This is a genomic window from Hymenobacter mucosus (assembly GCF_900188255.1).
GTDB classification, from domain to species: Bacteria; Bacteroidota; Bacteroidia; order Cytophagales; family Hymenobacteraceae; genus Hymenobacter; species Hymenobacter mucosus.
Genome location: NZ_FZNS01000004.1, coordinates 1 through 461,373 on the forward strand (window position 1 = coordinate 1; position 461,373 = coordinate 461,373).

The 461,373-nt window shown below is 56.4% G+C and carries 358 protein-coding genes, 7 tRNA genes and 4 pseudogenes (1 of these 369 only partly in view); 195 read left to right on the plus strand and 174 right to left on the minus strand.

Going from position 1 to position 461,373, the window contains the following annotated elements:
- Both CHB83_RS23805 and CHB83_RS10070 read left to right on the plus strand, forming a co-directional pair.
- Positions 1-243 (plus strand): annotated as a pseudogene (locus tag CHB83_RS23805) (phosphoenolpyruvate carboxykinase (ATP)); the annotation flags it as partial.
- A 236-nt stretch (positions 244-479) separates the two neighbouring features.
- Positions 480-1,265 carry a S1/P1 nuclease gene (locus CHB83_RS10070; protein ID WP_045689332.1) on the plus strand — a complete coding sequence of 262 codons (786 nt, stop codon included), beginning with the start codon at positions 480-482 and terminating at the stop codon, positions 1,263-1,265.
- 89 nt (positions 1,266-1,354) lie between these two features.
- Here CHB83_RS10070 and CHB83_RS10075 read toward each other — a convergent pair whose 3' ends face one another.
- Positions 1,355-2,392, minus strand: coding sequence for an SDR family oxidoreductase (locus tag CHB83_RS10075; RefSeq protein WP_089332555.1), 1,038 nt, complete (start codon positions 2,390-2,392; stop codon positions 1,355-1,357).
- 192 nt (positions 2,393-2,584) lie between these two features.
- On the opposite strand from CHB83_RS10075, the gene CHB83_RS10080 reads away from it, so the two are divergent.
- Together CHB83_RS10080 and CHB83_RS10085 are read left to right on the plus strand one after the other, a co-directional pair.
- Positions 2,585-3,304, plus strand: a complete 720-nt coding sequence (locus tag CHB83_RS10080; protein WP_089332556.1) for a 16S rRNA (uracil(1498)-N(3))-methyltransferase — start codon at positions 2,585-2,587, stop codon at positions 3,302-3,304.
- Positions 3,305-3,423: 119 nt separating this feature from the next.
- Positions 3,424-4,086 carry a DUF4159 domain-containing protein gene (locus tag CHB83_RS10085; RefSeq protein ID WP_089332557.1) on the plus strand — a complete coding sequence of 221 codons (663 nt, stop codon included), beginning with the start codon at positions 3,424-3,426 and terminating at the stop codon, positions 4,084-4,086.
- Between the two features lie 132 nt (positions 4,087-4,218).
- On the opposite strand, the gene CHB83_RS10090 is transcribed toward CHB83_RS10085, so the two are convergent.
- The 5 genes from CHB83_RS10090 to CHB83_RS10110 form a co-directional block, all read right to left on the minus strand.
- Entirely contained in the window at positions 4,219-4,752 is a 534-nt protein-coding gene (locus tag CHB83_RS10090; protein ID WP_089332558.1) for a hypothetical protein, read from the minus strand.
- 73 nt (positions 4,753-4,825) lie between these two features.
- On the minus strand, positions 4,826-5,395 hold the full coding sequence (locus CHB83_RS10095; protein WP_045689336.1) for a 1-acyl-sn-glycerol-3-phosphate acyltransferase: 570 nt from the start codon (positions 5,393-5,395) through the stop codon (positions 4,826-4,828).
- Between the two features lie 84 nt (positions 5,396-5,479).
- A complete protein-coding gene (locus tag CHB83_RS10100) occupies positions 5,480-6,253 on the minus strand; it encodes a patatin-like phospholipase family protein (RefSeq protein ID WP_089332559.1) in 774 nt (257 codons plus the stop codon).
- A 103-nt stretch (positions 6,254-6,356) separates the two neighbouring features.
- Positions 6,357-7,205: an MBL fold metallo-hydrolase gene (locus CHB83_RS10105; RefSeq protein WP_045689337.1), complete on the minus strand. Its 849-nt coding sequence runs from the start codon at positions 7,203-7,205 to the stop codon at positions 6,357-6,359.
- A 177-nt stretch (positions 7,206-7,382) separates the two neighbouring features.
- On the minus strand, positions 7,383-8,330 hold the full coding sequence (locus CHB83_RS10110; protein ID WP_089332560.1) for an acetyl-CoA carboxylase carboxyltransferase subunit alpha: 948 nt from the start codon (positions 8,328-8,330) through the stop codon (positions 7,383-7,385).
- A gap of 258 nt (positions 8,331-8,588) precedes the next feature.
- Between CHB83_RS10110 and CHB83_RS10115 the strand changes: the two genes are divergently transcribed.
- Positions 8,589-8,662: transfer RNA gene (locus CHB83_RS10115), tRNA-Asp, on the plus strand.
- 320 nt (positions 8,663-8,982) lie between these two features.
- Positions 8,983-9,056 (plus strand) — tRNA-Asp (locus CHB83_RS10120).
- A gap of 53 nt (positions 9,057-9,109) precedes the next feature.
- Here CHB83_RS10120 and CHB83_RS10125 read toward each other — a convergent pair.
- The 3 genes from CHB83_RS10125 to CHB83_RS10135 form a co-directional block, all read right to left on the minus strand.
- A complete protein-coding gene (locus CHB83_RS10125; RefSeq protein ID WP_089332561.1) occupies positions 9,110-10,060 on the minus strand; it encodes an ADP-ribosylglycohydrolase family protein in 951 nt (316 codons plus the stop codon).
- Positions 10,057-10,749: an HAD family hydrolase gene (locus CHB83_RS10130; protein ID WP_045689340.1), complete on the minus strand. Its 693-nt coding sequence runs from the start codon at positions 10,747-10,749 to the stop codon at positions 10,057-10,059. The genes CHB83_RS10125 and CHB83_RS10130 overlap by 4 nt, the downstream gene beginning before the upstream one ends.
- Before the next feature lie 262 nt (positions 10,750-11,011).
- Positions 11,012-17,230 (minus strand): carboxypeptidase-like regulatory domain-containing protein, encoded by a 6,219-nt coding sequence (locus CHB83_RS10135; RefSeq protein WP_089332562.1) that lies wholly within the window; start codon positions 17,228-17,230, stop codon positions 11,012-11,014.
- Between the two features lie 158 nt (positions 17,231-17,388).
- On the opposite strand from CHB83_RS10135, the gene CHB83_RS10140 reads away from it, so the two are divergent.
- A complete protein-coding gene (locus CHB83_RS10140; RefSeq protein ID WP_143437103.1) occupies positions 17,389-17,673 on the plus strand; it encodes a hypothetical protein in 285 nt (94 codons plus the stop codon).
- 173 nt (positions 17,674-17,846) lie between these two features.
- Positions 17,847-18,083, plus strand: coding sequence for a hypothetical protein (locus CHB83_RS10145; RefSeq protein ID WP_143437105.1), 237 nt, complete (start codon positions 17,847-17,849; stop codon positions 18,081-18,083).
- 84 nt (positions 18,084-18,167) lie between these two features.
- On the opposite strand, the gene CHB83_RS10150 is transcribed toward CHB83_RS10145, so the two are convergent.
- From CHB83_RS10150 to CHB83_RS10155, 3 genes are read right to left on the minus strand one after another with little or no spacing between them, the layout of a single operon-like run.
- Positions 18,168-18,932: a hypothetical protein gene (locus tag CHB83_RS10150; protein ID WP_245855321.1), complete on the minus strand. Its 765-nt coding sequence runs from the start codon at positions 18,930-18,932 to the stop codon at positions 18,168-18,170.
- Positions 18,838-19,227 carry a DNA polymerase beta superfamily protein gene (locus tag CHB83_RS24105; RefSeq protein ID WP_245855322.1) on the minus strand — a complete coding sequence of 130 codons (390 nt, stop codon included), beginning with the start codon at positions 19,225-19,227 and terminating at the stop codon, positions 18,838-18,840. The genes CHB83_RS10150 and CHB83_RS24105 overlap by 95 nt, the downstream gene beginning before the upstream one ends.
- 53 nt (positions 19,228-19,280) lie before the next feature.
- Positions 19,281-20,054, minus strand: a complete 774-nt coding sequence (locus tag CHB83_RS10155) for a nucleotidyltransferase domain-containing protein (RefSeq protein WP_179225511.1) — start codon at positions 20,052-20,054, stop codon at positions 19,281-19,283.
- Between the two features lie 365 nt (positions 20,055-20,419).
- Between CHB83_RS10155 and CHB83_RS10160 the strand changes: the two genes are divergently transcribed.
- Both CHB83_RS10160 and CHB83_RS10165 read left to right on the plus strand, forming a co-directional pair.
- Positions 20,420-22,144: a M28 family metallopeptidase gene (locus CHB83_RS10160; RefSeq protein WP_089332565.1), complete on the plus strand. Its 1,725-nt coding sequence runs from the start codon at positions 20,420-20,422 to the stop codon at positions 22,142-22,144.
- A gap of 269 nt (positions 22,145-22,413) precedes the next feature.
- Positions 22,414-23,466, plus strand: a complete 1,053-nt coding sequence (locus CHB83_RS10165) for a S41 family peptidase (RefSeq protein ID WP_089332566.1) — start codon at positions 22,414-22,416, stop codon at positions 23,464-23,466.
- 8 nt (positions 23,467-23,474) lie between these two features.
- On the opposite strand, the gene CHB83_RS10170 is transcribed toward CHB83_RS10165, so the two are convergent.
- The 7 genes from CHB83_RS10170 to CHB83_RS10200 form a co-directional block, all read right to left on the minus strand.
- Entirely contained in the window at positions 23,475-24,722 is a 1,248-nt protein-coding gene (locus tag CHB83_RS10170; protein ID WP_143437107.1) for a hypothetical protein, read from the minus strand.
- Between the two features lie 77 nt (positions 24,723-24,799).
- Complete coding sequence (locus CHB83_RS10175; RefSeq protein WP_089332568.1) at positions 24,800-25,588, minus strand: NIPSNAP family protein; 789 nt, start codon at positions 25,586-25,588, stop codon at positions 24,800-24,802.
- Positions 25,589-25,654: 66 nt separating this feature from the next.
- Positions 25,655-28,258, minus strand: coding sequence for a polynucleotide kinase-phosphatase (locus tag CHB83_RS10180; RefSeq protein WP_089332569.1), 2,604 nt, complete (start codon positions 28,256-28,258; stop codon positions 25,655-25,657).
- A gap of 178 nt (positions 28,259-28,436) precedes the next feature.
- Positions 28,437-30,422, minus strand: coding sequence for an OmpA family protein (locus CHB83_RS10185; RefSeq protein ID WP_089332570.1), 1,986 nt, complete (start codon positions 30,420-30,422; stop codon positions 28,437-28,439).
- Between the two features lie 107 nt (positions 30,423-30,529).
- Positions 30,530-31,969, minus strand: a complete 1,440-nt coding sequence (locus tag CHB83_RS10190) for a 3' terminal RNA ribose 2'-O-methyltransferase Hen1 (RefSeq protein ID WP_089332571.1) — start codon at positions 31,967-31,969, stop codon at positions 30,530-30,532.
- A 282-nt stretch (positions 31,970-32,251) separates the two neighbouring features.
- Positions 32,252-33,055 carry a class I SAM-dependent methyltransferase gene (locus CHB83_RS10195; protein ID WP_179225512.1) on the minus strand — a complete coding sequence of 268 codons (804 nt, stop codon included), beginning with the start codon at positions 33,053-33,055 and terminating at the stop codon, positions 32,252-32,254.
- Positions 33,048-34,103, minus strand: coding sequence for a hypothetical protein (locus tag CHB83_RS10200; RefSeq protein WP_089332573.1), 1,056 nt, complete (start codon positions 34,101-34,103; stop codon positions 33,048-33,050). Before CHB83_RS10200 ends, CHB83_RS10195 begins: the two co-directional genes overlap by 8 nt.
- Positions 34,104-34,806: 703 nt before the next feature.
- On the opposite strand from CHB83_RS10200, the gene CHB83_RS10205 reads away from it, so the two are divergent.
- Positions 34,807-35,367, plus strand: coding sequence for a hypothetical protein (locus CHB83_RS10205; RefSeq protein ID WP_143437109.1), 561 nt, complete (start codon positions 34,807-34,809; stop codon positions 35,365-35,367).
- 141 nt (positions 35,368-35,508) lie between these two features.
- On the opposite strand, the gene CHB83_RS10210 is transcribed toward CHB83_RS10205, so the two are convergent.
- Positions 35,509-36,024: an NUDIX domain-containing protein gene (locus CHB83_RS10210; RefSeq protein WP_045690066.1), complete on the minus strand. Its 516-nt coding sequence runs from the start codon at positions 36,022-36,024 to the stop codon at positions 35,509-35,511.
- 215 nt (positions 36,025-36,239) lie between these two features.
- On the opposite strand from CHB83_RS10210, the gene CHB83_RS10215 reads away from it, so the two are divergent.
- On the plus strand, positions 36,240-37,655 hold the full coding sequence (locus CHB83_RS10215) for a DEAD/DEAH box helicase (protein WP_089332575.1): 1,416 nt from the start codon (positions 36,240-36,242) through the stop codon (positions 37,653-37,655).
- Positions 37,656-37,828: 173 nt separating this feature from the next.
- Positions 37,829-38,323, plus strand: coding sequence for a hypothetical protein (locus CHB83_RS10220; RefSeq protein WP_089332576.1), 495 nt, complete (start codon positions 37,829-37,831; stop codon positions 38,321-38,323).
- A 138-nt stretch (positions 38,324-38,461) separates the two neighbouring features.
- On the opposite strand, the gene CHB83_RS23810 is transcribed toward CHB83_RS10220, so the two are convergent.
- From CHB83_RS23810 to CHB83_RS10230, 3 genes are all read right to left on the minus strand, one after another.
- The gene (locus CHB83_RS23810) at positions 38,462-38,632 is read right to left on the minus strand and encodes a hypothetical protein (protein ID WP_161806992.1); all 171 of its coding nucleotides are present in this window, start codon (positions 38,630-38,632) and stop codon (positions 38,462-38,464) included.
- Positions 38,633-39,384: 752 nt separating this feature from the next.
- Entirely contained in the window at positions 39,385-39,978 is a 594-nt protein-coding gene (locus tag CHB83_RS24375; RefSeq protein ID WP_089332577.1) for a helix-turn-helix domain-containing protein, read from the minus strand.
- A gap of 568 nt (positions 39,979-40,546) precedes the next feature.
- Positions 40,547-42,322 carry a L,D-transpeptidase family protein gene (locus CHB83_RS10230; protein WP_089332578.1) on the minus strand — a complete coding sequence of 592 codons (1,776 nt, stop codon included), beginning with the start codon at positions 42,320-42,322 and terminating at the stop codon, positions 40,547-40,549.
- 307 nt (positions 42,323-42,629) lie between these two features.
- Here CHB83_RS10230 and CHB83_RS10235 point away from each other — a divergent pair, with 307 nt between their 5' ends.
- On the plus strand, positions 42,630-44,441 hold the full coding sequence (locus CHB83_RS10235; RefSeq protein WP_089332579.1) for a M1 family metallopeptidase: 1,812 nt from the start codon (positions 42,630-42,632) through the stop codon (positions 44,439-44,441).
- A gap of 190 nt (positions 44,442-44,631) precedes the next feature.
- The gene (locus tag CHB83_RS10240) at positions 44,632-45,570 is read left to right on the plus strand and encodes a cyanophycinase (RefSeq protein WP_045690238.1); all 939 of its coding nucleotides are present in this window, start codon (positions 44,632-44,634) and stop codon (positions 45,568-45,570) included.
- 270 nt (positions 45,571-45,840) lie between these two features.
- On the opposite strand, the gene CHB83_RS10245 is transcribed toward CHB83_RS10240, so the two are convergent.
- Complete coding sequence (locus CHB83_RS10245) at positions 45,841-46,860, minus strand: isoaspartyl peptidase/L-asparaginase family protein (RefSeq protein WP_089332887.1); 1,020 nt, start codon at positions 46,858-46,860, stop codon at positions 45,841-45,843.
- A gap of 150 nt (positions 46,861-47,010) precedes the next feature.
- On the opposite strand from CHB83_RS10245, the gene CHB83_RS10250 reads away from it, so the two are divergent.
- The 3 genes from CHB83_RS10250 (at position 47,011) to CHB83_RS10260 (ending at position 49,252) form a co-directional block, all read left to right on the plus strand.
- Positions 47,011-47,433: a DUF3127 domain-containing protein gene (locus CHB83_RS10250; RefSeq protein ID WP_045688655.1), complete on the plus strand. Its 423-nt coding sequence runs from the start codon at positions 47,011-47,013 to the stop codon at positions 47,431-47,433.
- Positions 47,434-47,619: 186 nt separating this feature from the next.
- A complete protein-coding gene (locus tag CHB83_RS10255; RefSeq protein ID WP_089332580.1) occupies positions 47,620-48,489 on the plus strand; it encodes an SDR family oxidoreductase in 870 nt (289 codons plus the stop codon).
- Between the two features lie 136 nt (positions 48,490-48,625).
- Positions 48,626-49,252 (plus strand): AlbA family DNA-binding domain-containing protein, encoded by a 627-nt coding sequence (locus tag CHB83_RS10260; protein WP_089332581.1) that lies wholly within the window; start codon positions 48,626-48,628, stop codon positions 49,250-49,252.
- A gap of 241 nt (positions 49,253-49,493) precedes the next feature.
- On the opposite strand, the gene CHB83_RS24110 is transcribed toward CHB83_RS10260, so the two are convergent.
- A complete protein-coding gene (locus tag CHB83_RS24110; RefSeq protein WP_072144874.1) occupies positions 49,494-50,999 on the minus strand; it encodes an alpha/beta hydrolase-fold protein in 1,506 nt (501 codons plus the stop codon).
- A 142-nt stretch (positions 51,000-51,141) separates the two neighbouring features.
- Here CHB83_RS24110 and CHB83_RS10275 point away from each other — a divergent pair, with 142 nt between their 5' ends.
- The 9 genes and pseudogenes from CHB83_RS10275 (at position 51,142) to CHB83_RS10315 (ending at position 61,733) form a co-directional block, all read left to right on the plus strand.
- Positions 51,142-51,846 carry an esterase family protein gene (locus CHB83_RS10275; RefSeq protein WP_089332582.1) on the plus strand — a complete coding sequence of 235 codons (705 nt, stop codon included), beginning with the start codon at positions 51,142-51,144 and terminating at the stop codon, positions 51,844-51,846.
- A 182-nt stretch (positions 51,847-52,028) separates the two neighbouring features.
- The gene (locus tag CHB83_RS10280) at positions 52,029-53,057 is read left to right on the plus strand and encodes an ATP-grasp domain-containing protein (protein ID WP_089332583.1); all 1,029 of its coding nucleotides are present in this window, start codon (positions 52,029-52,031) and stop codon (positions 53,055-53,057) included.
- Positions 53,058-53,163: 106 nt separating this feature from the next.
- Complete coding sequence (locus CHB83_RS10285; protein ID WP_045688660.1) at positions 53,164-54,264, plus strand: carboxylate-amine ligase; 1,101 nt, start codon at positions 53,164-53,166, stop codon at positions 54,262-54,264.
- A gap of 134 nt (positions 54,265-54,398) precedes the next feature.
- On the plus strand, positions 54,399-55,235 hold the full coding sequence (locus CHB83_RS10290) for a type 1 glutamine amidotransferase (protein WP_089332584.1): 837 nt from the start codon (positions 54,399-54,401) through the stop codon (positions 55,233-55,235).
- A gap of 99 nt (positions 55,236-55,334) precedes the next feature.
- Complete coding sequence (locus CHB83_RS10295; RefSeq protein WP_045688662.1) at positions 55,335-56,522, plus strand: hypothetical protein; 1,188 nt, start codon at positions 55,335-55,337, stop codon at positions 56,520-56,522.
- Between the two features lie 461 nt (positions 56,523-56,983).
- Positions 56,984-57,082 (plus strand): annotated as a pseudogene (locus CHB83_RS24380) (YkvA family protein); the annotation flags it as partial.
- A 343-nt stretch (positions 57,083-57,425) separates the two neighbouring features.
- Positions 57,426-59,678 carry a S46 family peptidase gene (locus CHB83_RS10305; protein ID WP_089332585.1) on the plus strand — a complete coding sequence of 751 codons (2,253 nt, stop codon included), beginning with the start codon at positions 57,426-57,428 and terminating at the stop codon, positions 59,676-59,678.
- Positions 59,679-59,755: 77 nt separating this feature from the next.
- Positions 59,756-60,448, plus strand: coding sequence for a hypothetical protein (locus tag CHB83_RS10310; protein WP_089332586.1), 693 nt, complete (start codon positions 59,756-59,758; stop codon positions 60,446-60,448).
- The gene (locus CHB83_RS10315; protein ID WP_089332587.1) at positions 60,426-61,733 is read left to right on the plus strand and encodes a metal-dependent hydrolase family protein; all 1,308 of its coding nucleotides are present in this window, start codon (positions 60,426-60,428) and stop codon (positions 61,731-61,733) included. The genes CHB83_RS10310 and CHB83_RS10315 overlap by 23 nt, the downstream gene beginning before the upstream one ends.
- A gap of 124 nt (positions 61,734-61,857) precedes the next feature.
- Here the strand turns inward: CHB83_RS10315 and CHB83_RS10320 are convergent, their stop codons facing one another.
- The gene (locus CHB83_RS10320; protein ID WP_045690305.1) at positions 61,858-62,616 is read right to left on the minus strand and encodes a glycosyltransferase family 2 protein; all 759 of its coding nucleotides are present in this window, start codon (positions 62,614-62,616) and stop codon (positions 61,858-61,860) included.
- A 103-nt stretch (positions 62,617-62,719) separates the two neighbouring features.
- Here CHB83_RS10320 and CHB83_RS10325 point away from each other — a divergent pair, with 103 nt between their 5' ends.
- Entirely contained in the window at positions 62,720-63,019 is a 300-nt protein-coding gene (locus CHB83_RS10325; protein ID WP_045690304.1) for a hypothetical protein, read from the plus strand.
- A 107-nt stretch (positions 63,020-63,126) separates the two neighbouring features.
- The gene (locus tag CHB83_RS10330) at positions 63,127-63,978 is read left to right on the plus strand and encodes a LysM peptidoglycan-binding domain-containing protein (RefSeq protein WP_055562669.1); all 852 of its coding nucleotides are present in this window, start codon (positions 63,127-63,129) and stop codon (positions 63,976-63,978) included.
- Positions 63,979-64,100: 122 nt separating this feature from the next.
- Here CHB83_RS10330 and CHB83_RS10335 read toward each other — a convergent pair whose 3' ends face one another.
- A complete protein-coding gene (locus CHB83_RS10335; protein ID WP_045690301.1) occupies positions 64,101-64,979 on the minus strand; it encodes an SDR family oxidoreductase in 879 nt (292 codons plus the stop codon).
- Between the two features lie 502 nt (positions 64,980-65,481).
- Here CHB83_RS10335 and CHB83_RS10340 point away from each other — a divergent pair.
- From CHB83_RS10340 to CHB83_RS10350, 3 genes are all read left to right on the plus strand, one after another.
- A complete protein-coding gene (locus tag CHB83_RS10340; RefSeq protein WP_089332588.1) occupies positions 65,482-66,324 on the plus strand; it encodes an SDR family oxidoreductase in 843 nt (280 codons plus the stop codon).
- A 63-nt stretch (positions 66,325-66,387) separates the two neighbouring features.
- Positions 66,388-67,617, plus strand: coding sequence for a BaiN/RdsA family NAD(P)/FAD-dependent oxidoreductase (locus CHB83_RS10345; protein WP_089332589.1), 1,230 nt, complete (start codon positions 66,388-66,390; stop codon positions 67,615-67,617).
- 251 nt (positions 67,618-67,868) lie between these two features.
- A complete protein-coding gene (locus CHB83_RS10350) occupies positions 67,869-68,315 on the plus strand; it encodes a PA2169 family four-helix-bundle protein (RefSeq protein WP_045690299.1) in 447 nt (148 codons plus the stop codon).
- 166 nt (positions 68,316-68,481) lie between these two features.
- Here CHB83_RS10350 and CHB83_RS10355 read toward each other — a convergent pair whose 3' ends face one another.
- A complete protein-coding gene (locus CHB83_RS10355; RefSeq protein ID WP_089332590.1) occupies positions 68,482-70,443 on the minus strand; it encodes a DEAD/DEAH box helicase in 1,962 nt (653 codons plus the stop codon).
- A gap of 435 nt (positions 70,444-70,878) precedes the next feature.
- A complete protein-coding gene (locus CHB83_RS10360; RefSeq protein WP_045690297.1) occupies positions 70,879-71,070 on the minus strand; it encodes a cold-shock protein in 192 nt (63 codons plus the stop codon).
- A 249-nt stretch (positions 71,071-71,319) separates the two neighbouring features.
- Between CHB83_RS10360 and CHB83_RS10365 the strand changes: the two genes are divergently transcribed.
- From CHB83_RS10365 to CHB83_RS10375, 3 genes are all read left to right on the plus strand, one after another.
- Positions 71,320-71,742, plus strand: a complete 423-nt coding sequence (locus CHB83_RS10365; protein WP_045690306.1) for an acyl-CoA thioesterase — start codon at positions 71,320-71,322, stop codon at positions 71,740-71,742.
- A gap of 151 nt (positions 71,743-71,893) precedes the next feature.
- Positions 71,894-75,319: a UvrD-helicase domain-containing protein gene (locus CHB83_RS10370; protein ID WP_089332591.1), complete on the plus strand. Its 3,426-nt coding sequence runs from the start codon at positions 71,894-71,896 to the stop codon at positions 75,317-75,319.
- A gap of 156 nt (positions 75,320-75,475) precedes the next feature.
- Positions 75,476-76,738, plus strand: coding sequence for a TCR/Tet family MFS transporter (locus CHB83_RS10375; protein ID WP_089332592.1), 1,263 nt, complete (start codon positions 75,476-75,478; stop codon positions 76,736-76,738).
- 113 nt (positions 76,739-76,851) lie between these two features.
- Here CHB83_RS10375 and CHB83_RS10380 read toward each other — a convergent pair whose 3' ends face one another.
- Together CHB83_RS10380 and CHB83_RS10385 are read right to left on the minus strand one after the other, a co-directional pair.
- Positions 76,852-77,355, minus strand: a complete 504-nt coding sequence (locus tag CHB83_RS10380) for a vitamin K epoxide reductase family protein (RefSeq protein WP_045690168.1) — start codon at positions 77,353-77,355, stop codon at positions 76,852-76,854.
- An 86-nt stretch (positions 77,356-77,441) separates the two neighbouring features.
- Positions 77,442-78,686 carry a hypothetical protein gene (locus CHB83_RS10385; RefSeq protein ID WP_089332593.1) on the minus strand — a complete coding sequence of 415 codons (1,245 nt, stop codon included), beginning with the start codon at positions 78,684-78,686 and terminating at the stop codon, positions 77,442-77,444.
- A 236-nt stretch (positions 78,687-78,922) separates the two neighbouring features.
- On the opposite strand from CHB83_RS10385, the gene CHB83_RS10390 reads away from it, so the two are divergent.
- The 6 genes from CHB83_RS10390 (at position 78,923) to CHB83_RS10415 (ending at position 86,071) form a co-directional block, all read left to right on the plus strand.
- Positions 78,923-81,931, plus strand: coding sequence for a PD-(D/E)XK nuclease family protein (locus CHB83_RS10390; RefSeq protein ID WP_245855324.1), 3,009 nt, complete (start codon positions 78,923-78,925; stop codon positions 81,929-81,931).
- 87 nt (positions 81,932-82,018) lie between these two features.
- On the plus strand, positions 82,019-82,450 hold the full coding sequence (locus CHB83_RS10395; RefSeq protein ID WP_045690170.1) for a nucleoside deaminase: 432 nt from the start codon (positions 82,019-82,021) through the stop codon (positions 82,448-82,450).
- Positions 82,451-82,544: 94 nt separating this feature from the next.
- A complete protein-coding gene (locus CHB83_RS10400) occupies positions 82,545-82,859 on the plus strand; it encodes a hypothetical protein (RefSeq protein ID WP_045690171.1) in 315 nt (104 codons plus the stop codon).
- Positions 82,832-83,254: a hypothetical protein gene (locus CHB83_RS10405; RefSeq protein WP_179225513.1), complete on the plus strand. Its 423-nt coding sequence runs from the start codon at positions 82,832-82,834 to the stop codon at positions 83,252-83,254. The genes CHB83_RS10400 and CHB83_RS10405 overlap by 28 nt, the downstream gene beginning before the upstream one ends.
- 95 nt (positions 83,255-83,349) lie before the next feature.
- Positions 83,350-84,174, plus strand: coding sequence for a mechanosensitive ion channel family protein (locus CHB83_RS10410; RefSeq protein WP_045690177.1), 825 nt, complete (start codon positions 83,350-83,352; stop codon positions 84,172-84,174).
- A gap of 112 nt (positions 84,175-84,286) precedes the next feature.
- Entirely contained in the window at positions 84,287-86,071 is a 1,785-nt protein-coding gene (locus tag CHB83_RS10415) for a chloride channel protein (protein WP_045690172.1), read from the plus strand.
- An 8-nt stretch (positions 86,072-86,079) separates the two neighbouring features.
- On the opposite strand, the gene CHB83_RS10420 is transcribed toward CHB83_RS10415, so the two are convergent.
- Positions 86,080-87,270, minus strand: coding sequence for a cation:proton antiporter domain-containing protein (locus CHB83_RS10420; RefSeq protein ID WP_045690173.1), 1,191 nt, complete (start codon positions 87,268-87,270; stop codon positions 86,080-86,082).
- 123 nt (positions 87,271-87,393) lie between these two features.
- Between CHB83_RS10420 and CHB83_RS10425 the strand changes: the two genes are divergently transcribed.
- On the plus strand, positions 87,394-88,644 hold the full coding sequence (locus tag CHB83_RS10425; protein ID WP_045690174.1) for a TIGR03862 family flavoprotein: 1,251 nt from the start codon (positions 87,394-87,396) through the stop codon (positions 88,642-88,644).
- Positions 88,645-88,693: 49 nt separating this feature from the next.
- On the opposite strand, the gene CHB83_RS10430 is transcribed toward CHB83_RS10425, so the two are convergent.
- On the minus strand, positions 88,694-88,993 hold the full coding sequence (locus CHB83_RS10430; RefSeq protein ID WP_143437111.1) for a hypothetical protein: 300 nt from the start codon (positions 88,991-88,993) through the stop codon (positions 88,694-88,696).
- Positions 88,994-89,183: 190 nt separating this feature from the next.
- On the opposite strand from CHB83_RS10430, the gene CHB83_RS10435 reads away from it, so the two are divergent.
- Positions 89,184-90,632 (plus strand): diadenylate cyclase, encoded by a 1,449-nt coding sequence (locus CHB83_RS10435; RefSeq protein WP_052695581.1) that lies wholly within the window; start codon positions 89,184-89,186, stop codon positions 90,630-90,632.
- A gap of 92 nt (positions 90,633-90,724) precedes the next feature.
- Here the strand turns inward: CHB83_RS10435 and CHB83_RS10440 are convergent, their stop codons facing one another.
- Entirely contained in the window at positions 90,725-91,714 is a 990-nt protein-coding gene (locus tag CHB83_RS10440) for an aldo/keto reductase (RefSeq protein WP_055562762.1), read from the minus strand.
- Positions 91,715-91,866: 152 nt separating this feature from the next.
- Between CHB83_RS10440 and CHB83_RS10445 the strand changes: the two genes are divergently transcribed.
- Positions 91,867-92,352, plus strand: a complete 486-nt coding sequence (locus CHB83_RS10445; RefSeq protein ID WP_045690079.1) for a DUF4112 domain-containing protein — start codon at positions 91,867-91,869, stop codon at positions 92,350-92,352.
- 35 nt (positions 92,353-92,387) lie between these two features.
- Here the strand turns inward: CHB83_RS10445 and CHB83_RS10450 are convergent, their stop codons facing one another.
- Positions 92,388-94,706 carry an amylo-alpha-1,6-glucosidase gene (locus CHB83_RS10450; RefSeq protein WP_089332594.1) on the minus strand — a complete coding sequence of 773 codons (2,319 nt, stop codon included), beginning with the start codon at positions 94,704-94,706 and terminating at the stop codon, positions 92,388-92,390.
- A gap of 527 nt (positions 94,707-95,233) precedes the next feature.
- Here CHB83_RS10450 and CHB83_RS10455 point away from each other — a divergent pair.
- Complete coding sequence (locus CHB83_RS10455) at positions 95,234-95,494, plus strand: SemiSWEET family sugar transporter (protein ID WP_045690077.1); 261 nt, start codon at positions 95,234-95,236, stop codon at positions 95,492-95,494.
- A gap of 14 nt (positions 95,495-95,508) precedes the next feature.
- Here CHB83_RS10455 and CHB83_RS10460 read toward each other — a convergent pair whose 3' ends face one another.
- From CHB83_RS10460 to CHB83_RS10505, 10 genes are all read right to left on the minus strand, one after another.
- Positions 95,509-96,357 carry an AraC family transcriptional regulator gene (locus CHB83_RS10460; protein ID WP_089332595.1) on the minus strand — a complete coding sequence of 283 codons (849 nt, stop codon included), beginning with the start codon at positions 96,355-96,357 and terminating at the stop codon, positions 95,509-95,511.
- 207 nt (positions 96,358-96,564) lie between these two features.
- The gene (locus tag CHB83_RS10465) at positions 96,565-97,287 is read right to left on the minus strand and encodes a 3-keto-disaccharide hydrolase (RefSeq protein ID WP_245855325.1); all 723 of its coding nucleotides are present in this window, start codon (positions 97,285-97,287) and stop codon (positions 96,565-96,567) included.
- Positions 97,288-97,420: 133 nt separating this feature from the next.
- Positions 97,421-98,308 carry a hydroxypyruvate isomerase family protein gene (locus CHB83_RS10470; protein ID WP_089332597.1) on the minus strand — a complete coding sequence of 296 codons (888 nt, stop codon included), beginning with the start codon at positions 98,306-98,308 and terminating at the stop codon, positions 97,421-97,423.
- Positions 98,309-98,316: 8 nt separating this feature from the next.
- Positions 98,317-99,573: a nucleoside permease gene (locus CHB83_RS10475; protein ID WP_045690074.1), complete on the minus strand. Its 1,257-nt coding sequence runs from the start codon at positions 99,571-99,573 to the stop codon at positions 98,317-98,319.
- Positions 99,574-99,707: 134 nt separating this feature from the next.
- Positions 99,708-100,178: a c-type cytochrome gene (locus CHB83_RS10480; protein WP_072144866.1), complete on the minus strand. Its 471-nt coding sequence runs from the start codon at positions 100,176-100,178 to the stop codon at positions 99,708-99,710.
- Between the two features lie 16 nt (positions 100,179-100,194).
- Positions 100,195-101,247, minus strand: coding sequence for a sugar phosphate isomerase/epimerase family protein (locus CHB83_RS10485; protein WP_045690073.1), 1,053 nt, complete (start codon positions 101,245-101,247; stop codon positions 100,195-100,197).
- Between the two features lie 6 nt (positions 101,248-101,253).
- Positions 101,254-102,405 (minus strand): Gfo/Idh/MocA family protein, encoded by a 1,152-nt coding sequence (locus CHB83_RS10490; RefSeq protein ID WP_218823170.1) that lies wholly within the window; start codon positions 102,403-102,405, stop codon positions 101,254-101,256.
- A 197-nt stretch (positions 102,406-102,602) separates the two neighbouring features.
- Positions 102,603-103,220, minus strand: coding sequence for a gluconate 2-dehydrogenase subunit 3 family protein (locus CHB83_RS10495; protein ID WP_089332600.1), 618 nt, complete (start codon positions 103,218-103,220; stop codon positions 102,603-102,605).
- An 11-nt stretch (positions 103,221-103,231) separates the two neighbouring features.
- A complete protein-coding gene (locus CHB83_RS10500; RefSeq protein ID WP_089332601.1) occupies positions 103,232-104,908 on the minus strand; it encodes a GMC oxidoreductase in 1,677 nt (558 codons plus the stop codon).
- 104 nt (positions 104,909-105,012) lie between these two features.
- Positions 105,013-105,897, minus strand: a complete 885-nt coding sequence (locus CHB83_RS10505) for a sugar phosphate isomerase/epimerase family protein (RefSeq protein ID WP_089332602.1) — start codon at positions 105,895-105,897, stop codon at positions 105,013-105,015.
- A gap of 587 nt (positions 105,898-106,484) precedes the next feature.
- Here CHB83_RS10505 and CHB83_RS10510 point away from each other — a divergent pair.
- The 4 genes from CHB83_RS10510 to CHB83_RS10525 are packed head-to-tail and all read left to right on the plus strand — an operon-like array spanning position 106,485 to position 111,113.
- Positions 106,485-107,051 carry a biliverdin-producing heme oxygenase gene (locus tag CHB83_RS10510; RefSeq protein ID WP_089332603.1) on the plus strand — a complete coding sequence of 189 codons (567 nt, stop codon included), beginning with the start codon at positions 106,485-106,487 and terminating at the stop codon, positions 107,049-107,051.
- Entirely contained in the window at positions 107,048-109,348 is a 2,301-nt protein-coding gene (locus CHB83_RS10515; protein ID WP_089332604.1) for an ATP-binding protein, read from the plus strand. Before CHB83_RS10510 ends, CHB83_RS10515 begins: the two co-directional genes overlap by 4 nt.
- A gap of 11 nt (positions 109,349-109,359) precedes the next feature.
- Positions 109,360-109,815 (plus strand): response regulator, encoded by a 456-nt coding sequence (locus CHB83_RS10520; RefSeq protein WP_045690069.1) that lies wholly within the window; start codon positions 109,360-109,362, stop codon positions 109,813-109,815.
- Entirely contained in the window at positions 109,815-111,113 is a 1,299-nt protein-coding gene (locus tag CHB83_RS10525) for an ATP-binding response regulator (RefSeq protein WP_052695510.1), read from the plus strand. Before CHB83_RS10520 ends, CHB83_RS10525 begins: the two co-directional genes overlap by 1 nt.
- Here CHB83_RS10525 and CHB83_RS10530 read toward each other — a convergent pair.
- On the minus strand, positions 111,103-112,131 hold the full coding sequence (locus tag CHB83_RS10530; protein ID WP_045690068.1) for a LacI family DNA-binding transcriptional regulator: 1,029 nt from the start codon (positions 112,129-112,131) through the stop codon (positions 111,103-111,105). The genes CHB83_RS10525 and CHB83_RS10530 overlap by 11 nt on opposite strands.
- 368 nt (positions 112,132-112,499) lie before the next feature.
- On the opposite strand from CHB83_RS10530, the gene CHB83_RS10535 reads away from it, so the two are divergent.
- Positions 112,500-113,321 (plus strand): SDR family oxidoreductase, encoded by an 822-nt coding sequence (locus tag CHB83_RS10535; protein WP_089332605.1) that lies wholly within the window; start codon positions 112,500-112,502, stop codon positions 113,319-113,321.
- A gap of 79 nt (positions 113,322-113,400) precedes the next feature.
- Complete coding sequence (gene uxuA, locus CHB83_RS10540) at positions 113,401-114,576, plus strand: mannonate dehydratase (protein ID WP_045688700.1); 1,176 nt, start codon at positions 113,401-113,403, stop codon at positions 114,574-114,576.
- Positions 114,577-114,641: 65 nt separating this feature from the next.
- Here the strand turns inward: uxuA and CHB83_RS10545 are convergent, their stop codons facing one another.
- The 7 genes from CHB83_RS10545 to CHB83_RS10575 all read right to left on the minus strand — a co-directional run bounded on the left by CHB83_RS10545 (position 114,642) and on the right by CHB83_RS10575 (position 125,869).
- The gene (locus CHB83_RS10545; RefSeq protein WP_089332606.1) at positions 114,642-115,556 is read right to left on the minus strand and encodes a helix-turn-helix domain-containing protein; all 915 of its coding nucleotides are present in this window, start codon (positions 115,554-115,556) and stop codon (positions 114,642-114,644) included.
- A 157-nt stretch (positions 115,557-115,713) separates the two neighbouring features.
- Complete coding sequence (locus CHB83_RS10550) at positions 115,714-116,709, minus strand: aldo/keto reductase (RefSeq protein ID WP_089332607.1); 996 nt, start codon at positions 116,707-116,709, stop codon at positions 115,714-115,716.
- 361 nt (positions 116,710-117,070) lie between these two features.
- Positions 117,071-118,270: an aldose epimerase family protein gene (locus tag CHB83_RS10555; RefSeq protein WP_179225514.1), complete on the minus strand. Its 1,200-nt coding sequence runs from the start codon at positions 118,268-118,270 to the stop codon at positions 117,071-117,073.
- 32 nt (positions 118,271-118,302) lie between these two features.
- Complete coding sequence (locus CHB83_RS10560) at positions 118,303-119,916, minus strand: family 43 glycosylhydrolase (RefSeq protein WP_245855326.1); 1,614 nt, start codon at positions 119,914-119,916, stop codon at positions 118,303-118,305.
- Positions 119,917-119,984: 68 nt separating this feature from the next.
- Entirely contained in the window at positions 119,985-121,061 is a 1,077-nt protein-coding gene (locus CHB83_RS10565; RefSeq protein WP_045688703.1) for a glycoside hydrolase family 43 protein, read from the minus strand.
- A gap of 123 nt (positions 121,062-121,184) precedes the next feature.
- On the minus strand, positions 121,185-122,735 hold the full coding sequence (locus tag CHB83_RS10570; RefSeq protein WP_089332608.1) for a RagB/SusD family nutrient uptake outer membrane protein: 1,551 nt from the start codon (positions 122,733-122,735) through the stop codon (positions 121,185-121,187).
- Positions 122,736-122,779: 44 nt separating this feature from the next.
- Complete coding sequence (locus CHB83_RS10575) at positions 122,780-125,869, minus strand: SusC/RagA family TonB-linked outer membrane protein (protein WP_179225515.1); 3,090 nt, start codon at positions 125,867-125,869, stop codon at positions 122,780-122,782.
- A 436-nt stretch (positions 125,870-126,305) separates the two neighbouring features.
- Here CHB83_RS10575 and CHB83_RS10580 point away from each other — a divergent pair, with 436 nt between their 5' ends.
- The gene (locus CHB83_RS10580) at positions 126,306-127,469 is read left to right on the plus strand and encodes a galactokinase (RefSeq protein WP_045688704.1); all 1,164 of its coding nucleotides are present in this window, start codon (positions 126,306-126,308) and stop codon (positions 127,467-127,469) included.
- 104 nt (positions 127,470-127,573) lie between these two features.
- Positions 127,574-128,638, plus strand: coding sequence for a UDP-glucose--hexose-1-phosphate uridylyltransferase (locus tag CHB83_RS10585; protein WP_089332610.1), 1,065 nt, complete (start codon positions 127,574-127,576; stop codon positions 128,636-128,638).
- A 99-nt stretch (positions 128,639-128,737) separates the two neighbouring features.
- Here the strand turns inward: CHB83_RS10585 and CHB83_RS10590 are convergent, their stop codons facing one another.
- From CHB83_RS10590 to CHB83_RS10605, 4 genes are all read right to left on the minus strand, one after another.
- Positions 128,738-129,796, minus strand: coding sequence for a glycoside hydrolase family 43 protein (locus CHB83_RS10590; protein WP_045688705.1), 1,059 nt, complete (start codon positions 129,794-129,796; stop codon positions 128,738-128,740).
- Positions 129,797-129,894: 98 nt separating this feature from the next.
- Positions 129,895-130,995 (minus strand): cellulase family glycosylhydrolase, encoded by a 1,101-nt coding sequence (locus CHB83_RS10595; RefSeq protein WP_143437113.1) that lies wholly within the window; start codon positions 130,993-130,995, stop codon positions 129,895-129,897.
- A gap of 95 nt (positions 130,996-131,090) precedes the next feature.
- Positions 131,091-132,125: a glycoside hydrolase family 43 protein gene (locus tag CHB83_RS10600; RefSeq protein WP_089332611.1), complete on the minus strand. Its 1,035-nt coding sequence runs from the start codon at positions 132,123-132,125 to the stop codon at positions 131,091-131,093.
- Between the two features lie 64 nt (positions 132,126-132,189).
- Positions 132,190-134,319, minus strand: a complete 2,130-nt coding sequence (locus tag CHB83_RS10605) for an RICIN domain-containing protein (protein ID WP_089332612.1) — start codon at positions 134,317-134,319, stop codon at positions 132,190-132,192.
- 448 nt (positions 134,320-134,767) lie between these two features.
- On the opposite strand from CHB83_RS10605, the gene CHB83_RS10610 reads away from it, so the two are divergent.
- The 9 genes from CHB83_RS10610 (at position 134,768) to CHB83_RS10650 (ending at position 145,071) form a co-directional block, all read left to right on the plus strand.
- Positions 134,768-135,934 (plus strand): glycoside hydrolase family 172 protein, encoded by a 1,167-nt coding sequence (locus tag CHB83_RS10610; protein WP_045688707.1) that lies wholly within the window; start codon positions 134,768-134,770, stop codon positions 135,932-135,934.
- Between the two features lie 48 nt (positions 135,935-135,982).
- Complete coding sequence (locus CHB83_RS10615) at positions 135,983-138,493, plus strand: glutaminase family protein (RefSeq protein ID WP_089332613.1); 2,511 nt, start codon at positions 135,983-135,985, stop codon at positions 138,491-138,493.
- Between the two features lie 191 nt (positions 138,494-138,684).
- Positions 138,685-139,755: a glycoside hydrolase family 43 protein gene (locus CHB83_RS10620; RefSeq protein WP_089332614.1), complete on the plus strand. Its 1,071-nt coding sequence runs from the start codon at positions 138,685-138,687 to the stop codon at positions 139,753-139,755.
- 149 nt (positions 139,756-139,904) lie between these two features.
- A complete protein-coding gene (locus tag CHB83_RS10625; RefSeq protein ID WP_179225516.1) occupies positions 139,905-140,939 on the plus strand; it encodes a LacI family DNA-binding transcriptional regulator in 1,035 nt (344 codons plus the stop codon).
- Positions 140,940-141,081: 142 nt separating this feature from the next.
- On the plus strand, positions 141,082-142,308 hold the full coding sequence (locus CHB83_RS10630) for a multidrug effflux MFS transporter (RefSeq protein ID WP_089332616.1): 1,227 nt from the start codon (positions 141,082-141,084) through the stop codon (positions 142,306-142,308).
- Between the two features lie 54 nt (positions 142,309-142,362).
- Entirely contained in the window at positions 142,363-142,797 is a 435-nt protein-coding gene (locus tag CHB83_RS10635; RefSeq protein ID WP_089332617.1) for a hypothetical protein, read from the plus strand.
- A complete protein-coding gene (locus CHB83_RS10640; RefSeq protein WP_052695230.1) occupies positions 142,797-143,492 on the plus strand; it encodes an SCO family protein in 696 nt (231 codons plus the stop codon). The genes CHB83_RS10635 and CHB83_RS10640 overlap by 1 nt, the downstream gene beginning before the upstream one ends.
- Complete coding sequence (locus CHB83_RS10645) at positions 143,489-143,926, plus strand: c-type cytochrome (RefSeq protein WP_089332618.1); 438 nt, start codon at positions 143,489-143,491, stop codon at positions 143,924-143,926. Before CHB83_RS10640 ends, CHB83_RS10645 begins: the two co-directional genes overlap by 4 nt.
- Before the next feature lie 152 nt (positions 143,927-144,078).
- Entirely contained in the window at positions 144,079-145,071 is a 993-nt protein-coding gene (locus tag CHB83_RS10650; protein ID WP_045688710.1) for an enhanced serine sensitivity protein SseB C-terminal domain-containing protein, read from the plus strand.
- 93 nt (positions 145,072-145,164) lie between these two features.
- Here the strand turns inward: CHB83_RS10650 and CHB83_RS10655 are convergent, their stop codons facing one another.
- Positions 145,165-145,689: a DUF2062 domain-containing protein gene (locus tag CHB83_RS10655; protein WP_161806860.1), complete on the minus strand. Its 525-nt coding sequence runs from the start codon at positions 145,687-145,689 to the stop codon at positions 145,165-145,167.
- 98 nt (positions 145,690-145,787) lie between these two features.
- On the opposite strand from CHB83_RS10655, the gene CHB83_RS10660 reads away from it, so the two are divergent.
- The 14 genes from CHB83_RS10660 (at position 145,788) to CHB83_RS10725 (ending at position 167,863) form a co-directional block, all read left to right on the plus strand.
- Complete coding sequence (locus tag CHB83_RS10660; RefSeq protein WP_052695232.1) at positions 145,788-146,729, plus strand: YihY/virulence factor BrkB family protein; 942 nt, start codon at positions 145,788-145,790, stop codon at positions 146,727-146,729.
- Positions 146,730-146,882: 153 nt separating this feature from the next.
- The gene (locus tag CHB83_RS10665) at positions 146,883-148,277 is read left to right on the plus strand and encodes a DEAD/DEAH box helicase (protein WP_045688711.1); all 1,395 of its coding nucleotides are present in this window, start codon (positions 146,883-146,885) and stop codon (positions 148,275-148,277) included.
- A 101-nt stretch (positions 148,278-148,378) separates the two neighbouring features.
- Positions 148,379-148,717, plus strand: a complete 339-nt coding sequence (locus tag CHB83_RS10670) for a low molecular weight protein tyrosine phosphatase family protein (protein ID WP_045688712.1) — start codon at positions 148,379-148,381, stop codon at positions 148,715-148,717.
- Positions 148,718-148,831: 114 nt separating this feature from the next.
- Positions 148,832-149,428: an RNA polymerase sigma-70 factor gene (locus CHB83_RS10675; protein ID WP_045688713.1), complete on the plus strand. Its 597-nt coding sequence runs from the start codon at positions 148,832-148,834 to the stop codon at positions 149,426-149,428.
- Positions 149,429-149,686: 258 nt separating this feature from the next.
- Entirely contained in the window at positions 149,687-150,712 is a 1,026-nt protein-coding gene (locus CHB83_RS10680; protein ID WP_089332620.1) for a FecR family protein, read from the plus strand.
- Positions 150,713-150,768: 56 nt separating this feature from the next.
- Complete coding sequence (locus CHB83_RS10685; RefSeq protein WP_089332621.1) at positions 150,769-154,185, plus strand: SusC/RagA family TonB-linked outer membrane protein; 3,417 nt, start codon at positions 150,769-150,771, stop codon at positions 154,183-154,185.
- A gap of 19 nt (positions 154,186-154,204) precedes the next feature.
- Positions 154,205-155,686, plus strand: coding sequence for a RagB/SusD family nutrient uptake outer membrane protein (locus CHB83_RS10690; RefSeq protein ID WP_045687455.1), 1,482 nt, complete (start codon positions 154,205-154,207; stop codon positions 155,684-155,686).
- A gap of 542 nt (positions 155,687-156,228) precedes the next feature.
- Positions 156,229-157,494: a sugar MFS transporter gene (locus CHB83_RS10695; protein ID WP_045687454.1), complete on the plus strand. Its 1,266-nt coding sequence runs from the start codon at positions 156,229-156,231 to the stop codon at positions 157,492-157,494.
- Between the two features lie 108 nt (positions 157,495-157,602).
- The gene (locus CHB83_RS10700; protein WP_089332622.1) at positions 157,603-159,039 is read left to right on the plus strand and encodes a glycoside hydrolase family 30 protein; all 1,437 of its coding nucleotides are present in this window, start codon (positions 157,603-157,605) and stop codon (positions 159,037-159,039) included.
- Between the two features lie 196 nt (positions 159,040-159,235).
- Positions 159,236-161,362 (plus strand): RICIN domain-containing protein, encoded by a 2,127-nt coding sequence (locus CHB83_RS10705; RefSeq protein WP_089332623.1) that lies wholly within the window; start codon positions 159,236-159,238, stop codon positions 161,360-161,362.
- 174 nt (positions 161,363-161,536) lie between these two features.
- On the plus strand, positions 161,537-163,498 hold the full coding sequence (locus tag CHB83_RS10710; protein WP_089332624.1) for a sialate O-acetylesterase: 1,962 nt from the start codon (positions 161,537-161,539) through the stop codon (positions 163,496-163,498).
- A gap of 50 nt (positions 163,499-163,548) precedes the next feature.
- Positions 163,549-165,018: a glycoside hydrolase family 30 protein gene (locus tag CHB83_RS10715; protein ID WP_089332625.1), complete on the plus strand. Its 1,470-nt coding sequence runs from the start codon at positions 163,549-163,551 to the stop codon at positions 165,016-165,018.
- A 173-nt stretch (positions 165,019-165,191) separates the two neighbouring features.
- Positions 165,192-166,655, plus strand: a complete 1,464-nt coding sequence (locus CHB83_RS10720) for a glycoside hydrolase family 30 protein (RefSeq protein ID WP_089332626.1) — start codon at positions 165,192-165,194, stop codon at positions 166,653-166,655.
- Positions 166,656-166,813: 158 nt separating this feature from the next.
- Entirely contained in the window at positions 166,814-167,863 is a 1,050-nt protein-coding gene (locus tag CHB83_RS10725; RefSeq protein ID WP_089332627.1) for an alpha/beta hydrolase, read from the plus strand.
- A gap of 127 nt (positions 167,864-167,990) precedes the next feature.
- Here the strand turns inward: CHB83_RS10725 and CHB83_RS10730 are convergent, their stop codons facing one another.
- The 14 genes from CHB83_RS10730 to CHB83_RS10795 all read right to left on the minus strand — a co-directional run bounded on the left by CHB83_RS10730 (position 167,991) and on the right by CHB83_RS10795 (position 195,667).
- Positions 167,991-170,159, minus strand: coding sequence for a S9 family peptidase (locus tag CHB83_RS10730; protein WP_089332628.1), 2,169 nt, complete (start codon positions 170,157-170,159; stop codon positions 167,991-167,993).
- 328 nt (positions 170,160-170,487) lie between these two features.
- Positions 170,488-171,372 (minus strand): glycoside hydrolase family 16 protein, encoded by an 885-nt coding sequence (locus tag CHB83_RS10735; protein WP_089332629.1) that lies wholly within the window; start codon positions 171,370-171,372, stop codon positions 170,488-170,490.
- Positions 171,373-171,411: 39 nt separating this feature from the next.
- Positions 171,412-172,674, minus strand: a complete 1,263-nt coding sequence (locus CHB83_RS10740) for a PKD domain-containing protein (protein ID WP_045687451.1) — start codon at positions 172,672-172,674, stop codon at positions 171,412-171,414.
- Positions 172,675-172,748: 74 nt separating this feature from the next.
- Entirely contained in the window at positions 172,749-174,245 is a 1,497-nt protein-coding gene (locus CHB83_RS10745) for a RagB/SusD family nutrient uptake outer membrane protein (RefSeq protein ID WP_045687450.1), read from the minus strand.
- A gap of 20 nt (positions 174,246-174,265) precedes the next feature.
- Positions 174,266-177,406: a SusC/RagA family TonB-linked outer membrane protein gene (locus CHB83_RS10750; RefSeq protein ID WP_089332630.1), complete on the minus strand. Its 3,141-nt coding sequence runs from the start codon at positions 177,404-177,406 to the stop codon at positions 174,266-174,268.
- Between the two features lie 629 nt (positions 177,407-178,035).
- Entirely contained in the window at positions 178,036-180,051 is a 2,016-nt protein-coding gene (locus CHB83_RS10755) for a 7TM diverse intracellular signaling domain-containing protein (RefSeq protein ID WP_089332631.1), read from the minus strand.
- A 38-nt stretch (positions 180,052-180,089) separates the two neighbouring features.
- Complete coding sequence (locus tag CHB83_RS10760; RefSeq protein ID WP_089332632.1) at positions 180,090-181,970, minus strand: cellulase family glycosylhydrolase; 1,881 nt, start codon at positions 181,968-181,970, stop codon at positions 180,090-180,092.
- A gap of 1,105 nt (positions 181,971-183,075) precedes the next feature.
- A complete protein-coding gene (bglX, locus tag CHB83_RS10765; protein WP_089332633.1) occupies positions 183,076-185,397 on the minus strand; it encodes a beta-glucosidase BglX in 2,322 nt (773 codons plus the stop codon).
- A gap of 161 nt (positions 185,398-185,558) precedes the next feature.
- Positions 185,559-187,319 carry a family 43 glycosylhydrolase gene (locus CHB83_RS10770; RefSeq protein WP_089332634.1) on the minus strand — a complete coding sequence of 587 codons (1,761 nt, stop codon included), beginning with the start codon at positions 187,317-187,319 and terminating at the stop codon, positions 185,559-185,561.
- Positions 187,320-187,425: 106 nt separating this feature from the next.
- Positions 187,426-188,793: a glucoamylase family protein gene (locus tag CHB83_RS10775; RefSeq protein WP_089332635.1), complete on the minus strand. Its 1,368-nt coding sequence runs from the start codon at positions 188,791-188,793 to the stop codon at positions 187,426-187,428.
- 75 nt (positions 188,794-188,868) lie between these two features.
- Positions 188,869-190,353, minus strand: a complete 1,485-nt coding sequence (locus CHB83_RS10780) for a RagB/SusD family nutrient uptake outer membrane protein (protein WP_055562236.1) — start codon at positions 190,351-190,353, stop codon at positions 188,869-188,871.
- Positions 190,354-190,372: 19 nt separating this feature from the next.
- Positions 190,373-193,675, minus strand: a complete 3,303-nt coding sequence (locus CHB83_RS10785; RefSeq protein ID WP_089332636.1) for a SusC/RagA family TonB-linked outer membrane protein — start codon at positions 193,673-193,675, stop codon at positions 190,373-190,375.
- Positions 193,676-193,859: 184 nt separating this feature from the next.
- Positions 193,860-194,900: a FecR family protein gene (locus tag CHB83_RS10790; RefSeq protein ID WP_089332637.1), complete on the minus strand. Its 1,041-nt coding sequence runs from the start codon at positions 194,898-194,900 to the stop codon at positions 193,860-193,862.
- Positions 194,901-195,052: 152 nt separating this feature from the next.
- Positions 195,053-195,667 (minus strand): RNA polymerase sigma factor, encoded by a 615-nt coding sequence (locus tag CHB83_RS10795; RefSeq protein WP_089332638.1) that lies wholly within the window; start codon positions 195,665-195,667, stop codon positions 195,053-195,055.
- Between the two features lie 171 nt (positions 195,668-195,838).
- Here CHB83_RS10795 and CHB83_RS10800 point away from each other — a divergent pair, with 171 nt between their 5' ends.
- Positions 195,839-196,783: a M90 family metallopeptidase gene (locus CHB83_RS10800; protein WP_089332639.1), complete on the plus strand. Its 945-nt coding sequence runs from the start codon at positions 195,839-195,841 to the stop codon at positions 196,781-196,783.
- 114 nt (positions 196,784-196,897) lie between these two features.
- Here CHB83_RS10800 and CHB83_RS10805 read toward each other — a convergent pair whose 3' ends face one another.
- Positions 196,898-197,698: a sterol desaturase family protein gene (locus CHB83_RS10805; protein ID WP_089332640.1), complete on the minus strand. Its 801-nt coding sequence runs from the start codon at positions 197,696-197,698 to the stop codon at positions 196,898-196,900.
- Positions 197,699-197,802: 104 nt separating this feature from the next.
- Here CHB83_RS10805 and CHB83_RS10810 point away from each other — a divergent pair, with 104 nt between their 5' ends.
- The gene (locus tag CHB83_RS10810; RefSeq protein ID WP_089332641.1) at positions 197,803-199,656 is read left to right on the plus strand and encodes a M2 family metallopeptidase; all 1,854 of its coding nucleotides are present in this window, start codon (positions 197,803-197,805) and stop codon (positions 199,654-199,656) included.
- A gap of 97 nt (positions 199,657-199,753) precedes the next feature.
- On the opposite strand, the gene CHB83_RS10815 is transcribed toward CHB83_RS10810, so the two are convergent.
- The 4 genes from CHB83_RS10815 to recQ form a co-directional block, all read right to left on the minus strand.
- The gene (locus CHB83_RS10815; RefSeq protein ID WP_089332642.1) at positions 199,754-200,476 is read right to left on the minus strand and encodes a GAF domain-containing protein; all 723 of its coding nucleotides are present in this window, start codon (positions 200,474-200,476) and stop codon (positions 199,754-199,756) included.
- 99 nt (positions 200,477-200,575) lie between these two features.
- Positions 200,576-201,295 carry a pirin family protein gene (locus CHB83_RS10820; RefSeq protein ID WP_089332643.1) on the minus strand — a complete coding sequence of 240 codons (720 nt, stop codon included), beginning with the start codon at positions 201,293-201,295 and terminating at the stop codon, positions 200,576-200,578.
- A 192-nt stretch (positions 201,296-201,487) separates the two neighbouring features.
- Positions 201,488-202,300 carry a helix-turn-helix domain-containing protein gene (locus tag CHB83_RS10825; RefSeq protein ID WP_055562244.1) on the minus strand — a complete coding sequence of 271 codons (813 nt, stop codon included), beginning with the start codon at positions 202,298-202,300 and terminating at the stop codon, positions 201,488-201,490.
- Positions 202,301-202,585: 285 nt separating this feature from the next.
- Entirely contained in the window at positions 202,586-204,868 is a 2,283-nt protein-coding gene (gene recQ / locus CHB83_RS10830; RefSeq protein ID WP_089332644.1) for a DNA helicase RecQ, read from the minus strand.
- A 158-nt stretch (positions 204,869-205,026) separates the two neighbouring features.
- On the opposite strand from recQ, the gene CHB83_RS10835 reads away from it, so the two are divergent.
- Positions 205,027-205,371, plus strand: a complete 345-nt coding sequence (locus CHB83_RS10835; RefSeq protein WP_072144742.1) for a four-helix bundle copper-binding protein — start codon at positions 205,027-205,029, stop codon at positions 205,369-205,371.
- Positions 205,372-205,494: 123 nt separating this feature from the next.
- Here CHB83_RS10835 and CHB83_RS10840 read toward each other — a convergent pair whose 3' ends face one another.
- Positions 205,495-206,706, minus strand: a complete 1,212-nt coding sequence (locus CHB83_RS10840) for a THUMP domain-containing class I SAM-dependent RNA methyltransferase (RefSeq protein ID WP_245855327.1) — start codon at positions 206,704-206,706, stop codon at positions 205,495-205,497.
- 137 nt (positions 206,707-206,843) lie between these two features.
- Here CHB83_RS10840 and CHB83_RS10845 point away from each other — a divergent pair, with 137 nt between their 5' ends.
- The 5 genes from CHB83_RS10845 to CHB83_RS10865 all read left to right on the plus strand — a co-directional run bounded on the left by CHB83_RS10845 (position 206,844) and on the right by CHB83_RS10865 (position 213,813).
- Complete coding sequence (locus CHB83_RS10845) at positions 206,844-207,863, plus strand: hypothetical protein (protein ID WP_143437115.1); 1,020 nt, start codon at positions 206,844-206,846, stop codon at positions 207,861-207,863.
- A 94-nt stretch (positions 207,864-207,957) separates the two neighbouring features.
- Complete coding sequence (locus CHB83_RS10850) at positions 207,958-208,620, plus strand: aquaporin (RefSeq protein WP_045687093.1); 663 nt, start codon at positions 207,958-207,960, stop codon at positions 208,618-208,620.
- A gap of 90 nt (positions 208,621-208,710) precedes the next feature.
- The gene (locus CHB83_RS10855; protein WP_089332646.1) at positions 208,711-210,105 is read left to right on the plus strand and encodes a sugar MFS transporter; all 1,395 of its coding nucleotides are present in this window, start codon (positions 208,711-208,713) and stop codon (positions 210,103-210,105) included.
- A gap of 169 nt (positions 210,106-210,274) precedes the next feature.
- Positions 210,275-211,303 (plus strand): UDP-N-acetylmuramate dehydrogenase, encoded by a 1,029-nt coding sequence (murB, locus tag CHB83_RS10860; protein ID WP_089332647.1) that lies wholly within the window; start codon positions 210,275-210,277, stop codon positions 211,301-211,303.
- Between the two features lie 221 nt (positions 211,304-211,524).
- Positions 211,525-213,813 carry a phospholipase D-like domain-containing protein gene (locus CHB83_RS10865; protein ID WP_089332648.1) on the plus strand — a complete coding sequence of 763 codons (2,289 nt, stop codon included), beginning with the start codon at positions 211,525-211,527 and terminating at the stop codon, positions 213,811-213,813.
- A gap of 162 nt (positions 213,814-213,975) precedes the next feature.
- Here CHB83_RS10865 and rlmF read toward each other — a convergent pair whose 3' ends face one another.
- From rlmF to CHB83_RS10885, 4 genes are all read right to left on the minus strand, one after another.
- Entirely contained in the window at positions 213,976-214,899 is a 924-nt protein-coding gene (gene rlmF, locus CHB83_RS10870; RefSeq protein WP_045687089.1) for a 23S rRNA (adenine(1618)-N(6))-methyltransferase RlmF, read from the minus strand.
- A gap of 73 nt (positions 214,900-214,972) precedes the next feature.
- On the minus strand, positions 214,973-217,390 hold the full coding sequence (locus CHB83_RS10875; protein ID WP_089332649.1) for an endonuclease MutS2: 2,418 nt from the start codon (positions 217,388-217,390) through the stop codon (positions 214,973-214,975).
- Between the two features lie 193 nt (positions 217,391-217,583).
- On the minus strand, positions 217,584-218,342 hold the full coding sequence (locus CHB83_RS10880) for a TIGR02757 family protein (RefSeq protein ID WP_089332893.1): 759 nt from the start codon (positions 218,340-218,342) through the stop codon (positions 217,584-217,586).
- Positions 218,343-218,433: 91 nt separating this feature from the next.
- Complete coding sequence (locus CHB83_RS10885) at positions 218,434-219,426, minus strand: LysM peptidoglycan-binding domain-containing protein (RefSeq protein WP_089332650.1); 993 nt, start codon at positions 219,424-219,426, stop codon at positions 218,434-218,436.
- A gap of 298 nt (positions 219,427-219,724) precedes the next feature.
- Here CHB83_RS10885 and kdsB point away from each other — a divergent pair, with 298 nt between their 5' ends.
- A complete protein-coding gene (kdsB, locus tag CHB83_RS10890; RefSeq protein ID WP_089332651.1) occupies positions 219,725-220,474 on the plus strand; it encodes a 3-deoxy-manno-octulosonate cytidylyltransferase in 750 nt (249 codons plus the stop codon).
- Here kdsB and CHB83_RS10895 read toward each other — a convergent pair.
- From CHB83_RS10895 to gap, 5 genes are all read right to left on the minus strand, one after another.
- Positions 220,471-220,890 carry a DUF1622 domain-containing protein gene (locus tag CHB83_RS10895; protein ID WP_045687088.1) on the minus strand — a complete coding sequence of 140 codons (420 nt, stop codon included), beginning with the start codon at positions 220,888-220,890 and terminating at the stop codon, positions 220,471-220,473. The two genes, kdsB and CHB83_RS10895, sit on opposite strands and share 4 nt — an antisense overlap.
- Before the next feature lie 7 nt (positions 220,891-220,897).
- Positions 220,898-221,446: an HPP family protein gene (locus CHB83_RS10900; RefSeq protein ID WP_045687087.1), complete on the minus strand. Its 549-nt coding sequence runs from the start codon at positions 221,444-221,446 to the stop codon at positions 220,898-220,900.
- 56 nt (positions 221,447-221,502) lie between these two features.
- Positions 221,503-221,847 (minus strand): translation initiation factor, encoded by a 345-nt coding sequence (locus tag CHB83_RS10905; RefSeq protein ID WP_045687086.1) that lies wholly within the window; start codon positions 221,845-221,847, stop codon positions 221,503-221,505.
- A gap of 109 nt (positions 221,848-221,956) precedes the next feature.
- Entirely contained in the window at positions 221,957-222,826 is an 870-nt protein-coding gene (locus CHB83_RS10910) for a diacylglycerol/lipid kinase family protein (protein ID WP_045687085.1), read from the minus strand.
- Positions 222,827-222,956: 130 nt separating this feature from the next.
- Positions 222,957-223,964, minus strand: a complete 1,008-nt coding sequence (gap, locus tag CHB83_RS10915) for a type I glyceraldehyde-3-phosphate dehydrogenase (RefSeq protein ID WP_045687084.1) — start codon at positions 223,962-223,964, stop codon at positions 222,957-222,959.
- A gap of 247 nt (positions 223,965-224,211) precedes the next feature.
- Between gap and CHB83_RS10920 the strand changes: the two genes are divergently transcribed.
- A tRNA-Glu gene (locus CHB83_RS10920) sits at positions 224,212-224,283 on the plus strand.
- 197 nt (positions 224,284-224,480) lie between these two features.
- Here the strand turns inward: CHB83_RS10920 and galB are convergent.
- On the minus strand, positions 224,481-226,976 hold the full coding sequence (gene galB, locus CHB83_RS10925) for a beta-galactosidase GalB (RefSeq protein ID WP_089332652.1): 2,496 nt from the start codon (positions 226,974-226,976) through the stop codon (positions 224,481-224,483).
- 297 nt (positions 226,977-227,273) lie between these two features.
- On the opposite strand from galB, the gene CHB83_RS10930 reads away from it, so the two are divergent.
- Both CHB83_RS10930 and CHB83_RS10935 read left to right on the plus strand, forming a co-directional pair.
- Complete coding sequence (locus CHB83_RS10930) at positions 227,274-229,451, plus strand: bifunctional alpha,alpha-trehalose-phosphate synthase (UDP-forming)/trehalose-phosphatase (RefSeq protein WP_045687081.1); 2,178 nt, start codon at positions 227,274-227,276, stop codon at positions 229,449-229,451.
- Between the two features lie 146 nt (positions 229,452-229,597).
- Entirely contained in the window at positions 229,598-230,320 is a 723-nt protein-coding gene (locus CHB83_RS10935; protein WP_089332653.1) for a M48 family metallopeptidase, read from the plus strand.
- Between the two features lie 73 nt (positions 230,321-230,393).
- On the opposite strand, the gene CHB83_RS10940 is transcribed toward CHB83_RS10935, so the two are convergent.
- On the minus strand, positions 230,394-232,181 hold the full coding sequence (locus CHB83_RS10940; RefSeq protein ID WP_055562774.1) for a glycoside hydrolase family 15 protein: 1,788 nt from the start codon (positions 232,179-232,181) through the stop codon (positions 230,394-230,396).
- A gap of 156 nt (positions 232,182-232,337) precedes the next feature.
- Between CHB83_RS10940 and CHB83_RS10945 the strand changes: the two genes are divergently transcribed.
- The 8 genes from CHB83_RS10945 (at position 232,338) to mutM (ending at position 242,429) form a co-directional block, all read left to right on the plus strand.
- Positions 232,338-233,057 carry a TVP38/TMEM64 family protein gene (locus CHB83_RS10945; protein WP_245855328.1) on the plus strand — a complete coding sequence of 240 codons (720 nt, stop codon included), beginning with the start codon at positions 232,338-232,340 and terminating at the stop codon, positions 233,055-233,057.
- A gap of 109 nt (positions 233,058-233,166) precedes the next feature.
- A tRNA-Glu gene (locus CHB83_RS10950) sits at positions 233,167-233,238 on the plus strand.
- 177 nt (positions 233,239-233,415) lie between these two features.
- Entirely contained in the window at positions 233,416-235,602 is a 2,187-nt protein-coding gene (locus CHB83_RS10955; RefSeq protein WP_143437116.1) for a hypothetical protein, read from the plus strand.
- Positions 235,603-235,729: 127 nt separating this feature from the next.
- Positions 235,730-237,424 (plus strand): MFS transporter, encoded by a 1,695-nt coding sequence (locus tag CHB83_RS10960; protein ID WP_089332655.1) that lies wholly within the window; start codon positions 235,730-235,732, stop codon positions 237,422-237,424.
- Positions 237,425-237,532: 108 nt separating this feature from the next.
- Positions 237,533-239,323, plus strand: coding sequence for an ABC transporter ATP-binding protein (locus CHB83_RS10965; RefSeq protein ID WP_089332656.1), 1,791 nt, complete (start codon positions 237,533-237,535; stop codon positions 239,321-239,323).
- A gap of 234 nt (positions 239,324-239,557) precedes the next feature.
- Complete coding sequence (locus tag CHB83_RS10970) at positions 239,558-240,454, plus strand: M48 family metalloprotease (RefSeq protein ID WP_089332657.1); 897 nt, start codon at positions 239,558-239,560, stop codon at positions 240,452-240,454.
- Between the two features lie 116 nt (positions 240,455-240,570).
- Complete coding sequence (locus tag CHB83_RS10975) at positions 240,571-241,473, plus strand: PhzF family phenazine biosynthesis protein (protein ID WP_045687077.1); 903 nt, start codon at positions 240,571-240,573, stop codon at positions 241,471-241,473.
- 131 nt (positions 241,474-241,604) lie between these two features.
- Positions 241,605-242,429, plus strand: a complete 825-nt coding sequence (gene mutM, locus CHB83_RS10980; protein ID WP_089332658.1) for a DNA-formamidopyrimidine glycosylase — start codon at positions 241,605-241,607, stop codon at positions 242,427-242,429.
- Between the two features lie 272 nt (positions 242,430-242,701).
- On the opposite strand, the gene CHB83_RS10985 is transcribed toward mutM, so the two are convergent.
- A complete protein-coding gene (locus tag CHB83_RS10985; protein WP_089332659.1) occupies positions 242,702-243,727 on the minus strand; it encodes an SDR family NAD(P)-dependent oxidoreductase in 1,026 nt (341 codons plus the stop codon).
- Positions 243,728-243,943: 216 nt separating this feature from the next.
- Here CHB83_RS10985 and CHB83_RS10990 point away from each other — a divergent pair, with 216 nt between their 5' ends.
- A complete protein-coding gene (locus CHB83_RS10990; protein ID WP_089332660.1) occupies positions 243,944-244,417 on the plus strand; it encodes a hypothetical protein in 474 nt (157 codons plus the stop codon).
- Between the two features lie 92 nt (positions 244,418-244,509).
- Here CHB83_RS10990 and CHB83_RS10995 read toward each other — a convergent pair whose 3' ends face one another.
- Positions 244,510-245,277, minus strand: coding sequence for a sulfite exporter TauE/SafE family protein (locus CHB83_RS10995; RefSeq protein ID WP_089332895.1), 768 nt, complete (start codon positions 245,275-245,277; stop codon positions 244,510-244,512).
- Between the two features lie 156 nt (positions 245,278-245,433).
- Between CHB83_RS10995 and CHB83_RS11000 the strand changes: the two genes are divergently transcribed.
- Together CHB83_RS11000 and CHB83_RS11005 are read left to right on the plus strand one after the other, a co-directional pair.
- Complete coding sequence (locus CHB83_RS11000) at positions 245,434-246,495, plus strand: LLM class flavin-dependent oxidoreductase (RefSeq protein WP_089332661.1); 1,062 nt, start codon at positions 245,434-245,436, stop codon at positions 246,493-246,495.
- Between the two features lie 198 nt (positions 246,496-246,693).
- On the plus strand, positions 246,694-247,020 hold the full coding sequence (locus CHB83_RS11005; protein ID WP_089332662.1) for a DMT family transporter: 327 nt from the start codon (positions 246,694-246,696) through the stop codon (positions 247,018-247,020).
- Here CHB83_RS11005 and CHB83_RS11010 read toward each other — a convergent pair.
- Positions 247,017-247,595 carry a Crp/Fnr family transcriptional regulator gene (locus CHB83_RS11010; protein ID WP_089332663.1) on the minus strand — a complete coding sequence of 193 codons (579 nt, stop codon included), beginning with the start codon at positions 247,593-247,595 and terminating at the stop codon, positions 247,017-247,019. The two genes, CHB83_RS11005 and CHB83_RS11010, sit on opposite strands and share 4 nt — an antisense overlap.
- A 103-nt stretch (positions 247,596-247,698) precedes the next feature.
- Here CHB83_RS11010 and CHB83_RS11015 point away from each other — a divergent pair, with 103 nt between their 5' ends.
- The 5 genes from CHB83_RS11015 to CHB83_RS11035 all read left to right on the plus strand — a co-directional run bounded on the left by CHB83_RS11015 (position 247,699) and on the right by CHB83_RS11035 (position 254,058).
- Entirely contained in the window at positions 247,699-248,226 is a 528-nt protein-coding gene (locus tag CHB83_RS11015; RefSeq protein ID WP_089332664.1) for a GNAT family N-acetyltransferase, read from the plus strand.
- 274 nt (positions 248,227-248,500) lie between these two features.
- Entirely contained in the window at positions 248,501-251,074 is a 2,574-nt protein-coding gene (locus tag CHB83_RS11020) for a TonB-dependent receptor (protein ID WP_089332665.1), read from the plus strand.
- A 158-nt stretch (positions 251,075-251,232) separates the two neighbouring features.
- Positions 251,233-252,588 carry a PepSY-associated TM helix domain-containing protein gene (locus CHB83_RS11025; RefSeq protein WP_089332666.1) on the plus strand — a complete coding sequence of 452 codons (1,356 nt, stop codon included), beginning with the start codon at positions 251,233-251,235 and terminating at the stop codon, positions 252,586-252,588.
- A 31-nt stretch (positions 252,589-252,619) separates the two neighbouring features.
- On the plus strand, positions 252,620-252,928 hold the full coding sequence (locus CHB83_RS11030; protein WP_089332667.1) for a DUF3861 domain-containing protein: 309 nt from the start codon (positions 252,620-252,622) through the stop codon (positions 252,926-252,928).
- 74 nt (positions 252,929-253,002) lie between these two features.
- Positions 253,003-254,058 carry a bile acid:sodium symporter family protein gene (locus CHB83_RS11035; protein ID WP_317044786.1) on the plus strand — a complete coding sequence of 352 codons (1,056 nt, stop codon included), beginning with the start codon at positions 253,003-253,005 and terminating at the stop codon, positions 254,056-254,058.
- An 85-nt stretch (positions 254,059-254,143) separates the two neighbouring features.
- Here CHB83_RS11035 and CHB83_RS11040 read toward each other — a convergent pair whose 3' ends face one another.
- Together CHB83_RS11040 and CHB83_RS11045 are read right to left on the minus strand one after the other, a co-directional pair.
- On the minus strand, positions 254,144-255,286 hold the full coding sequence (locus CHB83_RS11040) for a PepSY-associated TM helix domain-containing protein (protein ID WP_089332668.1): 1,143 nt from the start codon (positions 255,284-255,286) through the stop codon (positions 254,144-254,146).
- 165 nt (positions 255,287-255,451) lie between these two features.
- Entirely contained in the window at positions 255,452-257,908 is a 2,457-nt protein-coding gene (locus CHB83_RS11045) for a TonB-dependent receptor (RefSeq protein WP_089332669.1), read from the minus strand.
- Between the two features lie 281 nt (positions 257,909-258,189).
- On the opposite strand from CHB83_RS11045, the gene CHB83_RS11050 reads away from it, so the two are divergent.
- Positions 258,190-258,639, plus strand: coding sequence for an ankyrin repeat domain-containing protein (locus tag CHB83_RS11050; protein ID WP_089332670.1), 450 nt, complete (start codon positions 258,190-258,192; stop codon positions 258,637-258,639).
- Positions 258,640-258,952: 313 nt separating this feature from the next.
- Here CHB83_RS11050 and CHB83_RS11055 read toward each other — a convergent pair whose 3' ends face one another.
- From CHB83_RS11055 to ygiD, 4 genes are all read right to left on the minus strand, one after another.
- Complete coding sequence (locus CHB83_RS11055; protein ID WP_089332671.1) at positions 258,953-259,660, minus strand: dienelactone hydrolase family protein; 708 nt, start codon at positions 259,658-259,660, stop codon at positions 258,953-258,955.
- A 123-nt stretch (positions 259,661-259,783) separates the two neighbouring features.
- On the minus strand, positions 259,784-262,417 hold the full coding sequence (locus tag CHB83_RS11060) for an MGH1-like glycoside hydrolase domain-containing protein (RefSeq protein WP_089332672.1): 2,634 nt from the start codon (positions 262,415-262,417) through the stop codon (positions 259,784-259,786).
- A gap of 358 nt (positions 262,418-262,775) precedes the next feature.
- A complete protein-coding gene (locus tag CHB83_RS11065; RefSeq protein ID WP_089332673.1) occupies positions 262,776-263,864 on the minus strand; it encodes an acetamidase/formamidase family protein in 1,089 nt (362 codons plus the stop codon).
- A 214-nt stretch (positions 263,865-264,078) separates the two neighbouring features.
- The gene (gene ygiD / locus CHB83_RS11070; protein WP_245855329.1) at positions 264,079-264,966 is read right to left on the minus strand and encodes a 4,5-DOPA-extradiol-dioxygenase; all 888 of its coding nucleotides are present in this window, start codon (positions 264,964-264,966) and stop codon (positions 264,079-264,081) included.
- A gap of 342 nt (positions 264,967-265,308) precedes the next feature.
- Between ygiD and CHB83_RS11075 the strand changes: the two genes are divergently transcribed.
- A complete protein-coding gene (locus CHB83_RS11075; RefSeq protein ID WP_089332674.1) occupies positions 265,309-265,881 on the plus strand; it encodes a GNAT family N-acetyltransferase in 573 nt (190 codons plus the stop codon).
- A 277-nt stretch (positions 265,882-266,158) separates the two neighbouring features.
- Complete coding sequence (locus tag CHB83_RS11080) at positions 266,159-267,313, plus strand: alpha/beta fold hydrolase (RefSeq protein ID WP_089332675.1); 1,155 nt, start codon at positions 266,159-266,161, stop codon at positions 267,311-267,313.
- An 86-nt stretch (positions 267,314-267,399) separates the two neighbouring features.
- Here CHB83_RS11080 and CHB83_RS11085 read toward each other — a convergent pair whose 3' ends face one another.
- The 6 genes from CHB83_RS11085 to CHB83_RS11110 all read right to left on the minus strand — a co-directional run bounded on the left by CHB83_RS11085 (position 267,400) and on the right by CHB83_RS11110 (position 275,284).
- Positions 267,400-269,634, minus strand: coding sequence for a xanthine dehydrogenase family protein molybdopterin-binding subunit (locus CHB83_RS11085; RefSeq protein ID WP_089332676.1), 2,235 nt, complete (start codon positions 269,632-269,634; stop codon positions 267,400-267,402).
- The gene (locus tag CHB83_RS11090; RefSeq protein WP_045689911.1) at positions 269,631-270,653 is read right to left on the minus strand and encodes an FAD binding domain-containing protein; all 1,023 of its coding nucleotides are present in this window, start codon (positions 270,651-270,653) and stop codon (positions 269,631-269,633) included. The genes CHB83_RS11085 and CHB83_RS11090 overlap by 4 nt, the downstream gene beginning before the upstream one ends.
- A gap of 3 nt (positions 270,654-270,656) precedes the next feature.
- Positions 270,657-271,178, minus strand: coding sequence for a (2Fe-2S)-binding protein (locus CHB83_RS11095; protein ID WP_045689910.1), 522 nt, complete (start codon positions 271,176-271,178; stop codon positions 270,657-270,659).
- Between the two features lie 334 nt (positions 271,179-271,512).
- Entirely contained in the window at positions 271,513-272,091 is a 579-nt protein-coding gene (locus tag CHB83_RS11100) for a Crp/Fnr family transcriptional regulator (protein WP_045689909.1), read from the minus strand.
- A gap of 77 nt (positions 272,092-272,168) precedes the next feature.
- The gene (locus tag CHB83_RS11105; protein WP_089332677.1) at positions 272,169-274,796 is read right to left on the minus strand and encodes a TonB-dependent receptor; all 2,628 of its coding nucleotides are present in this window, start codon (positions 274,794-274,796) and stop codon (positions 272,169-272,171) included.
- 131 nt (positions 274,797-274,927) lie between these two features.
- Complete coding sequence (locus CHB83_RS11110; protein WP_045689908.1) at positions 274,928-275,284, minus strand: winged helix-turn-helix domain-containing protein; 357 nt, start codon at positions 275,282-275,284, stop codon at positions 274,928-274,930.
- Positions 275,285-275,473: 189 nt separating this feature from the next.
- Here CHB83_RS11110 and CHB83_RS11115 point away from each other — a divergent pair, with 189 nt between their 5' ends.
- Positions 275,474-276,106 (plus strand): hypothetical protein, encoded by a 633-nt coding sequence (locus tag CHB83_RS11115; protein ID WP_089332678.1) that lies wholly within the window; start codon positions 275,474-275,476, stop codon positions 276,104-276,106.
- 84 nt (positions 276,107-276,190) lie between these two features.
- Here the strand turns inward: CHB83_RS11115 and dnaB are convergent, their stop codons facing one another.
- On the minus strand, positions 276,191-277,723 hold the full coding sequence (dnaB, locus tag CHB83_RS11120; RefSeq protein WP_245855347.1) for a replicative DNA helicase: 1,533 nt from the start codon (positions 277,721-277,723) through the stop codon (positions 276,191-276,193).
- 383 nt (positions 277,724-278,106) lie between these two features.
- Between dnaB and CHB83_RS11125 the strand changes: the two genes are divergently transcribed.
- A complete protein-coding gene (locus CHB83_RS11125; RefSeq protein WP_045687291.1) occupies positions 278,107-279,492 on the plus strand; it encodes a UDP-N-acetylmuramate--L-alanine ligase in 1,386 nt (461 codons plus the stop codon).
- Between the two features lie 59 nt (positions 279,493-279,551).
- Positions 279,552-280,262 carry an alpha/beta fold hydrolase gene (locus CHB83_RS11130; protein ID WP_045687298.1) on the plus strand — a complete coding sequence of 237 codons (711 nt, stop codon included), beginning with the start codon at positions 279,552-279,554 and terminating at the stop codon, positions 280,260-280,262.
- Positions 280,263-280,452: 190 nt separating this feature from the next.
- On the opposite strand, the gene CHB83_RS11135 is transcribed toward CHB83_RS11130, so the two are convergent.
- The gene (locus CHB83_RS11135; protein ID WP_045687290.1) at positions 280,453-281,025 is read right to left on the minus strand and encodes a hypothetical protein; all 573 of its coding nucleotides are present in this window, start codon (positions 281,023-281,025) and stop codon (positions 280,453-280,455) included.
- A gap of 24 nt (positions 281,026-281,049) precedes the next feature.
- Positions 281,050-281,844: a M48 family metallopeptidase gene (locus tag CHB83_RS11140; RefSeq protein WP_045687289.1), complete on the minus strand. Its 795-nt coding sequence runs from the start codon at positions 281,842-281,844 to the stop codon at positions 281,050-281,052.
- 266 nt (positions 281,845-282,110) lie between these two features.
- On the opposite strand from CHB83_RS11140, the gene CHB83_RS11145 reads away from it, so the two are divergent.
- Complete coding sequence (locus tag CHB83_RS11145; protein WP_045687288.1) at positions 282,111-282,725, plus strand: fumarylacetoacetate hydrolase family protein; 615 nt, start codon at positions 282,111-282,113, stop codon at positions 282,723-282,725.
- 148 nt (positions 282,726-282,873) lie between these two features.
- Positions 282,874-284,889: a M23 family metallopeptidase gene (locus CHB83_RS11150; protein ID WP_089332680.1), complete on the plus strand. Its 2,016-nt coding sequence runs from the start codon at positions 282,874-282,876 to the stop codon at positions 284,887-284,889.
- 84 nt (positions 284,890-284,973) lie between these two features.
- Here CHB83_RS11150 and CHB83_RS11155 read toward each other — a convergent pair whose 3' ends face one another.
- Positions 284,974-286,311, minus strand: coding sequence for an NAD(P)/FAD-dependent oxidoreductase (locus CHB83_RS11155; RefSeq protein ID WP_055562691.1), 1,338 nt, complete (start codon positions 286,309-286,311; stop codon positions 284,974-284,976).
- A 161-nt stretch (positions 286,312-286,472) separates the two neighbouring features.
- On the minus strand, positions 286,473-287,219 hold the full coding sequence (locus CHB83_RS11160) for an SDR family NAD(P)-dependent oxidoreductase (protein ID WP_045687285.1): 747 nt from the start codon (positions 287,217-287,219) through the stop codon (positions 286,473-286,475).
- Between the two features lie 186 nt (positions 287,220-287,405).
- On the opposite strand from CHB83_RS11160, the gene CHB83_RS11165 reads away from it, so the two are divergent.
- The 6 genes from CHB83_RS11165 to CHB83_RS11190 all read left to right on the plus strand — a co-directional run bounded on the left by CHB83_RS11165 (position 287,406) and on the right by CHB83_RS11190 (position 292,853).
- On the plus strand, positions 287,406-287,990 hold the full coding sequence (locus tag CHB83_RS11165) for a lipocalin family protein (protein WP_045687284.1): 585 nt from the start codon (positions 287,406-287,408) through the stop codon (positions 287,988-287,990).
- A 94-nt stretch (positions 287,991-288,084) separates the two neighbouring features.
- Positions 288,085-288,534 (plus strand): thioredoxin-dependent thiol peroxidase, encoded by a 450-nt coding sequence (gene bcp, locus CHB83_RS11170; RefSeq protein WP_045687296.1) that lies wholly within the window; start codon positions 288,085-288,087, stop codon positions 288,532-288,534.
- Between the two features lie 165 nt (positions 288,535-288,699).
- Complete coding sequence (locus CHB83_RS11175) at positions 288,700-289,602, plus strand: transketolase (protein ID WP_045687283.1); 903 nt, start codon at positions 288,700-288,702, stop codon at positions 289,600-289,602.
- A gap of 17 nt (positions 289,603-289,619) precedes the next feature.
- On the plus strand, positions 289,620-291,023 hold the full coding sequence (locus CHB83_RS11180) for a vWA domain-containing protein (protein WP_089332681.1): 1,404 nt from the start codon (positions 289,620-289,622) through the stop codon (positions 291,021-291,023).
- A 47-nt stretch (positions 291,024-291,070) separates the two neighbouring features.
- Positions 291,071-291,832: a phytanoyl-CoA dioxygenase family protein gene (locus CHB83_RS11185; RefSeq protein ID WP_045687295.1), complete on the plus strand. Its 762-nt coding sequence runs from the start codon at positions 291,071-291,073 to the stop codon at positions 291,830-291,832.
- A gap of 64 nt (positions 291,833-291,896) precedes the next feature.
- Positions 291,897-292,853: a transketolase family protein gene (locus tag CHB83_RS11190; protein ID WP_045687282.1), complete on the plus strand. Its 957-nt coding sequence runs from the start codon at positions 291,897-291,899 to the stop codon at positions 292,851-292,853.
- A gap of 100 nt (positions 292,854-292,953) precedes the next feature.
- On the opposite strand, the gene CHB83_RS11195 is transcribed toward CHB83_RS11190, so the two are convergent.
- Both CHB83_RS11195 and CHB83_RS11200 read right to left on the minus strand, forming a co-directional pair.
- A complete protein-coding gene (locus CHB83_RS11195) occupies positions 292,954-293,502 on the minus strand; it encodes a hypothetical protein (RefSeq protein ID WP_089332682.1) in 549 nt (182 codons plus the stop codon).
- A gap of 19 nt (positions 293,503-293,521) precedes the next feature.
- The gene (locus CHB83_RS11200; protein ID WP_089332683.1) at positions 293,522-294,175 is read right to left on the minus strand and encodes a zinc ribbon domain-containing protein; all 654 of its coding nucleotides are present in this window, start codon (positions 294,173-294,175) and stop codon (positions 293,522-293,524) included.
- A gap of 132 nt (positions 294,176-294,307) precedes the next feature.
- Between CHB83_RS11200 and CHB83_RS11205 the strand changes: the two genes are divergently transcribed.
- Positions 294,308-295,051 (plus strand): DUF481 domain-containing protein, encoded by a 744-nt coding sequence (locus CHB83_RS11205; protein WP_045687279.1) that lies wholly within the window; start codon positions 294,308-294,310, stop codon positions 295,049-295,051.
- A 13-nt stretch (positions 295,052-295,064) separates the two neighbouring features.
- Here the strand turns inward: CHB83_RS11205 and CHB83_RS11210 are convergent, their stop codons facing one another.
- Entirely contained in the window at positions 295,065-296,039 is a 975-nt protein-coding gene (locus CHB83_RS11210; protein ID WP_089332684.1) for a hypothetical protein, read from the minus strand.
- 144 nt (positions 296,040-296,183) lie between these two features.
- On the opposite strand from CHB83_RS11210, the gene CHB83_RS11215 reads away from it, so the two are divergent.
- The 4 genes from CHB83_RS11215 to CHB83_RS11230 all read left to right on the plus strand — a co-directional run bounded on the left by CHB83_RS11215 (position 296,184) and on the right by CHB83_RS11230 (position 299,095).
- Positions 296,184-296,735, plus strand: a complete 552-nt coding sequence (locus tag CHB83_RS11215) for an RNA polymerase sigma factor (protein ID WP_045687277.1) — start codon at positions 296,184-296,186, stop codon at positions 296,733-296,735.
- A gap of 30 nt (positions 296,736-296,765) precedes the next feature.
- Positions 296,766-297,206, plus strand: coding sequence for a hypothetical protein (locus CHB83_RS11220; protein WP_089332685.1), 441 nt, complete (start codon positions 296,766-296,768; stop codon positions 297,204-297,206).
- A 35-nt stretch (positions 297,207-297,241) separates the two neighbouring features.
- Positions 297,242-297,721 (plus strand): hypothetical protein, encoded by a 480-nt coding sequence (locus tag CHB83_RS11225; protein WP_143437117.1) that lies wholly within the window; start codon positions 297,242-297,244, stop codon positions 297,719-297,721.
- A gap of 177 nt (positions 297,722-297,898) precedes the next feature.
- Positions 297,899-299,095: an aspartate aminotransferase family protein gene (locus tag CHB83_RS11230; protein ID WP_089332686.1), complete on the plus strand. Its 1,197-nt coding sequence runs from the start codon at positions 297,899-297,901 to the stop codon at positions 299,093-299,095.
- A gap of 63 nt (positions 299,096-299,158) precedes the next feature.
- Here the strand turns inward: CHB83_RS11230 and CHB83_RS11235 are convergent, their stop codons facing one another.
- Entirely contained in the window at positions 299,159-299,608 is a 450-nt protein-coding gene (locus CHB83_RS11235) for a tellurite resistance TerB family protein (protein ID WP_045687273.1), read from the minus strand.
- Between the two features lie 262 nt (positions 299,609-299,870).
- Between CHB83_RS11235 and pfkA the strand changes: the two genes are divergently transcribed.
- Positions 299,871-300,842, plus strand: coding sequence for a 6-phosphofructokinase (gene pfkA, locus CHB83_RS11240; protein ID WP_089332898.1), 972 nt, complete (start codon positions 299,871-299,873; stop codon positions 300,840-300,842).
- Positions 300,843-300,965: 123 nt separating this feature from the next.
- Complete coding sequence (locus CHB83_RS11245) at positions 300,966-301,607, plus strand: hypothetical protein (protein ID WP_089332687.1); 642 nt, start codon at positions 300,966-300,968, stop codon at positions 301,605-301,607.
- A 118-nt stretch (positions 301,608-301,725) separates the two neighbouring features.
- Here CHB83_RS11245 and miaA read toward each other — a convergent pair whose 3' ends face one another.
- Both miaA and CHB83_RS11255 read right to left on the minus strand, forming a co-directional pair.
- Positions 301,726-302,631, minus strand: coding sequence for a tRNA (adenosine(37)-N6)-dimethylallyltransferase MiaA (gene miaA / locus CHB83_RS11250; RefSeq protein ID WP_089332688.1), 906 nt, complete (start codon positions 302,629-302,631; stop codon positions 301,726-301,728).
- Positions 302,628-303,770, minus strand: a complete 1,143-nt coding sequence (locus tag CHB83_RS11255) for a glycosyltransferase (RefSeq protein WP_052694959.1) — start codon at positions 303,768-303,770, stop codon at positions 302,628-302,630. The genes miaA and CHB83_RS11255 overlap by 4 nt, the downstream gene beginning before the upstream one ends.
- Before the next feature lie 116 nt (positions 303,771-303,886).
- On the opposite strand from CHB83_RS11255, the pseudogene CHB83_RS24385 reads away from it, so the two are divergent.
- The 4 genes and pseudogenes from CHB83_RS24385 to CHB83_RS11270 form a co-directional block, all read left to right on the plus strand.
- Positions 303,887-305,089 (plus strand): annotated as a pseudogene (locus tag CHB83_RS24385) (PAS domain S-box protein); the annotation flags it as partial.
- A gap of 117 nt (positions 305,090-305,206) precedes the next feature.
- Positions 305,207-307,954: pseudogene (locus CHB83_RS11260) on the plus strand (PAS domain S-box protein); the annotation flags it as partial.
- 69 nt (positions 307,955-308,023) lie between these two features.
- A complete protein-coding gene (locus CHB83_RS11265; protein ID WP_089332689.1) occupies positions 308,024-308,401 on the plus strand; it encodes a response regulator in 378 nt (125 codons plus the stop codon).
- Between the two features lie 98 nt (positions 308,402-308,499).
- Entirely contained in the window at positions 308,500-309,267 is a 768-nt protein-coding gene (locus CHB83_RS11270; RefSeq protein WP_045687292.1) for an MBL fold metallo-hydrolase, read from the plus strand.
- Positions 309,268-309,293: 26 nt separating this feature from the next.
- Here CHB83_RS11270 and CHB83_RS11275 read toward each other — a convergent pair whose 3' ends face one another.
- A complete protein-coding gene (locus tag CHB83_RS11275; protein ID WP_089332690.1) occupies positions 309,294-309,761 on the minus strand; it encodes a hypothetical protein in 468 nt (155 codons plus the stop codon).
- Between the two features lie 186 nt (positions 309,762-309,947).
- Between CHB83_RS11275 and CHB83_RS11280 the strand changes: the two genes are divergently transcribed.
- Entirely contained in the window at positions 309,948-311,534 is a 1,587-nt protein-coding gene (locus CHB83_RS11280; protein ID WP_089332691.1) for an NFACT RNA binding domain-containing protein, read from the plus strand.
- 67 nt (positions 311,535-311,601) lie between these two features.
- On the opposite strand, the gene CHB83_RS11285 is transcribed toward CHB83_RS11280, so the two are convergent.
- Positions 311,602-311,683 (minus strand) — tRNA-Leu (locus tag CHB83_RS11285).
- 416 nt (positions 311,684-312,099) lie between these two features.
- The gene (locus CHB83_RS11290; RefSeq protein ID WP_082455634.1) at positions 312,100-312,744 is read right to left on the minus strand and encodes a Dps family protein; all 645 of its coding nucleotides are present in this window, start codon (positions 312,742-312,744) and stop codon (positions 312,100-312,102) included.
- 228 nt (positions 312,745-312,972) lie between these two features.
- Here CHB83_RS11290 and CHB83_RS11295 point away from each other — a divergent pair, with 228 nt between their 5' ends.
- Entirely contained in the window at positions 312,973-313,497 is a 525-nt protein-coding gene (locus tag CHB83_RS11295; RefSeq protein ID WP_089332692.1) for an MOSC domain-containing protein, read from the plus strand.
- On the opposite strand, the gene CHB83_RS11300 is transcribed toward CHB83_RS11295, so the two are convergent.
- Positions 313,494-313,931: an OsmC family peroxiredoxin gene (locus tag CHB83_RS11300; RefSeq protein WP_089332693.1), complete on the minus strand. Its 438-nt coding sequence runs from the start codon at positions 313,929-313,931 to the stop codon at positions 313,494-313,496. The two genes, CHB83_RS11295 and CHB83_RS11300, sit on opposite strands and share 4 nt — an antisense overlap.
- A gap of 434 nt (positions 313,932-314,365) precedes the next feature.
- On the opposite strand from CHB83_RS11300, the gene CHB83_RS23530 reads away from it, so the two are divergent.
- Complete coding sequence (locus tag CHB83_RS23530) at positions 314,366-314,563, plus strand: hypothetical protein (RefSeq protein ID WP_143437118.1); 198 nt, start codon at positions 314,366-314,368, stop codon at positions 314,561-314,563.
- An 83-nt stretch (positions 314,564-314,646) separates the two neighbouring features.
- Here the strand turns inward: CHB83_RS23530 and CHB83_RS11305 are convergent, their stop codons facing one another.
- The 4 genes from CHB83_RS11305 to CHB83_RS11320 all read right to left on the minus strand — a co-directional run bounded on the left by CHB83_RS11305 (position 314,647) and on the right by CHB83_RS11320 (position 319,859).
- Positions 314,647-316,047: an RtcB family protein gene (locus CHB83_RS11305; RefSeq protein ID WP_089332694.1), complete on the minus strand. Its 1,401-nt coding sequence runs from the start codon at positions 316,045-316,047 to the stop codon at positions 314,647-314,649.
- Positions 316,048-317,227: 1,180 nt separating this feature from the next.
- The gene (locus tag CHB83_RS11310; RefSeq protein ID WP_089332695.1) at positions 317,228-318,079 is read right to left on the minus strand and encodes a TIGR02452 family protein; all 852 of its coding nucleotides are present in this window, start codon (positions 318,077-318,079) and stop codon (positions 317,228-317,230) included.
- A 158-nt stretch (positions 318,080-318,237) separates the two neighbouring features.
- Complete coding sequence (locus tag CHB83_RS11315; protein ID WP_089332696.1) at positions 318,238-318,534, minus strand: hypothetical protein; 297 nt, start codon at positions 318,532-318,534, stop codon at positions 318,238-318,240.
- Positions 318,535-318,572: 38 nt separating this feature from the next.
- Positions 318,573-319,859 (minus strand): PcfJ domain-containing protein, encoded by a 1,287-nt coding sequence (locus CHB83_RS11320; RefSeq protein ID WP_089332697.1) that lies wholly within the window; start codon positions 319,857-319,859, stop codon positions 318,573-318,575.
- A 1,446-nt stretch (positions 319,860-321,305) separates the two neighbouring features.
- Here CHB83_RS11320 and CHB83_RS11325 point away from each other — a divergent pair.
- Entirely contained in the window at positions 321,306-322,367 is a 1,062-nt protein-coding gene (locus CHB83_RS11325; RefSeq protein WP_089332698.1) for a sensor histidine kinase, read from the plus strand.
- Entirely contained in the window at positions 322,345-323,094 is a 750-nt protein-coding gene (locus CHB83_RS11330; protein WP_089332699.1) for a LytR/AlgR family response regulator transcription factor, read from the plus strand. Before CHB83_RS11325 ends, CHB83_RS11330 begins: the two co-directional genes overlap by 23 nt.
- Positions 323,095-323,225: 131 nt before the next feature.
- On the opposite strand, the gene CHB83_RS11335 is transcribed toward CHB83_RS11330, so the two are convergent.
- Together CHB83_RS11335 and CHB83_RS11340 are read right to left on the minus strand one after the other, a co-directional pair.
- A complete protein-coding gene (locus tag CHB83_RS11335) occupies positions 323,226-324,554 on the minus strand; it encodes a DUF4270 family protein (RefSeq protein ID WP_089332700.1) in 1,329 nt (442 codons plus the stop codon).
- Positions 324,547-325,551: a Kelch repeat-containing protein gene (locus tag CHB83_RS11340; RefSeq protein WP_089332701.1), complete on the minus strand. Its 1,005-nt coding sequence runs from the start codon at positions 325,549-325,551 to the stop codon at positions 324,547-324,549. Before CHB83_RS11340 ends, CHB83_RS11335 begins: the two co-directional genes overlap by 8 nt.
- A 321-nt stretch (positions 325,552-325,872) precedes the next feature.
- On the opposite strand from CHB83_RS11340, the gene CHB83_RS11345 reads away from it, so the two are divergent.
- From CHB83_RS11345 to CHB83_RS11355, 3 genes are all read left to right on the plus strand, one after another.
- Positions 325,873-326,775 carry a histone deacetylase family protein gene (locus CHB83_RS11345; protein ID WP_089332702.1) on the plus strand — a complete coding sequence of 301 codons (903 nt, stop codon included), beginning with the start codon at positions 325,873-325,875 and terminating at the stop codon, positions 326,773-326,775.
- A gap of 72 nt (positions 326,776-326,847) precedes the next feature.
- A complete protein-coding gene (locus CHB83_RS11350; RefSeq protein WP_089332703.1) occupies positions 326,848-327,879 on the plus strand; it encodes a J domain-containing protein in 1,032 nt (343 codons plus the stop codon).
- A gap of 169 nt (positions 327,880-328,048) precedes the next feature.
- The gene (locus CHB83_RS11355) at positions 328,049-328,513 is read left to right on the plus strand and encodes a hypothetical protein (RefSeq protein ID WP_089332704.1); all 465 of its coding nucleotides are present in this window, start codon (positions 328,049-328,051) and stop codon (positions 328,511-328,513) included.
- An 89-nt stretch (positions 328,514-328,602) separates the two neighbouring features.
- On the opposite strand, the gene CHB83_RS11360 is transcribed toward CHB83_RS11355, so the two are convergent.
- Both CHB83_RS11360 and CHB83_RS11365 read right to left on the minus strand, forming a co-directional pair.
- On the minus strand, positions 328,603-329,475 hold the full coding sequence (locus CHB83_RS11360; protein ID WP_179225517.1) for an alpha/beta fold hydrolase: 873 nt from the start codon (positions 329,473-329,475) through the stop codon (positions 328,603-328,605).
- 91 nt (positions 329,476-329,566) lie between these two features.
- Positions 329,567-330,328, minus strand: a complete 762-nt coding sequence (locus CHB83_RS11365; protein WP_089332706.1) for an XRE family transcriptional regulator — start codon at positions 330,326-330,328, stop codon at positions 329,567-329,569.
- Positions 330,329-330,524: 196 nt separating this feature from the next.
- On the opposite strand from CHB83_RS11365, the gene CHB83_RS11370 reads away from it, so the two are divergent.
- From CHB83_RS11370 to CHB83_RS11420, 11 genes are all read left to right on the plus strand, one after another.
- Positions 330,525-330,923: a YbjN domain-containing protein gene (locus CHB83_RS11370; protein WP_045688741.1), complete on the plus strand. Its 399-nt coding sequence runs from the start codon at positions 330,525-330,527 to the stop codon at positions 330,921-330,923.
- Positions 330,924-330,965: 42 nt separating this feature from the next.
- The gene (locus CHB83_RS11375) at positions 330,966-331,667 is read left to right on the plus strand and encodes a PspA/IM30 family protein (protein ID WP_089332707.1); all 702 of its coding nucleotides are present in this window, start codon (positions 330,966-330,968) and stop codon (positions 331,665-331,667) included.
- Between the two features lie 50 nt (positions 331,668-331,717).
- Complete coding sequence (locus tag CHB83_RS11380; protein ID WP_045688739.1) at positions 331,718-331,927, plus strand: hypothetical protein; 210 nt, start codon at positions 331,718-331,720, stop codon at positions 331,925-331,927.
- 135 nt (positions 331,928-332,062) lie between these two features.
- Positions 332,063-332,722 (plus strand): hypothetical protein, encoded by a 660-nt coding sequence (locus tag CHB83_RS11385; protein WP_089332708.1) that lies wholly within the window; start codon positions 332,063-332,065, stop codon positions 332,720-332,722.
- A gap of 445 nt (positions 332,723-333,167) precedes the next feature.
- Entirely contained in the window at positions 333,168-335,336 is a 2,169-nt protein-coding gene (locus CHB83_RS11390; protein WP_245855330.1) for a flotillin family protein, read from the plus strand.
- 123 nt (positions 335,337-335,459) lie between these two features.
- The gene (locus CHB83_RS11395; RefSeq protein ID WP_089332709.1) at positions 335,460-335,858 is read left to right on the plus strand and encodes a hypothetical protein; all 399 of its coding nucleotides are present in this window, start codon (positions 335,460-335,462) and stop codon (positions 335,856-335,858) included.
- A gap of 148 nt (positions 335,859-336,006) precedes the next feature.
- A complete protein-coding gene (locus CHB83_RS11400) occupies positions 336,007-336,429 on the plus strand; it encodes an endonuclease domain-containing protein (protein WP_089332710.1) in 423 nt (140 codons plus the stop codon).
- Between the two features lie 39 nt (positions 336,430-336,468).
- Entirely contained in the window at positions 336,469-336,837 is a 369-nt protein-coding gene (locus CHB83_RS11405) for a hypothetical protein (protein WP_089332711.1), read from the plus strand.
- Positions 336,838-336,893: 56 nt separating this feature from the next.
- On the plus strand, positions 336,894-341,834 hold the full coding sequence (locus CHB83_RS11410; RefSeq protein ID WP_089332712.1) for a DNA repair ATPase: 4,941 nt from the start codon (positions 336,894-336,896) through the stop codon (positions 341,832-341,834).
- An 80-nt stretch (positions 341,835-341,914) separates the two neighbouring features.
- Positions 341,915-344,479 carry an HD domain-containing protein gene (locus CHB83_RS11415; RefSeq protein ID WP_089332713.1) on the plus strand — a complete coding sequence of 855 codons (2,565 nt, stop codon included), beginning with the start codon at positions 341,915-341,917 and terminating at the stop codon, positions 344,477-344,479.
- A 210-nt stretch (positions 344,480-344,689) separates the two neighbouring features.
- A complete protein-coding gene (locus CHB83_RS11420; RefSeq protein WP_089332714.1) occupies positions 344,690-345,232 on the plus strand; it encodes a pyridoxamine 5'-phosphate oxidase family protein in 543 nt (180 codons plus the stop codon).
- Between the two features lie 118 nt (positions 345,233-345,350).
- Here CHB83_RS11420 and CHB83_RS11425 read toward each other — a convergent pair whose 3' ends face one another.
- Together CHB83_RS11425 and CHB83_RS11430 are read right to left on the minus strand one after the other, a co-directional pair.
- Complete coding sequence (locus tag CHB83_RS11425; protein WP_089332715.1) at positions 345,351-346,358, minus strand: SDR family oxidoreductase; 1,008 nt, start codon at positions 346,356-346,358, stop codon at positions 345,351-345,353.
- A gap of 322 nt (positions 346,359-346,680) precedes the next feature.
- Positions 346,681-346,989, minus strand: a complete 309-nt coding sequence (locus CHB83_RS11430) for a hypothetical protein (protein ID WP_045689897.1) — start codon at positions 346,987-346,989, stop codon at positions 346,681-346,683.
- Positions 346,990-347,217: 228 nt separating this feature from the next.
- Between CHB83_RS11430 and CHB83_RS11435 the strand changes: the two genes are divergently transcribed.
- The 3 genes from CHB83_RS11435 (at position 347,218) to CHB83_RS11445 (ending at position 349,947) form a co-directional block, all read left to right on the plus strand.
- A complete protein-coding gene (locus CHB83_RS11435) occupies positions 347,218-347,700 on the plus strand; it encodes a DinB family protein (RefSeq protein WP_089332716.1) in 483 nt (160 codons plus the stop codon).
- A gap of 120 nt (positions 347,701-347,820) precedes the next feature.
- A complete protein-coding gene (locus CHB83_RS11440) occupies positions 347,821-348,699 on the plus strand; it encodes an SDR family oxidoreductase (RefSeq protein ID WP_089332717.1) in 879 nt (292 codons plus the stop codon).
- Positions 348,700-348,957: 258 nt separating this feature from the next.
- A complete protein-coding gene (locus tag CHB83_RS11445; RefSeq protein ID WP_089332718.1) occupies positions 348,958-349,947 on the plus strand; it encodes an SDR family oxidoreductase in 990 nt (329 codons plus the stop codon).
- A 10-nt stretch (positions 349,948-349,957) separates the two neighbouring features.
- On the opposite strand, the gene msrB is transcribed toward CHB83_RS11445, so the two are convergent.
- Entirely contained in the window at positions 349,958-350,437 is a 480-nt protein-coding gene (gene msrB, locus CHB83_RS11450; RefSeq protein ID WP_045689901.1) for a peptide-methionine (R)-S-oxide reductase MsrB, read from the minus strand.
- A 207-nt stretch (positions 350,438-350,644) separates the two neighbouring features.
- Here msrB and purU point away from each other — a divergent pair, with 207 nt between their 5' ends.
- On the plus strand, positions 350,645-351,496 hold the full coding sequence (gene purU / locus CHB83_RS11455) for a formyltetrahydrofolate deformylase (RefSeq protein WP_089332900.1): 852 nt from the start codon (positions 350,645-350,647) through the stop codon (positions 351,494-351,496).
- A 147-nt stretch (positions 351,497-351,643) separates the two neighbouring features.
- On the opposite strand, the gene CHB83_RS11460 is transcribed toward purU, so the two are convergent.
- From CHB83_RS11460 to CHB83_RS11480, 5 genes are all read right to left on the minus strand, one after another.
- A complete protein-coding gene (locus CHB83_RS11460) occupies positions 351,644-351,985 on the minus strand; it encodes a hypothetical protein (protein ID WP_089332719.1) in 342 nt (113 codons plus the stop codon).
- Between the two features lie 21 nt (positions 351,986-352,006).
- Positions 352,007-352,273: a hypothetical protein gene (locus CHB83_RS11465; protein ID WP_089332720.1), complete on the minus strand. Its 267-nt coding sequence runs from the start codon at positions 352,271-352,273 to the stop codon at positions 352,007-352,009.
- Positions 352,274-352,828: 555 nt separating this feature from the next.
- Positions 352,829-353,215 carry a DUF3037 domain-containing protein gene (locus tag CHB83_RS11470; RefSeq protein WP_089332721.1) on the minus strand — a complete coding sequence of 129 codons (387 nt, stop codon included), beginning with the start codon at positions 353,213-353,215 and terminating at the stop codon, positions 352,829-352,831.
- Positions 353,193-353,984 (minus strand): HipA family kinase, encoded by a 792-nt coding sequence (locus CHB83_RS11475; protein ID WP_089332722.1) that lies wholly within the window; start codon positions 353,982-353,984, stop codon positions 353,193-353,195. The genes CHB83_RS11470 and CHB83_RS11475 overlap by 23 nt, the downstream gene beginning before the upstream one ends.
- 94 nt (positions 353,985-354,078) lie before the next feature.
- Complete coding sequence (locus CHB83_RS11480) at positions 354,079-355,677, minus strand: protein adenylyltransferase SelO (RefSeq protein ID WP_089332723.1); 1,599 nt, start codon at positions 355,675-355,677, stop codon at positions 354,079-354,081.
- A 370-nt stretch (positions 355,678-356,047) separates the two neighbouring features.
- Between CHB83_RS11480 and CHB83_RS11485 the strand changes: the two genes are divergently transcribed.
- The 4 genes from CHB83_RS11485 to CHB83_RS11500 all read left to right on the plus strand — a co-directional run bounded on the left by CHB83_RS11485 (position 356,048) and on the right by CHB83_RS11500 (position 361,385).
- Positions 356,048-357,478: an RtcB family protein gene (locus tag CHB83_RS11485; RefSeq protein WP_089332724.1), complete on the plus strand. Its 1,431-nt coding sequence runs from the start codon at positions 356,048-356,050 to the stop codon at positions 357,476-357,478.
- A 93-nt stretch (positions 357,479-357,571) separates the two neighbouring features.
- A complete protein-coding gene (locus tag CHB83_RS11490) occupies positions 357,572-358,906 on the plus strand; it encodes a protein kinase (protein WP_089332725.1) in 1,335 nt (444 codons plus the stop codon).
- A 312-nt stretch (positions 358,907-359,218) separates the two neighbouring features.
- Positions 359,219-359,530, plus strand: coding sequence for a hypothetical protein (locus CHB83_RS11495; RefSeq protein WP_089332726.1), 312 nt, complete (start codon positions 359,219-359,221; stop codon positions 359,528-359,530).
- A gap of 316 nt (positions 359,531-359,846) precedes the next feature.
- Positions 359,847-361,385, plus strand: a complete 1,539-nt coding sequence (locus CHB83_RS11500; RefSeq protein WP_089332727.1) for a SulP family inorganic anion transporter — start codon at positions 359,847-359,849, stop codon at positions 361,383-361,385.
- 157 nt (positions 361,386-361,542) lie between these two features.
- On the opposite strand, the gene CHB83_RS11505 is transcribed toward CHB83_RS11500, so the two are convergent.
- Complete coding sequence (locus CHB83_RS11505; protein WP_245855331.1) at positions 361,543-363,345, minus strand: M61 family metallopeptidase; 1,803 nt, start codon at positions 363,343-363,345, stop codon at positions 361,543-361,545.
- A 208-nt stretch (positions 363,346-363,553) separates the two neighbouring features.
- Between CHB83_RS11505 and CHB83_RS11510 the strand changes: the two genes are divergently transcribed.
- Both CHB83_RS11510 and CHB83_RS11515 read left to right on the plus strand, forming a co-directional pair.
- A complete protein-coding gene (locus CHB83_RS11510; RefSeq protein WP_143437119.1) occupies positions 363,554-365,836 on the plus strand; it encodes a PAS domain-containing sensor histidine kinase in 2,283 nt (760 codons plus the stop codon).
- Between the two features lie 238 nt (positions 365,837-366,074).
- Positions 366,075-366,380, plus strand: coding sequence for a hypothetical protein (locus tag CHB83_RS11515; RefSeq protein WP_143437120.1), 306 nt, complete (start codon positions 366,075-366,077; stop codon positions 366,378-366,380).
- A gap of 2 nt (positions 366,381-366,382) precedes the next feature.
- On the opposite strand, the gene CHB83_RS11520 is transcribed toward CHB83_RS11515, so the two are convergent.
- Positions 366,383-368,557 (minus strand): right-handed parallel beta-helix repeat-containing protein, encoded by a 2,175-nt coding sequence (locus CHB83_RS11520; protein WP_179225518.1) that lies wholly within the window; start codon positions 368,555-368,557, stop codon positions 366,383-366,385.
- Between the two features lie 391 nt (positions 368,558-368,948).
- On the minus strand, positions 368,949-370,328 hold the full coding sequence (locus CHB83_RS11525; RefSeq protein ID WP_143437121.1) for a glycoside hydrolase family 2 TIM barrel-domain containing protein: 1,380 nt from the start codon (positions 370,326-370,328) through the stop codon (positions 368,949-368,951).
- Between the two features lie 157 nt (positions 370,329-370,485).
- Between CHB83_RS11525 and CHB83_RS11530 the strand changes: the two genes are divergently transcribed.
- Positions 370,486-372,987 carry a glycosyltransferase gene (locus CHB83_RS11530; RefSeq protein ID WP_245855332.1) on the plus strand — a complete coding sequence of 834 codons (2,502 nt, stop codon included), beginning with the start codon at positions 370,486-370,488 and terminating at the stop codon, positions 372,985-372,987.
- Positions 372,988-373,092: 105 nt separating this feature from the next.
- Complete coding sequence (locus CHB83_RS11535) at positions 373,093-374,409, plus strand: flavin monoamine oxidase family protein (RefSeq protein ID WP_089332731.1); 1,317 nt, start codon at positions 373,093-373,095, stop codon at positions 374,407-374,409.
- A gap of 5 nt (positions 374,410-374,414) precedes the next feature.
- Here CHB83_RS11535 and CHB83_RS11540 read toward each other — a convergent pair whose 3' ends face one another.
- The gene (locus CHB83_RS11540) at positions 374,415-375,461 is read right to left on the minus strand and encodes an SMP-30/gluconolactonase/LRE family protein (RefSeq protein ID WP_245855333.1); all 1,047 of its coding nucleotides are present in this window, start codon (positions 375,459-375,461) and stop codon (positions 374,415-374,417) included.
- 186 nt (positions 375,462-375,647) lie between these two features.
- Here CHB83_RS11540 and CHB83_RS11545 point away from each other — a divergent pair, with 186 nt between their 5' ends.
- A complete protein-coding gene (locus CHB83_RS11545) occupies positions 375,648-376,688 on the plus strand; it encodes an SMP-30/gluconolactonase/LRE family protein (protein WP_245855334.1) in 1,041 nt (346 codons plus the stop codon).
- Positions 376,689-376,760: 72 nt separating this feature from the next.
- On the opposite strand, the gene CHB83_RS11550 is transcribed toward CHB83_RS11545, so the two are convergent.
- From CHB83_RS11550 to CHB83_RS11590, 8 genes are all read right to left on the minus strand, one after another.
- On the minus strand, positions 376,761-377,099 hold the full coding sequence (locus CHB83_RS11550; protein WP_089332733.1) for a hypothetical protein: 339 nt from the start codon (positions 377,097-377,099) through the stop codon (positions 376,761-376,763).
- A 317-nt stretch (positions 377,100-377,416) separates the two neighbouring features.
- Positions 377,417-378,424 (minus strand): aspartate--ammonia ligase, encoded by a 1,008-nt coding sequence (asnA, locus tag CHB83_RS11555; RefSeq protein WP_089332734.1) that lies wholly within the window; start codon positions 378,422-378,424, stop codon positions 377,417-377,419.
- A 419-nt stretch (positions 378,425-378,843) separates the two neighbouring features.
- Entirely contained in the window at positions 378,844-379,557 is a 714-nt protein-coding gene (locus tag CHB83_RS11565; protein ID WP_052695125.1) for a PD-(D/E)XK nuclease-like domain-containing protein, read from the minus strand.
- Positions 379,558-379,794: 237 nt separating this feature from the next.
- Positions 379,795-380,421: a cyclase family protein gene (locus CHB83_RS11570; RefSeq protein WP_089332736.1), complete on the minus strand. Its 627-nt coding sequence runs from the start codon at positions 380,419-380,421 to the stop codon at positions 379,795-379,797.
- A 98-nt stretch (positions 380,422-380,519) separates the two neighbouring features.
- Positions 380,520-383,159, minus strand: coding sequence for an MGH1-like glycoside hydrolase domain-containing protein (locus CHB83_RS11575; protein WP_089332737.1), 2,640 nt, complete (start codon positions 383,157-383,159; stop codon positions 380,520-380,522).
- Positions 383,160-383,282: 123 nt separating this feature from the next.
- Complete coding sequence (locus CHB83_RS11580) at positions 383,283-384,101, minus strand: SDR family oxidoreductase (RefSeq protein ID WP_055562611.1); 819 nt, start codon at positions 384,099-384,101, stop codon at positions 383,283-383,285.
- Positions 384,102-384,262: 161 nt separating this feature from the next.
- Positions 384,263-384,335: transfer RNA gene (locus CHB83_RS11585), tRNA-Lys, on the minus strand.
- An 890-nt stretch (positions 384,336-385,225) separates the two neighbouring features.
- Positions 385,226-385,298, minus strand: a tRNA-Lys gene (locus CHB83_RS11590).
- A gap of 77 nt (positions 385,299-385,375) precedes the next feature.
- Between CHB83_RS11590 and CHB83_RS11595 the strand changes: the two genes are divergently transcribed.
- Positions 385,376-386,104, plus strand: a complete 729-nt coding sequence (locus CHB83_RS11595) for an SH3 domain-containing protein (protein WP_089332738.1) — start codon at positions 385,376-385,378, stop codon at positions 386,102-386,104.
- A gap of 97 nt (positions 386,105-386,201) precedes the next feature.
- On the opposite strand, the gene CHB83_RS11600 is transcribed toward CHB83_RS11595, so the two are convergent.
- Positions 386,202-387,008 (minus strand): SDR family oxidoreductase, encoded by an 807-nt coding sequence (locus CHB83_RS11600; RefSeq protein ID WP_089332739.1) that lies wholly within the window; start codon positions 387,006-387,008, stop codon positions 386,202-386,204.
- Between the two features lie 215 nt (positions 387,009-387,223).
- On the opposite strand from CHB83_RS11600, the gene CHB83_RS11605 reads away from it, so the two are divergent.
- From CHB83_RS11605 to CHB83_RS11625, 5 genes are all read left to right on the plus strand, one after another.
- Complete coding sequence (locus tag CHB83_RS11605) at positions 387,224-389,455, plus strand: GEVED domain-containing protein (protein WP_089332740.1); 2,232 nt, start codon at positions 387,224-387,226, stop codon at positions 389,453-389,455.
- Positions 389,456-389,538: 83 nt separating this feature from the next.
- Positions 389,539-394,167, plus strand: a complete 4,629-nt coding sequence (locus CHB83_RS11610) for a gliding motility-associated C-terminal domain-containing protein (protein ID WP_179225519.1) — start codon at positions 389,539-389,541, stop codon at positions 394,165-394,167.
- Positions 394,168-394,250: 83 nt separating this feature from the next.
- Positions 394,251-396,608 carry an erythromycin esterase family protein gene (locus tag CHB83_RS11615; RefSeq protein WP_089332742.1) on the plus strand — a complete coding sequence of 786 codons (2,358 nt, stop codon included), beginning with the start codon at positions 394,251-394,253 and terminating at the stop codon, positions 396,606-396,608.
- 161 nt (positions 396,609-396,769) lie between these two features.
- Complete coding sequence (gene rlmD / locus CHB83_RS11620; RefSeq protein WP_089332904.1) at positions 396,770-398,122, plus strand: 23S rRNA (uracil(1939)-C(5))-methyltransferase RlmD; 1,353 nt, start codon at positions 396,770-396,772, stop codon at positions 398,120-398,122.
- 76 nt (positions 398,123-398,198) lie between these two features.
- The gene (locus CHB83_RS11625) at positions 398,199-398,573 is read left to right on the plus strand and encodes a hypothetical protein (protein WP_045688060.1); all 375 of its coding nucleotides are present in this window, start codon (positions 398,199-398,201) and stop codon (positions 398,571-398,573) included.
- Positions 398,574-398,648: 75 nt separating this feature from the next.
- On the opposite strand, the gene thiL is transcribed toward CHB83_RS11625, so the two are convergent.
- Positions 398,649-399,680: a thiamine-phosphate kinase gene (gene thiL, locus CHB83_RS11630; RefSeq protein WP_089332743.1), complete on the minus strand. Its 1,032-nt coding sequence runs from the start codon at positions 399,678-399,680 to the stop codon at positions 398,649-398,651.
- Between the two features lie 303 nt (positions 399,681-399,983).
- Between thiL and CHB83_RS11635 the strand changes: the two genes are divergently transcribed.
- Positions 399,984-400,571, plus strand: a complete 588-nt coding sequence (locus CHB83_RS11635; RefSeq protein ID WP_089332744.1) for a hypothetical protein — start codon at positions 399,984-399,986, stop codon at positions 400,569-400,571.
- 244 nt (positions 400,572-400,815) lie between these two features.
- Here CHB83_RS11635 and CHB83_RS11640 read toward each other — a convergent pair whose 3' ends face one another.
- Positions 400,816-402,561: a M3 family oligoendopeptidase gene (locus tag CHB83_RS11640; protein ID WP_045688058.1), complete on the minus strand. Its 1,746-nt coding sequence runs from the start codon at positions 402,559-402,561 to the stop codon at positions 400,816-400,818.
- Positions 402,562-402,719: 158 nt separating this feature from the next.
- On the minus strand, positions 402,720-403,817 hold the full coding sequence (locus tag CHB83_RS11645; RefSeq protein WP_055562617.1) for a ferredoxin--NADP reductase: 1,098 nt from the start codon (positions 403,815-403,817) through the stop codon (positions 402,720-402,722).
- 222 nt (positions 403,818-404,039) lie between these two features.
- On the opposite strand from CHB83_RS11645, the gene CHB83_RS11650 reads away from it, so the two are divergent.
- The gene (locus CHB83_RS11650; protein WP_045688057.1) at positions 404,040-404,726 is read left to right on the plus strand and encodes a peptidoglycan DD-metalloendopeptidase family protein; all 687 of its coding nucleotides are present in this window, start codon (positions 404,040-404,042) and stop codon (positions 404,724-404,726) included.
- Between the two features lie 57 nt (positions 404,727-404,783).
- Here the strand turns inward: CHB83_RS11650 and CHB83_RS11655 are convergent, their stop codons facing one another.
- Complete coding sequence (locus tag CHB83_RS11655) at positions 404,784-406,001, minus strand: ABC transporter permease (protein ID WP_089332745.1); 1,218 nt, start codon at positions 405,999-406,001, stop codon at positions 404,784-404,786.
- A gap of 51 nt (positions 406,002-406,052) precedes the next feature.
- Between CHB83_RS11655 and CHB83_RS11660 the strand changes: the two genes are divergently transcribed.
- From CHB83_RS11660 to CHB83_RS11670, 3 genes are all read left to right on the plus strand, one after another.
- The gene (locus CHB83_RS11660; protein ID WP_089332746.1) at positions 406,053-407,303 is read left to right on the plus strand and encodes an exo-beta-N-acetylmuramidase NamZ family protein; all 1,251 of its coding nucleotides are present in this window, start codon (positions 406,053-406,055) and stop codon (positions 407,301-407,303) included.
- A 151-nt stretch (positions 407,304-407,454) separates the two neighbouring features.
- On the plus strand, positions 407,455-408,429 hold the full coding sequence (gene fmt, locus CHB83_RS11665; protein WP_055562618.1) for a methionyl-tRNA formyltransferase: 975 nt from the start codon (positions 407,455-407,457) through the stop codon (positions 408,427-408,429).
- 53 nt (positions 408,430-408,482) lie between these two features.
- A complete protein-coding gene (locus CHB83_RS11670) occupies positions 408,483-408,968 on the plus strand; it encodes a dihydrofolate reductase (protein WP_089332747.1) in 486 nt (161 codons plus the stop codon).
- A 104-nt stretch (positions 408,969-409,072) separates the two neighbouring features.
- Here CHB83_RS11670 and porU2 read toward each other — a convergent pair whose 3' ends face one another.
- Entirely contained in the window at positions 409,073-413,623 is a 4,551-nt protein-coding gene (gene porU2, locus CHB83_RS11675; RefSeq protein ID WP_089332748.1) for a putative type IX secretion system sortase PorU2, read from the minus strand.
- Between the two features lie 77 nt (positions 413,624-413,700).
- Positions 413,701-414,798 (minus strand): putative type IX sorting system protein PorV2, encoded by a 1,098-nt coding sequence (locus tag CHB83_RS11680; protein ID WP_052695122.1) that lies wholly within the window; start codon positions 414,796-414,798, stop codon positions 413,701-413,703.
- Positions 414,799-415,107: 309 nt separating this feature from the next.
- On the opposite strand from CHB83_RS11680, the gene CHB83_RS11685 reads away from it, so the two are divergent.
- Both CHB83_RS11685 and CHB83_RS11690 read left to right on the plus strand, forming a co-directional pair.
- Positions 415,108-415,473, plus strand: a complete 366-nt coding sequence (locus CHB83_RS11685; protein ID WP_045688052.1) for a PadR family transcriptional regulator — start codon at positions 415,108-415,110, stop codon at positions 415,471-415,473.
- Between the two features lie 48 nt (positions 415,474-415,521).
- Positions 415,522-418,224 (plus strand): PspC domain-containing protein, encoded by a 2,703-nt coding sequence (locus CHB83_RS11690; protein WP_089332749.1) that lies wholly within the window; start codon positions 415,522-415,524, stop codon positions 418,222-418,224.
- A 318-nt stretch (positions 418,225-418,542) separates the two neighbouring features.
- On the opposite strand, the gene CHB83_RS11695 is transcribed toward CHB83_RS11690, so the two are convergent.
- The 3 genes from CHB83_RS11695 to mce form a co-directional block, all read right to left on the minus strand.
- On the minus strand, positions 418,543-419,961 hold the full coding sequence (locus CHB83_RS11695; protein WP_089332750.1) for a CCA tRNA nucleotidyltransferase: 1,419 nt from the start codon (positions 419,959-419,961) through the stop codon (positions 418,543-418,545).
- 39 nt (positions 419,962-420,000) lie between these two features.
- On the minus strand, positions 420,001-420,582 hold the full coding sequence (locus tag CHB83_RS11700; RefSeq protein ID WP_089332751.1) for an L-threonylcarbamoyladenylate synthase: 582 nt from the start codon (positions 420,580-420,582) through the stop codon (positions 420,001-420,003).
- Positions 420,583-420,663: 81 nt separating this feature from the next.
- Positions 420,664-421,071, minus strand: coding sequence for a methylmalonyl-CoA epimerase (mce, locus tag CHB83_RS11705; RefSeq protein WP_045688048.1), 408 nt, complete (start codon positions 421,069-421,071; stop codon positions 420,664-420,666).
- A 153-nt stretch (positions 421,072-421,224) separates the two neighbouring features.
- On the opposite strand from mce, the gene CHB83_RS11710 reads away from it, so the two are divergent.
- The 4 genes from CHB83_RS11710 to CHB83_RS11725 all read left to right on the plus strand — a co-directional run bounded on the left by CHB83_RS11710 (position 421,225) and on the right by CHB83_RS11725 (position 423,883).
- Complete coding sequence (locus CHB83_RS11710) at positions 421,225-422,439, plus strand: IscS subfamily cysteine desulfurase (protein ID WP_089332752.1); 1,215 nt, start codon at positions 421,225-421,227, stop codon at positions 422,437-422,439.
- 97 nt (positions 422,440-422,536) lie between these two features.
- Positions 422,537-422,953 (plus strand): Fe-S cluster assembly scaffold IscU, encoded by a 417-nt coding sequence (gene iscU, locus CHB83_RS11715; protein ID WP_045688046.1) that lies wholly within the window; start codon positions 422,537-422,539, stop codon positions 422,951-422,953.
- Positions 422,954-423,045: 92 nt separating this feature from the next.
- Positions 423,046-423,456, plus strand: coding sequence for a hypothetical protein (locus CHB83_RS11720; RefSeq protein ID WP_089332753.1), 411 nt, complete (start codon positions 423,046-423,048; stop codon positions 423,454-423,456).
- A gap of 100 nt (positions 423,457-423,556) precedes the next feature.
- Positions 423,557-423,883: a HesB/IscA family protein gene (locus CHB83_RS11725; protein ID WP_045688045.1), complete on the plus strand. Its 327-nt coding sequence runs from the start codon at positions 423,557-423,559 to the stop codon at positions 423,881-423,883.
- A gap of 92 nt (positions 423,884-423,975) precedes the next feature.
- Here the strand turns inward: CHB83_RS11725 and CHB83_RS11730 are convergent, their stop codons facing one another.
- The 5 genes from CHB83_RS11730 to murI all read right to left on the minus strand — a co-directional run bounded on the left by CHB83_RS11730 (position 423,976) and on the right by murI (position 431,186).
- Positions 423,976-424,245, minus strand: coding sequence for a hypothetical protein (locus CHB83_RS11730; RefSeq protein ID WP_089332754.1), 270 nt, complete (start codon positions 424,243-424,245; stop codon positions 423,976-423,978).
- A 263-nt stretch (positions 424,246-424,508) separates the two neighbouring features.
- Entirely contained in the window at positions 424,509-427,655 is a 3,147-nt protein-coding gene (locus tag CHB83_RS11735; protein ID WP_089332755.1) for a beta strand repeat-containing protein, read from the minus strand.
- Positions 427,656-428,364: 709 nt separating this feature from the next.
- On the minus strand, positions 428,365-429,546 hold the full coding sequence (locus CHB83_RS11740; protein WP_089332756.1) for a glutathionylspermidine synthase family protein: 1,182 nt from the start codon (positions 429,544-429,546) through the stop codon (positions 428,365-428,367).
- A gap of 14 nt (positions 429,547-429,560) precedes the next feature.
- On the minus strand, positions 429,561-430,247 hold the full coding sequence (locus CHB83_RS11745; protein WP_052695284.1) for a hypothetical protein: 687 nt from the start codon (positions 430,245-430,247) through the stop codon (positions 429,561-429,563).
- Positions 430,248-430,355: 108 nt separating this feature from the next.
- Entirely contained in the window at positions 430,356-431,186 is an 831-nt protein-coding gene (gene murI / locus CHB83_RS11750; protein WP_089332757.1) for a glutamate racemase, read from the minus strand.
- A gap of 145 nt (positions 431,187-431,331) precedes the next feature.
- Here murI and CHB83_RS11755 point away from each other — a divergent pair, with 145 nt between their 5' ends.
- The 3 genes from CHB83_RS11755 (at position 431,332) to CHB83_RS11765 (ending at position 435,156) form a co-directional block, all read left to right on the plus strand.
- Complete coding sequence (locus CHB83_RS11755) at positions 431,332-431,565, plus strand: hypothetical protein (protein ID WP_045688969.1); 234 nt, start codon at positions 431,332-431,334, stop codon at positions 431,563-431,565.
- A gap of 105 nt (positions 431,566-431,670) precedes the next feature.
- Entirely contained in the window at positions 431,671-433,200 is a 1,530-nt protein-coding gene (locus tag CHB83_RS11760; RefSeq protein WP_089332758.1) for a hypothetical protein, read from the plus strand.
- Positions 433,201-433,248: 48 nt separating this feature from the next.
- A complete protein-coding gene (locus tag CHB83_RS11765; protein ID WP_089332759.1) occupies positions 433,249-435,156 on the plus strand; it encodes an ABC-F family ATP-binding cassette domain-containing protein in 1,908 nt (635 codons plus the stop codon).
- Positions 435,157-435,249: 93 nt separating this feature from the next.
- Here the strand turns inward: CHB83_RS11765 and CHB83_RS11770 are convergent, their stop codons facing one another.
- The gene (locus tag CHB83_RS11770; protein WP_089332760.1) at positions 435,250-435,594 is read right to left on the minus strand and encodes a DUF952 domain-containing protein; all 345 of its coding nucleotides are present in this window, start codon (positions 435,592-435,594) and stop codon (positions 435,250-435,252) included.
- Positions 435,595-435,685: 91 nt separating this feature from the next.
- Positions 435,686-436,072: a hypothetical protein gene (locus tag CHB83_RS11775; RefSeq protein WP_045688973.1), complete on the minus strand. Its 387-nt coding sequence runs from the start codon at positions 436,070-436,072 to the stop codon at positions 435,686-435,688.
- Positions 436,073-436,300: 228 nt separating this feature from the next.
- Here CHB83_RS11775 and hppD point away from each other — a divergent pair, with 228 nt between their 5' ends.
- The 3 genes from hppD to CHB83_RS11790 all read left to right on the plus strand — a co-directional run bounded on the left by hppD (position 436,301) and on the right by CHB83_RS11790 (position 440,689).
- Positions 436,301-437,434, plus strand: a complete 1,134-nt coding sequence (hppD, locus tag CHB83_RS11780) for a 4-hydroxyphenylpyruvate dioxygenase (protein ID WP_045688974.1) — start codon at positions 436,301-436,303, stop codon at positions 437,432-437,434.
- A gap of 224 nt (positions 437,435-437,658) precedes the next feature.
- Positions 437,659-439,395, plus strand: a complete 1,737-nt coding sequence (locus CHB83_RS11785) for a phospho-sugar mutase (protein ID WP_089332761.1) — start codon at positions 437,659-437,661, stop codon at positions 439,393-439,395.
- Between the two features lie 142 nt (positions 439,396-439,537).
- Complete coding sequence (locus tag CHB83_RS11790) at positions 439,538-440,689, plus strand: porin family protein (RefSeq protein ID WP_089332762.1); 1,152 nt, start codon at positions 439,538-439,540, stop codon at positions 440,687-440,689.
- 23 nt (positions 440,690-440,712) lie between these two features.
- Here CHB83_RS11790 and CHB83_RS11795 read toward each other — a convergent pair whose 3' ends face one another.
- The 7 genes from CHB83_RS11795 to CHB83_RS11825 all read right to left on the minus strand — a co-directional run bounded on the left by CHB83_RS11795 (position 440,713) and on the right by CHB83_RS11825 (position 448,465).
- Positions 440,713-442,404: an ABC1 kinase family protein gene (locus CHB83_RS11795; protein ID WP_045688977.1), complete on the minus strand. Its 1,692-nt coding sequence runs from the start codon at positions 442,402-442,404 to the stop codon at positions 440,713-440,715.
- A gap of 168 nt (positions 442,405-442,572) precedes the next feature.
- Entirely contained in the window at positions 442,573-443,082 is a 510-nt protein-coding gene (locus CHB83_RS11800) for a phasin family protein (RefSeq protein ID WP_045688978.1), read from the minus strand.
- Positions 443,083-443,278: 196 nt separating this feature from the next.
- Complete coding sequence (locus CHB83_RS11805) at positions 443,279-444,208, minus strand: alpha/beta hydrolase (RefSeq protein WP_089332763.1); 930 nt, start codon at positions 444,206-444,208, stop codon at positions 443,279-443,281.
- Between the two features lie 100 nt (positions 444,209-444,308).
- Entirely contained in the window at positions 444,309-445,463 is a 1,155-nt protein-coding gene (locus CHB83_RS11810; RefSeq protein ID WP_045688980.1) for a lysophospholipid acyltransferase family protein, read from the minus strand.
- A gap of 111 nt (positions 445,464-445,574) precedes the next feature.
- Positions 445,575-446,861 carry an aspartyl protease family protein gene (locus CHB83_RS11815; RefSeq protein WP_045688981.1) on the minus strand — a complete coding sequence of 429 codons (1,287 nt, stop codon included), beginning with the start codon at positions 446,859-446,861 and terminating at the stop codon, positions 445,575-445,577.
- A gap of 66 nt (positions 446,862-446,927) precedes the next feature.
- Positions 446,928-447,998: an o-succinylbenzoate synthase gene (locus tag CHB83_RS11820; RefSeq protein WP_089332764.1), complete on the minus strand. Its 1,071-nt coding sequence runs from the start codon at positions 447,996-447,998 to the stop codon at positions 446,928-446,930.
- A gap of 218 nt (positions 447,999-448,216) precedes the next feature.
- The gene (locus CHB83_RS11825) at positions 448,217-448,465 is read right to left on the minus strand and encodes a KGG domain-containing protein (protein WP_055562264.1); all 249 of its coding nucleotides are present in this window, start codon (positions 448,463-448,465) and stop codon (positions 448,217-448,219) included.
- A gap of 252 nt (positions 448,466-448,717) precedes the next feature.
- On the opposite strand from CHB83_RS11825, the gene egtB reads away from it, so the two are divergent.
- The 6 genes from egtB to CHB83_RS11855 all read left to right on the plus strand — a co-directional run bounded on the left by egtB (position 448,718) and on the right by CHB83_RS11855 (position 454,901).
- Positions 448,718-450,013 (plus strand): ergothioneine biosynthesis protein EgtB, encoded by a 1,296-nt coding sequence (gene egtB / locus CHB83_RS11830; RefSeq protein WP_089332765.1) that lies wholly within the window; start codon positions 448,718-448,720, stop codon positions 450,011-450,013.
- 51 nt (positions 450,014-450,064) lie between these two features.
- Entirely contained in the window at positions 450,065-451,075 is a 1,011-nt protein-coding gene (gene egtD / locus CHB83_RS11835) for an L-histidine N(alpha)-methyltransferase (protein WP_089332766.1), read from the plus strand.
- A gap of 58 nt (positions 451,076-451,133) precedes the next feature.
- A complete protein-coding gene (locus tag CHB83_RS11840) occupies positions 451,134-452,228 on the plus strand; it encodes a pyridoxal phosphate-dependent aminotransferase (RefSeq protein WP_089332767.1) in 1,095 nt (364 codons plus the stop codon).
- A 134-nt stretch (positions 452,229-452,362) separates the two neighbouring features.
- The gene (locus tag CHB83_RS11845; protein ID WP_089332768.1) at positions 452,363-453,739 is read left to right on the plus strand and encodes an MATE family efflux transporter; all 1,377 of its coding nucleotides are present in this window, start codon (positions 452,363-452,365) and stop codon (positions 453,737-453,739) included.
- Positions 453,740-453,838: 99 nt separating this feature from the next.
- A complete protein-coding gene (locus tag CHB83_RS11850) occupies positions 453,839-454,402 on the plus strand; it encodes a DUF922 domain-containing protein (protein WP_089332769.1) in 564 nt (187 codons plus the stop codon).
- 151 nt (positions 454,403-454,553) lie between these two features.
- On the plus strand, positions 454,554-454,901 hold the full coding sequence (locus CHB83_RS11855; protein WP_089332770.1) for a tRNA-binding protein: 348 nt from the start codon (positions 454,554-454,556) through the stop codon (positions 454,899-454,901).
- Between the two features lie 15 nt (positions 454,902-454,916).
- Here CHB83_RS11855 and CHB83_RS11860 read toward each other — a convergent pair whose 3' ends face one another.
- Positions 454,917-455,294, minus strand: a complete 378-nt coding sequence (locus CHB83_RS11860; RefSeq protein ID WP_143437122.1) for a DUF4296 domain-containing protein — start codon at positions 455,292-455,294, stop codon at positions 454,917-454,919.
- Between the two features lie 38 nt (positions 455,295-455,332).
- On the opposite strand from CHB83_RS11860, the gene CHB83_RS11865 reads away from it, so the two are divergent.
- From CHB83_RS11865 to CHB83_RS11885, 5 genes are all read left to right on the plus strand, one after another.
- Positions 455,333-456,235: a DUF58 domain-containing protein gene (locus CHB83_RS11865; protein ID WP_045688990.1), complete on the plus strand. Its 903-nt coding sequence runs from the start codon at positions 455,333-455,335 to the stop codon at positions 456,233-456,235.
- Positions 456,228-457,169, plus strand: a complete 942-nt coding sequence (locus CHB83_RS11870) for a hypothetical protein (RefSeq protein WP_143437123.1) — start codon at positions 456,228-456,230, stop codon at positions 457,167-457,169. The genes CHB83_RS11865 and CHB83_RS11870 overlap by 8 nt, the downstream gene beginning before the upstream one ends.
- A 144-nt stretch (positions 457,170-457,313) precedes the next feature.
- A complete protein-coding gene (locus CHB83_RS11875) occupies positions 457,314-458,363 on the plus strand; it encodes a vWA domain-containing protein (RefSeq protein WP_245855335.1) in 1,050 nt (349 codons plus the stop codon).
- A 45-nt stretch (positions 458,364-458,408) separates the two neighbouring features.
- Complete coding sequence (locus tag CHB83_RS11880) at positions 458,409-459,074, plus strand: YggS family pyridoxal phosphate-dependent enzyme (protein ID WP_089332772.1); 666 nt, start codon at positions 458,409-458,411, stop codon at positions 459,072-459,074.
- Between the two features lie 87 nt (positions 459,075-459,161).
- Positions 459,162-459,542 (plus strand): DUF423 domain-containing protein, encoded by a 381-nt coding sequence (locus tag CHB83_RS11885; protein ID WP_089332773.1) that lies wholly within the window; start codon positions 459,162-459,164, stop codon positions 459,540-459,542.
- A gap of 87 nt (positions 459,543-459,629) precedes the next feature.
- Here the strand turns inward: CHB83_RS11885 and CHB83_RS11890 are convergent, their stop codons facing one another.
- Positions 459,630-460,181 carry a DUF1573 domain-containing protein gene (locus CHB83_RS11890; RefSeq protein ID WP_072144748.1) on the minus strand — a complete coding sequence of 184 codons (552 nt, stop codon included), beginning with the start codon at positions 460,179-460,181 and terminating at the stop codon, positions 459,630-459,632.
- Between the two features lie 172 nt (positions 460,182-460,353).
- Positions 460,354-461,373, minus strand: the 3' portion of a protein-coding gene (locus tag CHB83_RS11895) for an ATP-dependent DNA helicase (protein ID WP_089332774.1). Its footprint extends 405 nt past the window's final position; 1,020 of the gene's 1,425 nt are visible here — the last part of the coding sequence; the start codon falls outside the window, past its right edge; its stop codon occupies positions 460,354-460,356.

Here is a 461,373-nt window from a genome sequence, read left to right on the forward strand (position 1 = left end):
GACGGCCAGCTCCACGCCGTTGCCTATCACCGCCACCCCGTCTTTGGCGTGGACGTACCGGCCACGGTGCCCGGCGTGCCCAGCGCCCTGCTCGACCCGCGCCAGACCTGGGCCGACGTGGACGCCTACGACAAAACGGCCGCCGAACTGGCCGAGCGGTTTGTGGCTAACTTCCACAAATTTACCGACTTCGCCACTGCCGACATCCTGGCCGGCGCCCCCACCGTGGCGGTTGCCGTGTAGTCTACTATTCCCTATTCTTCGCTTACTAAAAAAAGCCCGTGGGTTGCTCCACGGGCTTTTTTATGTCAACTTTTGACTAGAGCAAAGTATAGCGTGCGTGTTACTTAGAACCTAGGCAGAACCCGGGTCATAAACTAGCTTGTATATCTCGTACGCGGGTAGCTTTTTCTTAATGCGCATCGGCGGCAGTTAAATCAGTAATTTGCCGCCCTAATTTCACTTTCCGTAATTTTCGTATGCGTAAGCGCCTTCTGCCGCTGCTTTTTCTGTTTCTCTCGCCGCTGAGCTTATGGGCTTGGGGAGTTGATGGCCACCGCGCCATCGGTAAGATTGCCGAACGCCATTTGAACCACCGGGCCCAAGAGCAGGTGAAGCGTCTGCTAGGTACTGAAACCCTGACGCTTGTGAGCACCTGGCCAGATGAAATCCGCTTCTACCCTGAGTTTAAGGATACGGCGCCCTGGCACTACGTCAACACGGCTTCGGGCTTGGCCCAAAGCCAATACTTGCAGGATCTAAAGGCTCAGACTACGCCAAACGCTTACAACGTGCTGCTAGCCAAGCTGCGCGAGCTGACAGATGCCAGCAAGACTCCGGCAGAGCGGGCAATGGCGCTCAAGTTTGTGGTGCATATAGTGGGTGATGTGCATCAGCCCTTGCACGCCGGCCACGCCGAAGACAAGGGTGGCAACGATATCAAAATTAAGTACCGGGGCAAGGACACCAACCTACACAGCCTCTGGGATAGTGGCCTGATTGATTATCAAGGACTTTCCTATACGGAAATGGCTTTGCAGTACGACAAAACGCTGCGCCGTCGCGACGTCAAGGTTATGCAGTCGACAGCTCCCGACCAGTGGTTGTGGGAGTCCTACTCGGCTTGCGAGAAGATCTACCAGGAAGTGCCCAATGGCACCGATGTAGATTACCGCTACTACCCTGCCCACGCCGACCTAATGCGCCAGCGCATTGTAGAAGCTGGCATCCGCTTGGCCGGACTGCTTAACGACGTATTAGGATAGTAAGCGCTGGTGCATTTTCAGGCATTAAAAAGCCCCCACCAACTTTAGCTGGTGGGGGCTTTTTATGTTGGGTTCGTCGCAGGCGGGTGCTAGTTGCTGGTGCCGTTTGCGCGCTTGTTTTTGCCTAGCCAGGCCGCCAGCACTACGCCTGCCCCGGCACCAAGTACTAAGGCAGTGCGGAGCTTGGGGCTACTGGCCGTTGCAGCTTCGGTGTAGTAACTGGTTTCGCGGGTATGGCCGGGATAGTTGCCCCGCTCCTCTAGGCTCCCTACGGGCCGGTCGAGGCCATTTTGCTGAAGCGGACGGGGCGGATAGTCGGCTTTTTCCTGCTTAGAGAAGGACTTTTCCATAAACTGATCGAGGAGCGCAGGTGTCCAGCGGTTCATACCAATCATGGCTTTACCGCCGCCGCCAACCACTACGTCGCGCTCCGATGTAGCAGCACAATGCAGAATGGCGCGCGCTACCGTTTCAGGTGCGTAGGCGGGCGGAGCGTGCTTGGCTTCCCGCTCCATGAAGTTCTTGGCGTGAATTGGGTAAGGCGTATCAATGGCGGCCGGCTGAATCAGCGTGACAGAAATGGGGGCTTCGTCCATTTCCAGCTCCATCCGCAAGCCATCCGTGAAGCCTTTCACGGCGTGCTTGCTGGCGCTGTATATCGTTTGCAGAATAGCCGTAATGTCCGATAAGATGCTACCGACGTTGATGATAGCTCCGCCCTTGCCCTTCAAATGCTTCACCGCTTCCAACGAGCCATTTACTAGTCCCCAAAAGTTTACCTCGAACAGCTGGCGCATATCTTCCAGCGGCACTTCCTCTATTTTACCGTAGATAGACACCCCCGCGTTGTTGATCCACGTATCGAAGCCGCCGAAGGCAGAGGTAGCCTCAGCAGCTAGTCGCTTCACTTCTTCGGGCTTACTAACGTCGGCGACTACATACGTAGCTTGGCCCCCCGCCTGCTTAATTTCGTTGGTGAGTTGCCGCAGCGCATCTTCGCTACGGGCTGCTAGCACAAGCTTAGCGCCAGCCTTGGCCGCCATCCGGGCCGTAACGAGTCCAATGCCCGATGAGGCGCCCGTAATAACTATGGTTTGGTCTTTGAGTTTTTTGAGTTTAACAGCCATCGTACGAGTAGTTGCAGGTGAAAGAATAGGCTCTTCATACGTAGCTCCCGAGCTTACGTCTGGTTGAGCCAGGGGCAAGATTTGGGCTATTTGTCTCCTACCCTGAGCTTAACCGGCTCGTACTCAACCAACCCATGCAGCCAGCTTAGTTTCTACCTGGTCTGCTTTTCCGATTCGCCGTAGCTTTGCTTTATGCCGCATACATTTTACGCCCCCGACCTCACTCAACCCACTACCTACACGTTGCCCGAGGATGAAAGCAAGCACGCCGTGCGCGTACTTCGCCTCAGCCCTGGCGATGCAGTAGTCTTGGTTAATGGTGTGGGCGGGGTATATGCCGCCGAGGTAGCCGACGCAAATCCTAAGCGCTGCCAGCTGCGCATTTTGCAGGAGCAGCAGGTGCCCCGCCCTACTTACCAAGTGCACGTAGCTGTGGCTCCCACCAAAAACCTCGACCGCATGGAATGGCTGGTGGAGAAAGCCACCGAAATAGGCGTTCAGGCGATTAGTTTTTTGCGTTGCGCCCGCTCTGAGCGACGGGAACTAAAGCTAGACCGCCTAGAGAAAATTGCGGTTAGCGCCCTGAAACAGTCGGGGCAAGCGTGGCTACCCGTGTTAGCTGACCTAACCGATTTCAGCCGCTTCCTCCCCACAATACCTCCAGAAACCACCTTCATTGCTCACCTTGAAGATGGGGAACGGACGCCGCTCGCCTACGTAGCCGCAGATGGGGCAAGCTGCTGCATCCTTATTGGTCCCGAAGGCGACTTTACTCCCGAGGAAATACAAGCGGCTTTTAGCCGAGGAATTCGGCCCGTAACGCTGGGCACCTCCCGCCTTCGCACCGAAACGGCCGCACTGGCAGCAGTGCACACCGTGCACGTGGCACGAGAGCTAGCTAGCAAGCCGTAACCCGAACTATGTTCGCACCGCGCGTGTAATTCGGTAGAATAAGATGAGGAAACTCCAAACCAAGGGCTTTTCCTCCCTTCCCCAAGTACTCTTTTCCGTCCCGACTGCTGCCTCTACGTATGCTCAAATACTTGTATCTGGCATTTTTTTGCCTCCTGCTCACGGCCGCGGCACCGGTTGCACCCAGCTTCCGCATTGCTAAGCTACACTATGGCGGCGGCGGCGACTGGTACGCCAACAAGACTAGTCTACCCAACCTGATTCGCTTCTGCAACCAGACCCTCAAGGCTAATATTAACCCGGAGGAAGCCACCGTAGAGCTAGATTCGCCGGAGCTTCTGACCTACCCTTTCATTCACATGACGGGCCACGGTAACGTGTCCTTCACGGATGCGGAGGCCCGCAACCTTCGTCGCTACCTAATGGGTGGCGGCTTCCTGCACATCGATGATAATTACGGGCTGGATAAATTTATCCGCCCCGAGATGAAGAAGGTTTTTCCGGAGCTGGAGTTTGTAGAGTTGCCCTTCACGCACCCTATCTACCACCAAAAATTCCAGTTCCCGCGGGGTCTGCCTAAGGTGCACGAACACGAAGGCAAGCGCCCCCAAGGGTTCGGGTTGCTCTACAAGGGCCGGTTGGTATGCTTCTACAGCTTTGAGTGCGACCTAGGCAACGGCTGGGAAGACTTGGGCACCTACCCTGAAGATACTCCGGCAACGCACGAAGCCGCCTTAAAAATGGGAGCCAACCTTGTCACCTACGCCCTCACCCAAGATTAAGCATTTAACATTCTGACAGATATATACTAAATAAGAGAGCCCCAGCAAACGATAATCGGTCTTGCTGGGGCTCTCTTATTTGGTGATAATATTGGCGCTGTAAATCTAGGTTTGGACTATCTGGGGAGGTACTTAGAATTTCCGCTGTAAAATTTCGCCTAGAACGAAGGCAGCGCGCAAATCAGCGGGGTTGCGCAGACGGTCGGCAATGGAGCGGACCGCGGCTTCCGTTGCACGGGTTTGCTCCTGGCGCCGATAACTGGGTAAGGGAGCTTTACCAGCTAGGGCCAACGGGGTTGCGCGGCGAGCTTCGGGCGTGGGGCCCTCTAACGAGCGGGTCAGCACGGGTTTTTCTAAGGAAGGAGCCCCAATGTCTGTACGCTCCTGGCTGCGTGGGCTCGGTACGGGGCGCCCGCCCATAGTCGTTTCGGTGGCTACGGGTGCGGGCTGCTCGCTCTGGTTCTGCGTTTGCATTTGCCGGAGCATCTCCTCGAACGAGGTAACGGGCAATGGGGCTACGGGTCGGGGACGGCCACTAGCATCCGGCCGAGAAAACTTTCGTTCGCGCCGCTCACGCTCCGTTGTGGCCTTGGCCTTTTGCACCATGCGCCAGATAAATACGACCAGCCCTATCAGAATCCAGCCCAGCGTCTGTAGCTTTTCCATCGGTGTACGGCAACACAATATACAGGTAAGATACGGTAGCGCTTGGCGAATTTCCGACGCCTGCCTCGCTCTCCTAGCGTACGCCCTGGTCGGGGAAACGACCAGCTTTGGTACGATAAAACGCCTGAATTTTCTCTAAGTCAGCCTCATAGTTGCCCGTAGGATAGATGGGGCCACCCACGCCGGCTTCTTTGTTTTTATAGTCGAGGAAACCCAACAGAATAGGCACTCCTGCACCAAGGGCAGCGTGGTAAAACCCCTTGCGCCACTTCGGCTGGTATTTGCGGGTACCCTCGGGCGTAATCAGGATAACTAGCTCCTCCCGCTCGCGAAACAGCTGTACCATACCATCCACGAGGCTGTTGTTTCTGCTCCGGTCAACGGCCAAGCCACCCAAGCTACGGACCAACGGCCCCAGAATGGGAGCATCCGTCCACTCTTTCTTAATGGTCAGCTTTACGTCTACGTCCATTAAGAAGAAAGCCGCCCGGGCCATAATAAAGTCCCAGTTGCTGGTGTGCGGGGCCGCAATCATCATGCTTTTGGGAATGCCAGGTGGCACTTGGCTAGCCAGTTTCCAACCAGCAACCTTGAAAATAGCTTTAGAAACGTAGTACCAGAAGGTAGAGGTTTTGCGCGCCATGCGAGGAAAAAAGTAATTGAAGCGGCCAGGCGGCGGCCGGTCTTCAAAGCTAGGAAAATTGTAGTGTCTGCGTGGTGTGGCTGCTCAGTTGAATTGCAAAAGTGCTGTTAGCTCGTCCGCCCTGCTCATGGTATAGTGGTAGCCGATGTCGAACAGCTCGGGGGCGCGGCGGTAGCTCATCGTCCGAAAGCGGCGTAGCTCGGGCGGCTCCAACAGCAGGTGGCACTGTTGCTTGCTCAGCACAGTATTGCCTCCAATGGCAAGGTTCAGGGTCCGCTCAATAACTCCCCGCAGATTGTTGAACTGCGCGTGCGGATTGGGCGGATTGCAATGCACCCCAATCACGCGCAAATCAGGCTGGTGCGCGTCGAGTAGGGATTCTACCGGTAAGTTGTTGAGCAAGCCGCCATCCACTAGCTGTCGGCCCTGGTATTCTACCGGCCGAAATAAAATGGGAACGGCCGCTGTGGCTAGGAGGGGCGGCAGCAGTGGCCCGCTGGAAAAGCGCACGGAGGTTCCCTCTACCAAGTCGGTAGCAACTAGGGTGACGGGCAAGCGAAGCTGCTCAAACGTGCAGTTGGCACCTAAATGACGTTCGAATAAGGTACCCACGGCGTCAATGCGAAATAGCCCGTAGCGGCTCAGGGCTACGCGGGTAAGCCGGGTAATGTTCACGGCCTGAAATAAGCGCAGAATTTCGCGTGGCGGCACCCCAGCCGCGTAGAAGGCAGCCGCAATAGCCCCCGACGATACGCCAGCCAACCGGCTAATGGGTAAGGCAAGTTCATCAAAGGCAGCCAGCACGCCCAAATGCGCAATACCGCGCGCTCCGCCTCCGGAAAGGGCCACTCCTAGCATAATATGAGGTTTGAGTAGGCATACAAGCACCGTTGATGCTCTAACGGCTACCACGGATAGAACGTTAGCACCAAGCGGGCACTTGCTTTACTGGCAGCCAGCGCTACAGGTCAGCCAGCTTCAAGGTTTCCGCCACGCGTACGCCTTTTTCGGTGTGCTGTACGGTAATGCATTCCGTATGGGCATCGTGCTCTAGCACTAGCACCCAGTTTTCGTCGGCGGCCCGCCGCAAAACCCGCTCCTTTTCATCCAGTGTCACCAGAGGGCGCATGTCGTAGCTCATCACATAGGGCAACGGCACGTGGGCCGCACTAGGCAGCAGATCCGCCATGAAAGCCAGCGTCCGGCCCTTATAGTCAATCAGCGGCACCATCATCTTCTCTGTATGACCATCAGCGAAGATAATTTCCCGCAGGCTCGTCAGTTCGCCGGGAAGCTGGGTTGCGGGGTCGAGGAAGCGCAACTGCCCGCTTTCCTGAATGGGCAGAATATTTTCCTTAAGGAAGCTAGCCTTTTCGCGGGGGTTGGGCGTCACGGCCCAGTCCCAATGGTTTTGGTTGCTCCAGTACGTTGCGTTGGAAAAAGCAAGTTGCAGTTTGTCATCGGGCGTACGCACCACGGCGCCCCCACAATGGTCGAAGTGCAAGTGCGTCAGGAAAACATCGGTAATATCGGAGGAGGTGAACCCTAACTGCCGCAGTGAGTTCTCTAGGGTATCGTCGCCGTGCAAGTAGAAGTGCCCCCGAAACTTCTGGTCCTGCTTATCGCCAATGCCCGTGTCTACCAAAATTAACCGGTTCCCATCCTCAATTAGCAGGCAGCGCATGGCCCAGGTGCACATATTGTTATCGTCGGCGGGGTTGAGTTTGTGCCACATGCTCTTGGGTACTACGCCAAACATGGCGCCGCCATCAAGCTTGAACAGGCCGGTATTAAGGGTATGAACAGTCATTGGGTGGGAGGTAGTATGGGAGAAAGGACGTGTAAACCGGGAGCTAAGAAATAAAATAAGAACGTCATGCGGCGCGCTACCACTTCGCCCTACCCTTCTGCTAACTATCTTGAGAGTAGCAGCGAAACTAGTGCGTTGGGTGCACGTCGCATGACGTTCTTATGCAGGGGGTACTACTTATTCTACTACCACTCCCATGTTCGAAAACTTGTCGATGCGCTGGCTGATTCGCTCTTCGTGGGGTAGCGCCTCCAGCTCGTCCAGTGTTTTGAGGATGGTCTTTTTTAAGGTTTTGATCATGGCCGCAGCATCCGTGTGGGCACCACCAAGGGGTTCCTTCACGATGCCATCTACCAAACCAGCCGTGAGCATGTCGGTAGCGGTGAGCTTGAGCGCTTCGGCTGCTTGCTCCTTGTAATCCCAGCTGCGCCACAAAATACTGCTGCACGACTCCGGCGAAATCACTGAATACCAGGTGTTCTCCAGCATCATCACCCGGTCGCCGATGGCAATGCCCAAGGCTCCGCCCGAAGCGCCTTCGCCAATGATAATACAGATAACGGGCACCTTGAGCAGAAACATTTCTTTCAGGTTGCGCGCAATGGCTTCCCCTTGGCCCCGTTCCTCAGCTTCCAGGCCTGGGAATGCGCCGGGCGTATCAATCAGCGTTACAATAGGTTTACCGAATTTTTCGGCCAGCTTCATCAGGCGCAAGGCCTTCCGGTATCCCTCGGGATTAGGCATGCCAAAGTTGCGGAACTGCCGCTGCTTTGTGTTGCGGCCCTTCTGCTGTCCAATAAACATAACCGAGCGGCCGTCCAATTCGGCAAAGCCTCCCACCATAGCCTTGTCATCGGCCACGGTTCGGTCGCCGTGTAGCTCAATAAACTTTTCGGTCATGCCCTCAATATAATCGAGAGTATACGGCCGGTCGGGGTGACGGGAAAGCTGCACGCGCTGCCAGCGGGTCAGGTTCTGGTACGTTTCCTTTTTAAGGGCTCTAATTTTTGCTTCGAGGGCCGTTACCGCTTCCGAAACATCTACTTGGCTATCGAGGGCCAGTTGTTGCATTTCGCGGAGCTTGCCTTCGAGAGCGGCAATTGGTTGTTCAAAATCGAGTAGCATTGCCACGGGCGAGTGCGTCTTGAAGGTGCGAAGGGTAGGATTGAGAAGGAAGCAAAGGTAAGCGAAGCCGTGCACACAGTGCACGAACGTCCCCACTGGAATTTTTCAAATTTTTTTCTGCCTGAAACCCAGCTAAAAACAATTTCATCCCGTTCTTTTTTCTGTCTTTTTTGTCGGGAGTGTTGCACAGTCCAACCTAGCCCTCTACTTTTGCATCACAATAACGGAAAGCACACGGCTTCTCAGTTAAAGTAAACTGGTTCGGTAGTTCAGTTGGTTAGAATGCCGCCCTGTCACGGCGGAGGTCGCGGGTTCGAGTCCCGTCCGGACCGCAAAGGCCCTTCAGAGAAATCTGAAGGGCCTTTTGCTTTTACCCTCTTTCCTACGGCCCCACCTAATGCTTGCCTAGCTCAGCTAAAACTTAGGAGCCAGCATAGCTCTGAAGGGGGCGCTAGGCAGCTTCAAAAGAGAGGGCCAGAAAAAAATTTCAAGTTTTTTTCTGGTGCTATCCCGTTTAGTGACAGAACAATACCATTCTCAAAACCCCTCCTATTATCCATAAAGCCTGATTTCTGTTTGTACGATCAAAAACAGCCTTCTATATTTGCATCATCAAAACGGAAGGGTATTCGGCCCGAGTAGTTCGATAAACGGTTCGGTAGTTCAGTTGGTTAGAATGCCGCCCTGTCACGGCGGAGGTCGCGGGTTCGAGTCCCGTCCGGACCGCAAAAAGCCCCAGCTTCTTTTGAAGTTGGGGCTTTTTCATGTCCTACTCTTGCCTAAAGCGCTGCTGCTAAGCGATGCGCTAAGTCTTCTATATTGGTGCGGCGCGCCAGGGGCTTCAGCCAATCGGTTGGAATGGCGGCTTCACCGTAGTATAGGCCGGCCAGACCACCGGTTACGGCGCCCGTGGTATCCGTGTCATCTCCTAGGTTAACGGCTGCTAACACAGTTTCTGGAAAGGATTCGAAACGCAGTAGGCACCAGAGAGCAGCTTCCAGGGTGTGGAGTACGTAGCCGCCGCTATTGATGAGTTGCGCGGGAAGATCGGCTAGAGCACCACTGAGTACGGACTTAAAATGGGCGACTTCGTGAGCCGGAACATGTAGTTGCGATAAGTGTGCGGGCACCTCTTGGCACAGCTGCGCATAGGCCGCCGCGGGCGTTAACCCCGCACGGAGGTAAGTCGCCATTTCCAAGTACAGAAAGCACGCCACCGCCGAGCGGATATGCCCGTGCGTGATGGCCGACACATCGGCAATTTGCTGAAACCGGATTTCTAGCGGGGCTTCTGGTTGATAAAATGCGAGGGGTAGAATCCGCATCAGGGAGCCGTTGCCGTTACTGTACTCATCGGTACCCCCGGCCAGGATGAGATTATCATCTGATTTCAAGCACTGAATAGCCTCCCGCGTGGTGATGCCAATGTCGAATACGGTGCCGTGAGGAGTCCAGAAGTTTTGGTAGTACCACCGACAGCAGTTCTCGGCCACTTTTCTCACGGAGAAACCAGCGGCAATAGCTTCCGCTAAGCAAAAGGTCAGGGAGGCATCATCAGACCAAGTGCCGGCAGGCTGCTGGTGAGTGCCATAAGCGCGCATGTGCACTACGGGGTCGAGGCGGCGGGCGGCCCGGCTCTGAAACTCTACTGGGACGCCCAAGGCATCACCTACTGCCAAACCCAGCAGGGCGGCCCGCACCTGGGCTTCTACACTAGATACCGTCGTCATGCGTTGTGGGCCGCAGAATCGGCAATTAGTGGGAGTAATTCGGAGAGAGAATTGATGCGGTAGGTAGGATGCAGCGCAGCACAGTCGGCCGCTACACCAAAGCCGAAACTAGCCCAGCAGGAAGCAATGCCGCAGTTCTGCGCAAAGCGCAGGTCGGTAGTCGTGTCCCCAATCATCAGTACTTCGGAAAGATCAACTGATGGGAAGCGCGGCTGAACGCGCTGGGTGAATAGGGCCGGGTCGGGCTTGAGGGGCAGCACTGGCTGGGCCGTGGGGTCGTCGCCGAGCACGAGGCTGGCATAGCTGTCTAAGCCCAGGCGGCGCAGTGAATTCTCGAGGATAGCCAGGCTTTTGTTGCTGAGGATAACCACCGTGTGCCCCTGGTCCACGGCGGCCGCCAGGGTTTCGGTAGCACCAGGGAAAGGCGTTACTAGCGCTTCTGCCTCTGCAGTGTAGAGGGCGCGGTAGGTAGTGAGCCACTCCGGAGGTAGCGGCGCGGTGCTGGGCAAGTGCAACTCTCGTAGCGTGTCGGCCAGGGGGAGGCCCCGTTGCACGAGGCCTTCGAGTATTGGAGCCAGTGGCTCGGGGTGGTTTAGCTCTTGGAAGGTGCGGCGCAGGGCGTGCGTGATGGCGCTACGGGTGTCGCACAAGGTACCATCGTAATCAAACAGTAATAAGGAGAACGGCATACAAACGAAATACGGATGAGAAGCAAAACTACGCAGCGCACTGGCAGCGCAAGGGTACTTGGCTGACTTCCCCCTGAAAATCAGCAGCAGAATCCCCGTATTTATAGAAAGAGAGCAGCCTAACTCAGTCCCTATCCTATGAATAGCTATTCCTCTACCTATTCTGCTAAGCAACGACGAAGCAAAATAGGTAGAGGAATAGCTGTCTCTGGGAATAAGTGACTCTGGCAGACGTAGGAGTAACTTTTATTAAGGTGTTGCTTTACTTCACTACAGCCTGCTTACTAACGGAGCGGCCAAACTTAGTGGGGAAGTACATCATCTCCGCCTTGGCGGGGTTGATGGTGTAGCGTCCCCGGTAGCGGGGCTGCAGGGCCACCCGGAAGGTGTGGCGGCCGGCAGGTAGTACATCCATAAAGATGCCCACCTGGTGGCGCAGGTATTCGCGGTGCACCTCGAAGTAGTTCCCGCGCTCCTTCTCGCCGTAGGAGCAGCCAGCCGGGATGGGCACTTCCAGCAGCACGTAGCGAGCCTCGGCCGGAACATCCACCGTCACAACCACTTCAGTGGGTTGCCCGGCTTTAAGTTGCACGCGGCTTCCCTCCTGCCCAGCTACGGTGGTGCGCACCCGGAAAGGTGTGGCTTTGGCCTCGGGAGTAGGGTTCCAGTACGACTGGTAGGCAGTGGCATATATCGGCAGCCCCCCTTCTTTGCGCAAGGTAAGGGCACCAGCCGCGGCAGGCACCGTGGCAGTGAAGGGAAACGTGGTGACTTCCTGCGCTAGGCTGCCCCGGAACTGGGCATGGGCCATGAGTCCTCCGCTGCCTGGCACCAACAGCTCCGGCAGGATGGTTTCCAGAATCTGCGCGGCTTCATAGGTGCTGCTCCAGTGCCCCGCCGTGGTACGCTGGTTGAGCAACCAGGTGCGAATGCGCGTTAGCTCGGCCTGCTGTTTTCCTTGGGTGCGCAGCAGCTTGTAGGCCAGCAACGTAGCTCCTAGGCGGTCTGGCAGCAGGTAGCGGTAGTAAGTGCCCGGGCGCAAGGTATCGGCGTAAAACACACCTCCCAGCTCAGTGCGCACGCGGTAGCGGCGCAGCGTATCCAGCTGATACGGCATGCCTACTTGCTGGCGGAGGCTGGCCAAAGCCAAATAGCGGTCAAGCGGTTGGCGCCCTGTTTGCTCCCGCTCCAAACGTCGTACGTAGGTCGGGAAATCGGGGGTGGCACCCAGGCGGTGTAATACCTGCAGCAGACGAATGCGGTCATCATCGGAGCGAAAATACAAGGCGTCGAGGCCCTGGCCCGCGGGCGTGAGTGATAAGGAAGTTCGGGTATGCGCATCGGCGAAGGCATAATCTAACTGCTGCAAGAGAGGCTTAATGAGCTGCGGCTGATTTAAAGCTACTTTGTAGCCTTGCTGCTGGGCTTGCAACAGGGCTTCGAGTACGTGCAGCGTGGCCCAGGGGCTTCCCGGTGAGGTAGGCCACGTACCCCAGATTCCTTCGGGCTGGTGTCGGCCTTCCAGCAAGCGCCGCACCAGGCGGTTAACGTCACGGGTGCCAGTGAAAGGCTGGTGCTGCAAGTCGCGCACGCGCTGCTCCAACAGCAGGGTCTTGAGTTTGGAGGCAGCCTGCTCATTGCACAGGTAAGCGTAGCGCTGCACGTGGCGAATTTCCTCTAGCAGAGCGGGCAACGGGTCGCTTTCCAGGCGTATGGTTACGGGTCCCAGCTCCGGGCGGGCGGGCCAGGTCACGGTGGTATCCGTAGCCGTGAGTACGGCAAAGGTTCCTACCTGCTCCAGACTGCCAGCCGGCAACACCGGAATGGTCCGCAGCTCCCCATCCTGGTAGCCGTTGGGCTGGCGCAACCGGAAGCTCACCTGCACCGAGTCGGTGTCAGTGCTACCCGGAGCCGTCAGCGTGAGCGTATCAAGCACGGCGGTAGCTACGCGGTGAGCTTGGGTGCGCTCGGGCCCCTCACCTACCCGAAAGGAGGTAGTAACCTGCGCGGTATCGGGCAAGTAGTTAAGCGTTTTGCCAACCACCTGCGCCTGGTCGCCCCGAACAAGGAAGCGTGGGGTAGCCAACTCTCCTAGCAAAGCCTTGAACGAACGAAGCAGGGCACTGGTGCTGCCCAAACGGCCATGGTCGTCGGAAGCTAGCACGAAGGTATCCCAGCCGGTAATATCATCGGGCACGGTAACGGTGGTACGGGCCTGCCCCTGCTCGTCGGTGACCAAGGTTGGACGCCACCAGCCCGTATCGGAGAAGCGGCGGCGCAGAGATAGGCGCGGGTCGCGCTCAGCCACGGGCAAGCCGTCGGGTCCCAGAACGTCGGCGGCGGGGTGCAGGCCACCGGGCGTCCGCCCCGCAATGCCTTTTTTGGTGGTGATGATAACAACCCCGTTGACGGCCCGAGACCCAAACGTAGCAGCGGCTTGCTCCCCTTTCAGCACCTTTATATCCGCAATATTCTCGGGGCTGATGTCGGCTATCTGGCCCGCGTAGGGTAGGCCATCCACGAGAAGCAACGGTTGAAGGCTACCTACGACGGTGCTGCTTCCGCGAATTAGCACGGAGCCCCCTGCTGCGCCCGTAGCTCCGTTGATTTGCACCCCAGCAACTTTACCCTGCAAAGCGGTAGCTGCTAAGGTGGCAACGGAGCCCGTAACAGCGGCCCGCTGGCGTTGGATGCCGTAGCCGGTTACTACTACCTCACTTAGTTGCTTTGTATCGGCCGCGAGGCTCACCTCCAAGTCACGCCCATCGGCGGGCTGCTCTACCATCTGATACCCAACGGAAGAAAACAGCAGCTTGCCCCCGGTAGGTGGCACCGATAAGGTAAAGCTGCCATCAACACTTGTGGCAACCCCAATGGTAGTACCCTTCAACAGAACCGTTACGCCAGGTAGCCCCTCCCCGCTGGCCCGGTCTAGTACCCGACCGCGCACGGTCAGCCAGCCGGGTTGAGGACTAGCGGGGACCACTACCTGAATCTCGCGGCGTTCCTCCCGCATTTGCTTGGAGGCAGCCGGGAGCTTGGGTAAACGCTCCTGCACCAAGCGCACAAAGCGCCGCCGTAGCGTCTTAGCCCCGGCCACTGCTGGCAGCACATCCGTGCGCTGCAGTTGCACATAGGTAGCACCGTTTGGCTGAATCATTACTTCCGTAGCGGGAGCTAGCACAGAGCTATCGGCCAGCAGCAGCGCCAGGCGGTAACGGCCCGTAGGCAGGGCGTGAATGGTCTGGGGCAGATAGCGCTCCAGGCGCACAAACTTAGGGTCGGTGGGCCGGGTAAGCAGGGTGTAATACGCGGTGGGCAGGTTCTCCCGCGGGTTCGGGGTAGGCTTCGGCAGACGCACTATCAAGCGGCCCAGGCCCGCGGGCGTATGCCTAGGGGTAGTAAGAAGGGGCTCCGGGCTGGGCGCGCGATAGTAGTTAGTAGCGGGGCGCGGCTGCATATCCGCCTCGGTATAAGCAAAGTCGGCCAGGGAGAACTGCGTGAAGTCGAGGGCTTGACCAAGCCCACCGAATTCGTTGCCCTGCAGGCAGCGCAATTTCAGCAGTCCTGGTTCTAGCGTGTAGCGGTAGCGGGGCTCCAGCAGGAAGCGGCGGCGCAGACCGTCCGTTCGTCGTAGCAACACGGAATCGGGCCGGAAAGGGCCACCTATGTGGTAGGGGCGCCGCTCAGTGTAGCTGTGGTAGTAGAAGTTGGACGACGAGCCAATACCAGCCCCCTGCCGGCTTACAGTGGGTCGCCCAGCGCCCAGGGGTTGCAAGCGGTTACCCTGGCGGAGCAGCACCCGCTCATCCTCCTCTTCTTTATCCACGAGTAGCAGGAAGCGCTCCAAATTATGCTGCTCCTCAACGCTAAGATTGCCGCGCTTTTCTACAGTCAACTCATGGCAGGGACGGTTGGGGTCGATGCTGAGGGTAAGCTTCTGCAAGTGCCGCAGGTACACATTGTGCAGGGTTACCAAGCGGTTGGGGGTGCGAATGGCCACTTGGTGAAAGCCACTATCAGCTACCAACGCGAAGGGTTCTTCCCGGTTCACGGCCGCCACAAATACGGGCACCCCATCCACGTACACCGCCACCGTGGGCTGCACCCGCCCCGAATCGACTACGAAGGGCGAGAACTGAGTGATACCCCCCGGGGCAGGCTGGTACTCATAGAAGGCACCATAATCGGGGTACAAGAACTGGTAGAAACGCAGGGAGTCGAGCCCGAGCCGCCGTCGCCAGCCACCCCAGTCCAATTTTTGTCGGGCGGCTGCCGCGGGGTCGTTGCCGAAGGCGGCACCCAGCTGAAACCGGCGCCGCGACAGACGGCCCGTCACCGGCGGCTCGAAGTTGGGGAGCTCCGGGGTGGATGGCTTCTCAAACTTACTGGTGTAGGCATAGGCCGTGAGGTCGGTGCGGGGCACGGGCTGGCCACGGCCGTCGCGCACGGTATAGCGCAGCTCTACTTGCTGGCCGGGGTACACTACCTCGGGCTGCTCGGCTTCCACTACCAGGCGGTGCTGAGGAAGCGGCACATTGTACTCCGCCGCCTGCAGCTCGCCCGCCCAGAAGTAATGCACCGACACGTACCAGGGCTCGGCTCCCGGCGCGGCGCGGCGCTGCTGCAGGGTACTCCCAAACCCCCGATCCACTAATTCGTTGCCCCGGTACAGGTAGTACCAGAACGCGAGGCGGCGCGGGTTTTCCATGGCCAGCACCACAGAGTCGGGGGTGCGGTCGGAGCGCAGAAGCAGCCCGGCATCGTCTTCATCCAAGTCTAGCGTAGCTTCCCGGCCCTGCGCATCGCGGAGGCGGTAGCCAGTGGCACGGGCATCCACAGGAAAGGCAATGGGCAGCTGCACAGCCCCCCGCACCGGAGGCGCTGCCTCGGTAGCCTGCAAGCCTAGTACGTCCAGCGTGGCCGCGTGGGGTTCAGCTTGGTCGCCTACGAGGTAGCGGGCCACCACGGAGTCTTGCCGCAGCTCCAGGGTAAGGCGGCCGGCGTCTAGGGTGTAGGGTACCGCTAGGGTTTGCTCGCGCCGCTCGTTGTCGCCGTTGAGAAAGGCAGCCCGCACCTGGTAGGTAAGGTCGGCGGCGGGAAGCACGGTAGCGGGAAGATTGAGGCGGGTTTCCCCAGTAGCATCAAGCGGCAAAGCTTTGGTCCAGAGTGTATCGGGCACAAATACCTGCCGCCCCGCGAAATACCCCACCGTGCCCTGGGGCGTTACGCTTAGGCGCACCCGGGCATCCAGCAAGTTGAGGTCATTGGCGTCTTGCCCCCGCAGAAAAAGAGCTTGCGGCGTGCCACGGCGGTGGGGCGTGGCGGCGGCACGCAGGGTGTAGCGCGTGTTCTTGAGTTCGTAATCTTCGTAGCGGAAGCTGGTGCTGAGGATTCCCTCCTCGTTGGCGTCTTCATGCTGGGGGGCAACCAAGCGAAGTACCACTGTTTGATCGAGGCGCAGGCCTAGCGTATCGCCCAGGGGCAACTGATACTCATAGGTGCCCGGGCGCACCGGCAGCAGATGAGCCAAGGGCTTCGTCCGGCCGGTGCCATCCAGCCACAGGCTCAAGGGCTTGCGGTAGGGTTGCCCATCGGGGCGGTGCAGCACACGAGCCTTTAGGCGCAGGGTGTCGCCGGGGCGGTAGCGGGGTTGGCTAAGCACGAGGTAGCCCGTCCACTGGTGGACGGCCGCGGCCCGCTTCTCTTCGCGCCTGGCTTGGCGAGCCCCGCGAACATCGGCACTAAAAGGGGAGCGAAGCAGCCCTACTAGGCCCGTGTTGGTGTAGGACGCGTGGCGAAGCTGACCAACCAGACTACGCACGGCGCGCGTGAAATACCCCAACGGAAATCCATACAGCACCCGGCTGAGCACACGCTGCACCGTCCAGGGGTAACTGTACCGGTGGGCCTGCGGGAACTGCTGCTCCAGAGCGTAGTACGTGGTGCTTCCCCCCTGCTCCACGGCCAGAAGACCGGCCCGCCCAGCCTTGCCCGCCAGCCGGTAGGTATGCGTGGCAGCGTCGTAGGGCACTACTTGAGGGCGCTGACCACGACCCAGCCACACCCGCGCGTCGGGTAGCAGACGGCCCAGGGAATCGCGCACTACCAGCGTGAGGTCCACTTGGTTGTCGAGCACGGTAAGTTGGCGGTTTGAGACGGTACGCAGCCAGTATACCAGCTCGGGGCCTTCTGTATGCGCAACCAGGTAGTAGCCGCGCGACAAGGGCCGGCGCAGCGCCAGTTGCATGCTATCGGTAGGAAAAGAGTCGACGGGCTGCGCAAAAAACGCGGGCTGCACGGCACGCAGGTTGTTCTCGTACAGATGGCGCGTTTGGTCGGCCGTGAGGCGAAATACCTTGGTAAGGTAGCTACGCGAGCGGGCACCGGCCAGGCGTTGCTGGGCGGAAGCCACCCCGGGCAACAGCAGCAGCAGGCACAGCCGAACTAGCAGGAATTGAAGACGGTAGGTGTGGAACATAGGCCAGATGAAATAGGATTTCTATTTCGTCAGATGCCCCGTAGCGGCTGATTCCACACACCAGGCCAGTTTTTTTTCTATTCGCTACCATTCTGGCCGAACATTTGCCTGCTTTTGTCATATTTTCGCCCCCCGCTGCGGTTTTACTCACTTCTTATATGGCAAGATTTTTTCTTATTTTCTGGCTCGTGCTCATGGCCTTAGTCGACGTGAGTCCGGCCCTGGGGCAGGCGGGCCCGGCGGCTCGCGCCAAGATGCGCGGTAAGGTGTATGTGCACCGGCCCAACTACAAGACGTACAGGGGCGGGGGCCGCAAAGCCCGGCGCAAGCGCACGGTACGCTACCGGCAGCGTTGGTACCAGATCTGGCGTAAGCGGAAGAAAGCCACCACGCCGGCACCCAAACGCTCACGTAACCAAACGCTTGGCTCCGGGGGGCAATAGTCGGGTTTCGTTAAGAATTTCTTGAATACCAAAAAGCGCTTTCCTAGCTAGGAAAGCGCTTTTTGGTTGGGGCAAAGCTAGCCGAAGCTGAACCGTGAAACGAGTAAACCGCTACGCACTACAATTTTTTGGGTTGCAGGCAAGTTATAAGCGCACACTAGCCTTGTTGTTGTATGCATAGAATCCTGCTCCTGTTTTTCGCGCTGCTGATGGTCAGTGGTGTTGAGTCGGCTACGGCAGCCCGCCCTACGGCCTATGCCCGCGCCAAAATGAAGGCCCGCGTGTTTACGCACCGCCCTTTTTACAAAAAGTACAAAGGCAGCAAAAAGAGCAAGAAGCGTAGTTTGTTCCGTAAAAAGGCAGGGTCTAGCAAGTCTACCTACCGGGTTGGGCGGCACTCAACGCGCTAGAAACCAAGCTACTTTCAGCGCTTCCACCATGCCCTGACCTCCCCTCTTGCCAACAAGCGCAACGGGTGAGGCCAGGGCATTTCTCTACTTGGCATACCAGGTCTGCCGCACCTGAAGCAGCAGTTGCTCGGCTCGTTGCTTGTTGAGTGCTTCGGGCAAGGAGGAAGCGGCAAACGCGGCCTCCACCCTTTCTACCAGGGTTTCGGCTTCGGCTATTAACTGTTCGTAGGTAAACTCGCCCCGGCGAATTTGGAGCAGGAACTCCCGATCAGGGCGGCGCACGTGGAGCTGGCCGGTAATAGCAATTTCCTCGGCCATGCGCAGAAGCCGAAACACGTGCAGCATGTTCTTGGCGTCGTAATTCCTGCCGTGCTGCACGGTGTTCTGGTATCGTTCGGCGTTACGTTTGGCTACCCAGTCGTGGTACTCGCGGTAAACCCGGCAGTACGTGCTATACCCATTGCGGTTGAAATTGAGGTAGGTCACGGGCGTTTCCCCCTTCGGAATGGCCGACAGCTGTACATCCTGAGAAGTTTCTACTTCGCGTACCAAGCCACGGTAGCCGTGGTGCTGGTCGTCCGTTGCATCCACGAACAGGGCGTATAAGTCGTTGAGGTTGGGCACGTTGTAGAGGCCGCACTGCGCGGCTGTGTAGTGCTGGCGGGCCAGCCACGTAGCCACGGGCTGCGCCCCGGCGCCTACCGTCACGTAGCAAAAGTCCAGCACCGATTTGCGCGCGGGCGGCTCAGGGTGGTTAATTTTCTTGTTCAGCCCCCGCGCTTTGCGAATCTGAGCTATAGCATATTCGGCATAGCTTAGAAAGAAAATCTTCGGCTCGAAACTCTTCAAACAGCGGGTGACGAAACACTACGCAGTCGGCAGGGGTGCCCAGCAGCTCCAGCACCGTTGGGTTGCTTTTTAGCAGCAACTCCACAAAGCGACGCAACTCATAAAACACTTCGTTGTTGGTTTCATTCGCTACCTGCGGCACATAATCGAGGCCATAAAACTCGGTTTCGGGCAGGATGAAGACACCTTTCAGATCGGTATCTGAATGCGGCAAATTGGTACCATAGGCGCGGCTACCGCTGATGGCTTCGAAGAGGATAAGGCCGCGCTGACGCAGATCGGCAATGGTAAACATAGCAGAGACTAATGAACTTTGGAGCCTATGAGGCTCAGGTGTATTTGTTGGTTCTATAACACGACCTGGGGCCACAGCCACGCTTGGAATAGCTTGTTCAGTACCGGGGTGGGGTCGGGCAGCCGCTGCATAGGCAAGGTGCTACGGGTCAGTACAGCGGTGGCATACTCTTCCTGCAGAAACGCCACCAGCACCGCGGGCAGCGGCACGGTCATCTTTTCATCGGCAGTAGCTTTTACGGCAAGCAGCTCGTCTACTACCTCATTAAACGCCGCAGGCAGTACCTCTCGCAGTTGCTGAAAGGCCATGGGCGGCGCTACTCCGGGTTGCTGTTGAATCCAGCGGGCCGCCAGCGTGGAACGGAGGGTGTAAAACAGCCGCTTCAGGCGCCCATCCACTCCCACCAAGTCCTCTTCCACCCCGCGTCGTACCAGGCCCAAATAGTGATGCAGCCCGGCTCGGGGGTTCCAACAGCTTTCCAACAGCGGCGCCACGGCCGCCCGGAAGCCCGGCACCTCCTGGTATACCACTGGCGACTGGAGCCACTCGTACAGGGCCGCATTGGAGCCGCGCAGTAGCTTCAGGGCCTTGCGCAATTCCCAGCCGGCCAGATCCAGCTTTTCGTCAATAGGAAAGCTGAGGGTGTCCGGGCCCTCGTCTAGCGTGAGGTACCACTCGGGTGGGTGCACATACACAAAACGCACATCGTAGTCGGAACCTGGGGAGGGAAAGCCCCAGGCGCGGCTGCCCGCCTCGCACACATACAAGATACGGACGCCATGGGTAGTTTCGAGCTGTATGAGGGCCGTTTGGATGCGCGTATACACGGGTAGAGGCAAAGAAGATAAGACGTTCCGTTTGCTGCAAGGTAGAGCCCAACGCCTCATTTATTCGCAGAACAGTTAAACGGTGGGCACCGCAATAGCTGCCACCGCCCACCTCAAGTACCCCCAACAAGCTACGGCTGACAGGGCGTCAAACCGAAGCCGATACGCCCAGCAACCGAAGAAGAGTGGTTCGCTAAGAAGAAACTCAGGAGGCAAATATTCCCTAATTGAATTGCTGGTAGAGCGCGCGGCCGTAGGGTTAGCCAGGAATATCTAGTAGTATTGAAAACCCGAACTTAGGTATTGCTTTACCTTTTTCGGGCCCCGCATTCCCGCTCAGCACCCTCCACAACCCCAACGTACCCATGTCGTTTTCCTTTCAGCAGTTGCTCTCGTGGCGTCAGGTAGCGCCCGCATGTTTGCTTGGCGCAGCGCTAACTAGCTGCCAAACCCAGTCGACCACCACCACGGCGGCGGCTCCGGCCGCTACTGCCGAAGCTACCCAGCCAGCCGCCGCTAGCCCGGCCATCAGTGCCGCCACCATTGGCAAATACCTACAGGAGGTGTCTGCGGATGAGATGATGGGCCGCAAGCCATTTACCGTGGGCGAGGAGCGCAGCACGAAATACCTGGCAGATCAGTTTCAGCGCTTGGGCCTGCAACCAAGTCCCGATGGCTCCTACTTCCAGCCCGTACCGCTGGTAGAAATTACGGGCACGCCAAGCCCTACTATGCAAATCAAGGGCAAGAGCCAGAACCTAAGCTTCCAGTATAAGACAGACTTTGTGGCCTTCACCCAGCGCGAGCAGCCCCAGGTGGCCGTTACCAACTCGCCGCTGGTATTTGCCGGCTACGGCGTGGTAGCCCCCGAGTACGGCTGGGACGACTATGCTGGCCTCGACGTGAAAGGCAAAACAGTAGTAGTTCTCGTGAACGACCCCGGCAACGCGGGCAACGACACTACCTTATTCAACGGCAAGGCCATGACCTACTATGGCCGCTGGACCTATAAATACGAGGAAGCCGCCCGCCATGGCGCCGCCGGCCTGCTCATCGTGCACGATACCAAGCCGGCCGCCTACCCCTGGTCGGTAGTGCTGAGCGGGGCCATTAGCCCTAAGCTGCGCGCCCAAACTGCCAACAAAGGCGCCGATAAGTGCGCCCTGGAAGGCTGGCTGACCCTGGACGCGGCCAAGAAGCTGTTTCAGGCCGCCGGTCAGAACTATGACCAACTCTACGCCGCGGCCAACACTAAGGGCTTTAAGCCCCGGCCCCTGGGCGGCCTCACGCTCTCGACGAGCATTCAGAATAAGCTGCGCCGCCAGACCTCGCGCAACGTGCTAGCCGTGCTGCCCGGCACGACCCGCGCCAACGAGTATATCATCTACTCGGCCCATTGGGACCATTTTGGGGTAGGCAAAGCTATTGCTGGCGACTCCATCTACAATGGGGCCGTAGATGACGGCACCGGCCTAGCCGCCCTGCTTAGCATTGCTGAGGCCTTTCAGCAGGCCAAGGAAAAGCCTCAGCGCAGCATCGTGTTTCTGGCCGTAACAGGTGAGGAACAGGGCCTGCTGGGCTCGGCTTACTACGCCCAGCACCCGCCCTACCCCCTCAACAAAACCGTGGCCGACCTGAATATGGACATGCTCTGGCCCTACGGTGAGATGAAAGACCTGACGGTTATCGGCTACGGGCAGTCGGAGCTGGAAGACTATGCCCGCGCCGCCGCCAAGGAGCAGGACCGCTACATCCTACCCGACCAACAGCCCGAAACCGGCATGTTCTACCGCTCCGACCACTTCAACTTTGCCCACGTGGGCGTGCCCTCGCTCTACGCTAGCGGCGGCTTCGAGAGCCGCACTAGTGGCAAGGCTACCATTGCTCAGCAGCGCCAAAACTATACTACCAATATGTACCACAAGCCCGCCGACCAGTTTGACCCCAGCTGGGACCTCTCGGGCATCGCCCAAGACGCCCAGCTTTACTTCCGAGTGGGCCAGCGCCTAGCCGCCGAAACCACCTTCCCGCAGTGGCGCGCCGGCTCCGAGTTTAAGGGCGCCCGGGATAAGAGCATGGGCGGGCAGTAAGTCAAGGCATCCGTCAAGTGCGCATTCCAAGCAGCCGGAATAAATTGCACAAGACATTACATACTGTGAGAGAGCATAGCCGAAGCATCTTTTTTCTGTTGCTGATCAACTAACCTAGTAAAGCAACGAAACAAATAGAGATACTTCGGCTATGCTCAATAGGATGACCTACTGGCTTCCTAGGTAGCTTTATAAATATATAGTGAAGGGCTACATAACATAAGTCCCACCCCAACCAACCCTTTGTTCGCAATCCGCATCTTCGCCTCATGAAGAAACTCGGATTACTGGTGTTGCTATTCATTACTGCCCACGTGGCTCGTTGCCAAACCGCCGCGGCCCTACTCCCCGATTCCGTGCAAGCCTTCCTTGACAAGAGCCTGACGCTGCTGGAAACGTACTCGCTGGAGCGAAGCACGGTAAATTGGCCCCAGTTGCGCCAGACAGTGCAGCAGAAAGCCCAGGGCGCGCAGTCGGTGCGGGGTTTGCTGCCGATTTATCCGTTTGTGTTCGAGCAACTCAAGGACGACCACGGCTGGCTGACCTACAAGGGCAAAACCTACAAGTGGCGCAACACGGCCCGCCCTGCCTACTCCAATACTGCCGTGAAGGCGGCGCTGGCGAAGAAGCCCGGCGTGCTGGTGAAGATGCTGCCCGGCAACGTGGGCTACGTGCAGTTGCCGGGCATCAACGCCGGGGGCAGTTTGCAGGCCATGCGCGACGCGGCCAAGGTGGTGCAGGACTCCCTCTGCCGCTTCAACCCTAATAAAGCCACGGCCTGGATTATCGACCTGCGCCTGAACGACGGTGGGGCCATGGCCCCCATGCTAGCAGGCATTGCCCCCATCATCGGCGACGGGTACCTGGGTGGCTTCGTGGACAAGGACGGCAACCCCGACCAGCAATGGTACCTCAAGCAGGGCAACTTCTACATGGATACCCTACAGGTGACCACCTTACAAAACCGCTGCCCAGCAAAACGGACCGACAAGCCAGTGGCCGTTCTGCTCAGCGGCCTAACAGCCAGCTCTGGCGAAATTGTCGCTATCAGCCTAAAGGGCCGACCCAACACACGGTTTTTCGGCGAGCCGACTTACGGTGCCACCACCGCCAACGAAAGCTACAAGATCAGCGGCACGGCCTACCTCACCGTGGCCGGCACGCAGGAAACCGACCGCAACAAGGTAGTCTACCGCACCAACGTCGCGCCCGACGTGCTCATCTCCGGCGGCGACAACTTCGCGGACTTCAGTCAGGATGTCAAGGTAGCGGCGGCGCTGAAGTGGCTTAGGACAACCAGAAAAGCATCAAGAACTCATTAAAAATGCCTTTACTGCACTAGTTGCACCTCCACTGAATCAGCCACTTGATAGCTACTATCGGCCACAGGTAGGTGAGTTGGGTCGTTGTAAGGCCTAGACACAGTTTGGTGGCTCCAGTTAATTTTAACGGCCTCCTTACTTGTGATGTATAGGCAGCAGGCTTCTACTTCTTCGATAGAGTTAAAACTGATGAGAGCAACATCAGACCCGCACACCGTAGTTACGGGCTGATTGCCGGACACCTCCGCATGAAATAGCGGATCTACCACCCGGAAGGTGTTGTTCTGCCAGGTCGCCAGAAAACTCATGCTGCGCCAGTGCACCAGATATATCAGTCGGTGGCCTAGTGGGAAGACAGACTCCACCAGTATTTGTTGATAGTCAAATAGGCTCTTACCTTGACTTAGCTTGGCGTCATAGCTGACGGAAAAGTCCCGCTCCTGGGGTTTATTTTTCCCAACCCAGCGCGTTAATTCCGTGGTGGGGCTATCAATCTGCTGCAATTCCGCAGACCCTAGCATGTGGCCTAGCGAGGATAGAAGGAGATATTTACCGTCGTGCTTTACCACAGCATCCGGGCAGTTAGCGCGGGCTAAATAATAAACGTGCTCCTGTTTATCATAGAAATAGGCCTCACCACCCCACTCACCGTTGCACTTCGTACACACTATGTACCGAGCATCCTCGAACAGCTTGGGCTGCTTGCTCAGTGGCACGGGCTTCAGATAAGGATGCCAGACCTCTTGGCTGAAGGAAACGTAATGGCCGCTGGTAGTTAGCGCAACTAGTTGACTATCCAGCACCCAGTGATAGGCAAACTTGCGGGTATTCAATTTCTGCTCCAAATCCTGGTTCCGCTCTAAGCCTGGCAGTTGGTAACAGGCAAAGTACCCAGGGTGGAAAAGCGTAATCAGGTTACCCTGATAAATAACGGAAAACGACAGCGGGTAAGGAGCCGTGGAAAACGGATTTCGCATGACTACTTCTCGCTTACGCAGTCCTAGCGGATGCGGGGCAAACTCAAGCTTGAAGTCGGCCGCTGTTTCTCCCTCATACACCACTGGCAGCAACGGACTCTCTTCCTCATGTTGACGTTGAAGCCACTGAAAATGCGTCAGTATCTGTTGAAATTCTGGCGGTAGTGTGTAGTAGCGGTTGCGTAAGGCAATACCTGCCTGGAAGCAGAACATGCAAGCGCCAATTGTCACAACCAACAGCACGCCAAGCCCAACCCAAGGTGCTAAAATTCTTTTCATGAACAGTACAGGCGCAATGGAGGCCCACTACCGGAAGCTGACAGTAAACTCCTTCATTGGCGATGCTACGGGAGGCACTAAAGCCCCGAATACTCCGTTGGGCGCAGAAACATGATGTCGATGTGCGACACATTGTTCTGGTACTCGGGCAGGCTGGACAGTTTCTTCCACTCGGGGTCGTTGCCGAAGGATTTCCAGTGAGCTTCCCGCGCTTGCATGTTCGCAAAAGAGGTCATGTATAGCAGGTTTGGCATTTTCGAGCCGAAGAGTACCTCCCCATAGAAGATGGCATTGAAGCCCAGGCGGGAGAACAGCTTGATTTCCCCACCGGCGTTGAACATCTGCACTTTGTTGCGGAAGATCTTCTCGCTGGCGCCCTCATAGCTCCGCAATTCATACACCCGTTCGTTTTTGGGTGCCTCGAGCTGCGGGGCCACTAGGTCTGTCATTTGCTCAAAGGGTTTGATGAAAACGGTTTCTAGGCGGCTATAAGCTGGATTAGTATGGGCCGCATTCACGTAGCCCCCCCCAGTAGCCAGCAGTTTCGCAGTGGTTTCCTGGCCCACTTTTTCCCATTGCTTCAAGGACGAATATGGGGTCAACACATAGATTCTTCGATCAGCGGCCGTGTCGTTGCCGATGGGCTTGAACACACCAATTTTAGTAATGCCGGCGGTGCGCAGTGCGGGCATATATTGGTGCTGTAAGAAACTATCAATTACGGCCTCCTGCCGGCTGGTTTTAAGGTGGTACACCTTGAGCTCCAGGTAGGCAGGACGCGCCGCGAGGGCAGTACTGGCCGCGTTTCCCCTGCCCATTCCCAGGAGCAAAAGAACTGTAAAAATCAGAAAGTGAAGCGGTTTCATAGCTAGCAAGTAAAAAGGCTGAATGAGCCGAAAGAAAATTAGATTAGGTAAGCGCAGCCCTACTACTTATAACCGCGGGTCCACGGCCTCGCTCTCCAGCGCCAGCACGCCAAATACGCACTGGTGCACCTCCCGCAGCGAGGCTCCTGCCACGAAGCGCTCCAGGCCTTCTACGCCGAGGGCAAATTCGCGCAGGGCCAGGTTACGCTTAGACTTGACGGCCCGTTCGCGCAGGCGCTCCAGGTTGCCAGGCAGCAGGTAGTCGGGGCCGTAGATAATGCGCAGGTACTCGCGGCCGCGGCATTTGAGGGCCGGCTGCACCAAATGCTGGCGGCCACTGGGGATGAAGTCGTAGGGCTTTACTACCATGCCTTCGCCGCCGGCCGCCGTGAGGTCAGTCCACCACTGGGTAGCAGCTTCTACGTCGGCAATGTCTTGGAGGTGAACCACGCGGTAGGGCGTGGCGCGCAGTAGTTCTTCGTCGGCCAAGCAGATAGCACGCAGGGTTTCCATATGCCAGGCGTGGTCCTTGTCGAAGTAGGTATGCCCCTCGGTAGCCAAGAGGTGGAAAGGAGCCAAGCGCAGGTCAGAGAGGCTTTCCACAGGCCAGCAGTAGCGACGGTAGGCTTCAGCGTAGTGCTCAGCGGCCGTTTGGCGGGCAGTGGTGCGTGCGAGCAACGCCTCTACTCCATCGAGGCCGCGGGTGGTGGCTTGGCTGAGTACAGCCACGGCTTCGGGTAAGGCGGCCGTAGCAGCGGCTGCAACGGCCGCGTACTGGTTCTTGATCAGTTCCTGGGCCTTAGCCGACCAGGGCAACAGTTCGGCATCAAGGCAAAGCCAATCAGTATGGAATTTCTCCCAGAACCCAGCCGTGGTGAGGGCATTTTGCAGGCGCGTGAGAAAAGCCAACTCCAGCGTGGCATCGGTGAAGAAGTTGCGGCCGGTACGGGTGTAGCACCGGCCCGGCCCCTCGCCCACTACTCCAAAACGACGACGTGCGGCTTCTTCATCCCGGGCCAGCACTATTACCACGCGGCTACCCATGTGCTTTTCCTCGCACACCACTCGCTCTTGGCCCTGGCGGCGGAAGTAGTCGAAGGCTTCGGCGGGATGCTCCAGCAAATCGGGCAGCGCCGAAGTTTCTGAAGGGCTCATGGTTGGTGGCAAGTAGAGCAGCCACTTCGGGTTCAGGGCAAAGCGCGACATCACTTCCAACGCCGCCGCCGCATTCTCTTCCCGAATGGTAACGGAGGGTAACAGCCGCGTTTTGATGATTTGCTTGCCCGTCACGTCGCGGATGTCCAGCAGGTCGTCGTGCTGCTGCTGGGCCGAAAGTTGGGCTACATCGGCGGCTACTTCGGCCGGACGAAGCGGACGTACCGGCTCGCAGTACACCTGGGCGGCGGGCACGGCCACCAGTTCCCGCTCGGGGTAGCGCAGGGCCGTGAGGTGGCCTCCAAACACGCAGCCCGTATCAATATCAATGGTGTTGTTGAGCCATTCGGGGTCTGGTACGGGTGTGTGGCCGTACACCACCATCGCGCGCCCTCGGTATTCTGAAGCCCAGTTGTAGCGCACGGGCAGGCCAAATTCGTCGATTTCGCCCGTCGTCTCCCCAAACAGGGCAAAGGCGCGCACGGCACCCGAGCCGCGGCCCTGCATCTCTTCGCGCATGCCAGCGTGGGCCACCACCAGCTTACCGCCATCTAGCACGTAGTGGCTCACTAGCCCATCTAGAAACTGACGCACCTGGCTCTTGAACGCCTCCGACTCAGTAGCCAGCTGAGCTACCGTTTCTGCAAAGCCGTGCTTTTCGGCTACCTGCTTGCCGTTGAGGTAGCGCAATAGCTTAATGTCGTGGTTGCCGGGTACGCATAGCGCTTGGCCGCCCTGCACCATGCTCATCACCAGGCGCAGTACTTGCGGCGAGGCGGGCCCCCGGTCTACCAGGTCGCCCAGAAACAGGGCACGCCGGCCGGCTGGCGCCGTTACGTGCACGCCCAGGTCGCGGACATCCTCCGTAGGATTGGTGTGCACCATGTAGCCCAACTGGGTGAGCAGCGCCAGCAGTTCGTCGTAACAGCCGTGCACGTCGCCAATGATGTCAAAGGGGCCAGTGTCTTGCTTGCGGTTGCTGTAGAGCGGGTCGCGCACGATGGTTTGCACGGCGTCAATCTCTTCCGGCCCGTGCAGGTGGTAGATATGGCGGAAGCCTTCCTGCTTCAGGAATTTGAGGCTGCGGCGCAGTTGCTGGCGCTGCTGAGGTACTACGTGGCGGCCCAGGTGCTGGCGCTCGGCGCGGGCCCGGTTGCGGTCCTCAGCTACGCGGTCGGGCACGTCGAGGATAATGGCCGTGGGCAGCACGTGGTAGTCGCGGGCCAGTTGCACAAGCGTTTTACGAGCCTCAGGCTGCACATTGGTGGCATCTACCACCGTCAAGAGGCCCCGCTTAAGACGCAGCCCCACCATATAGTGTAGTAGGGCAAAGGCATCCGGCGTAGCCGACTGGTCGTTCTCATCGTCAGCCACTAGGGCCCGGCACTGGTCCGACGACACAATTTCGGTAGCCTGAAATAAGCGACGGGCAAACGTACTCTTCCCCGCCCCCGAGGTACCAATGAGCAGCACCAGGGAGAGTTCGGGGAGTTTAAGGGAGGTATAATGGGGCATTACGTGGTTGAGAATATCTAGTAGCAGGCGTAAGATTAGGCACAATTACCCACTACTGCATATTGGGTAACGGTAGGTAAGCCATTTAACACGCTTACGTACGGAGAATATAGACTCTTGCCAACCTAGCACCACAAGTTTACGATCTGTAATTCGCTGAGGGTCATTTTAGGTTCTGCTACCTTCCCGTCACTCGGTACTCGACTCGTCGGTTGAGCTGGCGGGTGGCTTCCCGGTCGTTGCTGGCGCGGGGCTCGGCACCACCTAGGCCCAGGCCCGTGATGCGGGCTTCGGCTACGCCGTGGTGCACGAGGTAGGATTTCACGGTGGCTACGCGCCGCTCGCTAAGCTGCACATTTTTCTCCGCGGGGCCCACGTTGTCGGTGTGGCCGCGCAGCTCAATAGTGAGGCTGGGAGTTTCTAGCAGCAGCTTTAGTAGTCTTCGCAGGGCGGGATACGACGTTGACAGCAGCCGGGAGCTTCCCTGCTCAAACTGCACTTTGTCGAGCCCCAGGGTCGTACCCACAGCAAGGGGTTGCAGTAGAATATCCTGCACGTAGGGGCCACGGCGCGGGCGGTAAGTGCTATCCAGAGGCAAATAGCCGGCCAGTTGCAGATGGGCGGCCACGGCGCGGCCGGGGTCTACCAGAAACGAAAATACTCCCTGGGCCGTGGTGAGTACCGTGGTTTCGGCACCGGCCGGCCCTAGGCGCAGCTTCGCTTGGGGTAAGGGCTGAAGCGTAACGGCGTCCAGGATTCTACCCCGCCAGGTACCAGTAGTAGGTGGGGGTGGCGGCGCAGATACGGCGGCTACTTCCGCTCCCGAAGAAGCCGGCCGCAGCAATGCGCAGCCGGCCAAATCAGTGTAAATACCGCGCCGAACCAACTCGGCCTCGCCCCGGCGCATGTCTACTCGGTAGAGGGCTTTGGGGCCCGCCATGTACAGCCAGCGGCGCCCCGCTCCATCGGTCTGAAATAGTAAGTCGCTGTAGCCGCCCCGTTCCGGGAGGCCCGTGAAGCTAGTTAGGGCGGGAACCGGCTGGCGGGTATCCAGGTTCACGCGCATCACCGAGCCGTCGGTACTGTACACCTGATAGAGGGTGCGGTTTTCGTCGAGGCAGAAGTTGCCGTGGGTGCCGGCGCCGGTAAAGCCAATGGTGGAATAAAAGGGTGCTTGCCGTAGGGGGTCCGTGGTCCAGAGCGTGGTTACGGCTCCGTCAACGGGATTCACCTTCACCAGCTTGCTCGCGTCGGAGGTCATGAAGTACAAGCTCCCTTGCACATCGGTGGCCGCCGAAATCCACACATTTTCAAGACCTTGGGCCGGTAGGCGCCACGGGGTGTATTCGCCCTTTCTGGTAGCGGGATTGTAGCGGTACACCCGCTCAGGAGTATTAGTTGGCGATTTGGTGACGGAATACAGGCAGTTGTCGAAGCCCTTGGCTAAGGCGTAGGACTGAAACGGCAGCACGCGCCAGTGCACCTTGGGTCGGGCCGATAGGTTCGCCGCCGAAAACTCGTGGATGGTTTGGCAGTCGTCTTCCCAAATAGCGTTATCGGAGCGCAGGGCAGCAATGGCGTACATCTTCTCATCGCATGATGACGACGAGGCAGCCGGCTGCTGAACGCGGGGTGCCGTGCTCACGAACCGGAACGACTCCAGCAGTTTCTCCCCTTCCGCCAGGTAGCGGGCATCCTGGACGGTAGCGGCCCGGTACTCCAGCGCAACTGCAACGCCCTGGCGCCAGATCCGGCGCCCAACCACGCGGGTGCGGGGCGCCGGGGCGGGCGAAGCAGCGTAGGTGTACTGGTACTGCACTTCCTGCTGGCTGCCCGCGTCGTGCTGCATTAGATAAACTACCTGCGAGTGCGGAAGGCGCTGAATCTGATGCCACACGGAATCTTGCTGGTTGCGCAAAAGCACGCCACCAAGCTTGGGAGGCGGAGCAGGCAGCGCAAGGCGCCGAATAGTGACGGTGACGGGGGAAGGCGTTGCGGCGGTGGAGAAAACCACTTCTCCTAACTCATTGGTTGGGAGGCGCCGCCAAGAGCTGAGGTACATGAGCTGGTAATGCGCCGCCGTATCGGCGTATACGCGCGCCGGCTCCTGCGCGGACAGCTTCAGCCAGCAAAGCAGTAACGCCAGCGTCAGCAAAACCTTCATAAGCAAACTAGTGAGCAAAGGAAACTGCCTTAAATATAAAAGGCAGCAGCTCCTTCTCACTACTACTCCCCTGCCTACCCGAGGAAAGTAGTAGATATACCCAGCGTTTACTGCTCAAATACGGCCAACTGGGAAGGCGCCCCCACTTCCGCCACCTCCGGCCCCAACGGCTCTATCCGCACGCGGTAGCCATGCCGGCCAGCCACACCAGCTGCCCACTCCGCAAACTGAGCTCGCGTCCACTCGAAGCGGTGGTCCTCGTGGCGATACTCGCCGGCGGAAAGAGTTTCGTAGCGCTGGTTATAGTCGGCATTGGGGGTAGTAACGAGGACGGCACCGGGGCGAGCGCGGGCAAACACTACCTGCTCAAAAGCCGTCAGGCGACTTTCATCCAGGTGCTCGATAACTTCTACCACGGCAGCGGCATCGTAGCCAGCTAGGCGCGGGTCGTGGTAGAGCACGGAGCCCTGGGTGAGTGTCAATCGCTCGCGCTGGCGCGGGGGCATTTCAGCTACGTGTAGGCGCTGCTGGGCCCGCTCCAGCTCCCGCCACGATACATCCAGAGCCAAGATGTGCTCGATGTGCGCAGCCTTCAGTAGGCGCCGGACCAGCTTGCCTTCCCCGCACCCCAGGTCTAGCACTCGCTTGGCGCCAAGACGACTGATTTCCTCCGCTACCCGGTCGAGGCGCAAATCATGCAGGCTCAGCCTTTCGGCAGGCCCAGCAGCAGCTTCTGGCAACGACAGCGGGCCAGCCGTGGTGTCAGCCTCCGCTTCAGCAGGAATTGGAAGATCATCTGTTGCCGCCTCATCACCGGCTAGTAGGCGCTCCAAGGTTGGGTTTACATACTCCGCAAACCGTAGGTAGCGGCGAGTAATAAATTCCCGAGCGGGATGCTGAGGCAACCACTCCCCACCTCGGCGCAGAAGCTTCTCGGCTTCCTCCCGGTTAACCCAATAGTGCTTGTCGCCCCGGTCTAGCACAGGAATCAGCACGTACAGGTGGCTGAGCATATCGCGCAAGCGCAGGCCAGTATGGCGCAGGCGCAGCGTATAGTAGCGGCTGTTGCCCCACTCCGGTACGGTGGGGTCGAGGGGGTGCGCCTCCGTTTCTACGGTGTATCCCAGAGGGGAAAATAAGGACCCGAGCTGTTCGGCACTGGTGGCAGGAATTACGGCTACGGTAGCTTCCAGCGGAAGCAACTGCTCGGGTAATTCAGGCCGGTCCTTACAAGTACCATTCATGGCCGTGTTAAACGCCTTCGACAGGGCAGCACTAAAGAAAGACGAGGCCACGTAGGGCCGGTCGTTGACGTACTGCTCCAAGGCAAATCCTTCGCCAGCTGGCCCACGGTGGTTACGCACAAGCCCAATCGGGTCTACGTCGAGCAGCAACGCCACAGTGCAGCGCTCAGCGGTGGCCTCAGGGTAAAAAATATGCGCCTGTCCGGCGGCTACTTCCAACGTCTGAAGGCGAGCTGGATTTTTATGCAGCAAGTAGCCGAGGTCGGTGGCTGGCTGGTGAGTAGTAGTGATGGTAAGCAGCATCTGAAGTATAGCAACGCAAATAGCACACGGCACCGCAGCTATTCAGCCGTAGGCCGCGGCAAGATACAAGTTTGCAATTTTTCTGACCCTAGATACGGTGAATGATCCAATGACAATTCATATCAAAGTAGATAACCAAAAGAGTAATATTACACCTTTTGGGTTAATGAGTAAGTTCTTAATTATCAGCATAAACAACCTGATTTTATACATATGTTTTATAGATATTATTATCATTTGTATAACTATAAACCTGTTGTATTTTATGCATTTGGGCAAAGACTATTTATACTGTTCATCGCGTTCAGCTAGTAGTATAGATGCCAGTCCGAAGGTCAGTTGTTCGATACGAACATGGCGCAGACCCGCCGCGCGGCACGCACTTGCTACCTTGTCGAGCGCAGAAAATTCACTGGCGAAATGTAGCAAGTGCGTGTGCGCCAAAATTGGCCCTCCGAGCAGGCGCAATATATAGTTGCAGCTCCGCAGATACCCAAGGCAGAACGCCCGGCGCCAGCCCCTAGCGGGCACCGTTAATTCAAGCAGGGCCACCGTACCACCCGGTGCCAGCAACCGCATAATCTCCGCGGCTAAGGCGGGGTAGTCGGTTGTGGGCAGGGTTTTCAAACCAAATGCACTTACAACCACATCGGCTGTTGCGGAGGCTAGGCCGCTGCTACAGGCATTAGCGGCGTGCAGGCTTATGCGCTCAGGGTTTGGTAGGGTGTCTCGGTGGCGAGCGGCCCCTGCCAGCATACGGGCTGAGAAATCCACGGCGCGGACTCGTCCATTTTCACCCACCTGGGGCAGTAGTAGGGTCCACAACTCCCCGGTACCAGTCATCAAGTCTACTACTTTCTGCCCAGCTTGGAGGGGTAGGCGCGCCACCATTTGCCGGCGCCACCGTTCGGTAAGCCCCCCAGAAAGTATCGATTGCAAATGATAAGTGCTGGCGAGGCAATCAAACAGATTGGGCATGGAGCCACCATCCTCTTCCGGATAGGCGCCTAGGGTCTGGGGAATTCCGGCCGTAGCAGAGACCTGCGTTTCCTCTCCTACGGCTACTAGCAATGGATTCTCACTCATGTTCGGCTTGCTGCTGAATGGTGACCAATACCCGATCATGCATGTCGTTCAGTAGGTAGTCGCTCCAGAGCTGCCAGTAGCGACGGGGGCCAATGCTGTGTTGGTAGACGGTGCGGGCTTCCAATAGGGTGCATCCGCCGGGCAAGGGCTGCAAACGAAACGTGCCCGTCTCTACCCGGAAGTAGCCATGCAAGTGCGGGGCGTGAATCTGCGGATAAGGACTTAATTCCTTCATGGGCGCTGGCGTGTTGGGCACAGCAAACTGCAGTTCTCGCTCCGGCACCCACTGCGTAATTGGTAGGTTGGTCACCGCGTTGCCGGAATAGGCCACGGTAAGTTCCCGTTGGCCCGTTGGCGTAGTGCGCAGGGCCGTCTTGGTGGGGTAAGCCACTCCCGCCCGGAACAGTATTCCTACCCGGGCGGGGTAGTGCACTGGCTGCAAGAGCGCCGCCCACACCCGGGCAGGGCTAGCCTTTACCACGCGGCGCGTCACAACTTCATGGGGTAGCGGCGGAGCTGCCGTTCGGCATTCATAGGACTGTAACGCCGGGTACACCAATACCACGGCCGCCAACACCGGCACCTGTCGCCGAGAGTCAGTCCCAACTAGAACCAAGATGGCTTCTCCCATTCCGGCCCCAATCAGCGCCATTACCAGCCCAACCGGGAATGCCATTACTACACAAATAAACCCTTCTATACCTCCCATGATCAGCAAGCCCATCGTGCAAATCAAAGCCAAGGTAGTAACGACTGCCAGCGCCGGAGGAAAGATGCGCGCCTGCTCGCGGGACCGATCCATATTGTATAGAATAGAGGCTACCAGCCCGCAGATAATAGGCGAGACTATAAATAGGCTCCAGCCGTAAGCTTGGTAGCGCTGCGTGGAAAGGGCCATCAACAACGCTCCCACTGCGCCGGCCCCAACTACTGCTATAATAGCGCTTTTAGTGGCCGACACAACCCGCGGCTGGCGGGGAGGGTGTTCAGCGGGGGGCAGATCATTAGAGGATGGATCGGCAAATGGTTTGAGAGGGTCGGCAGACATAAGATTGTAGAAATAAGGGTAAATGCGTGGGGCACTGGCACTATTAAAGTTCGGGCTTGCGACGAGTGGGATTGACGGAAAAGCCAGGCCCAAATGTATTCTTAATTTCAATAAATATTGAAAGTTTGAACATTATTATTTACCCCCTTCGATGCTAGGTCATCACATGACGCCTAGCACAGGCGAACCCTTACTACTTCCATCAAAGGCTACTAGACTGATTTGCGGGTGCTTATAGCTGATTGTACACGCATTCTTAACTGTGGTGGAGTCATTGCAAGTAGCGGGCTCTCGGCCACACAACAGAAGGTTAGTGGCCTATAAACATTTGGATTATAGGTACTACCCAGCCCATTACACAATTCGAATAACTTAAAACCATTTGGACATACAGTGTATCGCATCAAAATAATGCCCCGCCCTATTTTCATTTAACTAATATCGAGTCCTAGAGCCATAGTGCTCTGCCTAATAAGGTCATTATGATATTATTTTGCACAATATCAATATACCTAGCATTCCTATTGTAATCAAAACGCGTCGTTTGATATAGCCTTCTACTACTCAATCCTACTCTGCTGAACGACACTATCCTCTCACTAGTCAAGTTTGGCACGTTGTTGGCCGAAATGCACTAGCTCCCGCTTATTCGTTTCCTATCTTTGCACCCATCGAAATCCCCCCTGAGTTGCTTACTGCTTTTATGAAAAAACTTATCCTCCTTTCAGTTCTGATGCTCGGCGCACTGGCTTCTTCGGCGCAGTACATGCCCGGCAAGCCACGCAAGAAATATACTTTCCCCAAGAAAGACGAAGAGAGCTCCTATGTACTCAACGTAACCAAGAACACCGACGAGGATGCGGAGGTAGATGCTTGCGTGACCCGCGTAGCGTACCGCCCCTACGCCGAGCTACTCACGGAAATCAATGAGCTGAAGCGAATGAATAACTGGGCAGACACTACCTACCAGCGCCGTTTCCAGCAATTGCCGGCCGGGGGACAGCTCACGGTCACAATGTATCGCCGGGGAGCGGCCAACGCTGACCCCGCCTACTTGAGCCTCGTGGCCAAGAACAAGGACGGCAAGGAAGTGCTGAACATGGCAGAACTGCCCGGCGGCCAAGGTCGCTTCTGGAACCGCGACCTATACATGAGCAAGCGCACCGTGCCTTTCACCAAAGTAGAAGGCCCCCAGGATGTCACGCTGACGATCAACGATGCGAAGACCAAGCAAAACTTTGAATACATTATCAAAGCGCAGTAAAAGCGGTAGCTTCTAGTGTTTCAACAAAGCAATGCCGCCGCACCTTACGGATGCGGCGGCATTGCTTTGTTGGAAGTGCCTGAGTTTTCACCGGTGCTGTGTACGTAAGCAAGTAACCAAGGCAGGGCGGAGCCGCCAGACCTACCGTTTATGCAGCTGCACCCATTGCGCTGCGACTAGCGTTTTGGCGTCTGCAAGGCGGGCCTGCTTCAACTCTTCTGGAGAGAACGTGAGGATTTCAATCTTCTCGTTTTCCTCTGCTAGTCCCCCTCCTTCTCCCGGCTGGCGGCTAACCTCGGCATAGAAAATGGTAATCACCTCAGCGCTGGTACCGGGCGAAGGATAAATGCGGGCAATCTGCTCCAGGCGGTCTACATCGTAGCCCAACTCCTCGTAAACCTCGCGGCGAATGGCGGCTTCCGGGCCTTCTTCTCCATCGACCATGCCGGCTGCTATTTCTAGCAACTCGTCTTCGGGCCCCACCCGGTATTGACGGGTCAGGATATACTGCTGCGTAGTCGTGTTCCAAACCAGCGCTGCTACCGCCGTACCGGGTTCAAACCGTTCCCGCTGCAGAACCTTGTCGCCATCTTGCACCGCCAACTGGCTAAGCTTGTAGTGACCATCGTAGGCAATTTTGCGGTCAGTGATATGCATAATAGAGGAGTTTTGTAAGATTTGTGTTGAATAAGTAAACGGAAAATGGGCGGGGTAGTGTTGGAAAGAGCGGAGCATTTTTGGCCGAACTGCCGCCAGCGAAGTATCCTTTTTGCTAGTCGCGCCCGCACTCCGTATAAAAACCCGACCTTTGCGGGCTCATCTATCTCCCGTGCCATTCTCGCCGTTGCGGGGCGGCCGCTTTTTTTCTCTTGATGTCGTTCGACGAACTAAACCTGATTGACCCTATCCTGCGTGCCTTGCACGAGGAAGGGTACACCACCCCCACTCCCATTCAAGAGCAGGCCATTCCGCAAGTGCTGGAAGGCCACGACCTCCTGGGAGTAGCCCAAACGGGCACCGGCAAGACTGCCGCCTTCACCGTTCCAATTCTACAGATCCTGCACCAAACGGCCCAGGTTGAGCGCCATGCTCCCGGCCGTATTCGCTGCCTCGTGCTCACGCCAACCCGCGAGTTAGCCACACAAATCGGGGAGAGCTTTGCCAACTACGGCCGCCACCTGCCCAAGCTTCGGCGCACCGTTATTTTTGGGGGCGTGGGGCAAGCTCCTCAAGTGCATACCCTCAAACGGGGCGTAGAAATAATCATTGCTACGCCGGGTCGCCTACTTGATTTGATGAATCAGGGCTTCGTTGACCTACGGCACCTAGAAGTATTCGTGCTGGATGAGGCTGACCGAATGCTCGACATGGGCTTCATTCACGACATCAAGCGGCTACTACCCAAGCTACCGGTTTCGCGCCAAACGCTGTTTTTCTCCGCCACCATGCCCGGTCAAATTCAGGACTTGGCCGATACCATTCTTAAGCCAAACCCGGTTAAGGTGGCCGTTACGCCGGTGTCGAGCACCGCGGAAACGGTAACCCAGGCAGTGTACATGGTGGAGAAGTCTGACAAGCCGGCGTTGTTGGAGCACGTGCTGGCCGACAAGAACATCCGCCGGGTACTAGTGTTCACGCGCACCAAGCACGGCGCTGACAAAGTAGTGAAGACACTTGCAAAGGCTGAAATTCCGGCCGAAGCTATTCACGGCAACAAATCTCAGAACCACCGCCAGCGGGCGCTAACGAATTTCAAGGCTGGTACCACGCGCGTACTGGTTGCCACCGACATTGCGGCGCGGGGCATTGACGTGGATGAGCTAACTCACGTTATTAACTACGAAATCCCCAACGAGCCCGAAACCTACGTGCACCGTATTGGGCGCACAGGCCGGGCCGGGGCTAACGGTACGGCTTTGTCTTTCTGTGACGAGGAAGAGCGCGCCTACCTACAGGATATTCAAAAGTTGATTCGTCGGCAAATACCAGTGGTTGCCGAACATCCCTTTTTCTCTGCCAACGTGGCTCCCGTACCGCTATCAGGTGGCGCGCCCATTCAGCGCCCGAAAGGTCCTGCTGGGCGCCCACCGCGCCCGGGCCGGGGGCCCCAGGGCCAAGGCAGGTCGGGCTCCGATGGCGGCGGCCGCTCACAAGGCCAGCAGTCTGCCCGTAGCGGCGAACGAGCGGGCGGTGGGCAGCGCGCCGGCGCGCCAGGCGGAGGCCGCACCAGTGGTGGTGGCAACGGTGGTGGACGCCGCCGCTCCCGCAGTAGCAACACTGGGCGCTAAAGCTCGAGGAAATCCTTAGTAACCAAAAAGGCTGGTTAGAAGCTCGCATGTTGCGTTTCTAACCAGCCTTTTCTGATGCGGAAGTTGATAGGCATGCTGGAAACAAAACGGCGGCCAAATACCTTTAGAAGGTGCAGTGGTTCTGCTTCCGTTTTATCTCATCTTCTTTCCTTATGGCTCAGCGCACTCTTGCCGTTATCCAAGCCCTACGTGATACGGCGCACCGACTTGCCACCCAGGCTCCCTACCAGTGGGGGCATATGGGCAGTTGCAATTGTGGTCACTTGGCCCAAACGGTTACTAAGCTCACCAAAGCGGAGATTCATGCACGCGCTATGCAACGCTACGGCGACTGGGAGCGGCAGCTAATCGACTACTGTCCTACCAGCGGACTACCCATAGACGTTACGATTGATGAAATGCTGGCATTGGGCTTTACCCGTCAAGACCTCACTCACCTAGAGCGTCTTTCTGATCCTACCATCCGGCGAGCTATTCCCTTCGAGCAACGCAATGCCTTACGCCACAACCAGCGGGATGATGTGGTACTCTATCTGCGCACTTGGGCGGATTTATTGGAAGCTGACTTGCTGGACAGCATTAGCTTGCCTAGCCTAACATCCTCAGCAGCGCCTGCACCTATAGCTGCGCTTCTTCCCGCGGGCTAGTAGGTCCATTAGCGCACCTCATTCACCAAGCGGAAAAGCCCCGCCGGCTCAGAGCCGGTGGGGCTTTTCTGTGTTTATACTGTATTAGCAGTTGCTACCACCCTACCAGTGAAATGATGTTCACTGGCAACAATCTATTTAGTAGTTCACGTTGCTGCGCTGAGCTTCCCGGTACCCTTCTGGGCGGTGGCTGCGCTTGTAGGCAGCATCAGCATTAGGATCTTTTTCCGCATCGGGAGCTTGCGAGCAGGACGACAGGAAAAGCGAGGCGCCAGCGGCGAACAGGAAGAGCAGACGGAAATTTTTCATGGCCCAAAGGTAAGCACCTACTCGAAAAACGCCAAGCTAGTCCGTGGGTTACTAACGGCAGTTTTTCTGCTCTATATCACCTGCCACAGCCAACAACCTTAAGTTTACAATACGAATGTAAATAACTTACACAGGTTAGGCCAAGCACATTTGTATATACAGTCACTGTACTCTGCCTGCCCACACTAGCCCCTAAAATTGCTAGACCAACTGTACAAATACGTGTATACAATTTTGCTCTTCTGCAATCCTAGCTTGTTCGTTTTGCGTTTTTGTATTAAGCGCTTGCACAGAGCTTAAAACGCCAAAATAAGTAGCTCATCATTGCTAAAACAGCATTGTATTTTACCAGAACATTAGACGGATAAAATATTTAGCATTCTATACCCTATATACCACCTCTTTTCTAAAAAAATCATCAAGCTCGTCCATATAACTAATCCTATTATATACACCAATAACACAAGAAACGCTTAACCTAATCTAACACTACACCTTTTAACATATAACTATCTGATATATAAATCAATATCTCACATACAATCCCCTATCTAGCAAGAATATTAGCACCTAATACGTTTTCACTATACCTGAATTATGAAGCTAGTTTATAGATAAGCAGCACGGAGTATATAAGCTGTTTGCTAGCACTACTGCAGCACTCGTTAGCCACCATGACAACTTGTATCCAATCTTGATTTCGGCTGCGCAGCAGGTATTGCTTAGCTTGCCTTACTGGCCTGTAACCTGACTTACACAGCCTCAGGCTGGTAATCGGAAAATGTGCCGTCTTGATAGAAGATCACGATGCGACGGATGCGCTTGCCTGGCTCTGCTATACCAACAAGCAGGTCTGAATTCGGCGTTGGAGCAGGAGTTTGAGGCAGGGAAACACGTGCCGTAGGTGCTACTCTTGAAGTGCTGCTCTCACGAGCTGACATGCTTGGGGTACTAACAACTTCTGCATCGCTTTGAACTACTACGGCAGGCTGAGGCTCGGACTGTAGGGGCTGCGTCGCGCTAGCTACCATTTCCGGCTCTTTTAGGGGCGGTTGCGGAGGTATTGTAGATGCTACTGTCGTTGCTGGCCGGGGTGCACGAGTTCTGCTCTGAGCTAATACGTGCTCCGCTGGGGCTGCTTCTTTCATTGCCCCACTACCAGTTAGCAACCAGGACAGGGCTATATCTGGAAATGCTGCCACTATTTTCTGCACAACTTCTAAGCTAGGCTTGTTGCGCCCGCTAAGAATATGGCTAATAACTGGCCGGGAAACCTGAATGGCGTCCGCAAACTGAGTGGGTGTAAGCTCGTGGGAGTGCAGTATCTCCCGAATTCTGTCGACCATACAACTGGATGTATTACAAATGTACTACGCTTTTCCTAGTAGTCACTGTATCCAACAGTAATATGAGACCCCAGCCCGTTAATTACAATTGTATTAACAAGCTGTATGATATCTTATATTAGTTTACATATGTAAAACAATTGTAAACTAATATAAGATATCATCCCTGTTGCTAGTTAGGCTACAGATCAAGTTAAGCAGCGACCTACTATCTGAGCGGTTAAGGCCTAATGGATGGCATAATGCTTCGCAGCAAAATATTGCTGGTTATAGTATGGAGCTATATTCTGTTGCTTATAGCGTGATTGGCTCGCATGCTCTACTAAGGGCGCTGCACTTATGGCGGCTATCATCATCTACCCTTTCGCTCCCGTCTGGTTGTCTATACTGGGTGCCGTGCAATAAAGAGATGCATTTGCTCTTCTTATCACTCGATGCTTGTTAGCCTAGTATTGCAAGGTTAGCGAGGCTAACCTTGCCGAAAAAACTAGTGCTCCTTCCCATTGCTATAGTAGCAACAGAAAGGAGCACGTTGAGTTGAGGCAAGTAGCTTACGTAAGTAGCCCCTTTAGTTGTTAAAATACTCTTTGGCCAATGCCTTATCGTGGCCGTAGATATCGTCGCGGAAGTGAAGTTTGCCACTCTCGTCAACCCATGTAGTGAAGTAAACCAAGTACACGGGCAGTTTCTCCGGCAGGGTAATATACTTCTCACGACGGCCAGAAATAGTATCTAAGATGGCTGTGCGGTCCCAGCCCGGTTTGTCGCGAAGCAGATACTCAGCTAGCTTGATAGGTTCAGCTACTCGTACGCAGCCATGACTAAAGCCGCGCTTGTTCTGGCTGAACAGTTCATCGTGAGGAGTGTCGTGCAGGTAGATGTCGTTAGAGTTCGGGAAGATAAACTTCACGTCACCCAAGTCGTTTTTCGGGCCAGGACGACGGCGTAATGTGTACTTCCACGTTTTGTTTGTGAGGTTCGCCCAGTCGACGGTGGAGGGGTCAATGGGGGTAGCTTTGGCACCCCACCCCTTTACTACTTCCATGTCCAAACGGTCGAGCGTGCCTTGTGGATCAGCCGCTAGTTTAGGGCGTAGCTCTTTATCGATGATGCTGAAGGGGACGTTCCAATAAGGAGCCAATACGACGAACTCCATCTTGTCGCTAAACACGGGTGTAGCGTTTAACGCCTTGCCCACAATCACACGCATATTGAACGCTTCCTTGTTATCCTCCATCACGTGGAGGGTATAATCAGGGATGTTTACTAGCAGGTAATTGGGCTCAAATTTCTTCGGGATCCAGCGCCACCGCTCCATGTTCAAGATGATCTGGTCGATGCGTTGTGATACCGAAACATTGAGTAAACGTAGGGTCTCACCGGCTACAATGCCATCTGCCTTTAGTCCGTTTTCCTGCTGAAAAGCTTTCACTGCGGCCACCAGCTCGGCGTCGTATTTTGGTGTGACAGCAGTAGCCGTGCTAGGCTGGCCCGGCTTATTTGCTACTGGCTGCACTGGTGTTTCAGTAGCCGCAGGAGTGGCCGGAGCCGACGCGCTAGCACCCAATAGGCGGGTGCGCAAGATGGCTACTACTGGTGAACTAGCCCCGGGCACCAAACGAGTACCAGCAGGTAAAACCGGCCAACCACCATTGCGTTGCAGGATGCGGTAGTCAGCCAATGCCTGTTTCAGGCGGTCGTATTCGGGGTGTAAGGGCTCAAAATCATAGTACCCATAGGTGCTTTCCCGTTCCTTAAGAATAGTCATTAGCGCCTTATGCAACTTGATTTTGTTACGCTTGACATTCCAATCGATACTCTTAACGGAGCGCGGGTCTACCGTGCCTCGATAAAAGTCAGAGGCATAGTTAAAGTACGTACCCGACAATGCCACATCAATCTCCTTTTCGAGCGCATTGCGCTTGGTAGAGTCTGATTGTGCATCCTTCAAACTAGCAAATAGCTTATTGAAGTCCTTGGTTTTGTATTCTTTAGGATCGAGGCCTTCGTCGGCTGCCTTGTTGATTACGCCGAGCATAGTCTCGGCTTGAGGCACTAGTTCATGATTACGGAACCATCCTAATCGGAAGTCGCGTGCTCGATAAAACTTCTTTGCCCATTCAATTTGATCTTTGAATTTAGGCTCAGTGCTCATGTACTTCACAATGTATACGCTGTCGAGCTTGGGCTGCGCCCCGCCGGCTTTGGTAACGCCGCCGGGAAGAGCATCCTTGATCTGCTCCTTCTGGTCCTGGCTGCACGACACGGTAGACGTGAGGAACAGCAGGCCCAGCAGCCAGCAGCATACAGTGGTGAAAAAAGAAAAACGGAAGTTGACGTTCATGCGGATGAGAAAGGAGATGTAAACGACAGTAGCTCCGGCTGCGAGGTAGGCAAAAAACCGACCAAGTACCTAAGCCAACTTGTGGCGTTTTACTGCTTTCGGCGCTGTTGAGTTGCCAGCACAGAGTTTCTCCTCTCTGCTGCAAGTTAGCAGATTTCATTTGACCTTCTACTATCCGTCGTTCCTCATACAGAAAGCGGGAAGTCAACTGCTGCCCGGCTAGCAGGTAGTGGTTTGCCGTACGCGGACGGAGGCCCCAACTATCTTTGGCCTAGCTTGGCCCGACATCTTTTCATTCAACTCAACTATGCCCGACTCTGCCCTGCCCTTCACCCCCGACCCGCACAGCTACGCTCGGCCCGCCGATGTAAGTGTCCGCCACTTATCCCTGCACTTATCTGTCGACTTTGCTTCCCGTACCCTGGCGGGGCATGCTACGTGGCAACTGCATAACCAGGTGGGCGCAACCGAACTGATACTAGACACCCGAGCCCTCGCAATTGAGGAGGTACTGCTAGGAAGCTCGACGGGAGAAGCCACCCCCTTCACTCTGGGAGCTAATGATGCCGTGCTGGGTCAACCGCTGCATATCACCATCCGGCCCGATACAACCACCGTGACAATTCGCTACCACACTACCCCGGGTGCGGCTGCGTTACAGTGGCTAGCCCCGGAGCAAACCGCTGGTCAGGAGCAGCCCTTTCTGTTTACGCAGTCGCAGGCTATCCTGGCGCGCACCTGGATTCCGTGCCAGGACTCCCCAGGTGTCCGATTCACGTACGAGGCGCAGATGCAGGTCCCTCCTCACCTACTGGCCTTGATGAGCGCCGAGAACCCAACGGAACGCTCCCCCAGCGGCAACTATAGTTTCCGTATGGAGCAACCTATTCCGGCTTACCTCATGGCCCTCGCCGTGGGTGACCTAGAATTTCAAGCTTTGAGTTCTCGCACCGGAGTGTACGCCGAACCAGTGACTCTCCCGACCGCCGCCAACGAATTTGCGGAACTCGAGGAGATGGTGGGTACTGCCGAGGAATTATATGGCCCCTACCGCTGGCAACAGTACGACCTGCTGGTATTACCTCCCTCCTTTCCGTTTGGAGGCATGGAGAATCCTCGTTTAACATTTGTGACGCCTACGATTCTAGCCGGAGACCGTAGCCTAACCAGCTTGGTAGCCCACGAGCTGGCTCACTCTTGGAGTGGAAACCTAGTAACCAACGCTACCTGGAACGACTTCTGGCTAAACGAAGGCTTTACGGTGTACTTCGAGCGTCGTATCATGGAGAAGCTATATGGGCGCCCCTACTCCGACATGCTGCAGGTGCTGGGTCATACGGGGTTGCTGCACACAGTGCAAGAACTAGGCGCCACTAGCCCAGATACTCACCTGCACTTGGACCTGGCGGGCCGGGACCCCGACGAGGGACTAAATGAAATTGCCTACGAAAAGGGTGACTACCTCCTACTCACCCTCGAACACTTAGTAGGGCGGGCCGCGTTGGATTCCTTTATCAGGGAGTACTTCGCACGGCACAGTTTCCAGAGTATGGACACGGTCCGCTTCACGGAGTACATACAGAAGGAGCTCCTTGACTGCCACCCCGGGGTAGCAGAACATGCGCAGCTAAACTTGTGGATCAATGGGCCGGGCATTCCGGCTGGGGCGCCCCCAGTCTCGTCGGAGCGGTTTGCGCAGGTGGATGCCACCCTGCACCAGTGGCAGAATGGTACCGCCGCTCGCGAGTTGAGCACAGCGCAGTGGAGCAGCCATGAGTGGGTACACTTCCTGCATGGGCTACCGGCCCGCCCTAGTACCGAGCAGCTTACTGAGCTAGATGCCGCCTTCGGCTTCACGCAGTCGGGCAACGCCGAGATACTGGCCGCTTGGTTTCCGCATACCATTGCGGCCAGCTACTCGCCAGCAGACGAAGCTCTGCAACAGTTTCTGATCCGTGTAGGACGGCGCAAATTTCTAGTGCCGCTCTATAAAGGGCTCTTGGCGGTACCTGGAGGCCCCGAGCGCGCCCGTCGTATCTATGCTCAGGCGCGGCCCAACTACCACGCTGTAGCCACGGTTAAGTTTGATGCGCTGCTGGGTTATCCCGCCGAGGCATAGCAGATTTTTAAAGCTGGTACCGACTTTATCGTCGTACATTTTGTTTCTTACCATGAAGCGGCTCACCCAACCTATTTTCGGGCGCACTCGTGCGCTACTACTGGTTGGGTGAGCTGCCTTCATGGCCCGAACCTTGCTTGCGTGAGACCGGGCTTTTTCCCATGTGTATTGCTTAAGCTGCTTGTTTGCATTGAAAAACTCAAAACCGCTCGGTAAGCTCATTGCCATTGGGGGCAATGAAGACAAGGGCACCTACCCGAATCCGCGCACCAAAAAGAAATACTACCTCAACTTCTTCGAATTAGGTATCCTCAAGCGCGTCGTGTTGGAGTCGGGCAAGGAAGACCCCCAGATTGAGGTTATCACCACGGCCTCCATGATTCCGGAGGAGGTAGCCCGTGTGTACGTGTCCTCCTTCACCATGCTCAACTGCAACAATGTCCGCATCATGGACATTCGCACCCGTGAAGATGCCCTACTCCCCGAGTACACCGAGCGACTACGCCACGCCGATATCGTTATGTTCTCGGGCGGCAACCAGTCGCGCCTCACGGAAATGTTTGGCGATACGGAGTTTCTCCGCACTCTTACGGCACGCTACTATGAACAGCCAAACTTTGTCATAGCAGGAACCAGTGCCGGAGCCGTAGCTATGTCGCGCACTATGATTAAGGGTGGCAGCGTACCGGATGCGCTCATGAAAGGTGCTGTGAAGATGGGAACTGGCCTTGGCTTTGTTGAAAACGTGGTCATTGACTCCCACTTCGTAAAGCGCGGCCGCTTCGGTCGCTTGATTGAAGCAGTAGCCCTGCACCCCAAGCTTATTGGCATTGGGCTGGGCGAAGACACGGGTGTACTCATCACCGAAGGCAATCAACTCGAAACCATTGGTTCTAACCTGGTCATCATCATGGATGGTCACAAGCTGGAGCATAACAATGCTGCGGCCGCCAAAAAGGGTGAGGCCATCTCCATTGAAAGCATGCAGCTACACGTGCTGGTGAAAGGCAACGTGTATGACATCAACCAACGCGAGTTCTATCCCAACCTAAAAATTCGTCAACAAGCCGCTGAATCCATCCGCATGACGGCGGGTCAGGATGCCAACGCTCCTGTTTCGGAGGGCTGAGGTTACTTCAGACAGTAAAAAAGACCTTCTCGCTAGCGAGAAGGCCTTTTTTACTGTCTGAAGACTGACAATTTTACTACTTCGTCTACTCCTTATATATATAGGCGCAGAAAGTAGCAAACCGTAGCTCTTACTTATCGACCTACTGGCAAGTCAATGAAACAGATTTCTTCAAGAGAAAATGGCGGCTGGTAGGAAACGGTACGCGGAATGAAGCTCATAATGCTATACACCGCCACCTGGAAAAGAGCAGCCCCACACGGGTAAGCACTAGTCTTTATAAATACCGATGTAGGGCTGAGCGTCGGTGGCCGTGATACTGGCGCGGTACATTCCCTCCGAGTTAAAAGGTAACGCTACGTTGCCAGCGGCATCCACCGCCACTAGTCCACCCTCGCCCCCAATAGGGGCCAGCTTGTCGTGCACCACAATGCGGCAGGCCTCGGCCAAGCTTAACCCGCGGTACTCCATCAGGCAGCTGATGTCATGCGCAACCACGGCACGTAAGAAATACTCGCCGTGCCCCGTACAACTAATTGCGCAGGTGCGGTTATCGGCGAAGGTACCGCTACCAATAATGGGTGAGTCCCCAATCCGGGAGTAGCGCTTGTTGGTCATTCCCCCGGTGCTGGTGGCGGCGGCCACGTGGCCGTGCTGGTCGAGCGCCACGGCCCCCACAGTACCCATTTTCTTTTTTGGGTCTTCATCGATAAAAGCGGCCGGCTCGGCCAGCGGTGCATCGGTGGTTACTGGCGCGGGGGCAGCGAGTTCTTCTGGTTGGGCCTGGCTATGGTCGAGGCGCATGCGTCCTTCCCGAAGCGCCTCCTGCAGTTGATCGTAGCGCTGCTGGGTAAAGAAGTATTCCGTCGGCTGGGTAGGTAGCCCATGCTGGCGCGCTAGCTCGTCGGCGCCCGGGTAGGCGAGCAAGACATGGTCGGTGTGCTCCATCACGAGGCGGGCCGCCCGAATGGGATTTTGCACGATGCGCACGCCGGCTACTGCCCCGGCGGCACGATTTCGCCCATCCATAATAGCGGCGTCCATTTCATGGTGGCCTTCGTGCGTGAACACGGCGCCCCGGCCTGCATTAAATAGTGGGCAATCCTCAAGACTACGCACCGTAAACTCCACCGCGTCCAAGGCTGAGCCGCCCTGGCGCAACACGGCATAGCCAACTTGTAAGGCCTCGCCCAAGGCTTGTTGGTACTGAAGCTCCTGCTCCGTAGTCATCAAGGACCGAGAAATAGTACCGGCCCCGCCATGGAGCGCAAGGGCAAAGGATGGAGTCATGCAGTAAAAATGTAAGGGGGTGAAAACGCGAAAAGGCAAGGCAAAGGTACGCAGCCTACTGCCGCCGAAACCGGCGACCTTCGTGGCCGAACCGCGTTTTTTTTCGTACGTTTGGTTTACTGTTTTCACATTCCCAAACATATTGTTTTTATGGCTTACGAAGCTACCGGCCGCCTGCACGAGATTTTCGACGAACAGCAGGTGAGCGAAAAATTCCGCAAGCGCGAGTTCGTGCTGGAAGTCGTAGACGGCCAGTATCCTGAGCATATCAAGTTCCAGTTGGTGCAGGACAAGACCGCCCTCATCGACTCGTACAAAGTAGGCGACGAGGTAAAGATTTCCTTTAACCTGCGTGGCCGCGGGTTCAATAAGAACGGTCAGATGCTGTACTTCACCAACCTCGAAGCGTGGCGCATTGAGGCAGGTAGCGGTGCTCCGGCTGCTCCCCAGGGAGGCGGCAACTACCAGCAGTCGGCTCCTCGGGCAGCTGCTCCGGCCCAAAACCAGAACCCCAATCTGCGCGCTTCGGCCGCTCCCATTGCTTCTGACGACGACAACGACCTGCCCTTCTAAGCAGCGTTTCCCTGTCGGATTATGATTTTCAGGAAAGCCGCTCCCATGTACTGGGGGCGGCTTTTTGCTGACCTGCCTGCCCTATCTCACTACCTGACCGGAAAGCATAGCCCAGAAAAAAACCGGCGTTGTAAAACATGGAGGCTACCTTTTCCCGTTTATTCCCCCATAGCTCCCTTTCCTGATATGGCTGTTCCTCTCCCCTTAGCCGGTAAAACGGCACTCGTCACTGGTGCGACCAGTGGTATCGGGCTCGTGACGGCCCGGGAGCTGGCGTGTCTGGGTGCCCGCGTGCTGCTGGTGGGGCGCGATGCGGCACGGGCCGAGCAAGCACAGGCGGACATACAGCTGGCGGCTGGCCCGGAAGCCCATGTGCATATAAAGCGCTTCGACCTATCCTTGATTCGCAATGTGCAGTCCTTAGCTGATGAGTTGCTGCGTGAGCTTAACCAATTGGATATTCTGGTCAACAATGCCGGAATTATGCCCGGCGCGTTTACCCTCACCGAAGAAGGCCACGAGCTAAGCTGGGCAACCAACCACTTAGCGCCATATGCTCTTACCAACTTATTGCTTCCTCTGCTGGATGCGGCCGGGCGGGCACGCGTGGTCACGGTATCATCGATGGCACATTGGGTAGGCGAAATTGAAGCCAACCGGGAAGTACGTAACTCTCCCGATAAATACAGCTGGCTCACCGCCTACGCCGACTCCAAGTTGGCAAACATCCTCTTCACCCAAGAGCTAGCCCACCGCCTTGATCTGACTGGCATCACGGCAAATTGCTTGCACCCCGGCATGGTTAACACCGGCCTGATTCGTGCGGACACTTCCACCGTTATGAAGGCGCTCTGGTCGATGGGGCGGCCGTTTATGATAACGCCCGAGCAGGGTGCTCGCACGAGTGTCTACTTGGCCTCGGCGCCGGAAGTAGGCGGTATAAGCGGACGCTACTTTGCAAACTGCCGCCCGGCCCGCAGCTCCAACCGGGCTCAGAATCGTACGGAGGCCGCCCGGCTCTGGCGCATCTCTGCCGAGGAAACGGGAATTGAATAAGGCGGCCAACTGTTGTAGAAAGTCTGGTTACCCTATCCTCGCCTCTTCTGAGGAGCCTTACTGCCGAAGTACTGGCACCTCGTGTGCGTGCCACCAGCACAACTACTTTTCACCCTAGCTCCCTACCTCACCTACCATGACCGACTTACAAGAACTGATTCGTCAAGGGGAAGGAGAGCGACTAGAGTTCAAGAAAAAGACAACGCATCCTACCCGCATTGCCCGCACGCTAGCCTCCTTGGCTAACACGCACGGCGGCCGAGTGCTGGTAGGCGTAGACGATGACGGCCGTATTGTAGGGGTGCGCGACGCAGAAGAGGAAATCTACCAACTGCGGCAAGCGGCGGCCCACTACATTGACCCGCCCCTGTCCCTACGGTTCCGGGAGGTTGAGGAAGAAAACCGCGTAGTGCTGATAGTGACGGTAGCTGAAAGCACCGAGAAGCCTCACCGCGCCCAAGTAGCCGACGGCGACTGGCGCTCCTACGTGCGAGTACGGGACGAAAGCGTGCAAACCAGCCAACTCACGGAACGCGTACTAGAGCGCACCGATGCCGCGCCTCGCTTCGAGAAAATTCCGCTGAACCGTGAGGAGCTAGCGGTGCTGGACTATCTGCGCAAGAATCCGCGTATCACGCTGGGGCAGTACATGAAGCTGCTCAATATTGGGCAGCGCCGGGCGTACCGTACGCTGATCAAGCTAACCCTGCACGGCTACATCAAGCACCACGATAAAGAAAAGGAAGTATACTATACCTTATAAAGGACCAGAGGCCCGGGACGTTATGCGTCCGGGCCTCTGGTTGGTTCTACTTATTCTTGCTTGCGGGCACGAGCTTGTTTTTTCTCCTCCTTAGCAGCTTTCTTTTCCTTATCCGTTTTAGTGGACTCTTTCTTTTTCTCTTTGCGGGCGTCTTGTGCTTTTGCCATGGTGTAGGAAGATTAGAGAATTATGGGTGTAGTTAACGATTTTGAGGCTACCATGTTATACCGCGGGCAAGAAACTAGCGCACCGCGGGTAGGTAGCGCTCTTGCACTATGTTGAGGTGATGCGCCTCGTGGCCGGCCAGCAGGTAGGCCATGGCACGTACGCTCACTGGCTGACCACTGGCCGTACCGAAGCGCCCTATGGCCTCCGCCGAGAACGATGCCAGTAGGCTAAGCGTGGCAGCGCGCACGGTATTCTGCTCATGCAGAATATCTTCCAACGTGCGCGCATCGGCTCCGGAAGCGGGCACGTAGTCGTCCTGCTCAAAACCAGGTAGGGGTTGTTGGTCGCCGCGGGCAATGCGCAGAGCCCGGTAGGCAAAGATGCGCTCCGTATCGGTTACGTGCACCAGCATCTCCTTGAGGCTCCACTTTCCGGGAGCATAGCGCAGCAGGGCTTGCTCGTCGGTGACGCCGGCCAGCAGGTGGCGGAGCGTAATCGGCTGTTCGCGCAGTTGTTGGAGCGGGTCGTGGCCTTGCGGGATCAGAGAAACGTAGTGGGCGTAGTACGGGGCATACTCCGTGGTTGCGGGGCGGTCAGCAAAATAGCTCATGCGCGAGGGTGAAAAAGCAGATGGTAGAGCGCGTGAAGATACAATTCGGTGGCGCCGGGCCCGCAACCGTAGTTGGCTAGCCCAGGGTGCCATACACTCCAATGGGTAGCGAGTTGGGGGTGGGCCGAGCGGAACGGCGCTACCTTGCCCAAAAGACCAGCGCAAAAAATCCGGCATCAGGCGCGACCAAGTGTACTGATTATGCCGCCCTCCTACTAGTTCTACGTACCGCACCGCTGCCTCGGGCAGGCCCTGGCGCGTGAGGGTAGCCATCAAATCTAGGGTATCCTCAATGGCGTCAATAATGCCGTTGTTGTTCCGGTCGTTGGTCTCGTCGAGGGTACCGGTTTGCAGCCAGAATTGATGTTCCGGGTGAGGCTTGCTGGCCCGCACCAAGCTGTGCATAATCCGGTCGGCGTCGGTGTACCCATCATTCAGGGCGCGGCGGCGCCACCAAAACGACGGCGAAAACGCGCCGGCCCGCGTGGCTACGTCGGAGTTGTGCCACACAAAATCAAAGGCTGCAAGTCCGCCCAACGAGCACCCCGCCCACACTACCTCGGCGGGGTTAGTGCTGCCGTGATACTGACGCTGGATGTAGGGCAGCAGTTCGTGCTGCACAAAACGGGCATAGTGCCCGGCCCGGCTCCCACGGCCCAGGTAGTCAGCCTCGCTGGCTACGCCGTATTCCTGAATGCGCTCGTGAGCATGCACCGCTACCAGCACGAAGGGCCGCAACTGCCCTCGCCGGTACAACCAACTGAGCGTGGCCGGGAGGCGCAGGCGCCACAAATCCTGCCCGTCGTTCAGGTAGAGCACGGGGTAGGGTGCCTCCCTCGATGAATCATAACCGGGCGGTAGTACAACATCCAGCTGCACCGGACGCCCCAGGTGAACGGAAACTAAAGAATCGTCGGGCCGGACCGAAACGGCCGTGAGGCGCGCCGATGAGGAAAGTAAACTAGACATCTGCCGGAAGCAACGATACAGAATTTCAGCACAAGGTACCGCTTTTCGATTGCCTCCCTGTGGCCCAGCTTTCGTACGTTATTTTATAAGTTTCAACTTATTCTCATCTTATTGCCATCATTCATCCCAAACCCCGCCGATTTTGCAGGAAGCTTATCGCCCTTTTTACTCTCCCACCCTCGGCCACGACGTGGAAATGCTGGTTTTTGGCGACGTGGGCTATCCAATTGTTGTTTTCCCATCCTCGCGGGGGCGCTACTATGAGGCCAAGGACTTCAAGCTAGTGGAGGCCGTCCAGTGGTTTATCGACAACCAGAAAGTCAAGTTGTATTGCATTGACAGTGTGGATGCCCATACGTGGTATGCGAAGCACCTACACCCAGCCGAGCGGGTACAAAATCACATTCGCTACGACCACATGCTGAGCAACGAGCTAGTGCCTATGTTGCAGCAGGAGTGCCACGTAGATAAGATTGGGGTAGCGGGCTGCAGCTTTGGAGGCTACCACGCGCTCAACTTCGCCTTCCGCCATCCTGAGCAGGTAGCCTACCTGTTTTCCATGGGTGCTGCCTTTGATATGCGCCAGTTTATGGACGGGTACTACGATGAGAACCTGTACTTTAATAATCCGCCCGATTTTATGCCCAACGCTGAAAACGAGCATTTTCATCAGATGAACATTGTGCTGGGTACCGCCGAGTACGACTTCTGTAAAGGTGCCAACTATCAAATGTCTGAGATTCTGAACAACAAGGGCATCCGGCACTGGCTTGATGTGCGGCCCTACGGCACGCACGACTGGCCGGTGTGGCGCGAAATGTTTCCGCACTACCTCTCTGTCATGTAAACCAAGTCACCGGGCTGCGCTTGCAGAAGATTTTTGCTGAGTTACTCGGCACAGCCAGGAAGCCAGGCACTGCCCAGCTTTTTGTGGTTGGCAGCAGCCTGGAGCAGCTAATTAACCGCTACCTCCGTACTCTCCTTTCACCCTTAACCTTCTCCGGCTAGTAGCACCGGGGCCAGTAGCTTATGAAAAAAATTGGGATCCTCTTCGGGCAAGAAAACACCTTTCCCCAGGCGTTTGTGGACCGCGTAAATGAGAAAACTGGCGGCACGAAAATGATGGCCGAGTTTGTGCGCATTGACCAGGTAGAGCAAGCTGTACCAACGGATTACGCCGTCATCATCGACCGAATTTCGCAGGACGTACCCTTTTACCGCGCCTATCTAAAGAACGCGGCGCTGGGCGGCACCGCCGTCATCAATAACCCCTTCTGGTGGTCGGCTGATGAAAAGTTTTTCAACAATGCTTTGGCCGTTCAGCTTGGTGTGCCGGTGCCGCGCACCTTACTGCTACCCTCCAAAGAGCGTCCCCACGACACCAGCCACAACTCCTTCCGCAACCTGGAGTGGACGAATTGGGAGGCCGCGTTCCAGAAGATTGGCTTCCCAGCCTTTATGAAGCCCCACTCCGGCGGCGGCTGGAAGAACGTGTACAAGCTGGATAATGCCGATGAGTTTTTCCGGGCTTACGATGAAACGGGCCAGCTCGTGATGCTGCTGCAAGAGGCCGTAGACTTCACGGATTATTTCCGCTGCTACTGCATCGGCGGCAAGGAAGTGCTCATCATGCCCTACGAGCCGCGCAACGAGCCTCACCTACGCTACGCAACGGAAATGAAGACCACGGGGGCGGCTGGCAAAAAGCTGCTAGCTACCATGAAGGACTACGTACTCAAGCTCAACCAGGGCCTGGGCTACGACTTCAACACCGTAGAGTTTGCCGTGCGCGATGGTATTCCGCTGGCTATTGACTTTGGCAACCCCGCCCCCGATGCCGACGTGCATTCCGTAGGTCAGCAGAACTTTGAGTGGGTAGTAGAAGCGGCGGCCAACTTGGCTATTAGCCGCGCAAAAGCCCAAAAGCCCGGCGCCGACAACCTAACCTGGGGCACCTTTGTGCGCCAGTCGGCGGGTGGCGTGGCGCCAGCGCCCAAGAAAGTAGAGGCCAAGAAAGAAGACGAGGCCAAACTTAAAGCCAAGAAAAAGAAAGAATAACTAGTTACTATGTCGTCGTTCCGGCGGGGAAGGAGCTAACAACGGGTGTACTTACCCGGCTTCTTCTCCGCTGGGATGATACTCCCCTCCCATTATCCCTACTGCCATGCCTGAGTTTACCATTGGAATAGAAGAGGAGTTTCAGACCATCGACCCCGTAACCCGGGACCTTCGCTCCCACATGTCGGAAATTGTGGAGGGCGGTAAAGTGGTACTGCAGGAGCAGGTGAAGGCCGAAATGCACCAGTCGGTGGTAGAGGTCGGCACCGTTATTTGTCGCAACATTCAGGAAGCCCGCGAGCAGGTAACCTACCTGCGCAAAATGGTTATTGACTTGGCGGCGAAAGCAGGGCTACGCATTGCAGCGGCCGGCACGCATCCGTTTTCGCGGTGGCAAGACCAACCTATCACGCCCGATGCACGCTACGACAAGATTGTAGAGGAACTGCAGGAAGCGGCGCGCTCCAACCTAGTGTTTGGTATGCACGTGCACATCGGCCTTGAAAACCGGGAGCTAGGCGTGTACGTGATGAATACGCTGCGCTATTTCCTACCCCACATCTTCGCGCTTAGCACCAACTCTCCGTTCTGGGAGGGCCGCGAAACTGGCTACAAATCATTCAGAACCAAGGTTTTCGAGCGTTTTCCGCGCACGGGCATTCCCGATTACTTTGGCAGCGCCAGCGAGTATGATGAGTACATAGCGCTACTCGTAAAGACGGGCTGCATTGACAATGGCAAGAAAATCTGGTGGGACCTACGGCTGCACCCGTTCTTCGATACCATTGAGTACCGCATCTGCGACATGCCCCTGCGGGTGGATGAAACCGTAGCGCTGGCCGCCGTGATGCAGGCCGTAGTAGCCAAAATCTACAAGCTTAAGACGCAAAACCTCAACTTCCGCCTCTACCGTAAGGCCCTCATTAATGAGAACAAGTGGCGCGCTGCCCGCTATGGTCTTGATGGCAAGCTCATTGACTTTGGCAAGGAAACGGAGGTACCCACCCGGGAACTGATTATGGAGCTGCTGGAATTTGTGGATGATGTGCTGGATGAGCTGGGAAGCCGCAAGGAAGTAGAGTACATCCTGCAAATGATGGAAATGGGCACCGGGGCCGACCGCCAACTGAAGGTGTTTCGGGAGACTAATGACCTAAAGAAGGTGGTTGATTTCATTATGGCAGAAACCAGTTACGGACTGATTTAGTATTTTTGTCGGTGAACTCCGGCGGCCGCGCCGGAGTTTTCTATTTTTTCGGCTGCTCTCTGCTTTGGAATTTGCACCCCAAGCAGAAGCAGCTTTCACGTTGAGTACAGGACTCACGAGATTGAACCGACACTATGAAGCCTCTAAAAATTGCAATTCTAGACATGTACAACGACGCCCCCAACGAGGGTATGCGCTGTATTCTCCAACTTGTTCGGCAAGCCCAACTTTCCAGTCCAATTGCATTATCCTATCAGGTATTTAATGTACGCGCCAAGACGGAGCTACCTGGCCTAGAGCACGACATCTACATTTCCAGCGGTGGCCCCGGCAGCCCACTACCAACGGATGAATCCTGGGAAGAACCCTATTTCAAGCTAATCGACGACTTGCTGGCTTGGAACCGCACGGAGGAACGCAAGAAGTATGTGTTTCTCATTTGTCACTCCTTTCAGCTAGTTAGCCGGCACTTGGGCGTGGGTATGCTGAGCAAGCGAAAGTCCACGTCATTTGGTATTTTTCCGATGCACATGACGGCAGCGGCCCAGGCTGATCCGCTCCTACATACCCTCCCCGACCCCTTCTACGCCGTCGATTCGCGCGACTACCAGCTTACCCAGCCCAACATGGAGCGACTAACTGAGTTGGGCGTGGATATTTTGGTGATGGAAAAAGACCGCCCCCATATACCCCTGGAGCGTGCCCTGATGGCGCTGCGCTTCACTGAGGAAATATTCGGGACCCAGTTTCACCCCGAGGCCGACCGCGAAGGTATGCTGCACCACTTCCGCACCGACGCCAAGCGCGAACAAATCATCGAAGCGCATGGCGCGGCAAAGTATGAGGATATGGTGCGCCTGCTGGAAGACCCCAACGCCATTGCTCTCACGGAGGCAGCCATTATTCCGCGCTTTCTGCAGCAAGCCATAGCGGCCCTCGCAGTGGAAGTGCCGCTGGCACAGTCTCGCTAGTAAGAAAGGCGAACCATACGGTTCGCCTTTTTTCGTTTTGGGGCGTAGATTCTGTATTCTGCGTGGCTGCTTGTCCCTTGTGTTACTCTTCTTCCCCGTATGATTCCCGAAATCCGCTCCCGCTATAACGATGCTTTCACGCCCGAACGCTACCAGGAGCTGCTGGGCACCATTGAACAGCAACTGCCCAATCAGCTGGAATTCCGCTTGGCCGAAACGCCCATTTTTGTGCCGGCCGCCCTACGCGAAAAACTAGTCCAAGCCGGCGAAAGCATTATTGACGTGCTAACGGCCCCAGACTTTAAGGACCGTACGGAACACGCCGTACCACCCGCGCTACGCGTACCCAACGAAAATGCTCATACTACCTTTCTGGCCATTGACTACGCCGTGTGCCGCAATGCTGCCGGCGAGCTAGAGCCTCAACTAATCGAGCTGCAAGGCTTTCCCTCACTGTACGCGTTTCAGGACTACCTGCCGGAGGTGTACCGCGCCCACTTTCCCATCACCGACGCTATTTCTCACCTGTTTACTGTTCCTGACTCCCAGAGCTACCGGGCCTTCCTGCGCGACGTAATTGTGGGTGATGAGGACCCGGAGCAGGTAATTTTGCTGGAGCTATTCCCGCAGAAACAGAAAACCCGCGTCGATTTTGCGCTGACCAAGCGCTACCTGGGCGTAGAGCCCGTGTGCCTTACCGATGTGCGCAAAGACGGCCGCCAACTGTATTATGAGCGAGATGGCCGTCGCATTCCCATCAAGCGCATTTACAACCGGGTCATTTTTGATGAGCTGGCCCGCTACCCCGACTTGCACACGGAATTTAAATTTACGGACGACGTGGACGTAGAATGGGCAGGCCACCCCAACTGGTTTTTCCGCATCAGCAAATACACGCTGCCCCTGCTCCACAGCCCCTACATCCCAACTAGTTACTACCTCGACCAGCTTACTACCTACCCCACCGACTTGGAGAACTATGTGCTTAAGCCCTTGTTTTCTTTTGCTGGCAGTGGCGTGAAGCTGGATGTAACGGCCGCCGAGCTAGATGCCATTTCAGACAAAGCCAACTACTTGCTGCAACGCAAAGTGCAGTACGAGCCAGTAGTGCAGTCGCCGGATGGACTAGTGAAGTGTGAAATTCGGATGCTATACGCCTGGCGCGACGCCGACCCGCGCCCGACCTTGCTTACCAACTTAGGTCGCCTCAGCCGGGGTGCCATGATTGGGGTAGACTTCAACAAAAACAAGGATTGGGTTGGGGGCACGGTCTGCCTGATGGAGTAAAAAGCACTTGGTCCACCGGTTAGTTGTGGCTACTTACGAAGGAAGCACAAAGAACAAATGTGGGTATATGGAAACACCAAAACCGTTAGGCGTTTACTGGAGACCTGTTCTAAGCTAGATTTCCTTGGCGCTTCGGCATGTGTGCTGCCGAGCAACACCCAGCGGCTTTCGAGCGTACACGTGGCACATTCCAACCCCTACGTACTATGTCTTCTCTCATCGAAAAAGGCGTTTCCATTTCCAAAAACGCCCTGTTCAGTGTCTTCCTAAACCGCGCTGGCAAACTTCTCGGCCGCCCATTCAAGGTGGTCATGGTACTGAACGAAGTTGCTAACAAGCTAGCCAGCAAGGACAGCGGCGACAATAAGTTCAAGCAACTGTTTGACGTGGCCTTCACCGTAGTGCGCCTGGTGCGCAACTATATCAGCGGCAACTACCGCGAAATCGAAACCGGCACTATCGTATCGGCGCTGGGCGTGCTGCTTTACACCCTTTCGCCCGTAGATTTGGTACCCGACTTCATTCCCGTGGTTGGCTTCCTTGATGACCTGGCTTTGTTAAGCTGGTTTGTGGAGAAGTTCCAGGGTGAAATAGTGCGGTTCCGGGAGTGGGAGCAAACCCACGCCGAAGACAAAACCGACGATATTCCGGCCGCTAGTGGTCAGCCCGTTTACGCTGCTTCTAACACCAATACCGAAAACGCTCCCGCCGTGGCTGAAATGGGTCACTCCTAATCTGAGCTTTTTTCTTGGTAGCACGCACTGCTTGCTCCTGCTACTTCAGCGCCCGGCCCTACCAGCCGGGCGCTTTTGTTGGTAAGCCGGCGGCAAAAGCAGCCAGCACCGTATTTTTGCGTCTTCTTTTCCTTGCTGACCACCCAACAGCACCTTTCAGTACGCGTCTATGAATGTACGTTCCAGGCTGGCTTTGCTGGCTCTCACCCTCCTCTCGGTTCTGCCCCAGGCCCGCGCCGATGAAGGCATGTGGCTTCCCTTGCTGCTTAAGCAGCTGAATGAAGCCGACATGCAGAAAAAAGGCCTTAAGCTCACCGCCGAACAGATTTACTCAGTCAATCAGGGCAGCCTGAAGGATGCAGTAGTGCAGTTTGGCGGCGGCTGCACCGGCGAAATCATTTCTGATCAGGGCTTGCTGCTCACCAACCACCACTGTGGTTACAGCCAAATTCAGAGCCACTCTTCTGTTGAGAACGACTACCTCACCAAGGGGTATTGGGCCATGAGCCGCGACCAGGAGCTGCCCAACCAGGGCCTCACGGCTACGTTCATTGTGCGCATGGAAGATGTAACGGGGCAGGTATTGGCGGGCGTGCCCACTACCAATATTCTGGAAGCCGAGCGCGAAAAGCTGGTGCTGGCCAACAGCCAGCGCGTGGCGCAGGCGGCCGTGCAAGGCACGCACTACCAAGCCTTTGTGCGCCCCATGTTCAATGGCAACGAGTACTATATGTTTGTCACGGAGGTATTCCAGGATGTGCGCTTGGTAGGTGCGCCGCCGAGCAGCATTGGCAAGTTCGGGGGTGATACCGATAACTGGGCCTGGCCCCGCCATACCGGCGACTTTAGCATTTTCCGCATCTACGCTGGCCCCGATAATAAGCCAGCCCCTTACTCCGCGGCCAATAAGCCCTTTAAGCCCCGCCATCACCTACCCATTTCCTTGGCTGGCGTACAACCCGGCGACTTCACTTTGGTATTTGGGTTTCCGGGTCGCACCAACGAGTACCTCACTAGCTGGGGCGTTGATGAAACTTACTCCCTTTCTAATCCGGCCAAGATTAAAGTGCGCGATGCCAAGCTGCGCATTTTGGATGCCGATATGAAGGCCTCTGATAAGGTGCGCATTCAATACGCTGCCAAGTACGCCAGCATTGCTAACTACTGGAAAAAATGGATTGGTGAAACCCGCGGCCTCAAAAAGCTCGATGCCGTCCGGGTAAAGCAACAACAGGAAGTGCAGTTTCAGAAGTGGGCCGAAAGTGGCGATGAGGCCCGCCGTGCGGCGTACGCCGGCTTACTCACCCAGCTCCAGAAAAACTACACTGCGGCCCGCGACTACACGCTGGCCCGCGACTACGTAAGCGAAGCCGCCCTAGGCGTGGAACTGGTAAGCTACGCGAATAGCCTGGCCTCTCTAGTGGATATGGCTGACAACAAAGCTACTCCCGCTGAACTGGCCGCCGCCACCGAGAAGGCCATGAAGGGCTCCGTGGGCTTCTTCCGCAACTACAACGCCCCCACCGACCAGAAAGTGGCGGCGGCTTTACTCCCGCTCTATGCTTCGGGCACTCCTGCTGCCCTCCTCCCCGCCTACGTCAAGAACCTGCAGAAGCAATATGCTACTACCGGCTGGGCTGCCTACGCAGCTCAGCTCTACGGCAAGTCACGCCTGACGTCCCAAGAGTCGGCCTTTGCGGTGCTGGATGAGGTAGCCAAGGGCAACGTGCAGGCCCTGCGCCAAGACCCAGCCCTCCAACTTGCCCAAGCCATTGTGAGCACCTACCGCCAGCAGGTGCTCCCTACCTACAATGCGGCTACCGACAACATTGCCCTGCTGCAGCGCACCTATATGGCCGGCTTGCGGCAGCAGCAAACCGACCGCAAATTCTATCCCGATGCCAACCTGACCCTGCGTGTAGCCTACGGCCAGGTAGCTGGCTACGAGCCCGCCGACGGAACCAAATACGACTTCTACACTACCCTCGACGGTATTATGGAGAAGGCTGATCCTACCAACCCCGACTTTGAAGTGTCCGCCCGCCTCGCCGAGTTGTACCAAGCCAAAGACTACGGTCCCTATGCTTACAAAGGCAGCGTGCCCGTCGCCTTTATTGCTACAAACCACACCACCGGCGGCAACTCCGGTTCACCAGTTATTAATGGGCGCGGCGAACTGATCGGCACCAATTTCGACCGCAACTGGGAAGGCACCATGAGTGACATCATGTTCGACCCCGACCGGGTGCGCAACATTACCCTTGATGTGCGCTACATGCTCTTTGTAGTGGATAAGTATGCCGGCGCTGGCCATTTGGTAAAGGAGATGACTCTAGTAGGTGGACCAAACGACGCGAACCCAGCCAGCAAGAAAATGGAGAAATTGAAAGTAAAGCGCAAGCCGGTTAAGGAGAAAGCATAGCCTAGCACGCGCTTCTTTTTTGTTTAGAAAAAGCACCGCTTCTTCTGGAGGCGGTGCTTTTTGCGTAGGTTGGGGACATGGAGTTCAGTCGAGACTTTTTCTATCAGCTCCGCGACGTAGCAGCGCTGACCAACGGGAGCCGCACCCATCTGCGCTACTCCAAATCGGCACTGGAACTCCAGTATGAGTATCATACTAAAAAAGCCGTGAAAATCAGCCTACGCGAGCGGCTGCTGCTGCCGATGGTTCTTGTTGTTTTTGCGGTCCTTGCCTCCCAACTAACGTGGGCCGATACCGGCTTTGTAACGTGGTGTATTGGAATAGCTATCGTCTACACATTGGGAGCTTTTCGGAGCACGGTCCATCATTTTCTACCTGCCGGGGTAATAAACGTAACCTATGAAGCAGGTGGCGCCGCATTTCACTTTGAAACGGTGGTTCCCTTGGATGGACCGCCTCCGTCCATTGGGCCTATGCTCGCGCTGGCTGATATCCAGGCCGTGCGCGTCCGAACCATTTCCGACGGGGGCGAACATGACCCAGTGTATGGCGTTGTGGATATCCGTCGTGCCGTTACCGACCCCTGGGTGCTATTTGCGGAGTTGCCTACTCCAGCGGCCGCCTGGGAGCTAGAGCGCGCCCTTGTCCAGTTGGTGGGCCCTCTTGCTACTATTCCCAACACTAGTGCCGCGGCGTGGCTTGGTAAAGCTAGCCGCGTTGTTGCGCGCATCTATCAGCAGCTTCCTCATGTTAGAGTTCGTTTCCGCTAAATTTCTTCGGCGGCGTGTGGCCTCCTTCTTGCTCCTTGCAGGAACAGGACCATTATCCGTTTTGGCTCAGAATGCTCCCGCGGCTTCTACCGCATTACTGCTCCGCCCTGCCGCCGTGTTCGACGGGGAAACGCTGCACCAGGGCTGGGGCGTGTTGGTGGAGGGCGACAAAATTAAGGCGGCAGGACCGGCGGGGCAGTTAGCCGTTCCCGCTGGTGCCCGTACGCTGGAACTACCGGGCCTCACACTGCTGCCAGGGCTTATTGAGGGGCATTCTCACCTGCTGCTTCACCCGTACAACGAAGCTAGCTGGAACGACCAAGTACTACTAGAGTCGCAGGCTATGCGGGTGGCACGGGCTACCGCTCATGCCCGCGCTACTCTGGAAGCCGGTTTCACAACTGCCCGCGACCTAGGCACAGAAGGCGCCGATTACGCCGACGTAGGCCTGAAGCAAGCCATCGACCACGGTATTATTCCGGGGCCTCGCCTCTTGGTGGCTACCCGCGCCTTAGTGGCTACCGGAAGTTATGGACCCAAGCTGTCTGTGGATGTAGACGTGCCCCAGGGCGCTCAGGAAGCCGATGGCACCGATGGCATCATCCGGGCCGTGCGGGAGCCGATTGGCAAAGGTGCCGACATCATCAAAGTGTACGCCGACTACCGCTGGGGCGCCAATGAGCCCAGCCGTCCCACATTTTCACAGGAAGAACTAACCCTTATTGTGCAAACGGCCCGCAGCGCAGGCCGCCCGGTAGTGGCCCACGCCAGCACGCCGGAGGGCATGCGCCGGGCTACCCTCGCCGGCGTCCAAACCATTGAGCACGGCGACGCGGGCACGTCGGAAGTGTTCAAGCTGATGAAGCAGCGGGGCGTGGCCCTCTGCCCTACCGTGGCGGCTGGCGATGCTACCTCCCAGTACCGCGGCTGGCGCAAAGGCCAGGACCCCGAGCCCGAGCGTATTCGGCAGAAGCATGTGAGCATGAAAGCGGCCTTGCAAAGTGGGGTAGATGTGGCGGTAGGCGGTGACGTTGGCGTGTTTACTCACGGCGACAACTTGCGCGAGGCGGAGCAGCTAGTACAGGACTATGGCCTTCCAACGCTGCAAGTCCTGCGAGGCCTTACCAGTACCAATGCCCGCATTTTTCAACTACTCGATCGAGGCCGCGTTCAGCCGGGCTTACTCGCCGACCTCGTGGCCGTGGCCGGCGACCCCACCCAAGACATCAAGGCACTACGCCAGGTCCGGCTGGTAGTAAAAGGGGGTGTAGTTATTAAGCAGTAGCCGCATATAGCACGTCATTCTAACCCAAGTGCGGAACCTGAATGCCCTAAAAAGGCCAACTCGGGTTCCGCACTTGGGTTAGAAAAAAGTGAAGTAGCACTTAAGTGTAGGTGTGGGCAAAACTCTACGGGCGCTCTATACCCTGCTGTTGTAGCTGTTCAGCGTACTTATCATAAATCTCCCGCAAGTCTTGGCCGTGCTTGTCGGCGTCTACGCCGATGCTGACGTTGTTGGTGTGGAAGCGGTGAAGGTGGCTGATGTGCGGGCAAATAACGGGGAGGTGGCCAGCCAGCAAGAAGCGCACGTAAAGGTCAAGGTCCTCAGCCATTTTCAGCTCTTCATCATACCCCCCCACCTCATCAAAAAGCTGACGGCTGTAGCACACATTGCCTTGGATAAAGTGTTCGGCCCGGAAGATAGCGCGTAGCATATCGGCGGGGGTATCAAACATCCAGGCGTAATAATCTTCGCTGGGCAGGTAGCGGCGTTCCTCATCTACCCGCAGGAAGTCAGCCACAAACCAGGGCCGGTCGGGGTTCTGCTGGATTTGCGCCGCGTAGTGATAAAGGGCGCGCTGGAGCAGCACATCGTCGTCGTCGAGAGGTACCAGCCAGCCGTCGGCCGGAGAGTCTTGCCGAATGAGCAGGTTGCGGGCCGGGCCAGGAAGTAGCTTGGTTTGCTGGGGGCGCACCCGGAGCGGAATACCGGGCTGCTGCGACGCTTCGGCTAGCCACTGGGCGGTATTGTCGGTGGAACCGTTTTCGCAAATGAGGTGGTCGAAAGAGAAATCAATGGGGGCCGAAACGGTGGCCCGCACGCTGGCTACGGCCTCAGGCAGAAAGTCGCGGCGGTTGTAGGTCGGGGTGATGACGGAGAAATGCATGCCCTGTATTCCGTCTACGTGCTGAAAAAGTTGCGCCCGCACCGCAATACGCCAACTTTCGGTGCCTGGGCGGCGTTAGGGCGGTATCGACTCCTTTCCGCATATGGCCAAGTTTGTTGTGACGCTCCACCTTCCCGAGTCCTTCGACGAAGACTTCATTGCCCTTATCCCTCGTCACCGCGCCTTTATCAGTCGCCTCATCGAGGAAAACGTCATCGAATCCTACGCAATTAGCGCCGACCGCATCCGCGGATGGGTTACTATGAACGGCCAGAACGCAACCAACGTGCGCTCCATCGTTGAGCAGTTTCCGCTTTACCGCTTCCTGCGCAAGGTTGAAATTGACGAGCTGTTTGTCTTTGACAGTATTGCCAGCCGTTTTCCTCACATCAGCTTGAACTAGCACCACGCAGGCCGCCGTACCGGTGGCTATCTTCCCAGCCAGCAGGTATTTGCTTCGGCCCGGTTTCTGCTATGCTACGTCCAATTACTCTCCCACGCCTTCTTCTTATGCTGCACTTTCTACGGCTACCGGCTGCCGCGGCGGTAGCCTTGGCGGCAGTGGCCACTGCGCCCAAGCCCACTGAAAAGCTCACGACCGACCAGGTAATTTCTCGCCTGAGCGGAGCCATTGAAAATCTTAAGTCGTTGCGCTGCAATGTGCGCGCCCAGGAGCGGATTGCGGGGTCTTACCAACAGGCTCGTACGACGATGAAGATGTCGTTTAAGCCCTACAAAGTATACCTGCGCAACCAAAAAGGCATTGAGGTGCTGTGGGTGACGGGCCAAAACAACGGGGATGCGTGGGTGTACCCCAACAGTTTCCCCTACGTTACCCTCAGCCTTGACCCTAAGGGCAGCATCATGCGTAAAAGCCAGCACCACAGTGTGTTGGATGCGGGCTACGGCACTATTGCCGAAATGCTGCATGGTTCTGAGCAGCGCCTCGACCACAGTTTCGAAAAGAACTTTCGCTACACCGGCGACACCATTTTGGCGGGCCGAGCGGCCTACGTGCTGCGTACCGACTACCCTCAGTTTCGGTACGTGACCTACAAAACCACTAAGGCAGAGTCCGTAACGGCTATTTCCGATAAGTTTGGGTGCGGCGAGTACCGCATCCTGGAGCGTAATGATCTTGCTGCCGGCGCTATCGTGCCGGCGGGCCGTACGCTGCAGGTGCCCAATGCCTACGGACGGCGCGTTGTGTTGTGCGTAGATCAGAAAATGTTTCTACCCCTGGTTGTGCAAGTGCACGACGATAAAGGGCTGTTCGAGAAATTTGAGTTTAGCGACGTAGTGCCCAACCAGCCCATTCCCGCCCAGGAGTTCACCAAGGACTTTAAGGGATACAAGTTTTAGCTTGATACTACCTCATGAAAAACAGGGGGCTCCGCTGTAGCGGAGCCCCCTGTTTTTTTACTGATTACTACCGATAGGCCGGTAAGATTACGCATTACCAGACAGGATGGTACGCTGCCTATTTACCGCCGCATTGTTTTTTCAATTTCATCCCACATAGGGGCTGGAATGGCTTCGAGCTTGTTAAACTCGCCGGCCCCGTTTAGCCACTCTCCGCCGTCGAGAGTCACGACTTCGCCGTTCATGTAAGCCGCAAAGTCCGAGACCATGTAGGCGGCTAGGTTGGCTAATTCTTGGTGGTCGCCCACCCGCTTGAGGGGGACGCTAGCTGCCGGGTCGAGCTTGGAAGCCAGGGGCTCTGGAAACAAGCGGCTCCAGGCGCCCTCCGTAGGGAATGGGCCGGGAGCAATAGCATTAGACCGAATCCCGTATTTGGCCCACTCCACGGCCAAAGAGCGGGTAAGGGCCAGCACACCGGCTTTAGCCGCCGCCGAAGGCACCACGAAGGCCGAGCCCACAGAGGCATAGGTAGTCACGATGTTCAGGATGGTACCGGGCTTCTGCTCCGCAATCCAGCGCTTCCCGAAAGCTAGGGTGCAGTTGTAGGAGCCCTTCAGCACAATGTCCACAATCACGTCGAAGGCCTTATGACTCAGCCGCTCCGTGGGGCTGATGAAGTTACCGGCGGCATTGTTCAACAGCACGTCTACCCCGCCAAAGGAGTCAATGGTCTTTTGCAGCAGGTCCTCTACCTCGTTGTACTTGCGCACGTCGCACTGCACGGCTAAGATGCTCCCGCCGGTTTGCTGGCGCAACTCCTCCGCCGTTTTTTCCAGCACCTCCAGCTTGCGTGAGCTGATGACAACATTGGCGCCGAGTTGCAGGAAGTAGGTAGTCATGGCCCGGCCGAGGCCAGTGCCACCGCCCGTAACGACGATGGTTTTGCCTTGCAGGGCATTGTCGCGCAGCATGGGCTGCGCGTAGGGGTGCGAAGAAGCCATAGAAAACTTGGTGGGAAAGTGGAGAATGGAGAAATATAGCAGGTATTGCTACCACTGCTCAAATAAACCAGTTATTCAGCTAACACCGCCCGTAGCCCTACTAGCTGCCTGCTAGTTGCAGCCCGGCGCACTACCATCACCCCTTGGCCTGGTTGCGGAGGCCACTTTTTGCCTGTGCTCTACTCCGCCGTGATGAATAAAGTACGATCAGCAGCTTGCCTTTATTAGCGCCACAAAAACCGGAAAACCACACTCTGGACATTGGTTTCACCGAAGCCAGATAAAGCTTAATACTATTGATAATCAACTACTTTTAGACTTATTGAATTATAATCAATGTGCTTATACACCTCGCAAAAGCACCGACCTGGTTACCATGCAAAATCGGTAATAGCTTTAGGCCTGATGCAAAGTAAATTCTGGCTGCCTATACATTGGGGCACCTCGGCTTCCGAGGCGGCGACTTGCGCAGGAAAGATTTTTTGCCACCTTTACCCCCCACATGACCGACCCTACCTCTTCCTTTCTTCCTACAGTTGCCGTGCTGGGCTGCGGCTGGCTTGGGCTGCCCCTGGCCCGGGCCTTGGTTGCGGCGGGCTACTCCGTGCACGGCTCTACTACTACGCCTGGCCAGTTGCTCACCCTACGCCACGCCGGAATTTTACCTTACCTACTTCGGCTGAGCCCCACGCTGTCTACCATTGATGCCGACACCCTACACGCTCTTCTCCACGAGGTTGATATACTAGTGCTCAACGTGCCGCCCTCACGCGGGGCAGGCTCAGCCGACGCCTACCCGGCGGTGGTACAGATGGTAGCAAAAGCGGCGGCGCGGGCTCAGGTACAACATGTGCTATACGTCAGTTCTACGGGTGTGTATCCTGATAGGCCGGGGTCGTTGCGGGAGTCCGATGCCGTGGCATCGAGTGAGGCTACTACCCCCCTTCTGCGCGCCGAAGCCCTGTTTGCCAATTCCGAAAACACCATTGTGCGCTTGGCAGGGCTCATGGGGCCTGGTCGTGCGCCCGGCCGTTTTCTGGCGGGCCGCCAAGATGTGGCCCAAGGCGACGCACCCGTAAACCTCATTCACCTCGACGACTGCGTGGGTTTGCTCATGCAGATTATCGAGCAGGAAGTGTGGGGCCACACCTTTAATGCGTGTGCGAATAGCCATCCTCTACGGCGCGATTTTTACCCCCTGGCCGCGACGCATCTGGGCCTTCAGCCCCCTACGTTTCAGGCCAGTTCGGCCGGTGGCAAGCAAATAGATAGTAGTCAGGTGCGCCACGCCACGGGCTATGAGTTTCGGCACGATGATGTAGTGGCGGCGCTGGGGCACTGCTAGAATGCAACGCTTGCACGTTGAGCGGCCTCCAGGCGTTATCTTTGCGGTGTGAATTCTGATATGATGACGGTAGCCGTGTTGGGTGGCGGAGCAGCTGGCTTTTTTGGGGCTATTACCTGTGCTGAGTCTAACCCTCACTTGCGGGTAGTACTCCTGGAAAAAACCGGTAAACTGCTCAGCAAAGTGCGTATTTCGGGTGGGGGCCGCTGCAACGTGACCCACGCCGCCGACACGGCTGCTCAACTAGTGCAGCACTATCCGCGCGGCGCCAAGCAACTCAAGGAGCCCTTCAAGCAGTTCGGGGCCGTGGATACCGTGCGGTGGTTTGAGCGTCGGGGCGTACGCCTCAAGACCGAGCCAGACGGCCGCATGTTTCCTACCACCGACTCTTCAGAAACCATTGCGCAATGCCTGCTACAGGCCGCCCGGGTTGCTGGCGTTGAAGTACTAACCCAAACTACTGTCGAGCATATTGAGCCGCTGGCTGAGGGTGGCTTTCAACTAACACTTACCGGGGCCCACGCCCAAATCCTACCGGCTGCGAGAGTACTCATTGCCACCGGTGGGGCACCCAAATCAGAGCAGTATGAATGGTTGCGCCGGCTGGGGCATAGCGTGCAAGAGCCAGTGCCCAGCCTGTTCACGTTCAACGTACCGGAGTCGCCGCTGCGGGAGCTGCCGGGCGTGAGCGTGCCCCGCGCCCGCGTACGCGTGGCCGGTGAAAAGCTGGAGTATGAGGGTCCCATACTGGTAACACATTGGGGCGTAAGCGGACCAGCCGTGCTTAAGCTGTCGGCCTGGGGTGCGCGGCGCCTACACGAGTTACAGTACCAAAGCACCGCCCTCGTCAGTTGGATTCCTGACTACACAGAAGATACGCTGCGTCAGCAGTTTGCCGCGTTTCGTGAGCAGCACGGAAAGAAAGTGGTAACCACCAACCCACTCTTTGGCTTACCACAACGGCTGTGGCGCACTCTCTCGGAGCATGCTGGCATTGGCCCGGAAACCCGCTGGAATGAGCTACCCAGCAAACTACAGAACCGACTCATCGAGAACTTACTCCGCACTGCCTTGCCCGTGCGAGGCAAGACTACCTACAAGGACGAGTTTGTAACCTGCGGCGGTGTTGCACTGAGCGAAGTGAACATGCAAACCATGGAAAGCCGTCGTGTGCCGGGCCTGTATTTTGCGGGCGAAGTGCTTGACATTGACGGCATTACCGGCGGATTCAACTTCCAAGCAGCCTGGACTACCGGGTACTTAGCCGGACAGGCAATGGCAAAAGCAGCCTAACGTACACACTGTAACTACCCTAGCAGCTACCGAAGCCAATGCGGAGTGTTGCGCCACTGCTACCGAGTAGCGTGAATAGTAGGCGTGAGACCAGAATTCTCGCTTGCAAATTCGTGCTCTTTCCTGCTTACCAAGCCATCATCTGATGATCAAGCTTGAGGCAAGTTTCGCTTCCACTGAAACTTACCTGGGAGTTTACCAGTAAAGGAAACCATATTCTTTCTTTACTAAACACCAAAACGACTCTCCTCATGGACGCTAAGACTCTCCAAGCCGGCCTAAACGAACTACTCGAAACCCTGAAAGACGGCCAGCGTGGCTACACCGAAGCCCTGACCGACGTTGAGGACGCAGACCTGAAGCAGATCTTCAAGAAATACGCCGCCCAGCGTTCTGAATACATTACCGAACTAGAAGACCAGATGCACAAGCTCAACCTGCATCCAGAAGAAGAGTCTTCCATTACCGGTACCGTACACCGCGCTTTTATCAACCTGAAAGGCCTTGTGACTGGTAAAGACCGTCACAGCATTTTAGCAGAGTGCGAGCGTGGCGAAGACTACGCCAAAGGTGCCTATGAGAAAGCTCAAAAGCTAGAAGGCGTTCCTAGCGAGCTGAGCGCCCTAATCAGCAAGCAAGCTGCCGGCGTGAAGCAAGGACACGACGAGATCCGCAATCTGCGTGACGCTTCGAAGTAAGATTCCGGCAAGGTGACAGTACGCAAGCAACTACTTTCGCCCTCACTATCTTACTATCAAATAATTGGTAAATAAAAAAGGCCACTCCAAGGAGTGGCCTTTTTTATTGGTATACCTTGTCGTATCCGGCAGAATATTCCACCGGATACGAAAGGTCAGCTGTTTACTATTCGTCGAAGTCGTTGTTGTCGCGCTTGCCTTTATAGCCACCGCCGTAGCTACCACCACGGTTACCACCGAAGCCACCTTCGCGGCGCTCACCACCGCCGTAGGTGCCACCACCGCGACGCTCACCGCCACCGTAGGAGCCACCGCCCCGATTGCCACCGAAGCCGCCTTCCCGACGCTCGCCACCACCGTAGGAGCTACCGCCCCGACGGTCGCCACCACCGTAGCTACCGCCACCGCGACGGTCGCCACCGAAGCCGCCTTCCCGACGCTCACCGCCGAAACCACCTGGGCCACGACGTGGACGGTCACCACCAAAGCGGTTGCCACCTTCCTGTTGAGCATCACCTTCTTGGCGAGGAGTAGCAATGTTGAAGGCCACTGGGCGACCTTGGATAGTGCTACGTCCCAACTGAGCAATTACTTCCTCTACAAACTCGTTCGGTATTTCTACAAAGCTGAACTTATCGTAGAGGGCAATGTCACCTACTTTACCAGCGGTCAGGCTCGTGTTTTCAGCAATCAGGTCTACGATGTCGCGGGGGTGCAAGCGGTCCTTCTTGCCCATGGTTACGAACAAGCGCGTGAAGCCAGCCCGGGCGGCGCCCTGGGTGCGGCTAGCATCCAGGCTTTCCTGGGCGCGCTTGTCTTCCTTCATGGTCATCTTGAGCAGCGCCGCCGCCACATCCAGAGACGTGATGCCATCCTCCTGGTCCTGGTCGATCAGGCGCTGCACACGAGCTACGTATTTGTCTAGGTTACCCTTTTCAATTACCTCCTTAATGGAGTTAAGCATCAGTGTGGTTTTCACCTCCGACACATCCTCGAAGGAGGGTACGCGCTCCTGCTTGATGGTAGCCTTGGTAAAGCGCATGATGTCGCGCAGCTTGTAAATGTCGCGGCCGCTCACGAAGGTGAAGGCCTTACCCAACTTACCAGCGCGGCCCGTACGGCCAATGCGGTGTACATAGTACTCTTCGTCGGCGGGCAGGTCGTAGTTTACTACCACTTCCACGTTATCCACGTCGATACCACGAGCGGCTACATCAGTAGCAACCAGGATTTCCAGCGTGCCCTTGCGGAATTTGTCGAGTGTGTTCTGACGCTGCTGCTGGCCCATGTCGCCATGCAGACCCTCAGCGAAGTAGCCTTTGGCTTGCAAGTCACCCACAATCTCGTCTACCATGCGCTTCGTGTTAGCGAAGACAATACCCGACTTGATATTGTACATGTCGATCAGGCGCGTGAGCACGTCCTTTTTCTGCGGACCACGTACTTCGAAGTAGCTCTGCTCGATGTTGGTAACCGTCATTTCCTGATGGTTTACCTTCACGATCTGCGGGTCTTTCTGGTAGCGCTTGGTCATGTCCATGATCGGCTTGCTCATAGTAGCCGAGAAGAATACCGTCTGGCGGTCTTCAGGCATTTTCTTGAGCACCGTCTCAATGTCGTCGCGGAAGCCCATGTCGAGCATTTCGTCGGCCTCATCGAGAATGATCATCTTGCACGCATCAAGCTTCAGGGTACCGCGCTCGATGTGGTCCATTACGCGGCCTGGGGTGCCAATTACGATCTGCACGCCGCGCTCCAGAGCCCGGAACTGACGGTCGTAGCTGGATCCACCGTAGATAGGAACTACGGCCAAACCACGCTTGTATTTGCCAAGTTTTTGGATTTCGCCGGATACCTGCACGGCTAGTTCGCGGGTGGGGCAGAGCACAATGGCTTGCACCTCGCGGGAATCGGTATCAATGCGCTCAATTGCAGGAATGGAGAAGGCAGCCGTTTTGCCGGTACCCGTCTGGGCCTGGCCAATCACGTCGCGGCCTTCCAGCAGAACTGGAATTGCGTTGGCCTGAATGGGCGATGCTTCTTCGTAACCTACTTCTGCAATGGCACGCTGCATTTCTTCAGAAAGCGTCAGCTCACTGAACTTCATTTTTTCCGTTTCTTTTTCCATGTCAATGTTGATGGAGTGGAGACAATAGCTCTGAAAACAGCGGATTCAGCGACGCTCTTCTCTTCCACTCAACACAACGACAAGTGACGGAAGCAACGGACGGAAGACAAAGCCGGCCCAACAGGTTTTTTTAAGGCAGCTCACAAGCTGCGCGGAACGTGGCCGTTCTCAAATGCGGCTGCAAAGGTAGAAAAAATATATCAAATTAGCCAGGACAGCAACAATAAAAGCCAACTAAATCTCTACATATCTTATTTGACAACCATGCTCCCTCACTGAAGTACCTGATGGTAAGGTTAGTGCCCACGCGCTGTCTTGTGTATTTGACTAATACTATGCGCGGGACTACCGGACGAGTTGGCGTAGACTGCATAAAAGCAAAAAAGCAGGCCCTTGAGGAGCCTGCTTTTCGATGTATCCGGAAGGGGAAACGGACTAAGCCAGCTTCACTTTCACAGCATTCAGGCCCTTACGGCCTTGAGCGATGTCAAATTGCACCTTGTCGTTGTCGCGGATCTCGTCGATGCACTCGGTTACGTGCACGAAGATATCCTCGCCGGTTTCGTCTACTTTGATGAAGCCAAAACCTTTGGTCTCGTTGAAGAATTTTACAGTTCCTGTCTGCATGGTACTTGTGTGATGGATGATTTTTTAAGGAAAGCAGCACTCAACTCTGCTTTCCCTCCTCACGGTAAGTACTCAACAGGCCTGCGTAAACCACATTCTTTAAACTGCCTCAAAGATACACCTATATTTAAGATTCACAGTATCCCAGTGCAAAACCGACCATATTTTGTACCACACTCGCCCAGCTAAACCGGCGTTTCCACCGTTTCTTTGCCCGCCTTTCCCGCTTCCACCCTCTCGCTCTTGCGCATGGATACGCCCATTCAGCCCGCTTTTCGCTTCTCTCGCCAGATCATTGTGCAGCCGCACGACATCGATGAACTAGACCATGCCAACAACGTGCAATACGTGCGCTGGGTACAGGATACGGCTGGCGAACACTGGCTTACAGCGTACCCGCCCGGTGAGCGGGAGCACTACATTTGGGTGGTGCGCGAGCATCGCATTCAGTACCGCCACCCGGCCCTGCTGGGAGAACAACTCCGGTGCACTACGTGGATTGGGGAGGTGCGCGGGGCCCAATGTCAGCGCTTTGTGCACATTGAGCGCGCCACCGACAACAAGCTGCTGTGCGAAGCCGAAACGCAATGGGTACTATTGGACCCGCACTCCAAGCGCCCCATGCGCATAGAGCCGGAAGTAGTGACGCGGCTATGGCGCCCCGTAGGATAAGCAGCGCTTATGGCGCTGTCTTTTCCCATACATGCTTTCTTAGACCGCGCTTCCATAAGCGGTGGCACCTTCAGTCAGTAGTTGCTGTAGGTATAGTACCTGGGTTGTCTTCTCAGGGTAGTACCCTTATTCTTGCTTACCCTTCCGTTCAATGCCCGCCACCTTTCGCATTTATTCTTCTTCCGCCGGCTCCGGCAAAACCTACCAGCTAACCAAGGAATACTTGAAACTGGCCCTGGGCACCGACGACGCGGCTTACTTTAAGCGCGTGCTTGCCATCACGTTTACCAACGACGCGGCGGGCGAAATGAAGGAGCGTATCATTAGCGCACTACGCCGCTTTGCTACCCCCCACGACGAGCAACCGGATAGCCTACTGGCGGAAATTGCGGCTGAGCTATCCCGGGAGGGGCTACTAGCCGGGCTGCCCACTCCAGAAGAGCAACAGCAGGAGCTACGACGCCGAGCAGCGCGCACGTTTCGGCTGGTGCTGTACCATTACGCCGACTTTGCAGTCAGCACCATCGACTCTTTCGTGCAACGCATTGTTACGGCTTTTACCCGCGAATTGGGGCTACCCGCTACGTTTGAGGTAGAGCTGGATAGCGCTACTGTGCTGCAAAATGCGGTGGCCCTGCTGCTAGACCGCGTAAACCGGGACCCTAACGCCAAGCTTTTATCTCGCACTATCTCGGACTTTGCGCTGAACAAGGCCGATGAGGGACGCAGCTGGAACAACCTTCCCGCCGAGTTGGTAGACTTCGGGCAGTTTCTGCTTAGTGAGCCTGTGCACGAGGCTGTGGTTCAATTGCAAAAGCTTAGCATGCAGGACTACCGCCGCCTGCACGAGTCGTTGCGGCAGCGCAAGCAGGAAATTGAGGCTGCTTTTCAGGAGGTAGCAGCCGTAGCCTTAGAGGCCGTAGCCCTGGCTGACGTCACCGACGCGGACTTGTATCAAGGCAAAAATGGCATTTTGGGTTACGTTACGAAATGGGAAGAGCGGTTGCAACCCGATAAAGAAGCCAATAGCTACGTGCGCGCCACCGTGGAGCAGGAGAAGTGGTACAGCGGCAAGGTAAAATCAGCGGCCGATAAGGCGCGGGTAGATGGGGCCAAACCGGCATTACTATCAGCCTATGAACTTCTGGAAAAGATGCGCGCCACCCTCCTGCCCGACTACCTGCTGGTGACGGGTATGCTCCCTTACCTATTTCAGGTGAGCTTGCTAAGTGAGCTGAGCAAATCTGTAGATCAGCTAAGCCGGGAACGAGGGGTAGTGCTGATTGCGGAGTTTAACCGCCGGATTGCCCAAATTGTGCTACGCGAGCCGGTGCCCTTCCTCTACGAGCGCATGGGCGAGCGGTACCAGCATCTGCTCATCGACGAGTTTCAGGACACCTCGGTATTGCAGTGGAATAACTTACTGCCGCTAGTAGAAAACGCCGTTTCGACGGGCAACCTGAGCCTAGCCGTGGGCGATGCCAAGCAGGCCATCTACCGCTGGCGCGGAGGCGAAATGGAGCAAATTCTTCGCCTCCACCATAAACAAACCGAACACCTCTACGGTAACGTGGCCGACGACGAGTTGCGGGACCTGCTAGCGGGCCGCTACTACACACTCGACCAGACGTTGGAGCCTGCTAACCTGAACGACAACTACCGGTCGGCGTCAGAAATCATTGACTTCAACAACACGTTTTTCGCGCACGTAAGCCGCACGCACGCCAGCTTGCCCTTGGTGCAAAGTATTTACGACGAGGGGTTTACTCAAACCCTGCCGCCTACCCGGCAAGGAGCCGCGGCGGGCCACGTGGAGCTGCTGTTTACCGACGATAATGCCCCGGCCTACCGCTATGATCCAACGACGGGAGCTTACACCACGGACGTTCTACCGGGGCACGCCCCCGGCCAAGCCCTCGACTACCAGGAAAGCACGCTTTACCTTACGCTTCAGCTCATAGAGCAGGCCATACTAGACGGCTACCGCCTAGAAGACATTGCCGTGCTTTGCCGCCGCCGCGACCAAAGCCGCCGGGTTGCGAAATTCCTGAAGGAGCGTGGGTTCGATATTATCTCGGCCGATTCGTTGTCGCTGGAATTTGCGGAGGTAGTAAACCTACTGGTAGCCCTGTTTCGGGTGCTGAACCAACCTGCCGACACCCTAGCCCGGGCCGAAGCTCTCCTACTAACTGAGCGCGTGGTGCGCGGCCAAGACCCTACCCCCGAACGGGCCCGGCACTGGGCGGAGCTAGCCAATGAGGAGTCAGCGCTGCCGTTCTTCGATGAGTTGCGGGCCTTGGGGTACGACGTGCGGGAGCGAGAAACGGGCAATCTAGGTCTGTATGAGTTGACGGAACGCCTCATCGGGCTATTTGGCCTGCTGGACCGCGCCGCGGAGCGCGACTACCTATTTCGCTTCCTAGACCTGACCTTGGAATACAGCCTGCGCTACGGTAACAACCTTAACAACTTTCTGGCCTATTGGGACCAGAAGAAAAGCAATTTGAGCATCAATGCGCCCGCCGGGCGCGACGCCATTACTATTACCACGGTGCATAAGGCCAAAGGGCTAGCCTACGGGGTAGTGCTAGTACCTTTCGCCGATTGGCCCCTCACCCCCTACCGGGGTACCCTGCTGTGGGGCCAACTGCCGCACGAGCAGGACAAGCCCGTGACCGAAATGCCCGCCGTGGCCGTGCTACCCCAAACCCAGGCCCTGCTCCACACGCCTCTTTCGGAGCAGTACACCGAGGAGCTGGAAAAAACCTTTCTCGAAGGTCTCAATATGCTGTACGTAGCCTTTACCCGGCCCCGCCATCGCCTGTACGTTATCAGTCGGCGGGCCAAGCCGACGAAGGCGGGGAAAGACGGTGAGGCGGCTACCGCCACGGAGCCGGCCAAAACCGTAGCCGAACTGCTGCACCACTACTTGCTGGATACTGGGCAGTGGCAAGACGAGCAACTAGCCTATTTGCTGGCGGATGCGCACGGTACCGTGCCGGGAGCTAAGCCAGACAAGCCAGCCGCTACCCACGACCTACCCCTAACCAACCTTACCAGCACGCCGTGGGAAGAACGCTTGCGCCTGAAGCGCCACGCCAACACAGTTTTTGACTTCGACGATCAGCAGGAGCAGCGCGAGTGGAACCGCAAGCTCCACTACGCCCTGCGCCGCGTGAAACTAGCCACCGACACCGGCCGCGTGGCCGCCCAGCTAGTAGCCGAGGGGCTAGTGAGCACCAAAGAGCGCCCGGAGTTGCTCCAAAAGCTGCACGAAGTAACCGAACACTCCCAAATGGCGCATTATTTCAGCGAGCAGGTACAGGCCGAGGCCGAACGCGAAATTTTGGTGGGTGGTACCCGTAAGCAGGATTACAAGCCCGACCGCATCGTGTTTGAGTCGGCGCCGGGTGGAGTAGGCCGACGCGTTACGCTCATCGACTTCAAGGTGCCCCCACCCGAGCCCCGCCATCGTCAGACCTTGCAGCGCTACGGCGAACTATTTCGACAGCTAGGCTTTGCGGAAGTACACTGCGTGCTTTACTACTTCGACACGCAAGAGGTAATCATCTTTTAATAAACAAAAGAAAAGCCTTCACGGCCGTAAAATCTGTGCGAGCGGCGGGTACCGGGAGCAGCGGGCAGCTTGGCAACGCGTGCTAGCTAGCGGCGCTGTAGTAGCTTTGTGCTAGGCCACCCTGGCCGTATGCCTACTCTCCCTTTCTCTGTGCTTATGGCTGCTCCTCGCAAAGCTGCGCTTGGTTTCATTTTCCTGACTCTGCTGCTGGACGTAACGGGCATTGGCATCATCATACCCGTCATTCCAGCCCTTATCCGCCACCTCACGGGGGGGTCAGTCAGCGACGCGGCACGAGTGGGCGGCTGGCTGGTGTTTGCCTTCGCCGTGATGCAGTTTCTGTTTTCTCCGGTGCTGGGCAACCTTTCCGACCGATACGGGCGGCGGCCAGTTTTGCTGCTGTCGTTGCTGGGGTTTGGGCTCGACTACCTACTAGTGGCCTACGCGCCCAACATTGGGTGGCTGTTTGCCGGGCGTTTAATTGCGGGCGTCATGGGAGCTAGCTTCACCACGGCTTCTGCCTACATTGCCGACATCTCAACCCCGGAAGACCGGGCCCAAAACTTTGGGATGATTGGGGCCGCTTTCGGGCTGGGCTTCATTCTGGGGCCCTTTCTGGGCGGCTTTTTGGGCAAATACGGGCACCAAGTGCCGTTCCTGGCTTCGGCTGCCCTCACCTTTCTTAATGTGGCTTACGGGTATTTTGTACTGCCTGAGTCGTTGCCAGTAGAAAAGCGGCGTCCGTTTGAATGGGCGCGGGCCAACCCTATTGGCTCTCTAAAAATGCTGCGCCGCTACCCCGTCATCACGGGTTTGGTAGCCTCTCTGCTGTTCACCTACGTAGCAGCCCACGCTACGCAGTCTACTTGGTCGTACTACGTCATCGAGAAGTTCAAGTGGAATGAGGCGTGGGTTGGCTACTCCCTGGGCGCGCTAGGCCTGTTGGTCGCCATCGTGCAAGGCCTGCTGATTCGGCGCATTAATCCCTTTTTAGGGGCCAAACGCTCGGTGTATCTGGGACTATTATTGTATGCCGTGGGGTTTGTGCTGTTTGCCTTCGCCTCGGAAGGATGGATGATGTTTGCGTTTCTGGTACCTTACTGCTTAGGCGGCATTGCAGGACCCGCGCTTCAGGGCATCATTTCCGGGCAGGTTCCTCCCACCGAACAAGGCGAATTGCAGGGTGCTCTCACTAGTCTTATGAGCCTCACGTCTATCGTTGGCCCACCGCTCATGACTAATCTGTTCTCGTACTACACCAGTCCGGGCGCGCCCGTGTATTTTCCTGGTGCGCCCTTCCTGTTAGGCGCCGTTCTTATTCTTATCAGCCTGCTGTTGCTGTCCCGGTCGCTAGCATCCTACACCGCCCCAGCACCCGCAGAAACCCCGGCTGAGCCCCTATCAAGCATTGGGCATTGAGTTGCGTTCTACGTTCAGGACAACATATCCTCACCCCCTATTCACCCACGAAAAAGCCCACACCTCTGGAGGCGTGGGCTTTTTCGTGGGTGAATAGGGGATGCCCAAAAGGCTTATCGGCGTCCCAACAAGTTCTTTATGCCCTTGATAGCCTCGGGCATTGCCAGCGCCAACGACGCCACAGAGGCCACGCTTGCTACCTGGCAGTAGAAGCACAAAGCCTTATTTTCTTTCCACTCTTCCTGGCCCAACTTAATGGTTGTCAAGGTGTCGAAGAGCGTTTTCACGCCCATAGCCACGGGTAGGGCAGGTTGCTTGCTGGCGCGGTGCAAGCCGCCCGCTCCCGCTAAGCAGGCCGTGAGGCCATAGGTTACAATCATGGGGAGGGCATCGGGGGTATCGAGCCGCTTATAGCCGTAGTCGGAGGCGTCTACCTTGTCCGAATCGAACGGCCCAATGGGGGGGTCGGGCAGGTGGTGAATGATGCCGGTTTGATAGAGGCTTACTATCTGGCCGGCAGCCACGCCGAGCAGGGAGAGGCCAATAATCCAGCGGCGGCGCTTGAGGTCAGCGCTTTTGCCATGTCGAAGTTCAAGGCTTAGTTGGGTAGGATCCATCGTAAAAATGCGGTACAAGTGTAGTGCTCATTCCGCCTACGAGAATCTGCGGGGCCAGGGTTCCGGTGGCGCTTGGCGCAGGTGCGCTACCCAGCGGCGGTAAGCCGACGGTAGCGCACCTGCGCCGGATGGCTTTTATCGGCGTAGAACTCAAAGTTTTCGATGCGAAAGCGTACCTCCGTGGGCCGCCGGGGCGCTCGAAACTTGCTCATCTGGCGGAAGGCCACTTCCTGCGTTAGCGTGGGGTCTTGCTTATTAAGCAGACGCAGCCCCTTCGCCTCGTCCAACAAATAGTAAGTCTGGTTTTGCCAAACGTAATGACGGGGCACCAGGTAGCCCATGCCCACCGAGTATCCTTGGTAGCGGAAGCTGGTGAGTACCCGCCCCTGTATGGTTTGCACAAACGCATTGGGTGCCCGTTGTAGTTGGTTGGGCACCACAAACTCCATTGTTTCAGTTCCGTCCTTGGCTCTGGCCATCTGGTACTCGCCGTAGGAGTAAATGGTGAGCAATGTGCTGTCGGACAGGAAACGAGCCAGGGCTATATCGGCCTGCGGCTTCTGCAAGCGCAGGGGCGGCTGCCCCACCCGCAGAAGCTGGGAGCACGTAAGCAGGGCCCGCCCATTGGGGGACGGCTGGGGCTCACAATCGGTCCGGCCTTCGCCAAACTGATTGCCAAAGTGCAGCTCCCGCAGTTCCCCCTGCATATCCAAGAGCATGAAAATGTAGCCGCCTACGTCGCTATTTGGAATGTTAATATCCTGCCAGAAGGCCAGCCCTCCTAGCTGTGGGAAGTAGCCTAAAAACCGGGGTGGGTGCGGTTCACTTACCACTACCATGTCGGGTACGGCCACGCGGTAGAAGTCTGCTTTCTTCAACTCCCGCCGAAACACGCGCTGCCCCGTAGCGGCCGTGAGCGTGATAATATAGCGCCCATCAGGACCCTGTACGCGCGGGTTTTCACTGAAATTGCTGTCAGCGGCGAAGTACTCCCCCGTCAGGCCGGTGGAGATATAGCTGAGCATGTGCGCCGAATCGGCCGTAGCGGCCAATTGCAGCTGGTACTTTTTGCCATTAATGAGCAGTTCTTGGCTGACTGGGTGGCGCTGGGGCAGCGCGTACTGGGTTAGATCGGCAGAGTCGGCATCGGGCCGGATGGGGTTTAGCCCTGGGCTGGGCTGGGGTGCCAGCACGGCGGAGGGCGGCGAGGCAACTTGCTCAGTGCCCGTCTCTTGCTGGGTGCAGGCGCTTACGCAACCTACCAGCAGAACGTAGAAGCTACTACTTCCTGGGGCAAGGGCAGCTAACAAGCGCCTGACTATTGTATTCATATACGGACTAGCTCTGCTACTGGAAATGTACTATACGTAGTTTCCTGCACGCAGGTGTGGGGAACTCTCCGGGCCGGATCAACACGGCTGGCCCCGGGTGATAGGCCCACTCGGGTGAATGAGGTAAAAATTCATGCGGTAACTAGGCTGAGCCTAGTATACTTGGCAGGCGAAGGTACTAGGGAAGTAGCGCACACGGACCGTTTCTGCCCCGAGGCGCGTTATCTTTACTACCTATGCTTTCGCCTTTGCCTGTCGCCGTTACTACCCCGCCTGCCGCCGCTTCTGTTCCCGACGCCACGCCTTTCCTGACCCGGATAGCCCGCGACATGGTGGCCCGCTACGGCCCCACCGACGAGCTAGCCGACCTGGTAGTAGTGGTGCCTACGCGCCGCGCCGTGGTGTACTTACAAAACGAGCTTAGCCTGGCTGCTGAGGCCGGTCAGGCCGTGTGGAGCCCGCGCATTGCGGCCATGGAAGACTATATGGTGGAACTGGCTGGCGTGCAGGTAGAGGAACCCATTGCCTTGCAATTGCTCCTGTTTGAGATTCTACGCGACATCGACCCCAAGCTGGATTTCGACTTGTTTGTGGGCTGGGCTGGCCTGCTGCTCCAAGATTTCTCCAACCTCGACCAAAATCTGGCTTCGCCCAAAAAGGTCTTTGAATACCTCAGCCAAGCTAAGGCCCTGGAACGCTGGGAGCTAACTGCAGATCCTGCCCCGCAGAGCACCACGGCCGCCTACTTCCGCTTCTGGGACGACCTCGAAAAGGTGTACCGCCGCCTGCGCAGGCGCATGGAACACGACCACCTGGCTTACCCTGGCTTGGCCTACCGCCTGGCCGTGAACCGGGTACAAACCCGCCTGGAAGCTGGTGAGACCCTTCCCCAGCACGTATTCGTTGGCCTGGGCTACCTCTCTAAGGCCGAAGAAAAGCTCCTGCGGATGCTGCGCAAAGCCCGCCGGGCCGAAGTGCACTTCGATGGCGACGCCTTTTACTTAGAGCCTGGCTCTCCTAACCGGGCGGGCCAACACCTGCGCCGCTACCAAGAGCTGCTTGATTTGCCGGCCGAAAACCTGGGCGGCCCTGCCGAGCTACTCCGGGGCTTGCCGCGCCACGTCCGGTTTGTGGGCGTGGCCAATGCCTCTATGCAGGGAAAAATTGCGGGGCAGCTGCTGGCCGCGTCGCGCCGCCAGAACCCCCAAGCCAAAGTGGCGGTGGTGCTGCCCGACGAAACCCTACTGCTACCCGTGCTGCACGGCCTTCCCCTCGACGCCGTGCCGGAGTACAACGTAACCATGGGCCTCAATTTCCAGAGCACGCCCCTGTTCAACCTGGTAGATTTACTGTTTGAGGTGCACCTAACCGGGGTGCGTGAGGGCTCCCCAGAAACGGGCTACGGGGTGCCCCGCTACCACCACTTGGCCGTGAGCAAGCTGCTACAGCACCCCTTCCTGCGCCGCTACCAGCAGTGGCTCGATAAGCAGGATGAGCAAGAGGTGTTCCATGGCATGCTGGATAAGGTATGCCGTACTATCGTGCGCCGCCACGCCGTGCTGCTTCCGGCCGAGGAACTCCTGGAAATGGGTCACGGCCACCCCATCATTGAAGCGCTGTTTGCCACCTGGGACAATTGCGACGATATTATCCGGGCCTGCTATACCCTTATCACCATGCTGAAAAAGGCCTACCAGGACCAGCACTCGGCTATTGAGGCAGAGTACTTGTACCTGTTTTTCACGCTGGTAAAACGCCTTGATTCGGTGTTCGACTGCCGGGAGCAGCGCCTGTCGGTGCGCTCGTTTCGGCGGTTTCTCTACGAGCAGATGAAGGCTACGCGCCTACCCTTTAGCGGGGAGCCCATTGCCGATGTGCAAGTCATGGGCTTACTGGAAACGCGCGCGCTTGATTTTGACCACCTCATCATTTTGAGCTGCAACGAGAACGTGCTGCCGGCCCCCAAGCGCCACAGCTCCCTGTTTCCGTATGACGTACTCACTACCTTTCAGCTACCCACCTACGCCGACCACGAAGCGGCCACGGCCCACCAGTTCTGGCGCCTGCTGCAACGTGCCCGCCAGGTAGATCTGCTGCATATTCTGCCTGGGGCAGAGGGCACTCGCACTGGAGAGCGAAGCCGCTTTTTGCTTCAGATAGAAAACGATTTGCGCTCCCAAAACCCTGGACTGGTGCTGGAAGACCTAACGGTAACCTCACCCGTGGAGGAAGATTTATCGGAGGAGGCTCCTTTACCTACCACCCAGCCCAACCGGGACGTTTCTGGCGACTTGGTGCTGGAAAAGGACGCTGGCATGCTGCAAGCCCTGCGCGAGGTGCTAGTAAAAGGCCTCTCCCCTACGGCCCTCAACCAATACCTGAACTGCAATCTGCAATTCTACTTCCAGCGGGTAGCCCGCTTCCGCGAAAACGACGAGGTAGAAGAAGCTCTGGGCCCCGATGGCTTTGGCACGGTAGTACACGAGGCGCTAGAAGACCTTTTTAAACCCTTCGTGGGTGGGCGGCAGCTGATTACGGCGGAGGAACTGCCGGAACTTCTGAAGCTGGCCCCCATTATGGTAGCTAAGGCCCTGCGGCGCGAGGAAGCCGGCCGCCACGCCCGCGCCGACGAAGGCTTAAACCACGTGCTGGGCCAAGTAGCAACCCAACTCGTGCGCCGCTACCTGGAAAGCCTGCTGACGCAGCCGGAGGCCTTGCCCCTGCACATCCAAAGTCAGGAAGAAGCCCTGCAAGCCACGGTGTACATTGCCCTACCCGATGGAGAGAAGCTGGGGGTGAGCCTCGTGGGCTTTGCCGACCGGGTAGACCAACTGCCTGATGGCCGCTTGCGCGTGGTAGACTATAAAACGGGCTTGGTACACTCCCACGAACTGCGCCTGCTAAAACGGGGGGAAGATTCGGCAGATGCCGTGGAACGCCTGCTGCAGGATGCTACGCCCGCCACCGATAAGGTGCGCCAGCTCTGGCTCTATCGTTTCCTGCTGGCCCAGCGCGGCCGCCCCGCCGCCGATGCGGCCATTATTTCCTTACGCAACCTCGGGGCGGGCCCTATGTCGGCCAACATGGACTTTCTCACCGATGGCGGCCAGGACTTTGTGCAGCACAGCGAGCAGCTCCTTACACGCCTCGTGCACCGCATCCTCGACCCCCAAGAGCCCATCCGCAAAACCGATGATCTGGAAAAATGCCAGTACTGCTCCTACCGTGGTATTTGCGCCCGGTAATGGTTGTTTTGGCTAGGAAGCAGAATCTCACCCACCCCATAGGGGCGAACCCGCTAACTTGCGTCCTCTCACCTAGTAGATTAATTTATGGACGAATTCATGCAAGCCGCCATTGATGAGGCGCGCCAGGGCCGCCAGGAAGGTGGCATTCCCATTGGCTCAGTATTGATGCGCGATGGTAAGGTAGTAGCCCGCGGCCGCAACAAGCGGGTGCAGGAAAATAACCCCATCAAGCACGGCGAAATGGACGCCCTGTTTAATGCCGGGCGCCAGCGCACCTACCGCGACACGGTGCTGTATACCACGCTGATGCCCTGCTACATGTGCGCAGGCACCATTGTGCAGTTCAAAATCCCCAAAGTAGTAGTAGGCGAAGACCGCACTTTTGGCGAGTCGCGAGAGTTTCTAGAGTCCCACGGCGTTGAGGTCGTGATTCTGGACCTACCCGAGTGCGTGCAGATGATGACTGACTTCATTCGCGACGAGCCCACCCTCTGGAACGAAGACATCATGGAGTAGACGGCAGCTCCGCGCTGAAGCGGCGCTTCAGCGTGCAATGTGGGCACTAGCCGGGGCTCCTGCTTGTCTTCTCGTGCTACTTACCTTTCCTCCCATGCCTTCCACCGATAATTCTCTGCTAAGTGCTTCCAAAAAGTGTCCGGCCTGCGGGTTCTGGAGCAATTGGCAGCAACAGGCCAGCGACCGGTGTGAGCGGTGCGGACAGCTCTTGGACCCCCAACGCCTGCGCAGTGAGCAGCAGCGCCAAAAGCAGGCCGAGGAGCCCCTGCCAGCTTTCCTCCAAATCCACATCAACCCCGACGATGGTCCTACCACCCGCTTTTTTAAGCGCATTATTCGGGGTGGGCAGCTAGTTTTTGGCGCTTTGGTGTCGTTTATGGTGTGGCTGCTCACGCTGGCAGCCGGATGAAATGGCCCCGGGAGCTGCGCCACCCGCTGTTTCTGAGCGGCGTAGTACTCTACGCCGTGGCCGCTAGCACTAAGTACGGCGGGCCCCTTACGGCGCGGTGGCAGCTTCCCGAACTGCTACGCTCCTACTTGGCCGATACGCTGGCACTGCCCCTAGAACTCACGCTGGTGCTGTTTGTGATGCGCCGCTGGTACTTCCGACGTCCGCGCTTTGTGCTGCCTGCTACCTGGATTTTCAGTACCTGGGTGGTGTTCTCCATCTGGTTTGAAGCACTAGTGCCGCGCTTCGATGCTCGTGCTACCGCCGACCCGCTCGATGTAGTAGCGTACGCCGTGGGCGGGCTGATTTTCTGGCGCTGGCTGAACCGCCCCGATGCGCCGGCTACTGAACCATAGCGTCTGGTTGCCTCGTATACACCTCCTAGTAGCCCCGCCGGACTCGCGCCGCGGGGCTTCTGTTTTGGCCCATTGGGCGTAACAACTTGCGTACTATGTTTCAGGATATGACCCGCGTACTGTCAACCTATTGGCAGCAGTTTCTATTTGCCTTGCCCAAGCTCCTAGTAGCGCTGGCGCTCCTACTAGTTGCCGTATTTATTGCCAACCGGGTAAGCACCTTGCTCGGTGGACGCTTACGCCGCCGCTCTACCGATGCCCTGCTGGCTGACTTCCTCGCTCAAATCAGCAAATGGGTGATGATACTAGTTGGCTTGATGATAGCGCTAAACGTGCTGGGCTTTTCTGGGGTAGTAGGAAGCTTGGTGGGGGCAGCCGGGGTATCGGCTTTTATCGTGGGCTTTGCTTTCAAGGATATTGCGGAAAACTTTCTGGCGGGTGTCATCCTGGCCTTCAACCGTCCCTTCCACATTAACGACACCGTGCAGATCCGAGATTTGATTGGTCATGTTGAAGGCCTCAACTTGCGTACTACCCTCATGCGCACGTTCGATGGCAAACACATTTTCTTGCCCAACTCCCTCGTCCTCAAGGAGCCCCTCACCAACTTCACCAGGGACGGCAACCTGCGCCAGGAGTTTTTGGTGAGTGTAGATCTGGGGGCCGATGCTACGCCCGATGTAGCTACTACCGTCATCCTAAGCTACCTGCGCTCCATTCCCGAAGTGCAGCAAACGCCCCGCGCACCCTACGTGAACTTGGAAAAAGCCGCGGGCACTACCGCCGACCTGCGGGTTTTCTTCTGGACCGATGCCGAGGACTACCGCCGGGGGGTGCTGGAATTGAAAAGCCGCCTTATGCAACAGGTAAAACAAGAGTTGCGCGGGGCAGGCTTCGAGGTACCCAACCTCACGCAATAAGCTAATTTGCGGAGGCAACGCGTTTGAGGCTCGATTTGTGCGGACCCCACTGCTTGCTCGAACGTTGAACACCCCATTTTGCTCGTTCGTCAGCCCACCTTTTTAGTTGTCTATGCCCAAGAACACTATACACCGGTTGCTGAGCCCTTTATTGTTGTGGCGGCTACGTCACGTAAACGACCGGGTGTATCTGATTCTGGTGAGCATTGTGGTGGGTGTGCTGGCGGGCTTGGCGGCGGTACTACTCAAAACCTTTGTGCACGAGGGCCAACATGCCCTCAACGCTTGGGTTCCGGAGCAATATCGGGTGTTTACGTTGTCCCTCTACCCCATCATTGGGGTGGCACTCACGGTGCTATTTACGCGTTGGTTTTTGGGTGGCAATCTGGGGCGGGGCATTGGGCCCATCATCTACAACATCGCTCGCCAGGGGAGCATTGTTCCCCGTAGCAAGCTGTACTCGCAATTGGTGTCGTCTTTTCTCACCGTCACCTTCGGTGGGTCGGCGGGTTTGGAGGCGCCCATTTCCGTTACAGGCTCCGCCATTGGCTCCAATACCGCCCGGGTGCTCCGCATTGGCCGCCGCGAACGACGCCTGCTCACTGGGTGCGGGGCTGCGGCGGGGGTAGCGGCCATTTTCAATTCGCCCATTGCGGGGGTGCTCTTTGCCGTTGAAGTGATTTTGTCTGAGCTCTCGGCCGCTTTCTTCGTGCCGCTGCTTATCTCCTCGGCTACGGCTACGGTGGTTTCCAAAGCTCTGTACGCAGGTCAGCCCTTCGTGCTCATTACCACTAGCTGGCCCGTAGATGCGGTGCCCCTGTACCTGATGCTAGCCGGCGGCACGGCCCTGCTTTCCGTGTACATGATTCGAGTGTACTTCTGGGCCGATGGCTTCTTTGAAAACTGGACCGGTACGTTTAAGCGCGTCTTGCTGGGCGGCCTGGCGCTGGGGTTGCTCGTCTTCCTGTTTCCGCCGCTCTATGGCGAAGGGTATAATATCGTTCAATTGCTCCTGGGCGGCCACTCTGACCAGCTCGTGGATGGCTCCTTGTTTGATGTCTTTCACGACCAAAGCACTTGGCTGATCTTGGTGGTAGCGGCGGGTAGTATGCTGCTTAAGGTGGTAGCTACCACTATTACTATCGGCTCGGGTGGCAACGGGGGCATGTTTGGCTCCTCCTTGTTTGCAGGGGCGCTGTGTGGCTTCATCTTCGCACGCCTCATCAACTTGAGCGGGCTATATCCTATCTCAGAGGTGCATTTTATTGTACTGGGCATGGCGGGCACTCTGGCCGGGGTAGTACACGCCCCTTTGACCGGCATCTTCCTTATTGCTGAAATTACGGGTGGCTACGCGCTATTTGTCCCCCTGATGGTGGTCACCTCGGGCTCCTACCTCATTACCCGCTACTTCGAGCCTTATTCGGTATACACCCGCAAACTGGTAAGCAAAGGCGTGAACGTAAACCAGGACCGTGACCGGGGTCTGCTCGCACAGCTAGACCTAATGCTCCTGGTACAAAACGACTTTACCCCCCTCCAACCCGACACTACCTTGGGCGAGTTGGTGCAAGTGTTCCGGCATTCTACCCGCAACCTTTTTCCGGTAGTTGACGCCAATGGCCAGCTTCAGGGCATTGTCAGCCTAAACACCGTGCGCGACGTGCTGTTTGATGATGCTCACTATGGTACTACCCGCGTGCGGGAGCTTATGCGCCAGCCCCCCACCATTCTGCACGATACCGATACGCCCCAGGAAGCTCTCCGCAGCATGGATCAGTATGGTGTACCCGCGCTGCCCGTAGTCGGCTCCAACGACAAATACGTGGGCATCCTATTGAAATCAAACATCTTAGCTCATTACCGGCGGCAGCTTATCAAAGATACCGAGAGCTAGCACAGTCATCAATACTCACCAATTTCGGGCTGCTCCCGGCTCATCAGCAAGCCTGCCATCATCAGCAAGCCGGTAAGTAGAATTACTACGAAAAGGATATTTTCACCTACTTCCCCAATGTGGTGTTGGTCGGGGATGCTATAGAAGAGCAGCACGGTAATCAGGCCCTTGGGTGCAATAAACAGCTCCGGAATCAGGTCAGATTTAGCTACGTAGCGCAGGTAGAAAAAGCGAATGAGGGTTAATACGCCCACGATAAGCACACCCTGCCAGAGCAGGGTAAAGCTAAGCAGACTGCTGAGCGTGATGCTGAACCCGAACAGTAGGAAAAAGAACGTGCGAATAAGAAAAGCCGATTCGGCAGTGATGCTTCGCAGCTGGTGCACCTCCTCATGGAGTTGATCTGGGCGAAACCACCGGCGCAGGTAGGTTCCCTTCAAGAATAGCTTGGCATTGTTCACGGCCAGCCCAAACACCAGCACCAGCAGTAGCGACGACAAGTGGAGCTTTTTGGCAACGCTATACATGAGTACCAGAAAGGCCAGAATCAGGAAGAACTTGACGTGGAGACGAATGCGCCCCAGCAGGAACGCCAGCATGGCCGTGCTCAGAATAGCTACTACCAACACGGCCACTACATCGCGCCCAAATGTGACAACGGACATGCCCTGAGCAAAATTCTTCTGCAGGGCAAAGTTGAAGAACATAATGCCCAGGATATCTGAAAACGTGCTCTCGTAGACGATGAACTCCTGCTTTTCTCCTCGGAGGTTGGCTACGCTGGGAATGGCAATGGCCGAACTGATAACGGCCAGCGGCACGGCGTTGACCAAGCACGTTTGGAAGCTGATACCTAGCCATAGGTAGAGCAGGGTGGCAATGGCGCTTGCCTGCACAATCAACATGAGGGCCGCCGCTAGAAACGAGCGTCGAATAAGGGGGGCCTTATCCCGGGTCAGCTCTAAGTCGAGGGCGCCTTCCAACACAATCATAATCAGACCGATGATTCCGAATATTTCCAATACTACCTTGGGAATGGGTAGGGCAAAATCGAAGTAATCGGCGGCTTGGCGCAGAGCAATACCGGTAAGCAACAGCATGAGCACGGAGGGCACCTTAGTGGCTCGCGCGGCTAAGTCAAACAGATACGACAGGATGACGGCTAAGCTCAAGCCGATGAGTATGGAATAGGACCCCATGCAGTGTAGGAATGGTCTGACAATAACTCAGCAATACGTAGAAAAGCAGTAAGCCGCCGAAAATCGACGTTGATGGCCGCGCCTGGTTGGTATCTCAGCGCGGGCACGTGCTACCTTCGTGGTATGGAGCGTGGTTTAGATGTTGATGCCGAAACCGTAGTGGTGGTGGGCGGTGGGCCGGCAGGCTTGCTGGCAGCTCAGCGCCTTGCGGAGGCCGGCCACCGGGTAGTGGTGTACGAAGCCCAAGCTACCGTGGGCCGTAAGTTTTTGGTGGCCGGGCACGGAGGGTTTAACCTAAGCAACGCCGAGCCATTGTCGTTATTTGAAACCCGCTACGCTGCTCAGCACCCCCAGTTTGCTCGTTTCCTGGCGCATTTCTCTCCCTCTGACTTACGGCAGTGGGCAAGCAGCTTGGGGATTTCTACTTTTGTAGGCACCAGTGGCCGCGTATTTCCCACGGAAGAGCACAAGCCTGCCCACCTTTTGCGGGCGTGGCTTGGGCATTTAGAGCAACTAGGCGTAACTATTCAAACGCGCCACCGGTGGCTAGGCTTCGCGGGTGCTACCGGATTACGGATGCGCCAAGAAACCACAGGCGAGGAGCTAACGGTACATCCCGCCGCCACGGTGCTGGCCCTAGGTGGCGCTAGCTGGAGCAAAACCGGCTCCGACGGGCAATGGGTCCATGCTCTCCAAGAGTTGGGCGTGGAGTGCATACCCTTTGCGCCATCTAATTGCGGGGCGGAGGTAGTGTGGTCACCTTTCTTCCGGGACAAAGTTGGGCGCGTACCACTCAAGAACATTGCCCTAACTTGCGGAAGCCATACCGTACGAGGTGAGGTACTGCTAACGGATTACGGCATAGAAGGTACCCCAGTATATGCCCTTACGCCGCAGGTACGCGCCGCCCTCAGCCACGGCACCACGGCCACCCTCCTGCTTAATCTTAAGCCCGACGTTTCCCCTGATCAGCTGTTGCAAAAATTGCAGCAGCGCCGCGCCGGCACGTCGCTAGCTTCTTTCTTAGCTAGTGCTTTGCGCCTGGGGCCACCCATACCCACACTGCTGCGCGAACTATACCCCACGCTACCATCGTCACCAGCTGACTTAGTACAGGTGCTTACCCAATTGCCGATACCGGTTAGAGGTCTGCGCCCACTCGACGAGGCTATAAGCACAGCGGGGGGCGTAGCCTGGACGGAAGTGAGCGATGCCTTAATGCTGCACCGGCGGCCTGGCACCTTTGTGGCGGGTGAAATGCTAGACTGGGAAGCCCCTACGGGCGGTTACTTGCTGCAAGGCTGCTTTAGCACAGGCGCCTGGGTAGCCCAGGGAGTTTTAGAATGGCTGGAAAAGAGAAGTGCGCAGGTGTAATTGCACAGAGCAACCAGTATCTTTTACCAAGATGCTGAGCTAGGCCCTCCTACATGCGGCGCAAGGATAATTTCTCGGCGGCTTCCGCTTCCCGCAGAATAGCCTTGGCATCGGCTACCAGGCGCTGCCCGGGGGTCAATTGGTGGCGCACTAGCAGTAGAAACAGCACGATAAACGAAACCATTGGCAGCAGGCCACCCAAAATAAACCACTTCCAGAACGAGCGGCCGTGGCTCTGGGCGCAGTAGGCCGTCGTGAAAGCTAGCACTGCTAAGCCCGCAACCAGGGACAGGAGCAGCAGCGGACCGAAAAAGTACATCGGGTGCGGTACCATAAGCTCAGCAGGCATAGAAGGTATGCTTTAAGGTACAGGATTGCTCCTGAATTTGCAAGGATATTCTTCGGATAACAACCTGCCAGTAGCGGCGTTGTTCGTGGATTTTGGCCGGAATGTTGTGCGGTACCGGGAGCCACCCTTTTAGGGCATTTATCGTATACATGTGTACGCCCTTTCTAGTTCTCCGCCTGCTCCCCCCCTTATGTGGGAAAACCAAAGTCTCTTCCGCGTCTCGGCTCAGTTGTTTGCCGACGGCGTGTTTAATTTGCTTGACCGAACGCTAAAGCCGGAAGTATTCCTGCTGGGTCTTGCTTCGGCCCGCGAAACCGACGAACCCCAGGCCGTCGTAATTGAGCCCGTTACGCACCGTTACCATCCCACCGATTTTACCAACGTAAAAGCGCGGGCTGCTGCCCTGGAACCCGATGGCCCTCGTGAGGTAGTGTACCACCTGCACCCTCTCGACCATGACCGGTACGAAAAACAACGCTGGTACGAACTGCTGCGCCGTGCTACCGAGCATTCTCTCAACGACTTAGTAGCTACACGCCAGGAAGAACGTATTAGTTTCTGCTCCCTACCTGTGGGCGTGTATGGCTACCAAGTAATCATTGTGCTACAGTTAGCTGCCGATGCCTACCACTCGTACTATTCCTTACCGGGTTTGAGTGGGAGCCGGCCCACTTCATTGCTGGCGGCTACGGTGCAGGAGTTCCTGCAAGACGCCGCACGCGGCCTACGCGAGTCGGACACCGATGACGACCGGCCCGTACTGGACCGCGACTATAATGAGGTATTGCGGGCGGCCGGGCGGCGCTTCATGCTACGCGCCGCAGCGGGCACCCACGGCCTTTACGATGCCTGCAATGGAGTAGCCGCCTTACGCCACGAAGGCGATGAAGGAGTAGGCACTATGATTGTATCGCGCCGCAACCACCCGGCCGTGGTTCCTATTTTAACTCTCGACTCGCCTATTCCGTTGCGCGACTACCGCCGTATTCGTAAGCTACTGGAGTTGAGCGAGGACCGCAACGCCTTACTTACCGATGCCACCGATGTGTTTGGCCTCGGCTACCTGGTAGAGCCCACCGACCCTCAGTACGAACCCTTGTTTACGGTGCACTTTACCAAGCACTATAGCTGGGAGCTAGACCATGGTGGCAATACCATGATGAAAGTGGTATCAAACACGCCGCGCCTGCCCCAGGGCACCGTCGATGAGGAGAACTTCACATCGGCCATCCGGCGGGTATTTCCTGCCGTAGACGCGGCGGGCATTGCATACCTCTGGGAACTGACCCTGAAAGCTACCCTCCAAACCAACGGTACTATCCTGGTTATCTCGGAGGGAGCGGCTCAAGAAGCGGCTCGCCTAACGCGCCAGTGCTTCCGCGTAGCCCCGCGCCTCATGACCCCATCAGTATTGCGTTTGGTTACTAATATCGACGGGGCCGTGTTCATTAATCCGGCCGGTACTTGTTACGCTATTGGAGCTATTCTCGACGGCTTAGCCACGGAAAAAGGCGATTCTAGCCGGGGTTCGCGCTACAACTCCGCTCTGCGCTACGTGGAAAGCAGCCGCTACCCCGTGCTGGCTATTGTGGTAAGCGAAGACGGCTGGATTGACCTGCTTCCGCCCGTGCGACGATAGTAGATTTCGCTTCTTATAAAAGACGGGGCGGCAGTACTCAGGTACTGCCGCCCCGTCTTTTATTGGGCATATGGTATTATGTTATCTAGGAATTAGCCGTTCACGGTTCCCATCATGGCTTCGGGGTAGCGCTGGCCGGCAGCTACGTGCGGCGGGGCCAGTTGGTCGATGCGGGCCAGTTCCTCAAGGGAAAACTGGATAGTGGCAGCTTCCAGATTTTCTTCCAGGTACGAAATGCGTTTGGTGCCAGGAATGGGTACAATATCCTTACCCTGGGCGAGCACCCACGCCAGCGCCAACTGACCGGGTGTTACGTTTTTTTCTTTTGCCATTTCGCGGATACGCGCCACTAAATCAAGGTTCTTCTGGAAGTTTTCGCCCTGAAAGCGGGGCGTAAAACGACGGTAGTCATCCTCGGCCAAATCCTCAAACTTCTGAATCTGCCCCGTAAGGAATCCTCGGCCCAGGGGCGAGTACGGCACGAAGCCCACACCCAATTCTCGGCAGGTGTGCAAAATATCATCTTCCGGGTCGCGGCTCCAGAGAGAATACTCGGTTTGCAGGGCCGTGATGGGGTGCACTTGGTGGGCCCGGCGTAGCGTGTCGGGAGCGGCTTCGGAGAGGCCCAGGTACCGCACCTTGCCTTCTTTCACTAGTTCGGCCATGGCCCCTATCGTTTCTTCGATGGGCGTGTTAGGGTCAACGCGGTGCTGGTAGTAGAGGTCAATATAATCGGTGCCGAGGCGTTTGAGGCTGGCTTCGCAGGACTGGCGCACATACTCGGGGCGGCCGTTGATGCCACGCTTGGTTGGGTCGTTGGGGTCACGAACAATACCAAACTTGGTGGCTACTACCAGCTTGTCGCGGCGGCCCTGCAGGGCTTTGCCGAGTAGTTCTTCGTTGGTATAGGGGCCGTACATGTCGGCTGTGTCGAAGAACGTGACGCCAAGCTCTACCGCACGGTCAATCGTGCGCAGGCTCTCCTGGTCGTCGCGCTGACCGTAAAAGTCAGACATGCCCATGCAGCCGAGGCCGAGGGCGGATACTTGAGGACCATGGGTGCCTAAGATGCGAGTTTGCATAGTTCAGTTGGTGTTGAGGGAAATGAATTCAGATCGGGTGTATAACCCCTCATACGGCAAAAGGAGTAGGCAGGCTTAGCCAGCGGCCTTTCTTTACCCAAAATGCTGTGTCTGCGTTAGAGGCATACACCTTCCCTCCGCCCTTCTCTACTATGGCCACTCCCACTATTCCCCCAACCTTCGACCAAGACAGCCGCTTACGTTGGGTAGAACGCGTTTCTCACCTTCTTGACAGCCAATTTCGGGTGCCCGGTACTACCTGGCGCTTCGGCCTCGACCCGATTATGGGCCTGCTGCCCGTGGTGGGCGGCATTCCTTCACTGGCGGTTTCGGGCATTCTCATCCTCACCATGCTGCGCCACGGCGCCAGCGGCAACTTAGTGGTGCGCATGGCTCTCAACGTGCTACTCGATACCATCATTGGCGCCATCCCAATTGTTGGCAACATCTTCGACTTCGCCTATAAAGCCAACGACCGCAACGTACGGCTGCTGCGAGAGCACTACGCAACTGGCAGGCACCAAGGCAGTGGCAAGGGGCTCATTGCCCTGATTCTGGTGCTGCTACTCGTAGTGGGTGGCCTGGTGGTGTGGGGTGGCTACGAACTGGTACGGGCACTATGGCACTACTTTCAGTAAATGAACTGCTTGCAACGCTGACTAGTTTGGCACGCTCACTTTCGTTTTTGGTGTAAGACTGGGTGACTTTGCAGGCTGAGTGGGCGCACGAACTGCACGTCGCCTAGTGCAGCGTTGTTCTGTTGTTGCTGGGTTACCCGAGCAGGGGAAGGAGTTACTACCTGCTCCGACAACTTGTGGCCGTTTTGGTCCTGGAGTTGTAGAGTCAGTTTGCTAGTAGTGGCTTGCAGGTGCAACGTAGTACCCGGTTGCACGGCCACTGGGGTAGGCGCAAACGGATACAGGTCAACTAGTACCGTTGCGGCCACATCCTGGAAGGTGTAAGAATACGTAGCCGTAGCGCCAGCCTGGTAACGCGCCGTTACGTGCCCCGGGCCTACCAAAAAGGTATAGTTCAAGTTGGTGACAGATGCTGGGATGCGCGGCGCCAGCGTTAGTGCGTGGTTGGCCATATCGGGGCGGATGCCAAGAAAATACTGGTACCAGACGCGCAATTGCTCCGCGTTGGACCAGGCCTGTAAGTAGGCGCCCGTGAGACGGGGCCACTGTTCGCCGGGGTGCGGGTAGGCATCCATGTTTTCGCTCAGGCCGCCCACCACCCCTCGGGTCAAGGCTTGGCGGTTCATGTTCGCAAACAGTTGGTAGGCTGTTTCTACTTGCCCAGCTTCAATCATGCGCTGCATGGCAATACCATTGTTCCACAGCCAGATGGTGCCCCGGTGGTAGGCAGCATCTTTGTGGTAATACTCGGGGGCTAGGTGGTAAGGATGGAAGTTGGGGTCGTGCCGGTCCAGCGAGGCTACGCCCCAGGGGTATACTAGCTCCTCCCAGGTTTTGCGAATTACCTGACGCTTCAGGGCGGCGTCTTCCACCATGTCAAGCGCGTACAACTGATTGGGACGTAAGGTAAAATCAGGTTTTCCCTGCTTATCGAGGCGGTCGGCCAAGTACGAGTGGCTAGCGTCGCGGTAGTCTTGCTCGAAGTGGGATTTTACCTGCTGGGCCAGTTGCTTCCACTTGGCTTCGCTGGGCTGGTCGTGCATGTAGGCAGCAAAGTAGGCGCCAGCCAGGAGTTGCTGGTACCAGAGAGCCTGAATGTCGTTGGCGCGGGTACCGCGGGGCGTAAAGGATACCAAGTTGGCGTCGCGGGCATCCATCCAAGTTTCATTGTCCTCATGGAGCAGGTAGCCTTTCTCATCTACCCAATGCTGCAATGCCCCCGCAATACTGGCTTTCACGGCAGGATACAGCTGCCGAATCAGTGACGTATCGCCAGAGTACTGCACGTAGTCCTGCAACTCAATGATAAAGCGCGGAGTACCATCGGTGGTGTGGTAGTCGATATTACTGGGATTCACAATGTTGGGCACCCGACCGTAGTAGCGGGAGGTTTTGTCCAGCTGCTGGTAGTTGGCAAACGAAAGCAGAATCTGCTTAGCTGTGGCAAACTGCCCCGTTACGAGCACGGCACCCGGCAGAGAGATAAACTCGTCTCGCCCCCAGTACTCGTTGAACCACGGTAGGCCCGCGTAAATCCCGTCGCCCTGCTGGCGCGTCACCAGTTGGTCCATGGTGGTAGCTAACCAACGCAGGGCCAGGGTCAGCGAGTCGGAGGTAGAGGTGAGGTAGGTGTTGGTGAGCAGGTACTGGCGCATTCGCTCCTGACGGGCCTTCTTGAGGGTGGTAGCATTGCGCTGGGCTTCCTCAATTAGGGCCGTGGCTGCTGCTTCATTTTCTCCCACGGCCAAGTAGTAGCCTTCGGTAGCACCCGCCACTTGCTTGCCTTGCACCGTAATAGCCTGGGGCTGCAAAGGAGCTACAGCAATGAGAAATTTGCCCTCCCGTGCCGAGAAAAAGGCCACGTGGTTTTGCTCTCGCAGGAAACGTACGTTGTCACCTTTCAGGGCAATACCTAGCGGCTGCGCGGCTCCGCGCAAGCGCACTTCCAACACGTTTCGCTGGTCTAGCAAGCAAAGCTCTTCCGTGAAGGTAGGGCCGTGCTGGCGTACCAGCTTGTGGGGGTACACCACTACATCGGCAGTGCGGTTATCTAGCTTTTGCGTTCCTACAAATAGGTCGTAGCCACCAAAAACACGGTTTTTGGCTACGTTCAGGCCCTCAAACCAAGCGTATTCCGGGTGGTTGGTTTCGTGGGTTTGCGTGAAATAATATGCCGCCGCTTTGTTGGTGAAAGAAACGCTGCGGTTAGCCTGAGCGGGCACCGCAATTTTCATTGTCTCCAGAATATCGGGCTGGTTCTGCATAGAAAGCGTACTAACGGAGCGGGTTTGGGTGCAGCTGCTGGCTGCAAGCAGTAGCTGCGCTAGAAACAACCAGGAAGTAAATCGGGACATGGAAGGTGATGAGGATAAGACGGCTTTAGAAAGGCACCCTGGCCAGCATGTGCTGAGACAACCGTGCTTGGCGAGTAACGGGCAGACTTGAGGAGCCAAATATAATGCTACACTTGCACCTTCCTAAGCCTATTGCAAATACGGGCGTCAATATAGTACCAGTACTTACCAACTGAGTGTGCGTAAGGCCTCTACTGGCCTTCTACCTTTGTACTTCTTTTGGGTACTGCTTCGCACGGTTGAGCTAGCAAAGGCTTGAGTACTGAGCCAACTCCACCTTCCCCAACTGGGCTAAAAGCAGTTACCCTCCGCACGTTTTAGCTCTTTTGACATGTACATTCCGCTTGTTTGGCAGCTATCCTTGGAGGATAGCCGCCGCGCGTTTCGATACCTGAAACTCAATATCCAACGCCGCCTCTTCCTACGTCAGTACACAAAAGCCTGGTCTTATTAAACCAGGCTTTTTCATATCCCCCTTTTTCCGCTTGCCCACTTTGGGTCTGTGGAGTTACTCCTCTTTTTTGCCGATGAATTTCGTTGCCATTCTAGGCCTACTTGCCGCTTTCCTTACTACTGCCGCCTACGTTCCGCAAGCCTACAAAACCATCACAACCCGCTCTACCAGCAGCTTATCGTTGCCCACATATTCCATGCTGTTCCTAGGTACGCTGCTGTGGGTGGGCTATGCCGTGGCTATTGACAACGTGCCTGTGCTAATCGCCAACGGTGTTACAGCCCTGCTGGCCGGCATTATCCTCTACCTCAAGCTCATGACCAAGCCCGAATAAGCCTACTCTGCCGATTACACGGCCGGCTGCTTGCGGTAAGCCGAAGGGCTTTGGCCCGTTAGCTTGCGAAAGGTGCGGTTGAAGTGCGACAAGTTGTTGAAGCCCACCGCATAGCTGACTTCCAATACCGGTAGCCCCTGCAGGAGCAGCAGGCAGGCTTGGCTAACCCGATATTCTTGCAAGAAATTAGTCAGCGTCTGGCCCGTCATTCTTTTGAAGTAGCGGCAGAAAGCGGGTACTGTCAAGAAGGTTTGGTCGGCTAGTTCCTGCACGGTAATGGGCTCGGCGTAGTGCTGCTCTAAGTAGTGATACACCTGCTTGAGGCGCTGCTGCTCCCGCGCTTGCTGATTGGAAATGCCCATGTCCGCGTGCAGTTCGGTTACGTCGGTGGCGGCGGCCAGGTGGTAGAACAGCTGAAGCAGCGTGAGCAAGCGTTCAGGAGCGGGTTGGTCTAGCATCTGACGCAGGGTATCCCCTACCCGTGCACGGGTATCCGGCCCGAACGACAGGCCTTGGCGCGAGCGAAGAAAAAGCTGCTGCACAGCCGCTAGCTCGGGCCGCTGCAAAAATTGGTCGCCCATAAAGTCTTCGCGGAGTTGCAGCACAATTTGCTCGAAAGCCCCTTGCTGCTCGTAGCTAAAACTGAGGTGGGGCAGGTTCGGCCCCATAAAGATTAGCTCACCTCGCTCGTACCGCGAAAAATGCTGACCAATGTGCCGCCGGCCGCTTCCTTTGGGAATGTACACCAGCTCATACTCCGGGTGGTAATGCCACAAGATATCCCGGTCCTCGGCGTGGGTGTAATGCAGCAACGTGAAGGAGCTGCCTGGCGTGGGCTGAATGGGTTCAAATTCCAGCTTCATGCGCTGATTAACGTTGCGCTAGGTAGAAAGATGCCGGCAGCGTCATTGCAACGTCAACATAGTACTAGTGGTCACTACAAGCGTGCCGCTTCCCATCAGCGGCCCCAGCTTTTTACTTGCTCTACCTACCACCTCACCAAGCATACAGCAGCCAGCAACGTCTTGCGCGACAAGTAGTGCCCAAGAGCATTATTGACAGCAACCTACTTATAACTCCCGCACCCAGATGTTGCGGAAGCTAAGGGGCTCACTTTTGTCACCGTGGGCTTGTAGCTTGATGGGGGCCGGGCCGTGTTTTTGATAAGTAGGCTTTCCAATGTAGCGTGTAGCACCAGTTAGCACCGTGTTGTCTTGCACCACTACGCCGTTGAACATCACCGTAACGCGGGCCGGAGTACGCACAGTACCATCAGCCTGGAAGGTGGGAGCCGTCCATAGAACGTCATACGACTGCCACTCCCCTGGCTTGCGAGCGGGGTTTACCAACGGAGCCGTCTGCTTGTAAATGCTGCCAGCCATGCCATTCACGTAGGTTTTGTTGCGGTAAGCATCCAATATCTGCAACTCATAGCCTGCATCGCCCTTGCCAAGGGAGGCCAGGAAGATGCCGCTGTTGCCGCGGGCTTGCCCCGTTTCGGCAATGGTAGCCGGTACTCGCCACTCCAGATGGAGCTGGTAATTGGTGAAGCTGCGCTTGGTTTCGATGTTGCCGGAAGTCTTATCTACCGTCAGAACGCCGCTCGCTACCTTCCACTTGGCCGGAGCAGTTCGATCATCGGCCGACACCCACTGCGCCAAGTCTTTGCCATTGAACAGTACGATGGCATCGGAAGGAGGTGGCGTAGTTAGCGCGGTGCCCATTACTTCCCGCGGCACGGGTTCCCACACTTCGGTGGCTTCGGGCTTATCCGATTCTTGCGCAGTGGCCATATAAGGTATAGAACTAGCTACAAGCAACGACAGAACTACGCAACGGGTTAGCATAAGAAGAAGACAGGAGGTGCTGAAAATGAACAAATGAACGACTAGTACGGGCAATGAGGTAGGATAGGCCCCTACCCGATTACACGTCGCAGAGCTGCACAGCTTGGCGCAATGAGGCGAGGCCGTCGGCTTGACGCGGAATGAATTCCTGAGCCACAAAGCCTTTAAAGCCGGTTTTCCGGATGGCTTGCATGATGGCTGGGTAATTCAGCTCCTGGGTGTCATCCAACTCGTGACGGCCGGGTACCCCAGCGGTGTGATAGTGCGCAATGTAGGGGTGGTACTCGGTGAGGGTGTGAATCACATCACCCTCGTTGACTTGCATGTGGTAGATGTCGTAAAGCAGCTTGAAGTTCTCAGAGCCGAGCTTTTTCGCCAGTTCCACGCCCCACCACGTCCGGTCGCATTGGTAGTCCTTATGGTCGATTTTGCTATTAAGCAGCTCCATCACCAGCACTACTTTGTGTTTTTCAGCTAGTGACATTAGGGGTTTCAAGCCCGCTACGCAGTTTTTCCACCCGGTTTCATCCGACATGCCCCGGCGGCTGCCGCTAAAGCAAATTAGATTGGTGTAGCCCGCCTGGGCCACTTTCGGAATCATCTCGGCGTACTGCTTTTGCAGTTGTGCATGAAACGTGGGGTCGTTGAAGCCGTCGGTCAGGTTGATTTCCGCGCCGTTGCACATGGGCGAGTCTAGGCCGTGCTTTTTGAGCGTGGGCCAGTCGGCGGGTCCTACTAAATCAATGCCCTTAATGCCCATGCCTTTGGCGGCAATGCACAGTTCTTCCACCGACATTTTTCCGAAGCACCAGCGGCACACCGACTGTTTGATGTTGTTTTTCAACGGCATAGCGTGAGTTGCTTGGGTTTCATCCGAAGCGCAGGCTGCCGATACGCCCAGCGTAGTAGCTGCCACGGCCCCGGTAACCATCCCCTTTAAGGCCGACCGACGATTCCAATTTGTCATGCAGAAAGTTAAACAGCTTGTGATAAAGGAGTTGCCGGATCCTGAATGGCTGCGGCAGGCGTAGTTTGCGGCTCTTTCTGCTCGCGGAAAAATGCCAGAAAGGCCAGCAACACCGCCACCGCAATACCAGCCGGAATCAGCCAGATCATGCGCCAATCATGAGTAGTCGGCGTGGTCTGGTAGGCGTCGAAGATGCGGCCTGACAGCAGGGTGCCAATCAGCATGCCCACCCCGTAGGTAGCCAGCGTGATGAACCCCTGGGCCGAGCTTTTGAACCGTTCCCCAGCTAAGTTGTCGGTGTAAATCTGGCCCGTCACGAAGAAGAAGTCGTAGCAGACACCGTGCAGTACAATGCCCGCAATCAGCATCCAGTAGTTACTTTCTCCGTTGCCGTAGGCGAAGAATACGTAGCGCAATACCCAGGCTGCCATGCCAATAGCCAGCATCTTTTTCACGCCTAGCCGGCTGAAGAACAACGGAATAGCCAGCATAAACAGCAGTTCCGATACCTGCCCCAGACTCTGTACACCGGCCGCCGACTTCATGCCTACTTCGTTGAGGAAGGGGTTGGTAAAACCGTAGTAGAAGGCTAGCGGAATACAGATGGCAATAGAAGCCAGGAAGAAAATCAGGTAGGAGCGGTTACGCAGCAAGCCAATGGCATCAAGGCCTAGCAAGTCACCAATTGAGGTTTGGGCGCCTTGCTTGACGGGCGGCGTGGCGGGCAGCGTGAAGCTGAACACCCCCAGTAGTGCCGAAGCCCCGGCCGCCATCAGAAAGGTAGCTTGTAGGCTGTTGGTTTGCTCCCAATTCAGCCAGCCAATAGTGAGGCCCGCCACAATCCAGCCCAGCGTACCCAACACCCGAATAGGCGCAAATTCCTTCTGTGGATTCTGCATCTGCCGAAAGCTAATGGAGTTTACCAGCGCCAGTGTGGGCATATACAGCACCATGTAGGTGAGGATATTGGGGTAGAAGCTGCCGAAGTCAGGAGCTGCGGAAGCACGCCAGAGTAGCAGCGCCCCCGCCAGATGGAGCACCCCCAGAATCTTCTGAGCCGAGAAAAACCGGTCGGCAATCAGCCCGATAATGAACGGCGCTACAATGGCCCCAATGGACTGCGTCAGGAAGGCTACGCCGACTTGGGTGCCCGAGGCACCCAGGTTGCGCAGTAGGTACGTGCCCAGCGTCACGAACCACGCGCCCCAGATGAAAAACTCCAGGAACATCATGATGGACAGCTTGATACGAATAGAAGCAGTCATACGGCAGGTGGGGTTGGGAAGTATAGAGAGTTATTAAGCAGACAGCTAAGTAGTCGTTCTGAAGTGGGTCCTTCCCCGGCTTCCTACGCCGCTTAATGCGCAGAATGGAAGGGGTAAGACAGCCAATTAAAGCCTTACTTCAGTGCGAGGATGTAGCGAACCATCTCCTGGGTGTCCTTTTCGGAGAGGGCGGGGTGGGGCGTCATTGGAATTTCACCCCAGTTGCCTTTGCCGCCGGTGATAATTTTCTTGGCCAGCATGTTCACGTTGGCCGCTGTATTGGGGTACTTCTTAGCAACATCCTGGTAGGCCGGGCCAATCAGCTTCTCGTTTTCACGGTGGCAACTGGCGCAGTCTGAAGCGGCAATCAGCTTAGCGCCGGCTTCCGACGGAGTACCCACGGGTGTAGTACCGATTTTGGTGGCATTGGTATCCACTTGCGGCTGGCGGGCCACGGCACTGATATTGGAATTCGTGACGCTGTCTTGGGGCGGCACGGTTTCTTCGGCCAGACTGTATTCTTCTTTAGTCTTTTTACTATCGGAGTCAGAGCCGCAGGAGAAAAGCATAGGCCCGCACAGCAGAAGTAGGAACGCCTTTTTCATAAAGGAGGGATTGTAATTAGAGACCGAGGATCTTCTGATTGAGAGACTTGTCGATGCCAGAAGCGGCAAAATCGTCGAAGGCCTTGTCGGTGACGTTGATGATGTGGTTCTGAATAAATGGCGCGCCTTCACGGGCGCCGTCTTCGGGGTGTTTGAGGGCGCATTCCCACTCTAGCACGGCCCAGCCGGGGTAGCCGTACTGTGCCATCTTACTAAAAATGGCCTTGAAATCAACTTGTCCGTCCCCGAGGGAGCGGAAGCGGCCGGCGCGGTTTACCCAGTCCTGGTAGCCGCCGTACACGCCCTGCCGCCCAGTAGGGTTAAACTCGGCATCCTTGACGTGAAACGCACGAATCCGCTCGTGGTAGATGTCGATGTACGCCAGGTAGTCCAGGCATTGCAGCACAAAGTGCGAGGGGTCGTAGAGCAGGCAGGCGCGCGGGTGGTCGTTTACTTCGGTCAGGAACCGCTCGTAGCTGATGCCGTCGTGCAGGTCTTCGCCAGCGTGAATTTCGTAGCACACGTCCACCCCGCACGCATCAAACTCATCCAGAATAGGCCGCCAGCGCCGGCCTAGCTCTGCAAAAGCATCATCAACCAACCCGGCTGGGCGTTGGGGCCACGGATACACCATCGGCCACAGCAACGCCCCGCTGAACGTGGCATGGGCCGTGAGGCCCAGCCTCCGCGACGCTTTGGCGGCGTAAATAAGCTGCTGCACGGCCCACTGCTGGCGGGCCGGGGCGTTGCCGCGCACGGCTTCCGGCGCAAATCCATCAAACAGTTGGTCGTACACCGGATTCACGGCCACCAATTGGCCCTGCAAATGGGTGGAAAGCTCGGTGATTTCCAGGCCGGCCGCCTGCACTTTGCCTTTCAGCTCGTCGGCATAGGTCTGGCTTTCAGCAGCTAGTTTGAGGTCGATGAAGCGGCTGTCGGTGGTAGGCAGCTGCACACCTTTGTAGCCTAGGTTGTTGGCCCAGCCACAGATGTCTTCTAACGTGTTGAAGGGGGCTTGGTCGCCGATGAACTGCGCCAGAAAAATACCCGGTCCTTTAATGGTTTTCATACGCCGTTACAGGGTGAATTTAGTCCACTTTTTCTCAGACTGGCCCGAGGCAATAACGGTTTCAATAAAGGCCATGCCCCGCAGTCCTTCCTCAATGCCAGGGTAATCCTGGGCTTCGGGCGGGGCTGGTGAGCCGCCCTGCTCTGCCAACAACGTCAGTGCGAAGTTGCGGTAGAGGTTGGCGAAGGCCTCCAAGTAGCCCTCGGGGTGGCCCGGCGGAATGCGGCTATTGTGTAGCGCAGTGGCACTAAGGTAAGATGCGCCCGTGCGGCGTACTTCGGTAGGCCGGTCTAGCCACTTCACCAGCAGCGTGTTGGCGTCGGCCTGCTGCCAGTCGAGGCCTCCTTTCTCGCCATAGATACGTAGACGCAGGTTGTTTTCTTCGCCGGCTGCTACTTGGGTAGATACTAGTACCCCGCTGGCTTCGTCGCTGAGCTTGAGTAGTACAGCCCCGTCGTCGTCGAGGCGGCGGTTGGGCACTACGGTGTTGATGTCGGCGCACAACTCTGTGACGCGCAAGCCGCTTACGTATTCGAGTAGGTTGAAGGCATGCGTACCAATGTCGCCCATAGCGCCGGCTATACCGCTCCGAGCGGGGTCGGTGCGCCAGGCGGCCTGTTTGTTTTCGCCGCTTTCCTCGGGCGTGCTCAACCAGCCTTGTGGGTATTCCACGTAGACTTTCCGCACTCTACCCAATGCTCCGGTTGCCAACAAGTGGCGGGCCTCCTTTAGCATGGGGTAGCCGGTATAAGTGTGGGTGAGACACAGCTTTTGGCCGCTGGCTTTCAACACGGCGGCCAGTTCCTGGGCTTCGGCCAATGAGAAGGTTATCGGCTTGTCCAGTACAACAGCAAAGCCGTGTTCCAACGCTAATTTGGCGGGTGCGAAGTGCAAGTGATTAGGCGTCACAATGCTGATAACCTGTACCCGCTCATTAGCCGGCCGCTGGGCTTCCTGCTCCACCAATTCTTGATAGGAAGCATACACCCGGTCGGGAGCTAGGCCGAGGTGCTGGCCGGTGGATCGGGAGGTATCAGGGTTGCTGCTGAACGCGCCGGCTACCAGCTCATACAGGCCATCGAGGGAAGCGGCCATGCGGTGCACGGCCCCGATGAAGGAGCCGTGCCCACCGCCAATCATGCCCAATCGTAATTTCATGCGGTACGTGTTGTGGGTTGGTCGTTCCAGACAGGGGACTACCCCCTAGCTTCCTCTAGGAAGAGGAAGTCGAACGACTATCTAGTTGAGTAGACGCGGTACTTGTCGTTGATGGTATACAGGCTTGTGTGAACTGTATACGATACGCTCGGGGCTCCCCTCCTTTGGAAGTGAGGCCCCATACTAGTCTGATTACCTCAAGTGGTAGCCCAGGCCCGGTCGCCTTTTTTATACGGTACGTTGCCGTCGTATTTGCCGGGCACGGGGGTGTAGCGCAGGGCTTGGGTGGCGCCTGGCTCGGAGGTAAAGAAGCCAAGCAGGGTCAACTCCTTGAACATGCGGAAGTAGTGGTTAGGCTGCTCCAGCGTTTTGGTTTTGCTGTATTGCTTTTGTTCGGCGTCGAGAGCGGTGAGCAACTTAGTCCGCTGGGCGGCATCAAGGGACAGGAAGTCTTTGCCGCCCTGCTTTTTGGCTGCCTCATCGAGCTTGGTCAGGCCGTCCACGAAGATCTTCTGATCCTTGGGCAGGTAACAGTCGCGCACCATCACGGCCATAAAGCTACCCACGTTGGCGGCCTTGGCACCAGGCGTTTTGGTGGCGGGCAGAATCGTTTCGCCTACTTCATTGAGGAAGCTGATTTGCTTGGCGTCGAGCACCTCGGCCAGCTTAGGCGGGGCCTTGTCGGCCGACTTTGTCTTGGTTGTTTCTTTCTTGTTATCGGTGTCGGCGGTGCAGCCACTCAGCAGATAGTCGCCGCCAATGAGGGCACCGCCCATGATGAGGGCCACCCGGGCCATTGCGTCTCTTCTGTTCATGGTCGGTGGAATTAGACGTTCTGTTTTTTTAGCTCGCTCACAGCATGATCCACGGCGCGGGCCGTAAGGGCCATGTAGGTGAGCGAAGGGTTCTGGCAGGCGGCCGAAGTCATAGCGGCGCCGTCGGTGACGTATACGTTGGGCGCATCCCACACCTGGTTGTACTTGTTGAGCACCGAGGTTTTGGGGTCGCGACCCATGCGAGCAGTGCCCATTTCGTGAATACCGCCGCCTAGCGCGTAGCCGTTGTTGTAGGTCTTTACATTTTTCAGGCCGGCCTTTTCCAGCATCTCCTGCGCGTCTTGCATCATATCGATGCGCATTTTCTGCTCGTTGTCGCGGATGGTAGCATCCATTACCAGAACAGGCAAGCCCCACTTATCCTTTTCGGTTTTTGAGAGGTAAGTACGGTTGTCGTGGTAAGGTAGGGTTTCGCCGAAGCCAGTGATACCCATGGTCCATTGGCCAGGCTCGGTTAGAGCGTCTTTGAAATCGCCACCGATGCTCATCTCGGCAATGTCGCGGCTCCAGCCTTCGCGGCCGGCACTGCCCTGGTAGCCGAAGCCCCGGATGTAGTCGCGCTTGTCGCCGAACAGGTTGCGGTAGCGCGGAACATAGATGCCGTTGGCACGGCGGCCATACACGTATTTGTCTTCGTAACCAGGCATTTCGCCGTGCGCACCGGCCCGGAAGTGGTGGTCCATCAGGTTGTGGCCCAGTTCGCCGCTGCTGCTGCCTAGGCCGTCGGGCCACACATCGGTAGCCGAGTTCATCAGCACCCACGCCGAGTTAAGGGCCGAGGCATTCAGGAAAATGACTTTGGCGAAGTACTCGTAGGTTTGGTTGGTTTCCGCGTCTAGCACTTCCACGCCCTTAGCACGCTTGGTGTCCTTGTCGTAAATGATTTTGGTGACGATAGAAAACGGCCGTAGCGTGAGGTTGCCGGTTGCTACTGCCGCCGGCAGGGCTGCCGACTGCGTGCTATAATAGGCCCCAAATGGGCACCCCAGCCAGCACTTATTGCGATACTGGCAATTCACGCGGTTGTTGTGGGGCTGGGTGATGTTGGCCGTCCGCCCGATAATCATGCGGCGGTGCTCGTAGTTTTTCTTGATGCGCGCAGCCACGTCCTTTTCCACCACGTTCATTTCCATGGGGGGCATAAAGTCGCCGTCGGGAAGTTGGGGCAGATTTTCGCGCGAGCCGCTGATGCCGACAAACTTCTCTACGCGGCTATACCACGGAGCTAAGTCCTCGTAGCGAATCGGCCAGTCCACGGCAATACCATCCTTGGCGTTGGCCGTGAAGTCGTAGTCGCTGAGTCGATACGACTGTCGGCCCCACATCAGGGAGCGGCCGCCCACGTGGTAGCCCCGGAACCAGTCGAAGGGCTTATCCTCTTTGTAAGGGCTTTCCTTTTCGTTAACCCAGTACTCTAAATTGCTTTCATTTAGGGTATAGTCGCGGCCGAGTACCGGGTAGTCTTTGATCATCTGCTGCGTTTTGCCGCCCCGATGCGGAAATTCCCACGGGTTCTTGTTGGCATTCACGTAGCCTTTGATGTGCTCTATATTGCGGCCGCGCTCCAGCATAATGGTTTTCAGGCCTTTCTCGGTTAGCTCTTTCGCCGCCATGCCGCCCGAAATGCCGGAGCCAATGACAATGGCGTCATACGTGTTCTTTTCCATGAAATTCGGTGGGATGGTTGTCAGTTCTAGTTCTTAGTTTTTGGTTTGCAGTTTTCAACACAAGACCTCTCTTAAGCGGCCAAAAACCAGAAACCAAAAGCGGGTTATACCAACGTCCGCTTAATGTGGGTGATGCTCTTCTGAATACTGTCGAAAGGAGAGCCAGGAGTTTGGTCCTGCTCCACAAAGAAGTACTTCAGGCCAGCTTTGCTAGACTGGGCAAAGATGCGCTTGAAGTCAATGACGCCGCTACCCACCTCCGTGAAATTGTGCTTTGGAGTGTTGTCCATATCCTTCACGTGCCATAGCGGGAAGCGCCCTGGGTGCTTCTGAAACAACGTGACGGGGTCATGACCAGCTTTCGTTGCCCAGTAAAGATCGAGTTCCATCTTCACCAGAGCTTGGTCGGTAGAACTCAGCAGGAGGTCGTAGGGCAGCTGCCCGTTCTGAGCAGCAAACTCAAAGTCATGGTTGTGGTAGCAGAGTTGAATGCCAGCTTTCTTGCTTCGCTCTCCGGCTTTATTTAGCTGATCAGCTATATACTTATAATGGTCGAGGCCACCGCGCTCCGCTTCCGAGAGGTAAGCGCATACCATATACTTCACGCCGGCCTGGGCGGCATCGTCTACGGCCTTATCCCAGCCGTGGAGCATAGTTCCCTGAACGGGGCTCCCCTTGTCTTGCTCTTCTCCCAGCCGGTAGTGGCTGCTAGGCATCATCAGGCCAGTTCGCCGGAGCAGCCGGGCAAAAGCCGCAGGGTCCATGCCGTAAAACTTTTGGCTGCCAGTATAAGTAGCACCTTCTACGGTGGTGTACCCTAGTTTCGCCACTTTGGCTAAAGTACCGGCCGGATCCTTTTGCATGGCGTCACGCACGGTGTACAGCTGCAACCCAATATTTGTCTTCGGCGCCGCAAGTAATGAGGGCGATAGAAATGCGCCGGCCGAGAAAACAGAGGCCGACTTCAGAAACGAACGTCTGGAAGTCATCAGTGGGGTGGAAATTCTCAGGTAGAGTTCACCTGAGGGTGGAAAAGAAGAAGCGGACGCTATTAGTAGGTGGCTGCACGAACAGCCATAAAGTAGCAGGATGGCAAAACCAGAACAGTAGCCCGGCCCAATTTATCTGTTCTCTTTTCGAGAATGCAAGTTCAACAAGCTCTTGTTTACCTGACAATTAACGAAAATCATCTTTATTATACACTTAGTACACACGTAATATCTCTATTTGCTAAGCTTTCTTGGCTGTTGAGACTGTACTAGTGGCTGAAGTTGATCGGATAAAAAACACGTTAGAAAATCAGGCCGCTTCACTGCATTTCTTTCTAAGAAGTGTCCAATCACTCTTATCCTTGTTTTGCTTGCACTGCTAACTATCCAGCAATACCAGTAGCTCGTTTATAGGATGAACGAGGAAGCCAGGTAGAAAGCTCAACCATACAGCAAACATCTAGGAGGAATATCTATGTAGGTACATACTGTTGAGGCTGTATGTATGAATATCTACAAGTAGATTTGCGCGGTATTTGCGGTGCAGTACGCACCCTTGTTTGCCCGCTCCCGTCCCTCCTAGTTGCATGACTACACCCCCAGCTACATCCGGTATTCTAACCCGATTGCGCACAGAAACTCGTCCCTATCACGAAGCGCTGGAAGAGAACAGCTTCAACCAAGAGCTAACGGCCGGGCGCCCCTCACGCGAAGCCACTGAACATTTCCTAACTAAGATGTATGGGTTTGTGGAGCCCTACGAGCAGCGGCTACGGCAGCATTCTTTTGGCCCCGCCTGGAACATAGACCTGCGCTACCGGGCCCATCTTATCCTACAAGATTTACCAGTTGAGGTGCCTACCCCACCCTTGTGCCCCTCCATGCCTCCCCTGAATACATGGCCCCAACTATTAGGAGCTATGTATGTGCTAGAAGGATCTACGCTAGGCGGCCAGGTAATCACGCGGCAGCTAGCCAAAGCAGGCATACCAACGCGCGCTTATTTCAGCGGCTACGGCGACCAAACTGGTCCTCTATGGAAATCTTTTTGCCAATTGTTGGTTCAGGAAGCAACCGAAGAAAATCAAGACGAGATTGTGGAATCAGCTAGCCGCACATTTCAACACTTACACGCCTGGATTAATCACGCATGAGCTATACCGATGACAGCCTGCTCGGCAAGAATATTAACCTAACGAACTGCGACCGGGAGCCTATCCATATTCCCGGAGCCGTACAGCCCTATGGTTTTTTACTGTGCCTGAACCCCGCTACCCTTACTGTAGTACAAGCCAGCGAGAATACGCAAGCACTCATCGGCATTCCGGCGGCGGACCTTCTGGGCACTACCCTCGACCGACTACTGAGCCCGGAGCGGGTGGCGGAAATTACCCAGTTGCAGGGTACGCTCACGGAAGCTACCAAACTGGTAGGCGCTCGTCTTGACCAGGTGGAAGGGCAGCCTTTTTACAAGATCATTCTGCACCGTTACGATGGATTACTATGGTTAGAGTTTGAGCCCGTAGCCGAATCTGGTGGCCCCACGCTAGACCTGCCTGCTCTCAACGAAGCCTTGGGACACATGCTGGCGGCTACGCAAGTGCTGGAGTTTTGCCAGTACGCGGTAGAGCAGGTGCGCGGCATTACGGGTTTCGACCGGGTGGCTATCTACCGGTTTGGGGAAGACGAAAGCGGGGAGATTATTGCCGAGGCCAAGCACGAGGACTTAGATCCGTGGTTGGGGTTGCACTACCCTGCCTCCGACATTCCGAAGCAAGCCCGGGCCATGTACCTTAAAAACTGGCTGCGCTTTATTCCCGACGCCCGCTACACGCCCTCTCCCCTCGTGCCTGTGAATAACCCCGGCACCAACCGCCCGCCCGATATGACTTACTCGGTGCTGCGGAGCGTGTCGCCCATTCACTTGCTTTACCTGCACAACTTGGGTTCGGCCGCTACCATGACCATCTCACTGATCCGGAATGGTCAGCTCTGGGGCATGATTACCTGCCATCATCGCACGCCCAAGTTGGTAAGCTACGAGCTACGCGACCTGTGCCAGTTCATCGGAAAAACCTTTTCGGCCCTCATTCAAAGCAAGGAACAGCTCGATCAGCGGGAGTACCAGCTCCGTATTCGTCAGAACCAGAGTGGGCTGTTTGAGCACGTTTCGACCAACCCCAACTTTGTGGAGGGCCTATACCGCCACAAGCCCAACCTCCTTGACGTGTTGGACTGCGGCGGAGCAGCAATTTGCTTTGATGGCAATATCATCACACTTGGCCACACGCCTACTGAGCCACAAATCAAGAAGTTACTAGAATGGCTACAGGAGCACGCCCCGGAGGATATTTTCTATACGAATTCCTACGCCCAGCTGAATCCAGAAGGCCTATCCATACGCCCCACGGCCAGTGGCATCATGGCCATTTCCTTGGCGGAGGCACCCGGCAACTACATTATCTGGTTCCGACCCGAGTTGGTGCAGACAGTAACTTGGGCGGGGAAAAATGACAAAGTAGAAACCCAGGCCGACGGTCAGATCTTCCTGTCGCCCCGCCAGTCGTTTGAGGCTTGGAAGCAGCTTGTCGAAAGTACTTCCGCCCCGTGGCGCCCTTTGGAAATAGAAGCCGCCACGGAAATCCGCCTTCACATTTCGGATGTACGCCTCAAGATTTTCAACGAGTTGCAAGCCCGAGCCGCCAGCCTTAGCCGCCTCAATGCCGAGCTAGAGCGCAGCAACGACGAATTGGATTCTTTTGCGTACGTGGCTTCTCACGATCTAAAAGAACCACTGCGGGGCATCCACAACTACTCCTTGTTTTTGCTGGAAGACTACGCCGAGCAGCTTGATTCGGATGGCGTCAGCAAACTCCAAACCTTGGTGCGCCTGAGCCAGCGCATGGAGGGGTTAATCGAGTCGCTGCTTCAGCTCTCCCGCGTGGGCCGCCTCGATCTGGAGCTTGCGCCTACCGATATGAACCAGCTTCTAAGCGAAGTACTGGACCTGCTGCTACCCCGGATTGAGCAAACCCAAACTACCATTTCCGTGGCGGGCACTTTGCCTACTATTTACTGCGACCCAGTACGTATGCAAGAGGTCCTTAACAACTTACTGACCAACGCCATGCGCTACAACGACAACGCCGACAAGCGCGTGGAAATTGGCGTAGCTGCGCCCGGTGAGGTGAAGCTAAAAAACGGTGGCAACCCCGACAGTTTTGACGTATTTTACGTACGAGATAATGGAATCGGTATCGACCCCAAGCACCACGAGACAATCTTCAAGATTTTCAAGCGGCTGCACTCCCAAGAAAAGTATGGGGGCGGCACCGGGGCTGGGCTGGCCATTGTCAAAAAAATGGTCGAGAAGCATGGTGGTGCCCTGTGGGTAGAGTCAACCCGCGGGGCAGGAGCCACCTTTTATTTTTCCGTTCCCAAACATCCCTAAGAACCTACCCCGTGTCTACTTCATCGTTAAAACCCATCCTGGTAGTGGAAGACAGTGCCGAGGATTTCACGGCGCTGGGGCGGGCCTTTCGCAAGCACGCACTACGCAATCCCGTATTACGCTGCGAGGACGGCGACCAGGCCCTCGAATACCTGCTAGGCTACGGCACTGCCAGCGGCTGGCCCCAAACCCTGCCAGCAATTGTGCTACTTGACCTTAACCTACCCGGCACCGATGGCCGTATGGTGTTAGAGGCACTGAAGCGCGACCCACGTCTGCAAACTATTCCCGTGATTATTTTTAGTACTTCTTCAAATGCGCGCGATATTGAGGACTGCTACCAGTTAGGGGCGAATAGCTACCTAACGAAGCCCATTGAGTACGCTGCTCTCGAAGAAAAAATCCGTCTGGCCATGCACTACTGGCTGGAAGCGTCAGAACTACCATCTGAGAAGAAGATTGCCTAGTGAAAAAGATTTTACTCGTTGATGACAACGAGCAAGACCGTATGCTATACCGCCGGTACCTAGGTAAGTCCTGGCATTCTGAGCGCATAGAAATTTTCGAGGCTTCATCTGGGGAAGAAGGCTTAGCCCAGTTTCAAGCCCTACAACCCGATTGTATTCTGCTAGACTACAACTTGCAGGATACCGACGGCTTGGCACTGCTGGAGGAGCTGACGGCTCTTGCTCCGCCGGAGAGCTTGTGCGTGGTAATGATTACGGGCGGCGGCAACGAGCAATTGGCCGTAAAGGCACTCAACAGCGGAGCCCTCGACTACCTCGTAAAGCAGCAATTCGACCCGGAGTTGCTGTACAAAACTGTGGTACACGCCATCGAGAAAAATGAGTGGCGCCAGTACGTAGCCCGCTACCACGAGGAACTGAAAAATGTAAACCGGCAGCTACGAGATTCCGTGGAAGAACTCACGGAGGCCCGCCAGCAGATTCGGCACCAGAATGAGCTGTTGTTGAAGGCCAACCAGGAAATTGGTGCCCGCAATGAGCTGTTGGCTGGCACTAACCAACAGCTGGCGCGTACCAATGCCGATTTGGATAATTTCGTGTACGCGGCTTCCCACGACCTACGCCAGCCGGTGCACAACTTACGGGGGCTGTTCGACGAGCTGCACCGCTCAGCCACAGTGCTCGACCCCGAGGAAGAACAGATCTGGCGCTTGCTTGATGATTCTTTACGGGCTCTTACTACTACCATCACGGACCTAGCGGCGGTGGTGCAGGAAGCTCGTAACCCCGGCGAGCAAGCCACCGAACCAGTCCTTTTGGATGATTTGACGACTCACGTGCTTCAAACGCTACACCCCCAGGTAGTAGCTGCCGAAGCCACCGTGGAAACCGACTACGCGGCCCTGCCAGAGGTAGAATACGTGCCCAGTAACCTGCGCACTATTTTGCTCAACCTGCTAGCCAACGCCCTCAAGTACCGCCACCCAGACCGCCCCGTGCAGGTGCAGGTACGTACCCGCCTGCTCAACGACCAGGCCGTACTTGAAGTGCAAGACAACGGTTTGGGCATGAACATGGAACGCCACGGACAGGAGCTATTTCAGTTGTTCCGCCGGTTTCACCCCGAAGCTGGTGACGGTACTGGGGTAGGCTTGTTTCTGGTCAACCGCTTGGTGCGCGGGCAAGGCGGCCATATTGAGGTAGACAGCCGGGAAGGCGAAGGCACTACGTTCCGCATATTCTTAGGGGCCAAGGCCTACCACATCCAGCCTTCCCAGCCTACTCCTGCTACGGTTTAAGGCGCGCCGCTTCTGTAGAACGGCGCACTACCAGTTCAGATTCTAGTTCCAGGCTTTGTGCAGGCAGCACGGGCTTGTTTTTGGTAATGGCTTTGAACAGAATTTTTGCGGCCTCCCGACCCATTTCGTAGGCCGGTTGCGTGATGGTAGTAAGACCTGGTTCCAAGAGAGCAGCCGCTGCCATGTTCGAAAACCCTACCACCTTGACATCCTCGGGAATGCGGCGTCCTACCTCGTGGCAAGCTTCATAGGCACTCAGGGCCAAACTTTCCACGGAGGCAAAAATTCCGTCAACCTCTGGGTGCTCCTCCAGCAGCTGGCGGATAAGAGCCACGTTTTCCGCTTTGTCGCGCTGGCCCTGTACTACTAGGTGGGGGCTGTATTCAAGACCAGCTTCCTGCATTGCGTGCTGATAGCCTTGCATGCGCTTCTGCCCGATTGATAAATTATTGGACACTAGCAAGTAAGCAATATGACGGCAACCGGCCTGTAGAAGATGCTGAGTGGCTTTGTACCCACCCCTATGGTCATCGGTGGTGACGGTGGCGGCGGCCGAGCCCGCCCGTACCCGATCGAAAAACACAGTAGGAATTCCCCGCTCAGCTAGCAAGTCAAGGTGGGTGAACTGATTGGTTTCGCTTGCCACTGATAGAAGAATACCGTCGGCCCTACCGCCAGCCAAGTGCTGCACAATGTCCACCTCACGGCTATGGTCATCGTGCGTAAGGTACACGAGGACGTGGTAGTTATTGAGGCGGGCAATTTCCTCAATCCCATCGATAGCCAGGGAGAAGAAGTTATTTGCAACTTCGGGCAGAATCACCCCAATGGTTTTGCTTTTCTGCCGCCGCAGGCTGCTGGCGAAGGGATGCGGCTCGTAATTAAGCTCCCGAGCCAGCGCCAGCACGCGCCCCTTCGTTTCAGCCGACACCTCATGACTATCATTGAGCGCCCGTGATACGGTAGCCGACGACAGGTTCAGGGCTTGGGCTAGCTGCTTTAAACTGATCGGTTTCATGCTCCTAAACGACGGATTGCTTAGCGCTGGACAAGAGGGCCGCAGCACGTGCTCGGCAGCACAAAGGTGAGGCTTACTGCCTAAAGCGGCAAAATCCGTGCTTAGCCCGCCGCCCGCGCCGCAGATTTCCACTTGAGCGCGAGTTACTTCAGTCGTTTTAGAGCAGCTCTTTGAGGGTGATGCAGCAAGGTTTTCCGGAATCGTTTACAGAAATAAACCTGGGCCGGCACCACAGCATCCCGCAGTAGTGGCAGTACTTTCCGGCCTTCTTTGTGCCGTGGTGGTGTGGCCACCGCTTCGGCTTTCCTACCCTCACCTATGGAAGCTGCAAGTAGTTGCGCCCATAGCTTTCGTTACCTGCCCTTTTTATGCCTGCCCTTGATCAATTTTCTCTCCACGGCAAAGTCATTGTTATTACTGGGGCCACTGGCGTGCTGGGCGAGGCCCTGTCCTTGGCCGTAGCAGAGGCGGGGGCCAAAGTAGCTATTCTGGGGCGCGATGCTACCCGGGCGGCGGAACGGGTAGCCACTATTCAGGCGGCGGGCGGAGAAGCCATAGCCGTACTAGCCGACGTGCTCGACCAAGTACAAATGCAGGCTGCCTGCGAGAAAATTCTTGCTGCTTGGGGTACCGTTGACGGCCTCGTAAACGGTGCCGGTGGCAATATGCCCGGCGCTACTGTAGGTCCAGATCAGGATCTATTTGACGTAAACCTGGAGGACACGCGCCGGGCCGTAGACCTCAACTTGTTTGGCACCGTGGTTCCCACCACAGTTTTTGGGCGCGTTATGGCAGCCCAAGGCAAAGGCTCCATTGTAAACATCTCCAGCCTAACGGCCCAACGCCCCCTCACGCGGGTACTGGGCTACACCATGGCCAAGAAGGCCGTGGAAGCCTATACGCAATGGATGGCAGTGGAGCTAGGGCTGCGCTACGGCGGCGGCCTACGGGTGAATGCCATTGCTCCGGGAGTGTTCCTTACGGAGCAAAACCGCGCCCTCCTCGTGCACCCCGACGGTAGCCATACCGAACGGGCTCGTAAGTTTATTGCCCATACCCCCTATCAGCGCTTTGGGGAGCCCGAGGAGCTGACGGGCACGCTCATCTACCTCCTCAGCGACGCTTCCCGCTTTGTAAGCGGCGAAACTGTGCTGGTTGATGGTGGCTTCAATGCATACAGCGGAGTATAGCTTAGCCGACGGCGCAATGAAAGCTGTTGCGCTACTGCCCTCCTCTCTTTAGTTATCTGATTTCCCATTCCCATCCAACATGCCCCTACTTCAAAGCTGGCGCTGGTACGGCCCCAACGACCCCGTTAGTCTCTCCGATATTCGCCAGGCTGGTGCTACCGATGTAGTGACGGCTCTGCACCATATCCCAAACGGGCAGGTGTGGTCAGTAGAAGAAATTCAAAAGCGCCAAGCGGAAGTGGCAGCCGCGGGCCTGACCTGGAGCGTGGTAGAGAGCGTACCCGTGCACGAACAGATCAAGACCCGCACCGGCGACTTTGCGCACTACATCGCTAACTACCAGCAAAGTCTGCGCAACTTAGCCGCCTGCGGCATCCACATCGTCACCTACAACTTTATGCCGGTGCTGGACTGGACGCGGACCGATTTGGCGTACGAGGTAGAAGACGGCTCCAAAGCGTTGCGGTTCGAGAAAGCTGCCTTCGTAGCTTTTGATGCCCTGCTGCTCAAGCGCCAGGGCGCTACGCAGGAGTACAGCCCTCAGGAGCTGGCGGAGGCGGAGGCCCGCTTGGTGAGCATGAGCGACGCCGAGCAAATGCAGCTGCAACGCAACATTATTGCTGGCCTGCCCGGCAGTGAGGAAAGCTTCACGTTGCAGCAGTTTCAGCAGGCCCTGGACGCCTATGAAGGCATTGACGCCGCCACGTTGCGCCAGCACCTGATTCTTTTTTTGCAAGCCATTGTGCCCGTAGCGGAGGAAGTTGATGTGAACCTAGCCATTCACCCCGACGACCCACCCTACCCCATCTTGGGTTTGCCGCGGGTAGTAAGCACGGCCGACGACGTGGCGGCCCTAGCCGCGGCGGTGCCCTCTCTACGCAATGGCTTGTGCTTTTGCACTGGCTCTTTTGGCGTGCGCGCCGACAACGACCTGCCTGGTATGGTCCGACAGTTTGCTGAGCGCATTCACTTTATCCACCTGCGAAGCACCCAGCGTGATGAGGCCGGCAACTTCTACGAAGCCAACCACCTAGAGGGCGACGTGGACATGTACGCCGTGATGCGCGAATTGGTGCACGTGATGCAGCAACGCCACGTGCGCCTCCCCATGCGCCCCGACCACGGCCACCAAATGCTCGACGATCTGCACAAGCGCACCAACCCTGGCTACTCTGCTATTGGCCGCCTGCGGGGCTTGGCTGAGCTACGCGGCTTAGAGCTTGGTATAACGCGCAGTCTACCAGCCTCGGAATAGCGCTTCATAAGCCATAAAGCCCCGGCTCCTACCCAGGAAAAGGGTAGCTGCCGGGGCTTTGTGGTCTATTGTACTGAGAACCGAAAGGCAGCGGGCGTCAGGCCGGTTTTGCTTTTAAACAACCGGGTGAAGTACTGCGGGTACTCGAAGCCGAGTTGATAGGCTGTCTCGTTGATGGTCAGCGACGTACCGAGTAGCAGCTGCTTGGCCTTGTTGATTAGCGCATTATGAATGTGCTGCTGAGTATTCTGACCCGTAATGCTGCGCAGCATGTCGCTCAGGTAAGCGGGCGACACGTGCAGCGTATTGGCGAAGTGCTGCACGGTGGGCAACGGATGTTCCGCGTCTTGGGAAAAGTACGCAATAAGCAACGCTTCAAAGCGGGCTAGCAAATCGTGCTCGGCCGTACGGCGGGTCAGGAACTGCCGGTGATAGAAGCGGTTGGCGTAGCTCAGCAGCACATCCAGTTGGGACACCAATACATCTTGGCTGAAGGCATCAATGGGCTGCTCATACTCAGCCCGAATGCCGTGCAACATACTTGCCAGCAGGCTTTCTTCCTTGGCCGACAAGTGCAAGGCTTCGTTGGCCTGGTAGGAAAAGAAGCCATAGGTGGCTATTTTCTTGGCTAGCGGGTACTTCAGCAGCAGGTCGGGGTGAAACACAATCATCCAGCCGGTTATTTCGGAGGCATCCAGTGTGTCGTCCACGGCAAAAACTTGGTCGGGCCCCAAGAAGAACAGCACCCCTTCGCTAAAATCATACGACTGGCGCCCATAGTACAGCTTCCCTTTCAGCCCTCGTTTCAGGGCAATGGTATAGAGATGCTGTACGACGAGAGTTGTCACGCGTGGTAGGCAGCGGGCCTCTTCCAGGTCAATAACCGTGAGCAACGGATGCGCCGGCGCCGGCAGCCCATAGAAGCGGGTGTAGTCCGTTACGGTAGATAGCACGCGAAAATCCTGGGCAGCTTGTTTCATATGAGGCTAGTTCGGCAGCGTATGCTAGTGATTAAGTTGTTTTCAATTTAACTAACTAGGGCGTTTCGTGCCGCCCGGGTTGCTACCCAGCTTCGGCCGGAAGCTCCCCCAACGAGGATGTAGCAGCAACCCAAGTGGCACCTAGCACAGCAGCACCTTAGAACATTGCTGGGTAAGCAGCTCCCGCTGAGCTGCCAACCGGCATAATGGCTTCTAGTTCAGCCAACTCCTGAGGGCTAAGCGTGATACTTGCGGCTGCCACGTTGGCTTCCAAATACTTACGGCGCTTGGTACCAGGAATGGCAACTACGTTTTGAGCCAGTACCCAGGCAATGGCGAGCTGGGCGGCTGTCAGGTCCTTCGCCTGAGCGAGGGTCTGTAACTTTTCTACTAGCTCTAAATTCTTGTAGAAGTTTTCGCCCTGGTAGCGAGGAAAGAAGCGCCGCGAGTCGTTGGCCTCGAAGTCGTCGGGCGATTTGATGTCGCCCGACAAGAAGCCCCGCCCCAGCGGCGAATAAGCCACGAAGCCAATGCCTAGTTCGCGCGCTGCTTGCAAGGAACCTGTTTCCTCCACGCCCCGGTCGAAGAGGGAGTACTCCGTTTGCAAGGCCGTGATGGGGTGCACCTGATGGGCGCGGCGTAGCTCCTCCGGCGTCGTCTCCGACACGCCCAGGTAGCGCACTTTCCCTTCCTCCACGAAGCGGCTCATCTCGCCAATGGAATCTTCGATGGGCACGCGTGGGTCCACGCGGTGCAGGTAGTACAGGTCAACGTAGTCAGTGCCCAGATTCTTGAGCGACCGTTCGATGCACTTGCGGGCGTACTGGGGGTGGCCGTTTAGCTTACCGGTATACTGCTCGTTATCATCAACTTCAAAACCAAACTTGGTCGCCAGGATGATGCCCTGCCGGCGGCCAGCCAGAACCTTGCCCACTAGCCGCTCGTTCAGCATGGGTCCGTACAAATCAGCCGTATCCAGCAGGTTAATGCCCAGTTCCAGAGCGCGGTGCAGTGTAGCTAAGCTTTCAGCCTCATCCGCTTCGCCATACACGCTCATGCCCGCTACGCCACTGGTCATGCCCATGCAGCCTAGGCCTTCGGCAGGTACTACTAAGCCTTGGCTGCCTAAGGCTACTTTCTTGATAGTGCTCATTTTGTATCGATTACAGGGTGTAAGAAGGATGTTTTTACCTTACAAAGGTCCTGCAATGAGATAGGCTGGGAGCTACACAAAACACTGCTTTTCCTACACAAAACGCAGTGCCCAACCCAGGAAATACGGTTGGCCTTTCCGCCTACTACCCAGCACTTAGCTTGCTTTCGACCCGCACGTACCTCTGTACATGCCCTGCCGTATAGAAAAGCCAGTGGCCCTAGCTCCTCGGGTTTGAGTGAGCAGCACCTACGCAGATGCTACCCTCCACAAACTCCAGGAGCCAGAGCCACTGGCTTAGGGCTGTGCAGTACCATCACGTAATGGCGGCTGCACGGCCCACATCAACGCGTATTCTTACTTAGTTACGCACCCCAAAACGGTATTCCGTGGTGGAGTGAAACGTCTCGCCGGGCTTCAGCACGGTACTCGGGAACGTCGGCTGATTGGGCGAGTCGGGGAAGTGCTGGGTTTCCAAGCAGAAGCCCCCATGCTGCTGATAGGTGACCCCACCCTTGCCCGTGAGCGTGCCCTTCAGGAAGTTGCCCGCATAAAACTGCACGCCCGGCTGATCGGTGTACACAGCCATTGTGCGCCCCGAAGTAGGCTCGTACACGCGCGCGGCCAGTGCCGGCGTAGAACGCATAGCATCGGCCAGCACCCAGTTGTGGTCGTAGCCGCCCGCTACCTGCTCAATGCGCTCACCTATGCGGTGGGGCTGGCGAAAGTCCATGGGCGTACCCGCTACCGAAGGCAGGGCTCCGGTCGGAATCAGGGTCGCGTCTACGGCCGTGAAGCGCTCCGCCAGCAGCGTAAGCTCGTGGTCTAGAATGGTAGGTGCCTGGCCCAGGTTGAGGTTGAAGTAGCTGTGGTTGGTCAGGTTGAGCACCGTAGGCTGGTTGGTGGTGGCGGTGTAGTCCAGGCGAAGGCCGTCCTCTGCCGTGAGGGTATACACCACTTGTACCTGTAACGCGCCGGGGTAGCCCTGTTCGCCGGCGGCACTGGCGTAGCGCAGCGTCAGGGTCTGTCCGGCGGCCGATGTGCCGGGCGTAGCCTGCCACACTACTTTGTCGAAGCCTTTTGTGCCGCCGTGCAGGCTGTTGGGGCCGTTATTTACCGGTACCTGGTAGGTTTGACCGTTGAGCGTGAACTTGCCTTGTTTGATACGGTTACCGTAGCGTCCAATTAGGGCGCCGAAGTAGGGACCTTCGCGCAAGTAAGTGGCGCTGGTGTAGCCCCCCAAATCATCAAAGCCCAGTACTACGTCGCCCAGCTTTCCGTTCTTATCGGGCACCAGCAAGCTTGTAAGCGTACCTCCATACGTGGTGATGGTAGCTTTAAGGCCGTGCGCATTCGTAAGCGTATACAGGTGCACCTCAGTGCCATCTAGGGTTTTGCCAAAGTTGCTGGATGTGGGCATACTCGTTGAGGAGGATTGAGTAGAATCGGCGGCGGTGGTGGGAGCAGTGGTTGTGCTGGTAGTATCAGCCTGCTGGCAGGCAGACACCAACAAACCAGCCACCCCGCCAGCCACAAGGCCAACTCGGAAGAGTGGAGTCATAAGTGCAGGAAGGGAATCAGGTAGCAGAAAGCCTAGTTAGATTGAGGTACAAGGGCAAAGTTCTCGAAGGTGGCAACAGCCGTAGCGGGGCCGTGGGCCAACACCCCGGCCCGCACGCCCCGGTCCCAGGGGGGCAGGTAGCTTCCGTTTACGGCAGCGCCACTAGCCGGCATATTTTGCCAGGTAGTACCTCCGTTGCTACTCCAGGCAAAGGTAAATTGGCTGCCTTGGCGGGCTTGCAACCGCAATTGCAGGCGCTTGGTGGCAGGTAGTATGGTTTCGGCAAGCACCTTCGACTGGCCTTTTTCCTGCTGCACCAGTTGCACCTTACCACCGCCAGCTACTAAGGACAAGGTATTGTCTGGGTCGCCGTGGGCTGCTAGGCCGGCCTGGGAGCCTGCTGGCAGGGCGGCGGGGTTAAGCAAGGTAGTAGTAGCGGTGTAATTCGGGGCCGTGGTTGGTTGCCCAAGGGCCGCGCCGCTGTGGTCGGGACGGGCCGTGAGTTGGAGCTGGCCGCCGCGGAGAGTAAAGGTTGGCTGTTGCTCCACGGGCCACTGCCAGGTAGGCAGCAGCTTGGCACCCGTAAACTCATCGGTGAACGAGCGCGCAATTGGCGGGGCCGCGGCTATCGGCGTGCTTCCACCCCGGAACTCCGGCCAGCCAGCGGCCGTCCACACAAACTCGCTGAGCACGCCCTGACGACCCACAAATTCCTGGCTTTGTGCAGCGTAGGCGTGGTGCAGCATAAACCAGCGCCCCTGGTGTTCAATGGCCGTACCATGACCGGGGCACTTCCAAGTATCGTTGTTTATTAGTACCGGGTTCTTGGCATACTTTTCCCAAGGGCCCAGCAGATTTTTGGCCCGGGCTACCCCGGTAGCATAGGTGCAGCCCCGACCGCAGCAGCCGTTGCCGGCGTAAAATGCATAGAAGTACCCTTCGTGGCGAACAATGGATACTCCTTCTACCAAGTTGCCCTCCCAGGTGGCCGGATCATTGCGAAATAGCTCCTGCTTCTCTCCTACTAGCGCCGTGCGGGCATCGTTTAGGCGCTGGGCCCAGATGGGCGTGGGCTGCTGCACGCTGTTGCCGTCCTCTTTCCAAATAAGGTAAAGCTGGCCGTTCTCGTCGCGCATGGGGAAGCCATCAATGGAGCCATCGGGCTGGCCCACTAGGGGGCCGTGGTCGGTGTAGGGTCCAGCCGGGTTGTCGGCGCTGGCTACGCCCACGGCTAGGTTGCCGCCGCGCTTGTGCGCTGTGTAGAACACGTAGGTTTTCTGGCCTTCCTGGCTGATTTCAGGAGCCCAGAAGTAGTAGTCGGCCCAAGCGGGCCGCTCACCCGGAAACACATGACCCACCAACTGCCAGTCGGTCAGGTTCTTGGACGTTAGCAGGGGAAAAACTGGTCCCCAGTTAGAAGTAGTAGCAGTAGCCCAATAGGTGTCGCCCACTTTCGTTATCGACGGGTCGGGAAAGTCGCCGGCCAGCACCGGGTTCGGAATAGCCAGTGGTGCGGCCGTAGTGGTTGGTGCGGCGGCCGGGCTGGCGGCAGTAGTGGTAGTAGCAGGGCGCTGGCAGGCGGAAAGCAAGCTGCCAGCTACCAGTAGGGAGCTGGTCAGGCGGCGAAACGGGAAGGGCAAGGACAAATGCAACGTGCGTAAAAGGAAGGGTGAACAACAAAGAAAGCAACTACTGGCATTCTACCAGCCGCGTGCTACTCTCCGGCTGGCTTGGGCAGTGCGGTACCTAGGGCCACGGGGGTGCCAAAGTCGGGCGTGCCATCTGCTTTCCAGGTAAACTTCTGCATGCGGGGGCTACGGTTGTCGCCACAGCCCTGGCCGGAGTTTGGGTTAGCATGGTAAATAATCCAGTCCTCAGTGCCATCCTTCGACTTGAAGAAACCATTATGGCCCGGCCCGAATGCCCGACCCGCCGGATTTTTCACGAATACGGGCGTGGCCGACTTCGTCCAAGAGCTGAGCTGCATGGGGTCGGCCGTGGAAGACGCCGTGAGCATACCCAGGGCGTAGTCGTCGGTACTGCAGTGGCTGGCCGAATACACCAGAAACGTTTTGTCGCCGTGCTTTAGGATTTCCGGGCCCTCGTTCACGTCGGGCTCCCCGTTGGTTTCCCAGTTATATTCGGGATGCGACAACTCCACGCGCGGACCCGTGAGGGTCCAGGGGTTGCTCATCTCCGAAATGTAGAGGCGCTGCGTGCCGCTGGCCTCCACCTCATGGCCCGACCAGATGAGGTAGCGCTTGCCGTTCTGTTCGAGCACGGTCCCGTCAATGGCCCACAAGTCACTGGTGGGGTTAGCAATGCGCCCCTTGTACGTCCACGTACCCGTAGTAGGGTCGGCGGAGGCATTTTCCAGTACGTGCACGCGGTGGCCAGCGCAGCAGAAGGGGTCGGCGGAGTAGTAGATGTACCACTTGCCATCGAAGAAGAAGAGCTCGGGCGCCCATAAGTCGCGCTGGTTGATACTAGCCTGCTGGGGCGTCCAGACTATTGTACTAACGGCCGAACCCAACTCCGACATCTTCGCCGTTTTGCGAATGACGATGTTGCCGCCGGTGGTGCTCGTATAGTAATACGTGTTGTCTTTCAAGTACACCCACGGATCGGGGCCCACCGTGAGCAGCGGGTTGGTGAAAGTAGTAGAGGTAGGTGGGGCCGGGGGGCTGGGGGGCGTGGGTGTAGGAGCCGGCGACGAACCATTTTGACACGCCAGCGTCAGGGCTAATACCCCAACTGGAAGCAGGCGCGAAAGACGTGAAAGGGAAACCATATAGCGGATAGGAAGAAAGGCGAATACGGAACGTTACAAACCCGGTGCTCTACCTTGATGAGAAAGAAAGAGCCGCCCCGACGCGAGGCCGGCACGGCTCTTTACTAAGAAGCAGCTAGTAGCTTACCAGCCTGGGTTTTGCTGGTAGCGCGCCAGGTCAACTTCGGTTTGCAGAATCGGCAGCAGGCGGGAGCGGCCCACTTGGAAGGAGTTGAAGTCTGTATCGCGCGCCTTGAGCTGGTCTATGCTGGCTTGGCTATCGAGCAGGCCCCAGCGCTTGAGGTCAAACCACCGCAGCCCTTCGCCCGTGAGTTCCGTCACGCGCTCGTGCATGATTTGCGTGCGCAAGCTGGCCTGGCTGAAGCTACCCGCCGTGAGTGGGGCCAGCCCTACCCGAGTGCGAACTTGGTTGATAAGCGGAATGGCGTTGCCGGTCTGGTTTTGCTCGTTGAGGGCTTCGGCTTGGAGCAGCAGGACATCGGCGTAGCGCATCACGCGGTGATTAATGGGCGAGTCGAAGTTCTCGAAGGTGCGGTAGTAATCCGTCTGGTACTTGCGCCAGTAGATGCGGCTCAGGTCGCGGGCGTTGCCTTTGAAGCGCCTCAGGAAGCCGTTGCCATACACCAGCGTGTCAGCATCTACGGGCAGCGCCGTAGTAAACTGCCGACGGTTGTAGAATACCGTAGCCGCGAGGCGCGGGTCGCGGGCACCGGTAGTGGTTCCTTCCTGCAAAAACTCGTTTACAACCCAGGGGCGCACCTCCCCGTCCACGAAGCCGGCGCCGGGCACCCCCCAGAACTGGGAGCGTTGGCCGCCTTCCGAGGACGTAGCATCGTCGCCATCGTTGCCGCCCAGCTTGGCATCCGAGAACTGGACCTCGAAAATAGACTCGGTGTTGTTCTCGGTGGTGTGGCGGAAGTTATCCGTGTAGTTGGTAGTCAGCCGGTACTGGTTTGAACTGATAACCTCGGCAAACTGAGCCGAAGCCAATGCCCACTGTTTGTTCTGCATGTACACTTTGCCGAGCAGGGTAGCCGCCGCGCCCCGGGTAGCACGCCCCATATCGTTGCCACCGGAATAGGTGGCATCCAAATCGGGCTTGGCTTGCTGCAAGTCGGCAATCACTTGCTCCCATACTTGCGCTTCGGTAGCCTGCGCAGGTAAGTTGGTTGGGTCTGAGGGAGTAAGGGCCAGCGGCACGTTGCCGTAAAGCGCCGCGAGGTTGTAGTAGTATAAGGCCCGCAAAAACTTAGCCTCGGCCAGTACCCGCTTCTTCAGCGTTTCATTCATTTGAATGGCTGGCACATTGGCTAGGACCTGGTTGGTACGCCAGATGGCCCGGTAATGGTCGCGCCACAGGTTCTGGGATACCTCAAAGTCGTAGTTCGCCTGGGTAAAGCGCGTGAAGTCGGCCAGCTCGCCCCAGGGGCTTTGGCTGAAGCTGTCATCAGAGCGTAAATCGTAGGCAAAGTGCAGCCAGCGGCGGTAGGTACCTAGCTGCTGCAGGCCGCTGTAGGCCGCGTTAATACCCTTTACGGCGTCAGCCTCGGTTTGCCAGAACGATTCCGTGGTGGGCTGATTAGGGTTGATCTGGTCCAGGTAATCCTTTTCGCAGGCTGTCGTCAGCAGCAAGCTGCTCGCAACCACGGCTAATCGGAGAGTATGTAATTTCATGGGAAGTCTCGGATGGGAAGAGTGAGCGAAAGCGAGCCGGCGGCTTAGAAGCCAAGTTGGGCGCCGATGGAAACCGTGCGGATGTTGGGGTAGCTGCCCTCATCCACGCCGCGCGACAACAGGCCCAGGCCCACTACTTCGGGGTCGTAGCCAGTGTAGTCCGTGACAGTGAACAGGTTCTGGCCCGTTACATAAAAGCGCAGGCTGTTCACGCCCTTCACCCGGTCCGTCAGGGTTTTGGGGATGGTGTAGCCGATCTGCACGTTTTTCAGGCGCAGGTAGGAGCCATCTTCCAGCCACCGAGTAGAATTGATGCGGGAGTTGTTGATAGCGGCCTCACCGGCCTGCCCGCCCCCGCCCGAGATAATGGCCCGGGGAGTAGTGGTAGAGAGGTTAGTGGGCGTCCAGGGGCTGAAGTCTGCGCGGTAGTTGCCGTTGTCGTCGGTGCGGTCCAGCCAGTAACGGCCCGTATTCAGAATGTCGTTGCCTTGTACTCCCTGCAGGAAAGCGGCCACGTCGAAGCCCTTAAAGCTGGCCGTCAGGTTCAGACCGTACTGCAACTTGGGGAACACGCGCCCCACGTGGGCGCGGTCGGCGGCGCTAATCAGGCCGTCGCCATTCACATCCTTATAGCGCACGTCGCCGGGCTGGGCGTTGGGCTGGGCGCTGTTGGCAATGTTGTCGCCGGTCTGGAAAATACCGTCGAACTGGTAGAGGAAGAAGGAGCCCAGCTCGTAGCCAACCTCGGTGCGGGTGGATTCGCCGGGGCCCGAAACAAAGAACGGCGAGTTGGCCGCGTTGCCCAGGCTAGTAACCTTATTTCTCAGGGTGGTCACGTTACCTGTGACACTATACTTAAAGTCTTTGCGGTTTTCATTGTAGCCCAGCAGCAGTTCGAGCCCCCGGTTCTGGATGCGCCCTACCGGCTGGTAAGGGTTGCTGCCAGCATTGCCCAGGACGATGGGCTGGGGAGGATCTACGTTGGCGTTTCTGGTTTCCGACTGGTAGTAGTCAGCCGAGAGCGTAACCCGATCTTCCAGCAGGCCCAGGTCGAAGCCGATATTGGTGGTGCGGCGCTCTTCCCAGGTAATATTGGGACTGGGCAACTGAGTCTGAACGCTACCATTCTGAATGTTATCACCGCCGAAGGGGTAATTCACGTTGGTGTTGATTACCCCCTGCCAGCGGTAGGCACCGGAATATTCGCCGCCCAGTTGCTCATTGCCCAGCACGCCGTAGCTGGCACGCAGCTTCAGGTTGCTGATGGAAGTTACATCAGCCATAAATGCCTCCTGCGAGATGCGCCAGCCGGCGGAAGCAGCGTAGAAGTTCCGGTACCGATCGGCCGGGCTAAAGCGCGACGAACCATCCCGACGGAAAGCGCCCGTCAGTAGGTAGCGCTGGTTATAATCGTAGGTAACCTGCCCAATCCAGGAGCGCTTGTTGTACACGGAAGTACTACCCTGCACCTGAGGCGAACTGCTGCCCGCGTCCAAAGCCCAGTAGTACACAGGGCCGGTACCGTAGCCGTTGTTGCGGCCCCGGGTAAACTCGTTGCGCTGGTGCTGCTCGGTGTAGCCAGCTACGGCCGTTACGTTGTTCTGTCCGAAGCTTTTATCGAACGTCAACGTATTTTCCACCATGGTAAACAGGTTGTTGCCCTGGTTTTCAGCGTAATACGAGGGGTTTAGTGGGTCATTCTGGCGCCACTGCCCATACTGGCGCTTTTCCCGGTCGTGGTAGCCCAGGTACTCCGCGCCCATATTCAGGCGGTAGCGTAGGAAGCTAAAAATGTCCAGCTCCCCGTACACATTGCCCTGAAGGCGGTTGTTTACGTTGGTGTTGTTGAGCAGCTTCTGCAGGGCAATGGGGTTAGTGCCGAAGGTGCTGGCGTTGTTATTGCCGAAGCCAAAGCCACCCGGATTTGCCGCATCCATCACCGGAATAACGGGCAGCATGCGCAGCACGTCCAGGAAAGGTAGCCCGTTGAGTTGAGTTTGGTTGGTGCGCGCCAGTTGCAGGTTTTCGCCCACGCGCAGGCGGCCCCGGTTGAAACCCGAGTTTAAACGCACGCTGTAGCGCTCAAATTTGGGGCCTTGCACCGTACCCTTTTGGGTAAAGTACCCGCCGGAAAGCAGGAAGTTGGAGTTTGGCCCGCCGCCCGAAAAGCCTAGGTTGTAATCCTGCACCGAGCCGGTGCGAATCAGCTCCTTTTGCCAATCAGTATCGACGCCCGTTAGGTTGGCAGCGAAGGGCTGCGCCGCGCGGCCCGCGTTCTGATAGGCCTGCCGGTTGATGACGGCCCACTCCTGAGCGTTCATCAAATCGTAGGTTTTGTTGATTTTCTGAACCCCAGCGTAAGTATTAAAGGAAATGGCCGGCGTACCCGACTTGCCCTTTTTAGTAGTAATGATAATTACGCCGTTGGCCCCGCGGGAGCCGTAGGGCGCTAGGGAGGCCCCGTCCTTCAACACCTGAATTGACTCCGCATCCTGGGGATTGAAGTCCCGGATATTATCTACCCACAGCCCATCAATGATGTACAAGGGGCCGCTGCCGCCGTTGATGGAACCCAAACCACGAATGTTTACGATGGGGGCCTGACCAGGCACGCCGGAGTTGATTACCTGCACACCGGGTAGGCGACCCTGAATACCCTCGCTAATGGTTGCTACGGGAGCCCGCTGGGCTTCGCGCCCGCTCAAGGAAGCCACCGACCCCGTTACATCTTGGCGGTTCTGGGTCAAATAGCCCACTACCACTACCTCATTCAGGGCTTTGGTATCGGGAGCAAGGCTAATGTTCACTTCCGGGCGGCCACTTACCGGAACCTCCTGGGTAACGTAACCAACGAAGGAAAACGAGAGGGTAGCATTGTCGGCAACACTGAGCGTGTACCGACCATCAGAATCGGTAGTGGCGCCGTTGGTAGTGCCCCTTTCCAGCACTGTAACGCCGGGCATGCCCTGCCCCCGTTCGTCTAGCACGCGGCCTGAAACGGTAGTGGCAATAAGTTGGTGGTGCGTAGCCACGCCCAAATCGGTGGCGGCAGCAGCTACCGGGGCCAGGAGGGGCAGGCACCCAAGCAAGGCAGGCATGGTTTGCCAACGCACGCGGAGTAGAGGGTTATTCATGGAAGGATATATGTGGGAAGTAGAGAAGAAAGCTGCAAACGTTTGCATACAGAGTGCTTTGCAAACGTTTGCAGTGAATGAGCAAAACAGCAAGCGGCGGCTTAGCTAGCCGGCTAATAGAAACTCAGAAAGGGGAAGGGTTAGTCAGAAACGGTGAACAGCTAGGCGTCTGTTTCGGCGTTAATGTCGCAAGACTAGTAAGTAATTACTCAATATTCAAACAAAGTACTGAGAATTATTTGGGAGAACCTAGCTAGTAGTGCAAATTCTTGTCAGATAAATTTCATTTCTACTCCTCTACAAACCTTGCATCCTTTTACCATCCTGAAAATAAAATATAGCTTTGCAAACGATTGCGCTGAGATATCACGCCCTATCTTCGGCTGCTTCGCTACGTAGAGAACGTAGGTTTGTCTCTCACTTCTTTTGGCTTGCCATGCTATCCAACCAAATCACCACAGCGTTTCAGCAGCATTTTAGTGCCTCCCCCCTCCTAGTCCGGGCTCCTGGGCGAGTAAACCTAATTGGGGAACATACCGATTACAACGGGGGGTTTGTACTGCCTGCGGCCATCGACAAGGAAATCCTGTTTGCGGTAGCCTTAAATAACACGAGCACTGCGCGGCTCTACTCCTTTGATAACGACGAGCATTACACAGTAGAACTAGCCGAGGTAGAGCGCGGCGAAACCCAGTGGGCAAACTACTTAAAAGGAGTAGTAGCGCAATTTCAGCGGCGCGGCATTACCGTTCCCGGCTTCGATTGCGTGTTTGGGGGCAATGTACCCATGGGCGCGGGCCTGTCGTCGTCGGCAGCGGTAGAATGCGGTTTGGCTTTTGCCCTGAACGAGCTTCTGAGTGCCGACTTAAAGCGAATGGAACTGGCCCGTATGGCTCAATTGGCCGAGCACGAGTTTGCCGGAGTACAGTGCGGTATCATGGACCAGTTTGCCAGTCTCTTCGGCCGCCCCAACCATGTAGTGCGCCTAGATTGCCGCTCCCTCGACTACGAATATTTTCCCTTCGATACTACGGCCTGCCACATTGTGCTGTGCAACTCCGGCGTGAAGCACTCCTTGGCTAGCTCCGAGTATAATACCCGGCGCCAGGAATGTGAGCAGGGCGTAGCAGTACTGCGCCAGCACTACCCCCAGGTACAGAGCCTCCGCGACGCTACCTTAGATCAGCTGCAGGAACACCAGGCGGAGTTGGGCGACGTGGTGTACCGCCGTTGCCGGTACGTGGTAGAGGAAAACGCTCGCGTAGAGGCCGCCTGCCAACACCTGATTGCCGGTGATTTGCCCGCGTTCGGACAAGAGATGTACGGCTCTCACGCCGGCCTGCGCGACGATTATGAGGTGAGCTGCCGCGAACTGGATGTGCTGGTAGCCGCAGCTCAACCCTTGCCGGGCGTTTTCGGAGCCCGCATGATGGGGGGCGGCTTTGGAGGCTGCACCATCAACTTAGTAGCTCCCGATCAGGTAGAGGCATTTGTGACGGCTATGAAAGCGGCTTATCAGCAGGAGTTAGGCCTTCACCTTGAAACCTACCAGACTACCATTGTGGGCGGCGTGGACGTACTCGTACCATCCGTAGCTTAGCGTTTGCTGCTTCTTGGCCACCCGTAGGCGCGGCCTATTTCTTTTCCTGGCTGCGTTAGAGCAGCTCTCTACTGCTGCTCTAACGCACTATCTACTTCTTTTGCATGGCTTCCTTCGACCTCGCTCAGCATCCTCACCGTCGTTTTAATCCGCTCACGGGCGACTGGCTGCTGGTGTCGCCGCACCGGGCCCTGCGGCCCTGGCAGGGCCAGCAGGAGGCGCCCGACCGCAGTCAGCGCCCGGCCTACGACCCTACGTGCTACCTGTGCCCCGGCAACACCCGCGCCAATGGGTCAGTAAACCCGCAGTACGATGGCACGTTCGTATTCGATAACGACTTCGCCGCTCTCACCCCCGATGCCCCAACCGGCACGGTAGAACTGGGCAGTTTGCTGCGGGCCGAGGCAGAATCGGGGGTAGGACGGGTTATCTGCTTTTCTCCCCGGCACGATCTGACACTGCCCGAAATGAGCACCGCGGATATTCGTCGCGTGGTGGACGTATGGGCCGATGAGTTTCAGACTCTGGGCAGCCGCCCGGACATCAATTACGTGCAAATCTTTGAAAACAAGGGCCAGGTAATGGGATGCTCCAACCCCCATCCCCACGGTCAGATTTGGGCCCAGCGCACCGTACCCGGCGACCCCGCTAAGGAAACCGTGCAGCAGGAAGCCTACTTCCAGCAGCACGGCCGCACTCTTCTTACCGATTACCTGGAAATTGAACTGCGCGAGCAAAAGCGCGTGGTACTGGAAAATGAGCATTTCGTGGTGCTGGTGCCGTTTTGGGCAGCGTGGCCTTTTGAGACGCTGGTAGTTCCGCGCCGCGCCGTGCAGGATATTACCCAGCTGACCGAGGCCGAGCGGGATAGTTTTGCCGACGCTATTCGCCGCCTTACCATTCGCTACGACAACCTGTTCCAGACCTCCTTCCCCTACTCCGCGGGGCTGCACCAGCGCCCCACCGACGGCCAAGGCCACGAGAGCTGGCACCTGCACATGCACTTCTTTCCCCCCCTATTGCGCTCGGCCACGGTGCGCAAATTCATGGTGGGCTATGAGTTGCTCGCGAATCCTCAGCGCGACATCACCCCGGAGTACGCGGCGGAACGCCTCCGCGACTTGCCAGAGGTGCACTACAAGCAAACGATGGCCCAGGAGCCAGCTTGAGGATTAGGCCCGAAAAGCTCCCCCTTGCTCATGGTCAAACCCCTTCCTTATTTCAATAAAAAAGGCCCGCCGGATGATTCGGCGGGCCTTTTTGGCTTTCTACTTTTCGCCGGAGGGCCGGGCGAGGGGTTGGCCTGGGGGAACGGGGGTGCCAAAGGCAGGGGTATCGTCGGGGTTCCAGGTGAAGGGCTGGGCACGGGGCGTACGGAACCGGCCGCAGCCCTGGCCGGGGGCATCGTTGGCGTGGTAGAGAATCCAATCCTGGGTGCCGTCGGGTGACTTAAAGAAGGAATTGTGGCCCGGTGCAAAAACTCCGGCAGCGGCATCTTGCTGGAACACGGGCTTCGGAGACTTCGTCCAGGAGCCGGGCTGTAGCAAGTCACTATCGGCCGAGGCCGTGAGCATTCCGAGGGCGTAGTAATCCGTCCAGCACCCGCTGGCGGAATAAATGAGGACCAGCTTGTTGCCGTGGCGCAGTACCTCCGGTCCTTCGTTTACATCTACGTGGGGCGGGTCTTGGGGCGAGTTCAGGTCGCCGTTACGCTCCCAGCTGTACACCGGCGTCGATACTTTGAGGCGCGGCCCTTCAATTGTCCAGGGGTTCTTCATGCGGGCCAGGTAGATGTTTTGGCGGCCGTTTTGGTCGCCTTCCCACCCCGACCACACGAAGTAGAGCTGCCCCTTATTTTCGAATACCGACCCGTCGATGGCCCACTTGTTTGTGGTGTCGGTTATCTGGCCTTTGTCAACCCAAGTTCCCTGCAGAGGGTCAGCTGCGCTATTTTCAAGCACCCACAAACGGTGCGTCAGGTTGGCACCCGCATCGGCGGCGTAGTAGAGGTACCATTTACCATTCAGCCGGTGCAGTTCCGGCGCCCAAATCTCGCGGGAGTTGGGGCCGGTGGCCGGCGGCGTCCACACCACTTTACTCGGCGCTGTTTTCAGCTGGCTCAGGGAAGTCGTCTTCCAGAGCGTGATGTTGCGGCCCGTGGTGTGGGTGTAGTAATAAAATCCATCGTGGTAGATGCTCCACGGGTCGGCGCCGCTGGGCAACAGGGGGTTAGTGAAGGTAGCGGCAGCCGTTGGTTGCTGGGCATGCGCTACCTGGGTCACTCCCAGCGCAACAGCCAGCAGCACACGAATAGATAGTTTCCTCATGCGGAGAAAGAGTGCTGAACAGTAGTTAGCCAGTGCCTACCTCCCCTGCGCTCATGGCAAAGCAGGTAAGGCCCTAGCACGTAATGAAAGCCTACAGCCTAGCGGCCACTCAGCTTTTTTATCAGGTCGGTTTCGTCTTGGTGGTAGGGCGTACCGTCCTTGCGAAATACCTCGTGGAACCACTCCATGGGCTCACTACCATCGGCAATGGGCACATCCCACTGGTACTTGGTGTTGGTTTTGCCATCTACCAAGCCCCAGTTGATGGCTCCTACATTCTGCTTTTTAAGTAGTGGCAGGATGTTCACAAAGCGCGAGTTGCGGGGCCGCGCCATGTACTCGGTGCAAATCAGCGGGCGGCCGTGCGTTTTCAGTAGTTCAATCACGCGCTGGTGGGCGGGCGCTTCGTCGTAGTTGTGGTAAGTAACCACGTCGGAATGCAGAATCTGGTACTGGTTGAGGGCTTCAAATTCCCAATTCCAGAGCCCCACGCTAAGGGGCTGCGCGGGGTTGATTTCGCGGGCCCAGCCAAACACATTGCGCACCAAGGGTAGCGATGAAGTGCCCTTGCCGTTGTTACCAGGTTCGTTGTATAAGTCCCAGAGCAAGATGCGCTTGTCGTTGCGGAAGCTTGCTAATACATCTTGCACGTAGGGCTTCAGCTTCACGAAGGTGGCCGAGTCGCGGGAAGCTGGGTCGCCGGGGTCCTGCATCCAGCCTGAGTTATGAATACCAGGCTTGGGAGCAGGCTGCGGACCGGCCTGTGGCACCTTGTTCCAGCAGTCATCGAAGAAAACTAAGATGGTCTGAATGTGGTGCTTATCGGCAATACCGAGGTAGGTATTCACCCGGTCCTTAAAGCCTTTGGGGTCTTGCTGCCAAGCCACACTATGCAGAAATACGCGCATAGTATTGAACCCAATACCTTCAGCCCAGCCTAACTCCCGGTCGATGGTGGTAGGGTCAAATGTATCGGCCTGCCACATCTCCAGTTGATTAATGGCCGTGCTGGGGGCGAAGTTGGCGCCTGTCATCCAGGGGTGAGCTTTGTACCAGGCGTTGGCTTTCTCAGCCGACCAGCGCCGGTCTTGCATCGTCGCGGCCAGGGCGGCCGGACCTTTGGTTTTAACCTTGGTTTTCTGCGCGTACGTGCTGGTAGTGAGGCCTAGCAGGGCGAGAAAGAGCACTAGTTTCTGCATGCGGATGGGAGAAATAGGAAAAGGAAGGAAAGTGTACTGGTGGAAAGCGAAGTATGCAGGTGCAACCGAGCCAAGGTGCCCGGCCCGCCGCGGCCTTATTCGCCAGAAGGACGGGGTAGCGGCGTCTGTAAGGACACGGGGACACCAAAGTTAGGCGTACCATCGGGGTTCCAAGTAAACTGCTGGGCACGGGAGCTGCGGCCGGCGCATTTGCCGTCGGCCGCAGTTTTGGCGTGGTATACCAGCCAGTTCTGTCGGCCGTCGGGAGAGGTAGTGAAGCTATTGTGGCCGGTGCCCCACACGCCATTCTCAGCCGATGGGCGAAAGACCGGTTGGGCTGCTTTTGACCACGATTCTGGCCGCAGTGGGTCGCTGCCCTGCGGGGCCGTGAGCATCCCGAGGCAGTAGTTGTCGTCCCAGCATGCACTAGCGGAGTACACGATAAACAATTGGCCTTTTTTGCCGGGCAGAAATTCAGGCCCTTCCAAAATCTGCCGGCCCCCACCCTTTTCCCAAGGGTGCGTGGGCGCAGCAATAATAACTTCCGTACCGGGCTGCAACGTCCAAGGGTTTTGGAGAGGCGCAATGGCTAGCACGCTCTGCGGCCCCACGTACGCCGAGTACAGAAAATACTGCTTCCCCTTATGTTCAAACACCGACCCATCGAGGCCGGTGTACTTGGTATTGACGCGGCCCTTATCTACCCAGGTACCCGTGGTAGGGTCGGAACTGGCATTTTCCAGCACGAACACGTAGCGGGCAGCATCGCCGGGCGTGGCTTTATTGGTGGCCGTGTAGTAGAGGTACCATTTGCCACTCAGGTAGTGCAGTTCGGGAGCCCAAATCTGGGTGGAGTTGGGGCCGGTAGCTGGGGGCGTCCAGACCACGGTGGCTGGGACTTCTTTCACGCCGCTCAAGGAAGTGGTTTTCCAGAGCGTAATGTTGCTACCCGTGGTGTTGGTATAGTAGTATGTGCTCCCCCGACGAATTACCCACGGGTCGGGGCCTTCGTCGCGCAGTGGGTTTGTGAAGGTGCGCGTGGGCGGTTGTGGCGCTTGGGCAGTAGCCGTAAGGGTAGCCAGGTACCCAAAACCCAGCAGGGCAGCACGAACTAAGGAAGGAACAGACATAGCGAGAGAGATGAAAAGATACAGCTCAGCACCCCGGCTGGCAGCTTTGACGCCAAGGCCACTACTAGTGCGTTACTACTATGGCGCAGCGCTGCACGCTACTCTTCGAGGTTAAGCGGGTAGTGTAGAAGCCAGCGGGCAATGCTTCGGTAGAAAAGCTGGTGGTGGCCGCTACCCCCGCCGTAGCCGACAGGGTACGATGCCAAACGAGCTGGCCCGTACTACTATACACGTCCAGGCTTACCGTTTCGGAGTGACGGGGCACGAAGGTAAGGGTGAGGGTAGTGCGGGCAGGGTTGGGGAAAGCCGCTAGCGCCCCGGCCGGCGCTTCGTCCCGCATGGCGAGAGTAGTGCGGCCGCTGTTGAGCGGTACGGGCATCAAGTCAAGCCGCCAGCGCTGAGCATCGTTGCCGTTGTCGGTGTACTGATGCACGCCGGTGCCAGGGTTGGACAGGTTGTTATCTACGTCGAGGCACTGGTTGGTGCCTTTGTGCACCAGCTTCACGTAGCCGTCGCCCAGGCTCACAATCTGCCAGCGTTGGGCGTCATTGCCGTTATCGGTCCACTGCTGCACCACGGCTCCAGCACTGGTGCTATTGCCCGCCACTTCCAGGCAGAGGTTGGTGTTACGGTGCCGGATCTTATAGTAGCCGTCGGCCTCGCGCGTAATTACCCAGCGTTGGGCGTCGCTGCCATTATCGGTGTACTGGTGCAGAGCCGTACCCGCCGTGGCTGAGTTGTCGGGCACATCGAGGCACTGGGTAGTGCCCTTGTGGGTCAGGCGATAGGTTCCCCCGGATACGATATCCAAGTTAGTCAACGTCAATTTCCAACGTTGTGCATCATTGCCATTATCGGTGTACTGGGCCACATTGGCGCCGGGGCTGGCGCTATTAGCAGCCACGTCCAAGCATTGGTTGGTGCCCTTGTGCGTGAGCTTGTAAAACCCGCCATCTACGGCCTCCATGCGCCAGCGCTGGGCGTCGTTGCCATTGTCGGTGTACTGCTGCACGTTGGCGTTAGGACTGACGCTGTTGCCTGCCACGTCCAAGCACTGGCTGGTACCGCGGTGGGTGAGTTTATAGTATCCATCCGCCTGCAAAGTCACTACCCAACGCTGGGCGTCAGTGCCGTTATCGGTGTACTGCTGCACGTTGGCACCGGCCGCAGAACTATTGTCTGCTACTTCTAAGCATTGATTAGTGCCCTTGTGCGTGAGCTTGTACGTCCCTCCCGATACCAAATTATTGATTGGGCAGATACCGCCGGGCACGCGCGGCGCCACCCCGTAATTGGTCATATTCACCTTTTGGATAGCGCCATCGGCGGCGAAGTACAGCCGGTCGATGGCCACGTAGCGGGTCGAGAAGTTGTTGTTTTGGTAGCGGTGGTAGGTAATGTAGTACTCGTCGCAGCCGGCAATTTTGGTAATGGAATGGTGACCCGCTCCCTGGTTCTGCGCATCCGACGACAGCACTGACCCGCGGTAAGTCCAGGGGCCCAGCGGCGACGTGCTGGTGGCATACTGTACGTTGTAGCTAGCATTGGTCCAGGAGCCGTTCGAGTAAGTCATGTAATAGGTGCCGTTGCGCTTCACGATATACGGCCCTTCGGTATAGTTCTGGGGCGTGATGTCGCGCGGAGCATCCGGCGTGAAGCTGACCATGTCGGGGTTCAGTTTGCGGGCTACCAGCCGGCTACCGTTTGACCCTCCGTAGTAGATGTAGGCCTGCCCATCGTCATCCACAAACACGTGGGGGTCGATGATGTCGACGGTGTAGGGGTCGGAGCCGATGAGAGCTCGCCCCAAGTCCGTGAACGGGCCAATAGGACTGTTACCTACGGCCACCCCAATTTTCACTTCGGCTGAGTAGTAGAAATAGTATTTGCCGTTGCGGGCTACCACGGAGGGCGCCCAGCCGTTGTAATCTGCCCAGGCGCACTGGGGGCCCACGTCAAAAATTACGCCTTCATCACGCCAGCTAGTGAGGTCAGCAGAAGAGAAAGCGTGAAAATCTTGGCCGCCGGTACCCTCGTTGCTCGTGGGGTAGATGTAATAGCGTCCATTAAAATAATTCATTTCCGGATCGGCGTGGTAGCCTGCCAGGACGGGGTTAGTACTGGTTTGAGCGCCAACTGGCCAGGCCAGAAGCAGCACAAAGATTAATCGAAAAAATAGTAAGTACTTTCTCATGGTGGGATGGGATATGGGGGACGGGCAAATAGAACTAAAACAACAAGCCAGTGACTTAAAACTAGCTCTACCTAATACGTTTCTACCACCTATGCAATCGTTTGCAATTGTGCAGGCAGTTGGTACCAGGAATATTTTCTCAGAGAGAAAATCAGCGACATAAGCCGGTGTATGCAAACAAAATGTATAACTATTTCCACATTTGAAAAGCAGGATTTCAAGTGTGGTTCTAGATTTATCACGCTCTGGGTTAACAAATCTAAGGCAACGAAGCAGCGCTTACCCCATGCAAAGTACCTACTACTAGCACGGAACTCAGAAATACTAGAACGGGAGTAACGCTGCAAGCTAACTTTACAGGATTACTTATGCAAACGTTTGCATTTTTCTCTGCATCTTGGCCCACGCATTCCCGCACTCGATCCGTCCCACCTACCGCCCACCCGTTATGCCGCTGCTCGTACGCACCTTGTGTTTACTGGTCTTACTGGGCTTACCGTGTCTCAGCCACGCCCAACGAACTACCTTTAATGGGCTAGGGTCCGACTTGAGCAACCTCTACCGCCTCTCCGACGCCAAGACCCGCTCTATCAGCCCGGAAAATTTCACTGGAGCCAAAGGCCAGGGCGGGCGGGCTACTACGGGCACGGGCCAGAACGCTTCCCGCGACCTAGGCCTGGGCTGGAAGGTGAGCCCAAGCATCATCATCAAAGCTGGCCAAACCGCCGTGGTGGCCGAAATCGACGGGTCTGGTGCCATTCAGCACATCTGGCTCACCCCAACCGGCATTTGGCGCTTTGCCATTCTGCGCATGTATTGGGACGATGAGAAGACCCCCTCGGTAGAAGTACCAGTAGGCGACTTCTTCGGGCAGGGCTGGGGCGAAACGGCGTTGCTCAACTCCATTCCCGTGACGGTAAATCCGGGCAGCGCCTTCAACTGCTACTGGCAGATGCCTTTCCGCAAGAAGTGCCGCATTACGCTGGAGAATATTGATGAGAAGGACATGTTTCTGTACTACCAAGTAGACTATACGCTGACGGAGGTGCCCAACGATGCCGCGTACTTTCACGCTCAGTTTCGGCGCCAAAACCCAACCAAATACAAGGTACCCTATACTATTCTGGACGGGGTGAAGGGCCGGGGCCAATACGTGGGCACCTATATCGCCTGGGGCGTAAACAGCAACGACTGGTGGGGTGAGGGCGAAATCAAGTTTTTCCTGGATGGCGATGGGCAGTTTCCCACCATCAACGGCACGGGCACCGAGGACTACTTCCTGGGCTCCTATAATTTCGAGGACAAAAAAACCCGCCAGTACCAAGAATACTCTACGCCTTACGCGGGCCTGCACCAGGTTATTCGGCCCGATGGCCTCTACCGCGCCAACCAGCGCTTTGGCATGTACCGCTGGCACATTCCGGACCCCATTCGCTTCGCTTCCGATTTGCGGGTAACTATTCAAGCCCTGGGCTGGCGCTACAACGGCCGCTACCTCCCTTTGCAGGACGACGTAGCTTCCGTAGCCTATTGGTACCAGACCGAGCCCCATGCTCCCTTTCCGGCCCTGCCTTCCAAAGATGACCTAGAAGTAAATCTGGGCCCAGCCCGCTAACCGGGTATTCCTTTCCCTCGCTCTTTTCATCCCCCCCTTTCACTCCGCATGCGTTTCTCTCCTTTCCGCATTGACTGGTTGCGGCTAGTTGGCCTGAGCACGACGGCCCTGCTGGCTTGTACTGCTGTAGTAAGCGAAGCCCAACAACTGCGCCCACCGGCCTACCCCCTCGTCACCCACGACCCCTACTTTAGCCTTTGGTCGTTTCAGGATACGCTGGCCGCGGCGCCTACCCGCCACTGGACCGGTGAACCACAGGCCCTGGAAGGCGTAGTGCGCGTAGATGGCAAAGCCTACCAGTTGCTGGGGCGCACCGCCCCGGAGTACCGCGCTATCATTCCCACGGTTCAGGAAAAGCCCTATACGGCCCAGTACGTCACCACCGCCCCGGCGGCGGGCTGGGAAAAGCCCAATTTTGCGGGCGCCAGTAGCTGGAAGACCGGCGCTGCTCCCTTCACCGATAACAAAACCCTGCAAGGCACGGCGTGGTCGGAAGGTGATATTTGGGTGCGCCGTACCGTAACAGTAGCTGGCCCGCTCCCCAAGGGCAAACTTGCCTTGCAGCTCTGGCACGACGATGATGTGGAGGTGTACCTTAACGGCATTCTGCTCACGAAACAGAAAAACTACAACGGCTCCTACGAATACTTCGCCCTTTCAGAGGCGGCCCGGGGGGCGTTGCGCCAGGGTGAAAACCTGCTGGCCATGCACTGCACCAGCCCCCAGGGGGGCGAACACCTGGATGCGGGATTATACGAGGAATTGCCCCAGCCCTACCTGCCCGCGGCGCGCCAAACCGGCGCAACCGTTACGGCCACCCAAACTACCTATTCCTTCGAGGCAGGCCCAGTACGGCTTACGCTGAACTTTCTTTCGCCGCTGCTGCTCGATGAGCTGGAAACGGTAGCCCGCCCCGTCAGCTACGTAACCCTGACGGCCACCCCCACCGATGGCCGCGCCCACGCCGTGCAAATGCTGCTTACCGAAGCGGGTACAATGGCTAGCAATACCCCTTACCAAGCCGTAACCACCCAGGCGGGACGCACCACCACGCTGGGCTGGCAGGCAGTAGGCACCACGGCCCAACCTGTACTAGGCAAGGCCGGCGACAACGTGCGCATCGACTGGGGCCAAGCCTACTTGGCTGCTCCTGGCGCCACCCGCCTCACAGCCGGCCTAGCTCCCGACCTGAAGGCGGCCTTCCTGAAAACGGGCACCTTACCTGCTGCTACCAAACCCACCAGCGGCCCCGCCCAGCGCGTGGCCTTAGGCGCAGTATTAGACCTCGGCACCGCTAGTAAAGCCGTGGAGCGCCACCTGCTACTCGGCTACGACGACCAATACGCCGTGCAGTATTTCGGGCAGAACCTACGGGGCTGGTGGCGCCGTGCCCCCGGCATGACCATGGAAAAAACCCTGCTGGCGGCTGAGGCCGACTATTCCCGCCTGCGCCAGAAATGCACCGCCTTCGACAAAAGCCTGTATGCCGAAGCTCTGGCCGCCGGAGGGAAGCAATACGCCGACCTGTGTCAACTAGCCTACCGCCAGGCCATTGCCGCCCATAAAATCGTGGCCGGCCCCAAAGGCGAAGTGCTGTTCTTATCGAAGGAAAACTTCAGCAACGGCTCCATTGGCACCGTCGATGTCACGTATCCATCGGCGCCCCTGTTTTTGCGCTACAACAACGAATTGGCCAAGGGTCTGCTGCGCTTCATCTTTGATTACAGTGAATCGGGGCGCTGGAAAAAAGACTTCCCGGCTCACGACGTGGGTACCTACCCCTTAGCCAACGGCCAAACCTACGGGGAAGACATGCCCGTGGAGGAAGCCGGCAACATGCTCATCCTGACCGCCGCTGTGGTGAAAGTAGATGGCAAGCCCGATTTTGCCCGTCAGCACTGGCCCACGCTCACCAAATGGGTAGGCTTTCTGAAGCGGGACGGGTTCGACCCCGCCAACCAGCTCAGCACCGACGATTTTGCCGGCCACTTAGCCCGCAACACCAACCTCTCGGTGAAGGCCATCATGGGTATTGCCAGCTATGGGCAGCTAGCGCGGCAACTCGGCGACGAAAAAACGGCTACCGAATACCTGGCGCTAGCTCGCGACATGGCCCGGCGCTGGCAAACCATGGCCCAGGATGGAAACCACTATGCTCTCACGTTCGACAAACCCGCCGGCTCTTGGAGCCAGAAGTACAACTTGGTATGGGACAAGCTACTAGGGCTTAATGTCTTTCCTCCAGAAGTGGTGCGCCAGGAGATGGCCTTCTACCTCAACCATCAGCAGCGCTATGGCCTACCCTTAGACAGCCGTCGCACCTATACCAAATCTGACTGGATAATCTGGACGGCCACGTTGGCCGACAACCCGGCCGACTTCCAGGCTCTAGTGAATCCCGTTTGGCAATTCGCCAACGACTCACCCAGCCGCGTACCCCTTACCGACTGGCACGAAACCACCGACGCCCGCCAGTCGGGGTTTCAAGCTCGCTCAGTGGTAGGCGGCTATTTCATCAAGATGCTGGATGCCCACTTGGCAAAGCAGCCCAAGCCGTAAGCTGTCACCACAACCCGAAAAGACAGTCTTGCTAAGCGCAGCCAGAGCAGCTCTACCGCTTCCTTGCACTACCATTAGAAAGCTAACAGTAGAATCATTGCCGCTCAGCACTGCCAGCCCCTACCTAGTATCCCAGGCGTGGCCCATTCGCCCCAGACCTCGCCTATCTTCTCGTCAACTCTCCCATCACCATGCCTTCTCGTCGTCATTTTTTGCAGCAGGCCACTGCGGGGCTTGCCTCCCTTGCCCTCCTTAACCAAGGCGCCGCCCGCGCTGCCGCCCGCACCTACACCAACCCAGTATACGCCGGCCAGTTTCCCGACCCGTTTGTGCTGCGCCACCAAGGCCGCTATTATGCCTTCGGAACCACCGGCCAGGGCCGCACCACCGATGGCCGTATCTTTACTGTGCTCACCTCCAGCAACCTAGTAGACTGGAAACCCGCTGGCGGAGCCCTAACGCCTCCTGCCGGCGCCGAAGGAGCCGATTTCTGGGCTCCGGAAGTGGTGTACCACAATGGCACATTTTACATGTACTACTCTATGGGTGGCGGTGCCATTGGAGCCAGCGTGGGCCACCGCCTGCACGTGGCTACCAGCAAAACGCCCCAGGGGCCCTACCAACAAGTAGCGCTGATGGATGTACCTGCCAGCAAGTTTACCATTGATGCCCATCCCTTCCAGGATACCGATGGGCAATGGTACCTGTTTTACGCCCGCGACTTCATTGACACCGACAACGGGTACCGCCCCGGAACCGGCCTTGTAGTGGACCGCCTCCTCGACATGACCCGGCTGGCAGGCGAAAGCCGCACGGTAATGCGGGCCCGCCACGACTGGACGGTATTTGAGAAGAACCGGACCATGCCCCTCTACGACAACAAAACCTTTGCGGAGTGGCATACGCTGGAAGGCCCCTTCGTGCGCAAACACGGCGGTAAGTACTACTGCTTTTACAGCGGGGCCAACTTCCTAACCCCGCGTTACGGCGTAGACTACTGCGTTGCGGACTCCATCTTAGGCCCCTACTCTGATGCTGGCGCGGAGAAAGGCCCCCGGGTATTGCACGCGGTAGCAGGCCATGTACGCGGCCCCGGCCACCACTCGCACGTACTCAGCCCCGATGGAAAAACTGAATACTTGGTGTACCACGCCTGGGACACTGGTATGAAAGAGCGGCAGTTGTGCATTGATAAGCTAGCCTGGACGGCCCAGGGTCCTCGCTGCCAAGGCCCTACCTACACGCCGCAGCCTCTCCCCTAAAGCCGCGGGTTGCATTTCGAGGTAGGGCGGCACCCTGGCTACTGTACCTGCCCCGCCCTACCTCGAAATCTATGCGTACGTTTGCGCAAATAGTTGCACACTATTTGCGCAAGCAGTTGTGCTCTCATGTTCTGCTAACCCCCACGAATTTGTCACGCAACAAAGCTTCCATTTCCGACCTGGCCCGCCAATTGGGCGTGTCCGTTTCTACCGTTTCGCGCGCCCTGAGCGATAAAGCCAGCATCAGTGACGCTACCAAGAAGAAGGTGTGGAAGCTAGCCAAAGAATTGCACTACCAGCCCAATCATTTGGCCGCCGGATTGCGCAAGGGCCGCAGCAATTTGCTGGGGGTAATGGTGCCCCACATCGACGGGCACTTTTTTACGATGGTGGTGAAGGGCATTGAGACCGTGGCCTCCAAGGCGGGGTTCAACGTGATGATCTGCCAGTCGAATGAAGACGTGGCACACGAGCGCAAAAACATTGAAACCCTGCTCAGCGCCCAGGTAGAGGGCATTTTGGTGTCGCTGGCGCGCACCACGCGCGACTTCAAGCACTTTGAGAAAGTCCGCAAGCAAGAGATTCCGCTAGTATTTTTCGACCGGGTGCTGGACGGACTGGACGTAAGTGCCGTGGTGATTGATGACCGAGAAGGCGGCTACCAAGCTACCAAGCACTTAATTCAGCAAGGCTACCGTCGGATTGCCCACTTTGGCGGGCCCCAATACCTGAACATTTACAAGCACCGCCGCCAGGGCTACATTGATGCTCTGTTGGAGGCTGGCCTCCCGGTAGAGGAAGAACTGGTTTTCTACTGCGACATGACCCAGGAGGACGGCGTACGGGGCATGCAGCAGATGCTGGCCCTACGCCAGCGCCCCGACGCTGTATTCTCATCCAGCGACTTTTCCGTGGTGGGCGCCTTGCAGGAGCTGAAGCGCCACCATTTGCGCGTGCCCACCGATATAGCGTTGGTAGGCTTCAGCAACGAAACCTTTACCTCCCTCACCGAGCCCATGCTCACCTCCGTCGACCAGCGGTGCGAGCAGATGGGGCAGTCGGCGGTGCGCCTGTTTCTGGAAATGCGCGACGAGACAAGCAGCGCCTTTTCGCCCCGCCGCGTAGTGCTCCAGCCCGACTTACTTATCCGGGAATCGTCGCAGCGGCCCGGGCGGCGGCAGTAGCATTAGCTTGCGCCCTAGTGTTCAGTTGAGGTAGCTCGGCAGTAGGCCCGTCAGAAAAAATTTCTGCCTGGGTTTCCAACATTTCCCCGGCTACGGGCTTGTAGGAGCTACGTCCACGCGGGCCGGAGCCTACTTAACACGCATGACCAAACAGCGGTACTTCTTCCTCATTCTGATTCTCGGCTCCCTATCGGCGCTGGGTCCCTTCTCCATTGACATGTACTTGCCGGGCTTCCCGGCTATTGCAAAAGACTTGCATACCACGGTAGCCCGGGTGGCCTTATCGTTGTCTAGCTTCTTCGTAGGCGTCTCGGCAGGTCAGCTACTATACGGCCCCTTACTCGACCGTTTTGGCCGGAAAAAGCCCCTGTACGTGGGCCTTGTGCTGTACGTGGTAGCGTCGGCAGGCTGCTACCTAGCCCACAGCATCGACGCCCTGATTGCCTTACGCCTGTTGCAAGCCCTGGGTAGCTGCGCTGCCACGGTGGCGGCAGTAGCTATGGTGCGCGACCTGTTTCCGGTGCAGGATAGCCCCAAGGTATTTTCCCTGCTGATGCTAGTCATTAGCGTGTCGCCCATGCTGGCACCCACGGTGGGCGGCTACTTAGTGGCGGGATTCGGCTGGCAGTCGGTGTTTGTGGCCCTGTTTGCCATGGGGGCGCTGCTGCTGGTAGCGGCCGTTTTCTGGCTCCCCGAAAGCTACGCGCCCGACCCTACCTATTCCCTGCATCCTCGCCCCATCCTGACTACGTTCTTCAGTGTGCTGCGAGAGCCCCAATTTTTCACCTACGCCCTCACCGGGGCCATGACCTTTGGCGGGCTACTGGCCTACGTATCGGGCTCTCCGCTGGTATTCATGGATATTTTCCGGGTGAGTGGCCAGGTATACGGCTGGATTTTCGCGGGCCTTTCCGTGGGCTTCATTGGGGCTAGCCAAGTGAACACGTGGCTGCTACGCTTCTACCGCAGCGAGCAAATTGTGCTAGTTGCCATTGCCTGCCAGTCGGTTATTGGGCTGGTATTTCTACTGGGCGCTAGCCAAGGGTGGTTCGGCGTAACGGGCACCATTGTCATGCTCTTCCTGTTTCTATGCTGTATGGGTCTGGCCAACCCCAATGCAGCGGCCCTGTCTATTGCTCCTTTCTCCAAAAATGCGGGTAGTGCGGCTGCACTCATGGGTGCCACTCAAATGGCCGTGGGCGCCCTGGCTTCCTTGGGCGTCAGCCTGTTCAACACCAACACGGCTGTACCCATGGTGGCAATCATGGCTACCTCGGCCGTGCTGGCCCTGGGCATTCTGCTGCTGGGCCGCCGGCTTATCGGCACCACCCTCGTGTCTACCGATGGGCAAGCGGTGCTGGTACACTAGCAATTCCTGTTGCGCTTCATGGGCGCATCACGCTTCGGGCCGTACCTTTGCGCCGTGAAAGTATCCCGCCTCCTTTTCCTGCCACTAGCAGCCGTGCTACTGGCCTCAACGCTACCAGGCTGCCTCTCCCTGCAAAGTGAAGAGCAAAAAGCCGAAGCGGCCGAAAAAGCGCTGCTAGCTCGCCACGACGAGCTAATGGCACAGATGGACCAAGTCTATGCGCTTCGCCAGCAGCTGCAAAAAACGCCCGGCGCCGACACCGTAGCGGCCGGCCGCCACCGCCGCGCTCTGGTAGCGGCCAATGCGGGCATGCTAGACTGGATGCACCAGTATCGCAAACCGGCCGACTCCGTGACGGTAGACCGACGCCTCGCATACTATGCCGCTCAGCAGCAGCGCATCGACTCCGTTGGGCACCTGTTTCGCACCAGTCTCGACTCGGCCCGCCGCCTGCTCGAAGCAGCTCCTTCCACTTCATCATCCCGCTAATGCGTATTACCCTTTCAGCCTCAACTTCCCTGCGCACCCTGGCTCTTGGCGCCTTGCTGGCGGCCGGCAGCTTGGTACCTTTTGCCTGTTCTTCCAAGAAAGCGGAGGAGGCAGAGCGCCTGCCTATTCTGGGCATCAGGCACTCAGAGCCTACTTCTCCTACGGATACCCTCCCGGACCCAGTTCCGAACTTTCAGCTAACCAACCAGATGGGACAGCCCATCAATAACCAAACCTTCGCGGGAAAGGTCTACGTTACCGACTTCTTCTTCACTACCTGCCCAAGCATCTGCCCCAAGATGCAAAGCGAGATGCTGCGCGTGTATAAAGCCTTTGAGGGCAACCCCAACGTGCTCTTTCTAAGCCACACCATCGACCCAGGCCACGACTCTATCTCGGTGCTGCGCGACTACGCCGAGCGGTTGGGCATCAAGGACGCGTCGCGCTGGCATTTTGCCACGGCCCCGCAAGACACCGTTTTTCACCTCGCTCACGCTTACATGTCGGGAGCCCAGATAGACAAGCAGGCGGCGGGTGGCTACTCGCACGATGGCGCCTTTGCCCTGATTGACTCGCACCGCCGCGTGCGGGGCGTATATGATGGCATGGTGAAAGAGCAAGTTGACCGCCTAATTGCCGACTTACCTAAGCTGCTGCGCGAAGAGCAAACCCAGCAAAACGTAGCCGCTAAATGAACCGCTGGCCGCTGCTTCTGGGGCGTAGCGTAGTAGCAGCCGTGGCCTGCGTAGGCCTTGGGCTGGGGCTGAGTGGCTGCTTCACGGAGCGCCGCAACGAAGGCGCCCAGCTCTACGCCACCCACTGCGCTAGCTGCCACGGCGACCAGGGGCAGGGCCTTGAGCGCCTCATTCCGCCCGTGGCTGGCGCCGACTACATTGCCCAGCACCGCGCCGAGCTGCCCTGCCTAATTCGGAAAGGCCAAAAAGGTCCGCTCGTGGTCAACGGAGTAGATTACAACCAGGTCATGCCTGGTCACGACGACCTGACGGACTCCCAGATCACCAACCTGCTCAACTTTGTGCAGCAGAACTGGGGCAATAAAAATAAGCCCTACACTATTCGGGAAGCCTCCGAGCTGCTGCAAAGCTGCAATGGCTCCGACGGGCAGTAGCTGCTCCTTAGCGGGCGACAAACCCAGGTGGTGCGGCAACATTCTGGCCCTGCCGCCTGGGTTTTCTTATGAGTATGGTAGATCTGCAGTCATCAGGCTATGCATCTTCCGGCAAACCTTTTTAGCTTGCACCTTCATCTGTATGTTTTGTTATGGGTCTGTTTGACTTCCTGAAAAAGAAACCCGAGGACGCTGCCGCGGCCCCTGCTCCTACCCCTACTCCCGCCCCCGCAGTTTCTTCTGCCACTCCTACCCCTGCCGCTGCGGCGCCTACTACCGACGACAAGTCGAGCGGTCCGCGCTACAAGGGCTCCAATTACCAAATGCCAGCGCCTCCCGCGCCGGCACCCGTGCCGCCACTGCCTCAGTCGCCGCCCATCCCCATGCCCCCGCAGCCCGATTTCTCGGCTTTCCAGCCCCAGAACATCCTGGAACAACTGCTGCTCCAAGCTGCTACCGAGCCCCAGTTCCGTAGCCCTTTCTACCAGGCCTTGCTAGGCGAAGAGGTGGTAGTAGTAATGGCCCCCAAGGAGGATATGGAGCCCGGCGAAATCACTCCTACCGAAGGTATGGAGATTCAGCTGCAAGTGCTCAACGACGGTAAAATTCCGGTGTTCACGGCCGTGGAGCGTATCTTTGATAGTGGAGCCGTGCCCGAGGGTAGCGTAACCTACATGCGCCTGCGCGGCCATGATTTCTTTACCATGGTGCAAGGCGCTGAGTGTGCGCTGAACCCCTTCTCCCAAGCTGGCAAGCTGCTAGCCGCCGATGAAATCAATGCGCTGCTGGCAGGCCAGTTGTTTGATGCTCCTGCTCCCCAAGACATGCAGGTGGCCCTCAACCAGCCCGCTGAGGAGCCCGTAGCCCTGAAAGAGGGTCTACGCACCTACGCCGCTGGCAATTCGCATATCCAAGCTATCTACCTAGCGGAGATGCAGATGCAGCAAAACCCGGCGGAGCGCCGTTTGTTGCTGGCCTTCCACACGGAGGAACAAGACCCAGCTTTCCTGCAAGAGCTTGGCCCCATCATTCAGGGCAACATTGGTGAAGCCCAGTTTGTGGACCTAATGCTGATTGATCCCAACTCGGAGGAGCCTCTTATTCAGTATCTTCTTTCTACTGAGCCCGTGTACCAGCGCGCCTAGCCCTGGCACGTTGCAGCTGCACACCGTAGTACAAAAAGCCTCCGCACTTACCAAGGGTGTGGGGGCTTTTGCATGGTAGAGCAAGCCGTATCGTTATTCATCCTGGGGTAGCGCCGCCTTCCGAGCCATCACCCGGCTCAGGATGGGGCGCAGCACGAAGTACAGAGCCACCCCCACCGGTACGGCTACCACGGCCCATACCGCTAACCCGCCTACGATGGCCTGCCAGAGCAGACGCACGGCACCCATACCATCGTGGGCAAATAAGTAGCGGAGCTTCTCTAACGACAACTGTGGCTCAGCACTGCCCCCCCACAGGCGGGCACCCAACTGCATTAATGGAATAATCAGCAGCAGCTGCACCGGGCTCCACAGGTGCGCAATTAGCAGAGTGGCCGCCACATTCAGGCGCAGCCGCACGGCGGTAGCCGTGGCGAGCAGGGTAGTAATCCCTAGCACGGGTACTACTCCAAACGCCGAGCCAAGCACAATAGTGAGAGCCAGCTGGTGCGGGGTTAGCCCTTGGCGCAGCAGGCCCCGCAGTGGGTCAACTATCCGGCGGCGGAACCAGTTGGGCGAGGGTGCAGAAACGGGCGGGGGCACGGGCGGTTGAGACACGGAAGCAGGAAAGTAAGGGCAAGGGTAGCCAGTATACCGGTGCGGGGTAGTACCTTCGTAACGCCCCGGTGCTGCACCGCAGGTAGTACGTGCCCCCGATGACAAAAGTACACGAGTCGGCCCACCCCCGCCGCACCGTCTGGACGGAATTGCTAATTCTTCTGCGCCGCGCGGCCCGCGAGTTTGGGGCCAATGACCCGCTACGGCTGGGGGCGGCTACGGCGTTCTTCACCACGTTTGCGCTGCCTCCCATCGTCATCATTTTCGTGCAGGTGCTGGGGGTACTCTATACCCAAACGGCGGTGCGCGGGCGGCTGCTTACCAAGCTTTCTGACTTGCTGGGCGCTCCGGCAGCGGGTTTGGTAGAGCAGATTTTGCAAAATGTGACCAATGTGCAGCGTAGCCGCTTGGTTACCTGGCTGGGCTTTGTGTTCCTGCTCTTTATTGCCACCACGCTGTTTGGGGTCATTCAAAATTCTCTGAACCAACTCTGGCAGATTCGGCCCCGGCGCAGCACCGGCCGCTTTGCCAAGCTGCTGAAGGAACGTACTCGTTCCTTGGGGGTACTGCTAGCCACGGCGGTTCTGTCCATGTTTGCCTTTCTCTCGGACGCCGCTCTGGCTTTCCTGGCCGACTACGTGCGCGACTTTGATGCGACGTTTGGCTTTTACTTGTTTCGTGTCATCAACCAAATCATGTCGTTGCTGATTCTGGCTGCCTGGTTTGGGGTTACGTTTCGCAACCTTAGTAGTGCTAAGGTACCCCGCCCTGCCGTGCTACGCGGGGCCCTCCTCACGGCCGTGCTAATCGATTTGGGTGAAAACGTGCTGGGGCTTCTGCTGGTACCCCGCAACCTGGGGCCTATTTACGGTCCGGCTTCCAGCATTGTACTAGTGCTGCTGTTTGTATTTTACTCGGCCATGATTTTCTACTTCGGTGCCTGCTTTACCAAAGCCTATGCACACTTTGTGGGCATGGACATCCGGCCCAAGAAATCAGCAGTACGCTACCGGCTGGTTGATATTGAAGAAGAGCACTAGGGGCTGGGCCGCGCACAACGCTTTACGATACCACTACTGGCCCTGCATAAACGGCGGCTCCGTGCGGAGCGGGCGCTACTACAGCTACCTCCTACGGGCGCGGCGTGGTCTGCTCCCACATTACCGCTACCTTTGTAGGAAATACACCGCGTTATGACTTCGACTGCTGTTACCTTCACCTCTCTGGGCCTGGCCCCTGAACTCCTGCAAGCCCTGGATGAGCTGCAATTTGCCGCTCCTACCCCCGTGCAAGAGCAGGTAATCCCAATGGCACTGGCCGGACAGGATGTGGTAGGTCAGGCACCCACTGGCTCGGGCAAAACGGCCGCCTATGGCCTGTCCGTGCTGCACCAAGTGGACGTGAAGCTCGATGCCATGCAGATTCTGGTACTGGTACCAGCCCGCGAACTAGCCCTGCAGGTGCGCGACGCCCTCAAGAAGCTAGGCAAATTCCTACCCAACCTGCGCGTGGCAGCTTTCTATGGTGGTCACGCCTTCCGCGACGAGGCGGCCTCTCTCCAGCAGGCTCCTCACATTGTAGTGGCCACTCCCGGCCGCTTGCTCGACCACTTTGAGCGCCGCACCATCATTCCCAATCAGCTAAAAGTGTTGATTTTGGACGAGGCAGATAAGCTGTTGGAATTGGGCTTTCAGGACGAGTTGGTTGAAATTGTAAAGCGCCTGCCCCGTCGTCGCCAAACACTGCTCTTTTCGGCTACGATGTCAGACAAAGTGGTGGAACTGATACGGAAAAACCTGACTCGCCCCCGCGTGGTTAACGCTGGCGAAGATACCGATGAGCTACCCGAAAACCTGACGCTGTTGGGCCACACGGGCCCGGTGGAGAAGAAACCCGCCGCGTTGCTTCACATCCTGCAGAAGCCTGAAACTGGCCGCGCCCTTATTTTCTGCAACACGCGGGAGCGGTGTACCGAACTGGCCCGCTTCCTGCAGGGCCGCGGAGTAGCCGCCGAAGTGCTGCACGGCAAAATGCCCCAGCCAGAGCGCGACAAATCTCTTATGAAGCTGCGCAACGGCTCTAGCCAAGTACTAGTAGCCACCGACGTAGCCGCGCGCGGCATCGACGTAACGGAACTCGATACGGTGGTGCAATACGATGTACCTGACAAAGCTGATGCTTTTCAGCACCGGGCCGGCCGCACCGCCCGCGCCGGGGCCGAAGGTACTGCCCACATCCTAGCCACGGAGAAAGAGCAGGCGCTAGTGAAGAAGTGGCCCGTGGCAGCGGGCATTCAGTGGAAGGCGATGCACGCCCCCAAGCTTCCTCCCGCCGCGCCCAAGGCTCCTCGCCCCGAGAACGTAACCCTACACGTATCGGCAGGACGCAAGGACAAGGTCAGCGCCCACGATTTGGTGGGTACGTTTGTGGCCCACGGCGGCTTAGAGCGCGAGGCCGTTGGTCACATTGAGGTATTCGACCACTACAGCTACGTAGCCGTACCGCGCCCTCAGGCTCAAGAAGTGGCCCAGCGTGTAACAGGAGCCAAAATTAAGGGTCGCAAGGTGCGCGTGTCCTTGGTAGAATAGAGGTGCTCTGTGCACCACTGCTATAAGCAGCCGGTTGTGTGGCACCTGTCATTGGCGGGGCTACTCAGTCGGCTGCTTAGCATTTACCCCTAGTAATACTTATGCAATCTACCCAGCAACTTCTGTTCATCTGTAGCCAGAACCGCTGGCGCAGTCTCACGGCCGAGCGCCTGTTCGACGGCCATGCCCACTACGTAGCCCGCTCGGCAGGTACAGAGCCTGGAGCACGGGTGCGCGTTACGGCGGGCCATTTAGGCTGGGCCGATGTCGTATTTGTAATGGAGCGCAAGCATGCCGACATCTTGCGGCAAAAGTATGGCTCGGAGCTAGCCGGTAAGGCTGTGGTTACGTTGCGGATTCCCGATAAATTTCAATTTCTTGATCATGTCTTAGTAGAATTGCTACGGGAAAGGCTACGAGAACATCTGCCTTTGCTTTAGAGGCATCGTCCTGCCAGTAGTAGGCACTTGGTTCTGGTGCTACAGCCAATTGGTTTCTAACTCTGTACTTAGCCAAAAACCGTATATTTAGTTCTTATTCTAAGTTCTCCGCCGTTGCAAGTTGCCCGGGACCATTCTTCTGAGCTAGACTGGCTGCACCGCCTTAAACAAGACGATAGCCGGGCATTCGATGCCCTTTTTCGGCAGTACAGCAGCCGGGTGTATCGCTTTGCCTACGGCTACTTAAAGTCGGGCCCGGAGGCGGAGGAGATTGTACAGGAGTGTTTCCTGAAAATCTGGGAAAAGCGCTATGACCTGCGTGAGGACGTACCCCTGAAAGGCTACCTGTTTACGGTGGCTCACCATGCCATTCTGAACCAGTTGCGCCACGCTCGGCACCAGCTAGTATACCAGGAGTATGCAATGCTGGCAGGTCGCCCTACTGCCCAAGGCACGGAAACCGACGTGGCCTTTGCTGAGTTGGAAACGCTGTACCTATCGGCGCTAGATAAGCTACCGCCTAAGCGGCGGCACATTTTCACGCTCAGTCGGCAGCAGGGACTTTCGTACGCAGAAATAGCCCAGGAGCTAAACATCTCAGTAAAGACGGTAGAGACCCAAATGGCCCAGGCCTTACATTTCCTGCGCCAGTATTTCCAGACCCACGGCACGCTCTTAGTTGTAGTTCCCCTACTTCTTTTGGTACTCTGACGAAGTAGTAACCTCTTGCTCACCTGGACTACGTCTAGTTTATTGGCGTTTCCTGAAATCCACCGGTGAGAGCAGACCAGCAAGCTAAGATAGGCCGTTAGTAATTGCTCACCGCAAAAATATTTTGCTTTTAAAAGGGCTCTAGGCACACGCCAGAGCCCTTTTTCCATTTTTCCGCCACTTTTTTTCATTCCCCAATCAGGGTAGCCGGCGAGTAGAGTGTATTACTCACCAGCTGCTCTACTCAGCCCACTGTTCATGTCGCTGCCTGCTATTGATAAAAACACGTTTACTCGCTACCTAAACAACGAAGTAACTCCCGCAGAAGCTGCGGCGGTACAGAGTTGGCTCCTGACGCCTGCTAATCAGTTGGTGGCAGAATACTGGATGCGCGAACACTGGGATACGCTGGACCACGCTCCCGCACCCACAGCCCTACCAGAACCCAACTATGAAGCCCTGTTACAACGCCTGCATCAGCAGTTGGGCTTCGAGGACGAAGAAGCTTCAGCCGAGCCGCTTCGTGGTGGTTTCCGGTGGCGCAACTGGGCTGCTGCCGCAGCTACGGTGGCTACATTAGCGGGTGGCGCTCTGTGGTGGCAGCAGGCCCACCTTTCTCCTGCTCCGGCGGCTGAATACGCAACCCCCTACGGCCAGACCCGCACCATACACTTACCTGATGGCTCGGTGGTGACCTTAAACGCGCACTCTACAATGCGTTATACTGCCCCATCATCGCAGGAACAGCCGCGGGAGGTATGGCTGGATGGAGAGGCCTATTTCTCCGTGCAGCACCAGCCTAACAACCAACGGTTTATTGTGCATACTTCGGCCGGCCTGCAGGTGGAAGTGCTAGGCACCAAGTTTACGGTGTACCGCCGCCACGAGCAGGCGCGCGTGGTACTCCTCTCGGGCAAGGTGCGGGTAGACTTTGCTGACCAGCGGCCCGACGTGCTAATGAAACCGGGCGAACTGGTAGAAACCTACGATGCCACCCCCACCAAGCTAGTGCACAAACCCGTGCAGCCCGACACCTACTCGGCCTGGAAAGACGACCGGCTGGTGCTGAACGAGACCACCATGGAGGAGCTAGCCACCCGCCTCCACGATACTTATGGCCTGGAAGTAGAGGTTGCCACACCCGAGTTGCGCCAGCGCCGCATGACGGGCACGGTGCCCGTGGCAGACCTTACAATTCTACTAGCTGCGCTAGAAGAAACCTTCCACTTGAAAGCTGAGCGCCAAGAAAACCGCCTGATCCTTTCTGCTTCACCAACCCGCTAGCTGGTTTCCCACCGTGCTACCCCCGGGTTTCACACTTTTTCCCACCAACCCTAACCATGGACAACACCCCTACCCGTTTGGGCGGCGGCTTGGCTTGCACTACGGCCCTATCGGCTGCAGTGCTCCTGCTGCCGGCACCTGCTGCTTCCGCACAACTCCTAGCCGTCAATGCCGTCGCTCATCAGTCTACCACTACCTCCCCAGTAGAATCGGTACTGCTGAAAGACTTACTGGGCCGCTGGGAAGCCGAATACGGCGTAACTATCTTCTATGAAAGCGACCTAGTAGGTAGCAAACGCGTGCTGCCCCAAACGGGCGCGGCGCTGCTCGATCAGAAGCTCACGCAAGTATTGCCCCAGGCAGAGTTAACGTTCAAGAAGCTGCGCCCAAACTATTACGTGCTAATGGGGCAGGCTACCGCTAGTCCGCGGGCCGCAGCCGGCACCCAAGCCCTGGCCGACGTTACCGTTTCGGGCCGCGTAACCTCGGGTGGCGAAGGCCTGCCGGGCGTAACGGTAGTAGTGAAGGGCACCACCATTGGTACGTCTACGGCGGGTGATGGCACCTTCTACCTCAATGTACCAGAGGGCAGCACGCTCGTGTTCAGCTCCATCGGCTTCCAAAGCCGCGAGGTTCCCGTCACAGGCGCAACAAGTGGCCTAACTGTTAACCTGGAGACGGATGCTAAAGCGCTCAGTGAAGTAGTCGTTGTAGGCTACGGCACCTTATCTCGCCAGGAGGTAACTACCTCAGTAGCTTCGGTAAAGTCAGAACAAATTGAGCGGCAGAGAGTAGCTGGCTTTGACCAAGCTCTACAGGGCCAGGCAACTGGTGTTCAGGTAGTTGCTCCTTCCGGTGCTCCCGGTGCAGGTATCAACATTCAAATCCGTGGCAACAGCTCCATTACAGGTGGCAACTCGCCTCTCTACGTCATTGATGGCGTACCTGTACTGCCCACCTACGACCGAGAGCTGAGTGTAGGCAACCAGAAGCCTAACCCCCTCAATGCTCTTAACCCAGCCGATATTGAGTCGATTGATATCCTAAAGGATGGTGCTGCTGCTGCTATTTATGGGGTCCGGGCAGCAAATGGCGTAGTAGTTATCACCACGAAGCGAGGCCGTACGGGCAAGCCTCAAGTGGGTTTCAATGCCTACTACGGAGTTCAGCAGATTCGAAAGAAACTGGACGTGCTGAACGCGCGCCAGTTTGCAGAATACTATAATGAGTCGCAAATCAACGGAGGCGCTGCTCCTGGCTATCCTGACCTAAATGATCTGCCCCCGTACGATACGAATTGGCAGGACGAAGTGTACCGCTCAGCTGCTATTCAGAACTACCAGTTGAACATCAGTGGCGGCACCGACAAAACTCATTACTATGTGGGAGGCGGCTACTTCAAGCAGGATGGCATCATCCAAAACTCGGGCTTTGACCGCTTTAACTTCAAACTAAACTTTGATCAGCAGGCAGGCACCAAGTTGAGAGTTGGTACCAATGTGAATATGAGCCGCACCAACACCAACGGTAGCGTGCGTAGCGAACTGGGCCTTGGTAACTCCGGCACAGTACTTGGCACACTGGCTCAGATTCCAACTATTCCGGTGCGGGATGCCAATGGTGCGTATGGTCTCAACCCATTCTCACTGTCCGACAACCCCGTTGGCAACCTGCTGGAAACCAGTAACAAGGCGCTTATCTACCAAGTGATTGGCAACTTGTATGGCGAATATGATATTCTCAAGAACCTAAAATTCAGGTCATCGTTAGGCCTCGATTTCCGCACGCAGCTGGAAAACGAGTTTATTACCCGCGACTACCCCGGCACTTCCCGCGCAGATGCTTCTACACGCGGAAGCGGCCGCACTGGTACCACTCAGCAGGCCATTTGGCTCTGGGAAAATACCGTGACCTACAACCCCTCACTAGGGGATAGACACAACCTACAATTACTGGCGGGACAGTCGGTGCAAGAGTCCAACCGTTTCGCCTCGAACGCCTCCGTACGCGGATACGCATCGAACGCAGTTCCTTACCTATCGGGCGGCACGGAGCGTTTGGGCACGAGCAGCTACGAGGAAGAATGGGGTCTGACTAGCCTCTTTGCCCGAGCTATCTACAATTTCGACGAGCGTTACTTAGCCACGCTGAGCGTGCGTAGAGATGGTACTAGCCGCTTTGCCGATCATTTCGGGTACTTCCCGGCCGTAGCGTTGGGCTGGCGCATCTCCAAGGAGAGCTTCTTCCCTCAATCTGGTCCAGTTTCAGACTTGAAACTGAGAGGCAGCTTCGGTATCAACGGCAACCAGGAGTTAGGGTACACCTACCAAACGTTTAGCTCCTACAGTGTAGGGTCTAACTACACGGGTAGCGCCGGCACAATTCAGGGGGGTATTCGTCCTGACCGCATTGGTAACCGTGATTTGAAGTGGGAAACGTCAAATCAATACAATGTGGGCGTTGACTTTGGCCTGTTCAACGACAGGCTAACACTCAGCATTGACGCTTACCGCAAGCGCTCCAATGATCTGCTGCTGAGCGTACCCCTCCCGCAGAGCACAGGTGCACAAGTGCTCGATATCATTCAGAACGTTGGGTCGGTAGAAAATAAAGGTCTTGAGTTTGCGCTCAATACGGTCAACGTAGAAGGGCAGAATGGCGGATTCTCATGGAATACCAATCTAAACCTGTCCATGAACCGCAATAAGGTGCTGGACCTAGGCACGCTCGCTAATGATCAAAACCAGCAGGTTTCGCGCACTATTATCAATGGTAGCAGCATAACCCAGGTAGGACAACCACTAGGGGTATTTTACGGTCATAAGGTGCAGGGAATTTTTCAGTCTGCGGATGAAATTGCAGCTGCTCCTGCGCAACCCGGCAACCCTCAGCCCGGCGACATTCGCTTCGTGGATGTGAATGGTGACAACAAGATCAACAACGATGACCGCACCATCATCGGCAATCCGAACCCAAAGGCTCAAGGGGGCGTCACCAACACCTTTGCTTTTAAGGGCATAGACCTGAGTGTGTTCTTCCAAGGCAGCTTTGGCAACGACATTTATAACGCCAACCGTCAGGCGCTGGAGTCGCTCACTGGTCCAGTAAACCAACTCACTACAGTGCTGGACCGCTGGACGCCGACCAACACTAATACGGACATTCCACGGGCTGTATTTAACGACCCTAATGGCAACGGACGCCTTTCTTCGCGCTGGATTGAAGATGGCAGCTATGTTCGCCTTAAAAACGTGACACTGGGTTATACACTACCCACAAGCCTAATTAATAAAGTGCGTGTTAGCAGCCTCCGCATCTACGTAAGCGGCCAGAATCTAATCACCTGGACCGACTACACTGGCTACGACCCAGAAGTAAGTGCTGACCCCTTCTCTTCCACTGGCTTCGGCCGTGATTTTGGCGTGTATCCTCAGTCCCGCACCTACACCATTGGCTTAAACGCTTCTTTCTAAGCCGAGCCTCTCTCATCCCATGAAAAAGATACTCATCCCCGTTTTTGCTCTTGCTCTGCTGAGCAGCTGCGACGTACTTGATAAACAACCGCTTCCTACTATTGCGCCCGAAAACTTCTTTCAGAGCGCCGATGATGCGGAGGCAGCCCTTACTGCAGCGTATGATGCTCTGCAAGCCACTGGCCTTTACAGCCAAGACCTAATTACTGTGGGCGAGATGCCCTCCGATAACTGCACTAGCACCAACGGCGACGTAACCACACTGGACCGCATTAACTGGACGCCTACGACGAGCCAAGTAGGCAACATCTGGCGCGACTCCTACCTGGGTATCAACCGGGCGAATGCCATTCTTAAGTACGTCCCAAACGTATCAATGCCAACCGAGCGTAAAAACCAGATTCTGGGGGAGGCTTATTTTCTACGCTCTCTGCACTATTACAACCTGGTAAGACTTTACGGTGCCGTACCGCTTCGCTTAGCCCCAACTGAAACTGGTGATCCATCGGTTATTGCCCTACCGCGCACTTCATCCGAAGCGGTGTACGCCCAGATTGTTGCTGATCTGAACACTGCCGATGGTTTAGCTCCTGCATCTAACCCCAATCGCATCACGAAAGGGGCGGTAAATGCTCTGCTAACCAAGGTACACCTGACGCAACGGCAGTGGGGAGAAGCCGTAACGGCTGCCAATAAGGTAATCAACAGTGGTACATATTCGTTGTTGCCTAGCTTCAAAGGTCTTTTCCCGGCCGAGAATAAGGCACCTGAGACTATTCTGGAAGTGCAGAACCAAGGCAATGCTGACGGCAACAACATTCTGCCTGACCTGATCTTGCCCTCGCCTCCGGCTACCTACTCCTTTCCTAAGTTCAATATTCCTACCGCGGAGCTACTCCAGTATGCCGATACGTCGTCGTTCTTAGCGGGTGGTGGGCGTAAACTCAATGCCGACAAACGTTGGACGTTAGTAGGTCGTACCAATGCCGGTCGGGACTATGCCAGCTTTGTATACAGCACTAACAGCAACGCAAACGACAATGGCCCCTTTGTATACAAGTGGCCCGGCGCTCCAAATGCGTTTAACAGCCCCGATAATACCTACATTTTGCGGTATGCCGACGTACTGTTGATGTATGCAGAAGCTGCTAACGAGCAAAGCGGTCCTTCAGCTGATGTATTAGCAAAGCTAAACTTAATCCGTACCCGTGCCGGACTAGAAGCACTTACAACTACATCGCCGCAATACGCTAGTAAGAAGGCAATGCGCGATGAGATTGACCGCCAGCGTCGTTTGGAGCTAGCATTTGAAGGAGAGCGTTGGTATGACCTGCTCCGCTATGCCCGCCATAACCAAGCCGAACCCGGTGCTCACGCAGTAACTGCCCTGAACCTAATTCAACAGAATCTAAATCGGAGCGACGTTAACTACTTGCTGTTTCCTTTACCGCAAGCAGAAATTAACAACAACGCACAACTACAGCAAAACCCAGGCTACTAGACGGCCTACAGTACCGGCTTCCGGCTCCGAGCCATCGAAGCCGGAAGCCGGTACTGTAGAGTACTTGAGCAGTTAAGGCGCAATTTTTCATTGTTTCTTATCTGCTTACCACATAGTGAGTGCACACTTATAGCGCTAACCCACCCTTTCAAAACCGCTGGTTGCACGTGTGCTGTAGGCGTATAAATAGGTAAAATCAGCCTATAAACCGTGTTTTTACCGTTTGTTTTCTCTGTAGATGGGCGAATATATTTGGTGCGCTAGTCCTAGCGACCTGCCCAAGCTGTACTATAATTCAGCCTGCTGACGGGCGAAAACATTGTCTGGCTTAAGAGATAGTTTCTACTCGCAGGTGCTACTACTTCTCACCCTCATCACGAAGTAGCAGTGACGTAGTCTTACCTCATCCGTTTCGCTAGACTGGTGAGGCACCCCGGGGCCGGTTTGCTAATAGGGGAGCGGGCCGGCCCTTCTGGGTTTCTGACGATCATGGCACCCATTTTTCCATTTCGTCACATTGTATCCCTCATTCCTTCCATTTCATGGCCGTTCCCATTTCTCAGTCTCCGCCTACTGCTTCTGCCTCTAGCGTAGGTGGCGAAACCCCACGCTACACCTCCGCCCTAGCTTCGCTCACGGTCTTGTTCTTCATGATGGGCTTTATCACCTGTTTGAACGACATCCTGATACCGTACTTGAAAGCCATTTTCAACCTGAGCTATACCCAGGCCAACCTCATCAACCTCTGCTTTTTCGGGGCCTACTTCGTGATGGGTATTCCGGCGGGCAAGCTAGTGCAGCGCATTGGGTATAAAGGTGGCATGCTCGTGGGCTTTCTGGTAGCCGCGCTTGGCGCCTTTCTGTTTTACCCGGCTGCCGAGAGCCGCGCGTATAGCCTATTCCTGGGGGCGCTGTTTGTGTTGGCTACGGGCGTTGTGCTGCTGCAGGTAGCCGGCAACCCCTACGTGGCTATTCTGGGGCCCGCCAAATCGGCGCCGGCCCGTCTCACGCTTACTCAGGCCTTTAACTCCCTGGGTACTACAGTGGCGCCCCTACTGGGCTCGGCCCTGATTCTGTCTAATCTGCCCGACTTAGATACGCCGGCCTCCGCGGCAGCTATCGACGTGAAAGCCGTGCAGATTCCGTACCTCTGCATTGGGGCCGTGCTGATTGTGATTAGCATCCTGCTGGGCCTGCTCAAGCTACCCGTAATTGCGCACACTCAAAGCGAGGAAGACCCCAACCGCCGCGCCTGGCACTACCGCCACTTGGTATTCGGAGTGATTGGCATTTTCGCTTACGTGGGAGGTGAGGTAGCCATTGGCTCGCACATTGTGAGCTATTTGCACTTGCCGGATGTGATGGGCCTCTCCCCCAAGGTAGCCGGCGACAAGGTAGCCTACTACTGGGGCGGGGCCATGGTAGGACGCTTTCTGGGCGCTTACCTACTCAATAAGTTCAACCCGGGCCGACTGCTGGCTTTCAACTCCCTCGGAGCCGTTGTGCTGGTGCTGATTTCGGTAGTCTCCACCGGAGAAATAGCTATGTGGAGCCTGCTAGCCGTGGGGCTGATGAACTCTATCATGTTTGCGACCATCTTTACCCTGGCCGTTGCAGGCTTGGGTCGTCATACTGAAGAAGCATCGGGGCTGCTCAATGTAGGCATTGTGGGCGGTGCGCTTGTGCCCCTGCTTTTTGGGCTGGTGGCCGATGCTAGCACGCTCCGCTGGGCCTTTTTTCTACCGGTTTTATGCTACGCCTATATCATGTGGTACGGTCTGAAAGGCCATAAGCAAGCCGAAGCGTAAGCAGGTAGGCCCTGCTTCTTTTATAATTCACAACAAACTGACTCACAGCGGGCAGTACGCAGCATTAGGTGCGTACCGGCCCTTCCCTTGCTTTTCCTGTTGCTTCTCATGTCCTATCCTACTACTACTTGCGCCTTCGCATTGCTCCTGGCTCTGGGGGTAAGCGCTGGCTGCCAGCGGCTTCCCCAAGCTGGCTCTCCCTCCGCCCCGGCGAAGGGCACGGCTGCTTTCTGGCTTACCAACCCCGACAAGTCGGTGCTATTCCAAGCCCAAACAGCGCTGGCCTGGACTACGGCGGCTCCGGCTGCGGGCGCAGCTGTTATTGAAATAGATGAAAAGCAAGCCTTCCAGACCATCGATGGCTTCGGGTACTGCCTGACTGGCGGTAGTGCGGAGCTGCTGCACGCCATGGCACCGGAGGCTCGCCAAGCTATTCTGAAGGAGCTATTTGCTACCGATGGCAACAACATTGGCGTGAGCTACCTGCGCCTAAGCATTGGCGCTTCTGACTTGGATGCTACGGTGTTCAGCTACGATGACTTACCTGCCGGGCAGACCGACCCGACGCTAGCCAAGTTCAGCCTGGCGCCCGATCAGGCGCACTTAATCCCGGTGCTTAAGGAAATCTTGGCCATCAATCCCAATATCAAAATCCTGGGCTCCCCCTGGTCGCCGCCTACTTGGATGAAAACCAACGGGAACTCCAAAGGCGGCTCGCTAAAGCCAGAGTTTTACGATGCCTACGCGCGCTACTTTGTGAAGTACATTGAGGGCATGAAGGCGGCGGGCATCCGCATTGACGCCATTACAGTGCAGAACGAGCCCCTCCACCCTGGCAACAACCCGAGCCTGCTTATGCTGCCGGAGCAGCAGGCCGAGTTTGTGAAGAAAAACTTGGGGCCCACCTTTAAAGCGGCAAAGCTGGACACGAAGATTATCGTGTACGACCACAACGCCGACCGCCCGGACTACCCCCTCACCATCCTCAACGACCCCGAAGCCAAGCAGTACGTGGATGGCTCGGCTTTCCACCTATACGCTGGACCTATTGACGCCCTGAGCAAGGTGCATGATGCTCACCCCGACAAGAACGTGTACTTCACGGAGCAGTGGGTAGGCTCGAAAAGCAAGTTTGAGGAGAACTTCCCCTGGCACGTCCGCACCCTGCTGATCGGGGCTACCCGCAACTGGGCCCGCACCGTGCTGGAGTGGAACCTGGCCGCCGACCCCCAGCAAAACCCGCACACGCCGGGCGGCTGCACTGAGTGCCGCGGCGCTATTACTATAGACGGCAACCAGGTAACCCGGGAAGACGCCTACTACATCATTGCCCATGCGGCCAAGTTTGTGCGGCCAGGCTCGGTGCGCATTGCCTCTACCACCTCCGAGGATCTGCCCAACGTGGCCTTTAAGACGCCTAGCGGGCAGAAGGTAGTGGTGGTGCAAAACAACGCCAAAGCCCCCCAAACCTTCAACCTGCGCTACCAAGGCAAAACGCTCAGCACCACGCTCAACCCTGGTGCTGCCGGCACCTACGTGTGGTAGCACGTTGCTATCCGCCGCCTACTCCTGACCTAGTAGGCGGCGGGTTTCTCTAACCTGAATACCTCCTTTCTCTCCGCTACTAGCAAGAGCAAGGAGCCGCGCCCTACGCGGAGCCACCTACTCCGCTTCTTACTGACTTTCCGGCTCCCAAGGCCTGTTAGTGCTTGTTTTTTATCACAACCAAAACCCCACCACCATGAACACCACTACCTTATCGCCCACCCCCGCCAGAAGGCGGCACTGGCTGCGTTTCCTGCCCCTGCTAGCAGTTGGCTTAGGCCTGGCCGAATCGGGCGCCGCCCAAAGCTTTTTGCGCGCCGACGGCACTCGCATTGTAAACGCCAGCAACCAGGAGGTTATCCTGAATGGCATGAACCTGGGCAACTGGGCCGTGCAGGAAGGCTACATGATGAAAGTAGGCTGGCCCGGCCTCGACGGCAAGCAAACCCAGGGCAAGGTGAAAAAGACGCTCTACAACGCGGGCATGAGCGACGCGGCCGTTGAAACCTTCTATCAGAACTACCGGGACAACTTTATCACCAAGCCCGACATCGACTACATTGCCTCCAAGGGCTTTAACTGCGTGCGCCTGCCCCTACACTACGAGCTGTTTCTGACGCCCGCGCAGCGGGCCGTGCGCAACAGCGTGATGCGCGGCACCGTTTCCTACGACTCCTACGTGAGCCAGCTCACCAGCTGGTACAATGCCAATCAGCTTTTCACCGACCCCAACAACATGGCGGCGCTGCGCATGATTGACAACACCCTGGCGTGGGCCCAGGCCAACAATATGTACGTGGTGCTGGACATGCACGCCGTGCCCGGCTCCCAAGGCACTGACGCCAACATTGCCGACCAGATTGTGGCCAATGACCTCTGGAACCGCCAGATCAACCAGGACGTGCTTAACCGGCTGTGGTCGTTTATCTCGAACCGGTACAAGAACGACGCCCGGGTAGCCATGTACGACTTGATTAACGAGCCGAATAACTACCCCAGCAACCAGAAGATTCACGACGTATTTCAGCGCCTGATTACGACCATCCGGAATCAGGGCGACAACCACCTGATTTTGGTGGAAGGCAACGGCTGGGGCAACGACTACAACTATATGGAGCCGTTTACCTTCTCCAACCGCACCAACTTGGTGTACAACTCGCACCGCTACAGCGGCACGGGCTACGAGATGGACAATGGGGTGAACTCCACCGGCGGCGGCCCCAACGACCTGCGCTTTATTGGCAACCTGCGCAACTTCCGCACTACCCATAACGTGCCCATCTGGATTGGAGAAACTGGCGAAAACTCCGACACCTGGATGCGCGACGCGGCTAAAAACCTCAACTCCGTGGGCATTGGCTGGTGCCACTGGACCTACAAGCGCTTCGAGGACCGCAGCAACCCGGCCTTTATGCACATCAACCCGCCCTACGTGGTAGATGGCCCTGCTGGCCTGAACCAGGTGCTGACTAACATTCAGTTTGCCAACTGCGTGCCCAACACCACCGTGGCGGCCGTGTCGCCCAACCAGAACGGCATCGTCAACTACCCCGGCGGCGGCAACTACAATGGCACTGCCGCTACGCCGAGCGGGCCCGCCATTGGTCGCATTTACGAAATCAGCTCCAAAAACGGGGGCAAGGCTCTGGAAGTGTCGAACAACTCCCAGGTGAACGGCGGCCGGGTACAGCAGTGGGGTTGGGTAGGCGCGGCCAGCCAGAAGTGGAAGCTGGTCGACGCTGGCGGGGGCTACGTGCGCATTGTAAACCTGAACAGCAACAAGAGCCTGGATATTGCCGGCCCCAGCACCGCCGACGGCGCCTTGGCCCACCAGTGGGATTGGTTGAGCCAGGATAGCCAATACTGGCAGATCATTGGCAATGGGGATGGTACGTACCGCATCATCAACAAGTACAGTGGCAAGGCCCTTGATGTGCAGAACAACTCTACCGCCGACGGCGCGGCCGTACACCAATGGACCTACGGGGGCGGCGACAATCAGCGCTGGTGGTTCTCCGACCAGGGGGCGGCTCGGGTTGCGCTGGCCGCTGCCGGCTCGGTGGCCGATGGGCGCCTGCAAGTGTACCCTACCGTGGCAGCTACTAACCTGAACGTTCAGTACACAGCCACGGCTGGGCAGCAGCTCAACCTGCGCCTGGTGGACTTGGCTGGCCGCGTGGTAAGCAACCAGCCCAACCGGGCGGTGACGTTGGGTGAAAACCGCCTTACCCTACCCGTAACCGGGCTGCGGGCCGGTGTGTATCTGCTGCAAGTGGATACCGCTGAGGGCATGTTGGTACGCCGCGTAGTAATTGCTCAGTAATGTTGAACCTGCCGGCTCCGGAAATTCCGGAGCCGGTTTTTCGCTTTGCCTATTGTCCTACCTCTACTTACTCTTCCCAAACCCCGCACTATTTCCTAGCTAATCCCGCGCCGCTGAATTTCCACATTACTTCCCTGCGACAGCCTCCCTCCCACAGTATTGCCTGCTACTAACATGAACTTCTCTTCCCTACCCCTTCCCGCGTTTGTAGCCTTAGCGCTGCTAGCGGCGCCGGCCCGCGCTACGGTGCGGTTGCCGCGGCTGGTAAGCTCGCACATGGTATTGCAGCGCAACGTGAAGCTACCGCTGTGGGGCTGGGCGGCTCCTGGCGAGGCGGTGCGCATAACGTTCCGGGGGAGCAAAGTTCAGACGAAAGCGGGTGCCGACGGGCGCTGGACGCTCTCCTTACCGGCGCAGCAGGCCGGCGGCCCTTTTGTGCTGGAAGTGCAGGGCACCAATACGATTCGGCTAACCGATGTGCTAGTGGGCGACGTGTGGCTAGCCTCAGGCCAGTCGAACATGGAGTGGCCCTTGCGCGATGCCGCCCGCGGCCCCGAAGAAACGGCCGCCGCTAGCTACCCTACCCTCCGTTTATTTGCAGTGCCCAACCGGGCTGAACACCTTCCCCAGGCAGAGCTAGCCGGGGGCGAGTGGCAAGTGTGTACGCCCCAGTCGGCAGCAGGCTTTTCCGCCGTGGCCTACTTCTTCGGGCGCGATGTGCAGCAGCAATACAAGGTGCCGGTAGGGCTGATTGCGGCGGAATGGGGCGGCACCGTGGCCGAAGCCTGGACCAGCGCCGAAGCCCTGCGCCAGCTACCCGACTTTCGGGCTCCTCTAGCATTGCTCAGCGCCCAAACCAGCTCATTTGCCGATCAGGAAGCGGCCTATGCCACCCGCCTGCGGGAGTGGCAGCAGAGCCCCGCTGGCCAAGACCATGGCTTGCTGCCGGGCCAACCTACCTGGGCCGACGCGGCCACCTCCACGGCTACTTGGAGCACTATGCAGCTGCCCGGCTTGTGGGAAGGCCAAACGCCCGAGCTGCGTGACTTTGACGGTATCGTGTGGCTCCGGCGCGAGATTATGCTTCCTCCTACGGCCGCCAACCAGCCCCTCACGCTTAGCCTCGGGCAGGTAGACGACCAGGACAGTACGTTCTTCAACGGCGTAGTCGTGGGAGGTACCCGGGGCTACGACAAGCTGCGCCGCTATACCGTGCCCGCCAGCCTGGTGCGGGCCGGCCGCAACGTAGTGGCAGTGCGCGTGACGGACAACGGCGGTGGTGGCGGCATCTGGGGCAAGGCAGCAGATATGTCGGCTATGGTGGCGGGCCAAGCGGTGCCGCTGGCGGGAGCGTGGTACTACCGGCCGGCTTTCGACCCGGCCGCCCGGCCGCGGGCTCCATATCCTGGCGGGGTGCAGAACACGCCTACAGCATTGTTCAATGGCATGATTGCGCCCCTCATTCCTTTTGCCTTGAAAGGCGTGCTTTGGTACCAGGGGGAAAGCAACGCCGACCGTGCTACGCAGTACCGCACCTTGTTTCCCGCCCTAATACAGGACTGGCGCGCACGTTGGCAGCAGGGCCCCCTGCCGTTCCTGTTTGTGCAACTGGCGGGCTACATGTACGACGAGGCTCAGCCGGCTACTACCGCCTGGGCGGAGCTCCGTGAGGCGCAACGCTTCACTAGCCTCTCCGTTCCGAAAACCGGCATGGCCGTAGCCCTCGACCTGGGCAATGCCGACGACATCCACCCGCGTAATAAGCTGGATGTGGGGCACCGCCTAGCCCTGGTTGCCCGCCGGGTGGCTTATGGCGAAACCGCCGTCGTAGCCTCGGGGCCTACTTTCGAAAAGCTTACTACTACCGGCAACCGCCTTACCCTCACCTTCGGCAATACAGGCCGCGGGCTGGTGCTGAAACCGGGCGCTACGCCCTCCTTTGCCGTGGCCGGCCCCGACCGGCACTTTGTGTGGGCCCGGGCGGAGGTAAGCGGCACTACCATTGTTCTGCAGGCCGATGGGGTACCAAACCCGGTGGCCGTGCGCTACGCCTGGGGCAACAACCGCCCCGCTACCCTCTACAACCAAGAGGGCCTTCCTGCTTCGCCCTTCCGCTCCGATATCTGGCCGCGCTAGCTCCCCGGCTTCTACCCTTCTCGTTCCGCTGCTTTATCCTTCCCCATACTATGAAATTCTCTGGTAATCTTTCCCGTGCAATCCTGAGCACGCTGCTGGGCAGCAGCCTACTGGTAGGGTGCGGGGGCAGCGACGGTGGCTCCGACCCCACTCCTACCCCTCCCTTACCCCCAACCCCAGGGCCTACTGCGGCCTCCCAAATGGCGCTGTGGCTCACGGCTCCCTCCGACGCATCGACGCGCTTCTTCAAGTCTCCGCAGGCCCTCAATTTTGGCTCCGCGGCGGGTCAGAACCCAACTATTGCCGTAGACACTACCCAAACCTATCAGACTATTGATGGCTTTGGTTACACCCTCACGGGTGGTAGCGCCCAGCTGCTCAATCAGATGAGTGCGCCGACGCGGGCAGCCTTGCTCAAAGAGTTATTCGCTACCGACGGAAGCAACATTGGCACCAGCTACCTACGCGTCAGCATCGGCGCCTCCGACTTGGACGCCAGAGTGTTTACCTACGACGATGCCGCACAGCCCGACCCGACCCTGGCGCAGTTTAGCATTGCCCCGGACCGCGTCAACCTGATTCCGGTGCTCAAGGAAATCTTGGCTATCAATCCCAACATCAAAATCCTGGGCTCCCCCTGGACGGCGCCTACCTGGATGAAAACCAACAACAGCTACATTGGGGGCTCTCTGAAGGCGGAATATTACCCAGTGTACGCCCAATATTTCGTGAAATACCTGCAGGCCATGCAAGCCGAGGGCATCCAATTGGATGCGGTGACCCTGCAAAATGAGCCTCTGCACGGTGGTAACGAGCCCAGCATGGTAATGACGGCTGCCGAACAGGCGACCTTCATCCGCGACTTTGTGGGGCCTGCTTTCCGCACCGCCGGGCTAGCCACCAAAATCATCCTCTACGACCATAACCTCGACCATCCCGAATACCCGCTTACGATCCTGCGCGACCCCGAGGCTAGCCAGTACGTGGATGGTTCGGCTTTCCACCTCTACGACGGCACCATCTCTACCATGAGCCAGGTGCGCAATGCCTTCCCGAGTAAGAACGTGTACTTCACGGAGCAGTGGGTAGATGGCCGCAGCAACAATTTCGCTGGCGACTTTGGCTGGCACGTGAACAACCTCATCATTGGCGCGACGCGCAACTGGAGCAAAAATGTACTGGAGTGGAACCTAGCCTCCGACCATAATTTTGGGCCTCACACGCCCGGTGGATGCTCTACCTGCCTGGGCGCCGTGACCATCAATGGCAATACGGTGACGCGCAACGTTGCTTACTACACGGTAGCCCACGCGGCCAAGTTTGTGCGGCCCGGCTCGGTGCGCATTGCCACCAACGTGCCTGGCAGCTTGCAAAACGTAGCCTTTAAGAACCCTGACGGCAAAAAAGTACTCATCGTGCTCAATACTGGCGCGGCCTCCCAAACGTTCGACATTGGATACCGCGGCAAAGCTGTAACTACCACGCTGGCCGGGGGCTCCACGGGCACCTACGTGTGGTAGCTACTCTGCCTCTCCTTGACCTTGCTTGTGGCAGGAAGTAGGCATAGGCTCATCCACTTTGTACCTCCTACTGCGCTGCACCTACAGCCCTACCAGCTAGCCCCTGCCCTTGCGCCTACAGCGGGGCTACTGGCTTCCTGCATCCCCTTCTGAATACTCAACAACTGAATAGCATGCAAAAAACCTTTATTGCCGCGCTGGTGGCCTCTTGTGTTAGCACCCCGGTTTCCGCCCAGAAAGCCACTACGGCTGCCAAAGCGTACTCGGCCACGGGCAAGCAAGTGCAGGTGTACACCACCGCCGACAACTCCCAGCTACGCCTTGCCGCCACCGACAAGCTGAGTTTCAAAGAAGTGGGCCAGCCTTTAGAAACCCAGCCTACGGTGTTTGTAGACCCCACGCACACCTTCCAAACCATTGTGGGTATTGGCGGCGCCCTCACCGATGCCTCGGCCGAAACCTTTGCCAAGCTGCCCAAGGCCCAGCAGCAGGAGTTTATGCAGGCTTACTTTAGTCCTACCGCCGGTATTGGCTACACCCTGGGACGCACCAACATCAACAGCTGCGACTTCTCTACCGACACCTACACCTACGTAGCGGATGGCGACAAGGAACTCAAAACCTTCAGCATTAAGCACGACGAGAAGTATAAAATGCCCTTCATCAAGCAGGCGACGGCGGCGGCCGGCGGCAAGCTGACGATGTACGTGAGCCCCTGGAGCCCCCCGGCCTGGATGAAGGACACCAAAAACATGCTGCAGGGCGGCAAGCTGCTGCCCGAGTTCCGCCAGAGCTGGGCCAACTACTACGTGAAATTTATCAATGCCTACGAGAAGGCCGGCATCCCCATCTGGGGCCTCACGGTGCAGAATGAGCCTATGGCCAAGCAAAAGTGGGAGTCCTGCATTTTCACTGCCGAAGAGGAGCGCGACTTTGTGAAGGGCTACCTCGGGCCCACCCTCAAAAAAGGGGGCCTCAGCGACAAAAAGCTGATTGGCTGGGACCACAACCGCGACCTGATGTTTCAGCGCGCCGCCACTCTCTTCGATGACCCCGAGGCTAGCCAGTACTTTTGGGGCCTGGGCTACCACTGGTACGAAACCTGGACTGGCAGCGGCATGCAGTTCGACAACCTGCGCCGCGTGCACGAAACCTACCCCGGCAAAAACCTGGTGTTCACGGAAGGCTGCGTGGAGAACTTCAAGTTTGATAACATAGGGGATTGGAAGCTGGGCGAGCGGTACGGAAACTCCCTCATCAGTGACTTTAATGCGGGCACCGTGGCCTGGACGGATTGGAACATTCTGCTGGACGAAACCGGCGGCCCCAACCACGTCGGCAACTTCTGCTACGCCCCCGTCATTGGTGATACCCGCAGTGGCAAGCTCATCTACACCAACATCTATTACTATATCGGCCACTTCTCGAAGTTTGTGCGCCCCGGCGCCAAGCGCATTGCCACGGCCTCCAGCCGCGACGTACTGCAAACCACCGCCTTCCTCAACACGGACGGCAAAGTAGCCGTGGTAGTCATGAACCAAACCGATAAAGAGCAGCCCTTTCAGCTCTGGATGAAAGGCCAAGCCGCCCAAACCACGAGCCGCCCCCACTCTATCATGACAATGGTAGTAAACTAAGCCGTTTCCTTCGTTAGCCAACGATTAAATAACCGTCATGCTGCACCTGTTGAAATATGCTTCCCTCTCTCATTTTTTCCGAGAACGAAGCGTACTTCAACAAGCGTAGCATGACGTTGTTTTTGGCGGCCCGACCGAACACATAACCTTGCTTCTCGATGCGTATTCTAGCTTCTCTACTGCTCGTACTAGCGCTGCTGTGGCGCCTGCCGGCCACGGCCCAGGCACCTGCCAGCGGGCGCGTGGTAGTCACGTACCTTGACTCGAAACTGCTGCGCGACAACCTCGGCGGTGAGAACCCACGGCGCCGGGTGAGCGTGTACCTGCCGGCCGGCTACGATGCCAACGCCGGCCAGCGCTACCCAGTGCTGTACTATCTCCATGGCTTCAGTTGGAGCGACAGTCTGCTGTTCCACGCCGACGGCCTCGGCACCCTCTTGGACCAAGCTATTGCCGAGGGCCAAATCCGCCCCCTGATTGTGGTGGCACCCAACGAGCAAACTTTGTTCCAGGGCAGCTTCTACACCAACTCTGCTACCAATGGCCCCTGGGCCGACTTCACCGCCAAAGAGTTGGTGAGCTTTGTGGATAAGAACTTCCGTACCCTGGCCCGGCCCAGCAGCCGTGGGCTGGCCGGCCACTCCATGGGCGGCAATGGCACCTTGCGGTTGGCGATGGAGTACCCGGGCGCCTATGCCGCTGCCTACGCTCTGAGTCCTGGGTTTGTAGCGCCTCATCCCGAATGGATGGCCGCCCGAACCAGCGACTTGGCAAGCCGCGCTACCTCCCGTGCCGCCCTCAAAAACGATTTCAACGCTATCCGCATCGTGGCTACAGCCCGCGCTTTTTCACCTGCCCCGGGCAAGGGTGCTTTCGGCGCGGCCCTGCCTCGCTTTTTTGGTCCCGATAGCCTGGCTCGCCGCGACGCTGTGCTGGCGCAATGGGGTGCAGCCTCGCCCCTGGCCCTGTTGCCCACGCACTTAGCCAGCCTGCGCCTACTGCGCGGCTTGGCCTTCGACTGGGGCGAACAGGACCAGTTCCGCCATATCCCAGCGGCCTGCCGCATGCTCGATGTGCAGCTTTCCGCCTACGGCATTCCACATTCGGCCGAGAGCTACGAGGGCAACCACGGCAGCCGCATCATGGGCCGCGACGGCCGGATTTACCAGAAACTACTGCCGTTCTTCAACCAGCATCTACAGTTCTAGCCACAGTCCTAGGTGTAAAACACGAGGCCCCGGGAGCAACAACGTTGTCGCTCCCAGGGCCTCGTGTTTTGTGGTTGTCAGTTGTCAAGCGGTTATGGCACCTTCATTGTCAACTAGTCCGTAGGCCCTACCGGCCGCCGGGCGGGCAGTTTTCCTTCAGGAATTTGGTGAAGGTAGCAGCCAGGTGGCGGCTGGTACCCTCGCCTTCGGAAATGCTGTGCGAGCGGTTGGGGTAGGACATCAGCTGGAACACTTTATTATTGCGTACCAGCTCGTTAATCATCTGTTCGGCATTGTTGTAGTGCACGTTGTCGTCGCCGGTACCATGAATGAGCAGCAGGTTGCCTCGCAGATTTTTGGCGTGCGCCAAGGGTGAGTTGTCTACGAAATAGTGCTTATCCTCGGGCACCAAGCCCATGTAGCGCTCCTGGTAGATGTTGTCGTAGTTGAGCTGGTTATCAACGGCCGCAATTGAGATACCGGTTTTGTAGATCTGCGGGTACTGAAACAGCAGGTTGAGCGTAGAGGAGCCACCACCGCTCCAGCCCCACACGGCCACGCGGCTGGTGTCTACGAAGCTGTTTTTCAGCACTTCTTTAGCACCCATGGCTTGGTCACGGATGTTGAGGCTGCCAATGTTGTGGTAGATGGCCTTGCGGAACTCACGCCCGCGCGGAGCCGGGGCACCGCGGTTTTCCAGGGAGGCGTAGATGTAGCCATCTTCGGCCATGCTACCCTGGTAGAGGCGGTTGGAGCCGGTGCCGAAGCGGTCCGTGACGGTTTGGCTGGCGGGCTCCCCGTACACGTAGAATACGATGGGGTATTTCTTGTTGGGGTCGAAGTTGGCAGGCTTCACCATCCAGCCGTCTAAGGTCACACCATCTACGGTTTTCACCTGGAAGAACTCAGGCGTGGGTAGCTTCAGGTTCTTGGCCTGCGCGGGCGTTTCGCCCCCGCTCAGGCGCTGATGATTCGGCAGGGCCACCACGTCCGACACGGGGTACACCGTGCTGCTGGAGTACGTGTGGAGGGCCAGCTTGCCGTTGGGTGAAATCTCATAGCTGTGTGAGCCCGGCAGGTTTTGGGGCGTCACGCGCTGGGCCGAGCCGCCTTTCAGGGCCACTTTGTACAGGTAAGTTTGAGTAGCATTGGTGGGGGAAGCCATGAAGTAGATGGTTCCCTCCTTCTCGTTAATAGACTCCAGACTGATAACGTCGAAGTTGCCCTTGGTAAGAAGCTTCTCCTTGCCTTTGCGGTCAATGGTATAGAGGTGGCGCCAGCCGTCTTTCTCGCTGCTCCACACAAAGCTCTTTCCCCCCTCTATCCAGTTCCAGCCCACGGCTTCCGCCTTGGCATCCACCCAGGCCTTGTCGGTGTCGGTATAGATAGGCTTTACGGCACCGGTAGCGGTAGTACAGAGCATAAGCTTGCTCTCGTTCTGGCGGCGGTTGAGTTGCTGCAGAATCAGTTCGCCGTTGCCGGCCCACTCCATGCGCGGAATGTAGTGCTGCACGGCGTCGCCGGGCACGTTCATCCAGCGGGTTTCCCCGCCCGCTACGGGTACCACGCCCACGCGGCAGCGGCTGGGGTCCTCGCCCACTACGGGGTACTCTACCGGAATGGTAAACGGATACAGTGCATCCGTGGTGTTCATCATGAGGTAGTTGCGCGTCTTGGTAGCGTCTAGCTGCCAATAGGCAATGCTCTGCCCGTCGGGGGCCCAGCGAAACCCGTCGCGGCAGTCCAGCTCTTCCTCATACACCCAGTCGAAGGTGCCGTTGATGAGGCGGTCTGTGCCGTCGGTAGTGAGGGCGGTGATGCGGTTATCGGCTAGGTTTTCTACGTAAAGGTTATGCTCGCTCACGTAGGCCACCTTGCTACCATCGGGCGAGAATTTGGCAAACATCAGCGACGACTCTGGGCGGCCCTTACCTAGCTGGGTGAGCTGCTTGCTGGCCAGGTTGTATACCCAGTAGTCGCCGCGGGTGTCGTAGCGCCACACTTTCTTGGTGTTGGTATTGAGCAGCACCTGACGGCCATCGTCGGAGAAGGTGAAGCGGCGCACTTTCAGCGGGGCGCTCTGTCCCTGGGGTGTGAGCTGCTGCTTGCTGATGAGGGTGAGCGACTTACTAGCGTCGCGCGCATCGAGCTGAACGATTTCGTCTTGCTGGACGCGCACGTAGCCGTTGCCGTCCTTGGTCCACTGGGTAGCATTGCCCTGCGCCAGCGTGAGAGTGGCCGAGCACAGCAAAAGCCCTGCTGCTACGCCCACATGGCGTACTGCGTGTTGTATCATGCGAACAAATGAGATTTAGGGCCTGAAATTAGCGTTTTCGCCGGGACCTTGCGGCATTTTGCATACCAAATTGGGCCCAAGCCCCGTGAACGCGCAAAGGGCCGGCCTGCCCCCCTAACAGGCAAACCGACCCTCCAATGAACCGGACTAGTGTAGTGCCGGCCCAGAAATAGCTACCCGAATAAGTTGCTTGGCTGGGCATCCGCAGTAGTGCCCTTCGAAGGCAACTGCACCCGGTTGTTGTCAACCAGGTGCAGTTGCCGCCCGGTCCGGTGGGGCTAATCCCCAAAAGTCCCACCGAAATGCGCAAGCACCCGCCGCGAGTCGCTTATTTATACTGGTAGTAGCGCACGTAGTCTACTTGCATTTGCTTCGGAAACACCGCCGTTCCGTCGGGGTTACCGTCAAAGTTGCCGCCCACGGCCACGTTCAGAATTAGGAAGAACGGGTTGTTGAACGGAAAAGGACTAGCATCGGAGCTAGTGAAGGTGTAGTACGGGGTAGCGGCCCCATCTAAATAGAACCGCAGCAGGTCCTTGCTTCGCACTACGCTGTAGGTATGAAAGTCCTCGGAGAGGTCGATGGCCAGCGTTTGGGTAGTGCCCTTGAAGCGGTGGTCGGCTACGCTGTTGCCAAAGTGCATGGTGGAGAGCAGTTCCATGGGCCGGCTGCCGCGCAGTTCCAGGATATCAATTTCACCACACATGGGCCAGTTATTCTGGTCGATATTGTCGCCCAGCATCCAGATAGCGGGCCATACCCCTTTGCCTTTGGGCACTTTGGCGCGCACATCAATGCGGCCAAACTGAAAGCTTTGCTTGCCTTTGGTAATGAGGCGCGCTGAGGTGTAGGCATTATTCCCCGACTGCTGCTGACGGGCTTGGATAACGAGGTTGCCGCCGCTCAAAAAAGTGTTATCGGTGGAGTTGGTATAGTTCTGCAACTCATTGTTGCCCCAGCCACCACCACCTTGCTCATACACCCACTTGCTTTGGTCGAGGCTGCCTGTGTCAAACTCGTCGCTCCACTTGAGTTCCGTGTACTGATTGTAGTCGCGCGCCTCTTCATTTACCGCTGGCGTAGTGGGAGTTGGTGGCGCGGGAGCCGGAACGTCCTTGGTTTTCTTTTCAGTGCAGGACATCAAGCTCAGGGTCAGCATAAAGCCGACCCCAAACCGAAGTTTCCGCCACCCGAAGGAGGATTGAATAGTCATGAAGCAAAAATAAGAGCGAGAAAGTGAGCGTATGCTCACCTATTTGGCAACCATCTTAATGGTGAATACCGTTCCACCGGCTTGGCCGCTACCCGCCCGGATAGTCATTTTCTTCTCGTCGATGGAAAGAATGCGGTAAACCCGTTCCGTCACGGATGCATCTACGGCGCCAATGAAGGCACCAGCGCGCGTGAGAGTAAACTGTGCTAAGCCAGCCCCCGCAGCCGGACCAAACACGAAGGGCGAAGTGCCCGACAAAGGCGCTTGGCAGGTATAGTTAGTCTTATCAGCAAAGAACGTTTCCGCCTTAGCATCATAAGTAAACAGGTTGGCCATGCTGAACGTGAACTCATCATCGGACTGGCAGCCGGGTAGTTCGCCAGGCTTTACTCCTGCGAAATAGGTAGAAGGCGAAGCCTCAGTACCTACCGTAATGGGAGCATCGGCGGTGTTGTCCAACATCCAGGTTTTGGAGGAGCCACCGGTTAGTAGCAGCTTGATGGGCGCCGTAGCATCGAAGGGAGCAAGCGTTATTACCGTACGGGTGCCGTCGGGGTTAGTGCCACGCAACCGCAGACGCGTGTCGGTGGCTTCCAGGATGTCGTAGGTCTTGTTTGATACGGAATCGGGCAGGCCAATGAAAGCGCCCTTCCCTTTCAACACAATTTGCGGATTGCCGCTACCGTTGGGCCGGAAGATAAAGTCGCCGGAGTTCACGCGCGAGGTACCACAGGCGCCATTCTGGTAGGTTTGGCCTCCACTTTCGTAGTTGAGCGTGAAGCCGTTGCTAAACGAAAACTGGTCGTCGAGTTGGCAAGCAGGCAAGGTAGTAGAGCTAGAAAGTACGGCCCCAGTAGCCGACTCGCGCACGATAGAGCCGGGCGCATCCAGGAAGGACCACACGCGCGTGCCGCTGCCGGCGCAATCTACCAATTTGCTGAAGGCAGCATTGTTGCAGGCATCAGCTACTACTACCGTTTGCTTAGCTGAGAAGCTAGTACCGCCTTTACCGGCCGTGATCAGCTCTACTTGGTAAGAGCCGGGCCGGGTGTAGGTGTGCTGCACGGTGTTGCCGGAGGCACGAGAGTTGTCGCCGAAGTTCCACTGGTACAGAAACCCGTCTTGGCTGGTGCTGGTGAAGGTAACTACCGTGGGAAACTCCGTGGTATTGGCCTGAAAGGTGAAGCTAGACTGGGGCACGGAGCCTTCCAGCTCGTAGTCGTCTTCTATCTTACAGGAAGAGAACAGCAGCGGGGCTGATAATAAGCCTAATACAGCTAGGCGTAGTATAGAATTTTTCATGGGAATTCAGGGGGCAATAAGGAGATGGGAGGCTAGTAGGCCCGCCCGGAGTGCATCTTCGGGCGGGCAAACAATTAGTAGCCGGGGTTTTGCGCCAAGTTGGGGTTCAAATCGCGCTCCGTCTGCGGAATGGGCAGCACTACGTTGAAGGGCTTGATACCCTTGGCAATCAGCTGAGGCGAAGTCAGCAGCGTGCCTGTACGCTTCATATCAAACCAGCGGTCCATCTCAAATGCCAACTCATACTTCCGCTCCCGGATAACGGCCGTTTTGAAAGCAGCCGCACTAATACCGGCAGCAATGTCCTTGGCGCTAGCCGTATTGATGGGCAGGCCAAACGCGCGGCGTCGCACCTTGTTAATGGCTTCCAGGCCGGTAGCCGTGGGGCCTTCTGCTTCAGCCTGAATCAGGTACATCTCGGCTAGGCGCAGCACCGGAATATTCAGCTCAGAATCCCAGATGTTGGTGTTCGCTTTGCCCACAAACCACTTCTTTACGCCGTAGCCGTTCGGTGAGCCAGGCAGCGAAGCGGGCTGGGTGCGGCCGTCAGGATACACGTCGCCGGGTTTCCAGATGGTGGCGTCGCGGCGCAAGTCGCCGGCTTCGTAGCCCGCCACAAAGTCGGGCTCGGGAATGTTAAAGCCATAGCCGCCCTGGGGCACAATACCCTGGCCGCGAGGGCCAAAGAACTCGTTGCCACTAAAGCCGGGACCATCCTGGGTGTACTGGTTACGTCCCGAAATGAACTGGGCTTCAAACAACGACTCCTTGCCGTTCTCGTTGGCTACCTTGAAGTTGTCGGCATAGTTGTCCCACAGGGCTTTGCCGCTACCCGAAATTACTTCTCGGGCGCGCTGGCCCGCTTCCGTCATTTTGTTCTCGGTGAGGTACACCTTGGCCAGCAGGCCGGTAGCAGCCCATTTCGTGGCCCGCCCAATGTCGTCGCCGCTGTAGGACGGAGGCAGGTTGCCGATGGCATCGGTCAGGTCCTTTTCAATTTGGGCGTATACCTGGGCGGCGGGCGTGCGCGGCACGTTTACTTCCGCTAGCGTTGCAGGTGGAGTAGTCAGTAGGGGCACATCACCGTAGGCGCGCACCAGGTCAAAGTAGTACTTGGCGCGCAAGAACTGAGCTTCGCCGAGGCAGCGCTTTTGCAGGGCGGGGTCAATGCTCATGGCGGGCACCTTCTGCAACACAATGTTGGCGCGGCCAATGCCCACGTAGCAGCTACCCCACAGGCGGTTTACTACGGGATTGGTGGTAGGGATGTTGAAGTTATCAAGCTGCTGGTACTCAATACCGTCGCCGCCACCGCCGCCGCCGGTGTTGGAAAGATCCGAGAAAATGTCGCCTACGCCCCATAGCGCGGCGTTGTACTGGCCCGCCGTAATTAGCTCGCCATACACGGCATTGGTTGCCTGAATGGCATCAGTAGCCGTTTTGTAGAAGTTTGCATCCGTTACCTGGTCAGTGGGAGATTCAGCCAGGAATTCTTCGCCGCAGCTGGAAAGCAGGCCCAAAGTCAGTAGCCAAGCTCCGCAGACGTATTTGTATTTTTTAGTGGGTAGCATTGTGGGAAGTAGTTAGGGGATTAGAAACCGATGTTGAGGCCAGCCAGGAATACTCGTGGCTGAGGATATATCCCCAGGTCCACACCGCGGGAGCCCACTTCGGGGTCGTAGCCGGTGTATTTGGTTAGCGTCAATAGGTTTTGGGCACTCACGTACACGCGCAGTTGCTTAGCAGCAATGCGCTCGGTTAGGCCCGCGGGAAGGGCATAGCCTAGGGTGAGGGTTTTAACGCGCAGGTAGGAGCCGTCTTCTAGGAAATAGGAGCTCACCCGCAGGTTCTGGTTGGGGTCGCCTGCAATGGCGCGGGGCACGTCGTTGCTAGTACCGGGGCCAGTCCAGCGGCCCAGCACGCGGGTACTACCACTGCTGTTGCCGTAGAGCGGGCTTTCCAGAATGTAGCGGTTCTGGTTGTAGATGTCATTGCCCTGCGAGCCCTGCACAAACACGTTCAGATCAAAGCCACCCCAGGTCAGGGTGTTGTTCAGACCGTAGGTAAAATCGGGGTTAGGGTTGCCGATAAACTTGCGGTCCAAGGCATTGATAGCGCCGTCGTTGTTCAGGTCCTTGAAGCGAATGTCGCCAGGGGCAGCACCACTCTGCGTAGCGTGGTTGTCAATATCTTCCTGAGTTTGGAACAGGCCATCGGCCACGTACCCGTAGAAGGAGCCGAAGGGCTGACCTACGTCGTAGCGGACAATGGTGCCGCTCAGAGCGCCCAGGCCGTTGTAAGGCTGCCCTACTCCCAGTGACTCCAACTCCGTCTTGAAGACCGACATATTCAGGGTGGTCGTCCAGTTTAAGGCGCGGCCCGTGCCCTGCACGTTGTGCGACGTGAAGGAGAAGTCGATACCGCGGTTGTAGGCCGAGGCAGCGTTCCGGTTCACATCCTGGTACGTACCCGACACCAACGATACCGGCACGGGAGCAATCAGGTTCGGGGAGTTCCGGTTGTAGAGGTCAATGGTGGCCTCGAAGCGGTTTTCCAGGAAGCCTAAGTCAATACCAATGTTGGTCTGGTTGTTTGTTTCCCAGCGAAGCTCAGGGTTCGACTGGCGCGTAGGCGCCGCCCCAATCTGCAGGGCACCCGTGGGACCGAAGGGATACTGGATACCCGAGTTAACGGCAAACAGGTAAGCGAAGCGGCCAGCGTTGTTGGGGTTGCCCACTTTGCCGTAGCCCACGCGCAGTTTGAGGTTGCTCAGGACGCTGTTGCCCTTCAAGAAATCCTCCTCCGAGATGCGCCAGCCCGCCGATACGCCGGGGAAGAAGCCAAACTTGTCGCCGGGCGGGAAGTTGCCGGAGCCGTCGTAGCGAGCCGTCGCCTGGAATAGGTACTTACCCGCAAACTCGTAATTGACACGACCAAAATAGCTGGCCAGGCGCGACGGTGGGTTGATAGTACCGGCGTTGGCCAGTTGGGTGTTAATGGGGCCCGAGTTGATTACCTGCAAGTCGTTGCGCAGGTAGCCCGTCCGGTAAGCCTCCACGTTGCTGTAGTTGAACTCCTGAGCCGATTGACCTACCAGCAAGGTAAACTGGTGCTTGTCGGCAAACAGGTGGTCGTAGGTAATGGTGTTTTCGATGAGGTAGCTCGGCGCGTACGACGACGTAGCTGAAGAGCCTGCCAGGTTGTAGCGCGTTGAGTACACGTCACTGCCTACGCGCAGTTCGGGCACCGTAGGTCGGAACGCATTGTAGTTATCAAAGATGAAGTCAGCACCCACGTTCGTACGGAAGCGCAGGCCTTTTACGGGCTCCAACTCAGCAAACAGGGTAGTCAGGGCACGGTTACGCGTAAACCGTTGGTTGTTTAGCGTGGCAGCAGCAATAGGGTTCTCCTCCACGAAGTTGTCTTGCAGACCACGGGGCTCGTAGTAGTAGCCATCGGGGCGGTACACCGGAATAATGGCCGGGATACGCAGTGTTTGCTGCACCGTACCGTACTCACCGCTGTTGGACGTAATCTGCCGGTCGCTGAGGTGCGTGAGCGAGATGCTGTTACCCAGCTTCAGAATCTTGTTTACCTGCACGTCGCCGTTGGCCCGGATGGTAAAGCGCTCAAAGTTGGACCCCACAATGGTACCGTCCTGCTGGAAGTAGCTGCCCGACACGGCAAAGCGTGCCTTTTCGCTACCACCCGTAGCCGAGAGGGAGTAGTTCTGAATGGCAGCCCGGCGGAATACTTCATCCTGCCAGTCGGTGCCTTCACCCAGGGCTTGCGGATCGCGCAAACGGTCTACTACGATTGGCTCGCCATTAGCTATACGGTTCTCGTTGTTAATGACAGCGTACTCCCGGGAATTAAGCAGGTCAAGCTTGCGCCATACCTGCTGCACCCCCCGGTACACGTCCAGGTTGATGGTAGAGGTACCGGCCTTGCCGCGCTTGGTAGTGATAATTACTACCCCGTTCGCAGCACGCACCCCGTAAATAGCCGTCGCCGAAGCATCCTTCAGAATATCGATAGTTTCGATATCATTGGGGCTGATGGCGTTCAACTGGTTTTCACCACCATCGGGCAGGGGGAAACCGTCCACCACGTAGAGGGGGTTGTTGTTGCCCGCCGACGTAATACCGCGCACCCGAATAGATGTGCCCGCGGCACCACCCGGGGCACCTCCATTGGAAGTTACTGTAACACCGGCGGCGCGCCCTTGCAGAGCCTGAGTAGCATCTGCCACGGGTTGCGAGGCAATTTCCCGCGCCGATACCGAGGACACGGCACCCGTTACGCTACCTCTCTCCTGGGTACCGTAGCCTACTACTACTACTTCGCTCAAGGCCCGCGTGTCCTCAATCAGGCTCACGCTTAAGTTGGAAGTAGCACCCGTAATGGGCACTTCTTTGCGGGCAAAGCCTACGTAGCTAAAGATCAGCGTTGAGCCTTCAGGCGCAGTAAGAGTAAAGCCACCGTCGGAGTTAGAAGAAGTACCAAGGGTAGTACCCTTCACAATAATTGTGACACCCGGTAGCGGGTCACCATTTTCCTGCGTTACGCGACCCGAAATAGTCACGTCGGCCACTGCAGCACGACGCGTAACGCCTTCATCTGGGGTAGTGGAGGCATTTGCCGCAAGCGGCGCAGCCAGCACGGGACCACCGCAAGCAGCTAGCCACAAGGCCCGCCGCAACAGGGTCTGAGTGTAGAGGTATTGGTTCATGAATGTGGGAATGGTGGGAATGAGTGATAATGAATAGCCGCTAGTTGGGAAAATGGCGACATGCAGAGTAGCGAAGAGGATGGTTGCTCAGCTTGCTAGCTGGCACTGCATACAAGAAAGCTAGGGCCGTACCTATCCCTTTCTTGGCTCTACTTCAGTAGGGGTAGTAGACCGGGGCGCCAAGTACAGACACCTGCCTATACGCTTGCCTCCATTACTGATGAGTGTTTGGTTACCAAGACCAGCAAGCTGTTGACGAAACTCAGTAGCGGAAGCACTACGAGATTAGATCGAATGCACTAGAAAAAGGGAGTGGAATATTGGAACCAGAGTACTACTACAGAGCAGCAATGCATACCTGGCCGAAAGGGACACCCAAATATATTCGGCCTTGTTTCGGAAATGCAATAGCAAAAACTGCCCCTACTGTTCTAGAAAGCCTTTTTTTCATCTTGCTAACAAGATTCCTATACACTTACTACACAAACAAAACTCGCTATTATAGGCTCTATTTCGTTTAGAGCGCACTAGTTGATTTGATACCTATCAGCTAAAAAACAATCAAGAAAATGGTCTTCTACGAGTAATAATTTTAAATAATTTACTCTCGTAAGCCTTTACTCACTTACTCACTTCTCCAGCCGAACTACAGTAGCCCCATCGTACAGCATATTCTCTTCTTCGCTTGCGCCCGTAGCATCTAGCAGTACGTGCGTCCAGCCTTCGTTTTCGTCAAAATCAACAGCCTGCCGACGACGGCGCATTGCTTCCGTTACCTTCTGGCTAAAGCTCCAACACGTGCCCTGGCGTAGATCAAGTACCCGGGAAAGCTCCTGCGATGAATAACTACCCTTGTGAGTGTAGATCAGGAACACAGCGTAAAAAGCTTTGATGATAGAGAACTTACATTTCTGCAACAGGGTGTATGCAGTAGCCGATTCTACGTAGCGACACTTGGTACAACGGCGGGAATGCGGCTCGCGTCCGTCACAGAATTTTTCGTGGCCGCACTTACGGCACTGGTAGCCGTCGGCCCACTTCAGGTTGGCCAAGTACGTCAGGCAGGCATCCTTATCGGGATAGATTTGGCTGAACTCCCCAAAATCAACTTCTTTGGATAGGACACGGGCAGCTTTAGCGGCGTGCAGGTCGCGTTCCAAGTCTAGGTTCAGCTTCTCAATGGCCGCCGATTGTAAGGCCAGTAAGCCATTGGCTTGCAGCAGTTCCCGGTTCTGAGCAGCAATAGTTTCGCTTTGCTGCCGTAGTTCCTCTGTGCGACGGGTCACCAGGTTTTCAAGCTCAGTGTTCAGTTGGTCTTTGAGCTCCTGATTTTGCCGCAATTGCTCCACCAGCATATCCTGAGCCTGGTGCTTTTTGCGCAACTGCTTCACTAACTTGTCTTGGGCCCTAATGGTAGCATCCTTAATGCCCTTAATCTTTTCGCCTAGGGCATAGGAAAGCACCACCACTTCAATCACAAAGGCCACGTTCATGCTATACACGGTGGCCGTATTGGTGAAGTTGTTGATACCCAGCTTGCGCAGAATAAGAAAGCATACGCTGATGGCTACTAACGCATGTGCTAGTAGGAAGAACCTGGCGGGCCGAAATCCTCGCCGCCATACCTGAACGGCAGCGTAATACAGCATTCCGTAGGGCAGCAGGTAAAACCAGAAGCCCCAACCAGAGTGCAACCACAAGGTATCTACCAGCAGCACCCCTACACTTAGCAGCACTACACTACGTACGATGGGGTCGTAGTGGGGCAGGCGCTGGGGAGCATCCAAAAATTGACGAGCGTAGTAGCTGAACGTGAGCAGCAGCAGAATTGGGGATGCAGCAATAACCAACTGATTTAGAGCCGGGTAATCAGGCCAAAGATACTGAAACCCCAACCCATCTTCCGATAAGAACACGAGGCTGCAGCTAAGCACATAGACCACGTAGCGCAAGTAGGTTTGCTCGCCAATGAAAAGGTAGAGACACAGGTTGTACACCACCATAATCAGCAGCACCCCATAAAAGCCCCCCAGCAAGCCATATTCCGTTTGGAAGTGGACTGCAAGAGGCTGCTCGGTGCGCAAGCGGCTAATAAAGCTGGTTTTGGAATTAGAGGTAAGCCGTAGGTAAAAGGTATGAGTGCGGTTAGAATCGAGCGGCAACCGAAACAGGAAGTTCTTATAAGGAAACTTACGCGACGTAAGTCGCTGGTCGGCCCCCGTATGGATAGCTCCCCGCTCTGTGCTGGTGGCGGGGTAGAAGAGAATATCGTTGATGTGAGAATCAAACAACTCCAGGTACCAATGCTGAGCTAGAGGCCCTTCGGCGTGCACTACCAACCGTAGCCAGTAAGCGGCGCCAGGATTTTCCATATTGGTTGGAATACTATCACCGCGCTGAAACTGAGCAGTATAGCGCGGCAGTTGCACATCAGCCAAACTTAGCTGCCCCGTAGGATCTTGCAACACACTATAGTAAGCCGGATCAATAAATATCTCCTCTAGGTTGGGCTGCACGCGCATGGTATCTGCCACAGGGCTCGCATTAGCTGCTGCATAGCCCCGACTTACCACCAGCAAGCTCAACAGCAGGTAGTTGCAAAAATGCTGGAAACTAGGCGAGAAATAGCGTAGAATAGGTCTCATAGGAGTTACTAAGATACAAAAACCTAGTAAGTGACCACCTACTGGCCACTAGCACCCGTGCTACTGGCTGGTGCAAAACGTATCCAGCTCAACTGTTTAACGGGTTGCTCTACTACTAAGCGGAGGGTATGACGGCCAACTGGCAACGGGGCCGCTTGGAAGGACAGAGTTTGCCACTTTTCACTGGGGCTCTGCTGGTTGGTGACTACTGAGCCAATGGTAACAGTGCCAAGCTTGAGAGTAAGACGGCCTGGTGTAGTAGCTGGCAACACACGCAGTTGCACCGTATAAGTCCCTGCGGAGGTTACGGCTACGGTATAATTCAGCCACTCGCCGGCATTTAAATGACTTACTGCAAATGCGTTGCCTCCTACTTCAGAAGTTGACACAATATCCACTCCATCATTTCGATAAGCGCCGCCTAGATTCCAGGAGGTGTTGTCGCGGTAGTCAACTTTCGCGGAGAAATCATCCTGATAAGCCACGCCAGCCCGGCCTAAGTCGTAATTGCTGGCGGGAATTGTACCTGGAATAGCCAGAGGTGCGAAAGGCGCAGAGTAGGAAGCTGATTGGGTAAGCGCCGCCACCACGTCGCGGTTGGGGGTACAGTTGGCGAACTGCACATTGCGCAGTAAGGCAGTCCGACCTTCGGGCGTAAGAATGCTACCATACGGTTTCACTCGGAGCAGACTGGCCGGGCTATCTACGCGCTTGATATTCCAGTGGCACCAACCAATATTTTGGGCGTTCAATCCCTCTACAGCCGCTCCAAACCACTCATTTGAGTTTTCACCCGTCTCGCCTACCCACACGGGCACTTGCCACCGGTCGCGGAAAGCGGCTAGGTTTTTAATTAAGTTGATTTGATTAGGGTTAGGATCTGCCGCTTCCGGCGTATTCGGACACCAGTAGCGGTGGGCATTGTACGCTAAGTTCCGCTTGTCGCGCACCCGCAGCTTATCGGGCGTGAGGTTAGTGTACTCATTGCCATACCCATTGCCCTCAAGTAACAGAATGTGCTGGTCGCCCTGGGCCCGCACGGCATCAACCAGCCGCGCATACAGTGCACTAAGCTCTTGATTATCAGCCGACATACCGTTGGCCGCATTTAAGTTATGGGGCTCATTGATAAGATCATACATTGCCACCCGCGAATCGTTTTTGTAGCGCGCCGCCAGCTTTTCCCATAGCCGTACCGTAATGTCTTGATAGATGGCCCGGCCTTTCGCATCGCGCCGCTTCCATAAATCTAACGGCACAAGGTTGTCGTTGATATTACGGTCGGTACCTTGCCCACCAGGAGCTGCATGCAGGTCGAGAATTACATATAACTTGTTTGCAGCACACCAGTTGAGCACGTTATCAATCAACCGGAAACCTTCCAGGTTTTTCTCGGTAAAAAGCTGATCCTGGTCGTACCACGTGCTTAGGTTATCCACGTAACCCGTCACGTTTCGAGGGGTAAGTAGGGCTTGATTACGGGCGTGGCGCTGGGCGGCGGTTAGGAACAAATCATAGTGAAAAGGCAACCGCACACAGTTAAAGCCTTGTTTAGCAAGGAAATCAATATCCGCCTTTGTAATAAAATTAGCCCGATACTGCCGATAGAATTCTTCCATTTGCGCCTCCGGCATAGTGCGCAGCAATCCTTGCTTAATGCGCCACTGGCTATTCAGAGTGTCAGTTTGCAAAATATAGCTTTCCTGCAGCAGCCAGCCGCCTACATTGAAGCCACGTAATACCACTTCTTTGCCATTGGCATCCACTATTTTAGGGCCAGCCGCGTGCAATGCACTTATCTGTTGGGCTGCTAGTGGCGCGTTGGGCAGAAGTAGCCCTGCTGACACGAGTAAGGCACTGGCCATAGTGCGCACCCTTGCTAGCTGCCAAGTGGCGGCGTGTTGTTCTTGGCAAATCATACGTTCTGATAATTAGGATGATACCCAACTAAAAAGCACATGCAGAGCATAGAGCTTTTGCTCTACTCCTATTATTCCTACCCTTCATTCAGCTGTAGTGTGCTGATTATGCTTCCCACATGGATCTAGAGCATAAACCGGAACGAGAGGAAGTAGCACTATGCTGAGCAGAGGCTAGTGCGCGACACTACGGCAGCAAATAAGAAAACAGCACTAGCGGCACCACAAGACAGTTGCCGCGGCCATTTTTGCACTTTTCTCACATACACTTACTCCTTAGAAGAGAGGCATGCACGACAAATTGCTTGCAGTCTATTACAGACTGACCCCAAGAGTTAATAGGGCTTCGCTACTTCTAACAAAGTAGTCTGTTCATCGCCCACTCGATGCTTTCTTGATAGCTCAGATGCTAAGACCAGCTACTGCACCACAGCAGGCTACACGGTGCACAATCTATCCTTAGATACTTATTGATAGACGTAGTCTGACGATGGAGGCCTAGGGAAAGGCTTTAGTAGGATAGTTTTCAAGTGGGTGGGATATGGTGGGAGTGGGCAGATTTGCTACCAATAGCAGCAAGAACAGTGGCGACAGTACAGTGCTTTATGGGCAGACCTACCTAAGGATGGAACATGTAGTCTGGTACGGAAGCATACCTAATTACTAGGGATGGTACTTCCTGAAAAGCGAGCTATATGCCACCAAATATAGCAGCGTTGTTTTTTAAAATACAAGGTCATAAAATCCCTTTGCTACACGGTATGGCTACTTTTTCATCTACTTAACACAGGGCGTATACACTTACATCACACTTCTAACGCACCTATAATATATCTATACACGCGTTGGCTCACATCCACTATCAGTAGAAGTACAGATAAGAAACAACCACAATAAGGAGTTGTCTACCCATCTTATTTATGCTTTGCCTTCGTGCATTACATGGGTGTATTCGTAAACACAGAACGGCGGCCTTAGTAAGGCCGCCGTTCTGACACCTACAATACATATGGCTTCCGGAAGTTCAGTCCGCTCCCCTAAAGCATTCTGGTTTCCGGAAGCCCCCGCGCACTTGTCCCACACAAGGCGCAGGTATAGTCATTCGCTACTGGGCCGCCAGCTTGAAGGTGGCTGTTTGCACGTCGCGGGAGTTGCCTCCTATGAATACCTGGAAGTCACCAGGCTCGGCGACAAACTTCAGGTCGGTGTTGTAGAACTTCAGATCTTCCGGCGTGAGGCGGAACGTGAGCGTACGGCTCTCTCCTTTCTTGAGCATCACTTTCTGGAAGCCCTTTAATTCTTTCACGGGTCGGGAAATGGAGCCTACCATGTCGCGGATATATAGTTGAGCTACTTCCTCACCGTCGTAGTTGCCGGTGTTTTGCACCGTTACTTTTACCTCCAGCGTACCGTTCATGGGTAAAGAGGTTGTGCTCAACTCAGGCTTACCGTACTGAAAAGTAGTGTAGCTCAGGCCAAAGCCAAACGGGTAAAGTGGGTCGTTGCTCACATCCATGTAGCGCGACTTGTACTTATCGAGGGCAACGCCAGCGTAGGGACGGCCAGTGTTTTTATGGTTGTAGTAGATAGGAACTTGACCTACATGCTGTGGGAAGGTAGCCGTGAGCTTGCCCGAGGGGTTATAAGCCCCAAACAATACATCGGCAATGGCGTTGCCGGCTTGGGTACCGGCAAACCACGTTTCCAGGATGGCATCGGCGTTTTTGTCTTCCCATGGTAGCGTCATGGGGCGGCCGCTCATTAGCACAATCACCAGGGGCTTGCCTGTTTTCTTGAGTGCCTTCAGCAGCTCCAATTGCTGACCTGGAAGCCCAATATCAGCGCGACTAGCAGCCTCCCCTGTCATGCCCTGCGACTCACCTACGGCGGCCACAATCACATCGGCGCCTTGAGCTACCTGTACCGCCTCGCGAATCATCTCCTCCGAGCTGCGCTTGTCCACGTTTAGCTCACCGCCGTGGGCATTGAGGCGGTCAATCATCTGCTGGTCGTCGGTGAAGTTGGCACCTTGGGCTGTCACAATCTTCACTGAGTTGCCTACCGCATCTTTCATTCCCTGCTCCAGCGACACGGCTTGTTTCCAGTCGCCGGCACCGCTCCAGGAGCCAATCATGTCGCGCTGCCGGGTAGCCAACGGCCCAATAAGAGCAATGGTACCCGACTTTTTAAGCGGTAAGGTGTTATTGCTGTTTTTCAACAGCACCATGCTCTTACGGGATATGTCGCGGGCGTCAGCAATAAACTCCTTCTTCATAATGGTGTTCTTGGCCCGCTTCTCATTGGTATAGAGGTAGGGGTCTTTGAAGAGGCCCAGCTTCCACTTAGCTTCCAGAATGCGGCGGCAAGCCAGGTCAATCTGCTCCTGCTTCACGGTGCCATCCTTCAAGTTCTGAGCCAGATTCTTAAGAAAAATCTCGCCCACCATGTCTTGGTCAATGCCTGCGTTCAGCGCCAGTGCCGAAACTTGCGCATCGTCGCCCATACCGTGGGCGGTCATTTCATTGATGGCGGTGTAGTCGGTGGCAACGAAACCGTCGAAACCCCACTGGTTGCGCAGCAGCTCGGTCATCAGCCACTTATTGCCGGTAGCGGGTACGCCGTTGATGTCGTTGAACGACGACATCATGGAGCCGGCACCGGCATCAACGGCCGCTTTATAGGGTGGCAGGTACTCATTGTACATGCGCACCAGGCTCATATCGGTGGTGTTGTAGTCACGGCCAGCTTCCGCGGCGCCATATAGGGCAAAGTGTTTCACGCAGGCCATTACCGTATTGTTCTTCATCAGGTCGTCGCCCTGGTAGCCACGCACCATCACGCGGGCAATCTGGGAACCGAGGTAGGGGTCTTCACCCGAGCCTTCGGAAATGCGCCCCCAGCGTGGGTCGCGGGCAATATCTACCATGGGCGAGTACACCCAGTTGATGCCATCGGCTGAAGCTTCCTCGGCCGCAATGCGGGCGCTGCGCTCAATGGCCGTCAAATCCCAGCTGGAAGCCAGGCCCAGCGCAATAGGGAAGATGGTGCGGTGGCCGTGAATAACATCGTAGCCAAAAATGAGCGGAATGTGCAGGCGCGTTTCCTTCACGGCCATTTCCTGCAGCTTGCGGGCTGCTTTGGGCGTGAAGGTGTTCAGCACCGAGCCCACCGCTCCGCGGCGAATACTGGCATCTACGTCTTTGCTTACTACCGGGCCCGTAACATCAAACCCTACCGTAATCATATTTAGCTGGCCGATTTTCTCTTCCAGCGTCATTTTCTGCATCAGGTCGTTGATGAACTTGGTCATCTTCGGATCGGGGGCGGCTACGCGGGCAGCCGTGGGAGCCGCAGACTGCTGGGCTTGCAATTGAGGTGTAAGCAGCCCCAACGACATGAGCAGGGCGGTACGAAAAACTCTTTTCATGTGGGAAAGGAATTAATAGGAAAGTCAGAAGGGGAAAACAAGGCAAACAGATCGGCCCTACGTACCGCGCTACGAGTATGGGCGCAGGGCCCGTGCCCAACGCACCCTAGTAAAGGGCGCAGCCTAGCGGAACGCGGTTAGGCCCCAGTGGGGCCTTGCTCCTACTGCGCCGCCAGCACGGGGAGGCGTGCGGAGACACCATTTTCGTTGATGGCCTCGATGGTAAAGTAGTACGGCTGGTCCTTGTCCATGCCCTTGAAGTAGTATTCAGCGGCTCCGTGCACCATAATGCAGCTATAGAGCTTGTCGGGAGCGGTACCTACGTGGATGTTGTAGGCGTACGCATCGTCGGAAGGAGCCCATTTCAACCAGGCGCTACGCTTATCCTTCTCAGTGCGCAATACTACAAAACCTTTTACTTGGTTGGGCGCTAAACCACTCCCCTGCCCGAAAATTCGTAGCCCACTGAGGGCAAACTTACCCGTGGGCATATGGATATTTTCAAGTTTCAAGAAGCGAGTTTGCAGAGGCTTACCAAGCTCAATGTAGTTGTGAGGCACATCGGTTTTATTCTGGCTTTTGTCCACCAGCAGCTTCCAGTTCTTGCCATCTTTCGAGTGCCATAGTTTGTACTGATGGTAGGTATTTAACTGCTTGCCGAGGAACTCCGCATCCTGATCGGCGTAGTTTATTTGGATGGCGCGTACGGTGCTTACCTCGCCCAAATCGGTTTGAAAGTACTCGCCTCTGTTCCCCGTTTTGGCGCTCCAATAGGTTTTTATGCTTTCATCTACCGCATAGTTGGGCTGGTAGCCACCCAATGTAGAAGAGGCCTGCACAGGTTTCTGGTAGTTCAGCAGCATCCACCCCGTAAAGCGACTTTTGAGGTGGTCTTGGGGGCCCGTAGGCAGGTAGTGCGGGTAGTCGCCAAAATCGGTAGTAGAATACAGCACCCCATCTTTATCGAAGCCGGCCGGCCACAGCCCCAGGCGTCGCTCAAAATTGTTTTTTACCGATACAACCATGGTTGACAAATGCCACCAGTTGCCCCAGGTGTCCTGAAAAGTATTGCCATGTCCCGCCCCGCGGGCAAAGCCACCCGGCTTGTAGGCGAAGGGGTTATGCTTTTGCGGGGTAAATGGCCCCAAGGGCTTGTCACTTACCTGCACGCCATCTGCATAGCCACTAAACTCCGTACCGGGCGCCCCATACTGTAAGTAGTACTTTCCCTGATACTTATTCATCCAGGCACCCTCCATAAATGGGTCGAGGAACGTGTTATCTAAGTATTCGCCGAAGCGCTGCCAGCCGAACTGCTTGTCGTTGAGGCCAAACATCTCTTTTCGCTCGCCAATGGGTTGCAAAGTGCGGCGGCTAATCTGCTGGCCGTAGAGAGGGTACACATTGGAGCTACCCCAGTAGAGGTAGAGCTTGCCGTCGTCATCAAGAAAGAAGGCGGGGTCCCAGGCTCCTAGCTGAAAAGGATTCACGGCTTCCTTCCACTCTGCGGCCTTGGGGTTTGTACTCATCCAGATGGGGAAGTTTTTCTCCTGGGTAGAGCCATACACCAGTAGCGTGTCGCCCAGCACGAACACGGCCGGCGCACACAAGTCATCGTACACTTTGTGCTCCGGCTTCAGAAAATGGCGGGGCACAAACTTCCAGCTGTATAAATCGTGGCTCCACCAGTATCCCCATTGGTTGGTGCTGAACAGGTAGTAGTCGCCCTTATATAAGGTAATGACGGGGTCGGCGGTGGCGCGGTGCTTGCCAGCCTCGGCGAAGTTGGGAATGGGCGTATAGCCGTAATCCAGGTTGAGCGGGTTGCAGTACGTGCGTTGCCCCCCAGCACTGGCGGTAGGCTGAGCCTGGACGACCAGCCTCAGCAAGGCGGCAAGGCACAAGAGCAGAAATGAGCGCATGGGTTGAATGGGAAAAGCGCGTTCTGACGAACACCGCGACAGCTCGTCCAGCCTGTTCGGTCAGTCTTGCAACGTCAGCACGCGCTTGTAGCTAGTGAAAGCCTGCTTACTTCTTGAGTTGGGGACTCTCGAAACCCAGCTTGGTGAGGCCGCGCTGTACATCGGGGCTACTCATGAACAGTTTCCAGAGTAGGCCGGTCCGGTGGTTTTCAATCATGCCCACAATTGGTCCCTGGTCAATGGCCAAGTGCGACTTGGCGTACCAATTATGCTGTTCGCTAAAGCCATCCACAAAGCCGTACTCGCTCCAAATCTTATCCCCCAGATCGTGATAGAAGTGCTTCATCGCTGCCATCGACTCCCTAGGAGCATAGGGCATAGCCGACAGCGCCGCCGTAGGTGATATTACGCCCAAGTCTTCGGTAGGCGAGTGCGCGGCGTAGCCCTGGTAGCTGTCAGAAGCGGTGAGGCCCCAGCTGCTTGGCCCGTAGCCCTTGTACTTCTTGGGGTTCTCCACGCAGTAGGCGTAGTTGATGCGGGTGTGGGCTTGATTTTGCTGCCAGTAGTCGGCGTACTGGTCTTTGAGGCCGCGGGGGTCGAGGCCGAGGAAGGTGTAGTGCGAGAAAAACAGGGGCCCGCCGTAATCAAACCCCAAGGGCAGCTTGGTCTGGTAGAACTCCTTACCGTTCTTGAAGTAATTGCCAATGGCCCAGCCTTGGTCGTATACCTTCTTGTCGATGGCGTACTTGGGCGAGGACGCGGCCAGCACGTAGGTAATCAGGCACTCGTTCCAGCCGTGAATCTGGTGGTTCATGCTCCAGCCATTGTTGGGGCTCCAGTGCCAATACAGCACATTTTGGCCGCCCTGGGTGTGCCAGTTCCACTCCACGCCTTCCCACATCCAGAGAATATGGTTGCGCAGGTCCTGTTCGGTTTTGCTGGTGCCGGTGAAATACTGCCGGGCACAAATCAGCCCTTCAAATAAAAAGGAGGTTTCCACCAGGTCTGCCCCATCATCCTTCTGGCTAAAGCGAATTACCTTCCCCGTGGCGCCATTCAGCCAGTGCGGAAACACACCGTGAAACGAGTCGGACTTTTCCAGGAACTTCACGATTTTGAAGATGCGAGCGGCAGCTTCCTCCCGCACAATCCACTTACGCTCCGCTGCCACAAGTATGGCCATGATGCCAAAGCCGGTGCCGCCGGTCGTTACTACCTCGTCGCCGTAGTCGAAGGAACGGTTGCTCCGCTCCCGCGCCATACCCGATACAGGGTGCCCAAAATCCCAGAAGTAGCGGAAGGTTTGCTTCTGCACCAAGTCAAGCAATTGCTCGTCGGTGAGGTTTTTGGGCCGCAGCTTAGGATTGAAGGTAGCGGTAGCAACCGGGGCTTTCTTGGCAGCAGGCTTCTGCTGGGCCCAGAGTAAGCCGGGCAGCAGCAGGACTAGAAAGGAAAAGAGAAAACGATGCGTCATGGGCGGGAAAGGGAGGAATAGAACGAAAAAGCGCCGGGGCTATGTGCCACCCCGGCGCTCCTGCATCGGCTGGACCTAGTAGCCGGGGTTTTGGCTGATGAGGCCGCCACTAACATCAATGCGGGCCTGTGGAATGGGAAACACCTCGTTTTTGCCATCCACGAAGTTTTTACCAATGGCCCGTAGCACGGTGCCGGCCCGGCCCTGGCGCACCAGGTCCCAGAATCGGTCGTGCTCCATGGCCAGCTCCAACCGGCGGTCTTGCCAGATAGCCTGGCGCAGGGCCACACGGTCAGTTACCGTAACATCGGGTAGGGCGGTGGCGCTGGTGCCCCGGGCCCGCTTGCGTACCAAGTTGAGGTTAGTCAGGGCCTTGGTGGTCTGGCCTTGCTCGTTGGCGGCTTCGGCATTCATCAGCAATACATCGGCGTAGCGCAGAATTCGGATGTTCTTGCCAGCATCGCCCATGCCGTTGGGCGAACGGGGGTCGGTAGCGCGCACGTAGGCCTTCTGATTGTAGCGTGGGTTGTCAATCACCGTTGGAATGGTGACCCCGTCGCCCAGGTTTTCACCGGCGTAGATAATGGTAGCGTCGCGGCGCGTATCACCCGCCTCATAGGCGTTGTTCAAGTTTTCAGAAGGCGTATTGAAACCCCAGCCACCGGTAGGGATTGGAGCCCGGGGGCTTTGCACCTCGGAGTACTGCGAGCCGCCCCCACCCTGGGCTAGCGTGGCAGCTTGCACCTCAAAAATAGACTCGCTGGAATTTTCGCCATCCAGGGTGAACAGGCGAGCATAGTCGTTGTAAAGGCTATACTGATTGGAAGCAATAATCTGGTCGGTCAGCGTCAGGACTTGGCTCCAATTGTTCTGGTACATGTACACCTTGGCCAGCATGCCTTGGGCGGCACCCTTGGTTACGCGGCCCAGGTCGGCGGCGGCATATTCTGAGCGTTCCGGCAGGGCCGCAATGGCCGCGTTCAGGTCCTCAATAATGAAGTTGTAGGTTTCCTGCCGGGTAGCACGGGCCTTAGAGGAGTTGCTACCGTCACGGGGAGGCAACTCATTAATAATAGGTACACCCCCAAACGTGCGCACCAGGTTGAAATAGTAGTAGGCCCGCAGGAACCGGGCTTCCCCAATCAGGCGTGTCTTCAGGGCTTCATCCATCTGAATGGGCGGCACCCGCAGAATTACCTGGTTGGCCCGGGCAATGCCTAGGTAGTGCCCCTGCCAGAACCCATCCAGCAGGCCGTTGGAAGCGGTAGCGGTGAAGTTGTCCAGCTCGCCCATGGCTGGGGCGTCGCCGGGGGTGCTGCCTTTATCGGCGTCATCGGAGGCCACGCTCGCAATACCCACGAAGGAGAAGGTGTGCACGGAGAAATCGCGCAGCTGGTTGTACACGGCGTTGGTGGCCTGCACGGCGCCGTCGGAGGTAGCAAAGAAGTTTTCGCTTAGCTCCTCGCCCAAGGGTTCGGTGTCCAGGAAATCTTTACAGCTGCTGGTAGCCAGCGTCAGCGACAGGCTGGCCAGGGCAATGATATAATGTTTCGCTTTCATGAGGTAGCGCTGCTTACTGTTACAGGGAAATATTGATACCCGCGTTGTAGGAACGCGTCACGGGCACCACGTTCAGCTCAATGCCGCGGCCGGCATCGTTGCCCCCCACTTCGGGCGAGAAGCCCGTGTACTTGGTGAAGGTGAAGGGGTTGAACGCATTGACGTAGAAGCGCACGCCCCCTACCCCAAACGACTCCGTAAGGCTGCGCGGAATGGTGTACCCCAGTTGAATGGTACGGAAACGCACGAAGGAGCCCGACTCAATGAAGTAGCTCGATACCTGCGGAATGTTGTTGGACACGCGCGGCTCGGTGCTGGAGGGGTTGCTCGGCGTCCACCGGTCTAGGCGCGAGGCCTCGAAGTTCTCGTTGGTGAAGCGCACGGCCTTTTTGCCGTTGTAGATCTTATTGCCAGCCACGCCCTGCACGTCCACTGCCACGTCGAAGCCTTTATAGGCCGCGGAGGTGTTCAGGCCATACGTCAGGTTAGGAATGGGCGAGCCCAGGCTCACCCGGTCCTGCTGGTCTACTACCCCGTCGTTGTTCACGTCGCGGAAGCGTAGGTCGCCGAGGGCTTTACCGCCGGGCTGGTTGGGCGCACTGGCTACCTCGTCGGCCGTTTGGAAGATGCCGGCCACATCATAGCCATAAAACTCACCGATGGACGTACCCACCCCACTGCGCGTTACCACGTTACCGTTGTTGAGGCTGCCGCCCACAATGGGCTGCCCGCCGTTGCCCAACGACACAATGTTGTTTTTGAGCGTAGACAGGTTGCCGTTGATGCCGTAGGAGAAACCCTCCTTACTGCCGCCCTGCCAGCCGAGCGTGAACTCGAAGCCCTTGTTGTCAACGGTACCAATGTTGCGGAACAGCGCCCCTACCGCTACCGGCACTTGGGTAACCAAGTCGTTGGTGCGCCGGTCAAAGTAGTCGGCTTCAAACGTGAGGCGGTTGTCGAGCACGCCAATCTCAAAGCCCACGTCTAGCTGGTTAATTTTCTCCCAGCGAATTTGAGATACGGTGGGGTTCGTCTCCGTTTTGCCAATGTTGAGCGTTTCGCCGGAGCCAAAAATGGCGCCCAGCCCGTTGTTGATGCGGGCGTAGTACTGGTAGCTGGGCACGTTCACGTTGCCCACTATCCCGTAGCTGGCGCGCAGCTTCAGGTTGTCAAACAGCCCCAGGTTTTTAATGAAGTCTTCCTCCGACAAGCGCCAGCCCAGACCCAACGCCGGGAAGTAGCCCCACCGGTCGCCCTCCGAAAAGCGGGAGGAACCGTCGGCCCGGAAGGTAGCCGTAATAAGGTAGCGGTCTTTCAGGGCGTAGTTGGCGCGGGCCAGCACCGACTGGAAGGCGTACTCACTGGCCGAGTTGTTGGCCACGTTGCCCTGGGCGTTGCCCACGTTCAGGTACCACAGGTCTTCGTCGTAGCCGGGCACGTCGCTGCGCTGCCCAAACAAGGACTCAACCTGGTCGCGCTGGGCCGTGTAGCCACCCAGCAACGTCAGGCGGTGGTCGTCGCCAAACTGGGTGTTATAGGTCATGGTGTTTTCCCACAGCCAGGTAGAGCTGGTGCCCGTCTGGCGGCTCAGGCGGCTACGGTCGTTGCGCTGGTTCTGCGACACAAAGTACACCGGCACGTACACCCGGTTCTCGGTGTAGCCCAGGTCGGTACCGAAGCTGGAGCGGAACGTCAGGTTCTTGAGCAGGTCGGCTTCCCCGTAGATGTTTCCCACTAGGCGCCCCCCCTTGTTCCGTTCGTTATTGTAAGCAAGTTGTGCTACCGGGTTGGCTACGCTCTGGTTGTTGGAGTAGCTATAGATGCCCGTAAGGGGATTGGTCACTAGCTGGGCGGGGTCGGCATTGTAGGCATTGCCGAATACCGAGCCGGGAGTGATGTTTTCCTTGATGCGGCTCACGGCCACGTTGGCCCCTACCCGCACGCGGTCCGTCAGGCGGTACTCGTTGTTGATGCGGAAGTTGATGCGCTCAAAATCCTGCCCCTTCACAATGCCTTCCTGCTTGTTGTAGCCCCCGCTGATGCTGTAGCTAGACCGCTCCGAGCCGCCCGAGGCGCTCAACTGGTAGTCCTGGATGAAGCCCTTCTGCAGGATTTCATCAAACCAGTTCACGCCGCTACCAAAATCGTACCCTGGGTCGCGGAAGCGGGCGGTAGAGTTGGGCGTGGTATTTACGATGGCCTCGTTGAGCAGGGTCTGGTATTCCGTAGCGTTGGCCATCTTCACGCGCTTGGCTATTTCCTGGTAGCCGGCGTAGGCGTTCAGCGAAATTCGGGCCTTGCCAGATTTCCCCTTTTTCGTAGTTACAATGATGACGCCGTTGGCGCCCCGCACCCCGTAGATAGCCAAGGAAGAAGCATCCTTCAGCACTTCAATGGAGGCAATATCGTAGGGGCTCAGGTACTGGATGTTGTTGGTGAACATGCCGTCTACCACAAACAAGGGCTGGTTGGCGGCTTCGTTGTCCTCACCGGCCGAGCGCACCGACGTAACCCCGCGAATACGAATGCTGGGCGGTGCCCCTGGGCTACCCGAATTAGAAGTGATAGTGACGCCAGCTACTTTTCCTTGCAAGGACTGCTCGGCGTTAGCCACGGGGCGGTTGGCAATTTCCTCTGCTTTCACTGACCCAATAGCCCCCGTCACGTCGGCTTTGCGCTGGGTACCATAGCCCACTACCACTACCTCGTTCAGCGACTGAGAGTCGGGCGCCAAGCTCACGTCCACGGTGGTGCGGCCACTCACGGGCACTTCCTGAATGGTAAATCCTACAAAGGAGAATGCCAGGGTAGCATTGTCGGGGGCGGTGAGGGTGTAGCGGCCATCGGCGTCGGTTTGGGTGCCAATGCTGGTCCCTTTTACTACCACGTTCACGCCGGGCAAGGCTGCGCCCTTCTCATCTACTACCCGCCCGCTCACCGTAATGTCGGCAGCGGCAGCAGGCTTGAGCACGATGCCACTGGCCAGGGGCTCGTAGGCAATGCGCAGAGGGTCGAAGAGGGTATGCAGCACCTGGCCCAGGGGCTGCCCTTCGGCCTGAATGGACACCCGCCGACTAGCGCCAATCAGCTGGCGGCTGTACTGAAAGCGGATGTTGGTCTGGCTCTCGATACTGGTAAGAACCGACTGCATTGTTTCATCCTGGGCTCGTATCGTAACGGGCTGCTCTAAGTATTGCTGCGCAGCAGTAGGCAGCGCCGTGGCAGTAGCAATGCTGCTACCGAGCAACGCAATGCAGGCAGGAGAAAACACGGCCGCCCGCTTTAGCAGCAAGGGGGTACTCAGGTGTAGGGGAATTTTCATGCGTAAGGTGGGATAAAATGGTAGATCTGGGGGTAGCACCTCGTGTGAGTTGCCAACTACCTGCGGCGGACAACCCAGCCACCGCTAATAGGCCGGGTTTGGCTTGCCCTTACCGCCTTGTTGAAAGGTTGCAGCCGGGCTAGTAGGTCATAAGCAGGTGGGTTAGGGGTGAAACAGTGGGGTATTAGCGCGTGGCGCACCCGGGGCTGCGGAATAGAATGTGCGTATCGGCTGTTGAGTAAGAAGCGCCGAGGGCCTTGCTGAGCACGTTTAGCTTGCCGTAGAGCGACTCATCGCGCAGGTTCAACGTCACCGTGCAGCTGGCGAGAGAATTGGCATCGTACTCAATGACAACTCCATAGGCCTTTTCCAAGGCGGCAAGCACTTCCGTTACCGGGCGGTCGTCGAAGGCAAATGATTGGGCCACCAGCTGCACGGGCTGCGCTACTAATTCCCGCTTCAAGGCATGCTCGTCGGGTTTATATACTGCTTGCTGATTGGGAAGCACAACTACGCTGCCGGGCAGGGTGGCCGTAGCACCAGCCTCGGCAGTAGCGCGGGGCGTCACGCGCACGCGGCCGGTTTTCACTTGCACCACCACTGGCTGAGCACTCACGGGAGCCTGCACCAAGAAGCTAGTGCCCAGCACGCGGGTGACCACCTTTTGGGTATACACCAAAAACGGCCGAGAGGCATCGTGGTACACATCAAAGAAAGCTTCCCCAGTTAGGGTCACTATGCGGCGGCCACCGGTAAAAGCGCGCGGGTATTTCAGCTGGCTGCGCGGCGACAATAGCACATGGCTTCCGTCGGGCAGGGCAAGCTGCTCAGGCGCGTTGGTGCGGTTGATATGCACTACCCAGCGTGATGTAGGGACCGTAGTAGCCGTCAGTCCTGGCCCAGACTGGCGGGTAGTCAGCACTTGCTGGGCACCCAGCCCAATGCCTAATGCAACCAGCGCCGCTGCCGCCCAACGGCCGGGCCGGCGCCACACAGTCCAGGAAGACGCCTTGGCTGGCAGACTAGTGTCGTAGTTCTCAAACGTATCCTGCGCAATGCGGGCCCAGAGGGCTGCCTTAATGGTTTCCTGCTCCTGGCGGGTAATGTTTATCTCCCGCTCGTGCCCCAGCACGTCGTACCAATCTTCTACAATCTGCTTTTCCTCGGGCGTGCACGTTCCTTGCTGGTAGCGGTGTAATAAGTCCCGTAAGTCAGTTTGTTTCATAAAAATCGAAGAGGCAGTAAGGGGTTGCTTACTTACTAGTCGATCAACTGTCCCATAACCCTAGCCTCTACCTCAACTTTTTTTACACAAAAAAGCCAACCGCAGGGGTTGGCTTTGCTAAATCACTCTTTATCAAGGCCAAATAATTAGACCTATAATCCCAAGTAGAGTAGCAGGAGAGTGATAAAGTCCCGCAAGCTCAAGCGCAACGACTTCAACGCGCGGGTCAGGTGGTACTCTACCGTTTTGCGCGACAGATTCAAGTGCTCCGCAATTTCCGGGATGGTTTGGTGCTCTAGCCGGCTGAGGCGAAACACCTCCCTAGTGTGCTCGGGCAGTCGCATCAGTCCCGCCAGCAAAGCCACCGAGAGGTCATCGGCCTCCACGGTTTGCTCCGTGCTATGGTCGAGGGGTGAGTGGTGGGTACGGCTGTACTCTACATATCCCGCGTGCGTCATGCGGGCCTTGATGAAGTCAATGATACGGTAGCGAATGGCCCGGAAGAGGTAGCGCTCTACGTTTTCGATGGTTGAGCCCTGGTGGCGCTTGTGCCACAATGCCGTAAACAAATCCTGCACTACTTCCTCGGCGGCCTCCCGTGAGTTCACCTTGCGGTAGGCTACTTCAAATAGAGGCCACCAGTAGCGCTCATACAGCTCGGCGAAAGCCAGGGTATCTTCCTGGGCCAATGCCTTCACCAGCGCAGCATCGTCCCAGGCCGCGTAGAGGCGCACATGCTTGGCTGGTGGCGGAGGGGAGGGTGGCATATACTACTAACTTAGAACAAAATGGGAAGCTGCGCTACAACCTTGTCTCAAAAAGCGTTTGGCAGCCGCTTTTTTCTGGTTTTAGGACGATCATACGCCATCCGAGGCGCGGGCGCTTTTTTGTACCCCGCGGGGCACAACCCTACCCTACTACCGGCCGTTCATGCGCCCATGTCATACCTTGTATTTGCAGCCCTGGTGGCAGCAGTTGCTTTCTTCTTCTACCGCTATGTCACGCGCGATAAGCGGCTTAAGCAGGCCGCCCTCGCGGCCGATTTTCCGGCGGCCTGGCGGCAGATCTTGTCCGAGCGGGTAGCCTTTTACTTGTCTCTCACGGCGGGCGATAAGCGCCGATTTGAGCAGAAAACGCAGGTTTTTCTGGCTCAAACGCGCATCACCGGCATTCAAACGGATATTGATGATACTACCCGGGTACTGGTGGCGGCCTCGGCTATTATTCCCGTGTTTGGCTTTCCTGACTGGGAGTATGGCAACCTCAGCGAAGTGCTGGTAGTGCCCGATGCTTGGACGCTGGAAAAAGACCCCAGCAAAGAATTTGCGGGCTTGCAGGGTACTTTGCTGGGGAGCGTGCAAGGCTTCCAAACTTCGCACTACATGCGTTTATCGAAAGCGTCCTTGGAACAGGGCTTCCGCGATGCCCTCGACAAGCAGAACGTAGGTATTCATGAGTTTGCCCACTTGCTCGACGAGGCAGATGGCGTTATTGACGGCGTACCAGCAGTGGCGCTTCCTGCTGAGCTACGCCCCGCCTGGGAAGCCGTGATGCAGCGCGAAATTGCCGCAATTCGGGCCGGTAACTCGGAGATTAACGACTACGCTGCCACCAACGAGGCCGAGTTCTTTGCTGTGGTAACTGAGTACTTCTTCGAGAAACCCGAGAAGCTACAGGAACACCATCCCGAGCTTTACCAGCTGCTTAGCCGGGCCCTGCGCCAAAACCCCAAGAAACGATTCCTGCGCTCGGCCGTTGATCCGCGCGAGTGGCTGCGCAGCTTGCGCAGCCGTCGTAAGTTTGGCCGCAACGACCCGTGCCCCTGCGGCAGCGGCAAGAAGTACAAAGACTGTCACTTGCTTCAGCAGGCGCAGGCCGCCTAATACGCAGTTGCTTTTTTACCCCAGCGGCCCCGCCGGAATCAGCAGTACCCAACGCTACGTGCGCTTGTGGTGATGCTGATTCCGGCGGGGCCGCTGGGGTATATTGGCTTCTAACTAAGCTACTTTCGAGCTGGCAGGCTGGTTGTTGGCTACCTTCTCAAACCGATCCTGGTACTTCGCGTGGTTGGTTCCCATAAGCTGGTCCCACCAGTTGAAATACAGACCATAGTTGCCTTTCACAAACTGGTGGTGCATGTTGTGATGGGTACTTGTGTTGTGGAGGCGGCCAAGCTTCGACCGTAGGAACCGGGCCGGGTACAGCTCATACCCCAAGTGACCTAGCACATTCATGCCCATCATATAGCTTAGGAAAGCTACCATGGCGATGGGGTGTAAAGGCAGCATAAACACTAGCAGCGGGAAAATACCGGCTTCAATTACAGCTTCTACCGGGTGGAAGGCAAACGCCGCCCAGGGAGAAGGATTGGTAGAGAGATGATGCACCCGGTGCACCCGCTGGTAAATACCTGGCAAGTGCATGAAGCGGTGCGTCCAGTAGAAATAGGTGTCGTGGGCCAGAATCGCAACCACGGTGCTCCCCAGCAGGTACCACCAGCCGTACTCGGCTATGCTGGTATAGATGCGGGTGTACCCGTACTGCCGGGCCACGAAAATACCAAGGCCCACAGCTGCAAAAATCAGGCAGGTGAGTAAGGAATAGCGGATTTCGGTGTGGATGTGCTTCTGATCAGGAAAGCGAGGTTGGATGCGACGGTGCTGCCACCGGGCCTTTTTCCAGCGCCAGAAAATCAGGTAGGCTACCCCGGCAAACAGCACGTAGCGGAGCAGCAGTATGGTAAAGTCGGCGGCGTAAATGAGGCCGGCTTGCGTGGGCGTAACGAGAGCAGCTAGCATATCGGCGAAACTATAACTCTGTCTTGTTAGTTCGGCGCGCAAAGGCGCTGGATATGTACCTTCGCTACCAGCAGCTCGCTTCACGCTGTCTTTCCTATTATCCAATGAAGAAATACCTGCTCCCTATTGCCACAGCCACGCTGCTTGCTGCGTGTGCCCCCACGGCCAAGACACCCACGGCCACTAGTCTCCCTACTGCCACACCACAGCCTACTACCCAGCCAGCGGCGCCCACTTGGTCGGAGCAGGCGGAAGCGTTTCTGCGCGAGTACTCCGCCGAATACCAGCGCCTCTACACTGAATCGGCGGAGGCGGAGTGGCGCTCTAATACGCGCATTGTGGCCGGCGACACCACCAATGCTGGAGCCACAGCCCGGGCCAACGAGCGAATGGCGGCCTTTAGTGGCTCGGCCCAGAACATCCGGCGCCTGCGGGAGCTGCTCGACCACAAGCAGGACCTAACGGAAATTCAGGTTAAACAGCTCCAGACGGCCTTGTACAACGCAGCCAACTCGCCCCAAACAGTGGCCGACGTGGTGAAGCGCCGTATTAAAGCCGAAACTCAACAAACTGAAAAGCTGTACGGCTTCGACTACAAGTATCAGGGCAAATCGGTAACGACAAATGACTTGGACGAACTCCTGCGTAAGGAGAACAACCCCGCTAAGCGCCAGCAAATCTGGGAAGCCAGCAAGGCCATCGGCCCAACGTTGAAGGAGGGCTTGCTGAACCTACGCGACCTGCGTAACCAAACAGTGCAGGCCCTGGGCTACCCCGATTACTTCACCTATCAGGCCTCTGACTACGGCATGACCCGGGAGGAAATGATGACCCTGGTGCGCCGCATCAACGAGGAACTCCGCCCGCTCTACCGCGAGCTGCACACCTATGCCCGCTATGAGCTGGCCAAGAAATACAACCAAAAGCAAGTTCCCGATTACCTACCGGCCTCTTGGCTCCCAAACCGTTGGGGGCAGGACTGGAGCGCGATGGTTGATGTAAAAGGCCTTAACCTTGACCCAGTGCTAGCCAAGAAGGGTGCCGAGTGGCAGGTAAAGCAAGCCGAGCGGTTCTACCAAAGCTTGGGCTTCCAAGCTCTTCCGGCTTCGTTCTACGAAAAAAGTAGTCTGTACCCATTGCCCAAAGGCGCCACCTACAAGAAGAATAACCACGCCTCGGCCTGGCACATCGACCTAAACCAGGATGTGCGCAGCCTCATGAGTGTGGAAGGTAACACCGAATGGTACGAGACAACCCACCACGAGTTGGGACACATTTACTACTACCTCACGTACACCAACCCCGGCGTGCCCCCGCTGCTGCGCCAGGGCGCCAACCGCGCCTACCACGAGGCTATGGGCTCGCTCATGGGCTTGGCTGCAACGCAAAAACCCTTCTTGGCGGGCCTTAACCTAGTCGATGCTAAAACGCAAACCGACCAGACGCAAACCCTGCTGAAGGAAGCGCTCAACTACGCCGTGTTTATTCCCTTTGCCTCAGGAGTAATGAGCGAATGGGAAAGCAGCTTCTACGCCGATAAACTACCCGCTGATCAGCTCAATGCGAAGTGGTGGGCCTTAGCCAAGCAGTACCAAGGCATTGTACCACCTACTACTCGTGGTGAGCAGTACCTCGACCCGGCTACTAAGACCCACATCAACGACGACCCGGCCCAGTACTACGACTATGCCCTGTCCTACGTTATCTTGTTTCAGCTCCACGACCACATTGCCAAGAAGATCCTGAAGCAGGACCCGCACGCTACCAACTACTACGGCAACAAAGAGGTAGGCGCGTTCCTAGCCGACATCATGCGTCCTGGTTCTAGCAAAGATTGGCGCACGGTATTAAAGGAGAAAACCGGAGAGGACCTTTCCGCCCGGGCAATGGTAGAGTACTTCCAGCCGCTGATGGCCTACTTGAAGCAGCAAAACAAAGGGCGCAAGTACACCATGTAAGCACGCCGCTAGGCAGCAGTGCTGATTTCGCTCTCGCAGCCTTTTTACAGAAAGAGCCCGGCCAAATGGCCGGGCTCTTTCTGTAGGAAGTTATTCTCTAGGCCACCTGCGGGGCTTGCTGATCTAACCTGCGCCCCAATACCATACTGACGCCCTTGAGGCGACGCGTCACCAAGTCAAGCACCTCATCGTCATCCAAGTTGATGCCTTGGTTGCGCGTGCTGAGGTAGCGCGTCAGGGCCGCATTATCATCAAGGGTAGTAGACAGCTCTTGCTGGGCGGCCTCCCATTCGTCCTCCAACTGCGTGCTCAAGTACTGAAAACGCAGTTCAATGGTGCGGCTAACAAGGTCAGCCAGTTGGGTAAGCACTCCCGTTTCGGCATCCGATAGGGCCCGGGCCTGCCGGCCAATTACGGCCATCATGCCAATGCGGGCACCATCGGGCATGCGCAAGGCAGCGCCGGCGTAAAAGTTTAGACCTAGCGCCCGGGCTACGTCGGGCTTGATTAGCTCGCAGCTTTGCGGCTTATAGTCCGAGGTGACGACAGGTACGTCGGGGAGAATAGCAGCCGAGCACATGCTTTCCGTGCGGGGCAAGCCAGGGACGCCCTCAGCCCCAGCCACGGCTTTAAACCACACGTGGTCGGCGTCAACGAGGGAAATCAGGGAAATAGGTGTGTTGAACAGCTGAGCTGCCCACGCAACGTAATCATCAAAGATTTTCTCCGGCGTTGTATTGACAATTTGATATAGATGCAACGTACGCAGCCGAACGGCCTCGTTCTCCGGGATTAGAGAGGAGGGAAAGGAAATGCTCATAGGCGAGAACTAGCTAACTACAGTCATACAACTGTTTAGCTTGGCAAAAGTTCGGTAAGGTGATGAGTAGGCCAGCAGCAGGCTTACCCCTACTGCTACCTAGTAGTTTTTTTCGCTGCTGGGTAAGTCAATTAGAATGAACTTCGCATCCTTTTTGGCCCGAATTTCCAGCACGTTTTCATCTGTGGAGCGCAATTGGTCATTGGGGCCAATATCAACTCCGTTGACATATACGTAGCCTTCCGCAACGTAGAGGAAGGTATTACGAATCGGGAAGGTTTTGAACGTCACGGTTTTGTCGGCGCTCAAGTTACACCAATATACCGTGCTATTGGAGTTCATATACACCACATCCTCCAACACTTTCTGGCCCGACACCAGCGGAATCAGTTCGTTCTTGGTATCGAGAAAGTCGACATCCTTTTGCTCGTAGCTGGGCGAAATACCTTTCTGGTTGGGCAAGAACCACAACTGATAGATGTGCGCTGCTTTGTCGGTCGCGTTCATCTCGGCGTGGGCTAGGCCAGTACCAGCCGTCATGCGCTGTACTTCGCCTTTCTTAATAGTGGCCCGGTTGCCCATAGTGTCTTCGTGCACCAACTCGCCTTCCAGCACGAGAGTCACAATTTCCATCTCGGAGTGCGGATGCTGCGGAAAACCAGAATTACCCTGTACGGTGTCGTCGTTGAAGACGCGCAGAGGGCCAAAGTTGATATTGTCGGGGTCGTAATAGTCGGCGAAGCTAAAGAGGAAATAGCTGTTCAGCCAGTGCACTGGGGCGGCGTGATGTCGGTCAGAAGCGGGAATGAGCTTAAGCATGGGGAGTAAGGATTGAGGTACGTAGGGAAGCTTACGGGCTCCGCACGTGGTTAGTTAATCAGGCTACCTCAATCCATCGATTTTCCGGGCTGCCTTTAGTTTTCCCAGCATCAGTTATGGGTGATGCAAAAAGCAAAACGCCCGCTTAGCCGTAGCCAAGCGGGCGTTATAACGCACACTGTGCAACTATGCTTATACTTTCTTCATGGTACTTACTTGCTGCTGCAAGTCAAGCACAATGCTAGCCAGCCGGTTGAGCGACAAATCAGCAATGGGGAAAGTGCTGCTGATGTATGCTTTTGCCTCCCAAATTTCTACCACATCCTCCACATCAATCTCGTAGGGCGAGTACACGGGGTTGTCGGAATGCAGGGCCAGCATGGCGGCATCTTTAAGGCGGTTGAATACGCGCTTGAAGACAATACCCTCTTTGGAGCTCACTACGATGCAAGGCGTGCCATCCTTAATGCTCATCCAATCATCAATGTAGCGGCCCACGATAACCGTACCACTAGCAATTGGAAGCATGGAATCGCCCGCAATTTCGAAGGCCCGATAAGTACCCGTAGTGCTTAGCATGGGCAAGCGGAACTTCGGAAGCTCCTCTAGGTACTCCGGGTCGGCGTAGCCATTGAGGTAGCCAGCGGCAGCCTTCTGAGGAACCAACTCAATATTTTCGTTCTGCTCCTTGTCTACCGTAAGAGCCAAGATACGCAGGTTGTTGTTGCCCGGGCGCGTGGTCACCACATCGGTAGACGTTACGGTTTGAGCCTGAAGCTGCAACGCCGCCTTTGCATTCTTTTTCTTGCTAAAGTCGGTGGTAACGAGCGAGTCCAGCGTAATGCCGAACAAACGGGCCATATTTACTAAGGTGGCGAGCTTGGGCTCAGCACGGCCTTCTTCATAAGCTCCCACCAAAGAGCGTTTGATGCCGAGTTTTTCGGCCATCTGCGCCTGGGTGAGGGCCAGTTCGCGCCGCCAAAATTTGAGATTAGTGTTGATCATAGCGCAGGGAGCCGGGGAAATTGGCTTCAGCGGTAAAGATTTACCGGCTCACGAAGGTACAAACGGTTCTACGCGAATACTAATTCAATTAGCTGAATTTTTTGCTAAAAAAATTTGGTCTACTCCACCCCTCGGATGGCCTAACGTCCGGTGCACTTGAGCAGCCAAAACGCCATTTTCTTTGCTAATCAAGCAGTAATGTTATTACGTACTAAAAACAGCCGATGGTCCGCGCTATGCATACGCTAGGCCTTCGGCTGTTCTTAGAATGTTTTTTGTGCCCGACTACTCTCCGCGCAGCTTCTTGAAGTACATCAGGGCCAAGCGCAACTTAAAGTAGTCGTACTGCTCGCGCAGGTGATCAAACAAGTCACGGAGCATCGGACTGCCTCCCAGCTGAGCCTGTGCCGTCTGAATTTCGGCCAACTCCTGCGGCTTCAAAAACTCCTCGATACGCAACTCCAGGCCCTTGGCGTAGCAGTTGGTAAGGTGGCTTTGTACCGTGGAGACGGCCAAGTCGCGGCGCTGGGCAATAGCCTCTATGCTCAGTCCCATACGGTGCAACTGGTGGGTCGTCTCCATAGTACTGTTCACATCGTTGCCTGTTGTCGGTGCAGCCTTGGGCTCGCGCTTGCGGGTAGCGCGCGGCGGCGCCGCACTGAAATCATCCGGGCCGAGGCTACTTGGCATGTCGTCCTCGTCTAGTTCTGCCTGGGCGGCGGGGTTGCCACCGTGGGCCAGCACTTCGCGAATGAAGACCTCACCGTAGGTTTCGAATTTCTTCATTCCGACGCCTGAAATAGCCAGCATGGCCGTACGATTGACGGGGCGCTCCTCGGCCATTTCCTGCAGGGTAGAGTCGGTGAAGATAACGTACGGGGGCACCCCCTGCTCGTCGGCAATGCGCTTGCGTAGGGTGCGCAAGGCGTCGAACAGCTGCGCCTCGCGGGTGGCCGGGGTAGCCTTGGCCGTTGGGGCCGCGGCCTTGCGGCCCCGAGGTGTCTTCTCTGCCTTTTCAGCCGGCTGAAATTTCTTCATGGAGATGGGACGCTGGCCTTGCAGCACCTCCCGGCCCAAGTCGGTAATTTTCAGAGAGTACCCTTCCTCGTAAGCAATGTAGACTAGCCCGTCGTTGAGCATCTGGTGGATGTAGCTGTACCAGTCGAGGTAAGGCAGGTCGCGGCCGGCACCGTAGGTTTTTATCTGGTCGAGCCCCTGGCTGAGAACAGCCTGGTTGCGCATGCCGCGCAGCACATCAATAAGCAGGCTGATGCTGAGCCGCTCCCGGCCGCGCACTACTGCCGAGAGGGCCTTCTGGGCCAGTTTGGTGCCATCGAAGGTGGTAGGCGGGTTGCGACAGATGTCGCAGTTGCCGCAGTCAGTGGCTAGCGTTTCTCCGAAGTAGTTGAGCAGAATTTTGCGGCGGCAGGAGGCAGCTTCTGCAAACTGCTGCATGCGCTCCAGCTTCGTGAGGTTGAGCTGAGTAAGGTTGGGGTTTTCTTTTGTGAGCATGTCTCGCAAGCTCATCACGTCGCCAAAGGAATAGAATAGCACAGCTGTAGCCGGGCTACCGTCGCGGCCAGCACGTCCTATCTCCTGGTAATATCCCTCAATATTTTTGGGTAGGTTGTAGTGAATTACCCACCGTACATTGCTTTTGTCGATGCCCATGCCGAAGGCAATGGTGGCCACAATTACCTGTAAGTCATCTTTCAGGAAGGCTTCCTGCACGGCGGCGCGCTGGTTGGGCGTCATGCCCGCATGGTAAAAGCCTGCTTTGATGCCTTTAGCTTGGATTTTCTGGGCTAGCGTTTCACACTGCTTGCGCGAGAGGCAATACACAATGCCCGCCTCGCCCTGGTGGCGCTCCAAAAACTCCAGAATACCCCCTACCCTATCTTGGCCCGGCCGCACAATAAGATTCAGGTTGGGCCGGTCGAAGCTGGACAGGAATACGCGCGGGTTATTCAGGCGCAGCTGCTGCTGAATATCGCGTTGGGTGAGGCGGTCGGCGGTAGCCGTGAGGGCAATAATGGGCGTGTTAGGAAACTGCTCGCGCAGCACCCGCAGCTGGGTATATTCAGGGCGGAAGTCGTGGCCCCAGGAACTGATGCAGTGCGCCTCGTCAATGGCGAACATGCTAATACGCATGCGCTTGAGGAAGGTCATAAACCCTTCTGACAGCAGCTTCTCCGGCGACACGTAGAGCAGCTTTAGGTAGCCATTGAGGCAGTCGGCAGCAATGTTGTTTTGCTCGCTCATGCCCACGCTGCTGTTGATATAGGCCGCCGAGATACCGTTGGCTTTCAGGGCTTCCACCTGATCTTTCATCAACGCAATCAGGGGCGATACAACTACGCACACTCCCTCCTGCACCACGGCCGGCACCTGAAAGCAGATGCTCTTACCCCCACCCGTGGGCATGAGCACTACCGTGTCTTGGCCACCAAGAATGTTGCCGATGATGTCCTCCTGCATGGGCCGAAATGCGTCGTAGCCGTAGTACTTCTTCAGGACGCGACGGGCAGATTCAATTGTAGGAGCGAGGGGTTCGGCAGCAAATAACATGGGGTAAAGATACGGCTAAACGCAGCGGGGTGAGAGAGTATGTATAACTAGCAGGAGGTGGAAATCGTGCACTATAGAAACAGAATCCTGAACAGTCGCGGAACGCATCCGGCCGTTTAAGTAAGCAGAACACTATCTCACTTCTTATAAACCAGACTATGGCTTTTTCACCTGCTTCCTACTCTCAAAACCAACCTGTCCTCGACGCGCTCAGCCGCTGCATTGCGGCCTGCGAAATGTGCGCCGATGCGTGCTTACACGAGGATCATGTCAAGATGATGGTGCCCTGCATCCGCCTCGACCGGGACTGCGCCGATATCTGTCGGCTCACGGCCGCTTTCATTGCTCGCGGCTCCGACCACGCTAAGCATGTACTCCGGGAGTGCATCGAAATCTGTCAGAAATGCGCCGATGAGTGCGGCCAACACCAACACGACCACTGCCAGCAGTGCGCCGCGGCGTGCCGCGCGTGCGTGGAGGCATGCCAGCAATATGCCGGGTAGTTCAACTGCTCTGGGTAGCTCTCACCCGAAAAGGCCCGGCCACCTTCGCGCTGCGAAGGTGGCCGGGCCTTTTGACTTTCCTATTGTAGAGAGTGTTCTGTTTTACAGTATGTTTCCTGCTGGCTACTTCACCTTGCGGGTGCCTTGGTAAAGCTCGTACTTGAGCAAGCGGCAGTCAATAGGGCCGTTATAGAGAGGAATGCGGCGGGAGGTTTTCAGGCCAATACGCTTGGCAGCTTCCAAGTTGCCCGTGAAAACATAGGCATCGTAGCCCTGAAACCCTGTTTTTAGCGTATCGCCGATGGTTTTGTAGAGGGCGTCCATCTCCGTTTCCTCCCCTATCCGCTCCCCGTAGGGCGGGTTCATGATAACGATGCCGGGTTCCTCCTTGGCAGGGGCCTTGGCTTCTTTCACATCGCGCACACCCAAACGAATAAAGTCTTCTAAGTCAGCGGCGGCTACGTTTTTACGGGCCAGCTCAATGTACTCCCTTGACAAGTCGGAGCCGGCAATGTACGCCTGGGGCTCCTCCAAACGGGCTTGCCGGGCATCTAGCTGCACTGATTCCCACAAGGCAGCGTCGAAATCAGCCCAATTCTCGAAGCCGAACTTCCCCTGATGGTAGAGGCCCGGCGCCACGCGTTGCGCCAGCATGGCCGCTTCGGTGAGCAAGGTACCAGAGCCGCACATAGGGTCGATAAGCGTCTTCTTACCATCCCAGCCGGCCAGCAGCAGCAAGCCAGCGGCCAAGGCCTCGTTCAGAGGAGCTACGTTGGTTTGCTGGCGGTAGCCGCGCTTGTGCAACGATTCACCAGAGGCGTCGAGGCTTAGAGTTACCTCGTTTTCAATCATGTGCAGGTGCAGGCGAATATCAGGATTCTTCACATCCACGCTAGGACGACGGCCCAGGCGGTCACGAAACTGGTCCACAATGGCATCCTTGGTGAGCTGAGCTACAAATAAGGAATGTTCGAAGGTGGACTTATTGACAACGGCCGTGATGGCAAACGTCTGGTCGGGGTCGATGAAGCGCTGCCAGTCGATGCGGCTTACTTCCCGGTACAGCGCTTTCTCATCGCGGGCGTAGAAGCCGGCAAACGGGCGCAGAATGCGCATGGCCGTGCGGCACCACAGGCAGGCCTCGTAAAGTAGCTGGGTGTCACCCACGAACTCCACGGCCCGCTGACCTACTTTTTCAATCTTGGCGCCTAGTTGGCGTAGCTCTTCGGCCAGCACTTCTTCCAACCCAAACTGGGTGGTGGCAGTCATGTAAAATGGAGCGGAGCGACGATTGGCAGCCATGAGCGAGTAGGTAAAGGCAGTAAGAAGGCGCAAAGGTCGGGAAAGTAGCGGGGTAAATGGTGTGGCGACCCATATTTGCGTTTCACCGTTAGACATGCCGTTGCTACTATCCAACCCTTACCTTGTCCTTCTTGGGTAGTAACACCCTGCTTGCACTACTTGCCTACTCTATGCGCCCCTCTTTTCTCTTCGACCCGAGCAAAAGCTCTTTGTTTTATCTGATTCTATTTCTGGCGCTGGCGGTTATGGGCATCACCGCGTACGATGCCATGAATGGGCACTACTCTGTGGTGGGCAGTGTAGCGTCGTTTTTGGGCTTGTTTGTAGCGTTTCAGAGCTGGAAGGCGGCCGACGATGCCTCCCGCAAAACGGATGAAGCACTAAGCCAGATGCAGGCCTTGGCCCACGAGACCCGGCAGCTGGTAGTGAGCAGCAATACCGTGGAAGAACAGATTAAAAACGCGGTGGTAACCATTAGCGACGCCACGCGGGAGCTCTATAAGGGGTTTCAGCCCATTATGCGGGAAATTGCGGAGTTTCTGGCCGAAGCCGAGGGGAGCGAGTACCTGGCAATTATGACCGACTCGGCGTCTATTGGCACGTTCTACGCCCGCCACCATCACCCAGCTCTCAACCAGCGAGAAACGCGCGCCCTCACCGACCGGATTCATGACTTGCTGTTGGAACGAGCCCGCGACGCCCGCGAGTTTTACCTGGCTACCCTGGCTGACGAAACGCCCGAAACCCGCCCGCCCGCCCGCGACCAGTATGGCCTACTCCACCACTATGTGCAAGGCGTGTGGCAGCAGTTTCACCCTGATGCTCCGGTAGCGGAAGAACACTGGCATGAGCACCGCGAGCAGCACCTTTCTACCCTACGCCAGATTCACGATACGTTTACGAGCCTCTCTGAGCACCCCGAGCAACAGGCCGCCGGCTTGGCTCCGCACCAGCCTTTACCGGTGCTGCCATTTCAGTTATTTCTGCGCTTCAATGCCGAGGCCAAGGAGCCTTTTCGGGGATTAATAGTTTTCCTGGGCCAGTATAATCTTGATCGGGTGGCCGAAACCCGGGCTATGCAGACGGCTGATCCTGAGCTGGTGCGCACCTTTATCAGTATGTTTGAGAGCCTCACCAGCCTCGACGACCACGCGGGTTACCAGCAGTTGCGGCGGCAGTTTCCCTTATAATGCGCATACTGCTACGGATCAGCTTGCCAATCCACCTTAAATTCGAATATCGTAGGCTTACTACTGAGCCAGCTTGCCATCAACTACCAACTACATGCAGAAATACGTTGCCGAAGTGTTGGGCACCTTTGCCATCATCTTTTGCGGAACCGGCGCTATCGTTATCAATCAAGAAAGCCACGGCGCCATTACCCACGTGGGTATCGCCATCACGTTTGGGCTGGTGGTAACGTCCATGATTTATGCGCTAGGCTCCATCTCGGGGGCGCATTTCAATCCGGCAGTTTCCATTGCCTTCACGGTAGCGCGCAAGTTTCCGGCGAAAGAACTTCTTCCCTACATTATAAGTCAACTTGCTGGTGCACTGCTGGCTAGTGCTACGTTGCGCTACCTATTTCCTTCCAATGAACTGCTTGGGGGGACGCTGCCAGCCGGCTCCGAAGAGCAGTCATTTGTGCTGGAATTTATTCTGACTTATTTCCTGATGCTGGTTATCCTGAACGTGGCCTACGGATCCAAGGAGCAGGGTCTGTTTGCTGGCCTGGCTATTGGGGGCGTAGTATTACTGGAAGCCATGTTTGCGGGTCCCATTTGTGGCGCTTCCATGAACCCGGTCCGGTCCTTTTCGCCGGCGCTAGTGTCAGGGCATCTGGAGCACGTGTGGCTGTACCTAGTGGCGCCAACGGTAGGCGCCGTAGCGGCCGTATTCACGTGGCAATTCCTGACTCGTTCGGTTGTGGCGCCCAAGGTAGCCTAGCTTACTAGCGGCATAGGGCTACTTCAGGGGGCATTGTTCTGGTGGGTCTTTCTATCTTTAAGGCTCTCTTGCTTCTCTCAACCTGCCTGCATGGCCGCACCCCTCCCTTCCGCTACTACCACCGCCCCTAGCACTGCCACGCGCAGCTACGCCCTGCCCATGGCGGCCATGACGAGCCTGTTCTTCCTGTTCGGGGCCGTCACCAATTTCAATGATGTGCTTATGCCCTACCTCAAGGACGTGTGCCAACTCACCGACTTGCAGTCGTCGTTGGTACAGTCGGCCTTTTTTGGGGCATACTTCCTGATGTCGTTGCCGGCGGGCCGTATTCTGGAGAAGCTGGGGTACCAGCGCGGCATTGTATTGGGGCTGCTGGTTATGGCAGCAGGGGCATTGTTATTTATCCCGGCGGCTAACTCCCGCACCTTTGGCGTGTTCCTGCTTGGGCTGGGCGTGCTGGGGGCAGGCGTGACGCTGCTGCAAGTGGCGGCCAATCCCTACGTATCCATTCTGGGACCTGCCAGCCGGGCAGCCAGCCGGGTGAGCGTGGTGGGAGTAGCTAATAACTTCGGCGGCACCCTGTCGCCCTTACTGGGTGGTATTTTGCTATTTGGGGGCTCCGCAGCCCTGAAGGCTCGGCTGGCTACCCTACCGGCAGCCCAGCGCTTGGCCGAGGAGGCTACCCTCGTGAAGGGTCCTTACATTGGCCTAGCGGTGTTTTTGGTGGTGCTGGCCGGTACCTTCTTCCTGCTGAAGCTGCCCGAGCTGGAAACCTTCGCTGACGAAAGCGCCGAGCCTGTTCCGAGTGCTAGCGGGCGTACGTCGGCGCTACAATTTCCGCACCTGGCTATGGGAGTAGCCGCCATTTTCGTGTACGTGGGCGTGGAGGTAGGCCTGGGGTCTTTCCTGATTCGTTACGGCGAAGCTCAGGGTATAACTCAGCTAAGCGGCTTCACCCAAGCGCTGGTACGGGGCCTCAACGTGGCCGTAAACTTTATTGCCGTGCTGGTAGGGCAAGCTCCGGCGCCCATTGATACCACTGCGGGCTTCACGAAGGCGGTAGGTGCCGTGCTGGTTTCTTCCTACTGGTTTGGCTCTCTGCTAGGCCGAGTGGTAGGCATCCCCCTGCTCACCCGCATCAACGACCGGAAGGCCCTTGTGGCCGTGTGCGCCGCGGGCGTGGTGCTGGTGCTGGCCTCCATTAGCACCCAGGGCGAATCGGCGCTGTGGCTTATTGTGCTGTGTGGCCTGATGAACTCCATTATGTGGCCCGTTATCTTCCCCTTGGCTATTAAAGGACTGGGTGTTTTCACGAAGCAAGGCTCTTCCTACCTCATCATGGCTATTGTAGGAGGCGCCGTCATTCCTCTGATTATGGGGTGGGTAGCAACCAACGGCGGCGGCCTGCGTGTGGCCTTCCTGCTGCCTGCCCTGTGCTACGCCTACCTGCTCTTCTACTCCCTACGCGGGTACCGGGTGCGCTAGCCCAATACATCGTGCTGCTCACTACAGGCGGGCCGCTTTCTTCGGAAGGTGGCCCGTTTCTGCATCTAGTCGCGTGGGGAAGTTGCCGGGTAGGGTGCTGCCGACGCCAGGCTTCGGCGGAATTTTGCAAACGGCTACCTTTACCAGCGCATCACCTTCCTCCTTCGCTATGGCTTTGGCTCCTGTTCTCGAACACAACGTTTCCCTACGGCCCTACAACACCTTTGGCCTAGATGTACAAGCTCGGCTCTTTGCCCGTTTCTCGTCGGTAGAGGATTTGCAAACTTTGCTGCAACTACCCGAAGTGCAAGCGGCTGAAAAGCTGGTGCTAGGTGGTGGCTCTAACCTGCTGTTTACTCAGAATTTTGACGGGGTAGTGCTGAAGAATGAAATTTGTGGCCTCGATATTATTAGCCAGGATGACAACACAGCCCTAGTGCGGGCCGGCGCCGGCGAGTCGTGGCACGGCATGGTGCAATACACCCTCGACCAAGAGTTGAGCGGCATCGAAAACCTGTCCTTGATTCCAGGTACGGTGGGCGCGGCGCCTCTGCAAAACATTGGTGCTTACGGAGCCGAACTCAAGGATACCTTTGACCACTTAGAGGCCCTGGAAATCAGCACTGGGCAGCTGCGCACGTTTTCGGCAGCCGAGTGTGGCTTTGGCTACCGCGAGAGTGTATTCAAAGGCCCCCTGAAAAATCAGTATATCGTGACGGGGGTAGTATTGCGCTTGCATCGCCAGGCCCAGCCCAACGTGAGCTACGGAGCCATTAAAACCACGCTCGAAGACTTGGGCATTGGGGGTGAGCCCACGCCGCGCCAAGTAAGCGAGGCTGTGATGCACATTCGGCGCAGCAAGCTCCCCGACCCTGCTCAGATTGGCAACGCGGGTTCCTTTTTCAAAAACCCGGAGGTTTCGCAGGCCAAGTTTGATGAGCTGAAAGCCCAGTACCCCGAGGTGCCGGGCTACCCCGTGCCTGGGGGTGTGAAGGTGCCGGCTGGGTGGCTGATCGAGCAGTGTGGCTGGAAGGGTATGCGGCGCGGCGCCCACGGTGTACACGATAAGCAAGCGCTAGTACTCGTTAACCATGGGGGCGCACAGGGACAGGACATCCGCGAGCTGGCACACGACATTATTGCCTCGGTACGCGAGAAGTTTGGAGTGGAGCTGCACCCCGAAGTGAATATTTTCTAAGCTCACTGTTGCCAAGTCTGCACGCAAACCGGCCTGTTTACTGTGAAGTAGGCGGGCCGGTTTTGTGCAGTACTCCCTCGGCCTACTTGCTCGTGCATCAGCTCTGAGCTTAGCCTATCCAGACATTGCTCTCGAGTTCAGGTGTAGTGACCTCTCCTCTGAAACCAAGATAGTTGCCGCCGTCTTTCACTGTTTCTTCTTTCTACCTTTCTTTTTATTGCATGAAACACTTTACTCTCTGGACTGTACTCGCGCTGCTGCTGGTTTTTGGGCCAGCACGTGCGCAAACGGCCATTAGCATTGCGCAAGCCCGGGCTCAGGCGCCCGCCTATGGCACCTCGGGCGCCAGCGTAACCCTCCGCGGCGTGGCTACCAACGGGCCGGAGCTGGGCGTTATTCGCTACATCCAGGATGGTACGGCCGGCATTGCTGTGTACTCCACCGCCCTCACCGCCAACGTGCGCCCCGGCGACTCCATCGTCGTGACGGGCACCCTGAAGGACTACAACGGGCTACTAGAGCTGGACCCCGTATCGTCGCTGACGGTAGTGGCCGGCAACCGCCCCCTACCCACTCCCGTGGTCTTTATCTCTGCTAATGCGGCGGCGGCCTACGCCGAGCAATACGAAGGCCAACTGGTGAAGCTGACAAATGCCACTACCGTAACAACGACGGCCGGCGCCGCCGTAACGGCTTTTGCGAGTACTACCTACCGCATCAGCAACAACGCTACCACCGTCATGTACGTGAATGCGGCCTCCACTGGGCCTGATGGCCTGATTGGCAAGCCGTCGCCCACAGGCACGTTCGACGTGGTAGGCATCATGAGCCAGTTTACCCGCACGGCAGGAACCACCGGCTACCAGTTGCTGCCCCGCCTCTACGCCGACTTTCAGCAGGGCCTCACTCCCAATATCGTTAGCGCCCCTACCACCACCAATATTACTACGTCGGGCTTTACGGTAAACTTCCGGACCCAGAATGCGGGTACTACCAAGCTGGAATATGCCGCGTCGGCGGGTGGCCCGTTTACGGCCCTAACCAGCGCAACCAGCACCACTCAGCATAGTTTAACTATCAGCGGCTTACAGCCCGCCACGGTGTATTACGTCAAGGCTAGCAGCACCAATTCGGTGGGCTTGTCTGAGTCGCGGGTGCTTCCCATGATTACAGCTTCCCAATCGACGGGGAAGATGCGCACCTATTTCACAAACCCAGTGAATACTACCCTGGCGTTGCCGGGCAACACGGCTACCTACCTAGCCAACGGGGCCGTGGCCGATACCATTGCGCGCTACATCAGCCGCGCCCAGCAAACCCTAGACATTGCGGTGTACAATTGGAACAGCCCGGTTATTCTGGCAGCGGTGAATGCGGCGCAGGCTCGGGGCGTGCAGGTGCGGGTGATCTATGAAAACGATAACACCAACGCCAGTATTAGTGGCCTGAATGCAGCTATTCCGCGCATTGGTCGCCAAACCACGCAGAACATCATGCACAACAAGTTTGTGGTGATTGACGCCAACAGCACTACCCCCAACCAACCGTGGGTTTGGACGGGCTCTACCAACTGGACGCCCGCGCAGCTCAGCACCGACCGCAACAACTCCCTTGCCATCCAAGACCAGTCGCTGGCGCGGGTGTACACCATAGAGTTCAACGAAATGTGGGGGGGCGGCACACAGACCACGGCCGTATTCGGCTCCCGCAAAACCGACAACACTCCCCACTACCTCAACATTGGGGGCAAGTCAGTGGAATCGTGGTTCTCGCCCACTGACAACGTGAACGGGCGCCTGATTGAAACAGTGGCTACGGCCGACAACGACCTCCATATTGCCACCATGCTCATCACGCAGAGCGATATTGCCCGCGCCATCCGCGACCAGGTGCAGCTCAAGGGCATTGCTAGCTGCACGGAAGTACTACTTGATGATACAACGAGCAGCGCAGCCTCGGGCAGCGTGTTCCGCACCATTAAAACGGCCGTTGGCAACCGCATCTTGGTCAACAAGCTCAGCGGCATCATGCACCACAAATATGCCATCGTTGATGCCGGCGCGTCGCAATCAGATCCGTTGGTGTTTGTGGGCTCGCACAACTGGAGCCTCTCGGCCAACACGGAAAATGACGAGAACACCCTGGTTGTACACGATGCTCTGATAACAAACCAGTTCTACCAGGAGTTTGCCCGGCGCATCGCCGATCAGAATGCCGGCGTGAGCGTGTGTAGCCTAGTGTTAGCCAACAAAACAGCCGTGCAACAAAGCGCCGTGCACGTGTATCCCAACCCCACCAGCGGCTCCTTCCAGCTGCGCATGCACTCAGATAAGGCGCGCTCGGCCCGCGTGGTGCTGCGCGATGCTACCGGCCGCATAGTACTCGACCAAACCAAGACCCTGAACGGCCAGGAAGTAAGCGTAGATGCCTCCTCCTTACGTGCTGGCTTGTACCTTGTGCAAATTGAAACAACCGAATCGACCCAGATTAGCCGAGTTGTAGTTCAGTAGCACGTACACCAGTAAATAAAAAAGGCTCCCAATACTGGGAGCCTTTTTTATTTACTGGTGTACTGATGCAGAGTATGCATTATTGGGCTTTCCTGAGCACTAAGCATTTGCTTATGACGCTGATCTGGATACACACACGTAGCACTGCTAGAGGGAGCTAGCTTACTTCCAGCGGCGTTGGGCCCAGGCCTGCCGTTGTTCGGCGTCCTGAAACGTCCAAGCTACCAAGCGACTGGCTTTCTGTCCCTGGGTCATATCAATAGTTTTGACCTCCGTGGCGCCGGCCTGTTGCAAGAAGTAATGGGCACTAAGCAGGGTTTGTTTTTTAGAAACCAGAGAAGTAAACCACAATACCCGCCCAGCCAATGGCTTGCTTTGGGCTACCATCCGACGCAAGAAGCCTTCTTCCCCGCCTTCACACCAAAGCTCGTTGTTCTGCCCCCCGAAGTTTAGCACAGGCTCCGGTGCCTTGGCGTACCCGAGGTTGCGGTTCTTGCGCTGACTACCGGCTGCCGCCTCGGCCGCCGAGGTATGAAACGGCGGGTTGCACACCACTAAATCAAACTCCTCGCGCGCCTTCACAATACCCTCGAAGATGTAGTCCGCGTGCGTTTGGTGGCGGATGTCGATACGGCCGCGCAGCACAGGGTTTGCTTCTACCATGTGCCTAGCCACCCGAATAGCGACAGGGTCAATATCGGACCCCACGAAGCGCCAGCCGTACGTCCGCGTCCCCACAATGGGGTACACGCAGTTGGCGCCTACTCCTACGTCGAGCACGTGCACACCCTTATCGCGCGGTATCACGCCACCGTGCTCAGCGGCCAGCAAGTCGGCGGCGTAGTGGAGGTAGTCGGCCCGGCCCGGAATGGGTGGGCAGAGGTAGCCAGCGGGCACGTCCCACTGCGCTACTCCATAAAACTGCTGAAGCAACGCCTGATTCAGCGCTTTCACCGCCGCCGGGTTGGCAAAGTCGATGCTGTCGTCGCCCGTAGGATTAGGCACTACAAAAGCGGCCAGTTCCGGTCGGATACTGGTTAGCTGGTCGAAGTCGTAGCGGGCGGCGTGAAGGTTGCGGGGGTGCATAAAGTATTAGATTCAAGGGAAAAGAAGAACCCGTTGCGGGGTTCGCAACGGGTTCTGGCAATGCAAGATGGTACTATTTCAGCACAGCTACCGTGGCGCCATCACCGCCGCGGTCGGCGTGCTCATCAGCCACGCTGGCTACTTCGCGCGTGCGGTGGAGGTAGTCGCGCACCACTTGGCGCAATACCCCGTTGCCGCGGCCGTGCAGGATCTTGATTTCCGACACGCCCAGCATCACGGCGTCGTCCACGTAGGCCATGATTCTGTTCAGGGCATCTTCTGCCCGCTCCCCGCGCAAGTCCAGCGTGGTGTTGAAGCCCGACATACGCCCCGTAATGTCCAGCGTGGCGTGCTGAGCCGGCGCTTTACGAGCAGCTTCCTTCTCCCGCTCCCGAATCTCGGAGCGCGTGAGCTTTTCCAGCTGACTTACTTTCACAATGGTTTTCAGGCCGCCAAAGGAAACCTCTGCCGTTTTGCCTTTCACACTCATAATCTCACCGTGCCCTTCCTGGCCCAGCAGCGCTACCTTGTCGCCGGGCTTAAGGGTATTCGGGTCGGCTAGCTCTCGAGTGCCGCGGGCTTTCGGCGGTTCTATCTGCAGCTTTTCCCGCACGAAGGTATCCAGCTTGCCGCGGGCTTCCTTGGTGCGCTCCTTTTCAGCCTGACCCAGGCGAATCTCCTGGATGGTAGCTTCAATTTGCTGATTCGTGTCCTTGAGCAGCATTTTCGCCTTGGCCTTGGCTTCGCGCAGTACATCAAGGGTGGTGTCGTCGAGGTACTTCTTAAGGTCTTGGTAGTCCTGGGCGGCTTTTTTCATGCGCCGCTCCTGTTTGGCCGCTTCGGCAGTGCGCTGCTCAAGCTCGGTTTTTTCCTTTTCCAAGCCTTCCAGCAGCCGGTCGTAGCGAATTTTATCTTTACCAACCAGTTGGGTAGCACGCTCCACAATGTCCTTGGGCAAACCAATTTTGCGGGCAATTTCGATGGCAAAGCTTGACCCAGGCTTACCTGTTTCGAGACGATAGAGGGGCTGCAGTTTTTCGGGGTCGTAGCGCATGGCCCCGTTAATGATGCCCGCCGTACGCTCGGCGTAGTTTTTCAGGTTGGTGTAGTGGGTAGTGATGACCCCGAAAGCCCGGGCGCGGTTGAGCTGCTCCAGCACGGCCTCGGCAATAGCGCCGCCCAGGCTGGGCTCGGTGCCCGTACCAAATTCGTCAATCAGCACCAAGCTGCGCTTGTTAGCCAGGGTCACGAACTGCTTCATACTCAGCAAGTGAGATGAATACGTACTCAGGTCGTTTTCCAAGCTCTGCTCGTCACCGATATCCAGGAAGATATCCTCGAACACGCCCGACTCAGACTCCTCGCCGGCCGGAATAAGCAAGCCGCACTGCAGCATATACTGCACTAAGCCTACCGTCTTCATGCTCACTGACTTACCACCGGCATTGGGTCCCGAAATCAGCAGAATGCGCTGTTCGGGATTCAGCTCGATGTCCAGGGGTACTACCTCGCGCGCATCGTCTTTGGCGTGGGCCTGGAAGGTGAGGTACAGGAGCGGGTGTCGCACGCGGTGCCAGCGAATCAGCGGACGAGGATTCAACACTGGCAGCGTAGCTTCCAAACGACGCGCTAATTGCGCCTTAGCCCGAATAAAGTCCAGCAGCCCCAAGTATTGGTAGGCCTTGCGTAAGTCGGGAATATGGGGGCGTAAGTGGGCCGTGAGCTGGGTAAGAATACGCACCAACTCGCGCTGGTAGGCATTTTCCAGGTCCTTGATGTCGTTGTTCAGCTCGAAGACAGCTTCCGGCTCAATGTACACCGTCTGTCCTGTAGCCGACTCATCATGTATGAGGCCTTTCACGCGGCGCTTGTGCTCGGCAATAACCGGCAGCACCAAACGGCCACCCCGAATAGTCGGCTCAGAGCCCTCGGGCACCCAACCTTCCTGGCGGGCATGGCGCAGAATACCTGCAATTTGCTTGCGCAGCAGCCCCTGCCGGTTAATCAGCTCTTGGCGCAGCTGGCTCAGCAGCGGCGACGCGTTATCGCGCACCTGGCCTTCGTCGTCCACCACCTTGTCCAAGGCAGCTAGCAGGTTGCGGTCTACCTGCACCCCAATGCCTAGCAAACGCAGCGTAGGGTACAGATTTTCCTCGACATGGGTAAAGAAGCTGAGCGCCTCGCGAATGGTGCGCAGGCTCATTTTCACGGCGAAAAACGCCGCTACGTCCAAGTAAGAACCGGGAATATTGGCGCGCACCAAATGCTGGTGCACATCGTGGTAGTGTTGGCTCGGAAAGTCGGCCCCGCTATTCAGCAGCTGGCGAAACTCGTCGGTTTGCAGTAGGAGCTTGTGAAGCTGGTCGTGCTTTGTCTGGAAGGTCATCTTGGCCACAAACTGCCGACCTAGTGCACTCAAGCACAGGCCTTCCAGCATTTCACGCAGCTGCGCGAAACCTATTTTTTGCTCAAAATTCTGAGGAAGAATCAAATCAGGTATTCCTTGTGTAGGACTGTATATTCGGAAGGGAATGCGAAGATAAACACTTCGCACGTGGGGAAAGATTCAATAAATTACATGTAATACATGGGCGCTTGCTTCATATTTACTTGGTGCCTCAGGCGGGCAGTGTCTTACAACATTTTCGCCAGTGAGGCACCTGCCCACATGGATAGTGTGCTGCTTACATCTCCCCTTCCACTCCCAGTCCAAACAGCGCAAAGTCATACTTCACGGGGTCCAGCGGGTCGAAGCTGCGGAGGTGGGCGGTAAGGTCCTCGGCGGCTAGCCAATCTACTTGCTTACGCTCAAGCAGCCCCAGGCGACGGGCCACGCGCTCCACGTGCACATCGCAGGGGCAGATGAGGTCGGCGGGTGAAAGACGCTGCCAGAGGCCAAAGTCTACGCCGCGGGTGTCGGGGCGTACCATCCAGCGCAAGTACATGTTCACGCGCTTGCAGGCCGAGCCGCGGGCCGGGGTGGCTACGTGCTTACGGGTGCGCTGAGGTGCATCCGCTAGGCTGAAGAACAAGTTGTGGAAGTTCTCTAACCTTTCTTTCTGGGTGATACCCACGAGAAAAGCATCTTCCAAGGTATCGTGCCCGGCGTAAAACCAACGCAGCCAGTGCACAAAATACAGTAAGTCTGTGTCGCAGAAGGTACGATGACAAAAGCCCAGTAGGCCTTTTAGGTCATCGTCGTGGTGTTGAGTAATAAACTGGTAGGGCGCATTGTCCATGCGGCGCATTAGTTCTAAGCACTTGCTGATGATGGTGGGGCGCCGCCCCCAGGCCAACAAGGCGGAAAATAAGGCGCTAATTTCAATATCCTGCCGCTGGGAAAAACGGTGCGGAATGCTGATGGGGTCGGCTGAAATAAAGGTGGGTTGGTCGTAATGCAGATATTTCTCGTCGAGGAGGGTGCGGACCTGGGCGTGGTTCATAATGGCAAACAAAAGGGAGAGGCGGGGCTGCTGGCCTAGCTAACGCAGAACAACAGTCTCACCTCTCCCTGTTTGGTACTGGGGTCGAAGGTTAGGGGACGTAGCTGGTTTCCACCCGGAAGCGTTGGTCGGGAGTAGCTAGGCGCTGTACGGCTTTCTTGGACAGGCGTACGAGCACGTTGGAATTTTCACCCGTGTCGGGCAGCTTGCCAATTACGCGCACATACACCGACTGCCCGTTCATGATATTGCGCACCTGCATGATAGTACCTACAGGGGCAGTTTTGTGCAGAGCTAGGTATTTATCGGAGGCGTCCGTGGGAATGACCATAGCCAACCCATTTTCTGACACGCGGCGCACAATTTCGTTGGCACGTTCGGGCGCCCGCTCTCGGTCGTCCTCGACAGGTGTGGTGGGAGTAGGAGCCGGAGCCGCCTCCCGGGCCCGCTCACGCGCTTCCCGTTCCCGGGTTTCGCGCGCTTCCCGCTCGCGCTCAGCCGTATCATCGGCTCGCTCAGGGCGAGTAGCCGGGCGCGGAGCTGCTGCAACTGGGGCGGCGGGCTCGGGACGGGTAGCAGGGGTACCTGCCACAATTATGGTTTCGCCAAGACGCACATTGTAGCTGGTAGTTACCCCATTCAGGCGGGCCAGCTCGGCGGGAGAAGTGCCAAACTTGCGGGCAATAGAGAAGAGCGTTTGGCCTGCTTCCACTTTGTACACGCGGTTGCCGCGGGCATCAGTAGGCAGGCTGCGAGTAGCCGTTGTGGGAGCGGTTGTGGCAGCCGGGCGGGTACTGGCCGGAGCTGTCATCACTACCCGGTTGCGGGGTACCAACACTATCTGGTTGGTAACCAGTGCGCCTTTTAAGCTGGGGTTAGCTTCCACAATTTGCTCTACCGGCACTTTGTAGCGGCGAGCCAACCCATAAAGCGTTTCGCCGGGTGCCACGCGGTGCTTAATCAGCATTTTGTTGTTGCGGTACTCCACGCCAATAGAATCGGGCGGGGCTACCGGCCGCGGCGCCGCCAACGCAGAGAAACCAGAAAATACAAACGCAGCAGATAGCAACGAGAATCGGGACATACAAGAAAAGCGCAAAGCAACAGGCACTGACAATACAACCTGCGCTGTATCTCACCTGCATAAATACTGCCGAAAGTTACGCATTCCTACCTAGTAGCCGCTGTGTTAAACCAGGCTTCCCAGATTTTATTGGTGGATTCTGAGATATTTTTGGCTTAGCTGCGTGCCGGCTATGATTCATGGGAGAATGAGCTACCTACTGGCTTTCAAGAAGTAGTAGTTCAGTGGCCCCAGGTAAGCATCGGAACGTGCTAGTTTTTCCCGTTTTTTGTGGCTTCCACCCTGCTGCTCTTTCTCTATGCACGCCATCGGCATTATTCCCGCCCGCTACGCCTCTACTCGTTTACCAGGCAAGCCCCTCATTGATTTAGGCGGCAAATCCATGATTCAGCGAGTAGTAGAACAAGCCCAAAAGTCGAGCCTCAGCCGCGTAATAGTGGCCACTGATGATGAGCGAATTTATGCCCACGTCATCGCATTTGGGGGCGAGGCCGTGCTGACCGCTGCTAACCACCCCAGCGGCACCGACCGAGTACGCGAAGCCTACGAACAGCTACACACCGATGCTGACTGCATCATCAATATTCAGGGCGACGAGCCATTCATCCATCCAACCCAGATTGATGCCTTGGTAGCGTTGTTTGCCCGACCTAATCCTCCGCAACTGGCTACGCTGGTTAAGCCCGTAGTGAGTGACGAGGAATTGTTCAGCCCCCACCTTCCTAAGGTGATTCTGGATACCCAGGGCTACGCCATGTATTTTAGTCGGCACCCCCTGCCCTACCAGCGCCAGTACCCTTCTGCCGACTGGCTGCTGCACCACCGCTACTTGCGCCACATTGGCCTTTACGCCTACCGGCCAGATGTGCTCCGGGAAATCACGCAACTGCTGCCTTCGCCATTGGAGCTGGCCGAAAGCCTGGAGCAACTGCGCTGGCTGGAACACGGCTACCGCATTCTGACAGCCGAAACGGAGCTGACTACCTTGGGCATCGACACCCCAGAGGATGTGGAGAGAGCCTTGGTTCAGCTAAAAATAGAAAGCTAAGCTTTCTGGCCGCTGGTTTCACCGGCTGCTTTTCCTACTACATGCTGCTCGGCAGTATCCTGGCGCTCCTCTTTCATCTCCCGCGACAGGAAGAAGTTCAGCGCCGTTCGGATAACAGCTACGGCCCCCAACTTGCCGATTTGGTCCCAACTGGGAGCTATGGCCGTGGAAAGGATATCGGCTCCAAGCTGAAATTCCAAGGCCAGGGCCAAGTAGCGGGCCAACGTGAGCCGAATAGCGGTGAAGTCGGCGGTGCGACGGGCTACAAGGGCCTTCAGAAACAGCCCCGCCGCCAGCACTATCCCCAGCGCAATAGTGAGGGCCCCAATGGTTTCAACCCCAAGCTTCAGCCACTGCACTACGGAGACTACACCGGCTTCGGCCTGAGAAAATAACGTAACTGATTCGGTCGGCATCCTTGGTTTATGAGGTAGTAGGCGTAGTGGTGCGTGTAAGTCGGGATAAGATGTAGGTAGAGCCGCGCTGCACAATTACCAGCACCACTACTAGGCCTACTGCCAGCCCAAATAGCAGCAAGTTCCCCTCGCCGCTACCGGCCCGAAAGGCAAAGTTGAGCCCCGTGGATACGGCCGGCGGGTGCATAGCATCTAGCGCAATCATGAGCAGGATACTGAGTACCATGGCTAGGGCCGCACTTACGTAACCCGGACCTACCAGGGCGTGCAGCACAAACCCAATACTGGCCGCGCCCAACTGACTGATGGCGAGCGTGCGGGCACTATTGGTACGGTGGCCGGGGTCGAGGTAAATTAGAAAGGCACTAGAGGCCAGGGAGGCAAACAGCAGGCGCTGGTTGCTCAGCAACTCCAGCAACCAAAGCATGAGCAGCACCGTGGCGGTGGGAAGCAAAGCCAACAGTAGCTCACCGCGCCGTCCCAGGCTTCGGCGGCCCGAAGCCGAAGCAGGGGTATCGGCGAGCGGCTGAGCAGTGGTAGGGGTCGAATTTGGCATTATGACTCCTACGCAGCATCACCCCAGTGGGGTGCACTAAGGCAGTACCAACTTGGCTAGCCGCCTGCCTTTTTGGCTTTGTAGCCTTTCTCAATCAAGACTGCCAGTACTTTGTCTCGAAAGTCGCCTTGGATGATGATTTCGCCGTCTTTAGCGTTGCCGCCTACGCCACACTTTGTTTTCAGAAGCTTGCCTAGGTCTTGCAGATCAGCGTCCTGACCTACAAAGCCAGTAACAAGCGTGACCTGTTTGCCGCCGCGGGCTTTTTTGTCCAGCTGCACACGTAGGTTTTGCTGCTGAGGCGGCAGCGTAGCAGCAGTTTCTTCGCCCGTGTGCTGGTACTCAAAATCGGGGTTGGTGGAGTACACCACGCCTTCCCGGCGTTTTTTATCGGCTTTCATGCGAGTAAGTTGTAAGCTTGTGAGCAAGGCGCGTTGGGTAGGGGGCCAGTATTCACCCATCACCACCCAGGACGCTCAATGCGCACACTGCACAGTGTTGTTGTTTGCGTCAGTTGGCTACTTCCAGCGCCAATGGCGTTAGTTCTACTTCAAAACGAGTGGCGTCGGTTACGTAGTCGCCATCCACGTGGAAACCCAACGGGGCTGCTGACTGCACCAGAATGTGGCGGCTGGTATGATATACGGCTGCCCCTGAAGTAGCCAACGTCCCGAGGGCGAGGCCTACACCAACCCGCAGGGCCCGCGTGAAAGGTAGTTGATCAATCAGGCATACGTCCAGCAGCCCATCCTGAATATTAGCCTGCGGAGCAATGTAGGCGTTATTGCCATACTGGGCAGCATTGGCAAAAGCCAGCACGTAGCAGTGGGTATCCAGTAGCTGCTCCCCATTTAAGGTTATTTGCACTGGCGTAGGGCGGTAGCGGCGGTACTCGCGCAAGGATATTTTCACGTACGTTTTCAGTCCTCGCGTGCCCGCCTGGGCAAACATCTTGCTTACGTGCGCATCAAACCCCAGCCCCGCGGTGCAGAAGAACGGCCGACCGTTGATGCGTCCGACATCAATGCGCTGAAACGTGGGGGCGCAAGCCCGAGCCACTGCGCCCGGCAAGTCTAGGGGTAGTCGTAAGTGGCGGGCTAAGCCATTGCCCGAGCCACGCGGCACAATTCCTAACGCTGCCTCGGTGCCCAGCAGGCCGCGTGCTACCTCATTCACAGTGCCATCGCCACCCACGGCCACCACTACCCGGAAGCCTTGCTGCGCCGCCTGCCAAGCCAGCGCTTCGGCGTGGCCAGCGTGCTGCGTAAGTCGGACCTCGAACGTGGCACCGGCGGCCGTCGCGTAGCGCGTCAGCAGGGCTGGCACGTCTTGGGTGCGATTAGTACCGGAAGTGGGGTTCAGAATAAAACAAATGCGCACGAGCGGTGACGTATGGTATCAAGGGAAATAGCGGGCGTCAAAGATAGCGCGTACCGGGTATGCCGCCCTAAAAAAGACCGCCTGCCTGGTTTCCCAGGCAGGCGGTCTTTAAGTCAGAAAGCCAGAAAGCTTAGCCGTTCATTTTCTCGCCCAACTTCTGGATGAGGTCAGCGGTGCGGGTAGAGTAGCCGGTTTCGTTGTCATACCAACCTACCACCTTCACCAGCGTACCGTTGGCCGAAGTCAACTGCGAGTCGAAGATGCACGAGTGGGGGTTACCTACGATGTCAATGCTCACCAGCGGATCGGTGCTGTACTCCAGGATGCCTTTCAGCTCACCTTCGGCAGCCTTTTGCACGGCTTCGTTGATTTGCTCCTTCGTAACTTCTTGCTTCAAGATTACGGTCAGGTCGGTGGTAGAGCCGTCTGGAATAGGCACGCGCATGGCGATACCATCCAACTTGCCCTTCAACTGGGGCAGTACCAGACCTACGGCTTTGGCAGCGCCAGTGCTGGTAGGAATGATGCTGTAGGCAGCAGCACGAGCACGACGCAGATCTTTGTGAGGCGCGTCCTGCAGGTTCTGGTCAGAGGTATACGCGTGTACCGTGGTGATGTAGCCCTTCTCAATGCCGAAAGCATCGTCGAGCACCTTCGCCATGGGAGCCAAGCAGTTAGTCGTGCACGAAGCGTTGGAAAGGATGGTTTCCGCGCCCGTCAGGATGTCTTCGTTTACGCCGAGTACTACGGTAGGAATGTTGCCAGTAGCAGGAGCCGAGATAACTACTTTCTTGGCACCAGCGGTGAGGTGCTGACCAGCACCTGCCTCGTCAACGAAGCGGCCGGTTGACTCCAGCACCACGTCAACGCCCATGTCGCCCCAGGGCAACAGCTTGGGGTCGCGCTCAGCAAGAGCAGCAATGCGCTGGCCATTTACGGTCAGGCTTTCCTCGTCGTACGCCACAGTACCGTTGAAACGGCCGTGGATAGAGTCGTACTTCAGCAGGTGAGCCAGGGTCTTGTTATCCGTCAGGTCATTGATAGCCACAACTTCCACGTTGTCGCGCTGAAGCAGGGCCTTGAACGTCAGGCGGCCAATGCGGCCGAAGCCGTTAATGGCAACTTTGATTTTAGCCATAAGAATGGGGAAATGGGAGTTTATCGGTCCGGGAGGGCCGGGTGAAAACGCGAGCGAAGGTACAGGGCTCCGCTAACATCGCCAAATAAGATAGCCATACGAAATCCAGGCGTTGGGGTAGAATTTTTTTTCGCCTGACAATCAGCCTCTTTTTTCGTCTTCGCAGGTTTTTTACCACCACCCTCTTGCGCTGAATCTATCGGGCTGTATCTTTGCACCATCAAAACGAAACAAGGCCGCTTAATCTGGTCCGTTCGTCTAGGGGTTAGGACAGTAGATTTTCATTCTACCAACAGGGGTTCGATTCCCCTACGGACTACACGCCTCGTTTTGAAAAAAGGCCTCTGCATTACTGCAGAGGCCTTTTTTATTACCTATTTCTTCTGAGCCAAGCCAGCTGCGCCGTGCTTAGTAGCGGCCCCATTAAAGACCTATGGCGGTTTTTCTGACCCGAGGTAGGGCTAGTTACCGGTGCCGCTACAATAGTGCTTTCAATCGTAGCGGCACCGGTTAGCCTTATTTAGCGGCGTTTTTCTCGGTAATGAGACGTAACGTAGCGGGCTTTACTCCTTTGCCCGTTACTTTCAACTCCAGCGGGCCAGCCTTATCCGAGGCCTGCACAGTAGCTACCAATTGGCCGTGGAAGGCGTGCATCCGGGGCTGATGAAACAGCTCCAGACTGGTTGCGTCGCCGTTGGCTACGGCCCTGAAGCGGCCCGCACCAGTTACTTTAAACGCTAGTTCGTTGGTAGCATCGGGGCACAAGTTGCCTTGGGCGTCCTCCACCCGAGCCGTTACGTAAGCTAGGTCCTGCCCGTCGGCAGCTAAGTGGGTCTGATCAGCAACCAGCTTGATGTGGTGGGGCTTGCCCGCAGTGCGCACCTCTTCCTCCGCCACGGCCTTACCCTGCGCATCGTAGGCTACTACCTTAATGCTGCCCGGCTGGTACTTCACCTCGTTCCACATAAGGCGGTACTGAGTTTGAGGCTTGTCAGAGGGCCCTTTGGTCTTACGGCCCTGGCTTACACCATTTACGAACAGCTCAGCCGAGGGGTAGTTGGTGTAGCAAAACACAGGGGTCGTTTGTCCCTCACGGCCAGGCCAAGTCCAATGGGGCAGCAGGTGCAAGGTGGGTGCGGCGGTATTCCACCGGGCTCGGTAGAGATAGTACCGATCTTTGGGTAGGCCGGCGAGGTCCATAATACCGAAGTAAGAACTGTGCGAGGGCCACACTTCATCGTAGGGAGTCGGCTCGCCCAAGTAATCGAAGCCTGTCCATACAAACTCGCCCAATACGTAGGGCAGCGCATCCTGCTTCACAAATTCCTCGTCAGGCGTCTGCGACCACACGCAGGCCTCCAAATCGTAGGACGATGACTGGTTATCGGGGTATTTCTTTTGTTTAGCTAGCTCTACCGGAAACTTGTACACCCCGCGGCTGCTCACGGTAGAAGCCGTTTCGGAGCCGAGCAAGAACCCTTGAGGCAGTTTATCGTTGGCTTCCTCGTAGCGGTGAGGTTTGTAGTTGAAGCCAGCAATATCGAGTACAGAAGCGAAGTTGTTCTTAATGGCCGCATCAATCTGGTCCATGCCGGCCGTTACGGGGCGCGAAGGGTCCTCACGGTGCACAATATCCTGGAGGCGCTTGGCAATTTTGCCGCCGCCGGGTGCGCCCTGGTCGGGAACTTCGTTGCCGATGCTCCACATAATTACGCTCGGGTGGTTTCGGTCGCGGTGCACCATGTTCACGAGGTCCTTCTCCGACCACTGATCAAAGTACTGGCTGTAGCCATTTTTTACCTTGGGTGTCTTCCATTCGTCAAACGATTCTACCATGAGCATGAAGCCCATTTCGTCGCAGAGAGTGACTAGCTCTGGGGCTGGCATGTTGTGAGTAGTGCGAATGGCATCGCAGCCCATGTCCTTCAGAAGGACTAGCTGACGGCGTAGGGCAGCCGTATTTACAGCAGCGCCTAAGGGGCCCAAGTCGTGGTGATTACATACACCCTTAAACTTGCGCACCTGCCCGTTCAGCGAAAAGCCTTTGCCAGCTTCAAATTTGAATGAGCGAATACCAAAGGGCGTGCGGTACTCGTCTTTCAACTCATTGCCGGCGTACAGCTTAGAGGTGGCCGAATACAGCACGGGCGTTTCCGGCGACCAGAGCTGGGGAGTTTTCACCACCAAGTTTTGCTCGAACTCCTGGCCGTCGGTGGCCGTGAGGGTGGTGCTGGTAGTGGCTACCACCTGCCCCGCAGCATCCCGAATTTCGGTTTCAAGGCGCAGGGGCTGGAAGGTATTGCCGGGCGTAGCTACTTGCGTGCGCAGCTTCACCTTGGCAAAGTTGGCGTTGATTTCGGGGGTAGTGAGGTAGGTACCCCACACCGGAATGTGTACGTCGTCGGTGACCAGCAGGTGCACATTGCGGTACAGCCCGGCACCAGGGTACCAGCGCGAGGCTTCAGCTTGGTTGCGCAGACGAACTGCTAGTACATTGTTGCCACCCGCTTGCAGGGCATCGGTAATGTCGCAGGAGAAGGAGTTATAGCCGTAAGCCCAGGCGCCTACTTCCTTGCCGTTCACAAATACGTGGGCGTCGCTCATGGCACCATCGAACAGTAGCACTGCCCGCTTGCCCGGCCCGAAGTCCGGCACGTCTAGCTGGCGGCGGTACCAGCCGGTGCCAATAAACGGCAAGCCCCCCGTGCGGCCCGATTTGGGGGTAGCTTTCTGCTCCTGGTTTTGCTCAATCTTCACCGTTTGCAGATCGTTGTTGCCATCAAAGGGACCATAAATGGCCCAGTCGTGGGGTACCTGCACTGTTTGCCAAGAGGCATCTTTGTAGGTGGGCTGGGCCGCATTGGGCACATCTCCCTTGGTAAATTTCCAGTTGGTGGTAAGCAGATATTCCCGGCGGGCCTGAGCCACAGCCGACTGGTACAAGGAGCCACTAAGAGTGAGGGCCGCGACAATAGGTAGAGCGCGGCAACGGTAGAAGGAAGAACTGAACATTCAGAAAGGAAACGAAAACAGGAAAGGCACTAGAATGCAGTAAGTATAAGGAGCCGGCGCGAACTTCCGGTTGCTTGGGCTGCGTCACTGTGCTCGGCTGGGTTCCTTGTCGGCGGTAACTCCACCTGTTTAAGGTGAGCCCAAGATCAACAGTATCAAATCAGGAGCATTTCTGCGCTGGAGATGAGAAGGCCAAACCTAAGCTGTGCGCGCACGTGAGAAAAAAGGAGGTAAAAAAATAACGGCTAAACGCCTCCTTCTGCCGTAAGCCTATAAGTTCACCATCCAAACAGGCTCATGTCCCGAACGATTATTGTCTCAAACCGACTACCCACCAAAGTTCTACGCACCGAAGAAAGTCTCACGTTTCAACCCAGCGAAGGCGGGTTAGCGACGGGGTTGGGCTCTATCTACCGGGAGAAGGGCAATGTTTGGGTAGGCTGGCCAGGGCTGTTCGTGGAGGATCCGGCAGAAGAGCAGCACATTACCGAGCAGCTCCAGCAGGACAGTATGGCGCCGGTGTTTCTGACGGAAGCAGAAATCCGCGACTTCTACGAAGGCTTCAGCAACTCCACACTCTGGCCCACCTTTCACTACTTCAGCCAGTACGCCACCTACGAGCAGGCCCACTGGGAGGCCTACGTGGCCGTCAACGAGAAATTCTGCCAGGCCGTGCTGGCGCTGGCCGGCCCCGACGACACCATCTGGGTGCACGACTACCAGCTGCTGCTGCTGCCCGAAATGCTGCGCCGCGCCCGCCCCGAGTGCACCATTGGCTTCTTCCTGCACATTCCCTTCCCGTCTTACGAGATGATCCGGGTGCTACCCTGGCGGGCAGAACTGTTGCAAGGTATGCTGGGTGCCGACCTCATCGGTTTCCACACCTTTGGTTACATGCGCCACTTCCTGAGCGCCGTGTCGCAGTTGCTAGGCTACTCTTCCCAGAATGGGCAGATTGAAACTCCCAGCCGCACCGTGCTCGTGGACGCCTTCCCTATGGGCATCGACTACCAGCGCTACGAAACGACGGCAGCCTCAGCGGAAGCCAAGCGCCACGAAGCTGAGTATCGTGAGGCCCTGCGCGAGGTACGCGTCATCCTCTCCATCGACCGGCTTGACTATACTAAAGGCATTGCCCAGCGTCTGCGCGCCTTTGAAGTACTGCTACAGCGCTACCCTGAGTGGCGCGAACAGGTAAGCTTGATTATGCTGGTAGTACCTTCCCGCGACCAAGTGGCCCAGTACGCTGCCTTGAAGGAAGAAATTGATGAACTGGTAGGGCGCATCAACTCCCAGTATCGCACCATTACCTGGAACCCCATTCACTATTTCTACCGCTCTTTCCCCTTGGAAGAGCTTTCCTCGTTGTACCGCTTGGCTGAAGTGGCTCTGGTAACGCCTATGCGCGACGGGATGAACCTAGTAGCCAAGGAGTTTATTGCCAGCAAGGCAGACCAGCGCGGGGTGCTGATCTTAAGCGAACGAGCCGGTGCTGCCCGGGAGCTATCCGATGCCATCATCATTAACCCTACCGATACCAACCAGCTAGCTGAGGCGATGCACGAGGCTCTAGTGATGCCGGAGGAGGAGCAGGTACAACGCATGGCCGCCCTGCAGTCGTTGGTGCGCCAATACAACGTGTTTGCCTGGACCAAACTGTTCATGGACCGCCTGCAGTATAGCAAGATCAAGCAGCTTACGCTGGCTACCGAAACCCTGAGCACGGCTCCTCTCATGCAGCTACGCGAGGAGTTTGAAGCGGCCGAGTCGCGCCTGCTGTTGCTTGACTACGATGGTACGCTGGCACCCTTTAATCCGCTTCCCCAGCGCGCACAGCCTGATGCGGAGTTGTTGCTCCTGTTACAGTCATTGACGGCTAACCCACGCAACCGAGTGGTCATCATTAGCGGGCGCGACCGGGGAACCCTGCAAAAATGGCTGGGACACCTGCCCGTAGACTTCATTGCGGAACACGGAGTATGGCTGCGCGCTGCCGGTGACGACTGGAGCCTATTTCAGGCCTTGAACAACAACTGGAAGCAGGACATACGCCCAATTTTGGAGATGTACGTGGCTCGTACGGCCGGCTCTTTCATCGAAGACAAGGAGTATTCCCTGGTATGGCACTACCGCCGCGCCGACGTGGAACTGGGCGCCGTCCGGGCCCGCGACTTGCTTAGCCACCTCACCTTTATGACGTCTAATACCGATTTGCAGGTGTTGGAGGGCAACAAGGTAATTGAGATTAAAACGGCTGGTATCAACAAAGGCACTGCCGCCGCCCGCTGGGTAAGCCAGTACAACCCCGACTTCATCCTAGCCCTCGGCGACGACCGTACCGATGAGGACACCTTCCGAGCTATGCCAGCAGAGGCATATACGGTGAAGGTGGGTAGCTCACCCCGCTCCCAGGCCCGCTACCACTTAGCCTCTACCCAAGAGGTGCGGCGCCTGCTCAGAAGTCTGCTGACGTAACCCTGCTACTCGCTTTTACTGCGCTACTTTCACAAGCCACTACCTTCTTCTAGGTAGTGGCTTTGTTTTGCTGAGCTACGCGCGCCCCCGGCTTGCCTACCCGAGTATTGCCGTACTTTCGTGGCTTTCAAGAGTGAGTAGTACGCATGCCCCATCTTCAAATTGACGACTTGCAGGTAGAAGTCGTACGTAAGAATATACGGACCCTGCGCCTGAGTGTGCACATGCCCGACGGCCGAGTGCGCGTAACCGCACCATTCCGCACTTCTGATGCCACGGTGCGGGAGTTGGTATTAGCCCGTCAGGCCTGGATTCATAAGCACCAAGCTACGTTTGCCGCGCGCGAGCAGCTACCACTTCTCACGTACGTAACAGGCGAGATGCACCTGTACCAGGGCACGCCCCATACATTGCGTGTGCATCCTACCACCAGCCCAGCCAAGGTAGTACTTCAAGAGCCTGGCTACCTTGACTTACATGCCCCTCTTACGAGCACAACAGCCCAGCGGGCCCAGGCCCTGGCCCATTGGTACCGCCAGCGCCTGCGTGAGCAGCTACCCGCACTGCTAGAGAAATGGCAACCTGTAGTGGGGGTGCAAGCCAACGCTTGGGCTATCAAACAAATGAAGACGCGCTGGGGCACCTGCAACATCCAGGCCCGGCGTATTTGGCTGAACCTAGAACTAATCAAGCGGCCTCTACCCTGCCTGGAATACGTGGTGGTGCACGAACTGACCCACCTGCACGAACGCTACCATAACGCCCACTTTTGGGGCCTTATGGACCGGTTCATGCCCGATTGGCGCCAGCACAAAGCCGAACTAAATCGGGTGTACCTGGGCTCGGCACCCGGCCCAGATGCGTGCTAACCGGTCAGCAACCACAAAGCCCCGGCACTGCTGTTCAGCACCGGGGCTTTGTGGTTGCTGATCAATTCGCTACTTACACGAACGTAGGACGATCTAGCTTTTTGGCAATGCGGTACGCGGCGTTTACTAGCCCTACGTGGCTGTATGCCTGGGGGAAGTTGCCCCATTGAGAGCCCGTTTTGGCGTCCACGTCTTCACTCAGCAATCCAAGGTGGTTGGTGTACGTGATGAGCTTTTCAAACTCCCGCACCGCGTCATCCAAGCGGCCCACGCAGGCTAGAGTTTCCACATACCAGAAGGAGCAGATAAGGAAAGTCGTTTCGGGGGTTCCAAAGTCGTCGGCGTGGCGGTAGCGGTAGAACAGGCCTTCGGGGGTCATCAACTCCTTCTCTAAGGCTTCTAAGTGGCGGTGAGCCCGCTCAGACGTTGGATCGAGGTAGCCCATCATGATGAGTTGCAGGGTACTAGCATCAAGGTGAGGCGAGCCAATGGCGTTGGTGTAGGCACCCCACTCGGGGCTGTAGCACTTCTCAATCCGCGACTCTGCTTCGTGCATGAGGCGAGTAGCCAATGCTTCCATTTCCGTGTCGCCGAGCGAATGAGCCACCTTGCGCGCGGCGTGGCTGCCAGCCCAGTGAAACAGGTAGGTGTAGCAATGGTACTGGGCCAAGTTGCGGAACTCCCACAATCCCGCGTCGGGCTGATCCATAGTGGCCTCAATGCGGTGCAAGGCCTCATACAGCAGTTTGGCGGGGTTCTGGCGCTCGGGGTCCAAGAAGCGGCAGTCCACGTAAAGCGGTAGCAAAGCCACCAGCACCTGCCCGTACACGTCGTTCTGAATGTGCGTGTACGCATCATTGCCAATACGCACGGGCTTGTTGCCTAGGTAGCCCTCCAAGTCCAGCTCCTGCTCTACCAGTTCCGAGGTGCCGCTGATGCCGTACAAAGGCTGGTACTTGTCTTTTACCTTGGTAGAGATATTGGCGATGTAGTGGAAGTAGCGCTCCATTTCCTCGAAGTGGCCGATGTTGTTGAAGGCCGTGAGGATGTAGTATGTATCGCGCATCCAGCAGTACCGGTAGTCCCAATTGCGAGTGCTGCCCGGCGCCTCCGGCAACGATGTGGTACTGGCCGCAATGATAGCGCCTGTGTCCTCATACTGGTGAATTTTGAGGGCCAAGGCCGACCGGATAACCTGAGTTTGGTGGAAGCTGCTGATGCTGGTGCTCTTCACCCATGTACGCCAGTAGTCAATGGTGCTGCGTAAAAACCGCTCGGCGGTACTTTCCAGCGGGGCCTCTAGCGGGGCGCCGTAGGTCAGCACGAGATACTTCGTTTCGTTGAGCACAAATTCCTCCTCATCCAGCACATACGTGAGCGGAATGTTAGTTGTGAGGCGAATTTCCTCTTCCAAGCCAAGGAAAGCAATGTGATTGGAGCTACGCCGCCGGTTTAGGGGCAGCTGCCCGTACTGGCCCACTGGCCGGCAAGCCACGCGCACCTGTGGGGTCCCGCTAATCAGTTCCACCTTCCGGATAAACATCAGAGGCTTGTAATAACGCTCGTACTGGGAGAAGCGCGGGGCAAAGTCCGTTACTCGGTAGGCACCATCAGCCGTAGTAATTTCCGTACACAGCACGTTGGTATTCTGCATGTAGTACTGGTGCGATTCGAAGCCCGCATCCGTATCGGCCGGCCGAATGCTGTACTCGCCCCCCTTTTGGGAGTCGAGCAAAGAGCCAAATACAAAGCTGCTGTCAAAGCGGGGCCAGCATAGCCAGCGCACGGCCGTGTCGGTGCCAATTAGGCCTAGGAAGGCGCAGTTGCCAATCAGGCCTAAGTCATAGGTATGTTTTGCCATCGGAAGAGAAGGTAGCGCGGCCGGGGGCCGAATGAAGTTCTGACCAGATAGTACCCTACCAGCGCCTTTCGGGTTGCCGTAGCCTTCGGTCCATTTGGCTCGTACAGCCAACTTTCTGCCTATCACTGCGCCATTGGCGCCCAACTCCCCCCGCTTTTGTCTGCTCCCAATTCGTCCTCTGGCTCTGCTCGCACCAACCACTTACCGCTGTACATTTCCTTGGCTTTGCTGGCTACTATGCTGGCTTGCTGGTTTTTGTGGCCTGCTTTTCAAACTACTCTCCGCGAAGGATTCACGGTATTGCGTAGCGGCGAGCAGCCCCGCATTGCCGCTTGGATGCACCAGTTTGGCTACTGGGGGCCAGTAGTATTAGTACTGGGCATGGTGGTACAAATGTTTTTGTTTGTCATCAATGTTGTACTGCTGATTTTGGTAGCCATCCTTGCCTACGGGCCTTGGTGGGGCTCCCTGCTGGCACTCGGCGGGGTCGTAGTGGCTTCTAGCGTGGGCTACGCCTTGGGCTGGGCACTGGGCGAGTCTTTCGTGGCCCGGCTGCTGGGTCGCAAAACCGAACGTCACGTAGTCGATATTGTGCACGACTACGGGGTGTGGGCAATTATCATTGCCCGCCTCTCTCCCGCCCTGTCCGACGACGCCATCAGCTTTGTGGCCGGACTGGCCCGAATGGGCTATCTTAAATTTATCACGGCTACTGTGGTAGGAGTAGTGCCTCTTATTGCCCTGCTGGCCTACTTAGGAGAGGAAAGCCAGCGGCTCAAAACTGGGCTTCTATGGGTGTCGGGGGTAAGTGTTGTGCTGTTTGGCGCCTACATTTGGTGGGACCGAGGCCGCAAGCGTGAAAAAAAATCTGCCTGATATTACGGTAGTTAGCCCATCATCTTCGTTTTTTTCACATTGCCCTCTTGCGCTGAATCCATCGGGTTGTATCTTTGCAGCACCAAAACGGAAAAACGTCTGGTATTCTGGTCCGTTCGTCTAGGGGTTAGGACAGTAGATTTTCATTCTACCAACAGGGGTTCGATTCCCCTACGGACTACACAAAAGGCCTTCTGCTTCTTTAGCAGAAGGCCTTTTTGTTTTTGCGCTATCAGAAAAATCCTGTTTTTGGCGTGAAAAATGTGGAGCACTAATGCGGGTACCTGCCCACTCGTTCTACCTTTGCAGTGTCGCCCTTGTGCCGCTGGTTCCGATTTTTCGCTGCTTCCTGTCTGTTGTGCTGAAATCCGCTGATTTCCAGAGTTCGTCGGCCCGTCCGATGCGTATTGTTCTGCTTGCTTGCCTGCTCTTGCTGAGTGTTTCTGCGGCGTGGGCACAACAGGTTCCCCTCCTGCGCGACCTGAGTTTGCGCACGGACACCACGCGCTACTCCATGAGCCGCAACACGGTGATGGTACAGGGAGAGCCAAACGTGTACTTCTACTACCGCCAGGACGACGAAACGGCTGAGCTACTGGTTTACCCCCAACTGGTACGATCTACCGCCCCCCTACGCTTGGTGCGCTCAGCCGATTTTCAGCTTATTGACTCCCTAACTGCCGTGGAAGGTGGGCAATACTACCGGGCTAAGCTGCGCTTTAAAGACTTGGGCGTAAACCGATTCCTCAGCCTGTCGTTCCGCCAGCTCGCCGATTCGGCTGGTCAAGCCCCTCTGACTCAAACGGTAAAGCTGCTTCCCGTTACGCGCACTAACCTGGAGTTGCGCCCCGCTGATACGGAGCTATTTATTGGAGAAGAGAAGGTATTTGACCTGATCAGCAACAACGTGAAAAACATTCGGGTAAGCCCCGAGTGGACCCACGGCCAAGATATCGACTACCGCATTGAACAGGACAAAGGCACTTTGCGCCTGCATGTGCTACCCAATGCCCTCGGCACGCGCTTACTTACCCTGCGCCCCCAAACGGAGCGGCCATTTCTTACCGATAACAACCGCCGCGTAACCTACGCCCTGCCTCCCATACGGCAGGAGTTCACGGTGAAGGCCGCTCGCCTCCGCTTTCTCAGCGTCGATAAGAAAGAAATTACACTGGATGAGGCGGCCCAACGGCGGGGAGTGGAACTGATTTTGGATAATGGCCGCACGTTTGACCTGAAGCGCACCTACCGCATTGAAGACCAGGAGGAAGCCGGGGGAGCTTTGATTGCGGAGCTATTTACCCGTCAATACCTCACCAACGACCGGGTGTTGTGCTGGCTGCGGGTATTCAACACGCACCGCCAAACGGAAAGCTACCTCTACATCAAGGAAAACGACCAAGCCAAGTACGTTACCAATTTCAACATTTCGCCTAAAACCAGCATCACTACGGTGAGTGTGCGCCACCGCGGCAGTGACTGGACTACTAATACTAGTGTGAACCCCGGTGAAACGGTAGATGTGCGCTTGGAAGGGCAATCCTTAGCACGTGCCCGGTTTCACTTCGAAGATGTACAGATAGTACCTTCCGACTCCAGCATACGAACTGACGTGGCAGTAGTATACCGCCTGCAGGTACCCGTCACTATCGACAAAAAGCGCATTACAATTTATAATGCGGGCCAGCCTACCGGCCATAGCTTATCGGTACGGGAATTTCAGCGCCCTCACCCTCTTGATTTTGTGGGTGTCACCTTTGGCGAATCTCCACGCCCATTAACCCGCCTCAATGGTCCGGTCTTGTATGATCGGACTATTCGCGACGTAGTATTTAGCTTCAATTCCGGTAGTATCGATTCCGACCAACAGTTGTACGGCAAGCAATACCTCACCTTTGATATTCGTACGCAGAATGCAAAAGGGGAGTTAATTGAGATGCGGACTGTTGATAACGTAGTAATATGCCCCGATGGCAACTCCGTGCGTGCGGCCTTCTACCAGGACAAACAGTGTCAGGTAGGCAATATTAGTCTGAACAGTCTACTGAACTACCGCAAGACCTACGACCTGGACGACTGGAGTACTATCATTATTACCGTAAAGCACACGCAAAGCCAATATCAGGAGCCCGGCTTCTCGCAGAAGTTGGAGCTAGTACTACAGCGCCGGGTAAAATTTGATATTGATATCAGTTTTCCAGCTGGTTTGCTTACCAAGCAGCTAACCGGCACAGTAGACAAGAATAACTATACGGCGTTCAGTGGCATCAGCTTAGCAACCCTAGCTCAGTTCAGCTTTTATAACCCGAACAAAATCAACAAATTACGCCCTTATAAAGTAGGGGCGGGTTTTGTAGCGCTAAACGCATTTAACCTCAACAACGAAAATCAGAACCGAGACTTAGGGATTGTGGTGATAGGGTCGGTATACCCAACTCGTAGTGATGCTAAGCTAACATTCCCACTATACCTGGGAGGTGGCTACCTGATGAACAACGGTAACTTCTTCTTTCTTTTCGGACCAGGTATTGGCGTGCGTTTGTAGAAAGTGAGAAGTACATAATCCGAGGTCCGCGGCGAGGAAATTTTTCTACTTGCCGCGGACCTCTGCGTATGGGGATAGGCAAGAGCTACGCTGTAGTAGCTCTGATGCATACTAGTCTTTGTCATCTATGTCGGCCCCCATTACTGCTCCTACTTCTCCTGCCACCTCCGCCTCGCCTTTCACGCCCCTAAAGATTCCCTTCTTCCGGGTGCTATGGATTGCCTCCTTTGTATCGAACATTGGAACGTGGATGCAGAACGTAGGAGCCGTGGGCCTGATGACACAGCTGACTCCCTCGCCCGTGTTGGTGGCCCTGCTGCAGACAGCATCGGCGCTGCCCGTGTTTCTGCTGAGCTTGCCCGCTGGCGCCCTTGCCGATCTGGTGGACCGGCGCAAGATGTTGCTCCTTACCCAAACCTGGATGGCGGCCACCGCCCTTGTGCTGGCTACGGTCACGCTGCTAGGCTACACGACCCCTTGGCTGCTACTGCTGCTCACGTTTATGTTGGGCCTGGGTGGCGCGCTCAATAACCCCGTTTGGCAAACTGTAACCCCCGAGCTGGTACCCCGCCAGGAACTACCCCAGGCCATTGCGCTCAATAGTGTAAGCTTCAACTTAGCGCGGGCCTTTGGTCCTGCTCTGGGCGGCTTGGTTATCGGCTATTTTTCGGCGGGAGCCGCCTTCATGCTGAACGGATTATCATTTTTGGCTACGATGTACATGGTGTGGAGCTGGAAACGCGCCCCCCAGGCTACTTCTACACTAGCTACAGAGCGGGTAGTAGCTGCTATTCGGGGTGGCATACGGTACGCACGCTACGCGCCACCAGTGCAGCATATTCTGGTACGGGGCGTTTGCTTCACGTTTGGCGCTAGTGCGCTGTTCGCCCTGATGCCGGCCGTAGTAGCCCGACGCCTACACGAGCCTACTTCCTTCTACTCTATGCTGCTTTCCTGCATGGGCTTGGGAGCTGTGCTGGGCGCATTCATTCTGCCACGCCTTAACCGCCGCCTCACCATCGATTGGCGTGTGACGCTGGCTACCACTGCGTTTGCGGCCGGCTTGGTCGGTCTGGCATATGCTGATAACCACTGGCTGCTGTATGGGCTACTGGTGCTGGTGGGGCTGGCCTGGATGCTGGTATTGAACTCCTTTAGCGTGGGCGTGCAAACGGTGGTACCCCGGTGGGTTCAGGCTCGCACCATCAGTCTTTATCTGCTCACCATACAAGGCGGTATGGCCCTGGGTAGCGTGGTATGGGGTGCCGTGGCCGAACGGCTGGGCTTGCCGCTAGCGTTGGCGGGGGCGGCGGTCTGGCTAGGTCTGAGCACGTTGCTCGTGCTTCGCTTTTCGCTGCGCACTGGTGAAGGTCTCGATTTCACCCCGGCGCGCCCTCGTTTGGAGCCCGTACTGGCTACTGAGCCTGCTCCCGAAGAAGGCCCGGTCATAATTACCACTACCTACCACGTAACTTCCGACAACCGGCCTGCTTTCACCTACCTCATGGAACAGTTGGCGCGCATTCGGCGGCGCGAAGGAGCTATAGGCTGGGGCCTGTATGCCGATCTAGCCGAGCCAACGCGCATGGTAGAATACTTCATGACGGAATCATGGGAGGAACACGCCCAGCAGCACGAGCGAGGCGTCGGCCGCGACGAGGCCGACCTGAAAACCCAGATCAGAGCGCTGCACGAAGGTCCCGAGCCGCCTACCGTGTCGCACCTGCTGGCTCAGCACTACCAGTCTACGGCTACCCCACCCGTAATGGTACCCGGTAGCACCCGCCTAGTTGCCAGCACGGCTGGCGAAGCGACAGCATAGGGCGGGGAAAACGAGCAATAAGTAAGGGTATACTTGAGTCTTCTAGTTGAAGCCAAAACCTTATGGCTCCTCTGCGGCTTTCTACCTGTCGTTCCCCTCTCACTCTTCATGAAACTTCTCTACAGCTACCTCCGCCACTATTGGGGCCTACTAGCGCTGGCCTTGTTACTGGCGGCCATCAACCAGGTATTCTCCCTTCTTGACCCTTACATTCTGCGGCAAATTATTGACCGCTACGTGACACCTTCCCTACGGAACTCCCAGCATCCTACTTTCTGGCAGTTTCTGATGGGTGGGGCGGGCCTTCTAATTCTTAAAGCTCTGGGCGTAGCCATGGTGTCGCGCATTGCCAAAAACTTTCAGGACTACTACACCAACGTCATCACCCAGCGGTTGGGAGCCGAGCTTTACTCCGATGGCCTGCGTCATTCCCTGGAGTTACCGTATCAGGTGTTCGAGGATCAGCGTTCGGGGGAAACTCTGGGCAAGCTACAAAAGGTGCGCACCGACGTGGAGAAGCTTATTCAGAGCTTTGTGAACGTGTTGTTTATCTCCCTGGTAGCCATTCTGTTCGTATCCTGGTACGCCATCAGCGTGTATTGGCCCATTGCGGTGGTGTACTTTCTCACGATTCCGCTGCTAGGCTCCCTGAGCCTATTTTTAAGCAAGCGCATTAAGGTGATTCAGAAAACCATTGTGGCCGAAACCACGGCACTGGCCGGTTCCACCACGGAAAGCCTGCGCAACATTGAGTTGATTAAGAGCCTAGGGCTAGCTCAGCAGGAAACCCAACGCCTGAATACGACCACCGATAAGATTCTCAAGCTGGAGCTGAAAAAGGTGCGCTACCTCCGCTCCTTATCATTTGTGCAGGGCACCTTCGTGAACCTGATGCGCAACGTGATTCTGATGATGCTGCTGTTTTTGGTAGTGCAAAAGATTATTTCAGTAGGCGAGTTCTTCTCCTTCTTTATCTACTCCTTTGCCATCTTCGGGCCACTGCAGGAAATGGGCACTATTATCAATGTGTACCGTGAAACAGAAGCTTCCTTGGCTAACTACCAGCTTATTCTGGACACGCCGAAGGAAATAAAGCCCGCCCAACCCAAAACCATCCGGCAGATTGAGACGCTGGCTTTCGACAGCGTGCATTTTCAGCACCTCACGGCCAACGTACCTGCCCTGTCTGGCATCAGCTTCCAAACTAAACTAGGCGAAACCATTGCTTTCGTAGGTCCCTCGGGCTCGGGTAAAACTACGCTTGTAAAGCTGCTAGTAGGCCTCTACCCGCCCGCTGAAGGCCACATCCTATATAATGGCATTTCGGGCACTGAGCTCGACCTTGACACTCTGCGCGAGCAGATTGGATTTGTAACGCAGGATACGCAGCTTTTTGCGGGCACCATTCGGGAGAATCTGCGTTTTGTGGCCCCAAATGCTACCGATGAGCAGTGCATTCAGGCGCTGCACCAAGCCGCTGCCGACGGGCTACTGGCCCGCGCCCCACTGGGGCTAGACACGGTAATTGGTGAGGGCGGTGTGAAGGTTTCGGGCGGGGAGAAGCAGCGCCTTAGCATTGCCCGGGCCCTGCTGCGCCGCCCCACGCTGTTAGTTTTCGACGAAGCTACCTCCGCCCTCGACTCGCTCACGGAGGAAGAAATCAGCCAAACGGTACGGGAGTTGTCGGGCTCCCGCCAGCACATTACCATTCTGATTGCTCACCGCCTCAGTACCATCCTCCACGCCGACCGTATTTTCGTGCTAGAACGTGGTCATGTAGCCGAGGCCGGCCGCCACGAGGAGTTACTGGCCCAACGTGGGCTTTACTATGCCATGTGGCGCCAGCAAATTGGCGAGCGGCCGCAGGAAGCCACGCCGCGCGCTACCGCTATGGTATAGCTTAACATAAGGCTACAAGATGAAGCAGGCGAGTTTGGTGGCATGGCCCCTAGGCTGCCTGCTGCACTAAGCAGGAGGAGCGTGAGGCTCAACGGTAGGGAGGTGAGTAACCGTAGCACTTCCTGCCGTTTTCTCCATTCTAAAACGCACCAAAATTGGACTTCTGGCGTTATATAATCAGACTGCTTCGGCACGATTCCTGATTTGTTTGGTTTCTCACCTCACGCCTCTCCAATGACGCTCCACTCCCGCCTTTTCCGCCGCTTTGCAGGCCTCTGGCTTGCCGGGTGGCTGCTGATTACCACTGCTGCTACGGCGCAGACCTCTTCTTCGGGCCAGCGCGATGTGCTGCGCGAAATCACTGACGTGGTGGGCCTGAAACCCCGCTTCGAGCTACGCTCCACTACGGCTGTGCAAAACGCAGCAGCGGTAGTGTACGACGGCAAGCGTTACCTTTTGTACAATCCGCAGTTTGTGGCTTCCGTAAACCGGGCAGGCCGTACCGACTGGGCTGGTATTAGCATCTTGGCCCACGAAATGGGTCACCACCTCAACGGCCACACCCTGCGTGCCGGTGGCTCAAACCCCGCCGATGAGTTGGAAGCCGACGAGTTCTCGGGCTTTGTGCTGCGCAAGATGGGCGCTAGCCTCGCTGAAGCCCAGGCTGGTATGGCCGTTGTATCTGATGATGAAGCTTCTCCTACGCACCCTGGTCGCCGCACCCGCTTAGCCTCCATCAGCGAAGGCTGGCAGCGGGCCAACCAGCAGATTGTAGCCAGCATTCGTACCACAGCTCCTTCCGCTACCCCCGCAGTGCTGACCAACCGACCAGCTATGCAAGCCGCTCCTGCTCTGGCTACGTCCAGCGGTTCGCCGGTGAGCGTGCTGGGTAAAATCACTTTTCGCGACAACCCTAGCGTGCCTTACTACCTCACCAATCACCTCAACGTAGTTCGCCTCGACCGGGGTGACCGCACGGCCCAGGTGGTAGGGCGCATCACCCGCTCCGATGCAGAGGGCTTCCCCTATGTGCTGGTAGATGGACAGCAGCGCCGCCTCTACATCAGCCAAGACGGTAGCATTTACAACGCTCAGGGCCGCCAGGTAGCGCTCCTCACCGACCCCTCCTAAGCTACTGCATACCTTTCTAAAAGGCTGTTCTTCCTTGGAAGAACAGCCTTTTTTGTTGCGTAACAGCTACAGCACCAACGCTCGTAAGGCTACCTTTGAACCTCACGCTCTTACCTATGACTTCCTTACCCTTTCTGCTGGTTGATGCTTTCACCGATACCGCACTGGCGGGCAACCCTTGCGCCGTAGTGCTGGATGCGGACGCGCTGACGGACGACCAGATGCAACGCCTGGCCCGTGAGTTTAATCAGTCAGAAACGGCTTTCGTGCGCCGCTCAACGGCAGCTGAGTTTAGTGTGCGCTACTTCACGCCCGCTGAGGAAATCCCGTTGGCCGGACATCCTACTATTGCCACCATTACGGCCTTGCTACATACGGGCCGCCTACCGCAGCCCACCACTGAGCCTCTTACCCTGCAGCTAGAGCTGTTGCACGGCCCCATCCAGATTGAGGTGCGGCCGCCCAGCACACCTGGCACCCCGGCGCGGGTGCTGATGACGCAACGCCGCCCTACTTTCGGGCAGCTGCACGACCCAGCCATAGTTCTGCCCCTGTTTGGTCTCAGCCCCGCCGACCTCGTGCCCGGCTCCGTAGTGCAGACGGTGAGCACCGGTACACCCCAGCTCATGATGCTACTGCGGGACGCCGATACGTTGCGCCGCGCCCACCTACCCGACTTCGCCGCCCTCGACCGTTACCGAGCCAGCGCTGACTTTTTCAGCTCCCACCTGTTTTGCCTGGGGGGCGCTACCCCAGCTGGCCAAACCTTTGCTCGCCACTTCTGCACCCCACCCGATGTGCTGGAAGACGCCGTAACGGGCTCCGCCACTGGGGGTATGGCGGCCTACCTCTGGCACTATGGCTACTTGCCGGAATCCCAATTCGTGGCTGAGCAGGGCCACTGGATGGGACGGCCAGGCACGGTAGAAGTAAGCGTACTGGGCCCCCGTGAGGCTATCGAGCTAGTGCAAATTGGTGGTACGGGCGTGGTAGTAGTGCAAGGGCAGCTCCGTGCGTAACAACTTGCCGGTGTTTTCACCCGGCCGGGGCCAACGCGGGAACGGAGCCCACCGTAGCGCTTGTTACCACTTGCTGGGGCCGTCTATAAGCCTCGTTATCCTTCGCCTGCTACCCCCGACTCTGACTCTGAATGCCTGAATTACCCGAAGTTGAAACATACCGCCGCTTTCTGGATGATTTAGTGGTGGGCCAGACCATCACTGAGTTTGAAGTAAAGGATGCTCACGTCTTGGCTACTGATGAAGATACGCTGCGCCGGGCGTTGGTGGGCTGCACCATTACGGCCACCCGTCGGCTAGGTAAGAATTGTTTTCTTCTACTCGATGACGGCCACGTACTAGTGCTCCACTTCGGCATGACGGGCGACGTAGGCGCCTACCGTGATGAAGCCGATGCTCCCCGCTTCACCCGCGTGGCCCTGCACCTAAGTTCCGGCCTGCGCGCCGCCTTCGTAGACCCGCGCAAGTTTGGGCGCATTCGGCTGGCCGACAGCGTGGAGTCGTACCAACTAGCCAAAAAGCTGGGCCCCGATGCGCTTGACATCACAGCGGCACAGCTCCAGGAAAAGCTAAGCCGCCGCAAAACCATCCTCAAACCCCTGCTGCTGGATCAGGCCATTACAGCAGGCCTCGGCAACTGGATTGTAGATGAGGTACTGTTTCAGGCCCAGATTCATCCGGAGCGCAGGGCCAATACGCTTACGGAAACCGAGTTTAGTGGGCTTCATAAGGCCATTCAGCTGGTACTACACACGGCCATCGACCACGAAGCTACCTACCGGCACTTTCCTGCCTCTTTCCTCATCCATGCCCGCGAGTGGGACGACTCCGCCACGCCCGGCACCGATCAGCACCACTACTGCCCCCGCCACCCCCAAACGGCCATCGACAAAGCTTACGTGGGTGGGCGCGCAACGTACACCTGCCCTACGTGCCAGCCTGTGCCCGCCGCTTAGTTATGGGCATGACAGTAGTTCCCAAGTAGTGCGTAGTTTCAAGCATGCTATGACGGTATTCTGGGACTAGCCCACGGCTTCGTAATTCCCTCGTCCAACGCCGGTTAAGATAATCATACGGGTTCCAAAGCCGAGGAGTAGAGTAGTACCAGCAGGGCGCTTAAGAAGTAAGCAAGTCAAGTGCTAAGGAAAACGTAGGGTACCAAGATGCAAGAGAGCCACTGGCGGCGCGCTAGTGGCTCTCAGTAATAAGTACCCAACTAGGGCTGGTCTTATACTTCGTTGTTTTTCTTCTCGGCTTTGCGGGTCAGGGTAGTCAGCCACGACTGGCTGGCTTCCGATTCGCTTTCGTAGCCCCGGCGCCGCTCGTCGCCGAGGGGGCCGCCCGGACCGGGGAGCGTACGATTTACCCAGCTCAGTACATCGGCCGTAGTACCGGGAAACAGGCCGTGGAAGGCAGATAGCGCCTTGGCTGGCACGCTCAGGATAACTTCCGCATCGCCACGGCGGCAGGCATTCCAAATCTGCCGGCCCGCCGCATCCGCATCCATGGAGAGCATAGGTAGAGAATCGGCAATGATGAAGGCGGCATACTCCTTTTTGTGCTGCCCCTTAACGATGGCGTGGCGGGCGCTACCAGTTCGCATCAGGCCGGGGCACACCGTAGTTACTTGCACGCCGTACTGCAACAGCTCGGCCCGGAAACTCTCCGACAGCCCCACCAGGGCAAACTTGCTGGCACAGTAGGGCGCCAAGTGGGGTACGGGCACCTTTCCGCCTACCGAGGCAATGTTTACAATGCGCCCTTCGCCGCGCTGGCGCATGGCTGGCAACACGGCCTGCATGGCATGCAAGGGCGCCCAAAAGTGGGTATCCATCGAATCTTGATAGTCGCGCAGCTCAATGTTATCGAGGGGCCCGGCCGTGATGATGCCAGCGTTGTTGATCAGTACATCAATGTTGCCTAGTTGGTGCTGTACCTCAGCTACTAGGGTTTGTACTTCCTCGGCGTTGGTAAGATTGCGCACCAGCGTGAGCACTTCAGCACCATCTTGCGCTAACTCTTGGCGGGCGCGCTCCAACTCGTCGGCATCGCGGGCACAGATGGCAACTTTGGCTCCTTCGGCCACGGCTTGGCGGGCCAAAATCAGGCCTAGGCCCCGTGACCCTCCCGTGATAAGTACTACCCGTCCCTGCAGGTCGTAGTTGCCGCGACGGTTAGCGTAGAGGGTGGCGGCCAGCAAGGCGCCCATACCGGCCGCGGCGGCCAGCAGTGAATTTCGAGTTTCGCGGTTCATAACAATGGAAGCATGTAACAAAACAATACCTAGTGTAAGGAAACCAGGTAGTAAAGGTTGCGCCGAATGAGGTGCGTATTTTGTTTCAGCACGGAATAGAATGCTCAGAATTAGCGTTGCGTAAGGCAGATTCCATTTCTGGCATCATCTTTACCAGGAACTGGATTCTGCTGCCTGCACTCCGGCATCTGCGTTCTGTCTTTTGCTTTTACTGATATGAAAACCTTCCTCCTTGCAGCTAGCCTAGTGCTAGTAGCGCCTACTGCCCTGCTCGCCCAAACGACGGCCGCCAAACCCAAGCCCAAAACCACGGTGGCTACCCCAGCTGCCCGCCCAGCACCTACTGCTCCCAACGCGGCGCAGGTAGAAGCTCGCGCCAATGCCCTCACCGAAAACATGCAGAAGGCATTGGGCCTCACGCCTCAGCAAGTAGAAAAGGTACGCCAGATTAATATGGTTAGCGTGCGGGGGGTAGAGACGGCCCGCCAAACCTACCGTCGAGACATGCGCAAAATGACGGCCGTAGTGGATGACATTGGCCAGTCGCGCCTTGCTATGCTAAAGGAAACTCTCACTGCCGCGCAATTCGACAAATACCAGCGGAAGCGCGAGGAGAAAATGGGCGTGCCCACCGGCCAAGCCAGCCAGGGCAATGCCGTGCCCGGCCTCCCCGACCGGTACCAGGAGTAGCAACCAACACCCCGTACGTAAAGAAGCCGCTGGCTTAGTTGAACAACTAGCTGAGCGGCTTCTTTACGTACGGGGAGTAGATGGGTAGAGTGCTAGCCCAGAACCTGAAAACTGAGCTTGACGATAAATGCGCCTACCACAACCAAGAATAGGATGCGCACAAAGCCCGTGCCGTGACGCAGGGCCATGTGGGCGCCCAGTGTGGAGCCAATAATGTTGCAGATGGCCATGGGTATGGCTACTTGCCAGAGAATTTGGCCGGTATAGGCGAAGTAGGCCAGCGCCGCCAGGTTGGTAGCTACGTTTACTAATTTGGCCGATGCTGAGGACGTAATGAAGTCATAGCCAAACAACCCCACGAAGGCAAAAAGCAGAAAAGAGCCGGTGCCGGGGCCAAAGAAACCATCATAGAAACCAATAATCATTCCGACGAGGGCACCGTAGAGAAGCTCGCGGCGGGCAGATAAGCGCGGGGCGTGCATGGAGCCAAAATCCTTGCGCCAGAAGGTGTAGAGGGCAATGAGGATAAGCAGCCCCAACACTAGGGGTGGCAGCAGTTGCTGGGGTAGGTGGCTCACTACCCGCGCCCCGAGGAAGGAGAAAATGCCCGCTACGGCGGCCGCAGTGCCTACCGCCCACCACTGTAGGGGCACCTTGCCCGCGTAGCTGCGCAGCGCCGCCGCAGTACCCATCAGCGACGAAACCTTGCCCGTGCCGAAGATGGTAGGTACGGGCGTGCCTTTCAGCAAGATCAGCATGGCGGGTAGCTGAATAAGGCCGCCCCCGCCCACAATGGCATCAATGAAACCCGCCAGAAAGGCAAATAGGCACAGCAGCGTAATCGTAACAAGTGAAATCATAGGGCCGCGAAGGTACACGGTGCGGCTTGGCATTCCGAGCAATAAGGGATTGTAGCAGCTTGAGGGGTTGTATTGGGGTGGCCGAAGCATCTGCTGGGAGTAGCACTAAACTTCCTGGGTAGAACGGAGGTTATGGAGGCTATTCATCCTTCTGCCATGGAAACTACATCGAACCTTCGTGTGAGCGTACTGGACCAGTCGCCGGTACCCGTGGGGCGCACCCCGCGCGAGGCCTTGCACCATACTATTGAGCTAGCACGCCTGGCCGACCGGCTGGGCTTCACCCGCTTCTGGGTATCGGAGCATCATAATACCAATACGCTGGCTGGCTCGGCCCCCGAGGTGCTGCTGGCCCGGCTGGGCGCCGAAACGTCGCGCATCCGGCTCGGTTCGGGTGGGGTGATGCTTCCCCATTACTCATCTCTGAAAGTGGCCGAGAACTTCCGCCTGCTCGAAACCTTATACCCCGGCCGCATTGATCTGGGCATTGGGCGCGCGCCCGGCTCCGACCGCATTACGGCCCATGCCCTCAACCCCCATAATACCTTTAGCGACGAAGACTTTGCCGAGCAACTCATGGATTTGCGGGCCTACCTACGCGACGAAGTAGTGGAGGATACCATTCATGCTAAAGTAAAGGCGGCCCCCTTCACAGACACCACCCCGGAACTGTGGCTGCTGAGTAGCAGCGGGCAAAGCGGTCTGTTTGCAGGGCATGTTGGGGCGGCGTTTTCGTTTGCCCACTTCATCAACCCCAACAGTGGCCCCAAGCTTACCCAGCTCTACCGCGACCGGTTTCAGCCCTCACCGGAGTTAGCCGCGCCTCAGGCCAACGTGGCCGTGTTTGTAGTGTGCGCCGATACGGCGGGCCGCGCCCAAGCGTTGGCCGACAATCTAGCCCTGCAAATGCTGAAACTAGAAACCGGCAACTACTCCCCCATTGATGCGGTAGAGAAAGTAGATGTCTCGTCCCTGTCTGCCGATCTGCTTCACCGCCTAGCCTATCACCACCAGCGTATTGTGAGCGGCACGCCCGACCAAGTGAAGGAGGAACTCACCGCCTTGGCGGCCAGCTATAAGGTAGATGAGGTAGTGGCCGTTACCATTACCCACGACTATGATGACCGCCTTCGATCCTACGAATTGCTGGCAGATGCTTTCCAGCTCTCCCCTACCCCCGGCCAGAACCTGCCCGTGTTTGCTACGGCCGCGGTGTAAGCCCCGCTTCTTGTAGACGCCTTACATTGTTCTTACGCGCGCTTGAAACCGCTCCGGCCTATTGGGCCGGAGCGGTTTTTCATTTTCCTCCAGTTGCTACCTCCACTCTAATGAAGCGTGGTAGTCGCGTTTTTAACATTGGTAAAAAGAAACGTGTGCCCTGCTCAAGACCTTTGTCTCACACATTTCTTCTCTGCAATGCATTGGTTATCTCTTATACTAGCCGGGTTGGCCGAAGTCTTATTTGCGTTCTGCCTGGGCAAAGCAAAACTAGCAGCGGGCTCCGAGGCCATTAGCTGGTACGCGGCCTTCGCAGGTTCTGCGGCCCTCAGCTTTTATCTGCTGAACCTGAGTTTGGCGCAGCTGCCCCTGGGCACGGCGTATGCAGTATGGACTGGCATCGGGGCTGTTGGCACCGCGTTGGTAGGCGTCCTCGTATTTGGCGCCCCTCTATCAGGCCCCCGCCTGTTCTTCCTCTCTACCCTGATTGGCTCGGTAATAGGCCTGAAATTCGTGGCGCACTAAGCGCGCGGTGTCTTCTTGAACTGCGCCCGTACGCGGCTCAGCGTTACTTGCGTAATACCCAGGTAAGACGCAATATGCCCTAGTGCCACGCGCTGCAAGAGCTGTGGGTTCTGCTCCAGCAGGTCCGCGTAGCGCTCCGCGGCAGTCCGAAACTGCCGTGCAATGAGTTGCTGCTCTGTTTGCAGCCACACGCGTTCCACCATCACCCGCCCCCAGTTGGCTAGGTGCACATCCGTTTGATAGAGTTGCTGCAACGCTTGCGCATTGAACTGAAACAGGCCGCTGTCTTCCAGCAGCTCAATGGTTTCGTAGCTCACGGCCCGCTCCATATAACCGCGAATCGAGACAAGTACCGCTCCTTCGCCGGAAAACCAGAAGGTTACCTCTCGGTCATCCCGCCGGGCATAGGCCCGCGCCAGGCCGCGCTCCAACACATAGATGTGATGGGCCAGTTGGTCATCTCGGAACAAGAGGGTACCGCGGGGTAATTCTACATGCGTAGCCAGAGCCAACACCTTCTCTAAGGAGGCAACTGGCAGCGGATAGGTGGTTTGCAGAAGCTCTGACAAGGTCATGGCAACAGAAAAAAAGCAAAAAGGGCACCGAAGCCCTCAAGATCAGCACCCCATCGGCAATTCAACAAGTCAGCACCCACCATTACGCTTAAGTAAGCAAAGCATGACCTACATTACCATCGAACAGGCAACCGTCCCGAACGTTGACCAACTGCGGCAGATTAGCCGCCAAACGTTTTTCGAAACGTTTTCAGCCAGCAACTCTGAGCAAAATATGCAGGCGTATCTGGAAGAAAGATTTTCCCTTGAAAAGCTAACGGCGGAGCTGCAAAACCCTCATTCGGCCTTTTATTTCGCTCTGCTAGAAAACGCGGTTGTTGGGTACCTGAAAGTAAATGCCGGCCCGGCCCAAACAGAGCTGCAAGACGCAAATGCCTTGGAAATTGAACGCATTTATGTGCTGCAGGACTACCACGGGAAGCAGGTCGGGCAAGTACTATACGAGAAGGCCCTGCAACTCGCTACCCAGGCCCAGGCCAACTATGTGTGGCTGGGAGTATGGGAAGAAAACCTTCGCGCTATCCGCTTTTACCAGAAAAACGGCTTCATGGAGTTTGCCAAGCATGTATTCAGATTGGGTAATGATGAGCAAACTGACATTCTAATGAAGCTTGTATTAGCCCGTAGTTAAGCTTGCACTGCAACGACTTGAGGGTGCCTAGCAAGTAGTATTCAACTTAACACCCAAGGGTTTACTGCCTGAACCAAGCCTACATATGTGGCTATTACATGTAGCTATTCTTTCTAGCGCCTTCCAGCTAAACTTATAATTACTTGTTATTCAAATAGTTATTCTGTATTCTACAGCTAATGTAGATTTTTTCTAAACTGTGTTTTGAATTAATCTAAATAGAGCCGTGCTTTGCATTGTTTTAAATCAGTCTAAACAAGCCCCGCTCTGTCCGATGTCCCGACGTCTACCCCTTCTGGTCCTACTTTCTTCCTTTTCTGCTGCCACCCCACTGTTCGCTGCTACGCCTGCTCTGGGCTCGCCTGTAGTGGCACACGGCGACGACGAGACTGCCCAGCGGGGCCGCATTGCCGGCCGCGTATTAGATACGGAAGGCAAGCCAGTAGAAGGAGTAACCGTGGCACTGAAGGGCACGCCATACGGGGCGACAACCGCCACCGATGGCAGCTTCCGCGTGTCGGCGCCAGCAGGTGCTTACCAACTAGTGGTGAGCAGCATTGGCTACACAACCCAGGAAGTAGCTGTGACCATAACGGGCGGCGAAACGACTACCCTGGCGGCATTTGGCCTCGTAGGCAGCAGCCAGTCGTTGTCGGGCGTGACCGTGACGGGTACGAAGAGCCTCAACCAGCGCCCCACTACCATCAGCAAGTTGCCCGTTGCCTCCCTCGACCTGCCCCAGAGCGCCGTTACGGTAGAGCGGGAGGTGCTAGAGCAACAGCAGGTGCTGCGCCTGAGCGATGCCTTGGTCAATGTGAGTGGCCTGTATGTAACCAGCACCACCGGCGGCACCCAGGAAGAGCTCGGTAGCCGAGGCTTTGCCTATGGCTCAAACAACACCTTCAAGAATGGGGTGCGCTTCAACAACGGCGTGATGCCCGAAGCCTCGTCGCTGGAACGCATGGAAGTGCTGAAAGGCAGCGCCGCTATTCTGTACGGCAACGTGGCAGCCGGTGGGGTACTGAACCTAGTAACGAAGAAGCCTCGGTTTGAGCAGGGCGGCTCGGTAGCGCTGCGCGTTGGTAGCTTTGGCTTCTGGAAGCCAATGGTAGACGTGTACGGCGCGGTAGGCAAAAGTGAAAATGTGGCGTTCCGCCTGAATGGCACCTACGAGCAAGGCAACAGCTACCGCGACGAAGTAAAGTCGGACCGCGTGTATGTGAACCCCTCCCTGCTGTTTAACCTCACGCCCAAAACAACCCTAGTAGTAGAGGGCGACTACCTGCGCGACAACCGCACGCCCGACTATGGGGTTGGGGCCATTGACTACAACGTTCTTGAGTCGCGCAGCCGGTTTCTAAACACGCCGGGCGCCAAGAATGCTACCACGCAAACCAGCACCACGGCTACCCTTTCCAGCCGCCTAAACGACACGTGGCAAATCCGGGGGGTAGCAGGCTTTCAGCGCTACGACAATGAGCTACGAACCGGCAACCGCCCCGTAGGTATTAACAATGGCACCATGCCCGAGGTAAAACGTGGCAATACGGTAATAGCCAAAGCCCACCCAAAAGCCAGCTTGTATGGTGACTGGCAGCGCACATTGTCCCGCACTCAAACCAGAGAAAACTACTACCTAGCTCAGCTGGACCTAACCGGGCAATTCCAGACTGGTTTCTTGGGCCACACCTTGTTAATTGGTGCTGATGCCGACCAGTACCAGACGAACGCTCTCACGCACGTAGCACAAGCCTACGACTCGATCAATGTACTGAACCGGGGCAAGGTGCTGAACGCTCCTGCCAACCGAGTAAACAGCTACGAGGATCTGCGCCGCAACACCCGCACCCTGGGCAACACTCGGCGCGCTGGCTTCTACGTGCAGGACTTACTCAGCATCAGCGAAAAGATAAAAGTGCTGGCTGGCGTACGTTGGAGCTACCAGGAAACGCCCAGCGACGTGTATACCTACGCGGCCCCCAATGCGAGTGGTGTGGTAGTAGCCACCGTGAAAGAAAACCGTCGTTTTGATGACGCTTTCTCTCCCCGCCTGGGTATCGTTTACCAGCCCATTAAAACGACGTCGCTGTTCGCGTCTTACTCCAACTCGTTTACTCCTAATACTGGAGTGGACGTGAACAACACGAACTTACCCCCGTCTATCATTGATCAATATGAGGTAGGCATTAAGAACGAGCTGTTCAAAGGTGCGCTGTCGGCCAACGTGACGGCCTACCGAATTGTAAACAGCAACCAAGCCCAGTCAATCCAACAGTTCCTTCCAGGATCAACCGTGCAGAATCCCGCTTGGAGTGCCAGCTTCACGGCGCAGGAGCTAGCTGGTGAGGTAACGAGCAAAGGGGTGGAAGTTGATATTCAAAGCAAGCCCATGTACGGCCTATCGTTCATTGCTGGCTATAGCTACAATAATACGGCCTACACCAAGAGCAACATTTACGAGAACGGTAGCCGCCTACGCTACAACCCTGCTCACACGGCTAACCTGAGCCTGTTCTACAACTTCGGCAGTGCCTTTGGGGAGAATGGCTTCCTGCGCGGCTTCACCGCAGGATTCACTACCTACTATGTAGGCGACAAAGTTGCTGGTCGCAACCCGCGTCAGCAATACAATAAAGATGGTCAGCTTATTCCGGAAACCTACAAGCTCATCAGCATCCCAAACTACCTGCAGCTAGATGCCTCGTTGGGCTACACCTACGAACGGTTCTCGGTGCGGGTGAAGATAGCAAACCTGCTCAACGAGCTGAGCTATAACATGCACGACGACAACAGCGTGAACCCCATTGCTCCCCGCAACTTCTCTGCTACGGCTAGCTACCGCCTGTAAGGGCGCCTAGCTGCCCGTAAGTAACTAGCCCAAACCCGGCTGGTGCCAACCGCAACTGGCTACCAGCCGGGTTTTAGTTACTAAGATAGTCTCCTGCATTTACTTGTTATTTTTGAGAGTCAGGTACTGACGTAGGTATCTGCACAGAAACGCAACGCATGAAAATCTTTTTTCGCAACATTCACCTCTACCTCAGCCTCGTATCCGGGTTGATTATTGCCATCGTGTGCCTCACGGGAGGCGTGTTGGTGTTTGAAAAAGAGCTAGAGCAAGCTTGGCACCCAGAGCGCTACTACGTGGCCGCTCCTGCCGCTGCCCAGCCCTTACCCCTAGCCCAGCTCACGGCCGCCGTGAAGACCTACAAAGCCGACGCTAAAATTGCAGGTGTGAAGGTGTATGCCGACCCTACCCGCACCGTAGAGTTTAATTTGGCTGGTGCTCCCGGTGGTCCCAGTGGCGAGCATAAGGGCGAAGGGGGGCAGCGGAAAGCAGAAGGCGGCGAAGCACGTAGTGAAGCCGGCAGAGGCCAGGGCGCAGAAGGTAGCCGCGGCCAAGGAGGCAAAGCCGGTGCCGAAGGCAAGGGGGGCAAAGGCGGCGGCGAAGGCGGCCGTGGTCCCGTGGTATTCGTGAACCCCTACACGGCTACTGTAACCGGCGAGCTAAACTACCGCGAAACCTTCTTCTTTACCATGATGGCCCTGCACCGCGGAATGGTAGGTGGCCCCATTGGTAAGTTAGTGGTAGGCGTTAGCACGGTTATGTTCCTGTTTATCATCGGTACGGGCATTGTGCTGTGGTGGCCTGCCAGCTGCAAAGCCGTGAAGCAGCGCCTCACCGTGAAGTGGAGCGGCGGCTGGAAGCGCCTGAATCATGACTTGCACATTGTGCTGGGCTTTTACTCGGCGCTGTTTCTGTTCGTGTTTGCCTTCACGGGCCTGGCTTGGTCATTTGAGTGGTTCAACAAGGGGATTTACGCCGTTACCAACTCGCCCATGCAGCGGCCCGAGCCACCCGTGTCGGTGGTGCCTGGTGCTGAGGCTACCGCGCCCGTCACTACCTCTCCGCCTACCGCTACGCTGCCACAGCCTACGGCTCCTAGCGCCCCAACAACCCCCGCGGCCATCACCGCTGATGCGGCCCTAGCCCGCGCCCGCGAGCTGGCGCCAGCGGCCGTTTCTTATGCGCTCCAATTGCCCAAAGACCCCACCGGCAGCGTGAAAGTAACCACCCTGCGCCCACATGCTGTTTATGACAATGCTACTGATGAAGCGTACCTCGACCAGTATTCGGGCCAGGTGCTGAGCCAGCAGACCTACGAGCAGCGGAGCTTGGGCCAGCGCGTACGGGGCATGTTTAAGCCTGTGCACACAGGCTCCATCTTCGGGTGGCCTTCCAAAATTATCAGCTTAGTTGTGTGCGTGCTGGGTTTCACCTTCCCCATTACGGGCACTATTTTGTGGCTAAACCGCCTGCGTAAGGCCAATAAGAAGCAGCGCAAACTAGCCACCGCGTAATCATTTCCTGTCTTTTTACCTTCTCTGCGCGATGAGTACGAAGCACCACCAGTACCGGCTTACCCTGGAGCACGAGGCCACCACCCAACCCGAGCAGGCTCTGCACGCGCCCGTCACGTTCTCATTTGCTAACCACGACGACCTGTTTGCCATTCTCGACCGGGTGCGCAGCGCGCAGGTTCTCCCCGCCGAGGAAGCCGCGTCGCTGGCACTGGGCGTAAAGCTGCTGGGCAATGTACTCCTGGCCCACCGCCACGAGCCCCTGTTCACCGAGCTGTGGCAGGCACATAGCGAGTTTGTGCAGAAACTAAAGAGCCATTCTAAAGCCTCGGCAGCGTAGAACTCCCGCCCGGCTACCTTCGTAGAAACGCTAAAGCGTCAGGCTACTGTAGTCTGACGCTTTTCTTTTAGCCCATGTCCATGCCTCACCTGCCTACGCCACCTGCTGCCCCTCTGCCGCCCGAAAACCGCCTGATAGCCCTCTTGCGCCGGGCGGGCCTACTCGACTGGTTTTTGCTGGGGTTAGTAGGCGCCGTGGCGTTGGCTTACCTGATTCCCGATGTAGGTAGTAAGGCCAGCCCCATTCCCTGGAAGGCCATCACCACCGCTGGCGTCGCCCTGATTTTCTTCTTTTATGGCCTGCGCCTGAGCCTCGATAAGATGAAAGCGGGCCTGCGCAACTGGAAGCTACACGTGGTCGTGCAACTCATCACGTTCGTGGCCTTTCCGGTGCTGGCCCTGGTAGCACGGCCCCTGTTCGATGGCCAGAAGGGCGACCAGTTGTGGCAAAGTATTTTCTTTTTGTGCACGCTGCCCAGCACCGTGTCTACTTCAGTGGTGATGGTCAGCATTGCCCGCGGCAACCTGCCAGCGGCCATCTTCAACGCCAGCATCAGCAGCCTTATCGGCATCATCCTCACTCCACTCTGGACCAGCTTGTTTCTGCACACCTCCGCCGATGGCGGCCACCTGTGGGGACTGGCCGTGAGCCTAACGTGGCAGGTTATTTTACCAGTGGTAGCGGGTGTGCTGCTCAACCGTCGCTTTGGCAGCTTTGCCGAGCAGCACAAAGGCGCCCTCCGCATTTCAGACCAGATAGTGATTCTGCTGATTGTATTCACGGCCTTCTGCGAGTCATTTGCTGAGGGCATTTTTCGCAGCTACGAGCCCCGCGACATTGCTTTGCTGGGCCTGGGCATGGTAAGCTTGTACTTGCTCATCTTCGGGGTAGTATGGGGAATAAGCCGGGTGCTGGGCTTCTCGCGCGAGGACCGGATTACGGCCCTATTCTGCGGCTCCAAAAAGTCATTGGTGCACGGAAGCGTAATGGCCAGCCTGCTTTTTCCGGCTACGGCCGCCACTGGGCTGATTCTACTACCACTCATGCTATACCATGCCCTGCAAATCATCTTAGCTAGCATGATGGCCCAGAATATGGGGCGCGAAGAACCAGCAGTAAGTGCGGCGTAACTGGTCATTAGTTCGCCTATTTCAACGAAAAAGCCCAGCTATGATTAGCTGGGCTTTTTCGTTGAGGCCTTTATGTTTCGTGCGATTAGGCTAGTTCAGCAACCCTCACCTTACGGGGCTTCTTGGTTTTATTGCGGCGTCCCCACCAGATGACGGTGCCCGTGACGGGCAGGCTGGCCGAAATCAGACTAACTAGGAAGGCAACAATCTTGCCGCCTACACCTAGAATCTGACCGGTATGGATGTCATAGTTAGCGTCTGACACTTTGGTGCCAGTGCTTTTGCTGGCGTGGAAGCTAGCCTGTAGCATCTGCCCCGACACGGGATGGAAGCTATAGTCGTCGCGGTAATAGTAGCGGAGTGCTTTCTGATACGTCCAGCAATACGCGGGGTCCTTGCCAGTACCAGTTGGACCTATCAGAATCATTTCCGCCTGGGGTGAGCGGCGGCGCACCGTTTGGTAGACAACGTCGGGCAAGGGTTGGCTTGCAGCAGCTACAGGTTGCAGAGAGTCTACTTTGGCAGTTAGCACATCCTGGGGATACTCGCGGCCACCATTAGCCACAGACGTAACCACATTGAGCATCCAAGGAAAAATCATGAACAAGCCCGTGAGAGCCAGCACCAGCGCAATGCTAGCTGCATAGAAGCCCAGCACATTGTGCAAGTCGTAGTTGACGCGCCGCCAACGGGCACCCCATTTGATGGTGAAGCGTTGCTTGCGCTCCTGCTTGCGCTTAGGCCACCACATCACCACGCCGGTAATAAGCATGATTACAAAAATCAGAACGGAGCCACCTACTACCCACTTAGCTACTGCTTCCGGCAAAAGCAGCGTCATGTGGATGGACTGCACAATGGAGAAAAAGTGAGTGCGCAAGTCGTGCTCATGCAGCACCTGAGCGGTGTAGGGGTTCAGATACACCTGCGTAGGAGCCCCAGACGAGTCGGTGAAGAAAACCGTGGCTGAGCGCTCAGGCCCGAAGTAAGTAACCCAGGTATCCTTGCTAGCTATGCCAGGGTGGCGGGCTAGCGCCGCTGCCTGCAAGCGCGAGGGTAGTACGGGGGCCGTAGTTTGAGCTTCTACCTTGCGCCACGGCTCCGTTAGGTCCCGGATTTCATCCTGGAAGACAAAAATTGCTCCCGTGATGCTTATAATGAACACGATCAGCCCGGACGAAAGCCCAAGCCAGAGGTGCACTTTACTAACTGCTTGCTTAAACGTCATACCCAAAAGTTAATCAACAATTGCGGGAGTAACGGCGACTAGTGCCCAAGCTGAGGCCCAAAGCCCAGGGGTGCCGCACAGGCGAAGAAATGACACAAGCGTCAGCAGTAGGCCCGAAGCCCCTACTGCTGACGCTCGTGTGGCAAAACGGATACAGGCACTAGCTTAGAACTTGTACGCGATGCTGCCAATAATGCTACGCAGCTTCTGGGCATTAAAGGTGGTGTAGCCAATCCAGTAGCGCTCATTGGTCAGGTTGTCCGCCTTCACCGCGAAGCGGTAGTGCGGCAGATCGTAGAAGGCACTGGCGTTGAGCACTGTGTAGCTAGGTAAGGAGAATACGCCTTGCGATACACTGTTAAGAATCTTGTTTTCGCTGGCGTAGTTCCCGCCGAAACCCAGGCCCAGGCCCTTTAGTTTGCCATCTGGCTGGCGGTAGCTAACCCAGGCGTTGGCTAGGTAAGGTGAAGAAGCTGTGTTAGGACGGCGGCCGTTTACGTTTTCATCCGTATCGACAAACTTCGAGTAGTTGTAAGCAAAGCCACCTACCACGTTCAGACCCGGCAACGGATTAGCCGTCAGGCTCAGCTCGGTGCCACGGCTCCACTGGTTGCCGTCCTGGGCGCTGATGGTAAAAGTAGTACCGTCGGGGTTGGTGACCGTGTAGAGGGTACGCAAAATGTTTTGCACTCGAATGTCGTAATAGCTCACCGTAGCGCTTACGCGGCCACCGGCAGCATCCAGCTTCACCCCGCCTTCAATCTGGTTGGCGCGCTCCGGCTTGGTTACCAGCGACTGCCCACCGGCACTCAGGTAGGAGCTGTTCTGGTTATTAAAGCTGTTCTGGTAGTTAGCGAACAGAGACACACGTTCCTTCACCGGCTGGTACACCAAGCCAAACTTTGGCGACACTGCGGTTTGCTTGTACGCTTCTACAGGGAAATACAGTATTCCACCCTTGTTGTCGTAGCGGTCCACACGTACGGCAGCCAGTACACTGAGCTTGTCGGTCAGATTCAGCACGTCCGACACGAAAGCGCTATAGGTATTGATCTTGGTTGTTACAGGGTAGCGCCCTGGAGCCTGGGCGGCGTACGCAGCATCAATGGCGCTTTTGTTGAAGTTGCGGTAATTGTAGCCCGGCACATTGAGTTGCACCGTGTCAATGGTTCCCCCAAAGAACTCGATGTCGGAATCAAGGCGCAAGAAGTCGAGGCCTAGCACCACCCGGTTGCGCAGGCCACCGATGTGGAAGTCGCCGTTGAACAGTTGCTGCACCTGGTACGTCTGGCGGTGGCTATCCTGCGTCGACTGGTCGGCCCGGATTAGGCTACTAACACCGGGCGCGGTGCCTCTACCGAGCGCAATGTCTGAGGCTAGGTAGAAGTACGCCCCGTTGCCTTCGGAATAGCTGCGGCTGGAGGTGAGGTAGGTAGTAGAGGTAAAGCTGGGCGAGATGCGGTAGCGTACCTGCCCAAACAGGTTGGTGCTGCGCGAATCCTGCGTGAGGCCCGGCCCCTGGTACGACTGCCGGTAGTCTAGCGGCGCCTGATCGGCCCGGGAGAAACCAAAGTTATCGACCTTATCAAGGAAGTACAGGTAGATAAGTTGCTTGCCCACGTTGGTGCTCCGGTACACCTCCGCATCCAGGTTGATAGTTAGGCGGTCGTTGGGCTTAAACTGCAGGCTGGGGGCAATGGCGAGGTCTTTGGAAAAGCCCGCGTAGCCCGCGTTCTGAAAGTTATCCTCATAGGTGTAGGCGCCGTTCAAACGAAAAGCCAGCGTCTTGGCGCTATTGAGCGGCGTGTTTACGTCGGCGCTTACCCGGTGAAAACCATAGCTACCCGCCGACGCAACTACCTCGCCACCGAAACGTTCGTAGGGCTTCTTAGTCACGCGGTTGAGCAGGCCACCATAGGAAGTCAGGGCCGAGCCGTACAGCGTAGCTGAGGGGCCTTTGATAACTTCCAGTTTCTCTAGGTTAGCGGCATCAATGGTGCTAGTAACGCCGCCGGCCACGCCATTGCGCAGCTGGCTTGACACGACAAAGCCCCGCGAAGCGTAGAAGGAACCACCGTCGCCGCTACGGCCAGTGGGCTCCCACATTTTCTGCACTCCTGGCGCGTTGCGGGTGGCATCATCCACAGAGAATACTAACTGTTCTGTCAGCAGCTCTTTGCCCACGGTGGCATATACCTGCGGGTTTTCGAGGTTGCTGAGCGGCATTTTATTTACATCAACCGACTCTTTGCGAGAAAACCGGTTAATGCGGGCACCACTTACAATTACTTCCTTCAGCTCCTCGGCATTTTCCGCCAGCATGAAGTCTAGCGTAACGCTCTGGCCGCCGCTTACGGTTACCGTTTTCTCCTCCGACTTCAGGCCAATAGCTGATACCACTACGGTGTACTGCCCGTCGCGCACGCGCTCAATGGTGTAGGCACCCTGCGCGTTCGTAATAGCGCCTTGGGCGCGGCCTTTCAAACCTACGGTAACAGATTCAGCGGGACGGCCGTCGGCCGTAGTAATGGTGCCTCGGATTGCAGCCGATTGCTGCGCGAGCACCGACAACGAGGTGGCCGAAAAAGTGGTAACCAGCCCCAGCAGTCGAAGTGAGTTCATGTTGTACTAGATTATTTAGAACTGTTCTAAAACATCACAAAGTAACGGCAGGAATCTGAGTAAACACAACTTATTTGTAACGATTCTACATAAACTTCCAGTAACACACATTTTCCGTGGTGCTAACTGTTGCGCTTCGAGCTACATAGCGGCTAGCTACGGAAGAAGAAAAAACACAAAACTCAGCACTCTTTGCAAAGTCCTAATTACTGAAAATAGATCAACTGCCCTGCAAATAGCTATCTTTGGGGTTGTGCTTTCTCCCAATAAGATTTCCTGATATGAAAAAACTTCTTCTAGCTTTTACCCTATTCCTAGCAACTGTTACCCTTGCACAAGCGCAAACCCCTACTCAAAAGGTGTTCACTGCCGTTGTAAAAAATAAACCAGCTGATGTAGATGCACTATTAGGAGCCGGAGCTGACGCGAATACCATGGTAGAAATGATGCCGGGCTTTCCTACCACCTTTCTTATCATTGCCGCTGGCAACGGCCACCTCGACGTGGTGAAGGCTCTGCTGAAAAACAAAGCCGCAGTTGACAAGCCCGACTCCTTTAATGCAACTGCCCTCATGGCCGCCGCGGCCAGCGGGCACCAGGAGGTGGTAGCCTATTTGCTGGCGAATGGGGCCAGCGCCAAAGCCAAGGACAAGGATGGCAAGGACGTACTGGCCAGCGCCAAAGAAGGCGGCAACCCCGAAGTACTAAAGCTGATTCAAGCGAAACTGTAAGCTGTTACCGCAGTAACTGAAAGGCGGACTGGTGCATGCACCGGTCCGCCTTTTTTATTTGGGCGCCCTTATCCTAGCTACCCTCTAGCAATGTTCGCCATTACCGAAGTCCCTATCCCCTGCCTCTATCTGCACAGAAACTTGGGCAATGGATTGGATGCAGCCCGTTATTGCTCAAACGTCACTATTGTCTTTTCTGAGTGCCCATCCGTAAGAGCGGCAAAGCCAGACCGCCTACTCCGTTTCGTGTTAAACGAGGTAGCCAGTCTGGCTTTACTAAGATTCCAGCGTATGCCGGGCGGCGGCTGGTACTTTAGCTGCGCAGTTTTTCCTGAAAGAAAGCTAAGGTAAGTGCCCATGCTTCTGCGGCCGCCTGCGGGTGGTAACTGGGCCGTTCGTCGCAGTGGAAACCGTGGTCGGCGTAGGAAATAACGGTATTGATGTAGGGTTTGCCTGCCGCATCTACGGCCGCCGTCACTTCCGCCACTTGCTCCTTGCTGATGTGCTGATCTAGTCCGCCCCAGAAGAACAAGTGCGGGCCGTGCAAGTCGGGGGCCCGGTCTTTCAGCAGATGGGTTCCGCCTCCGTAGTACGATACGCCCGCCGCCAGGGGCAGCACTGCATTAGCTAGGAATGATACGCGCCCACCCAGGCAGAAGCCGATGCTACCTATTTTGTCGGTCACGTTGTCCTGGGCCTGCAGCCAGTCATACGCGGCCTGCACATCGGCAGCCAAGCCCTCGGGGGTGATGGCGCTGAAGTGCGGCATGGCACTGGGGAAGTCGTTGTACGGAATTTCAAGGCCCGGCGCGGCCGTCCGGTGGAATAGCTCGGGGGCAACCACAGCATAGCCCGCGGCCGCTAGGCGGTCGGCAACGTTACGGATGTGGCCGTTCACACCAAATGCTTCCTGAAGCAGAATAATACCAGGGTGAGGCCCTGCGGTGGCAGGCATGGCCGTATAGGCCTGAAGATGAGTGTTGTCGGAAGCCGTGAGGGCGACGGCACTTGGGTAGGACATAGGTATGTGTTAGCAATGAAGACTGGCTCCTAAAGCCAGAAACCGGGTAGTATGTTTAGCAGCTCTGCCGGGCCACCTACTACCCAAGAGGGCAGCAGGAAGCTCGGCCGCGCCCTTCTGGACTTATTCTGTTCCCCGCAGTTGCAATAACCGCACGATGAGGCCCGTCCAGCCGGTTTGGTGGCTGGCCCCTAAGCCGTAGCCCGTATCACCGTGGAAGTACTCGTGAAAGAGAAGGTAGTCGCGGAAATGCGGATCGGTTTGCAGGAGTTCGTTGTGGCCGAAGGCGGGGCGGCGGCCATTTTCGTCCTTTAGCAGCAGTTTGGTGAGGCGCCCAGCCAAGGCTATGGCTACTTCCTGCAAAGTCAGCATCGTACCCGAGCCCGTGGGATACTCTATCTCGAACTTGCTGTCGTAATAAAAATGAAACCGCTGCAACGACTCGATAATGAGGTAGTTGATAGGAAACCAGATGGGTCCCCGCCAGTTGGAGTTGCCCCCAAACATGCTGCTTTCGGCTTCACCGGGCACGTACTGCACCACAAAGTCGTCCTCGTCGGTGCTGAACACGTAGGGGTGCTCCAAGTGATAGCGCGACATGGCCCGAATGCCATACTCAGACAGGAACTCGGTTTCGTCGAGCATGCGTTGCAGCAGCTTTTTCAAGCGGGAGCGGCGCAATAGGCCCAGCAGGTGGCGGGCCCCTTTGCCGGGCTCCTCCCAGCGGGCTACTAGCTGGGCCAGGTGGGGCCGGTGGTCGAGCACCCAGCGCGCCCGGGCCGTAAACTCGGGCATGGCATCCAACAGCTCCTGGTCCAGTACTTCAACTGCAAACAGTGGAATCAGGCCCACAATGGAGCGCACTTTAAGCTTGGTACGCTCCTCATCGGGGGTATGCAGCACATCATAATAGAAGCCATCTTCCTCATCCCAGAGGTTAAACAGGCCGTCGCCGCCGCGGGTCATGGCGTCGGCAATGTGGAGGAAGTGCTCAAAAAACTTGCTGGCCATGTCCTGGTACACGGGATTGGTGCGGGCCAGCTCCAGAGCCATGCGCATCATGTTCAAAGCAAACATGGCCATCCAGCTCGTCCCGTCCGACTGCTCAATGAACCCGCCGGTAGGGAGGGGCGCACTCCGGTCAAACACACCAATGTTATCGAGGCCCAGGAAGCCGCCTTCGAAGATGTTCCGCTCACTTTTATCCTTGCGGTTGACCCACCAAGTGAAGTTGAGCGCCAGCTTGTGAAAGACTGACTCCAGGAACACCGTGTCGCCCTGATTGTTGCGCAGCTTCTTGTCCATTTTGTACACGCGCCACGTGGCCCAGGCGTGCACGGGTGGGTTCACGTCGGAGAAGTTCCACTCGTAGGCCGGCAACTGCCCGTTGGGGTGCATATACCAGTCTTTGGTGAGCACGCGCAACTGCTGCTTGGCAAACTCCGCATCAACCATGGCCAGGGGAATGCAGTGGAAGGCTAGGTCCCAGGCTGCATACCAGGGGTACTCCCACTTGTCGGGCATGGAAATAATGTCCTCGTTGTGCAAGTGGCTCCACTGCCGGTTACGCCCCTTGCGACGCTCGGGCGGCGGGGTTAGCACGGCCGGGTCGCCGTTCATCCACTGGCTTACGTCATAGTAGTAAAACTGCTTGCTCCAGAGCATGCCTGCAAATGCCTGGCGCTGCACATTGCGTGCGTCGGGGTCGGGGGGCAGGTTTTCCTGCAAGCAGTCGTAGAACTCATCGGCCTCCTGCTTGCGCGTGGCAAAAACTTGGTCGAAGTCAGCAAAGGGCTGCTCACATGGAGGCTGGCATAGCCGCAGGCGCACGCTACGCGACTGCCCCGAGGGCACACTGAGAGTATATAGAGCGGCTACCTTAGTACCCTGCTGCTCGGTGTTGATGGCCTCCGTGTTGCCATCCACCACGTAGTCGTTGATGCCGTCTTTGAAGTGGCGACCCTCGGCGGGCAGGTTGTAGAGGCGGGGGCCATTGGTTTCATTTTCGCAGAACAGCAGTTGAGGCGCCTCATCACAGTAGAAGTGATACGAGCCCAGCTCGGCGTGCTCTACCAACACGGTACCGGGGGCTTGCTCACGCAGGGAGGGTCGGGCCGGGTTGTACCCCCACGACCAGGTGTTGCGAAACCAGAGCTGCGGGAGCACCTGCACTGAGGCAGCTTTGGGGCCGCGGTTGTGTACCGTTATCTGGGCCAGCACATCATCAGGGCCCGCCTTGGCGTATTCAATGAACACATCGAAGTAGCGGCTCTTGTTGAAAACGCCGGTGTCCAGCAGCTCGTACTCGGCTTCCTGGCGGCCGCGGCGGGCATTTTCCTTCACCAGCTTGCGGTAGGGAAACCGCTGCTGCGGATACTTGTAGAGCATGCGCATGTAGGAGTGCGTGGGTGTACTATCAAGGTAATAGTACAGTTCCTTCACGTCCTCGCCGTGGTTGCCCTGCCCATTGGTAAGGCCAAACAGGCGCTCTTTCAGTACTTCATCTTTGCCGTTCCAGAGGCCCACGGCAAAGCAAAGGAGCTGGCGGTCGTCGCTGATGCCGCCCAGGCCCTCCTCGCCCCAGCGGTAGGCGAGGCTGCGGGCCATATCATGCGTTACGTAATCCCAGGCGTTGCCATCGGGGCTGTAATCTTCGCGGACGGTACCCCACTGGCGTTCGGTGAGGTAGGGACCAAATTTCTTCCAAGGCGTGGTGTGTGCGGTTGATTCTGCGAGGCGTAGTTGTTCCTGCGTCATAGAGTAGTAGCTCGTGGCGACTGAATATAGGGGGAGGCCCTTGTATTCACCTAGTCGGGGCGGCAGCGCCCAATATGGTTCTGCCCTACTCCATTCCGGGGAAAACAGTTGCTACGGTGGAGGTCCTGCAAGCTGCTTTCGGTCTTGTTTGAAGCGTTATTTCGGGTGAAGATGGCGCTTTTTCCGTGCCTAAAAGTAGCGCAGCACTTTCCTTGTCTTCTGGCGCTGCTCCCGCCGTGCGGTAGGCCTAGGGCATGGCACAGCGGAAGCTCCCCCGCCCAGCTTAGTGCTCACCAGGGGTTAATAACGTAGCGCTTCGGGCCCAGGACTTGGCTTAGAGGCTGGTTTGGATGCGATGTTACTTGGTACCTGCTGTTGGCTTCCCAGTAAATATCTTTTTCGGAATCATGCTGTGCACGCCCATGGTGCCATCTACCAGCTGGGTAATTTCCATGTTGGCAGCCACGCTGGCCAGCATGTAGGCATTATCGTGGCTGAGGCCTTTCTCCTTCATCAGGAAGTCAATCATTTCGCGCAGGGCTACCTTGGTGGCTTTCGTTAAGTCCACATCGGTGCCCATGGTAATAAAGTCGGTGGGCGTTTCGGCGCGGGGCCAAGTCAAGTGCAGGTCTTTGCGCACAATGAACTCTAAGGTGCCCGTTAGGGAAGTCTCCAGCGCCGTAATATCCACTTCGCCATTACCCTGCCCCGCATGACCGTCGCCGACCTCAAACAAGGCACCCGGCACGTGTACTGGAATGAAGAGGGTGGTACCCGCTACCAGTTCCTTATTATCCAGATTGCCGGCGTGAATGCCGGGCGGGGCGCTGTTGATGCGGCCCGCCGCGGGGGGTGGCGCTACCCCCATGCTCCCGAAAAATGGCCGCAAGGGCACCTCAATACCAGGAGCAAAGTTGGCTACCATACGTTTCTTATCCAGGGGGATGATGCGCATTTTAGCGTAGCCGAAGTCTTCGGGCAAGAAGCCGCTAGTGGGGCCGAATGCGTTGTAGGCGTAGGGAATGGCTAGTTCCACCTTCCGAATGCGCACTTCCAGCACGTCGCCCGGCTCGGCTCCCTCCACGTAAATAGGCCCCGTGAGAATGTGCCCGCCGGGCCCTTTGTTACTTACCTCCTGGTAGATGTCGCGCAAGGACTGCTCTACCTGGGCGGGTGCTACGCCCGCGCCTTCCAAGCGCGCGGGGCTTGAGGTAATAAGCGTTTGCACCTCTACTTTGTCGCCCGATTTGATGCGGAGCACGGGCTTGGCCGCAGCATCATAAAAGCCCCACGCCACGGTGCTAGGGGTGGGCGTGAGCTGATGGGTAGTAGGCTTACCCGCTTTGGCCGCGCCGGCAGATGTTTGCGCCCGGGCGCTAGTTGCTAGTAGAGAAGCCGCACCGAGTGTGAGAGTAGTAAGGCCGTGGCGTAGATATTGGTAGTTCATGGAGGGGCAGTAATGGTAGAACAAGCCTCCCAAACTACATCAGAACCACACAGCTTACGCCCCACGCCTAAAATATTCAGCTCCATTCTGCTACGCTCCTCCCCTAGCTCATCAGCACCTGCTTGTAGCGGCAGCAGCAAAGAACCGGTAGCCGTAAATGAGCATTGGGCTATCCTGACATAGGATAGCCCAATGCTCATTGGCAGCCCTTGTACTAGCCCACAACGAACGTGCGCATGCTCATGCCACCAAAGCTTACCTCCTCGAAGACGTGGCGGATGGCCTCATCAGCCTCGGCCAAGGCCAAGCTGTAGAGCATGGGAATGTAGTGGTCGGGCGTGGGTACCGACAGTGGACCACTGGCGCCCGCCTGCTGGTAGTGCGCCAGGGCCAGCAGGTCGCGCTGGTTTATTTTGGCTTTGGCCCACTCGTCGAACTCCACGGCCCAGGCGTGCGGGCGCGGGTCGTCCTGCATGAAGCTAGGTATACTCTGGCGGAGGTTGTGCACAATGTTGCCGCTACCCAGAATCAGTACGCCGCGGCGGCGCAGAAACTGCAGTTGCTTCGCGAGTTCGGCGTGGTAGGTAATGGGCTTGTGGTAGTCAATGCTGAGTTGGAACACCGGAATATCAGCCTCCGGGAAGATGTGGTGCAGCACCGTCCAGGTGCCGTGGTCGAGGCCCCACTCATCGGTGGGGTGCGCGTCGGGCAGGGCAGCCAGTACTTCCTGGGCCACATCGGGGGCGCCGGGGGCGGGGTACTGCATGTCGAACAGCTCCTGCGGAAAGCCGCCGAAGTCGTGGATGGTTTCGGGGCGCTCGTTTACGGCCACGAAGGTGCCGCGCGTGAGCCAGTGGGCCGATACTACCAGTACCGCCCGCGGCGGCTGCACATTGCGAATGTCGCGGCCCAGCTGGCGCAGGGTTTGGGTAAAGGGGTTGTCGGCCAGGGCATTCATGGGCGAGCCGTGACCCACGAAAAGCACGGGCATCTTGGCCGTTTTCTGAAAGGAGCTGGCCGTTTTATGGAGGTCTTGCAGGGAGTTCATAGCAGAGGCGAAGGGGAGCACGGCCAGGGCCTTCAGAAAGTCTGTGCGGTGCATAGCGGTAGTAATTTCTCGCCAGCAAATGTACCCCGCCCAAGCTGGTGGAGCCTTGATGTAGGGTAAGAAATCTGGACCGGAAGGGTCAGTAGCTACAGCGTAGGCAACCCTTGAGCTGTCCACTGGTGTCTATAGCAGAAAGCTACCCATAGCGGCAGCCAGCTTTTTTCTTAAAAGTTTACCTATCAGTAAGTCCTGCTTACACCTTGTTGGGAAGCCGGGCTACAGAAAAGCTCAACAGTAGTGTTCTGCTGGTATTTGAGGCAGAGGCTTGTAATAAGGTTACTCCGGAAAAATATCCTAAACGCAGGCAAATAGATTCTTCCTTCCCCTTTGTCATTTATGGAGTTCAAACTAGCCAGCCTAGAAAACATCGACGGCGTACTGGCACTGCACCAGAAATACCAAATTGCGACGATTGCCGAGGAGGATAAACCCGATGGCTTTGTTACTACTGCCTTCACCCGGGAACAACTCACTCAACTGATCCAAGCAGAACATGGCCTGTCCATCGCCACGCACGGCGGGCAGGTAGTTGCCTACGTCATGGCCGCTTCGTGGCAGTTCTGGTCCCGGTGGCCCATCTTCGCTTCTATGATAGAAGACCTGCCAGCCCTGACCTACGCGGGCCAGCAGCTCAGCACCGAAAACTCTTACCAGTACGGCCCCATCTGCATTGATAAAGCCTACCGGGGTAGTGGCGTGCTAGAAAAGATTTTTGATTTCTCGCGGGAGCAGATGTCGGCTCGGTACCCGGTGCTGGTCACGTTTATCAACCGCATCAATACCCGCTCCTACACGGCGCACACCCAAAAGCTGGGATTGGAAGTGATTCATGAATTTGAGTTTAACAACAATCACTATCTGGAGCTAGCCTACGAAACCTCGAAACGCCTGCCCCCCGCTGAAGCATAGCTACGTGCCGTGGCTTTATCCTGAGCTATAAGCTGTTGCTTGGATTACCAGCTTGCCGGGTTTTCTTGAGTAGCCAGTATATGGTGCTGGCTGCCGAGCTTGGCGCTGGCGTTGCAGGGGCCGTTCGCAACCTGCGAGAAGCAAACGTGACTAGCTGGGGAGCGAACATGCCCTTCCCGCGCTATTGCCGCATACAAGGTTTAGCATTCCGTTCAATGTATCCTGTTGCGTAGCAACCACACTCCTACTCCTACTCTTACCCCACCTCCTATCCACTATGACGCGGTACGTATTTGCCTTCCTCAGCTGCCTTGCGCTGCTATTCCCCCGCAGCGGACAGGCCCAGACTATTGACACCCTGGTGGACGTTGGCGGCTACCGGCTACACTTCCACATCATCAACGGCAAAGGCGTACCGATTTTATTTGAGGCGGGAGGTGGTGATGACGCCCGCGTATGGCAGCCGCTGCTAGAGCCTCTAGCCGCCGTAACCGGCGCTACCCTAATTACCTATGACCGCGCTGGCTTCGGAAAAAGCGAGCTTTCCAAGGAGCCGGCAGATGCACAACACGGCATTCTGAGTGGCATGCAGGGGCTGGAAGTGGGTCTTAAAAAGCTGGGCTACGGCAACGAACTTATGCTGGTAGCTCACTCCTACGGCGGACTGTACGCCACGCTGTATGCCGCACGCCACCCCAAGGCTGTTCAGGCGGTAGTACTTTTGGACGCCATGCTGCCCTGCTTTGCAACCAACGAATTTCTGGCGGGCATGATGCAGGATATGCAAGCCGACATCGAGCAAAACAAAACCGGGCACCGTGGCCGGTATTACCAAAGCCTCAACTACCCCGCTACCGTGCAGGTGGTGCGCCACGCCCCGTTTCCGGCCACTATACCGGTTGTTGACTTGGTAGCCGACAACTTCTTTATTCCTAAACCGGCAGAAGCTGCCCGCTGGAAAGCCTGCCACCAAGAATTTACGGCCGCTCAACCCAACCGGGAACTCATTACGGCTTACGGCTGCGGCCACTATATTTTCGGCGACAATCCAGCATTGGTTGTCAGTGCCATTACGAAAGCCTACGGCGCTACCCGCGGCCAGGCGAAGAACCCTGTTCTCCTAAAGCGCAGCCTCAGCTACTCAGTAAATGCTACCAACGAAATAAAGAAGCGCGAAACAGACTATCGTCACTCAGAAAGCGACCTGAACAGTTGGGGCTATAGCCTGCTACGCCAAGGCGAAAAGCAGAAGGCCCTGGAAGTGTTCAAGCTGAATACCGTGCTGTACCCGCGGAGCGGCAACGCGTTCGACAGCCTGGCTGAAGCCTACCTAAACGCAGGCAATAAAGACCTAGCCAGGATGAACTACCAGAAGTCGCTGGAGCTGAATCCGAAGAACACAAACGCCGCGGAGGTATTAAAGAAGTTGTAGAACTCGGAGCGCAGAACACATACAAAAAGCCCCGGCACCTTGCGGCGCCGAGGCTTTTTGCGAAGCTATACAGCTTCTTATAGCTATTAGAGTAGCTTATCCAGATAGAGAGGCAACTCACGGACGCGTTTGCCGGTGGCATGGTATACCGCGTTGGTAATGGCCGCAGCCACACCAAGTAGGCCTACCTCGCCAATACCTTTTACCCCTAGTGGGTTTACGATATCATCTTCCTCCTCCACGAAAATCACGTCGATGTCGTGAATATCGGCATTGACGGGCACGTGGTACTCGGCGTAGTTATGGTTCATGTAGCGGCCGAACTTATGGTCCATGACGGTTTCTTCCATCATGGCCATGCTAATTCCCCACACAACCGAACCAAGCACCTGCGAACGGGCGGTTTTCGTGTTCAGGATACGGCCCGCCGCTACGGCGTTTACCACGCGCGTCACGTGTACCGTGCCTAAGTCTGGGTCTACCTTCACCTCCGCAAACACCGCATTGTGGGAGTGCATCGAATACGGCATCTGCTTGAGGTAGTTTGGCATGGCCGAGCTATCGGTTTCAATCTTGCTTTCTCCGCTAGCCTGGAGCACGTCTCGGATAACTACCGCTTGGTTTGGGTCCTTACGCAGGCGAATCTGGCCGTTCACAAACTCCACGTCGTCCATGCTGGCACCGTCCAGGGGCGAGCCGTCCATCTTCTTCGCAAACTTGAGCAGCTTCTCCCCTACTGCTTCGCACACATTCTTTACAGCGGTGCCTACTGAGGCAGCCGTCCAGGAACCGCCTTGCACGGGGGCCTCGGGAAAGTCAGTGTCGCCAAGCTTAAAGGTGACGGCTTCGATTGGCAAACCCAGGGTTTGGGCCGCAATCTGGGTCATGATGGTGTAGGTGCCGGTGCCGTTTTCGCCCGCAGCACTGGTTACCAGCAGCTTGCCATCGGCCGTAAGCGTGGCTTTAGCAGCGGCTTTTTGCATTGATGCATCCCACACGCCGCCGGCCATACCCCAGCCTACCAGCATGCCGTTCTCATCCTGCATGGAGCGGGGCTCGTGGTTGCGCTGGTCCCAGCCGAACTTAGCCGCCCCCTGATGGTAGCAGTCGCGCAGCTTCTTGCTCGAAAAGGGCTTGTCCATGTTCTGGTCCTTCTCGGCGTAGTTGCGAATGCGGAAATCCAGCGGGTCGAGGCCGGCGGCGTACGCCATTTCATCCATGGCTACTTCTAAAGCGAATGACCCCGTAGCCGCACCCGGCGCGCGCATGTCCAGGGGGGTGAACACGTCGAGCTTAGCAAGCTGGTAGCCTAGCTTCACGTTCTCGCACTGGTAGAGCATACCCGACCAGTTCACTACGTTTTCGGTGTAGTCTTCGAACTGAGAAGTTTCGTGGAGGGCGTGGTGCTGTAGGGCCGCCAGCGTCCCGTCGGGGTTAGTGCCTAGCTTAAGGTACTGCAAGGTATGCGGGCGGTGGCCGAAGGAAAACATCTGCTGGCGCGTGAGGGTCACCCGTACGGAGCGCTTCAACTCCAGAGCCGCCAGCGTTGCCAGGAATACCTGGTACTGGGGGCGTAGGCCCGAGCCGAACCCGCCACCCATGAACAAGTTCACGACGCGGGCATCATCCTTACTCAGACCAAAGATCTTTGTCAGGTACTGCTGCACATTGACAACGCCTTGCGTTTTGTCGTAGGCCGTGATTTTGCCTTCGCCGCGCCACTCTACGGTGGTGCCAAACATTTCCATGGGGTTATGGTGCTGAGCACCATGCACGTACTCCGCCTCTACGCGGTGGGTAGCATTCTCCCAGGCCTTGTCGGGGTTGCCGCGGGGCGGGGGTGGCGGCATCCAGCCAGTTTTGCCTCGGCCGGGTTCAAAGCCGTCGTCCCGCTTGTCTTCAATGCTGGTCTCGTGCTTTTCCTCCTCGTACTCAATGCGCAGCACCGAGGACGCATACCGGGCCAGTTCCAGCGTTTCAGCTATTACCAGGGCCACGGGCTGCTGGCTGAACTTTACCTTGTTATCGTGCAGGGGCCGGAAGGGCGAGCCACCGGGGGCTACGTCATCCTTGTAGTTTCTATCAAACCAAGCCAGGGAGGGCACATTTTCGTGCGAGAACACCTGCACCACTCCGGGCAGTGCCAGCACCTCGTCGGCGTAAATTTTAGTGATGGTACCTTTGGCAATGGGACTACTTACCACCCAGCCGTAGGCCATGTTGGGCACGTTGAATTCGGCGGAGTATTTGGCCGCACCCGTCACCTTGGCCGGGCCGTCTACGCGGCTGGTAGGTTTGCCGATGTAGGTTGTATTGCTCATGGATTTGAGTTTAAAAAGACATCGGATGCTTGCTGGGTGCCTTCGGCAGCTTGCTTGAGGGCGCGCACAATGGCGCGCTTAGCTAGCTCAATCTTGAAGGTATTGTGCTCGTAGCCGTGGGCGCCTTCCACCACTTTGGCAGCGGCCCGGCGGAAAGTATCAGCCGTAGCAGGCTGGCCTTTCAGCAGGTTCTCAGCTTCCTTGTCGCGCCAGGGCTTGTGTGCTACCCCGCCCAGCGCCAAGCGGGCATCCGTAATGGTGTCGCCTTCCAGTTCCAGGGCCGCCGCTACCGAAATTACGGCAAAGGCGTAGCTGGTTCGGTCGCGCAGCTTGAGGTAGGTGAAGTTCTTTTCAAACCCTTTGGCCGGCAAGTCCAGGCCCGTAATCAGTTCACCAGGCTCCAGGTTGTTGTCACGCTCCGGTGTGTTGCCGGGCAGGCGGTGGAAGTCCTCGAAGGCAATGGTCCGGTCGCCGTTGGGGCCGCTTACGCGCACTGTCGCTTCCAGCGCAGCCAGGGCAATACACATATCGGAAGGATGAGTGGCAATGCACTGCTCACTGGCGCCCAGAATGGCGTGAATGCGGTTGTAGCCGCCAATGGCCGAGCAGCCCGAGCCAGGCTCACGCTTATTGCAGGGAGTAGCCGTGTCGTAGAAGTAGTAGCAGCGGGTGCGCTGCATCAGGTTGCCGCCGTCGGTAGCCATGTTGCGCAGCTGGGGCGAGGCACCGGCCAAGATGGCTTGGCTCAGCAGCGGGTAGCGGCTTTTTACTTCCTCATTCCACGCCGTATCGGCGTTGGTAGCCAGGGCTCCCAGGCGCAAGCCGCCGTCGGGAGTAGGTTCAATCGTGGTGAGCGGAAGCTTGTTGAGGCCAACGAGGTGCACGGGGCGCTCCACATTTTCCTTCATCAGGTCCAGCAGGTTGGTGCCTCCCCCGATGTAAGCCGAATCTGGGTGGGTAGACTTTTCGCGCACGGCGTCCTCGACGGCCGTAGCGCGGGAGTAGGTAAAGCTATTCATGGCTTAAGCAGTTTTGGCGTCTACGACTTCCTTCACGGCCGCCAGAATATTGGTGTAAGCCCCGCAGCGGCAGATGTTGCCGCTCATCAGCTCCCGAATTTCAGCCTCGGTGTGGGCTTTTCCTTCGTTGATGAGCCCTTGGGCCGAGCAAATCTGGCCGGGCGTGCAGTATCCGCACTGAAATGCATCGTGGTCGATGAACGCTTGCTGCAAGGGGTGGAGGTTTTCCTGGGTACCCAAGCCCTCAATGGTAGTAATTTCGGCGTCTTCCTGCATCACGGCCAGCGTTAGGCAGGAGTTGATGCGCTTGCCATTTACTAGCACCGTACAGGCGCCGCACTGGCCATGGTCACACCCTTTCTTGGTTCCGGTCAGGTCCAGGTATTCGCGCAGCGCATCCAGCAGAGTAGTCCAAGGAGCTATCTGTAATTCGCGCTGCTGCCCATTGATAGTCAGGCGGACGGTACCGGTGGGTGGCGGAGCCGCTACCGCTTCGCCCGGAGCTTTCGTCGATTGATGTAGCATAGAAAGAATATGAGGTGTTGAGGAGTGGAACAGGACTGTATGCGCTGCCCTAGCAACTGAGCATACTGTTGTCCTGTACGCCGCCCCAACCTCCTACGTTATCCTTTTGCTCGTATTTCTCCTTTCAAAAATCCTATATAGAAAAACACTCAACCGTGACCATCTAACTTTCAGTTCTTTAGACACATATACATACTTATTCTAAATATCAGATCCATCAATAGTGGACTGTGCATTGCCCTAAAACAGCTAACGTTATATTTTATCGGATATAGCGGTTGTATTAGCAAGGTGCCACTATTGTTCACACTGTTGTCTCAGGCACCTCTTCTGCTTAACTACGGGCCAGTTCACTTCGAATGCGGCTCAACGATTCGGGGGTGATGCCAAGGTAGGCGGCAATGTGCCGCTGGGGCAGGCGCCGCGCAAGCGTCGGATACAAGTGCAGAAATTCTTGGTAGCGCTCTTCGGCGGGGGCACTAAGCACTCCAATTAGCCGCCGCTGCATGGCTACTAAGCTGTTCTGAAGCAGTTGGTAAAAGAAGCCTTGAAATGCGGGGCCAAATGACTGAAAGCGGCGGTAGAACTCGCCGCTGAATAGTAGCACGTCGGAATCCTCCAGGGCATCAATAGAAAACAGAGAGGCTTCCTGCTTAGTGAGGCTGTGCTGATCGGAAATCCACCAGTTCTCGGGCGCAAACTGAATGATGTGCTCCTTCTGACGAGTATCGGTAACATAACTACGCAAGCAGCCGCGCACCACAAATGCTCCTACCCGCCCTATTTCGCCCTGGCGCACTAGCACCTCGTGCTTGGCTACGTGGCGGGGCGTCAGCAGTTCCTCCAGCTCCATAAGCTGGGATTCGGTGAACTGAATCTTATTGTGGAAGTAGGTATGAAGGGCGTCGAGCATATCCGAAAGACCACGTAAACAATACGCCAAGGTAGGTGGTCTTTTGCCACCACAGAGGCAGCTGGCGCACCGATGGCCTATAGTCCGTACGTCACTTGCAAGTAGTATAGCCCGCCAATGCTGGGGCCGCCGAGGTAGCTCACATAATACTGGTTTAGCACATTGCTGGCTCCAAGCTTAAAGCGCAGATTGGGCTGGGGCAACCGATAGCTGAGTTGCGCATCAAGGGTGCTGTAGGCGGGTACGTACCCGCTGACGAGGAACGTTTGAGAATAGTACTTGGCCTGCCAGCGGTAGTTGAGGCCGAAACCGAAGTTTTTGTACGCGTTTTCATTCCCCACGCTCAGATTATACGCCCAGCGGGGAGTATTGAAGCCGTCCTCTAGTCCGTCGCCCGATTCAGTGCGGTCGAGGCGGGTGTAGGTCACGTTGGCACCCGCTAGGTAGCCGTCCGTTACGTCGTAGCGCAAGCCTAGGGAGCCGCCGTAGTTATACACTTGGCTTTGGGAGTTGGTCCAGAGGCGGTAGCGGGCCTGGCCAGAGCGGGCGTTTAGGGCAGTAGCAATGCCGTTGAGGTCGGCGCCCGTATTGAGCGGCTCGCCAGCCGAGTTAACAGGCACGTAGGCTTCCACCTGAGCAATGAAGTCTCGGTACGTATTGTAGTAGAAGTCCACGTCGGCCAGCAGGCGCCCACCGGGCAGCAAGGCCGCCTTGTACCCCACTTCCAGAGACTTGATGTGCTCGGGTTTGAGGTAGGTGTAGGGATTTTTCACTAACCTCCCCTGATTTTTTGCAATGGCTTGGGTTTGGGTCAACCCGTTGGTGTTTCGGTCGCGCGTTACGGCCGCGTTAAAGGCATCAATGGAGCTACGCAGGTAGCTGTTCTCAAATACTCCGTCCGACATCACCCTCAGGCCCCCAATGCGCTTCACCTGACCACTATTCACGTTGGAAAATCCCTCAAACAAGCTCGGGAAGCGGTAGCCACTTTGGTAGCTTACCCGGAAGTTGTGGCGCTGGGTAGGCGAGTACACCGCCGTGAAGCGCGGGTTGAAGCGGGTACTGAAGTAGTCATTCTTGTCGGCCCGCAGGGTGGCTGTGAGGCGGAGCTTCTCGCCGGGCAGTAGGCGCGCGCCAGCCTGCACAAAGCCGCCCGTTTTGCCGTAGGTCAGCGTGTTGTACGGGTCCTGCCCTTGCTCGGGGTTGATAAAGTAGTTGCCGTCGGGCTCGATATAGTACGTGCGATAGTCCGCCCCTACCAACAAGTCGGCCCAGGTTGGAAAGCCTACCTGGGTGCTCCGGCGCAAGGTCTCCCCCACATTCACTTGGCCCTCGGCGTGCAGCAAGTTGGCGCGTACCCGCAAAGCTGCACCCTGGTCCCAGTTGTTGATGTTGGTCAGCGAATCGAGGCGCTGCTGAAAGGCGGGCGTACCGGGCTGGAAACGACCGGCATCGGCCGCGGCGCGGGCCGTGGCATGGGCTTGCGCAACAGATTGGCCGTTTTGAACGGCTGCGTTCCAGGCGGCTGTATACTCTCGGTTCCACTGGGCATCGGGCTTGTAGCTGCGGTCCAGGTTTTCGGCGGCGGAGCGCAGGTTGTAGCTCTTGCCGGTATTTTCCTGGGTGAAGTAGGCGCGCGCCTGCACTACCGGCGTGGTGAGCTGCAAGGCATGCTGCTGCAAATGGTAGTTGTCGAGCTGAAACCGATTGCTGCGCTGGTACACGTTGTCGAAGTTGCTACCCCGGTAGGTGTAAGCTAGTTCGGCGTTCTGGGTCAATTTATAGTGCAGGGCGGCATCGTACCGGAGGGTTTGCAGGTGGTAGTCCACCACGTCCCGTTCGCGGTAGCCGGTGCGGGCCACCTGGTATGCTTTGCCGCCCAGCGTCAGCATCGAGCGGTTCGACGACTCATTGCCGTAGCTGCTTACTGGGTCGCGGGCAGGGTTGTCGTCGCCCAGCAAGCCGGTAGTGGCGTTCCCATTGGGGTTGATGTCGGTTTGATCGGTAGCCATCCAGTCGTACCCGCGCAGATAGGTGCCATTTACCTTGAATGCCAGCTTAGCGCTGAGCGCCTTAGCATAACGCACACTGCTTTCGGTGAAGGGCCGCGCCCTGGTGTACGGGTCATTGACGTGGTTGACACCGACCTTCTGTTGCACGCTGAGACCTTCGCTTAGAAAGGGGTTTCTAGTAGAGAAGTTAGCTAGTCCATTAATCGCATTGAGGCTGTACAAAGCAGCCGCCGTGCCTGGCACTATCTCCACCGTACCAATATCCAGATCGCTGGGCCCTAGCACGTTGCCTATTGGCCCGCCGATGTGCGGCGCTTGGTTGTCAATACCATCCACGAGCTGCACAAAGCGCACGTTGGTAGTGTTGGTGAACCCCCGGGCGTTTATCACCTTGAAACTCAGGCTAGGGGTAATTACTTGCACACCTTTCAAGTGCTCAACCGCGTCGAAGAAAGAAGGCGCGGGCGTGAGGCGCAGCTGCCGCGCGTTCAGTTTCTCCACCGTCACCGGCGACTGCAAAATACTTTCCTCTACCTTGGAAGCGGCCACTACTACCTCGCCCAGCTGTTGCACGCGACGGGTGGTATCAGGTGAGAGCGGCCGGGTTTGGGCGTACCCAGCTAAGGGCACACCACCAAGCAGGGGCAGGAAGAGAGCAGGAGAAAACCGGAAACTAAGGGTAGCGTTGGGCATGCGCTATGTTTTTACAAACATAACGCTGGGCAAGCCAAATGGTTTGCCGCCTCGGGGCATTTCCTACCATCATCTGCCCGAGAAGTGCCCGGATTGGCGCACTAGGCAGGCCCCAAAATGCCACTAGGACTTTACAGAAGCCGGACCGCTTCTACCCGCATAAATTCCTGAAACCGCTCCTGGAGCGCCCGGAACTCCTCAATAAGCTGCTGCCCCTCCGCCGATACTTCTGCGCCGCCGCCGCGCTTCCCTCCTGCCTGCGTAATCACTACGGGCTGAGCCGACTGGGCATTTAGGGAGCTAACCAAGTCCCAGGCCCGCTTGTACGACATTCCCATGTGCTGAGCTGCCTTGGATATGGAGCCCTGCTCCTGAATCTGCAACAGCAACTCCAAGCGCCCAATACCCATGAATCGGTCCTCATCGGTTTCTACCCATAGGCGGCCGTTGAGACGAAAAGGACGGTCGGAGCGGAGTAGGTTTTTCATGGGTACAATTTTACGAAAAAGCCTTACGGAGGCCGTGGCTTTGGCTTTCAGTATTGCTGAAAAACTCTAGTAGCACCGCCCCGGCCGGAAGAAATACGCCCCCATCCGCAACCTACTACCCGTTTCTTGCGCATATCCTTTGCTGCCACCCAGTGGCGCTTCTATTCCTTACTTTCTAATCTGCACCCCATGGAACCCAATCAACCTGCCATTCCCACCCCTACTACCAACGCTGCTGAAGGTCTGACGGCCTCTGACCAATCACAAAGTGTACCACAGGCTAGCTACGGCGCAGCCGACGCCAGCACCGCTAAGTCTTCCAGCCCCAAAGCTGCTGGCAAAAGCTGGACGGAATATGCCGACTTGCAAAAAGTAGTTGACCAGCTGCCTCAGGGCGTGCGCGACTTCTGCTCAAACTCCTGGAACAAGGTAGGCAACCTTAGCACAACGCAGAAAGTAGCCGGTGTTGCTGCATTAGCCGGCTTGGGCTACCTGGCGTTGCGTTCGGGCAAGGCTAAAAGCAAGGGTACCAGCGCAACCTACAGAGGTGCTCAGCAAACCTACCGCTCCGGTGCATACACGTCCGCTTCCCAGGCCGATGACAGCCGCCGTATGGACCGCGGCCCCGGCCAGTGGAGTGGTTTCGACCGGCAAAACGAAAATCGTGTGGGCGGTAGCTACCAGCCCAGCAGCTCGGATTATTCGGCGGGCTTCAACTCCGACGAAACAAGCCAGCCCATCATCACTACCCGCAACCAAAGCTACCGCGGTAGCGCCGCTGCCGACGAGCTGAACACCGCTGGTTTCGGCAGCGCTGAATAACTAAATACAGCTCCTACAATACAACGGGGCCCCAAGCTATATGCTTGGGGCCCCGTTGTATTGTAGGAGCCATCCGCTTGCTTTTTAGAATGGCGGCGGCCCGTCGTCGAAGGTGCTGCGCGGGAAGGGCTGCGCCGTGGGGGGAGCATCGTTGTTGATGCGGGAGCCCAGCCGGATGGTGTTCGGCGCAAAGGCCGAGGAATCATCGTCGAAGGTACTAGTGGGGAAAGCTCCGGGGTTAAAGCTGGCATCGCCAAAGCCACCGGCCCCATCAAGGTCAGCAAACTTGGTGAAGCGCCCGATAAACTTGAGCTGTACGGTTTCCAGGGAGCCGTTACGGTGCTTGGCAATAATTACCTCGCCGGTACCCTGGGTGGGGTTGCCCATTTCATCCTCCGTAATCTTGTAGTACTCGGGGCGGTAGAGGAAGATTACCATATCGGCATCCTGCTCGATAGAACCCGATTCACGCAGGTCACTCAACTGGGGCTTCTTGTCGCCACCGCGGGTTTCCACCGAGCGGGAAAGCTGGGACAGAGCCAGCACCGGCACATTCAACTCCTTGGCAATGCCTTTCAGCGCCCGCGAAATCGAGGCAATTTCTTGTTCGCGGTTGCCGCCCCCCTTGCCGTCCGTGTTGCCCGTCATCAACTGCAGGTAGTCAATGATAATCATCTGGATATCGTGGTGGGCCTTGAGGCGGCGGCACTTGGTGCGCAACTCCCGGATGCTGAGTCCCGGCGTATCGTCGATGTAAATAGGCGCCGACGACAAAGCCGAAATTTTGTGGTTGAGCTGGGCCCACTCGTAGTCGGCCAGGTTGCCCTTCTTAATCTTCTCGGAATCTAGCTCGGCTTCAGCCGAAATCAAACGATTCACGAGCTGGAGCGAGGACATTTCCAAGGAGAAGATGGCCACCGGCTTCTTGAACTCCACCGCCGCGTTGCGCATGGCCGACACCACGAAGGCCGTTTTACCCATACCTGGGCGGGCTGCAATAATAACCAAGTCGGATGGCTGCCAGCCGCTGGTTACGCGGTCGAGGGCCGAGAAGCCCGAGGGCACGCCCGTGAGGCCGTCTTTCTGATCTTTCTTTTCTTCCAGCTCCTTGATGGCCTTTCCCATCAAGCTGCGCATGTCGTCGAAGTTCTTGCGGATGTTCGACTCCGACACTTCAAAAAGCGACTGCTCCGTGCTGTCTAGCAGGTTAAATACGTCGGTAGTATCCTCGAAGGCGTCGCGCTGAATGTCGCTGGCAATGCGAATCAACTCGCGCTTAATGGCATTTTCGGTGATAATGCGGGCGTGGTACTCAATATTGGCCGCCGAGTTTACCTTAAACGTCAGGTTGGCCACATAGTGAGCCCCACCGGCGGCCTCCAGCTCGCCCATTTCCCGCAGCTCGTGCGTAACGGTCAGAATATCAATTGGCTCCGACTTGTCAAACAAATTCAGGATGCCCTTGAAGATGCGCTGGTGCCCATCCTTGTAGAAGCTCTGGGGCTTGAGAATATCGATTACGGTGGTAAGAGCGTCCTTCTCGAGCATAAGGGCGCCCAGTACGGCAGCTTCCAGTTCCAGCGCCTGCGGGGGCAGTTTGCCGGCGGGGCCGCCCATAGGTATAGCAGGCGTGGGCCGACTATTCCAGGCAGCTTTGGCCCGCGAGGCCGAAAGTTTCAGGCGGTCATCCATCCGGTCGTTCATCAGCAGGTAAGCACTACAAGGTAAGCAGGTTTGAGCGGTTTGCCGTTTGGGCTAGGTAGGTTTCTTTCCACCTACTGTCCGGTTTTTCGGCAAAGGGGTACAAAGCTAACGGGTGAGGTTTACAATCCGCAGGTGGCACAAAAGGTTTCTTTTTTGTATGCTAATAAGGTGAAGAAACTGCACACAAAAAGGAAGAAATTAGATTCGGAACCTATACGCCGGTCTTCGGAAGCTCGTGTACGGCAGCTCTCACCCAATCAGCTTACCTTTGCCGCCCCGCATACCATCCTACCTGAATGGCCTCCACTCCTTCTTCGCTCCAACGTCTGCACCTGATTGCCATCGGGGGTAGCATCATGCATAACCTGGCCCTGGCCCTGCACAAGCGCGGCGCCCACGTAACGGGCTCCGACGACGAAATATTTGAGCCGGCTAAAAGCCGACTGGCGGCGGCTGGGCTCCTCCCCGTTCAGGAAGGCTGGTTTCCGGAGAAAGTATCCACTGACCTCGACGCTGTAATTGTGGGTATGCATGCCCGCCCTGATAACCCCGAGCTGCTGAAGGCCCAGGAGTTGGGGCTGCGCGTATATTCTTTCCCCGAATTTATTTACGAGGCCTCCAAGAATAAGCAGCGCGTAGTTATTGGCGGTTCGCACGGCAAGACCAGCATCACCTCGCTTATTCTGCACGTGCTACGCTACCATGGCCGCAAGTTCGACTACGCCGTGGGAGCTCAGTTGGAAGGCTTCGACCTGATGGTGCAGCTCACGGAAGATGCACCCATTATCATCATCGAAGGCGACGAGTATCTATCATCACCCATCGACCGGCGCCCGAAGTTCCACCTGTACCAGCACCACATTGGGGTGATTTCGGGCATCAGTTGGGACCACATCAATGTGTTCCCAACCGAGGAAATTTACCGGGAGCAGTTCAAGACTTTTGCCGACATGACGCCCAAGGCCGGCACGCTCATCTACGACCGGGACGACGAGCAAGTGCAGCTTGTAACGGTACCTTCCAGCCCCGATGTGAAGTACATCGGCTACGGTCCGCACGAGCACGTCATTCGCCAGGGTAAAACATTCTTGCTCAATAAGAAGGACGAGGAAGTACCCGTGCAGGTGTTCGGAGAGCACAACCTGCGCAATATTTCGGCCGCCAAAGAGGTGTGCAAGTGCTTGGGCATTAAGGGCAAGGATTTCTACGAAGCTTTGGGCTCGTTTAAAGGTGCTGCCCGCCGCCTAGAGCTCGTGCGCGAAGGCCAGGAGTCCGTTGTGTACAAAGACTTTGCCCACGCGCCTAGCAAGCTCAAGGCCACTGCCACGGCGTTTAAAAAGCAGTATCCTCAGCGCAAATTGGTTGCCTGCTTGGAGCTACATACATTCAGCTCCCTGAATCCAGCCTTCCTGCCCCAGTACGCTCACACTTTCGATGCGCCCGACGTGGCCGTGGTGTACTTTAACCCGCACGTGCTGGAACACAAGCGCCTACCGCCGCTGCCCCCTGAGGCGGTGCAGCAAGCCTTCCAGCGCCCCAACCTGCAGGTGTTCACGGACAGCCGGCAGCTAGCAGAATTTCTACGTAACCAAAACTGGCAGAACGCGAACCTGTTGATGATGACATCGGGCACGTTCGATGGGTTGGATCTGGTGCAGCTTGCAACGGACATTACCAAGTAGGAGCCCGGCACCTATCCCCTTTTTACCGGCGGATGCGGGTCTCGCGTCACTACTTTGCTATGAAACACACCATTCTTCTGTTGCACGGCGCGCTGGCCACGGAGGCGCAGTTAAAATTCCTGACGCGGGAGCTTCCCCCGTTCTATGAGGTGCACTCATTCTCGTTCGGTGGGCATGGCGGGCGTCCCCTGGTAGCATCAGAATTCACGATGAGACAGTTTGCCCAGGAGGTTAAGCAGTTCATCATGAAGAATGACTTGGCACCCGTGCACGCCTTCGGCTACAGCTTGGGAGGCTACGCGGCCCTTACGGCTGCCCTTACGGCCCCTGAGCTGTTCAGCAGCATCACGACCCTAGGCACCAAGCTCGACTGGTCGCCGGCACTGGCCGCCCTTGAAACGCGCTGGCTGAACCTGGAGAAAATGCAGGAAAAAGTACCCGAGTTCGTAGCAAAGCTAGAGCAACTGCACGCCCCTACCCCACTACCGGACCTGCTGGCCGCAACCGCTGCACTACTGCGCAGCCTTGGCGAGTCACCTTTACTGACGCCCGAAACGCTGGGCACGCTGGAGGTGCCCGTGCAAGTGCTAGTAGGTGAACTAGACAAAACGGCCGACGTGGATGCTTCCCGCTACTTCGCCGACCACTTGCCTCGGGCTACGTTTGAAATCATCATGAACACCCCGCACCCCATAGAGAAAGTAAACCCCGATTTGCTAACAAACCGCATTGCCCGGTTTGTGGAAGCGGTGCAGGAAGACATGGTATAGCTTCCTTTCTCTTTGCTAGCCAACACGCATAAAAAAGGGTCCGCCGTACGGCGGACCCTTTTTTATGCGTGTTAATTGTCCTCGGGTTTCTTAGCGGGCGGGGCCGGCGTGGGCCGGCGCCGGTCGGTAGTGACCAGCAGGGCCAGGGCCGTGAGGGAAAGGCGAAGAATCCATTTGCGGCTGAGCATGGCTAGCGGCGGGGAAAAAAGGTATTGTGGTCTTCTACGCGCAAATCGCACCGGCTGCCCCCCGTATTTTCCTCGCATGTGGTGCCTACAATCTCGTTTTTCTCGAAGTTGAAGAAGCAGAACGTGCAGCCCACGCCCGTAATGATGTAGCGTGCAGCGGCCGAGCTTAGGTACAAGCTGTTATCGGAGGAGGTTTGCAAGGGCAAGGCCATGCCCCGGAACATGCCGTGGTGCAGGCCCAGGCCCACGAGGTAGTACACGGCCTTGTCTTTCGACGTTTCCTGCACTTTCCGAATCATAGTTTTGTCGATAACGGTACCATCTCCGAATTGGCGAGTGAAGCCGCTGGCCAACTGCTCGCGGGGGATGATGTACTGAATTTTTCCATCCGACACCTGAGCAATCTGCTTACTGGTAGCTTCCAGCGTCCGCCGGGTTACCACATCGGGGTCATTGGTGGGCGAACTCATCTCGGGGAAGCCCCGCTTGGTAGTTTCGCAGGCTGCTAGCCCAACCAAGGTCAGCAGGCCACTCACAACCAGTGGAGAAAATACAGAACGCAGAGAATACTTCATTTAGGAATTGATAGTCACCTACTCTTAGCGAGCGGTATAGTATTTACGAGCCTCAGGCAGCTCTTTCTGAATGGCCGCAATGCGTGTACCATTGGAGGGGTGAGTAGAAAGAAACTCGGGTGGCGAAGCCGTGTTTTCGCGGGCATCCATCCGCTGCCAAAATGCCACCGCCCCGTCTGGATTGTAGCCAGCCATGGCCATAAAGATAAGGCCTAGGTGGTCAGCTTCCGACTCTTGGCTGCGACCGTACTTTAGTAGTCCTAGCTGCGAACCAAGGCCTACGGCTTGCAGAAACACGTTTTGCGTAAGGGTGGGCGTTTGTCCTACGGCCGTTGAAACGGCTGCCCCTACCCCTTGCGCGGCATATTGCTGGCTGGCCCGCTCCGAGCTATGCTTGGCTACGGCGTGGGCTATTTCGTGGCCCATTACTACGGCCAGGCCATTTTCATCCTGCGTGATGGGTAGGATGCCGCTGTATACGGCCACTTTGCCGCCGGGCATGCACCACGCATTTTCCTGTTTGTCTTCAATCAGATTAAACTCCCAGGCGTAGCCCTCCAACTGGCTGGATTGGTTTTGCTGCCGAAAATACGTTTCCACAGCTTGCTGAATACGCTGGCCTACCCGCTTCACCATGGCTGCTTGGGCGCCACTAGTAACAACTCGACTGGAATCCAGCACGGCGCGGTATTGGGTGGCAGCCATCTGGTTCATTTCCGTATCGGAAACGAGGCTGAGCTGACGGCGGCCCGTAATGGGAACGGTGGAGCAGGCGGCCGCCGTAAACAGGCAGCTGGCCAGAGCTAATTTCTTAAGCATCGGCAAGAGAGGGTTGAGGAAAGCGACGTAAACAGAACGGAACGACGCCGGCCAAGGCACCATGCCAGATGCCAGCCAACGTCGCGTTGCTATACGTGAGGCAGTAGGCAAAATGTTTGGCCGATCAGCGTAAGCTGCAAAAAGCCCCCTCGTTTGCGTTTCGGCCCGCGAATTAAACGCTATTTTTGGCCTTCACCCCCTCTAGCGGTCATCGTAAGAGGCTTTTTCCTAGAATCTACGCCTCTTGGCCTTTCAACTTCTTGAGCATGAAAATTCTTTGCATCGGCCGCAACTACGCCGAACATATTGCCGAACTCCAGAACGAAACGCCCGACGCTCCCGTCATTTTCTCCAAGCCGGACACGGCCCTGCTGCAACGCAACCAGCCCTTTTTCCTGCCCGATTTCTCCCAGGATATCCACCACGAGATTGAGCTGGTGCTGCGCATCTGCAAGAACGGCAAGAACATCGAAGAGAAGTTTGCTCCTACCTACTTCGACGCCATCGGCTTAGGTATCGACTTCACGGCCCGCGACCTGCAAAGCAAGCTTAAGAGCAAGGGCCTACCCTGGGAGCTGGCTAAAGGGTTTGACGGCTCGGCGCCCATTTCTCAAGAGTTTAAGCCCGTGGCCGATTTTGCCGATCTGAAGAACATCGACTTCCACCTGGAAGTAAATGGCGAGGTGCGCCAGCAGGGCAACTCTAGCATGATGCTCCACGATTTCAACAAGATCATCAGCTACATCTCGCAGTTCATCACCCTCAAGATGGGCGACCTCATTTTTACGGGTACTCCCAGCGGGGTGGGCCCTGTGCAAGTGGGCGACCAACTCACGGGATACCTAGCCGGCGAAAAGCTTCTGGACTTGGCCATAAAGTAAGCCTCAGCCCTTCCTACCGGTAGTAGCCCTGCCGGTAGGAGGCCATATTTCACCATAATCCATCTGGCCCTGGAGGCACGATAATGGCTTGTGCAGGCGTTGCAGTGATGCCGCCTTCTTTTTCTTGCTGCTGATTCTCCTTTTTTGAATGTCCTTTTTTGCACAACACCAGCCCTGGCGGCTGCTTGGCGTAGCGTTGCCCTTTGGGTTGCTACTGGGGTTGCAGCCCGCTGCTTGCGGCGGGCAGGAGCCTGATTCTACTGAGCCCGCCCGGTCTACTCTTCCTACCCCAACGGCCAATTCCCGGCCTGAGGTACCCAACGGCTACTTCTTGTTTCCTATTAAGCCCGGCCAGCAAAATTTTCTAGCGGCCAGCATGGGCGAGCTGCGTCCCAACCACTTCCACGGAGGCCTCGATATTAAAACCGATGGCCGCGTTGACTTGCCGGTACACGCTTCTCAGGATGGCTACATCTCGCGCCTCAAGCAAAGCAGCTTTGGCTACGGCAACGTGCTCTATATCACCCACCCCAACGGGCTAACGACGGTATATGGGCACTTAAACCACTTTAAAGGTCCCGTGGCCGAGGAGTTGCGGCGACGTCAATACGAAAAGCAAACCTATGAGCTAGAGTTGTTCTTCAAACCCGGCCAGTTTCCCGTGAAGCGCGGCGACATTGTGGCGTTGTCGGGCAATACGGGTGGGTCGGCGGGCCCCCACGTGCACTGGGAAGTCCGCGACCAGCAGGACAACCAGCTCAATCCTTTGCAGTGGGGTGGCTTCCAAGAGATTCAGGACCACGTGGCCCCCTCCTTGCAGGTCTTTGCGGTGGAGGCCCTCAGCATTGACGCCCGCGTGCAAAACCGCTTCGGTAAGGCGGTGTTTGTTCCCAAAACGCCACCTCTCCCCAACGGCGGAGGCTACGTGTGGGCCGATACCATTGCCGCTAACGGCACGGTGGGCCTGCTGGTGCAAGGTTTCGACCGGTTCGACCAGGCGTGGAATAAAAACGGCTTTCAGAAGGTAGACGTGCTAGTGAATGGGCAGCCCCTGTACTCGCACGTGGTTGACAATATTCCGTTTCCGGAGGGCTCCCGCCAGGTAAACCAGCACATGGACTACGAGTGGCGCGCCACCCAAGGCAGGCAACTGGAAAAGCTGTTTGTAGACGATGGCAATGAGCTCAGCATCTATACCACGGGCGCAGCCAAGGGCCGGTTGCGCGTGGTGCCGGGCCGCATCTACAGCGTAGAAATTCGGATGGCCGACTCTTACGGCAACATGACGCCGCTGCGCTTTGTGCTGCGCGGTGAGGAAGCGGGCTACTACAAAACGCGCTCAGCCGCCGTCAAAACACCCAGCCTGCGGTTCGATGTAAGCCGCAACCTACTGGTAGCCACGGCCGCCGACCCCGACACGGCCGCAGTAGGCGGTAATCTGACCTTGTTTAGCGGCAACCGCCGCCTGACGCTTAAGCCCAGCTACACGGCCCAGAGCCAGAACACCTACCTCTACGATTTGCGAGCCGGCCTACCCGATTCCATGCAGTTCGGGCGCATCACCAAGCGGTTCGACCGGCAGGCCATGATACCGGCGGGCCGGGAGTTCGGTTTCTCGACGGCTAGCATGAGTTTGGGGTTCAATCTCAAAACCTTGTTTGACACCCTGTACGTGCAGACCACCTACAAGCAAGGCCTCTGGACGGTACACTCGCCCCGCACGCCACTCTACCAGCCCCTGCGCCTCACCCTACGACCCGGTGGCCCTGTAGCAGACCCGCGCCGCACGGCCATCTACAGCGTTTCGGCGAAGGGAGGGCGCGCCTACGTGGGTGGCAAATGGGATGCTACGGGCACCAGCGTTTCGGCCCCTATTAAAACCTTTGGTCAGTTTCGCCTCCTGACAGATACAATACCCCCCTCAGCCCGCCTTATTAGCCGGGGTGCAGGAGGCCTGGTGTTCAAAGTTGGCGACGATCTTTCGGGGGTAGCTAGCTATAAACTACTGGTAAACGGGCAATTCCGCCTGTTGCGCCACGAGTATAAAAATGCCACCCTGTTTACAGAGCACGACGACACGCTGGGCCCGGCCTTGCACGGTCCGGCTACCCTATACCTCACGGACCAAGCTGGCAACGAGAAAGTCATTAACCTGACTTTGTAGCACGCCCAGCAGCACCCACAACAAAAAGGCCCTCTTCCGTGGAAGAGGGCCTTTTTGTTGGCAGAATGACGAACAGCGGGAAGCTTAATTGGCCGGTTGTCGGACAAATACTTCCCCCATTTTATCTTCCTCCTTGATTAAAGGCCGCACAATAATGCGGGCACCGCGCTGGTAGGTGAACAGGCGGTATACCCAGTTGGCCAACACAATCAGCTTGCTGCGGAAACCAATGAGGTAGTACACGTGTACAAACAACCACGCCACCCAGGCAATAAACCCGCGGAGAGTTTTGTTGCCGGGCAAATCGGCTACGGCCCGGGCCCGGCCTACAATGGCCAGGGAGCCTTTGTCGAAGTAGCTGAAGGGCTGCCACGCTTGGTTGCGGAGTTGGCGCACCAAGTTTTTACCGAGGTGAGCCCCCTGCTGCAAGGCGGGCTGCGCTACCTGTGGGTGGCCCTTGGGCCACTTATCGGTTTTCATCACGGCCACGTCGCCAATGGCGAAAATGTCTTCGTAGCCTTGCACTTGGTTGAAGGTGTTGACCAAATAGCGGCCGCGCTCTACTACCTCGGCGGGAAGTCCTTCAATGATGGCACCGGCTACGCCAGCGGCCCACACCATGGTCTGGCTGCGGATCTGTTCGCCATCCTTGAACTTCACCGTATGTCCGTCGTACGAATCGACCAGCTTGTTGAGCTTGATGATGACGCCCAGCTCTTCCAGGTACTCGTGGGTATTCTTACTCGACTCTGGTGACAAAGGCGGCAGAACCCTATCCAAGCCATCTACCAGGTAGATGTTCATTTGTTTGAAGTCCAGCCCAGGGTAGTCTCGGGGCAGAATGTGGCGGCGCATTTCAGCCAGGGAGCCCGCCAGCTCCACGCCCGTGGGGCCCGCCCCCGCAATAACAATGTTGAGCAGGGCCTGACGCGTTTCGGGGTCGCGCGTCATGCTGGCTTGCTCAAAGCTTTGCAGCAGCTGGCTTCGCAGGTTTACGGCATCATCCAAGGTCTTTAGACCAAAAGCATGCTGCTTAATCTGCTGATTGCCGAAGTAGTTAGACGTAGTACCCGTAGCAATTACCAGGTAATCGTAGCGGATAGACCCAATAAGGGTAGTCACCGTTTTGGCGGCTGGGTCAATATTGGTCACCCGCACAAAGCGGAAGTGGAAGTCCTTGCGGTCGTCAAAAATTTTCCGAACAGGTTCGGCAATGGATTCGGGCTCCAAGCCGGCCGTGGCCACCTGATACAACAGGGGCCAGAAGCCGTAGTAGTTCAGCTTACTTAGCATCACTACCTGAAAGTCCTTATCAGGCAGATCTTTTGTCAGATTAACCGCCCCAAAGCCGCCGCCAATAATGACCACGCGGGGTTTGTTCGTATCTGGTATGTTAAGCGAGAGATGTTCCAGGTGCAGCATGAGCAGAAAGGAATGAGAAGTAGTACCTATACGAGCAACAATAAAAAACCGGCCGAAACTGCTTACTACCTGCCGTTGAGCTTGTTAGCTCACGGCTTATAAGTTAGCAGCTTCAGCCGGCCCACCGCGTTATTTAGTCGCGTGGTCAGGCCGTTGAATTTCTAGCGCGCCAGGTAGCCCCCATCTATTGGATAGTAAGAACCCGTCACAAAGGAGGCCTTATCTGAGCTGAGCCATAGCACCAACTCGGCAATTTCCTCAGCCCGTCCTAGTCGCCCAAGAGGATGCAAAGCTACTAATTGTTGCTTTTGTGTGACAGGAAGATCTTTAAGTAAAGGCGTTTCAATGTAACCCGGCCCTACCGCATTGATCCTAATGCCCTGGGTAGCATACTCCAACGCGGCTGATTGCGTGAGCCCTACAACAGCATGTTTGGCCGCCGCATAGGCTGCCGAATTGGGCGTACCTACCTGCCCGAGGATGGAAGCCATGTTGATAATGCTACCTCCCGCCTGCATTACAGCCAGCTCGTACTTCAGGCAAAAGAACACACTGTTGAGGTTAACGTCGATAACCTTTTTCCAGCCTTCTAGGCTGTACTTACCCACTGGGTTTAGCTCGCCCCCAATACCGGCATTGTTGCAGGCAATATCCAACTGCCCGAAAGCTGAAACTGCTTTTTGCACCAGGGCTTCGCACTGGGTGGGGTCACTCACGTCGGTGCGCTGAAACTGAGCCTGGCCGCCAGCCTGGGTTATTTCGGCCACCAGTTGCTGCCCCTTCTCAGCATCCACATCCGATACCAGCACGCTGGCTCCTTGTTGGGCGTAGAGTTCGGCAATAGCTTTACCAATACCGGATGCGGCGCCCGTTACGAGGGCTACTTTGCCTGCAAGTTGCTTTTCCATACTACATGTGGTTTTTGAGTACGCTCAGGTATCTACTTACACCCTTGATACATATCCCTACATTCGTTAGCTTGACCAAGGCAGGCTACTTTCTTTTCTACTAGCCCCTAAGCACCAACTGGAAACTAGGGTATATCCTGGCACGCCGATACCGCGTACAGGTAGCATCCTTTCTTCTCCTCGACCATGTCCAACGACTTACTTAAACGCCGCCGGCCCGTTTTGTTTACGGCTATTGCTGCTACTGTTGCCACGGGCGTAGCAGCTTATTCGTACGCGCGCCGCAAGCTGCAGGCGCCCTTGGCTACGGTAGCCCACGTTGATCTGCACAAGTATGCGGGCCTTTGGTACGAAGTTGCCCGGCTACCTACGCGGTATGAAAAGGGATGCCAGCACGTTACGGCGCACTACAAGCTGCAGCCCGACGGCAAAGTGAAGGTGCTCAACACCTGCCACAAGAATGGACTGGAAGGCCCCGTAGAAACGGCTACGGGCACGGCACGGGTAGTAGACCCAGTGACGAATGCCAAGCTGAAAGTCAGCTTTTTCTGGCCTTTCGAGGGCGACTACTGGATCCTGGAGCTAGACCACGCCGACTACCGCTACGCGTTGGTGGGCGAGCCTAGCCGCAAAAGCCTGTGGATCTTAAGCCGCACGCCACACCTAGAGCGCAGCATCCGCGACCGGCTAGTGGCTTATGGCCGTGGCCTGGGTTTCCCCGTGGAAAAGCTAGTTTACACTCCCCAACCCATAGAGGAAGCAGGCGCATAGCTGTTCCCACGCTTGGGGCGGCTTGCTAGGCGCCAAGGGGGTAGCAGGCTGCCCTCCGTTGGGAGAAGCCGTACTTCCGTTCTACCTTCGTGGCATGTCTATTCCTCAATCTGGCGAGCTGGCACCGGCTTTTGAAGCCCACGACCAAGATGGTAACCTGCTCCGCCTCTCCGACTTCCAGGGCCGCAAAGTAGCCCTCTACTTCTACCCCAAAGACGATACCAGCGGCTGCACGGCCCAGGCCTGCGACCTGCGCGACAACTACCAGCAGTTGCTGGGCGCCGGTATTCAAGTGCTTGGCGTCAGCATCGACTCTGAGAAGTCGCACAAGAAGTTTGCAACCAAGCACGAGCTGCCCTTTCCGCTGCTAGTAGACGAGGACAAGAAGATTGTGCAAGACTACGGCGTATGGCAGGAAAAATCCATGTACGGCCGCAAGTACATGGGCACTATGCGCTACACCTTCCTCATCGACGAGGAGGGCAAGATTGAAAAGGTCATCACTAAAGTGGATACCAAAAACCACGCGGCTCAGCTGCTATAATTTTCAAGAGCCCTGCCCCTCTGGCAGGGCTTTTTTGCTTGCGGCGGGAGCTTCTGCAACGCATTCAGTGGAGAGGCCGGTCTTTTTTTACTAGTACGGTTTCCTCTACCTTCCCCTCTCGCCCAACTTTCTACCTTTGCTTTCCCATCAACCCTAACTGTTATTATGGCCCAGGAAACGTCATTCGCCGCTTCTTCCGAGACGCACGCGCCCAAGCCAACCCGCTCGGTAGCGGAGTTGAAACAGATTGCCGCCCAAGTGCGGCGCGACATCGTGCGCATGGTGCACGGGGTAAACTCGGGCCACCCCGGCGGCTCATTGGGTTGCACCGATTTGCTGGTGGCGCTCTACTTCAAAGTAATGGAGCACACGCCCGAGCCCTTCGATATGAACGGCACGGGGCAGGACTTATTTTTCCTTTCCAATGGTCACATTTCGCCGGTATTTTACTCAGTGTTGGCGCGCTCGGGCTACTTTCCGGTAGCTGAACTGGCTACTTTCCGTAAGCTGAACTCGCGCTTGCAGGGCCACCCCGCTACGCACGAGCACCTGCCCGGCATTCGTATTGCTTCGGGCTCGTTGGGCCAGGGCTTGAGCGTGGCCATTGGGGCCGCCCAGGCGAAGAAATTAAACGGCGACGCTCGGCAGGTATTTGTGCTGATGGGCGACGGGGAGCTAGAGGAAGGCCAGATTTGGGAAGCCGCCATGTACGCCCCCCACCACAAAGTAGACAACCTGATTGCTTTCGTAGACCGCAACGGCCAGCAGATTGATGGCCCCACCGAGAAAATTGGTGGCCTAGGCGACCTGCGCGCCAAGTTTGAATCGTTCAACTGGCGCGTACTGGAAACCGACGGCAACGACCTCGAAAAGCTACTTCCCACCATCGAAGAAGCTCAGCGCCTCAGCGGGCAGGGCCAGCCCATTATGGTGCTGATGGATACGCAAATGGGCTTCGGCGTTGATTTCATGATGGGCTCGCATAAGTGGCACGGCGTGGCTCCGAACGACGAGCAGCTCGAGAAAGCCCTGCAGCAACTGCTGGTAGAAGAAGCCGGCGACTACTAACCCCGCACCGCAGGAAGATGGGCGCCACGTTTTGGGTACGCTACGCACTGTTACTAGCTATACTCTGGCTGGCGCTGCCGTGTCGTGCTCAAAATGTGGCCCCGGCTTCTACCCGCACCACGCGCATCCTGTTCGTGCTGGATGCGTCGGGCTCTATGCGGGCGCCTTGGGAAGGACAGCAACGCTGGGATGTAGCCAAGAATCTACTTTCCAAGATGGTAGACTCACTGAATGCGTATCCGCACTTGGAGTTGGCGCTACGGGCCTACGGGCACCAGCACGAAAACAAGGAGCAGAACTGCGAGGACTCCAAGCTGGAAGTACCCTTTGCGCCCAAAAACGCGGGGGCTATTAAAGCTCGCCTCAAAACCATTCAGCCCAAGGGAAACACGCCCATTACTTATTCCTTGCTGCAATCGGCCAATGACTTTCCGGCGGATAAATCGGCGCGCAACGTGTTGATTTTAATTACCGATGGCCTGGAATCCTGCAAGGGAGACCCGTGCGCCACGGCGGTAGCTTTGCAGCGGAAACGGGTGTTTCTCAAGCCCTTCGTGATTGGCATCGGAGCCGAGCGGGAGTTTGGGAAGCAGCTGGAGTGCCTGGGCCAGTACTACAACGCGGCCGATGTGCAAACCTTTCGCACCATCCTCAACGATGTAGTAGCCCAAACCCTGGCTAAGACCACCGTTGCAGTGAACCTCACCGACGAGCAGGGCCGCCCCGTGGAATCGAACGTGAACATGACGTTTCAGAACAACGTGACGGACCAGCCGGAGTACAACTACGTGCACTACCGCGACGCCCAGGGCAAACCCGACGTGCTCGACATTGACGCCTTGCAGAGCTACGACTTGGTGATTAACACGGTGCCGCCCGTGCGCCAGCAGAACCTGCCCATCCGCCCCGGTCGGGCCAACGTGCTAACGTACAAAACGCCCCAGGGTACGCTCTGGCTTCAGAACCCCAACCTGTCGCCGAATCCCTATGGCACGGTGCAGGCGGTAGTACGGGCCCAGGGCAGCCCCGCCACGGTGGTAGCTTTACCCTTTGGCGCACGGCAGAAACTACTGGCCGGCAACTACGAAGTGGAGCTCCTGACCCTACCCCGCCAGGTGCGCCGCATCGCGGTGAAGCAGGGCCAGGAAACGGCCGTAACCTACGAAGCGCCCGGCATCCTGAACATTGTGACGGACTTGAAAGGGTACGGCAGCATTTACAAGCTCAACAACGACGAGTCGCAGACCTGGGTGCACAACTTACCCGATGGCGGGAGCAGCAAAGTGAATGTAACCATGCAGCCCGGAGTATACCGGCTGGTGTTTCGCACCAAAACGGCTACCGGCAGCAAGTTTACTGACGTACGCAACTTCACTATCCGGCCGGGTCAAACCACTTCGGTGAGCATTTTCGGCCGATGAAGAGCACAACCGGTAGGCAGCACCGCCAGCCCATACCCCTATACCTCATGTCCTCTTCTGTTTTGCAAAACCTTATAAGCCAGAGCGCAACCGCCCTAGCCCAAAACGGTTACGCCATCCTAGCGGGCATCTACACTCCCGAAGAACTAGCAGGCTTGCTTCGCACTATCGAAAGAGCCGAAACTTCCTCGCCTAATTTTCGACGGAGCCAGGACGTATTTGCCATCCGCAACCTGCTGGGCGAGATTCCGGCCTTGCGTGAGCAGCTACTGACGCCCCGGCTGCGGGAAGTGCTGTCCGGGCTCTTTCCCGATAGCCAACCCTACTTGGTGAAGGCTATCTACTTCGACAAGCCCGCTGGCTCCAACTGGTTGGTGGCGTGGCATCAGGATGTGATGATACGGGTAAACCACCGGGCCGATTTGCCGGATTATGGTCCCTGGACCAGCAAAGGCGACGAGGTAACTGTACTACCGCCGCCTTCCGTTCTGGAAAGCATCATTACGGTGCGCCTCCACCTAGACGACTGTGACGAAACTAATGGTGCGTTGCGTGTAGTACCCGGTTCTCATCGTCACGGCGTCATTGCCAATGATCAGCATCCCCACTACACGCCGCGGGCCGTACGTTGCCCGGTGCCGGCCGGGGGCCTGATGCTTATGCAGCCGCTTACGCTGCACGCTTCTAACCGCAGCACTAGTAGCCGCCCGCGCCGCGTGATTCACTTGGAGTTTAGCGCCGCTGAGCTGCCCGGTGACTTACAGTGGCGAGAGCTGCTAGCAGTGACAACTGAGGGACTGTCTTGCTGAACGTGCAACTGCAGAACGACTAACTAACACCACAAACCTCTCTAAGAACCCTACATCTTCACATATGAAAGACTTTCCCTACACCGAATCAAAAGACACCCGCAGCGGCTTTGGCGCGGGCTTGCACGAGCTGGGCAAAACCAACCCGAACGTTGTAGCCTTATGCGCCGACCTTATTGGCTCGCTCAAGATGGATGCTTTCATCAAAGACAATCCCGAGCGGTTTTTCCAAGTAGGTATTGCCGAGGCCAACATGATGGGCCTGGCCGCGGGCCTTACTATTGGGGGTAAAATTCCATTCACGGGTACCTTCGCGAACTTCAGCACAGGCCGCGTGTACGACCAGATTCGGCAGAGCATTGCCTACTCCAACAAAAACGTGAAAATCTGCGCTTCGCACGCGGGCCTCACGCTGGGCGAGGACGGTGCTACCCACCAGATTCTGGAAGACATCGGGATGATGAAGATGCTCCCGCACATGACGGTCATTAACCCCTGCGACTTCAACCAAACCAAAGCCGCTACCCTGGCCATTGCCGACTACGAAGGCCCCGTGTACCTGCGCTTTGGCCGCCCGGTAGTGCCCAATTTCACCCCCGCCGACCAGAAGTTTGAAATCGGCAAGGGCATTGTGCTGAACGAAGGTACCGATGTGAGCATCTTCGCTACCGGCCATTTGGTATGGAAAGCTATTCTGGCGGGTAAGCTATTGGCTGATAAAGGCATCAACGCGGAAATCATCAACATCCACACCATTAAGCCGCTGGACGCGGAGTTGGTGCTGGCCTCGGCACGCAAAACGCGCTGCGTGGTAACGGCGGAGGAACACCAGATGAACGGCGGCTTGGGCGACTCCATTGCCCAACTGCTGATCCGCGAGGAGCCCCTACCCCTGGAAATGGTAGCTGTAAACGACTCTTTCGGCGAGTCTGGCACCCCCGACCAGTTGATGGAGAAATATGGCCTCAATGAGCAAGCCATTGTGGCGGCCGTAGAGAAAGTAATGGCCCGCCGCAAGTAAGCTCACGTCATCAAACTGCACAAAAACTCCCGCTACCCCAGTGTAGCGGGAGTTTTTTTGTTTACTGGTAATCCGTTGGCTCCTAGCATTTATCCTCACATTAGCTGCGTAGGTTGGCCAGGCGTTGCTCTAGCGCCGCATCCAGATATAGCCACTCGGCACGGTTGGCAAAAGTATAGTCGTGGTAGCACGCCAGAAAGGCTTCCGTTTCGCGGTACACGTCCCGCAGCGCCTCCGCCGACTCCTGGGAGCTATGCTCGTAGTCAGCAGCCAGCCCGTATATCCAGCCAATTTCCCGGTCGGAAGTAACCAGCAGGCGGAGGCGGTACAGGGCGCTTATGGTTTGCCCCAAAGACCAGGAGCCCGCACTTAGGTGTTGCTGCAGCCAGGCCAGCGCCGGACGCACCGAAAAGCTTTCGGGCGGAAAAGCCAAGCTTAGGTACGCGAGTACCTCGTCTTTGCCGGTGCGCAGATAGCGGTAGAGCTCCAGATAAAATAGCTCCGGCTCTGGCTCCTGCAACAGCACGTCATCAACCCACTCGCTTACGTCGGCCAAGGTTGCTACCCCTAATTGCAGGCCTAACCTTGCGTAGAAGGCTGCCTCCGACGCCGACAACTGGTGCAGTTCCTCTCGTAAGTTCGTGGCCATGCCGTGCGGGTTCAGTAGCCTACGCTTGCTTGGTGCCGCAATCGGCGCAAAAGTGTTGCCCTGGCTTGAGCGAGGCGCCGCAGCTGGTGCAAAACTTTTCCTTCGCCTGAGCCGCGACGCTAGGGGTACCGCACTGCGGGCAAAACTTTTGGCTTGGCTCTAGCTTGTTCTGGCAGCTTTTGCAGTGCACAATAGTCCCGGTACCCAAGAAATCAAGTTGGCTTGTATAGTCGTGCTGGCGGGTTTTGGTTTGAATTTGCTCCCGCGCTGCTTGCCGCTGCTGGGCCGCTAGCTCCTCGTGCTCATCGGGGGCGCAGCTTTCGCAAAGACCGGCCGTGTGGTTCCAGCATACAGTAGGGCACACCCAGTGCCCACAGCGGGTACACTGCTTGAAGTATTCTTTACCCTCCTGCACTGCTTTTTCCAAGGCGGCATCGTGGGCTTTGCCCCCAATGGCCCGCTGCACGTGGTAGGCGGCATTTCCGGCATCATAGAAGCTGCCCCCGAACAGGCTACCTGCTGCCCGCATCAGTTCCCCAGCAATGCCGAGGCTGTTGGGATGAAACCGCGACATGTGCCCGTTGCGGCATTTGTCGCAGTAGAATTTGAATTGAAAGCCTTTGTCAGTAGATAAATCGTCGTGGTTGGCCACAAACTGAATTAGGTTGCTCATAGCAGGCAAGTCGGTCAGGTGAACGGCTAAAAGTAGTTATATCCGAATAGTACTGTACTCCTGCTCAGGGCCAGCCGAAAAAAATCTGCCCGTATACTTGCACACACTCTGGGGCTTGCGGCCCCGCTATTTATGCGCTTACTCTACTTTCTTCTCTGCTGCTTTTTGGTTGTGGGTGCTGCACCTGCTTTGCACGCGCAAAACCAGCAGCAGCGCGACACCACCCTCATCGTATATAGCGGGCAGCTAACGGGCGCCTACAGCCGCGGCGGCGTGAGCCGGGCCTTGCTTTCCACTTCCCACTCCCTCACATTTACGCGGGGCCAGCACTACGGCCTACCTCTGAGCGGAAGCTTTATTTACGGCAAGCAAGATGGGTTTCTGAAGGAGCGGGAGCTGCTGCTCAATGCTACCCCCTACTACTACAAGGGCAGGTTTAGGGCCTACGCGCTGGGCGGATTCGAAATCAGTAACCTGCGCGGCATTACGAGCCGGGTGCAGTTGGGAGCTGGGCCCGGGTGGGCCTTCTACTCCGACACGCTGGGGCGGGAAGTTTCGGTGAGCAACCTGCTGATCCGGGAGAAAACAAACTTTCGCGACGGCACTTCCCGTCTTACTACCCGCAACTCTGCCCGCCTGAAAGTATCCTACTCGCGGAGCGTTGTAACGCTGAGCTCCATTACGTTCTACCAGCCTTCCGTACTAGATTTCGGCGACTACCGCTTCAGCAACCTGACCACGCTGGCGCTCAAGCTTCCGCGCAAATTTTCCGTCAACTTCAGCTACAACTACACCCACGAAAGCCGTGTTATCGAGGGCCGCTTCCCGGATAACACCAACGTAACCGTGGGAGTAGCATACAGCACCACCCGTTAAGTAGGGCCCGCGCTTACTGCGTGGTGAACGTGGCTACGTAGGCCAGCCCGGCGGAAGCACTAGTGATAGAGGAGCCCGCGAGGTAGCTCAGAAGTGGGTACAGCGGCTGCTTTAACACACTAAGTTCCGCATGCTGTCCTTGCAGAATTTCTCGGATAGTAGTGGAGCCCTGAGTCATGAGTTGCTGCGCATACTGGCGCGGCACTTTGTGCTCGTAAAGAAAGGCGGACAGTCCTGCCACCATAGTTGGGTCGGGGGCGTTGAGCGCCTGCACGTAGTCGGGTAGTACCTGGGGCCAGTCCTGGAGGGCAATGGGGTGGTAGCGAAAAAAACCCTGAACGAGTTGCAGGGTAGCTATGCCTAGATTAGGGTCGCGTAGGAAAGGCAGCAGTTGGTACACTTCCGTGGCGGTGCGCGCCCGGGAACCCGCCTGCACCAGCGCCTTTTCACGCACTGAGTCGGGCGCGGCGCTATGCAGCACAGCTACGCACTGCGCCACCGTAAGCGGGTTGGGCGCCTGAAGCAGCCGCAGAGACGCTGCGTAGCGGGCTGCTTGGTGGCGTGGGTATTTGCGCCGGATGGCCGCAACCGCCGCCGTATCCTGAGCCCGGACGGCAAACAGCATCTTCCTAGCCATCTGAAACTCTGGGTTATGTAGCTGCTGTATGTGCATGGCTGCATTAAGCTGAGCAACTACGCTGGGCGCGGGAGCTGCTGTGGTCCGGTAGGGCTTGCCTGTGTCGGAGCGTAGCGTCACAAGCCACTGATCATCGGCCAGCCATATTACCTGCGCATCCTTGTAGCCCATGGGCCGGATAGCGGCCATGCATACCGTGGCTTTCTTCTCGTTGAGGGCTGCTACGAAGCTTTCCCGGGTGAGGCCAGTAGGCAGGCCCCATATCTCCACCTCGCTCGATTTGATTTGGGCGGCTGCGGGCGTTATTTGGCTGCAAAGACCAACCAACAGCGCAAGAAAATACTTCTTCATAAGGCACGCGTATATAGTTGACTAGTTGCTCTTTCACTTCTTTTCTACCCCATCAGTCAAGATAGTCGTTCAAGTGAAATTAAACTAATAGCCGGCGTATCATTCTAAGGCTTACACCCGCCTCCCTAACCCGCTCCCCTGCGCTTGGAAGACCAGGAGATACTCGTCAAGTTTGATGACCCCGCCACCCGCAATGTGGCTTTCAACCAGCTGGTGCGCAAGTACCAGCAGAAGGTGTATTGGCACGTACGCAAAATGGTTATCGACCACGATGACGCCGACGACCTCACGCAAGACGTGTTTGTGAAGGTGTGGAACCACTTAGCTTCCTTTCGGCGCGATGCTTCGCTCTACACGTGGATTTACCGCATTGCTACCAATGAGTGCCTGAGCTTTCTGGCCAGCAAGCGACGGAAGTTCTTTCTACCCCTGCATGATGTGGGAGCAGAACTGACCGCTAAAGTAGAAGCTGATGCCAGCCTGGCCGGCGACGAGGTGGAGCGCACGTTGCAGAAAGCCATTCTGCGCCTTCCTGACAAACAGCGCTTGGTGTTTAACCTGCGCTACTACGATGAAATGCCCTATGAGCAAATGGCCGAGGTAACGGGCACCTCCGTGGGTGCCCTCAAAGCCTCCTACCACCATGCCGTGAAAAAAATTGAGCAGTACGTTACGGAAGCGTCCCTAAATAATTAAACCCGAGAGCTTCGACCACTTCTAAGCAGTATGAATACTCCCTTTCGTTTGGACAAACACCCGCGCCGCTCGCAGCCTCCGCTGGCTTCCCCGCCAGACCGCTACTTCGAGCAACTCCCCTCGCGGGTGATGGAGCGCGTGACTAGCGAGGTGAACAGCCCGGTGCGCTGGCTTGGGTTGCTACCCGCACCCTTGCGTACGGCACTGGCATCACTGGTACTGCTAGGTGGGTTTGCTACTACCTATGTCCTTATTCAGCATCCCCCCACCCCACCAGCCGATAGTTTAGCCTCGGTGCCCCAACAAGAGCTGGTAGACTACCTCCTAGCCAGCGACCAACGCGTGACGCTCACTGACCTGGCAGAGCTACCAGCCACGGCCCAGCCCCTTCCTGAAACGTACCTGCAAGCTTCGCCTAGCGAAGTGCAGGATGTGCTAGATGCTCAGCCTTTGGAGGATACCTACCTCTAGGGTGTATGTTTACTTCCCATGTTGCCCTTCTTCTTATGAATCATCTTCTTCGTAGTCTACTGGTGCTTATGCTGCTAGCGGTAGTACCGGCTGCTTCTTTTGCCCAAGCCGATCGGCAGGCCCGGCTGAATCAGTTGGAAAACGCCAAGATTGCCTACATCACCGATAAGATTTCGCTTACCCAGGACCAGGCTCAGAAATTCTGGCCCGTTTACAATGACTTCACCAACAAGCGCCGCGACATCAACCGCCGCATGCGCCTGCTGCGTTCTACCAACCCCGATGCCCTCACCGACCAGCAAATCAAGGACAACTTAACCCAGGCCATGGACCTGCGCCAACAGGAGGTGAAGCTGGAAAAGGAGTATTTCGAGCGGTTTCAGAAGTTGCTCAGCATCCGGCAGGTAGGAAAGCTGTACACGGCCGAGCGAGATTTCACTCGTGAAGTCATCAAGCGCGTTGCCGACCGGCGCGGGCCACGCGGTTCCCACGCCACAGACCAACCAAACAATTAATCCATTCGGCGCACACATTACTCGATGTGCGTCAGTCAATTGAGTATTATGCTACTATAAAAAAGCGGCTGGTAAACCAGCCGCTTTTTTATGGCCTTCTCGCAGGCGTACATGCGCTAGTGAAAATTTGGCGGCCCTTCCGGCGTACTTTTGCGGCCCGAATTTGTTTTGCCTAGTATGCTTACGCCCCGCCAGCTTTTCCTGCGCCATCAGGCCCAGACTTCCGATTTTCCCCTTCTGCTTGAGATTGAGCGCGCCGAGGGCGTGTACATGTACAGTCCGGAGGGCCACCGCTACCTCGATTTGATTTCGGGTATTGGCGTGAGCAACGTGGGGCACCGTCACCCCCGGGTGCTAGCCGCTATTCAGGATCAGCTAGACAAGTACCTGCACCTGATGGTTTATGGTGAGGTAGTGCAGGCCCCCCCTGCCCGGCTTGCCCAAGCCCTGCACGAAACCCTACCGAGCCACCTCGACAATGTATATTTCACAAACTCGGGTGCCGAAGCGGTGGAAGGGGCCCTCAAGCTGGCGAAGCGCCACACGGGCCGCACGGGCTTGCTATCCAGCTTCAATGCCTACCACGGCTCTACGCACGGGGCCCTTAGCATTACAGGTTCCGAGGGTTTCAAAAACGCCTTCCGGCCCTTGCTCCCCGATGTACGCCACTTCCGGCACAACAATTTCGAGGACCTAGAGCTGATTGATGAGCACACAGCCGCCGTAGTGATTGAAACTGTGCAGGGCGAAGCGGGCGTGCGGGTGCCGGCCCCGGGCTACCTACCCGCCCTACGCCAACGCTGCACGGAAGTAGGCGCCCTGCTCATCCTCGATGAAATTCAGTGCGGCTTTGGCCGAACCGGTACTTTCTGGGCTTTCCAGCAGTTTGGCATTGAACCTGATATTCTGCTTACGGCCAAGGGCATGGGCGGCGGTATGCCCATCGGGGCCTTTATCTCATCTCAGGAAATCATGGCCGGATTTAAAACCAATCCCATTCTTGGCCATTGCACCACGTTTGGGGGGCATCCGGTATCCTGCGCGGCGGCGCTGGCTACGCTACGCGTCATTCAAGAGGAAAACTTGCTGGCCGGCGTGGCCGAGAAAGGGGCGCGCTTCCGGCGGCAGCTTGTGCACCCGGCCATTCGCGACGTGCGGGGCTGTGGCCTGCTACTAGCCGTGGAGTTCGACTCTTTCGACGTGCTTAAGCCCATCATCGACCGGGCCCTGTGGCATGAGCACCTGCTAACCGACTGGTTTCTGTTCTGCGACAACTCCTTGCGGATTGCTCCGCCCCTCACCATCACCGACGAGCAAATTGATGCAGCCTGTGCGGCACTGCTGCGCGCTGTAGAAGAAACAGCAGGGCACTAAAATACCACGGGCCGCCTCGCACAGTAGTGCAGGCGGCCCGTAGTGGCTTGCTTGTAGCAGTGTTTACTGTTTACCTTGCAAGTCGTTGTAGTTTAGAAAAGCTTGGGTTTCCTCCTTGATTTGTTCACGAGGCAGGCCGTCTTTCACGCCCATAGAGATCTTGCGGACGAGTACACCTACAATGGCTTTGCGGAAGCCGAGTTTTTCGGCCATATCAATGCAGAAATCCATTTCGTGGTCGTCTACTACGCCATCGGCCAGCATCATGTCCACAAGGTCGAATATCTGGTCGAAGCGCTCCGAGTCGTTTTCGGGGAGCACCATTGCTACTCGCCCAGCGTTGCCCACTATGGTGCGCACCTCATCGGCACGCATGCCATTTTTCTTTCCTACGGCTACAATGAAGTTCATTTCCCGTTCGTCAATATGACCATCGGCTTTGGCCAGTGCTGCTAGGTTGATGAGGTGGCTTTTGACTTTCTTGGTCTGCTCGTTTTCAAAAAAACCAAACATACTGGCGGGGCTTAAGTAGACGGTGGGTTGGAGGAGTGTGGAGCGCGTGCCGCCGGGTTAGAGAATTACCCAAAAGGCAGGTGGGTAATATACCGGAAAGAGCACGCAGTTGCAACAGCTCTGTTTACGAGGTTGGGAAAAAAAAGGCTGTTTGGGTGCTTCATTTTGAGATTACATCACTAGAAGGCTTTACTTTCCCGTAGGATTTGCCACCTTTGCCGGCTCCGGCCTTCGGGCTTTTGTTTGAGTACTGAGAGTTATGATGAAACGAATAGCGGTTTTCACCAGCGGAGGCGACGCCCCAGGCATGAATGCCTGCATCCGGGCAGTAGTACGTACGGCCGTTTACCACGGCATCGAAGTATATGGCATCATGCGCGGCTACAGCGGCATGATCAAGGGCGAGTTTGTGAAGCTAGATTCTGCATCTGTGGCCAACACGATTCAGAAGGGCGGCACCATTCTTAAATCTGCTCGCAGCCAGAAGTTTCTCACCAAGGAAGGCCGACAGGAAGCCTTCGATCAGCTCGTCAACCACGGCATTGATGGCCTGGTAGCTATTGGTGGCAACGGTACGTTTACGGGTGCTACCATCTTCGAGCAGGAATTTGGTATTCCCACGGTGGGCGCCCCTGGGACCATCGACAATGACCTCTACGGCACCGATTATACCATTGGCTACGACACGGCCGTAAACACCGCCCTAGAGGCTATCGACAAAATTCGGGATACGGCTGATTCCCACGACCGGTGCTTCTTCGTGGAAGTGATGGGCCGCGACTCGGGCTACATTGCCATTCCGTGCGCTATTGGCGGCGGGGCCGAAATCGTGATGATCCCGGAAACGCAAATGTCAACGGAGGCGGTAATTGCGAACCTGAAAACCAGCTGGGAACGGTCTAAAACCTCTTTCCTAGTAGTCATAGCAGAAGGTGAGGAAGAAGGCAATGTACACGCCGTGGCCCAGCAGGTAAAGGCCGCTATTCCGCAGCTCGATACCCGCGTAACCATCATTGGCCACATCCAGCGCGGGGGCTCCCCTTCCGCCTCCGACCGGATGCTAGCCTCGCAAATCGGTATTGCCGCGGTAGAAGGTTTGATGAACGGCATGCGCAACGTGATGGCCGGTATCGTAGACCGCAAGCTGGTTTATACCCCCTTCGCCGACACTATTCATAAAAAGAAAATGATCAACCAAAGCTTCATGCGCATGGTTGAAATCTTGAGTGTGTAGCTTTTACGCAAGCTCAACAAAAGAGGCGGCAACTTACCCAAGTGGTAATTGTCGCCTCTTTTGCTATTATAGCCCTCCGAAAGCCATCTTTATAATCCCTTAGTCCGTCTTGATAGCCTTATTATGAAACACTTGTATCAAAGAATCCTTTTTTCCGCGCTGCTGGCTCCCCTCGCCCTTCCCGTACTAGCGCAGTCTGCCACCGAAGCCCCCGCTACTCGCGCCAGCTGGCACTTGGGGGTTGGGTCAGCAGGCGTAGGTACTGGTGATTATATGGCCCTGAAAGCCCACCTAGAGTACGCACCGCTACTGGGCCGGCACTTGGGCACGGGCACCCGGCTCGCTTTTATCGGAGGCAGCCGCGAATCTTACAGCACCGTGTTTAACCCAGATGTAGTAGCGGGTATCGGCGTGACAGTGCCCTACGCCATGTCGTACGAGGCCGTGAATCTAGAGCAGGAAGTGTACGTCTACCCCTTCGGCAACGACAAACAGGTGTTGTTTGCGCTAGGTGGCGGCGGCTATGTGGGCTACTCCAACCGCTACGGCGCTCCGGCAACACGCCTTGACTTCACTACGGGCGTCAAAACGCTTACCCTCGACCACGAACAGGGCTTGCACGCGGGCTATATGTTTTCTCTTAACCTCGATGTAGCACTCGGGGCTTCTCGCAACTGGCTGGCCGGCGGCAAGGCTTCATTTCAAAATGACACCTTTGGTAACTCCCTGGCTACCCTTCAACTGAAAGTGGGCCGCCGGTTTTAGCTAAGCGCGCAGTCTCTGGTCAAATATGACTACTTATTCCAAGCCCCGCCTCCCTTGTCCGGAAGCGGGGCTTTTTGGCATTATTGCGCTACTTATGGCGGTGCTAGTACCCCATACCTTACCACTTCACTTCGTCCGGGTGAAACCACTGGTAGGCGGGGTCCCGGCGGAGCCAGGTGAGTTGGCGCTTGGCATAGCGCCGAGAATTGCGCTTGAGTAAGCGCACTGCCTCATTGTAATCGTACTGGCCCTCGAAATAGCTAAATAGCTCCTGGTAGCCTACTGTTTGGAGGGCATTATGGTGGCGAAACGGATATAGGCGCCGGGCTTCATCCTCCAGGCCAGCCGCCAGCATCTGGTCCATGCGCTGATCAATGCGCTGGTAAAGTTCTTCCCGCTCCCGGGTCAGGGCTATTTTGACGATGCGAAAAGGCCGCTCGGTTGTTTTGCGGGTGCCGTGGAAGGAGCTAAAAGGCTGCCCCGTGGCACGCGTGATTTCCAGGGCCCGCAGAACCCGCTGCGGGTTCTGGCGGTCGATGCGGGCGTACGTGACGGGGTCAAGCCGCTCGAGCTCTTGTGATAGCACATGTAGCCCTTGTGCCATTAGTTCTTGCTGCAACTGCTCACGCACGGCGGGCGGAGCCGCAGGCAGGTCGTCGAACCCTTCCGTAACGGCTTGCAGGTACAGCCCCGAGCCGCCCGTAAGGAGCACCACCTGATGCCGCTGGAACAACTCGGCCAGTAAAGCCAAGACATCTTGCTCAAAGCGGCCTGCGTTATATTCCTCCCGAATGCTATGCGAGTCAATAAAATGATGCGGCACGCCTTGCATTTCGGCGAGCGTGGGTTTGGCCGTACCAATGGTTAGTTCCCGAAAGAACTGCCGTGAGTCGGCCGACACGACTTCGGTGTGCAGGTGTTGAGCCAAGCGTACGCACAGGTCGGTTTTGCCTACCGCAGTGGGGCCCGTAACAACGAGTAGCGTGGGCTCAGTAGTAGCAATCAGGTCGGAAATTAACTTCATAGGGAAGCAGCAACAGGAACAGAAACGGGTAGAGCACACCCTGGCAGGGTGGCGTACAGGGCGAGCAGGCGAGCTTCTTCACTCTGCCAGTTCAGTGCTTGCCGGGCGTGGCGGCAGTTTCGGCGAAGCTGCTGATACCGGGCCACATTACCACCGGGCAAAAGGCGGTTGAGAGCCGCCGCCACTGCCGCTGAGCTAAGCGGGGCAGCTACCAGCTCTGCTACCTCATACTGGTCGTTGAGGGCGCGGTACTCAGGAAAGTCCACTACTACTTGCGGAATACCGGCGTGTAAATAATCGAAGAACTTGTTGGCTAGGGAGTAATAGTAGCTCAGTCCTTGATTTTCGAGTAGCATGACGCCTACCGCGGCCCGGCGTGTAATGGCCCTAAGCTCGAGTGGCAGCACAAAGCCACGAAATTCTACCTGCCCACTGGCTAGCAAGCCCAGCCGTTCGGCCTGCGCCCGCAACGCCCCGGATAAGTCGCCCTCCCCGCATACTACTAAGCGCCCGTGCACGTGGGGCATAGCATCCAACAGCACTTCCATGCCCCGGCCGGCATTCAGAGCGCCTTGGTACAGGATGTAGCCTTCGGTAGGCTCCTCCGCATGTGGCTCCAAACGGCTGATATTGCGAATCACGTGAAAGGGACAGCCGTAGCGCTGCGCAAATACGTGGGCCAGCGCCGGGCCTACTGTATAGGCGAGGTGGGCACGAGGCACCACAAAGGCTTCTACTCGTCGCCAGAGGCGCTGCACGGCAGGACGGGCGACTACCTCGGGTACCTCTGTAAATAGCTCGTGGGCATCGTACACAAACGGCTGCCCGCCCAAACGGGCGCGCAGCCACACCGGCAGGGCCGTATCCAAATCGATAGCGCACCAGGCAGATGCCCTCTTGCGCAACAGAAATAGCAGCAGCCGCAGGTTGTACTCCAGGTAAAATAATTTCCCCCGGGTATTCCAGCACCGCAGACGATGTTGCTGGTAGGGCTGCGCCGTGAGCGGACGTGAGGTGGGCCACTCCCGCCCTATCAGCAATACGGCGTAGCCGGCAGCCGCAAGGGAGCCACAAATGCGCTGCATCCGCTGGTCGTAGTTGAGGTCGGTAGTGACGGTGAAGACGAGGCGGGGCGGCATGAGGACACAACAGACAACGGGGTCTGGGATATTTTCTTCAAATTTAGGAAGTAAAACGTGTGCAGACTGCCTTCCCACTACTTGGGAGCCCGTAGTCAGCCCTTCTTCTACCGAGAATGTCTATTCGTCCTCATCTCACGCCAGAATCAACGCCACCCGCGGCGGCTGGCCCTGATCTATTCCGCGCTTTTTTTGATCAGGCCTACGATGCCCAGTTGTTATATGATGAACATGGTGCCCTTATTGAATGTAACCAAACAGCCCTAAAGCTGTTGGGCATCTCCCGGGAGATGCTACTGGCCTCGGGGCTCATGTCCTTCACAGTACCCTCCGAAAAGGAATGGCCCGAACACTGGGAGTCAGAAACCCAGCTGCGCGAGGCGGTACTGCACACGGCACGCACCGGGGAAGGGTACTCCCGCTGGTGGAACGGCCAGCGCGTGGACCGCACCCCGCTGCATGGGTGGGTGACCCTGCACCGGGTAGATACCCCCGTTGGCACGCGCGTGCAGCTTACCTTACGCGACGTAACCCGCGGCCAGCGCAAGCACGAAGAGCCGATGCTGCAAGGCATGGTGGAGCGTACCCAAACGCAGATTCGGGACCTGCTCTCGCGCACTAACATGAGCTACGTGCTCATGGACCGGGAAGGCGTGATTCAAGATGTCAACGAGTACTTCCTGGATTTCACGGAGTACCGCCGCGAGGAAGTGGTAGGGCAAAGCTACCACGAGCTATTTGCCTCGCCCCTGGAGGTGCAGTCCCAGCGCATGACCTACCGCCGGGCCATTGAGGACAACCATCTGCATGACTTCTACGAGCGGGCTTTACTTACAAAGTCGGGGCAGCACCGCTTGGTGCACTGGCACGCCGAGTTCATGCGCAACTTCGACGGGGCCATTACGGGTATATTCGTGGTAGGCCGCGACCTAACGGACCGCCACGTGACGGCCCGCGCCCTCACCGACAACCGGAACCGGCTCCAAGACTTTCTCGACAATGCCCACGACCTCATTCAGAACCTGAGCATTGATAACCGCTTCCTGTTCGTGAATAAGGCGTGGAAGGAAAAGCTAGGGTACGAGGACGAGGATCTGCCCCACCTTACCCTATCCGATGTGGTGCACCCCTACTACAAGGCCAAGCTTCTCTACCAACTGCGCAACCTGTACAAGGGCGAGAAAGTGAATAAGCTGGAAACGGTGTTTCTCACTAAAACCGGCAAGCCAGTTCACCTCATTGGCTCCATCTCCTGCTCCTGGCAAGACGACGAGCCCGTGAGCACGCGCGCCATTCTGCACGACATTACGGACCGCATCAAGGCCGAGCGCCTGCAGAAAGTTTACTACAGCATTGCCAACCTGGCTATCAGCTCCAAAGATTTGCATTCCCTGTACGGGGCCATTCATCGGGAGCTGAGCAAGATTATTGAAACCAACAACTTCTACATCGCCCTCTGCGATGAAGCCCGCACCCAGCTGCAGTTTGCGTATTACGTAGACCAAAACAGCCAAAGCGACCAGCCGATGATGGCCCGCCCGTTTTCGTCGGGGGTATCAGAATATATTATCCGGACCGGGCGGCCGCAGTTTCTACTGCGCCAAGAGCTGCAGGACCTCATTAGCAGTGGCACCATCACGGCGTATGGACTAATGCCAGAAGTAATGCTGTGCTCACCCTTGAGCATTGGCGAACGGATCATTGGCGTAATTGCCGTGCAGGACTACCAAAAGGCCGATGCCTACGCGGCAGCCGATATTGAGATTCTGCACTTTATCTCGAACCAGGTGGCCTTGGCCATTGAGCGTAAGCGCAATGAAGTTCAGATTCAAAAGCAAAACGCCCGTCTGAACGCAATTTTCGAGAGTGGCTCCCACTTGATGTGGTCCGTAGATACTCACTCCCGCTTATCATCCTTCAACCGCAATTACGCGGCCTATTTCCTGCGCCGCAACGGGGTATACCCTGCCCTCAACATCAACCTCTGGCAGGCCGACTTGGCCTTGATGGAGAAAGAAGCGCGCGATGCTTTCGTAGAAAACTACCGGCGGGCCTTCCAGGGTCATCCGCAACGCTTTGAGGTGCGCCTGCGCGACGCGCGGGGCCAGGATAGCTGGCGCGAGATTTATCTTAACCCCATTTACCTCGACGATGGCTCATTCGAGGAAATATCGGGCATTGCGCACGACGTGACCGATAAGAAACGCTCCCAGCTGGAGCTGGCGGCGCAAGAAGAGAAGTTCCGGGCTATCTTTGAGTCGTTCCAGGATGTGTACTACCGCACCGATGAAAAGGGCCTGCTAACCTTGGTGAGCCCGTCGGTACAGGAAATGCTAGGCTACGAGCCCGACGAAATTACGGGCACCGCCATTACCGACTACTACCTCTACCCGCATGAGCTGAACGCTTTGCTGGAGAGCTTACAAAATACCCGGGAGGCACGCAACTTTGAGCTAGCCATGCGCCACAAAGACGGGCACGCGGTAAGTGTGCTGGTAAATGCCCGGCATGTGAAAAACGGCGGCGGTACCGAAGGCATCGGGCGCGACATCACCGAGCTGAAAAAGATGCAGGACGACCTGCGGGCCGCCAAAGATGAAGCTGAAGCAGCCCTGCACGCCAAAACGCAATTCCTGGCCAACATGAGCCACGAATTGCGCACGCCGATGAATGGCATCATTGGCATGATTGACCTGCTGCACCAGACGGTAGCATCGGAGGAGCAGGAAGAATACGTTGACACCCTGCGTAAATCGTCGGATGCGCTGCTGGCCATTTTGAACGACATTCTGGACCTTTCCAAAATTCAGGCGGGCAAGCTGCAACTCAGCGAGGCGGGCATCGACTTGCACTATACCCTCGACAAAATTCACTCTTTGTTTGCTAATCGGGCCAACCAGAAAGAGCTGCACTTCACCTACCACATTGCTCCGAATACGCCGCGCTTCATCATTACCGATGAAACACGCTTGCTACAGATTCTGAGCAACCTCACGTCTAACGCCATTAAGTTTACGGCCCAGGGCTCGGTGAGCATTCAGGTTTCTTCGGTGGCAGTAACTGGCTCAGAGCATACCCTGCGCTTTGCCGTCTCAGACTCGGGTATAGGCATCTCGGAGGAAAACGAGAAGCTCCTGTTCACCAACTTCACCCAGCTGGATACCACGCCCACGAAAGCCTTCGGGGGTACGGGCCTGGGGTTAGCCATCAGCAAACAGCTAGCCGAGCTGCTGGGAGGCGAAATTGGCGTAACCTCAAACGTAGGGCAGGGCTCCACGTTCTGGTTTACCATGTGCTGCCAGGTAGCCTACAACGAGGAGGAAATTGTGCAGGAGCGCCTCACGGCCCGGGAAAAAGCCCAGGAGGTAGTTCGCTTCGATACTGCGCCGCGCGTACTGCTCGTCGATGACAATCCTATCAACCAGCAAGTGGCATCTCGACTACTGGATAAGCTGGGCTGCGACGTGGATGTGGCTCACGACGGCTTTGAAGCCATCAGCAAGGCTACCCACCAGAACCGCTACGAATTGATCTTCATGGACATCCAGATGCCGGAAATGGATGGCGTAACGGCCATGCGTGAAATTCGGCAGCGCTTAGGAGACCAATGTCCGCCGGTTGTAGCCATGACGGCCTACTCCATGAAGGAGGACGCCGAGCGGTTTGTGCAACAAGGCATGGACGACTACGTGTCGAAGCCAGTGAAAAGCCAGGACCTGTATACGGTGCTCCGGCGCTGGACTACGGGCCGCAGTAGCGTACTGCTGGCTACTACTCCCGTAGATATTGCCGACGACAGCCCCGCCCAGGAGCCCCTAGAGGCCCCAGCACCACCTGCGCCCGAGGGCATTGACTTGGCCATTCTGGAACAATTGCGCCAGTTGGGCGGCGGCGAGTTTGCGGCCCAACTCTACCAGGATTTCGAGCAGGAAGCCGGCCAGCTCCTCGATGAAGCTGCCGTATTAGTGAACGACGGGCAGTATCAGCAGATCTTGCCTCACCTTCACCAACTAAAAGGCACTGGCTTTACTTTGGGCATTAACTCACTGGCGGAGTGCGCTAAAAACTTGGAACATGATCTGAAGAATGGCCGTTTTGAAGGGATAACCCAGGATTTCCAAACCTTGCTGCGTTATTTTGCACAATTTGCCGCCGAATATCCGGGTGTCACTCAAGCGCCTTGATTTGCGTAGGTAAAGAACTTGCTTGTCCTGTACTCCCTTCTCACAATCCAACCCTAATTACCTGCTACTATGGCTGATCCTAAAACGATCCTGATTGCGGAGGATAGCTCCGTTATCCTGAACCTAACCAAAAAAATTCTCGAAGGACAAAAGTACCGGATTGTATCGGCAAAGAACGGCGGCGAGGTCCTGAAACAAGTTGAAGGACAACCAATTGACTGTGTTCTAATGGACATCAACATTCCGGTGAAAGACGGAATGGAATGCACCCGTGAAATTCGTCGCCACTCGGACCCACGCATCGCTCAGATTCCGGTAATTGCTATTACGGGCAATGCCAACAACTATTCCATGGAGCAATTCCGCGAGGCGGGTGTTACGGACTACTTACCTAAACCTCTGGATTTTGACGCCTTGGTGCGGGTAGTAAAACAGTACGTAGGCTAAGCCAGAAGCTGGATATGAGAAGTGAGCGGTGAGCTTTCTCCCCTAGTACCCACGTATTGTATACCTCACTTTTCGCTGCTCAGCTCTACCTTCTGAACATGGATATTACCTTCCTCGGTACGGGCACCTCGCAGGGGGTGCCCGTGATAGGGTGCTCTTGCGCGGTGTGCCGCTCAGTAGATTACCGCGACAAGCGCCTGCGCGTGTCGGTGCATTTGCAGGTACAAGGCAAAAGCATCATCATCGATTCTGGACCTGATTTCCGCCAGCAGGCATTGCGCGAGCAAATTGATCATTTAGATGCGCTGGTGTTCACGCATGAGCATAAAGATCATACGGGAGGGCTTGATGATATTCGTGCGTACAACTTCCGCCAGCAGCAGGATATGCCGGTGCACGCCGAACCACGCGTGCTTGATCAACTTCGGCGTGAGTACTCCTACATCTTCGCGGAGCACAAGTACCCTGGCGTTCCGCAGGTCGAGGTTCACCCTATCATAAGCGACGATAGTAGCTTCTGGGTTGAAGGAGTAGAGTTTCAGCCCATTCGGGCACTCCACTATAAGCTACCCGTCCTGGGCTTCCGCGTGGAGAATTTCTGCTACGTAACGGATGCCAACTACCTTTCGCCCGAGGCGCTGGAACGCATGCGTGGCTCCGAAGTGATTGTGTTGAACGCATTGCGACACGAGGAGCATATTTCGCACTTCACGCTGGCAGAAGCTGTTGCTATCCTCGAAGACTTAGCGCCTTCCCGGGCGTACCTTACGCACATTAGCCATCAGCTAGGCCGCCACCGGGAAGTAGAAGCTGAGCTGCCCAGCTTTATTCGGCTGGCGTATGATGGGCTACGGATTTCGTTATAGCCTATAAACGGGTTGTTGCTTCCGTACTAGTTAGGCTTTGTGATGCGGATAGTGACCGTAATATCTTCCTTCTGGGGCTCCTCCCGAGAATACTGGTCTAAGTTGTAGCGCGTGTACTGCACAACGTAGCGGCGGCCGTTGGCCCGCACACTGGCCGTATCAGTCCACGCCGGGTTGTAGGTATGCACAACTTTGCCTAGTTGGCGTAGCTCCTGAACTTGGCCTTGCGCGTCAGTAATCTTTACAGTGGGCCACACGAAATCGGCTATGAAACAGCGCACATTCTTTGGGCAAAAACTGTAGCTCAAATCGGTCAGCTGCACCGTTAGCTCTGGCTGATTTGCGGTGGGTACTAGTGCCTGCTGGCGGTAGCGCAAATCTACGTCCTGGTCGAAGGCCGCCGTCACGGTTTCGGGTATGCGAGGTTCCTCCTCCCCTTTCTTACAGGTTATCAGGCTTAAACCCAGGAGTGGCAGTAGTATATACTTCTTCATAGCACGCGGCTGACATCTTACCAATAGGAGGCTGTGTTGGAGAGGATGCTGCATAGCGAAAAGGTTGCATACGGCAGCCGTACACTAGGCCCTTCTGACTGAACATGGCAGTTGCCCGTACGTGCTACTTTTATCCTTTCCCTTTGTTTGCTTTTCACAGAGCAGGCTAGTCTTGATTTATCACGCATGCATACCAACTATTACTTTCTGCGGCAACTAGCACCAGCCCTTACACACCACCTAGTTGGCTACCGAGTCGTCACGTGTTTCTCGCAGGAAAAAGATGAACTGGTAGTTGGCCTGACGAACGGTGCAGCTGAGTTTTGGCTGAAAATGCACTTATCGGCGGCAATGCCTATGCTAGTGCTGCCAGAATCGTTTCACCGGGCCCGGCAAAACTCCGTAGATCTGCTCCCAGACCTGATGGGTCAGGAAGTAGCCCAGGTTGATCCTTTCCCCCAGGACAGGGTACTGCAATTTCGGTTTCAAAGCGGCGCTACGCTGCTGCTGAAGCTGTATAGTACCCGGCCTAATGCTGTATTTCGGCTCACGCCCGAAGCTCCGGCCGAGCTGTTTCACCAGCGCTATACCGCCGATGCCGAACTGCACGCCTTGCCAGCAGAGCAGATAGCCCATGCATCTGGCACTGCTGCCACACCACCTGCACCTGATCCGCTCAAAGCCTACCCTGCTCTTGGCGACATACCGCTCCGCTACTTACGCGCCCACGGCTACGACCCCGCTCCCGAGGAGGTGAAGCGGCGCCTTATACACAATGTAATAGCCCAATTAGAGAAGCCCGAGGCATTCTATATTACAAAGCTAGATGGCCGAACTCGCCTGACACTCCTACCCGTGGGGGAAGTGGAGGCTACGCTTCCCGCTACGGACCCAATCGGGGCCCTACGTCGGTTTGTGCCACTGCTGCTGGGTAGGAAGGCTTATGAGTTGGAACTGCGCCAACTGCGTCAGACGCTAGAAAAACGGGCCGACGAAGCGGCAATCAGTGCTCAAATGGCTCGTCGCCGTTTGCACGCGCTGGAAAACACGGTGGGCTACCGCCAAACAGCAGACCTAATCATGGCCCACCTGACCCAAATTCCGGCCGGGGCTACCCAAGTAGAGGTAGTAGATTTTTACCAGGACAGCCAACCACGCATTATTAAGCTGAAGGCCACGGAAACCCCGCAGCGCACAGCCCAGAACCTGTATCGGAAGGCGAAAAATCAGCAAATAGAAACTACCGAACTCGCGGCCCGAGCTGAACGGCGCGAAGCAGAAGCCTTCTGGTGCTTGGAGCGGCTAGAGGAACTAGCCGAACTCCCCCCCGAATTGCGCGCGCTCCGGCAGTGGCGTAAGCAGCACGCCCTTGACCCAGTTACGACTGCAAAAGCCGCGCAAGAGTTGCCTTTTAAGGTGTTTGAGGATAGTGGCTTCACTATTCTGGTAGGCCGCAACGCTCAAAACAACGACCTGCTCACTCAACGCTACGCCCACAAAGATGACCTGTGGCTGCACGCCAAGGATGTTACGGGCTCCCATGTGGTCATTCGGCACCGGGCTGGGCAAGCCGTACCCGCACCCGTGTTGGAACGCGCGGCTCAGTTAGCCGCCTGGTATTCGCGCCGCAAAAACGATTCACTCTGCCCAGTTACCTACACGCCCAAGAAATTTGTGCGCAAGCCTAAGGGCGCCATTGCGGGCCAAGTAGTAGTGGAACGGGAAAATGTGGTATTAGTGGTTCCAAACAACCCCTTCGAGAAGAATGGCTAGCCCTAGCTTGGGTAGCTAAGCAAAACAGCCGGCTTCCTACGTAGGAAGCCGGCTGTTTTGCTTAGAGTGCGCGCGGGGAGATTCGAACTCCCACACCCGAAGGCACCACCCCCTCAAGATGGCGTGTCTACCAGTTTCACCACGTGCGCAGATGACGGCAAGCACTCTTTCTATTCAAGCGAAAACCAAGGCTTTCGGATTCACTGAGGCGGCGAATCGAGGACAAAAGTAGGGGGCTACTAGGTGCTACGCAAGTAGCAGCAGGTATTTTTTCTCCTCTCCTGCCCGTCTGCGCGGCACCACAATCTGTTTCCGGCTCAGTATCAGCCTACCAGGCAATCTGTGCTGGCTTAATAGAAGTGAAAATATTTTTCAACGGATGTGCTTTCTTCTACTCATCGCGCCTTTTCTGAGCTAACTCATGCCAAACGACTAAGTGAACTGCTGCTTGCTACTATTATAGCCTGCCGAATAAGTGCCGCGGGGTTATCGTACTTGCACAAAACACAAAACGGCCTTTCCTAGTGAGGAAAGGCCGTTTTGTGTTTTGTATAGCCTGGATTGCTTACTCGGCGCGGGCTAGCGGGGTATCCACCACGTGCTCCGACACGAACCATACTTGCAGTTCGTTTGTGCGCATCACATTGCTCACTACGAGGTCGTTGGTGCCGTCGTCGCCGGCATCGTCCGCCTTCTTGGCGTAATCGTGGCAGTTTTTCAGGATAATTTGGTGGGCTTCCAATAGGCGCGATACCTGTACGGGCGCCTCCTCCCGGTCGCGGGGTGGACGGGGAATGATGGTAGTTTCGGCAATATCGGCTGCCATGGCTAGGGCCACACCACCCAGGATCTGAATGCGCTCGGCAATCATGTCAATCAGGGCGTCCTGTTCTTCATAGTGCTTGTCGAAGAGCAGGTGCAGTTGGTAGAAGGTGGGGCCTACTACCTGCCAGTGGTGCTTTTTGTACATGTCGCGGATGGAGCACGTGTCAGCTAGTAGCTGGTTTAGCATTTCCACGCTTTTCTGGCGGGTATCAGCATCCAGCCCGATGGGCAGGCGCTGCGACACAGTGCCATATTTCTGCAAGGGAGCAGGAGCATCAAACTGCTGGTTCATGATGGGCTGAACGCTAACAGCAGACTTTTCTTCAGAAGCTTGTTTAGGCGCTTTGGTAGCGGCCGGAGCGGTTTTGGCGGTGGTCTTAGCCATAACAGGAAAGAGGAGGTGTATGTAGCAGGTAAGGGCACTACCGGAAGTAGTTGCCTGGCATTTCATACGTACAATACCGGCTCAGGTTAGCTTGTATTGTTGCACTCACTAGTACTGGTGCGCCAGTGGCTAGTATGTTACTAGGGGGCGCTGGGCAGCGCGGCAGCTAACCGCACCCGCAGAATCCCGTTATTGCTGTCATAGTTCTCACCTCTCTTCTCTACAACTATGCCTTTCCCTTTTTTCGGCGACGATAAATCTACCGTGGCCCGGCTACTGAGCACACTGCCCCAGACGGGCCGCTTGGAATGGATTGGGCTACGTCCGGCACGACGGGAACCGCTGGTTTCAGTGGCAGAGGCTACCGTGGCTACCGACCGCAACTTGGTGGGCGACCATGCCCGTGTAAAAGCGGGTGGCAAACGGCAAATAACCTTGCTACAACATGAATACTTGGCGGCGGTAGCTAGTTTTATGGGTTTTGCGGACCCCGTAGACCCAGGGCGCTTGCGCCGCAACTTGGTAGTTAGCGGCGTAAATTTATTGGCCCTCAAAAACCGCCGTATTGCTATTGGCGATGAGGTGGTACTGGATATTACGGGTGAGTGTCATCCCTGCTCACGCATGGAGGAAGAACTAGGCCCAGGTGGCTATAACGCCATGCGCGGACACGGTGGCTTAACCGCCAGAATAGTACAGGGGGGCATTATTCGCGTGGGAGACACAATACGGGCGCTACCCTCAGAAGATTAATCTGCTACCTCTGGCTTAGCAAGTAGAGTAGCTTCGCACTTGATAGCTGTATTCAGCAGCTTTGAAACCGGGCAGTTTTGCTGAGCATCGGCGACCAAATTCTCAAACGTACTGGCATCTAAACCAGGCACAACGGCTTCCAATTTAAGGTTGGATTGTGCAATGAGGCCTTCATGCAGTACAATTTCGCAACTGGTAATAATATGGCTGGCCGCGTAGCCAGCTACCTGCAGGTTGAAGGCCATTTTCATGGCTAGGCACCCTGCATGAGCGGCAGCAATAAGCTCTTCTGGGTTAGTTCCAATACCATCGGCAAAGCGGGTAGCGTACGAGTAGGAAGTATCAGTAAGAACTGTACTAGGTGTGGTTAACACGCCGTGTCCATCCGTGCCTTTTCCTTCCCAACGAGCAATGGCCGTGCGCTTTATAGACATAGGACAAAAGTATAGTGTATTGTTCAGTTGAAAACACTACGCTTAGGAACAATGTTCAAAAGCGGGTACTCACTACAAATAGCACACTTTTTATTTACATTATCTACCACTCCAGATGGCCTTTCCTTAATAACCTCCACCCCTTATCTGTGTGCAGGTAAGGCTGCCCAACAAAACCTCACCACAACTACTTACTATCTAGCAACTTACTTGATGCAGTAACTAAATCTTCATTTTTTGCACTTCTATTCGAACCGTTCACTTTTCTAATTTCGTAAGCACAAAGTAAAGCGTCCTGCTGTGCTCCTTTACTAGCATTCTGTATCGGCAGTCAACAGGACGTGACATGCGCAATTATACCTATCTCGCTTACCCTGCGGCTTGCACCGACCCAGGACCCACTAACAGTGTTTTTAGCCTAAATTCTGATTTGTATGGAGCCTAAACCCACATCGGCTTTGCCGGCTACTACGGTAGCACTTCTGTTGCTTTCCGGAGGACTACTCACCCTGCCTGCTTTTGGCTTGGCTATGCACCACAAGCGCACGTCTCGCACGGCCGTGGGGTGCTCATCTGATGCTTACAATACGTTTGCAAATCCTTTTTTACGGCACCGACGACACCGACCATAGGACGACGAAGCTAACGAGCAGAAAAAAGGGACGGTGAAGCCTCGCACTTCACCGTCCCTTTTTTCTGCTCGTTAAATGCGCTGCTACGCACCATCCATACGCACAATGCGAGGCGTAAACGTGCCGAGTACATCGACTAGGTTAGTCTGGCTCTGCATCACAGCGTGGATGTCTTTGTATGCCTGAGGGGCCTCATCCACGCCCCCACCAATGAGCTCTATGCGGTGCTCCTGCAAGTAGCGCCGCACCTCCGCTTCGCCCAGTTCCTGCTTGGCCCGGGTGCGCGACATGGCGCGGCCCGCTCCGTGTGAAGCCGAGGCTAGCGACGTAGCCTCCCCACGCCCGCGCACAATAAAGCCGGGAGCCGTCATGGAGCCGGGAATGATACCAAGAATCCCCGCCCCCGCCGGAGTAGCGCCCTTCCGGTGCACTACTACCTCCCGACCATCGGCTAAGCGTTCTTTCCAGGCGAAATTATGGTGGTTTTCCACTTTTGCCAGGGGCCGCTCACCCAAGGCTTTGGCTAAGCGCTGGTGAATTTGGTGGTGGCAGGCCGAGGCGTAGTCACCGGCTAAGTTCATGGCGGCCCAGTACTCTTGGCCAGCTTCGCTTTCCAGCGAAAGCCACGCCAGGTGCTGCGCTTCGGCGGGTAGTTGACACACATCCTTGGCCAGCTTGGTATAATGGTTGGCCACGCTAGCACCAAGCCCTCGGGAGCCGGAGTGCGAAAGCAGTCCAACGTACTGCCCCACAGGAACACCAAGCTCATTTTGAGGGTCTAGGATATCTACAATACCCCATTCTACGAAGTGGTTGCCCGAGCCGGAGGTGCCAATCTGCTCGGCGGCGGTTACCTGCTTGTTGCGCAGAAAGCCGATATCCTGAAACTCGGCGCGTTCTAGCACCGCGTGGTCTAGCTTCTGGCCACGCTGAAAACCTTGGCGGTTGCCAAAACGGGTATTGTCGAGCAAGAGCTTGCGCAATTCTGCTATCCGCTGCTCTAAGTGCTTAGGCGGCAATGCAAACACGGATAAAGCCATTCGGCACCCAATGTCTACGCCCACGGCATAAGGAATAACAGCGTTGTCGGTGGCTAGTACGCCGCCAATGGGCAAGCCGTAGCCGTGGTGGGCGTCGGGCATCAGGGCCCCGGCTACCGTCACGGGTAGCTTCATGGCCGTTTCCATTTGGTGGATGGCGCCTTGGTCAATGTACTCGGGGCCAAAGACAGCGTAGGGCTTGCGCTCCGCCAAGGCAATGTGCCGACTAGGTGGCGGTAGTAAGGCCGCGGCCGTATGGCTCCAGTCGAGGTGAGTAAGGAAATTGGATGGATCGGCCAGCAGGCTTTGCAAAAGCGCAAGCTGGTCGGTTTGAGACATTTTTTTGAGGTGCTTGCGCTGCAATTGCGCTAGCGCAAGTCCAATGGCACGGCCTTCTGGGAAACCCAATTGACGAAGGTCGTTGCCGCGTAATTGATTGGCCATAAAGATGGTTTTTGACGTTAATAGTGGGGTTGCGCACGACTTTGGAGCAATAAGTGCCCCGCGCAAGCGGTGCAGCTACGCACCCAGCGAACCAAAATCGAAGGAGCGCGGGCCGACGGCATCCAAAGCAGGCGAAACAAGAAAACGGAGCGATACCAGACAGGCTGCCACGTGGGCTTTTCAGACGAAGCATAGCAGCTCTCGACCACTCTTTCCGCTTTCAACTCTTGAAACTCTTTATCTAACGGGGCAACACACGCACAGCCTCCTGTGTGCTCTAACCGCCTGATCTACTGCCCTAAGGCAGGTAGGACTCGAACCCACGACCCCACGGTATCTGACGAAGTATGGCAGTGCTACGGCACCCATTAGAAAAAGACAAACTGCGTGGGGCAACAAGCGCCGGGCCAATCCTGCTCTACTACCTGAGCTATGGTAGCCACCGAAGCAGCCACCAGTGGGACTCGAACCCACGACCTGGGCATAACGTGCGAAGTAGGGCCTGCCTACGACACCCACGCAGAAATCACGATAATCAGGGTAAAAACAAAGGGTATAGTAGTTAGCGCAACTATCCATTTCGCCACCAGCCGCCGTAGCAGCCGGGCGGGGCTCAAACCGCAACCTATCTAGGACTAGAACCGAAATGCTACCCTGCTACGACACTTGATTCTATGGAAGTACGTAGGAAACACTCCTTGCCAAGGCAACATATGCTAGCGGTAACCACCACCTGGTATGCTACCACATTCATGAAAGGGGCAGACTGATACGATTCAAACGTACAACACGAAGGAACGCGTAGCGACGACACCCGGCAGCGTAGTATTTCCAGCTGAACTCACCTTGATGGGGCAACGGGCGGTGGGCGTATCAGCCACAGCAAAGGCTGTAGCTGGGGAATTGAACCCTAGGAAAAACACGTGTTTTTCTTCAACCAAGCGAAGTAGCGCCTACCTACGGCACCGAATCAGGTGAGTCAGCTGGGGTTGGAACGGCTGCCGGAGCTCAATTGCCCCGGCGGTAGGCCGTTCCGGCCGACGGCTGCCAGTAGGGGTCAGCCGCCTTCCCAAAGTCTACAACGAAAAATTAGTCATGGTATTGAGTTGTAAAGACGCAAAAAATGCTTTTTAGTTACGGTAGAGGTAGTTTTCTCTTACTACTTAGGCGTTCAGGTCACCTATACCACCAGCGCGGAGGCTAGGGCATCCTGGAAAGCCTGTAGCACCCCGTGGGGCGGCTTCGGGTCGAAGATGGCGAAGTCGAGGCGGCGGAAACGGCCACGAATGGTTGGTTCGGCCAACGCCTCGGCAAACAGTTCGGCCACTTGAACGGGGTCATTGGCGAAGACTCCGCATCCCCAGGCGCCTAATACCAAGGCCTCTATACCATGGCGGGCGGCCGTAGCCAGCACCAACCGCAACCGATGACGCATCACGGGCACTAGTTGAGGTAGCAGGTGCGGGGAGTTCCGGCGTAGTGCCCCGGCGTTTACGGCTGGCGCCGTAATGATGTCGAGCAGAAAGGGCTGGGGCAGCCACTCTCCCGCTTCGCCCCGGAAAACGGGCACTCCGGGCGAGTACACGAGGTAGTCGCTGTAGAGACCAGTGCTATCGGGGCGGGCATTGTATGTGTACATCTCCGGGAACTGGGTCAGACAGGGATACAAACCCGACGACCGAGCCAGGCTTTCTTCCTGGGCCTGACTTCCCCCCAAAAAGCCTCCGCCAGGGTTGCGGGCCGAGGCAAAGTTCAGGCAGCCCACGCGCCCATATTCCTTGCTCAGGGCTGCCGCTGCTTCTAGGGTAGTAGCCTGGTACACGCGCACTTCCGCCGGGCGGGTGGTTGCCGCCCCATCAAGCTCTTGCAGCAAGGAAGGCACATCATTGGGGCGGTAGAGGTAGCTGCCGGTTTGGGCAGCACGCTGAATTGCAGCTAGCACCACGGGCGGGCCAGCAGCAGTTTCATAGAGACCTTGCGCCAATGCCGCTAGGGTGCTGTGGGCAATGCGCTGGCGTATTTCACGGTTCATGGTGGGATTAGTAGGTAGGACAGTTGCCCGGAAGTGGCAGTAGCTTTTCTGGTTTCAGGCCACTTCCGGGGCCGCTTTATATGGGTTACAAATCAATTGCTTCAATGTGCATGAGGGCAGCGCCACCGTTTTCCAGGGCGGTCAGCACATCAAAAACTTTATCCGACCAGCCGGCACTCAGAGCCACGCCCTGCCAGCACCAGGGGTACCGAGCGTAAGTGGAGCTGCTCCCGGGCGTACACGGCTAGGCGGGCCACAAACTGCGGGTCGTTTTGGGCAACCAACTCCCGCAAGCGCGACAAATGGGTATCGGCAGTTTCATACCACTGATTTTGCAAAGCCGCCGTGGCTACTGCGGTGTACAGCTCCAAGGCAGGCGTGAGGATATAAGCCGCCGCGCCAGCGTGGTTTACAGTATTGGGTTGCGGAATGGATGAAGTAGTATTGAAGCGCATAACAGGATTTCGTTTTGGGCAGGAGGATGGCAGGCTAGTTACACGTACTTCGACAGCATCAGCCGGGCTTCTGACTGCCAGCGGTTCACCCAAAACCGCTCGTCGTCGGCTAAGGGGCGGTTATATTTGCCGCGTGCTTGCACCACTACCCGCTCCGGTGTTACCTCCAGGGTAATGGCTCGAACGCCATCCATGGTGAGGGAAAAGATGCCACAACGACCTCGCAGGCAGGAGTGCAGGTAGGATGCTACGCAGTGCTTGAGCGCCTCTCCCTCGTCTATTAGCTGTCCGAAAGTGGTTAGCTGAGTAATACGAATTCGGTCTTTGTCGCCCCCCCTAAAGTTGGGCAAGGGCAACCCAGGCCAGGTGGTAGTTAGGGCCGGCCCCGTGTTCTGGTGGCGACGCAAGCGGGCCAAGCCGCGGTGCCAACGCTCCGTTTGGGCTAGCACGCTATGCATGGAGCGACCTTTGAGCGAGAAGTTCGGTTGGGCGGGTTCCTGCCCCACTCCTACCGTGCGCTTGGCGTGAATCCAGTCGCAGACGGGGCCGAAGTGGTGGGGGTCAACAAGGGGCGTTGCGGTGAAAAAGTCCACTACTCCCAGCCAGAAGTTATCATCGGGCAGTAGCTCCCGCCCCAAGCGCGACTCCAGCACCGGCCCAAACCACTCTAAGGCACCACGAGCGGCAAGCTGAGCGTAGCGTAATGCTTCCAAAACGCTGCACCCATCGGGTGCTTGGCGCATTTCGTGCTCCAGTTTCTTGGTGAGCAGCACGGGGAGGCCGCTAAAGCTGCGCAGGGAACGACCACTGCCCAGGTGTACGGCCAGCGCCGGAATGTTCAGGTCACTGTCTTGCAGTTTACCAGCTACCCAGGCGCTCAGCACCCAGGCGGGCACATCACCATATTCATCGAAGAGGTGACGCAGCAGGCTTTCTAGCTGCCGGTACACATTCTTAGATTTTGGTTGCCACTCAGCCAAGTCCCGGCGGCGGTACGCGTAGTGCTCCACCAGCGCGCCAAGGGCTTTAGCTACTTCGGGGCGCCCTAGTAGCTCCGTGCGTTTTTGGGCCAAGGTTACCAGTATGTGGTAAGCTTGTTGTCGGGCTTCTGCTGGCTGGTTGACGGCGCAGGCTTCGTATAGCTGCGACAAGCTGGCGTTCGGGCCAAAGAAGCTGTAGACCTCCGCCGGCGTAGGCTGATTGAACAGGTATTCTACCTGCCGAACCTGGGACCATTTGCGCCAGTCGACGTGCTGGGCTAATGAGACTGCACTTCGGGGTGTGTGTTCTCCCTCCCAGCAAAGAGATTTATTTCGGTTTGACATAGTACAGGGCTCCCGCCCGTTGCGGGCAGCCGGGGAAGTGAAGGATAAGGAGTGCCCGCCTTATATTCTGCGGGCTGATAACTGTCGGATGTTGCTTTAGCTAGCAATAAATCCTGCGGCTGCGCATAGGCAGCACTGTAAGTAGATAGACGGAACATGTCGTACATTTTTCTCGATTTTAAATGTGTGCAAAGCATAATAATTAATTAACATAGCATAGTTTTCCCTCTACGAATAAATTTATTTTTATTCGAATAACGAATAATAAAAAAGCCCGACTCGTTTTCGGAGACGGGCTTTTTCAGGATAGGTCACGAAGAATTATCTACGTGAATTGTCCAACGAAAAATTCCGGTCACAGCCCTCCTCCTCACGGCGAATACGCCGCTTGTCTTGGAGCTGGAATAAGATGCTATTCAGGTGCGAATGCATGACCGTGGGATGCGTAAGGGAGTTGAAAACAAACGCCCCGAACCGTGCGGGGTTCGGGGCGTGGAAGTTTCAGGAGAAAAAGCCTGCTACTACTTAGCTATACCGAACCACGGAAGAAACCCACGGTTTCATCGCGTATTGGCAAATTGAAAAGTTAGTGTGGTCTAGCATGGCTTGTGTTGTTTAGTGGGACAAATATGAAAGGAGTTTTTTGACCTTCCAAATTATTTATAAAATTTTCTGAATATTTTTTTCAACACGCATTAATTTCTCAATTCTAACACCTCTTCTATACTGCTCACCCTACCACGTAGTTTCCTCTAGCATGTTATTTAATTTAATCTCATCGTAATAATAGAAATAGATAAGAGAGCAGCATTTTTAATTATGGCCGTTTCTCTTGTGCCACTGCACCTATTCCCGAATAGCCGCACCGCAACTAGGCCTAGCCACCCAGGGCGGGCAGCTGGTACGCTTGCGTGCAGCATCTACTGGCGGACCCATAGAGCTGGTTCCTCGGCTAAGGCTGGTACGGGAAGACGAATGCGGTCTGACGTCGACGTTTCAAGCGCGTTGGCCGATAACTTTTTCCAAGCCCTACCTGGTAGAATAGGTTTGTATTCGGTGGCTCCCAGTGGTGGGCCTCATAGATACTTCTCATCTCCCTTTTACTTACCATGCGCAGTTTGAACGCCAGCACCGATGCTAAGCTGAAAGGCGTGCTGACTCCGCAGCAATTCAAGCCCTACCAAACTAGAATGCATGCGCAACCGCCGCCCGCCCGGTGAGCAGTCTGGCCGCCCCCGCCCCACAGGCCGCGGCTAGTAGCCCGCGCTACGGTAAGTAGTCCTACCCGAAGAACCTGCGCACGAAGAATCCTGTAGTTGCTACGGCAGCCATTTTTTCGCGGGCAGGTCCTTTTGCCGATCTTGCCATCTAGTTCAGCTCACCGTTTTGCAGGGTAACCACGCGCCCTGCCTCTTTTCTCTTTCTAGTAGTCCTAGAATTTAGTGCATGTTACAGAAGGACAGAACCACCTGGCAGCGCATTTTACGCGTGATTATTCACGTGGCTACCTGGGTAGCGGTGGCGTGCATACCCCGCCTGCTGAGCACGAACCCACCCCCATTTCGGCTGACTAACTTGCTTCCAACAATAGAGCTGGCGGGGTTTTTCTACTTGAACTACTACGTGCTGATTCCGCGCCTATTTACCCGGCGCAAGATGGCAACGTACTTCGCCATTGCCTTGCTGCTGTTGGGGGTAGTGTACACTCCCTTTCTGCTGCACCGCCTCGCGTTTAACCGCCCCGAGCGCCCCCCACGGCCGCCGAACGGCGTCCCCCATTCGCGCCCCCCCCAAGGAATGTGGATGATTGGGATTCTGGTGTGGATTATCAGCAGCGGCCTACGCATTACTAGCGAGCTGTTTGAAACCGAGCGGGCCAAGCGTGAATTGGAAAACAACCACCTCTCGGCCGAACTAGCGTTTCTGAAGTCGCAGGTGAGCCCGCACTTCCTCTTCAACACGCTCAACAATATCTATTCGCTGGCGCATTTGAAATCAGATGATGCCCCGGAGGCCATTATGCAGCTTTCTCAACTCATGCGCTACATGCTGTATGAGTCGAATGCGGCGCGGGTACCTCTGATGCGGGAAGTAGAGTACTTGCGCAACTACATGGACCTGCAGCGCCTGCGCCTCGACCCCAGCCAGGTAGACATTGAGTTTACAGTGAATGGGTCTTTGGATGGAAACCTCATCGAACCCATGCTGCTGATTCCGTTCGTGGAAAATGCGTTTAAGCATGGTATCAGCTTCCAACACCCTTCCCGCATTGCCGTGCACCTCACCGTGCGCGCCGATACACTATTATTTACGGTGCGCAACTCCCGCTTCCCGGAAGTGCCTACCGCCACCCACGACCCCAATTCGGGCATTGGACTGCCCAACGTGCGCCAGCGCCTCAACCTGCTTTACCCTGACCGGCATCAGTTGCAGCTGCATCAGACGAGCGACGAATTTATTGTAGACTTAACCCTAACGATGGCCTATGCTGCGGTGCCTGCTAGTTGACGACGAACCCTTGGCCCTGCGCCTACTCACAAATTACGTGGAGCGTGTGCCTTTCCTGGAGCTAGTGGGCACCTGCCGGAGCGCGCTGGAGGCAATGGCCGTGCTGCAAAAAGAACGGGTAGATGTGCTGTTTCTCGACATTCAGATGCCCGACCTGACGGGGGTAGAGTTCGTGCGCAGCATGCGTCCGGAGGCCCTCGTTATCTTCACCACGGCTTATGAGGCCTACGCGCTGGAAGGTTATAACCTGGATGCCGTAGACTACTTAGTAAAGCCCATTGCCTTCGAGCGATTCGTGAAAGCGGCCCAAAAAGCACAGGACCGCCTTGCGCCGCGTGGTGGAGCCGAGGTAGCACCGCCTGCCCCCACGCCGGCTGCTCCGGTGGCGCCCGCCCCCCATCCCGCCGATGATTTTATCTTCGTGAAAGCGGACTACCACACCCAACGCATTAACCTGCGCGACATCCGCTACCTGGAAGGACTGAAAGATTACATCAAAATCTTTGCCGGGGCCAAGCCCATTCTAACCCTCAATTCCCTGAAAGCATTTGAGGACCGGCTACCAAGCCATGACTTTGTGCGCGTGCACCGCTCCTATATAGTAGCGCTCAGCTGGATTGACTCTATTCGCAAAAATCGCATTTATATGGGCGAGGCCATCATCCCCATTGGCGACTCTTACGCCGATGCCTTTCACAAGCTCATTGAGGAACGCAACATGCACTAGCCAAGCAGTGCAGTGCTGCGCTACCCAAGGCTACTACCCCAAAGCGCCACGGAGGCAGCACAAATGGTTTGTGCTGCCTCCGTGGCGCTTTGGGGTGACTACCAACTCACCAGCCTTGCCTTCAGGCTTTCTTACTGCACCCGCGTGAGATAAACTCGTAGTTTGATGGGGTTCGTAACGTTGGCCGTGCCGCCCAGTATCGCCCGCTCGGGTGTGTCGGGCGAAGTGGAGGACAGCAGGAGCCCTTCGTTTGCTACCTCCCGCTTCAGCGCCGCCTCGTAGTAAGGCGTGAGGGAGAACGAGTAGCTTCCCTGCTCCAGGTTCGTGCGCGATGAGTAAGCGTAGGAGTACGCCGCGGTGAGGGTAGCGCCATTGAGGTCGGTGAGGTAAGAGCCGGAGTGGTTACCGCGGTCAGCTAGCTGCAAAACCAAGGTAGCCGGCGCAAACGCGCCTTTCTCCGTGCCTTGCACAGTTTCTAGCTGCAATTGAGCCGAGTTTAGCACCCACGTACCGCCCAGGTTGTTGAGGTCGAGGAGGTAGGGTACTTCAATTTTGGTTTGCAGCCCCAGCCCGCCCTGAATATAGGCCTCGGCGGCGGTGCGGGTACTGGCAATGGCTTGGCGCGAGGCAGTGAGCGAACTAAGCAGCGTGCTACTACGGTCAGCCTGCAGTTGGTAGAAGTGGCGACTACCGTCGGCAATGGTGAAGTCGCGGGACAGGGCCTCATCCGTCGCGGTAGGCAGGTGGTAGTAAAGGCGCAAGGTGGCGGAGGTAGAGGTTGCCAGAAAGCGTAGAATGGCGGCATTATCAGTAGCCCCCGGCGAGAGGCAAAAGCCAGGCAAGCGGGCTTCCAGCGCATCATCAGACGAAAGCTGGCGGCTAATGCCTGCGGTCAGTAGCTCGCGCCCTAAGGAGGCTGGCAGGGGCACGCGCAAAGTTGTCAGGTTGGGCCGCGCCCGAAAGGCCTGGGTTACCAGCGGCGTAGCGTTGTAGCCAACCGTGTTGAAGGCGTAGTACTTAGTATTGGGGCGCAGCGGTTCTCGCAGGCGATGCACCGCGAGGTGCTGCACCTTGGTAGTGTCGCCGTAGCGGTAGGTGTCCGTAGGGAGCAGCAGCACCACGGAGTCGTACACGGCAGAAACATCGGGCTCGAAAGTGGTACCTCCCAGCCCCAGCCGCAGGTAGCTGCGGGCCGTAATGGTGCCGAGTCGGTTATCTTGATACTGCCCCAGTAACAAGTAGCTGCTGGTAGATGTAACGACAGAATCGACGAGGACGGTGGACGTGCGAACGGTGAGGGTATCCACGAACAGGGTGCCGGTGGTGGTATCTACCACTAACTCCGAGCCTACGTCCGAAGGCTCTTCGCAGGAAGCCAGTAGCAGAACCAACAGCCCTAGCACCGGCAGGCCCGCCACGCGACAGGCCCACTGGTTAAGGAAAAAGCGTACCTTATTCATCCGCCGCGGCCGTGGGGTCCAGGTCCCAGAAGTCGTCGAGGCGGGTGCTACCGGTGGTACCTAAGCCTACGTAGCCCTTGTCGCCCAAGCCGAAGCCGATGGGTTGCATGCGGGCCGAGCCTTCAAAGCTAGTTTTCTGCGTCCAAGTGTCCTCAGTGGGGTCATATACCCAGCAGTCGGTGCGGTAGCCGTTGTTGTTGCCCAGGGCCACGTAGCCCAGGTTATTTACCACAAAGCTTACGGCATTCTGGCGCACCACGCTGCTGTAGTCGTAGTCTTCATCTTCGTTGAGCGTGAGCGTGCGGCGCTCGGTCCACTGCTCGGTGGCGGTGTTGTAGCCCCACACGTCGGTCTGGTTTACGCCATTATCCGAGCCCGTCAGGATGTAGCCCGTGTCGTTGAGCGTAAAGGCCACCGCGCCCAGGCGCTTGTTGCCGCCAAAGCTGGGCTTCTGCGTCCAGGTATCCGTGGTGGGGTCGTACTGCCAAAAGTCCTTTTTATAGTTGCCATCGTAGCCCGTACCCACATAGCCCTTATCGAGAATGCTCAAGCCCACGGCACCGTATCGGGCCGAGCCACCGAAGTCGGCTTTCTGCGTCCAGGTATTCGTGGTAGGGTCATACTCGTAGAAATCTTTGAGCCTGTTTACCCCGTCGTAGCCCGTACCCACGTAGCCCTTGCCATTGGCGGCGAAGGCAACGGCTTGGTAGCGGCCCACGCCGGGGAAGTCGGCTAGCTGCTTCCAGGTGTTGGTGGCCGGGTTGTACTCCCAGAAATCCTTGAATTTGTCGGTGCCATCGGTACCCAAGCCCACGTAGGCTTTCGCACCAATGGTAAAGCTTACGGCCGAGCTACGGGCAAGGCCTTCAAACTGCGACCGGCTGGCCCAGTTGCCCAGAATTTCTTCGTCGGCATCGTCGTCATCGTTGTCACAAGAGGTGGTCAGGTTCCAGGTTAACAGTAGCAGCAGCCACAGTAACACGCGGGGATGTTTCATACAAAAAATAGGTTGGTGTTTCAGCGGAGAGCTTTGCCGATGAGGAATAGGTTGCAGCCTAAAATGCCCTCTGAACCCTACAAACCTATTTCAGCGGCCCCGTCCTCTTCGCATTGGCTCTACCAATCCGCCGATAACCCAGACGACCTGGCAGTTTTCATCGGCAGTCCCGGCCCGAGAAAAAGTGGTGCAAGCACGAAAAAAGGCTCCCCCACCTGGGACTTCCCTGATGCCTGCACCCGCTAAGGTCACGCCGAAACTGAGGTTGTTCCGTACCTACTCGTATCTGCCCCTGCTTTCCCTTGCCTCCTTTTGCTTCGCATGCCTTGCCTTGCCACTTCCGAACGTTATAGTATCCGCTTACCTGAAGGCCACCGATTTCCTATTGCCAAGTATAGTCTGATTCGAGAGCAACTGCTTTGGCAGGGAATTGCGCCGCCCCAGGACTTCTACGACCCCGGCTTGTGCGCCGAGGAAGACATTTTGCGGGTGCACTCGCCCGACTACTGGCAGCGGGTGCGCGACTTGCAACTTACCCCGGCCGAAGTGCGCCGCCTGGGCTTACCCCAAAGCGCCGAACTAATGTGGCGCTCGTTGAGTAGCTCAGCGGGCACGGTGCAGTCGGCGCGGCGGGCCTTGCTGCAAGGGATTGGTATGAGCTTAGCGGGAGGCACTCACCACGCCTTCCGCGACCGGGGCGAGGGGTTTTGCGTGCTGAACGATATTGCTATTGCGGCGGCTCACCTGCTGCACCACCACTTGGTCCGGCAGGTGCTGGTAGTAGACCTTGACGTGCACCAAGGCGACGGCACGGCCAGTATTTTCCGGCAGGAGCCGCGCGTATTTACCTTTTCCATGCACGCGGGGGCCAACTACCCTTTGCGCAAAGAACAATCGGACCTGGATGTGCCCTTGGCGGTAGGCACCGACGATGCTACTTACTTACAAACTTTGCACCGCGTTCTACCAGCCCTTTTGGAACAAGTGCAGCCCGATTTCATCTTTTTTCAGGCCGGAGTAGATGTACTAGCCACCGACAAACTGGGCAAGCTGGCCCTCACGCAAGCCGGCTGCCGCCAGCGCGATGAGTTTGTGCTAGGCTTATGCCGGCAGCACCAAATACCCGTGGCCGTGAGCATGGGCGGGGGCTACTCAGAGCAGCTCCGCGACATTGTAGATGCCCACTGCAACACGTTTCAGGTAGCCTACAACGTATTCGGCTAAGGCTGGCCGTGCGCACCTAACGTTAGAAACGCAACTCACGCGGAGGCCCTTCCCGCCACTACTTTTGCACCTATGAACCTTCATAATCCTTTCACCGACCTGCCCGCTGCTACTGCTCTTCCCGTTCCTGCTTCGGGGGAGGCGGTAGGCACGCCCGCCCAGCAGGCTTTTCGCGCGGCCGTGGAGCAGGTAGAAAGCTTGCGCCAACGCCTGCGGGAAGTACGCGCCGAGCAAGCCGATGCCCGCCGCCGGTACTGGCAGCAGGTGGGCCCCGCCGCCGAGGCCGTTGTACAAGCCCGCCGGGCCCTATTCGCTCCCTTGGAAGAAGGATTGCTCCTAAGTTATTTCAGCCGGTTGGAGCATCGCCAGCTACAGGAAGTAATTCTGGGGAACGCGCGGGCCTTGCAAGACCGGTTTGGGGAAGACGCCGCCGACATATTGCGCAAGTACGGACCGCGCCGCCGCGTGGAAGACGAGGATGAGCCCGACAGCGCCACCTCACCGCCAACCCCACAGCCCAACTCTACCCTACCACCCCACGAGCAGGCGGCGGCCCAGGCCCGCAACCGCCGCAAGTCCAAGGCCGAGAAAGCCCAACTGGCCGCCGAGCAGCAAGCCCAGGCGGAGCAGCAAGCCCAGGCGGAGCAGCAAGCCCTGCTGGCAAATACCAAGAGCCTGTACCGCCAGTTGGCCCGCACCCACCACCCCGATTTAGAGCGCGACCCCGCCATTCAGCAGCAGAAAACTGCCCTGATGCAGCGCATCACGGAAGCCTACGAAGCCAACGACCTCTATACGCTACTGCAGTTGCTCTCCGAAGCCGCCCCCGCCGACCAAGCTGATGATACCGTGCTGGCCCGCTACACTCAGGCCCTGCACCGTCAGCAAACGGAGCTTAAGCAGGAACTACAGGCCCTTAAGTTTGGTGAAAACGGCTTTTCCGGGAGCAGCGGCAAGAAACGCGAGCAGGAATTACGGCAGATTAAACGCCACCTGCGGGCCGAGGCGGAGTACTTAGAACACATCTTGCGGCTGGTGCAGGAGCCCGAAGGCCTGCGCGAAGTGCTGCGCGAGCTTGCCAGCGCCGGCCACGACACCGTGTAGCCGAGTCCCTACACCCAAGATGGCACGGTGACGATTGGCCATCGTAATAATTGCAAGCTGAACAGTAAAGTGCTATCTTCCCCTTTGCAAAATATTCCTTTTCTAGTATATGCACCTTACTCAGAGCATTTAAGCTGGGTAGGCAGATAGCGCGCTTGTTCAGCTCTGCATGATTTTAACCCTTACGAACCTTCGGACCCAGTACGACCCTGATCTGTCTTTTGTGCGGCTACAATGGCACTCGGCCCAGCCTGGCATGGCTGGGTTTCAGCAGAGCTTAAACCTGGTGGCTTGTTTGGTGGAGCAAGGAACCGTGCACGACGCCCTCATTGACTTGCACGGCCTACCTAATATTGGTCTGGAAGATCAGTTTTGGCTTGCTACCAACTGGCTACCCCGAGTGTCCGTACCGGCCGTTCAGCGGGCAGCCCTTGTGCTACCGCCCTCAAACTCCTACAATCAGCTTGTAGTGGAAAGCCTGATTCGGACCGGGCGCCATTTTATGCATTATGACATCCAGTTCTTCACTACCAGCATAGATGCCTTAGACTGGTTGTTTCACGAGAAGCCGTGTACCCAAGAACACCTAGATACCGAGTGGAAAGAGCCTAAGCAGGTTTCTGCGGGGCTGTAGAACTTGATTTGCGCAGGAATGGTAAACTGCTGCTTAATTCTGCCACCGCTGTTTGTGCATTTGTGCCAAGAGGCGCCTATGCTACCCATCTACTGTAGAAACTCCACCACCTGCTGCATCACGGCGGGGTCGCGCATGATGCGGTTGTGGCCCAGGCCTGTGGTGGGCCGAAAATCCAACAGGGGCCAACTGGCGGCTATTTCCTGAGCCTCAGCGAAGGGAATGCTCGCGTCCGTATCGTCGTGAAAAAGCACGGCACGGTCTACTGGTAGTCTGCTCCCCATATGCAGCAAACTAAAGCTTTCGGCGTCGCGGCCGTGCTGGTCTTGTACGTGCTGCATCATGCGAGCAACGACGGCCGCTGGCAACCGCAGCAGGGCGGCAAAGCGTTGAGCCACGGCCATGGTACTACCCGGCACGGCCAACAGTACCAGCCGGGGCAACCGCCCAGTAGTGGCCTGGTTGAAGTGCACGGGCACACCCGCCGTAGCTGCTCCACCAAAAGAATGCGCCACCACGGCGTACACCTTCCCCAAAGTATCAGCCACGGCTTGCACCGCCGCGCCAAAGGCCGGCAGGGTGGTATGGGTACCGGGTGAGGCGCCATGAGCCGGCCCATCCACGGCTACCACCCGAAACCCCGCCGCCACCAACGTGCGCGCCAAGTAGCCCCAGAAGGAGGCCCGGTGCTCCCACCCGTGCACAAGAAGCACGGTACGCTGCCCGGCCGGGTTCCACTCGTAGGCGGCCACCTTACTGTGCGCCGTAGGTACCCAAAACAGCCGGGCATCGGCCAAAGCAGCTGTTTCCCATTTCTTCTCCACCAACCGGCGCGGCGTAGTGAAGAGCTGCCAAGCTGCCGCGAAGGCAAGCTTCGTAGAAACAGCAGCCAGCAGCCGAAACTTTACCCGCAGGAACTTTATACCGGGCGGATCTTGGGCAAACGCTGATGAAGAGTTCAAGGGAGTAACTGGCGGCATAAGAGCAGCTATATACACTAAGTGAACAGGGCGGTTTGCCCCCTAGGTAGTCAAGGACTGGGAAGTAGCGCTACTACCCCAAACGTGCCAGTAACTCTTCTACTTGTCGCTCCAGACGGGTTACGCGCTCTTCCACGAGGGCCGGGGGCCGCAGATAGGTGCTAAACACGCCCTGCACTTCCCATACTTCCAAGGCATCCGCGAACGGCAAGTCTTGCACCGGATAGTCGGGATTGTCGGCGCGCAGGCGCAACACGTTGTCGGATCGGTGCTCTACCAAACGACGCACCACCAACTGGTTTTGCAGCACAAAGGCATACAAGCGGCCCGCTCGCAGGCGCAGAGTGGCTTTGTCAACGCGGCAGGTAAGCAACACATCCTGATGACGCACCGTGGGCTGCATATCGGCCCCTTGCATCTCAAAGGCCCGAGTGGCCGACCCAAGCTCGTGCGGAAACGACAACGACGGCAGCGCGTCCACAAACGAGGCGTCATGATGGCGCACAATGTATTCCAATAGGCGCGCAGTGGGCACGTAGGGCGTTAGGTGCTGCGTGCGGTCAGCCAAGGCAGGCTCGGGTGCGGCTACCTCCGGCTGTTGGTAACGCTCAAAACCATAGAGGTCATTTACAGTGAGTTCTTTTGTAAGTAGCAGGTCTACCGACAGGCCAAAATAATGAGCAATCTGGATAAGTGTTTCCATTTTAGGCTCTGACCTACCCTCCTCGTACGCACCAACGCTGGGCCGAGCCAGGCCAAACAACTCCGCAAAAGCCGCCTGACTCAGCTTCTTAACAGTTCTGATCTTTCGAATATTCTTACCAACGTGCGACATGGCAGCAAAAAATATTTTCGCTCAAACTTTGAGCATATACTGAAACTTCAGTACCATTGCACCGTAAAGCTACCACATTACTGGCAAGGTAATTTCTAAAATACGCTATTTTTTTGAGCAAGTCATTAGCATAATGTGCTTGGAAAAGTAGCAATGGGTGCTGGTAGTTTCTCAACTCTTACCTCTTTATCTTACTATGCCCAACCGCTACTTCACCACTGTCAAGACCTTTTTACTGGAACTAGGCTTTGACATTCGCCATGAGGAGCCCACCGACAATGTACTAGTGGTCAATAAGCTGGAACTGGGCATCCGACACCTTGTGCTAAGCTGCGGGGAGCCCCTACTTATTCTGGAACAGTACCTGCTGGACGTACCGCAACCCTCCTGCGAAGTCTACCAGCTGCTACTCCAGAAAAATCGTGACATCATTCACGGAGCATTTGTGCTGGATGAGACGGGGCGCAAAGTCATCTTCCGCGACACTCTCCAACTAGAACACCTCGACCGCCCCGAGCTGGAGGCAGTTTTCAATTCCCTCGCCCTGCTGCTGAGCGAATTTGGCGACGAGCTGATTGCCTTTTCCAAAGGTTAATTTTTAACGCGGGGCCCTGCTTCGCACTACCCAGTATCTGCCATGAATATCTTCAACCGCATTTTCAAGATTGGGCAGGCCGAGGCGCATTCGGCCGTAAATCAGCTTGAAGACCCAATCAAAATGACTGAACAGGGCTTGCGCGACCTGCGCCACGACCTCGACAAAGCGCTGCATGCACTGGCCGAAGTAAAGGCCTTGGCCATTCGCAGCCGCAACGACAGGGCCGCTTACCAAGCCAAAGCCCTCGACTACGAAAACAAGGCCGTACTGCTGCTGCAACGGGCCCACCAGGGGGAACTAGCCGCCACCGAAGCGGACCGCCTAGCTAGCGAGGCGCTGGTAAAGAAAGCTGAGAACGAAGCTCATGCCGGCCGCAGCGCCCAAGAGCAGGCTACCTTCGAGGCCTCAGCCCAGCAACTGGAGCAGAACGTGCAGCAGCTCAAACAAACCATCAGCCAGTGGGACAATGAACTACGCACCCTGAAAGCCCGGGTAACGGTGAGCACCGCTACCAAGACCATTAATCAGCAACTGGCCCAGTTAGATTCCTCAGGCACCGTAGCGCTACTAGAGCGCATGAAGGAGAAAATTGCTACCGAAGAAGCCTTGGCCGAGTCGTACGGGCAGATTGCTCAGGAGAGCAAGTCCATCGACCAAGAGATTGATAAGGCCCTGGGTTCAACCGGCGCCGGGCAAGCAGCTACTGAGTTGCAAGCGTTGAAAGCTAAGTTAGGCCTATAAGCCTTCCTCATTTCCTTCATATTACTACTTGATCATCCGACTTGAACGATATGAATACCAGCGAAAAGAGTGCTTATTACTTGGGAGGGTTGATTGTTATAGCCACTGCTGTGGCGCGTGCGTTGCATTACCTCGACGCCTGCCAAACTGCCCCTATGGTGTTTGGATTTGCCATTCTTATTGCCGGGCAACAGCAGTACGTGAAGCGGCTGAAGCGCCGGAACGCGGAACTAGAAGGGGAGGCGCTACAACAGCAGTAACGAAGCTTCCCTACAAGCTACCCAAAGCTGGTACTGAGGCGCCTAGCTGGTTTTTTTGACCCTAACGGCTTAAAAGTATAGTACAGCTTACCGGAGTTTTCCTGACCTTTCTGAAGCGTTGCCAGCCTTACCCCTATGACCGAATTGCTGCACGAGGCTCTGCTGCCACCTAATCTGCTGCCTACCGGCCTGCTGGTGTTTGTGTTGTTGTATTGGCTAACGGTACTTGTGGGCGTACTTGATTTTAGGACAATTGATCTTGATACGGACCACTATATGGATACCGGCCACCACGTAGATGGCCACCATGAGGTAGGAAACGGGGGCGTTGCTTGGCTAAACCAGGCCCTGGCGTTTTTTAACCTGGGCCGCGTGCCGCTTATGATCTTTCTGAGCTTTGTGGTCTTGCCCCTGTGGATTGGCAGCATCCTGCTCAATTATACCCTCGGCAACACGGCGCTAGTACCTGGTCTTTTGCTGCTGCTGCCATTGCTGCTGGGGAGTCTGCTGGCAGCCAAATTTCTGACCCTGCCCTTTGTCCACCTCTTCACGGCCATGCAAGCCGGCCACGATGCCGGTACGCAGCCCCTTGGCAAAGTATGTACCGTGCTTTTGCCCACCACCGCCTACCGATTGGGCCAGGCTAGCGTGCCGGTGGTAACCGGGTCTCCGCTGGTGCTAAACGTGCATGCGGTCTCTCCCACTGCCAACCTTAGCAAGGGCGATACTGCTCTTGTCATCGACTACGACGCTACTCGGCGTTGCTACTTAATAGAACCGTATGAAATAGTGTGACAATCCTATATTTTGCACTAGCCTTGCAGGAGTGGCCCGCTTATGCCTGTTGCTTTCTCGCTCCAATCCCTGTGTTTTTCTACTAGCCAGACCCGTAGCGCTGCTGCACTTTTTTACTACTACTCGTCGGCCCTTCAAGTCAGTTTACGCTTTATTCTCCGCCAACCTACTTCACCCTGCTATTCATCATGACTGGTTTACTGCTCCAACTGAAAGCCTGGCTACACTGGCTGGGTCAGGTTCTGCTTGATGGAATGCTAGCGGACGTATTTGACCGGCTCGCTGACCTACTTTTTCCTTGAGTCATTACAGACTTCGGCGCAGCCACTTTAGGGCCTGATGCCCTCCGTTTCCCTCTTCTAGTACCTTTTGCCCTAGCGGCCGCCCGTCTTAACTGGCTGCTCTCAATCACTGTATCTATTCCCTACTCCTACCTCCTACATCCATGTTGGAACAACTTTCCCTGGCGGTGATTGTCATCGTCGCTGTCCTTGTATTGGGTTTTATTGCCCTTGTGGCGCGCATGTATCAGAAGGCCGTGCAGGGCGAAGCCCTTGTGCGCACCGGCCTAGGCGACACGCAGGTATCGTTTAGCGGCATTTTCGTGGTGCCCGTTCTCCACAAGCTGGAGGTGATGGACATCAAGCTGAAAACCATCGTCATTTCCCGCGCTGGCTCCGAGGGGCTGGTGTGCAAAGACAACATGCGCGCCGACGTGAAGGTGAACTTCTTTGTGCGGGTGAATAAGACGAGCCAGGACGTGGTAAACGTAGCTCAGAGCATTGGTGCCCACCGCGCCTCCGACCCTCAGGCCCTGGAAAGCCTCTTCGACGCCAAGTTTTCGGAAGCCTTGAAGACGGTAGGCAAGCATTTCGACTTCATTGAGTTGTACAACTCCCGGGAGCAGTTCAAGCAGCAAATCCTGACCATCATCGGCACCGACCTCAACGGCTACGTGCTCGACGACTGCGCCATCGACTACTTGGAGCAAACCCCGCTCACGGCCCTAAACCAAGATAATATTCTGGACGCGGAGGGCATTAAGAAGATTATTGCCCTGACTTCGGAGCAGAAGATTCAAGCCAACTCCATTCAGCGGGAGCAGCAGAAAACCATTAAAAAGCAGGACGTAGAGGCTCAGGAAACCATCCTGCAGCTTGAGAAACAGCTGATTGAGAATCAGGAAAAGCAGAAGCGCGAAGTAGCCAACATTAAGGCCCGTGAGCTGGCCGAAACAGAAAAAGTGTTGCAGGAGGAACGCTTAAAAGGCGAGAAAGCCCGCATTGCTACGGAAGAGGAAGTCCGCATTGCTGAGCAGAACCGCGACCGGCAGGTATTGGTAGCCGAGCGCAATAAGCAGCGCACCGACGCCGTGGAAACGGAGCGCGTAGCCCAAGCCAAAGCCCTCGAAGCCAACGAGCGGGAGCGGATTGTGGCCCTGGCCCAGATCGAGAAGGAAAAGGCCCTGGAAGAAGAGAAAAAGAACATCCAGACCATCATTCGGGAGCGAATTACAGTGGAGAAGGCCACCGTGCAGGAAGAGGAGAAAATCAAAGACACCCGCGCCCAGGCCCAGGCCGACCGCGAAAAGCTAATAGCCCTTACCGCGGCCAAGCAGCAAGCCGAAGCTGCTACCGTAGCTCTCGTGGGCAATGCCGATATGGAAAGGCAGGCGGCTGAGTTCCGCGCCAAGCAGGTCCTCATTGACGCCGAAGCTGAAAAAGCTTCCGCTGAGTTTAAGGCTCAGGCCATCCGTACCCTGGCTGAAGCCGAAGCCAGCAAAGCCGCCGCTGTAGGCCTGGCCGAAGCCCAAGTGATGCAGGCCAAAGCCACCGCCCGCCAGAAAGAAGGCGAAACCCAGGCCACGGTGCTCCAGCTCACTGCCGCCGCCGAAGCCCAGGCCATTCAGGCCAAAGCCGGTGCCCAGGCCGAAGCCGACGAGAAACTGGGCCTGGTAGCTGCCAAAGTGAACCGCGAGAAAGGCCTCGCCGACGCTGACATTATTCAGGCCAAAGCCGATGCCGACCAGAAGAAAGGCCTGGCCGAAGCCGCCGTATCGGAGCAGAAATTCGCGGTGGAAGCCAAGGGCATCGAAGCCAAGGCCGACGCCATGAAGAAGCTCGACGGCGTGGGCAAAGACCACGAGGAGTTCAAGCTGCGCCTCGACAAAGAGAAGTCGGTGGAGTTGGCCCAGATCAACATTCAGAAAGACATTGCCGCCAGCCAGGCCGACGTTATCGGCGAGGCCCTCAAGGCCGCCAAAATCGACATTGTGGGTGGCGAAACCATGTTCTTCGACCAAATCATTGGCTCTATCACCAAGGGTAAGATGATTGACCGCGCCGTGCACAACTCCGAAGTGCTGGGCACTGTGAAAGACGCGTTCTTCTCCCTCGACGGCGGTGGCGACTTCAAAACCAACCTCCGCCGCTTCGTGGACCAGTTCGGCCTGAGCTCCGACGACCTGAAAAACCTCAGCGTCTCGGCCCTGCTGCTGAAGATGATGAACCAAGCCGGCGACGACGCCACCCGAGCCACCATCACGCAACTAGCTGGCACAGCTACCGCGCTGGGTATTGGGGATAAGCCAGCCAAGATGCTGGAGTTGAAGTAAAACGCTTACGGCGCTAACAGGCGCCTCACCCCCTAGCCCCCTCTCCGGAAAAGGAGAGGGGGAACTAGCTTCTAGTTTTCTAGAGCGACGGAATGTCGGGCTATCAATTAGGCTTACTCTAGCATGAAAAGTATCTACTTCCTTTGTGGCGCCATTTTTATAGGGCTTACTATCCTCCTTTTACCGCAAAAATTAAAAGAACAGGAGGTAGCACGAGCCAACAACTTAGTGCAGGTCAAAATACATCAGTTTCCTAGCGACTGTGGCATTACGAGTAAAGCCAAACGATGGATGCGTATTGAATACCAAGGTCAGATATACTCCAAGCAGATAAGCCATGGCGACTGTATATCCTTAGAAGGAAGTCAACATATTGTAATGAAGCATCTTCCTAAGTATCCTGAAATCTTCTTACTTAAAGGTGATACTGGTGTGATTGAAATGGTAAGCGGTATAGCATTATTTGCTTTTGGACTCTTTTGCATTGGAACTGGTATCTGGGTTATTGTAGCTAGAAAATAGCTCCCCTCCTCAGATAAGGAGGGGTTGGGGGTGGTTGACCGGCGTTTGCACGATTAACTAACTCTAATTTTTAGTTCTAACCTCTCAACCACCCCTAGCCCCTCCTCATCCGAGGAGCGGAACTAGCTCTAGCCCATTCTCTATAGTTATGCCAGACACTAACCATATCCACAATTTAGGCTATCAGAAACCTATTCGTCGCACCCTGCGCAACAACCTCACTCCTGCCGAAGCCCTACTTTGGAAAGCTCTCCAGCGTAGCCAGCTAGCCGGTCGCAAGTTCCGCCGCCAGCATGGTATCGGACCCTATATAGTAGACTTCTACTGTCCGGCTGAAAAGCTGGTGGTAGGATTGGATGGTGCCGGGCATTTCACGGCTAGCGGCGAGGCACAGGATATGGAACGGGATGCTTACCTAGGTGGCCTAGACCTGAAAGTATTGCGGTTCGAGAATAAGCTAATAGCGCAACATATAGAAAGTGTATTGGCGGCCATTGAAGCTGCTTTTCAAGCTACCGTTCTACCACCAGCAACCACCCCTAGCCCCTCCTCATCTGAGGAGGGAAACTAGTCTCTAGCACTCGGAGGCTGGAACCCAATAGCTTCAACAATGAACTTCAAGCTGGTTTTTCCGGGTGGTTATTACATCCCTACTGAAGACGATTTCGCCGACTTACCTGGCTATGATGGTAACCCAAGCATCACAGACCATAACCTAGATGTTTACGTCCTCTTTGAAGATGGCCGAGTCTATGTAGGCACAGCCTTTACTGTAGCAAACGTTGCTCAATTGCTAGCCAAAGACGGCTTTTACTTCTGGGCTTCGGATATGTTCATTGTCAAAGACCTGGCTCAACAAACTATCCGGGACGCGGTGCAGAAAGCCATTGCCGACAGTTGTTTCAGTGCTATCTTTTCCTTCATCGGCTTTGCCGCAGCCATCTTCCCGGACTTTGTCTCCTACGAGCTTATCGAATAGTCTCTATCAAATTCAATTAGCTATTTCACTAACCCCTTCCGGCCTTCGCTTACCCAATGGAACAAACCGCCGCTACCCAACTCGAAACCGGCACCTACGAAATCCTGCGCAACCGCCTGCTCAAGAGCAGTAATGACTTGCGCCAGCGCTTAGATAAGCTGAACGCGGAGCGCAAGCAGGTATTTGGGGCGGTAGACACTCGCCTACTAGGCACCGGCCGCATTACTACGGAAAACAACTGCGTGCCTTGGGACATGGTACCGGTGGGGCAGCGGTTCATTTTCGGGTACAACGTGACCTTAGGGCTGAAGGCAGAGCCGGATTTGGCCGATGTATTTGGGGTGTATGAATACGCCGCGCATGAATTTCACCCCTTAGGCCTGGAGTTGCTGCAGAATCCGCAGTTTCTGGAGGAGTTCCGTAACCTGTACCGTTACTACAAGAACACCCAATTCGTGAAGTTCGCGGTGCTGGGCACGCACCTGTTCATGGTGTTTCGGGTGGGCAAGAGCGCCTCGGATGTGAAGACGTTTAAGTGGCTCATTCAGGGCGACACGCTCACCTACCTCGACAACCGCTCCGACCACGAGTACACCTTCCCGCCCCAGCACGAGTTCCAGTGGAAGCGCGCCACCCGCGACATGCAGCGCGGCGGCAAGCACCCCCACATCAGCATCGAGGACAAGGTATTTGTAGAGACTATTGGTGGCGACCTGACCATCAAAGTCGAGGACAACACCAGCACCGGGCAGGGCATTCTGAGCGAGCCGGTGGACGACAAGGACCAGACCCTGGACGACTCGGAAATCTACTTTGCGGTGGTGGGCAATCTGATTCTGCTCAAGATCCGGCCCTACCAGGAACAGCAGTACCGCTACTTCATCTTCAACTTTAAGCTCAAAACGGCCCAGCGTCTCGATGCCCTGGCCGATGCCTGCGTGCTGCTGCCCGACGGACAGGGCCTGATTTTCCCGCACGGCTTCTACCTGCAAACCGGCGACAACAAGCTCTTTGACAATGGGCTGCGGGAGATGCTGTTTGAGAAGCGGGTGGTGTCGCCGAACGGGGAGGATTTCCTGTACGTGTTCTACAACAAGGACCAGGGCACCTACCTGCTGCTGAGCTACAACCGCATTGCCCAGCGCGTCGACAACCCCATCGTGTGCCACGGCTACGCCTTGTTCGAGAACGGGGAGCTATGCTACTTCCGGGCCGATGACGAGCCCAAGAAGCACCACGCCGTGCAGATCTGGCAGACGCCCTACACGGCCCCGGATTTCGAGCTGCCCGTCACCTCCGACTCCTACCTTTACAAGCTGGGCAACAAGGAGATTATGCGGGCCATGAGTGAGGTGCAGGAAGTCCTGACGCTGACCAGCAAGGACGACTCCTACGCCGGCCTTTACCTCGACCTGATCCGCCAGACGACCAGCCTCACCGACGCCTACCACTGGCTGCGCGAACCCGCCGCCCAGGCCCTGGCCGGACCGCTGGGCGACATTCGGCAGACGGCTACGGCCGCCGTGGAGGAGTTTGAGAAGGTGCAGAGCATCCGCAAAAACACCGCTCAGCAAACCCAAACCGTCTTTCAGAAGGCCGACGAACTGACCGGCCGCATTCGTCGCTCGGCGCCTGATACCGTTACGGAGTTTGTGCAGCTGCTGGGCGAGCTGCGCGGGGTGCGGGGCGAAGTCATTTCCCTCAAGGAACTGCGCTACGTGGAGTTGCCGGCCGTGGAACAGCACGCTACTGGCCTAGAGGAGCTGAGCAAGGAGGTAGCTACCCAAACCGTGGACTTTCTGCTCCGGCCCGATGCCCTCCTGCCCTACGCCCAGCGCGTGCAGGCCATTGCCGACGGCGTGGAGCAGGTGCAGAAAACCGTGGAGGCCGACCAGCGCGAGCAGGAAACCACCGCCGTAGCCCAGGAGCTGGAGCTGCTGATTGAAGTGGTGAGCAACCTGCCCATCCCCGACCCGACCCAGACCACAGCCATCATCGACAATATCTCGACGGTGTATGCCCGCTTCAACCAGATTCGGGCGGCCCTGAAGCGGCGGCGGCAGGCCCTGGCCGGCACCGAGGCCCAGGCCGAGTTCACGGCCCAGCTTAAGCTGCTGGAACAGGCCCTCACCAACTACCTCGACCTGGCCGATACGCCCGCCAAGTGCGACGAGTACCAAACCAAGCTGATGGTGCAACTCGAAGAGCTAGAAGGCAAGTTTCCCGACTTCGACCAGTTTATCGAGCAGCTCACGACCCGCCGCGAGCAGGTAGTAGAAGCCTTCGAATCAAAGAAAACGGCCCTAGTGGCGGCCCGCAACCAGCGCGCCACAGCCCTGCTGCAAAGCGCCGAGCGGCTGCTGAAAGCCGTGCAAAGCCGCCTCACCCGCCTGGAATCGGTGGCGGATATCAACGGGTACTTTGCCGCCGACGTGATGGTGGAAAAGGTACGCCAGACGGCCCAGGAGCTTATCAACCTCGGCGACTCGGTGAAGTCGGACGACGTGCAGAGCCGCCTGAAAACTCTGCGCGAAGACGCCGTGCGCCAGCTCCGCGACCGGGCCGACCTGTTCGCCGATGGTGGCCAGACCCTCAAGTTTGGCTCCCACGCCTTCACCGTGAATACCCAGCCCCTGGAGCTGACCGTGGTGCTGCGCGACGATGCCCTGCACTACCACCTCACCGGCACTAACTTCTTCCAGGAGATAACCGACCCTGCCCTGCTGGCCTCCAAGCCCGTCTGGGAGCAAACCGTGGTGTCGGAAAACCAGGACGTGTACCGGGCCGAGTTCCTGGCCTGGCGCATCCTGCAGGCCGCTCAGCACCCCGTGCCGGCCGATGCGGAAGCCGGCCGCCCCGCCGTGCTGTCTGTGACCGAGCTAGGCCACCTCAGCGCCGTCGAGCTACTGGCCTACGTGCAGCAGTTTATGGCCTCGCGCTACCAGGAAGGCTACCTCAAAGGTGTGCACGACCACGACGCTGCCCTGTTGCTCACGGCCCTGGTGCGCCTCACCCGCACGGCAGACTTACTCCGCTACCCCGCCGACACCCGCGCCGCCGCGGCCCTCTACTGGCTGCGATTCGCTGCCCCCGACCAGCGCGCCCACTGGGAACGGCAGCTCCAGGGCATCGGGGTGCTGTTGCAGGTGTTCCCCGACTCCCAGGAGTTCGACGAGCTGAAAACCGAGCTGCAAGCCGCCGTGGAAACCTTCGCGGAGCAAACCGGCCTCTTCACCCTAGGCCAGGTAGCGGAAGCCGGCGACTACCTTTTCCACGAGCTAACCCACACTGGCACCTTCATCATTGCCGCGGAAGCCGCCGAGCTGTACCAGCAGTTTCAGAAGCAGCTGCAGGAGCGCCAGGCCACAGAGTTGTTTCAGCAGTCGGTGGCGGGCCTGCAGGACCAGCCCGCCGCCCAGCTTCCCCTGATTCGGCAATGGCTGCAGGCTTACCTGCGCCAGGCCCCGGCCGCCGCCACCCTCTCCGATTTCTGCAACGAGTGCGCCGTGCTCCTGCTCACCGGCACTTATGATTCGGCGCGAGTGGTGCACACGCTCCTGCGCGAAACCCTCACCGGCTTCCAGGGCAGCCACCCGCACATCGTCACGCCGGAAAATTCAAGCCCCCAAGACCCAAAGGCCCCTACCCCCAGCTACCACCTCAACTTCCCCGACTTCCGCCGCCGGCTGCTGCACTACGACCGGGTGCTGGTGCCGCAGTTCGAGCAGTTTCAGGAGCTGAAGAAGCAGCTGCTAGTGCGGGCCGCCCAGGACATGCGCCTGGAAGATTTCCGGCCGCGGGTGCTCACTTCGTTTGTGCGCAATCAGCTGATTGACAAAGTGTATCTGCCGCTGATTGGGGCCAATCTCGCCAAGCAGATCGGGACGGCGGGCGAGGGCAAGCGCACCGACCTCATGGGCCTGCTCCTGCTCATCTCGCCGCCCGGCTACGGCAAAACCACGCTCATGGAGTACGTGGCCAACCGCCTAGGCCTCATCTTCATGAAGATCAACGGGCCGGCCATTGGGCACGCCGTCACCAGCGTAGACCCCGCCCAGGCTCCCAACGCCGGGGCGCGGCAGGAGCTGGAGAAGCTGAACCTGGCCTTCGAGATGGGCGACAACGTGATGATTTACGTGGACGACATCCAGCACTGCAACCCGGAGTTTCTGCAGAAGTTCATCTCCCTCTGCGATGCCCAGCGCAAGATTGAGGGCGTGTACGAAGGCCGCGCCCGTACCTACGACTTCCGGGGCCGCAAGGTGGCGGTGGTGATGGCCGGCAACCCCTACACCGAAAGCGGCGACGTGTTTCAGCTGCCCGACATGCTGGCCAACCGCGCCGACATCTACAACCTCGGCGACATTCTCACGGCGGGCTCCGAGGAAGCCTTCCGCCTCTCCTACCTCGAAAACGCCCTCACCAGCAACGCCGCCCTGGGCCGCCTCGCTACCCAAAGCCCCCAGGACGTGCCCGCCCTCATCCGCCTCGCCGAAACCGGGCAGCAGGACGGTCTCAGCTTCGAGGGCAACCACTCGCCCGAGGAGCTAAACGAGTACGTGGCGGTGCTGCAAAAGCTGCTGCGCCTGCGCGACGTGGTGGCCCGTGTGAATGCGGCCTACATTGCCAGCGCCGCCCAGGCCGACGCCTACCGCACCGAGCCGCCGTTCAAGCTGCAGGGCTCCTACCGCAACATGAACAAGCTGGCCGAGAAAGTGCGCCCCGTGATGAACGACCAGGAAATAACGGACCTACTGGCCGCCCACTACGAAAGCGAAGCCCAAACCCTGACCAGCGCCACCGAAGCCAACCTGCTCAAGCTGCGCGAGCTGCTGGGCTGGCTCACCCCCGCCGAGGAAGCCCGCTGGCAGGAAATCAAAGCCACCTTCCGCGACAACCTCCGCAATTCCGGCGCCGGCCAGCTCCTACAGATGCTCGATAAGCTGGAAAACATTGCCGGTGGCCTAAGTGGGATTCGGGAGGTATTAAAGCGGTAGTAATACTTATTCTCTTTCTACTAGCAAGCTGCCATTAGTAGTTAAATCTACTAGGCCCTCTAAAAATCATAGCGAATCACATGTCAACATTAAGAATAGAAAGCACTAGCCTTTGGTTAAGCTCATTAGCTGCAAGACCAGATGATCAGCATTCAATCAAGAGAGATGAGCTTAGAGCAGCCTTCTTTAAGTTCCGTCAAAATGCGTCACAACTTGTTGCCCAAATAGCCAATCACTTACCTGGATTAACTAAGCATGACGTCACACATTTAGATGCTTTGTGGGAAACTGCTAGCTTAGTTGCTGGTGAGGAATACCCACTCAATGCCCTAGAAGGATTTGTTCTGGGAGGTGCTATATTACTTCATGATTCTGCTTTATGTTTTGAAGCATACGACAATGGAATCAGTGGAGTAAGAGCAACAACTACTTGGAAAGATGCCTTTGCAATTGCCTTTGAAGAAAATAAGGAGGAAGCTGAATCTATTGCTGACTTTGCTGCACTTAGGCATTTGCATGCAAGTCAGGCTACTAGGCTTGTAGAAAAAAGTTGGTCAGATCCTGACACGGGAGAGCCATTTTTCCTTATTGAGGATCAAAGCTTAAGAAAGCATTTAGGTCAACTTATTGGGCAAATTGCTGCTAGCCACCATTGGGACATAGATAAGGTTGCTGCTACATTTCCGGTACAAACTAATGCTCCTGCTTCATTTCCTAGAAATTGGAGAATTGACCCAGTAAAAATAGCATGCTTATTAAGATGTGCCGATGCTGCTCATCTTGACAATGAACGTGCCCCCGACTTTCTATACGCTCTTTTAAAAAGAAAAGGAATTTCGTTTAATCATTGGCAAGCTCAAAATAGACTGTCAAGTGTCGACCTAGATCAGTCTGATTTGAGCCAGTCTACAATTTTATTTACTTCTACAAGAAATTTTACCGAAGAAGAATCAGAATCATGGTGGGTTGCATTTGATGCTGCAACTGTAGTAGATAAAGAAATTAGGTCTTGTAATGCTCTGCTAGAATCTAGAAACGTTCCAACTCCTCAGTTTAAAGTAAAACGCGTTAGAGGAGTAGAATCACCAGAAATGATGATTCCCTATATAAAAGCAGAGGGATGGTCACCTTGTTCGGCTGAGATACACGTTGGGAATGTTGAGAGACTAATTAGAAATTTAGGTGGGGACAAGCTATATGGAACAGATAGCGACAAGTTATTCATTGTTGTAAGGGAATTGGTTCAGAATTCTCGGGATGCAGTTCATGCTAGGCGCGTGATGGAGCCCAGCTTTGAAGGAAAAATTTCGATAAGAATACAAAGTAAGGATGGTGATGATTGGCTTATTATCGAAGACAATGGTGTTGGAATGACTGAGCGAGTGCTCACTGGGCCATTACTTGACTTTGGAACAAGTTTATGGAAATCTGCCCTCGTACAAAGTGAATTCCCAGGTCTTCTATCATCCAATTTTAAATCTTCCGGGCAGTTTGGCGTAGGCTTTTATTCAATCTTTATGATTTCGGAAGAAGTATACATTACAAGCAAACCCTGGCGCGAAGGCATCAATAATGCAAAGCAACTACATTTTAAGAATGGATTATCATTAAGGCCTCTTCTTAAAAGGGGTATTGTTGAAGGCTTTAATTCGACGTCTTCAACACAAGTAAAGTTACGCCTGAAAGATGGTATATTACCAAATAATTCTACCGTAGAAGTAAGGCGCCAAACTATTAACTCAACAAATTTTGATATTCCTTTAGACAAATACTTTGCAACCATTGTTGCTGGCCTTGATGTATCTGTTTTTTTCTCTTTACAAAACTCAGAAGAAACAGAAATTCATCACGATATATCAAATAAAGAATTCAACAAAGAAAAATGGCTAGAAAATATTTCGTATGCAAATTATCAATCATCGCAAAACACCCTTGAATATCTTCACAATAATTTCCATAGACTAAGATACATTAAAGAGAATGGCAAAATATTAGGATTAGCAGCTCTGTCTAGTTATCCATCAAGCGAACACAATTTTCTAAATATTCGAACAGTTAGCGGGCTGGCAACTTCAATTCATGGAAGAAATGCTTCAGACTACATAGGATTCATTGATTATCTACCAGAGTCAGCTAGAAGGGATGGGATACAATATACTGCCTCAAAAAGCACAATGCTTGAATGGGCACAAGAGCAGTACGATATGTTAAAGGAGCATGATTTAGATCCATTCTCGAGATATTCAACAGCTTCAAGTTTATGTCATTTTGGCATTGACCCTACATTAATAGGAAGAATTTTAGTTTTGATAAATAATCAATATATATTCTTAAGTTTTGATCAAATTGCGGAACTAGCAGAAAGAATTAAGATTGGATTTTTCAAATCAAGCTTTGGTAATTACATAGAAACCAATCACGAAACAACACCCATGGATGAATATGCATTAATACGGCCTTTACAGGCAGGTAATTTTATCACGTTAAATTTATCATCTGGCTTTCCTCCTAATGACAACAGTATTGCAGACTGTATACACAGAGCTATTGTTAAAAGAGGTAAAACCCCTTTATGGACAACAGAAAGTTCGGTAATTAAATCCTTTTTTGGAATGATAGACTTCGTCACGCTTAGCATTCAATAAACTTCTACAGATTTACTACTAGCTAACGAATGCTTATTTATTTCAATATTCTTCGCTGAGTTCAATCATTTACTATACTAGTTTCGGCGTCTCCAAAAATAAAAAGACAGCAGTTGTCAATGCTTTAACGCAATGCATTGGCAACTGCTGATAATATTGGCTACAATTCTCAACAGTTCTACCCTGCTACCCAGCTAAATCTTCTCCCACATGGGCAAGCAATATCCGGTCATCAGCGCCGACATCCAGTCCTTTATTGAGCAGCAGCACATCTTCTTTGTAGGCACGGCCGTCGCGGATGGGCGCGTCAATATCTCGCCCAAGGGCCAGGACACGTTGCGCTTGCTCGATGCCAACCGCGTGGCCTGGCTGAACCTGACCGGCAGCGGCAACGAAACCGCTGCCCAACTGCTGGAAGTAAACCGCATTACCCTGATGTGGTGCGCCTTCGAGGGCAAGCCCAATATCCTGCGCATCTACGGCACTGCCACCGTGTACTACCCCCGCGACGCGGAGTGGGCCGAGCTGCTGCCCCTGTTCCCGCCCTTGCCCGGCTCCCGGCAGATAGTTGTGGTAGACGTTGACCTGGTGCAAACCTCCTGTGGCATGGCCGTGCCCTTCTTCGAGTACCAGGCCGAGCGCGACGAGCTGAACGACTACATGGAACAGCGCGGCCCCGAGCAGGTAGCGCAATACTGGCACAACCGCAACGCCCGCAGCATCGACGGTAAGCCCACGGGTATCTGGGCTTAGGTCCGGGGGCCAGTTACTCTTCTTAATCTACCTCGCCAACAGTGCTACATAAAAAACGCCCCGGTAACTATCGGGGCGTTTTGCATTTCTAGTAGGTACTGCGGTGGCAGTAGCACGTTTATGGCATACCGGCACCACCGGAGGCACCGTATACCTGCCCGGTGGCGTAGCTTGCCATGGGGTCGGCGAGCTGCACGTAAATAGAGGCTAGCTCTACTGGCTGACCGGGCCGCTTCATAGGTGTATCGCCGCCGAACTTTACCAGCTTCTCCTGGGTAGCACCACCACTTACTTGCAGGGGCGTCCAGATGGGGCCGGGAGCTACACCGTTCACGCGAATACCCTTGGGGGCCAGCTGCTTGGCCAGGGAACGAACGTAATTGGTAGTAGCCGCCTTAGTTTGGGCGTAGTCGTAGAGGTTTTCGGAAGGGTCCGTGGCCTGCTCAGAGGTAGTGCCAATGATGGCAGAACCGGGCTTGAGGTGGGGCAATGCCGCCTTAATGGTCCAGAAAGGCGCGTAGATGTTGGTTTTCATCGTCGCGTCGAAGTCCTCAGTGGTTAGCTCCAGGATGGATTGGCGCTGCTGCTGCCGCGCCGCGTTGTTCACCAGGATGTCCAGGCCTCCTAGCTGGCGGACAGCTTCCTCCACCATGCGCTTGCAAAAAGCCTCATCACGCAGGTCGCCGGGAATGGCTACGCCTTTCTGGCCAGCGGCCTTAATCAGGGCAATTACCTCTTTGGCGTCGGCCTCTTCGGCGGGCAAGTAGTTGATGGCTACATCGGCACCTTCGCGGGCGTAGGCAATGGCGGCGGCGCGGCCCATGCCGGAGTCGCCACCTGTAATGAGGGCTTTGCGGCCTTTCAGGCGGCCCGAGCCTTTATAGCTTTTCTCGCCGTGGTCGGGTACGGGCTCCATCTTGGAGGCCAGTCCCGGCCAGGGCTGGGTCTGGCTTTTGAATGGGGGCTTGGGGTAGGCAGTAGTAGGGTCTCTCAGGGGTTCGGGGGCCGCGGTAGCGGCATTACCCGCAGCTTCGGCGGGTACTATAGGGCTAACGGCAGCAACGGCGAGGCTGGCTCCTAGGCCATTGATTACCTGGCGGCGGCTGAGTTTGGTTTCTTCTTGCATATTCTCTAAAACGCGCCCTGGTAGTTTTGGTTAGTTAATTTCTCACTTCGGCCCTACCTACTCAAACGAATTCCCTCAGCTGTACCCAACGCACGCAGCAGCATGATACTCACCTGCGTTCTGCCACCTGAGTCCGGTCACCTAGGTGCTCTACCTGTACACAACGGCATCAGAAGTAGAAAACGAGGCAGCCTAGGCAAACAACCGCCTCCTAATGGGGCTCCGCTGAGTTGCGGCGCTACCAACTATCTCAGCCCCGGCCGATACGAAGGATCACAAAAAACCCCAGCGTTAGCCAGGGCTTTTTGTGGCATTAGCCTACTTATTTAGCGTTGTTTTCCGTGAGACCGGGCTTGTGGACGTCGCCTTGCACGCTGAAGTTGCTACCCGCATCATCGGGCGGTGGGTTGGAGGCTACCACGTCGCGCACGTGTCCGTTTTCGGGGGTTGGCGTACGGAAGTCCTCTAAGGGCCGGGTGGCGGTGGTAGCACGCGCGGGCTTAGGCACTTTCAGTTGAGCCTCAAGGTCGTTGCTGGGCGTTGGGGCCGTTTGGCCTTTATTTTTCCAGAACAGGAAGGCCGCAGCGGCGGCCGTTAGCCCACCAACCCAGGCCGTTGTCGACTTTTTCATATGCGTATGTAACGTGGTGATTTTCTGTAAACCAAGCCCGGGTACGTAAGCCCCTTCTGCGGCATGCTGGCTACCCTTGTGTACGCGGCCTTGCCAAAGACGTTGGGGCAACGGCTTCTTCTCCTACCAGAGTGCGGCACGCTCATTTTGTGGGTGGGCCCGTATAGCTTGCAGAAAGGCAGGCATAGGTACATGGCACCCTGCTTCCGTCAACCCCATTTCTTTCCTATGGACCAGAACATTCGAGAAGGTATTGTGAAAGAGTTAGTTGCCCTCCTGACCCAGGGCAATGCCCACGTAACGTTTACCGATGCCTGCGCCAACATTCCCGTGGCGCTGGTGAATAAGCGGGTGCCGGAGTTGCCCTACACCGTATGGCAGTTGGCCGAGCACATCCGCATTGCCCAGTGGGACATTGTTGAGTTCTGCATCAGCGCCGAGCACCACTCGCCCGCATGGCCGGCCGGCTATTGGCCCGCCCCCGAAACCGCAGTGGATGAAGCTGCGTGGCACTCTACACTTGCCCAGATAGCAGCCGACCGGGACCGGTTTGTGGCGCTACTCCACGACCCCAACCAAGAGTTGCTGGCGCCCCTACCCCACGGCACCGGCCAAACCCTTCTGCGCGAAGCCTTGCTCATTGGTGACCACACGGCCTATCATACCGGCCAAATCATTCTTGTGCGGCGCCTGCTACACAACTGGGAATAGTGCACGCCCTGCTCTGGTTGAGCTAGTGTAATTCGCCTCTGCTTGGGGGTAACAGTTTTTTGTGCTTCCCTGACTTTAGGGCTTTGCTTGCGTATCTCTACTCATACAAACCTGCTAGATATGAACACGGAACAGAACGAACCACGCCCCACCAATAGCGAAATCAACCCTAAGCCTACCGCCTACCCCACCAGCGAACAGCAAATGAAGGAGCAGCCCGACTGGAATATGTCGAGCTACCAGCCGGCGGGCAAACTCAAGGGTAAGGTAGCCCTCATCACGGGCGGCGACTCTGGCATTGGGCGGGCCGTGGCCTTAGCCTTTGCCATGGAAGGTGCCGACGTGGCGGTTATTTACCACACCAACGCCGAAGATGCTGCCGTAGTGGGCCAGGCCGTAGAGGCCCAGGGCCGTAAGTTTTTGGCTATCCAGTGTGATGTGCGCTCGGCCACGGAATGCCGCGAGGCAGTGCGCCGCACGCATACCGAACTAGGCGGCTTTAACATCCTGGTAAATAATGCAGCTTACCAGATGGGCTACGAGAACTTTGAAACGGTGCCCGAGGAGAATATCCACCGCACATTCGACACCAACATCAAAGGCTACTTGTTTATGGCCCAGGCAGCCATTCCTTTCCTAAAGGAGGGCGACGCCATCATCAACACTGGTAGCATTGCCGGCCTGGTTGGCAACCCGCACCAGATTGACTACGCCTGCACCAAGGGCGCCATCCACACCTTTACCAAGAGCCTAGCCGCTTACTTGGGCGAGAAGAAGATTCGGGTGAATGCCGTACTGCCTGGCCCCATCTGGACGCCCCTCATCCCGGGCACTATGCTGGAAGAAGACCTCAAGAAATTCGGCGATTCTACGATGTTGGGCCGCCCCGGCCAGCCCGAAGAATTGGCCCCTGCCTACGTGTACTTCGCCTCGCAAGACGGCAGCTACTCTACCGGCAGCTTGCTAGAAGTGACCGGCGGCATGCCTAAAGGCAGCTAAACACCCTAGTCTGAGTTGCAGCTCCCTACCGGGATGGCGGCTTCTACTGCTATATCATACCAACAGGCTCTCCATGCGGGGGGCCTGTTTCCGTATACTCTCACCCCTTCACAACCGTAGCGCTAGCACAAACAGCACCAAGGCGTACACTAGAGCCATAGGTGGTGGATGAGTTGTTCCCAGGCTGCATTCCGGCGTGCGTGCACCAAACGCGGCCCTGCTACTCTTTTTCTACACGACCTCTTGACTACTCTTCCTATGAAAGCTAACTCTCTTCACGGAGCTACCGTGGTTATTACGGGGGCGTCCAGTGGTATTGGCCGCGCCACAGCCCTCACCTTTGCCCGGCAGGGTGCTACCCTAGTGCTAGCGGCCCGCCGCGCCGAAGTACTGGCCGAGGTAGCTGCTGAGTGTGAGCGGCTAGGAGCCCGCGCCCACGCCGTACCTACCGACGTGACGGACGCAACGGCCGTGCAACGCTTAGCCGAAAGGGCCCTGGCGGCGGGCAACGGCCGTATTGCGGTATGGGTGAACAACGCCGGTAGCGGAGCTATTGGCCGTTTCGAGGAAGTGCCGCTGGTCGCCCACGAGCAGGTACTGCGGCTTAATTTGCTGGGCTACCTCTACGGGGCGCACGCCGTGCTACCCCACTTCCGCCGCCAAGGTCGGGGCATCCTCATCAACGTCATATCCTTGGGTAGCTGGGTGCCGGAGCCTTACACGGCTTCCTACAGCGCCAGCAAGTATGGCTTGCGCGGCCTCATGGATACTCTGCGCGCCGAGCTAAGCAAAGCGCCCCACATTCACGTGTGCGACGTACACCCGGCCTACATCGATACACCCGGTTTTCAGCACGGCGCCAACTACACGGGCCGCGTAGTGAAGCCCGCGCCGCCCGTTTTTCCGGCCCAAAAGGTGGCCGATACCATTTTGGCGGTGGCACAACGCCCGCGCCCAACCACTATGGTAGGCTGGCCCGCTACGCTGCTGCGCTGGTCCTACACGTTTGCCCCAAGCGTGGTAAACCGCATAGAGCGTCGCCTGTTCGACACGTATTTTCAGCAGGCAGAAACGGCTCCCGTTTCGGAAAACAGCCTTTTCACGCCTCACCCCGTACCGCACAGCACTGGCATTTCGGGGGGCTGGCGCAAGCCCACTACCCCGCGCAATGGCCAGTGGATAGGTGCGGCTTTGGCCGCGGGCCTAGCGGCGGCGGGGCTGGTAGCATGGCAGCGGAAGACGCGCTAAGCAACCCATATTAGTGAGAGGCGGCGGACAGCGGTTCTGAGTGTTGAGCTGCTATCCGCCGCATGCTCTCGGAGTTGATGCAGTACCGTAGGCCGCTGGGCTCGGGGCCGTCGGGGAAGACGTGGCCCAGGTGGCCGCCGCACACATTGCAACTCACCTCTACGCGCCGCATGTGGTGGCTTTCGTCGAAGGTGTAGCGGATGGCACTCTTGGTTTGGGGCTGGGTGAAGCTAGGCCAGCCAGATATGGCGTGGTACTTCGTGCTCGAATCGAACAGGGGACTAGCGCAGCCGGCACACACATAGGCCCCGGGCTCGTAGGAGCGGCAATACGCATTGCGGTAGGGCGACTCCGTTGCTTTCTGGCGCAGCACCTGAAACTGCGCGGGCGTCAGCTGCTGCGCCCAGGTTTCTTCGGTTTGCTCCACGCGCCGCACCGGCTCGGGGTTGCTGTAGGTGGCATATCTCAGGACGTCGGACCAGCGAAGCATGCGAGGGTAAGGGCAAAACAGTTTTGCGGGACTCGGATAAGATACCTCTTCGGCTGTCTTCCAGCCCCAGTACATAACACGTCCTGTTCGGCGGAGTTTCCAACTCAGCCCCCGATCTTACCGCGTATTCTTCCCGGTGGTGGCGCGCGGCTCTTTGCTTGCAACTACGCTACCCCGCTTTTTCTCGCACTATTATCCTTGCGCATCGTGCCTGCTACTACCCCTGCTTCTTCGCACATTCTGCTCATCCGCTGCCCCGACGAGCCGGGCCTGATTTATAAGATTAGCGGCGTTTTGTTTCGTCACGGCCTCAACATTCTGCGCAACGACGAATTTGTGGAGCGAGCCGACAACCACTTTTTCATGCGCACGGAGCTGGCCGGTGAGCTAGCCGCCGAAGATTTGCTACAGGAGCTGCGCACTACCCTGCCGGCGGCCGACATCCGCCTTTCCGACAACCGGCCCAAAAACATTGTGCTCTTGGTTACCAAGGAGCACCACTGCCTTAGCGAGCTGCTGGTGCGCCATGCGTTCCAGGAGCTGAATGCGCGCATCTTGGCCGTGGTAAGCAACTACGAGGTGCTCGGCGACTTGACCCGGCAGTTTGGCATTCCCTTTCACTGCGTGAGCCACGAGGGCAAAACTCGTGAGGCCCACGAAGTTGAAGTGCAGCAGATAATTGGTCAGTATGCCCCGGAGTTTGTAGTGCTGGCCAAGTACATGCGCATTCTATCGCCCGAGTTTGTGCTGCCCTACGCCAACCGCCTCATTAATATTCACCACTCCTTTTTGCCCGCCTTTGTGGGGGCTAGCCCCTACGCCCAAGCCTACGAGCGGGGCGTGAAAATCATTGGAGCTACGGCGCACTTCGTCAACGAACAGCTAGACCAAGGACCCATTATTGCCCAAAGCGTCATCCCCGTCAATCACACGCATAGTGCGGCAGAAATGGCCCAGGCCGGCCGCGACGTGGAGAAAATAGTGCTGGCCCGCTCCCTGCGCCTGGTTTTTTCCGAACGGGTATTTGTGCACCACAACAAGACCATCATCTTCGAGTAAGACCGGAGTATATACGGGTTACTACCATCTACTGGTCTTCAAGCCTCATTCTTATGCCACTCATGTAGGGCAGGCTACCTTGGATGAGAGTTTAGCTCCTGACTAGGAGTAAGAACGGCTGGCGTTCCTACTCCTAGCAGCGGGCCGCTAGGGCTGTCGGCGGTAGGGCCGGTAGGTATAGGGCACTACCACGGGATGGAGGCTGCCTTTGCCCCCGTGCGCCGTGAAGAAGGACTCAATGGCCGCTTCCAAGGCCGGGCGGTCGTGCAGGGAAGTAGTGGCAAATATGTCCTGGGCGTCGAATGGAGCGGGCAGGGTGCTGAGGCGGCAGTTGGCAATGCCCAGCGGATGCTCTACGAATAGCTGCGCGCCATCTACGGCCTGGTACTCGTGCTGGTAACGCCAGGCATGGCTGAAAAGCGGCTGGCCCGCACCTCGGGTTTGATCGGTAGCAGCAAAGCCAAGGCTTCGCAAGTAGGCATCTGTCATGGATGTATAGATGAAAAAGGATTAAAGACATGGAATGCTGGCTTCCCAGTTTACCTGGCGCAGCAATACCCGAAATTCTGCTTCGGAGGCCAGCCGTCCCTGAAAGCTGTAAAGGATCTGACCGTTTACAACCTCTAGCAACGACACCTCGGCGTCGTGATACAGCACAATGGTTTCCTGCCCGCAAGCACTAGCCCGGCTAAAGCGCACTTGTCCAGGCGGTGAGGCGTACGGAGCAAAGCCCAACGCCCGCAGCAGTTCAGCTGATGGCTGATAGAAAGAAGACATGAGGAAAATGGGGAGTGCATCTGGCCAGGGCGGCCAAGCGGTACGCTATGGTGCACCAAAACCGGTGCTAGCAAAAACCGCAGTGCGCTACTACCACGGGGCTATACCAAATGAGAGCTACTTGGTATAGCGAATGTATGAGCAGAACGCCCTTGTGTATTGGAACACAGTAAAGCTACTCATTATAAAGCAGATCTGGCCAGTGTACCTGCTGGGTTGCCCGAAGGAGCACCCGCTTCGTGTTCTGTATACGCAAGCCAACGACACACGGCCTAGACTACACGAGAGTTACTACAAATCGTCAGGCCAAGCCCATCGGAGCATCCCTACTCCTTGGTTGAGCCGAAGCTACTTGGTAGCGATACGCCGACGGACTTCGCCTGACCGTTCGTATGTTCTTCTCACTGGCCGCCCGTGAATTTCGGTGCAGGACACCTACTATACTAGGGTGTCCCGCACTTCTACAGCCTGTGTATTGGTTGATTGTCGCGGCACGACGTAGTGGTACTTAGGCGTGCCGCTGATGGCAAAACCGGCTACGTTTATATCCTACCCTTAGCTGACCAACTGGTCGAATAAGCGTGCTAACGTAGCGGCGGGGTCCTGGCACAAGCCCGGGTGCACCGGCGACGTTTGCACTACGGTGCTGCGCGTAGCCGTAAGCCAGCGAAACCGCGAGGCCACTGCCAACTGCCCAATAGGGCCGCCTTCCTTACGTCCCCGGCAGATGCGCTCGAAGGAACGTAGTCGGGCAGCTATATCCGTCAGGTCTAGTTCGGGGCCGGCCAGGGCCCGCAGCCGGTCTTCGGGTACGGCAAACTGAGCCTGCAAAAACCCCTGGGAACTGCAGTATAAGATGACGCCAACGTTGATAAACTCCTCGCGTTCTACGCGGGGCACCACCCGCAGAACGGCGTACTCAAACAAGTGCTTGTCGGGCATCATTTGCTTCTTGAACAAAGATTTCTGATGCCGCCAAGCGGTTTTCTAAGAACTGCACGTACGCCGCGCGCTGCTCCTGGGCGGGTACATCGGGCTCGGTAAGCCACTCCTCCGGCACTAGGGCCACAATGGCGCTTAGCACCTCGGGGGTAAGGCGGGCACGAGCTTCCGCATCCACGGTGGCTAGCTCGCTGGCTTGGGGTAGAAGCACGTGGTCTTTTATTTGAGCAAAGGTGCGCCGGCTGGGGGCTGCCCAGTTGGGGCCCGCGTGGTGCACGTACAGAGCAGCGCCGTGGTCAATCAGCCACAGCTCCTTATGCCAGAGCAGCATATTGGTGTTGCGGGCCGTCCGGTCTACGTTTAGCGTCAGGGCATCGAGCCACACTACCTGCGAGGCCAAGTGGGGCTCCACGGTGGTTACCAGGGGGTCGAAGGTGCTGGCGCCGGACAGGTAGTGCAGGGCCAGGTTGAGCCCGGTACTAGCGCGCAGCAAGTCCTGAATTTCTTCGTCGGGCTCGGTGCGACCAAATGCCTCATCTAGCTCAATGAATACTAATTCGGGCAGTCGCAACCCCAGCGCCCGGGCCAGCTCACCCACAATCAGCTCGGCAATGAGAGCCTTGGGGCCCTGCCCCGCCCCCCGGAACTTTACCACGTACAGAAACCCATCATCGGCCTCTACCAGGGCCGGCAGGGAGCCTCCCTCGCGCAGCGGGGTGATGTAGCGCGTTACATGTACCGTTCTGAGGGAAAAGGAACTAGCCTCCATAGACTGCAAAAAAGGAAAGATTGCAACGGGGCAAACCCCGTGCAAAGGACGCATAATTAGATGGGTTTGGGCAAATCAGCTCCCGGAGTGCCCCTTACGAGCTGCAAGAGAGCGTGGCCGAGCCTGGCTTTTCGCGGGCCCAATCGGGGCGTTTGGCGGCCAGGTCGTCGTGCTCGGGCTGCTCCGCAAAGGGCGTTTTCAGCACCGTCATAAGTCGGTTCAGCAGCGTGAGGTCGTCGGCTTCGGCTGCTTCAATAGCTTGCTGAGCCAAGTAGTTACGCAGCACGTACTTGGGATTAGCCGCCAGCATCAGCGCACGAATGGCATCAGGGGTAGCCGTTTCCTGGCGCAGCCGCTGTAGGTAGCTCTGTAGCCATTCTACCAGCTTCTGCTCCTCATTGGGGGCCATGGAGTAGGCCGCCGCCGCCAGTAGCTCCCGCCAGGTTTCCGCCTCCGAGCCACCCTCCGCCAGCAGGCGCGGCGCCGCGTGCGACAAGTGACGGAAAAACAGCGTCATGTCTACTTCTGACTCGGTGAGGGCCTGCTCCAGTTCTTCAATCAGCTTCTGGTCCTGCTCCGTAGCCTTGTCGGTGAGGCCGAGCTTGCGCAGCATCATGGCGTGCCGGGTAGTAGCCAGCGTATCCACGTAGAGTTGCAGGGCGGGGTTCAGCTCCTGAATGTCGTTGACCAGGGGAGAAATGGCTTGGCCTAGCTGCATAAGATTCCAGAGGGCTACCCGCGGCTGCTGCCCAAAGGCGTAGCGCCGGCCGCCGAAGTCGGTGGTGTTAGGCGTCCAGTCGGGGTCGTAGGGCTCCAGCCAGCCGTAGGGGCCATAGTCGATGGTCAGCCCCAGAATCGACATATTATCGGTGTTCATGACGCCGTGCACGAAGCCCACCGACATCCAGTGCGCAATCATAATGGCCGTGCGGCGGCATACTTCTTCAAACCAGCGCACATACACGGCCGGGGATGGCTCGCCCAACTCGGGGAACTGATGGCGGATTACGTAGTCGGCCAGGGCGCGTAGGTTGTCCATTTCACCCAGGGCCAGCAGAATCTGGAAGTTGCCGAAGCGCACGAATGTAGGCGCTACCCGGGCCACAATGGCACCGGGCTCGGGGCGGGCATTTCCGTTGTAGAACATGTCGCGCACTACTTCGTCGCCGGTGGCTACTAGGCTCAGCGCCCGGGTAGTAGGCACGCCCAGATAGTACATGGCTTCACTACATAAAAACTCACGCAGGGAAGAACGGAGTACGGCGCGGCCATCGGCGCGGCGGGAATATGGCGTGGGCCCAGCGCCCTTCAGCTGAATTTCCCAGCTAGAGCCGTCGGTGGCCGTGAGCTCGCCCAAGGACATGGCGCGTCCGTCGCCGAGTTGGCCGGCCCAATTGCCGAACTGGTGGCCGCCGTAGCGAGCCGCAAATGGCTTCATGCTCTCAGTTACAAGGTTGCCGGCCAGCGCATTCACGGCTGCCCCCCGCTCTGAGGGGCGCGTGAGGCCTAGAAAGGTGGCCAAGTCGTCGGACCAAGCCAGCAGACGCGGGTCGCGTACGGGGGTGGGCTCCACGCGTGAATAGTGGTAGCCCGGCACCTGGCGGGGCTTTTTATCGAAAGTGGCTTCCCCGCGCAGTTCATCCACGAAGGAGTTATGGAAGGGAGCTTGCTCGAGTGATTGGGTGGTAGACATGGGCAGTATGATGCAGAGCATAGAGGATTTTGGTATAACCCCAAACCCACTCAAATAGCTCCTGGTAAGCAAATGAGACAGTACGTGTGGGCGGATTCGAGGACCAGCACCGGCCTTACCGCCTACGCAACGCAACAGGCAAACCGCCCGTGTTGTGCGGGCGGCAGGATAGTAGAGACGCAAATGCATGTGCGGTTGTTGCTACTGCTGGGCCACAGAAGCGGGCTTTCACTGCGGGCGGGCAAGCGGTGGCTGGGGCAGTAACTGCGCGGCCCGGAGTACTCCCAAGCTGAGCCCTAAAGGTAGCTCAGCTATAACCCAGGCCGTAAAACTCGCGCTACAACCCCTACTACCCACCTCCTCTCCCACTATGGCAACTACTAAACTGCGCGGCAACGACCTGCGCAAAATTGGCTACCCCGAGGGACGCGCCATTACCCTGGCCCTCGATATCCTCGACGACCGGCAGCTTAAGAAATTAGACAAAGGCAGCGCCCTGGCGTTGCTGCAAAAAATAAAGGAAGACCCCTACGCCTACCTGCGCGACTCGCTGTGGCGTGACTTGGCCAAGGAGTTTGTGCCCGACCCCAAGCGCAACGTAGGCCTCAATCCCGAAATCAAAGACTACCGCCGCTACGGGGAGGCGTTTATTGAAGATGGTGCCCGCAAGCAGATGGATACGGCCATGCAACTGCCCATTACCCTAGATGGGGCCCTAATGCCGGATGCCCACCAGGGGTACGGCCTGCCCATTGGGGGCGTGCTGGCCGTCGATAATGCGGTGATTCCCTACGGTGTGGGCATGGATATCGGCTGCCGCATGGCCTTGTCGGTGTTTGCGCTGCCCCCCGAGTACCTGGGCCAGCGCACCCAGGAGCTGAAAAAGCTGCTGCACAACCATACTCGTTTCGGCGCCAAAGAACTGTTTAAGAACCCTACCGACGACCCCATCTTCGACCGCCCGGAGTTCAAGGACATTGCAGTGGTGCGCGGCAAGCGCGAAGCGGCTATCAACCAACTGGGCTCCTCGGGGTCTGGTAACCACTTTGTGGAGTGGGGCGTGGTAGACATTACGGCTCCCGATAATGACTTGGACCTGCCCGTGGGCCAGTACCTGGGCTTGCTCTCCCACTCAGGGTCCCGGGGTTTGGGAGCCGCCATTGCGCAGCATTACACCAAGGTAGCCATGAGCAAGTGCCCCCTCCCGCCCGAGGCTCGCTACCTCGCGTGGCTTGACTTAGATACCCAAGAAGGCCAGGAATACTGGCGGGCCATGAACCTGGCCGGCGACTACGCCTCGGCCTGCCACCGCGACATTCACCGCCGCCTCAGCCAAGCCCTGGGCGAAAAACCGCTAGCCAAGGTGGAAAATCACCACAACTTTGCGTGGAAGGAAACCTTGCTTAATGGGCGGGAAGCCATTGTGCACCGCAAGGGCGCCACTCCAGCGGGCCAAGGTGTGCTGGGTATCATTCCGGGTTCCATGACGGCTCCCGGCTTCATTGTGCGCGGCCGCGGCGAGCAGGATTCTATTCAGTCGGCGAGCCACGGCGCCGGCCGCAAAATGTCGCGCACCCAGGCCAAACAGAACCTTTCCGAAGGTGACGTACGCCGCCACCTCCGCGACCATGGCATTGAGCTGATTGGAGGCGGACTAGATGAGGCACCCATGGCCTACAAGGACATTCACCAAGTAATGGCCCACCAGCGCGACCTAGTAGATGTGCTAGGCTCTTTTACCCCGCGCATTGTGCGTATGGACGCTGGGGGCGGAGGCAAAAGCAAGTACGGCGGCGAGTAAAACAGCTTACCGGTGGCTCCCTCCCCGGATGCCAGCCAGTAGCGCGCAACTTAGTTGTGTGCTACTGGCTGGGCTGGCGCCTACCTTTGCCCTATGCACACGCTTGAACAACTACGCTCCGGGCAGCTAGCCGGTAGCACCCGCCTCGATTTATCCTGCGGCCTGACTGAATTTCCCGTTGAGATTTTCACCCTCGCCGATTCGCTGGAAATCCTCAACCTCTCGGGTAATGCGCTATCGACCTTACCCAACGACTTAGGACGGCTGCACAAGCTACGGGTGCTATTTTGCTCCGATAATCAGTTTACGGAGGTGCCCGCAGTGCTGGGGCAATGCCCGCACCTGAGCATGATTGGGTTCAAGGCCAACCAGATTCGGACCCTACCCGCGGAGGCGCTTACCCCTGCTTTGCGCTGGCTTATTCTGACGGATAATGCGCTGACTACCTTGCCCGATGAACTGGGTAGCTGTCCGCTTCTACAAAAGCTCATGCTGGCCGGCAACTACCTCACCGCTCTGCCCGAAACCCTGGCGGCCTGCACCAACCTAGAACTGCTTCGCATTGCGGATAACGAGCTAGCAGCCCTACCCCAGTGGTTGCTGTCTATGCCGCGCCTGTCGTGGCTGGCCTATGCCGGCAACCCCTTCTGCGAAGCAGCCGAAGCCACAGTGCTGGCCCAATACCCTATTGATACCATCAGTTGGCCTAGCCTTACCGTGGAGCAACAACTAGGGGAAGGAGCTTCGGGGGTAATTTACCGGGGCCAGTGGCAGCGCCCCGGCGGGGCGGCCGAGCCTGTTGCCTTAAAACTATTTAAAGGGGCTGTAACGAGTGATGGGCTACCCCACAGCGAAATGGCAGCTTGCAGCAGTGCCGGCGCCCACCCCAACCTAATTGCCGTGCACGGTAAAATTGGGCAGCACCCAGCCGGGCAAGAAGGGCTGGTTCTAGAGCTGATTGATCCTGCCTTTGGTAACCTAGCCGGCCCGCCCAGTTTGGCCTCCTGCACCCGCGACGTGTATGCACCCGGAACGTCCTTTAGCCCGACCACGGCGTTGCGCATTGCCGAAGGTATTGCCGCCGCCGCCCAGCACCTGCACAGCCGCGGCATCTTGCACGGCGACCTGTACGCCCACAACATCCTGAATACTACCGATGGCACTTCCCTACTAGGCGATTTTGGGGCCGCCTGCTTTTTTGGGCCCGATGATGCTACCGTGGCCCAGGCACTACAACACCTGGAGGTACGAGCTTTTGGTTGTCTGCTGGAAGAGCTCCTGGCGCATTGCACTATGCCTTCAAACTCGGCTGCTTTTCAGCTGCTCTCCAACTTGCAACAGCGGTGCTTCCACCCTACCCCCACGAGTCGCCCACTCTTCACCGAGATTCAAGAAATCTTAGCGAATGCTCGAGCAGCAATTGCCTAGGTAGGTGCGCGGAGCGCCATTGCTCAGCATAATTGGCTAGCTTATTTCTTCTGGATGATGATGAGTACAGCAGTTCGCAGTGCTGTGGTTAGTCTTAACAGCAGAAAGGCATCATCTCACACATAACCTCTTGTTAATCAATGATATATATTGAATAATTAAGACCTTTTAGAAGTGCTATTCTTACTGGATAAATATAAAAATTTTATTTTTTATTCGCATTTATCCATGAATAGTAAAATTCTAGTATTAGATTGGGTCGTTCGTGGAGTGGTCCGGGAGCAGTTTACTTTTACTTCATTTCCTTGTCGTATGCCCTCATCTTCTCCTACTCTTGAGCTACAGTTGCAGCGTGTAGCATCCGCGGTCCAGCTGCACTTTGCGGAGTTACCTAACCGGTTTGCCTACGTGTATCGCCGCCACCAGGGTCAGGCCTGGGAGTGCATTGCCCACCGGGCTTGCAGCCCCTGCCTCGATCGGAAGCCGCTTCCAAGCAACACCCACGTGGAGTACGTGGTATGCTATTGCGACGCCAACGGTACCATCACCGCTACCACTTCCGTAGCCCACGCCTACCCCAATGTGCTTTCTCCCAACTCAAGCTGGGCCCACCTTCGCTCATAAGCTCACCCGGCCCTATTTCAGGAGGCCCAGTGCACGCTGCCGTCCATGTACCGGCAGTGAGCACTGGGCCTTCTTTTTGCCTTTACACTGACGCCAGACCGCAGCCGCGGCATCCATAGTGCTACTGCTTTCCGGTCAGAACAGGCCCGGCGTAGCGGCGGGCCAAGGCAAACCTGCGTACCTTTGCATTGGTATGCCCCACTTTCTACCTGCGCTTTTTCAGCTTACCCCACCCTGAGGATCGGCCTGCTTGCCTCGCGCCGCCACGTCTTGTTAGATGTGTGCGGCTTTTCTTTTGCCATTTCTCAGCCTCCACATGAACTCACTTCGCTCCTATTTTTCTCAGTATACGCTCAACGCAAAAAATGAAATCCTTGCGGGTCTTACCACCGCTTTAGCACTGGTGCCCGAGGTAGTAGCCTTCGCGTTGCTGGCCCACATTAGTCCGCTGGTGGGTATTGGCTCCGCCTTTGTCATTTGCCTGCTCACGAGTGTATTTGGCGGCCGGCCGGGCATGATATCGGGTGCGGCCGGCTCAGTGGCCGTCGTAATTGTGAGCTTGGTAGTGCAGCACGGCCCCGAGTACTTGTTTGCCGCAGTGCTCCTGATGGGAGTGCTCCAAATTGGCATTGGGTGGTTGCGGTTTGGCAAGTTCATTCGGCTTGTGCCTCAGCCCGTGGTATTTGGGTTTGTAAATGGGCTGGCCGTTATCATCTTCATGGCCCAGCTAGAGCAGTTTAAAGTGCATGATGCGGCCGGACAGGAGCATTGGCTTAGTGGCCAGGCCCTGTGGCTGATGCTTGAGTTGGTGGCCCTTACCATGGCTATCGTATACTTCTTGCCCAAGCTAACCAAGGCCGTACCCTCGTCATTGGTGGCCATTGGGGTGGTGTCGGCCCTGGTTATTCTGGGGGGCCTCGATACCAAGTCGGTGGGTGATATTGCTTCTATTGCGGGTGGGCTACCGCAGTTTCACTTACCGCAAGTACCCTTAAGCTGGGCTACGTTGCAGCTCATTTTTCCTTACTCCATTATTATGGCGCTGGTAGGCCTCACGGAAAGCCTGCTGACCCTGACGGTGGTTGATGAAATGACCGACTCGCGGGGCCGCGGCAACCAAGACTGCGTAGCGCAGGGGTTAGCCAACGTCGCCTCGGGGCTAAGCGGCGGCATGGGCGGCTGCGCCATGATCGGGCAAACCATGGTGAACCTCGAATCGCGGGGCCGGGGGCGCCTCTCGGGGGTAGTAGCAGCAGTGGCGCTGGCCTTGTTTGTGCTGGTAGGCTCCTCTCTGATTGAGCGCCTACCGCTAGCTGCCCTGGTAGGCGTGATGTTTATGGTCGTGATTGGCACCTTCGAGTGGGCCAGCTTGCGCATTTTGCGCCGCATGCCCCGCACCGACGTAGCCGTGATGCTTGTGGTAACGGTAGTAACTGCCGTGACGCAAAATCTGGCCCTGGCAGTTCTGCTGGGTGTTGTGATATCGGCGCTGGCGTTTGCCTGGGAAAATGCCCAGCGCATTCGCGCCCGCAAGCACGTAGATGCCGCGGGCGTGAAGCACTACGAGCTATACGGCCCCCTGTTCTTCGGCTCGGTACAAGCCTTTGCCGAGAAATTTGACCCCGCTACCGACCCCACCGAGGTGGTAGTAGACTTCCGGGAAAGCCGAGTAGCCGATATGTCGGGCCTGGATGCGCTGCACAAGCTTACGGAGCGCTACCAGCGCCTGGGTAAAACCCTGCACCTACGCCACCTCAGCCCCGACTGTCGTCGTTTGCTTGGTCAGGCCGGCGCCCTAGTAGAGGTCAATATTTTGGAAGACCCCGAATACGTTGTAGCCACGCCAGCCGGGTAGTACCGCCACAGCGCACTACTACCCAAATCGCCACCAGGGCTCTACCTTTTCCGCTTCCATCCAGCTTGCGTACCAGAAAGCGACTCAAACAAAGGCCCCTAGTTGACTTAGCAACTAGGGGCCTTTGGCGTTTTGGGATAGGCGTATCAGTCGCCTGCTACAGGTTCTTCATCCATACCTGGCGCAGAGCCAGCTGGGCGGGCGTGGCGCTCGGGTCTGGGCTGAAGAGGTAGCGTTGCACGGCTTCCGTGCTACCCAACTTCACGCGCACGGTTTGCTCCTGACCGTTGCGGCTGATGGTGAGGGGCAATTCGGAGCCCGGAGTGCGGCTGGCTACTCTGCGCAGGGCGGTAAAGTCGTTGCGAACTCCATCAACGGCCACTAGCTGGTCGCCAACCTGTACACCGGCTGCTTGCACGGGGCCACCTACCTTGGTGAAATACACGCTGGTTTCGCGCGGAGCCAGGCCCAAAGCTCCCAGGGTAGCTATCTGCTGGCCCGTGTGCCGGATGGGCTCGTAGCGGATGCCCACCTTTGCGTAGTATTCCTGCAAAGGCAGCGACTCGGCCTGCTGCACGTACCGGGCAAAGAAGTCCCCAATTTCGGGGTAAGTCATCTTGGTGAAATCCTGGAAGAAGTTCTTCTCACTGATTGGCTTGTTTGGGCCGTACTGCTTGGCCAGTTCTAGCAGCACGTCGCGCAAGCCGCGCTTGCCGCCACTCAGCTCCAGCAGGCGCAGGTCGAGCAGGCCGGCCGTGAGGGCGCCGCGCTGGTAGATGTTGCCATATTGACGCTGACCCTCGTCGCTAAACGAGTTAAGCCCCAGGCGGCTCAGGCTGTAGGTGGTATCGGTGCGGGTGCGGTCGTAGGTTACCTTATCGTGCAAGGTGCTCAGGTAGTCGTCGAGACCAACTAGCCCTCCCCGCAGCTGCATCATGTGCGAAGCCCATTCCGTGGTGCCCTCGTACAGCCAGAGGTGCTCCGAGCCCGTGGGCTGCACAAAGTTGAAATGCTCAATTACTTCGGAGTGAATATTGAGCGGAGTCATCACGTGAAAGAACTCGTGGGCCGCAATGTCCACCACGTTTTGGGCCGCCTCGGGGGTTAGCTCGGTTTCGTTTAGTACGTACTCCGAACTGTAGGAATGTTCCCACGCTCCCGCCGAGCGGTCGGCGAAGTGGTAGAGGAAGGCGTAGCGCTGCACCGGCAGTTGCCCCCCAAAAAAGGCTTGAGCGGCGTTGAGCATCTTCTGCATGTAACCCAATAGAGGCGCGGCCTGCACTTTGTCGGTAGCCGAGTAGCAGTACAGGGCCACATCCGTAGTTCCCAGCTTGGTAGCCGTTTCGGTGAGGCGCCCCAGGAGAATAGGCGAGTCTACCGCGTGGTCATAGTCCTGCAAGTGGTAATAGCCTTCTTTATCGGGCACCAGTACAGAGCCAGCCTTCCAACCGCTAGGGTATTCCAGCTTGAGGCGTAGGGGCTTGTCCTGCATACCCTGGGGGTAGCCCAGCAGGGTTTGACCGTTGAGCAAGGCATGGTCCGTCTCCAATGACGAGCCGCACATGCGGTAAATGTTGTGCTCCTTTACCGGCGTGTCCCAGGTTTCGGCAATGGTATAGCGTATCTCGCGGGTTTTGTCGGGCTGGCTCAGCTGCCACTGGTTGGTCGACAGCTGCTTTACTTCCAATGGCTTGCCCTTAGCATCAAAGGCCTGGAAGTTGCTCACATAACGGCCCATATCCATTACCTGGTAGGTACCGGGCGCCGTGGCCGCAAACTGGTAAATGGACTGCTCTTTCTTAAGCTTGGGCAGCGCCAGCTTCACCTGGAAGGCGTTGCTGTTGGTGGCGGGGTCCATGCTCACGGTATAAGTCAGCTCACGCGGGGCTTTGGCTAGCACGGGCGCAACGGCCGGAGCCAGCAGAGCCGCCAAAGCCAGCGGACGGATAAAGGAAAACATCTGAAGGAAGTGAAAGTGAGAGTGGGCGAACAGACGCCAGTCATCCGGCGTTGGTTGCGCCAGCACGGTACAGCGGAGCTGCAATTACGCACCCTAGACAAACATTATCCGTACTGTTGCGGTAACTTATCTTGTCGGATATGCTTATGCTGGGTTTTTCTCAGCCAGAGGGCTTCGTAGCCCACATTCACTGCTTACTTATCTTCTCGTGTCTGCTCCTTCCCCTTCGTCAGCTGATGTAGCAACCATTTTTCCAGCCGAGGAATTGTTACAGGGCTTGTTCGATGTATCGCTCGATGGCATTGTGCTTTACAAACCGGTGTATGGCCCGGATGGCAGCACAATCATTGACCTGGCCTTTGTGCTGCTTAACACGGCCGCCCAGCAGATGCTACAGCTACCCGCCCACCCTACCCAAACTCACCTGCAGCGCTACCCCCAGGCTCAGTTCAACGGTGTATTTGAGTTCTATTGCTCGGTATTTGAAACTGGGCAACCCGGCCGCTTCGAGTTGCGCTACCAAGCCGATGGTTTAAACGACTACTACTACCTTTCTGCCCGGCGGGTGGGCCAAGGCATCGTCGTAAGCTTCACCGACACTACCGACTTTGCCCGCCAAGCCATTGCCGAAAACGCCCTGCAAGAAAGCCGGGCCCGCATCTCGGCCACGGAGGCCGCTTTGCACGTCAGCCTAGCGCGCGAGCAAGTTTCCCGGGCTGAGGCAGAAACCCAACGCGCCCGCCTGCACAACACGTTCATGCAGGCGCCGGCCATGATTACGATTTTCGAAGGCCCCGACCACGTGTTTAGCCTCGTAAATCCGTTGTACCAGCAGCTGGTAGGGCCGCGGGCTTTACTAGGGAAACCCATTCGGGAAGCAATGCCCGAGCTAGCGGGCCAGCCTATCTTCGATCTGCTCGACACCGTGTACCGCACGGGTGTACCGTACCATGCGTTCGAGATGCTGGTAAAGCTGGACCACACCAATACCGGCGAGCTGGGCAACAACTACTACAACTTCGTGTACCAGCCTTCCCGCGACACCGATGGCAACGTGGACGGCGTGCTCGTGTTTGCGTATGAGGTTACTGCCCAGGTAGAAGCGCGCAGCCGCGTGGAGCAAAGTGAAACTCAACAACGGCTTCTTAATCAGCAGTTGGCCAGTTCGCTGGAAGAGTTAGCCGCTACCAACGAAGAACTGGCCGCTTCCAATGAGGAGTTGCAAGCGGCTAACGAGGAAATCCGGCTGAACAATGATGAGTTATTTCGGGTGCAGTTAGCGGTACAGTCGCTCAATATGGAGCTGGAGGCCCGAGTGCGGAGCTACACCCGAGATGCCCGCGAAGCCCAGCAAGAAGCTGAGCAGCAGCGTGCCCGGCTCGAGCATTTATTTATGCAGGCCCCCGCCGCCATTTGCATTCTGCACGGCCCCGAGTTAGTATTCGAACTTGTGAACCCGGGCTACCAGCAACTGTTTCCAGGGCGGGAGCTGTTGGGCATTTCCATTGGTGAGGCCATTCCTGAACTCACTACCCAACCAATTTGGAATACGCTGCGCCGGGTGTACGAAACGGGTGAAAGCTTTGAGGGGAATGAAAGCCTGATTCAAGCGGCCCGGCACGAAGGAGGCCCGCTGGAGGACATCTACTTCAACTTTGTGTACCAGCCGCGCTACAATACGCACAAACACATTGATGGCGTTATTGTGTTTGCGTTTGAAGTGACCGAGCAGGTGTTGGCCCGCCAGAAGGTGGCCGCTGCCAATGCAGGTCTGAGCCTTACGAACCAGCAACTCACGCGCATCAACCAGGACCTCGACAACTTCGTGTATACGGCCTCCCACGACCTGAAGCAGCCCGTTAATAACATGGCGGGTGTTTTTGAGGAGTTCAAGCGCACAGCTACTTTCCACGACCCCGAAGCGGCCCTGCTAATTACCATGTTTGAGGGGGCGCTGAACCAGATTCACAATACTATTCAGGGCCTCACAGAGGTAGTGCAGGTGGAGCGCCGCAGCGGACACTTCCCCCTGGAGGACGTTGCTTTGCAGCCCTTGGTGACAGAGGTACTGCGCAGCATGCACAACCAAATTTCAGCAGCCAATGCTACGTTTGAACTAAACTTCACGGCTGTTCCCATGATGCGGTTTGCTCGCCTCAATGCACAAAGCATTCTGTACAACCTCCTCAGCAATGCCCTAAAGTATGCCCACCCCGACCGCTCTCCCCACGTGCACGTGTACACGGAACTGACAAGCGACACGACGGCCACCCTAGTAGTGGCCGATAACGGCTTGGGCCTTGATGTAGCCCGGTACGGGGCCGATCTGTTTCAAATGTTCCGCCGCTTCCATGACCACGTACCAGGCTCAGGAATGGGGCTATACCTCGTCAATCGAATTGTGCGGCAGGCAGGTGGCAACATCACCGTGGAAAGCAAAGTGGGCAGCGGTACTACTTTCCGAATTGTGCTGCCCAACAGCATAGGCTGATAGCATCCCGTCAAATTGCTACGTCAGTACGTATAGCAGTGGCTGTTTGCACATTAACTTGTTGACTGCACACAATAAAGAGACGGAGTAGCAGTTAGTAGGCAAACCGGCACAAGGAAAAATCAGGATTTACCCCTAGTGAAATCCGTACAAATCCGGAAGCGAAAGCCTAGTGTCACTCGTTAAAAGACTCGGTTTTGAACTCTGGTTCTAGGCTGTGTTTTCTATGCTACCTGCCATGCCTACCTCCCCATCTTTCCGTTTGCACCTCCATCTTTTGCCGGTGGGGCGTCGCCTCGATTTTTCCGTTCGTGCTGGCCTGTTTGCTGATATATACCGGCGCTGCAATCAGGGAAATTGGCAGTGCCTGGCCTATAATGCGCACAGCCCTTTCGTTGATCATGCCCCCTTGGCCCCCGATGCCCTGCCCGAGTATCGGATCCGGTACCGTAATGCGTTGGGCCAGCTTACAGCCACGTCGCCCATTCAGCAAGTGCATCCAGTAGGCCTGCCAGCAGGCCCCAGCTGGATTAGCCTACGCTAGCTTTATTCGTGGGTCAGTCTAGTGATGGTCCGATAGGTACCCTGCTGTATGGCCACGCAGTATACGCCTAGCGGGAAGCTGCTAACTTCAGGTAAGGCTACCGTGCTAGTGCCCTGTGGTACTTGTAAGGAGCGAGTAAGCATAACACGACCCATGGCATCAGTGCACGTAATGGTAGCCTGGCCCGAGCTTGGGCTATCAATTTTCAGGTTTACTTCGCTCGCGAACGGATTGGGCCACGCCTGCATTGCAAGGCGGCTAGAAGAGGCAGCAGCTGCCACTACCGCTACAAGCGAATACGTTGCTTTACCCGTTAGGTCTACCTGCTTTAGGCGGTAGTACACCGCCGCATCGGCGTAGCCAGATAGGTTGCCGAGCCAAGAATAGGTAGTGCGTTGCATAGTAGTACCGCTTCCTTCCATCGTTGCTACCGTCTCAAACGTGCGCCCGTCGGTGCTCACTTGCACTTCAAAGTAAGCATTCTGCTTTTCAGATGCCGTTGCCCAGCGGAGCAGGGCGTTGGTGCCTTGGCGCTCGGCGGTAAAGCTAATCAGCACTACGGGCAGGGGCGCCGTAGTAGGCTCGGCTTCAATGGCACCCATGTTGCCAGCAGTATTCACACTTGGCGTTGCCGAGCCAAGGAAGTCCCGGGCGCCGGGCGATACCCCAAACTCGGTAGCCATATTCAGTGCCCGCCCGATAACTGAAGAGGTGGCCTGAAGCTTGTAAGCAGTCCAAGATGTATGAGGCTGCCCACTGAGCCTGGCATCCATATCTCCTCCTTGGCCAGGATTGATGAAGTCGGGATTCTGGTACATACCTACTGCCCGGTTCCCAATCATTTCCTGGCCAGTGGCCGTACGCCACGCCTGCAACGAAGTGTACGTCGTGCCATTCCAATTAATGTTTAGTGGCTGGCCCGAGCCCCAGTAGCAATTGCCTTGTAGCAGTAAGCCTCGCGTGCTCAACGATTTCACTTGTGGAATACCCGCCGTAGTCTGGAATATGTTGTTGCGGACCGTAATGTCGCTTATACCGTCGCTGGATGAGTAGAAAGCTCTGGTTTCTAATCCATCGGTGGCTGGCGTGAGATAAATGGAGTTGTTGTAAATGCAAGCCCGCTGAATGCCCCCATTCGCCCCTGACGACCAGAGCATGATGGCACCTTGGCTAAACCGGCGCGCGTCGTTTTCACTGATGTTATAGCGAATGGTGAGGTCGTGCATGGCCGGAGCCCCCTCGAACTGCGCCAGCAGGTACCCGGCACCATCATTGTCGTGGGAGTAATTGTACTGCATGATGGAGTTTGTGCATCCCCCATCCAAGTCAAAGCCGCCGCCATCGTGGGCCAGACCCGAACGGTTATGGTGCGATTCGCAATCCTGAATAATGAGGTTGTTGCATAGCCAGCCCCAGATGCCCACCGGGCCACCACTAGGATTACTGTTCAGCCAGCCATTGTTGTAGGCCTCACAACGCTCCACTACTGCTCCGTCAATGCTAGACAGCAAAATACCGCTACCCGTGTTGGTGGTTTTCACATCCTCACGGCCCGCATTGTCATAAGCTTGGCAATTGGCCACGTACCAATTGCGGTGATTGATAGATGGATAACTGCCGTAAGAGGTGATACCAGCCTCGCCGTTGGCATACGCCTTACAGTTGGTAATGCGCACATTGTCATAGCCGCTGGTAGCACTAGAGCTGCCAATCATAATACCGGCCTTTAGGTACCCGCTCACGTCGAGGCTATCAAACACCAAGTGATTTAGCCGCTCATTGACTGCATCCGTGGCGAAAATGACACCCGCGTTGTTATTCGTCAATCGACCGGAGCCGACAAATTTGAGGCGGCGCAATTCGATGCCGCCGGCATTGGGAGAATAGAACCCGTAGTTGTTGCCGCTATTAATAGTAGCGGCCCCTTGCCCATACGAGGTCAAAACAATGGGGGCTGCAGCCGTGCCTTTGCCCCGTAGCCAGAGAGAGCCTTCGAAGGTAGCCCCACCCTGAAATAAGACCCAGTCGCCGGGCTGTAAATCGGCCGTATTTACTCGACTGATACTCTGCCAAGCCGTTGCCGGACTAGCACCAGTATAGGTATCATTGCCACTTGGGTGAACATAATACGTCCTAGCTTGTGCAACTGGCATACTGCCCAGCAGCGAGACAAACATAAGTGATATAAGTACAATTTTCAATTGCATTGCAAATCGCTATGTTGAGACAATGCAATATTAGCAAGGCACCCTGAATATAAAAATATGAATGTTTTACAAAGATTTATAATGCTTTTAACACGTTACTCGCCCTTAAAACTCCAAATAATCAAATGAGTGTATACCAGATTTATATATTATCATCAATAGTTTCAAAAATGTAAAAAGACAATTTAATCTTATTTATAACTATATTTATTTAATATTACTTTTCTAATAAGTTAAAGTACAAGATTCACCTAGCATATCTGTTCATTCGCCAGTACTATGGGGCAGTTGGCCGGTTCTTGGCAGGAGTACTTAGGAGTTGGCACGCAAAACTGCTGACTTTGTACACTAGCTGTGCGTATTAGCGAATCGCTACGCGGTTGGTCCTCGGGTACGAGCCGACGTAGAAAGGCACGTTAGCAGTAGCCACGCTGCCTTTCCCATCAAAAACACTCACAAATAGACGATAGGCGCCGGGAGCAGTAGGAACATGCACCACCACCTGACCATTACTTAATGGTTGGATGCTGTTGTCAACAGCTTCCGGCGAAGTATCGGGTATTGGCTTGCTCATAACATCTAAATCAGGCAGCACTTCCCATACATAACGCAGCGCGTCATTCTCGGGGTCTTGCGCTACCAGGTGAGCCCTGTAGTCTACACCAGGAGTCAGATGGAGCCCCTTACTCAGGTACTCGTCCGCAAATCGTAAGGCACTAATACGGGGAGCCAGATTGTGCGGTGGCTGTTGCGTCCATAGCTCCTGCATAACATCTACGGTGGCCGTTTTCTCGCCGGCAGGTGCAAACAGGCTGAACCAGGTAGACGTGTATTCAAACTTATTGCCCCAGAAGAACACGTAGGAGCCCAAGCATTTAGCAGACTTGCCCTGTACAGCCTCCACGTACCGTTCCTTAGTGAAGGCAGCTTTTTCCGTGCTGCTTTGCTCAACGGCCGCTCCCCAGCTTCTTCTAGGCGACTCCCAGTACCCGCGGGCACCAAACTCCGTCACAATGTATGGTCCTTTCCAACCAGCTTCCTCCAACCGCTCTGCCAACGTGAACAAGTTGCCGAACGCATTGACACTCAAAAAGTCTACCTCCGGGCAAAGGCGCAGCACCCGGTTGAAGTTGTCGAGCGTGCTTGTTAAAGTAGTTGTTACCGGATGGTACGGATCCAACTCATGAATCATTTGTGCTATGTCATTTATAGCCTGATACAACTGCGGATTGGCTGACTCAAAGTTGACTTCATTTCCTATTGACCAGGCCAGCAACGCGGGATGGTGGCGGTAGCGTAGCACCTGCTGCCGAATTGACCTTTTCTGACGCTCTACTGCCTTTGTATCATAGTAGTCGAACTTCTTGGACTCGTGCACCAGCCAAAGTCCCAGCATCACGGTGAGGCCTTGGCGCTGCGCCTCGTCCATGCGCTCGTCGGCATAGTCAGCCGACCACAGCCGAACGGAGTTGGCCCCAGCCGCTCTCAGTTGGTCATAATGCTGCAAGCCAGCCCCTCCCTTTATAAAGTATGGCTTGCCGCCGCGCAAGAGTTGATAGCCTTGCGCAGTGCGCACCACTTGCACCGGAGTGACGCCAGGCGGTACGTTCTGGAAAGAGGCATTAGCGGGGGAATGCCGGGCTGCTTTTACCAGCAAAAAGGTGATACAGGTGGCTATGACTAGTAATACTATTATCAGCCAGCGCCGTTGCAACGCGTGGGAAAGGACAGGTAAACTCATCCTCCTATTACGCAGAAAGCAGAAAAAATATCACCCTTGCATCTCAACCATATATTGATAAAATATAATAAATAATCAGAATGATCAAAGTTGTCGAACTTTGCGTACAGGCAATTCCTTGTCGCATAGGTTGTGAGACAGGTTTAGTACGAATATCATGCACGAAAGCATTCTAAAGGAAACTGTTCATCCTTTAGCTAATACAGAATCTCGTAAGCCGGCTGGTTTTGCCAGCCGTGCAACCTCCGCTGGTTTGCTAGTCAAGCAAGTTGCTGGCGTGGGGCAGATGCGAGTATTGGTAGGACTGGGCCTCGTTAGCCTAGTGTACTTTGTCGTGTGGTTTGCATCCTCCGACCCCATTGGGTACGCACCGCTGTTTTGGTTGCTGACCGTGTCGTTGGGGTTCAAGATGCTGCGCATGCTGCACGAGTGGTATCACTACGTAAACGTAACGGAGCCCCTACCTCCCACGGAGCACTTGCCAGCTTTCACCGTGGACGTGTTGACAACTGCCTGCCCCGGTGAGCCCTACGCCATGATAGTCCAAACGCTGGAGGCGATGCAGGCCATTACCTATCCGCACACCAGCTACCTGTGCGATGAGGGTGACGACCCGTATTTGCGGGCAGTGTGCCAGCAGCTAGGCGTAGTGCACGTCACGCGCAAGCAAAAAGTCAATGCCAAAGCCGGCAATATCAACAATGCTTTGCAGCAGGCCACGGGTGAGCTATGCGTTGTTCTTGACCCCGACCACGTACCAACTCCCGACTTCCTGGACTACGTAGTACCCTACTTTACAAATGCTAGCGTCGGCTACGTGCAGGTGGTGCAGGCCTACGGCAACCAGAAAGACAGCTTAGTGGCACTTGGAGCGGCCGAGCAAACCTACCACTTCTACGGCCCACTGATGATGGGCATGAACAGCTACAACACTACGCAAGCAATTGGCGCTAACTGCACCTTCCGCCGTGCGGCGTTAGACTCCATTGGTGGTCACGCAGCCGGCCTTACGGAGGACATGCACACGGCCATGCGCCTGCATGCCGCCGGCTGGCAATCGGTATACGTACCGCGGGTGCTTAGCCGGGGGCTGGTTCCTTCTACGCTGGGCGCTTTCTATGCCCAGCAACTGAAATGGGCCCGAGGAGCCTTCGAACTGCTTTTTGAGGTATACCCTCGCTTAGTTGGGCGCTTCTCGTGGCGCCAGCGGCTGCACTATCTTACTCTTCCCCTGTATTTTCTCTCGGGCCTAATAACACTCATTGACCTGGCGGTGCCTATCGCATCGTTGGGACTTTCGGTATACCCTTGGCATATTTCGCTGGCGGCTTTTGCCTTGCACTTGATGCCGCTGCTTGGCATCAGTCTTCTGATTCGCTATAAGGCTCAAGCTTGGCTACGCGAGCCACATGAGACTGGCCTGCACCTAGCCGGCGGCATTTTACGCGTGGGTACGTGGTGGATTTACCTTCTAGGGTTTGTGTACACCATTTTTCGGGTACGGGTGCCCTATATCCCGACACCCAAAGAGGGCAATACTCGCAATGAGTTCCGAATTGCCTTACCGAACATCATGGCTATCCTGCTTTGCGCAGTGGCCGTTAAATACGCCGGTCGAGCAGACTGGAGCCCGTATTCGCGCCTCATGGCTTTTCTAGCTACCTGCAACGCGGGTATTCTGCTGGCGGCTGTTGGTATGGGGCAGCATACGTGGATGCGGACTCTCACAGCTGATTTACAGTCGCAGCCATTGCGGGGAATCTTTCAGGCGTTTCGAAGAGCAGTAACCGGGCTTACCACACGGGCGCAAACTAGGGGAGTTTCCTTGGCCATCGGTAGCTTAGCCGTAGTGGGCTGCGTAGATGCTGCGCTATTTATCCAAGCGCAGTCCGCGGAGTTTGCGTTAGCTAGCTGGCTGCTGGATGGGGGCGACTCCGTGCGCGTGGGCACGCAGCACCTAACCTTGTCTACTGCCGAGCCTGCGCCGGATGCGTTCTTCTCAGGGCAACGTCTTCTACTGCGCCGCTCAACCGACCAAGCGGCCTCCGTAAGTGCCCTGCCCATGATGGCTACGCTACCCAAAGCAGACATTATAGCCCTCCATCGGCAAGGGGTTACACCACTACTGAATTGGCAAGTAGCAGCCCTTCCGGTAAGTAAGCGGCAGCAACTTGCACAAGCCATACACAACCTGCACCAGCCCATTATGCTGCAACCAATTTTCCCGGCTTTGTCTGCTCCTGCGTATCGCAAGGCATGGCAAGACATGGTTCGGGAGTTCAAGGCCAATAAGGTGACGAATGTTGTGTGGGTTTGGATGCCTCCTAGTGCAGCCGCGGTACAGTCTTACTTCCCGGGAAAAGATTACGTGGACTGGGTTGCAGCTCCTTATAAGGATGCGGACACCTCCTCTACGGAATCTTTGGGGGGCTATAGCTCCTACCGACACGAGTTTGCTATGGCCCTGGCATTGCACGACAAACCAGTACTATTGCTGGCCAATAATGCCATGATAGATGCGCAACAGCTAGTACACCGCATTGGCCGGGAGTACCCCGAGGTCAAGGCAGTTATCTTCCCGGCAAGGTATCGCCCTAACGCTGTATCACTGCGCACGAATAAGCGAGGTAATCGGGCTACCCTGCTCAGCCATAACTGAACGCTACTGAAACTTTAGCTGGCTCTGGCAAGCCAAAAACGGCATGTGATAGGTAGCCCTCTAATTAAGAGGTATCATCCTGCTGTTGGGAAACGTAACCCTGCTATGCACACCGAAATACTTATTGTTGGGGCCGGCGCTGCTGGCCTGATGGCGGCCCGCACTCTTGCTCAGGCAGGAAAAAAAGTACTAGTACTGGAAGCGCGCACACGCTTGGGCGGCCGCATCCATACTTTCAGAGAGAATGGATTTTCAGGACTAGCTGAGGCGGGGGCAGAATTCCTGCACGGCGACGTAGCGCAGACCCAGCAGTTGCTGCACGCTACAGGCACGCCCACCTACCCTACCGGGGGGATAACGTACGAGGTAACTCAAGGAGTCGTGCACGAGTCGGCGGAGTTCCTGCCTGAGATGCCGCTGCTGCTGGAGAAGCTCCACGCCCTTCCGCACGACCTCCCCCTGGCCGAATTTCTCACCCAAGCGTTTCCGGCCGAAGAACACCGTACCTTGCGTAATACCGTAACGCGCTTCGCGGAGGGCTATGATGCTGCCGATGCTCGTCGTGCCAGTTCCTTTGCCTTGCGCGATGAATGGTCTGGGGGCGGCGCTGAGGACTCGCCCCGGCCGGAAGGCGGGTACGGGGCCGTTGTTGCGCAATTACACCGCGAGGTAGAGGCGGCTGGAGGACAAGTGCGGTTGAACTCGGTGGTAGAAAAAATCATTTGGCACCCGCACCACGTGACCCTTCACTGCACCGACGGCCGCCAGTACCACGCTACGCGCGCTTTGCTCACTATGCCCCTGGGCGTGCTGCAAGCAGAAGCAGGTAGCCCAGGCTACTTCCATCTAGAGCCAGAACTACCCGAGCACCGAGCGGCAGCCACGGCCTTGGGGTTTGGGTCGGTTATTAAGTTGCTATTGGAGTTCAACAACCCGTTCTGGGCTACTGCCTCGCCGCAGGTGCAGCGGCCCATGCCCAACTTAGGGTTCTTATTCTCCGATGCGGCTATACCCACCTGGTGGACGCAACAGCCCAACCCGCGGCCGCTCCTAACGGGCTGGCTAGCCGGCCCCGCCGCTGCCGAACGCCGCGCTTCCACCAATGAGGCCTTACTTACGGAAGCACTGGAATCCCTGGCGTACCTGCTTGGTAGCACCGTGGAGTATGTCCGTTCTCAGTTGCAAGCCCACTGCATTTTCAACTGGGGTGCCGACCCCTTTGCGCGAGGCGCCTACACCTACGCAACTATGGGAGCCGAGGCGGCGCGCCACGTACTGGCCGCACCCGTGGCCGATACGCTTTTCTTCGCTGGTGAAGCCGTCTACCACGGCCCGCATATGGGCACTGTAGAAGCCGCCTTGGTTAGCGGGCAAGCGGTAGCCCAGCACTTGCTAGCCCTACCACTCCCTCCCGTTGAGTAGCTAGGTTACTTGGGGAGCTTAAGTCTGTACAAGCGGAAGGGATACGCTACTTTATCTTCCCCGTTATTCCACTTGGGCGTCCGGTGAATCTGCGCCGCCGTAACGTAGAGGTAGCCGTCGGGGCCGAGGCCAAAGGAGTCGGGCCACAGCAGGCGCGGGTCGCGCACCAGGGTTTCAAAGCGGCCCGCAGGCGTTACTCGCCGAATAGCCTTGTTCGGCGAGTCGGTTAGGTAAATATTCCCCTGTGAATCGGCTAGCATACCGTGCGAGATGCCCGTTTCGCCTACCGTTTCTACTTGAGCTGCCAGCGCCGCGCCGCCTAGCGCGGTGTTGAGCAGTTGCTCAGTTGCTATGCGGTAGAGCTTGGTTTGGTTGATAGCGCGGTAGTAGACGTACGTGAAATCGTGGGTCAACGCTAGCCCGTTGGCATTGCTGCTGAAGGGCTTGCCATTCTTGTCCTTCACTTCTTTACCGTCAATGCGCAGCACAAAATCCGGTGCGGCTGCCGTCGATTTGTGGCCCTGCAATACCACGCGGCTTTTACCCGTACGCAAGTCGAGCACAATCAGGGCGGCCAGCTTGGGGTCGGTGAGATAGGCTACCTGCCGGGTGGGGTCTACCCGTACATCGTTGAGTCCGGTGCGTTCCCGAGGCAAATCCTCGAAGCGGTACACCCGCTCCACCTTGTTGGAAGCCAGGTTAATCTTGAGCAGTTTCACTCCGGGTACTAGCGGCGCTTCATCGTCGGGGTTTGCCGGGTCCAGCACCCACAGCGCATCGGTTTGGTCTACGAATACCGACTGCACATTCACGAAGCGAGTAGCTGCTTTCGTGGAATCCCACTGGTTCCACTCGGCGTTGGGGTAGGGCCGTCGCTGCCCGTCCACGATTTCGGCTAGCCCGTAGTCGTAGTTGGCTTTCTTCTTTGGGAACGTGACAAAGATGCGTCCTTGCCCCGATACGGCTACCCCAATAGGTTGGTGCTTACCAAACTCAGCTACCTGCTCTAGGTTAGTAGCTGGCGTTTGTGCACCCGCTAGGGTGCTTATCATCCCCAGTAGCAGGAGAAGGAAAGGAGTACATCTGCTCATACCGTCATGCAAAGTGTGCTAGTGCTTACGGGAGCCTCACAGGGTGGTTGTGCTAGCGTTGAGCTACAGCTGGGGCAACCTTTCAGCAGGTGGCCGGGTAGGTAAAGAAGCTTCTGTGAGGTTCAGTGCTTTCTTTCCCACTTGCTTATGATGCGTTTCGCTACCGTATTGCCGCTGTTGGCCTCCTTGGGCTGCCCCCTTTTTGCTTGGTCCCAAACGCAGCCGCCTACCCGCTTCACCACGGTAGGCCATATTCAGCGGTTGGCGCCTGATGTAGACCAAGTGCTAGCCGCCGATGCTTCCATTGAAATAGTAGCTAGCGGCCTCAGCCACACGGAAGGCCCCGTGTGGGTGCCCGATAGTAGTATGCTTCTGTTTTCGGACGCTCCTACTCGCACTATCTACCGCTGGTCGCCCGCGAAGGGGCTTTCCAAGTTCCTAGAATCAACGGGGTACTCCGGCCGCATGCCCTACGGTAAGGAGCCGGGCACCAATGGTATTACTCTGGATGGCCGGGGCAACCTGCTGCTGTGTGACCATGGTGACCGACGACTGGCTGTACTACCCCTTGACCAGCAAAGTGGTAAACGCACGCTCACCGATGCATTTGAAGGCAAGCGCTACAATAGCCCCAACGATGCCGTAGTGCACGCCAGCGGCAGCATTTACTTCACCGACCCTCCCTATGGCTTGCCCCAGCAACTCCAGAGCCCCCTGCGCGAAATGCCCGTCAACGGAGTGTACCGCCTAGCCCCAGGTGGTAAGGTAAGCCGCGAGGTAGCGGATCAGAGCCTACCCAACGGCGTAGCCCTCGCCCCCGATGGCCGTACCTTGTACGTAGCGCTATCAGACTCCCTGCGCCCCGTTATCTTGGCATACAAGGTGCGCTCCAATGGTAAGCTAGGCAAGAGCCGGGTGTTTTTTGATATGAGCAAGGTATCTCGTTCCCGCCCGAAGGAGGTGCCCGATGGGCTCAAGACTGACCAAGCAGGCAACGTATGGGCCTCCGGGCACGGTGGCATCCTCGTCCTTTCTCCAACAGGCCAGCATCTCGGCACTATTGATACAGGGGAAGTAGTATCCAACTGCGCCTGGGCTCCCGATGGCACCTTATACATTGCCTCTGGCTCGTTGCTCTGCCGCGTCAAAACCAAGGCTTCTGGTTTCGTTAGCACTCAGAAAAAGTAAGACCCGCTACTTGCTATAACCCAAAAAGGCCCTACCAGCTAATTGGTAGGGCCTTTTCTACTGAGTGTTAGACTACCGACGGTTGTCGTTGCGATGAGCGGCCTCCCAACGAGCGCGCTCCTGGGGCGTTACGCGGTGTTTTTTGTCGTAGCCGTAGTTGAAATCACGGTCATTGCGGTCATCGCGCCGATCATTGCGATGAGCAGCCTCCCAGCGGGCTTTTTCGGCAGCCGTCACGCGGTGGTTTCTGTCAAAGCCGTAGTTAAAGTCGCGGCTGTTGCGGTCATCATACTTGCTGTACGCTTTGCGGCGCTTGTCATCATCATGCCGGTCGGCCGCGGAAGCAGCGAAAGAAGCTGTAGAAGACAGCAGAACAAAAGCAGTAGCAAGGGAAAGCAGGGCAGATTTCATGGAACTGGAAACGTTGGAAAGTGGAAGGAATGGCTGCTGTTTCAAGCGAAGCGGCTGGCCGGTGAGGTAGTAGTAAGCGCTTGATTCCCTACTTGCAAGCAAGGTGCCGGCTTTCCATTTCCGTCGCCGCCTACTCTTTTTCCTCTACTAACCGGCGTATTTACTCTGCTATCGGGCTCCTTTTTCCGTCGTTTCCGAGGCTTTCGTCCCCTACCCGCCCAACAGCGCCGTAGTGAGAGTACAAAAAACGGGCGGAGAAGCTACGGCCGCCAAACCTGCTTCCCCGCCCGTGCCGCCTTAGCAGCAATTTCCGCTGTTTAGAGCAGGCCCACGCCGGCTTCTGCCAGCTCCGCTCGTACTGCCTCAGGCCAAATGCTCACCTGCACTTGCCCAATGTGGCCTTTGCGCAGCATGAACATGCACACCCGGCTCTGCCCAATGCCACCACCAATACTTTGGGGCAACTCATCCTTTAGCAGGCTGGCGTGGAAAGACAGCTCCTGCCGGTCCTCGCAGCCGCGCAGGGCAAGCTGCCGCACCAAGGCATGCTTGTCAACCCGAATGCCCATCGACGACACCTCAAACGAGGTCTGCAATACGGGGTGCCAGAGCAGGATGTCACCGTTCAGGCCATAGTAACCCGTAGCTGTTTCCGTACTCCAGTCGTCGTAGTCGGGGGCGCGGCCATCGTGAGGCTCTCCGTGGCTTAGCTCTCCGCCAATGCCTATCAGAAATACGGCGCCGTACTGCTTCACGGCCTCGTGCTCGCGCTCCTTGGGTGTCAGCGTAGGATACTGCGCTAGCAGGTCCTCGGCGTGCAAGAAGGTAATCTTACCAGGCAGCACAGGCGTAATTTCAGGGTACTCGGCAGCTACGCGGGCCTCAGTGGTTTTCAGCACCTCGTAAATACGTTCTACGGTAGCCTGCAAGAACTCGGGGGTGCGTTGCTCGGCGCTAATGTGCTTTTCCCAGTCCCACTGGTCTACATAAATGGAGTGAATGGGCGAGTAGTCTTCATCGGGGCGCAGGGCGCGCATGTCTGTGAGCAGGCCACGGCCAGCCTCAATGCCTAGCTGCTGCAGGCGCACCCGTTTCCACTTGGCTAAGGAATGCACGACTACCGCGCGGCGCTCATCCAAGGCTTTAATAGGAAATCCTACGGGGCGCTCAATGCCGTTCAGGTCGTCGTTGATGCCGGTGCCGTCGAGCACGGCAATGGGCGACGACACTTTGCTGAGGTGGAGCTGCGACGCCAGTTCTTTAGCGAAAGTTTCTTTTACAAAGCTAATGGCTTCCTCCGTTTTCAATAATTCCTGCGCGGTCATGGCAATTATTATGTGTGGTTTTTGGAAAGGATTTAATTTTTCAAAAGGCAATAGGATTCCATTTTCCCACCGGGAATATTTTAGAATCCAGAAAACTATTTGTGCCTACCCTGGGCGCTGCACTACCGACTGCGACACATGCTAGATTGGCTGGCAGGCACAAAAAAAGCCTTCCGGGCTACGGAAGGCTTTAAAAGAAAATCAATTACTGATTTTTCATTTCTCCAAAGGAGCAATAGCCTTCCAGTTTCGAATAGAATTATTCGAATTATTATTCTGGAGATTATTGCTGAAATGACGCATTATTACGAGTGGTTTTCGTCAGATATTATGCAAGTATAAAAGCCTCTAATTAGTTATCCAACTTACTAATCTAATTAATTTTCATTTTCGCGCTTATTAGCCATTAAACCCAATTTTCACTCGCCGCCGGTTAGAGCGTCGCGCACGTCGCGCACGGCCTGAACTACGGCAAGCGGCACCGGAGCTTCCGGCTGCAACAGTTTTAGCAGGCGCAGGTATTTGGCGCGGCCTTCGTTGCGCATAAGTGGGGGCACTTCGTACACAAACACCTTAAAGGGCTCCACCTTCTGCACCCCTACCAACAAAAAGCGGTCGGCGTGCAAGGCATCGGCATAAAAGGCCGCCTGCCGATCATAGTCGTAGTAGGAGCACTGCTCTACGAAGTGATTATGGTCGCGGGCCATTGTGGTTTTGAAGTCTACAATGGTATAGGGCTGGTCGGGCCGGTCGACGACTAGATCGGCGCGCAGCTTGCAGAGCGTATCCGTAACGGGCTCCGTGAAAATACAGCTGGGCTCAGGCGTGCCCGTTTCCAGCAGGATGTTCAGGTCCGGGTGCAGCTTTACACCATCTACCATCCACCAAATCAGCGTATCATTGATGCCGGGTTGGCCGGGCTCGTACAGGTCGGGCTCTAAGAGAGCAGTATGGAAGGCGGTGCCCAACCCGAGGGCGCCCCCCACGCTAGTAACTGGCCGCGGCGGACGACCGTTTAGAGCATCACGCAGGCGGGAAAGGTCGGAATTGGCAATGGCTGGCAGAGCACGATAATCGTCGTAAGGAATACGCAGCAGCGCCGGTCGTGGGTCGGTAGAAGTGGAATCAATCACGCAAAAAGAACAGCGAAACCCGCAAAAAGGCTCCGATAAGCAACGAAGGTAGAGTTTGAATAGGGAGTATAGCCCTTTTTTCCTTAAGTCAGGCTACAGGTTTCTACAAACCAAGGACGATAGCTCGGGCAGAACGGCATGCCGCAAGCCTACCGGGTGCCGAGAACAACTTAGCTTGAGGCAGCACATGGCACTTCGGCACCTTTGCGCGGCCCACAAAGCAAATACAAATAAAGGCTAGGCACTACCTCCTTTTTTTTGGGCAATTACCCGGGCGGGGGCACCATCGGCACCCTCTATTTTTAGGGGTAGGCAAATCATCTCGTACTCGCCCGGTTCGGCGTGTTGCAGCGCTAAGCCTTCGATGACGGTGATGCCCGCTCTTAGCAGGATATTGTGTGTATCGGCGGGCCCCACAGACAGGTAATCAACCCCTACGCATACCACGCCTTGGTCGCGCAGCCATTCCGCCGCATCGGCCCGCACGCGCACAAACTCCGCGTCGAAGGGCTGGGTGGCCCACTCGTGGCGGGAGTTGCGCGTTTTGAACAGCACCCTACTCCCCTTGCTTAGGGGTAAGTGCTCGATTTCAGCGCGCGTGATAAACTTCGGGTCTTGAATTTCAACCAGCCATGCAGGCCCTAATAAGGTAGCCAGGTCTAGTCTGGTTACGTCGTCGCCATCAGCCAGAAAGTGTAGTGGAGCATCCACGTGGGTAGCTGTGTGCACACTCAGGCTCATTTCTGTTACGTTGGCCGCGTCGCCGGCCGCAATGCTCAGCGTTTTTCGGATATGAACCGGTGCGTTGTCGGGCCAGTAGGCCATGCCGTCAGAAATCGTAGTGGTAAAATCAAGCCAAGCCATAGTAGTGGATTTGTGATGAAATGCCAGAACCTATCTGGCTACGCTTGCTCCCCGTTAGCTAACGGCGCGTGGTGCCTTTTGCCTACCTCTGCGGAAGCCTAGCCGGGCCGACGGGGTTGGAGCAAGCGGGCAATAAGGCCGGTCCAGCCGGTTTGGTGACTAGCGCCCAAGCCCTTGCCATTGTCGCCGTGGAAGTACTCGTGAAAGAGTACATGGTCACGGAAATGAGGGTCTGACTGTAGTTGCTTATCATCCCCGAAAATAGGCCGGCGGCCGTCCTCGCCCCGCAGAAACAATTTGGTCAGCCGAGCCGTGAGAGCATCAGCAATTTCCAGCAGGGTACTGTATCGGCCCGAGCCTGTGGGATATTCCACCTTGAAGTCGTCGCCGTAATAATGATGAAACCGTTCGAGCGACTCGATAATCAGGTAGTTGACGGGAAACCAGATCGGTCCCCGCCAGTTGGAGTTACCGCCAAACATGCTCGAATCGGACTCGCCTGGTACGTACTGCACCGTGAAGTCTTTTTCGGGCGTGCGGTACACGTAAGGATGCTCCAGGTGGTAGCGTGACAGGGCCCGCACGCCGTAATCGGAAAGAAACTCGGCCTCGTCCAGCATGCGGCGCAAGAGCAGCTTCATTCGGTGCCCGCGCAGCAGCGAAAGTAAGCGCCGCTGGCCCTGGCCTGGCTCCTGCCAATGCGACACCAGGGAGGCAAGGTGCGGGCGGTTGTTGAGAAACCAGTTCATTCGGCCTACGAAGCGTGGCAATTGCTCCAGCATATTCTCGTCCAGCACCTCTACCGCAAACAACGGAATCAGGCCTACCATGGAACGCACCTTCAGGGCTTGCCGCCCAGCTTCCGGTGTTATCAGACAGTCGTAGTAAAAGCCATCGTCGTCATCCCAAAGGTCTTGGTCGCCGCTTTTCGCAATAGCCTCCGCAATGTAGAGAAAGTGCTCAAAGAACTTACTGGCCATGTCTTGGTACACGGGGTTGGTGCGGGCCAACTCCAGAGCCATGCGCATCAGGTCCAGCGCATACATAGCCATCCAGCTTGTGCCGTCGGCCTGGTCGATGTATACGTCCTCGGGCATATCGGCGCTTCGGTCGAACACGCCAATGTTGTCGAGGCCCAGAAAACCACCTTCGAAGATATTGCGCCCAGAGCGGTCCTTGCGGTTTACCCACCACGTGAAGTTGAGTAAGAGGCGGTGGAAAACGCCTTCCAAGAAGGGGTAGTCGCCTTTGCCGTTGTTGTGCTTCTGCTCAATCTTGTACACGCGCCACGCAGCCCAAGCATGCACGGGCGGGTTCACATCGGAGAAGTTCCACTCATAGGCCGGCAGCTGCCCGTTGGGGTGCATATACCAGTCCTGCAAGAGCAGGGTAAGCTGGCGTTTGGCAAACTCCGAATCGACCATGGCCAGTGGCAAGGTGTGGAAGGCTAGGTCCCAGGCCGCATACCAGGGGTACTCCCACTTGTCGGGCATGGAAATGATGTCGGCATTATTGAGGTGATGCCAGCTGCCGTTACGGATGCTGCCCCGGCCAGCGGGCGGCGGTGGAAAAGCAGGGTCGCCCGACAACCACTCCGCTACGTCGTAGTAGTAAAACTGCTTGCTCCAAAGCATGCCCGCCAAGGCTTGACGCTGTACGTTACGTGCGTCGGAGCTGGTAATCCCTGTCTGCAGCTCTTCATAGAAGACATCGGCTTCTCGGCGGCGCTGCTGCAAAACCTGGTCGAAATCGGCGAAGGGTGCGGCTAGATCAGGGCTACCCAAGCGCACGCGTACCGTTTGGCTTTGCCCGGCCGGGATAGTTAGCACGTAGTGCGCCGCTGCTTTCGTACCGCTTTGTTCAGGGTTAACGGCTCCTTTTTCCTCCTGTACCACGTAGTTGTTGATACCATCCTTGTAGTACTGGGCATGCGGATGCGCCGTTTGAAATAAGCGCTGGGTGTTCGTTTCATTATTGCAGAACAGCAATACCGGCTCCTCCCCTGCTACTCCATCACAATGTAACTGGAGGCCAGTGAGGCGAGCATGTTCTATGGCAATTCCACCAGCAGCCGTGGCGCGTAATTGGGGCTGGTCATCTTGCTCACCCCAAGCCCATGTATTCCGAAACCAGAGCTGGGGCAGCACATGAATAGTAGCGCTATGGGCACTCCGGTTGGAAACTGTCAGGAGTAGGAGCACGTCGGTAGGGCTAGCCTTGGCGTACTCGATGCTTACATCAAAGTAGTTGTTCTCGTGAAAGACGGCCGTATCAGTAAGCTCGAACTCTGGCTTGCTACGGCCCCGGCGGGCGTTTTCCTGTACCAGCCAGTCGTAGGGGAAAGCATGCTGCGGGTACTTGTACAGCATGCGCATGTAGGAGTGCGTGGGCGTATTATCGAGGTAGTAATAGCACTCCTTCACATCCTCGCCGTGGTTACCCTCTGGCCCAGTCAAGCCAAACAAACGCTCTTTCAGGATGGGGTCTTTTCCGTTCCACAATCCCACTGCCAAGCACAGAAACTGTCGGTCGTCACTGATTCCGCCTAGCCCCTCCTCACCCCACCGGTAAGCGCGGCTACGCGCGTGGTCGTGGGAGATGTAGTTCCAGGCGTCGCCCGTGGCACTGTAGTCTTCGCGCACCGTGCCCCACTGCCGCTCCGACAAATAAGGACCAAACCGATGCCACGGCAGCTCGCCGTTTTTTGCTTCTTCCTGCCGTTGTCGCTCTTCGTTCATGACTACTAGTTGCCGGGTGCCAGTGTGAAACTACCAAAATAGGCCCTAGGCAGCAGTAAGGTAACGCCAGCCATGTGATTACGCCGCGTACTACTTCACGGCTACTTAGGGCCTAGTAGTTGCTTACCCGTTGTCAGCGAAGCCGGGGTAGAGCGTCATGCCACCATCGGCAAAGAGGGTAGTTCCCGTCACGTAGTCCGATTCGTCGGAGGCTAGCCACACAGCTACTTTACCTATATCGGCAGGTTCGCCAATGCGACCGTAGGGAATCAGCGTAAGCAAGCTTTTTTCTTCTTCAGGCGTGTCGCGCGCCGACAGGTTAATGGGCGTAGCTATGGCGCCCGGCCCGATGCTATTGACGCGGATTTTTTGAGGAGCTAATTCTTGGGCCATGCTCTTCATAAGCTGCATAATGCCGCCCTTGCTAGTGGCATAGTTCACATGGCCAGCCCACGGAATAACCTCGTGCACCGAACTCATGCAAATGATCTTACCCGTGGCATTCGACACTTCTGGCTGAGGGCCGCGGCGCACAAACTCGCGGGCGGCCTCTCGGGCACACAGAAACTGCCCCGTGAGGTTTACGTCAATAACCTTCTGCCACTGCTCCAGCGTCATATCCAAGAACTTGGCATCTTGCTGAATACCAGAGTTGTTTACAAGAATGTGCAGGGTAGTAAACTGCCGCCGAACCTCATCGAACATGTGCAGCACTTGGTCTTCTTTACTTACATCTGCTTGGATAGCCACGGCTTTCCCACCGGCCTGCTTAATCTCGTCTACCACAGCCTGGGCTTCATCAGCGCTATGCGAGTAGTTGACCACTACGGTAGCGCCCTCGGCGGCCATGGCCTTGGCTACACCGGCTCCAATACCGGAGCTACCACCTGTTATGAGTGCTACCTGATTTTGCAGGCGCGCAGAAGATGCTGAATTGGCCATATCGTCTGGAAAGAAATGTAGTTGATATTCCTTCCTAGACTCTCAAACAGATTCTTTAGTTACATGAATCTTATCTAAATCAGACCTAGCTGCTCACTAGTCTAGCACTTACCCCTTCCTACAAGGCAAGAAAAAAGCCCCACCGGAAGGTGGGGCTTGTGTGATCCCGCTGGGATTCGAACCCAGGACCCATACATTAAAAGTGTATTGCTCTACCAGCTGAGCTACAGAATCGTTTCCCTTACTAGCGGAGTATTCCGTGGAAGGGATGGCAAAAGTAGAAGGTCGATTTTACATGTGCAAATCTGGATATCTATTTTCGGCTAGAAGAAGGCACTTTCGGACGCCTTCACACCCGTAAATACTTCATACACAGCACACCTATTTTGGTATATTTTTTCAAAAATTTTCCGCGTGTTTACCCCAAGTGTGGCACTGCGGCTGTATTTGGGCCTTGTTTCTGAAAAGTCGACCCATCGTATCACTCTAGAAAGTCCCAACGGGTAGCGCTTTTGGTGCTTCTGTCATTAGGTACCGAAGCAGAACACCTGTCCTTCTGTTTGCTACTAGCGCCTTCCCCTAGTTGTATCTAATCCTACCCAAATTCGCCCCATCCTTATTTATAAGTCTTCTGGCTTTCCTACTGTTCAAGACAAACCCAAGGGTGGAGCAACGATTATATGCCCTGAAACTGAAAAACACATATGTCGTGTGTTATTATCAGAACAAGCAGGAAGTATGAGTTACAGCAATATCTTCGATGATACTGGGAGGTAGTACCTGGCTGAACCCATATACCTACCGCAACCAAACCAAAATTTCCTACAAAATTCGGGGCACCAGAGTAGTGCAGTCACTGCCATGCCATAGGCCGGGCGTGGCATATCTACTTGATGACTATCAGCTAATAAAACCGAATTTCCTTTCTTGCCTTGTTTGAACTCAGGTAGGCACGAAAAGTCACACCAAGATTCGTCTGTTGTGCTTAGCGTAATAATTCAGGCTAGACCTCTCGGCTGCAAAGACTTAACTAGCGCTGTCGTAGTCGGAAGTCTGCGCTTAGATTCCAAAGGATCCTAGCCAATCGGGCAAGAAAAAAGCCCCACCGAAAGGTGAGGCTTGTGTGATCCCGCTGGGATTCGAACCCAGGACCCATACATTAAAAGTGTATTGCTCTACCAGCTGAGCTACAGAATCGTTTTCTTTGCTACCAGCGAGCTTTTTCGCTGATTGTGGCACAAAAGTAGTAGGCCGCACTTTACACTCCAAACGTTTTGCTGAAAATTCGCCTTCTTTTTTCGCTCTTTTTTTTCCTCGCCTGCCGCGTAGAAGCTCAACCGCTTCAAAGCCAAAATATTACCAAACTTCTTTCTCGGGCCGATTCTTTGTTTGATGCTGGGCAGGCAGAACCAGCTTACCAGCTCTACCGGCAAATTCGGGAGCAAGGCGGACATCAGTCGCCCCAGCAGTTGCTGCGCATGGCCTATGTGCAGGAAGGCCGCAACCAGTATCCGGCCGCTTTGTACTACCTCAGTTTGGCCCAAGCGGGCCAACCACGTCAGGATACTTGGCGCAAAATGGCGGCCTTGGCACAAGAACACCGCCTCACGGGCTACCCTGACACGTGGCGCCAAAGTTTAACTATCACCTTTCGCAGGTACTACAACCGTCTGCTGCAAGGCCTACTTGTAGTAGCAGTGGTGGCGGGCACATTGCTGCTCGTACGACGGCGCACGGCGGGCCGGGCATGGTGGACGGCTTATGGCGCTTACCTAGCGGCTACCGCTGTCTTTCTCAACCTATTGGCCCCACCTCGGGTGGGCTTAGTTGCTCGTTCGCACGCAGCCCTAATGGCGGGACCATCGGCGGGAGCGGCTTGGCTGACTACTGCGGCGGCCGGCGACCGGTTCGCCGTGCAAGGCAAACAAGATATCTGGTACCGTGTCCGCTGGAAAGGGCAGGATGCCTACATCCGCACCCCAGATTTGGTCTTGATAGATTAAGCTTTTAGTATCAGCTTGTCTAGAAAAAGGGCCAGGATTCTTCCGAAACCCGGCCCTTTCTCTAATCAAGAGCTTTCAACTCAGTGTACCGGTAGTTTTAAAGCTTAAAATCAGGTTCCTCCTTACGGAAATGGTTCAGCACCAGCTTATCAGCGAGGCCAGGCAGCCACTTGTTGAGAAATACAGTGAGTTTGCCTTGCCCCGTAAGCACTAGGTCGCGGCGGCGTTGGCGCACGGCATCAATCAAGTGCTGGGCTACCTCTTCGCTGCTCATCATTTTCTGTTCGTCGCGTGGCGACTCGCCTTGCTGGGAGCCATCGGCAGCCAGGGCGGTATTCCGGATGTTGGAGGCGGTGAAGCCAGGGCACGCTAGCAGCACGTGCACCTGCTGGGGCAATAGCTCTGTACGCAACGCTTCCAGAAAGCCGTGCATGGCAAACTTGGAAGCGGAGTAGCCCGTGCGACCGGGCAGCCCTCGGTAGCCTGCTATGCTGCTGATGCCAACAATGGAGCCTTTCGCCTGGGTAATGTGAGGCAGCGCAAATTTGGTAGTGTATACAGTACCGAAGAAGTTGGTTTGCATCAGCCGCTGAATCACGTCCAAGTCGGCGTCGCGGAACAAAGCCCGCATGCTAATACCTGCGTTGTTGATCAGAATATCCAGTCGGCCAAAGGCTGCTACCGTTTCCTCCACGGCCCGCCGAGAATCGGCCTCTACACCTACATCAGCGCGAATAACCACGTGGCGTACGCCTAGCCAGGTAAGTTCTTCGGCAATATCACGCAAACGCGCCTCGTCGCGTCCAGTAACGGCTACATGGGCGCCCGCCTGCCCGAATGCCAACGCCGTGGCCCGACCAATGCCGGAAGTACCACCTGTGATAAGTACAACTTTGTCTTTCATGAAGAAAATATAACGACCCTGCCGTCGGTACTACGTCTTACAAAACTACAGGTATTTCGGGCATCCTATGGGCGCTACCGCACAAACTCTCGGTTCGAGAAGCGAGGTAGGCTGCTGAGCACTCAAGCAAGTAAGCAGACGAAGAAATTGCATTTTTTCCACGCATTGTCTTTACATTTAACCTGTTATTCTATGCTTCCTTACCTCGTGTCTGCATGATGCTCCTTTTATGCGCTCTGCGCTGTCTAGCCAGCTGGCGTGGGGTGATGGTGCTATTCTTTATGGTGGGCCCGGCACCAATACTAAGAGCTCAGTGCCCCGCCGCTACTACTGCTTGCACGCCTGGCAATGCTCCAGCCGCTACTAGCAGCTTCAGCATGGGCATCTTCGCCGTTACGCTGGGCACGCTGCACCATGCGTCGGCGGGCGCTACGGATGGCTATCAGGATTATTCCTGTCAACAATCGGCGGCTCTTGTCCTGGGTACGGATGCCATCCTTAGCATCCAGACCAACGCAAACACCGATGAGACGGTGCGGGCATGGATTGACTTAAACAATGATGGCGTTTTCAATCCTTCTTCGGAGCTCGTATTTAGCTCCAACGCCAAACGAGTGCATACGGGTACTATTCGGCTACCTTCTACCACCAGCATGGGCGTGCGTCTGCGTCTGCGCATCGCCGCCGATTACGCGAATGCACCGGTGCCTACGCCTTGCTCTACCCCGTATTATTCGCAAACTGAGGACTATAGCGTGGTGGTGAGTGCCGGTACAATGCCACCCACTGCTGAATTTGTAGTTGACCACCCCCAGACCTGCTCCGGAATAGTACAGTTTACTGACCAAAGCCAGTATGCACCTACCCATTGGCTGTGGAGCTTTGGCGACGGAACCACCAGCACCCTTCAAAATCCCAGTCACTACTATGCCGCGGCCGGCACGTACACTGTTGAGCTGACGGCGACTAACGCCTTGGGTAGCACTACTCGCACGCGTACGGGCTACGTGACCTATACTAGCTACGCGCCCATAGTAGCGACCTGCACCCCGGCAACATCCGCTTACTGCTGTAATTACGGCATCACTAGCTTCTCGCTGGGGCCTCTCACGCAGTCGTCAGCAGATGGTTCGGTGGGCTATCAGGATTTCACGTGCACTGGACAGGCAACACTCACGGCGGGAGGCCACTACCCTATTCGTTTGACGACCAACCCTACGTTGGCGCAGGATACACGCGTATGGCTAGATGCCAACAATGACGGCATTTTTGCAACCTCAGAGTTGCTGTATCAGGCTCTGAATACAACGAACCCAAGCGGCCAGGTGACGATGCCTACTGCGGCAGTGCTCAACCACCCCCTGCGGCTGCGCGTGATTTCCGATTATGCGGGTTCTTCCTTCACGCCTTGCACCGCTGTTCAATATGGCCAGGCGGAGGATTACACCATCACGTTGCAGCCGAATACCAGCCGCCCGGCGGCCGATTTTACTTCTACCTATGTAGCAGGCAGCTGCCAAACGAGCGTGCAGTTCACCGACAAAAGTGAGCATGCGCCTACTAGCTGGCACTGGAATTTTGGAGATGGCAGCACCAGCACCCTTCAAAACCCTAGCCATACCTATCAGAGCACCGGCTTTTACGCCGTTTCCCTGACCGTTACCAATACGTTTGGGACCGACACCAAAACCCTAGCAGACTACGTGCAGGTTGCAATTCCCTGCGTACCGTACTGCGCTTCCTCAGGGCAAAACGCGAGCTTCTGGATAACGAACGTAGCCCTGGTTACTCCTAACGCCCCCACGTTCGCCAATGCCTCTGGCGCCGATACTAACGGGTACGGCAACTACAACAGCCGGGTGATGACCTTGCGCCCTGGCCTTGCTTCTACTCTTACGGTAACTACCGCCCCCACTCTCCAGCATAGCACCCTTGTGTGGGTTGACTGGAACCGCGACGGCACTTTTGCTTTCTCCGAGTTGGTAACTAACTCGGTTGGAGTCGAACCGGCTACTGTTTCTGTGACTGCACCCACGCAAGCCGAAACGATTGGTGCCACCCGAATGCGGGTTGTTGTACGCTTAAACGCAAACCAGCCCAACGCCTGTCTGGCAAACCAGCCCGGCTCCGAAACAGAGGATTACACGGTGCTTATTTCCCCCGTAACAGCCACTACCCTAGTTCATCGGCGGGCTACCCTAGATGTATTTCCCAACCCAACAGCCGATGGACTGGTGTATTTACGGGCGGGCGAAGCAGCTATTCCTGGCGCTTGTTTGGTGCGGGTAGAAAATCTGCTGGGCGCGCATCTACTCTCTGCGACCCTTCGCCTGCTACCTACTCACAACACTGAGTTCAACCTCCGGCCACTCCCTGCGGGGGTGTATGTATTGCGCTTACAATATCCTGATGGCCAAACTGCCGTGCACCGCGTGGTGCGCGAGTAGTCCAGTCTTCCCAGCAATATCTGATGAATTTCTCCGCTAAAAGCGGCTCCACTGTCTCTTCTTTCTCTGTTTTTCCCTTCTCTATGCGAACAACATTACTCCGAAGCTGCCTGCTACTGGTACTTTGGTTGGGGTTCGGCTTACTGTCGGCCTCGGCTACGCACTTGCTTGGCGGCGAGATAAACTACCGCTATTTAGATGCAAACGGGCCTACCAACAACCCCTTCCGCTATCAGGTAACGGTGCTTATCTACGTAAATGCTGACCCTGTTACTTCTCAGGTGCCCGATGGCCGCCCGAGTATTGAGGTAGGCTTTTACAACAAATCCCAAAATGGGGCCTTTACCTCGCGCTTGACGCTACCGCGCGTAAGCAACAGCGTTATTACCCCGCCCCAGCCGGGCGGGTGTAGTACTACGGGCTCCTTGGCCGTGCGCCTGTGCCGGTACGAAGCCGTAGTAAATCTCCCCGTGTCGTTTGACGGCTACTACGCCGTGTACAGCGACGGCAACCGCAACGTAGGCATCACAAACCTTGTCAGCTCCGACCAGTACTCGCAGATGATTTACGTGGAGATGGCGCCGCCCCTGCTGCCTAACGCCTCTCCTACCTTCTCCGACACGGCCGTGGTAGTGGTATGCCAAGGCGACACGAGCATTCTAGTAAATAACGCCGTAGACCCCGATGGCGACCGGCTGGTGTATTCGTTTAGCCGTCCCTATGGGTCGTTGCAGTTGGGTGGGGGCTTCAACTTGCCCAATTCCTTTACGGGTGCCCCTCCTACGGTACCGTACGCTAGCACCTACAGCCAAGCCTCACCGTTTGGTACCGCCGCCGGCAGCTACGCCTATCTTGATGCCAGCAACGGGCTGAGCCGATACGCGGCGCCTAGGCTAGGCTCTTACGTAGTAGCTGTAGAGGTGCGGGAGTACCGAACAATCAATGGCGTGGAAGTGCTCATTGGCTCTACGCGCCGCGAAATTCAACTGGTGGCGCGCACCTGCCAGCCCAATCGGGCCCCTGCTTTCACGGCGGCTACGCAGGCAATTCACGTGTATACCGTGGAGGAGGGCCAGCCCTTGAGTTTTAACATTGCGGTCCGCGACCCAGACCAGAACTCCGTCAATCTGAAAGTAAACAGCGTGTTGTTGGATGGCGCCGGGGGCTACGACGCTACCCTTTCCGGCAATGCTGGCACGGTGGTAGCGGGCAACCCCTCCGGCAGCGCTACTATTCAAGGCACGGCGGGCAGTGTAAACGGGCGTTTCACCTTTACCCCCCAGTGCGGCAACGCCCGCACCACGCCCTACGATGTGGTAGTAACGGCCACCGACGTGACCTGCGGCGCCAAAAGCGTAGCCGACATTTTTCAGGTGTACGTGACCCGAGCGGCGGGGCCAAACCGCATTACGGGCGACTCCGTTGTGTGCGACCGGGCCACCGCCCGCACCTACACAGCCAACGGCCCCACGACTAGCACGTACCGCTGGACGGTGCGCGGCGGGGCCATTCAGGGCAGTGCTACGGGCCGCACGGTGCAGGTACTGTGGAACACTACGGGCACCGGGCGCCTCGTGCTTCGCGGGGTGTCGTCGTTTGGGTGCTCTACCGATTCCGTAGTGCGAACTATTACGGTGCGCCCTCCGGGTACCCTGGCCGCGAGCCCCAATGTGAGCATCTGCCCAGGTGCTTCTACTACCCTCACTGCCACCGGCGGGCAAGCTTACACCTGGACTAGCAGCACGGGTCAGACGTTTACCGGGGCCAGCATCACGGTTACGCCTGCCCAAACTACTACCTACACGGTATCAACTTCCAATGGGGAGTGCTCTGCTTCGCGCCAGGTAACCGTAACCGTGAACCCAGCCGCCGTAGCAAATGCGGGCAACGCCCAATCGGCTTGCTCCGGCGCGGGTATCACCTTGGGTACCGCCGCCCTCACGGGGTACACCTACAGCTGGAGCCCCGCGGCTGGCTTGAGCAGCACCACCGCGGCTCAGCCAGTTCTCACGCTGACTAACGCTACTGCTACGGCCCAAACCTACACCTATACGGTAACGGCCACTACCGCTCAGGGCTGCTCGGCTACGAGTGCCGTGACTGTTACGGTAAACCCGCCCGCTGTGGCACAGGCTGGCCCCGACCGCACGACGTGCTCCGGCACGGCCGTAACGCTGGGTGCTGCTGCCCTCACAGGCTACACGTATAGCTGGAGCCCCGCGACTGGCCTGAACAACCCTTTGGCCGCGCAACCTTTGCTCACGCTAACTACTGCTACCTCGGTGCCGCAGACAGTGAGCTACATTCTGACGGCTACTACTGCTCAGGGGTGCACCAACCGCGACACCGTGCGCATCACTATCAACCCATCTGCTACGGCTGCTGCTGGGGCTAACCGGGCCGTATGCTCGGGTGAAACAACAGTGCTGGGCGCAGCCCCAGTAGCGGGGTACACGTATAGCTGGAGCCCCGCTGCCGGGTTGAATGCTACCACCACGGCTCAGCCAACCTTTGGCCTACCAAACCTGACGGGCACCGCTCAAACCTACACGTACACGTTGACGGCCACTACGGCCCAGGGCTGCTCCAGCACTAGCACCGTGACGGTGACAGTAAACCCGGCTGCCATTGCCCAGGCTGGTCCCGATGTAGCCCTGTGCGACGGAAAACGCGTAACATTAGGGGCCGCCGCGCGTGCGGGTTACACGTACAGCTGGAGTCCGGCCGCCAACCTGAGCAGCACGTCTACCGCTCAGCCTCTATTCACGGGTGTGAACACGACGCAGGCCCCCCTGACGCTAACGTATATTCTGGTAGCTACCTCGGCCCAAAGCTGCACGGCCCGCGATACGGTGCGCATCACGGTGAACCCACGCCCCGCATTGGATAGCATTCAAGGTAGCCGCTCCGTGTGCCCCACGGTGCAGGGCGTAGCTTACGCTATTCGTAACCCACGCGCCATGGCGTATCAGTGGCTTGTAACGGGCGGTACTATTGCCAGCGGGCAGGGCACCAGCGCTATTACGGTCAACTGGGGAACGGCCACTACTACGGCTTCAGTGCGCGCTTTCCAGCTCAATGCCTTCGGGTGTTCGTCGGATACTTTTACGCTGCCGGTGCGGGTAAACCAGCAGTTGGCTACCGCTACGCCCACTGGCCCGCTACGCGTGTGCCAAAGCGGCGGCCCCTTCACGTATCAGACCCAGTATACCAATGGCTCGGTTTACGCCTGGCAGATTATCGGCGGTACCCAGGTCAGTACCAACCAAGCCTCGGTACAAGTAAACTGGACCCAAGCCGGGGTAGTGAAGCTAGTAGTAACGGAGTCGAGCAACCCGGCGGGCGGCGTGTGCCGCGGGGTTAGCGACACGCTTTATGTGACGGTGCTGCCCGCACCGGCTACGAACCTAGCCATTACGGGTCCCGATCGGGTGTGTGCAAGTACGAGCACTATCCGCTTCTCCTTGCCAGGTACTTCTACATCTTCCTACGCTTTTGCCCTGAATGGCGCTGCTGTCAGCGGCACTGGCAATACCCTGACGCTGCCTACCCCTGCCGCCAGCGCTACCCCCTACACGCTTACCATCCGTGAAACCAATGCCAACGGTTGCCAGGGTCAGGTATATACAAAGACCTTCCTAGTAGTACCGCCGCTGGCCGTTATGGGCCCACTTAGCTACTGCCCCGAGGCGCGCACGCGCCTGACCTACACGGCCACTAGCTTCCCAGGTGGTCAATACCAGTGGACCATTGCGGGCGGCACCATCACGGGTGGCCAGGGCACCAATACCGTAACAATAGATATTCCAGCTGGTAGCGCCACGGCTACGCTCTCGGTTACGGAAACCACTAGCGCCAGCTGCGCTGCTACCGTCACCATCCGTCCTGATAACGCTACGGTGGCGCTGAGTACCGCTTCGGTAAACGCGGCGGCCCAGGACCGCAGCGTAACGCTAACCCTGGCCGTTCCTAACAACACGGGCAACAGCAACCAGGTCCAGATTCGGCGGCGAGTAGCGGGTAGCACGGGCGCCTACGTCACCGTGGGCACGGTAGCCAACTCGGCTACCAGCTTTACCGATGCCGGTGCGGACGCCGATACCTACGCCTACCAGTACCGCCTTGACCTCACCAACGCCTGCGGCACGGTGCTCAGCAGCCAAGAGCATACCACCATCCTCACCAAGGCCGTGGCCACCCAGAGCACGGGCCGGCGCGACGTAGGCCAAGTAAGTCTAACGTGGTCGGCGTACGTGGGCTTTCCAGTGCAGGAGTACCGCATCTCGCGCGTGGCTGACAATGGCGTAACGGAGCAAGTAGCAACGGTAAGCGGCACTACCCTAAGCCTGAGCTTACCTACCAGCACGGCCGGTTTCAACCAGTGCTTCCGAGTGCAAGCCATCAGCACGGAAACCAACCCGCGCACGGCGTACTCCAACGATGCGTGTGTGGCGTTTGAAAACAAACTGGGCTTCTACAACATCATCACGCCCAACGGCGACGGCAAGAACGACGTGCTGGTCATCGACAACGTGGCGCTTTACCCCAGCAACACACTTACCATCTTCAACCGCTGGGGTAAGCAGGTATACCAAACCAGCAACTACCGCAACGACTACGGCGGTCAGGACCAAGGGGCGGGTATGTATTACTACCTGTTCAAACTTCGGGACGGCACTATCTACAAAGGCTGGTTTGAAATCAACCGCTAACCGGCAATAAGCTGTTAAAAAGCGCCGTTCGGATATTTCTGAACGGCGCTTTTATTTTCTACTCTATCTCTTTGCTCTATACCATGCGGCTGCTTTACCTTCTGCCAGTGTTGCTGTTACTGTTGCCTAGCACTAGCCGCGCCCAGGCGCGACACAATCTCAATTTCGAGCCGGAAGCCAACCACCACCAGCCCTTACTACTATGGATGTGGGGTACTCGCGGTGCTGCAACGCCTAATGATGCCAAGCTACGGCGTGTTGATACGCTCACACGGGCGGCGAGTGGTCGAGGCAGCCTACTTATTGATGTCAGCCAAACCGAAGAACCCGTATCGGGGGCCGTATCTACTAGCATTACCCCCGTCGATTCGCTGCGGTGGCAAACGGTCACCATTAGCGGGCAGCTCCGCACCCAGCAGTTTGTGGGTAAAGCCTACCTCTATGCTTATGCCCAAACCAGTGTTGCGGGTGAAAACCTAGCCGGCAACGATAACTTCAACTCGCCTGCGGCCCCGCTAACCTCTGGCTGGCAACGGGTGCAAATTCAGCTTCCCGTACCCCAGGCCACTACCAATTTGCGGGTTGGGCTGCGGTTTCAGGGCCAGGGGCGGGTATGGCTGGATGATGTGCGGGTAGAGTGGAACAACGGCCAGCAACGCTACCACGACCAGTTGCTACCAGGCACTGAACCCCCGGTGCTCACGGCTGCCGCCCGCCGTCCTAATTGGGACTTCGAGCGTGCATTTCCTCCGTTGCAAGACCCTCGATACCAAGCACGCCTCGATTCACTGACCCCAGCGCAACATGGCAAACGCAGCCTCCACCTGACCGCAGTGGGCCCTGGGCGTTCGGTTGGCTACCTTGGGCAAGTGCCCCTTTATTCGTCGTTGCGAGGTAAAACCCTAGTAGTGAAAGGCTACATACGAGGTAGTAGCAAGGCTCCGGGCGCTGCCTTTGCTTACTGCCTACTAACCGAAGACAGCCGATTTGGGCCACGTTGGGGCAGCGCAGATGCCGTACGCGAATTGCCCCTACCTCCCGAGGGCGGCCCAACCGTCGATTGGCAACCCTTTGCGGTGGCCATTCCTATTACGTGGAATAAATTCGTTACGCAGGTAGCGTTGGGTATGAGCCTCAACGCGGGTACATCCGTGTGGATTGATAACCTGCAACTGCTCGTTGATGGCAAGCCGTACGCACCACCTGCCGACCCCGCCGCCGTGGCTCTCCCTACCGCCACCGAGTTGGCCTGGCTGCGCAAAGCGGCCCTCCCCCTACGCACGGTGATACCCGACGGCGGCGACGTGAAGGACTTGGCACCCTTCGGGGCGTTAGTAACAAAAGCGCAGATAATTGGCCTGGGGGAGGTCAGCTATGGCTCCCGCGAAATTGCGCAACTGCGTCACCGCCTCACCCGCTACCTCATAGAGCAGAAAGGAGTACGCACTATTGCCTTGGAAGCCGACAGAGCCGTTTGTCTAGCGCTGAATGACTATCTGCGAACTGGACAGGGAAACCCACGCCAGCTACTCGGCAAAATGGGCGCTTATAATTCGGCAGAAACCCTGGCGCTGGTGCAATGGCTACGCGCGTTCAATGAGCGGGCTGCTGTCAAGGTGCACGTGGGCGGCCTGGAATGCCAGCTTCCCTCCGAAACCATAGCGTACCTCCGAGAGCTACTCCCCAGAACCGCAACGGCTTTGCATACCCAGCTAGAGCAGCTCGGCCAACAGCTCCAAGCCTTACCCGGCGCGGGCATTCGCCTGAATCCGTTTACGGAACCAACCAAGACCGACCCGCGCCTGACCCTTGTCCGGACTACACTGCAAAACGTGCGCGCCGGCTTGGAAGAGCGGGTACGGTTGCAGGCTGGCGGCGGGCTTATGCTTGAGGAAGCAGCCATTCAGCAGCAGCTACTGCTAGAACTAGAGCAATACGTGACGCTACAAACCCTCGACTTGGAGCTGGCACCCACCTACCGGGCAACGTCGCTGGCCCAGAACATTCATTGGCTGCATAGCCAGCCCAACAGCGCTACCCTAATAGTATTGGCTCACAACCATGTGCTAGATGCCACCGCCACTACTGGCCGCTTGCTGCGCGCTACCTACGGCCCCAACTACGTTGCCCTAGCATCGGCATTTGGCAGGGGCAGCTTTCGGACAACTGACCCCCAAGGCCGCTTTGCTATGGCCGAAGCCGCTACGGCCGAGCCCGGCAGCTACGAGTATTACTTCCGGACGGCTACTACCACCCCCATTCTACTAGACTTGCGCCATCCTAGCCTCTCCCCCGGCACGCAGTGGCTCTACCAAAACCTTCTGTTGCGCGACGTAGAGCACACGGTACCTAGAAGCACGTTTTTGCGGCATGACCTCCGCCGGGAGTTCGACGCCCTGCTTTATCTACCAACTTCCACGCCGTTGCGCAGCATTCCCTAACGGCTGGGCAGTGAAGCGGCAACCGACTGAGGGAGTAGTACACCCCAGGAAATCCGTGTCGCCTTCATTTTCCGTCTGAATCCGTGCGTACCTTTGCTGGCGTGAGTAAAGCAGCTAAAAAAATCCCGGCGGACGCGCTCCGCAACATTGAGATTCAGGACATGGTGGCGGAGGGCAAGTGCATTGTTCGCCACGACAATCTTGTCATTTTTGTAACCCAGGTAGCCCCCGGCGACGTGGTGGACCTACGCATCACCCGTAGCAAAAAAAACTTCTTGGAGGCCGTCCCTACGCACTTCCACAAGTACTCGGAGCTGCGCGTAACGCCCTTTTGCGAGCATTTTGGGGTATGCGGAGGCTGCAAGTGGCAGCACATCGGCTACAACACCCAATTGCAGTACAAGCAGCAGCAGGTGGAAGATACCTTGCAGCGCATTGGTAAAGTAGCCATACCACCTGTGGCACCCATTATGGGGTCGCCCGCCCAAACCTACTACCGCAACAAGCTGGAGTACACTTTCAGCTTTATGGGCTGGCTGACAGAAGCGCAAATTCAGGACGAGACTACGGAGTACGACCGGCGCGTACTGGGCTTCCATACACCAGCCCGCTTCGACAAGATTATTGACGTTAACCACTGCTGGTTGCAGCCCGACCCCAGCAACCAGATACGCTTGGCTATTCGCGACTATGCGCGCGAAAACGAGCTCCGCTTCGGCAACATCATCAAGCAAACAGGTCTGCTTCGCAACCTCATCATCCGCACGGCCAACACCGGCGACCTGATGGTGATTCTGCAGTGCTACCGCCAGCACCAAGCCATCGAGCCGCTGCTGGACTACATCTACGAACGGTTTCCGCAGATTACCTCCCTCAACTACGTCCTCAACGACAAGGGCAACGAAACCTTCCACGACTTGGAGGTGGTGTGTTACAAAGGCGAGCCCTACATTCACGAGGAAATGGAAGGTTTGCGCTTCCGGGTAGGCCCAAAATCGTTTTACCAAACGAACTCCGAAGGCGCTTACAACCTTTACAAAATCACCCGCGACTTTGCCCAGCTTACTGGCAATGAACTGGTGTATGACCTCTACACCGGGGCTGGCACCATCGCCAACTTTGTGGCTCGTCAGGCCAAGCACGTTGTAGGGGTAGAATACGTGGAGCAAGCCGTTGCCGATGCCCGCATCAACTCGGCAATCAATGACGTGACCAACACGGAGTTCTACGCCGGCGACATGAAGGACGTACTCAACGCCGACTTCATTGCCCAGCACGGGCGCCCCGATGTAGTTATCACCGACCCTCCCCGCGCCGGCATGCACGTTGACGTAGTAGCCCGCCTACTGGAAATGCGTGCTCCTCGCATCGTGTACGTCAGCTGCAACCCCGCCACCCAAGCCCGCGACTTAGAGCTGCTTGACGAAGCCTACCAGGTGGTGAAAGTGCAGCCCGTGGATATGTTTCCCCACACCCACCACGTAGAGAATGTGGTGTTGCTGGAGTTGAAGTAAGGAAAAGCCATTGTTTTAGGTCTTGATGGCAATCAATTAGTGTTGAGAAGACTCGTAGAATAACTACATGAGCACAATGGACTACACCAACGACCCCGAGCTGAACGGAAAATACCTCGGCACCATCACCAAGGATTTTGCTACCGTTTCTGATACGCTGAAGGAAGCTTCCTATCAAATCCGCAAGCGTGAGATTTCCAAGCACCCCGTCTTCATCTTTGCGCGGCAGGAGGTGCCCCTGGGCCGCCTGCTGGTAAACGCAGATGAGCTAAACTTGGAGTGGCACGTTTTCGCTAGCTATGCCGAGATGCTGGTGCAGCAACGCGTAATTGGAGCCGAAAGAATTGAAGATTTCCAGCAGACCTACAAAGACCCCGACGAGTACTGCTGCTTGTTTGTGCTTGACGAGGAGTTTACCAACTTCGTGTACATCCCCTACCCGGAGGATTAGCAGGATGCCCCAAAACGCCAACAGCTCACCGACTTTCTAGCGAGTCGGTGAGCTGTTGGCTTTATAAGGAGACGCCTACCCGAAATGCTGGAAGCCTTGCGCGCGCAAGGGCACGGGCTGGCCAGCTTTGGTAATGAGGTTGGCCCCTTCACTACGGTCTACCATGTGGCCGATGATGGTGATATCGGGGTGATTCTTGATTTTGTCGTGGGCAGTAAGCGGAATGGTAAACAGCAGTTCGTAGTCCTCACCACCATTGAGCATGCACATGATGGGGTCGAGGTTGAACTCTTCGGCCACCTCCAGAGTGGGGTTAGCAATAGGTAAGTTTTCGGAGAAGATACGGGCGCCGGTACCACTAGCCTGGCACAAATGCAGCACCTCCGAAGCCAGCCCGTCCGACACGTCAATCATGCTGGTGGGCATCACACCCAAGTCGCGCAGTTCGTGCACTACGTCCATTCGGGCCTCAGGGCGTAACTGGCGCTGTAGTACGTAGGGATATTTGCCAAGCTCCGGTTGGGTTTCGGGGTCGGCTTGCCAGGCTTGCTTCTCACGCTCTAGGACTTGCAAACCTAAAAATGCGCCGCCCAAATCGCCCGTCACGCACAGCAGGTCATTGGGACTCGCCCCGCTCCGGCGCACCGCTTTCCCAGCTTCTACCTGCCCTAGCGCCGTGATACCAATGGTGAGGCCACCGCGACTGGCCGTGGTGTCGCCACCTACTAAGTCTACATGGTAGGCCTCGCAGGCCAGGCGCATCCCTTCGTACAGCTCCTCCACGGCTTCTACCGAAAAGCGCGCTGGCAAGCTGAGTGCTACCACCAGTTGCGTGGGCGTGGCATTCATAGCGGCTACATCCGATACATTGACTGCAACGGCCTTATAGCCGAGGTGCTTCAGGGGACAGAAGGTGAGGTCAAAATGTACACCTTCCACCAGCAAATCGGTGCTCACTACTACTTCTTGCCCAGCCGGCGGGGCTATAATGGCCGCGTCGTCGCCGATGCCCAGGATGGTGCTAGGCTGTAGCTGGTGCACGGTGTTTTGAATCCGGCGAATCAGGCCAAATTCGCCTACTTTATCTAATGGAGTGACGTCGCTCATAAAATGACGGAGGTTGCAGAATGGTCAGGTCTTGCTACTAGGCCAGAGGCAATAGGCAAAACGTACGTGGGTTGCAAAGGTATGCATCTGGGCTGGTGCACGCTTCAATCATACGGTGTATAGCACCGTGCCGCAGCAGCTAACAGGAAATCCTTAGTCGGCGCAGATCAGCAAGTCTAGTCTCTGGCCCGTTTATCTGAGTGCGGAAAATTATACACGCACAATGGCAGCATTTTCGCCACTATTGATTGTTTTTGCAGTCAATTTCGTTGGCTCATTGCACAATTCCCTACTGGTTAAGACATGAAGCATATTTTTTGGTTGTTGCTGGTTTGTACTCTGGCAACTACGAGCTGTAACCGCACGCCCAAGGTCATTGATCCTGCTTCGGCGGCGGCCGTGAAAGTGCAGGTAGATATTCTGCGCGATACCGTTCAGGCGCGATGGACGGAGATGGTAAGCAGCGACGATGCCAAGCTGCAAGACTTGCGCCACGTACTGACTGCGCTGGAAGGACAGCCCGGCACCGACCGAGCCCAACTGCGTGACTTGCAACGAGCCAACAGCCGGCTGAAAACCCTCCGCTACGACCAAACCACCATGGCGGAGTCGGCCCGGATTGATGCCTACGATACCGCCCAGGACTCCCTGATGAAAGTGGTGTACCAACTAGCACTACCCGCAGGCCGGGAGCCCGCTCCCGCCGTCAAGACGCTTACTGACCGCATCCAGGACGCCGATGTGAGCCTGATTAGCTTTCGAGTGCGATACGACCAAGCGGCCACTCGGTTCAATAATTACCTGCAAGTGCATGCCACAGAACTGGCACAACTGGGCGGGCAGTATAGCAAGCTCAAGCCCTTGCCCGTGTTTACCTTGCCAGTAAAGTAGTGGTTAGATACCCTAGAAAAACACTCTCCAGCCCGGCGGAGTGTTTTTTATTTCTGTATATCAACACTTTATGATATTATAAAAAGACCATGCAACGTTTGGGGCATCTTGGGGCTCATACAGACAAAATCATTCATCTATTATTCCTTTCCATCCTTCGTTTCGGTTGTTATTAAGGTATACACTATAAAGAAAGGGCGGCTGGGAATATCCCAGCCGCCCTTTTTGTTGCGCTACGTTTCGCTTAGAGGCGGGCCATCTCGTCGTGCACAAAATCGGCGAGAGTGCGCAGGTATTCGGTCGAGAAGTCGAACCGAATACCGGCAGCGGCATAAATTTCCCCAATAGGAGCCGTATAGCCCAGCGCCAATGCCCGTTTATAGGCTTCTAGTCCTTGCTCGGCATCTTGGCGGTAGTTGCGCCATACGGCAATAGCACCTAGCTGCGCCATTGCGTACTCAATGTAGTAGAAGGGCACTTCGTAGAGGTGCAGCTGCTTCTGCCACAGGTAGGGCTTGTAGTTTTCCAAGCCCTTCCAGCTTACCGTCCGTTGGTTGAATTCATCGAATACTGCCGTCCAGCGCTGGTGGCGTTCCTGCTCCGTATGCTGGGGGTTCTCGTACACCCAGTGCTGGAACTTATCAATAGTTGCTACCCAGGGGAAGGTTTCCAATACGCTTTCCAGGTGGGTTTTCTTGGCCCGGCGTAGCTCATCAGCATCCTCAAAGAACACGTCCCAATGATCCATGCTCATCAACTCCATGCTCATCGAGGCCAGTTCGGCCACTTCTGATGGTGGGTGCTTGTCGGCTCCCAAGGGTAGGCGCCGCGTCAGGAAACTATGTACAGCGTGGCCGCCTTCGTGCAGCATAGTCACCACATCACGCAGGGAGCTGGTGGCATTCATAAAGATGAATGGCACGCCGGTTTCGTCCAAGGGGTAGTTGTAGCCACCAGGTGCCTTGCCCTTACGCGACTCCAAATCGAGATGTCCCATCTGACGCATTGTGCGTAGGCAGTCACCTAGGAAAGGATCTAGTTCCTGAAATACCGTTATCGTCTTTTCGAGCAGTTCCTCGCCCGTTTCAAAGGGCCGCAACGGAGCCTTGCCCGACACGTCAACGTCCAGGTCCCAGGGCCGAAGCTCAGGCAGCGTCAGGTCTTGGCGGCGTTCCAGGTCCAAATCGTCAATCAGCGGTACTACCGTCTCGCGTATGGCCCGGTGGAAATTAAAGCAATCCTGGGGAGTGTAATCGAAGCGACCCAATGCCGCAAACATGTAGTCGCGGAAGTTTGAGAAGCCCGCGTTCAGGGCCATTTGGTGGCGCAACCCAATCAGCTCCGTAAAGAGAGCATCAAGTGGTTTCGCATCCTGGAGGCGGCGATTCTGAATGGCACGCCAGGCTTCTTCCCGCACAGCACGGTCAGGGCTTTTGAGGCGGTCGGCGGCACGGGGCAAGGTTACTTCTTCGCCATCAAGCGTTACAGTCATAGCACCCGCAATGGCGGCATACTGCTGCTGCTTAGTGCTAATGTCAGTTTTGAGCGGAATATTTTCGGCCCGGTAGATATTCAGGGCCTGCCGCACTGAGCGAATAAATACGCGGTAGCGGGCGGGGTCCAAATCCGGTAGAAATTCCGACCCAACCATTTTCTCATTTAGGGCGTGGTCGTAGGGTGCTACGTTGGGCTCTATTTCGCTTACGAAATACTGGAATGCCTCGGAGCGTCCCTCGTCTTGCGTGTCGCACGTCATGCGGATGTAGCGCCAAGCCAAATCCTCACTCAACACAGATTCTAGTTCTGAGCGGTCGAGTAGCCAGCGCTCCAGAGCCTCCGCCGAAGCGACCGGCCGGTCGCGCAGTTCGACAAAAAAAGGCTCAAGGGATGCCCAATCGGTTACGCTGAATTCTTCGGGCAGGTATTGCCGGGGCGGACGCTGCGTGTCGGTGGCCAAATCGGCAGCAGTGGCGGAGGAGTAGAAAGTCATAAGAAGGAAGATACGGGAAGCGCGAAGAAAAGTAACGCTGCAATAAGGTAGAAAATGCATCTACCCCGCAGAAAAGCAACGAAGTCAGCAACGGATACAATCCGTGCAGCAGCCGTTGTGCTTCTCTACGGGGTAGAACAATACTTCGGGGCAGATGTCTACCCTATTTCAATCACGACGTCGCTCGTTAGCGGGTGGCTCACGCAGGTTAGTACGTAGCCCTGGTTCAGCTCGGAATCCGACAAGCCCTCGCGCTCATCCAAATGCACTTTGCCTGAGAGGCACTTTCCGCGGCAAGCGGTGCACAAGCCAGCCTGGCAGGAGTATGGCAAGTCGATGTCTAGGTCGAGAGCAGCCTCCAGGATGGTTTGGTTGGGCTCGACGCTAAACTGGTATTCCGAGCCTTCGTAGTTGACGGTGACGGTACGCGTAACAATAGTGCCGTCATCCTCGGCGGCCGAAACGTCGCCGTGGCTGCCAGCGGCTTCCGTAGCATCGGCTGCGGCCACAAAGCTCTCCCGGCGAATACGGCTAGCTGGCACGCCCAGCAACTCCAGCGCTGATTGTGCTTCCATCATCATCCCATCGGGGCCGCAGAGGTAGTACTCGGCTTGAGCAGCCGGGAAGGAATGGCGCTGCTCCAAAATGCGCAGGAGCATGGTGCGGTTGAGGCGGCCCGTGTGCTGGTGCGCCGTAATGGGGCCTTTAGGCTGGCTATACACGTGCTCAATCTGGAAGCGGCTGGCGTATTGCTGCTCCAGTTGGCGCAACTGGTCCCGGAATATTACCGATTCTTCATTGCGGTTGCCATACACCAGCAGCACGTGGCTCTGGGGCTCTTCTCGCAGCACCGCTTTTAGCATACTCATCAGAGGAGTGACCCCAGAACCAGCTCCTACCAGCACCAACGACCGGGCCGAGTTGGGGGCCGTTTTGAGGGTAAAGTTGCCCAGGGGTGCCATTACTTCCATCTGCTGGCCTACGCGCACCGTATCCAGCAGATAGTTGCTCATAAGGCCACCCACCACGCGCTTCACCGTCACCGACAAGCGAGGAGCTTCGGCGGGCGTGCTGCTCAGGGAATAGGCACGGCGTTCTTTCTTCCCGCCGGGTCCGCAGGGCAAAATCAGCGTCAGGAACTGACCAGGGTCGCTGGCTACGGGCTGGCGGTCGGGTCGCTCCAGGTGAATGGTAATGGTGTCGGGCGTTTCTTGGGTAAGGGCAACGACGGTAAGCGTGAGGTAGGGACTGCTCATATATACTACAGGAACGTGGCAGGGGCTTGTGTGATTGGGCCGCAAAAATACAGGATAATGTGGCGTATGCTTTAGCTTGCGGTGCATTAGGGCAACGTGTAAAATTTACGCCCGTAGTTCGCTCGTGGTTTTGCGGGCGGCCTACCCCAGTTCTAAGCCCTTGCTCAATCAGACCTAAACACTTACCCTGCGCTAACACCGCGCCTCCTTCCTATTTATCCTATGCTAGCTTCGCTACTTGAGCGCCACCAGCACGAGTTTGGCCCGGTACTACCCGTCGACCTGAACGCCCCAGATGTGGCCCGCCTCGATTTTACCGCCGCCAATCCGCTGCTAGAAGATGCCGATCTGCGCGACACCGCCGCCTTCGAAGCCTTGGTAGTCCGCTTGCTAGAAGCACAACAAGCTCACATTGGCGTGGGCGGCTACCTCGAAAACCGAGTTATCTACCGGCGCAGCCCCGATCTGTTCGGGGACCCCGCCGTGCCCGCCCGTTCCCTGCACCTGGGCGTGGACGTGTGGTTGCGGGCAGGCACTCCGGTACTGGCGCCGCTAGATGCCGTGGTGCACAGCGTGCAGGACAATGACAACTTTGGCGACTATGGCCCTACCGTCATCTTGCAGCATCGCCTCGAAGACGCCACCTTCTACACGCTATATGGCCACCTTAGCCGCCGCGAAACCCTACTCCTGCGCCCAGGTATGACTGTTGCCAAAGGGGAAACATTTACGGAAGTAGGCCCCGCACCTGAAAATGGCGACTGGCCTCCACACCTGCATTTCCAAGTTATTGCCGACATGCTTGGTTTAGCGGGAGACTTTCCAGGAGTAGCCCTGCCAGAAGAGCAAGAGAAATGGGCCGCTCTGTGCCCCGATCCAAACCTGATACTCCAAAGCCAGTGGCTATAAACAACCGACGCCTGCCCCTAAGTAGAGGCAGGCGTCGGTTGTTTATTGAACTTAGACTTAGTCGAACTTAATGGCCGTAACCGGCTTGATGCGGGCAATAAGATAGGTAGGAATCAGTACTGCCAGCAAAGAGGTAAGGAAGGTAGCGGCGTTGAGCACCAGGATAATGAACAGGTCCCAGTGAATGGGTACGCGGTCCATGTAGTAGTTCTCGGGGTCCAGGGGGATGGGGTGGAAGAAGTACTGAATGGCGCAGAAGCCCAAGCCCACAATATTCCCGTACAGCATGCCGCGCATCGTCAAGCTGAGGCCCCGAAAGAAGAACATGCTACGGATCTGATTATCAGTAGCGCCGATGGCTTTCAGCACCCCAATCATGTTGGTGCGCTCCAAAATCATGATAAAGATGGTGGCTACCATGTTAAACGTCGCCACGAAGATGATCAGCAGCAGGAAGATAACTACGTTGCGATTCAGCAGTTGCAGCCAGTCGAATAGCTGCGCATACTGCTCGGTAATCTTGTCAAGCTTAAGATCGTAGCGCAGGTTTTCGTAGAGGTTATCGGCTACGATATCTAGGCGGCGGAAGTCTTTCAGCGTGACTTCCATACCGCCCACCAGAGAATCGGGCCAGCCAGCCAGGTCCCGCACCTGCCGGATATCACCAATGACGTACACCTCGTCAAACTCATCGAGGCCAGTCTGGTAAATACCGCGCACGGTGAAGCGGCGCACGCGGGGCGGATTTTGGATAAAGTAGAACTGGGCATTGTCGCCGGGCTTGAGGCGCAGCTTGTCGGCTACCTTGCGCGAAACCAGCACGTCGTTGCTAGCTGAGGAATCAGGGAAGGACAAGAACTTACCCTCCACCAGGTTCTTCCGCATCAACGACTGGCCATTTTTCTCATCAATGCCCTTCAGCACCACGCCCAGCACTTCATCCTTGGTTTTGATGATGGCGGTTTTGCGCGCGAAGGGCTGGAAGGATTTAACCTGCGGGTTACGCTTCAGTTCCTGAATCAGCTGTGGCTCACCAATGGGCTCTACTTCCAACGAATTGTTGGTATCGTACTTGCTAATTTGCAAGTGAGAGCCAAAGGAAAAGATCTTGCTTTGTATCTCGTTGCGGAAACCTTCGAGGATGGCAAACGAGACCACCATCACCGCTAGCCCCATGGCAATGCTGATGATGGCTATCTTTGTCACCGACGAAGTAAACGAGCCGGAATCGGCTCCCCCGTCAATTTTGTTAGATATGTACTGCGAAACGTTCACCGGCGTAAAGCTACGGTAACCCGACCAGTTTTCCAGCCCCTGCTTTCTGCCATGATTTCGGTCTTTCCCACGAGTCTGTTGAGCCTGGCGCTACTGCTGGCTGACTGCACCCACACACCCGCTACTACCCCACCCCAGGGCGGCGCTCCGCTCATACAATCAACCACTTCCCCACCCCAGGTGGTACTACCTGCTTCTTCGGCGGCAGCTACCCTACGCGTTGGGGCTGCGCGTTTCGACCGGTACCTGCCCTTGCTTAAGGGCAAACGGGTGGGCGTGGTTGTGAATCAAACGGCTCGCGTTGGGCAGGCTTTTCTCGTCGATACCCTCTTGGCAAAGGGGGTAGGCGTCAATGTTATCTTCGGACCAGAGCATGGTTTCCGGGGTGAAGCCGCCGACGGCGCTACCATCAAAAACGGGCGTGACCAACGTAGCGGCCTGCCGGCGCTGAGCCTCTACGGCGCTACCAAAAAGCCGACGCCAGACATGCTCAAGGATGTTGATGTGCTGGTGTTTGACATTCAGGATGTGGGCGTACGGTTTTACACCTTCATCAGCACCATGCACTACGTGATGGAGGCCGCGGCGGAGCAAGGCAAAGAAGTTATTGTTTTAGACCGGCCCAATCCTAACGGATGGTATGTCGACGGCCCCGTGTTGGAGGCCGCCCACAAGTCATTCGTGGGCATGCACCCCATTCCGGTGGTACATGGCCTCACGGTAGGAGAGCTAGCCAAGATGATTAACGGCGAGAAATGGCTAGCTGGTGGGCGGCGGTGCAAGCTCACGGTAATACCCGTGGAAGGCTATACACATGCTACGCGCTACGAATTACCCGTGCGCCCCTCTCCCAATCTACCCACGGCCCATTCAGTAGCTCTCTACCCAACCGTCTGCTTATTTGAGGGTACTGACGTGAGCGTGGGGCGGGGCACCGAATTTCCTTTTGAAGTTATTGGGGCGCCCACCCAGCCCGCTACTCGGCCGTTCAGTTTCACGCCGGCTCCTAACGCCGGCTCGCCTACCCCACCTCAAAATGGGAAGCGCTGCTACGGCCAAGATCTGCGCCAGACTGGCAACGACATCGGATTCTCAATGAAGTACCTGCTCGACTTCTACCAGCAGAGCACCGACAAAGAGCACTTTTTCGGTAAGTACTTTGAACAACTTACCGGGACCCGCAGCCTGCGCGAGCAGGTTATTGCGGGCAAATCAGAGCAAGAGATTCGGCAATCGTGGGAGCCAGCCTTGGGACGCTACAAAGCTCTGCGCAAAAAATACTTGCTGTACCCCGAGGCCTAACAGCACGCCCACGCAGTTTAGCCGCTGCCCTGTACCGCCTGCCGCTGAGCAAACCTAGTTCTCTGAAATGAGGGGTAGGCTTTGCCCAGCGGCAGGTTTGCTCTGGAGCAGATGCTAACTCAGGGAAGATAGGTTTCATACTTTTGCGCCTATGACATCGACGCCTGATTCTCCACTCCGCATCATCTTTATGGGTACGCCCGAGTTTGCCGTGCCTACGCTCAACGCTCTCACGACTTGGCCGGGTTGCGAGGTAGTAGCTGTGCTTACCGCTCCTGACAAACCAGCTGGACGCGGCCGGCAACTACAAGAATCGGCAGTGAAGCAGGCAGCAGTGCAGCACGGCTTGCCCGTGCTACAGCCGACGAACTTAAAGGATCCTGCCTTTCAGGAAGAGCTCCGTAGCTACGCCGCCGACTTACAAGTGGTGGTAGCCTTCCGAATGCTACCCGAGACCGTGTGGAACATGCCGCGCTTAGGGTCCATTAATATTCATGCGTCGTTGCTACCGCAGTACCGCGGCGCGGCTCCTATCAACTGGGCACTCATGCACGGCGATACGCAAACGGGTGTGACCAGCTTCTTCCTGCAGCACGAAATCGATACTGGGAATCTGATCTATCAAGACACGGTAGCTATTGCGCCAGAAGATGATTTTGGCTCGCTCTATGAAAAGCTGAAAGTCGCAGGCGCGGCCCTTGCTTTGCGCTCCGTGCAAGCTATTGCGGCCGGCAACGCCCCCAGCATTCCGCAGCCGCAGCTACCAGAGCTACGCTCAGCGCCAAAGCTTCAGAAAGAAACCGGTCGGTTGGACTTCCAGCAGTCGGCGCCGACGCTAGCCAATGTAGTGAGGGGCCTTTCACCTATTCCCACCGCCTTCACCCAACTACCCGACGGCCGCACGCTCAAGATCTTTAAAGCGCAACCCTTCGATGATGAGGATGCCAGCGGCCCCGATGCTACTGCGCCTGGCACTTGGCATACCGACGGCCGCAGCTACCTACGGGTGCAAACGGGCGACGGCCTCCTTGACTTGCTTGACGTACAACTAGAGGGTAAGAAGCGGATGGCTATACTGGACTTCTTGCGAGGTTTCAATACTAGTTCACTGGTGGCTCCGCAGTAATAGCCCGCGGCCTTTCAGGGCCTGCTTCCACCATTTACCTTTTGCAGTAGCACATGACCGCCTTAGTAGTAGCCGTAGCCGATAATGGCGTCATTGGGGGCGAAAACCGCCTGCTTTGGCACCTGCCACTTGATTTACAACACTTTAAACAGCTCACCCAGGGCCACCCCATTGTGATGGGCCGACGCACGTTTGAGAGCATCGGCCGCCCCCTTCCCAACCGCACCAATATTGTGGTCACGCGCCAGTTAGATTGGCAAGCCGAGGGGTGCCAGGTAGCTCATTCAGTGCCACAAGCCTTAGAAATGGCTCGGGCAGTAAACGAAGATGTCATGGTAATTGGGGGCGGTGAAGTCTATCGTCAAGCCCTTCCTGCCGCCGACACAGTATACCTCACGGAGGTACACTACGCCTTCGAAGGCGATGTGGTCTTTCCTGACCTCAACCCTTTGGAGTGGCGTGAGGAAACCCGGGAGCGACACGAGCCCGACGCGAAACATGCATATGCATTTAGCTTCGTAACCCTCCGTCGGCGGTAAGCTACTTCCTGAGCTTACTCTAGCCTTGAAGCCGTAAAAGCAAGAGTCCCGACCATGTACACGGTCGGGACTCTTGCTTTTTTGCATGACTATCTAACGCCGGACTAGCGCAGCAAAACGAGTTTGCCCCAGCCCTTTTTAAAGGCTTTGTCGCCGGCTGTGTCTCGGTGCTTAAAGGTCCCCTCGGCATCATCGAGTATCACACGATACAGATACGTGCCATTGGCCAGCCGGTCACCGTACGTATCGGTACCATCCCAGGCGTAATCGGTGATATTGTTACCAATCCGGAGGTTACCTAGCTCGCTCATCATTATTTCGCGCACTACCCGCCCCGTCAGCGTCATAATCTGGATTTTCATGTTACGCGGCAGCTCATTGCCCGTCAGCGTAAACACAAATTTTGCTTTGCTGGTAATGGGGTTCGGGTACGGATATACGTTGGTGATACCACTTTCACTGATGACCTCGAAGGTAATGCGGTAGGGCTCAGCACCCGCCAAATTGCCAGCACCATCTTTGCCCTGCACTTCCAGTACGTATACCCCATCGGCCAGCTTTGTGTCCTTACCGAGCTGAATTTCTAACCGCGCCACGCCCTGGGCCGAGTCGGCCGCAAATACTACATTTGCTGCGTTCAAGTTAAGGGCCGTGGTAGTAGTAGAATTGGGAGACGACAGGAACAGAGAGAAAGCCGTGCGGTCCTTGATAGGACGCAGCCGGTCCTGGTCGCGCAACTGCACCGTAATTAGCGGCTGAGCCGACACGATATCACCGTTGAGGAGGTGACGGCCATCGAAAGCTACGTCAAGCACTGGAGGCGTATCTTGGCTTGCTACCTGGAAGGGCGGGAGTGCTTGCTCGTTGTTGAAGTAGTACAACTCAGGCTGGCGACGGGGGTTCAGCACCACTTGGCCCGACAGAGTGCCCGACAGGTCACGCACGTCTAGCTCTACTTGGTAGGTGCGCTGGGAGTGTGCAGCCAGCGCCGGCCCGGTGAGGTTATAATACTTTTCGCGCGGCGTGGTAGTACTGTTGTCTGTGCGCACTACGATGTACGCTTTGAGCGGCGCCTTAAAAGCAAAGTCAGCTACGTTTTGGAATGTAACGGGTACCGTAATCTTACCTGTTTGCTGAGCTTGCTGCCGCAGTGTGGCGGCCGTGAGAGGCGTAGCAGAAGGCCGTACCACTCCTTCGGGCACTCCTTCGTACGTAACGAGCCACTGCTCTAGTTGAGGTGCTGGGCTGCTACCTGTACCACGCACTATGGCTCGCAGCTCCAAATACGGATACTGCTTAGCCGATATAGTGCTCAGGCTTAGGGCACGGCTGGTTACAGACGGATTCAGCACTACCGAGTTACCTAGGGTATCAATACCAGTGAGTTGCAGGGTATAGCTGCCCGAGGAGCCAGCGCGAATTGTATGGTAAAGTGTTTCCCACTGCACCGCAGGCCCGATGCGCGTAGAGGTAATGTTGCCTTGCTGGCTACCAGCATCAAATGACCATTTGCCTCCAGGGGCGGCCACTGATACACCGGCCTGTTCATCACGCAAAAACTGTCCTACGTGGCTTTGCGACCATCCCCCTGTTGTGCGGCCATTGAGTACACGGAAAGAACTCGTTGCCCAATCAGCACTTTCACCCGTTTGCGGGGCCGCTAGCTTTACGCGCCAGTACCACACTACGCTATCTGGGTTGGCTACTACAGGCAACGTTACGGACCACTCTGGTACCATTACAGCGTTTACTGTGGTACGGCGCACTAAGTCACTCGTAAACGTCTGGACCGTGTCTAGCTCAAATGCGTATTCGCGGCTGGTAGTGGTAGCAATATTGTTTTGTCCGACTAGGCGGACGGACGTGGTACCCACAATACCGAATTCGGGGGGGCTCAGTGTCGTTACGCCGCCCTGTAAGAAGGTGTAGGTGATGGTGCCTTGGTTGTTCGTCTCATCCAGCTCATCAATCACATTATTGGGGTCCAGGTCTACTACAAATGTGTTGAGGCCACTGACATCCCCTAGGTTCAGATTGTTGAGGGAGATAATATAGGTCGTGTCGCGGCGGGCTTGCCGTACCGATACCAACGTGGGGAAGGTCTGAGAACCAATACGGCGCGTCACCCGAACCTGTAGCTGACCAGTTGTGGTCCGACCGGGGTTACGCACCGTCACGCGCAGGTCAACAGCAGCTGCGTTCAGCGGAATGTTAGTGGGTAGGAGTAAGGAGGCGTTGTTAGTTTGGAAGTCAGGCTTCAACGGCGCAAACAGACGGAAAGCGGGGTCACCTTGCCATACTGTGTTCATAAGGGTTGCTACTGCTGCCTGCGAACTAGCGTAACTGGGCTGCAGACGGCGAGACACTTCGTTTTGCACAGCAGCTACTGGCTTGCCATACCACTCTGGGTCGTTGAATAGTAGCGTGTACATCTGCGTATGCATCTCGTGCAAATCCTCCGGGAAGCCAAAGCTCGACTCGGACAGGAAACCTAGAAAACCTTTATCAGGAGCCAGAATAAAACGCTCACCAAAGGAGCGAATTGCTCGGAAGGCGTTACCAGCAGCGCATCCACTTACATACATCATTGGGTATTTGCCTTTGTTGGCATACCCGCTAGAAGCTACATCTATTCTGGCTAAGTCGAAGTCAAGTCGTTCCGGGTCACCATGACCAAAATAGGAGATAATAGATACTCCACTATTCAACTCTGCCGCAATATTCAATGGATGAGGAGTGCCAGTCCCTGGATAGTCGGAGCGCCGGTAAGTTCGTACTGCATTAGCCGCAAATGGTGGACGACGAATAATTGCACTATACTCATCCACTTTGGCATTAAAGTCTCGATAGTCCAATGTGTCTTGACCACCCGCCATGTGTATAGCATTTCGACGCCATGACTCCAACCCGCCAGCTTCGTGTTCAATTATCTTGTTGAGGTAGGCCATCACCTCCAAAGAGTTCTTCGCCACCACCCGACCCGTAGCCATTTGAGCTACGTAGTTATTATTTTGCCAGTTGGCAGTGAAGAAGATATCTGACGCGCCACGGGTGCTCATTGGCACCAGATCTAGAGAAGATGCTGTATCTGTGGCGGTAATCCGGCAGCGGCTGTACTGCTTTGGATTATGACGATGGTAGGTGCCACAATCATACTCGCCAATAACTAACCCTTTACCAAGCAAGAACAACGATTTCTCCCGCGTGCTACCAGCTAGCATCCATTGGGCAAACTGCCGGATGGCTAGCGGAGACTTTTCTCCATAATGAAATTGGTCATACAGCTGATCAGAAGTTACAACCAGGGTATCGTACCGGCCGCCAGTCGTTGAGGCCCGGTAGTCAGCATATGCCCGCACAGGATTCGCCACATTACCGACTGGCTTCATCAGCAGTTTGTGCGATACAATCAGGTAGTTGTGTGCAGAGGGAGTAATCTGCCGGAACTGAACCCGGCGCGCAACTCCAGGCACCAAAGGTGTGGCGGCATCGGCTAGCAGCAGGGCACGAGTGCGGCCGTTAGCGTTTGGAAACACATAGCTACGCTGCTGTCCAATGCCTGCTGTACCTTCTATACGTTGTACTGCGTACGGATCCGTAATGTCATACCCGCGCACTGTAGCTGGCAAGCTATCAAGCTGGTAGTATGCTGATCCTGCTTGGGTAGAATCGTTAGCAAAATAAAGACGAGAAGTACCAGCAAACCACCGATTGGTTTGTGGATATACCAACCGTACATACCCTAACCGAATTAGTGGAGCAGGGTTAGGATTACCAGTAACAGGATTAAGGGCAACCCGAATACGAGCAGTGCCGCCCGTAATTTCGTTGCGCTGTAATATATAACGTCCTTTTACCTTCCCTACCCCGGCAATCTGGAACGTACCTAGCTGCCTTTGCGCACCCGATGCGTTTAGCGCGTAAACTACGCCCGCATGTGTGGCCGTGGTAGCCCCTGCTATTAGTAGCTCTACTTGGGGTTCCTGCCCCTGTGCTGCTACCGATTGCACCAGGTTCACTGGGAAATCTCGCGAGCTATTAGGACTAATGTGCGCGCTTAAAAAGCCTTCGTTAGGCTCAGCCCACGGCTGAAATACGAAGGCACTCAGCTGAATATCGGTGTACCATTCCCCTAACACGCGCATTTCCGGTTTCATCCGGATGGCGTGGGGAGTACCAGTACCCGCTAGGTTAGAAGCCGCCATGCGCCGACCATTATCGGTAGCCGACCAGGTTAGGAAATAAGAAGCGGTATCGGTATACAAGCTATAGAACGGGTGTGCTTGGTCGGTAGCATTTTTGTACATGCCCCGGTCAAGCAGCCCATCATTACGTTGACCGATAAACTCAATGAAGGTAGTGGCATCTAACGACGTCTGATTGCCCCCTACGTGGATAGCTACCTCCCTCCCCCGACGCCACAACTGTAGGCGCTGTGGATTCACCCCGCTTATGCCCGCGCGAGTGAGATACTGGTAATCAAGGCGATATAGGCCATCCTGCGCCAATTTAATCTTGTAGTACTGCTGGCTGGGCACAATCCATTCGTTGCCGTACGGGCCTGATTGCGCCCGCGCAAGGCCGCTCCACAGCAATACGACCAGCAATAGCCAACGGTAGCGTAGTTGGGTTAACAGAGTGTAGGGTTGTTTCATATCGTACTATCGACGAGGTAAAAGCCCCTCTAGCCGCCAGCCTTGCTCTAGACTGACCCTAGGAGTTTACCAATCAGTTATTTAAATCCGTAGCCTAGCGAAACAATAATGGAATTGGTCTGGGAGCGTTGGCCTAATTTCTCTACTGCCAGACGCGAAAGGGCCATATCTACGCGCAAACCGCTTAGTGCTACCCCCACTCCTAGGCTGGGCTGGGCCTTCCACTCTTCCTTGCCCGTGAAGGACTGAATCTGCTGCACGTTGCCGATACCACCCCGCAGGTATACAAGTTGTTTGTAACCAATTTCAACCCCTGCGCGAGGATCTAAGCTTACTACCTTCGAGGAAACCAGAGTATTGCGCTGACCATCGGTGTTTATTTCCAGGTCTACGGCGCCAAGCACAGTAAACTCGCCGGGCAATTGTACCTGCCGAGCAACCCCCAACACAAAGAGTGGCAGCGTAATCTCGGCGCTACTAGTTGAGATGGTGTCCACAAGTGATGCTGACCCGCGCAGTTTTTCGGCATCCACTGACCACACGTTGTAGGTGGTTGTAATGTCACGGGCCATCAAGCCCAAGCGCCACTTGTTGCGGGTATATTGTACCCCAGCATCTACCCCAAATCCCCAGGCATTGGCGAAGTCGCCGATGTTGCGGTAGATGATCTTCGCGTTGGCTCCCACCTGCAGGCCCTCAATGTTGGCAATCTTGCGCGAATAGGATAGCAATACGGCGTAATCCGCTACTGAGAAGTAGCGGATACGCGTGTAGTCAACGTACCCATACTCATTATACAAGTCGCGCGTGTCGGCAATATCGTCCACACCCAAACGGAGCAGACTCACACCAATGGCGCTTTTATCGTCTAGCGGGGTAGAAAATGCTGCGTAGTCATTTTTTACGATGCCCGAGAACAGCTCAGAGTGCATCAGCACCGCGTCGTATTTATGCTTTTGGCCTACTAAGCCTGCGGGGTTCCAATAGCCAGCCGTGGCATCATCGGCTAAGCTCACTTGGACTTTACCCATCCCTAAGGCCCGGCCCCCTACCCCGACGTTGAGAAATTCATTGCTGTATTTGGGAGTTTTATCCTGGGCGAGAACTGGAGAAAGAACGCCCATACTCAAGCCAATACCCACAGCTAGGGCAGCACAACGAGTAAAGTGGTGCATAGAAGTTAGAACAAATAATTCCGACGTGACATGATAAACCGCAGCAGGAACGCAAGATACATATTTATAGTGCGGGCTTCTGAAAACAAAGCTCTACCACACGCATAAATCGTGCTGAATCAGCGGATAAGGCTTATTCAGGTTGCAGGCCAGTAATGCTGCATCTGGCCTAAGTACCAAATCGATTCCTTTTTGGTCATGAAAATCAATTCGAGAAACGCAACCAAAATTTATTTCTACTAGTACCTTGTTTTACATAGTACCTTTAGTTACCTTTGACTCATTCTTCACCGATATCTGCCTCAGCCCATGAAAGTCGAGAACACCCAAGTGCAGATGCGGAAGGGCATCCTGGAGTTCTGCATTCTGGAAATCATTGCCCGCGGGGAGGTTTATGCGTCGGACATGCTCGAAGAGCTTACTTCCGCCCGCATGATTGTGGTGGAAGGCACGCTCTACCCGCTGCTGACTCGCCTCAAGAACGCCGCCCTGCTGGACTACACCTGGAAAGAATCTACCAGTGGCCCGCCCCGCAAGTACTACACCCTCACCGCAGCCGGCCAAGAGTTCCTGCACCAGCTGCGACTTACCTGGGAGGAAGTACAAGACTCCATTCGCATTATCCGCCAGAAGCCTCACTCCAATGGTAGCGCGCCCGCGGTAGTTCAGCTGTAAGCTGACCCGCCCGCTTCCTAGTTTTTCCCGAATAGTTGCAGCACTGAGATGAAAAAGAACATCAGCATCAACCTTCAGGGCATGATCTTCCACATTGAGGAAGATGGCTACGACGTGCTCAGCCGCTACCTAGCGGAAGTGAAAACCCACTTTAGCGGTTACCGCGGCCACGAGGAAATTGTGGCCGATATTGAGAGCCGCATTGCCGAGCTGTTTGCAGCTCGCCTCTCTGGCCTCAAGCAAGTCATCACCTTGGAAGACGTAGAAGCTATGACGGCTAAAATGGGCCGCGTTAGTGACTTCCAAACGGCCGACGAAGCCGAGGATGACGAGGAAATCCTGGCCGAAGCCGTAGCCAGTGGCTCGGCCCAGGGTACCTACACCGGTTCGCGCCCTTCTGCTGGCTACTCGGCCGGAAGCAATGCAAAATCGGCTACTACGGCGGCCGCTGCCGAGGAAGAGGACGGCACCAAGCGCCTCTACCGCGACATGGCCAATCGCAAAGTGGCAGGGGTAGCAGCTGGTTTGGCCCGCTACTTCGCCGTCAATCCCTTATGGATTCGGCTGGGGTTTCTGGCGCTGATGATTGTGTTTCCTATCCTGCTGGATGGTACTCCACTGGAAAATTTCAGCGAGAAGCTACCAGCAATATCCGTTCTAACCTATATCATTCTCTGGGTAGTGTTGCCTACTCGCTTCGATGGCACGCCAACGGACGAGGACCCCGTATTCAAGAAGCTCTACCGCGACACGGATACGGGCAAAGTCGGAGGTGTTTCGGCGGGGCTGGCCGCCTACTTCAAGACTGATGTGGTACTGATCCGGATTCTGTTTATCGTGGGTCTGTTTGCCGGAGGCTTCGCCTTGCCGCTCTATATCATCCTGTGGATTCTCTTACCGGAGGCGAAAACGGCTTCTGACCGCCTCCGCATGCGGGGCGATGCTGTAACCCTATCGGCTCTCGATAACAACCTGCGTAACAGCCCTTTTGAGGAAGGTGCCACGCCCGTAAACAATCGGCCCGTAGGCACCTTTCTAGAAAACTTCTTCACGAATATCCGTCCACTAATCAACCTGTTAGGATCTGCTATCCGGGTTTTTGTGGGTGGCGTGATGACTATCACCGGCTTTTTCCTGCTGTTGGCCCTCCTGATTATGCTGGGGGTAGGCCTGGGTATGATTCCAGAATCGGATAACGTTTTCATGGGCCCATTACCCGCTTACACGTTCTTCAATGGCCTTTCGCCTTGGGCTGTAGTGTGCTTCTTCTTGATGACGGCCATACCGGCACTGGCACTGCTGCTCGCGGGCCTGGGCTTGTTACTCCGCCGCACCATCCTAACGCGCACTGCCTCGCTAACCCTACTGGGCTTGTGGCTACTGGGCATTGTAGGCAGCTCCGTAGCTGGCACCCGCTTGGCCCGCGAGTTTCAGCATGAGGCGGAGGTAACCCAGTCTACGAACCTGTCTCCTCTTACTAGCGCCCAACTCGTGTTAGATCGTCGTTACTCGGATAATGGGGAGTGGGTTGATCTGGACTTAGTTCCGGTAGATAGTGGCCAAACGCCTCGCTTGGAGCGCATTATTTCTGCCAAAGGCGCCACGGAAGAAGACGCCCGCCAGACGGCCGCTACCTCCGTAGCGCACTCCATCCGGATGCCCAATGACTCTACGCTCAGCATCGACGACCACTATACCTTCCAACCCGGTGCCCGTTTCCGCGGCCAGGAAATGCAGTTGCGCTTGCTGATTCCACGTGACCGGACATTCCGCATGAACGAATCATTTTCCAACTGGCTCGAAGATGACAACTACGTAAACGGCCGCGCGCCCATTCACCCTGAGCAGCATACCTACCGCCTGCGGGGTAGCAAAATTGAGTGCATTGGCTGCACTGAGGAAGACTTGCGTGGTGACTCCAACGACGGTGGCTACGACGAGCCTAATGCGGATTACGAAGCTGGCCAGGCTGATGCAGACACTGACAGCACTGACACTGATATGCACATCAACATTCATACGGATGAAGATGGCGACAATGTGCGGGTTGATGTAGAATCGAAAGCAGCCCAATTCTCCGCCGATCCGGCTCGGTACGGCAGCGGCCGGCGCTCCTTCGCCGACCTGCGCGACTTCTCCCGCATTGAGGCCAGCGGAGCATATTACGTGCACGTCCGGCAGGGCAACGAGTTCAAGGTAGAAGCTGCTGGTAGCGACCGGGACCTGCGCCGCTTGCGCGTCACCCGCGACGGTGACCAACTTGTAATACGCTCTCGCGACGTGGGCTTTATGCCCAGCCTATCGTTTAGTCAGCATCCCGTGCTCATCCGCATCACCCTCCCTACCCTGCGAGTAGTAGAACTCAGCGGTGCTTGCCGCCTCAACGCCGCTGGCTTCCAAAATGAGGATTTGAAAGTTGAACAAAGCGGTGCCTGCGTGGCAGCGTTGGACGTAAATGTGCCTAACCTGTCCATTGACATGAGCGGCGCCTGTCGTACTGACCTCACTGGACAAGCTACCTTCCTGAGTGTGGACGCCTCCGGGGCCTGCCAACTCAACGCCCTTCGCCTGCCTGCCCGCCGCGCCGAGATAGAGATGAGCGGTTTGGGTAAAGCGAAAGTTCGGGTACGGGAGCAATTACGTGTTGACCTCAGCGGTGACAGTGACGTACTCTACGCTGGTGACCCGGATAATGTCCAACAAGAATTGAGCGGTTCTTCTCACGTCACCAAAATTTCTGATTCCGAGTAACCTATACCTTATCAGCTAGATGCCCTAGCGCCCCGGAGGCGGATGGCTGCAACCCTCTTTCTCTTCATGCGTTTCACACCTTACTATCTGAATCTTGCCCGAAAATATGCTGGGCCTGAGCAACGGTACTGGCATCAGACGCATCTAGCATTGGAAGAATACGAATAAGGGGTCTACTTAGTGAGTGAAGGTAAGACCCGGAGGAAGCTGCTAGCCCACCCCCTGCTGCAACAGGCGGGCTACAGCTTCCTCCTTTCCTTATGTGTTGCCGTAGCGCGGTTGGGTGTGCCCTGCACTGGGTACCCCAACCGCGCTGTTTTATGCTGAAACTACTGCCAGGCCTTTCTGCTGACCTAGTTCTATCAGCAGAGCAAAGGCATCGTCATACTCGTTGCGCACTCTGCCTTCCAGGATAGCTTCCAGCAGGGCCTCTTTCAACTCTCCTACCTCACGGCTGGGCTTGAGGCCAAACGTCTGCATGATGATTTCGCCCGTAATGACGGGCTTGAAATTGCGCAGATGGTCTTTCTCTTCTACTTCCTTGATCTTTTCCTCTACCACGTCGAAATTACGGAGGTAGCGCGCCACGCGCTGATGGTCCTTGCTGGTAATATCGGCGCGGCAGAGCAGCATGAGGCGGTCAATATCGTCACCAGCTTCAAATAGCAGTCGGCGTACGGCCGAGTCAGTCACGATTTCCTTCACCAAGGCAATAGGCCGTAAGTGCAGGCGCACTAGCTTCTGCACTTGGCGCATTTCTTCCCCGAGGGGTAATTTGAGGTCAGTGAAAATGCCTGGAACCCAGCGGGCACCTTTGTCCTCGTGCCCATGAAACGTCCAGCCTACCCGTTTGTCGTAGCGCTTGGTCGCCGGCTTGGCAATATCGTGCAAGATGGCGGCCCAGCGCAGCCATAAGTCGCCCCCGGCTGCCACTACGTTGTCGAGCACTTGCAGAGTGTGGTAGAAGTTGTCTTTGTGCGCGTGCTGCCCCACTTTCTCTACCCCTTGCAGTTGCGCCATCTTAGGAAAGATAAGTTGCAACAGGCCGCAGCTGAACAGCAGCTTAAAGCCATAGCTGGGCTTCGGGGCCATAATAATTTTGTTCAGCTCCGTGGTAATCCGCTCCTGCGACACAATCTTGATGCGTTCCTTATTGCGAGCTAGGGCATCAAACGTATCTGGGTCAATATCGAAATCAAGCTGAGTAGCAAAACGGATGGCCCGTAGCATGCGCAAGGGGTCATCGGAAAAAGTAATATCCGGGTCAAGAGGCGTGCGGATAAGCTTGCGTTGCAAGTCCCCTATTCCGTCGTATCGGTCTACCAGCGCCCCAAAGTCAGCTGGGTTTAAGCTTAACCCAAGGGCGTTGATGGTAAAATCGCGCCGGGCTAGGTCTTCCTCTAAGGTGCCCGCCTCCACTTCCGGTTTCCGACTTTCGGCCCGGTAGCTCTCCTTACGGGCGCCCACAAACTCCACCTCAATTTCGGGCGTGGGCAGCATTGCTGTGCCGAAGTTTTTAAACACCGTCACGCGGGGCCGACCCGGCAGCTTGCGGCCAACCAGTTGAGCCAACTGAATACCATCCCCTACGCACACAACATCTACATCCTTACTTTCCCGCCGCAGCGCGAGGTCTCGCACGTACCCACCAATGACGTAAGCTGGGAAGCCCAGTTCGCCGGCGGCATCAGCAATAGTTCGAAACAGGGGTAGGTCGGGAAGTTGTGGAGTGTTCATGCGCAATGTCGTTGAGCGACAAAGGTACGGCCTCCAGGTTTAGTCGCGTAGCACTTCTATGCCTCCATCGGCCAGCACCCGCACCACGCGCGATGGTACCGCCGGGGTAGTATCGTCTTGCCGCCAATAGGCCACATAGTCTGCTTTGCGTACTACCGCGGGGTTTATTTCCGCAAACGTAGTAGGGCTAGGCTCCCCGCTCAAGTTGGCCGAAGTAGATACTAGGCCATGACCAAGGCGCCGGATTAACAGGCGGCAAAACTCATCCGTGAGCACTACCCGCAGGCCAATGGTACCATCGGCAGCTAGGAGGTTAGGAGCCAGATGACGGCTACCAGGCACTACGTAGGTAGTAGGGCGCGTTTGGGCTGCTAGCAGGTCTGGCAGATTATCGGGCACTACATCGGCGTAGCGAGCAAACATCTGCTCATCAGCCACCAGCACAATGCATGCTTTTTCTGCCGGTCGATTCTTGAGCTTGTACACTTGTTCTACCGCCCTCGGAACTTCGGCATCGCACCCAATGCCCCATACCGTGTCCGTGGGGTAGAGAATCACTTGCTGCATAAGAAGCGCATCCACAGCGGCATCCACCTCTTCACGAAAAAATTTAGCGTTCATCCTATCAACAGAGAATTAGTCATCACCGTGCGTAAGGGCGGTTGTGTGCACTACACCAGTGCACGCAAATGAGCAGACAGTTCACTGCTTTATTTCCTGACACAGTTCCACCAATACGCCGCCCGCTGATTTGGGGTGCACAAAGCACACCAGTTTGTTGTCGGCGCCACGTTTGGGCTCCTCGTTCAGAAGTACAAATCCCTCCGTGCGGAGCCGGGCCATCTCGGCCCAAATATCATCTACCTCAAACGCTACGTGGTGAATACCTTCGGGCTTCTTCTCTAGGTAGCGGCTGATGGCACTCTCAGATGAGGTAGCGGCCAGCAGCTCTATCTTGGAGCTCCCCACCTGAAAAAACACAGTATCCACTGCTTCAGAGGCTACGTGTTCGCGCTTATAAGGAGCTTGGCCCAGCAACGCCGTATATAAGGAAGTAGCAGCTTCCAGGTCATTAACTGCGAGGCCTAGATGTTCGAGATTGGTGAGCATAGGGTGGAGGAAAATGCAAGCTAGCCGTATGGTGCGGCTTCTTTGTATTTGTTCTACTTTTGTAGTGCAAATGTGGGAAGAAACTAAAACCTGTTCTGTAGTTTTAGTGTTCTACCTACGAATGATTCTCCGCTGAAACCAGAACCCCGAGCCATGCTCAAGCTACCTATTTACCTCGATAACAACGCAACCACGCCGCTTGATCCACGCGTTCTGGAGGCCATGATGCCGTACCTGACCGAGGTGTTCGGCAACGCAGCCTCGCGCAACCACCCGTTTGGTTGGGCCGCTGAGGAAGCCGTAGATTATGCTCGCGAGCAAATCGCCGGCTTAATTAACTGCGACCCCAAAGAAATCATCTTCACTTCAGGTGCTACTGAGTCGGACAACCTTGGCATCAAAGGAGTGTTTGAGATGTACTCTCAAAAGGGTAACCACATCATCACGGCTACCACGGAGCACAAAGCAGTTCTGGATACTTGCAAGCACATTGAGAAGCTTGGAGGCCGGGTTACCTACCTGCCCGTGAATGAGCTAGGCCTGATTAGCTTGGAAGAGTTGGAAGCTGCCATGACGCCCCAGACTATTCTGGTGACCATCATGTACGGCAACAACGAAACGGGTACCATCCAACCTATCCGCGAAATTGCAGCCATTGCCCATAAGCACGGCGCCCTCTTCATGACGGACGGCACCCAGGCAGTAGGCAAAGTTCCTGTAGATGTCATTGCCGATGGCATTGACCTAATGGCTTTCACTGCTCACAAGATGTACGGCCCCAAGGGCGTAGGCGCCCTGTACGTACGTCGCAAAAACCCTCGCGTGAAGGTAACCGCCCAGATGGACGGCGGTGGCCACGAGCGCGGCATGCGTTCGGGTACTCTTAACGTACCAGGTATCGTAGGTCTTGGTAAAGCTTGTGAGCTTTGCAAGCAGGAAATGGAGGCCGACACGCAACGCCTGAGCGCTATGCGCGACCGGTTGGAGCGTGAGCTCCTAACCCTGGAGGAAAGCTATGTAAACGGTTCGCGTGAGCACCGCTTACCTCACGTTGCTAACATCTCCTTTAAGTACGTAGAAGGCGAGGGCCTCATGATGGGCGTAAAAGACCTAGCCGTATCATCCGGTTCGGCTTGTACGTCTGCCTCCTTAGAGCCATCTTATGTACTGAAAGCCTTAGGTTTGAGCGATGACTTGGCGCATAGCTCCTTACGTTTTGGCCTTTCCCGTTTCAGCACCGACGAGCAAATCGATTACGCCATTAACCACGTAAAAGAAGCCGTTACCAAGCTGCGCGAAATGTCTCCTCTGTGGGAGATGTTCAAGGAAGGCATCGACCTGAACTCTATTGAGTGGGCCGAGCATTAATCTAGAAGAAACAAACGAGTACAGACTTGAGCCGTGAGACTCTTTTGTCTGTTCTGTAGTAGTCTCACGCCTCACATCTAATTTCTCCTTACACATCATGGCTTACTCCGATAAAGTAATCGACCATTACAGCAACCCGCGCAATGTGGGCACGCTGGACAAAAGCAAAAAGAACGTAGGCACCGGCCTAGTTGGCGCCCCTGAGTGCGGCGACGTAATGCGTCTGCAAATTGAAGTAGACGAAAACACCAACACCATCACCGACGCCAAATTCAAAACTTTCGGCTGTGGCTCTGCCATTGCTTCCTCATCCTTGGCTACGGAGTGGCTGAAAGGTAAGACGGTTGATGAGGCACTAGCCATCGACAACATGGAGATTGTGGAAGAGTTAGCGTTGCCGCCCGTTAAGATCCACTGCTCCGTACTGGCCGAAGACGCTATTAAGTCTGCTATTAATGACTACCGCGTAAAGAATGGGCTACCTGAGCTAGAAATGGCTAAGTCGCACCACTAAGCGTTAGAAGCAAAAAGATACAAGGTGGGAATCTAGGCAAGCATTACGCCTAGGTTCTCACCTTTTGTTTCTCCTATCTAATTCATTATCCTATGGACGTCACTCCCTCCGACGTACACGTAGAAAGCGCCCGCATCCAGCGTCAAATAGAAGACTACCTAGGACTTGGTCCGGGTAATCTACTGTTTGAGTTTCGGCAGTTAGATGCTCAAACACGGCTAGACCTTATTACGGTAAATCCGCGCCACCAGCAGAGCTTCTTGTTCCGCTACGAGACCGGATATGATAGGTTAGATGTTCTGCGCAAGATGCTGGCCTATGTGCAGCGTTTCCGTGATGAGGAGAGCTCCTATACCATTCAGTGGCGAGCCCGGGGTGACAAGGAGCTTCAGACCTCTTATTTTAGGGCTCATAACGCCTACGAAGCACTGGATAAGCTGTACTACGGCCGCGACTTAAACACAATTACTGTATTTAGCGTGGTGCTCAATCCTAGTTCTTAGAATAATTCTGAACAAGGATCTTATCTTTGATGTTCTATCCGTAGAAATTCCACACCGCTGCCGAGTTGGCATTCAGGATGTGGGCTAGCCTCACTTCACCATGATTACTGTTTCTGATAAAGCCAAGGAGAAAGTTGAAAAGCTCATGCACGATGCAGAGCTAGACTCCACCTACCGTTTGCGAGCCTCAGTGGCTGGTGGCGGTTGCTCTGGCCTCAGCTATAAGCTTGATTTCGACAACGAGGTAAAGCCCATGGACCAGGAGTTCGAGGATAAGGGTGTGCGTGTGGTAGTGGATATGAAGAGCTTCCTCTACTTAGCTGGTACTCAACTCGATTTTTCGGACGGTTTGAACGGGAAGGGCTTTTTCTTTGACAACCCCAATGCATCTCGCACCTGCGGATGCGGCGAGAGTTTCTCCGTATAGTTACGCTTGGATGTATGCTAACAAAAAAGCCCCTGTTACTGGAACAGGGGCTTTTTTGTTGGTAAGGTGTGAGTAACCGTAGCTACAGCTACCTATTGCTTAGCGGGTGTTTCTTCTACTAAGCCTTCGGTTTCTTTATTCTGCACTACAGCTGTATCACCAGCTTCTGGAGCCATATCAGACTCTACGTTATCTGCGGCGTTGCTAGTAGCATCGGCAGCCTTCTCAGTGGCATTGCTTACGTCGCTAGCTGCACTTTCAGCCGTTGCTTCAGCATTCTCTTGCGTTTTCTCAGAGCAAGCAGTAGTAGCAAATGTTGCGAAGGCCGCAGCCGCTAACAACGTTTTGAAGGAAGTTTTCATAGGTCAATGGGAGTAGTGAAAAGTCAATGTGTTGGCCTTATACTTATGAAACAGGAAAAAGGTCTCATTCGCTCTCACTTTTAATTGTTACGCTTATAAGTGTTAGTACACTTCTTATACCTGTGGAGTATTGCCTTATAGAGGTAACAACGCTCCATAATTGTTTGTAGGCTCAACTATCCCGGAAGCAAACTCCTACCCTTCTAGCAACAAAAAGGCCTCCTGAATTCAGGAGGCCTTTTTCAACTTATAAACCCGAAGGATTATTTCTTAACGATGCGGCGAGTAACTTTTGCATCACCTTCTCCTACTGATATCAAGTAAGAGCCAGATTGCAGTTCGCTCATATTGAGTTCGCCATTGGCGCCTAGTTTCTGAGTACGAATTATACGACCTGTCATGTCGGTGATAACGGCGTTCAAGCCTTCCGTTGAAGCACCTAACTGGATGGTGAGTACATTCTCTACTGGGTTAGGATACATTACTGCCTCCACACCATTGATGTTGGTTACTGCTACCGGAGCGGTATAGTGGGTAGTACCATCCACGTCAATTTGCTTCAAGCGGTAGTACGAAGTACCAGCCAAAGGCTTGGTGTCAGTAGCGTTGTAGCTAGTAGCCGTATTTGTGGTGCCTTTGCCTTCGCGTGACAAAATCGTTTCGAATGCTTTTGCATCGCTGCTACGCTGCACCTCGAAGCTTTTATTATTAAGCTCGCTAGCCGTTTTCCAAGTGATGGCAACCTGATTACCACGAAGCTTAGCGTCAAAAGATACTAGCGTTACTGGTAGGGGAGTACCTGGGGCAATAACACCAGGGATGGTATTCGGCACTGGCGGCGACAGATAGTTTTCAGCACCGGGTACGCTCACATTGAAGTTGTTGTCAATGTTGTTGTACTCAAAAGTATAGAAGTAGTACGTAACCCCTGGATCAAATCCTTCGATTACGGTAGACTGGTTAGGACCAGCGTACACTACATAGTATCCGGCGAAGATCTGGTCACCACGACCGTAAACTTGGTTACCAGTTTGGTAAGATCTACCATCCTGAGGCTGATTGTTGGCTGCCAGTTCGGGGTTTGTGCTGGCTACAATGATACGACCTTCACCGTACCCTTGCGTAGCGTAATCGGAAGGCAACCCTGCAAATGACACCGTTACACTTGTACCAGTGCGAGATACCGTAGGAGTGCTACGTAGAGTTGGCTCGTTATCGATGGAACGGCCGGAAAGCAAGCCATTGCTGGCAAAGCTCTGCGTAGATCTATTGGAGAAGTCGTTGCTCTGGAACTGAAGCGTCGATTGAGCAGTACCTAAGTAAGTAGGCCGGTACCGCACATACACTGGCCGGTTGATCGTATAAGTTACTGTGTCCGGAGTTAGAGTTACCGTACTCGCAAAGTTCACATTATCCAATGACAGTTCGAACTGCTGAATTCCAAGCGGGTTCAGCGGGTTCGTGCTTAGGCTCTTCGAGATAACTACCGGTTGAAGAACACGCTGAGCATTGACAATTAGTGCCTGAGAGGCAGAGGTAGTGTTAACAATGACGTTGCGAATTTCTTGCAGGCCATTAAGCAACTCAATAGAAGGCTCGCTGGTACCCGCAACAGGAATACCTTGTGATACAGCAGGAGCACTTGCATTTAAAATCAACGAAGACGTTGTTAAAGCTGCATCTGGCAGAAAGCGTACGTACACCGATACTTCTGCTACATCTCCGCTGCTGGTATTACGCGGAACAACGATAGAGTTACCAGTCGTAGTAATTCCAACGAAGTTCGGCTCCAACGATACCTGGAAATACAAGGGAGCTGTAACCGTAATGTCTTGTAGTAGGTTTGTTCCCGACAACAGATAAGACTGCACAGAGGAAGCAACGCCAGGAACAGTGGAGAACTGGGCAAGAACGCCCGAAGCGTTGATTACCGAGTTATTACCCGTGCTGTTTGCAGAGATAGTTACTACTACGTTTGTAGCACCTGTGCTGCTAGCAGTGATATCGCCACTAAAAGGTCCTGCATCAATACGACCAGCCAACTGAACCTCGATAGTGCGTAGTGAGACGGTACCGTTGCTAGGAGCAATAGTTAGAGGGCCAGTTGTAAAGTTACCACCAGCCGTAGCGTCGCGGAATACAATGTTAGACCTTGAGCCAGTCAGAACTAACGGAGTAGTTAAGTTGCCTGCGTTTACCGTAAACGAAAGAACTTGGGCAGATCCACTGCTAGATACAGTACCGAAATCTAGCGAAGTAGGGTTTGCTGAGATGAAGGGGCCAGTAGGTCTGGGGGTAGCCTCACCAGTAACGGCTACTAGAGCAGTAGCACCGCCATTACCCGTTGTTGCTATCGTAATGTTGCTGTTATAGGTACCACCAGTAGCAGGAGCAAATCGAGCTTGCAGTGCGGTGTTAACAGTGTTGTTCGTCGGAGTAAGGGTTACCGTTTGAACAAATGCACCGGATGTACCTACCCGAATCTCAAAGCCATTAGGAGCTGTTACTGTAACGTCTGAAGTTATGTTTGAGCCGGTTACAGTGAATGACTGAGGAGTACTAACCTGCTCAGCCTGAAGCTGACCAAAGCTTAAGGATCTTGGTGATGCCGAGAGGCTGGCAGGAGGTAACACCCCTGTACCAGAAACGCTTACGTTACGAGTAGTTGCTCCTTGGCTGGTGAAAGTTACAGCATCAACGTAGTTCCGCGCAGCGGTAGGCGTGAAAGCTACATATATAGTAGTGTTTACTGCACCATTACCATCTTGGGCTAGACTAAGCGTCTGGTTATATGTCCCATTGGCTGTAGCACTTACTGAAAAGCCAGTGGGAGCTGTAACAACGACAGGTGCTGTCAGGGAAGTAGCCGTAACGGCTACACTCATAGAGGAAGAAGTAGTATTGATAACTTGGTTACCAAAACCCAGCGCGGTTGGGTTTACCGTGATAGTAGGAGTACCTGCTACACCAGTACCTTTTACATCTATAAATGCTTGTACTGCTCCTCCTTGTCTTCCTCCCGTTGTCCCAAATGCCTGAATGTATTGACCATTTGTCTCTCCTACCGAAGAAGGACGAAAACGCACGAGAAAGTTACCTCCTGCAGAAGGTAAAGTCAAAGAGTTAGAATACGAAGTACCTCCATCAGTGCTACCTTCAAAAGATGCGGCGTTGGAAAAGCTAACTGTAATATTGCCGGTTAGATTAGCACCTGTGAAGGAGTACTGCTTAGGCGACGATGTTAAGCCTACTTGCACTTCGCCAAAACTATCTGGGGAAGTCTCTGTGGTTGAAGGATTGGGTGTAATCTGAGCCTGCACAAAGCTCGGCAAAGCTAAAAGCATTACCAGAAGAACCCACAATCGACTCAAATGGCCGCGCTTGTGGTTACTCAAGTATTTGTTTTTCATGAGTTATGGAAAGAAGTGTTTTACAAAGTGCTAATGGCGTTTCTGCTTTGTCTGAGCAGTAGGCACCAAGGAATTAGGGAAGTTTTATCAAGGGTCACATACGTGTGCACAAAACAAATAGACTAGTATTTTTTTTAGTCATTTTTTGATTTATTTTATACGAATGTACAAGCTAAACGCCGCGTCAGTGGTCATATTTCGTGCCAAGATGATGAGCTTGTATACAGTAGTGTCCTATTGTTAAATTAGTTGACTAGCGTGTTTATCCCTCAACTGTCGAAAGAACATGCAAATTTGATGCTTTCTGGGCATAGTTCCTTACGTAGAATAAAAATAAAAATTACAATCAAATTATTTAGATAATACAAATTATACTATATATCCTCATTATCTCGCTATAGATTTACTGTAGACGTTTTTGGTAGGATTTACGCAGGAAATAGTGCTTGTACATCTATATCAATTCAGTAGCTATTAGAGCCTATTACTCACGTATCTGCATGTCTTTTTACTAGAAGCTCGGCTATAAATAGTGTTGCTTAGCAATTTATATGGCCTTAGGCCCCTGCTTGTTTAAGTTCTATCCCGCCTATTTTCTTTTATCATAAAAATATATACTCCTATATTCTACTTGTAATACCGGACAGCCTTCTGACCATAACAATATTTTCGTAGTTTTTTAGTTGCGGAGTATGCTTGAGCTTTGCCATTAGGATACTACATGTGGCACAAACTCAGATAGGTTCGTGATAAAACCGGCTGCTCTACGGAAGCCTATGGCACACGCTTCTCCTGTCCAGAACACACCGGCTTGGTACAATCTGTTTTCACTGTCGGCTGGCAATTCTGCAAACGTCTGGTAGATAGCTAACTGCTCTGCGTAGTCGCCAGCGGTAGTAGGCAAAGCAACTCCTTCGCGAATTTCGGCTACATCTTGACCTTCGCGACCTAGTACCGGCTTACGTACACAACGCCCTGGCAGTGGGCTGTCTAGTTTCGCTTCTAGCAAGTGTGGATGATGAGGAAAACATTGCCACAGCCACGCCAGGATAGCCTTACTTTGAAATAGTAGCGTGTAAGCAGGATTAGCCACGACTACATCACGGCTCTGCAGGAGTTGAGTGAGGTCGGCCGTCAAATCTGGTTCTTCCTCAGCCAGGAACTCCCAGGGTACCAGTTTAAACAAAAAACCAAAGCGCTGCCACTGGCCTAGTGCCGTTTCAGCCCATACTCCCCGCTCCTCCCCTACTACTGATACTTGCATGGCGTCTACCGAGCAAACATGCACATAGCTGAATCCCACTTCCTGCGCAGCGGCAGCTACAACGGCACAATTCGTTACGTCCTCCGCACTATCAGGTAAATGCACCAGCAACAGGGTAGGCTCCAAATCCTCGTTTAGCTCCCGCCAGCGGTTGAGCTGCTCCTGTAGTCCTTCGAACAGACCGTTGGCTTGGCGGTCTTCATTGGCCAATCCGGCCGCCATTAAGCTGGCCCACTGCACCACGGCTGTTTCGGGAATACTAGTAGCCGTATCAGCATTGAACTCAAGTAGCTTGGGCCCTTCAGGCGTTTGAGCTATATCAAACCGCCCATACAAGTGCCAATGACGCTCGTCGTTCCAAGAGTGTCGCACGGCAGCCCACAGGTTTTCTGGAATGCAGAAGGTGCGGAGCAGCTCATCAGGAATAGGATCGGGGATGCTTTGTACTAGCAACTCATATAGCGTGTTGGTAGCATCAAAAAGCTCGTCGGCGGCGGCTTCAGGAAGTTGTACGGCTTCGCGAGCTACGTAGTGCTGGCAGGCATCTTCTACGGCCCATTCCCACCCCAAGGCCCGCACCGCAGGCCCTACATCACCAGCTAATGGTAATAGTTGAATCTGCTTCATTTCCTTCCTGTCAATTAGCCTCCAAATCCACGGCTGCCACCACGGCTACCAAATCCGCTACTGCGGCTGGAGCGTGGGGCGCTGCTGCGAATACTACTACGACCATAACCCGTGTTGCGTGTCACGGTACTACTAGGTCTAATTCCGGACGAAGTAGTAGTACGGTTGCCCGAAAACCCACGGCCAAAGAATCCGCGGCCTTGGTCCCGCTCCTGAGCCACTCGGCCGCGCCACCCCATATTCTGCTGTAAAACGCCTGGGTTTGCATAGTAAGAGGGCTGAGGGGTAAGGAAACGCCCGGCCATGTACCCGATACCGCTCCACATGAGCACGTCCATCATGCTAGTGCCTCCTACGCGGTTTTCGGTATGCTGCCGACTATAATCCTGCATCTGACGCTGCAGGGCTTGGCCTTGCAACGTATCTACTTTCCCATCAAAGTGATGTAGGATGGCGGCGACCTCCTCTTTGCCCGCGGGGCGCTCGGCTGTAATCTTCCATTGCCCGGGTTGTACCTCGGTCATTTCCGTCAAAACGCCCTGAGAATACGAATCCCCGTTGCTCCAGTCGCCTGCCGCTGCAGTTTCAGCGTCGGACGATCCACCGGAGCAAGCGGGTAATACTAGGCCGAAGCTGGCTGCCGCGGCTATCAGCAGCACATTCCGGCGCCAATCACCAAGAGGATAGTAAGGTTTGTTCATAGCGAATGACTGTAGGATGTTACTTTCTAGAAAAATGGTTGCACCGAGGCCCTTTACCACGGCTATCAGCTGTCGTCACCCACTACGGAGTAGGCTCTACAAATTGCCTTATTCCCACAGGGGATAATGCTCCAAATGCACTTCCTGACCGAAGAAGATACGGGTGCTCTCCTCAAAGGAACGCGTGAAATCGGATACGTAAAAATGATGCATGGGTGCTGTTTGGCTTTCGGCCGCTGCCAGCTGATTCTCTAGCAAGTACCGCCGCACGTGCTCAGCTACTACATCAGAAGCGTCTAGGACTTCCGTGTGCCCCTGGTAGTAGTCGGCAATTTGCTGCTTGATAAGGGGGTAGTGAGTGCATCCCAATACCAAGGCTTCAATTCCCTGCAGTATAGGGTTGGTGAGATAGGACTGAATGATATTGTCACTCACATTATTCTCAAAGAAGCCTTCCTCAATCATAGGTGCCAAGAGAGGGGTAGCCAGGCTTTGCAACTGTACTTCGGCATTCAGGTCGTCTATCTTCTTCCGGTACACATTACTATTTACCGTTTGCTTGGTACCGATGAGGCCCACTGTGCGGCCGGCGTACGTTTGGCCAATGTGCGCCACAATAGGATCAATCACATTAAGCACTCGCGCTTTCGACCCTACATACTCGCGCACGAGTTCATAAGCGGCAGCCGAGGCCGAGTTGCAGGCAATCAGAATAACCTTACACTGCTGCTTGAGCAGCAGGTCACATATCTTAATGGAATAGGCCTGGATAGCTGCCGTGCTTTTGTCGCCGTACGGGAGGTGCGCAGTATCGCCGAAATACACGAGCCGCTCGTGGGGAAGCACGCGGTTGACGGCCCGCGCCACAGTGAGGCCACCGATGCCGCTGTCGAATACACCAATGGGACGGGAGGTCAGGTCAGGAGTTGTAAGTACCATAGCGGAGGCGAAGGTACATAACGCGGGCGCAGGAGCGAGAGTGAGTGGTTCTGGTCCGTCTACCGCGCGTTGGAGCTGGTCTACATCTTACGCGCTTCTTGTGGTACTTTACGTGCAGATTTAGCCATTTTCCTATATTGGTCGCATGAGCAAGATTCTGGAGGAAATAGATCAGGCCCTGACAGCTTTCGATTCCAGCCGCGGCCGCCCTGTTGCCATTGAGTTAGGCGAACGGAAATACACGCAACTAGTGCTCGATGTGGCCTACTTGCACGCTGACGGCGGCGACCTAACGCACAATACCGGCCGGCCGCTAGCCTACCGGGGCCTGGAAATACTACGCGACGACACGCACCGCGACCGAGTTCGGGTGATTTAGCCCTTCTCAGCTCGACCTGTTTTCTGGCTGTAACCTACTATTTGCGGGTGCATTGGCACCTTGCTAATACCTATCCGTGTATAGGCAATAATTCATCTACTATCTATGTTCAGCAAGGTGTCGTTAAAATTTTTTAGGCACCAATTTGTATGGCCTGGAGTATTGTTGCTACTCATTTTACTAGTCCGCCTGTATGGATTACGAAATGGTGGCGCGTTGGCCTTTCCAGACGAAGAGCGGTATCTCCAACCTGTAGAAGCAGTAGAGGCGCTGGCGAGTGGTAATGCTGAGCAAGCCTGTCTGCACTTAGCAGATACTCAGGGACGTCCGGCCGATGCTATTTTTCGGTTGCCGGTTGCCGGCTTGCAAGTACTTCTACATAACGTGTGGGGAGTGCCCGTTACCGCGCCCTTCTCTCTCCTGTTGCCCCAACTCATGAATTGGCTGGTGCTTATATGCAACCTAGTATTGCTAGGCTACCTCGCCCATCGATGGCTTACAAGTCGTGTTGCAGTGGCTGTAGTGCTTGTGTACTCTTCATTGGGAAGTACACAGTTGTACGTGCGGCACCTCCTACCCTATGATATGGCGTTGGGTATTACCCTGCTCTTGATGGTGTTGCTAACAGCTCCAAAAGCAAGATCGTGGAGTGCACACCGCCGGGGTTTTGTTGCGGGCACATTGGCATTAGTAGCTTTTGCTACCTATCCAGGCTATTATTTCGGTTTGATTGTACCAGCAGCATTAGTGTTGACCGCAACTAAGCGTCGTCAATGGTTAGCTGCAATGGGAGCTTTCGGGGTTGGTGCAGGCACAGTATTTATCCCACTAGAGCTGCTGACACGCTTCGGTCACATTTCCTATTTCCGCACATTGCAGAGCCCCCCTTATCTCCCCACACAAGGCGACTTTGCTGAGAGTTTTTCCTTCTTACCCAAATATGTTTGGCATGTAGAAGGAGTACTGGGCGTGATACTGCTTATCGGGGCCATAGTAGGAGTAGGCATCGTTCTAACTAAACCGATTTCAGCATCTCAAGCTATAGGGCTAGCTGTAGTAGCTGGGTGGCTAGTGCATGCTAGTCTAGGCTTCTTTGCACATAAGATGGTTTTCTATGGTCGCCTTGTGCATTTCTTTATGCCCTTCATAGTGCTCTATGCCGGTGTAGCTTTAGAATATTCTGTGCAACGAGAGCGGCTACGCAATCAAGTTAGTGTACTAGTGATAGTAGCAGCACTGATAGAATTAGGCAACTTTTGGTGGAGGTACACGCAGATAGCGTATCCACTTGATGTACTAGCAAGCTATGCTGTAACTTCTGCCGTGCCACTACGCTACCTTAATGAGGGCAGAGTTCAGTCTACGCTGAACTACCCACCTGCAAGTGCACAATATGACCTATCGCAAGACACATCTGATTCTCTATTACTTGTCAATTTTACCTATCCCTACCCATTGCCAACCGGCCCATGCCAACTAATACCTCCACCTGTTCATTATCAATTGCTATTTGAGGCTCCTCACTTCTTCTCTTTTCCGGCCTATACATTTGAAAACTTCAGCCCCATAGAGCGGGCTCACTTGTGGCGCTGCGCTTACCAGTGTAGGCTATACCAGCGTACTGGCGGCGGATAATCAACTAGTAGTGCCCACGAGCGAAACCAGTGCAGTACCTTTGCAGCTATGAATCTGCTTTCTGCCGAGAATCTCTCGAAAAACTACGCCGACCGGTGGCTATTCCGGGAACTGAACTTTGGGCTGCAACAGGGCCAACGCGTGGCGCTGGTAGGCATTAATGGCTCGGGCAAAACAACGTTGCTACGCATTCTGGCCGGGTTGGAGCCCCCAGACAGCGGTGAAGTGAGCGTGCGCAAGGACACCCGGGTAGCTTTCTTGGGGCAGCAGCCCGTGTTCGATGAGTCGCTGAACGTGGAGCAAACCATCTTTGCCAGCCAAAACGACACTTTGGCCGCCATCCGCGACTATGAGCACGTAGTAAACGACCCCAACCATTCGCCCAACGACTTGCAGCGGGTAATGGAGCTAATGGACACCTACAATGCGTGGGATTACGATGCTCAAGTAAAGCAAATCCTGGGGCGGTTAGGAATTTTGGGCGACCTATTGGAGCGGCCTGTTAGCAAGCTTTCCGGTGGTCAGCGCAAACGCGTAGCGCTGGCACGGGTGCTCATTGAGGAACCTGATGTGCTTATTCTCGACGAGCCCACCAACCATTTGGACCTAGCTACTATTGAGTGGCTGGAGAACCGCTTGGCAACTCCTTCACTCACGCTGCTGATGGTGACCCACGACCGGTATTTCCTTGACCGCGTAGCCAATGAAATAGTGGAGCTGGACCAAGGCCGCGTACACCGCTACCAAGGAAACTACTCCTATTTTGTGGAGAAGAAGGCTGAGCGCGAACAGATGGAAACCGTGGAGGTTGAAAAGGCGCGCAATCTGCTGCGGAAAGAGTTGGAATGGATGCGCCGCCAGCCCCAGGCTCGTGGCACCAAGCAAAAGGCTCGCATCGACGCATTCTACGAAACGCAGGAGAAGGCCAAAACCAAGCTCAAGGGCCCTGATCTAGAATTATCGGTAAAAACTACCCGCCAAGGAGGTAAAATTATCGAGGTGGAGCACCTGCACAAGCAATTTGGGGGCAAGGTGGTGCTGAATGATTTCAGCTACGTTTTCAAGAAAAAAGACCGTATTGGGCTTATCGGCCCGAATGGTGCGGGTAAGTCAACGTTGCTGAACATGCTCACCGGCAAACTGCAGCCCGACTCGGGCGTGGTAGATGCTGGTCAAACCACGGTGTTTGGTTACTACACCCAAACAGAACTGGACTTTGACCCTTCTCAGCGCGTGATTGACATTGTGAAGGAAGTAGCCGAAGTAGTGGAAATGGCCGATGGTAGCCAGGTTACGGCTTCGCAATTTTTGCAGCACTTCCAGTTCCCGCCGGCTCAGCAATACACGCTTGTGAGCAAGCTTAGTGGGGGCGAAAAGCGCCGCTTACAACTTCTGCGGGTACTCATCAAGAACCCTAACTTTCTCATTCTCGACGAGCCTACCAACGACCTCGACATCATCACCCTCAATATTCTGGAGGACTTCCTCCTTAATTTCCAAGGGTGTCTGATCATTGTATCGCACGACCGTTACTTCATGGATGCGCTAGTAGAGCAGGTATTTGCCTTGGAGCCCGGCGGAAAAATCCGGCAGTTTCCCGGCAACTACACCGACTACCGGGAGTGGCAGAAAGATCAAGACGCTGAAACGGCGGCTCGCCCGCCCAAGGCAACTGCTTCGGCGGCCCCAGTAGCCGCACCGCCTACCCCGGCTCCTATGGCGGCGTCAGCTAGCACGCCCAAACGCAAGGCCACGTTTGCGGAGAAGAAAGAGTACGAAAACCTGGAAAAAGAAATCGAGCAACTCGAGGCCCTCAAGCAGCAGCTTATTGAGAAGCTCAACTCAGGTACGGGCAACCACCAAGAACTAGCCGACTGGGCTGCTCAGCTTAAACGCACCGACCAAGACCTTGACTCGAAAGGCGAGCGGTGGCTGGAGCTAGCCGACTTTGTGTGAAGAAAAAGCCCCGCACATGCGGGGCTTTTTTATGCCTGGTAAGTTGCGCGAGTAGTAAGTATTGCACGCGCTACTTAGTGGCTACCTCCTAGCCTATATATCAGCGGGTAGTACGGCGGTGCCGTTGCCGGGCACGGAGAAAGCCCACACCCGACGCACAGCACGGAGGGGCACAGGCGCAAACACGTGCGCGAAATATTGCTGACGGCTAGCTACCCACTCGCGCTTTACGCGCACCCCACTTTCCGCCAATATATCTTCATCCCACTCCAACAATACGACCTCTACCCGGCCGGCATAGTACCGACGTGCGGTTTCTACTACTTGCAGCCTCTCGGAGCAATGAATGAAGCCTTCTGCAGCTAAGTCAGCGCTGGCGAAGAAACCCGTTTGTTGGGCTTGGTGCCAGTCCGCGAGTTCAGCAATACGGTACAACATATCCTTAAGCGCAACAGAAAACTGGGCTGGGGGCTGATTCACCGGTGAATCAGCCCCCAGCCCAGTTCCTAACTCTACTACTGAATTCCGCTTAGGCCTTCCACACGTCCTGCTGTACGGCTTTGCCTACCGTCAGCACTAGGCGCGTAGGGTTAGGCACCAGCGTGAGGCGTGCCTCCTTGCCGGAGTATTTCTCTGAGTCAATCCAGACGCCTTCCTTGGGCGAGGGTGTGCCGCTGGTAGTAGCGGGCAAATAGGCAGTAGGCAGTAGCACGTCGGTATCAGAAACTAGTTCGTCGTGCACTTTTTCTAAGGCTGCTTCCAGGAACGAGCCGTACTCGTCGTTAAAATCGTCTTCCAGGTCGTGCAGCTCTTCTTCCACGTCGTCGTAGCGGGCGTCATCGTAGGTGAGCTTATGCAGCTCGGCTTTCTTTTCGATGAGCGTAACCAGGGCGCGGTTGAGGTCCTCCTTGTTCATAGCCACGGGCAATAGATATGGTGTAGCGCAAAGGTGGGGAGGATTTGGGAATTTTTTGCGCTATTTGATTTCCTGTTCTGTCTTGTTCTTCCTCTGATTGGGCTCTGCAAAACCCCCTTGGGTGCACTACGGATGCTACTCGTTCTGGAAAGCAGAAAGCTAGCTATTAGTCCCAAACTCCTACTTTTACTAGCGTAACCCATCCATCCTACCCACTACATCCCACCCATGGAAACCATGACCTCACCGGCCGTGCAGGCCCATCCAAGCCAAGATTTTTTACCCCTCAACGGCACCGACTACATTGAGTTCTACGTCGGCAATGCCAAACAATCGGCCTATTATTATCAGGCCGCTTTCGGGTTTGAGCTGGTGGCGTACGCCGGCCCCGAAACTGGAGTGCGCGACCGGGCCAGCTACGTGCTGCAGCAAAACAAAATTCGGTTTGTACTGACGACCTCCCTCCTCCCCGATTCTGACATTACGCGCCACGTTGCGCAGCACGGCGACGGCGTGAAGGTGATGGCCCTGTGGGTAGATGACGCCCGCAAGTCGTTTGAGGAAACCACCAAGCGCGGCGCCAAGCCAGCCTTCGAGCCGTATACCCTAGAGGACCAGCACGGCTCGGTGACCCTAGCGGGCATTTATACTTACGGTGAAACGATCCACACGTTTGTGGAGCGTAGCCAGTACAGCGGCGCCTTCCTACCGGGCTTCGTGGCCAAAACCAGCGGCCTCCCGCAGGGCAATCCCGTGGGCCTAGAATACGTGGACCACTGCGTGGGCAACGTAGGCTGGGGTGAGATGAACCAGTGGGTAAAGTTCTACGAAGATGTTTTGGGCTTCAAGCTGCTGATTACCTTCGATGACGACGACATCAGCACCGAATACTCGGCGTTGATGAGCAAGGTGGTAAGCAACGGCAACGGGTTTGTGAAATTCCCTATCAATGAGCCTGCTGAAGGCAAAAAGAAGTCCCAGATTGAGGAGTACCTCGACTACTACCACTCCCCCGGGGTACAACACATGGCCCTCATCACCCACGATATCCGCGCTACGGTTACTGAGTTGCGGCGCCGCGGCGTTGAGTTTCTTTCGGTACCAGGCACGTACTACGACGACCTACTTGAGCGCATCGGCCACATCGATGAAGACCTGGAGTCTATCAAGGCGCTCAATTTATTGGTAGACCGCGACGAAGAAGGCTACTTGCTTCAAATTTTTACTAAGCCAGTAGAGGACCGTCCCACCGTATTCTATGAAATAATCCAGCGCAAAGGTGCTAAGAGCTTCGGCAAAGGCAACTTCAAAGCCTTGTTTGAGGCTATTGAACGAGAGCAAGCCCTGCGAGGCAACCTCTAAGTACATATTTGCTAGGCAAATGCTTGCCTAACACGAGCCCTAGTGCCAAATGGTACTAGGGCTCATTCGTGCTAGAAGCTACGCAGAAACTTCACACTACGCGAACTAAGAATAGCATCTAAACGCTACCGCTGCATTACTTTTTATGGAGACCTTCTCTCCATCCAATAAAAACCTGTTTTCTTTACTCCCGTTCTCAGAACCCTATTCTTTCATTTGCTTCTATGGCCCTCACTCCCGAAATCCAGCAAAAAATTGATACTTGGCTGACCGACAGCTACGACCCCGCTACTCACGCCGAAATTCGCGGCATGGTAGCCGAAAACCAGGAGGATTTCCTTTCTGATGCTTTCTACCGCAATCTGGAGTTTGGCACTGGTGGCCTGCGTGGCATTATGGGTGCCGGCTCTAACCGCATGAACCGCTACACCTTGGGCATGGCTACCCAAGGCCTGAGCAACTACCTGCTGCAAAGCTTCCCAGGCCAGGAAATTAAAGTGGCCATTGCCCACGACTCGCGCAATAACAGCAAAGAGTTTGCGCGTATTGCCGCCGATATTTTCTCGGGCAATGGCATTACGGTGTACTTGTTTGAGGCCCTGCGCCCCACGCCGGAGTTATCCTTTGCCATCCGCCAGTTGGGCTGCCAGAGCGGCTGTGTTGTTACGGCCTCGCACAACCCCAAGGAGTACAACGGCTTCAAAGTGTACTGGAACGATGGCGCCCAAGTGGTAGCCCCTCACGATAAAAACATCATTCGGGAGGTAGAAGCCATCCAATCGGTTAGCGAGGTGAAGTTTGGCGCTGATGCTTCACGCGTTCATCTGATTGGGGCCGAACTGGATGCAGCCTACCTAGCTAAAGTAAAGGAGCTCAGCATTAACCCCAGCGCTATTCAGCGCCAGCACGATCTGAAGATTGTGTACACGCCCCTGCATGGTACGGGCATCACGCTGGTGCCCCAAGCACTAGCTCAACTGGGCTTCACCAATGTGCACGTGGTACAAGGCCAAGCTACCCCCGACGGTAACTTCCCCACGGTACAGTCGCCAAACCCGGAGGAAAAGGTAGCCATGCAAATGGCTCTCGACGAAGCAAAATCCCTTGATGCTGACTTAGTTATTGCTACCGACCCCGACGCCGACCGCGTAGGTATTGCCGTGAAGAACGACAAAGGCGAGTGGGTACTAGTCAATGGCAACCAAACGGCAGCCTTGCTCACTCACTACCTGCTCTCAGCCCGCAAGCACGCCGGCAAGATGACGGAACAGGATTTCATCGTGTACACCATCGTTACCAGCGACGTACTCGGCGACGTGGCCCGGGCCCACAACGTAACGGCCTACCAAACCCTAACGGGCTTCAAGTACATTGCCGGCATCATCCGCGACTTGGAAGGCCAGCAGAACTACATCGGTGGTGGTGAGGAAAGCTACGGATACATGATTGGCTCCTTCGTGCGCGACAAGGACGCCATTTCGGCCTGCGCTATGATTGCCGAAATGGCGGCCGTGGCCAAAGACCAGGGCCGCACGCTCTACCAGGAAATGGTGCAGATGTACCTAACCTATGGTTTCTACAAGGAGAACCTGATTTCATTAACTAAAAAAGGACAGCGCGGCGCCGAGGAAATTCAGGAAATGATGCGCGACCTGCGCGCCAACCCACCCGCTACCATTGCGGGCCTGGCAGTGGCAGAATTGCGGGATTACAAAACCGGCAAAATCCGGAACCTACATACCGGCCTTGAAACTGAAACCGGCCTGGAGAGCAGCAATGTATTGCAGTTCATTCTGGAAGATGGTAGCAAGATTTCGGCCCGTCCCAGCGGCACCGAGCCCAAGATCAAGTTCTATTTCAGCGTGCGCCAGCCCTTGGCCTCTGCCGTAGACTTTGACCTAGCAGATCGACTCGCCGGTGAAAAAATTCAAGCCATCATCGACGACATGCAGTTGAAGTAGCACAGCTTACTTATTTGATAAAGAAATGCTCGCTGTGGAAATGGCGAGCATTTCTTTATACCTACAGTTCCATTATTGCTGATTCCTTAACTAGGTTGCACTGCCTATTCGAGGGCCTCTCATTCTTTTAGCTTATTGCTGCATGAAAATACCTATACTATTATCTATTCTTGGATTGGCTACCTTACCTGCCTTTGCCCAACGCTCAGCGCCTGACTATATAGTGACAACGGCAGGTGACACGCTACGCGGCCGGATTCAGATTTTTGGTCCTCAAAACCAGATGGTGCGGCTGTTCCGGGAAGGCGCTGCAACCGCTGAATTCTCACCAACTGAAGTACGCAGCTATGGCGACAGATCTGGTCAGCTTGGGGTAAGCATACCGGTAGGGCCCCAAGGGGCTCCGCAGTTTGTCGTTCCGCTTGTGCAGGGGTACGTCAGTTTGTATTCAGGAGAAAATGAGCGGGGTAAATCCCACTTTTTTCTGCAACCCGCCGACTCCGCCTACCTTGTTCCGGTACCTCCAACTACTGCTCGCCTCGCGTACTTACGGGTGCTGTCTGGCTGCCCATCTTTGGATTTCGCGTATAGCACCACCGAAAAACGCTATCCATACACCGAGATTGGCTTAAAGCGGCTAGTAACTGCCTACAACGAATGTCGGCAGCCCCAGCAAACTAGCCGTACGCTACGAAATACATCTGCCCGCGTGGCTGTTGGCCTGAAGGCTGGCCTGAATTCCTCTAGCTTCAAGTACGCAGATGACCGCTATGTGGGCTCCCACACAAATACCATAGGGTATCAAGCGGGTGTGATGTTTCATCTAGGGTCCAAAACTCAGTTTTCGGTGCAAGGTGAAGTTTCGTACGTGGCACTCCGCAGCGTATATGGCCCCGTTAACTTTCCCAACGGCTATGCGGCCTACACAACCCTACGTACCCTCACTGTCCATTACTCACAGATTCAAGTACCGATACTATTTCGGTACTCCTTCGGCCACCAGAACCTACGGCCTTATGTAAATGCTGGCCCCGTGTACGGACTCAACTTTCAGAACAAATCAACGGACAGCTACCAAGACTCCGATAAACCTGCGCCGAATACTCGCGCTTACACCGTTGCTGGCAGCAATAGTTTTGGCTTGAGTGGTGGTGCCGGCTTGCTTTGGCAGGGCACTTCCTTTCCCAACTTGAGCTTAGAAGTGCGCTATGAAAAGATGCTAGATGCTACTGGCTTTTATAGGTCGGCCCCCTCGCACGAGTCGTTGCGTCTCGACTTAGGCATATGGTTTTGATGTAGTAAGAACGCCGGGGTTTCTCACTCCCGGCGTTTCTCTCCTTTCGAACCAAGAATAAACAGGATGAGCAACAGGAATGCGGCCACTCCCAAGCTATACCAGGTCACGAGGGGAAGGCCGCGGTAGTAACGCATCTGGCCCGCTGGGTAATGGCCGAGCAGACTCAGGCCGGCAAACAAGATCATGGCTACTGCCACGGCCGCTAGAATGCCCCGGCTGACCAACTGATCAGCCTTGCGCAGTAGTAAGTGGTAGCCGCTTAACTCCACACGTACGCGCAAGTCGCCCCGGGATATTTTGCGCATGATCTGCCGCACATCCGTGGGCAGCGTTTGCAGGAGAGCCAGCAGTTGCGTGCCCGTGTACAGGGCTTCGCTCTGGATGTTCTCTGCCGAATATTGCTCGGCAATAATGCGGGCGCCGTAGGGCCGCACGAACTCGAACGTGTTGAAGCGCGGGTGCAGCACCTTGCCAATTCCTTCCAGAATTACGAGGGCCCGCAAAATCAGGAAAACCGCGCCCGGCACTTGCAGCTTGTAGCGGTAAATAATGCCTTGCAGAGCGTCGGCCAGGTCCGACATGCTCATGTCCTTCACGTCGAGTGTAGCGAAGTCGTCAATGAGCTGCGTCAGGTCGGTTTCGAAGGCGCGCATGTCGGATATTTCCGATGTGAGGGCCAGCCGCCGAAAGTTCAGAGCCATACTGCGCGCGTCCTGCCGGGCCATGCCAATAAACACGCCGGCAAAAGCATACTTCTGCTGGCGGCTCAGGCGCCCAACCATGCCGAAATCAATCAGGACAATGGTACCATCGGGGCGCACTAGCACGTTGCCGGGATGCGGGTCGGCGTGGAAGGCACCAAACTCGAAAATCTGCGTCAGGTAGATGTCCATTCCCGTTTCGGCGACCTTTTCGGGGCTCAGGCCCCAGGCCAGCAGTTGGGGCTTGTCGGTGATTTTGCAGCCGCTCACAAACTCAATGACCAGGATTCGGCTTGTGCTAAGCTCCCGGTAGGGCTGCGGAATATAGAACGTATTGTAGTTGGCGTACAGCTTGCGAAACTGCTCCATGCTGCGGGCCTCCGAGTTGTAATCCAACTCTTTGGTCATGCTGCGCTCAAAAGCATCTACAATGTCCTGGGGATTAGCCAGGCCTTGCTTGCGCAGGAACGGGGCCGTCAGGCGCACGAGTTCGTGCAGCAAGCTCAGGTCGGTACGTACTTTTTCCTCTACTCCCGGCCGCTGCACCTTTACTACTACCTCCTCGCCCGTCAGCAACCGGGCCCGGTGCACCTGCCCAATGCTGGCAGAGCCCAGCGTCACTTCATCAAACTCGGCAAATACCTCCTCCAAGGGTCGTCCTAGCTCTTGTTCTATTATCTGGCGGGCCTGCGCCACCGGAAAAGGTAGCACATTGCTTTGCAGCTTCTCAAACTCATCAATAAGAGGCTGGGGCAGCAGGTCGGCACGGTTGCTGAGGGCTTGGGCCAGCTTAATGAAGGTAGGCCCTAGTTCCTCAATAATCATGCGGATGCGCTGCCACCGGGTCGTCTCAAACACAGCCTGCTCCCCATCCTGCCACGATGCCTGTCGGCTTTTGGGCACCAGCCGCCGCAGGGCGGTGCTGGTTACTACATCTTCAAAGCCGTAGCGAATTAGTACTTCCGCTACCTGCCGGATGCGTGTAAGGTTAGAGATTGTGTTTTTAAACATGCCTTGCAAAATCGGAATAAAACCCGGACTACCCTACCCCGCGGACAGGAGATGTTAGCTTAGCAGCTTGGTTCTTCCCCACGCACCCGCTAAGCTGCTACCATACCTACAACAAAACCCCGCCTGCAGAGTGCAAGCGGGGTTTAGTAACAGGTAAGGCGCAGGAAACTACGAGAGTTGGCTGCCGCTGCTGGAGGTGTTATCGTTAGGGGAAATAGCCTTTTTAGCGGCTATCTTCTTGGCTTTGTCTTCGGGGCTGTCGGTTTTGCTAATGGTTGGCTTGCTGCTCTTGCTCTTGGCTACCTTGGTAGCAGCGGCTGTGCTAGCCGCCGTGGTGTTGTTGCGCACGGAAGTGGAACTAACCTTACCAGCGGCCGGTGAGGTTGCTTCCGCACTTTTCGAGTTGCCCTTTACGGTGCGCTTAAGCTCTTCCACGTCGTCGTTAGATGCCACTCCTGCCCCTTTCATCAGGCGCGACGCAAGGCCTTGAAACTGCTTTTCCAGCTCTTTGCGCTTGCTGTCCGTGTTCTTCTTCAGCTCGTCCATGATTTTGGCGCCTTCCGATTCTGACAGCTTGCTTTCCTGCACCAGCTTATCGATGGTGCTTTGAACTCGGTCGTTGGTAAGTGATACGAAGCCCACGCCGGCATTGATGAACTTCTTAAACAGATCTTCCATAACGCTGAATGATTAAAGGGAAAGGTTGGGTGAGAAGAGAGAACTGCACAAAAGATTCGGGGCGGTGTGCTGGTAGCCGTCAACTCCGAGCCCAGCGTTCCGCCCTACGCAAATAATACGCGGCTGCGGGCAGAAAGTAACGCATAATGCATAAATACCAAGACCACAACCCACTAGTACTGAGCTAGTTTACGGGTCAAGCAGCCTGCTTGCTAGCTAGTTGCGCCGCCCAGATCGTATGCGTGAAATTTGCTACGCGGTCGAGGGCCAGGCGGGCTTCGGGCACGAACCGCCAGAACAAATGCCACCAATGCACTAGGCCTTCAAATACCTGCAACGTAACCGGCGTTCCGGCGGCGCGGGCTTTGTTGGCGAAACGGACCACATCATCGCTTAGCACTTCAGCGTCGGACACCTGAATGAGAAGGGGCGGTAGGCGGTGTAAATCTGCGTGCACGGGCGAGAGCAACGGGTGCGCCAAGGGTGTCTCGGCGGCGTAAAGCGGGCCCCAGCCCCGAATCTCGAAGGCTTCCAGCACCTGGCTTTCCTCGTGCGTTACCCGGCGCAGCACGGGCGGCGGCAGGGCCAGGTCCGTCCAGGGTGAAAGGCCAATGACGGCAGCCGGTAGGGCCTCCTGAGCGTCGCGCAGGGCCAAGGCCAAGGCAAAAGCTAAGCCTCCGCCCGCAGAGTCGCCGGCTACCATAATGTTATGCGCCGCGTAGCCTTGCTTCTGCAGCCACCGGAAAGCTAGGAGAGCGTCTTCAAGCGCAGCCGGAAAAGGATACTCGGGAGCTTTCCGGTAGTTGATGGCGAGCGTAGCAAGCTCGCAACGTTGGGCGAGGGCTCCTACCAAGCCGCGGTGCGTATTGAGCGAACCGAGTACGTAGCCCCCACCGTGCAAGTACAGTAGCACCCGCTCGGCCTGGGCCGCTGCGGGCCGGACCCACTCGGCGGCCATTCCATCCACATTGGCATCTTCCAGAAACACATTCCACGGCATCACCTGCCCCAACGACAGCACTTCAAACCCCAGGCGCATAGCGGCCAGCTTTGGCACCTTACCGGTTAGGGTGCCCGTGGCCGAAGCCAAAAGCTGTTTGAGGAGCAAATGTTGGGTAGACGGCATGGAGAAAGTAGTTAGAAAGCAGTGTGGCAATGCAGCGCACTAGCAGTTTAGCCGGTGAACAGCAAGGGTAGCTGAGTACTGACCTAGCGCCCAGTAAAACTTACTTTTTAGTACGCAGCCGGTGGCCTTTGTAGCCCCGGATAGCAATAGGAATCCATCCTAATACGGGGATGAAGAAGGTGAGGGTAAACGGATTGCGCCATATCATGCGCCAGTACGCTCCGGGGCGGCGCAAGTCTAGGTCGAAGGCGCGGTGGCCGTTGCGTACGTACCGGCGTTCAAACTCCTGGAATAAGGCAGGCCACGACCACGGCAGGAAAAACGGGAAAAACCGCCAGTTTTCTTTGATCCGCTGCCACAGTTCCGGCCACCGGTAGGGCTGCCGTCCGTATTGCTGCACGGCGGCGTCTAGCTCGGTTTGCATGCGGGCCCGAACTTGGTTGGAAAGCTCCTCATAATCTGGACGGGTAAGCTCGGCAACGGGTTTGGTGGTCAGTTCATATGGCCGAATGCGGGTGCCCAGCACAAACGTGAGCTTAGCCGGAAACGCCATGTAGAAAAACCACGGCTGCAGCAGCACCAGCAGCAGAATGGGCCCCACAGGAATAAAGGGAATACCTATTTTCTTACTTAGCCGGTTCACCCAATCCCAACTATAGGTGTAGGGGTTCAGGTATTCTCCGTTGATGGTATAAAACGGAATGATATCGGTGCGATGCTGAATGCCCAGCCGCACGGTGCTGGTAGCCAGGCGCTGAAACTGGTATTTGCGGTTAAAGCCCTTTCCAATGCCCGCCACGCCCTCCGGGTAAAGCATGAGGTTATGGTCGTTGTAGTGCATCATCGTCTCAAAATTGAGCGTGGTAGCATCTACGCAGCCCGCCTTCTTCCAGAAGTTTTTGACCAGAAAGGGGTTCATCAGCGCCGACTGCGACAACATGGGGGCCGACAACGGGCGGGGTAAGTCGCGCTTGTCGGGTAGGCGGCGCCACAGATGCGACAGGGCCACGATGGCATCCCAGGGGAAGGCCATGCCCGAGTGGTTGGAGGCGAAGATGAGAGGCTTATCGGGGTTGTTGCGCTCGGGATACTGCTCGAACCCTACCAGCTCAGACCGAAACCATACCCGATCAAGCAACTGCAGGATATTGCGGTCAAGTGTTTCTACGAACTCCTCGTCGAAGTGCTCGGAATAGATATGCTGATTAGCCTGAATAGCAGGTGGAGCAGAAGGATCGAGTGAGGCCGTGGACATTGGGCGGGAATACGGCAAACGAGGCTAAACGGGCGGGTAGGGCGCCAAGGTACTATTTTTGGTAACACTACTGCTACGCAACGGGGCGCTACCGTAGTTACAGGCGCCCCCTCAGATCTGACGCTTTAGCCGAATGGTGGTGGTGAACAGCTCCCCGTTTTCGCGGCGTACGAGCAGCAGCAGTGTGCGCCCATCGGCAGAATGAAACATGCGGCTCACCTGGGTCAGATTGAGCTGGCTGGCGGGCAGCAGGTTGATGGACAGCAGTTCGTCGCGGGGGCGCAACCCTGCCGCTTCGGCCGGCGAGTGGGGCTGAACTTTCATTAACAGGTAGCGCCGGTAGTTTTCGCCCGTGGCCATAATGTCCAAACCGCACATATCGTGCTCGAAAGGGTCGCGAAATAGCCCATTGGGCCGCAGCAGCAGTTGGTTGCGGGGGTAGTCGATGATAACAACGAACCGCTTGAGCAGCTCAAAGCCCAAGTTCCCGTTGCGGTACACATCCGTGCGTAGGGCCACGTCGGCAGCATCGGGGAAAGACGTAAGCAGGGAAGGCACTTGGTAGCGCCCGAGGCGTAGCGCCGCCACCCGGCCCAAGTAGCCATTAATGTAGCCACTCAGCCCCCGCCCCAGCTGGGTCCGCAAGCGCGTGGGTGGCACCCGCAAACGAGGGCTGGAAGTGGTTTCTAGGGAAAGCGCGTGGCCCGCACCGGTATCTAGCACCAGCTTCAGGGGCATCGTCAGAGAATCAGACAAAACTACTGGTACCGTCAGGTAGGGCTTGCTATTCTCTATTTCAAGTGGAATGCTCACCCACCGCTTGCTGCGGGGCCGGCGGTAGCGCGTAGGATGGCGAAAGACCAACTGCTCCTTCTCAGGCTGTACTTCCACGGCAAAGCTGCGAAAGATGGCGGACCCTAGCAGCCCGTGAATAGGCATGCCCACATAACCCGAGAGGTTAAGAATGTCTTCGGAGAGCACCAGAAATGAGAAATTGTCGGCTTGCACGCCTCGTAGCTCTACATTCACGCCCTCCACTTGGTACGCCTCTAGGGGAGCTTCCTCGCCGGCACCCGCAATTTGGAAACGCTGCCCCAGCCTAAGCCCCAGTTGGCGCTGCAACGAGATATCCGTAATGAGGCTGCTGTTGATGCCCGTATCCAATAAGAAGTTGAAGGGCCCTTGCCCGTTCAGCTTTACCTGCACTACGATAAGATTCCGCTGTAGAAAAAAGGGCACTAAGGCTTGCTCTTGGCGAGGCCGCTTAAACTGAAAAGGCGCAGACTTTTCCTGGGCATGGCCCGCTACTACAACCAGTAGCAGGCCCCATAAGCACAACGGCGCCCTCGCCCACGGGCGTAGGGAAAACAGCCAGAGCAGTGCGCAACGGAGCAGCATGGTGGGGAGGTGGTGGGCTTGGTAATTTACGCAAAAAACCTAGCCAGCACACCTACTCCCGTGCGCCTATTCTACTGTTTCCCAGCTTTCTTGGGGTAGGTAAAACAGGTGCCCATTGCGGATGTGCAACGGAGCCTCTACGTTGTTGTGGTAAAGCTGCCCCGTACCCAATCCTTGCGGAAAACCGGGGGCAGCATATGCCCCTGCCAGCTGGCTCACGGCGTTCAGGCCCACGTTGGATTCTAGGGCTGAGGTAAGCCACCACGCAATGCCCCGGGCTTGCGCCGCAGCCATCCACTCCAAGCTGGCGCCAAGGCCACCTACCAGGGTAGGTTTGAGAATAATGAAGGCTGGCTGTGCGGTAGCCAGCAATTCTTGCTGTTGGGCTGGGTCCGTCACACCTATCAGTTCCTCATCCAGCGCCACGGGCACGGGGGAGTTGCGGCATATGGCGGCCATGGCGGCCCAGTTGCCAGCCCGAATAGGCTGCTCAATAGAATGTATCTGGAACGCCGCCAGTTGCTCTAGCTTGCCCAAAGCCTCTTCGGGTGAGAAGGCACCATTGGCATCTACCCGCAGCGTGAGCTGTTCAGGCCCGGCTACGGCGCGTATTTCACGTAGGAGCGCCAATTCGGTTTCAAAATCCAGGCTGCCTATCTTGAGCTTAAGGCAAGCGTAGCCTTCTACTAGCTTCTTCTCAATTTGTTGGCGCATGAAGGCAGCATCGCCCATCCATACCAGCCCATTGATGGGAATGCCTGCTTCACCCCGGCCAAACGCGGTATTATACAGCTGCCGACGCCCGCCGTGCTGCAAGTCCAGCGTAGCCGTTTCGAGGGCAAACCGCAGGGCGGGCCACTCTGGCCCTACCAAGCTGGCCGCTTCCTCGGGTAGCAGTTCGCGTAGCTGCCGCCGGTTAAACTCGCGACAGAAGCCTTCCAGGGTGCTTTCGAAATCGGGCCGATGATCGGGGCTAAGCCCGGCTAGCGGTGCGGCTTCCCCTAGGCCTTTTACCCCCGACTGGGCAGTGTCCGATAAATGGAGGTAGTGCGCAACGTGCTCGGTGAGGGCGCCGCGGGAAGTACGAGCGGGAAAGTTGAAGCGGAGCGTACGCTGGGAAGTGCGGAGTTGAAGCATGAATGGGAATACGAACGCAAGCGTCAGAGAGGTACGTAGGCAGAGCACTAGTAACAAGGTAGGCGCAGAATTGGCTGCCTTGGCCTCAATCCTAGCGCAGGAGAGGGGCTGCCGCCTACCCCCAAACGCAACGCAGCCTCCGCACTCAGTGCGAAGGCTGCGTATGTAAGGCGAGCAGGAAGGAAACCCACCCTTCTCGTCTTCTTCAGAAAAGCGAATTAGCTAACGGCAGTGCCCTGATTACCGCGCCCACGGCTGGCTTGGCCCCCTTTTCGGCCGGCAGCACGTGCTTCCTCTGAAGTAAAGCGGTGGCCCCGACCACTCTGGTGCGAGGCACGTCCACCTTCGCTAGCAATGCGACGTTGCTGAGCGGGGTCCATGGCGGCGAAACCACGTGGACGCTTAGGGGCAGGAGTTTCTGCAGGAGAAGTGCTGCGCGAAGTGGTTGATGTCCGGTTGGTGTTCATAGCTCTACAAGAAATGTAGGTGGAAAAATGGTCGATGGCACTTGGCTCCTCTAACGGGCAGTGCCTCATCTAAGATGAGCTATTAGACCTTAAAAACCGCTTCTACACGTCAAAATACCGTTTTCTACCGAACAGCTCGTCCGTAGTAATACGCAACCATACGCGAAATACTGACGACCTTACCGGCGAAGAATCGGACAACCAGATAGGCCAGTACGTAGTTATACTCTGGTTCTTCCTCTCTCGTTTCGTATGTCTGTAGCTCCCCACTCCGCCGCCACTGCTGTGGCTTCTCCCTCTTCTTTGGCCGACCGCTTCCAGATGGTGCGCCAGCAATCAGAGGCCCTGTGCCGCCCGCTGCTCCCTGAGGATACGGTAGTGCAGCCCACCATTGATGTGAGCCCACCCAAGTGGCACTTGGCTCATACCACCTGGTTCTGGGAAACCTTTTTACTGCGCGAGTACCTACCCGGCTACGAAGTATATCACCCCGACTACGCTTTTCTTTTTAACTCCTATTACAACTCTCTGGGCTCCCGCGTGAACCGCGCCGACCGGGGCACCCTCTCGCGCCCACCATTGCGCGACGTGTACGCCTACCGCACCTACGTTGACGAACACATGGCGCGCTTACTGTCCCTAGCAGATACTTTGCCCCCCACCGTTGGCGAGCTAGTAGAGCTAGGACTACAGCATGAGCAGCAGCACCAAGAACTGTTAGCCACTGATATTAAGTACATTCTAAGCACTAGCCCGCTCGCGCCGGCTTACCTGGAACCTACCCTTGCCCCCGCCCCCGCCATACTGGCGCCAGCCGCTTGGCTACCCGTACCCGGCGGCATGCACCGCATAGGGTTTGAGGGTGAAGGGTTTTGCTTCGATAATGAGTTGGCCCCGCACGATACCTACGTAGCGGACTTCGAACTACAAAATCGCCTCGTGACCAATGCTGAGTTCCTCGAATTCATAGAGGCCGGCGGCTACCGCGACTTCCGCTATTGGCTAGGGGAAGGGTGGGACCTCGTAAATTCCCAAGGCTGGGAGGCTCCCCTCTACTGGACTAAGCAGGCTGGGAATTGGCAGCGTTTCAGCCACCACGGGCTACAGCCCCTAAACCTGGCGGCTCCGGTCACGCACATCAGCTTTTACGAGGCCGATGCGTACGCGCAGTGGCGCGGCTGCCGCTTGCCCTCCGAGCAGGAGTGGGAAATTGCGGCTCGTCACTTCGGCGCCACCCCTACGGGCGGCACCTTCCTGGAAAGCAACCTCTACGACCCCCAACCCCTGCCCACTGATGCTGACCCCACTCAGTGCCACCAGCTCTTAGGTGATGCTTGGGAATGGACTTACTCAGCCTACCACCCCTACCCCGGCTACCAGCGGGCGGCGGGCGCGCTGGGCGAGTACAACGGCAAGTTTATGATAAACCAACTGGTGCTGCGCGGGGGCTCCTGCGCCACTCCCGAAAGCCACATCCGTATTACCTACCGTAACTTCTTCCACGCCGACAAGCGCTGGCAGTTCACGGGTATCCGGCTGGCGCGCTAGCCTTGCCTGCTAGCTGTGGTGTATCCTTCCGTTCGTGCTTTCTCTCTGCCGATGATTTCTTCGCCTCTCTCGCCTGCTGCACCTACTACCGCCCCGCCGTTGGCCGCCGACCTCAGTCCTTTAGCCCAGCACGTGCGCCAAGGCCTGCAGCAACCGTTCAAGACCTTGTCGTCAATGTATTTCTATGATGACGAGGGCAGCCGACTGTTCCAGCAGATTATGGCGTTGCCGGAGTACTACCCCACTCGCACCGAGTTTGGACTACTAACCGAGCACCAGGCGGCCATTAGTACTGCCTTGCGGCCAATGGCTGCGCAGGAGCCATTTTATTTGATTGAGTTGGGGGCTGGTGATGGGTTAAAAACCAAGATTCTACTGCGTCAATTACTCGATACGGACGCCCGGTTTACCTACGTACCCGTTGACATTTCGGCAGGGGCCTTGGAAGGACTGATTGCTGCCCTGCAAGCAGAACTGCCAACCCTGGCCGTAGAGCCCGTTGTAGCCGACTATGCCGACGCCCTAACCCTTATGGCAACGCGCCCAGGCCGAAAAGCCGTGCTCTTTTTGGGTTCTAACATCGGCAACTTTCTTCCCTCCGATCGGCACGCTTTTCTGCGGCGCTTATGCCAGCCACTCACCCACGACGACCGACTGCTCGTAGGGTTCGACTTGCAGAAAGACCCTCGCTTTATTCGTGCCGCCTACGACGATACCCAGGGCGTTACAGCCGCTTTCAACCTTAACCTACTCCGCCGACTAAACCGGGAGCTAGGCGCCAACTTTGACCTGGACCACTGGCAGCATTACACCGACTACGACCCGCTTACTGGGGCTGTGCGCTCCTTTCTTGTTAGTACCCGCGCCCAGACGGTGCAGTTTGCCGCGTGGAAAGGCGCAGTGGACTTCCGGGCGTGGGAAATGATTCATACCGAAAACTCCTACAAGTTCACGCGCCTTGGCATCACGCAGCTGGCCGTTGAAGCCGGCTTTGAAGTGCAGGAATTTTTCACGGACGGGCAGGAATTCTTTGCCGACGTTATCTTGGCTCCCCAAAGCTAAGCAGCATTTCCGCAGGGGCGAGTTGCTTGGCTACCAGTAACTCGCCCCAGTTTGTTTCATGGCTGATCTTATATCACTGGCTTCTGGCTACGGCTCCTTTCTTCCTCCACCGGCGGCCGTTGAAGCAGCTACCCAGGCTTTGCGGGCCGGCCAACTGCCCGTGGCCCATATTGCGGGCTTGCCGGCCCTGCGCCAAGCATTGGCAGAGCGCCACCAAGGTGCGGCGGCCATTTCTTCCGACCAAGTAGTAGTAACGCCGGGCGCTAAGTCGGCGCTATACGCCTTGCTTGTCATGCTGCTCCGCCCTCAAGACGAGGTAGTACTCCCTACACCCAATTGGTTTGGCTTCGATAAGCTCTTGGCGCGCACTAGCGCCACTGTGCGCCACGTACCACTATCCGGGGCCGACAATTATGCCTTAACGCCAGCCGCACTACGGGCTGTTCTTACCCCACGCACTCGCATCCTGCTACTTTCCAACCCCAACAACCCCACCGGCCGGGTGTACCACCGGGCCGAGCTAGCCGCTTTGCTGGAGGTGACGCGCGAGTTTCCCGACCTCTACGTGCTATCGGATGAGATTTACAACCTTATCTCCTTTGGTGCCGAGCCAGTACCTTCCTTACTTGATTTCCCTGACCCGGCCGGACGCCACGTGGTAGTCAATGGTTTCTCCAAGTCGTTGGCCCTGATAGGTTGGGGCATAGGGTACCTGGTGGCCCCTGCTGCCCTAGCCCAAGCTTGCGCCGAGTGGCAATTTGCCACGAGCGTTGCCGTGCCAGTGCCTGCTCAGCAAGGCGCACTAGCTGCCACGCACGATGCTACTTCAATTGCAGCAGAACTTTGTCACCAGCTTCACCTCACCCGCCCGCTTTTACTCAACTACCTGGGCGGCTTATCCCGCGTACCAACATTATTGCCGGAGGCCACCTACTATGCTTTCCCTGATTTGCGCGCTTATCTCGACCCGGCTCTCCCGGCCCGCCAAGCTTCGGCGGCCCTAGTAGAGCGCTTCAAAGCAGGCGGAGTAGAGGTAGTAGATGGCGGTACATGCCACGCACCTGGGTTTGTGCGCATTTCGTACGCCGTGCCCGAGCCACAGCTGCGGGAAGCCTTAACCCGGCTGAGCACTGTTCTTGCGCAACACCCTTGATAGTATAAATGCCGCTCGGGGCTGTTTGCTCGGCAGCAAGCAGTTATTGGGAGTGCTTCCTAGCTGATAGGTCCGCTTTTGGCAGAAAGGCCGGAATAGGAGTCGTACCTTTGCGGCGTTTTTTAGCTGCTAATATGCCCCTTTCCGCCCTACGCCCCCATCTGCGACCTACGCTAGCACTCGCTTACCCCGTGATGCTCAGCCAGCTCGGTCACGTGCTCGTAAACGTGTGCGACAGTATGGTGGTGGGTCAAACCGGCAAAGTAGCGCTGGCGGCGGTTTCCTTGAGCGTGAGCGTGTGCACGGTCGTTATGGTGTTTGGCATGGGGCTAGCCATGGGCATCACCCCGCTAGTTGCCGCCGCCGATGGCCGCCGCGACGTTGCTGCCTTGGGGCGCTTGCTGGTAAATGGCGTGTGGCTAACAACGGCCGCCGGCCTAGTGTTGGGCGGCTTGGGCTTGCTGCTGCCCCCCTTGTTGCCCTACCTGCACCAGCCGCCCGCCGTGGTAGCCCTAGCCGCCCCCTGGATTCGCGTCATTTTCTTGTCGCTGCTGCCGCTCATGGTATTTCAAGGCTTCAAGCAGTTCGCGGAAGGCTTGGGACTTACCCGCCAGGCTATGCTGCTATCAGTGCAAGCCAATCTGCTCAATGCCTTTCTGTGTTACGCGCTGGTATTCGGCAAATTTGGCTTTCCAACCATGGGCATGATGGGCGCGGCATGGGCTACTCTACTGGCCCGCGGACTCATGGCCGTGTTAATGGCCGCCTACGTGTTGATGGCTGTGCGCCTGCGCCCCTACCGCCAAGCTGCTGCTCATCGCCTGTTGCCAGATGCGGCAGGCCTGCGCTACCTTGTGGGCTTTGGGTCGCCTATTGGGGTGCAGATGATGTTTGAGATGGGCGCGTTCAGCTTCTCTGCCATCATGATTGGCTGGCTGGGGGCCACGGAGCTAGCGGCCCACCAGATTGCCATAAATGTAGCCTCCGTTACTTACATGGCGGCTAGTGGTATTGCGGCGGCGGCTACCATTCGGGTGGGCAAGCAGCGCGGCCTGGGCCAGGCCGAAGGTGCCCGGCAGGCTGGCTTTGCGGCCTATTTAATCACGTTCGGCTTCATGACCCTAATGGGCTTGCTGCTCATCGTGGCCCGCCACTTTATTCCGCAGTACTACAACGACGACCCTACCGTGGTAGCCCAAGCGGCCGGTCTGCTCTTGATTGCCGCCGCTTTCCAAATTTCGGACGGCGTGCAAGTAGTAGGGCTAGGTGCCCTGCGCGGCTTGGAAGATGTGAAGGTGCCATCGGTGGTGGCATTGCTAGCCTACTGGGCGGTGGCCCTCCCGCTGGGCTACGTGCTGGCATTTCCGCTGGGCCTGGGCGCCGTGGGAGTCTGGCTAGGCCTGCTCACGGGCCTTACGCTAGTAGCGCTGCTGCTGCTGCTGCGCTTTCGTTTTCGCAGCCGCGTACCCGCGCCGCCTCATCTGAACGAAGTAGCCTTGGCCGTACGTTAGCCGAGCACCAGCTGTCTTTGCCTAGGGAGGCGCCTACCCGTCGGTACGGCCCATTTCTTGCACGGGCAGCGTGCTAGCCCGCTTTTTCTGTATTTCTAGATGCTGACCATCTTCTCGTTCCCTCTCTTCCTGCTGAGCCTACTGGCTCCTGCCGGCCAAGGCCCCACTACCCCGGCCGCGCCTGCTCCTCCTGCCCCCGTGGAGTGGCAGCCCAACCGCCCCCTTACCTGGGCTGATTTCAAGGCCCGGCCCAACACCGACCGGCTAGCGGCCCTTACCTCATCTACCATTGATGCCAAGGTAGGCTGCATTGATTATCAGTTCTCAGCCAAGGTGCGAGCCGTATTTACGCCTACTGAGTCGTGGGTGCGCTACCCCGCTACGGCTACGGCAGCCTTGCTGAAGCACGAACAAACCCACTTCGACCTTACAGAATACCATGCCCGCAAACTGCGGCAGAAGCTTAGCTTAGTGAAGCTCGATTGCGAGCATTTGCAGCCCGCTTTCAACAACCTGACGAAGGTAGCTTTCCTGGAATGGCAGCGCGAAGAAGCCCGCTACGATCAGGATACTAACCACGGCCTGAATACGCCACGGCAGCTTTTCTGGGAGCAACAGGTACAGCAAAAGCTGCAGCAACTGGAGGCGTTTGCCGCAAAATAAGTCCACTAGTCTCTCAACACCTGCCTTAGCTGCGCACGATTAATTCGTGCTTACCCAGTAGCTGGGGCGGGTGCCAAGCTCTGCATCCAGTGCTTTTTGTCGCTACTTCTTGTAGGCTGGGTGCTACCTTCGCTAGCTCACCCTACTGCATATGGACTCTTCTGCTACAATAACCTGGTCCGATTTTGAGCGGGTTGATATTCGAGTAGGCACCATTCTGGAAGCTCGGCCTTTTCCGGCTGCTCGCAAACCTGCCTACCAGTTACTACTTGACCTGGGGCCAGAAATTGGCTTCAAGAAGTCTAGCGCGCAAATTACGCATCACTACCAACCTGCCGACCTTGTTGGGCGGCAGGTGCTATGCGTGGTCAACTTTCCTCCCCGGCAGATAGCCAACTTCATGTCGGAGGTGCTGGTGACGGGAGCAGCGGATGCCGAAGGACACATTGTTTTGACGGCGCTAGCCGCACCAGTTCCCAATGGTAGCCGCTTAGTATAACACTGCGCCCACACCTTACGGGTGGCTGGGTCCTGGCTGAGTGCCACCCTGCCGCACTTCGCGCAAGCCCAGCGTATCAATCACTACCCCGTAAATTTCGTCCAGGTCTTTGCCATGCACGGCGTAGTAGCGGTAGCTTTGTTGAAAGCTAGAATCGGTGACCTGGTAGCGCCACAAGAGGCTCTTTTGCTGCTGCACGTACATGGCCCGCGCCGAATCCATGGGTAGGCCCGTAGCATCAATGCGGGCTTCTAGCGTATGTAGCTCTACCAGCAGTCCTGCCATCTTGTCCTTCGGGACAAGTTGCGCGGGCGGCACGGCCTCATCAGGCTTCTCGCAGGCCGTAGCCAGCAGGGTAAGCAAGAGAGATAAAAAGACGAAACGATTTTTCACGGTCGCAAAGTTAGGAGGAACGCGTAGTTTTAGGCCCCATGAATCTTGCTCCTTCTTCACCCTTTCAGCAGCTTGTCCGGCGCCTGCGCCAGATGGAAATACGCATTCTAAAAGCGGTGGATGCGCAGTTGCAGGGCGATTTTCATTCCGTATTCAAAGGTACTGGCTTGGAGTTCGACGATGTGCGCCTTTACCAGTACGGCGACGAGGTGCGGGCCATTGACTGGGCCGTATCCAGCAAAGGTCACGGCACGTTTGTCAAAACCTATAAGGAGGAACGCGAGCAGCAGGTACTTTTATTGCTCGATGTGAGCGGTTCCCAACAGGTAGGCGCGGCCACGCGGCGTAAAATTGACGTAGGCCGCGAAATTTGCGGGGTGCTGGCGCTGGCCGCCGCCCGTCAAGATGCGCAGCTAGGCATTCTTGCTTTTTCTGATCAGAAAGAACTGTTCCTTCCCCCCGGCAAGGGTATTCGCCACGCTTACGCCCTCATTAAGCGGCTTTTCGCACTGGAACCTCAGAGCAAGCAAACCGATGTAGCTGCCGGCATTAAGCAGGCCTTGGGGCTTCTGAAGCGCCGCACCATTGTGTTGCTCATTTCTGACTTCATTGATACTCCTTACGAACGGGAGCTAATCATGCTGGCGCGTAAGCACGACTTAGTGGTGCTGCAACTGCTGGATCAGCGGGAACGAGAATTCCCTCCCCTGGGCATCATTCCTCTGCACGACCAAGAATCGGGGCGCACGGTGTGGGTTAACACTTCCTCGCGCGCCTTTCGGGCCCGGTACCGCGCTACGTACGAGCAGAACCGGGACCAGATTAGCCAGATCTGCCGGCGCCACCGCACGGAGTATCTTTCCATTGCCACCGACACTGACTTCGTTCCGCAGTTGGTGAACCTATTCCGGCGGCGCAACCAGCGTGGAGGCCGTGGGTAAGCACCAAGGCTGGTACTGGGTAGGCCTGGCTGCCCTGCTACGAAGTTCAAGCGCCGCGGCCCAGGTACCAGCCGATACCCTTCCGCGGGGCCGCTTTTTGCATCCCACCACGCGGGTAGGCGAGCTGGTGGAATATGAGTTGAGCTACCATCATGCCCCAGCGCTGGAAGTTATCTTCCCTGATTCGGCCGCCAAGTTTGGACCGTTTGAGTACGCAGACCGGCAATTCTTTCCCACGTTCACGCGACAAGGCCGGAGCCTCGACCGCACCGTGTACCGGCTGCGCACCTTCTCCCTAGACTCGGTACAGAGCTTGAGCCTACCCATTACAGTACTGCACGGCGCCGATACGCTTACTATTCCCACGGAACCAGCCACCGTGCGACTGGTACGTACGGCCCCTCCCATAACAGCCGGCCAAGTACCGGTACTCCGGCAGAACCTGCGGTTGCAGCCCGTGGAGCCTGAGTTCAACTACCCATACTGGCTAGCCGGGGCGGCGCTGGCACTGGCAATTGTGGGAGGCGTGGTGCTGGGATTTCGGCGGGGCTTACGCCTGCGCTACCGCCGGTACCGCCTGCGCAAAAACCATGTGTACTTTCTGGCCCAATATGCCCGCCACGTGGAGCGCTTCAACTTATCCCGCTCGCTCACCAATATGGAGCGCGCCATTACACTCTGGAAGAACTACCTCTCGGCCCTTGAGGATAGCGCCATCAGTAGCCTGACTACCCGCGAAATTGTGATTCATTACCAGAACGACGCCGATGTTCGACTGGCCCTACGCCTAGCCGACCGGGTTATTTATGGCAATCAGTTTTCGGAAGATGATACTGAAACTGACCTGGCCTTCGTGCTCCTACGTGACTTTGCGGAGCGGCGGTATTCCTTGGTGATGGATAAGCTCACCGTTGGCCGAAAGCAGCTAGCGTAACCTACTACTCCACGAGGAACGGGCGCCACCGGGAGGGCGTTAGCATTTGCCCCTTGTGCTACGCGGTTCTCCTACCTGTTCCCTTATGGCGCGGCCGAGCAACATAACCGATACTTTTGCGCTTTCTTCATTATACCGCACGCTATGCAACAACTCTGGGAGCAGCTTCTGGCGCCGATTCTTGATAGTGTGCGCTATGCCACGCTGGCTAGCTACACTTGGGAACAGCCGCGCCTACTGCTGCTCTTGCCGTTGGTGCCGTTGTTGTTTGTGGGGCGTTGGCTGCTGGCACAGCGGCGCCGCTCCCGCTTGGGCGTTGCGTTCGTGCGCGGACAGATACCTCGTGACTGGAGTACTTTGCTGCGCTTTTTACCCGATTTGGTGCTGGCCCTTAGCCTCGCGTTTGGTCTCCTAGCGCTGGCCCGCCCCCAGCGTACCGACGAGCGAGTAGTGCAAACCGGCGAGGGTATCGACATCCTGTTGGTGCTCGACGTATCGGGATCTATGGAATTGCAGGACCTGCGGCCCAACCGCTTAGAAGCCGCCAAACGAGTAGCGCGTGAGTTTATTGACGGGCGCCACGGCGACCGGATTGGGCTGGTCGTGTTTGCTGGCGACGCCTACTCACTGGCTCCACTGACCACTGACTACGATTTGCTGCGCGACAACTTGCAGGGTTTGCGCCTGGGCATGATTCCTAACGACGGCACGGCCATTGGCACAGCCCTAGGCGTGGCTACCAACCGCTTGCGCGATTCCCATTCTCCCACGAAAGTCTGCATCCTGCTCTCCGACGGTGAAAACACGGCTGGCAGCCTCGACCCACTCACGGCGACCCAGTTAGCCCATGCCTATGGGCTCAAGCTCTATACCATTGGGCTGGGCCAAGATGGCATTGTACCCTACGGCAAGGACGAAGCCGGCCAACCCCGCTTTGTGGAAACACGCCTCGACGAAACGACCATGCGCCAACTGGCCCAAGCTGGCGAGGGACAGTTTTTTCGGGCTACCGACAACGCTGGACTACGCCAGGTATTCGGCCGCATCGACCAGTACGAGAAGTCCGAAATAAAGCAGACCCGCTACCGCAATACCCGCGACTACTACCGCATCTACTTGTTCTGGTGCGTTGGGTTGTGGCTTGTATGGCTGGGGCTGAAAAACACTTTCCTTACCAACGCGCTGGAAGACTAGGCATTTACCAAGTTGCCTGGGAAACGCTAGCTTACTTTTTACTCCATGTTCATAGCCGACAATCTTCACCGCATACAACAAGATATAGCGGGTACGTCTGCCCGCCTAGTTGCCGTTACGAAAACCCACCCAGTGGCGCTGTTACAGGAGGCGTATGCTGCCGGCAGCCGCTTATTCGGGGAGAACCGAGTGCAGGAAATGTCGGCCAAACAACCCGAGCTACCCGCCGATGTAGAGTGGCACCTCATTGGTCATCTGCAAACCAACAAGGTGAAGTACATTGCTCCGTTTGTGCACACCATTCAGAGCATTGATAGCCTGAAGTTATTCGTGGAGATTGAGAAGCAAGCTGCCCGCCATCAGCGCGTCATTGAAGGCCTGCTCCAATTTCATATCGCCGCCGAGGAAACCAAAACGGGCCTTTCCCTTTCCGAAGCCGAGGTAATTCTTCAGTCAGCAGAGTTTCGAGCTGCTCAACATGTGCGCCTTACCGGCGTGATGGGCATTGCCACCTATACCACCGATGAAGGTCAGCTTCGCCAGGAGTTCAGAGAGCTACGCGGCTATTTTGAACACCTGAAAACCCAGTACTTCGCCGATGCACCCTTCTTCCGGGAAGTATCCATGGGCATGAGTTCCGACTACCGTTTGGCATTGGAAGAAGGTAGTACGCTTATCCGGGTCGGTAGCGCTATTTTTGGTGCCCGATAACCTTTTCTCTGTAGCTCGCAGCCTGGGAGGTCCCCCTTGTCGCCTGCGCTTTGCGAGTACCCTCACTTACCACACCTAAGTACTTTTATGACAGCTCGACTCATCATCCAACTGGCCGGCCTTTTAGGCGCTCTTAGCGTAGGCATCGGTGCTTTCGGGGCCCACGGTCTGCGGGCCATGCTCACGGCCACCAACCGTTTAGAGACCTTTGAAACGGCCGTACGCTACCAGTTTTACCACGTGCTGGCACTATTGGCTATCGGCATTCTTTATCAGGTGCGACCGGAGCTACGAGGCTTGGGCACGGTAGCCTGGCTGTGGTTGGGAGGCATGCTCATTTTCAGCGGCTCACTTTACGTGCTTTGCCTCACGGGCATTACCAAGCTAGGCGCCATTACTCCCATTGGGGGGCTGTTGCTTATTGCAGGATGGGTGATGGTATTTGTAGTAGCTATGCGCCAGCTGTAATAGTGACTTACAGAGCACCTCATACAAAAGGCGGCTCACCCTAGGGTGAGCCGCCTTTTGTATGAGGTGCTCTAGCTATGCAAAAGCTTAGGAAGCCTTCTTCTTTGCTTTGATTTTGCTGTCACCGATTTTGACTTTTTGCTTAGCATCTTTCGTGTCGGCGGGGGCCGATACGTCTGATGATGCTTTGGGGGCGGTCATCATGCTAGCATCAGCCGTGGCAGCATCCTTCACGTCGCCTACCAATGAAACCATAGCGTTGCCGCTAGCTGAGTTTGACTCGATAGTCAGCACTTTGTTCTGCATGCCGATTTTGCCGGCGCTGTTGAACTTGGCCGTAATGATGCCCGATTTGCCTGGCATAACGGGCTCTCTGGTCCAATCGGGGGTGGTGCAGCCACAGCTTACACCAATGTTAGAAATGACCAGGGGCTGAGTACCCGTGTTCTTGAACTTGAAAGTATGTTCAACGATGTCACCCTGCTTAATGGAGCCGAAGTCAAACTTCATTTCCTCAAACTGGATTTGCGGACCGGCTACTTTGGCTTGCGCATTAGCAGGTTTTACGGCGGCCGTCTGGGCCTGGGCCGCGAAACCTGTCACCGACAGCGACAAGGCCAGTAGGAGTACTTTTTTCATGGTCAGGAATATTGAATGCGTTGGAGTAAACAAAACTACGATTTTCGACTGCGGGGGCAAGTTAAGTGCCATTTTTTCACTCCTAGTGGGAGGGGCTCATGCAGCACAACCCCTAGCCCCCCTACTTTTGTTCGGTTAAGCCCTTGATTTTCTGCGCCCACAGGCGCAAAACTTAGTCAGCAGGCTCGTCGCCAATGAGCTTGGGGTTAAAGTTGAGCAGAAACAGCTTCTCGGAGGAGCGCGTGACGGCGGTATACAGCCAGCGGGCAAACTCCGAGTTGACCATGTCCTCCTTGAGGAAGCCGTGGTCAACAAATACCGCTTGCCACTGCCCGCCCTGTGCCTTATGGCAGGTAAGCGCATACGCAAACTTTACCTGAAGCGCGTTGAGAAATGGGTCTTTGCGCAGAGCGGCCGTGCGGTCTTTTTTGGTTTCGAGGTGGGCGTAATCTTCACTCACGGCATCGTACAGCGCCTTGTTCTGATCAGCCGAGAGGGCCGGACTATCAGTATGCAGCGTATCTAGCAGCAGCTTCACCTCCATGTCGGGCTCGTCGGGGTAGTCTACTAGGCGCACGCGCGCATCGGCAAAACGGAACCCAAATTCCTCGGTGCGCCGAATGATTTTTACTACCTGCACGAAGTCACCGTTGGCCAAAAAGCCTATTTCCGAGTCTTTGGGCAGCCAGAAGTAGTTGTTGCGCACCACCATGAGGTAGTCGCCCGACTCTATTTCATCTTCGGCCTCAAACAAGATGCGCCGGATGTACTGGTTGTACTGGTTGGCGTTCTTGTTGGAGCGGCAAATGATGGTGCTATTTTCGTGGCCGAAGTTCTTGTAGGCCCAGCGCAGTCCGTCCTCTAGCTTGTCGCCTTGCATAGAAAAGATATCGGGGTAGCCTTTAGTGAAGAACTGTATATGAGGTTCTTCCTCCCGAAGCTCCTCGCGCAAGACTGTAGCATTCATCAAAATACCCGACTCCTCGGCCTGGCGCATTACCTGACGCAGCTCCACCGAAGCTACATCGGCCCGGAAACGGTGGCGCAGTATTTCAGGATCGAGTGCTGGGGACACCAACTGCCCCACCGGGGGCAGCTGAGCCGTGTCGCCGATAAGTAGCAGGCGGTTGGTCGGCTTCTCGAAAACGTAGTTGAGCACATCGTCGAGCAGGCCGTTTTGACCAAACGCCTT

What these genes read in the sequence shown, in the direction of transcription:
- CHB83_RS10070 (WP_045689332.1), top strand. Translation starts at nt 480, where the DNA reads ATGCGTAAGCGCCTTCTGCCGCTGCTTTTTCTGTTTCTCTCGCCGCTG.
- CHB83_RS10075 (WP_089332555.1), bottom strand. Translation starts at nt 2,392, where the DNA reads ATGGCTGTTAAACTCAAAAAACTCAAAGACCAAACCATAGTTATTACG.
- CHB83_RS10080 (WP_089332556.1), top strand. Translation starts at nt 2,585, where the DNA reads ATGCCGCATACATTTTACGCCCCCGACCTCACTCAACCCACTACCTAC.
- CHB83_RS10085 (WP_089332557.1), top strand. Translation starts at nt 3,424, where the DNA reads ATGCTCAAATACTTGTATCTGGCATTTTTTTGCCTCCTGCTCACGGCC.
- CHB83_RS10090 (WP_089332558.1), bottom strand. Translation starts at nt 4,752, where the DNA reads ATGGAAAAGCTACAGACGCTGGGCTGGATTCTGATAGGGCTGGTCGTA.
- CHB83_RS10095 (WP_045689336.1), bottom strand. Translation starts at nt 5,395, where the DNA reads ATGGCGCGCAAAACCTCTACCTTCTGGTACTACGTTTCTAAAGCTATT.
- CHB83_RS10100 (WP_089332559.1), bottom strand. Translation starts at nt 6,253, where the DNA reads ATGCTAGGAGTGGCCCTTTCCGGAGGCGGAGCGCGCGGTATTGCGCAT.
- CHB83_RS10105 (WP_045689337.1), bottom strand. Translation starts at nt 7,205, where the DNA reads ATGACTGTTCATACCCTTAATACCGGCCTGTTCAAGCTTGATGGCGGC.
- CHB83_RS10110 (WP_089332560.1), bottom strand. Translation starts at nt 8,330, where the DNA reads ATGCTACTCGATTTTGAACAACCAATTGCCGCTCTCGAAGGCAAGCTC.
- CHB83_RS10125 (WP_089332561.1), bottom strand. Translation starts at nt 10,060, where the DNA reads ATGACGACGGTATCTAGTGTAGAAGCCCAGGTGCGGGCCGCCCTGCTG.
- CHB83_RS10130 (WP_045689340.1), bottom strand. Translation starts at nt 10,749, where the DNA reads ATGCCGTTCTCCTTATTACTGTTTGATTACGATGGTACCTTGTGCGAC.
- CHB83_RS10135 (WP_089332562.1), bottom strand. Translation starts at nt 17,230, where the DNA reads ATGTTCCACACCTACCGTCTTCAATTCCTGCTAGTTCGGCTGTGCCTG.
- CHB83_RS10140 (WP_143437103.1), top strand. Translation starts at nt 17,389, where the DNA reads ATGGCAAGATTTTTTCTTATTTTCTGGCTCGTGCTCATGGCCTTAGTC.
- CHB83_RS10145 (WP_143437105.1), top strand. Translation starts at nt 17,847, where the DNA reads ATGCATAGAATCCTGCTCCTGTTTTTCGCGCTGCTGATGGTCAGTGGT.
- CHB83_RS24105 (WP_245855322.1), bottom strand. Translation starts at nt 19,227, where the DNA reads ATGTTTACCATTGCCGATCTGCGTCAGCGCGGCCTTATCCTCTTCGAA.
- CHB83_RS10160 (WP_089332565.1), top strand. Translation starts at nt 20,420, where the DNA reads ATGTCGTTTTCCTTTCAGCAGTTGCTCTCGTGGCGTCAGGTAGCGCCC.
- CHB83_RS10165 (WP_089332566.1), top strand. Translation starts at nt 22,414, where the DNA reads ATGAAGAAACTCGGATTACTGGTGTTGCTATTCATTACTGCCCACGTG.
- CHB83_RS10170 (WP_143437107.1), bottom strand. Translation starts at nt 24,722, where the DNA reads ATGAAAAGAATTTTAGCACCTTGGGTTGGGCTTGGCGTGCTGTTGGTT.
- CHB83_RS10175 (WP_089332568.1), bottom strand. Translation starts at nt 25,588, where the DNA reads ATGAAACCGCTTCACTTTCTGATTTTTACAGTTCTTTTGCTCCTGGGA.
- CHB83_RS10180 (WP_089332569.1), bottom strand. Translation starts at nt 28,258, where the DNA reads ATGCCCCATTATACCTCCCTTAAACTCCCCGAACTCTCCCTGGTGCTG.
- CHB83_RS10185 (WP_089332570.1), bottom strand. Translation starts at nt 30,422, where the DNA reads ATGAAGGTTTTGCTGACGCTGGCGTTACTGCTTTGCTGGCTGAAGCTG.
- CHB83_RS10190 (WP_089332571.1), bottom strand. Translation starts at nt 31,969, where the DNA reads ATGCTGCTTACCATCACTACTACTCACCAGCCAGCCACCGACCTCGGC.
- CHB83_RS10195 (WP_179225512.1), bottom strand. Translation starts at nt 33,055, where the DNA reads ATGAGTGAGAATCCATTGCTAGTAGCCGTAGGAGAGGAAACGCAGGTC.
- CHB83_RS10200 (WP_089332573.1), bottom strand. Translation starts at nt 34,103, where the DNA reads ATGTCTGCCGACCCTCTCAAACCATTTGCCGATCCATCCTCTAATGAT.
- CHB83_RS10205 (WP_143437109.1), top strand. Translation starts at nt 34,807, where the DNA reads ATGAAAAAACTTATCCTCCTTTCAGTTCTGATGCTCGGCGCACTGGCT.
- CHB83_RS10210 (WP_045690066.1), bottom strand. Translation starts at nt 36,024, where the DNA reads ATGCATATCACTGACCGCAAAATTGCCTACGATGGTCACTACAAGCTT.
- CHB83_RS10215 (WP_089332575.1), top strand. Translation starts at nt 36,240, where the DNA reads ATGTCGTTCGACGAACTAAACCTGATTGACCCTATCCTGCGTGCCTTG.
- CHB83_RS10220 (WP_089332576.1), top strand. Translation starts at nt 37,829, where the DNA reads ATGGCTCAGCGCACTCTTGCCGTTATCCAAGCCCTACGTGATACGGCG.
- CHB83_RS23810 (WP_161806992.1), bottom strand. Translation starts at nt 38,632, where the DNA reads ATGAAAAATTTCCGTCTGCTCTTCCTGTTCGCCGCTGGCGCCTCGCTT.
- CHB83_RS24375 (WP_089332577.1), bottom strand. Translation starts at nt 39,978, where the DNA reads ATGGTCGACAGAATTCGGGAGATACTGCACTCCCACGAGCTTACACCC.
- CHB83_RS10230 (WP_089332578.1), bottom strand. Translation starts at nt 42,322, where the DNA reads ATGAACGTCAACTTCCGTTTTTCTTTTTTCACCACTGTATGCTGCTGG.
- CHB83_RS10235 (WP_089332579.1), top strand. Translation starts at nt 42,630, where the DNA reads ATGCCCGACTCTGCCCTGCCCTTCACCCCCGACCCGCACAGCTACGCT.
- CHB83_RS10245 (WP_089332887.1), bottom strand. Translation starts at nt 46,860, where the DNA reads ATGACTCCATCCTTTGCCCTTGCGCTCCATGGCGGGGCCGGTACTATT.
- CHB83_RS10250 (WP_045688655.1), top strand. Translation starts at nt 47,011, where the DNA reads ATGGCTTACGAAGCTACCGGCCGCCTGCACGAGATTTTCGACGAACAG.
- CHB83_RS10255 (WP_089332580.1), top strand. Translation starts at nt 47,620, where the DNA reads ATGGCTGTTCCTCTCCCCTTAGCCGGTAAAACGGCACTCGTCACTGGT.
- CHB83_RS10260 (WP_089332581.1), top strand. Translation starts at nt 48,626, where the DNA reads ATGACCGACTTACAAGAACTGATTCGTCAAGGGGAAGGAGAGCGACTA.
- CHB83_RS24110 (WP_072144874.1), bottom strand. Translation starts at nt 50,999, where the DNA reads ATGTCTAGTTTACTTTCCTCATCGGCGCGCCTCACGGCCGTTTCGGTC.
- CHB83_RS10280 (WP_089332583.1), top strand. Translation starts at nt 52,029, where the DNA reads ATGAAAAAAATTGGGATCCTCTTCGGGCAAGAAAACACCTTTCCCCAG.
- CHB83_RS10285 (WP_045688660.1), top strand. Translation starts at nt 53,164, where the DNA reads ATGCCTGAGTTTACCATTGGAATAGAAGAGGAGTTTCAGACCATCGAC.
- CHB83_RS10290 (WP_089332584.1), top strand. Translation starts at nt 54,399, where the DNA reads ATGAAGCCTCTAAAAATTGCAATTCTAGACATGTACAACGACGCCCCC.
- CHB83_RS10295 (WP_045688662.1), top strand. Translation starts at nt 55,335, where the DNA reads ATGATTCCCGAAATCCGCTCCCGCTATAACGATGCTTTCACGCCCGAA.
- CHB83_RS10305 (WP_089332585.1), top strand. Translation starts at nt 57,426, where the DNA reads ATGAATGTACGTTCCAGGCTGGCTTTGCTGGCTCTCACCCTCCTCTCG.
- CHB83_RS10310 (WP_089332586.1), top strand. Translation starts at nt 59,756, where the DNA reads ATGGAGTTCAGTCGAGACTTTTTCTATCAGCTCCGCGACGTAGCAGCG.
- CHB83_RS10315 (WP_089332587.1), top strand. Translation starts at nt 60,426, where the DNA reads ATGTTAGAGTTCGTTTCCGCTAAATTTCTTCGGCGGCGTGTGGCCTCC.
- CHB83_RS10320 (WP_045690305.1), bottom strand. Translation starts at nt 62,616, where the DNA reads ATGCATTTCTCCGTCATCACCCCGACCTACAACCGCCGCGACTTTCTG.
- CHB83_RS10325 (WP_045690304.1), top strand. Translation starts at nt 62,720, where the DNA reads ATGGCCAAGTTTGTTGTGACGCTCCACCTTCCCGAGTCCTTCGACGAA.
- CHB83_RS10330 (WP_055562669.1), top strand. Translation starts at nt 63,127, where the DNA reads ATGCTGCACTTTCTACGGCTACCGGCTGCCGCGGCGGTAGCCTTGGCG.
- CHB83_RS10335 (WP_045690301.1), bottom strand. Translation starts at nt 64,979, where the DNA reads ATGGCTTCTTCGCACCCCTACGCGCAGCCCATGCTGCGCGACAATGCC.
- CHB83_RS10340 (WP_089332588.1), top strand. Translation starts at nt 65,482, where the DNA reads ATGACCGACCCTACCTCTTCCTTTCTTCCTACAGTTGCCGTGCTGGGC.
- CHB83_RS10345 (WP_089332589.1), top strand. Translation starts at nt 66,388, where the DNA reads ATGACGGTAGCCGTGTTGGGTGGCGGAGCAGCTGGCTTTTTTGGGGCT.
- CHB83_RS10350 (WP_045690299.1), top strand. Translation starts at nt 67,869, where the DNA reads ATGGACGCTAAGACTCTCCAAGCCGGCCTAAACGAACTACTCGAAACC.
- CHB83_RS10355 (WP_089332590.1), bottom strand. Translation starts at nt 70,443, where the DNA reads ATGGAAAAAGAAACGGAAAAAATGAAGTTCAGTGAGCTGACGCTTTCT.
- CHB83_RS10360 (WP_045690297.1), bottom strand. Translation starts at nt 71,070, where the DNA reads ATGCAGACAGGAACTGTAAAATTCTTCAACGAGACCAAAGGTTTTGGC.
- CHB83_RS10365 (WP_045690306.1), top strand. Translation starts at nt 71,320, where the DNA reads ATGGATACGCCCATTCAGCCCGCTTTTCGCTTCTCTCGCCAGATCATT.
- CHB83_RS10370 (WP_089332591.1), top strand. Translation starts at nt 71,894, where the DNA reads ATGCCCGCCACCTTTCGCATTTATTCTTCTTCCGCCGGCTCCGGCAAA.
- CHB83_RS10375 (WP_089332592.1), top strand. Translation starts at nt 75,476, where the DNA reads ATGGCTGCTCCTCGCAAAGCTGCGCTTGGTTTCATTTTCCTGACTCTG.
- CHB83_RS10380 (WP_045690168.1), bottom strand. Translation starts at nt 77,355, where the DNA reads ATGGATCCTACCCAACTAAGCCTTGAACTTCGACATGGCAAAAGCGCT.
- CHB83_RS10385 (WP_089332593.1), bottom strand. Translation starts at nt 78,686, where the DNA reads ATGAATACAATAGTCAGGCGCTTGTTAGCTGCCCTTGCCCCAGGAAGT.
- CHB83_RS10390 (WP_245855324.1), top strand. Translation starts at nt 78,923, where the DNA reads ATGCTTTCGCCTTTGCCTGTCGCCGTTACTACCCCGCCTGCCGCCGCT.
- CHB83_RS10395 (WP_045690170.1), top strand. Translation starts at nt 82,019, where the DNA reads ATGGACGAATTCATGCAAGCCGCCATTGATGAGGCGCGCCAGGGCCGC.
- CHB83_RS10400 (WP_045690171.1), top strand. Translation starts at nt 82,545, where the DNA reads ATGCCTTCCACCGATAATTCTCTGCTAAGTGCTTCCAAAAAGTGTCCG.
- CHB83_RS10410 (WP_045690177.1), top strand. Translation starts at nt 83,350, where the DNA reads ATGTTTCAGGATATGACCCGCGTACTGTCAACCTATTGGCAGCAGTTT.
- CHB83_RS10415 (WP_045690172.1), top strand. Translation starts at nt 84,287, where the DNA reads ATGCCCAAGAACACTATACACCGGTTGCTGAGCCCTTTATTGTTGTGG.
- CHB83_RS10420 (WP_045690173.1), bottom strand. Translation starts at nt 87,270, where the DNA reads ATGGGGTCCTATTCCATACTCATCGGCTTGAGCTTAGCCGTCATCCTG.
- CHB83_RS10425 (WP_045690174.1), top strand. Translation starts at nt 87,394, where the DNA reads ATGGAGCGTGGTTTAGATGTTGATGCCGAAACCGTAGTGGTGGTGGGC.
- CHB83_RS10430 (WP_143437111.1), bottom strand. Translation starts at nt 88,993, where the DNA reads ATGCCTGCTGAGCTTATGGTACCGCACCCGATGTACTTTTTCGGTCCG.
- CHB83_RS10435 (WP_052695581.1), top strand. Translation starts at nt 89,184, where the DNA reads ATGTGGGAAAACCAAAGTCTCTTCCGCGTCTCGGCTCAGTTGTTTGCC.
- CHB83_RS10440 (WP_055562762.1), bottom strand. Translation starts at nt 91,714, where the DNA reads ATGCAAACTCGCATCTTAGGCACCCATGGTCCTCAAGTATCCGCCCTC.
- CHB83_RS10445 (WP_045690079.1), top strand. Translation starts at nt 91,867, where the DNA reads ATGGCCACTCCCACTATTCCCCCAACCTTCGACCAAGACAGCCGCTTA.
- CHB83_RS10450 (WP_089332594.1), bottom strand. Translation starts at nt 94,706, where the DNA reads ATGTCCCGATTTACTTCCTGGTTGTTTCTAGCGCAGCTACTGCTTGCA.
- CHB83_RS10455 (WP_045690077.1), top strand. Translation starts at nt 95,234, where the DNA reads ATGAATTTCGTTGCCATTCTAGGCCTACTTGCCGCTTTCCTTACTACT.
- CHB83_RS10460 (WP_089332595.1), bottom strand. Translation starts at nt 96,357, where the DNA reads ATGAAGCTGGAATTTGAACCCATTCAGCCCACGCCAGGCAGCTCCTTC.
- CHB83_RS10465 (WP_245855325.1), bottom strand. Translation starts at nt 97,287, where the DNA reads ATGGCCACTGCGCAAGAATCGGATAAGCCCGAAGCCACCGAAGTGTGG.
- CHB83_RS10470 (WP_089332597.1), bottom strand. Translation starts at nt 98,308, where the DNA reads ATGACAAATTGGAATCGTCGGTCGGCCTTAAAGGGGATGGTTACCGGG.
- CHB83_RS10475 (WP_045690074.1), bottom strand. Translation starts at nt 99,573, where the DNA reads ATGACTGCTTCTATTCGTATCAAGCTGTCCATCATGATGTTCCTGGAG.
- CHB83_RS10480 (WP_072144866.1), bottom strand. Translation starts at nt 100,178, where the DNA reads ATGAAAAAGGCGTTCCTACTTCTGCTGTGCGGGCCTATGCTTTTCTCC.
- CHB83_RS10485 (WP_045690073.1), bottom strand. Translation starts at nt 101,247, where the DNA reads ATGAAAACCATTAAAGGACCGGGTATTTTTCTGGCGCAGTTCATCGGC.
- CHB83_RS10490 (WP_218823170.1), bottom strand. Translation starts at nt 102,405, where the DNA reads ATGAAATTACGATTGGGCATGATTGGCGGTGGGCACGGCTCCTTCATC.
- CHB83_RS10495 (WP_089332600.1), bottom strand. Translation starts at nt 103,220, where the DNA reads ATGAACAGAAGAGACGCAATGGCCCGGGTGGCCCTCATCATGGGCGGT.
- CHB83_RS10500 (WP_089332601.1), bottom strand. Translation starts at nt 104,908, where the DNA reads ATGGAAAAGAACACGTATGACGCCATTGTCATTGGCTCCGGCATTTCG.
- CHB83_RS10505 (WP_089332602.1), bottom strand. Translation starts at nt 105,897, where the DNA reads ATGACTTCCAGACGTTCGTTTCTGAAGTCGGCCTCTGTTTTCTCGGCC.
- CHB83_RS10510 (WP_089332603.1), top strand. Translation starts at nt 106,485, where the DNA reads ATGACTACACCCCCAGCTACATCCGGTATTCTAACCCGATTGCGCACA.
- CHB83_RS10515 (WP_089332604.1), top strand. Translation starts at nt 107,048, where the DNA reads ATGAGCTATACCGATGACAGCCTGCTCGGCAAGAATATTAACCTAACG.
- CHB83_RS10530 (WP_045690068.1), bottom strand. Translation starts at nt 112,131, where the DNA reads ATGAAACCGATCAGTTTAAAGCAGCTAGCCCAAGCCCTGAACCTGTCG.
- CHB83_RS10535 (WP_089332605.1), top strand. Translation starts at nt 112,500, where the DNA reads ATGCCTGCCCTTGATCAATTTTCTCTCCACGGCAAAGTCATTGTTATT.
- uxuA (WP_045688700.1), top strand. Translation starts at nt 113,401, where the DNA reads ATGCCCCTACTTCAAAGCTGGCGCTGGTACGGCCCCAACGACCCCGTT.
- CHB83_RS10545 (WP_089332606.1), bottom strand. Translation starts at nt 115,556, where the DNA reads ATGAAACAAGCTGCCCAGGATTTTCGCGTGCTATCTACCGTAACGGAC.
- CHB83_RS10550 (WP_089332607.1), bottom strand. Translation starts at nt 116,709, where the DNA reads ATGAGCACTATCAAGAAAGTAGCCTTAGGCAGCCAAGGCTTAGTAGTA.
- CHB83_RS10555 (WP_179225514.1), bottom strand. Translation starts at nt 118,270, where the DNA reads ATGACTCCACTCTTCCGAGTTGGCCTTGTGGCTGGCGGGGTGGCTGGT.
- CHB83_RS10565 (WP_045688703.1), bottom strand. Translation starts at nt 121,061, where the DNA reads ATGGTTTCCCTTTCACGTCTTTCGCGCCTGCTTCCAGTTGGGGTATTA.
- CHB83_RS10570 (WP_089332608.1), bottom strand. Translation starts at nt 122,735, where the DNA reads ATGAAATTACATACTCTCCGATTAGCCGTGGTTGCGAGCAGCTTGCTG.
- CHB83_RS10575 (WP_179225515.1), bottom strand. Translation starts at nt 125,869, where the DNA reads ATGAATAACCCTCTACTCCGCGTGCGTTGGCAAACCATGCCTGCCTTG.
- CHB83_RS10580 (WP_045688704.1), top strand. Translation starts at nt 126,306, where the DNA reads ATGCTATCCAACCAAATCACCACAGCGTTTCAGCAGCATTTTAGTGCC.
- CHB83_RS10585 (WP_089332610.1), top strand. Translation starts at nt 127,574, where the DNA reads ATGGCTTCCTTCGACCTCGCTCAGCATCCTCACCGTCGTTTTAATCCG.
- CHB83_RS10590 (WP_045688705.1), bottom strand. Translation starts at nt 129,796, where the DNA reads ATGAGGAAACTATCTATTCGTGTGCTGCTGGCTGTTGCGCTGGGAGTG.
- CHB83_RS10595 (WP_143437113.1), bottom strand. Translation starts at nt 130,995, where the DNA reads ATGCAGAAACTAGTGCTCTTTCTCGCCCTGCTAGGCCTCACTACCAGC.
- CHB83_RS10600 (WP_089332611.1), bottom strand. Translation starts at nt 132,125, where the DNA reads ATGTCTGTTCCTTCCTTAGTTCGTGCTGCCCTGCTGGGTTTTGGGTAC.
- CHB83_RS10605 (WP_089332612.1), bottom strand. Translation starts at nt 134,319, where the DNA reads ATGAGAAAGTACTTACTATTTTTTCGATTAATCTTTGTGCTGCTTCTG.
- CHB83_RS10610 (WP_045688707.1), top strand. Translation starts at nt 134,768, where the DNA reads ATGCCGCTGCTCGTACGCACCTTGTGTTTACTGGTCTTACTGGGCTTA.
- CHB83_RS10615 (WP_089332613.1), top strand. Translation starts at nt 135,983, where the DNA reads ATGCGTTTCTCTCCTTTCCGCATTGACTGGTTGCGGCTAGTTGGCCTG.
- CHB83_RS10620 (WP_089332614.1), top strand. Translation starts at nt 138,685, where the DNA reads ATGCCTTCTCGTCGTCATTTTTTGCAGCAGGCCACTGCGGGGCTTGCC.
- CHB83_RS10630 (WP_089332616.1), top strand. Translation starts at nt 141,082, where the DNA reads ATGACCAAACAGCGGTACTTCTTCCTCATTCTGATTCTCGGCTCCCTA.
- CHB83_RS10640 (WP_052695230.1), top strand. Translation starts at nt 142,797, where the DNA reads ATGCGTATTACCCTTTCAGCCTCAACTTCCCTGCGCACCCTGGCTCTT.
- CHB83_RS10645 (WP_089332618.1), top strand. Translation starts at nt 143,489, where the DNA reads ATGAACCGCTGGCCGCTGCTTCTGGGGCGTAGCGTAGTAGCAGCCGTG.
- CHB83_RS10650 (WP_045688710.1), top strand. Translation starts at nt 144,079, where the DNA reads ATGGGTCTGTTTGACTTCCTGAAAAAGAAACCCGAGGACGCTGCCGCG.
- CHB83_RS10660 (WP_052695232.1), top strand. Translation starts at nt 145,788, where the DNA reads ATGACAAAAGTACACGAGTCGGCCCACCCCCGCCGCACCGTCTGGACG.
- CHB83_RS10665 (WP_045688711.1), top strand. Translation starts at nt 146,883, where the DNA reads ATGACTTCGACTGCTGTTACCTTCACCTCTCTGGGCCTGGCCCCTGAA.
- CHB83_RS10670 (WP_045688712.1), top strand. Translation starts at nt 148,379, where the DNA reads ATGCAATCTACCCAGCAACTTCTGTTCATCTGTAGCCAGAACCGCTGG.
- CHB83_RS10680 (WP_089332620.1), top strand. Translation starts at nt 149,687, where the DNA reads ATGTCGCTGCCTGCTATTGATAAAAACACGTTTACTCGCTACCTAAAC.
- CHB83_RS10685 (WP_089332621.1), top strand. Translation starts at nt 150,769, where the DNA reads ATGGACAACACCCCTACCCGTTTGGGCGGCGGCTTGGCTTGCACTACG.
- CHB83_RS10690 (WP_045687455.1), top strand. Translation starts at nt 154,205, where the DNA reads ATGAAAAAGATACTCATCCCCGTTTTTGCTCTTGCTCTGCTGAGCAGC.
- CHB83_RS10695 (WP_045687454.1), top strand. Translation starts at nt 156,229, where the DNA reads ATGGCCGTTCCCATTTCTCAGTCTCCGCCTACTGCTTCTGCCTCTAGC.
- CHB83_RS10700 (WP_089332622.1), top strand. Translation starts at nt 157,603, where the DNA reads ATGTCCTATCCTACTACTACTTGCGCCTTCGCATTGCTCCTGGCTCTG.
- CHB83_RS10705 (WP_089332623.1), top strand. Translation starts at nt 159,236, where the DNA reads ATGAACACCACTACCTTATCGCCCACCCCCGCCAGAAGGCGGCACTGG.
- CHB83_RS10710 (WP_089332624.1), top strand. Translation starts at nt 161,537, where the DNA reads ATGAACTTCTCTTCCCTACCCCTTCCCGCGTTTGTAGCCTTAGCGCTG.
- CHB83_RS10715 (WP_089332625.1), top strand. Translation starts at nt 163,549, where the DNA reads ATGAAATTCTCTGGTAATCTTTCCCGTGCAATCCTGAGCACGCTGCTG.
- CHB83_RS10720 (WP_089332626.1), top strand. Translation starts at nt 165,192, where the DNA reads ATGCAAAAAACCTTTATTGCCGCGCTGGTGGCCTCTTGTGTTAGCACC.
- CHB83_RS10725 (WP_089332627.1), top strand. Translation starts at nt 166,814, where the DNA reads ATGCGTATTCTAGCTTCTCTACTGCTCGTACTAGCGCTGCTGTGGCGC.
- CHB83_RS10730 (WP_089332628.1), bottom strand. Translation starts at nt 170,159, where the DNA reads ATGATACAACACGCAGTACGCCATGTGGGCGTAGCAGCAGGGCTTTTG.
- CHB83_RS10735 (WP_089332629.1), bottom strand. Translation starts at nt 171,372, where the DNA reads ATGACTATTCAATCCTCCTTCGGGTGGCGGAAACTTCGGTTTGGGGTC.
- CHB83_RS10740 (WP_045687451.1), bottom strand. Translation starts at nt 172,674, where the DNA reads ATGAAAAATTCTATACTACGCCTAGCTGTATTAGGCTTATTATCAGCC.
- CHB83_RS10745 (WP_045687450.1), bottom strand. Translation starts at nt 174,245, where the DNA reads ATGCTACCCACTAAAAAATACAAATACGTCTGCGGAGCTTGGCTACTG.
- CHB83_RS10750 (WP_089332630.1), bottom strand. Translation starts at nt 177,406, where the DNA reads ATGAACCAATACCTCTACACTCAGACCCTGTTGCGGCGGGCCTTGTGG.
- CHB83_RS10755 (WP_089332631.1), bottom strand. Translation starts at nt 180,051, where the DNA reads ATGAGACCTATTCTACGCTATTTCTCGCCTAGTTTCCAGCATTTTTGC.
- CHB83_RS10760 (WP_089332632.1), bottom strand. Translation starts at nt 181,970, where the DNA reads ATGATTTGCCAAGAACAACACGCCGCCACTTGGCAGCTAGCAAGGGTG.
- bglX (WP_089332633.1), bottom strand. Translation starts at nt 185,397, where the DNA reads ATGAAAAGAGTTTTTCGTACCGCCCTGCTCATGTCGTTGGGGCTGCTT.
- CHB83_RS10770 (WP_089332634.1), bottom strand. Translation starts at nt 187,319, where the DNA reads ATGCGCTCATTTCTGCTCTTGTGCCTTGCCGCCTTGCTGAGGCTGGTC.
- CHB83_RS10775 (WP_089332635.1), bottom strand. Translation starts at nt 188,793, where the DNA reads ATGACGCATCGTTTTCTCTTTTCCTTTCTAGTCCTGCTGCTGCCCGGC.
- CHB83_RS10780 (WP_055562236.1), bottom strand. Translation starts at nt 190,353, where the DNA reads ATGAAAGCGAAACATTATATCATTGCCCTGGCCAGCCTGTCGCTGACG.
- CHB83_RS10785 (WP_089332636.1), bottom strand. Translation starts at nt 193,675, where the DNA reads ATGAAAATTCCCCTACACCTGAGTACCCCCTTGCTGCTAAAGCGGGCG.
- CHB83_RS10790 (WP_089332637.1), bottom strand. Translation starts at nt 194,900, where the DNA reads ATGAAACAAACTGACTTACGGGACTTATTACACCGCTACCAGCAAGGA.
- CHB83_RS10795 (WP_089332638.1), bottom strand. Translation starts at nt 195,667, where the DNA reads ATGCCACCCTCCCCTCCGCCACCAGCCAAGCATGTGCGCCTCTACGCG.
- CHB83_RS10800 (WP_089332639.1), top strand. Translation starts at nt 195,839, where the DNA reads ATGTCATACCTTGTATTTGCAGCCCTGGTGGCAGCAGTTGCTTTCTTC.
- CHB83_RS10805 (WP_089332640.1), bottom strand. Translation starts at nt 197,698, where the DNA reads ATGCTAGCTGCTCTCGTTACGCCCACGCAAGCCGGCCTCATTTACGCC.
- CHB83_RS10810 (WP_089332641.1), top strand. Translation starts at nt 197,803, where the DNA reads ATGAAGAAATACCTGCTCCCTATTGCCACAGCCACGCTGCTTGCTGCG.
- CHB83_RS10815 (WP_089332642.1), bottom strand. Translation starts at nt 200,476, where the DNA reads ATGAGCATTTCCTTTCCCTCCTCTCTAATCCCGGAGAACGAGGCCGTT.
- CHB83_RS10820 (WP_089332643.1), bottom strand. Translation starts at nt 201,295, where the DNA reads ATGCTTAAGCTCATTCCCGCTTCTGACCGACATCACGCCGCCCCAGTG.
- CHB83_RS10825 (WP_055562244.1), bottom strand. Translation starts at nt 202,300, where the DNA reads ATGATCAACACTAATCTCAAATTTTGGCGGCGCGAACTGGCCCTCACC.
- recQ (WP_089332644.1), bottom strand. Translation starts at nt 204,868, where the DNA reads ATGTTATTTGCTGCCGAACCCCTCGCTCCTACAATTGAATCTGCCCGT.
- CHB83_RS10835 (WP_072144742.1), top strand. Translation starts at nt 205,027, where the DNA reads ATGGCTTTTTCACCTGCTTCCTACTCTCAAAACCAACCTGTCCTCGAC.
- CHB83_RS10845 (WP_143437115.1), top strand. Translation starts at nt 206,844, where the DNA reads ATGCGCCCCTCTTTTCTCTTCGACCCGAGCAAAAGCTCTTTGTTTTAT.
- CHB83_RS10850 (WP_045687093.1), top strand. Translation starts at nt 207,958, where the DNA reads ATGCAGAAATACGTTGCCGAAGTGTTGGGCACCTTTGCCATCATCTTT.
- CHB83_RS10855 (WP_089332646.1), top strand. Translation starts at nt 208,711, where the DNA reads ATGGCCGCACCCCTCCCTTCCGCTACTACCACCGCCCCTAGCACTGCC.
- murB (WP_089332647.1), top strand. Translation starts at nt 210,275, where the DNA reads ATGGCTTTGGCTCCTGTTCTCGAACACAACGTTTCCCTACGGCCCTAC.
- CHB83_RS10865 (WP_089332648.1), top strand. Translation starts at nt 211,525, where the DNA reads ATGAAACACTTTACTCTCTGGACTGTACTCGCGCTGCTGCTGGTTTTT.
- rlmF (WP_045687089.1), bottom strand. Translation starts at nt 214,899, where the DNA reads ATGCACCCCCGCAACCTTCACGCCGCCCGCTACGACTTCGACCAGCTA.
- CHB83_RS10880 (WP_089332893.1), bottom strand. Translation starts at nt 218,342, where the DNA reads ATGAACCACGCCCAGGTCCGCACCCTCCTCGACGAGAAATATCTGCAT.
- CHB83_RS10885 (WP_089332650.1), bottom strand. Translation starts at nt 219,426, where the DNA reads ATGTCCCGATTCTCGTTGCTATCTGCTGCGTTTGTATTTTCTGGTTTC.
- kdsB (WP_089332651.1), top strand. Translation starts at nt 219,725, where the DNA reads ATGCACGCCATCGGCATTATTCCCGCCCGCTACGCCTCTACTCGTTTA.
- CHB83_RS10895 (WP_045687088.1), bottom strand. Translation starts at nt 220,890, where the DNA reads ATGCCGACCGAATCAGTTACGTTATTTTCTCAGGCCGAAGCCGGTGTA.
- CHB83_RS10900 (WP_045687087.1), bottom strand. Translation starts at nt 221,446, where the DNA reads ATGCCAAATTCGACCCCTACCACTGCTCAGCCGCTCGCCGATACCCCT.
- CHB83_RS10905 (WP_045687086.1), bottom strand. Translation starts at nt 221,847, where the DNA reads ATGAAAGCCGATAAAAAACGCCGGGAAGGCGTGGTGTACTCCACCAAC.
- gap (WP_045687084.1), bottom strand. Translation starts at nt 223,964, where the DNA reads ATGGCTAAAATCAAAGTTGCCATTAACGGCTTCGGCCGCATTGGCCGC.
- galB (WP_089332652.1), bottom strand. Translation starts at nt 226,976, where the DNA reads ATGTTCAGTTCTTCCTTCTACCGTTGCCGCGCTCTACCTATTGTCGCG.
- CHB83_RS10930 (WP_045687081.1), top strand. Translation starts at nt 227,274, where the DNA reads ATGTCCCGAACGATTATTGTCTCAAACCGACTACCCACCAAAGTTCTA.
- CHB83_RS10935 (WP_089332653.1), top strand. Translation starts at nt 229,598, where the DNA reads ATGCCCCATCTTCAAATTGACGACTTGCAGGTAGAAGTCGTACGTAAG.
- CHB83_RS10940 (WP_055562774.1), bottom strand. Translation starts at nt 232,181, where the DNA reads ATGGCAAAACATACCTATGACTTAGGCCTGATTGGCAACTGCGCCTTC.
- CHB83_RS10960 (WP_089332655.1), top strand. Translation starts at nt 235,730, where the DNA reads ATGTCGGCCCCCATTACTGCTCCTACTTCTCCTGCCACCTCCGCCTCG.
- CHB83_RS10965 (WP_089332656.1), top strand. Translation starts at nt 237,533, where the DNA reads ATGAAACTTCTCTACAGCTACCTCCGCCACTATTGGGGCCTACTAGCG.
- CHB83_RS10970 (WP_089332657.1), top strand. Translation starts at nt 239,558, where the DNA reads ATGACGCTCCACTCCCGCCTTTTCCGCCGCTTTGCAGGCCTCTGGCTT.
- CHB83_RS10975 (WP_045687077.1), top strand. Translation starts at nt 240,571, where the DNA reads ATGACTTCCTTACCCTTTCTGCTGGTTGATGCTTTCACCGATACCGCA.
- mutM (WP_089332658.1), top strand. Translation starts at nt 241,605, where the DNA reads ATGCCTGAATTACCCGAAGTTGAAACATACCGCCGCTTTCTGGATGAT.
- CHB83_RS10985 (WP_089332659.1), bottom strand. Translation starts at nt 243,727, where the DNA reads ATGAACCGCGAAACTCGAAATTCACTGCTGGCCGCCGCGGCCGGTATG.
- CHB83_RS10990 (WP_089332660.1), top strand. Translation starts at nt 243,944, where the DNA reads ATGAAAACCTTCCTCCTTGCAGCTAGCCTAGTGCTAGTAGCGCCTACT.
- CHB83_RS10995 (WP_089332895.1), bottom strand. Translation starts at nt 245,277, where the DNA reads ATGATTTCACTTGTTACGATTACGCTGCTGTGCCTATTTGCCTTTCTG.
- CHB83_RS11000 (WP_089332661.1), top strand. Translation starts at nt 245,434, where the DNA reads ATGGAAACTACATCGAACCTTCGTGTGAGCGTACTGGACCAGTCGCCG.
- CHB83_RS11005 (WP_089332662.1), top strand. Translation starts at nt 246,694, where the DNA reads ATGCATTGGTTATCTCTTATACTAGCCGGGTTGGCCGAAGTCTTATTT.
- CHB83_RS11010 (WP_089332663.1), bottom strand. Translation starts at nt 247,595, where the DNA reads ATGACCTTGTCAGAGCTTCTGCAAACCACCTATCCGCTGCCAGTTGCC.
- CHB83_RS11015 (WP_089332664.1), top strand. Translation starts at nt 247,699, where the DNA reads ATGACCTACATTACCATCGAACAGGCAACCGTCCCGAACGTTGACCAA.
- CHB83_RS11020 (WP_089332665.1), top strand. Translation starts at nt 248,501, where the DNA reads ATGTCCCGACGTCTACCCCTTCTGGTCCTACTTTCTTCCTTTTCTGCT.
- CHB83_RS11025 (WP_089332666.1), top strand. Translation starts at nt 251,233, where the DNA reads ATGAAAATCTTTTTTCGCAACATTCACCTCTACCTCAGCCTCGTATCC.
- CHB83_RS11030 (WP_089332667.1), top strand. Translation starts at nt 252,620, where the DNA reads ATGAGTACGAAGCACCACCAGTACCGGCTTACCCTGGAGCACGAGGCC.
- CHB83_RS11035 (WP_317044786.1), top strand. Translation starts at nt 253,003, where the DNA reads ATGTCCATGCCTCACCTGCCTACGCCACCTGCTGCCCCTCTGCCGCCC.
- CHB83_RS11040 (WP_089332668.1), bottom strand. Translation starts at nt 255,286, where the DNA reads ATGACGTTTAAGCAAGCAGTTAGTAAAGTGCACCTCTGGCTTGGGCTT.
- CHB83_RS11045 (WP_089332669.1), bottom strand. Translation starts at nt 257,908, where the DNA reads ATGAACTCACTTCGACTGCTGGGGCTGGTTACCACTTTTTCGGCCACC.
- CHB83_RS11050 (WP_089332670.1), top strand. Translation starts at nt 258,190, where the DNA reads ATGAAAAAACTTCTTCTAGCTTTTACCCTATTCCTAGCAACTGTTACC.
- CHB83_RS11055 (WP_089332671.1), bottom strand. Translation starts at nt 259,660, where the DNA reads ATGTCCTACCCAAGTGCCGTCGCCCTCACGGCTTCCGACAACACTCAT.
- CHB83_RS11060 (WP_089332672.1), bottom strand. Translation starts at nt 262,417, where the DNA reads ATGACGCAGGAACAACTACGCCTCGCAGAATCAACCGCACACACCACG.
- CHB83_RS11065 (WP_089332673.1), bottom strand. Translation starts at nt 263,864, where the DNA reads ATGAACTACCAATATCTACGCCACGGCCTTACTACTCTCACACTCGGT.
- ygiD (WP_245855329.1), bottom strand. Translation starts at nt 264,966, where the DNA reads ATGCACCGCACAGACTTTCTGAAGGCCCTGGCCGTGCTCCCCTTCGCC.
- CHB83_RS11075 (WP_089332674.1), top strand. Translation starts at nt 265,309, where the DNA reads ATGGAGTTCAAACTAGCCAGCCTAGAAAACATCGACGGCGTACTGGCA.
- CHB83_RS11080 (WP_089332675.1), top strand. Translation starts at nt 266,159, where the DNA reads ATGACGCGGTACGTATTTGCCTTCCTCAGCTGCCTTGCGCTGCTATTC.
- CHB83_RS11085 (WP_089332676.1), bottom strand. Translation starts at nt 269,634, where the DNA reads ATGAGCAATACAACCTACATCGGCAAACCTACCAGCCGCGTAGACGGC.
- CHB83_RS11090 (WP_045689911.1), bottom strand. Translation starts at nt 270,653, where the DNA reads ATGAATAGCTTTACCTACTCCCGCGCTACGGCCGTCGAGGACGCCGTG.
- CHB83_RS11095 (WP_045689910.1), bottom strand. Translation starts at nt 271,178, where the DNA reads ATGCTACATCAATCGACGAAAGCTCCGGGCGAAGCGGTAGCGGCTCCG.
- CHB83_RS11100 (WP_045689909.1), bottom strand. Translation starts at nt 272,091, where the DNA reads ATGCTCGACGCCCTTCATACCTACTTCCACAATAAGATTCAGTTCACC.
- CHB83_RS11105 (WP_089332677.1), bottom strand. Translation starts at nt 274,796, where the DNA reads ATGCCCAACGCTACCCTTAGTTTCCGGTTTTCTCCTGCTCTCTTCCTG.
- CHB83_RS11110 (WP_045689908.1), bottom strand. Translation starts at nt 275,284, where the DNA reads ATGAAAAACCTACTCCGCTCCGACCGTCCTTTTCGTCTCAACGGCCGC.
- CHB83_RS11115 (WP_089332678.1), top strand. Translation starts at nt 275,474, where the DNA reads ATGGAACCCAATCAACCTGCCATTCCCACCCCTACTACCAACGCTGCT.
- dnaB (WP_245855347.1), bottom strand. Translation starts at nt 277,723, where the DNA reads ATGGGCGGCCCCGCCGGCAAACTGCCCCCGCAGGCGCTGGAACTGGAA.
- CHB83_RS11125 (WP_045687291.1), top strand. Translation starts at nt 278,107, where the DNA reads ATGGCCTCCACTCCTTCTTCGCTCCAACGTCTGCACCTGATTGCCATC.
- CHB83_RS11130 (WP_045687298.1), top strand. Translation starts at nt 279,552, where the DNA reads ATGAAACACACCATTCTTCTGTTGCACGGCGCGCTGGCCACGGAGGCG.
- CHB83_RS11135 (WP_045687290.1), bottom strand. Translation starts at nt 281,025, where the DNA reads ATGAAGTATTCTCTGCGTTCTGTATTTTCTCCACTGGTTGTGAGTGGC.
- CHB83_RS11140 (WP_045687289.1), bottom strand. Translation starts at nt 281,844, where the DNA reads ATGCTTAAGAAATTAGCTCTGGCCAGCTGCCTGTTTACGGCGGCCGCC.
- CHB83_RS11145 (WP_045687288.1), top strand. Translation starts at nt 282,111, where the DNA reads ATGAAAATTCTTTGCATCGGCCGCAACTACGCCGAACATATTGCCGAA.
- CHB83_RS11150 (WP_089332680.1), top strand. Translation starts at nt 282,874, where the DNA reads ATGTCCTTTTTTGCACAACACCAGCCCTGGCGGCTGCTTGGCGTAGCG.
- CHB83_RS11155 (WP_055562691.1), bottom strand. Translation starts at nt 286,311, where the DNA reads ATGCTGCACCTGGAACATCTCTCGCTTAACATACCAGATACGAACAAA.
- CHB83_RS11160 (WP_045687285.1), bottom strand. Translation starts at nt 287,219, where the DNA reads ATGGAAAAGCAACTTGCAGGCAAAGTAGCCCTCGTAACGGGCGCCGCA.
- CHB83_RS11165 (WP_045687284.1), top strand. Translation starts at nt 287,406, where the DNA reads ATGTCCAACGACTTACTTAAACGCCGCCGGCCCGTTTTGTTTACGGCT.
- bcp (WP_045687296.1), top strand. Translation starts at nt 288,085, where the DNA reads ATGTCTATTCCTCAATCTGGCGAGCTGGCACCGGCTTTTGAAGCCCAC.
- CHB83_RS11175 (WP_045687283.1), top strand. Translation starts at nt 288,700, where the DNA reads ATGGCCCAGGAAACGTCATTCGCCGCTTCTTCCGAGACGCACGCGCCC.
- CHB83_RS11180 (WP_089332681.1), top strand. Translation starts at nt 289,620, where the DNA reads ATGGGCGCCACGTTTTGGGTACGCTACGCACTGTTACTAGCTATACTC.
- CHB83_RS11185 (WP_045687295.1), top strand. Translation starts at nt 291,071, where the DNA reads ATGTCCTCTTCTGTTTTGCAAAACCTTATAAGCCAGAGCGCAACCGCC.
- CHB83_RS11190 (WP_045687282.1), top strand. Translation starts at nt 291,897, where the DNA reads ATGAAAGACTTTCCCTACACCGAATCAAAAGACACCCGCAGCGGCTTT.
- CHB83_RS11195 (WP_089332682.1), bottom strand. Translation starts at nt 293,502, where the DNA reads ATGGCCACGAACTTACGAGAGGAACTGCACCAGTTGTCGGCGTCGGAG.
- CHB83_RS11200 (WP_089332683.1), bottom strand. Translation starts at nt 294,175, where the DNA reads ATGAGCAACCTAATTCAGTTTGTGGCCAACCACGACGATTTATCTACT.
- CHB83_RS11205 (WP_045687279.1), top strand. Translation starts at nt 294,308, where the DNA reads ATGCGCTTACTCTACTTTCTTCTCTGCTGCTTTTTGGTTGTGGGTGCT.
- CHB83_RS11210 (WP_089332684.1), bottom strand. Translation starts at nt 296,039, where the DNA reads ATGAAGAAGTATTTTCTTGCGCTGTTGGTTGGTCTTTGCAGCCAAATA.
- CHB83_RS11220 (WP_089332685.1), top strand. Translation starts at nt 296,766, where the DNA reads ATGAATACTCCCTTTCGTTTGGACAAACACCCGCGCCGCTCGCAGCCT.
- CHB83_RS11225 (WP_143437117.1), top strand. Translation starts at nt 297,242, where the DNA reads ATGAATCATCTTCTTCGTAGTCTACTGGTGCTTATGCTGCTAGCGGTA.
- CHB83_RS11230 (WP_089332686.1), top strand. Translation starts at nt 297,899, where the DNA reads ATGCTTACGCCCCGCCAGCTTTTCCTGCGCCATCAGGCCCAGACTTCC.
- CHB83_RS11235 (WP_045687273.1), bottom strand. Translation starts at nt 299,608, where the DNA reads ATGTTTGGTTTTTTTGAAAACGAGCAGACCAAGAAAGTCAAAAGCCAC.
- pfkA (WP_089332898.1), top strand. Translation starts at nt 299,871, where the DNA reads ATGAAACGAATAGCGGTTTTCACCAGCGGAGGCGACGCCCCAGGCATG.
- CHB83_RS11245 (WP_089332687.1), top strand. Translation starts at nt 300,966, where the DNA reads ATGAAACACTTGTATCAAAGAATCCTTTTTTCCGCGCTGCTGGCTCCC.
- miaA (WP_089332688.1), bottom strand. Translation starts at nt 302,631, where the DNA reads ATGAAGTTAATTTCCGACCTGATTGCTACTACTGAGCCCACGCTACTC.
- CHB83_RS11255 (WP_052694959.1), bottom strand. Translation starts at nt 303,770, where the DNA reads ATGCCGCCCCGCCTCGTCTTCACCGTCACTACCGACCTCAACTACGAC.
- CHB83_RS11265 (WP_089332689.1), top strand. Translation starts at nt 308,024, where the DNA reads ATGGCTGATCCTAAAACGATCCTGATTGCGGAGGATAGCTCCGTTATC.
- CHB83_RS11270 (WP_045687292.1), top strand. Translation starts at nt 308,500, where the DNA reads ATGGATATTACCTTCCTCGGTACGGGCACCTCGCAGGGGGTGCCCGTG.
- CHB83_RS11275 (WP_089332690.1), bottom strand. Translation starts at nt 309,761, where the DNA reads ATGAAGAAGTATATACTACTGCCACTCCTGGGTTTAAGCCTGATAACC.
- CHB83_RS11280 (WP_089332691.1), top strand. Translation starts at nt 309,948, where the DNA reads ATGCATACCAACTATTACTTTCTGCGGCAACTAGCACCAGCCCTTACA.
- CHB83_RS11290 (WP_082455634.1), bottom strand. Translation starts at nt 312,744, where the DNA reads ATGGCTAAGACCACCGCCAAAACCGCTCCGGCCGCTACCAAAGCGCCT.
- CHB83_RS11295 (WP_089332692.1), top strand. Translation starts at nt 312,973, where the DNA reads ATGCCTTTCCCTTTTTTCGGCGACGATAAATCTACCGTGGCCCGGCTA.
- CHB83_RS11300 (WP_089332693.1), bottom strand. Translation starts at nt 313,931, where the DNA reads ATGTCTATAAAGCGCACGGCCATTGCTCGTTGGGAAGGAAAAGGCACG.
- CHB83_RS23530 (WP_143437118.1), top strand. Translation starts at nt 314,366, where the DNA reads ATGGAGCCTAAACCCACATCGGCTTTGCCGGCTACTACGGTAGCACTT.
- CHB83_RS11305 (WP_089332694.1), bottom strand. Translation starts at nt 316,047, where the DNA reads ATGGCCAATCAATTACGCGGCAACGACCTTCGTCAATTGGGTTTCCCA.
- CHB83_RS11310 (WP_089332695.1), bottom strand. Translation starts at nt 318,079, where the DNA reads ATGAACCGTGAAATACGCCAGCGCATTGCCCACAGCACCCTAGCGGCA.
- CHB83_RS11315 (WP_089332696.1), bottom strand. Translation starts at nt 318,534, where the DNA reads ATGCGCTTCAATACTACTTCATCCATTCCGCAACCCAATACTGTAAAC.
- CHB83_RS11320 (WP_089332697.1), bottom strand. Translation starts at nt 319,859, where the DNA reads ATGTCAAACCGAAATAAATCTCTTTGCTGGGAGGGAGAACACACACCC.
- CHB83_RS11325 (WP_089332698.1), top strand. Translation starts at nt 321,306, where the DNA reads ATGTTACAGAAGGACAGAACCACCTGGCAGCGCATTTTACGCGTGATT.
- CHB83_RS11330 (WP_089332699.1), top strand. Translation starts at nt 322,345, where the DNA reads ATGCTGCGGTGCCTGCTAGTTGACGACGAACCCTTGGCCCTGCGCCTA.
- CHB83_RS11335 (WP_089332700.1), bottom strand. Translation starts at nt 324,554, where the DNA reads ATGAATAAGGTACGCTTTTTCCTTAACCAGTGGGCCTGTCGCGTGGCG.
- CHB83_RS11340 (WP_089332701.1), bottom strand. Translation starts at nt 325,551, where the DNA reads ATGAAACATCCCCGCGTGTTACTGTGGCTGCTGCTACTGTTAACCTGG.
- CHB83_RS11345 (WP_089332702.1), top strand. Translation starts at nt 325,873, where the DNA reads ATGCCTTGCCTTGCCACTTCCGAACGTTATAGTATCCGCTTACCTGAA.
- CHB83_RS11350 (WP_089332703.1), top strand. Translation starts at nt 326,848, where the DNA reads ATGAACCTTCATAATCCTTTCACCGACCTGCCCGCTGCTACTGCTCTT.
- CHB83_RS11355 (WP_089332704.1), top strand. Translation starts at nt 328,049, where the DNA reads ATGATTTTAACCCTTACGAACCTTCGGACCCAGTACGACCCTGATCTG.
- CHB83_RS11365 (WP_089332706.1), bottom strand. Translation starts at nt 330,328, where the DNA reads ATGTCGCACGTTGGTAAGAATATTCGAAAGATCAGAACTGTTAAGAAG.
- CHB83_RS11370 (WP_045688741.1), top strand. Translation starts at nt 330,525, where the DNA reads ATGCCCAACCGCTACTTCACCACTGTCAAGACCTTTTTACTGGAACTA.
- CHB83_RS11375 (WP_089332707.1), top strand. Translation starts at nt 330,966, where the DNA reads ATGAATATCTTCAACCGCATTTTCAAGATTGGGCAGGCCGAGGCGCAT.
- CHB83_RS11380 (WP_045688739.1), top strand. Translation starts at nt 331,718, where the DNA reads ATGAATACCAGCGAAAAGAGTGCTTATTACTTGGGAGGGTTGATTGTT.
- CHB83_RS11385 (WP_089332708.1), top strand. Translation starts at nt 332,063, where the DNA reads ATGACCGAATTGCTGCACGAGGCTCTGCTGCCACCTAATCTGCTGCCT.
- CHB83_RS11390 (WP_245855330.1), top strand. Translation starts at nt 333,168, where the DNA reads ATGTTGGAACAACTTTCCCTGGCGGTGATTGTCATCGTCGCTGTCCTT.
- CHB83_RS11395 (WP_089332709.1), top strand. Translation starts at nt 335,460, where the DNA reads ATGAAAAGTATCTACTTCCTTTGTGGCGCCATTTTTATAGGGCTTACT.
- CHB83_RS11400 (WP_089332710.1), top strand. Translation starts at nt 336,007, where the DNA reads ATGCCAGACACTAACCATATCCACAATTTAGGCTATCAGAAACCTATT.
- CHB83_RS11405 (WP_089332711.1), top strand. Translation starts at nt 336,469, where the DNA reads ATGAACTTCAAGCTGGTTTTTCCGGGTGGTTATTACATCCCTACTGAA.
- CHB83_RS11410 (WP_089332712.1), top strand. Translation starts at nt 336,894, where the DNA reads ATGGAACAAACCGCCGCTACCCAACTCGAAACCGGCACCTACGAAATC.
- CHB83_RS11415 (WP_089332713.1), top strand. Translation starts at nt 341,915, where the DNA reads ATGTCAACATTAAGAATAGAAAGCACTAGCCTTTGGTTAAGCTCATTA.
- CHB83_RS11420 (WP_089332714.1), top strand. Translation starts at nt 344,690, where the DNA reads ATGGGCAAGCAATATCCGGTCATCAGCGCCGACATCCAGTCCTTTATT.
- CHB83_RS11425 (WP_089332715.1), bottom strand. Translation starts at nt 346,358, where the DNA reads ATGCAAGAAGAAACCAAACTCAGCCGCCGCCAGGTAATCAATGGCCTA.
- CHB83_RS11430 (WP_045689897.1), bottom strand. Translation starts at nt 346,989, where the DNA reads ATGAAAAAGTCGACAACGGCCTGGGTTGGTGGGCTAACGGCCGCCGCT.
- CHB83_RS11435 (WP_089332716.1), top strand. Translation starts at nt 347,218, where the DNA reads ATGGACCAGAACATTCGAGAAGGTATTGTGAAAGAGTTAGTTGCCCTC.
- CHB83_RS11440 (WP_089332717.1), top strand. Translation starts at nt 347,821, where the DNA reads ATGAACACGGAACAGAACGAACCACGCCCCACCAATAGCGAAATCAAC.
- CHB83_RS11445 (WP_089332718.1), top strand. Translation starts at nt 348,958, where the DNA reads ATGAAAGCTAACTCTCTTCACGGAGCTACCGTGGTTATTACGGGGGCG.
- msrB (WP_045689901.1), bottom strand. Translation starts at nt 350,437, where the DNA reads ATGCTTCGCTGGTCCGACGTCCTGAGATATGCCACCTACAGCAACCCC.
- CHB83_RS11460 (WP_089332719.1), bottom strand. Translation starts at nt 351,985, where the DNA reads ATGACAGATGCCTACTTGCGAAGCCTTGGCTTTGCTGCTACCGATCAA.
- CHB83_RS11465 (WP_089332720.1), bottom strand. Translation starts at nt 352,273, where the DNA reads ATGTCTTCTTTCTATCAGCCATCAGCTGAACTGCTGCGGGCGTTGGGC.
- CHB83_RS11470 (WP_089332721.1), bottom strand. Translation starts at nt 353,215, where the DNA reads ATGCCCGACAAGCACTTGTTTGAGTACGCCGTTCTGCGGGTGGTGCCC.
- CHB83_RS11475 (WP_089332722.1), bottom strand. Translation starts at nt 353,984, where the DNA reads ATGGAGGCTAGTTCCTTTTCCCTCAGAACGGTACATGTAACGCGCTAC.
- CHB83_RS11480 (WP_089332723.1), bottom strand. Translation starts at nt 355,677, where the DNA reads ATGTCTACCACCCAATCACTCGAGCAAGCTCCCTTCCATAACTCCTTC.
- CHB83_RS11485 (WP_089332724.1), top strand. Translation starts at nt 356,048, where the DNA reads ATGGCAACTACTAAACTGCGCGGCAACGACCTGCGCAAAATTGGCTAC.
- CHB83_RS11490 (WP_089332725.1), top strand. Translation starts at nt 357,572, where the DNA reads ATGCACACGCTTGAACAACTACGCTCCGGGCAGCTAGCCGGTAGCACC.
- CHB83_RS11495 (WP_089332726.1), top strand. Translation starts at nt 359,219, where the DNA reads ATGCCCTCATCTTCTCCTACTCTTGAGCTACAGTTGCAGCGTGTAGCA.
- CHB83_RS11500 (WP_089332727.1), top strand. Translation starts at nt 359,847, where the DNA reads ATGAACTCACTTCGCTCCTATTTTTCTCAGTATACGCTCAACGCAAAA.
- CHB83_RS11505 (WP_245855331.1), bottom strand. Translation starts at nt 363,345, where the DNA reads ATGTTTTCCTTTATCCGTCCGCTGGCTTTGGCGGCTCTGCTGGCTCCG.
- CHB83_RS11515 (WP_143437120.1), top strand. Translation starts at nt 366,075, where the DNA reads ATGCCTACCTCCCCATCTTTCCGTTTGCACCTCCATCTTTTGCCGGTG.
- CHB83_RS11520 (WP_179225518.1), bottom strand. Translation starts at nt 368,557, where the DNA reads ATGTTTGTCTCGCTGCTGGGCAGTATGCCAGTTGCACAAGCTAGGACG.
- CHB83_RS11525 (WP_143437121.1), bottom strand. Translation starts at nt 370,328, where the DNA reads ATGAGTTTACCTGTCCTTTCCCACGCGTTGCAACGGCGCTGGCTGATA.
- CHB83_RS11530 (WP_245855332.1), top strand. Translation starts at nt 370,486, where the DNA reads ATGCACGAAAGCATTCTAAAGGAAACTGTTCATCCTTTAGCTAATACA.
- CHB83_RS11535 (WP_089332731.1), top strand. Translation starts at nt 373,093, where the DNA reads ATGCACACCGAAATACTTATTGTTGGGGCCGGCGCTGCTGGCCTGATG.
- CHB83_RS11540 (WP_245855333.1), bottom strand. Translation starts at nt 375,461, where the DNA reads ATGATAAGCACCCTAGCGGGTGCACAAACGCCAGCTACTAACCTAGAG.
- CHB83_RS11545 (WP_245855334.1), top strand. Translation starts at nt 375,648, where the DNA reads ATGATGCGTTTCGCTACCGTATTGCCGCTGTTGGCCTCCTTGGGCTGC.
- CHB83_RS11550 (WP_089332733.1), bottom strand. Translation starts at nt 377,099, where the DNA reads ATGAAATCTGCCCTGCTTTCCCTTGCTACTGCTTTTGTTCTGCTGTCT.
- asnA (WP_089332734.1), bottom strand. Translation starts at nt 378,424, where the DNA reads ATGACCGCGCAGGAATTATTGAAAACGGAGGAAGCCATTAGCTTTGTA.
- CHB83_RS11570 (WP_089332736.1), bottom strand. Translation starts at nt 380,421, where the DNA reads ATGGCTTGGCTTGATTTTACCACTACGATTTCTGACGGCATGGCCTAC.
- CHB83_RS11575 (WP_089332737.1), bottom strand. Translation starts at nt 383,159, where the DNA reads ATGAACGAAGAGCGACAACGGCAGGAAGAAGCAAAAAACGGCGAGCTG.
- CHB83_RS11580 (WP_055562611.1), bottom strand. Translation starts at nt 384,101, where the DNA reads ATGGCCAATTCAGCATCTTCTGCGCGCCTGCAAAATCAGGTAGCACTC.
- CHB83_RS11600 (WP_089332739.1), bottom strand. Translation starts at nt 387,008, where the DNA reads ATGAAAGACAAAGTTGTACTTATCACAGGTGGTACTTCCGGCATTGGT.
- CHB83_RS11605 (WP_089332740.1), top strand. Translation starts at nt 387,224, where the DNA reads ATGATGCTCCTTTTATGCGCTCTGCGCTGTCTAGCCAGCTGGCGTGGG.
- CHB83_RS11610 (WP_179225519.1), top strand. Translation starts at nt 389,539, where the DNA reads ATGCGAACAACATTACTCCGAAGCTGCCTGCTACTGGTACTTTGGTTG.
- CHB83_RS11615 (WP_089332742.1), top strand. Translation starts at nt 394,251, where the DNA reads ATGCGGCTGCTTTACCTTCTGCCAGTGTTGCTGTTACTGTTGCCTAGC.
- rlmD (WP_089332904.1), top strand. Translation starts at nt 396,770, where the DNA reads ATGGTGGCGGAGGGCAAGTGCATTGTTCGCCACGACAATCTTGTCATT.
- CHB83_RS11625 (WP_045688060.1), top strand. Translation starts at nt 398,199, where the DNA reads ATGGACTACACCAACGACCCCGAGCTGAACGGAAAATACCTCGGCACC.
- thiL (WP_089332743.1), bottom strand. Translation starts at nt 399,680, where the DNA reads ATGAGCGACGTCACTCCATTAGATAAAGTAGGCGAATTTGGCCTGATT.
- CHB83_RS11635 (WP_089332744.1), top strand. Translation starts at nt 399,984, where the DNA reads ATGAAGCATATTTTTTGGTTGTTGCTGGTTTGTACTCTGGCAACTACG.
- CHB83_RS11640 (WP_045688058.1), bottom strand. Translation starts at nt 402,561, where the DNA reads ATGACTTTCTACTCCTCCGCCACTGCTGCCGATTTGGCCACCGACACG.
- CHB83_RS11645 (WP_055562617.1), bottom strand. Translation starts at nt 403,817, where the DNA reads ATGAGCAGTCCCTACCTCACGCTTACCGTCGTTGCCCTTACCCAAGAA.
- CHB83_RS11650 (WP_045688057.1), top strand. Translation starts at nt 404,040, where the DNA reads ATGCTAGCTTCGCTACTTGAGCGCCACCAGCACGAGTTTGGCCCGGTA.
- CHB83_RS11660 (WP_089332746.1), top strand. Translation starts at nt 406,053, where the DNA reads ATGATTTCGGTCTTTCCCACGAGTCTGTTGAGCCTGGCGCTACTGCTG.
- fmt (WP_055562618.1), top strand. Translation starts at nt 407,455, where the DNA reads ATGACATCGACGCCTGATTCTCCACTCCGCATCATCTTTATGGGTACG.
- CHB83_RS11670 (WP_089332747.1), top strand. Translation starts at nt 408,483, where the DNA reads ATGACCGCCTTAGTAGTAGCCGTAGCCGATAATGGCGTCATTGGGGGC.
- porU2 (WP_089332748.1), bottom strand. Translation starts at nt 413,623, where the DNA reads ATGAAACAACCCTACACTCTGTTAACCCAACTACGCTACCGTTGGCTA.
- CHB83_RS11680 (WP_052695122.1), bottom strand. Translation starts at nt 414,798, where the DNA reads ATGCACCACTTTACTCGTTGTGCTGCCCTAGCTGTGGGTATTGGCTTG.
- CHB83_RS11685 (WP_045688052.1), top strand. Translation starts at nt 415,108, where the DNA reads ATGAAAGTCGAGAACACCCAAGTGCAGATGCGGAAGGGCATCCTGGAG.
- CHB83_RS11690 (WP_089332749.1), top strand. Translation starts at nt 415,522, where the DNA reads ATGAAAAAGAACATCAGCATCAACCTTCAGGGCATGATCTTCCACATT.
- CHB83_RS11695 (WP_089332750.1), bottom strand. Translation starts at nt 419,961, where the DNA reads ATGAACACTCCACAACTTCCCGACCTACCCCTGTTTCGAACTATTGCT.
- CHB83_RS11700 (WP_089332751.1), bottom strand. Translation starts at nt 420,582, where the DNA reads ATGAACGCTAAATTTTTTCGTGAAGAGGTGGATGCCGCTGTGGATGCG.
- mce (WP_045688048.1), bottom strand. Translation starts at nt 421,071, where the DNA reads ATGCTCACCAATCTCGAACATCTAGGCCTCGCAGTTAATGACCTGGAA.
- CHB83_RS11710 (WP_089332752.1), top strand. Translation starts at nt 421,225, where the DNA reads ATGCTCAAGCTACCTATTTACCTCGATAACAACGCAACCACGCCGCTT.
- iscU (WP_045688046.1), top strand. Translation starts at nt 422,537, where the DNA reads ATGGCTTACTCCGATAAAGTAATCGACCATTACAGCAACCCGCGCAAT.
- CHB83_RS11720 (WP_089332753.1), top strand. Translation starts at nt 423,046, where the DNA reads ATGGACGTCACTCCCTCCGACGTACACGTAGAAAGCGCCCGCATCCAG.
- CHB83_RS11725 (WP_045688045.1), top strand. Translation starts at nt 423,557, where the DNA reads ATGATTACTGTTTCTGATAAAGCCAAGGAGAAAGTTGAAAAGCTCATG.
- CHB83_RS11730 (WP_089332754.1), bottom strand. Translation starts at nt 424,245, where the DNA reads ATGAAAACTTCCTTCAAAACGTTGTTAGCGGCTGCGGCCTTCGCAACA.
- CHB83_RS11735 (WP_089332755.1), bottom strand. Translation starts at nt 427,655, where the DNA reads ATGAAAAACAAATACTTGAGTAACCACAAGCGCGGCCATTTGAGTCGA.
- CHB83_RS11740 (WP_089332756.1), bottom strand. Translation starts at nt 429,546, where the DNA reads ATGAAGCAGATTCAACTATTACCATTAGCTGGTGATGTAGGGCCTGCG.
- CHB83_RS11745 (WP_052695284.1), bottom strand. Translation starts at nt 430,247, where the DNA reads ATGAACAAACCTTACTATCCTCTTGGTGATTGGCGCCGGAATGTGCTG.
- murI (WP_089332757.1), bottom strand. Translation starts at nt 431,186, where the DNA reads ATGGTACTTACAACTCCTGACCTGACCTCCCGTCCCATTGGTGTATTC.
- CHB83_RS11755 (WP_045688969.1), top strand. Translation starts at nt 431,332, where the DNA reads ATGAGCAAGATTCTGGAGGAAATAGATCAGGCCCTGACAGCTTTCGAT.
- CHB83_RS11760 (WP_089332758.1), top strand. Translation starts at nt 431,671, where the DNA reads ATGTTCAGCAAGGTGTCGTTAAAATTTTTTAGGCACCAATTTGTATGG.
- CHB83_RS11765 (WP_089332759.1), top strand. Translation starts at nt 433,249, where the DNA reads ATGAATCTGCTTTCTGCCGAGAATCTCTCGAAAAACTACGCCGACCGG.
- CHB83_RS11770 (WP_089332760.1), bottom strand. Translation starts at nt 435,594, where the DNA reads ATGTTGTACCGTATTGCTGAACTCGCGGACTGGCACCAAGCCCAACAA.
- CHB83_RS11775 (WP_045688973.1), bottom strand. Translation starts at nt 436,072, where the DNA reads ATGAACAAGGAGGACCTCAACCGCGCCCTGGTTACGCTCATCGAAAAG.
- hppD (WP_045688974.1), top strand. Translation starts at nt 436,301, where the DNA reads ATGGAAACCATGACCTCACCGGCCGTGCAGGCCCATCCAAGCCAAGAT.
- CHB83_RS11785 (WP_089332761.1), top strand. Translation starts at nt 437,659, where the DNA reads ATGGCCCTCACTCCCGAAATCCAGCAAAAAATTGATACTTGGCTGACC.
- CHB83_RS11790 (WP_089332762.1), top strand. Translation starts at nt 439,538, where the DNA reads ATGAAAATACCTATACTATTATCTATTCTTGGATTGGCTACCTTACCT.
- CHB83_RS11795 (WP_045688977.1), bottom strand. Translation starts at nt 442,404, where the DNA reads ATGTTTAAAAACACAATCTCTAACCTTACACGCATCCGGCAGGTAGCG.
- CHB83_RS11800 (WP_045688978.1), bottom strand. Translation starts at nt 443,082, where the DNA reads ATGGAAGATCTGTTTAAGAAGTTCATCAATGCCGGCGTGGGCTTCGTA.
- CHB83_RS11805 (WP_089332763.1), bottom strand. Translation starts at nt 444,208, where the DNA reads ATGCCGTCTACCCAACATTTGCTCCTCAAACAGCTTTTGGCTTCGGCC.
- CHB83_RS11810 (WP_045688980.1), bottom strand. Translation starts at nt 445,463, where the DNA reads ATGTCCACGGCCTCACTCGATCCTTCTGCTCCACCTGCTATTCAGGCT.
- CHB83_RS11815 (WP_045688981.1), bottom strand. Translation starts at nt 446,861, where the DNA reads ATGCTGCTCCGTTGCGCACTGCTCTGGCTGTTTTCCCTACGCCCGTGG.
- CHB83_RS11820 (WP_089332764.1), bottom strand. Translation starts at nt 447,998, where the DNA reads ATGCTTCAACTCCGCACTTCCCAGCGTACGCTCCGCTTCAACTTTCCC.
- CHB83_RS11825 (WP_055562264.1), bottom strand. Translation starts at nt 448,465, where the DNA reads ATGAACACCAACCGGACATCAACCACTTCGCGCAGCACTTCTCCTGCA.
- egtB (WP_089332765.1), top strand. Translation starts at nt 448,718, where the DNA reads ATGTCTGTAGCTCCCCACTCCGCCGCCACTGCTGTGGCTTCTCCCTCT.
- egtD (WP_089332766.1), top strand. Translation starts at nt 450,065, where the DNA reads ATGATTTCTTCGCCTCTCTCGCCTGCTGCACCTACTACCGCCCCGCCG.
- CHB83_RS11840 (WP_089332767.1), top strand. Translation starts at nt 451,134, where the DNA reads ATGGCTGATCTTATATCACTGGCTTCTGGCTACGGCTCCTTTCTTCCT.
- CHB83_RS11845 (WP_089332768.1), top strand. Translation starts at nt 452,363, where the DNA reads ATGCCCCTTTCCGCCCTACGCCCCCATCTGCGACCTACGCTAGCACTC.
- CHB83_RS11850 (WP_089332769.1), top strand. Translation starts at nt 453,839, where the DNA reads ATGCTGACCATCTTCTCGTTCCCTCTCTTCCTGCTGAGCCTACTGGCT.
- CHB83_RS11855 (WP_089332770.1), top strand. Translation starts at nt 454,554, where the DNA reads ATGGACTCTTCTGCTACAATAACCTGGTCCGATTTTGAGCGGGTTGAT.
- CHB83_RS11865 (WP_045688990.1), top strand. Translation starts at nt 455,333, where the DNA reads ATGAATCTTGCTCCTTCTTCACCCTTTCAGCAGCTTGTCCGGCGCCTG.
- CHB83_RS11875 (WP_245855335.1), top strand. Translation starts at nt 457,314, where the DNA reads ATGCAACAACTCTGGGAGCAGCTTCTGGCGCCGATTCTTGATAGTGTG.
- CHB83_RS11880 (WP_089332772.1), top strand. Translation starts at nt 458,409, where the DNA reads ATGTTCATAGCCGACAATCTTCACCGCATACAACAAGATATAGCGGGT.
- CHB83_RS11885 (WP_089332773.1), top strand. Translation starts at nt 459,162, where the DNA reads ATGACAGCTCGACTCATCATCCAACTGGCCGGCCTTTTAGGCGCTCTT.
- CHB83_RS11890 (WP_072144748.1), bottom strand. Translation starts at nt 460,181, where the DNA reads ATGAAAAAAGTACTCCTACTGGCCTTGTCGCTGTCGGTGACAGGTTTC.